Genomic DNA, 461,373 nt, shown 5'->3' on the forward strand with positions numbered 1-461,373 from the left:
ACCCGCCGTTCGCCGGGCTGGTCATGTCTCCGATGGCGGTGCTGCCGTTCGTGCTGGTCGTGGTGCTCGCCTCGATCGGCACCGTGGTCACCACCGGGCTGCTGGTCTGGTGGCTGGCCGGGCCGGTGCTGAGCCGGATGAAGCAGCCGCTGTGGCTCACCTTCGGGGTGGCCTGGTGCGTCGCGCTGGCCTTCGAGCCGGTCCGTGAGACGTTCACCTTCGGTCAGGTGAACACGCTGCTGCTCACCTGTGTGACGGCGGACATGCTGTTCGGCGTGGCCCGCGGCAAGTGGTGGGCCGGCGCCGGGATCGGGCTGGCCACCGCGATCAAGCTGACCCCCGGCGTGTTCATCCTGTACCTGCTGGTCACCCGGCGCTGGCGGGAGGCCGGCACGGCGATCGGCGCGGCCGGCGCGGCGACGGTGCTGGCCGGCGCGCTCTTCCCGGACCAGTCCCGGGAGTTCTGGACCTCGGCGCTGTGGGACACCAACCGGGTGGGCAGCCTCTGGTTCCTCTCCAACCAGTCCGAGCGGGGGATGCTGGCCCGGTTCCCGTTCGACGCGGTCGAGTCGCAGGTGTGGATCGTCTGCGTGCTGGCCACGCTGGGGTTCTGGGCGTGGCGGGTGACCCGTTCGCGGGACGACGTGCTCGGCGGGCTGGCGCTGACCGGCATCCTGGGCTGCCTGATCAGCCCGGTCACCTGGATCCACCACTGTGTCTGGCTGATCCCGGCGCTGATCCGCTGCGTGGAGCGCTTCTGGACGGCCGGTGACCGCCGGCCCGCCTACCTGGCGGTCGCCGCCTACGTGCTGATGAGCTCCCACCTCACCTGGGCGTGGGAGAACCGCCCGCAGCCGCCGCTGGCGTTCCTGGGCAGCAACATCTATGTCTGGTTCGGCCTGGCTCTGCTGATCTGGACACCGGTCGGCACCCGCAGTCCGGTTGCCGTCGGCGAACCGGAAAGGGTCTTGGCCCCGGATCTCGGCAAGCTGGTCTGACACCGTCCGGACCAGCGTGTCAGCGCCGTGTCAGCGGTCCTCGGCACGGTGTCGGCATGGGAATCGACACCAACGCCATCTACGCCGAGGGCCTGGTGAAACGCTACGGCGACACCACCGCCCTGGCCGGGGTGGACCTCGCGGTCCGACCCGGCACGGTGCTCGGCCTGCTCGGGCCGAACGGGGCCGGCAAGACCACCGCGGTCCGGATCCTGGCCACCCTGGTCAGCCCGGACGCCGGGCACGCCACTGTCGGCGGATTCGACATCGGGAAGCAGGCACACCAGGTCCGCCGGCTCATCGGCCTGACCGGGCAGTACGCCTCCGTCGACGAGCAGCTCACCGGCACCGAGAACCTGATCATGGTGGGGCGCCTGCTCGGCCTCTCCCGCCCGGCCGCCCGGGACCGCGCCCGCGCCCTCCTGACGCGGTTCGATCTGGTCGACGCCGCCGCCCGCGCGGCCGGCAAGTACTCCGGCGGGATGCGGCGCCGCCTCGACCTGGCCGCCAGCCTGGTCGGCGACCCGCGCCTGCTCTTCCTGGACGAGCCCACCACCGGCCTGGACCCGCGCAGCCGCAACGAGGTGTGGGACATCGTCCGCGGGCTGGTCGCCGACGGGACCACGGTGCTGCTCACCACCCAGTACCTGGACGAGGCCGACCGGCTGGCCGACGAGATCGTGGTGATCGACCACGGCCGGGTGATCGCCACCGGGACGCCGGAGCAGCTCAAGGCCCGGACCGGGGTGCGGACCGTGACGGTGAGCGCGGCGCTCGCCGACGACCTCGAGAAGCTGGTCGCCGAGGTCCGCCGGGTCGCCTCCGGCCCGGTCGACGTGCGCGGTGACACGGTGGTCGCGCCGGTCACCGATCCCGGCGCGCTGACCGCCCTGGTACGGCGCCTGGACGACGCCGGGCTGGTGATCGCCGAGCTGGCACTGCGCAGCCCGAGCCTGGACGAGGTCTTCCTCGGCCTGACCGGAGCGGCGCGATGAGCACGATGGCCGTACGCAACACCGCCACCCTCGCCTGGCGGACCCTGGTGCAGATCAAGCACAACCCGGTGGAGCTGATCGACTTCAGCATCCAGCCGGTGATGTTCCTGCTGCTGTTCACGTACGTCTTCGGCGGGCAGATGGCCGGCTCGCCGCAGGAGTACCTGACGTTCGCGCTGGCCGGGATCATCGTGCAGAACCTGCTGTTCGCCACGATGAACACCGGGGTGGGCCTGAACACCGACATCAGCAAGGGCGTCTTCGACCGTCTGCGGTCGCTGCCGATCGCCCGGTTCGCGCCGCTGGCCGGGCGGATCGTCGCCGACGTGATCAAGCAGGGGTGGGCGGTGGCGCTCCTGCTCGGGGTCGGCATGCTGCTCGGCTTCCGGATCACCACCGGGCCGGTCGAGGTGCTCGGGGCGTTCGCGTTGCTGCTCGGGTTCGCGCTGGCCGCGTCGTGGATCTCGGTGCTGGTCGCCATGCTCGTCGACGAGCCGGACAAGGTGCAGATCTTCGGATTCGTGCTGATCTTCCCGATCACGTTCGCGAGCAGTGCCTTCGTCCGGCCGGAGACGATGCCGGGCTGGTTACGGGGGTTCGTGCGGATCAACCCGGCCAGCGTGCTGTCCGACGCCGTGCGGGGGCTGCTCACCGGCGGCCCGGTGGCGCGTCCGGTGCTCGAGTCGGTGCTGTGGGCGCTGGCCCTGCTGGCGGTCTTCGCGCCGCTGTCGGTGCGGGCGTTCCGCCGCCGGACCTAGTCCAGGGTGCTCAGGGCGTACCGAAGACGTCTTGGGCATCTCGGGTGAGGTCGAAACCGTCGCCGCGGCGGAAGGCAGCCTCGAAGCCCGCGTCGCCGAGTGCGGCGCGGGCCTCGCGCTCGACGCGGTCGGCGTCCTGGACCGTGCGGTCGGCAGCGCCGCGCACCGCGACCGCGGCGCCCAGCAGGTAGGCGGCGCGCGCCGGATCGTTCTCCCGCCGGGCCAGGTCGGCGATCCCGACCAGCACCTGCGCGATCACCGGGGAGTCCAGCGTGCCGGCCGCGACCTCCAGCGCCTCCCGGTGCCGGGCCCGCGCCTCGGCCAGCCGGCCCGCCGCGCCCTCGATCAGGCCCTGGGCGCTCGCCGCGATGGCCCGGAACTGCGGCGCGAGCGTCGAGTGGGCGATCAGCTCGACGGCCCGCGCGATCTCCCGGCGGGCGTCGTCCAGGCGGCCCTCGTCGCGGGCTATCGACGCGCTGGCGTGCAGCACCGAGCCCATCACCTCCGGGACGCCCGCGTCGAGCGCCTGCCGCCGGGCCCGGCGCAGCGTCTGGTGTGCCGCCTCGCGGTCGCCCGCCAGCCACATCTGGTGCGCCATCTTCGCGCTGAGCTGCGGCAGATCCTCCTGTACGCCGACCTCCTCGACCAGCGCGACAGCCTCCTGCTGCCAGCCGACCGCGCGGGCGAAGTCGCCGCGGGCGGCGGTCAGGTCGGCCAGCGCGCTCAGCGTGAAGGCGATCCCCCAGCGGTCGCCGACCGCCCGGAACCCGGCCAGCGCCGCGGCCAGGTCGGCCTCGGCCACCTCGGCCGGCTCGCCGAAGTTGAGCCGCACCTGCCCGACGATCATCCGGGCGATGGCGCGCAGCCACGGGTCCGGGTCGTCGTAGAGCGCCTGGCTGAGAGCGATCACCCGGTCCTGCTCCGGCGAGGTGTAGAGCGCGGCCATCGGCACCACCAGCCGCAGCCCGGGATGGCTGTCCGGGGACGGTTCGATCAGCTCCAGCGCCCGGCGGAACGACTCGCGCACCTCGGCGAAGCCGAGCGGCCCCTCGACGCCGTTGAGCGCCGCCAGGGTGTGCGCCAGCGCCAGCTCCTGCCGGTCCGCCTCGCCGTCCAGCGCGAGCGCGTCGAGACACAGGCTGGTGCCCTCGACCCGGTGCCCGCACAGCCACCAGTACCAGCCCAGGCTGGCGACCAGCGCGACCGCTGTGGCCTTGTCCCCGGCGGCGATCGCGGCCCGGACCGCGGCGTGCAGGTTGTCGTGCTCCGCGCGCAGCCGGGCCATCCAGGTGAGCTGCCCGGCGCCGCGCAGGTGCGGCTCGGCCTCGCGGGCCCGGTCCAGCAGCCAGCCGGCGATCGCCACCCGCATCGACTCGGTCTCGCCCGCCTCGGCCAGCCGCTCCAGGCCGTACTCCCGGATGGTCTCCAGCATCCGGTACCGCCCGTCCGGCCCGAGGACCAGCAGCGACTTGTCGACCAGCGCGCCGAGCAGGTCCAGGTCGGCGTCGCAGACCTGCTCGACAGCCGGCACGCCGGCGCCACCGGGGAACGCGGCCAGCCGCCGCCACAGCCGCCGCTCCGGCTCGCCGAGCAGGTCCCAGCTCCAGTCCACCACCGCGCGCAGCGTCTGATGCCGGGGCAGGGCGGTCCGGCTGCCGCCGGTGAGCAGCCGGAACCGGTCGGCCAGCCGGTCGGCGAGCACCGCCGCCGGCAGGGTGCGCAACCGGGCCGCGGCCAGCTCGATGGCGAGCGGCATCCCGTCCAGCGCCCGGCAGATCCGGACCACGTGCGCCACGGTGCCGTCGCTCAGGGTGAACCCGGCGGCCCGGTCCAGCAGCAGCCGGACCGCCGGGAAGCCGGCCGCGGTGGCCACGTCCGCATCCGGCGGCGGCGACTCCAGCGGCTCCACCGGGTAGAGCGCCTCGCCCGGGATGCCCAGCGGCTCCCGGCTGGTGGCCAGCACGCGTAGCCCCGGCGCGGCGCGCAGCAGCACGTCGGCGACCTCGGCGGCGGCCTCGATCAGGTGCTCGCAGTTGTCCAGGACGAGCACCATCTCGCGGGACGCCACCGCGTCTCGCAGCCGGGTGAGGGGATCGCGCGAGGAACCCAGGAGAACCTGCTCGCGTGGGTGCAACGCGGTGAGGACGGCCTGCGGGAGCTCGGCGGGATCGCGTACCGGAGCAAGCTCCGCACGCCAGACCGGACCCGGCAGCCGGCCGCCGGCCTCGACCGACAGCCGCGTCTTCCCGCTGCCGCCCGGACCGGTCAGGGTGACCAGGCGGTGCTCGCCGAGCAGGGCGCGGACGGCGCTGATGTCGGCCTCCCGGCCGACGAAACTGCTCAGCTCGGTGGGGAGGTTCCCGCGTGGCGGTTCCTCGGCGAGCAGCTCCAGGTGCAGGTGGGCGAGTTCGGGGGAGGGGTCGGTGCCGAGTTCGTCGGCCAGGCGCCGGCGGATCCGGTCGAAGGCGTCCAGGGCGCGGGCCGGGCTGCCGTTGTGCCGCAGGGCCCTGATCAGGAGGGCGGCCAGCGGCTCGTCCAGGGGGTGCTCGGCGAGCAGGGCCTCCAGGTCGGGCACCACGTCGCGGTGCGCCATCTCGGCGGTGAGCCAGGCCTTTTTGGTGGTGAGGTGCAGGTGGCGCAGCCGGGCCGCCTCGGCGGCGGCGATGTCGGGGAACTCGGGGTCGCCGCGCCAGAGTCGCAGGGCGTCGCCGGGGCTGCCGCTGTTCTCGAAACGGTATATATCTATATTTTGTGGGTCGATGGTCAGGCGGTAGCCGGTGGGAGTGGCTTCGACGCGCAGTTCCGGAGCGGTCCGGCGGAGCCGGGAGACCAGGGCTTGCAGGGCGTTCGTGGCGGCGGCGGGTGTCTTGTCGCCCCAGATGCCATCGATCAGGCGGTCCGCGGAAACGGTGCGGTTCGCATCGAGGGCGAGGAGGATCATCAGGGTACGCAGTCGGGTGCCGGTGATCGGCACGAGTTCTCCGGTGCCGGAGCGCAGCTCCAGCGGCCCCAGCACCCCGATGTCCACGCGTCGATTCTGCCCGCCCGGCTCATCCGTCGTCGCACCGCTGTTCCCGCCCGTCGTCCCTTGCCCGTCGTTCCTTGCTCGTTGTCTCTCTCCCGTTGTCTCTTGCCTGTCGTGCTTTGCTCGTCGGCCCTTGTTCGTCGTTCCGTCGTGAGATTGGCTGTTGCTCTGAGTTTCGAGATCCTGCCGGGGACGCCCGGGCTCGCCCTCGCCGAGGTGGCACATGTGCTGGTGCCCGGCCGTGGCCGCACCGCCACCGGCGACGGACTCACCCCTGAGGGTGCCGCCCGGGTAGCCGTCGCGGCTGATCTCTTCCGGACATTGGGCGCCGATCGCGGCGTGATCGTCTGCGCCGGCTACAAGTCTCCGGCCGACCACAAGGGCCGCCCGTGGACCACTCCGGAGGCGCCCGGCGAGGTGTTCTGCGGCGTCCCCGAGGCCGATCTCATGCGAGACGCGCTGCTCGCTTCCGGTGGGGACCCATTTCTCGTACGCGCGGAGCGCCACTCCGTCGACACGGTCACCAATCTGCTGCACGCCGAGAGTCACTTCGGCGATTCCCGGCCGGTGGCGATCGTCTCGCAGCGATCCCACCTGCAGCGCATCCTGCCGATCATCGCCCCGCGTACCCTGCGCCGGCCTTACCTCGGCGTGGTCGTCCCGCCGCTTTCGCCGGGGGCCGTTCCGTCGTCCATGCCGGGGGTCGTTCCGCCACCGGACTCCGAACACTTCCTGGCTGACCTGGCCAGCCGCGTGATCGCGGCCCGCCTGCCCGCGGACCCGGCCCGCGCCGCGACCGTCGCCACCCGCCGAGCCGTTCTGCTCTGGCGTCTGGCCCAAGCGCTCGGCAAACGCGAATACCTCTGATCCCGATCCCGGCTCGTTCCCGCACGCCGGGAGGTGCTTCAATGCGCCGGTGCCACAGCGACCCACCCCGCCCCTGGTCACCGTGATGTGCATCCTGCTCTGCATCGGCGGCGGCCTGACCGTCTTCTACGCGGCGCTCAGCCTCCGGAGCCTCTCGTTCCCGATCGTGCTCCAGGGCCTTTACGGCGTGTTCTACCTCTTCCTGAGCTGGCGCCTGCAGCGGGCCAACCGCTGGGCGTGGTGGGCGCTCGCGGTCCTCTGCGTGGTGTCCCTGCTGATCGAGGCGGTCCGCCTCGGGCTGCACGGCCTGACCGGCGTGCCCGGCCTCGTCTGGCCGCTGCTCTACCTGATCCTGCTGACCCGCCCCACGGTCCGCCACTGGTTCTTCACCCCGCAACCACCGCCGGTCCCGGAAATCCCCTGACCGGCCCGGTCACGGCACCGCGCGGCGGGCGATGCGCCGGACGCCGCACCGTCCCGATCGTCGCCGGGAACGGAAGCGGCGGCCACCGCGGCCGGAGCCGGGTGACCGCCGCTTCAGCGACGTGCGAGGTCAGACGTTGTAGTACATCTCGAACTCGTGGGGGGTCGGGCGCAGGCGGACCGGGTCGATCTCGTTGGTCCGCTTGTAGTCGATCCAGGTGGAGATCAGGTCGTCGGTGAAGACGCCGCCGGCGGTGAGGAACTCGTGGTCGTTCTCCAGGGAGTTGAGCACGGCGTCCAGCGAGCCCGGCACCTGCTTGACGCTGCCCCACTCCTCCGGCGGCAGGTCGTACAGGTCCTTGTCGATCGGAGCCGGGGGCTCGATCTTGTTCTTGATGCCGTCCAGGCCGGCCATCATCTGGGCGGAGAAGGCCAGGTACGGGTTGGACGACGGGTCCGGCACGCGGAACTCGACGCGCTTGGCCTTCGGGTTGCTGCCGGTGACCGGGATGCGGGTGCAGGCGGAGCGGTTGCGCTGCGAGTAGACCAGGTTGACCGGGGCCTCGTAGCCGGGCACCAGGCGCCGGTACGAGTTGACCGTCGGGTTGGTGAACGCGAGCAGCGACGGCGCGTGGTGCAGCAGGCCACCGATGTACCAGCGGGCCGTGTCGGACAGGCCGGCGTAACCGGTCTCGTCGTAGAACAGCGGCTCGCCGCCCAGCCAGAGGCTCTGGTGGGTGTGCATGCCGGAACCGTTGTCACCGAAGAGCGGCTTCGGCATGAAGGTCGCCGTCTTGCCGTGCTCCCAGGCGGTGTTCTTGATGATGTACTTGAACAGCTGCATCTGGTCGCCGGCGTGCAGCAGCGTCGAGAACTTGTAGTTGATCTCGGCCTGGCCGGCGGTGCCGACCTCGTGGTGCGAGCGCTCGACGGTGAAGCCGGTGTCGATCAGGCGGCGGACCATCGAGTCACGCAGGTCGGAGTAGTGGTCGACCGGGGAGACCGGGAAGTAGCCACCCTTGTACGCGGTCTTGTACCCGCGGTTGCCACCCTCCTCCTCACGGCCGGAGTTCCACGCGCCCTCGATCGAGTCGATGTAGTAGAACGCCTGGTGCGCGGAGGTCTCGTGGCGGATCGAGTCGAAGATGTAGAACTCCGCCTCGGCGCCGAAGTAGGCGGTGTCGGCGATGCCGCTGGAGGCGAGGTACGCCTCGGCCTTCTTCGCCACGTTCCGCGGGTCACGCGAGTACGCCTCGCGGGTGAACGGGTCGTGGATGAAGAAGTTCAGCGCGAGCGTCTTCTGCTGGCGGAACGGGTCGACGAACGCGGTCGCGACGTCGGGCAGCAGCATCATGTCGGACTCGTGGATGGCCTGGAAGCCGCGGATCGAGGACCCGTCGAAGGCGAGGCCGTCGGTCACCACACTGTCGTCGAACGACTCCACCGGGATGTTGAAGTGCTGCATCACGCCGGGGAGGTCACAGAAACGTACGTCGACGAACTTGACGCCCTCGTCTTTGAGGTATCGCAGGAGTTCCTCGGGATTGGCGAACACACGTCCTCCTGGCACAGTTTTCCGATACCGGGCGGCCGGGGCCGCCATCTGGCAAGGCTGGTCGCGACGTTATGGGTACGGAGTTGCCCCGGCGTATCCCTATTGTTTCCGCCGTGTTACGTAACCGGATGATCAGGCACGGCGCGAGCGCGAGGCCGACGTTCGGACCCTATCGCGTACGCTCGGCGGTCGTGGCAGCTTCCGCGAACGACGTACCCCTTGCCGCGGCCCGCCCGGAGCCCGCGGGTGGTGGGCAGCGCCTGATCGCGCTGCTCATCGACTGGGTCCTCTGCCTTCTGGTGGCGAGCCTCTATGCCAGTCCGAACCGGGTGGCCTGGCCGCCGGTGGTCCTGCTGATCCTGATCAACACGTTCTTCCTCGGGCTGTTCGGCCAGACGCCCGGGATGCGGCTGGCCCGGATCCGCTGCGTCGCGTTCGCCGACGGCGGCGCGATCGGCCTGGGCCGCGGGCTGATCCGGGCGGTGCTGCTGGCGCTGCTGATCCCCGCGCTGATCGCCGACGGCGACGGCCGTGGCCTGCACGACCGCGCCGCCGGATCGATGGTCGTCCGGCGGGCGCGCGACTGATCAGGGCGCCGGCCGCTCTCCGGCGTACACCCCGCGGTAGAGCTCGGATCGCTCGGCCGTGTCCTCCCACCCGGCGAACCGCACGCGGATGTAGTGGTTCGCCGGTGCCCCCAGTTTCACGCCTCTGACCCGTCCTTCCGGCATCCGAGAACGACTACGGTGACGGCCGCTCCGCGAGCCCCGCTGTTCGTGCGTCCATCGGGTGCAGCAACGGTGACGGCAGGATCCGATCCTCGAGGAAGCGGATGACCGGGTGGTCCAGCACCGCGTCGCGCCGGACCACCGAGTGCACGTTCCCCGCGCGGGTGTCGGCGAGGGCGGCCAGATCGTCGAGCAGAGCCGCGAATTCCGCGGTACCGGTGTAGAACACGACGCCTTCCTGCCGGTCCTCGACACCCCAGGGCCGGACGAACCGATGGCTCTGCCCGGCCAGCTCGTCGTTCGGGGTCACCGCGTACCAGGACTGCAGCAACTCCAACAGGCGCACCATGTCCGGATCCACCAGCTCGCCGTCGGCCTCGGGCGGTAGTGCCGACTCCAGCCAGGGCGGGCCGAGCCGGGTGAGGTCGTCGACGAACGTGAACTCCGGACCCATGTTCACGGTCACGGTGTAGACCCCACGGTAGAGCTCGGATCGCTCGGCCGTGTCCTCCCACCCGGCGAACCGCACGCGAACGTAGTAGTTCGCCGGTGATCCGACCTTCACGCCTCTGACCCGTCCTTCCGGCTAGGAGTTGCCGCCACCGAGCACGCGCCGGATCTCCGGCTCGTAGACCGGTTCGTCCCGCTTGCTGGTGACGACACCGCCACCCGGCGTCTGGATCTCGAACGCCCGCTCGTCGGTGACGATGCCGGGAGCCTCGTCGTCCTGCGGTCCGACAGGCATCGGGTCGATGGTGGTCCGCCGCTTGCTGAGCTCGGGAGAAACGGTACCCGGCTGGTGCTGCCCGGCGGCCGCGGCCTGGGTGGCGGCCCGGCTGCGGAGCCCGCGGGGGATCTCCTCCAGCCGGGAGACCCCAGCGCCGGCGATCGGTGCCGCGGGCGCCTCGAGCATGCCCGAACCGGCCTCGGTGGTCGCCTGCTCGGACCCGAAGTAGTCGGCCCAGGCGGTCGTCTGCCGGTCCCGCTGCGGCGTCTCGCGGCGCCGGGCCGGCGCCGGCGGCGTGGCCGGCGTGCTCGGCCGGTTCAGCACCGGCGGCGCGGTGCCCTCCGGACGGAACGCGTCGTTGCTGCCGTTCACCGTCGGGTGCAGTTCCTCGGTGCTGCCGGGGCGGCGGCGGTCCCGGTCGCCGGCCGGATTCTTCAGTACGGGCGGCATCCCCCCGGGCGGCCGGCTGAAGCTCTCCTCACCCTCGTACGGCGTGCCGTACTGCCGGGAACGGTCGTCGCCGCGGCGGCGGTCGCCGGGCCGGCCCGGCTGCGACGGGTTGGTACCGCCGGGGCGGCGCAGGGTGCGGCCGGGCGGCTGACCGGTGCCGGGCGGCTGTGCGGGGCTGCGCCCGAAGGAGTTCCGGCCGAGCTGCCCGGGGTTGGGCGGCAGGCTGGGCGCCGAGCCGCCCGGCTTGAGCCCGGGGGACAGGGTGCCCGGCGCGTTCTGCGTCAGGCCGGGCCCGAAGGCCGGCGGTTTCGCGCCACCGGGCAACGCGGGCGGCAGCTGGCCCGGCAGGTTGGTGAGCGGCGGCACCGATTTCGGCGGCTGGACGCCGGTCTGCCCGGGTTTCACCGGCAGCACCGGCAGCAGCGGCGGCTGGGTACCCGGCAGCTGGCCGTGATCCTGGTTGCCACCCGGCTGGTCGCCCGGCAGGTCCGGGAGTTTGACCTGGTCGCTCGGGTTGGTAGGCAGTTTCGGCGTCTTGTTCTGCCCGGGCAGCGGCGGCGGGGTGCCGCCGAAGGCCGGCGGCGGCGGCGCGCCGGCGCCGCCACCGGGCAGCTTGGGCAGTTGCGGGGTCGGCGGCTTGCCCGGCGTGTTGAGCACCGCGTCCATCGGCCGGACCGGCGGTCCCATGCCGCCCGCGAGCTTGCCGATGTAGCCGTAGATCTCGTTGCCGTAGTAGTAGGCGATCCGCTGGGCCCGCTCCTGGTAGTCCTTCTTGACGTCGTTGATGTCGTCGCGGGCCTCGTTCTTCTCCGAGTCGCTCCACGTCGTGTTCCAGTGGGTCAGCCAGTGGCCGAGCTGGTCCATTCCGGTGACGTCCGCCGCGGCGCCCAGATCCGTCTTGTACTTGTCCACCAGATCGTCGATGGAGTCCTGGGCCGCCTTGGTGATGAGCACGAGGTGCCGCAGCTGGGTGACGTTCACCTGGGCCGCGTCCATCCACACGTCGAGGTAGGCCAGCGACTGGCCCGGACCCATCTTCAGGAAGGCCTCCCGCGCCTTCGGTGACTTCCACGACTCCCGCTCCAGCGCCTGGCTCTCCGCCAGCAGGAACGACCGCACCTCGCTCATCAGCGTCCAGGCGTTCTGCCACTGGTCGGCGAGCACGGCGATCCGCTCCGGGTGCATGTTGTGGATCTGCCGGTGGATCTGCTCGATGGTGGTGTGGTTGTCCCCACCCGCCTGCTGGGTGAACGGCGCGTCGGACGACGAATGGCTGCCATAGTGGGTCGTCCCGCTGTACGGGCTGTAGCCGTAGTTCGGGTCGGCGGCGGCGCCCCAGTAATCCACACCCATCGGTCAGCCCCTCGTCCCCTCCGGGTAGTAGTCGTCCGCGATCTCCTTCGTCACGGCCTTCTCGCTCTTGGTCTCCTTGCCGTAGACCACCCGGTCGCTTTCCTTCATGTCCGTCTTGTCGTCGGTGTCGGTGTTCGGCGTCCTGGTCACGTCGGTCCGCACGCCGTCGGCGTCGACGTCGGTGCTCCGCTGGCTGGTCACCCCGCCCTTGCCGTCGGTGGACGTGGTCACCTCGTGGACCACCTCCCCGTTCGCGTAGCGCTTCTCGCTGGTCGTGGTGCCGGTCACCGTCTTGCCGGACGACGTCGTCTCCTTGGTCGTCTGCACGTTCGTCGTCGCGTCGTACGTCGTCTCGGTCCGCGTGGTGAACGTGGAGACGACGTGCCCCTTCTTGTCGTAGACGGTGGTGGTGACGATCGTGGTGCCGCTGTTCGGGATCGTGGTCGTCTCGATGGTGCGGCGCTGGCCGTTCGCCACCGAGGTCTGCAACGTCTGGTACGGCCCGTTGGCGACCGTGCCCTGGTCCACCCACTCGGCGCTGTCCGCCGCGGGGCCGGCCTCCTTGCTGCCCTCGGCGAGCGCGTCGGAGTACGTCTTGCCGAGGTAGGACGGCAGGCCGTCGGGCCGGGGCACGGACTTGTCACCGAAGGCGAACAGGACATCGTTCATCGAGGCGGCGGAGACCGCGTCACCGTGCTCGTAGATGTCGGCGACCGTCTGCGCGGCCGAGCCGATGTTCATCAGCGACTGCCCGAGGTTGGACAGGTAGGTGTTCAGCTCGCTGGCGTTCGCGCTCATCTGGGAGCGGATCCAGGCCGCCTCGCCGAGCACCTCGCCGTCCCACGCCGTGGTGGGCAGCTCGAAGAGCTGGCTCAGGTGGGTGCGCCGGCTGGACAGGTCGAGCTGGGCCTTCATCATCAGCTTCGCGTACTCGCGGAGGCCGTCCAGGTCGACGTCGACCTTCGGACCGTCGTGGAGCCACGGTGTATTGGTGTTGGCGGCTGTCTGCTTGTCGTACGGATTCGCGATGCCCTGATCGTCGAACGGAGCCTGCTCTCCCATGACGCCTCCCCGACGGGTCGTGTCCGGCCATCGTCGCGCCAGATTAGTATGACGGCCGATGATCAGGCGGACGTTATAGAGTACGCCTTCGTCGATGCGGGGGTTCGAACCAACTTGAGCCACCCGGTGTACGACAGGACATAGCCCAATGGCGCGGCGAGAACGCTCCGGAAAGCCTCGGCCCCGGCGCGCCGACTACGAGAATCGGGGTGAACCACCTTGTCAGGAACTCCGGGTATGGGACAGGTCCATGCCACGCAGGAACAGCTCAACGCGATGGCCCAGCGATGCGAGGAAACGGGACAGAGCGTCGCCCGGGGCATGGCCCAGCTGCTCGACCGCATCCAGTCGCTCGGCGGCGGTGGGTTCCAGGGCACCGCGAACAACGCTCTCCAGGACGTGTCGGTTCAGCTGAACGACGGTCTCACGAAGATCATCAACGCGCTGGACGAGCTCGCCGGGAAGATGAGCAGCGCCTCCAAGCAGTACGGCGTGCACGACGAGGACGCCGCGCAGGAGATCCGCGCCGCGGCCGCCTCGACCGGCGACAGTTCCGTCATCAGCATCCTTCGCGGCTGACGCAGACGAAGATCGGAGAGGCGAATCATGAGCATCACCTACAACTTCGGCCAGATCAACGACGTCGCCGCGGCCATCGGCACCTTCGAGGGCCAGATGGACCAGCAGCTCAACGATCTCTACACCGCCTTCACCCAGCTGTTCGCCCAGGACTGGACCGGTGCCGCCGGCACCGCCTGCGACGAGGCGCGGCAGAAGTGGAACCAGGGCGCCACCGAGATCAAGACGGCGCTGGCCAGCGTCGGTGTCAAGCTCGGCGCGTCCGCCGAGCGGATGCAGCAGATCGACCAGCAGATCGCGTCCGGGATGTGAGCCCGACCGGCCGCCGGCCATCGCCGGCGGCCGGTCGGTCCCTCATGATGGAGCGGTTGATCGGGGAGGTGTGGGATGGCAGACGTTCCGGGGCGGCCCAACTGGGGTGCGCTCAACGCGATGCTCGCGGACCTGCGGAAGGCCACCGCTGACATTCCCGCCATGCAGCAGCGGATGCTCGAGGTCACCGGGACGGCGTGGTCGCCGGACAAGATGATCAAGGCGGTGGTCGGGCCGCGGGGTCACCTGCTGGAGTTGGACATCGACCCCCGGGTGCTGCGCCAGCCCAACTCCAAGGCGCTCTCCGCGAGCATCGTGCAGACGGTCCGCGCGGCGATCGAGGACGCCGGCCGGCAGAGTCGCGAGGTGCTCGCCGAGAGCATGCCGGGCGACCTGAGGGCCCTCGGCGGGCAGGCCGGCATCGAGAACTTCGTCGGCAGCCACGACGCCGAGGTCCGGCGGCAGATGGGAGAGCGCCGTGGGTGAGTTCGTGCAGATCCGGACGAGTCCCGCCTCGCTGATCGAGATCGGCCATCGCATGCAGGGCGCCGGCGAGGACCTGGAGAAGAAGGTCGCCGAGATCGGACGCGGCATCACCGCACACGAGAATGATCGCGCGCTGCCGCCGAACGACAAGTACACCGCGGAATACCGGACGAAGTACACCGAGGCCGTCAAGGACTCCGAGGGGAATTCGTCGCCCTCCAACGAGGCGGTCGTCAAAAGTTGTGGATTTTGCGGCACCATGCTGATTCGTGTCGGTGAGACCGTGGCGAACGCCATGGTCAACTACCAATCAGCCGACGAGGACGCCGCCGGCGACATCCGCAAGGCGGTCTGAGTGCGGTTCCCGGCCCGATGAGCGGCGGCGACGATCACGAGTTCCTGACCTCCCTGGTCGACTGGTTCGCGGAGATCGAGCAGTGGATTCCCGGCGCGCACACCGCCGTCGGCGAGATCATCCTTGGCGAGATCCCGCTCGCGAACGCCAACGCCATCTACGACCTGGCGGACCAGTGGGGCCTGCTGGCCGAGGCCATGCAGGAGGCCTACCAGGACATCTCGATGATGGCGAACCCGATCCTGGAGAACTGGTCGGGTGACGGCGCGGCCCAGGAATTCGTCGAGCAGTGGTTCGCCTACCTCGAAGGGTTGCGGGGCAACGCGGACAGCGCGGCAGGCATGCGCAACTTCGTGCAGAACTACGGCCTCGAGGTCGAGCTGCTCAAGTACATGGCGGCACTCAACCTGTTCATGCTGGCGGCCTCGCTGATCCCGCTGATCGCGGCCGCGATCCCGACCGGTGGCGCCTCGCTCGGCCCGGCCATGGGCATGGTCGCCGCCACCAAGCTGGCGGTCAAGAAGCTGGGCGAGGCGACCCTTCACAAGATCTCCCAGATGACCCTGCGGACGAGCCTGCGGGCCCTGGGCAGACTCTTCACCAAGCTGCCCGGCATGGTCGCCAAGGGAGTGCCCCGCGCGATCGGCCGGGGCGCCGCCGCGGCCGGTCGCGGAGCCGCCGCCGCCGGCCGAGGGGCGATCAACCTCGGCAAGTACGGCCTGCGCGCCGGCGGCCGCGGGCTGCGCAACTTCGGCAAGTCGGTGGCCGGCAAGATGACCCGCGACGAGCTGCGGAAACTGCCCGGCCAGGTGCTGCGCTCACTGCGACCGCGGGAGATGATGGCGCGCGGCATCTCCAAGGCGGTCGCCAACAAGCTCGCCGCGCAGCAGCTGCGCGGCCTGGCCCGGAAGGGCTTCAAAGGGGCGCTCAAGAACCAGACCCGCCAGGCACTCAAGCGCGAGCTGTCCAAGGAGATCCGCCAGCAGCTGCTGAACAAGTGGGCCGGCGTCGAGATGCGCAAGGCCGCCGAGACCGCCACCGCCAAGGAGCTGGAGAAAATGGCGGCGGGCGCGATCGAGAAGTCGGCGCTCGGCCGGGAGTTCGGCAAGTTCGTCGGCACCCGGATCGCCCTGGGCGGCGCCATGATGGGCGGCGGCGACCTGATCGCCCAGGGCCTCCAAATGGCCTCCGGCAACCGCGCCGAGCTGGACTTCGGCCACCTCGGCAACAGCACGTTCCAGGGCGCGGCCTTCGGCGCGGGCATGTTCGGCGGTCCGCTCGGGCACGCCGTCGGTGGCGCGTTCGCCGGGGGCACGACAGCGGCGGCCGGTGAGGTCATCGCCAGCTCCCAGGACCCGAACCACCAGTTCAGCTGGACCAACGTCGGCCACGGCGCGGTGCAGGGCGCGGCGGCCGGCGCCGTCTTCGGCGGGCAGACGCACCTCGAGCACGCCAACCTCGGCGGCGGCGAACTTCGCATCGGGCAGGAACTGCACGTGCTGCCCGGCCACGAGGGCGGGTTCAACGTCGTCTCCTCGATGCCCGACGGCGGCTCGCACCTGCTGCTCACCAGCGACGGATACGTCACCTTCCAGAACGCCGACGGCACCGGCATGCACCCCACCGAGATCGCCGACCGGCCGGACGTGCAGGCGGCCAAGTCCGAGCACTGGGGCCCGTCGGCGGCGCCCGGCCCGGAGTCGGCACCACCCGCCCGCGTGGAAGCGGGAGGTGGCGGCACCACCGTGCGGCAGACCCCGGCGGCCGGTGACGGGGCCGGCAGGTCCGCAGGGGGCGGGTCGTCGAGCGGTGACGGAGGCAGCCGGTCCGGTGGCGCCCCGGCGGGCGGTGATCGCACGCAGGTCCGTGCCGGTGGTGACGCTCCGGCGGGCGGTGATCGCACGCAGGTCCGTGCCGGTGGTGACGCTCCGGCCGCCGATCGCTCCGGCGGCGACCGCGCACCGGACACGACCGCTGCGCGTCCGGATCACGACACCGCCGCCGGGTCCGCTCGCGATGGGGCGGACAGCTCGCGTACGACGGATGCCCGCCCGCCCGGTGGTGACCCGCCCACCCCGGCACGTGACGGAACGTCCACTTCGGATCATCAGGTGCCGGCCCGGCAGGAACCGGCCGGCGACCCGGTGCCGGCGGGTGACCGCGCGGTGGCCGGTGGAGACCGTCCCGCCGTGGGCGCCGACCGCCTGCCCGGCGCCGCCGATCACTCGTCCCCGTCGGGCGACCACACCACTGCCGCATCCGGCGACCGCGCCGCACATGACGGCTCCCCGGCCGGCCGCGCCAACGAGCCCGCCGCCCGGACCAGCGAACTCGCCGACCGTTCCAGCGAGCCAGCCGCCCGTTCCAGCGAGCCCGCCGACCGCGCTGGTGCGTCTGCGGATCGGGTCGCCACACCCGCTGACCACAGGCCGTCGACAGTGGAACAGGTTGGTGGCGATCGGGTTGGTGGCGAGCGGGTCGGCGGCGATCGGGTGGGCGGTGATCGCGTAGGCCCCGAGCACCTTGGTGCGGATCGGGCCGGTGGAGAGCCCGCCACGATCGATCGCGCCGGGGTCGATCGCATCGGGACCGAACCTGCCGGGATGGATAGCAGCGGGGGCGATCACGCCCGTGTGGAACGGCCGGACGGTGACCGTGAAGCACCGGCACGGGATACCGGCGAGCCGCGCGGTGGAACGGAGCGCCGGGACAGCGGCGTCGCGCCCGCCACGGGGCCGATCGACATCCCGCGGCGCACCGAGGCCGGCGGGTCGGTGGCGCGCGGTGAGACGTCCGGTGTGGACCGTGGGTCTGGACCGGCACACCGTGACGGCTCGACCGGTGAGCGCCCCGCGCGGCCCGATGAGCCGTCAACCCACACCGAGAGCGGCGCCAACCCTCCCCACGACGGCCCGCCACACGACCCGACCGGGGTCCGGCCGGAAGATTCGGCTGCGCCGCGGCCCGACGATCGGACCACGGCGCAGCCGGACGACGCTGATTACCCGATGCGCGACGCGGGAGCCGAGGTCGGGCACCCGGCGAATCCGGAGACGATCCGGCAGGGCACCGTGCGGATGGAGCTGCACCCGGACTTCCCCGCAGTCGTCGAGTACCTCGATCAGCACGGATTCAAGCTGGTGGTGGACCCAGAAGGCGCTCGGGTGGTGCAACGCGACGTCTACGATGTCACCGGTAAGCACCTGCTGCGTACCGAACGGGAGGTGCGCTACCTCGACGGTATGCGCTTCCTCGACCTGGAACACGAGGTGGACCATGTCCACCAACTCGTGGATCGGTTCGACGGCAAGCTGGCAACCGAGGCACAGCGGGAGCGCCCGGGCAACACGCCGAAGGACTATCTGAACGCTCCGGGGAAGCTGAACGCATCCCAAGACAGGATCGTCGAGTACCACGTGCGCTTGCAGGAGTACATCCGGCTGGCCGAGCGAGGCGTCGACCGACATGTGTTGGAGCAGCACGCCAGCGGTGTCGAGATGCAGCGCGCCAAGTATCAGAAGGTCGCGCTCGGCCGGCACAACGATGAACGCGCAAGATGGACCAGAACTTATTTTCCCGACATTCACGAATTGCGGCAGCGGTACGAACAACTACGAGCATTTGAGCATGACGACGGCTCGGTGACCCGCTCGTATCCGGAAGTGCGCGATGGTCGGCCGATGTCCAAGGCGCCGATCGGTGATCACGGTGAGCGGGCCGGTGAGGCAGCGCCGAGTGAGGCACGCGATGCCGGCGCGGAACCACGGCGGGAATCGCCGTCGGGCAGCCACCGGCATCCTGCCCCGGGAACCGAGGCGCCGCGGCTCGTTCCGATCGACGTGCCGGCGCCCGAGCAGCCGGTCGCGGCCGCGCACGAGGTCACCGCGACGGTCAACAGCGAACTGGGCGAGCTGGTCTACCACGGGCGGGAGGCGGGTGCGGCGGATCAGCCGTACCGGGCGGACTGGGACGCGGACAACCAGCGGCTGCGGGTGCACTACGGCGACGGCGTCGCGGTCGACGTCAAGATCCAGGTCAACGAGTCGATCCCGCCCGGGCATGCCGTCGTCGTCCGGCCACATCTGGAGCCGGTCGACGGTGGTGGCTGGCGGCAGCACGGGGACGCCGGGGTGGGGCTCTCCGCCCACGTGCCTTCGGAACCCACGGCGCGTGCCGCGTACGTACGGGAAAGTCTTCATGAGGCCTGGCGTGCGCTGCACAGTGAGGTGGGGGAACACCTGAGCCCCCGGGCCGAAAGGCCCGCGCACGATCTCGGCTCGCCGCATGACGGGCAGCCTGCGCATGACGGAACGCCTCCGCATGACGGGCAGCCTCCGCATGACGGAACGCCTCCGGACGCCTTGCGGCCCGAGGAGAGGATGCGGGTTCTCGAGGTCCTGCGGGGAGAGGTCGTCGAGCAGCCCGCCGACGTGGTGAACCGCCATGCGGCGGCCAGGACGGAGCCGCCGCCGGTCGAGCGGCTCGGGCCGGACGAGGTCACGACGCGGCTGCGGATGCGGGGCGGGCCGGAGCAGCTCGGGCGGTGGGCCGGGGATCATCTGGCCGAGCAGTCGGAGCACGGCGGGATGCGGCCCAAGTCGGCCGAGGAGATCGCCCGGACCGTGGACCGGCTGGCCGACCAGGCGGTGGACCAGGTGCGGCGGGGCGCCGAAGAGGCCGGCTCCCGGCAGCCCGTGCGCGAGCAGCCGCACGAGCGGGCCGCTCGTGAGCAGGCTGCGCGGGAGCAGGCCGCTCGTGAGCAGGCTGCCCGGGAGGAGGCCGCGCGGGAGCAGGCCGCTCGTGAGCATGCCGCACGTGAGCGGGCTGCCCGGGAACAGGCCGCACGCGAGCATGAGCGGCCTGGGCGGGAAACGCGCGATGACGTTCGGTATGAGCATGAGGTGGGGCAGCGGCCCGGTGGCGGGGACGGGCCGCGGCTTCCGGGGGAGCCGCGTTCGTCGCTGCGGGACTTCTTCTCCGACACCATGGAGGCGAGTCCGGAATGGACCGAGGCGGTCAAGCGGGAGTTCAGCCGGGAGCTGTCCGGGCGTGACTTCGGCGGCCTCGACGTCCGGGTCGACCGGGTGGACGTGGGCAGCCGCTCCCTCGAGGTGAAGATCTCGGCGATCGACCCGGTGACCGGGGCCGAGGCGGGCAGCGCGATCCGCCGGTTCAGCGTCGAGGGTGGCCGGTTCGAGGTCCATCACTACGACTTCAGCATGCACGAGGACTACCAGAACCGGGGCTTCAGCCACGCGTTCAACGGCCACATGGAGGGCTGGTACGTCGACTCCGGCGTCGACCGGATCACCATCCAGGCCGGCAAGTCGGTGGGCGGCTACGCCTGGGCCAGCGCCGGATACGACTGGAACCACGCGACGGACCGGCAGGCGAACCTGGTGCTCGGCCGGCTGGAGCGGGAGATCGGGCAGTTCCAGAGCGACATGAACGCGCTGGTGAACGCCGCTCGCCGGCCCGAGGAGGAGGGCAGCACCATCCGGTTCCTCCTCGACCGCCACGGCTATCCGGACGTGGCGACGGCGCTGGAGGGGCTGGCGCACCAGCGGGCCGAGGCGTCGGACCTGCTCGCCCGCGCGCGGGCCACCGGTTACGGCAATCCCGGATTCCCGTCACCGCACGAGATCAGCCAGGTCGGGCGGACCGACCAGACCGGTCCGCGGGGCACCTGGATCGGCAAGCGGACCATGCTGGGCTCGGGTTGGCACGGGGCGAAGGCGCCGGAACGGCACCCGGAGGCGCCGCTGCGCACGGAACCGGAGGCGCCGCCGCGCACGGAACCGGAGGCGCCGCCGCGCACGGAACCGGGGGCGCGGCCGGACCACGACGCCGGGCTGGACCGGATCCGCCGTGCGCTGGACCCCGACTACGACCCCGCGCGGCGGCCCGAACCGGCGGAGACACCACGGCCCACGGAATCCCGCGACGGGTACCCACGGCACGAGGCACCGCGCGACGAGAACGCGCGGCAGGAGGCACCGCGCGACGGCTTCACGCCGCACGGCGACACTCCGGGTGACGGTTACCCGGCGCACGACGCGCCCTGGGCGCGCGGTGAGACGCCGGACGTCATCGACATGATCCCGCGTACCGCCGAGGAGGCCGCCGCCTGGAACGCCGCCATCGGTGACGCGATCTCCGCGAAGTTCGAGGGCAAGCAGTTCGCCGGCCTGGGCATCGAGGTGATGGGTTCGGATCACCCCAACTACCAGCATGACCTGGGCTCGGTGCGAACCGAGCCGGACCGGGTGACCGTCAAGTTCACCGTGAAGTCGCCCGACGGCACCAGGACTGTCGGGCATGGCGGCTGGGAGTTCCGGCGGGAGCCGGACGGCGGGCTGACCGTCAAGATCGACGCGCTCTTCCTGGACAAGGACGTCCAGGGCCGGGGCATGGCGACCGACCTGAACTACTTCATGGAGCACTGGTACCAGCAGTCCGAGGCACCGCGGATCCGGCTCGAGCTGCACGCCGTGCAGGCCGGCGCCTACGCCTGGGCAAGGGACGGCTTCACCTGGGAGCCGCATGGCGGCGGCCGGGTGATGAACGCGCTCCGCGGCCAGATCAACGAGATCGACAGCCACCTGTCGCGGCTGTCCCGCCTCGGCGAGACCGAACTCCAGCCGCTCTACGAGAAGTACGGCGGACGCACGCCGGAACAGGTCGCCGCCCACATGCGCGAGCACCGTGCCGAGGCGGCCGCGCTGGTCGACCGCGCGGACCAGGTCAGCCGGGGCCTCCGGCCGCCCGGCGACTACCCGACGGCGCGGGAGGTCCGGGTCGTCGGCTGGTCCTTCCAACGAGGCGCCGACGCGCACTGGGTGGGCAAGGACGCGCTGCTCAACGGCGGTGACTGGCACGGCTACAAGGTGCTTCGCGGCCCGATCACCGCGGCCGAGGTGCCCGGCGGCGAGTTCCACGGGCACGCCCGCGACGTCGCGAACCCCGAGGCGGTACGCGCCATCGCCGAACCCGCCCTGCGCGAGCGGATACCCGTCGATGCCCGCCACACCGTCGACGTGGTGCCCGCCGACAGCCTGCCGAACGGGGCGGTGGCCCGATCGATCCCGGTCGACGCGGCCGGCCGGCCGCTGCCCGACGGGCACCTGCCACCGTCCGGCGGCGGCTACCGGATCGAGGTCTCCGACCGGGCCGGTGACCTGGCCGTGCCGCGAGCCATCGCGCACGAGGTGGCCGAGATCGGGGCGATCGAGCTGCGCGCCCGCGACGGCCTCGACCTGCATCCGCCGGACACGCTGCGGCCCGGCGAGGCCGGCCCGCAGCGGGGGCTCAGCCCGCACGACCTGGGACGGCTCGCCGAGCGTGACTACCTGCGGGCGCTGGCCGAGGAGCCGGAGCACACCGCGTACGCGAGAAGTGAGCTTGATGCTCTTGACCGGCACCTCGGTCTGTCCCCGGACGATCCGGGCGCGGCCACCCGCCGGGAGATCATCGGCGAGACCGGTCCGGCCGGGCGCCGCGACACCCGGCCGCTGCGCCTGCTGGCCTTCGACGACACCGCCGACGGTCCGCTGCAGCACGGGACGCTGCGCCGGCTGGCGGCCGGGCTGGGCGCCACCGGCGACCACGTGCGGCTGCGGATCCCCGGCATCGAGGGTGGCGAGCTGGGCCCCGGGCTGCACGGCGTCCCGGCCGATCCGATCCCCGGCATCACCGGGCGGATCAGCCCGCTGCTGCGGCCGGACCACCTGCCCGCGGACACCGACGTGCTGGTCGGTTACGGACAGACGGCCGGCGTCGCGGAGGCGCGGCGGGACGCTTTCCCGGACGCCCGGGTGGTGCAGATCCTGGACACCGTGCCTGTCGATCCGAAGCACCTGGACGTGATCGCCAAGGCCGACGTGGTGGTGGCGATGGGCCCGGAGGTCGCCGACGGGCTGCGCAGCGCGCTGCAGGCGCACGGCCGGGAGCCGATCCCGCCGGTGCACGAGGTGGTGCCGCCGATCGACGGGGGCCCGATCCCGCCGGTCCGCGAGCCGGGCGCGGGCGGCTACCGCATCCTGGTCGCCAACGACGACTTCGGCGCGCACGCCCAAGCCGCCGACGCCGTCCGGGAACTCCGCGAGCAGGGCGTCGACGCCCGGCTGCGGATCGCGCTCCCCGGCGGCGACGACGTCGCGATGGGCTGGCACCGGCTGGCACTCTCCGACCGGGCCGGCGCCGAGGTCGAGATCGTGCGCCTGCCCGACGATCCGGCTGGGCGCCGGGAGCTGTGGCACGGCGCTGACGTGCTCATCGACCCGCGCACCACCGGAATGCTGGACTCGGCGGTCACCTCGGCGGCCGGGCACGGCGTACCCGTGGTGGTGGCGGCCGAGAGCGGCGCCGGACGCCTGTTCACCGATCCGCTGCGGATCAGCGACGGGCTGGGCGACCACGCGGTCGGCGACCGGTCCACCTTCACCGACCACGTCAGACGTACGCTCGACGACCTGCCCGCCGCCCGGGACCGCGCCGCGGAGCTCCGCCTCGACCTGCTGCGGCGTTACCACCCGGAGGCCACCGCCCACGCCGTGCACGACGCGATCGCCGGCCTGGGCGACGGCGTGCACCGGGTCGACGACGCCACCTTCCACCGGACCCTCGATCCGCGCGACGTGGTGCTCCGCCACAACGACGAGGCGCCGGCCGCCGAGGGCACCACCCGCGTCATGACGGTCTGCACCGAGTACAACTCGACGGCCGGCGGCGTGATCACCGCGAACCGGGAGCTGAGCGAGAGCTTCGCCGCGGCCGGCGCGGACGTGTACGGCCGGGTCACCCGGGTCGACGAGGGTGATCTCGCGCTGACCCGGACGGAGACGCCGGAGGGCATCCACGTCCGGGGCGTGACCGAGGTCTGGGGCGTCACCGATCACAAGGGCGGCCCCGACACCCGGGCCATGTCGATGCTCCTGGAGAACCTGCCGCCGCACGTCGACGTGCTGGTCGGCAACTCCCGGTTCGGTGGCGGCGCGGCCCGGATCCTGCAGGAGCACGTCTACCCGGACGCCGAGTACGTGCACGTGCTGCACACCTCGCCCGAGGTGCTGGACGCCGTTCGCGGCAACCCGGCCGAGGGACGCGGTCACGCCGCGACCGAGAAGGCCCTGATGGCGGGCGCCTCGCTGGTCACCGGCATCGGTCCGCTGCTGGGGCAGGAGGCCGCCCGGCTGGCCGGTTCCGCCGACGGCGGCCCGCCGGCGCACACCATCATCTCCGACATGCCCCGCGACCCGCACGATCCGCCGGGCCGCGCCGGCCGCGAGGGGTACACACTCTACGTGCAGGGCCGGGCCGGCGACCCGATCAAGGGTGTCGACTTCGCCGCCGGACTCGTCCACGACCTGCGGGCGGACGGGGTCGACGTACGCCTGGTGGTGCGTGGTGCCAAGCCCGAGGAACTGTCCGGGATGGTGGACCGGCTCTCCGAGATCGCCGGCACGCCGGTCGAGGTGCGGCCGTTCGTCAAGTCCGGCACCCCGGAGGGCCGCGCCGAACTGCTCAACGACCTGCACCAGGCCGACCTGGTGCTGATGCCGTCCATCCAGGACGGTTTCGGCCTGGTGGCCAGCGAGGCGGCGCGGGCCGCCGTCCCGGTGATCGCCGGCGAGGGCACCGGCGCCGGCATGTTCTTCGGCGATCCCCGTTACGTCCCGCATGATCTCGGCGGCATGTCGGCCGTCCGGGACCACAACACCGTCCGGTCCCTGCTCGACGCCGTCCGCGCCGAGGTCGGCGACGCCGACCGCATCTCACCCGAGCAGGTCGGCCGCATCCTGCGCGGCGTCGACGAGGCCCGCCGGCAGGAGTGGCTGGACCAGGTGCGCTCGGTCCTCGACCACATCGACGATCACCACGAGCGCGCGGCCGGGCTGCGCGACCATCTCGACCGCGAGTATCAGGTCGGCAACGCGGCCCGCGGCGTGCTGCGGATCCTGCGCGGCGAGGTCACCCCGGAGGAACTGGCGGGCCGTGCGACGCACGGTCCGGAGGCCGAAGCGAGGCCCACGCCGCATCAGACCGCCACCGAGTCGAACCCGATCAGGGTACGCCCGGACGACCCGTCCACCTCGACGCCGGATACGCCGCGCCCATCGACGGAAGGTTCACGGCACACCGCGAGTCCCATCGACCGGACCGGTTTCGTGCCGGACGGCCGCCCCGCGGACGTGCCCTCGCTGACCCCGCACGAGCTGCACGCGGCTGTCCACGACGTGGTACCGCAGGACTTCGCGGGCGACGGGGTGTCCTTCGTGGCCACCGACGGCGAGAGAGTGCACGTCACGTTGAGCGACGGCACGGTGCGGCACTTCCGGGCCGAGATCGGCTCCGGGATGCGCGATCTCGCCGAGACCACCGTGCGCTCCGGCACCCCGGACGACCCGCATGTCGTCCGGGTCAACGACCGGGTGGCCGGTGAACAGCTGAGCCGCGTCTGGGTGCACGAGATCACCGAGACGCTGGCGATGCGGCACGCCGAGACTCGGCCGCAACCACACGGCGTGCTGCGGCGGACGATCGCGGCGATCGGCCGGCTCTTCGGCGGCGGCGACGGCCCGGCGGCACCGGAACGACCGCGAGTGGACCCGCACACGGCGGCACGGCTCAACGAGCGGGTGCATCTACAGCGGCAGTTCGACCGTGCCTGGTCGCGGCCGGAGGAGCAGGCCAGGCTGCGGCACGAGATCCTCGGCGTGGAGCGGGACCTGCGGGCGCTCGGTCATCCGGTGGACTCGGCGTTCGTGCACCGGCAGTCGGCATTGCTCTCGCGGGACGGTGTCCTGGGTCGCCGGCATGATCCGGCACCGGACTACGGCGGGCATTCCGGCACATCCGACCCGGCGCGGGCCAATCCGTCGCACCCGGCCGGGCACGTGGCCGACCCGCCCGCGGAAGTCAGCCACGACACCGGATCGGTACCGGACCACGACCCGGCACGCGATGCGCACTGGACTGAGCGCCGGTGGGAGCAGGAGGGCCGCCGGCCGTCCTTCGACGAGCTCATCCCCGAGACGGACGCCGAGGCGAGCCGGTGGGAGGGTGCCATCCGGGAGGAGTTCGCCCGGCACATCGAGGGGCGTGAGTTCGGCGGCTTGCGGGTCGAGTTCGACGAGTGGGGCACGCCGATCAGCGCGTACCGGAACGAGGTGGTGATCCGGCTGCGAATCCGGGACGCCGACGGCAACTCGGTCGGCACCGCGATCCGGCAGTTCTCCCGGGAGCACGACGGCAGGCTGGTGGTCCGCCATTCCTCGCTGAAGCTCCACGCCGACATGCAGAAGCGTGGATTCGCGTCCGGCTTCAACCGGCACATGGAGGGCTGGTACCGCGAGTCGGGGGTCAGTCATATCGAGGTCCGCGCGGTCAACAAGGGTGCGTACGTCTGGGCCAAGGCCGGCTACGAGTGGGCACCGAACAACGAGGGCCGCAGCGTCGAGCCGATCCTCACCGAGCTGCGGCGCCGCATCCACGGCATCGACGAGGCACTGCAGCAGATCGGCGCCGGCACCGCCGACCTGGGCGAACTCCGGGCGCGGTACGGCGGCGACAGTGCACAGGAGATCGCCGAGAACATGCGCCAGGAGCGCGACGCCGGTCAGCAGATCCTGAACCGGGCCGCCCGGCACGCCTTCGGCACCGAGGGATATCCGACCCCGCGTGAGATAGCCATGGCCGGCGCCCGTGACCACCACAGTCCGGACGCGCTCTGGCTGGGCAAGGAGGCGATGCTCGGCCAGGACTGGAACGGCGTGAAGCCGATCAGCGACGCCGGTGTCCAGCACGCCCGCGGCGACTCGTCGGTCCGACTCTCCGGTGCGGAGGTCGCCGAGCGGCTGTCATCCCGGCTCGGTCCCGAGCTCGCCGGGCATCTGGGCCGGCTCGTCGCGGATCCCGCCGCAGCACCTGATCTCGCTCGGATGCTGAGCACCCCGGAGACGGTCGATCGCGCGGGAACGGTGGTGGCCGAGCTTGCCGCCGGCGACGCGCTGAGGCCCAGCAAGGGCTGGCTGGAAAGGTTCAACCAGCTCAACCCGGGCGAAGGCGGGTTGTTCGAGCCGGTGGCCCATGAGATCAACCACCTCGGTGGCGGGGAACTCCGCACCCGGGACTTCGCCGACACGGTGCGGGGCGAGGACCCGGCTCGTGACGTCGGCGTCCATCCCGACGCCGGCCAGCGTGCCCTGGTGGACGAGTACGCCGCCCGGCTGGAACGCGACGTCCTCCCGGCCGCCAGAGCCGAGGCGCGGGACATCGCGGGCGAGGTGGCCCGGCAAACCGGCGAGCGCGTGCGGTTGTCCTACGAGTCGCGGGACGGATCCGCTCTGCACGCCGAGGTCGAGCGGATGGCCAAGGGCAGCTGGACGGAGCCGGCCCGGCCGGATGCGCGGGTCGGCGACGTTCTGGACGCGGTCCGCATCCGGATCACCGCGCCGGACACGGCCACCCTGTGAAGCGCCTACGACCACGTGCGGGAAAGGTTCGGCGTCGGTGAGGACGGCCGCATCCTGCGGATCGACAACACGTATGCCGATCCGCCGCATGGTCTCCGCGCGCCCGCGGAGCGCGGGATCTCCATGGTGGTCAAGGTTGAGGTCGAGGGTCGTACGCACGCGTACGAGCTGCGGCTGATGACCGAGCGGGCGGCGGTGGCGGCTGATCTCCAGTCCGTGATGCTGCGGTCGCTCACCGGCGAGACTGTGCACGAGCGGGCGCTGTTGGTCGAGCAGATGGTCCGGGAGGCCGCCGCACTCGACCAATTGGAGTCCCGGTCCGACACCATCGCCGATGTGGAGGCTCGTGCCACCCGGGACGCCGTGGAGCGGCAGAAGTTCCAGGACGACCTTCAGCTGAAGAAGGACAAGCGCTTCCTGACCGCCCTGGAGACGAACGGCCTGACAGAACATCTCATGTTCCAGGGCCTTGACGGGCAGACGCGGGGAAAGATCGCCGCAGCGCTGAACGACTGGCCGAAGGAGACTACGCCGGAACTTCGCGAGAAGATTCGCCAATGGGCGTTCGCGGAGGCGCACGGCGATGTCCGGGTGTTCGCGAACCATGTTGAGTTCGCCCGGGCCAAGTGGAAAGAGATGGTGGCGGAACAGAATCCGATCATGCGTGAGGAGCTGCGCGAACAGGGAAAGCAGCTCTCCGAGAAGCAGATCAAGGCCGCAGTGCAGAGAAGTGCTACTTCGATGATGTCTGCCGACGAAGGATTTGCCCGATTGCGGGCCGCATTGCAGGCAGACCTCGACCACATCGCTCGGATACCGCATTCCGCCTCTCTGCCGAGTCGCGTACATCCGGACCTGGTTGATGCCAGGCTCTCGGAGATCGAATACCCGGCGTGGGAGATGCCCGAGGCAGAGGCATACCATGCGCATAAACATCTAGCCGAGTTGCCGCCTGAGGACAGGTCCGATGGCAATCCGATCGATGTCTATACGCGAAGTCTTCTGAAGACCATGCTGGTAGGCGAAATTCGAGTCGAGCCGCCTGTGAATGAGGGTGGAAAAACGATGATCACCTTCCAGCGGCAGTTGGCGGACGCCCGGTTCGTATTGCTGGCTCGGGTGTTCGTCGGCAACGACGGCTCGGCCGTGGTCGCGACGTATGGAAGGGTAGAGGCCGCAAGGTGACGCGCCGCAAGTTCACGCCTGAAGAGTTGAGCGGATTCGCATTGCACGCTCTTGAGACGGCCACGCCGGGTGACCGCTGGGTGCGCCGCGCGATCGCGGATTTCTTCCTTGCGCTGGTGGATTTGCATGAGGCAACTCCGGATGGCCAGCTCCCGGGTGGTGAATTCCTGCCCGCTGTGGTGGTGCAGCTGGAGCGGCTGCGGTCTGACGTTGCAATGGCCGTCGTCTATCAGATTGACGAGATCGATGAGGCTGGATGGGAGCGACGTGCTGAGGCGTTGCGGGTCCGTTCGGCTTTGCAGTATCTGAAGGAAGATTTCGTCGGCACCTCGATGGCGGAGTTGGTGGACGCGGAGACGCTTGCTGACGCGGATGTCGCGATCAGGGAGTTGATCGGGGAGCACGGCCCCGCCGATGCGGAGGATGTGCCGGCGTTCGTGCCGGTGTCGCATTGGTGGTGGGACAGTTCGTTCCGGGCGGCGATGCCGGACTGGGTGACGGTGTATCGCATCGGTGAGGCGCCGGACGATCTGCGACCGGCGTTCCACATCGTCGATCGGGCGTATCCGCGGCCGTGGCTGGCGGAGGCGGCTCGGGAGGAGGCGTCCAAGGCGCTCTCCGAGCGGGGGATCATTCGTTCGCTGTCGGGTTTCGAGGGCTCGTCCGGGTATTCCGGTGATGGACTGCCCACCTGGGAGGAGTTCCGGCAGCGGCATTTCGTCGAGGGTGTTCCGTTGCCGGTGCGAAGTGTGCCGCGCGACTATGAGCCGCCATCGGGTGTGGATGCCATGCGGGCGGAGATCCGGCGGGAGGGCTCGGCGGTGCTGGCCGAGCTGGAGAGTATCGCCGGGGAGGCCTTTCCAGGTTCGCCGACGCAGCTCAACAGCATCGACGGGCCGCTGCGGATGTCACCGGCATCGGTGTACCAGCACGAGGAGCTGTGGGGGTTCCGGATCAGTTTCATGGTGTTCCCCGAGTTCCCGGCGGATGTGCCGCCCGCTGACGAGATCGCCGCGCTGGCGCCGGTGCTGACGGCACGTGGCTGGAGCGTCGGCCCGACGCTGGAGAAGGCCGGCAAGCTGGAGGTTGACGTGTCGCGGGGAGAGCTGCTCCTGCACATCTTCGCCGAGCCCGGGGCGGTCACCTGCCACGTGGTGTCGCCGCGCTACCGGGCGCCTGACGAGCCGGGCGCCACCTGGGTCATCGAGCCCCGCTCATGAGCCGGCGACTGGCGCGGACCAGGCTGGAGGCGCAGTTGTACCTCGATCTGACGCCGTGTGAGTGCGGACATCTCGGCCTGGAGTCGCGGGCCGAGCCGGTGCGGTTCGAGGATGGCACGCCCGGATGCCGGTATACCGGCACGTGCGCGGCGTGCGGACGGGCACGTGCCGATGTCTTCCGGGTGCCGGAAATCTCTCAGGACGTGTCGAGTCCGGACGAGGTGGTGTACGGGCTCGGTGGGCGTACGTCGGAATTGCTGGATCCGGCACAGTGGCTCTGGGCAGCGCAGCGGTACGCGGCCGCCGTACCGTCGACATCGGACAGCGCGCCGGAAGCCGAGCGTGCCACCGCGCGCACCTGGTTGATGGCGGCCGTGGCCGCCGTCGGGGAGACCGAGAAGTTCCTTCCGGAGGACGCGGACAGCGTGCCGGCGACGGCGTTCTGGACCGAGGGCGGCCGGGCCTTCTACCAGCGGGACCCGCAGGCGTTCCACGAGCACCGGCTGGCGGACCTGCGGATGGGATACGAACGCCGGCTGCGCGCGATGCGGGACGAGGCGCCGCCACGGATGAGCCGTGCGCGAGCCGCCCACGTGATGACGGCGAACCGGATCCAGGAGGAGTGGGCGCAACGCCACGGCATCGACGACGAGGAGTGGGTGGAGGGCGGGGCGTCCGGGGCGCAACGCCGGTCACCGACCCCGCAGCAGCGGGCGGAACTCACCCGGCTGCTGCGTGCCGCGGCCGGGCAGGACGAGCGGACCGGGTTGTCGCTTGACGATCCGGTGGCCGGGCTGGCCGCTTTCCGTCAGTTGATCGCCGAGGTGGAGATCGGTTGGGCGGCCGATGTGCCGGAGCGTGACCGGCGTCGGGGCGCGGCGCTCTCCGCCTACCGCGCGTGGCTGGCCCGCGGTGGATGGTCCGACGAGGCGTGGCGTGAGCTGCTCGAGAACGACCGGGTGTGGCAGGTGCCGTGGGAGGCGTTGCCACCGGCGGCCGAGGTCTGGGAGATGGTGCGCGCCGCGCGGGCGGCCGCAGCCGGTCCGGCATAGGTGCGGATCGGCATATCATCGCTGGGTGCTACCGCCCGCCCGGACTCGCGACGAAGCCCATCTCTACATGGACCTGCACGGTTGCCCGAGATGCGGAAGTGTGGCCGTCGCCTGGGCCGCGTCAGTGGTCGAGGCCGACGGTGTGCCGGCCCGCCGGTATGCGGGCGCCTGCGAGGACTGCGGTGTCGACCGTGAGTTCGTCTTCCGGCTTCCCGAGCGTGCGACGCCGCCGGTGCCGGGGAGCTACGTCACCTTCGGCGCGGACGGCGACCCCTCCCGGCTGTTCGACGCGGGGGAGTGGGTCGCGATCGCCGACATGAGCGCGCTGGCGTCCGGGCTCGAAGACGTCCCGCCGGACGAGGCCCGGGAGTCGGCCACGATCGCCGTGGCCTGCTATGACGAGGCGCTCAAGTTCCTGCCGCCCGGCGCCGATCGATTGCCGGACGCGGCGTTCTGGAGTGTCGCGGGACGCGAGTTCCGGCAGCGCTCGCCGCAGCGCTTCCATCGGGACGACTTGATCGCCCGCCGCGACGATCTCCGCGGCCGCCGTTGACCGGAGTGGCGGCGGACGGGTTCCCGGTCCGACGGCCGAGGCGGTGTCTGTCCGTCGCGTCGTTCCGTTGGCCGCGGCCGGCACGGAGGTCGAGCGGAAGCCGCGAGCCAGGCGTCTAGGAGATCAGGGGGCTTGATCCGGAGACCGGTCAGCGGCTGGATCTGTAGTGGCGCCCGGGCCCTGGAGACCCTCCTTGAACTTGCGGCGCTCCTCCTTGAACGTGTCGCGCTGCCGCCACAACTCCAGCACGAAATAGCCCGCCACCCACACCAGGATCACGCCGGGGAACATCAGCCAGCCGAGGATCGGGTGGGTGAGCTGGCCGACCGCTACGCAGGGCATCAACCAGGCGATGAACAGGAAGAGCGCGGCGCCGTTCTGCAGCGGGGTGCCCATCACCGTGTGGCGGTGGTCGTCCTTGGCGTTGAGCGCCTTGCCGACGAACCAGACGGCCGCGGCGAACACCAGCATGACCAGGGCCACGCCCAGCTCGGCGAGCTGGACGTTGTGGGTTCCGGTCAGGCGGTAGGTGGCCTCCTTGGCCAGGAACGCGGCCGGGATGGCCGCGCAGGAGAAGACGTAGAGCAGGACGCCGAAGCCGGTCCAGCGGATAATCATCGGGGCAGCTTAGGGGGACGGCCGCCACCGATGCATCCCCGCGCCGCCGGTCGGTAGGCTCGGTGCCATGGCAGCCTCGACGGACGGTGAGCCGGTCTACTTCGGCCGGATGCGTCCCGGTGACGCCCTTTCCGACCCTTCCTGGGTGCTGCGCCGGGTCACCGCACGGGGTCGTACCGTCGACGAGATTCTCGGGCGCGACGGCGAGTGGCACCCGTCGGACATGCTGGCCCGCGCCGAGCGCGGGGAGCTGCCGGGCCGGCTGGAGGAGCTGGGCCCGCTGCTGCCGGCGGCGCTGGCCAAGGTGGCGCAGCGGCAGTTCCGGGCGGTGCGGCGGGCGTTGGCGCGTCAGGCGGCGGGCGAGTTCGTGCTGCGGCTCGCGCTGCCCGGGACCGGCACCGCGTACCGGGGACTGGACAGCGAGGCACGGGACGAGACCGCGGCGTTCCTCACCGGTGCGCCGCTGGTCGCGGTCACGGGACAGGGCGTTTTTCGTACGGATGGTATGTGGGTGTGGCCGGAATCGATCGCGCGGCAGGTGGTCGAGACGGGTGACCCGCCGGAGGACGAGTTCTTCTACCACATCCAGGCGCGCGCGTTCTTCTTCCCGGCGGAGCTGGCGCCGGGCGTGGCCGAGCGGGCGCGCGCCCTGCTGGAGGTGGCAGCGGCCGGCGGGCACACCGAGCGGGTGCGCGAGGCGAACGTGCCGGGCCGGCCACCGCCGCCGACCCGCGAGGAGCGGCAGCGGGCGCTCGGTGCCTGGCACGCGGAGTGGGAGCGCAAGCACGCGGCGACCACGCCTTACCACCCCGAGCGGCATCCCGACGATCCGGCGTACCACGAGCACCACGTCACCGTCGAGGCGTCGCCGGAGGCGGACTGGGAGTACACCGTCCGGGCCCGGGAGATCATGGGGTTGGACCCGGAGACCGGTCAGCGCGTCGACATCTGAGCGAGGCGTGACCCACGCCGGGCGGCCCGGGTCAGGCGGCTCGGCGCAGCATGTCGTCGGCCAGCTCCTTGGCCAGCCGGCTGAGCGAGCCGTCCGAGTGGATCGTGCGCACCTCGACGCCCGGGGTGAGACGCGCGGCCAGCTCGTCCAGCAGGTCCGCGATGGCGGTGGCGCGCTGCCGGGAGATCACCACGAGGTCCCGGTCACCGGGGGTGCGGTTGTCGGCCTCGCCGCCGGCGGCGGCCGGGCGGAGCCGCTCGGCGGCCTCGTCCAGCGGGATCGGGCGGAACCGGTCCGGATCGCGCTCGGCGGCGGCGTAGACCAGCCAGTGCCGGGCCGGATCGCGCTCGGGCTGCGGCAGGCTCAGGTCGGGCGGGGCCATGGTGGCGCTCCTCTGCTCAGTAGCCGGGGCCGCGGAGGTGGCGGGCGATGTCGGCGGCGAGCTCGCTCATCGCGCCGTCGCCCCGGATCGCGCCGGCGCCCTGCCCGGGGGTGAGCCGCAGGGACAGCTCGGCCAGCAGGGTGGCGATCACCCGGCCACGGTTACGGGAGAAGGCGACCGCGTCGTCCGGATCCTCCGGGTCCAGCCGCGACTCGGCCGCGCGGCCCGCCTCGATCATCGCGGCGAACTGCGCCGCGGCGGCGTCCAGCGGGATCGGGGTGCGCCGCTGGCTGCCGTCCGGCTGCCGCTTGATGTCCGTCCACAGCATCAGATGCTGAGCGGGATCGCGCTCCGCCTCCGGTTCGGTCACCGGGTGATCCTATCAATGTGAGCGGTAGGGTTACCGGAATGACCGCCGCCCCGCTCGCCCGGACCAGCCTGGAGGCGCATCTCTTCATCGACCTCACGCCCTGTGCGTGCGGAGAGCCGACATTGGCCCGGTCCAGCACGGTGATCACGCTGCCGGACGGCGCCGCCGGCGCCCGCTACACCGGCACCTGCCCGTCCTGCGGCCGGTCCCGGGTGTTCGAGTTCCGGCTGCCCGAGCGGGAGATCCAGCAGCAGCCCGACGAGGTCGTCTACGGCGGGCCGGAGACATCCGAGCTGATCGACGCAGCCGAGTGGGTCAACGTGGCGGCCCGGTACGCGTCGATGGTGCCGGACCGGCCCGGCGAGCTGACCGGTGACGCCCGCCGGATCGCGCGGACCCGGCTGGCGGCGGCGATCGCGGCGGTCAGCGAGGCCGAGCGGTTCCTGGGCGACGACTCGGACGAGATGCCGGGGTCGGCGTTCTGGTCCGGGTTGGGGCGGGCTCTCGGCGCTGACGACCGCCGCCTCTTCCACCGGCATTCCCTGGCCCGGCTGCGCGAGCGGTACGAGAGCCTGTTCGACGCCACCGGGTCGAGGTTCGACGAGGCCCGGCGCCGGGAGACGCCGGAGGACGCGGCGTACCGCGAGCGGTTGCACCGGCTGCGCCAGGACTGGGCGGACCGGCACGGGATCACCGACCCGCACGACGACAGGCAGTCGACCGAGGCGCAGCGCCGGGAGTTGCGCCGCGCCGAGCGGGAGCTGGCCGGCCTGGACGTGGCGACCGGCGGCAGCCTGCTCAGCACGCCGGGCGCGCTGAGCGCGTACGACTCGGTGGGCCGGGCGATCTTCTTCCGGTTCGCCGAGGCGCCGGCCGAGCGCGAGCGCCGGACGGCGGCGGCCGAGGCGATCCGGGCCCGCTGGTGCGAGCGGACCGGCTGCGCCGTCTGGGGGATCGACGACGACGTGTACGCGATTCCGGCCAACGCCCTGCCCCCGCCGGAGTCCGCCTGGGCGATGGTGCGTGCCGCCCGGGAGGCCGCCGGGATGGACCCGCGGACCGGCGACTTCGTCGGCTGACCCGGTGTCACCGGATCGGTAGAGTGACACCCGTGAGCGAACGGATAGCCGGCGCCCGGTACGCGTTCCGCGCCGCGCACCCGGCCAGCCCGATGCTCCGGGTGCGGTACCGGCACGGCGTTCCGGTGGACCCCTGGGGTTTCCCCGACTGGACGCCGTACGCGCGGGTCATGGTCGCCCTGCCCCCGGCGATCGCGGACCTCACGGTCGAGGAGGCGCGCGTCGTCGACGTGCGGACCGCCGACCGGGTGGCCCGGGCCGGCGGTGATCCGCTCTGGGACGGCGCGGTGGGCACCCCGGTCGGCTGGACCTGGGCACACACCGCGCAGACCCGGCACCTCGCGCTGGTTCCGGCCGAGCTGCACGCGAGCTTCCGGCATCTCGGCGGCGTCAGCGTCGGCGCCCGGACGCTGTCCGGTCACGGCCTCGTCGCGCCCGGCACCGAGCCGCCCGGCATCCTGGTCACCGAGCGGCTCACCGACGCCGCGCTGGACGCGGCGGACGAGCGTTTCGGGGTACGCCTCCCGCCGCACTACCGTGACTTTTTGGGCCGGACGAACGGCGGCGCGCCCAGCTTCCCGGCCGTCCTCCCGGGGTTCGGGTTCGTCCTGGACCAGCCGCTGTTCGGGTTCCGCGAGGACCGCACCCACGACCTGGGCTATCTGAACGCGTTCTTCGGTGACCGGCTGACCGAGGACTGGCTGGCCATCGGCCTGGTGCAGGGTGGCCTGCTGGCGCTGCGGATCCGTGGACGGGACGCGGGCGCGGTCGGCTACCTGGACGACGACGACCCGCGCGACCGGGACCACTTCACCGCCGCCGACGTGTGTGACCGGCTGCTGCACCGGGTGGCCGGCGACTTCGCCTCGTTCTGGCTGGCGCTGCGTGCCGTACCGTCAGATGTGGACGATCTGGCGGCCGGCGCTGCCGCGACCGCCGTGCTCGCCGCTCCCGAGGGTCTCGGCAGCCTGCTGCCGGCCTCGCACCGGCGGCCCGCGTGAGCGAGGACTGGACGCCCGCCAACGACGTCGAGAACGCCCTGGTGGCGGCGCTCGTGGCCGACGACCGGCAGTCGTTCTTCCAGCTGCTCTCGGTGGCCGACCTGTTCCTGCCGCAGCTGACCCGGGATCCCTCGGCGGCGCAGCGATTCCTCACCGTGCACGCCTTCGAGCACGTCCTCCTGCCGGTCTTCACCTCGGTGCGGGCGCTGGCCGCGCAGTTCGGGCACGCGATCGACGGCTACACCGTCACCAACTACGCCGAGCTGCGCCGCAAGTGGCCGCACCCGGAGTGGCGGCTGGCGATCGACCCGGGCACCCCGCTGGCCGTGTTCCTGCCGGTGGAGGACCTCGCCGAGGCGGCGGTGGGCGATCTTCGCGTGCCGAGCCTCGCCGAGGTGGCGGCGGAGGCCGCCGAGGACCTCGGCGCCGAGGACGACATGTGGGCCCGGCACCAGGCGGCGGGCGACTATCCGCAGGACGACGCGGCCGCGATGCGGCTCGCGGCACGGGCCGGCGACGTGTACGGATACCTGGACCGGCTGCTGGACAGCACGGTGCTGATCCCGACGACCCGCCCGGCCGAGCCGGAGGAGATCGCCGAGCCGGGCTTCCCGTGGGCACCCGCCCCGGACCGGATGATCGAGGTGTTCACCAGCGCCGAGTCGCTCGCGGCCAGCCACCCGGAGCCGACGGTGGTGACCGAGGTGCCGTTCGCGCTGGCGCTCGCGGTGTGGCCGGAGGACCACGGTGTCGCTGTCGATCCGGACGGCGACTCCGGCTTCCGGGTCGCCGCCGATGACGTGCCGGTCCTGCTGGCCTTCGAGCCCGAACCGCCGGTCCGCGACTGACCCGGATCGACGGGCATATCATCGGCGGGTGCTTGTGACGCTCGCCCGGCGGGGGATGGCCGCTACCCTGACCGCCGCTCTGCTGCTGGTCGCGGCGCCGGGTGGGTTCGGCGGCGCTCCGGCGTGGGGCGCCGAGTGCGCCCAGGCCGACCGGCTGACCAGCGGCACCGCGTGGCCCCGGGACATGCTGGCGATCGACGCGGTCACCCGGTTCACCCGCGGCGGCGGCGTGCTGGTCGCGGTCCTCTCCACCGGCGTCCGGGCCGACAATCCGCAGCTCGCCGGCCGGGTGCTGGCCGGTGCCGACGCGGTCGCCGGGCGCGGCACGGCGAACACCGACTGCACCGGCACCGGCACCCGGGTGGCCGGCGTGATCGCCGCCGAGCCGGCCGACCGCAGCCCGGTCGTCGGCCTCGCCTACCGCGCCACCGTGCTGCCGATCCGGGTGCTCCCGGACGACTCGTCGGGGCAGGGCGTGGCCACCCCCGGCGCGATCGGCCGCGGCATCGAGCTGGCCCTGCGGAACGGGGCCCAGGTGATCGTGGTGGCCAACCCGGCGTACCAGGACGGGCAACGGCTCCGCGCGGCCGTCGCGGCGGCGACCGCCCGGGACGTGCCGGTGATCGCCGCGGCCGGTGACCTCGGCTCGGCGCAGGACGACAACCCGACGCCGTACCCCGCCGCCTATCCGGACGTGATCGGGGTCGGCGCCGTCGGCCAGGACGGCCAGATCTACCCCAAGTCCCAGCACGGCGACTACGTCGACCTGGTCGCCCCGGGCGTGGCGGTGCCCACCCTGCAGGGCCGGGGGCTCGCCGAGGCGGACGGCACCGCGCTGGCCGCCGGTTACGTCGGCGCGGCCGCCGCGCTGATCCGCAACCGGTCCGGGAAGATGCCGGTCGCCGACCTGACCCGGCTGCTCACCGCGTCGGCCAGCCCGGCCGTCGCCGGCGACGCGTTCGGCGCCGGGGTGGTCAATCCGTACGCCGCGGTCACCGGGAAGATCACCGCAAAGCAGGCTCGTGCGCTGCCCGCGGTGTCCGCGCCGGCGGCCGAGCGCACCGGCGCCGAGCAGCGGCGGCGGACGGCTGCCTACACCGGCGCCATCATCGCGGCGATCGCCGTGGCGGCGGTGCTGATGGTGACGGCGGCGATCCGGCGCAGCCGGCGGCAGCACTGGCGGCCGGCGACGGCACCGCCCCTGCCGGAGTACGACGAGCCGATCGAGCCCGGCCCGCCGGTCATGCTGCTGGAGCAGCCCGGCCCTAATTGACGGTGCTCACCGGCTTGACCGCCGCCGCCGGATCCAGCGTCACGCCCGCCGGGATGCTGGTGACCAGCGCGGTCGGCACCTCGGTCGCCGAGGTGGCGGCGTAACCGAGCCGGCTCAGCGCGTCAGCGCCGGGCACCGGATGGCGGACCCCCAGGTCGGTCACCACCTGATAACCACCCGAGCCGGGCACCTTGACCAGGGCGAACCGGCCGGCCGGCACCAGCACCGCGTCGGCCAGCGCCCGCCCGCCGGCGGTGCTGCCGGCGGTCGGCACCGCCGAGGCGAGGCCGGTGGCCGGGCCGTCGTAGGTGATCGCCGGCGCCTTGTCCGCCGCGCGGGTGATCGCGCAGGCGGTGGTGCCGGCGGTGATCGTCACCAGTTTCGGCGGGTCGGCCGGCGGCTGCGCCTCGGCCGGCCCGTTGTTCTGCTTGAGCTCCGGGAAGAACGGGCTGAGCACGCTGATGTCCACGGTGCGCGGCTCGGCCGGGAACCTGGCCTTCAGCACCGCCTGCTGCAACGCGGTGATCGGCAGCACGCCGTTCTCCAGGATCAGGTAGTACTGCTTGCCGACCCCGGTCTCCACGGTCAGCACCTGCCCGTTGTTGAAGCCGGTCACCCGGTCCGACCGGGCACCGCGGTTGCGCACCTGGATGGGCTCGATGGCGGCGCCGGCCGGCACCGCGTTCAGCCAGGCGGTGCTCACCTCGTTGACGTCCACCGCGCCGAACAGCGCCGGCAGCGTGGTCTGCGCGTCGTCGATCCGGTGCTTGAAGCCGTGCCAGACCAGTTGGGCGTCCCGGTCGGTGCCGTCGGTCACCAGCAGGCCGCTGTCGCCCAGCGGGGTGCCGGCCGGACCGGCCTGGCCGACCAGCAGCGCGGCGCTCGGCTGCTCGCCCGGCACCGCGCACATCGTCCAGGGCAGACCGATCTGCTGACCGGCCTCGGGCAGCGACGCCGGCGCGTTCGGAATGCCGATGGTGATCCCGCGCGGCGTGCCGGCCAGGGCCTTGGCCGCGACCCGGTAGACGGCCGGGTTGGGCCGGCCGGCGGCCAGCTTGGCCGAGGTGAAGTTGAGCGCCGGGTTGAGCCGGCCCTGCAGGTAGACGAAGCTGGCGCCGGACTCCCGCTCGACCACCACCGAGCCGTCGGCCTGCCACGCGTCGGTGCCGACCTTGGTGAGGATGCCGTAGATGCCGAACCCGGCGGCGATCAGGATCGCCACCATCAGGCCGCCGAACAGCGCGCCGATGCCCCGCCGCAGCGGAGACTGCGCCGGATCGGTCTCCCGCATCACGAACGCGGAGATCACCCGCTGGTTCAGGAACTGGTACGACTGGAGCTGGTCACGCCGCGAAGCCACGCCGGATCACCCGCCGATCGAGGAGAACAGCCCGCGGATGTCGTCGAAGACCCCCATCACCGCGCACGCCAGCGGGATCAGGGCCATGATCGCCACCACGTCCAGCAGGTCGGCGGCCCGGCCCAGGTAGGGGGAGGGCTGGCGCTGGCTGTAGACCACCGCGGTGAACAGCGCGACCCCGCCGGCCACCGCCGCGGCGACCAGCAGCAGCAGACCGGGGAGCACGTCGTTGTGCACCGCGCCGACGCCCAGCACGGCGAGGCCGGCCACCCCGGCCACCAGCAGCGGGCTGCGCTGCTGCGGCGTGGCCAGCAGCCGCGAGCGCAGCATCAGGGCGGCCACCGCGGCCACGATCAGGAACATCGCCGACCGGCTCGGATGCGACCAGCCCAGGAAGACGATCGACACGACACCGCTGAACGCGGTGGCCAGCAGCAGGCCGGTGAGCACCTCGTCGGCGCGCACCACGGCGGCGAAGACGTCCGCCCGGCGCGGCATCGGCTTGTCCTTGAGGATCTCCTCGGCCCGGCTGGGCAGCTCCGGGAACGGCAGGCGGCCGATCCAGCTGGCCAGCACCGGGTAACCGGGGAGCAGCCCGATCACCGCGGTCAGCGCCACCGCCGCGGCGCCGTCCGAGGACACCCCGGCCAGGGTGAGCAGCGCGGCCAGCAGGCCGGTCAGGGCGACCGCGATGCCGGCCACGAAGAGCCGGGGCAGCCCGGCCACCCCGGCGTGCCCGAGCACGCTGAGCACCAGCAGCACCGCGGAGCCGAGCAGCAGGGCCGGTGCGCCGATGTCGAGGAACCCGGCGCCGGTGTCGGCGAGCAGCCAGGCGCCGCCGACGAACGCGTAGGGCAGGCCGGTGGCGGCGACCACGGCGCCGGCCCCGGCGTCGGTGAACGCGCGGGACAGCAGGATGCCGACCACGGCCAGGCCGAGCGCCACGGCCAGCGCGACGATCGCGGCGGTCTGCCGGGACGAGTCGCCGAACGCCAGACCGTAGAGACCGACCAGCAGGGCGACGGCGAAGACCGCCAGGCCGCAGCGGCGGGTGGCGGCGGCGCCCCAGGACCGCCCGGCGCGCCGGGCACCGCTGGCGATCACCTCGACGACGTCGTCATAGGCCAGCTCGGGCCAGTCCTCCCGGGCCGGCTTGAGATGCAGCAGCTCGCCGTCCCGGACGCCCTGGGCGGCCAGGTTGCGATGCGGCTCGAGCGGGGTGCCGGTGGCCCGGCGCAACACCCAGCCGCCGTGCCGCTCGGCGGGCTCGCCGAGCGCGCCCTCGGCGTGCCGCAGCAGGTGCGGCAGCAACTCGCCGACCAGCATGTTGTCCGGCAGGGCGATGTCCATCCGGCGGGTCGGCGCGGCGATCGTCACCCGGGCCAGACTCGGGCCACCCGGTGCGGTCACGCGGTCACCTCCAGCTGTGCCTGTGTGCCACACAAACTAGCAGGCCGGTTCGGTGCGGATTCGCCCCGGCGAATGGCTGCGGGGGGCTCGCTGTCAGGGGTGACGGCTAAGATGAGCGGCAATACGGACCAGGGGAGAGCCAAGCGTGACCGTCACCATCGTCAAGCGCCCCCCGCGCCGCCCGGCGCCGGTGATGCCGTCCGGCGAGGTGCTGCTCGACCCGCCGCCCGAGGTTCCGCCGCCCGCCGGCAAGGGGTGGACCCGGATGCTCATGGTGCTGCCGATGGGCGCCGGCGCCGCCGCCATGGGCCTGATGATGAGCCGGCAGGGCGGTGGTCCGCTGACGTACGTCGCCGGCGCGATGTACGGCGTCTCCATCCTCGGCATGATCGCGATGATGGCGACGAACACCTCGGGCCCCGGCAAGCGCGAGATGATCGAGTCCCGCCGGCAGTATCTCCGGCACCTCTCCCAGCTCCGCGCCCAGCTGCGGAACACGATCCGCCAGCAGCGCGAGGCGCTGTATTACCGCAATCCCGACCCGGGCACGCTCTGGACCTTCGCCGACAGCGGCCGGCTCTGGGAGCGGCGCCGCGGCGACGCCGACTTCACGGTGGTCCGGATCGCCGTCGGCGTGCAGGAGGTGGCGACCCGGCTGATCCCGCCGCAGACCCGCCCGGTCGACGAGCTGGAGCCGCTCTGCGCGATGGCGCTGCGCAAGTTCGTCAACACCTACTCGGTGGTGCCCGACCTGCCGGTCTCGGTCGCCCTGCGCGACTTCTCGCACATCTACCTGCGCGGCGCCGACCACGCGATCCACGACTTCACCCGCGCTCTGGTCGCCCAGATCGCCACCTTCCACGCCCCCGACGACCTGCGCGTCGGCGTCTGCGTGCCGGACCATCAGCGGCCCTGGTGGGAGTGGGCGAAATGGCTGCCGCACGCGCAGCACCCGGACAAGACCGACGCGGTCGGCCCGGTCCGGCTGGTGGCGCCGAGCGTCCCGGCGCTCGAGGCGATGCTCGACGACGTCCTGGTCAACCGGTCCCGGTTCGATCCGTCCGGTCCGCCGCCCGGCGGGCCGCACGTGGTGGTGATCATCGACGGCGGCTCGACGGCCGGATCCGACCACCTGATGACCGAGGGCGGCGTCGCCGGTGTCACCATCCTCGACCTGTCCGTCCCACCGCCCCGGCTGCTCGACGACAGCTCGGTGGTGCTGGAGATCGCCGCGGACGGGACCATCACCGGCACCACCATGGACGGTTCCACCGAGGTGGGCCGGGCCGACGCGCTCGGCATGGCGGAGATCGAGGTGCTCGCCCGGGAGCTGGCGCCGCTGCGGCTGTCCGCCGCGACCTTCGGCGACCAGCCGGCCATCTCGCAGGACATGGGCCTGGCCGAGCTGCTGGAGCAGGACGACCCCTATCAGATCGACCTGGAGACGCTCTGGGCCGGCCGGCCCAACCGGGACCGGCTGCGGGTGCCGATCGGCATCGGCGTCGACGGCCGCCCGGTCGAGCTGGACCTCAAGGAGTCGGCACAGGACGGCATGGGCCCGCACGGCCTGCTGATCGGCGCCACCGGTTCCGGCAAGTCGGAGCTGCTGCGCACCCTGGTGGTGGCGCTGGCGCTGACCCACAATCCGGAGATCCTCAACTTCATCCTGGTCGACTACAAGGGCGGTGCGACCTTCGCCTCGCTGGACCGGCTGCCGCACACCGCCGCGATGATCACCAACCTGCAGGACGAGCAGGCCCTGGTCGACCGGATGCTGGGCGCCATCCAGGGCGAGCTCACCCGGCGCCAGGAGCTGCTGCGCAAAGCCGGCAACTACGCCTCGCAGCGCGACTACGAGCGGGCCCGGGCGGCCGGGGTGCCGCTGGCCCCGCTGCCCAGCCTGGTGCTGATCGTCGACGAGTTCTCCGAGCTGCTCGCCGACCGGCCGGACTTCATCGACATGTTCGTCCAGATCGGCCGGGTCGGCCGGTCGCTCGGCATCCACCTGCTGCTCGCCTCGCAGAAACTGGACGAGGGCCGGCTGCGCGGGCTGGAGTCGCATCTGTCGTACCGTCTGGGCCTGCGCACCTTCTCTTCGATGGAGAGCCGCGCGGTGCTCGGCGTGCCGGACGCCTACGAGCTGCCGCACCACCCCGGCCACGGCTACCTGCGGGCCGGCACCGACGGGCTGATCCGGCTCAAGGCGGCCTACGTGTCCGGCGCGGTCCGCAAGGAGGGCATCGTCGCGGCCGGCGGCACCCGGGCCGGCAGCCCGGTCCGTGAGTTCAGCACCTACTATTCGGCCCCGCTCCAGGACGAGCGCCCGGAGCAGGAGGAGGCCGGCCAGGAGGTCGAGGAGAAGGTTCAGGGCGACACCCTGATGGACGTGCTGGCCCGGCAGATGGAGGGCCGCGGCACCCCGGCGCACGAGGTGTGGCTGCCGCCGCTGGACAAGGCACCCACCCTCGGCCAGATGCTGCCGCCGGTGATCTCGATGCCCGACCGCGGCCTCACCGTCGACGCGGCCGAGCGGTTCGGCACCCTGCACGCCCTGGTCGGCATCATCGACAAGCCGTTCGACCAGCGCCGCGACCCGATGTGGCTGGACCTCTCCGGTGCGGCCGGCAACCTGCTGGTGATCGGCGGCTCGCAGTCCGGCAAGTCCAACCTGCTGCGCACCCTGATCACCAGCCTGGCGCTCGTGCACACCCCGCGCGAGGTGCAGTTCTATGGCCTCGACTTCGGTGGTGGCCCACTCAGCGCGCTCACCGACCTGCCGCACGTCGGCGGCGTCGCCACCCGCCGCGACGTGGACCGGGTGCGCCGGACGATCGCCGAGGTGCACGGGCTGATGCGGATCCGCGAGGACCTGTTCGCCCAGCAGAACGTGGAGGGCATGGCGGCGTACCGGCGGGCCAGGGCGCAGGGGCGGTTCGCCGAGGACCCGTTCGGTGACGTGTTCCTGGTCATCGACGGCTGGTCCACGCTGCGCGCCGAGTTCGAGGACCTGGAGCCCACCGTCAACGAGCTGGCCAACCGGGGTCTCGGCTTCGGCGTCCACGTGGTCGCCGCGACGAACCGCTGGATGGACGTCCGCCCGCAGATCCGCGACGTCTTCGGCACCCGGATCGAGCTGCGCCTCGGCGAGCCCACCGACTCGCTGATCAACCGGCGCGAGGCGGTGAACGTGCCCGAGTCACCCGGCCACGGCCTCACCCCGGACGGGCACCACTTCCTCGCCGCGCTGCCCCGCATCGACCGCGAACAGCGCGCCGACGACCTCGCCGAGGCCGTCGCCGAGCTGGTCAAACACGCCACCGAGCACTGGAGCGGCCCGCCCGCGCCGCGGGTCCGGCTGCTGCCGCCGGAGCTGCCGTTCGAGATGCTGCCGCCGTCCCGGGGCCCGGTCGTCCCGATCGGCATCGCGGAGAACGACCTGCAGCCGGTCTGGCTGGACTTCGACGCCGAGCCGCACGCGCTGCTCTTCGGCGACATCGAGAGCGGCAAGAGCTCGTTCCTGCGCAGCCTGGCCAAGTCGATTGTCGCCGGCAACAGCCCGGCCGAGGCCCGGGTGCTCTGCGTCGACCTGCGCCGCAGCCTGCTCGGCTGCGTCCCGCCGGAGAACACCATCGGTTACGGCACCTCGCACCAGGTCACCGCCGACCTGATCAACCAGGTGGTGGTGGTCATGCGCGAGCGCCTCCCCGGCCCGGACGTGACCCCGGAGATGCTCGCCAACCGCAGTTGGTGGAAAGGCCCCCAGCTCTACGTCCTGGTCGACGACTACGACCTGGTCGCCGCCGCCGCGCAGAACCCGCTGCTGCCCCTGCTGGAGTTCCTCCCGCAGGCCCGCGACATCGGCCTGCACCTGGTGATCACCCGCCGCATCGGCGGCGCGGCGCGCGCCATGTTCGACCCGGTCATCGGCCGCATCCGGGAGCTGGCCTCGCCCGGCATCATGATGTCCGGCCCGCGCGAGGAGGGCCCGCTCTTCGGCACCATCAAACCGCAGGTCCTGCCTCCGGGCCGCGCCTGGATGATCACCCGCCGGCACGGCGCCCGACTGGTCCAGCTGGCCTGGACCCCACCGGCCCGCTGACCGGCACCCATCGCGGTCCGCTGTGCGGTATCGGGGACTTGGCTGAAAGCCCTTTCCGGTACGAAACAGCCGGGTCCCCAGGAGCACCAGCCCTGTCCCGTGTCCACGCGACGCGGACTCCGAGCTGTGGTCAGGGCCCGCCCCGCGCCTCGCGGTCCGCGGTGTGCCGACCGCGAGGCTGGCTGGGGTCAGGGCCGCCGCGCGTCTCGCGGTCCGCGGTGTGCGGACCGCGCGGCGGCGCAGGGGCCGGGTGGTGGTCGGACCGTGGGCTTGAGAGGGCCCATGGCCGGGGCGCGGGCCTCGGGATCGGGGCGGCCGGGTTCGCGGGCGGGGCGATTCGCGGGGGTCACAGGCTGCGGGCGGTGATGTCGCCGTGCGAGGTGGTGGCGTGGATGTCGAGCTCCGGGATGCCGTCGTTCTTGAGGGTGTTGCTGATGCGGCCGTAGGCGGTGCCGGCGTCGAGGGCGGCCGAGGTGCCGGGGGCCGCGGCGACCGAGATGCTGCCGGACTGGGTGGTGAGGACCACGGTGCCGCGCTTGGCCTCGGCGATCCGGATGTCGCCGCGGCTGGTGCTGATCTCCGCCGGGCCGGTGAGCCGGCCGACCTCGACGTCGCCGTCGACGGCGGTGAGGCGGATGCCGGCGGCCTCGTCGATTTTGATCTGCCGGTAGGCGCCGTCGAAGGAGATGTTGCCGAGCCGGCCGACGCCACGAAGCTCGGTGCAGGCGGCGGAGGCCTCGACGTGGGAGCCGGTCGGCAGTTGCACGGTGACCTCCAGGGAACCGGACGCGCCGATGAGCTTGTTCGTCGGCTCCGGGGCGTTGATCCGCAGGACGCCGTCGGTGAAGTCGACGGTGGTCTGCTCGGCGGCCCTGATGTCGCGGCTCTTGCCGGGGTTGGCCGGACGGACCTCGACGACGGTGTCGGCGCGGTCGGCGGCGATGAGCTGGATCCGCCCGGCCGGGACGGCCAGGACGGTGGAGATCGGGGCCGGGGTGGTGAACTTCCGCATCATGCTCTCCAGTGTTCGTGCTCGTTTCTGATAGAAGAAACGCTACGTTGCGTTCGCTAATCCAGCAACGACCATGTTGCTCGTTCAGTGGATACCAGCAGCTCATGGCGCGGAAATCGTTGCAACGTTTGACTTTGACCGCAACGAGAAGTGGATCGATCGTTGCACTGCAGTGGGATGAACGCTACGCGGGAACGGGACCTTCAGGGCGTACCGGAAAGCGGTGAGCGCACGCTGAAGCGGCCCGGCGGCTGGCGGCGGGGTGTGACGCGGAGCGGTGGTGGGTCAGCGGCGGTGTGACGCGGAGCGGTGGTGGGTCAGCGGCGGGGGAGGCCGACGAACTGCTGCTCCGTCTGGGTCTGGGCGAGGAACAGGTAGCGGTCCGTGCCGTCACCGATCAGGGCGAGCATGTCGTCGGCCATGAACTGCAGGAACTGGCTGCTGTGCGGGCGCAGCTTGAGCGCGGAGGCGGCCAGGGCGGACTCGTCACCGCCGAGACGCTGCAAGAGGGCGAGCTGGGCGTCCTGCAGCGCGGCCAGGCCGGGGCGGTCGAGCTGACGCAGGATGGTCAGCTGGGTGCGCCACGGGCCGAGCGGCGGGGTGGTCGCCGGGCCGGTCATGCCCAGGTCGTAGACCGCCAGGGTGGGCGTCTGCGCGGTGCCGTTGAGCTGCACGCCCTGGTCGCTGCTGTGCACGGTGAGCCGGTTGTACTGCCCGGTGGCGCGCTCGCCGAAGCCGGCCCAGGCGCGGGGCTCGGTGGTCACCACCACCACCCGGGCACCCAGTGCGAAGGCCCGGAAGATCAGCAGCTGAGCCGCCCAGACGCCGCCGACCAGGGCGATCCGCACCGGTTCCGGGGCGAACAGGCGCAGCGGCACCGGGACCTGCTGGCGGTCGCGGCCGAGGACCAGCCCGGCGCCGGCGGACGGCGCGACGGTCACCCGGCGCAGCGTCTTGCGGGAGATGGCGTGCCAGCCGATGTGCAACGGTGACGTCTTGCCGGACGGGCCGGTCCGCGCCTCGTCGTCGCCCGCGGGCGGCTCGTCGGGCGGGGTGTCGTCCTGCCAGCCGTGCGTGGCGGCGGCCATCGCCCGGCCCTGCGGCCCGGCCAGCGGAGCCGAGGTGAGCTGGGGTGCGGCCAACCGGCGCCCGACGCCCTCCGCGGCGCCCTGCCCCTGCTGGACCGGAGCCTGAACGCCCTGTCCCTGCTGGATCGGAGCCTGGGCCGCCGGCGCTGGGAAAGCCTGGACGGCCTGCCCCGGGAATGCCTGGACCGGCTGCCCCTGGAACGGCTGAACGACCTGCCCCTGCACGGGTGGCTGCCCCTGGAACGGCTGGATCGGCTGCGCAGGCGGTGGGGTCATGGCCTGCGCGGCGTACTGCCCCGGCGCTGAGTAAGGATCCTGCGGCGCGCCGGGCGGCCGCACCGAGGCCCGGGCCACCGCGTTCGGCGGGAAGATGGCCGGCGGCGGAGGCAGCGGCTGCGGTTGCTGCTGCTGCTCCTCCTCGGCGGGCTGCTGTGGCGGATAGGGCCGCCAGGCTCCCTCGTGATCCGGATGCGTCATCCCGCCCCACCTCCGGTCGGCGCCGTGGCATAGACCGCCGGCCCGTGCTCGCCGTCCAGCGGCTGCAACTCGGCCCCGACCCGCCGGACCCCGTCGACCAGCACCCGGTCGAGCGCGCCCAGGTCGGCGTCGGGCCGGGTGGCGAGCCGGATGAAGGCCCGCGCCGCCACGTCGTCGCCGTCGGCCGCCGCGTTCAGCACCAGGGCCACGCTGGTCTGCGCGGCGGGCGCGGTGGCCGCCCAGGCGAACAGCGAGCCGATCTCGCCGGCCGACGTCGGCCAGGTCTTCAACCAGTACGTCCGGTGCACCAGGCGGGCCGACCGCCAGTGCGTCCAGTCCTCGTCGACCTGCGAGCCCTCGGCCAGCGCGCCGGCCTCGACGTCACAGGACCGGGCCAGCACGGCCAGCAGCTCGTCGGCGTCCAGCACCCGGCAGCCGATCCCGACCCGGCGCAGGCTGGTCGCCACCTTGCGGCCCAGGCCGGCCACCAGCGCGGCGGCCGCCTCCAGGTCGGCGGTGTGGTCGTGGAGCGCCTCGGCCAGCACCCGCGCGTCCACCCGGACGCTGATCGTGGACTCCCGGTGCGCCGGGACCGGCTCCGGGCTGAGCGACTCGACCAGCTGCCGATAGGACGAGCCGGCCGGCGACGCGGCGTGCACGTCCGGGCTGGGCGCCGGCACGGTGTGCGTGACCAGCTCCAGCACCACGCCCGGCTGCTCGGTCGCGGCGAGCACGCTGACCAGCGCCTCCAGCGGGATCGGGGCGCCGTCGTGGTGCATCGGGGCGGTCGGGGTCAGGGCCACCACGCTGAACCAGCCGGCCTCGTCCTTGGCCACCCCGGCCCTCGCCCCGTCCTGCGCGGTCATGTCGCGGACGGCGAGGCCGGGGGCGATGGTGCGCAGCGCGGCCAGCACCGGACCGCTGCCGGTCTCCAGCGCGGCGGCCCGGCGCCGGCCGTGCGCCCGGGCCACCTGCCGGTGCTCCAGCCACCAGCGGCCGCGCTGCCGGGCAAAGAAGATCACGATCAGGACTAGCCCGATCGCGCCGACGGCCAGCGCGGGCAGCGGCCCCTGGATCGCCGCCGCCACGGTGGCCAGCACGGACAGCTCGGCGACCACGATCTGGGTGAGGCTGACCGGGCCCACCTGGCCGCGGCGCGGGATCGGCCGGACCCCGGCGTCGGCGGCCGCGTCGGCCGGGACCGGCGTGGGGCGCTGCGGCACCGGGGCGGCGGCCGGCTGCGGGACCCCGGCGGGCGGCACCGGGACGCTGCCCCGGGCCTGCGTGCTGACCCGGCGCAGCGGGGTGGCCGCGGCGGTGGCGTGAGCCGGCTGGGGCGCGGCGGCACCATACGCCTGGGCCGACTGGGGCGCGGCGGCGCCATACGCCTGGGCCGACTGGGGCGCGGCGGCACCATACGCCTGGGCCGGCTGGGGCGGGGCGGCGCCGTACGCCTGGGCCGGGTGGCCGTCTGGGTTCACCGCTCGCCTCCCCGTCCGCGCGATAGAGAGCCCATTCTATGTGCCGCCACCGACAGTCAGCGGATCGCTGTCAGCAGGTCGTCGACGACCAGCGTGGTCAGATCGTCCCGGCTGGGCATCCGGCCGAGCGAGCGCAGCCGGCCGGACTGCGCCTTGCGCATACCCTCCAGCAGCTTGCGGGCCTCCCGGGCGTTACCGAAGTTCCGGTCCCGCTCGATCTGCGAGAAGTGCTCGTAGAGCGCCTCGGCGAGGCCGGCCTCGAACACGTAGTCGTCGTTCTGCGCGATCCGGCTGGCGATCAGCACCAGCTCGTCCGGGCCGTAGTTCTCGAATTCGAGGGTCTTGGCGAACCGGGAGGCCAGACCCGAGTTGGCGTCCAGGAAGTCGAGCATCTCCTTGGTGTACCCGGCGACGATCACGGCGACCTGGTCGCGGTGGTCCTCCATCAGCTTGACCAGGGTGTCGATCGCCTCCTGGCCGAAGTCGGCACTGGCCCCGCCGGCCCGGGACAGCGTGTACGCCTCGTCGATGAAGAGCACGCCACCCATCGCCTCCTCGAAGACCGAGGTGGTCTTCTCCGCGGTGTGCCCGATGTACTGCCCGACCAGGTCGCGCCGGGACACCTCGCGGAACCGGCCGTTGGGCAGCACGCCGAGCGCCTTGAGCAGCTGGCCGTAGATGCGCGCCACGGTGGTCTTACCGGTACCCGGGGCACCGGTGAAGATCAGGTGGTGGCTGGCCGCGCCGACCGAGAGTCCGGCGCTGCGCCGCCACTCGTTCACCTGGATCTCGTCGATCAGGGCTCGGACCTCGTTCTTCACCCCGGCCAGGCCGATCATCGCGTCCAGCTCGCCGAGCAACCGGTCCACCTCGGCGGCGTCCTGGCCGGCGCCGGACTCGGTGATCCCGGCCCGCGGCGCCGGACCGCCCTCGGAGAGCGTCACGGTGGCCTGCGCCCGCGGGTCGACGCTGACCTTCGGCTCGGCGGTGCCCTCCACCCGGCACTGCTCGACGACAGCGGTGCAGCCGGCCCCGATCACGATGCCGGAGCCGTGGGTCTGGTGCACCCAGGTCTGGAGGATCCGCGGGGAGCTGCCGTTGGCCACCACGATGCCGGCGTCGCCGGTGCCGGAGACGTCGCAGCGCTCGATCACCGGGCGGCCGGACTGGTAGACGTAGACCCCGCGGTAGCCGCACTCGGCCACAGTGGTGTTGCGGATCACCGGGTCGGCGCCGAGCCGCACGATGACGCCGTCGTCGCTCACCCCGCGGATCTCGCAGGACTCCACGGTGCCGCCCGAGTCGGAGAAGACCAGGCCGTGCTGTCCACGCTGGACCTGCACCTCGGTGGCCTCGACAGTGGACATGTCGGTGGCTTGCAGGCCGGGGCCGTAACCGGCGGAGAGCTGACATTTCCGGACCGTCAGCCGGGCGCTGATCGCCGAGATCGCCGGGTAGTCCCCGGCGGTCAGGGCCAGGCCCTCGACCGTCACCTCGCCGCTGAGCACGGCCAGCGCCGGCCCCTCCAGCCCGGCCGCGTCCACCACCACGGTGCCCGGCTCCCCGGTGCCGCGCAGGGTGAGGGTCCTGCCCCGCAACTCGATCCGCTCCCGATAGGTCCCGGGAGCGACGCTGATCACCGCGCCGTCCGGCGCCACCTCGAGCGCGTCACTGATGGTCGGGTAGGTGCCGGGGACCGCCAGGGTGCTGGCCACGAGAGGTACTCCTTATTGCGTGTACGTGCGGTCGCGGATGTTGTCGGCCACTTTCTTCACGTCGGCTGTCGCGGCGACCGGCGCGGTCATCCGGAGGACGACCTCCCGGTTCAGGACCTCCTCCGGGGCGGTGCGCCAGAACCCGACGTAGACCACGCCGTAGACCGGCTTGCCGTCGAGCTGCGAGGTCTCGGCCCAGGAGCGCAGCGAGGTGCCGCTGGTCCACCGTAGACCCCAGGCCTCCTCGCGCTGCCGCAGGGCTTTGCGGGTGTTGTCGTCACAGGCCGGGGCGCAGGCGCGGACCGTCAGGTCACCGCCGGCGGTGAGCGTCTCGCCCTGCCAGGTGCCGCACCGGTAGTGCACCGCGGCGTCGGCCTGCTCGGCGAGCTTGCAGGTCCAGCCGGTCGGCAGCCGGAAGTCGAAGCCGACGCCGACCAGTCCGGTCACCTCCTGCACCCCGCTCGTCTGCCCCTCGAAGGTGGGCCAGTCGTGCGGCCAGACACCGTCCGGCGCCGGGTCCAGGCCCGGTTTGGCCGGCGGGGTGGCCGGCAGCAGCAGCTGCGCGTCGGTGTAGGTGACCGGGGCGGCGCTCGGTGACGTGGCCGGCGTGCCGTCGCCGCGGCCGGCCACCACGGCGGCGCCGATGGCGGCGCCGATCAGCAACGACACCAGGGCCACGATCAGCAGCAGGAGGCGGTCCGGTCGCGGTTTGCCGCCGGCTTGACGGTACGCACCGGCGGCGCCCGAGATCGGCACCACGGAGATCGGGTTGCCGAACGACGGAAGGCCCGAGGCCGGCGCGCCGGACATCGGGTGCCCGGACACCGGATGGCCGGAGACCGGATGGCCGGAGACCGGGTGGCCGGAGACCGGCCGGGTCGCGACCGCGTGGGTGGTCACCGGCTGGATCGGCACGGGATGGGTGGCAGCGGGCTGCGCCGGGACGGCGGTCGCCGGCGGGACCGGCTGGAACGGCACCGTCGGCGGGTCGGGCTCCGCGCGTACCGAAGCGGAAGCCTGCGCGACCACCGGATCGCCGGCGGCGGACGGCGCACCCTCCCCGGCGAAAGCCGGGCGCAGCCGCTGACCGAGCACCGTGAAGATCTCCGCGGCGCCGCCGCTGCCGGCCGCCTCGGGACAGGCCACCCAGGGCCGCTCGCCGTCGTGGTCGGAACCGGCGATCGGCAACCCGTCGGTCTCCGCCGCGCCGAGCGCCTCGGACGCCGCCCGGAAGGCGGCTCGCCAGCGCTCGTCGGCCGAGGCCAGCTCGTTGAGCTGGGCCACGGTCACCGGGCGGCCGTGCTCGTCGACGCCGGACCAGACATCGCCGACCTCGCAGCTGGACAGCTGACGCTGCAGGCGGTGGGGCCCAGCGGTTGGCATCTCGTCTCCGTCTTCAGTTCGCGGCCCGGTGGCGGGGGTGGACCACCGGGATGACGCTCAGCTCAGCGCGGGCGCTGCTGGCGGAAGGCACCCTTGCTGGGGCGCATGTTCTTCGGGATCGCGCCTTTCGGCATCTGCGGGCGGGCCATCAGCGCGCCGAGGCGCTTGTCCAGCGCGTTGACGTCCTTGCCGGTGAGGTTGCGGGGCAGCCGCAGCATCGTGGTGCGCAGCTTGCGGACCGGGAGCTGACCCTCCTCGGTGCCGATCACGTAGTCGTAGAGCGGCGCGTTGCCGATCACCTTGGACAGCCGCTTCTTCTCCTGGCCGAGCAGTGCCCGGACCCGCTGCGGGTTGCCCTCGGCCAGCAGGATCACGCCGGGCCGGCCGATCACCACGTGCACCATGTCGAACTGGGTGGTCGAGCTGGCCGCCGGGCGGACCCGCCAGTCGCCGCGCATGTTCTCCATCAGCGAGGCGGCCGCGCCGGGCTGGCCCTCCGCCACGTTCATCATCGCGGCGTTCGAGCGCAGGTTCAGCACGATCAGCACGGCCAGCAGGGTGACCAGCACGCCGACCGGGATCCAGAGCAGGCCGAGACCCAGGAGCACCGCCGTCACGGTCAGCGCGACCGGGATCGCCACCGCACCGATGACTAGCGGAACGAACCACTTGTCCTGTTTCGCGGTGAACGAGAACACCTGGCCGATCTGCTTCAGGCGCTCGCCGAACGACACCTTCTCCTGGGGTTTTGCCATAGCCGGAAAGTGTAGTGGGACTCAGGTACCTTACGGCGGCCCGGGCACCCGGCGACCGTCTCGTAAGGGGGTGCGCAGCCCGGATATCGGGCGGCGTCCCCATGCCCGCGGGCCGCCTTCGCGCGAAGAGTCGATGTCAGCGAGGACGACGACACGACTCATGAGGAGCGCGGAGATGGTTCCCGAAGTGCATCTGTACCTGGCCCGGCAGCGCGGCGAGGAGCTGCGCCAGCAGGCCGAGGCCGATCGGCGGGCACGGGAGGCGGCCGGCGGGCGACATCGACGCCGGTTCCTGATACGCCGGCCGGTCCTCCGGTCCCGAGCGGCATGATCGGCGCGAATTTTCTGTCGGACCGGGGTGGCATGCTCGACCTCATGACGACGGTGAGTGGCCACAGCGAGATCCTGGTCGCCCGGGAGGGCGAGCTGGCCACCCTGCGCGACGCGCTCCGCCGGGTGCGCGGCGGCGAGCCGGCCGTCCTGCTGGTCGGCGGCGAGGCCGGCGTCGGCAAGACCCGGCTGGTCGAGGAGTTCACTCGGGGGTTGGCCGGCGAGCCGGTCAGGGTGCTCACCGGCCAGTGCCTGGAGCTCGGCGAGGAGGGCCTGCCCTTCGCGCCGTTCGCGGCGGCGCTGCGCGAGCTGGTCCGCGGCGAGGGACGCGAGGTGTTCGAGGGGCGGGAGGCCGACTTCGCCCGGCTGCTGCCCGAGCTCGGGCCACCGTCGGCGTTCGGCGAGGCCCATCGCGGGCTGCTCTTCGAGCTGGTCGGGTCGCTCGTCGCCCGGCTCAGCGCGCAGCGCCCGCTGCTGCTGGTGCTGGAGGATCTGCACTGGGCCGACCGGTCCACCCGCGACCTGATCGGCTTCCTGGTCCGCTCGGCCCGGGCCCCGCGGCTGATGCTGCTGGCCACCTATCGCACCGACGAGCTGCACCGCGGCCACCCGCTGCGGCCGTTCGTGGCCGAGCTGGAGCGGGTCCGCGGCGTGCAGCGGGTGGAGATCGACCGGCTCGACCGGGAGGGCACCGCCGAGCTGCTCGGCCACCTGCTCGGCGGCGAGCCCGAGCCGCAGACCGTCGACGTGGTGACCCGGCGGGCCCAGGGCATCCCGTTCTTCATCGAGCAGCTCGCCGCCAGCGCCGACCCGGCCTGCGCGGACATCCCGGAGACGCTGCGCGACCTGCTGCTCTCCCGGGTCGACCAGCTGCCCGAGGCGGCCCAGCGGATGCTGCGGGTCGCCGCCGTCGGCGGCACCCGGATCGGCCACGAGCTGATCGCGCAGGTGGCCGGCGTCGACGAGATCACCTGCGAGTCGGCGCTGCGCGTGGTGGTCGCCGCCCAGATGATCGTCTTCGATCCGGACGGGGGTTATGAGTTCCGCCACGCGCTGGTCCGCGAGGCGGTGCACGACGACCTGCTGCCCGGCGAGCACGCCCGCCTGCACGCGCGCTACGCGGAGGCGATCGAGGCGGATCCGCAGCTGGTGCCGGCCGGCCGGGCTCCCGCCGAGATCGCCCACCACTGGCACGCCGCCAACAACCATCCCCGGGCCCTGGTCGCCGCGAAACGCGCGGCTGACGAGGCCTGCCGGCGTTTCGCGTACGCGGAGCAGGCCCGCCTGCTGGACCGGGTCCTCGAGCTGTGGGAGCAGGTGCCGCAGGCCGCCGAGCTGCTCGGCACCTGTCACCTCGACCTGCTGGAGGAGACCGCGCTCGTCGCCATCGACTCGGGCGAGCTGCACCGGGCGCTCAGCCTGACCCGGGCCGCGCTGGGTGACCTGGACGCCACCGCCGAGCCGGTGCGCGCCGCCCGGCTGCTGGTGCGCCGGGCCAAGCTGCTGCGCACGGCCGGCAAGAGCGACGGCTTCGCCGAGACCAAGGAGGCGTACCGGCTGCTCACCGAGGCGACGGACGAGCCCGGCCGGACCGGGTTGCTCGGCGAGGTGGCCTACCTGTTCGCCAGCATGGACGGCGACGAGGTGCAGCGGATCTGGGAGCAGGTCCGGGCCGCCGTCGACCAGCTCGGCGACGCCAGCGCCCGGGTCTACGCGGAGATCACCAAGGGGCAGATCTGCGCCGGCTGGATGCCCGCCGCCGACGGCCTGCCGGTGCTGCTGACGGCGGTCGAGCAGGCCCGCGCGTGCGGCGACGACCAGGCGCTCTCGCACGGCCTGGTGAACGTTTCCGATGTCCTGTTCGAGCTGGGCCGCTACGCGGAGTCGGCGGCGGCCGCCGCCGAGGGCGTCCCGCACGCCATGCGCTACGGCGTCTCCCGCACCACCGGGGTCTACCTGCTGGCCAACCAGGCCGAGGCGCTGATGGCGCTGGGCCGCTGGGACGAGGCCGACGCCCGGCTGGCCGAGGCCGGCCGGCAGGACCCGCCCGGCCTGATGGCGCTGCCCTGGCTCCGGTTGCGGGCCCGGCTGCGGCTGGCCCGCGGGCACGCCCGGGCCGAGCAGGTGCTGACCCGGGCCACCGGCATGCTCGGCAAGCCCTACGTGCCCTGCGAGAAACGCCTCTGGATGCTGGAGCTGCGGATCCTGGCGGCGCTCGCCACCGGGGACGCCCCGGCGGCGGTGACCACGGCACGGATCGCGGTCGGCGACGGCGGCCTGCTGGACCGGCCGCGCTATGCCTGGCAGCTGCTCACCACCGCGTGCCGGGCCGTGGCCCTGGCCCGCGAGCCGGGTCCCGGCCAGGGTGCCTCGGTGGACGCGGTGGAGCAGCTCGCCGAGCGGATCGGGGCGGCGGCCGAGCGGCTGCCCCGGCGCTACCCGGCGGAGCTGGCCGCGGCGGCCCAGGTCGAGGCCGAGCTGTCCGGCGACGCCGAGCGGTGGACCGCCGCGGTGGCCGCGTGGCGGGCCGACGGGCAGCCGTTCGAGCTGGCCATGGCCCTGGTCCGGAGCGCCGAGGCGCACGCGTCCGACCGGCCGGCGGCGGCCGCGGCACTCGCCGAGGCCACCACGATCGCCGCCGGGCTGGGCGCCGCCCCGCTCGTCGAGCAGGCCGAGACGCTGGCCCGGCGGCTCGGGGTGCGCCCGGCGACGGCCGAGCGGGCGGCCGAGGAGGTGCTCACCGCCCGGGAGCGCGAGGTGTTGCGGCTGGTCGCCGAGGGCCGGAGCAACGGCCAGATCGCCCAGCGCCTGTTCATCTCGCCGAAAACGGCAAGCGTCCACGTCTCCCGCATCATCGCGAAACTGGAGGTCACCAACCGGGTGGAGGCGGCGGCGGTGGCCCGCCGCCTGCACCTCATCGACGACTGACCGGTCAGGGCCGGTCCGCGACCGCGCCGCTCCTGCGTCGTGTCGGTCCTGCGTCGTGTCGGTCCTGCGTCGTGTCGGTTCTACGTCGCGCCGTTCCTGCGCCGGGCCGTTCCTGCGCCGGGCCGTTCCTGCGCCGTGTCGGTCCTGCGCCGCTCCTATGTCCGGGCCGGCCTGTCCTTGGCCGCCACGCTTGTTGCCGGCCGCGACCTTGCCCGCCACGCTTGTTGCCGGCCGCGACCTTGCCCGCCACGCTTGTTGCCGGCCGCGACCTCGGTTCGGTCCGGCGCCACGCACCACTGTCGTGGGCGGCTGCCTTTCGCGGTGCTTCGCAGCCGACCGGTTCGTTGCGATGTGGGTGCATGCGGCGGCCGAAGGCCCGGTCGGTCGGTTGCGGGCCGGGTGTGCCCGGTTGCCGGGCGGTGGCAACTTCCGCGGGGGAGCGCGGAGACGCGGTCCAGTGACCGGAGCTGGCCCGGCGAAGGCTAATCCCGACCGGCGCGGTCCCGATGGTGGGGGCCGACCGACAGCTTAGGGAGCCCGTCATGCATGACAAGTTCCGTTCGCCCTCCGGGGGCTGGTGATGGAGAGCGCCGCCGACGACGCGTACCAGATGGTCGAGGCGTTGTTCGGATCCGAGTCCGGGATCCCGTGGTGGGCCTGGCTGGCGCCGATCATCCTGCTCTTCGGCCGGCTGCTCTACCCGGTGTTCTTCCCCCAGACGGCCGCGTCCGAGGCGGAGACCGATCGGCGGCTCGCCGAGTTCCGCCGGGAACGCCAAGGCAAGGGCAAGGCAAAAGGCAACAAGAAGGGCAAGAAGGGCAAGAAGTGATCAGCCCGCAAGCCTGGCGAAGGCCCGCGACCTGACTCGGTCGCGGGCCTTCCTCAGTCCCGCACCGGGTCCGCCAGCAGGCATGGTGGTGTGGGGAGCCGTGGCGAACGGCGAAGCCCGCCCCGGGTCCCCGTGCCGGCGGGCGTGGTGTGGGAGGGCCGTGGCGAACGGCGAAGCCCGCCCGGGTCCCCGTGCCGGCGGGCGTGGTGTGGGAGGGCCGTGGCGAACGGCGAAGCCCGCCCCGGGTCCCCGCGCCGGCGGGCGTGGGGACCGGCCGTCAGTGAACGGCGAGGAACTCAGCCGCGGGCGTCGAGCGCCTGCCGGTAGAGGCGACCCGCCCGGTACGACGAGCGCACCAGCGGCCCGCTCATCACCCCGGCGAAGCCGATCTGCTCGGCCTCCTCGCGCAGCTCGACGAACTCCTCCGGCTTGACCCAGCGCTCGACCGGGTGGTGCCGCGGCGTCGGACGCAGGTACTGCGTGATGGTGATCAGCTCGCAGCCGGCCGCGTGCAGGTCGCGCAGGGCGGCGGAGATCTCCGCGCGCTCCTCGCCCATGCCGAGGATCAGGTTGCTCTTGGTGACCAGGCCGGCCGCGCGGGCCTGGGTGATCACGTCGAGGGAGCGCTCGTAACGGAAGCCGGGGCGGATCCGCTTGAAGATGCGCGGGACCGTCTCGACGTTGTGCGCCAGCACCTCGGGGGCCGCGCCGAAGACCTCGGCGAGCTGGTCGGGCTCGGCGTTGAAGTCGGGGATCAGCAGCTCGACACCGCAGCCGGGCTGCAGCTTGTGGATCTGGCGGACGGTCTCCGCGTAGAGCCAGGCGCCGCCGTCGGGCAGGTCGTCGCGCGCCACCCCGGTGACCGTCGCGTAACGAAGGCCCATGGTGGCGACCGACTCGCCGACCCGGCGCGGCTCGTCGGCGTCGAACTCGGCCGGCTTACCGGTGTCGATCTGGCAGAAGTCGCAGCGGCGGGTGCACTGGTCACCACCGATCAGGAAGGTCGCCTCGCGGTCTTCCCAGCACTCGTAGATGTTGGGGCAGCCGGCCTCCTGGCAGACGGTGTGCAGACCCTCTTTCTGCACCAGCCCGCGTATCTGGGTGTACTCCGGACCCATCTTCGCCTTGACTTTGATCCACGGCGGCTTCCGCTCGATGGGAGTTTCGGCGTTGCGCGCCTCGATGCGCAGCATGCGGCGGCCCTCGGGAGCAATAGTCACGACCCCGAGATTACGCCGCTCCGGGCCGCCCGCAGCGTAGGGGCGACGAGGCTCACGTGACCTGAGGTGTGACCGCCGCCACTACCTGGTGGGAAAACCGGATGCGGACGACGGCGGGGCATGCCTAGGGTGCTCGGCACGGCAGTGATGGGACCGAGTAACGCTCCGATCCGCCGGCCGAGAGAGCCACCGGCAGCTGTGAGGGTGGCCCGAGCGCCGGAGCGTGAAGACACCCCGGAGCCGAGCAGGGCAAGAGGCGTCCCGTGCGAGACGGGGCGCGAAGGTGCGGTGGTACCGCGAGGATCCCGCTCGCCCGCACCTCCCGGGGCCGCGTTGCCGTCACCGGAGGAGGTAACCGCCATGCAACGCATCCTCTCCACCGAACTGGCGTCCCACCCGTACGAAAAGGTCCGGGTGGACGGCTGGATCCATCGGATCCGCCGGTTGAAATCGGTCTGCTTCCTGATCGTCAGGGACGCGGCCGGGCTCGCCCAGGTGGTGCTGACCGACCCGGCGCAGCTGACCGCGCCGGAGGAGAGCGTCGTCTCGGTCACCGCCACCGTCACCCCGAACGAGCAGGCTCCGCACGGCGTCGAGCTGACCGGACCGGAGATCCACGTGCACGCCGCCGCGGACGTACCGTTGCCGTTCGAGCTGCATCGACCCGAGCTGACCGCGGGCCTGCCGGCCCAGCTGGACCACGCGGCCCTCGCTCTGCGGCATCCGGCCCGGCGGGCCGCGCTGCGGATCTCCGCTGCCGCGACCGCCGGTTTCCGCGCGGCCCTCGAGGCGCAACGGTTCGTCGAGATCCACACTCCGAAGATCGTCGAGTCGGCCACCGAGTCCGGCGCGAACGTCTTCCAGCTGGACTATTTCGGACGGCCCGGCTATCTCGCGCAGTCGCCGCAGTTCTACAAGCAAATGATGGTCGGCGTCTTCGAGCGGGTCTTCGAGGTCGGTCCGGTGTTCCGCGCGGAGAACAGCGACACCGCGCGGCATCTGACCCAGTACACGTCGCTGGACGCCGAGATGGGCTTCGTCGCCGACCACCGGGACGTGATGGCCGCGCTGACCCGGACGATCGCCGGGATGTTCGGCGAGATCACCGAGCGCACGGCATACGAGACGCCCGAGGTGCCGGCCGAGATCCCGGCGGTGCGCTTCGCCGAGGCGCTGCGGATCGCCGGGGCGCCGGCCGACGAGCCGGACCTGGCCCCGTCGCACGAGCGGGCGCTGGGCGAGTGGGCGCGGCGCGAGCACGGCTCCGAGTTCGTCTTCGTGACCGGCTACCCGATGCGCAAGCGGCCGTTCTACACCCACCCGGACCCGGCCGACCCGACCTACTCCCATGGGTTCGACCTGCTGTTCCGCGGGCTGGAGATCGTCACCGGCGGGCAGCGGCTGCACCGGCACGCCGACTACGTCGCCGCGTTGCGCGCGGCCGGCGAACCGCTTGCCGCCTATCGGGGCTATCTGGACGCTTTCCGGTACGGCATGCCCCCGCACGGCGGCTGGGCCATCGGCCTGGAACGCCTGGTGGCGAGGCTGACCGGCGCCGCGAACGTCCGTGCGGTCACGGCGTTCCCGAGGGACCCGCACCGGGTCGCGCCGTAGTCGTAGGTTGGGGCCCGTGCTCATCGACCTCGACGTGGCTCCGGCGCCCGCCCCCGAGCGGACCCGCCGGATCCCGTGGCGCGAGTTGCGGGCCACCGTCGCGATCGCCGTGCTGTTGCTGCTCGGTGCCGCGGCCGCGCCACCCCGGATCGAGGCCTTCCCGCGGGTGGCCGGCTCCGGCGGCCGGGCCACGTCGAGTGTCCTGCTCACCCCGGAGGCGCTCTACACCGTGCAGCCGGTCGCCGGCGACGGCGTCGACCTCGTCGCCCAGCCGATGCGGCCGGGTGGCCCGGCCTGGCGGGTCCGGCTCTCGCTGACCGGCGGCGCCGACCTCTGGCTGTACCGCTCCGGCCCGGTGCTGGTGGCCGCCGACCAGACGGAGCTGGTGGTGCTGGACCCGGCGACCGGTGAGGACCGCTGGTCGACGGTGAGCCCGGCGATCGTGACCGGTGATCGGGTGCTGCTCACCGACTACCAGGACGGGTACCCGCTGCTGCGCCTGGCCGACCTGGCGACCGGCCGGATCGGGTGGACCCGGCGCGGCTCGGCGGACCGCGCGATGCTCGACCCGGCCGGGCGGTACCTGCTGACCTTGGACGGCCTGAACGGCGCGCGGGTGTGGTCGGCCGCCGACGGGCGGGAGCTGGCGCGCCGATCGGTGACCGAGTCGATCGACCCGGACGACCCGCAGGCGGTGCTGGCCGGCGATCAGGCCTACGTCCTGGGGCCGGATACGGTGACCGCGCTGCGCCTGCCGGACCTGGCACCGGTCTGGGCCGAGCCGGCCCGGGTGCCGATGCCCCGGAGCGCCGTGTCCTGCGGCGACCTGCTCTGCGTGCTGGGCGAGCGGGGCCTGACCGCGATCGACCCGCACACCGGCGCGGTGCGCTGGACCGTGGCCGGGTGGCACGGCTACCTCCGAGGCGTGACCCGGACCCTGGACGAGCGGCTCGTGCTGCTCGATCCGGCGACCGGCCGGGTGACCCGCCGGCTGGGTCGCGGCGAGGCGACCGGCGACCTGATGCTGCGCGCGGCCGGCGACCACACCGAGGTCACCGACCTGCGCACCGGCCGGCTCTACGGCACGCTGCCGGGGGTGCTGCCGTACGGCTGCACGGCCGTCGACGACCTGGTGGCCTGCGCCGACCAGGGCGCCACCGTCGTCTTCCGGATCAGAAGAGGGTCGTGAGGTGCCGCTCGACCACCGGCATCACCTCGGCCACCGTCACCGGCCGGCCCAGCTCGGCGCTGAGTGAGGTGACCCCGGCGTCCCGGATCCCGCACGGCACGAACCGGTCGAAGTTCGCCAGGTCGCAGTCGCAGTTCAGCGCGAAGCCGTGCAGCGTCACGCCGCGCGCCACCCGGATCCCGATCTGGGCGATCTTGCGGTCCGGCCCGCCGTCGGTGGCCCGGACCCAGGCCCCGCTGCGGCCCTCGACCCGCTCGGTGGGCACGCCGAACTCCGCGCAGACGTCGATCAGCAGCTGCTCGACGCGGCGCACGTAGGCCACCACGTCGACCGGGTCGGGCAGGCGCAGGATCGGGTAACCGACCAGCTGGCCCGGCCCGTGCCAGGTGATCTTGCCGCCGCGGTCGACGTCGACCACCGGGGTGCCGTCCCACGGGCGGTCGGCGGGCTCGGTGCGCTTGCCGGCGGTGAAGACGCTCGGGTGCTCCAGCAGCAGGATGGTGTCCGGCCGGTCGCCGTCGGCCACGGCCTCGTGCAGGCGCTTCTGCTCGTCCCACGCGTCGCGGTAATCGACCAGTCCGGGGCGAAGAACGGTGAGTACGGAGGTTGTCACAGCGGAAAGCCTAGCCCCGTACTCACCGGTACTCAGCGGTCGACGGGGTCCAGACCGCGACGGATGCGCCACACCAGGACGTCGTCGACCCGTTCCGGCGGGCCGAGCAGGTCGATGGCGGTGGCGAGCACCGCGTCCCGGGACAGCGTCTGGTGGTCGGAGCCGGTGATCTCGGCGGGCAGGAAGACCGCGTCCACTCCCCAGTACTCGAAATCGGCCCGGGCCTGGGCGCGGTCGGCGTTGTTGAGCTGGATGACGTAGTTCCACCAGGCGGCGCGCAGGAAGAGCCAGTCGGTGGCCCGCGGGGGTGCGCCGATCTGGCCCTGCCGCTTCTTGCCGGCCTCGCCCGCCACCTGCGGGCCGAGGAAGTAACCGGCCGGGATCCGGAAGTGCTCGCCGCCGCGGGCCAGCGTGTACGCCTGCCACCGCTGCCCGTCCGCGGTGACGTTCAACGCGAACGGCAGCGCGGAGATCGTCCCGCCGTCCGTCACGTATCTCTTCCAGGTGCCGTTGGCGATGAACGCCGGCTCGGGGGAGCGGTGCTGGACCCGCAGCGGCAGCGGGACGAGCGGGAGCAGGCTGACCACCACCGCCGCGGACAGCGCGGTGTGCAGCGTGCCGAGCTTGATCCGCCGGCTGAGCAGCTCGTCCAGCAGCAGCGCCAGCAGGATGCCGAACACCCCGACCACCACCAGCGAGAGCCGGACCGGCAGCGCGGAGTTGAACAGCGGCAGGTGCTGCAGGGCGGCGTAGGGCAGCGGGAAGTGGTACATGTGCTTGTTGATGAACAGCCGCGGCCCCCAGGAGAGCACCACGAAGACCACTCCGACCACGCCGACAGCGCGCAGCGTGGCCCGGCGCCCCGGCGCGACCCGCCGCCGGAGCAGCAGGTAACCGGCGATCATCAGGACGATCATCGGGACGCCGAAGAACGACGTCTCCTCTGTCGCGTTCGGCGCCAGGTCCTTGTGCAGCCCGGCCATCGCGGCCAGCGACCGGCTCGGGAAGGACAGGTACGACGCCAGGTCCTCGGCGAAGAACTTCTGGTTGAACCCGGTCCCGGAGAACGTCTGCGGCCCGGCGAAGTGCATGTAGAGCGGGTAGGCGAGCAGCGCCCCGGCCACCACGGCGGTCACCGCGAGCGCCCGCAGCACGGTGCCCAGCGCCGCCCGCGCCTCCTGCCGCACCGCCTCGGCGCACGACCACACCACCAGGAAGATGCCGCTGGCCAGGGCGGTGTAGAACAACCCCTCGGCGGCGATCGAGAAGCCGACGGCGAGCAGCACCCCGAGCGTGAGCCCGTTGCGCAGCCAGCGGCCCTCCTCGCGGAGCTTGAGCACCTGCCAGACCACCACCGGGGCGACCCAGCCGGCGGTCCAGTTCAGGTGACCGTTGGCGTGCGAGATGAAGCCCGGCGCGAACCCGCAGAACAACCCGGCCACCGCGGCCGCCCCGGCGTTGCCGACCAGCCAGCGGCGCAGGAACAGGTACCAGGCGAAGGCGGAACCGGCCAGGTTCAGGGTCAGCACCGTCACGAAGCTGATCTGCGGGCCGGCCAGGTGGGTGACCGGCGTCATCAGCACCGTGTACACCGTGATCGAGGTGTTGGCGGCCAGGTTCACCCCGAGCGGGGCGTTCAGCAGGTCGGTGAAGAACGGGTCCGCGCCGTGCGTGACGGTGTAGTACCCATACCCCATCAGCCACTCGAAGAAGGCCTGGTCACCGACGTTGTCGGCGAGCACGTGCGTGTACGGGTCCGCCCACAGGCCGTGGGTCACATAGCCCGCCATGGCGAGCGCGACCAGGGCCACGGTCAGATGAGCCCGCCAGGCGCGCGGCCGGCGGCCGGGCGTGGTGACGGGCTCCGAGGGGCGATCGGCGGACGCGGCGGGGGCGGGGGCGGTCACGGACATCAGGCGCAGGTTAGCAGCGGGAGCTGTAGATCAGCGGCCGATCGCGGGTTCGGGTCGCAAAGCCGCCGCCAAGCCGGACTCGATGTCCGGGTATGCCCAGGAGAATCCGGCGTCGCGCAGCACCGCGGGAACCACCCGCTGACTGCGCCGCGTCTCCCCGCCCAGCTCGCCGAGAACGACGTCGAGCACCGGGCCGGGCACCGAGAACAGGGCCGGGCGGTGCAGCCGGTCGGCCAGCGCGCGGGTGAACTCGGCGTTGGTGCACTGCCGGGCGGAGACCAGGTTGACCGGTCCGGCCAGATCCTCGCGCTCCAGCAGGAACTCGGTGGCGCCCAGCCAGTCGGCCAGCGCGATCCAGGCCATCCACTGCCGCCCGCCGCCGAGCCGGGCCCCGCCGCCCAGCTTGAACAGCGGCAGCAGCGGCTTGAGCAGCGAACCGGTCCGGTCCAGCACCGGCGCGGTGCGCAGCAGGACGACCCGGACACCGGCGTCCTCGGCGGGCCGGGCGGCGGCCTCCCAGACCCGGCACAGGTCGGCCAGGAACGTGTTACCCGCCGACGCCTCCTCGGTGACCTCCTGGTCGCCGGTGTCGCCGTACCAGCCGACCGCCGAGGACTGCAGCAGGGCGCGGGGGCGGTCGGCGGCCGGCAGTCTCGCGATGGTCCGGGCGATCGTGTCGGTGGTGTTCACCCGGCTGGCCCGCAGCACCCGCTTGTAGCCGGCGGTCCAGCGCTGCCCGCCGATGTTCGCCCCGGCCAGGTTGATCACCGCGTCCGCGCCGGCCAGCAGCTCGGAGTCGAGTCGTCCCTGCCCCGGATCCCAGGTGGCCGGCTGTCGCACCAGCCGGTGGACGTCGTGCCCGTGCTGCCTCAACCGGTCGGTGAGCCGGGTCCCGAGAAAGCCGGAGGCGCCGGCCATGACGATCCGCATGTCCCCAGTCTTTCCCGAAAGAGATCCAGATCAAAACAAAACTGGGGTACGCCACAACGGCGCACCCCAGTGATGTCTAACGCGAACTCACAACCCGAGGTCGGCCTCGAAGTGCCCGCCCTCCAGGCGCTCCTTCAGCGTGCCCAGGAAGCGGGCGGCGTCCGCGCCGTCCACGATCCGGTGGTCGTAGCTGAGCGCCAGGTAGACCATCGAGCGGGGCGCGATGATCTCGCCCAGGTTCGGGTCGTTCACGATCACCGGGCGCTTGACCACCGCGCCCAGGCCGAGGATGCCGACCTGCGGCTGGTTGATGATCGGCGTGTCGAAGAGGGCGCCCCGGCTGCCGGTGTTGGTCAGCGTGAAGGTGCCGCCACCGAGCTCGTCCGGCCCGATCTTGTTGTTGCGGGTGCGCTCCGCGACGTCCGCGATCCGCTTGGCCAGGCCGCCCAGGTTCAGGTCGCCGGCGTCCTTGATGACCGGGACGACCAGGCCCTTCGGCGCGTCCACGGCGATGCCCAGGTGCTCGGCACCGTGGTAGGTGACGGTGCCGGCCTCGACGTCGATCGACGAGTTGACCACCGGGTGCTGCTGCAGCGCCTCGACGGTGGCCAGGGCGAAGAACGGCAGGAAGGTCAGCTTCACGCCGTGCTTGGCCTGGAAGTCGGCCTTCGCCTTGTTCCGCAGCGTCGCGATCTTGGTGACGTCCACCTCGACCACGGTGGTGAGCTGCGCCGAGATCTGCAGCGACTCCACCATGCGCCGGGCGATGGTGGCCCGGATCCGGGTGAGCTTCTCGGTGCGGCCGCGCAGCGGGCTGGGCTCCGGCTTGGCCTTGGCCTCGGCCGGAGCGGCGGCGGCCGGGGCGGACGCGGCCGGGGCGGCGGTCTCGGCCTTGGCCGCGGCGGCCTTCTCGGCGGCGTCGAGCACGTCCTGCTTGCGGATCCGGCCTCCGACGCCGGTCCCCGTCAGCGAGGACAGGTCGACACCCTTCTCCGCGGCCAGCTTGCGGACCAGCGGCGTCACGTAACCGGCGTCGCCGGCGCCGTTCGCCTTGACCGTCTCGGCGGCCGGCGCGGCCGGCTGCGCGGGAGCGGCCGGGGCCGGCTGCTTGGTCTCGGCGGCCGGAGCGGGGGTCGCGTAGGACTCGCCGGCCGGGGCCGACTCGGCCTTCGGCTGGGCCTGCTGCGGCGCGGGCGCCGGCTTCGACTCGACCTGCGGGGCCGGCTTGGACTCCACCTGCGGCGCCGGAGCCGGCTTCGACTCGGCCCGCGGCGCTGACGACGCCGAGCCGACGATCGCCAGCACGCCGCCGACCTCGGCGGTCTCGTCCTCCGGGACCCGGATCTCCAGCAGCGTGCCGGCCACCGGCGACGGGATCTCGGTGTCGACCTTGTCGGTGGAGACCTCGAGCAGCGGCTCGTCCAGCTCGACGGTCTCGCCGACCTGCTTGAGCCAGCGGGTGACGGTGCCCTCGGTGACGCTCTCGCCGAGCGCCGGCATCTTCACCTCGGTGCCCTCGCCGGCCTCGGCGGCCGGGGCCGCCGTCTGCGGGGCGGGGGCCTCCTCCTCGACCGGCTTCTCGGTCGACGGGGTGGTCGGGGCGGGCGGCTCGGGCTCGGCCTGCTCCTCCTGCTGCGGTGCGGGGGCGGCCGCACCGGCGTCCTCGCCCTCGCCCGCGATGACGGCCAGCTCGCTGCCGACCTCCGCGGTCTCGTCCTCGCCGACCACGATCCGCGAGAGCACGCCCGCGGCGGGCGACGGGATCTCCGTGTCGACCTTGTCGGTGGAGACCTCGAGCAGCGGCTCGTCCAGCTCGACGCGCTCGCCCTCCTGCTTGAGCCAGCGCGTGACGGTGCCCTCGGTGACGCTCTCACCCAGCCGCGGCATGGTTACCGATGTCGGCATCTTTCCCCAAACTCCTTAACGCCAATGAGGCTTGTTCACGACGGTCGAGACGTACCCACGACGCTTATCGTGAATAAGCCTCATCGAAGCGATCTGATTCAGCTGTGCGCGTGCAGGGGCTTGCCCGCGAGCGCGAGGAAAGCCTCGCCCAGCGCCTCGTTCTGCGTCGGGTGGGCGTGCACGAGCTGGGCGACCTCCTCCGGGAAGGCCTCCCAGTTGTAGATCAGCTGGGCCTCGCCGACCAGCTCGCCCATCCGGGCGCCGACCATGTGGACGCCGACCACCGGACCGTCCTCGACGCGGACCAGCTTGACGAAGCCGGCCGTCTTGAGGATCTGGCTCTTGCCGTTGCCGCCCAGGTTGTAGTTGTACGACGTGACCTTGTCAGCGCCGTACTTCTCCTTGGCCTTGGCCTCGGTCAGGCCCACCGACGCGACCTCCGGGTCGGAGTAGGTGACCCGCGGGATGCCGGCCTCGTCGATGACCGCCGGGTTCTTGCCGGCGATCTCCTCGGCCACGAAGATGCCCTGCTGGAAGCCGCGGTGCGCGAGCTGCAGGCCGGGCACGATGTCGCCGACCGCGTAGATGTTGCCGACGCCGGTGTGCAGGCGCTCGTTGGTGATCACGAAGCCGCGCTCCAGGGTGATGCCCTGCTCCTCGTAACCCAGGTTGGCGGTCGTCGGGCCGCGGCCGACGGCGACCAGCAGGACCTCGGCCTCCAGGGTCTCGCCGCCGGCGATGGTGACCTTGACGCCGTCGGCCGTCGTCTCCACCTTCTCGAACGGCTTGCCGACCTTGAAGTTGATCTTCCGCTTGCGGAAGGCGCGCTCGACGGTCTTCGAGATCTCCTCGTCCTCCGCGGCGACCAGCCGGGGGAGGGCCTCGATGATGGTCACGTCGGCGCCGAACGACTTCCACACGCTGGCGAACTCGACGCCGATCACGCCGCCGCCCAGCACGATCGCCGAGCTCGGCACCCGGTCCAGCTTCAGCGCGTGCTCGCTGGCGATCACCTTCTGCCCGTCGATCTCCAGGCCGGGCAGGGTCCGCGAGTACGAGCCGGTGGCCAGGATGACGTTGCGCCCGGTGTAGCGCCGGCCGTCCACCTCGACGGTGTCCTTGCCGACCAGCTTGCCGGCGCCCTGGACCAGGGTGATGTTCTTGTTGTGGCCGAGCAGGCCCTGCAGGCCCTTGTAGAGACGGCCGACGACGCCGTCCTTGTACGCGTTCACCCCGGCCATGTCGATACCGACCAGGTCGGCCTTGACGCCGAACTGCTCGCTCTCCCGGGTCTGGTCGGCGATCTCCGCCGCGTGCAGGAGGGCCTTGGTCGGAATGCAGCCGCGGTGCAGGCAGGTACCACCGACCTCGGCCTTGTCGATCAGCGCTACGGAGAGGTTCAGTTCGGCGGCGCGCAGCGCGGCCGCGTACCCGCCGCTGCCTGCGCCGAGGATGACGATGTCGAAGGTTCCGCCGTTCGGCTGGCTCACGTTGACTCCAGTAGTCGAGTCGTCGCCATGTGGGTCACACAATGGAAACGGTCACAGTCCCGTCTCGGACATCTTGTCACTTCTGGACCCGCTCGATGCGGGCAGGTGCCCCAAGACACGTCGGCTCGTCGTACCCTTGCGAGACCTGAGACGAGGGGGAGCGGAAGTGGCTTGGTTTCGACGCCGCCCGAGATCGGTCGGTGCCGGAGGACGCCCGGTTGACCAGGCCGATCTCGAGCATCTCGCGCAGTTCGTCCGCAGCCGGACCGGCGTCGAGGCGTTCGTCGAGCCGCGCACCACGGTGACCGAGACCACGGTGTTGCTTGTCGCACACGACGGCGAGTGGACCCGGCGGCGCATCGAGTCGCCCGAGGTGGCCCGTCGCTTCGCGCACAAGCTCTCGCTGCCCATCTACGACGTCCGGCTGCTCGGCTACCCGCAGCGGATGCGCGACTACAACGCCAGGCAGAAGCGCCGCCCGGCCTGACCCCGGGCCGGGCGGCGCGCCCGGTCAGAGCGTCTCGACCACCTGCAGCAGGGTGCGGATCGGCACGCCGGTCCCGCCCTTGGTCCAGTAACCGGTGGCCTCACCGGAGTGGTACGCCGGACCCGCCACGTCGATGTGCGCCCACTCCACGCCCGGCGCCACGAACTCGCGCAGGAACACGCCGCCCTGCAGCATGTGCCCGGCCCGGTCCAGGTTGGCGTTGGTCTGGCAGATGTCGGCGATCTCCGACTCCATGCCCTTGCGCACGTCGTCCGGCAGCGGCATCGGCCAGGCCGGCTCGCCCACCGTGTCGCCGGCCGCCTTGACCAGCGCGGTCGCCTCGTCCGAGCCCATCAGGCCGGCGATCCGCTTGCCCAGCGAGATCACCTGGCCGCCGGTCAGGGTGGACGTCTCGAACAGGTAGTCGGCGCCGTCCGCGCAGGCCCGCGCCATCGCGTCGCCGAGCACCATGCGGCCCTCGGCGTCGGTGTTGAACACCTCGACCCGCTTGCCGTTGAACATGGTGATCACGTCGCCCGGCCGGTACGCCGACCCGGACGGCATGTTCTCCGCGATCGCGAGGTAACCGGAGACCGCCACGCCCGGCTTGATCGCGGCGATCGCCAGCATGGCCGCGGCGACAGCGGCCGCACCGGCCATGTCCGACTTCATCTCCCACATGCCGGCGGCCGGCTTGATGCTGACCCCACCGGTGTCGAACGTGATGCCCTTGCCGACCAGCGCGACCCGCTTCGGCTCGGCCACCCCGTCCGGGGTGTAGCTCAGCTTGACCAGCCGCGGCGGCGCCTCGGAACCCTGGCCGACCGCCACGATACCGCCGTACCCGCCGGCCTTGAGCTGCTCGAAGTCGAGCACCTCGACGGCCAGCCCGGCCTCGCCGGCGGCCGCCGCCACCTGGTCGGCGAAGGTGGCCGGGCGCAGCTCGTTCGGCGGCATGTTGACCCAGTCCCGGGCCTGCCGGACCGCGCGGCCGACCACCTCGGCGCGGGTCACCTCGGCCTGGGCGGCCGCGTCGGCGGCGTCCGGCACGTGCACCCGCAACGCGGTCACCGGCTCCCGGCGACCCTTCTGCGGCTTGGTCTTGTAGCCGGCGAACCGGTAGCCGCCGAGCAGCGCGCCCTCCAGCGTGGCCCGCAGCACCGCCGGGGCGTCCGCGTCGTCCGGCACCGGCAGGGCCAGCGCCACCGAGGCGCTGCCGGCCAGCGCGCGCACCGCGGCGCCGGTGCCCCGGCGCAGCGTCTCCAGGTCGGGGGCGGAGCCGGTCGGCTCGTCGCCGAGGCCGACCGCGACCACCAGCGGCGCGGCGACCGTACCGAGGGTGGCCAGCTTGGTCACCTCACCCGGGGCGCCGGTGGCGCCGAGCAGCGCCAGGGTCGACGTCAGCTTCCCGTCGAACGCCGCGGCGATGCTCTCCGCGCCGGACGCCGGAAGCAGGGCGCCGTCCTGGTCGGGCTGGCTGTGCAGGCCGATGACGATGGCATCGACCGCCAATTCGGCCGGGTCGGTGTCGACCAGGCTGAGGCTGGGCTGGGTCACTCGGGCACTCCGCGACGTTGGGGGCGGGAGGCCGCCGGTAAGCGGTCTCCCGGCTGGTGGGAAACACTTGGTATTCCCCGCGACTCTAACCATGCCCAAGGTCACCGGTAAGTTGAGTCTCATGTCTGCCGAGTCGTTCCGCTCTCCGCTGCACGAACGCCACGTCGCGCTGGGCGCGAAACTCGCGCCGTTCGGCGGCTGGGAGATGCCGCTGGAGTACGCCGGCGGCGGCGTGCTGAAAGAGCACGCCGCGGTCCGCGAGGCGGCCGGCGTCTTCGACGTGTCGCACCTGGGCAAGGCGCGGGTGGCCGGCCCCGGCGCGGCGGACTTCGTCAACTCCTGCCTGACCAACGACCTGGCCCGGATCGCCCCGGGCAAGGCGCAGTACACGCTCTGCTGCGACGAGACCGGCGGCGTGGTCGACGACCTGATCGCCTACCTCTACGGCCCGGACGACGTCTTCCTGATCCCGAACGCGGCGAACACCGCGGAGGTGGTCCGCCGCCTGGCCGCCGCCGCGCCGTCCGGCATCACGGTGACCGGCCTGCACCACGACTTCGCGATCCTCGCCGTCCAGGGCCCGGAGTCCGCCGCCGTCCTGGAGCGGCTCGGCCTGCCCACCGGGCACGACTACATGTCGTTCACCGAGGCCGCCCTCGGCGACGTCACGCTCGTCGTCTGCCGGACCGGCTACACCGGCGAGCACGGCTACGAGCTGGTCATCCCGTGGTCGGCGGCAACCACCGTGTGGGACGCGCTGATCGGCGCCGGAGTCCGCCCGTGCGGTCTGGGCGCCCGCGACACGCTGCGCACCGAGATGGGCTATCCCCTGCACGGCCAGGAGCTCTCCTTGGAGATCAGCCCGGTCCAGGCCCGCTCCGGCTGGGCGGTCGGCTGGTCCAAGCCCGCCTTCTGGGGCCGCGACGCCCTGCTCGCCGAGAAGGCCGCCGGCCCGCGCCGCCAGCTCCGCGGCCTGGAGCTGACCGGCCGCGGCATCCCGCGCGGCCACATGCCCGTCTTCGCCGGCGACACCCGGATCGGCGAGACCACCAGTGGCACGTTCTCCCCGACCAAGAAGGTCGGCATCGCCCTGGCGCTGATCGACACCGAGCTGCGGCTGCCCGACGGAGCCCCGGTCGAGATCGACATCCGCGGCCGCCGCACCGAGGCCCGGCTGGTCAAGCCGCCCTTCGTGCAGCCCTCGGTCCGCTGACCCGGGAAACCACTTTCCGGTACGCCCGGCGTACCGGAAGCAGCGAAGCGGGTGGTGACCCGCCGCTCACCGCAGCGAAAGGGTGATCACCGCGAGCGTGCCGGCGGTCTCGACGCAGGCGCCCAGCACATCCCCGGTGACCCCGCCGAAACGGCGCACGCAGTGCCGGAGCAGCACCAGCACCCCCACCACGGCGGCCGCCACCGCCACCGGTCCCTGCCAGGGACGACCGGGGACGGCCGGGATCGCGGCGGCCGCCACGAGCACGCCGGCGAGCCACGCGACGGGGACCGGGACCGTGCCGGCCACCATCGCGCCGAGCCCCTCGGGACGGGCCGGTGGGACGCCGCGGCGGCAGGCCAGGGTGATCGCCAGGCGGCCGGTGGTCCACGCGATCACCAGCGACCACCAGGTGACGGCGGTGAGCGCGGCGGCCTGCACGAGCACGCCGGCGGCGAGCGCCACCACGCCGAACGGCCCGATGTCCGGCTTCTTCATGATCTCCAGGGCGGCCGGGCCGGACCGGTAGGAGCCGAGCGCGTCCACCGTGTCGGCCAGGCCGTCGAGGTGCAGGCCGCGGGTCAGCAGCGCGCCGGCGGCCACGGTGACCCCGCCGGCGACCAGGCCGGGCGCGCCGAGCGCCAGCAAACCCTCGCGCAGGGCCGCGAGCGCCGCCCCGAGCAGCGCGCCGACCAGCGGCGCCAGGCCCATCGCGACGGCCGCGACCGGCCGGTCCACCCGGCCGCCGCGCACCGGCAGCACGGTCAGGGTGGTGACCGCCAGCCGCAGCCCGTCGATCACGAGCGGCCGGCCGCGCCGTCCTCGACGCCGTCGACCGGGTTGCCGAAGCCGTCGGCGGTGCCCTCCGGGCCGGCGGCGACGGTGGCCTCGTCACCGGCCTGGTCCGCCTCGGTGAGGTTGGCGTCCGGGTCGTCGAGCCCGGCGTCGCCGTGGTCGGCGAGCATCGCCGGGTGCACCGGCAGGGCCGCGGCCAGCCCGATCGCCGTCCGCAGCAGCGGCAGCACGGCCAGCGCGTTCGCCCCCTCGCCGAGGTCCAGGCCGAGTTCCAGCACCGGCGTCAGGCCCAGCACGTCGGCGCCCTGCCTGACCAGCGCCAGCGTGCCCGCCTCGGGCAGCAGGCACCAGTGCCGGGTCTGCCCGGCCACGTCCCGGGCGATCAGGCCGGCCGCGATGCCGAGCGGGCCGTCCACCAGCACCGGGAGGCGCCGGGCGGCCGCGCCGAGCAGCAGGCCGGTGGCCACCGCCAGGTCCAGGCCGCCGAGCTCGCGGAGGATGTCGGTGGCGCCGCGCGCCTCCTGCCGGATCCGGTGCAGGGCGTCGCGGATCGCGGCGCAGCGCACCATCCAGGCGTGGTCGTCGAACGTCCCGCCGGGCTGCAGCACGCGGGGCAGGGTGGCGGCCGGCTCGGCGCCGGTGGTCGCGGCGAGCACCGCTGTCGCCACCGCCTCCACGCCGACCCCGATCCCGGCGAGCAGCAGCGCGTCCCGGCCGGCGTCGGCCGCCTCGTCGGCCAGCTGCCAGCCCTGCCGCAGCGCGGCGTCGACAGCGTGGTCGGCGGCGACCGGACCCTCCTCCATCGCGCCGGAGGCCTGCACCCGCAGCACCGCGACGTCCGCGCCGGCCTGGCCGGCCAGCCGGCCGAGCAGTCCGGCGCCGCGCTCGGTCTCGGCGACCCGGCGCTCGACGTCGAGCGGGTCGGCGCCGGCCGCGGCCCCGCCGCCGTGCCGGCCGGAGATCACCACGACCCGGACCGAGGACCACGGCTGCGGGCTGGTGGTGTCCTGGGTGGCGGCGGCGAACTCGACCGCCTCGCCGACCCGGCCCAGACCGGCGCCGGGCAGGTCGATCAGGCCGAGGCGCTCCCGGGCGTCCGGGCCGGCGTCGCTGCTGGGCAGCGGCAGGTCCATGCCCGGTTCGATCTTGGTGAGGCCGGAGGCGACCAGCGGCAGGCTCATGGTGGCGCCGCTGAAGGCGTCGGCGGTGGTCGGCGTCCCGACGAAGCCGGGGTCCGCGACCGGCGTCACGAAGACCGGCGGCGGGGGCGGTGCCGGCGTGGCCGCCGCCGGCGGCTTGGGTTTCGGCGCGGCCGGAGCGGTGGCGGTGACGGCCCGTTTCAACCAGGTCGGCTGCCCGGCCACCACCAGCACCACGCCGTCGCACGCGTCCGCGAGCGCCTGGTTGGTGGTGCCCAGCGCGTCGGCGAACGCCCGCCCGACCGGCGTCACCGGCACCAGCGAGAGACCGACCTCCGGACTGACCAGCACCACCCGCGCCGTGCAGCCGCGCACCGCGGCGGCCAGCGCCGCGACGTCGGCCTCGTCGTCGTTGGGCTGCCGGGCCGGGTCGAGCACCGCCGCGACCCACCCGCCGAGGTCGTCGACGAGCAGCGTGTCGCCGGGTTTCGCCTCGCTCAGCAGCTCGGTGAGCCGGGCCGGGTCGGCGCCGGTCTCCTCGGTCGACCAGGACTGTGGCCGGCGTCGCTGATGCTCCTCGATGCGGTCCAGCCACTCCGGGTCGTCCTCGCCGCCGACCGCGGTGGCGACGTAGCGCACCGCCGGCGCGTCGGCCACCAGCGATTCGGCGAACGCGGATTTGCCGGAGCGGATCCCGCCGAGCACCAGGACCGTGTTCCACCGATCTTCGGACATGCCCCGTACCTTAGAGCCGGGTCGCACACGTGCACGCCGTAGGGTGGAAGGCCACCGACGGTACGACGTGAGGGGGCGGCTCAATGCCATGGAGTTGGCGGTACGAGGACGTCGACGGCAAGCCGGTTGACGGGCCTGCCGAGACGTTCAGCAGCCAGGCCGACGCCGAGTCCTGGATCGGTCAGGAGTGGCGGACGCTGCAGGCCGGCGGCGTCAGCACGGTCACGCTGGTCGAGGACGACCGGGTCGACTATCAGATGAGCCTGCAACCGGCGGAGTGACGTGACCTACGAACCGGTCTACACCCGCACTCCACGGAACGCGTTCGTTCCGAGCCCGGTCTTCGTCGGCATCGTCGCGATCTTCGCGGTGAGCGCCGTGCTGACCTGGACGCGGTACGGCAACGTCGGCTTCGACGTGTTCCTGTTCATCATCTCGGGCTGGCTGATCTCGCTCTGCCTGCACGAGTACTCGCACGCGATCGCCGCGTACTTCTCCGGTGACCTGACCGTCGCCGACCGGGGTTACCTGCGGCTCAACCCGTTGAAGTACACGCACCCGCTGCTCTCCATCGTGCTGCCGGTGATCGTGGTGATCCTCGGCGGCATCGGCCTGCCCGGCGGTGCGGTCTGGGTGGACCACCGGTACATCAACAGCAAGATCAAGGACTCGCTGATCAGTGCGGCGGGGCCGCTGACCAACGTGGTGCTCGCGGTGGTGGCGGCCGCGCCGTTCCTGCTCGGCCTCGGTCCGCGGGTGGTCGACACCGGATTCCGGGTGTTCATCATGACCGACCACCCGGAGTTCTGGCAGGCGCTCGCCGCGCTCGCGTTCCTGCAGGTCACCGCGAGCGTGCTGAACTTCTTGCCGATCCCCGGGCTGGACGGGGGCAGCATCCTGCGGCCCTGGCTCAGCGCCGAGTACCGGCGGGCCTGGGACATGTTCGCCCCGTTCGGCTTCCTGCTGCTGTTCGTGGCGCTCTGGCAGACCAGCCTCAGCCGGTACTTCTACGCCGTGGTGCTCTGGTGCTGCGACCTGCTCGACGTGGACCAGACCCTGATCGGCAAGGGCCTGGACCTGATGCGTTTCTGGAGCTGACCGCCCGGCGCCGGCGAGGTCCCGCAGAGGGATCACGCCGGCGCCGGCGCCCGTCCTACGGCCGCTTCTCGGGGCTGGTGGTGAGCGCCGGGTCCCGGGTCACCACCGGCTCGACGATCTCGTCGATCGCCTTCAGCAGCCCGTCGTCCAGCTTCACCCCGGACGCCTTGACGTTGTCCCGGACCTGCTCCGGCCGGGACGCGCCGATGATCGCCGCGGACACGTTCGGGTTGCTCAGCACCCAGGCGATCGCCAGCTGCCCCATGGTCAGCCCGGCCTCGTCCGCGAGCGGCTTCAGGCGGGCGACCGTGTTCAGCACGTCGTCCTCCAGCCAGCGGGCGATGAACCCGGCCCCGGACTTCTCGTCGGTGGCCCGCGACCCGGCCGGCGGCTGCTGCCCAGCCTGATACTTTCCGGTCAGCACGCCCTGCGCGAGCGGCGACCAGACGATCTGGCCGAGACCCAGCTCCTGCGAAGCCGGCACCACCTCGGCCTCGATCACCCGCCACAGCAGCGAGTACTGCGGCTGGTTGGACACCAGGCGGATCCTCAGCTCGTCGGCGAGCGGCTTGGCGGCCCGGATCTCCGCGGCGCTCCACTCGGACACGCCGATGTAGTGCGCCTTGCCGCGGTGCACCACGTCGGCGAACGCCTCCATGGTCTCCTCGAGCGGGGTGTGGTGGTCGTACCGATGTGCCTGGTAGACGTCCACGTAATCGGTGCCGAGTCGGCGCAGCGAACCGTCGATCGAGGTCATGATGTGCTTGCGGGACAGGCCGCTGTCGTTCGCGCCCGGCCCGGTCCGCCAGTACACCTTGGTGAGGATCTCCAGGCCGTCCCGCCGCTCGCCCTTCAGCGCCCGGCCCAGCACCTCCTCGGCCCGGGTGCCGGCGTAGACGTCGGCGGTGTCGAACGTGGTGATCCCGGACTCCAGGGCCGCGCGCACACAGGCGAGCGCGGCCTCCTCCTCCACCTGGGACCCATGGGTGATCCAGTTGCCGTAGGCGATCTCACTGACCAGCAGGCCGGAACGGCCGAGATGACGGAACTCCATATCTCGAACCCTATCGAAGAACTAGAGAACCGGCCTGTTGTCCGGGCGCAGCCGGACGACCTCCTCGATCGCGTCGGCCCGCTCCACGTACCGGGTCTCCACCAGCGGCTGGCCCTGCCGGTCCAGCGCACCCCAGCGGCCCGCCTCGTCGGCGATCAGGAACGCCGACGGGTGGATCACCACCGCCTTGTGCACCGGCGGGACCACCGGCTGCCCGGTGCGGTCCACCACCCCGGAGCCGGTGCCCGCGTCGACCACCGCCAGACCCTCGTCGCTGAACCCGTCGATCGGCCCGCCGGCGCTGAGCACCGTGGCGAACCCGTGGTACTTCGGCTGCACCGCGATCCGCCCGTGCCTGTCGACGGCACCCCAGCCGCCCCGCTTGACCAGCGCCAGGCCACGCCGGAACGGCCGGACGTCCTCGAAGCCGCCGGACACCACCAGCCGGTTGCCCCGGTCGACGGCGAACCAGCCACCCTCGGCGTCCCTGCTCACCCAGGCCAGCCCCTCGGCGAACCGGCCGGCCGCCAGGTAACCCGAGTCGGCGCCGATCAGCACCTGCCCGGCCGGGTCGATCAGCTCCCAGGCCGCCGAGTCCGGGCGCCGCACCCAGGCGACACCCTCGGCGAATGGCTGCGCCTCGGCGTACCGGGGCTCGACCGCCGCCGCGTACCCCCACAGCGAGGTGCCGTCGTCGCGCAGCGGGGTCGGCGTCGGCGGAAGCCCGAGCACCTGCTCCCGGCTGCGCGGATAGGGACCCCAGCCGTCCCCGGACCGCCGCGCCATCACGTCGAGGGCCAGCTCGACCCGCTCCACCAGCTCCGGGTCACCGCCCTGACACAGGTCCAGGGCCCGCTCGAAGTGGTTCACCGCCTCCAGGAACCGGCCCTGCTCGAACGCCGAGCGCCCGGCCAGCTCCCGGATCTCCGCCCGCGCCCGGGCCGGCAGCTCCGGCGAGTCGGCCCGCGCGTAGAGCCGGTCCGCCTCGGCGAACTCGCCACGCCACTGCAGCACGTGCGCCAGCCGGGCCTGCGTGATCGAGACGAGGTGCGCCACACCTGCCGCCTCCGCGTGCCGCAGCGCCTCCCGCCCGTCGGCGAGTGCGTCGTCCAGTTCACCCAGCACCCGCGACACGACGGCCCGCAGGCTGAGCAGCCCGGCCCGCACGTTGTCCCGCTCGGCGAACTCCAGCCGGTCGGTCAGCCGGTCCGCCAGCTCCCACAGCCGATCCGGGTCGCCGACCTGCTCACGCAGCGTCGCCGGATCGAACATCCACGGGTAGGCGGCCAGGATCTGCTCCGGATCGGCCCGCCGGCGGTCGGCCGGGGCCCGCTGATCCCGTCGCTGCCGGATCGGCGCGAGGCCGCTTCCGGATTCTTCGGTACGGGGGTCCGCCGCCCGCTCCCGGTCGTCCGCCGGATTTCCGGTACGCGGGTCCGCCGCCGGCTCCCGGTCGTCGGCCGGATTTCCGATACGCGGGTCCGCCGCACCGCCGCGGTCGTCGGCGCCCTCGGCGCGCGGCTCAGGGATCGCTGAAGCCGTCGCGGGGTCGTCGGCCCGCACCGGGGTGGCGTCCGGCTCGGCCGGGGTCGCCACCGCGATCTCAGCGGCCTCCGCGACGGTTGTCTCCGGCTCGGCGGGCGCCGCCCAGCCGGCGGCCTCGTCGGCTACCTCGACGCGGTCCTCCGCGGCCGAGTCCTCTGGGTCGAGCGTCTCCGCGGCGGAGTCCTCTGGGTCGAGCGCCTCCCCGGCCACGACGTCCTCGACGTGGTCTTCCGCGCCCGGGATCTCTTGGTCCAGCGCGTCCTCGGCCACGACCTCTTCGACGTGCTCTTCCGCGACCGGGATCTCTTGGCCGAGCGCGTCCTCGGCCACGATCTCTTCCACGTGGTCTTCCGCGACCGAGGGCTCCTGGTCGAGCGCGTCCTCGGCCACGGCGTTGTCGACGCGGTCTTCGGCCACCGGCGTCTCTGGGTCGAGTGCGTCCTCGGGCAGATGGTCTTCGGTGACCGATGTCTCCTGGACCACGACCTCTTCGAGGCGGTCTTCCGCGACCGGGTTCGCCGGGACGAGCGGCCCCTGGACGGGCGCCGCGATGTCTTCCACCCGCTCTTCGGCCTCGACCGGGACCTCAGCGGCAAGCCCGGCCGGCGCTGACGTGCTGTCCGCTCCGTGCGCCGTCGGTGTGTCCACGATGGCCGGCCCGGCGGCCTCCTCGATCGCTGCGGCAACCGGAACCTCAGCGGCGATCTCGTAGCCGGGTCCGGCATCCGTCGGCTCGACGGCGATCTCGCGGACCGGTTCGGCAGTCTCGACCTCGGCGCCGATCTCGCGGACCGGTTCGGCAGCCTCGACCTCGGCGACGAAATCGTCCCGAGCAGCGCCCACCGCTGCCGGGTTGGTCGGCGGCCACTCAGGAACGCGCGGCGCCGCCACCACGAACCCGTTCACCGGCGGCGCGACCTCGAAGCCCGAACCACCCGAGCCCGGCGGGGCCTGGAATTCCGGGGCGGCCGGAACTGGCGGGGCCTGGAATTCGGGAGTGGCCGGAACCGGCGGGGCCTCGAACTCCGGAGCGGCCGAGATCGGCGCGACCTCGGATTCGGGGGCGGCCGTAACAGGCGGGGCCTCGAACTCCGGGGGAGCCGAAACCGGGGTAGCCGAGACCGGTGTGACCTCGAATTCCGGGGTGGCCGACAGCGGGGCGGCGGAGACCGGAATCGCCGAGGTCGGGGCGGCCGAGATCGGAGTGGCCGGAACCGGGAACGCCGAAGTCGGCGCGGCCGAAACCGGGATGGCCGAAACCGGCGCCAGCCCGTCGCTGTCCAGGTCCGAAGCCGCGTGATGCTCGCCAACCGGATGACCAGAATCGGTCGCCTCGTGCCTGCCCGAAGGTTCGTCCGTCGCCCGCTCGTGCCGCCCTGGTCCGGCCGGCGACACCGGAACGTCATCGACCGCGAAATCTTCGTCCGGCCAGGCGTGGCTGTGCCGAGCGGCCACCGGCTCCGCCGGCACCTCGGCCGCACCAGCCTCGGCAGTCTCCAGTTGGACGTCCCACGGGAACATGCCGACCGGCGTCTCCACCGCACGCGCTTCGACGGTCACATCCTCGGCCCGGTCGCCCTGAACCGAGTCGTCCGCGGCCGAGTCGTCCTGAACCGAGTCACGCTGGGCCCACTCGCCCTCGGCCGAGTCGCCCTGAACCGGGTCGTCCTGAACCGAGTCGGCCTGAACCGGGTCGTCCTGAATCGAGTCACGCTGGGCCCACTCGCCCTCAGCCGAGTCGCCCTGCACCGAGTCGTCCGCGGCCGGCGTCCCGTCGGCTGCCTGGGCAGCATCCGTGTCCGCCATCTCGGCGGCCACGTTGTCGCCGCCCACCGTGTCGTCCACATCCGACCCGGCCGTCGAACCGTCGTCCGAAGTCTCGTCCGGTCCGTCCTCCAGCCCGGGAGCGAACCAGCCGGCCGGTCGTTCCTCGGCCTCCGCCGCCTCCGGAGCAGCCAGCGGCGAAGTCTCGGGCACCGGCGTCTCCGCCCCGAGCCCGCTCATCGACAGCAGCCAGCCCAGCCCCCGAGGCTCCTCAACAGCCGGCTCCGCTACGGGCACACCGGCGCCCGCCCCGGCCGGCGCACCGACCGCCGACTCGTTCGTCGCGAACGGCGTCCCAGCGACCGGCGAATCGCCCGCCCCGAACGGCGTCCCAGCGACCGGCGACTCGTTCGTCGCGAGCGGCGTCCCAGCGACCGGCGAATCGCCCGCCCCGAACGGGGTCCCGGTGACGGGTGCCTCGGAAGGCACCCCGCCAACCGGCGCATCCGGCTCCGCGAATGCGGTTCCCGCACCCTGCGCGGCCATGAACGGCGTCTCCGGACCGGCGGATGGCGCGGCCTCGTCGCCGGGTGCCACCGGCCCGACCCGCCGAGGGTCGATGGCCTGGGTGCGCTCTCCCGGCGCGCCGCCCTGCTGCCGCGCGCGGTATGCGCTCAGGTCGACACCGCCGACGTCCATCGCCTGCGTACTGTCATTCGGCAGGAACGGCCCGTCCGCACCATGACCCGGCTGGTCGGGTCCGGCGCCGCCCGGCGCGGTCTGCTGACGCGAGCCGGATCCGTCGAGGTCGCCGCGCCACACGCCCGGAACCGAACCCCCGACGCCGGTAACCGGGGCGGACGCGACACCCGAAACCGGCGCGGAGGCAACCCCGGAAACGGGGGCGGACGCGAGACCGGAAACGGGGGCGGCCGCCACACCGGAGACCGGGGCGGACGTGACACCCGAGACCGGAGCGGAGGCGAACCCGGAGACCGGAGCGGACGCGATGCCGGAAACAGGCGCGTTGCCGGGAATGCCGGGGTACGCCGGATTCCGGCCGGGCGCCGCTGGGTAGACCGCTGCCGGCGGCATGGCCGGCTGCTGCGGAGTCATCCGGGTCGGCTGCGCCGCCGGCCGTGCCGGAGGTGGGCTGTTCCGCTCCTGCGGAGCCGGGCGCAACTCGAACGGCGCGTCCGGAGTCCGCCCGGACCGAGCCGGGAACGCCTCCGGCGGAACCGCGCGAGCGCTGCCATAGGTGAGCCCGGCCGGCGACACCGGCCGCGCCCCACCACCCTGCCGCGGATCACCCCCAGACCGAGACGTCGCCTGCTCCGGCGCCGCCCAGCCACCGTGCTGCTCAGACACGGAACGACCGTGCTCAGACCCGGGACGGCCCTGCTGCTCAGGCGTGGGACGGCCATGCTGGTCGGGCCCATAACGGCCGTACTGCTCGGGCCCGGGACGACCCTGCTGCTCGGGCCCGGGACGCCCCGGCTGCTCGGATCCGGGACGACGCCCCTGCTCCGGACCAGGACCGGCACCAAAACCAGTGCCCGGGCCGGGCCCATACCCGCCGAACCGCTGCCCCTGATGACGCCCGTCCGGCCCACCGGCCGGACCCGCCCCGCGAGGCCCCGGCGGAATCTGAGCGCCCCCGCGCACCTGCGGCGCCGACCCACCCTGCTGCTGCCCCGGCCCGAATCCGCCACGCTCACCATGCGCCGGCGACACCGGCCGCGCCCCGAAGTCACCACGCCCCCACGGCGGCTGCTGCGCCCCGGGACCGCCGGGCGCACCCGGACCACCACGGCGGGGACTGTCGGGCTGCTGGGGGACCCGGGCGGCACCCGAGGACCGGCCGGGGGAGACCGGTGCCGACGACGGGTGGCCGGGGGAGACCGGTACGGCCGGTCCCGGCACCCGCCCGGGACCGGGCGTCACGGGCACCGACGAGGGGCCCCGCCCGTAGACCGGTGCCGCGCCACGACGCTGATCCGGCGCGCCGCCATAGGGCATCGGCCGGTTCCACGCGGGATCGTTCTGCGAGTCACGGGGCGGGCTCACCGCGTACCTCTGCGGGTCCTCGGCCGGGGCCCAGCCGCGACCCGGCGCCGAACCGCCTGCCTGCCCTTGCGGACCGGCGGGAGCCGAGCTGACCGGCGCGGACGAGCCGCGGGACGCCTCGTAGACCGGGGTGTGCACGGCCTTGCGGCGGCCCTGGTCACCGGGGTAGCGCTGACCGGGAAGTGGTTCCCACTCCCAGGTGATCTCGTACACCCACGCCGGTTCGTCGTCCCAGCCGTCCGCGCCCGGGCGGGAGCTCCAACCGTTCATCGGGCGTCCAGGCCCGGCGATTGGCAACGCTCCGTCACGGCGAACTCCAACGTGTGAAAAAAACGAGCCGTGGCCGACCGGGGAACCCGGGTACAGTCTCCCGGCTCCACTGCGGGTGTGTGGGAAGGAGATTAGCGGCGTGGCCGGGAAGGGCGCCAGCGTGCTCACGATCTCAACGACCGGGCCGTTCCGGGGGTGGCTCACTACTTTCGGTGCACTGGCCGGGTCGGGTTTCCGGCGGTACACAACCTATCGTCAGGCCACCATAGCCGGAACGTTCACGAATGTGGTGTTCGGCTACATGCGCTGTTACGTGCTGCTGGCGGTGGCCGCGAGCGCTCCCGGCGGGCAGCCGGCCGGTTACCGGCCGGATCAGCTCGTCACCTACGTCTGGTTCGGCCAGGGACTACTCAGCGTGGTGATGTTGTGGGGCTGGGCGGAGCTCGCCGAGCGGATCCGCACCGGTGACGTCGCGGCCGATCTGTTACGTCCGGTCGCCCCGGTGACCGCTTACCTCGCCACCGACCTGGGCCGGGCCGGCCACGGCCTGCTCACCAGGTTCATCCCGCCGGTGGTGGTCGGGGCCCTGTGCTTCCCGATGCGGCTGCCGGAGCGCTGGCAGACGGTGCCGCTGTTCCTCGTCTCGGTGCTGCTCGCGGTGATCGTCAGTTTCGGCTGCCGCTACCTGGTCAACGCCACCGCGTACTGGCTGCAGGACGCGCGCGGGCCGATCATGCTGTGGGTGCTCGGGGCCGGGGTGCTGGGCGGCCTCTACTTCCCGCTGCGCCTGCTGCCGCACTGGCTGGCGGTGACGCTGTGGGTGGGTACCCCGCTGCCCAGCATCCTGCAGACACCGCTGGACGTGGCCGCCGAGCGGGACGGCCCGGCGATGCAGGCCGGCCTGATCGTCCTGCAGGCCGGCTGGGCGACCGCGCTGCTGGCGCTGGCCGCGCTGGTGCAGAGGCGGGCCGAGCGGCGCCTGGTGGTGCAGGGTGGGTGAGCTGCGCGCCTACGCCGCACTGGCCGCCGCGCAGGCCCGGTCGGTGTTCTCCTACCGCACGTCGTTCCTGTTCGAGCTGCTCAGCAACGTCGGCGCCACGGTGTTCGACGTGCTCACCGTGCTGGTGCTGTTCCGCGCCACCGACGAGATCGGCGGCTTCGTCCTGCCCGAGGCGCTGCTGATGACGGGCATCATGTCCGCCGGGTTCTCGCTCGCCGACCTCCTGGTCGGCAACGTCGATCAGCTCAAGACCTACGTGCGGGCCGGGACGCTGGACGCGGTGCTGGTCCGGCCGCTCGCCGCGCTGCCCCAGCTGCTGCTGATGGACCTGCCGCTCCGCAAGCTGCTGCGGGTGGTGTTCGGGTGTGGCGTGCTGACCGTCGCGGTCGGGATGAACGAGATCCACTGGACGCCGGCCCGGGTGGCGCTGCTCGCCCTGGCGCCGCTGGCGTGTGCGGTGTTCATGGGCGCGATCTTCGTGATCAGCGCGACCCTGGCGTTCTGGTGGGTGGACTCGGGGCAGCTCGGCAGCGCCTTCACCTACGGCGGGCGGGACTTCGCCTCGTACCCGATAACGGTCTACGGTCCGATCTTCCGCGCCCTCTTCGCGTACGTCGTGGGTCTCGCCTTCATCGCCTACCAGCCGGCCCTGGCCCTCCTCGGCCACCCGGACCCGCTGGGTCTGCCGGCCTGGGCCGGCTTCGCCTCTCCGCTGGTCGCGCTCGCCGCGGCCGGCGCCGCCACCGTCGTCTGGCGGGCCGGCATCCGGCACTACAGGAGCACCGGATCATGATCAGAACCAAGGACCTCCGAAAAGATTTCGACGTACGCGTGAAGCGCGGCCGGTTCCGCCGCGAGAAACGCACCGTGCCGGCGGTCGCTGGGGTGACCCTCACCATCGAGCCGGGCGAGATGGTCGGCTACATCGGCCCGAACGGCGCCGGTAAGTCCACCACTCTGAAGATGCTGACCGGCGTGCTCTCCCCGTCCGGCGGCGAGGTGGAGGTGTGCGGCCTGCGCCCGGTCCCGCAGCGCACCAAGCTGGCGCTCGGCATCGGGGTGGTCTTCGGCCAGCGCTCCCAGCTCTGGTGGGACCTGCCGCTGCACGAGTCGTTCACCCTGCTCCGGCACATCTACCGGGTGCCCGCCGCGGAGCACCTGGCCTGGCTGCGCCGCTGCCGTGAGCTGCTCGACCTGGACGACTTCCTGGACACCCCGGTCCGGCAGCTGTCGCTGGGTCAGCGGATGCGCGGCGAGCTGACCGCGGCGCTGCTGCACGGGCCGCGGGTGCTGTTCCTGGACGAGCCGACGATCGGCCTGGACGTGGTCAGCAAGCAGGCGGTCCGCTCGTTCCTGGCCGAGCTGGGCGCGTCCGGCGACGTCACGCTGGTGCTGACCACACACGACCTGGCCGACATCGAGCGGCTCTGCGAACGGCTGGTGGTGATCGACCACGGCCGGGTGGTGCACGACGGCACGATCGAGGCGCTGCACGCCCGGTACGGCTCCCGGCGCAGTCTGGTCGCCGACCTCTCCTCGCCGCTGCCGGAGGGCTTCGTCCTGCCCGGGACCACACTGGTCGGCGTCGAGGCGGACCGGCACCGGGTGACCTTCGCGCTGGACGGCGTAACCGCCGGCGCCGCGGTGGCCGGCCTGGTGGCCGCCGTCCCGATCCGCGACCTCTCGGTGGTGGAGCCCGACATCGAAGACGTGGTGGCCCGCCTCTACAAAGCCTGACCCACCCCATCGGTCCCGCCGCCTCCCAGGCTGGTGCTGGTGGTGGTGTCAGGGGTCGGGAGGGGACCGTGAGTGCCAGCCGGTGGGTTGCGGTGCGGCGGGCTGGTGCTGGTGGTGGTGTCAGGGGTCGGGAGGGGGCCGTGAGTGCCAGCCGGTGGGTTGCGGTGTGGCGGGCTGGTGCTGGTGGTGGTGTCAGCGGTCCGGAGAGGACCGTGAGTGCCAGCCGGTCAGCGGTGCTCCATGATCAGGACCGCCCAGGACTTCTCCAGCGCCTCGTAGCGGTGCGGGACGTCACCCGGGAACGTCACGTAGTCACCCGCGCCGACCTCGATCGGCTCCGCCACCGGCCCGGTCCGGATCCGGCCGGCGCCCACCACGATGTGCTCGACGCTGCCCGGGATGTGCGCCTCCGCCTCGCGCGGCTCGCCCGGCTCCAGTTCCATCAGATAGAGATCCCGCCGTACGTGCGGTGACCCGGTCGCCAGCAGCGTCGCCACGAAGTCGGCCCGGTCGGCACGCAGCCGGGTGGCCCCCTCGCCGGCCCGGATCACCCGCACCCTGGTCGGCTCCGGCTCCACCAGCCGGCTGAACGGCACCCCGAGCGCCACCCCGAGCGCCCACAGGGTCTCGATGCTCGGGTTCCCGCTGCCCGCCTCCAGCTGCGACAACGTCGACTTGGCCAGCCCCGCGCGCCGGGCCAGCTCGGCGAGGGAGATCCCGGCGCGGTCCCGTTCCCGGCGCAGGGCGGCGGCGATGACGGCGAGCGGCGGCGCCGGTTGCTCCATGTGTGTTCGCTCCATCGGTCGAGTCGTTCGGTTTGACGAACGCTTCACATTCGTTCAGCATGACGAACCATGGGTACGGTATATCGAACGCAGGCCCGCCCTCGCGACGTGGCGGCACTGGCCGCTGCGACGCTCGCGGTGGGCGCCTCGTTCGGCGCGATCACCATGGCGTACGGCCTGCCCGCCTGGCTGGCGCCGCTGATGTCGGTGGTGGTCTTCGCCGGGGGCGCGCAGTTCCTGGCGGTCGGCCTGTTCGCGGCCGGCAACCCGATCGCCGCGGTCTTCGCCGGCCTGCTGCTCAACGCCCGGCACCTGCCGTTCGGGCTGGCGGTCGCGGACACCCTGGGCACCCGCTGGCGGGACCGCCTGATCGGCAGCCACCTGATGACCGACGAGGTGGTCGCCTTCACCCTCGCCGAGCGGACCCCGGCCGCCCGCCGCAAGGTCTACTGGCTGGTCGCGATCTCCCTGGTCATCGCCTGGAACGTCGGCGTACTCCTGGGCGTCCTCCTCGGCGGCGCCACCGGCGACCCGGACGCCTTCGGCCTGGACGCGGCCTTCCCGGCCGGTCTGATCGCCCTGATCCTGCCCTCGTTGCGCGACCGGGACACGCGCCTGGTCGCCCTCACCGGCGCCGCCCTGGCCGTCCTGCTCACCCCGGTGCTCCCGGCCGGCCTCCCGGTGCTGGCCGCCCTCCTGGGTCTGCTGGTTCTGCTGTTCCCGTCCCGCCGCCACCCCGCCGCGAACGACTCGACCGCCGCCGTCGTGCGCGACCTGTCTGCAGGTGCTGGCGCGAGCGACTTGACCGCCGCCGTCGTGCGCGACCTGTCTGCAGGTGCCGGCGCGAATGGGCCAGCCGCTGGTCCCGTCGTCCCGGCCACCGTCTTCACCGAACCCGCCGAGGAGAACCGATGCTGATCGCCGCCGTCATCGCCCTCGGCGTGGGCACCTACGCGATGCGCCTCAGTGGCGTCCTCCTCCGCGACCGCCTGGAACTCTCCCCAGCCGTGCAGCGCCTGCTCCCGATGGCCGCCGCCGCCCTGCTCGCCGCCCTCGCCGGCACCGCGGCCCTGATGGCCGGCACCGAGTTCGCCGGCGTGGCCCGCCCGGCCGGGGTAGCCGTCGGCGCGCTGCTGGCCTGGCGCAAGGTCCCGTTCGTCCTGGTAGTCGTTGCCGCCGCCACGGTCGCGGCCCTGCTACGCCTGGCCGGCCTCCCGTAATCGGCGGTTGGCCGGGCCGCCGCAGGCGATTCCGCGCGTTCGCAGGTTCGCCCTCTCAGGGGAGGTTCTGGGCTCCAGGGTCGCTCGCGCCTCCCGGGGAAGGCTCTGCATTCCTAGGTCTGCCCTCTCAGAGAGGGCGCTCCGTGCTCGCCGGCCCGCGCTCCCAGGCCCGCCCTCCCAAGGGGGAGCCCCCACGAACAGTGTGGCGGGAACGGGTCGATCCGCGTGGTGTCCCTGTGGACAACCCGCCGCTGTGGACGAAAGAGCGCCACGTCCGCAACCCCCGGAACGCGGGTCGCGGCGTGACGCTCAGGTCGTACCGAAAATGGGTTTTCAGATGGTGGCGCCCAGGTCGACCTTGGGTTTCGGGACGCGCATCCGGCGGAAGGTCAGGCCGCGCATGATGCCGTAGAGGTAGAGCGAGCCCATCCGCTGCTGCGTGGTCGGGAAGCGCTCCTTGACCAGTCGCTTGATGCGGCGGGCGATGAACACGCTGTCCACCGCGACGGCCAGGGCGAGCAGGGCCCACAGCGCGTTGCTGGCCAGCGCGACAGCGTTGTTCCTCACCAGCGAGCCGACCATCACGATCAGGGCGCCGGCGATGAAGAACGAGCCGACCGTGCGGCGCGAGTCGACGATGTCACGGACCAGCGAGCGCTCCGGGCCGCGGTCGCGGGCCAGCAGGAATTTCTCGTCGCCCTGGCGCATGCCCTCGGCGGCCTCGGCGCGCTCCTGCCGCTGCCGCTCGCGCAGCTGCTTCATCGCCTCTTTGCGGTCGGCGGGCGCGGCCTCCACCCGGCGGCCCTGCGGCGCGCGTTTCGGCGTGACCACACCCAGCTCTTTCTTGCTGGGCGTGTAGTTCTTGCGGCGGTTCTCGGCGGCCTCCTGCTCGGTCACCGAGGAAGTGGCGTCTTCGACGAGGTCGGCTGGCTTGCGGCGAAACAGCGGGGACACGCCACGAGCGTAGCCAAACGGCGCGGTGCGTGACACACCGCGCCGTTGATCGAGACGAAACCGCAGCTCAGGGACGCTCGACGTGGGCACCGAGGGCGGCCAGCTTGGCCTCGAAGTCCTCGTAGCCCCGCTTGATCAGGTTGACGCCGTAGACCCGCGAGGTGCCCTCGGCGGCCAGCGCCGCGATCAGGTGCGCGAAGCCGGCCCGCAGGTCCGGGATGACCAGGTCGGCCGCGTGCAGCTTGGACGGGCCGGCGATCACCGCGGAGTGCATGAAGTTGCGGCGGCCGAACCGGCACGGGGTGCCGCCGAGGCAGTCCCGGTACACCTGGATGGTGGCACCCATCGTGTTGAGCGCCTCGGTGTAGCCGAGCCGCTGCTCGTACACCGTCTCGTGCATGATCGAGATGCCGCGCGCCTGGGTCAGCGCGACCACCAGGGGCTGCTGCCAGTCGGTCATGAAGCCGGGGTGTACGTCGGTCTCCAGCGCCACGGCCCGGAGCTCGCCGCCCGGGTGCCAGAACTTGATGCCGCCCTCGGCGCCGGTGACGCCGTCGCGGGCCACCCGGTCGTCGGTGATCTTCAGCTCGCCGCCGATGTTCCGGTAGACGTTCAGGAACGTCATCATGTCGGCCTGGCGGGCGCCGATCACCTCGATCTCGCCGCGGGTGGCGAGCGCGGCGGCGGCCCAGCTGGCGGCCTCGATCCGGTCCGGGATCGGCTTGTGCTCGTAGCCGTAGAGTTTCGGCACGCCCTGGATCTCGATGACCCGGTCGGTGTGCACCGTGATGATCGCGCCCATCTTCTGCAGGACGCAGATCAGGTCGATGATCTCCGGCTCGATCGCGGCGTTGCGCAGCTCGGTGACGCCCTCCGCGCGCACCGCGGTGAGCAGCACCTGCTCGGTGGCCCCGACGCTCGGGTACGGCAGCTCCAGCTTGGCGCCGTGCAACCCGTTCGGCGCGCTCAGGTGCATGCCCTCGGGGGTCTTGTCGACCACCGCGCCGAACTCGCGCAGCGCCTTGATGTGGAAGTCGATCGGGCGCGGCCCGATGTGGCAGCCACCCAGGTCCGGGATGAACGCGTGGCCGAGCCGGTGCAGCAGCGGGCCGCAGAGCAGGATCGGGATCCGGCTCGAGCCGGCGTGCACGTTGATCTCGTCGGTGCTGGCGCTCTCCACGTTCGTGGGGTCCATGACGAGCTCGCCGTCCTCGGCGCCGTCGCTCACCTTGACCCCGTGGAGCCCGAGCAGGCCGCGGACGACCTCGACGTCGCGAATCCGCGGCACGTCGAACAGGCGGCTCGGTGACTCGCCCAGCAGGGCGGCGACCATCGCCTTGGAGACCAGGTTCTTGGCGCCACGGACCCGGATCTGTCCTTGCAGCGGCGTACCGCCGTGCACGATCAGGACATCGTCGGTCAACGTAACCTCCAGCCGGCGGGCGTGTAGCGCCCGGTGATCGAGGGGCAGGCAACTCGGGCGGGGGTACCCGATTCTGCAACCGGGGAAGCATAGCGCTGAGTGACAAGTACGCCAGTCGTAGCGCGGCCGAGAAAACGTAGTAGCCGGGCAATCACCCTCCGAGGTGAAATCTCCCGGCTACACAGCGTTACGGAAGGGCGAGCATCTGGTCGAGCGCGACGCGCGCCTCGTGCGCTGTCTTCTCGTCGACCGTGATCACGTTCGGCACCCGGCCGGCGACCAGCTCCTCCAGCGCCCAGACCAGGTGGGGGAGGTCGATCCGGTTCATGGTGGAGCAGTAGCAGACCGTCCGGTCGAGGAACATGATCTGCTTGTCCGGGTGGGCCAGGGCCAGCCGGCGCACCAGGTTGAGCTCGGTACCGATCGCCCAGGCCGAACCGGCGGGCGCGGCGTCCAGCGCCTTGATGATGTACTCGGTCGAACCGACGTAGTCGGCGGCGCGCACCACCTCGTGCCGGCACTCCGGGTGGACCAGCACGTTCACCCCGGGGACCCGCTCGCGGACGTCGCGGACGCTGTCCAGGGTGAAGCGGCCGTGCACCGAGCAGTGCCCGCGCCAGAGGATCATCCGCGCGTCCCGCAGCTGCTCGTCGGTCAGGCCGCCGTGCGGCTTGTGCGGGTCGTAGAGGACACAGTCGTCCAGGTCGAAGCCCATCTCCAGCACCGCGGTGTTGCGGCCCAGGTGCTGGTCGGGCAGGAAGAACACCTTCGAACCCTGTTCGAACGACCAGGTCAGGGCGCGCTTGGCGTTCGACGAGGTGCACACCACACCCTTGTTGCGGCCGACGAAGCCCTTGATGTCGGCCGACGAGTTCATGTACGTCACCGGGACGATGTCGCCGGCGATGCCGAGATCCTGGAAGTGCTCCCAGGCCGTCTCGACCTGGCCGAGCACCGCCATGTCGGCCATCGAACAGCCGGCCGCGAGGTCCGGAAGGATGACTTGCTGCTCCGGTTTGGTCAGGATGTCAGCGCTCTCGGCCATGAAGTGCACGCCGCAGAAGACGATGAACTCCGCCTCCGGCCGGGCCGCGGCCTGCTGGGCCAGCTTGAACGAGTCGCCGGTGACATCGGCGAACTGGATCACCTCGTCACGCTGGTAGTGGTGCCCCAGCACGAACACCCGGTCACCGAGCGCGGCCTTGGCCGCCGTGGCGCGGGCGACCAGGTCGGGGTCGCTGGGAGCCGGCAGGTCGCCGGGGCAGTCCACGCCCCGCTCGCTGGCCGGGTCGCTGCCCTTGCCGAGAAGCAGCAGCGCGACAGGGGTGTTTCCGGGTTCGGTCCAGGTCGACGTCACGCCAAACATGGTTGCACAGGGCGTGGGACGGTAGCTGCGGGCGCCGAGGTGGCCTGCCACACTCCTGGGGTGCGCGTACTGATCTGTCCGGACAAGTTCGCCGGCACCCTTTCCGCCCCCGAGGTCGCCCAGGCGGTCGCCGACGGCTGGGCCGTCCCCTCCGACGAGCTGGTGCGGCGCCCGATCGCCGACGGCGGGCCCGGCTTCGTCGAGGTGCTGGCCACCGCGCTGAACGGGCAGCGGATCCCGGTGCGCACCGTCGACCCGCTGGGCCGGCCGGCCTCCGGCGAGATCCTCTACGCGAACGGCATCGCCTACATCGAGAGCGCCCAGGCCTGCGGCCTGCACTTGCTGACCGCGCCGGAGCGGGACCCCAACAAGACTTCTTCGTACGGCCTGGGCCTGCTCCTCGCCGCCGCGGTGGAGACCGGCGCCACCCAGGTGGTGATCGGCCTCGGCGGCTCCGCGGTCAACGACGCCGGAGCCGGCATGCTGGCCGCGCTCGGTGCCGGCCCGGTCGACGTGGCCGGTTACGCGCTGCCCTACGGCGGCGCCCCGCTGATCACCGCCACCGCCCTGGCCGGCGTCCCGCAACTGCGCCAGGTGGCCCTGGTCGCCGCTACCGACGTGGACAACCCGCTGACCGGCCTGCACGGGGCCAGCAGCGTCTTCGGCCCGCAGAAGGGCGCCGGCCGGGAGGACGTGCTCCGGCTCGACGCCGCCCTGGAGCACTTCGCCGGCGTACTGGAGAAGGCCTTCGGGGTGGACGACCTGGCGGCCCGGCCGGGAGCCGGCGCGGCCGGCGGTCTGGGGGCCGCGCTGATCGCCCTCGGTGCCCGGGTGACCTCCGGGATCGGCCTGGTCAGCGACCTGATCGGGCTGGACCGGGAGCTGGACGCGGCGGATCTGGTGATCACCGGCGAGGGCAGTTTCGACCACCAGTCGCTGCGCGGCAAGGTGGTGGCCGGGATCGCCGGCGGCGCCCGCGACCGGGGCCTGCCGTGCGTGGTGCTGGCCGGGCGCAACGAGACCGGGCACCGGGAGGCGTCGGCGGCCGGCGTGACCGAGACGCACACCCTTGTCGAACATTTCGGTTCGGTCGAGAAAGCGATGGCCGAACCCGCCCGCGGCCTGCGAGAACTCAGTGAGCGCCTGTCGCGCCAGTGGTCGAGGTGATCTGCGTCCGACCCGGATTGGGAATCTCCGGGATTGGAGTTAGCGTTGGCTGGTACGGCACATGACTGGGTTTACCCGTGGCGGAAAACCCAGGCTCAATCGCGTTGAACCTGGCAGGGAGATCCTAGTGACCACTGAAGCGCACACCGAGTCGACCGAGGCGAGCGCCCCGACCGGCGTCATCCTGACCGACGTCGCGGCTGTGAAGGTCAAGGCCCTGATCGAGCAGGAAGGGCGCGACGACCTGCGCCTGCGCATCGCCGTACAGCCCGGTGGCTGCTCCGGCCTGCGCTACCAGCTCTTCTTCGACGAGCGTTCGCTCGACGGCGACGTCGTCAACGACTTCGGCGGCGTCGAGGTCGTGGTGGACCGGATGTCCGCGCCTTACCTGGCGGGCGCCACCATCGACTTCGCGGACCGGATCGACGCGCAGGGCTTCACCATCGACAACCCGAACGCGCAGAACTCCTGCGCCTGCGGTGACTCGTTCCACTGATCGTTTTCGCTGCGAGCAGACTCCGGACAGGCCGTCCCGTTCACGGGACGGCCTGTTCTGTGTGACCACCGGTAGTCTCTAGCCGTAACGACCCTGTATCCCCGACCTTGAGGGCCGCCATGAAGATCGCCGTCACCGGCTCGATCGCCACCGACCATCTGATGCATTTCCCGGGCCGGTTCGCCGACCAGCTCATCGCCGACCAGCTGCACAAGGTGTCGCTCTCGTTCCTCGTCGACGACCTGGTCGTGCGCCGCGGCGGCGTCGCGCCGAACATCGCGTTCGGGATGGGCAAGCTGGGCCTGCGGCCGATCCTGCTGGGCGCGGTCGGGGCCGACTTCGCCGACTACCGGTCGTGGCTGGAGCGGCACGGGGTGGACTGTGACTCGGTGCACGTCAGCGACGTGGCGCACACCGCCCGGTTCGTCTGCACCACCGACGACGACCTGAACCAGATCGCCTCGTTCTACGCCGGCGCGATGGCCGAGGCGCGCAACATCGAGCTGGCCCCGGTCGTCGACCGCCTCGGCGGCATCGACCTGGTGCTGATCAGCGCGAACGACCCGGCCGCGATGATCCGGCACTCGCAGGAGTGCCGCACCCGTGGCTACAAGTTCGCCGCCGACCCGTCGCAGCAGCTCGCCCGGATGGACGGCTCGGACGTGCTGAGCCTGATCCGCGGCGCGGAGTACCTGCTCACCAACGACTACGAGCGCTCCCTGCTGGAGACCAAGTCCGGCCTCTCCGGCGACCAGGTCCTCGACGAGGTGCGGATCCGGGTCACCACGCTCGGCAAGGACGGCGTGGAGATCACCGGTAAGGGCCTGGAGCGGATCCACGTGCCGGTCGTCCCGGACGTGCTCGGCGAGGACCCGACGGGTGTCGGCGACGGCTTCCGGGCCGGCTTCTTCTCCGGCATCTCCTGGGGTCTCGGGCTGGAGCGGGCCGCCCAGGTCGGCTCGCTGGTGGCGGCGCTGGTGCTGGAGACCGTCGGCACCCAGGAGTACGACATCAAGCCCGCCGAGTTCGTCAAGCGGTTCACCGCGGCGTACGGCGAGCACGCGGCTGCCGAGATCACCGCCCACCTGCCGGCCTGATGGTCCTCGCGGTCTTCGCCGGGCTGCCCGGAGTCGGCAAGAGCACACTCGCCGCCGCGGTCGCCACCGAGCTGCCCGCGGCGGTGCTCGCCGTCGACACCGTCGACTTCGCCCTGCAGCGTTACGCGGTGCACGAGTCCCGCCCCGGCTACGCGGCCTACGGCGTGGTCGCCGCCCTGGCCGAGGAGCAACTCAGGATCGGCCACCACGTGATCATCGACGCGGTGAGCCCGGTCAAGGCGGCCCGGGACCTCTGGGTCGACCTGGCCGAGCGGATGGCGGTGCCGCTGCGCGTGGTCGAGGTGCTCTGCGGCGACGACGCGGAGCACCGCCGCCGCGTCGAGTCCCGGTACGCCGCCCGCGACCACGACGGCGTCCCGGACTGGGTGCGCGTCCTGGAACGCCAGTCGGAGTACGAGCCGTACCTCGGTCCCCGCCTGGTCGTCGACACCCACCTGGCCAAGGACCCGGTCCCGCAGGTCGTGTCGTACCTCAGATGACCCGGCGCACGTCGAACCGCTGGCCGTGGCCGGCGACGAACTCCTGCCCCTTCAGGCGGCACCAGGCGGGAATGTCGTTGGCCGCGGCCGGGTCGTCGGCCAGCACCCGGACGATCTCGCCGATCGCCACCCCGGGCATGGCCTTGGCCAGCTTGATGATCGGCAGCGGGCACTTCTGTCCCCGGCAGTCGAGCGTGATCAGAGTCCGGCCTCCGTCCGCAGGTCCGCCACGATCTCCGGCAGCACCGCCAGGAAGCGCTCGACGTCCGCCTCGGTGATCCCGCGGTGCAGCGACACCCGCACGTTGCCGTGGCTGAGCACACCCATCGCCTCCAGCACGTGACTCGGCCGCAGCGTCGACGAGGTGCACGAGGAACCCGACGAGACGGCGAACCCGCGCCGGTCCAGGGCGTGCAGCAGCGCCTCGCCGTCCACGTAGAGACAGCTGAAGGTGACCAGGTGCGGGAGCCGCTCGACCGGGTCGCCGACGATCTCCACGTCCGGCACGGTGGCGGCCACCCGATCCCGGATCCGGTCCACCAGGGCGCTCAGGCGTACCGCCTCGGCCCGCGCCTCGGCCGTCACCGCGCGCAGGCTCGCCGCCGCGGCCACGATCGCCGGCAGATCGGCGGCCCCCGGCGGCCGGGGGCGATAAAGATCATCCTGTGGGGCCGGTGAGATCCATCGCACTCCTTTGCGGACCACCAGCACGCCGACGCCCGGCGGGCCACCCCACTTGTGCGCGCTGGCGCTGAGCAGCGACCAGCCCGGCGGCACCGGGGTGCGGCCGATCGACGGAGCGGCGTCGACGAACAGGGGTACCCCGGAGGCGGCGCAGTATTCCGCGGCGGCGGCCACCGGCTGAATCGTGCCCACCTCGTGGCTGGCGCTGATCAGGCTGGCCAGGGCCACCCCGGGAGCGGCCACCGCGGTCGCCCAGGCAGCCAGGTCGAGCCGGCCGAGCCGGTCCACTCGCACCTCACGGGCCTCGGCTGTCCCGGCGGCGTGCAGCACAGTGGAGTGCTCGATCGCCGAGTGGACCAGGACCGACCCGGCACGCCGGCGCCCGGCCAGGCCGCCGAGCACCGCGGCCTGCGCCGCGGCGGTGCCGGAGGGCCAGAAGGAGAGCTCGTCCGGGCGTACCCCCAACAGCTCCGCGACCGCGGCGGACGCCGCCTCCTGCAGCTGCTGGGCCCGCCGGCCCGCCGCGTAGAGGCGGGCCGGGTCGGCCCAGCCGTCGGCGAGTGCCGCGAGCAACGCCTCCCGGGCCACCGGGTGCAGCGGCGCCGCGCTGGCAGCGTCCAGGTAGACGGGCGGATCGCCTGTGTAATCCACAAGGGGAACGGTATCGTCCGGTTGTCTGGAGATTTTTCGGAGGCGGGCGAACGCCCCCCGGTGACGGGCGGCCCGGTCCTGGTCGAGTAGTGTGCGACCGTCGGTGAGCCTTGCCGCCCGGTGTCCGATTTCGGGCGGGGCGGCGCTGCTAAGGAGGCAGAAGCAGGTGGGCGCAAGGAGTTCGGCCACAAGGCCGCGGGCACTTGGCCGGGCGGCCGGGCTGGGTCTCGGCGGCGCGACGCTGCTGGCGCTGCTCGCGGGGTGCTCGGTGGAGGACGTCGGGAGCAAGTTCGGCCACTTCGGATGGCCGGGTCCGGGCATCAGCCTGCAGGCGCACAAGATGTACGACCTGTGGATCGCCTCGACGATCGCGGCGCTGGTCGTCGGCATCGGCGTCTGGGGCCTGATCTTCTGGTGCGTGATCCGGTACCGCAAGCGCGGCGACGAGCTGCCCGTGCAGACCCGGTTCAACATGCCGATGGAGGTCCTCTACACGGTCACCCCGGTGCTGATCGTCGCGGTGCTCTTCTACTACACCGCGATCGTGCAGACCGACGTGGACAAGGTGTCGAAGAACCCGGACCAGATCGTCCAGATCACCGCGTTCAAGTGGAACTGGGAGTTCGAGTACCGGGACGGCATGGGCGAGGACGCGAACACCGTCGCGTCGACGATCGGCTCGTCGGACGTCATCCCGTCGCTGGTCCTGCCGGTCGGCAAGAAGATCCGCTTCGAGGAGACCAGCAAGGACGTCATCCACTCGTTCTGGGTGCCGGAGCTGCTGTTCAAGCGCGACGTCATGCCGGGCAACGTGCGCAACGTCTTCGAGGTCACCCTCGACAAGACCGGTCACTACGTCGGCCGGTGCGCCGAGCTGTGCGGCACCTACCACGCGTTCATGAACTTCGAGCTGGTGGTTGTGACGCCGGAGAAGTTCGACCAGTTCCTGGCGGCCAAGAAGGCCGGTCAGTCGACGCCGCAGGCGCTCACCACGATCGGCGAGCCGGCCTTCGCGACGACGACGAAACCGTTCGACACCCGTCGCGGGACCCACTCCTGGAACCAGGGTGGCGACACCGTCGCCGCGGGGAAGTAGGGATTTGACATGAGGACCGAGTACAAGATCTTCATGGGCGTGGCCCTGTTCCTGTTCGGCGCGGCCACCGTCTACGGCTTCTACACCAAGGGCACCGGCGACCACACCGAGTGGGTGGGCACCGTCGCGCTGATCCTTTCCGGACTGCTCTGCTCGATGTGCGGTGGCTTCTTCTGGTTCGTCGCCCGCCGCATCGACCTGCGCCCGGAGGACCGTGAGGACGGCGAGATCGCCGAGGGCGCCGGCGAGCTGGGCTTCTTCAGCCCGGGCAGCTACTGGCCGTTCGGCATCGCGCTCTCCGCGGCGATCGCCGGCATGGGCCTGGTCTTCTGGATGTGGTGGCTGCTCGCGGCCGGCCTGGTCATGGTCATCCTGAGCGCCTGCGGGATGCTCTTCGAGTACTACTCCAGCACCCGCCAGCCCGCCGAGCACTGACCGCCAGGTCCGCTCGACTCACGAAAGCCCGCACCTCTCCGGGAGGTGCGGGCTTTCTGTTCGCCATTTTCCGGTACGACCTGGGGCTGCCCCAACCGCAGCCACGCCGCCCACGCCAACCCGCGAGGCGGTCCCACCCGGGGCCGACCAGCGACCCACGGGTGTGTCCCGGGTCCGGGTCAGGCGGCGGCGGTGCGCTGCTGCGGGGCGATCCGGCGCGGGGACCTGGGCTCCAGCCACAGGTGCACGACGATCGGGGCGATCACCTCGGCCGCGCCGCAGCGGGTGCAGACCAGCTCGGGGCAGTCGTCGTGCCCGTCGTCGCAGGGCGGCGTCTCGAACAGCATGTCGCCGTCGCAGATGACGCAGCGCAGTTCGCGTTCGTCCACGGGTGTCTCCTTCGTGCGGAAGGTGGGATTACCCGAATGTCATTCAGACGCTGTCACGTCTACCGCATGATGCCGAGCATTGCCAGCGGCGTGTTGCAGTCTTTTTCCGGATTTTTCAGCAGGTAGTGCCGTTTCGCCGCCTGGCCGGCAAGCGGGAGAGCGGGCTCCGGCCCGCCCCGCGCGATCGCTGACCGAGCCTGCCGCACAGTCCCAGCATGGCGCGAGGTGCCGGCCGGCCGGTCCTGCGCGCGGTGCCAGCCAGGACCGCGAGCGCGGTGCGGCGGGGAGGGTGCTGGGCGTCGCGGGGTGGCCCACGGCGGGGTGCCCTGGGCGTACCGTAAGCGGGTTTTACTCGGCGGCCTTGGCCGCCTGGGCGGCGGTGACCCAGCGGTCCAGCAGGGCGGTCGTGGCGCCGGAGTCGATCGCCTCGGCGGCCCGGGCGATCCCGGCCCGCATGGTGTCCCGGAAATCGCCCGGAAAGCCGCCCTGCGCGGCGAACGCCGCCGCGGCGTTGACCAGTACCGCGTCCCGCACCGGACCGGTCTCACCGGCGAACACGCGGCGCGCCACGTCGGCGTTGAAGGCCACGTCGCCACCGCGCAGCGCGTCCGGCGCGCTCCGGGGCAGGCCCAGCTCGGTCGCGTCGACCAGCAGCTCGTCGACCTTGCCGTCGCGGGCGATCCAGACCCGGGTGGGCGCCGCGGTGGTGAACTCGTCGAGGCCGTCCTCGCCGCGCATGACCAGCGCCGAGTCGCCGCGCTCGGCGAAGACCGCGGCCATCACCGGGGCCATCCGCGGCTCGAAGCAGCCGATCGCGGCGGAGGTGGGCCGGGCCGGGTTGGTCAGCGGGCCGAGCATGTTGAAGAAGGTGGGCACGCCCAGCTCACGCCGGGTCACCGAGGCGTGCCGCATGCCGGGGTGGTACCGCGCGGCGAAGCAGAAGCCGATGCCGGCCTCGGCCACCGTCCGGTTCACCCCGGCCGGGCCGAGGTCCAGCGGGATCCCGAAGTGCTCCAGCAGGTCGGCGGTGCCCGTGGTGGACGACGCCGACCGGTTGCCGTGTTTGACGACCGTCACCCCGGCGGAGGCGGTGACGATCGCCGCCATGGTGGAGATGTTCACCGTGTTGGCCCGGTCGCCGCCGGTGCCGACCACGTCGACAGCGCGGGTGCGGACCTCGGCGGGCAGCTCCACCAGGGTCGCGCTGGAGAGCATCGCCTCCACCAGGCCGGCCAGCTCGGCCGGCGTCTCGCCCTTGGCGCGCAGCGCCACGGCGAATCCGGAGATCTGGACCGGCGTGGCGTTGCCCGCCATGATCTCGCTCATCGCCCAGGCCGTGTCCGCGGTGGCGAGCTCCTCGCCGCGCAGCAGGGACATCGTCAGGTTCGGCCAGGTGCGTGCGCCCATGGCGGGGCCTCCGTCGGGGGGGGGTGTCTTCTCAGGCGGTCAGGTGCGGGGGAGGGCGCCCAGCGGGATCGCGCCGTCGCGGCGCGCCCGGAGCAGCCCGGCCACCGTCTGACCGGTGGTGACCGGGTCGAGCGGGGCCAGCAGAGTCGCGTCGACCTGCGAATACGCCGCCAGCCAGCGATCCGCGGCACGGGCGATCACCACGCAGGTGGGCGGCGGGTCCGGGTACTCGTCCTTGGTCTGACGGGCGATGCCGAGCCCGCCGGCGGGGGTCGCCTCACCGTCGAGCACCATCAGGTCGATCTCGTAGTCGTCGAGCAGCCGCCGGCACTCCTCCCAGGAGGAGGCGTCGGTGAACTCGACGGAGAGATCGGCCGCCGGACGCGTGCCGATGGCGAGCCGGATCCGGTCGCGCACCGCGGCGTCGTCGCTGTATAGCAGAACCGTGTGCCGGGTCGTGGTGGTGTCGCTCATGTGTGTGCCCCACTTCACCTTGTAGGTCCCAGGGATCGTACCGAATCTGTTATCCGGCGTCGGGGGCCGGTCGCTCCGGGTTCTCCGGCCCTGTGATCTTGGACGCGGCGGCCGCCTCCTCCAGCTCCACGCGGTCCAGGGCGCGGTCGATCCGGCGGGCCTCCCGCTCCGACTGGCGCACCCACTGCACCACCAGGATGCCGAGCATGGTGACGCTGACGATCTCCCCGCCGGCCCACAGGATGCCGCCCGCGGTGACCTGGTCGCTGTGCGGATCCATCCAGGCCAGGTGCAGGTTCGGGTACCAGTCCCCGCCGAGCAGGTCGTGCTGCTGCATGATCGTCAGCCCGAGCACCGTGTGGAACGGCACCGAGAGCACCATCAGCAGCGCCCGGCCCGGGTACGGCCAGCGGTTCGGCAGCGGGTCCAGGCCCAGCAGGGGCCAGAAGAAGAGGCACCCGGTGACCATGAAGTGCACGTGGATGAACTCGTGCAGCCAGGCGTGCTCGAGGGTCTGCCGGTACAGCCCGGTGAAATAGAGGACGAACGGGTTCGCGATGAACAGTCCGAACGCGACCAGCGGGAACGTCAGCACCCGGACGTACCGGGAGTGGACCACGGCGAGCAGCGTCTTGCGCGGCCGGCCGTGCAGCACTCGCAGGGCCAGGGTGGTCGGCGCGCCCAGGGCCAGGAAGATCGGCCCGATCATCGAGAGCACCATGTGCTGGACCATGTGCACCGAGATCAGCGTGGTGTCGTACGCCTCGATGCCGGTCACCGAGACGGCGGCGATCGAGCCGAGTCCACCCGCGACGAACGCCGCGGTGCGGCCGCCCGGCCAGTGGTCACCGCGCTGCCGGAGCCGGTGCACGCCGTACAGATACAGGGCGGCCGAGATCAGCAGACCCACCGCGATCAGGCTGAACCAGTGGAACTGGGTGAAGATGGCCGACGCGGTGAACGGCGGGAGTCCAGTATCCCCGGCCGCGCCCGCGAGCGGGGCGAATTCGACTGACTGCACCACTCGAAGCTAGACCTACCCGCTGGTCACCGAATATTCCGGGCTGCCCACAGTGCCGGATTAGGGACCCCGGCTGACCTTGCACCTATGGCGGGGGAATAATGAGCCCGTGACAGCGGCAGCCATCGACAAGAGCCGGATCCACTCGCTGACCCGACCCAACATGGTCAGCGTCGGGACCATCGTGTGGCTCTCCAGCGAGCTCATGTTCTTCGCGGCGTTGTTCGCCATGTACTTCTCGATCCGCGCCGCGGCTCCCGAGATGTGGGCGGAGCACACCAAAGAGCTCAACATTCCGTACGCCACCACGTTCACCGTGATCCTGGTCCTCTCGTCGGTGACCTGCCAGCTGGGCGTCTTCGCGGCGGAGAAGGGTGACGTGTTCGCGCTGCGGCGCTGGTTCACGCTCACCTTCGTGATGGGCCTGATCTTCGTGCTCGGCCAGGCGAACGAGTACCGGAACCTCGTCCACGAGGGCGTGAAGCTCAACGGTGACGGGTATGGATCGATGTTCTACCTGACCACCGGCTTCCACGGCCTGCACGTGACCGGCGGCCTGATCGCCTTCATCATCTACATGATCCGGACGACGATGGGCCGCTTCACCCCGGCTCAGGCGACGTCGGCGATCGTCGTGTCGTACTACTGGCACTTCGTGGACATCGTGTGGATCGCGCTGTTCGCCATGATCTATTGGCTTAAGTGACAAGCGCCGCAGGCGACGTTCTCTAACGACACCCAGAGGGACATAGCCCATGACTTCTGACACCCCCGCCCGCAGGCGTGCCCGGGTGTTCTCCCGGCGCGGCGGCGCGCCCAGCCGGGCCCGCCGCCGGGTCGGCGCCGCGGTGCGCATGATCGCGGCGCTCGCGCTCGCCGGCGGCGTCTACACCGCCTTCACGCCCGGCGCGTTCGCTGAGGACACCACCCCGCTCTCCACCGCGGCGCAGCAGGGCCAGGAGCTTTTCGACAACAGCTGCATCTCCTGCCACGGGCGGGACGGTCAGGGTGTCGAGGGCCGTGGTCCCAGCCTGATCGGCGTCGGCTCGGCGTCGGTCGAGTTCCAGGTGGGCACCGGCCGCATGCCGATGACTCGCCAGGAGGCCCAGGCCGAGCAGAAGAAGCCGCAGTTCACCCCGGATGAGACCAAGCAGCTCGCGCAGTACATCCAGGAGATCGGCGGCGGTCCGGAGATCCCGGACGGCGAGCTGAAGCTGAACCTGAAGGACAACCCCGAGGCGCTGGCCCGCGGTGGCGAGCTCTTCCGGGTCAACTGCACCTCCTGCCACAGCTTCACCGGCGCCGGCGGCGCGCTCTCCTCGGGCAAGTTCGCCCCGAGCCTGCACGACGCCACGCCGGAGCAGATCTACGCCGCCATGCTGACCGGCCCGCAGAACATGCCGGTCTTCGGGGACAACCAGCTCACCCCGGAGCAGAAGCGCGAGATCATCACGTACATCACGGTGCAGCTCCAGGACAACAAGGACGCGGGCGGCATCTTCAACCTGGGTGGATACGGTCCGGCGACCGAGGGCATGGCGATCTTCCTGGTCGGCATCACGATCCTGGTCTTCACGTCGCTCTGGATTGCGGGGAAGTCATGACAACGCATCACGGCGCGGCCGCCGAGCCGGTCGACGTGACCGATCCGAAGCTGACGCGCTTCGACATCGTCAAGGAAGGCCTGCGGCGCGACGACATCGAGATCGTCACGTACGAGTCGCAGTTCCAGGGGCCGAACTCGAAGGCGGAGAAGCGGGTCGTCCGCAACATCTCCTTCCTGTTCCTGCTCTCCGGCCTGTTCGCGATCGCCTTCCTGGTCTTCTACATCGTCTGGCCGTGGAAGTACCAGCTCGGTCACACGATCAACGACTACTACACCCCGGTCCTCGGGATCACGCTCGGCGTCTCGCTGTTCGCCCTGGGTATCGCGATCCTGGCCTGGGCCAAGAAGCTGCTGCCGCACGAGCTCTCGATCCAGCAGCGGCACGGTGACCCGTCCACCGACGACGAGCGGCTGATCACCGGTCAGACCATGATGTACGTGGCGGACGAGCTCGGTGTGCAGCGGCGCCCGCTGCTCAAGGGCGCGATCGGCCTCGGCCTGGCCCCGCTCGGCCTGGCCGCGGCGGCCCCGCTGGTCGGCGGCCTGATCCAGAACCCGCACAAGGACCCCGAGCCGATGATGTACCGCACCGGCTTCAACCCGGTGACCAACGGCGGCAAGCTGGTCCGGCTGACCCGCGAGGACGGGTCCCCGATCCGTCCCGAGGACGTCAGCGCCGGTGGTCAGATGACCGTCTACCCGGGCATCCCGGGCGGCGCCACCAACAAGTACGCCGACTCGCCGACCCTGCTGATCCACCTGCGGGCCGACGACGCGGCGATCACCCGGGCGAACGCCAGTGCCGACCCGCGCAACAAGGGCTCGATGTGGGCCGACTACGTCGCCTACTCGAAGATCTGCACCCACGCGGGTTGCCCGGCCAGCCTGTACGAGCAGCAGACGAACCGGCTGCTCTGCCCGTGCCACCAGTCGCAGTTCCTGATCACCGACAACGCGCAGCCGGTCTTCGGTCCCGCCACCCGGCGTCTGCCGATGCTGCCGCTGTCGGTGGACGACGAAGGTTTCTTTGTGGCAACGTCTGACTTCAAGGACACTGTCGGACCCGACTTCTGGGAGCGGCCGTGAAACGCCGAAAGCTTGATCCAGCCGAGGCAACTGCCAACTTCGCCAAGGGCGTCGATGACCGCTTCCAGGCGGCCACCCCGCTCCGGGCGCTCCTGAACAAGGTCTTCCCAGACCACTGGTCGTTCCTGCTGGGTGAGATCGCCCTCTTCTCCTTCATCGTGCTGCTTCTCAGCGGCGTCTTCCTGACCCTCTTCTTCGACCCGTCGATGAAGGAGGTCGCCTACGACGGCTCCTACTCGGCGCTGCGTGGCACCGAGATGTCGGCGGCGTACGCGTCCTCCCTGCACCTCTCGTTCGAGGTGCGCGGTGGTCTGTTCATGCGCCAGATGCACCACTGGGCGGCGCTGCTGTTCATGGCGTCGATCGTGGTGCACATGGCCCGCGTGTTCTTCACCGGCGCGTTCCGCAAGCCGCGTGAGATCAACTGGGTGATCGGCGTCCTGCTGTTCCTGCTCGGGTTCTTCGCCGGCTTCACCGGTTACTCGCTGCCGGACGACGGCCTCTCCGGCACCGGTCTCCGCATCGCCTCCGCGATCATGCTGTCCCTCCCGGTGATCGGTACCTGGCTGTCCGCCGCGATCTTCGGCGGGGAGTACCCGGGCGAGTTCATCATCGGCCGGTTCTACATCGCGCACGTGCTGCTCATCCCGGGCATCCTGCTCGCGCTGATCAGCGTCCACCTGGGCATCGTGTTCAAGCAGAAGCACACCCAGTGGCCGGGCCCGATGCGGACCAACGAGAACGTGGTCGGCGAGCGCATGTTCCCGCGGTACGTGATGAAGCAGGGCGGCTTCTTCATGGCGGTCTTCGGCGTCATCGCGCTGATGGCCGGTCTGTTCCAGATCAACCCGATCTGGATGTTCGGCCCGTACCGCGCCGCCGAGGTCTCCTCCGCGTCGCAGCCCGACTGGTACGTCATGTTCATGGACGGCCTGGTCCGGCTCATGCCGAACTGGCAGATCTACATCCCGATCGGCGACGGCTACAGCATCCCGCCGCTGTTCTGGCCCGCCGTGGTCGGCCTCGGCGCGCTGTTCACGCTGCCGATGGCGTACCCGTGGCTGGAAGCGCGGAAGCTGAAGGACAAGCGCACGCACCACCTGCTGCAGCGTCCCCGGGACAACCCGGAGCGCGTCGGCATCGGCATGATGGCGCTCGCGTTCTTCCTGGTCGCGACGATCTCCGGCGGCAACGACGTGATCGCTGACAAGTTCCACATCAGCCTGAACGCGATGACCTGGGCCGGTCGTATCGGCCTGCTGATCCTGCCGCCGCTGGCGTACTACATCTCGGTCCGGATCTGCTTCGGTCTGCAGCAGCACGACCGGGAGGTGCTGGCGCACGGTGTCGAGACCGGCATCATCAAGCGCCTGCCGAACGGGCAGTTCGTCGAGGTCCACCAGCCGCTCGGCCCGGTGGACGAGCACGGGCACCCGGTGCCGCTGGAGTACCGCGGCTGGGTCGTGCCGAAGAAGATGAACAAGATCGGGGCGCTCGCGCCGGCGGTCAAGGGCTTCTTCTTCCCGGTGGAGAAGCCGGCCGAGGCGCCGGTCTCGCCGGCACCGATCACCAGCGCCAAGCGCGAGGAACTCTCCGGCAAGAAGTAAGACGTACACACGGATCGGCCCGTCGGCAGTCGCCGGCGGGCCGGTTCGTTTTGCCGGACTCGATCCGGCGGGCGCGTCCGGGCTTCATCGGGGTGCGGCCGGTTCGTCTGGCGGGCTGGGCGTGGTGTGGCCGGTTCGTCTGGCGGGCTGGGCGTGGTGTGGCCGGTTCATCTGGCGGGCTGGGCGTGGTGCGGCCGGTTCGTCTGCCGGGCTTGATCCGGGTGCGGATAGCATGGGCCCGGAACATTCGGCCTCATGGGTGAGGAGACCTCAGGTGAATACCGCGATCGTCCACATCGACTGCGCCACCGATTCGATTCCCGAGGTCGCGGAGGCACTGGCGGCGCTGGAGGGCGTCAGCGAGGTCTACTCGGTCGCCGGCAACGTCGACCTGATCGCCATCGTGCGGGTGCCGCGCTTCGACGACATCGCCGAGGTCATCGCCGGCCGCATCTCCAAGACGCCGGGTGTGGTCAACACGGAGTCGCACATCGCGTTCCGGGCCTACTCCAAGCACGATCTCGAGGACGCGTTCGCGATCGGGCTGCCCGACGCGGACTGAGCGCCGGGGCAGGTCTCGCGCGGGGTTGGTCTCGCGCCGGGCCGGGCGGTTCTCCCGCTGGCGGCTGGTGCGGTCGCGTGCCGGTCGTTCCGCGTATTGGGTAGCTATGCGGCCGCGTGCCGGTCGTTTCGCGTGCTGGGTAGCTGTGCGGCCGCGTGCCGGTCGTTCCGCGTGCTGGGTAGCTGTGCGGTCGCGCGCCGGGCAGCTGGACGGGCCGGCGCCGGGCGGCCCCGCCGCTGGGCGGCTAGGCGGGGCGGACCGGCTCGGCGAAGCGAGGGGCGGCTGACCCTGGCGGGGCTCGGCGGCGGTCAGGCGACGGGCACGGTGAGGCCGCCCGGGGCTCGGATCGCGTCGGTGAGCGACTCGCCGGCCTCGACGGTGGCACCGGGCCACACCACGCACCGGGTCACGCTGCCGGCCACCAGGGCGCCGGCGCCGATCACCGACTCCACGGCGGTGCCGGTGACCTCGGCGGCCGGGTCGATCAGTCCGGAGCCGGCGGCGTGCAGGTTCGCCTCCAGATAGAGCGCGGGGGTGCCGGTGTCCAGGTACAAGCCCTCGTAGCCGATCAGCTCCAGGGCGCCCTCGGCCTCGGCGGGGCGCCACACCGTACGTACCAAATCGGTGTTGTGGTCTTCCAGATCGACGACGAAGCGCCACGGGATCAGGGAGAAGCCGGCGAAGCGGCGTCCGCTGAAACCGCCTGTCTCGCCGGGGCGGCACGGCTTGGTCAGCATCCGCACCGTCTCGCCGGACCAGCCGTCGATCAGTGCCGCGATGTCCTTGCCCGGCTCGCGGACCGGGTCGACCAGGTAGGCGTCGGCGTTGCCGACCAGCACGCCGCGGCCGCCGATCCACTCCTTGAGGCGGGCGACGCCACCTGAGGTGCCGAGCGGGCCGTCCAGCTCGACCGAGAGGTGCGCGCGGCCGGTGGCGTGCGTGACCACCTGGTCGGCGAGATAGGCCGCGTTCACGCCGACCTGAGCGGGCCCGATCAGGCCGAGGCCGGCCAGGCGGCGCAGGGCGTGGTCGAGCAGCGGCAGATTGCCGACCGGGCAGAGTGCCTTGGGCACGGACGCGGTGAGCGGGCGCAGGCGCTGGCCCTCACCGGCGGCGAGCACGACGCCGCAGATCTCCGGGGTGGTCACGGTGGTCTCCGATGTCGTGGTCTGGTCCGGGGCGGTCACGGTGCGGAGGCCGGGCGGGTCGGTGCGGTGTCGGAGACGGTGACCGACGGCGGCAGCTCGCCGGCTCGCGGGCCGAGGCCGTAGATGCCGAGCAGGCGCGCGGTCGGCCAGGTGAGCGGGGGCAGGTCGTCGAGCGGGAACCAGCGGGCCTCCAGGACCTCGCCGCCGTCGACCACCAGCGGCGTGCTGGACGCCGGCACCCAGCCGAACCAGACCATGTCGACATTCGCCGCGTTGGGGTGCAGGATCGCGTTCGGATTGCCGGGGCGCAGGTCACCGGGCTCGATCCGGACGCCGGACTCCTCGAACAGCTCGCGGGCGGCGCCGACGGCGGGCAGCTCGCCACGCTTGAGCAGGCCGGCCGGCAGGCCCCAGCCGCGGCTCGACGGCTGGCGCAGCAGCAGCACCCGCCCCGGCTCGGCGGCCTCCGAGTCGCGGATCACGGCGACCGCCCCGACCAGGAACTTGGGGGAGACGGCCCGGGCCACGTGACGGCGCACCGGCAGGGGCAGCCCGTAGAACACTTGGTAGGCAAGGCCGCGCAACTGCCGAGAGATGTTCACGCGGGCAAGGTTAGCCCGGAACGCCGGACGCCTCAGTCCGGGTGGTCGACCATCGCGATGAGCTGCTCGACCACCGCGTCCGGCTCGACAGCGCGGTCGCAGACCGCGACCAGCAGGGTCTCCAGGTCGGGGTAGCCGAGGTCCTCGGCCAGGCGGCGCAGCGGCACCTCGCTGGCCAGGCCGCGATCGTGTTTGCGGAGGGTGAGACCGATGGTGGCCCGGCCGAGACGCACCTTGTCGGCGATGCTGATGCCGGGCTCGTTCCGCTCGTCGAAGTAGCGGTTGATCTGCATCTGCGCCTGGCTCGACTTGACGAACCCGAGCCACTCCTTGCGGGGGCCGCGTGGCGCGTTCGGCTCGACCTCGGTCTGCCCGTCGTTCTCCGAGAAGATCTCGACGACGTCACCGTCACGGAGGGGGGAGCTGAGGGGGGCGAGACGTCCGTTGATGGTGGCGGCCAGGCACTGGTCGCCCTTCTGCGGGCCCAATTCGTACGCCAGGTCGACCGGGGTGGAGCCACTGGGTAACTCGTAGGCGTTGCCGTGGGCGAAGACGGTGATCTGGGCCTCGGCGAGGTCACATCGGAGCGAATCGAGGAACTCGGCCGCGTCGGTGGTGTCCTGCTGCCAGTCGAGCACACGTTTCAGCCAGGTCAGCTGGTCGGCGCCGGGTGGCTCGTCGGACACCTTCGGATATCGGTAGCTGGTGGCGACGCCGTACTCCGAGTACCGATGCATGGTCTCGGTGCGGATCAGGACCTCGACGAGGCGTCCCTCCGGACCGACCACGGTGGTGTGCAGCGAGCGGTACAGGTTGTTTTTCGGCGAGGCGATGAAGTCCTTGAACCGGCCGGCGACCGGGCGCCAGCGGCCGTGGATCGCGCCGAGCGCCGCGTAGCAGTCGGTGTCCGGCCCGTCCACCACCACCGCGATCCGGGGCAGGTCGAGCGGCACGGTGTGGCCGCCGGCGACGGTGTCCTTCCAGATCGAGTAGTAGTGCCGGGGACGCGGGGTCACCTCGGCGTCGACCCGGGAGCGGCGCAGCGCGGTGCGCGCCTTGCCGGAGACGTCGGCCAGGTACTCGTTCCAGCCGGGACGGTTTTTCACGTGCTCGTCGATCCGGGCGAAGGCGTCCGGCTCCAGGTGGAAGAGCACCACGTCGTCCAGATCGCGCTTGAGCGCCTGGATGCCGAGCCGGTCGCAGAGCGGGACCAGCACGTCCAGCGTGGCGTTGGCGATCCGGGCCCGGGAGGCGGGGGAGCGGGCGTCCAGCGTCCGCATGTTGTGCAGCCGGTCGGCCAGCTTGATCACCAGCACCCGGACGTCCTTGCCGGCCGCGACGATCATCTTGCGGATCGTCTCGCCCTCGGCGGCCTTGCCGTAGAACGCCTTGTCGAACTTGGTCACGCCGTCGACCAGGTGGGTCACCTCGGGACCGAAGTCGCCCTCCAGCGCCTCCAGCGTGTAGCTGGTGTCCTCCACCGTGTCGTGCAGCAGCGAGGCGACCAGCGTGGTGGTGTCCATGCCGAGCTCGGCGCAGATCTGCGCGACGGCGAGCGGATGCGTGATGTAGGGGTCGCCGGACTTGCGGAACTGGCCGCGGTGCATGCTCTCGGCGATCGAGTAGCTGCGCCGGAGCAGGGCCACATCGGCCGACGGATGGATGGACCGGTGCGTACGCGCCAGCGTCGAGACCGGATCGTCGTCATTGCCCTGAAAGTTCAGCAGCGAACGCAACCGGCGGGTGAAGTTCAGCGGGCTCGAGGAGCCGGCCTGGGACGTGGCGGCCGGCAGGGCACGACCGAGAGCGGCGCCGTGGCCGGCGTCGACGTCCACCCGGACACCCCCTCACCGATCTCCCATGCCTGCTTTGAAGCATGGCACGAGAAGCTGAGGTGGCTGCGACTCCAACAACCGGAATCACCACAAGCTCCCCGCGTGCCTTACAGCCTAAGCGAGCGAGCGTCATCCGAACGGTCAGTTACTGATAGGCGAACGGTCGAGTCTTGGGCCGAAGCGGCCGCCTCGGCCCTGCTGAGGAGGGCGGTGAATCGCGCCGCGCCACGGGCCGGTGACACCCAGTCGCCGGAGGTTTCCACCAAGCGGGTGTCCACCCGCTCCAGCCACGCGAGGACCCGCTCGGTCTCCTCGGCGGACGCGGCCGGCACCGGGCCCGGTCCGGGAAGGACCGTCTCGGCTGTCAGTTTCGCCGCGTCCAGGGTGGGTCTCGGGTGCTCACGGGGCGGGGAGGTGGCCGCCGCGGCCAGCCGGCCGTGCCGCACCACGGCGATCTCCCAGCCACCCTTGTCGTTCCGCCGGGCGGCGACGATCTCCGGCAGCCGGGTCAGCGCGTCCAGTTTCTGCATCCGGATGAGCGCCCGCAGCAGGGCGATCAAGCGGGAGCGGAGGGTGGTGGCCTCCTCGTAGCGCTGCCGGTCGCTGAGCGTGTCGATGCGGGCCAGGATCGCCTCGATCACCGGACCGGGGTCCCCCGAAGTGGCGACCCGGAACGGGAGGGCGGCCCGCACGTCGTAATCCTCCCGGGTGATCTCGTGCTCGCACGGCGCCGGGCAGCGGCCCAGCTCGGCCAGGGCGCAGGCCGGAGTTTTCACCCGCAGCGAGAGCTTGTGATTGCACTGTCGCAGCGGCACGGCGTCATAGACCCCGGCGGCGGCCAGCTCAGCGGTGCGCCGGGAGGAGAACGGGCCCAGGTAGGTCCCGCCGTCGTCGGCGAACCGGCGGACCACCGACAGCCGCGGGAACGCCTCGGCCGTCAGCTTCAGCCAGACCATCCGCTCCGGGTACTTGGAACGGCGGTTGTACGGCGGGGCGTGCGAGGCGATCAGGCGCAGCTCCCGCACCTCCGCCTCGAGCGCGTGGGCGCACTCCACCGCCTCCACCCGGACCGCCGCGGTGAGCATCTCGGAGATCCGGGCGCGTTTCTCGCCGGCGGTGAAATAGCTCCGCACCCGGGTGGCGACGTCCTTGGAGGTGCCGACGTAGAGCGGGCGGTCGTCGGCGGCGCGGAAGATGTAGACCCCGGGGACGTGCGGCAGGTTGTCGGCCAGGTGCCGGCGGTTGCGCTGGGCCGGGGTGATCGCCTTGGCGAACTCGATCGCGTCGCCCAGGGTGTGCACCTTGTAGCTGCCCAGGCGCTCGATCAGGCCGTGCAGCACGTCGACCGTGGCCTTGGCGTCGTCCAGCGCCCGGTGGTTGGGCTCGACGGTGGACCGGAAGAAGTGGGCCAGGGTGCCGAGCTTCCGGTTCGGCACCTCGTCGCGGGTCAGCGCGCGGCGGGCCAGCGCGGCGGTGTCCAGCACCCGGGGCGCCGGCCACGGATAGCCGTGCCGGGCGCAGGCGGCCTTGAGAAACCCCACGTCGTAGGGCGCGTTGTGGGCGACCAGCACGGCGCCGCGGAGGAACTCCAGCAGGGCCGGCAGCACCGTCTCGATCGGCGGGGCGGGGCGCAGCATCGCCTCGGTGATGCCGGTCAGGACGGTGATGAACGGCGGCAGCGGCTCACCCGGGTTGACCAGCGTGCCGAACTCGCCCAGCCGCTGGCCGCCACGAACCTTGACCGCGCCGATCTCGGTGATCCCGCCGCCGTCCGGAGCGCCACCGGTGGTCTCCAGGTCGAGCACCACGAACGTGGTGTCGGCGAGCGAGACGGCGGCCGGATCCACCGAGCCGTCGGCGGACAGCAGCGTGTCCAGAGTGCCCTGCACATAAGCCGGTTGTGCCACGGCCGGGAACATTAGAGCGGGGGTATGACATAAACCGAGCCCACCAGGAAAAGATCACTTGCCTCGGCAAGCGTTTTCGCTTGCCACGGTGTGAGAATGGGTGGATGTCCGTACCGCTGGAACCCGACGACCGCCCCGTAGCGGAGGTGGCGTTCCCGGCTGCGGACCTCCTGAACCCGGACGTGCCGGAACCCACGCTCCCGGAGCCGATCCTGCCCGAGCCGGTCCGCCAGCGGATCATGACGCTGGCCGCCGCGGCGCTGCCCGGCCTGCCCGGCGACGAGATCCCGGTCGCGCTGCGCCGGGTGGCCCGCTTCGCGCCGAACCGGCGGGCCCGGCTCGGCGGCCGGGAGATCGCCGCCCAGCTCACCGCGGACCCGCTGTTCCGGCAGCGGATCGGCGCCCGGATCGTCACCGAGGCCGGTGACCTGGGTGCCGCGGTGACCGCCGGGGTCGCCCCGGCCGCCGCCGACCCGGTCGAGGTCGCGGCGCTGGCCTACCTGGCCCGGCCGGACGGCTGGCGGGAGCTGATCGACGCGGCCGGCGACGTGGTCCGGGCCGACGCGGACAGCGCCGCCCAGGCCGACCGGCTGCGCGCCGCCGAGCAGCGCGCCACCCGGGCCGAGCACGACCGGGCGGTGGCCCGGGTGGAGGCCGATAAGCTGCGCGACGAGTTGGCCCGGGTCCGCGAGGAGCTCGGCCAGCTGCGCGAGGAGGCGCGCACCACGGCCAAAGCGCTGCGCGACGCGCTGGCCGCGCAGAAACGCGCCGCCGACCTGCTGGCCACCGAGAAGGGCCGCGCGTCGCGTGCCGCTCTCGATCACGAGGCGGAGATCCGCCGGATGCGGTCCCGCCTCGCCGACGCCGAGGCCAGCGCCGCCACCGGCAAGCAGGCGGCCAAGGACGCCCGGGCGGTCGACGACGCCCGCCTCTGGCTGCTGCTCGAGACGATCGGGCAGGCGGCCACCGGGCTGCGCCGCGAGCTGGCCCTGGATCCGACCGACAAGCTCCCCGCCGACTTCGTGGCCGACGCGGCGGCGGACCGGCCCGGCGCCCCGGAGCGGTCCCGTGCCCGGGCTCAGGACACCGACGACCCGGGCCGGCTCGACCAGCTGCTCGCACTGCCCCGCGCCCACCTGATCGTGGACGGTTACAACGTCACCAAGCGCGGCTTCGCCGACATGTCTCTGGAGCAGCAGCGCAAACGCCTGATCACCGGACTGGGCGGGATCGCCGCGCAGACCGGCGACGAGGTCACCGTGGTCTTCGACGGGGCCGAGCGGGTGCACGGGCTGCCGCCCGCGCCGCGTGGCGTCCGGGTGCTCTTCTCCCGCAAGGGCACCACCGCCGACGAGCTGATCCGGCAGCTGGTCCGGGCGGAGCCGCCGGGCCGCCCGCTCGTGGTGGTCTCCTCGGACCGGGAGGTGGCCGACGGCGTGCGCCGGCACGGTGCCTATCCGATGGGCGCGGACTCGCTGCTGCGCCGGCTCGCTCGCTCCTGAGGTTCGGCGTACCCCTGAGGTTTTGTCGTACCCCTCGCCTAGCGTGACGGTCACCTGAGGTGACCGATCCGTCGCGCGGATCGGCCCCTCCCGGTTGAGGAGGGCTAATGATCATCGATTGTGGTCGCTGCGTCGAGCGGACCGACGAGTGCACCGGATGCCTGGTCAGTGTGCTGGAGCAGACACCCGGTGGGATCGCCGACCTGACTCCCGGCGAGCTGCGGGCGATCGAGACGTTCGAGCTGGCCGGCTTCGAGGTGGAGCTGCTGGAGACCCCGGAGCCACCGGCGATCGTCCCGTTCCGCCGCCACGTGGCGTGATCATGACGACGGCCTAGGATCTTTCGTCATGACTCCCCGGTGGTGGGCCCTCGTCGTGTTCGGGGTGCTTCTCGTGGCGCTCGTGCTGTTCGCGGCGCTGACCGTGCCCTGGCATCGCACCCCCGCGCCGCGCGCCGATCAGGTGGCCGCGCTCGGCCAGTTCCCGTCCGAGCAGGTGGCCCGGGCCCGGCAGTTCCGGGCCGAGCTGCGTCCGGGCAGCTACCTGAGCATGGCGCTGGGCCTGCTGGTGGCGCTGCTGCTGGGGCTCACCCCGATCGGCGCCCGGCTGGTCGAGCTGGCCGGCCGGCCGTTCGGCGACCACTGGCTGGCCCGGGCGGTGCTCGGCGGCCTGCTCGTGGTGCTCGCCGGCGAGCTGCTCACCGTGCCGCTCGCGGCCTGGCGGCACACCATCGTGGTGCGTTACGGCATCTCCACCCAGTCCTGGGGCGGCTGGGGCGCCGACCTGGCCAAATCGCTGCTGGTCGGCGCGGTGCTGGGCGGGCTCGCGCTGGCCGGCTTCTTCACCGTCACGCACTTCGCGCCCCGCTGGTGGTGGGCGTTCGGCGCGGCCGGCGCGGCCGGGCTCGTCGTGCTGCTCTCCTTCGTGCTCCCGGTGGTGGTCGAGCCGATCTTCAACAGGTTCACCCCGATGCCGGACGGTCCGCTGCGCACCGAGCTGATCCAGCTCGCCGACCGCGACGGCGTGCCGGTCAAGGACGTGCTGGTCGCCGACGCGTCCCGGCGCACCCGGGCGGTCAACGCCTATGTCTCCGGCCTGGGCCCGACCCGGCGCATCGTCGTCTACGACACCATGCTCACCGAGGCCACCCCCGACGAGGTGGTCTCGGTGGCCGCGCACGAGCTCGGGCACGCCAAGGACGGCGACGTGCTCACTGGGACGCTGCTCGGCGCGCTCGGCGCCGCGCTCGCGGTGATCGCGGTCTACCTGCTCGGCTCCTGGACCGGGCTGCTCCGGCTGGCCGGGGTGGACTCGATCGGCGAGCCGCGGGCGATCGGCCTGCTGCTCGCCGTGGCCGCTGTCGCCGGGCTGGTGGCCGGCCCGGGCCAGGCGTTCGTCTCCCGGCGGATCGAGGCCCGCGCCGACCGGCACGCCCTGGACCTGACCGGCGACCCGCAGACCTTCGAGGCCATGCAGCGCCGCCTCGGCACCGTGAACCTGTCCGATCCTGATCCGCCGACCTGGGAGTTCCTGATGTTCGCCTCGCACCCGTCCACCGTGCAGCGGATGGCCGCGGCCCGCGCGTACGCCCGGGGTGAGCGCTGATGGGGCGCACCCTGCTGGTCACCAATGACTTCCCGCCCCGGCCCGGCGGCATCCAGCAGTTCGTGCACAACCTGGCGGTGCGCCAGCCGGCCGGTTCGGTGGTGGTCTACTCGTCCACCTGGAAGGGCGCTGCCGCGTTCGACGCCGAGCAGCCGTTCGAGGTGGTCCGCGAGGACACCGGCATGCTGCTGCCCACCCCGCGGGTCGCCCGGCGGGCCGCCGAGCTGGCCCGGGCGCACGGCTGCGACAGCGTCCTGTTCGGCGCCGCCGCCCCGCTCGGCCTGCTCGCCCACGGCCTGCGCCGGGACGCCGGGATCACCCGGGCGGTCGGGATCACCCACGGGCACGAGATCGGCTGGGCGGCGCTGCCCGGCGCCCGCGGCCTGCTGCGCCGCATCGCCCGGGGCAACGACGTGATCACGTACCTGGGTGACTACCAGCGCATCCGCCTGGACAAGGCGCTGCACGGCCTGACCGACCTGCGGCGGCTCGCGCCCGGGGTCGACGTGGACACGTTCCACCCCGGCGTCGACGGTTCGGCGGTCCGCGCGCGGCACGGGCTGTCCGGCCGCCCGGTGGTCGTCTGCGTGTCCCGGCTGGTTCCGCGCAAGGGCCAGGACATGTTGATCCGTGCCCTTCCGGAGATCCGCCGCCGCGTCCCGGGTGCCGCGTTGCTGCTGGTCAGTGGTGGCCCGCACCGCAAGACGCTGGCCCGCCTGGCGCGCGAGCACGACGTCGAGTCCGACGTGGTCTTCACCGGCTCGGTCCCGTGGAACGAGCTGCCCGAGCACTACGCGGCCGGCGACGTCTACGCGATGCCGTGCCGCACCCGGGCCGCCGGCCTGGACGTCGAGGGTCTCGGCATCGTCTACCTGGAGGCTTCGGCGACCGGCCTGCCGGTGGTCGGCGGCGACTCCGGCGGCGCCCCGGACGCGGTCCGCGAGGGCGAGACGGGTTACGTGGTCGGTGGCCGCGACGTGCCCGCCATCGCCGCCCGCGTGGCAGAGCTGCTGTCCGATCCTGATCTCGCCAGGACGATGGGCAAGGCGGGCCGCGCCTGGGTCGAGCGGGAGTGGCGCTGGGAGACCCAGGCGGCCCGGCTGCGGCGCCTGCTCGATCCGGCCTGACGGAGGCGTGGCCGTCGCAGCCGGCACCAACCAAGATCAAATGCAAGGGATCGATGACTCGGATCCGCGCTGATCACTGATCGTCGCTCCCGCCAGGGACCCTTGCGGGCCGGGCAGGACGCTGGCGCGTCCCGGACGCCCGGCCCGCAAGGGCGACGTCCGCGGGTGGTCGCGGCGGAAAGACCCAGTAGTAGGGGATTCGCGTGAGTGAGCCGTTCGCTCCGTGGACAGTGGGTGGGCGAGCGGCGTAGGAACGGAACGGAGGGACCCCCGACCGGAGGCCGCCGATGCCGGACGCCAGCCCCGCCCGCCCTGCCGACAACCCCCGACCCGTGCCCGATGCCGCCGGTGATCCCGGCCGGCCCGTCGCGCGCGACGACCCCGCCGCCGATGCCGCCGGTGATCCCGGCCGGCCCGTCGCGCGCGACGACCGCGCCGCCGATGCCGCCGGTGATCCCGGTGGACGGGTCGCGGTCGGTGACGCCGTGTTCGGGGCCGTCGATGATTCCGGTGCGTCCGCCGCGCGCGGCGATGGCGGTGCGGCAGCGGACGGCACCACGATGCTGGAGACCGGGGGCGACGGTGAGCTGGACGTGCCCTACTGGCTGACCAGCACGCAGGAGGCCGCGAACACCGGTTTCCTGCGGATGCTGCGGCGGCTTCCGCACCTGCTCAAGGACGCCTGGCTGCTGGCCTGGCGGGCCGGCCCGGGTACCACGACCGCCGTGCTGGTGCTGCAGGTCGCCGCCGGGGTGGCCGGGGCGCTCGGGCTGATCAGCACGGTCGGCGTGTTCGACGGACTGCTGCAGGCCGGGCCCACGCCGGAACGGGTGCGGGCCGCCGTACCGTCGCTGGTCTTGCTCGTGGTGGCCCTGGCCGTGCGCGGCCTGCTGACGAACGCCGCGACCGCGACCCACGGCCGTCTGTCGCCGGCGGTCTATGAGGCCGCCGAGAACCGCCTGCTCGACCTGACCACCCGGGTCGACCTGGCCACCTTCGACGATCCGGACTGGCGGGACGCCATGGAGCGGGCCCGCGATCGCGGGATCCCGGCCGCGCAGCAGGTGGTCGACTTCGGCATCGAGGTGCTCACCAACCTGGTCGGGCTGGTCGCCGCGGCCGGTGTGCTCGCCGTGCTGCACCCGATCCTGCTGCCGCTGCTGGTGCTGGCGGCGGTGCCGAGCGGCTGGGCGGCGGTCCGCGCGGCCCGGCTCAACTACCGCAGCGAGCTGAAACTGATAGCGGTCTGGCGGCGTCAGCGGATGCTCGCCTACCTCCTGGCGGCCCGGGAACCGGCCGGCGAACTACGTGCCTTCACGGTCCGCCGGTTCCTGCTCGCCGAGGTCGCCCGGCTGCTGCGGATCTCCACCGCCGAGGAGATCCGGGTGGTCACCCGCTCGGTCCGCACCAACCTGTACGGCCAGGCGCTCAGCGGCCTGATCAGCGGACTCGCCTACCTGGTGCTGCTCTGGCTGCTCTCGACCGGCCGGATGGAACTGGCCGTCGGGGGCGCCGCCGCCTACGCCATCAACATCGGCATCGGCAAGCTCCGCGAGCTGGCCTTCTCGGTGAACCGGGTGTACGAGCAGGGCCTCTACTTCGCCGACTTCCAGGGGTTCTGCGCGATGTCGCTGGCGCACGCCGAGCCGTCGCCGGAGCTGCGTGCCCCGGCCGGCTTCGGCGAGATCCGGCTGGACCGGGTGACCTTCCGCTACCCGGACGCCGAGCGGGCGGCGGTCGACGGGATCACCATGACCCTGCGCCGCGGCGAGATCATCGCGCTGGTCGGCGAGAACGGCTCCGGCAAGTCGACGCTGGCCGCCGTGCTGGCCGGGCTGTACCGCCCGCAGCAGGGAACGATCACCTGGGACGGGGTGAACGTCTCCCGGTTTCATCCGGAGTCGCTGCGGGATCGGGTCGCGGTGGTGATGCAGGAGCCGACCCGGTGGCCGCTGTCGGCCCGCGCCAACATCGCGATCGGCCGGCACGACCGTCCGGCGTCGCTGGCCCAGGTGCAGGAGTCGGCCCGGGCCGGGGACGCCCACGAGTTCGTGATGGAGCTGGCCCGTAAGTACGACACCCTGCTGTCCCGGCACTTCACCGACGGCGCGGACCTGTCCGGCGGGCAGTGGCAGCGGCTCGCGGTGAGCCGGGCGTTCCACCGGGACGCGCCGCTGCTGATCTGCGACGAGCCGACGGCGAACCTCGACGCGCGGGCCGAGCACGAGGTCTATCGGCGGCTGCGGGACCTGGCGGCCGGCAGGACGGTGGTGCTGATCACGCACCGGATGGCGAGCGTCCGGGAGGCCGACCGGATCTTCGTGCTGGACCACGGGAGGGTCGTCGAGGAGGGCGACCACGATGAGTTGCTGGCGGCTGACGGGATCTACGCGCAGTTGTTCACGTTGCAGGCCAGCGCCTATCAGTCCGCCTGACCGGGTGCGGTGGTCGGTGCGCGCGGCGGCGGAGCAGACTGGTGGGGTGGTGGATGCGGGGGATGCCGGGCGGCTCGACGGCGCGTTGCTGGAGCGGCTCGGGGTCGAGCCCGGCCGGGTCACGCTGTTGCAGTTCTCCACCGCGTTCTGCGCGCCATGCCGGGCGGTGCGCCGGGTCAGCGCCGAGGTGGCCGGCCTGCTCCCGGCGGTGCGGCACATCGAGGTCGACGCCGAGAGCCACCTCGACGAGGTGCGCGCCCTGCGGATCTCGCGGACGCCGACACTGCTGATCCTCGACGCGGACGGCCGGGTGACCCGCCGCGCCACCGGTGTTCCGACGAAGCCGCACCTGATCGCGGCGCTGGCCGGCCTGCTGGCGGCCTGACCCGGGTTGTCCACAGCGGCGGGTTGTCCACAGGCCGCCGCCGTGATCTCGGGGTTCGGCGGCACACTGGCGGTGGCGGGGGCCCCCGGGAGGGTGGGCCCTCGGCTGGCCTCGGCTGCCCTCGGCTGGCCTCGGCTGGGGGCGTGGGCGAGCCGGGGCGGCCCCGCCGGGAAGCCCCGCGCGCGGGGCCCCGCCCGCGGCTGAGCCGCCGGTCGGATCCGGTGGGCAGCCCTCAACTACGCCGCCGGCGGGGGCACCCACCCCGGACGCCGCTCAAGCAGGCGCCGGCGCGACGTCCGGTTCGGTGGTACGGGTCATCCGGTCAGGCAGGGGCCGGCGCGACATCCGGTTCGGTGGTGCGGGTCATGCGTGCGGGCTGCGGTCAGGCAGGCGCCAGCGCGACGTCCGGTTCGGTGGTGCGGGTCAGCGTGCGGACCCCGGGGATCAGCAGCTGCGCCGCGGACGAGGCGAAGAGGACGACCGCGCACGCGACCATCACCCGGTCGACCCCGAAACGGGCGGAGAGTGGCCCGGCCAGGGCGTTGCCCAGCGGCATCGCCAGGAAGGACGTCAGATAGTCCCAGGAGGCGACGCGGCCGAGCATGGCCTGCGGGACCCGGTCCTGGATGGCGGTCTCCCAGGCCACCGCGAAGAACATCAGGCCGCCGTATCCGATGATGGCGCCGGCGAGGATCGCGGTGAGCACGCCGGGCCGAACGTAGGACAGCGCCCAGAACGGCATGAGCAGCAGGGCCAGCCAGCCGGCCCGGAGCAGCCGGCGGGGCTGGAAGCGCAGGGCCAGCGCCGAGCCGAGCAGGCCGCCGAGGCCCTCGGCGGCCGAGATCCAGCCGAGGGCGTGCGCGCCGCCGAGGCGGTGCATGGCGATCACCTGGACCAGCACCAGGACCATCCCGTTGGCGATGTGGTAGACCGTGGCGCCGAACAGTCCGCCGATCAGCCAGTCACGGCCACGGATCTCCTGCCAGCCGGCGGCCAGTTCGCTGACCATCGAGGTACGGGGACCGCGCTCCGCGCGTACCGAAAGCATGGCGGCGAAGACGCCGGACAACCCGAAGCTGACCGCATTGGCGGCGAAGCCGGCCGGAGCGCCGAAGGCGGCGACGGTGAGGCCGCCGAGCGCCGGCCCGGCCACCCCGCAGGCGGTCTGCAGCATGGTCAGCGTGGCGTTGGCCCGCTGGAGCTGCTGGGCCGGGACGAGCAGCGGCTTGAGCGCGCTCATCGCCGGGGAGAAGAACGCGCCGGCGCCGGCCGAGACGACGGTGAGCGCGCAGAGCAGCGGCAGGTGGTAGCCGCCGCCGGCGAACATCGCCGCGATGCCGGCCGTGGCCAGCAGGCGGACCAGGTCGGAGACGGCCATGACGTGGCGCGGCTGGAGGCGGTCGGCCCAGACGCCGCCGAACAGCGTGCCGGCCAGCATGGTGATCACCGAGGCGGCCATCACCAGCCCGAGGTGACCGGCGCCGCCGCCATGGGTGACCACGGCGACGGCGAGTGCCACGGTCTGGAAGCCGTTGCCGAGCCAGGAGAGGGTCTGGCCGGAGGCGAGCAGGCGGAAGTCGCGAGTCATGCGGCCAAACTAGTTCACCATCTAACTATCAATCAACTAATAATTAGATCCTGTGCGAAACTGGTCGGGTGGAAGACGGTGTGGATCAGCATGTGGCCCGGTGGGCGTCGTTCTGGAAGGACGAGCCGCGGTTCGATCCGGAGGTCGAGGGCGCCCTGGTGCGGATGAAGCACATCGGGCGCTGGATCGAGCGGGCCGACGCGGCGGCGTTCGCGCACAACGCGGAGGACTTCACGCTGCAGGACTACAAGACCCTGCACGTGCTCATGATCCAGCCGTGGCCGACCGAGGCGACCCCGGCGCAGCTGGCCGAGGCGGCGAAGGTGACCCGGGCGGCGATGACCAGCCGGCTCGATCGCCTGGAGGCGGCCGGTCTGGTGACCCGGACGATCGACGCCACCGACCGGCGGCGGGTGCTGATCCGGCCCACGCCGAGGGGCCGGGAGATGTGGGACCGCTACATCTTCGAGGGCATCGCCCGCGATCAGGCGGCCCTGGCGGCCCTCTCGCCGGCCGAGGTGGTGCAGCTCAACGCCCTGCTGCGAAAGGTCCTGCTCGCCCTGGGGGAGTGAGCAGCGTCTCCGCGGGGGACACCTCGCGGACGCGGAGACACCAGGGGGGATCGCCGCGGCGTCGGGAGGCTCGCGGCGTTCTTCGGGGCCATTTTCGGGGTGCCTGGGCTGCGAGGCCTATCGGGGGATTCGTAGGCCGGCAGGCAGAAACGCCGAAAGTGTCGGGATTATTTAGAATTTCGGGGCGTCGGGGGCTTCCAGGAGCCCCAGCCGCAGCGCCGTCATCAGCGCCTGCGCCCGGTTCGCCGCACCCAGTTTCTCGTAGAGCTTCGAGATGTGGGTCTTCGCCGTCGACTCGGAGACGAACAGCTGCTTGGCGATCCCGGCCACGCTCATGCCGTCGGCCAGCAGCCGCAGCACCTGACCCTCGCGCGGGGACAGCTGCGGGCCGGACGGGGCGAGCCGCCGCTTCATCGCCTCGGCCAGGTCGGCCGCGGTGAACGCGCTGGGCGCCGACGCGGCGTGCCGGGCGGCCGCGACGACCTCGTCGGCGGGCGCGGTCTTGGGCACGAACGCGCTGGCCCCGGCCTCGAGGGCGCCGAAGAGCTGGTCGTCGCCGGCGTACATGGTCAGCACCACGATGCCCATGTTGGCGTTGTTCTTCCGGAGGGCTCGGGTGGCCTCCAGGCCGCTGCCGTCGGGCAGCCGCAGATCCATGATCACGACATCCGGCTGCAGCGCGCCGGCCTGACGCACCGCCTCCGCGGCCGTCGCCGCCTCGCCGACGACCTCGAACTGACGGTCGCGCTCGAATGCGTGTCGCAGCCCCTTACGGATCAAGTCGTGATCGTCGACAAGGAGGACCTTGGTGCGCGTCGTCGGCGCAGGACTGGTCGACATGCTCGGGTTACTCCCCTTCTGGAGCGGAAACGCTATCCCGCACGCTATCGCGCCGGGGCGGGGTTCCGAGCACTACGGCGACGGTTGTCCCGCTGGGGTGTCTTGGGGTGATCTTGAGACGGCCCCGGATGCGCTCGGCCCGCTCGGCCATGATGGTCAGACCGTACCGGCCATCAGGTCGATTGTCGGCGAAACCCTTGCCGTCGTCGGAGACTTCGATTTCCGCGTACGGCGGATCCACCGTGCACGTGACCCACAGGTTCGACGCGCCCGCGTGCTTGCGGGCATTGGTGATCGCCTCCTGGGCGATCCGCAGCAGCTCGGCCTCGGTCGCGGCGGGCAGCCGCGCGGTGGACTCGTCGAAGGTGAAGTGCACCCGCAGGCCGGCACTGGTGCCCAGGGTCCGCGCGTACTCGGCGATCGCCGCGGCCAGGCCGCCGTTGCGGTCCACCTCCGAGCGCAGCTCGAACAGGCTCAGCCGCAGCTCGGTGATCACCCGGGTCACCTCGCCGCGCAGGGCGCGCAGCTCCTCGGCGGTCTCCTCGGCGCCCTCCGGCAGGGTGGCCTGGGCGTTGTCGATGCCGTAACCGACCATCACCAGCTCCTGGGCGACGCCGTCGTGGATCTCCCGGGCCAGGCGCTGGCGCTCCTCGTTGGTCGCCAGGGAGCGGACGTCGTCGAAGAGCAACGCGGCCTCCAGGCGCAGCGCGGCCGGGCCGGTCACCTCGGTCACCGACTGCACGACGGCCGGCGGGTACGCCCCCGCGGCGTCCGTCTCCAGGATCACCAGGCCGATCGTGCGGACCCCGGCGACCAGCGGGATCACCAGCGAGGAGACCTCGCCGCCGCGGTGCGTACGGGCCTGCGACCGGCTGGCCACGTGCGGCTGCTGGGTGGCCCAGGCGTCGGCGATCGCCGAGTCCGCGTCGAGGGTGGTCTCCCAGTCGACCCGCTCGGCGCCGGTCTGGGCGAGCACCACGAGCCGGCCGCCGCCGCTGGCCGACAGCACCGCGGCCCGATGGCCGGGGGCGACCGCGCGCAACTCCTCGAGCAGGTGCTCGGAGATGCCGCCCGGGTCCAGGGTGGCGCCCGGCAGCGACCGGGCCACGCTGCGCAGCTGGGTGAGCAGGCGGGTGGCCTCCGCGTACGGCTGGGGGGTGGGCTCGGCGGGCTGCAGGAACTGGCGCATCGCCTCGGCGGCGAACGTCACGATCGCACCGAGCACCAGCCACTGCCCACCGGCCGCCAGGTATCCCGGCTCGGCGAGCACGGCTTTCGGGTCGGCCAGCGCGCCGCCGGCGACCAGGGCCACCGCGGCCACCCCGAGCAGCGCGGCACCCTCGGTCGGCTTGCGGCGCAGCGCCGCGGTGAGCAGCGGCACCGCCAGGTAGGGCAGGATCGCCTCGGCGCCGAAGCCCTGCGCCACGCCGTCGGACGCGCGCGCGATCGAGCCGGCGGCCAGGCCGGTCACGATCACCTCGGCGAACCGGCCGGCCGGGGCCAGGATCGGGTGCCCCCGGAAGAAGAACGCGGGCAGCGCGGCGACCGCCAGCAGGGCGATCCACCCCAGCTGGCGGGGGTCGTTGGTGGCGATCACGGTGAGCACCGCGACCAGCGCGAGCATGATCACGCGCGACGCGGCTTCGAGCGGACGGATGCGCGTGGATCCGCTGGCTAGGGCTGGCACGTCACGGATCGTAGCGGCCCCGGCCGACATCGGCTCGTCGGCGACGGGGCGGTGGCACGCTTTGTCGCATCCAGCGGGTAGCCTCCCGTGCATGGCGGACACCTCGACGCAGTCGATCCAGGTCCATGCGCCGCTGGCCAAGGTCGCCGCGGTCATCTGCGACTTCCCGGCCTATCCGGAGTGGGCCGAGGCGATCAAGCAGGTCACGATCGTCGAGGAGTATGAGGACGGCTACGCCGCCCAGGTGACCTTCCGGATCGACGCCGGCGTGATGGCCGACGAGTACACGCTGGAGTACGCGTACGCCGACGATCTCTCCCGGATCGAGTGGCACCTGGTCGCGCCGTCCAAGACGCAGAAGTCCCAGGAGGGCTCCTACGACCTGGTCGAGGCCGCCGACGGCACCACCACGGTGACCTATTCGCTGGCCGTGGAGCTGGCCATCGGCATGCTCGGGATGTTCCGCCGCAAGGCCGAGAAACTGATCATGGATACGGCGCTCAAGGAGCTCAAGCGCCGGGTGGAGAGCCTGCCCGCGGCCTGACCGCGGCGGCTCGACGCGCTCCGTGGCCGCGCGCCGCGGGGCACTCGACGCGCTGTTCGCGGTCCCGCCGCGAGGCGCTCGACGAGCTTCTGGCACCGGGTGGAGAGCCTGCCCGCAGCGAGCGTGAGGGGGAGCGGATGGCCGGGTCAGCACGCGAGGAGGCCGAGCGGCTCGTCGCCACGATTCTCGCCCGGGCCGCGACGGCCGGGGTCGGTGCCGCGGCGCGAGGCCGCTTCTCGTCGAAGGACTCCTCGCGTACGCACAATGTCGTCTCGGACGCCGCCACGCTGGTGGGCGGCACCGTGGACGGCTTCTTCGGCGCGCTGAACGACGTGGCCCGGGGCGCCGAGGGCGGCGCACGGCCGGGCGGCGGTGGCGGCAGATGGGCCACCGGCAGCCCGGAGTGCTGTGTCTGCCCGGTCTGCAAGGCGATCGCCGCGGCCCGGGATCCCAGCCCGGAGACCGCCTTCAAGATCGCCAGCAGTGCCGGGGACATCGCCACCGGCGCGGCGAGCGTGCTGCGCGGGCTGGCCTCGCTGGCCGGCTCGATGCAGGGCGATCGGGCACGAAAATCACCCGGTGGGGGAGCGGCCCGGCCCGGTGCGGCGCCGGAGGAGACCTGGTCGGCGGCCACCCGGAGCGCCGCCGGCTCGACCACCGCGGCCGCCCCCGAGCAGGCGGGCGGGGCGCCCGGCGCGGATCCGTGGGCGGCCGCGACGGCGGAGAGTGCGCGCGAGGCGGAGCTGGCGCGAGCCCGGGCCAAGGCCGCCGAGGAGGCGGTGGCGCGGGCGGTCGCCGAGGCGCGACGGGTGGCGCGGGGCGTGTCCACCGGCGGGGCCGCGGACGTGCCGGAGCAGGAGGGCGCAGCCGCCGGCGTACCGGCAGGCGGCGGGCGAACCGCGACCGAGGGTGGCGGCCGTGACCAGGGGGAGTCCGCCCCGGCGCCGGAGTCGGCCGCTGAGCCGCCGGCGAGCGGCGGGCCGGAAGCGGCCGGCGGGCCGGAAGCGGCCGGCGGGCCGGAAGCGGCCGCTGAGGCGGTGACGGGCGACGGGTCCGCGGCGGCCGGTGGGTCCCCGGCGGGGAAGAAAGCGGCGAAACGGAACGGGTCGGCGAGGCGAGTTCCGGGTAATCGGGGGAAAGCGGGTTCTGACGTCTGGTCCGTGGTCACCGCGGAGGCCGCCGCACACGACGCGGCCGCGCACCGTAGCGTGGATCATGACCTGGGCGCCTCGGCGCCCGAGGACCGCGACGCGGCTCCGGGCGACGGCGCCCGCGACGGCGACGCGGTGTGAACTTGCTTCAGAGGGGACGGGCAGCGTGACGCTGACCATCGGAATCGACGTCGGCGGTACCAAGGTGGCCGGCGGCGTGGTCGACGAGCTCGGCAACGTGCTGGCGTCGAACCGCCGGCCGACGCCGGCGGAGGACCCGGCCGGCACCCGGGACACGATCGTCGAGGTGGCCGCCGAGCTGGCGGCGCAGTACCCGGAGGCGACAGCGGTCGGGATCGGTGCCGCGGCGTGGATCGACGCGGCCGGTTCGACGGTGCTGTTCGCGCCGAACCTGGCTTGGCGCGACGAGCCGCTGCGGGACTACGTCGCCAAGGCCGTCGGCCTGCCGACCGTGCTGGAGAACGACGCCAACGTCGCGGCCTGGGCGGAGTTCCGGTTCGGGGTGGCCAAGCACGCCGACGACTCGATGGTGATGATCACCGTGGGGACCGGGATCGGCGGCGGCATCGTGCTGGGTGGCAGCCTCTGGCGCGGCTCCAACGGCACCGCCGGCGAGCTGGGCCACATCCAGTCGGTGCCGGACGGGCATCCGTGCGGCTGCGGCCGGCTCGGCTGCCTGGAGCAGTACGCGAGCGGCAACGCCCTGGTCCGGTTCGGCCGGGCCGGCGCCCGGCAGGAGCCGGAGCGCGCCGCCAAGCTGATCGAGCTGGCCGGCGGCGACCCGCTGGCCATCACCGGCCGGCAGATCACCGAGGCGGCCCGGGCCGGCGACGGCGTGGCGATGGACGCGTTCGCCCAGGTCGGCTACTGGCTCGGGGTGGCCCTGGCGGATCTCGCGCAGAGCCTGGACCCGCAGATCCTGGTGATCGGTGGCGGCGTGATCGACGCCGGCCCGCTGCTGATGGGCCCGGCCGAGCGGACCTATCGCGATCAGCTCGCCCAGCGCAACCGCTTCCCGGTCGCCGAGGTGCACGCCGCCCAGATGGGCAACGTGGCCGGCGTGGTCGGCGCGGCGGATCTCGCCCGGCGCGCCTGAGACCTGGTGGTGGGGATGTCCGGGGTGCCGTTGCGGGTGCTCGGCTGGAACGTGCACGGGTTGAAGGACGACCGGGCCGCGCTGGTGAGCCTGATCCGTGAACTGGCCCCGGACGTCCTCGTGCTGCAGGAGGCCCCGCGCCGGTTCCGCTGGCGGCACCGCAGCGCCGCGCTGGCCGGCGAGTGCGGGCTGGTGGTGGCGGCCGGTGGGCTGCCCGCCCTGGGCAACCTGCTGCTGGTCAGCCTGCGGGTGGCGGTCGGCGAGACCTGGTGCCTGCGCTACCCGCTGACCCCGGGCCGGCATCTGCGCGGCGCGTTCTTCGCCCGCTGCCGGGTGCGCGGCGCGGCGTTCACCGTCTCCGGCTCGCACCTGGCCACCGATCCGGCCGAGCGCCCGGCCCAGGCGATGCACTGGAAAACCGAGCTGGCGGCCCTGACCGGCCCGGTGATCGCGTCCGCCGACCTGAACGAGGGCCCGGGCGGCGGCGCCTGGCGCACCGTCGAGGACGGCCTGCTGACCACCAAGGACGACGAGCCGACCTTCCCGGCCACCGCGCCCAGCCGGCGCATCGACGGGATCTTCGTCAGTCCGGACGTGCAGATCGAGCGATACGAGATCATCGCGACCGATCGGGCACGTGTCGCGAGTGACCATCTTCCGGTCCTCGCGGACCTTCTACTCCCTTCCGGCTGAGACCCACGTCTGGCAGGATCGCCGGGTGCACGACTCCCCGGACCCGGGCGACCGCCGCGACGCCGTCTGCGTCGTGGGTGCCGGCGCCAGCGGCCTCGCCGCCGTCAAGAACCTGCGTGAGCTCGGCTTCCAGGTGGACTGCTACGAGCGGGAGACCGCCGTCGGCGGCGCCTGGAACTGGCGGCACGACCGCAGCCCGATGTATGCCGGCACCCACCTGATCTCGTCCCGGCCGCTCACCGAGTTCCCCGACTTCCCGATGCCGGACAGCTGGCCCGACTATCCGCACCACAGCCAGGTGCTCAGCTACCTGGAGCGGTACTCCGCGCACTTCGGCCTGGGTGAGCACATCTGGTTCGGGATGGAGGTGGTCTCGGCGGTGCCGCTCGAGGCCGGCGGCTGGGAGGTGACCACCCGGTCCATCGGTGGCGGTTCGTCCCGCACGTCGCGGTACGCCGCGCTGGTGGTGGCCAACGGGCACAACTGGGATCCGCGGCGGCCGTCGATCCCCGGGGAGTTCCGGGGACGGGTGCTGCACGCCTCGGCGTACAAGGACCCGTCGTTGCTGCGCGGCCGCAAGGTCCTGGTGATCGGCGGCGGCAACACCGGCTGCGACATCGCCGTGGAGGCCGCCCAGCAGGCCGGCCAGGTGTGGCATTCGACCCGGCGCGGTTACTGGTACGCCCCCAAGTACCTCCTCGGCCGCCCCGCCGACCAGGTCAACGACCGGCTGCTGCGGTGGCGGCTGCCGCTGCCGGCGCGGCAGTGGCTGTATCGCCGGGCGGTGCGGCTGACCACCGGCGACCTGACCCGGTTCGGGCTGCCGGAACCGGACCACCAGCCGTACGAGAGTCACCCGATCGTCAACAGCCAGCTGCCGTACTACCTGGGCCACGGCCGGATCACGCCGGTGCCGGACGTGACGTCGTTCGACGGGCCGGAGGTCGAACTGGCCGACGGCCGGCGGATCGAGCCGGACCTGGTGATCACCGCTACCGGTTACCGCCCGCGCTTCGAGTTCCTCGACCCCGGGCTGCTCGACGCCGACGAGCACGGCCGCCCCGACCTGCACCTGCACACCTTCGCCCGGAAGAACCCGACGCTCGCGGTGATCGGCCTGGTGCAGCCGGACGCCGGGGTGTTCCCGCTGGCCCACTGGCAGAGCGTGGCGGCCGCGCGCTGGCTGCGGCTGCGCCAGACCGACCCGGCCCGGGCCGCCGAGGTGCAGCGCACCGAGTCGGCCAAGCCGCTCGCCTCCTGGTCGCGGCGCCGGGTGGTGAAGACCGAGCGGCACTGGTTCGAGGTGGACCACGTCGACTACCTCCGCTCGCTGGAAAGCCTGCTCAACGAGATGGAGCCGGTCGCGTGACCGCTTTTGATCTGCTGCGGTTCAGGGACTGGACCGATCCGGTGCCGCCCGCCGCGCGGGAGGTCGTGTCGTTGCCGCCGGACGAGGAGCGGGGCCGGCCGCCGGTGCTGTTCGTGCCGGGCCACCGGCACGGCGCCGCGGTCTTCGCCGAGCACTGGCTGCCGCGGACGGCCGGGCGCGGCTTCCCGGCGCACGCGCTCACCCCGCGCCCCGGTGGCGACCTGCGCGCGCGGGCGCACGACGTGGTGCAGACCGCCGCCGGGCTGCCCCGCCAGACGGTGCTGGTCGGGCACGGGACCGGCGCGGCGGCCGTGGCCCAGGCGCTGGGCCGCTACCCGGCCCGGGCGGCGGTGCTGGTGGCACCGGTGCTCGGCGGCTGGCGCCGGACCGTCCCGCCGCGCCCGGTCGGCGCGCCGCCGGTGCTGGTGGTGGGCAGCCCGGACGACCGGGTGGTGGCCGGCAAGGCGCTGGACCGGGCGGCCGCCGGGTACGGCGAGGCGCCGCTGATGTTCCCCGGCATGGGCCACGACATGATGCTGGAGGACAGCTGGGCCGAGCCGATCGACGCGATCCTGGACTGGCTGGAGAAACTAGTTCGGTAGTCGCTGGGCCAGCCTGCCGGTGTGGTCCAGCGCGGTCAGGTAGGCCCGCGCCCACGCGTAGATGTCGTGCTCGGCCAGGTGCCGCCGCATCGCGCCCATCCGGGCCCGCAGGTCGGCCGGGTCCGCCTCCAGCGCCCGCAGCAGGGTCTGCTTGAGCCCGTCCAGGTCGTGCGGGTTCACCAGGAACGCCGTGGACAGCTCGGCGGCCGCCCCGGCGAACTCGCTGAGCACCAGGGCGCCCGACCCGTCCCCGCGGGCCGCCACGAACTCCTTGGCGACCAGGTTCATGCCGTCCCGCAGCGGGGTCACCACCATCACGTCGGCGGCCCGGTAGAGCGCTGCCAGCTGCGCCCGGTCGAACGGCTGGTTCAGGTAGTGGATGGCCGGCTCGCCGACCCGGCCGTACTCGCCGTTGATCCGGCCGACCTCGCCCTCGATCCGGTCCCGCAGGTCGCGGTAGCTCTCCACCCGTTCCCGGCTGGGCACCGCCACCTGCACCAGCACGGTGTCCCGCACCTTCACGTCGCCGTCCCGCAGCAGCTCCCGGTACGCCGTCAGCCGGTGCTCGATCCCCTTCGTGTAGTCCAGCCGGTCCACGCTGAGCAGCACCCGTTTCGACTCGCCCAGGTCGTGCCGCAGCTGGCCGGCGTGCGCCACCACGTCCGGCCGGGTGGCCAGCGCGGACATCTCGGACACGTCGATGGAGACCGGGAACGCCCCGGTCCGCACGGTCCGGGGGCCGACGTGGATGGCGTGGTCGGCGGCCTCGGCGCCGAGCAGTTTGCGCGCCAGCTGGGCCAGGTTGTGCGCGGCCTGCTCACGCTGGAAGCCGACCAGGTCCGCGCCGAGCATCCCGTGCAGCAGTTCGACCCGGCGGGGCAGCTGCATGAACAGCTCGGGCGGCGGGAACGGGATGTGCATGAAGAAGCCGATCAGCAGGTCCGGCCGCAGCTCCCGGAGCATCCGCGGCAGCAGCTGGAGGTGGTAGTCCTGCACCCAGACCGCGGCGTGCCGGCCGGCCACCTCGGCGGCGGCCTCGGCGAACCGCTGGTTGACCGCCCGGTAGGTGTCCCACCACTCGCGCTGGAAGACCGGCTGCTGCACGGCGTCGTGGTACAGCGGCCAGAGCGTGGAGTTGGCGAATCCCTCGTAGTAGCCGCGCTGCTCGTCGGCGGTCAGCGCGACCGGCCGTAACCGCACGCTGCCGACGTTCGGTAACCGGGGTCCGGGACCGCCGCCCCAGCCCACCCAGGTGGCCGGTGCCTGCTGGAGGATGGTGTGCAGAGCGCCGGTGAGCCCACCCGGGCTGCGCCGCCACTCGCAGGCGCCGTCCGGCGCGGCGTTGTCATCGAGCGGCAGACGGTTGGCGACGACCACGAGCGAACGACGAGGCATCACCGTAGGTTACCGGCAGAACACCGATGTTTGTCGATGCGGCAGCAGTGCGGAACGCGATGTGACCGGTTCAGACCACGGCGCCGTCGTCGAACTCGTCGTCGTCGTCGCCCGAGCGCAGCCGCCACACCAGTGTCGCCGCGCCGCCGACGATCGCCGCGAAGCCGAAGACCATCACGACCGTCGAGTCGATCGGGCGAATCAGGCTGGGGAACAGGAACAGCACGAAGCCGAAGATCACCCCGAGGACGCCGGCCACGGCGTACTTCGAGATGTGCGGCAGCGGTGGGGGAGGCGGCGGGACGTAGCGCTCCTCCTCGTCGTCGTCCTCTTTCGCCTCGGGGTAGTCGAAGGGGTCGACGATCGGGTGGAAGACCAGCTCGGCCGGCTTGTCGGTGCGCCGCCTGGCGGGCGGGGGATCGGGCTGCTCCGGCCGGCTGGTGCCCTCGGCCTCCGGCCACGGCGCCGTCTCGGGGTCGACGGTGGTGTGGAAGCCGGCGATGATCTTGTCCCACTCGGCGTCCACCTCGGCCTGCGGCCGCGGCTGCGGCTGCGGCGCGGCGGGCGGCGTGGCCGGCTGACCGCCGGTCACCTGGTGGAGATGCTCGCGCGCGGTCTCCAGATGCGTCCGGTCCACGTAGAGCCGATCGATCGGCCGGGCCGGCAGGGTGGTCGCCCGCAGGATCGGGTTGAGATCCGCCGTGGGTTGCAGATAGGCCGCGATGCCGCCGGCCGCGAGCACGTCGAGAAGGTGCTCACCGACGCGTGGATCCACGTCGCCCGCGACCGCGTAGTCGGACGCGTCGAGCCCGTTGTCCCGCCGCCCGCGACGGGCACCGCCCGCTGTCACCGATGCACACCCCCCTCGCCGACCGTGCCTTGAATGGTGACACGGCATGCGCCTGTTGCGGGAGTGCGTTGTGGCGTGCCGCCCCCGCTTCGTACCCTTCTTGCGCCCCGGGACGCCGGCGGCATCCGCTGAAAGGACGGCAGTGTTCTACTGGCTGCTCAAGTTGGTGGTCCTCGGACCCTTGCTGAAGCTCGTCTTCCGCCCCAAGGTCGAGGGCCTGGCGAACGTGCCACGGTCCGGCCCGGTGATCCTGGCCTGCAACCATCTCTCGTTCTCCGACTCGATCTTCACTCCATTGGTGATGAAGCGGAAAGTGACCTTCGTCGCCAAAGCTGAATACTTCACCGGCAAGGGGATCAAGGGCTGGTTCTCGCGGATGTTCTTCGTCGGCGCCGGGACCATCCCGGTGGACCGTTCGGGTGGTGAGGCCGCCCAGGCGGCGCTGAACACCCTGCTGCGGGTGCTGCGCGAGGGCAACGTCGCCGGCATCTATCCGGAGGGCACCCGTTCGCCGGACGGGCGGCTCTACCGCGGCAAGACCGGGGTGGCCCGGCTGGCCCTGGAGAGCGGCGCCGTCGTCGTCCCGGTGGCCCTGCTGAACACCGATGAGATCCAGCCGACCGGCCGGCTGATCCCCACCGTGAAGCGGGTCCGGATGCGGATCGGCAAGCCGCTCGACTTCTCCCGGTACGCCGACTCGCGCGGCGACCGGTTCGTCGAGCGGGCCATCACCGACGAGATCATGTTCGAGCTGATGGCCCTCTCCGGCCGCGAGTACGTCGACGTCTACGCCGCGAAGCTCAAAGAGGTCCAGCCCGCCTGACGGGTCCGCCCGGGTCGGTCGCCGCCGCTTTCCGGTACGCCCGGAGCACTGTCCCGTGGCCGGTCCGCGCCCCCTCGCGCGGGACCGCCACGGGACGCTCGAGGCGTACCGGAAAGCGGGTTTGATCCTGGGTCAGTTCATGCCGGCGCGGCGTTTGAGCGCCTGCACGTCGGTGACCACGATCCGGCGGCCCTCGGTGCGCAGCCAGCCGCGGTTGGCGAACGAGCCGATCGCCTGGTTCACGCTCTGCCGCGAGCCACCGGCCATCTCGGCCAGCTGGCTCTGGTTCAGCTCGATGGTGATCATCGGCGCCTGGCTCTCCCCGGAGAGGCGCACCAGGGTCTTGGCGACCCGCCCGGGCAGGTCCAGGAAGACATGATCCGCGTTCTGCTCGGTGAGCCGGCGGATCAGCCCCCCGACCGATCGCATCACCGCGTCCAGGATGCGCGGATTGGAGTGCACCAGGTCCATGAAGGCGGCCCGGGACAGCGACAGCGCCTGGGAGTCCTCGATGGCCTCGGCCGAGGCGCTGCGGGTGGACGCGTCCAGCAGCGACACCTCGCCCAGCACGTCCGGTGGTCGGACCACGGTGAGCACGGCGCGCTCACCGGTCGGCGCGGTGCGGAAGACCGCCACCGCGCCTCGTTTCATGATGATCAGGGAATCCCCCGGGTCGTGCTCGACGAAGAGGATCTGTCCTTTCCGGTAGTGACGCGGAACCGCTGTGGCGATGACCCGCTGTCGGACATCCGGCTCCAGCCCGGCGAACATCTCCACGCCGGTAAGCGCGTCGCCGGAATCCGGCATGCGATGGTCCACGGCGTTATCCCTCCCCCAGGGGGACCGCGTCGACCCCGGCCGGCGTCGGCCCCACGACGCGAACGATCACTCTTAGCACACAGCACGCTTCGAACGCCATTTCTACACCGGACATCGACACATGCCTTGTCAGATCATGTCCCTTCCGTCGCTTTCTGTAAACACCCCATCGCCTTCTGTGATTGTCGCCCAGGGTGTCCGTCGGATTTGACTGGTGTGCCGCGATAATCCCGCGGTGCCGGAAGACGACATCGTGCGCACCGCTCTGCGGGAGCAGTGGCACCTCGCCCCGACCGAGATCACCGAGCTCCCGATGGCGGTGATGTCCCGCGGCTGGGAGGTCGCCGCCGGGCCGGACCGCTACGTGGCCCGGCTCGCCGAGCACGCGGCGCGGCTGCCGGTGGAGGCCGGGCTGGCCGCCGCGGTGCACCTGCGGGGCGTACGGATCGAGGCCGGTGAGCCGGTCCGCACCCTGGGCGGCGCGCTCACCGTGGAGACCCCGCACGGCGCGCTCGCCGTGCTGCGCCGGGTGCCCGGCCGCCACCTGGACGGCGCCGACCCGGTCGACCAGCAGTGGTGGGGCGAGCGGCTGGGCGCCGTGCACCGGGCGCTGGAAGGGTTCCGGCATCCCGGGCTGCGGCCCTGGCAGCCGGTCGACCCGGAAGCCGCGCACCTGGACGCGGAGCCCTGGCTGCGGGGCGCGGTGGCGGCGGCGGTCACCGCGGCGACCCGGCTCACGGTGACCGACCGGCTGACGTACGGGGTGCTGCACGGCGACCCGGCCCCGGAGACGTTCGTGCTGGACGCCTCGACCGGGCGGTCCGGGCTGCTGCACTGCGGCGCGTGCGGCACCGGCCCGCTGGTCTACGACGTGGCCGCCGCCGTCGTCTACGCCGGTGGCCCGGAGCGGGCGGCCGAGCTGCTCGACGGATACCGCTCGGCCGGCCCGGTGGCGGCCGACGAACTGGAGGTCGCGCTGCCGGTGCTGCTGCGGCTGCGCTGGGCGGTGCTGGCCGATCGATCGGCGCGGGTGGCCTGCGCGGCCGGGCTGGCGGCGGCGCGGGAGGCCCTGGAGTCCATGCCCGGATGACGATGGGCGAGGATGTACCGCGATGGTCTACCGCTATTTCTACGACTGTGAGTTCATCGAGGACGGCCGGCTCGTCGACCTGGTCTCGATCGGTGTCGTCGACGAGTTCGGCCGCGAGTTCTACGCGGTCAGCACCGAGTTCGACGACAGTCGCGCCGTGCCCTGGGTGCGCCGCAACGTGCTGGACAAGCTTCCATCGCCGGCCGACAAGGCGTGGCGCAGCCGGGAGCGGATCCGTGACGACCTCTACGAGTTCCTGATGGAGCCGCTGCGCGGGCGCGGCGAGCAGATGGAGCTCTGGGCGTGGTACGCGGCCTACGACCACGTGGCGCTGGCCCAGCTGTGGGGGGCGATGCCGGCCCTGCCGAGGGAGATCCCCCGGTTCACCAAGGACCTGCGCCAGCGCTGGGACGATCTCGGGCGGCCGGCGCTGCCGGAGATGGCCGGGCGGCATGACGCGCTCGTCGACGCCCGGCACAACCTGGCCCGCTGGCAGCGGATGACCGGGTCGTAGGGCATCGCTGACGCCCGCCCCGAGCGGGTCCTGGGCTTTCGGCGCCCGCCTCGAGCGGGCCCTCAGGCCTTCTTGGCGCGTGCCTCGATCGGGGGCACGCAGTCCTGCACGACCGCCTCGACGTCGGCCTGGGTCATCGCCGGGCCGAGGTCGCCGTTGTCCGGCCGGGCCCGCAGCCCATCGATGATCAGCTCCAGGAACCGGCGGTAGATCTCCGGCCGGCAGCCGCTGCTGTGCTGGGCCAGATCGGTCACCGTCGCCATGATCACCGGCAGGTCGTGCAGCCCCACGTCGGCCCGCAGCGTGCCCTCGGCGTGCGCCCGGTCGATCAGCTCCTGGATCAGCGGCACCAGGTGATCGCCGACCTTGGCGAAGTGCCGCTTGTCGACGCCGACGCAGAGCGCCGCGTCGCGCAGCCCGCGGTCGACGGCGTGCATCTCGATCGACCGGCGCAGCATCATGGTCAGCCCGTCCCAGCCGGAGGGCAGCGCCAGCGCGTCCTCGGCGAGCGAGACCAGATCCTCCAGCCGGTCCGCGAAGAGCGCCTCGATCAGCGCCTCCTTGGTGGGGAACCGGCGATAGACGGTGCCCACGCCGACCCCCGCGTGCTGCGCCACGTCATCCAGGGTCGCGGCGAACCCGCGGGCCGCGAAGACGTCGTGCGCGGCGTGCAGGATGCGCTCCCGGTTGCGCTGCGCGTCACGGCGCAGCGGGCGAGCGGTCTCGGTCATGTGGCCAAGCCTACAACTAAGCGGAGGGAGTTCCTCAACTTCCGGTGCTAGCCTGCCGAAGTGGAGGATGTACCTCAACTTTTTGAAAGGGCATGATGAGCACCCTTCTTGATCGACCACGGGACGCCGGACGTGAGGCGCCGGCCGACACCGGCCGCTGGTGGGCGCTGGTGGTGCTCGCGCTCGCCCAGCTGATGGTGGTGCTGGACGCCACGATCGTGAACATCGCGTTGCCCACCGCGCAGGCCGACATCGGCTTCTCGGACGCCGACCGCCAGTGGGTGGTCACCGGTTACGCGCTCGCCTTCGGCAGCCTGCTGCTGCTCGGCGGCCGGCTCTCCGACTTCTTCGGCCGCAAGCGGATGTTCCTGATCGGCCTGATCGGTTTCGCCCTGGCGTCCGCGCTCGGCGGCGCCGCCGGCAGCCTGGAGATGCTGATCGTCGCCCGGGCGCTGCAGGGCGCGTTCGGCGCGGCGCTGGCCCCGGCCGCGCTGTCGCTGCTCTCCACCACCTTCACCGAGCCGGCCGAGCGGGGCAAGGCGTTCGGCATCTTCGGCGCCATCTCCGGCGCCGGCGGCGGCATCGGCCTGCTGCTCGGCGGCGTGCTCACCGAGTACGCCTCGTGGCGCTGGTGCCTCTACGTCAACCTGGTGATCGCCGCGCTCGCCGTCCTCGGCGCCGTCGTCAAGCTGAAGGACGAGCCGGTCGCCGCGCACGGCAAGATCGACGTGCCGGGCACCGTCGCCGCCGTGATCGGCCTGGTCGGCCTGGTCTACGGCCTCGGCAAGGCGGAGACGGACGGCTGGACCGCTGGCTGGACGCTCGGCCCGATCGCCGTCGGCGTGCTGGCGCTGATCGCCTTCGTGCTGATCGAGCGCCGGGTGGCGCACCCGCTGCTGCCGCTGCGCGTCGTCCTCGACCGCAACCGGGGTGGCTCCTACGCCTCGATCGCGATCGCCGGCGCCGGCATGTTCGGCATCTTCCTGTTCCTCACCTACTTCCTGACCGCGGTGCTGGGCTTCACCCCGGTCAAGACCGGGCTGGCGTTCCTGCCGATGCTCGGCTCGGTGATGCTCACCGCCACCACGGCCGGCTCGCTCCTGGCCCCCCGGATCGGCCCGCGCCCGCTGGTCCCGGTCGGCGCCCTGATCGCCGCCGGCGGCATGGTCTTCCTGACCCGCCTCCAGCTCGACTCGACCTACGCCGCCGGAGTCCTGCCCGGCCTGATCGTCATCGGTCTCGGCCTCGGCCTGGTCTTCGCGCCCACGCAGAACGCCGCCACCTCGGGCGTCGAGCACCACGACGCCGGCGTCGCCTCCGCGATGATCAACACGGTCCAGCAGATCGGCGGCTCGATCGGCACCGCGCTGCTCAGCTCGTTCGCCGCCACCGCGGCCAGCGACTACCTGGCGGGCAAGAAGCAGACCCCGGAGCTGGTGGCGCGGGCCGCGCTGGAGAGCTACCACACGGTGTTCTGGTGGTCGGCCGGCTTCTTCGTCCTGGCGGCGCTGGTCGCGGCGGTCCTGTTCCGCACCGGGCCGCTGGACGTCGACCCGGACGCCCCGCCTGCGATGGCGCACTGACCTCTTCCGGATAGCTCGTGCTGCAGCCAGTCGGCCCTGTGCCGGCTGGCTGTCGCCGTTCCCGCCGCAGCACGCTCCGCCCGTCGTCCGTCGTCCGTCGTCCGTCGCCCGCCGCCGCCGCCCCTGTCGCCCATCGCCCGCCGTAGTCGATCACTGGTTGCCGGCCGCTGGTCGCCCCCGCTCGCTCGCCGGTCGCCGCTCGCCCGCCGGTCGCCGGTCGCCGGTCGCCGCTCGCCGCTCGCTCGCTGGTCGTCGGTCGGTGGCTGGTTGCGGTCCGGTCGCCGGGCCGCTGGTTGTCGGTCGCCGCCCGGCGGTCGCGGTCAGTGGCTGGTCACGGTCTGGTCGCCAGGCCACGGAGTCAGTGGTCGCTGTCGCGGCCGCCGGTCGCGGCCGTGGGATGGCACTGGTCAATGCGGGCATGCGGGTGGTCGCGGTCCGCCGTCACCCCGCGATCGCGGTCCGATTCTTCCGGTACGTCCGCAGCCCCAGCCCCACCGTCGCCCCGGCTGGTCCTGATGGTGGTGTCCGGGCGTGGGAAAGGGTGCTGACGGCCAGCCGGCGACCCGGGGCTGGTCGTGGTGGTGGTGTCCGGGCGTGGGTGAGGGTGCTGACGGCCAGCCCGCGTACCGGGGCTGGTCGTGGTGGTGGTGTCCGGGCGTAGGTGAGGGTGCTGACGACCAGCCCGCGTACCGGGGCTGGTCGTGGTGGTGGTGTCCGGGCCCGGGAAAGGGTGCTGAGGACCAGCCGGGGGTGGCGCGCGGTCAGAGGGTGAGGCCGTGGCCGTACCGGAAGAGGGGTTTCTCGGTGTCGTTCGGGACGTCCTCGCGGGACGCCTCGACGGCGGCGATCGACGACGGGATCTCGGGCCGGCATCGGCTACCTCGCCCCGGCCTCGTTCGCCGCGCTGCTGGAAAAATCCGGCCCGCCCACCGAGGAGCGGTTGCTCGTGCTCGCGGCCGGCGGGCACGGGCCGGCTCAGCGGGCGCTGCTGGACGCCGGTCGCCTGATCGGGCGGCGGGTGGCTGTCGCGTGCGACGTGCTGAACCCGGCGGTGGTGGTCGGCGGCCGGTTCGCCGAGCCGGGGCCGCACGTCACCGACGGTGTCCGGGAGGCGCTGCTGCGGCACTGCGCGCCGAGCGCCGCGGCGGGTTTGCGGGTGGTTCCCGCCCAGCTCGGCGCGGAAGCCGAGGCCCTGGGCGCCGTCGATTCGTTGCTGTCAGTGGGAAGGGGCGCGTAAAGCGGCCCGGCGGGCGGAGACTAGAGTTTGGTCGCGGCTCGCCCCGGGCCGGCAACGCTGCCGACGAGAACGCTCCCGGGGATTCTCACGGGCTATCCGCATCTCGCTACCCGTTTCAGGGGAAGGACGAGGAGAATCATGCGTATCGGCGTGCTCACCGGTGGCGGCGACTGCCCCGGTCTCAACGCGGTCATCCGTGCCGTGGTCCGCAAGGGCGTGACCGCTTACGGCCACGAGTTCGTCGGGTTCCGCGACGGTTGGAAGGGCCCGCTGGAGGGCCTGACGAAGCCGCTCGGCATCGCGGAGGTCCGCGGCATCCTGCCGCGCGGCGGCACGATCCTGGGCTCCTCGCGCACCAACCCGTTCAAGATCGAGGGCGGCGTCGAGAAGATCAAGGCGAACCTGGCCGAGCAGGGTGTCGACGCGCTGGTCGCGATCGGCGGCGAGGACACCCTCGGCGTCGCGACCAAGCTGCACGACCTCGGCGTCAACGTCGTCGGCGTACCGAAGACGATCGACAACGACCTCAACGCGACCGACTTCACCTTCGGTTTCGACACCGCTGTGAACATCGCGATGGAGGCCATCGACCGGCTGCACACCACCGCCGAGTCGCACCACCGCACCCTGGTCGTCGAGGTCATGGGCCGGCACGCCGGCTGGATCGCGCTGCACGCCGGTCTCGCCGGTGGCGCCAACGTCATCCTGCTGCCGGAGCGCAAGTTCGACGTCGAGCAGGTCGCGACGTACGTGACCAAGCGCTTCCAGGTCGAGTACGCGCCGATCGTGGTCGTCGCCGAGGGCGCCCAGCCGCTCGACGGCCAGATGGTCCTGCACAACCAGGAGCTGGACAGCTTCGGCCACGTCCGCCTCGGCGGCATCGGCCAGTGGCTGGCCGAGCAGCTGGAGGAGAAGACCGGCAAGGAGGCCCGGACGGTCGTCCTCGGTCACATCCAGCGCGGTGGCACCCCGACCGCGTTCGACCGGGTGCTCTCCACCCGCTTCGGCCTGCAGGCGATCGACGCCGTGCACGAGGGCGACTTCGGCAAGATGATGGCGCTGCGCGGCACCGACATCGTCCGGGTCCCGCTGATCGAGGGCACCGGCGAGCTGAAGACCGTCCCGCTGTCGCGTTACGAAGAGGCCGAGGTCTTCTTCGGTAACTGACATGCTGTGATGAATGCCGGGGACGTTCCTGTCCCCGGCATTTCTCGTTGAATGGAGCCCGATGCACACCGTCGCCATCCTCGGCACCGGCAAGATGGGCGAGCTGGTCCTCGCCGGCCTGCTCCGATCCGGCTGGCCGGCCGACCGGCTGCTGATCACCGCCCGGCGCCCGGAGCGCGGCGCCGAGCTCGCCGCGAAATACGGCGTCACGGTGGTCACCAACGCCGAGGCGGTCGAGCGCGCCGAGATCCTGGCGATCGGGGTCAAGCCGCAGGACGCCGGCACCCTGCTCGACGAGGTCGGCCCGAAGGTCCCGGCCGGCAAGCTCGTCGTCTCGCTCTGCGCCGGCCTGCCCACCGGTTTCTTCGCCGCCCGGCTGCCCGAGGGCACCCCGGTGGTCCGCGTGATGACCAACACCCCGGCGCTGGTCGACCAGGCGATGACCGCGATCTCCGCGGGCCCGCACGCCAACGGCGAGCACCTGGCCATCGCCGAGGAGATGTTCAAGCCGCTCGGCGTCACGCTCCGCGTCCCCGAGTCCCAGCAGGACGCTGTCACCGCGCTCTCCGGTTCCGGCCCGGCCTACTTCTACCTGCTGGTCGAGGCCATGATCGACGCCGGCATCCTGCTCGGCCTGCCCCGCCAGGTCGCCCACGAGCTGATCGTCCAGACCGCCATCGGCTCCGCCGTGATGCTCCGCGACTCCGGCGAACACCCGGTCAAACTCCGCGAAGCGGTCACCTCCCCGGCCGGCACCACCATCTCCGCCATCCGCGAACTGGAGAAACACGGCGTCCGCGCGGCCCTGCTGGCCGCCCTGGAGGCAGCCCGCGACCGCGCCCGCGAAATCGCCACCCAGTCCGTCTGATCACTTCCGGCAGGCGCCGGTTCCGACCGCTCATGCTCCGGTACGACTCGTAGCCCCGTGGCAATCGGCCCGCGAGGCCCGGCCCCCGCACGACCGCGGCGCGTGTCGTGCGGGTCCGCCGGACCGCACGGTCAGATCCCCGGCCCGTTGCCGGGTCATCAAGATCGGCCGAACCGCCGGGCCGGCCCAGGCGGCCCTATCGATCCCGAATGAGCTCGTGCCGATCCGGCCCCGTGCAGTCCCCGCCCGCCCAGGGGAGGCCATCCCATCAGACAGTGTGGCGCGAAAACGCGGTCGCACGCGGCGGGGCTGTGGACAAGGCGCTGGTGTGGATTTCCTTCCGAGGGAGATCGCTGTGCCCGAGAGAGATCGCTATGCCCGGTAGCAGGTCTGGCTAGGTCCGCCTCGTCCCGGACCGTCGTCTCGCCTGCCGGGAGATCCTCGGCCACTGCGTCGGCCGGCCGTTGCGGTCCGCGGTTGGCCGCGGCCGGGATGTCAGTGCGGTCTGCGGTTGGTTGTGGCCGGCATGTCAGTGCGGCCTGCGGTTGGTCGCGGTCGGCACGTCAGCGCGGTCCGCGGTTGGTCGCGGTCGGCACGCCTGGCCAGAGAGGAGTGCCCGAGCGGGCTGAGGGCCGGAGCGCTGCTGGCCCGCTGCGGCAGGGACTGCGGGAAGGCGAGCTGTGAAGGAGAGCGCTGGAGTGCGCGGCGGGCCGGGGTCGTGCACCGGGTGGCCACGGGACGGTGCTCCGGGCGTACCGAAAGCGGGTCTCAATACCAGATGGCGATCTTGGAACCGTTGTCCTCCTCGGGCGGGGAGGGATGGGAGAGGGCGGTGCGGGTGGCGACGCGGTGGGCGGTCCAGGCCACGGCGGCGGCGTCGAGGATGTCGTCCGGCGGGGCCTGACCGGCCGGGCCCAACTGGTCGGGGAGCACGATGCCGTGCCGGGCCAGCAGCTCGCGGCGGCGGGCCTGGCCGCTCCAGGTCTTCTTGGCGAACGGCAGTGGCTCGCCGGCCATGGTCCGGAAGGACACCTCCGGGTGCGCCTCGAAGAGCAGGCCCGGGTGGCGTTCCCAGAGCGCGTTCGCCTCGAGCAGCTTGGGGCGCAGCGCCCAGGACTGGCGACTCAGGCCGGCGCCGGTCAGCTCGCGGCAGAGCCGGTTGGCGGCGGCGAAGTCCGGCTCCATCCAGACCGCGCGCGGCGGCACCCGGAAGACGCTGCCGCGGCGCGGGCCGAGCTGGTCGGCGGCGAGCGTGTCGGCGGTGCGCCAGCGGTCCGCGAGCATGCCCAGCGGGATGTCGACGCCGATCACCGCGGCGCCGGAGCTGCCCGCGACGATCTCGTAGAGGGTGGAGGCGAGCACCGCGCGGCCGAACGCGCCGTCGCGCAGCTCCACACCGACCCAGCCGAGCGCGTAGGCGTCGACGCCGATCACGTGAATGCTCATCGGCCGCCACGGGTGGGGCAGGCCGCATCGACCACCGGCGCTACCGAACCGCGGTAACGGTCCAAATCGGTCGCGCCCTCGGTGCGGGCGTCAATGTCGACGTCGGAGATGGTCATGACGAAAGCCTACGCGGTGTAGCCGCATGAATGCACGCCGTGTTCATCCCTTGATCTCCGTTAAAGCGACCTTAAAGGTGTTCACCTGGCTTGACTGTTGTTAATCAATGTGACTACCGTCTCCTCAACTTCCCTTCTGGAAAGTTTCCTAATTATTGAGGAGACCCCCGTGGGCAAAACCCTCCGTCGGTCGCTGCTCGCCGGCGCGGTGGTGATCGGTGCTTCGGCGTCGGTCCCGCTCGTGTCCGCTAACGCCGCGGTCGCGTGTGCCCCCGCCTGGTCTGCCAGCGCGACCTATGTCAAGGACAACGTCGCCTCGCAGAGCGGGCACAACTACACCGCCAAGTGGTGGACGCAGAACGAGTCCCCGGCCACCCACGCCGGTTCCTGGGACGTCTGGATCGACAACGGCGTGTGTGGCGGTACCACCACCCCGCCGACCACGACGCCGCCGGCGACCACCCCGCCCGCCACCACCCCGCCGGCGACCACCCCGCCCGCCACGACGCCGCCGGCCACCACGCCGCCGGCCACCACCGCTCCCCCCGGAACCAGTGGGAAGAACGTCGTCGGCTACTTCGCCGAGTGGGGCGTCTACGGCCGCAACTACCACGTCAAGAACCTGGTGACCTCGGGCTCCGCCGCCAAGCTGACGCACATCCTGTACGCGTTCGGCAACACCACCGGCGGCCAGTGCTCGATCGGTGACTCGTACGCCGACTACGACCGCGCCTACTCCGCGGCCGAGAGCGTCGACGGTGTGGCCGACACCTGGGACACCGGCGCGCTGCGCGGCTCGTTCAACCAGCTGCGCAAGCTCAAGAAGGCGTACCCGAACATCAAGGTGATCTGGTCGTTCGGCGGCTGGACCTGGTCCGGTGGCTTCACCCAGGCCGCCGCGAACCCGGCCGCGTTCGCCGACTCCTGCTACAACCTGGTCAAGGACTCCCGCTGGGCCGACGTCTTCGACGGCATCGACGTGGACTGGGAGTACCCGAACGCCTGTGGCCTGCAGTGTGACGCGTCCGGCCCGGACTCCTACAACAAGGTGATCTCGGCGCTGCGCACCAAGTTCGGCTCGAGCTTCCTGATCACCTCGGCGATCTCCGCCGACGGTTCGCAGGGCGGCAAGCTGGACGTGGCCGACTACGCCTCCGGCATCGCGAAGCTGAACCTGGTCTTCCCGATGACCTACGACTACTTCGGCGCGTTCAACGCCAAGGGCCCGACCGCCCCGCACTCGCCGCTGACGTCGTACACCGGCATCCCGCAGGCCGGGTTCTACTCGGACGCCGCGATCCAGAAGCTGAAGAGCAAGGGCGTCCCGGCCAGCAAGATCCTGCTCGGCATCGGCTTCTACGGCCGCGGCTGGACCGGGGTCACCCAGGCCGCTCCGGGCGGGGCCGCGACCGGCGCCGCTCCGGGCACCTACGAGGCGGGCATCGAGGACTACAAGGTCCTCAAGTCCAGCTGCCCGGCGAACGGCACGGTGGCCGGCACCGCGTACGCCTACTGCGGCACCAACTGGTGGAGCTACGACACCCCGTCGACGATCGCCGGCAAGATGACCTACGTGAAGAACCAGGGTCTCGGCGGCGCCTTCTTCTGGGAGTTCTCCGGCGACACCAGCAACGGTGAGCTGATCACCTCGATCAAGAACAACCTCTGATCAAGGGTTGAAATAGGGGGCACCGGGTCCAGACCCGGTGCCCCCGCTTTCGTAGGCTCTACCCATGCGCCGAGAGTGGCACCAGCTCAGTCACCCGGGAGTCGCGACCTCCCGGCCGTCCACCGACTCCGCCGAGGACGAGGCCCTGGGCCTCGACCGCTGGCGAGCCCTGCCCCGGGTGCAGATGCCGCCGTGGCCGGACATGGACGAGGTCGCCTCGGTCTGCAAGGTCCTGGAGAACGTGCCGTCCATCGTCGCGCCCTACGAGGTGGACCAGCTGCGGACCAAGCTCGCCGACGTGTGCGAGGGCCGGGCGTTCCTGCTGCAGGGCGGCGACTGCGCGGAGACCTTCGCCGACAACACCGAGAGCCACCTGCTGGCGAACGCGCGGACGCTGCTGCAGATGGCGGTGGTGCTGACGTACGGCGCCTCGATGCCGGTGGTCAAGGTCGCCCGGGTGGCCGGGCAGTACACCAAGCCACGGTCGTCGCTGACCGACTCGCTGGGGCTGCCGGCGTACCGGGGCGACATGATCAACTCGCTGGACAAGGACGAGTCGGCCCGCGTCGCCGATCCGCAGCGGATGATCCGGGCGTACGCGAACTCCGCCGCCGCGATGAACATGCTGCGCGCCTACCTGGCCGGCGGTCTCGCCGACCTGCACGGGCTGCACGACTGGAACAAGGACTTCGTCAGGGCCTCGCCGGCCGGCGAGCGCTACGAGGCGATCGCCCGGGAGATCGACCGCGCGCTGGACTTCATCCGTGCCTGCGGGATGACCGACAGCGAGGCGCTGCGGACGGTCAGCCTGTACTGCTCGCACGAGGCGCTGGCGCTGGAGTACGACCGGGCGCTGACCCGGGTCTCCGGCGACAAGGCGTACGGGCTGTCCGGCCACTTCCTCTGGATCGGCGAGCGCACCCGGCAGCTGGACCACGCGCACATCGACTTCATCAGCCGGATCGCCAACCCGATCGGCGTCAAGCTGGGCCCGTCCACCAGCCCGGAGACCGCCATCGAGCTGTGCGAGAAACTCAACCCGGAGAACATCCCGGGCCGGCTCACGCTGATCAGCCGGATGGGCAACGGCAAGGTGCGCGACGCGCTGCCGCCGATCGTGGAGAAGGTGCACGCCACCGGTGCCAAGGTGGTCTGGCAGTGCGACCCGATGCACGGCAACACCCACGAGTCGAGCAACGGTTACAAGACCCGGCACTTCGACCGGATCGTCGACGAGGTGCTCGGCTACTTCGAGGTGCACCGCGGCCTCGGCACCCACCCGGGCGGCATCCACATCGAGCTGACCGGTGAGGACGTCACCGAGTGCCTGGGCGGCGCGCAGGGCATCGAGGACCTCGACCTGCCGGACCGCTACGAGACCGCCTGCGACCCGCGCCTGAACACCCAGCAGAGCCTGGAGCTGGCCTTCCTGGTCGCGGAGATGCTCCGTGGTTGATCTGCGCTCGGACACCGTGACCCGGCCCACCCCGGGGATGCGGGAGGCGATGGCGGCCGCCGTGGTGGGCGACGACGTGTTCGGCGACGACCCCACCGTCAACGCCCTCGAGCAGCACGTCGCCCAGCTCTTCGGGCACGAGGCGGCGCTCTTCTGCCCGTCCGGCACGATGGCCAACCAGATCGCCCTGCAACTGGTCGTCCCGCCCGGCGGTGAGCTGCTGGCCGGGGCGGACGCCCACGTGGTGACGTACGAGCTGGGCGCCGCGGCGCTGCTCGGCGGCATCTCCACCCGCACCTGGCCGGCCACCGGCGCCGCGCTGAACGTGGACCGGATCGCCGCCATGATCCGCCCGGCCGGCTTCCCGTCGGTGCCGACCGCGGCGATCGCCGTCGAGCAGACCCACAACCTCGGCGGCGGCGGGGCCATCCCGCTCGCCACGCTGCGCGACCTGCGCGCGGTCGCCGACGCCCACCGGGTCGCGCTGCACTGCGACGGCGCCCGGATCTGGCACGCGCACGTCGCCGACGGGGTGCCGCTGGCCAGTTACGGCGCTCTGTTCGACACCCTCTCGGTGTGCCTGTCCAAGGGGCTCGGCGCGCCCGTCGGCTCGCTCGTGGTGGGCAGCCGGGAGCGCATCGCCCGGGCCCGGGTGATCCGCAAACGGATGGGCGGCGGCATGCGGCAGGTCGGCATCCTGGCCGCCGCCGGCCGGTACGCGCTGGACCACCACGTCGAGCGGCTCGCCGAGGACCACGCCCGGGCCCGCCGGCTCGCCGAGGGGCTGGCCCCGCTCGGCGTGGTCGACCCGGACCGGGTGCGGACCAACCTGGTCCCGCTGGACCTCACCAAGGCCCCGCTGGACGCCCCCGAGCTGGCCACCGAGGCGGCCCGGCGCGGCGTGCTGATCGCCGCGATGCTGCCCAAACTGGCCCGCCTGGTGGTCCACCTGGACGTCGACGACGCCGGCATCGACGAGGCCGTCTCGGTCCTCAGCGTGCTGCTGGCGTGACCTGCGCGGCGCGCCCGGCGGCGGCCCTGGCGAAACCCCGGATCAGCGGGTGCGGGGCGTCGCCGGACAGCTCCGGCTGAAAGAGCGTGGCCAGATAGAACGGGTGGCCGGGCAGCTCGGCCACCCGTACCTCGCCGCTCTCGTCGTGGCCGGTGAAGCGCATCCCGTGCGCGGTCAGCAGTTCCAGGTGGTCCGGGGACAGGCCGTAGGAGCAGTGGTAGCGCTCGACCGTCCGGGTGGTGCCCAGCAGCCGCTCCGCCAGTGAGCCGGCGGTCAGCTCGACGGCCGCCTCGTGCCCGGCCAGCGAGCAGGCCAGCTCGACGATCAACTGGTCCGGCCCGTCCTCGTTCTCGGCGTGCCGGGCCGTGCCGAAGCCGCAGACGTCCCGGGCGAACTCCAGCATGGCGTGCTGGAAACCGCCGCAGGTGCCGAGGAACGGGATGCCCTCGACCCGGGCGGTGCGGGCCGCCGCGACGCCGCCGGCCTCACTGCGGTACGGGCTGCCGGGCAGCAACCACACCCCGGCGAACCCGCTCAGCGCCGCCGGATCCGCGGCGTCCGGCGTCGGCACCCAGTAGGCGTCCAGGTCCAGGCCCTCGCTCTCGCGCAGGGCGTCGATGATCGTGGGAATGCGGCGGTGCGCGCGAACCGTCGGGGAACGGTCGCCGACCAGGGCGATCGGAATCATGCCTCCATCCTCGGCCGCCACCCGAGATCACGTCCAACGATCGCTGCTGCATCCGGCATTAGGGTTCCTGATGTGGACCCGCACCTGCTGCGCACCTTCGTCACGGTCGCCGAGACCGGTTCGTTCTCCGCCACCGCCGAGCGCCTGCGCTACACCCAGTCGGCGGTCTCCCAGCAGATCGCCGCGCTGGAGGCGGACCTGGGCACGCCCCTGCTGACCCGGCGTCCGGTCGGCCTCACCGGGGCCGGCGAGCGGTTGCTGCGGCACGCCAGGATTCTTTTGGTACGCCTGGAAGCCGCCCGTGCCGACGTCACCCGCGCCACCGCCCCGCCCGGCCGGCTCGCCCTCGGTCTCACCCCGCTGGCCTGGTCCGCGCCGGTGGCCGCCGCCCTGGCCGGGATCCGCGCCGAGTCGGTCCGGCTGCGCACCCGGGTGATGGTCGCCGGCCTGGACCGGGTCGTCACCGGCACCGCCACCGGCGCGCTCGACCTGGGCCTGGTGGACGGCTTCACCGCGCCCAGCGACCCGTTGCGGCTGCCCGAGCCCGGCGACCCGCGCGCGCTCCGGGTGATCGAGAGCCCGGCGGTGGTGGCGGTGCCGGTCGGCCACCCGCTCGCCCGGCGCGCCTCGGTGGAGCTGGCCGACCTGGCCGACGCGTACTGGATCGACGCCCCGCTGGTGTCCCCGCTGCACCGGCTGCCGGTGGACGGGCTGCGGGCCGGGCTGCACTACGACGGCGCCGAGGTGACGGTGCTGACCGGACTGGTCGCGGCCGGGCACGGCCTGGCGGTGCTGCCGGCTCCGCTGATAGCCGGCAGTACCGTCCTGGCCCCCGTTGCGATCGCCGTCCCGCGCCTGGTGCACCGGGTCGAGCTGCTGCGCGCCCCGGCCACCGCGGCCCCCGATGATCCGGCGACTCGCCTGTCCGCCCTGCTGACGGCGTGACCCGGTCAGTCTGTCCCGGCCGCCGGGCGGCGGGCCGGCCAACGCCCGAGGGTGGCACGAATCCGGGAAGTCAGCCCGTCCGCAGGCCCTTGAGCAGGGCGATGTCGGCCGCGTGACCCTCGTGCTCGACGGTCGGGGTCTCCACGATGATCGGCACCCCGGCGGTGGCCGGGTGCCGGAGCAGCTCGGCGAACGGCGCCGCGCCGATCTTGCCCTGGCCGATCGTCTCGTGCCGGTCGCGGGTCGAGCCGCAGTCGTCCTTGGAGTCGTTCGCGTGGATCAGCTGCAACCGGCCCGGGCCGGCCGCGGCGACCAGGGCGTCCAGGGTCTCGGTCATCCCACCCGGGACGACCAGGTCGTGCCCGGCCGCCCAGGCGTGGCAGGTGTCGAAGCAGACGCCCAGCCACGGATGTCCCTCGACGGCGGCCAGGTACGCCTCCAGGTCCTGCACCTTCGACGCCAGGCTGCGGCCGCCGCCGGCGCTCGGCTCGACCAGCAGCCGGGGGAGACCCTCGGCGGCGGCCGTGTCCAGCAGCGGCAGCAACTGCTCGTGCAACTGGTGCATGGCCTTCTCGGCGTGCGCCTCGTCGACCGAGCTGCCGGCGTGGTAGACCACCGCCGTCGCGCCGATCGCCTGGCCGCGGCGCAGCGCGTGCTCCAGCGTGGCGATCGAGCGCTCCACCGTCAGCTCGGTCGGTGAGCCCAGGTTGACCAGCAGCGACGCGTGGATGTACGCGGGCAGCCCGCGCTCCCCGATGCCGTCGCGGAACAGCACGTCCTGTTTCGGGTCACCGGCCGGGAGCGCCCAGCCACGGGAGTTGGAGACGTACACCTGAAGTGTTTCCGAGCCCGCGGCGTCGACGTAGGGCAGGGCGGCCTTGGCCAGCCCTCCCGACGTCTTCGTGTGCGACCCGATCCGGCGGTCTAGAAGCACTGAATCTGCACCGTACTCTGCGGGGGGATCTGGGAGTTGGGCGCCGGGGCCTGGACCAGGACGGTGCCGTTCGGGTTGAGCCCGCCGATCTGCACGACCAGGCCCATCCCCTCCAGCGTGCCCTTCGCCTCCTGGCACGGGTGGCGGTTGACGTCGGGCATGGTGAGCAGCGGCGGGCCGTTGCTCACGTCGAGGGTGACCTCGGTGTTCTTCTCCACCCCGGTGCCGGGTTTCGGCGTCTGGGCGAGCACCTGGTCCTTCGGCTGGTCGCTGTCCTTGTGCCGCTCGACCATCTGCAGCCCGTTCTGCGCGAGCTTGGCGCGGGCGTCGTTGATGTTCATCCCGACCACGTTCGGCACGGTGATCGGCGCGCGGCCCCTGCTCAGGATGACGGTGACCGTCTCGCCGGGCTTCAGCTCGGTACCCACCTTGGGCGACGTGGTGATCACCACGCCCTCCGGGATGGTGTCGCTGTACTGGCCCTTGCCCTCCTGGTACTTGAGCTTGAGCTCCTCCAGCGAGCCCTTGGCCGCTGCCGCCTCCTGCCCGATGATGTCGGGCACCGCGTGCACCTCGGGGCCGAGGGAGAGGATCAGGGTGAGCGTGTCGCCCTTGACCACCCGCTCGTCAGGTCCCGGGTTCTGGCTGATCACCGAGTCCTTGGGCACGGTGCTGCTGTACTGCCCGGGCTCGGCGAACAGCACGCCGAAGCCGGCCTTGTCGGCCACCTCCTGGGCCTGCGCCCGGGGCAGGTTCACCACGTTCGGCGCGTCGGTGTACCGGCCCAGGGTCAGCCACCAGGTGCTGCCCAGCACGACCAGGGCGATCACCGCGATCAGCGAGAACAGGGGGATCCGGCGGCGGTCGGCGAAGAAGCCCTCGCCGTGCGGGTCGGGCGCGGACCGGCGGTGCGGCGCGGTGCTCCGGCCGCCCTGCTCGGGCAGCCGGGCCCAGGACGGGCGCTGGCCGCCGGGCGGGCCGTAGCCACCGGGCACCGGCGGGACCAGGGCGGTGGCGTCGGCGGCCGGCACGGTCGGCACGATGGTGGTGGCGTCCGCGACCCCGGGACGGCCCGGGACCTGGCGCAGCATCGCGGTCTCCACATGCAGCGTGCCCAGGCTGTCGCGAACCGCCTGGACCTCGGTGAGCAGCCGGCCGGCGTCGGTCGGTCGCTCGGCCGGGTTGCGCCGGGTGGCCCGGGCGACCAGCTCGTCGAGCGCCCGCGGCAGGCCGGGGACCAGCGTCGACGGGGCCGGTACGTCGTTGTCCACGTGCTGCCAGGCGACCTCGACCGGCTCGGCGCCGTCGTAGGGCACCCGGCCGGTGAGCATCTCGAAGAGCACGATGCCGGCCGAGTAGACGTCGGTGCGGGCGTCGGCCTGGCCGCTCTGCACCAGCTCCGGCGCGACGTAGGCCACCGTCGCCATCAGCTGGCCGGACTCGTCCACAGTGCTCGCCTCGATGGCCCGCGCCAGACCGAAGTCGGCGACCTTGACCACGGCGTCCACCAGGTCGGCGGTGCCGCCGCTGGGCGCCTCGGCGACCAGCACGTTCTCCGGTTTGACGTCGCGGTGCACCAGGCCGGCGCGGTGCGCGGCGGCGACCGCGGCGAGCATCTGCTCCAGGATCGCCAGCGACTCGACAGGGCTCAGCTTGCCCCGCTGGGCCAGCAGGTCACGCAGGGTCTTGCCCTGCACGAACTCCATCACCAGGTAGGGCAGACCCTGGTGGCGCCCCTGGTCGTAGACGGCCACGACGTTGGGGTGGGTGAGCCGCGCGATCGTCTTCGCCTCGTCGGTGAACCGGTCGACGAAGTGCACGTTCGTGGCCTGGGACGGGTGGATGATTTTGAGCGCTACGGTGCGCGCGAGCCGCTCGTCGGTGGCCCGGTACACGGTCGCCATGCCACCACGGGCGACGCGACCGGTGATCCGGTAGCGCCCGTCAATCGTTGTGCCGATCAACGTATCGGCGACTGTGGTGTCCATCGGCGTGAAGTGTATGTGTCTTTCCGGTGGGGGTGACCCAGGATGTCACAGCTGAGTCCAAACGGGTACCTGAACCGCTCGTGACCTGCGCCGATCGGGGGCATCCCGGTGCCGTTCCCGGGTCCCGTCAGTTCTCCTGCCAGTGCCGGTGATGCTGTCGCCACGCACCGGAGCTGTCCGCGTCGGTACTGGCGTCCGTCGATGGGCTGGGTGGCGCGGACGGGCCGGCCGAGACGGGCTCGCTGGGCGACGGATCGGCCGGGACCGTGGTGCTCGCCGCCGGGGACGGCGCGGTGGGGGTCGGTGCCGGCGGGGTGACGCAGTGGCACTCCGGGGTGGCGGTGGTCGTTCTCGGCCGGACCGGCGCCGGCCCGGGCGGCGCGGCCGGGTCGGTCGTACCGGGCTCCCGCGGCTGCGGCTGGGCCACCGGCCGGTGGTCCGGCATCGGCACGGTGGCGTGCGGTGGGGTGGCACGCCGGCGGGTGATCGTCCCGAGCCGGGCCGTGGGCTCCGCCGCGGGTGTCGACGACGGGTCCGCCACGGGCGCCGGGGCGGCCACCGGCTGGTCGGCGAAGGCCGAGGTCAGGCCGCGGGTGACGAGTAGGTAGGACCCGGCGGCGGCGAGCATCGCGACGAGACACAACACGGTAACCGCGACAAATCGCCGCGGCGGCTTCGCGTCCGTCTCCGCCGCCGGGGTGCGCCACTCCATCAGCGAACCGGGGAACGTGCTCAGCCCGGTCGAGGTGACGTCCGGTCCGTCGGCCGGCTCCGGCGGGCGGCGGCCCAGGTCGTATTTGACCGAGCGCCAGGCCCCGCGCAGCTCGGCACGGATCCTTGGCCACAGGCTCATCAACTGTTCTCCGATCTGGTCTGGCACGCTGTACGGCGTGAGCGAACCCGTCATCACCGAACCGGCTGGATGGATCAACCTGCCGGACGTGTCCGAGAAACTCGGCGTGTCGATCAGCAAGGTCCACCAGATGATCAAGGACGGCGAGCTGCTCGCCGTCCGCCGTGACGGCATCCGTCAGGTGCCCGAGGAGCTGGTGGCCAACGCCACCGTCCTCAAACATCTGCCCGGCGTGCTGACCGTGCTCCGCGACGCCGGGTACAACGACGAAGAGGCCGTCCGGTGGCTCTACGAGGCGGATCCCGGGGTCGGCGGCTGTGCCGCCATCGCACTCGGCGGGCCGCAGGCCCGCGAGGTCAAGCGGCGGGCGCAGGCGCTCGGTTTCTAGCCGATGCGACCTTTCTCGTACGTGCTGGTGCTGGCCGGCTGCCTGGCCGGCGCCCTGTGGCTGGAGCCGATCCTGCGGGTGAACGTGCTCCGCCGGTGGCGCCGGCTGGTGCTGACCGTGCTGCCGGTGGCGGCCGTCTTCGTCCTGTGGGACCTGGGCGCGATCGCCGCCGGGCACTGGACCTTCGACCCGGGGCAGCTCACCGGGATCTATCTGGGCGGCGGACTGCCCCTCGACGAGGTGCTGTTCTTCCTGGTCGTGCCGGTGTGCGCGATCCTCGGCTTCGAGGCGGTGCGCGCCGTGCTGCGGCGGCCGGCGGGGGACGAGGGGGAGTGAGTTACACCACCGCTGCCGTCCTGGGAGTCGCCGGGTCGCTGATCCTCGATCTGCTGATCCTCCGGACGAGGCTGGTGACCCGGCTGGTCTTCTGGGCGACCTACCCGATCATCTTCGGCTTCCAGCTGATCTCGAACGGCATCCTGACCGGGCGGAACATCGTGATCTACGCGCCGGACGCGATCATCGGCTGGCGCCTGGTCCACGCCCCGGTCGAGGATCTGCTGTTCGGCTTCGCCCTGGTGCTGAGCACCCTCGCGCTGTGGGTGGCGCTGGGCCGGCGCGGCATCCAGCGCACCCCGACGGCCGGGTCTAGACGGAACGACGGGTAGCCGCGTCCGCCAGCCGGTGCAGCACCCCGCGCGCCTCCTCCTCGATCGGCGCCCGGTCGAGGGCGGCCAGGGACCCGGCCATCAGCTCCTCGATCCGCGCCTCGGTGGCGTCCAGGGCGCCGCAGTCGCGGATCAGCGCGCGCAGCCGCTCGACCCCGGCGTCGTCCAGCCCCGGATCCCCGAGCGCGCCGTCCAGCTCGGCCCACTCCGCCTCGCCGAGCGCCCCGAACGCCGCCGCCACCAGGTACGTCCGCTTGCCCTCGCGCAGGTCGTCGCCGGCCGGCTTGCCGGTCCGCTCCGGATCGCCGAACACGCCGAGCACGTCGTCCCGCAGCTGGAACGCCTCGCCCAGCGGCAGCCCGAACGCCGAGTAGGCGGCGGCCACGTCCGGACCGGCCCCGGCCAGCGCCGCGCCGAGCAGCAGCGGACGCTCCACGGTGTACTTGGCGGACTTGTACCGGGCGACCTTCCCGGCCCGTTCCAGCGACGTGTCGGCGGTCGCCGGAGTCAGCACGTCCAGATACTGCCCGACGGTCACCTCGGTGCGCATCGCGTCGAACACCGGCCGGGCCCGGGCCAGGTCCGCCCACGGCATCCCGGAACCGTGCAGCAGCTCGTCCGACCAGACCAGGGCCAGGTCACCGAGCAGCACCGCGGCGCACTCGCCGAACCCGTCGGCGGAACCGCGCCAGCCGGCGGCGGCGTGCAGCCGCGCGAACCGGCGGTGCACCGCCGGCACCCCGCGCCGGGTGTCCGACCGGTCCATCAGGTCGTCGTGGATCAGCGCGCTGGCCTGCACCAGCTCCAGCGCGGCGAGGGCCGCCACCACCTCGTCGGTGTCGGCGCCGCCGGCGCCCCGGAACCCCCAGTAGCCGAACGCCGGCCGCAGCCGCTTCCCGCCGCCCAGCACGAACTCGCTCAGCGTGGCGGCCACCTCGGCCAGCGCCGGGTCGATCGCCAGCAGCCGGTCGCGCTGCCCGGCCAGGAACGCGGCCAGCGCCTTGTCGACACGCGGCCGCAGTCCGGCCACCTCGAGCGGGGAAGTCGTCACACCCGCGACGCTACTAGGGGCCGCCCCGCGCGCCACGCAGGGCCGCGGCGTGGCCCGGGCGGCCCCGGTTCGGGGACCTTCGCCACCGATCCGGCCCGGTAGAGTGCCCGGTGTGTCTCTCGGACTTCCCTCCAAGCTGCCCGGCACGCCGTCGATCGGCGAGCTGATCCGCGGTGCGGCGCCGACGTTCTCGTTCGAGTTCTTCCCGCCCAAGACGCCGGCCGGGGAGCAGCTGCTCTGGCAGGCGATCCGGGAGCTGGAGTCGCTGCGGCCGAGCTTCGTCTCGATCACCTACGGCGCCGGCGGCACCACCCGGGAGACCACCGTCGCGGTCACCGAGCGGGTGGCCACCGAGACCACGCTGCTGCCTCTGGCCCACCTCACCGCCGTCGACCACTCGGTCGCCGACCTGCGTAACGTGATCGGCCGGCTGGCCGGGGCCGGGATCCGTAACGTGCTGGCGCTGCGCGGCGACCCGCCGGGCGACCCGATGGGCGAGTGGGTGCGCCACCCGGAGGGCGTGGACTACGCCGCCGACCTGGTCCGGCTGATCCGGGAGTCCGGCGACTTCAGCGTCGGGGTGGCCGCCTTCCCCTACAAGCACCCCCGGTCCGCGGACGTCGAGGACGACACCCGCAACTTCGTCGGCAAGTGCCGGGCCGGCGCCGACTACGCGATCACCCAGATGTTCTTCGACGCCGACGACTACCTGCGGCTGCGCGACCGGGTGGCGGCGCAGGCGTGCGGCACGCCGATCGTGGCCGGGGTGATGCCGGTGACCCGGATGGCCACCATCGAGCGGTCCAGCCAGCTGTCCGGGGCGCCGTTCCCGCCGGCGCTGCTGCGCGAGTTCGAGCGGGTCGCCGGGGACGAGGCGGCGGTGCGCGAGCTCGGCATCGAGAAGTGTGCGGAGATGTGTGCCCGGCTGCTGGACGAGGGCGTGCCGGGCATCCACTTCATCACCATGAACCGGTCGACAGCGACCCGCGAGGTGTGGCAGCGGCTCGCCCCGCAGGACGTCGCCGCAGCGGCGTGACCTGGGACGACTACGCCACCGCCTGGTCCGGGCTGCACGGCGGGTTCGACCCGCGGCGGGCGTCGCCGATCGTGCGCGGGTGGGTGCGCACGGCGTACCGGATCGGGTCGTGGCTGAGCGGCCACCGGGTGTCGCCGATGACGGTGACCACCTTCGGTCTTCTGCTCTGCCTCGCGGTGCCGTTCGCGGCCCTGGCGAGCCCGCTGCTCGCCGCGCTGCTCGTGCTGCTGGCGGCGGTCGCGGACGGCCTCGACGGGGCGGTCGCGGTGGTCTCCGGCCGGGTGACCAAAACCGGTTTCGTGTACGACTCGGTCGCCGACCGCCTCGGCGAGGCGTCCTGGCTCGCCGCCTTCTGGCTCCTCGGCGCGCCCGGCTGGCTCGTCGTGGTGGCCGGCGCCGCGAGCTGGCTGCACGAGTACCTGCGGGCCCGGGCGACAGCCGCCGGCATGTCCGAGATTGGCGCGGTGACAGTGGCCGAGCGCCCGACCCGGGCCCTGGTCGCCGGCCTGGGCCTGGTGCCGCTCGCCGTGCTGGATCTGCCCTGGTTGCCGCCGGCGCTCTGGGCGGCCCTGCAATTCGCCGGCCTCGTGCAATTGTCGGCAGCGGTCCGCCGGGCTCTTTAATCGGTTGTCGGCCGTCGATGCCGCGCCTATTTTCTTCCTCAGCAGGACGGTCATTGACCTGCTTATTCTTGAGAAAATAGGGTTGACGGAGGTGAAACGGAATGAGCGCGGTTCTGGTGCTGAACGCCGACTGCGGACCGCTGCACCGGGTCAGCCTCCGGCACGCGATCCGGATGCTGTTCCGTCAGGTGGCGGTGGTGCACGAGGCGCAGCCGGACGCGACGATCGGGGTCTTCCAGGTGCCCACCGTGGTCCGGCTGGTGAGTTACGTGGTGACCCGCTGGCGGCGCGGTCGCGGCCCGGGCTGGTCGCGGGCCGGGGTGCTCACCCGGGACCGGAGGATCTGCGGTTACTGCGGGGAGCCGGCCACCACCATCGACCACATCCTGCCCCGGTCCCGGGGCGGTGCGAACTCGTGGCTGAACACGGTGGCCGCCTGTGGGCGGTGCAACAACCGCAAGGGTGACCGGACCCCGGCGGAGGCCCGGATGCCGCTGCGCGTCACGCCGTACGCGCCGGCCTGGGTGACCTTCGCCTGATACCGGCGGCCGGCGGGTGGACACGGGGACTCGCCGGCCGCCCTCTGCTTCGCATCTCGCCTCCCCGACCCCACCCTGTCCCCGGATCGTCCGCATACGGATGATCCGGGGATAACCTTGTCTCATGTCCGCTCCGCAACGCACCCAGCTCGACGTCAGCCGCCTGCTCAACGAGGCCGGGCACACGCTCACCAACCGCCTCGCCACCGCCCTCGCCGAGGTCGACCTGACCCCGCGCATGCAGTGCGTGCTGATCCACGCGCTGGAGGAGGAGCGGACCCAGATCCAGCTCGCCGCGCTCGCCGGCCTGGACAAGACCACCATGGTCGGCACCGTCGACGAGCTGGAGCGCCGCGGTCTGGCCGAGCGTCGCGCGTCGGTCACCGACCGGCGAGCCCGGATCATCGCGGTCACCGAGAAGGGCCGCCTCGCCGCCGAGGAGGGCCAGCGGATCGTCGACCGGGTGCACGGGGAGGCCCTCGCCGCCTTTCCGGCCGAGTCCCGCGCCGTCTTCCTCGACCTGCTCGGCACCTTGGCGAACGACGCCGCCCCCGGTCCGGCCCCGGTGCGCCGCCCTCGCGGAAAGTAATCCCCCACCGGATGCTCTCGGCCTAGATAGTCCGCTACCGGATTATCTGCTACGGTCAGGACATGAGTCCTTCCCGTGGGGCAACATTGACCGTGCTGTGCGCCGTCGCCCTGATGATCGTTCTGGACAGCACCATCGTCGCCGTGGCCATCCCCGCGATGCAGCGGGATCTCGGCTTCACCCCGGCCGGGGTGGCCTGGGTGGTCAACGCCTACCTGGTCGGCTTCGCCGGTTTCCTGCTGCTCGCCGGCCGGCTGGGTGACCTGCTCGGCGCCCGCCGGGTGTTCCTGGCCGGGCTGAGCGTCTTCACCGCGGCGAGCCTGCTCTGCGGCCTCGCGCCGAGCGCCGGCCTGCTGGTCGCCGGCCGGTTCGTCCAGGGAGTCGGCGGCGCGCTCGCCTCCGCCGTGGTGCTGGGCATGATCGTCCGGCTCTACCCGGAGCCGGGCCCGCAGGCCCGCGCCATGGGCATCTTCAGCTTCACCCAGGCCGGCGGGGCGGCGATCGGCTTCGTGGCCGGCGGCGTGCTCACCGACGTGGCCGGCTGGCCCGCCATCTTCCTGATGAACGTCCCGATCGGCGTGGCCGCCTGGCTGGCGGGCCGCCGCCTGCTGCCCGCTCCCGTCCAGCCCACTTCTACCCAGCCCGCTCCCGCCCGGCCCGGGTCTGGGCGGGCGGCGAAGGGCCGGATCGACCTGCTGGGCGCGGCGTTGATCACCGCGGGTCTGTCGCTCGGCGTCTATGCCATCGTCGCGGTCGGCGAGCCCCGCCCGCCGGCTCCGGCGTGGTCCCTCGCCGCTGGCGCGTTCCTGCTGGTCATCGCATTTTTGGTACGCCAGTCCCGCGCCACCGAGCCCCTCGTCCCGCTCCGCCTGCTCCGCCGTCCCCGGCTGCTCGCCGCGAACGCCGCCGTCGTCCTGATCATGGCGGCCGGGATGGGCTTCCAGTTCGTGAACACGCTGTTCCTCCAGCGGGTGATGGGCTTCGACACGCTCCGGACCGGCCTCGCCTTCCTGCCGACGCCGATCGTGATCGGCGTGGTCTCGCTCGTCGTGGCGGCCCGCCTGACCGCTCGATTCGGCGCCCGCCGGGTCCTGCTGGCCGGCCTCACCCTGCTCGCCGGTGGCCTGTTGCTGCTGGTCCGAGCCCCGGCCGGCGCGTCCTACCCGCTCGACGTACTGCCCGCCCTGGTCGTCATGGGTCTCGGCGTCGGGATCACTGTCCCGGCCATCATGATGCTGTCGATGGCCGACGCGTCCACCGAGGACGCGGGCCTGGTGTCCGGCATGACCAACACCGCCCAGCAGGCCGGCGGGGCCCTGGGCCTGGCAGTACTGGCCGCGGTGGCCGCCAGCCGCACCTCCACCCGGGCCGCCGCCGGAATCCCGGAGATCACCGCCCTCCGCGACGGCTACAGCCTGGCCTTCCTCACCGCCGCGGGCTTCGTTCTCGCCGCCGCCGTGATCACCTTGATCGCCTTGCGCCGCCCTGAAGTTCCCGCCCTCCCCGCTCCCGCTCCTTCCTCGGCGTCCCCGTCCAGCCCGGGCGAGGCCGTCGCCGCTTCCGCCTTCTCCTCGGTGTCTCCTGCCAGCCCGGGCGAGGCTCTTTCCGCTTCCTCTTCGACGTCCTTGTCCGGCCCGGGCGAGGCCCTTTCCGCTTCCTCTTCGACGTCCCTCTCCAGCCCGGGCGAGGCGCTCCCCGCTCCGGCTTCCGCTGTCGCCAGCGCCGTCGATGCTGGGCCGCTGTCCGGAGGGGACTCCTCCCTCCCGGAGCCGGTCACCTGCTCTGCCGAGCGCTGATCACCCCATCCGGTCGAGAGGGCCGTGAGCACCAGCCGCATAGTTCGGGCTGGTGCTCACGGCCGTCTCGATTACTCGGCGGGGCAGGCCCGGCGGCGCCGCTTCACCAGCGGCTTTCGTGAGGGCGGCCTTCCGCTCCATCGTTTCCGGTCACCCCTCCGGCCCGGAGGTGCGGCGCGAGCCGAGGCGGGGGCGGCGGGCGTGGTTGTCCGTTTCCGGCCATCCCCTCCCGTGCGAGTCGACGCGGGGGCGGCGGGCCTGGTCGTCCGTTTCCCGGCCGCCCCTCCCGCGCGAGCCGAGGCGGGGGCGGCGGGCGTGGTAGTCCGTTGCCCGGCCACCCCTCCGGCGTGGAGGTGCGGCGCGAGCCGAGGCAGGGAGCGGCGGGCGGGGCAGTCTCGGGAGTGGGGTGCGGGCGGGCGGCTGACGGCGTACCGAAAAGGGTGGGAAGCGGCCTGGAGCGGACATGGGCCGTGAGGGAGAGGCGGGCCCGGGTCAGGGGACGGGGACGGCGGGTTCAGAGGCGGCCGGCCTGGTGGGGCGCGGGGCCGGGCGGCGATTGCGGGTGCGCTCCAGGTGCCACTCGGCGATCAGCAAGGGGACGGTCCAGCCGAGCCAGGCGGCGGCAGCGGAGGCGACCCAGCTGAGCAGGCCTTCGTCGCCGTGGAACGTGGTGTCCAGCTGTGGGGACAGGGTGATCACGAAGACCGCTCCCCAGATGCGATTGGTGATGATCGAGGCGGTCAGGGCGAAACTGCGGACCATCCAGCGGCGGTGCTCGCCGAAACGGCGGCGCCGGGCGGCCCGCCAGCCGGCCGTCGTCGTGCCGAGCCAGAGCAGCGCCAGCAGTACGTCGCTGGCCCGGGTCGCCGGACCGTACGGCGTGAACGCTCCGATGGTCAGCGCACAGAGGCCGGCCGGTAGCACCCCGCCGAGCATGTAGAGCCGGCCGACGCGTCGATGCGCGACCGGATATCGCTGCCGGAACCACGGCCAGATCTGCAGCACCGCCGTGCCCAGCGCCACGCTGCCGAACAGCACGTGCGGCACGAGCAGCCAGAAGTGCGCGACGCCGAGCGACGGCGGCTGGGGCACCCGGGACCGTGCGGGGTCGAAGCTGAGGTACGGCGGGATCGAGAACGCCACGAAGATCACCACGATCGCCGCGAGCGGGACGATCCACGGGCGTCGCCACCATCGGGTCATGCCGGCTCCTTTTCTGCGTATGTCCTACGCAATTCAGCGTATGGCATACGCAGTAGTTCGGGAAGCCCCTACTATGGGCCGGTGCCGACCGAACTGCCGCGTACCCTTCAGGTCCTCTGGGGCGTCGCGGAGCGACCCACCCGTGGCCCGCAGCCGGCCCTGAGCCTGGCCCGGATCGTCGCCGCCGCGATCGAGATCGCCGACAGTGACGGGCTGGCCGCGCTCTCCATGGCCCGGCTCGCCGAGCGGCTCGGCTGCGCGCCGATGTCCCTCTACCGGCACGTCGCGAACAAGGACGAACTGCTGGTCTTCATGCAGGACGCCGCCCCCGGCGAGCCGCCCGTCCTGCCGGCGGGCTGGCGCGACGGCCTGGCCACCTGGGCGCGGGCGCTGCGCGCGGTGCTCTTCGCGCATCCGTGGATCCTGCAGGCCTCGGCCGGTCGGCCGCCGCTGGAGCCGGGTCAGTTGGCCTGGCTCGATCGTGGGCTGTCGGCGTTCCGGGATACGCCGCTCAGCCATCGGGAACGCGCCGAGACGGTGATGGCGGCGCTGTATCTGACGCGGGGAGAGGCGCAGATCAGCGCGGTTCTGCTGGGTGGCACGCCGGATGTGACTGCGGACTATGGCGCGTTGCTCGATCGGTTCGTGACTGCGGATCGTTTTCCGGCCCTGGCCGAGGCGGTGGCCGACGGCGTCTTCCGGGTCGACGAGCCGGAGTCCTTCGAGATCGCCCTGGCCCGCCTGTTGGATGGCGTCGAGCAGCTGATCGCTACCAAGGGCTGACGCTCCTGTCGGGTGTCGTCTGCGCAGGGGCCCGCTGGATTTCACTGCTCTCGCAGGTGCTGCCTCGGCCGCGCCCAGCGCGTCTCCGCTCTTTTGGCGCTGCATTTGTCAACTTCTTGTTGACACTAGCTAGAGTGGGAGAGTGGCCGATCTTTCCGAACTCCGTGGCATCCGCGCGCGGCGTGCCCAGCTGGACGCCGAGGAACTGGCGCTGATCGACAAGGCCCGGCGTGACGGCGTCACCTGGCCGGCGATCGCCGAGGCGCTCGGCCTCGCCAGCCGCCAAGCGGCAGAGCAGCGCCGGCACCGCTTGGCCGAGGCCGCCGAGCGCGAGTCGCGGCCGTCTCGGCGCCAGCTCGATTCGGGGTACGGCGAAAGCCCCTCCCATCTCAGGGAATCCGTCACCGAGCTGTACCGCAGGATCGGCGCCGACCGTCGCTGGGATGCCCGTTTCCCCCGTGCCGCCCTGGTCCGCGAGACCCTGTCGGCCGCACCGGACGCCGCGCCCGGCGCCCTCTACGACCTGGTCGCCCAGGCGCTGGCGGACCTCACCGCCCCCGGTGTCCCGCGCTTCCCGGCTCCGCTCCGGGCCGCCCTCGACCGTTTGGAGGCGAGCTTCACGGCCGCAGCCCCCGGTTGACATCCCGACACTCAACTCCACAGGATGTGAGTCTGGCTGGCTCAACCCTGGAGTGATCCATGCGCCGGAACGCCCTCCTGTTCGTGCTGATCTCCGTTTGCTCCGGCTTCGGGAGTTACGCCCTGGCCCTGGCGGCCGGCCTCTGGATCCTCGACCTCACCGGTTCCCCAGGCCTCGCCGCGCTGGCCGGCATCGGCACCTACGCACCCACCCTCGCCGCCCCCTGGCTCGGCGCCGTAGTCGACCGCTTCCCCGGGCGCCCGCTGCTGATCACGGTGGACATGCTGGTCGGGGCCGCGATCCTGGCCCTGCTGGTGGTCCGCTCCGCAGGCTGGATCTACCCGGTCCTGCTGATGCGCGGCCTCAGTTACGTCCTTCTCGACGCCGGCGAGTCCGCCCTGCTCCCGGCCGCCTTGCCTGCCGTGCTGCTCGGCCACGTGAATGGCTGGCGGTCCAGCGCCCAGGAGGGCATGAAGCTCTTGGCTCCGTTGACCGGCGCGGCCCTCTACGCCTGGCGCGGCCCGCACGCCGTGATCCTGCTCTGCGCGGTCCTTCCGCTGCTCACCGCCGCCCTGTACACCATGGTCCGACTTCCCGCTGCCGGGCGCTCGCCCAGCTCCGGTGTGGACGCTCCCGCATGGCCTCCGGCTGCTTCTGCCCCAGCCGACGTGCAGCGGCATCCGAGGCCGAGCCACAACGAGGACGCGTTGGTCGTGACGCAGGTTGGTGAGGGCTCGGGCGCCGTGCCTCGAAGTGATGAGAGTGCGGTGGCCGGAGTTCGCAGTGGTGACGGTGCGGTGGCTGGAGCTTGGAGTGATGAGGGTGCGGTGGCTGGGGCTTGCAGTGGTGAGGGTGCGCTAGCCGGGGGCCAGAGTGGTGAAGGTGGGGTGGCCGGGGCTCGGAGCGGTGAAGGTGCGCTGACCGGGGGCCAGAGCGGTCAAGGTGGGGTGGCTGGAGCTTGGAGCGGTGAAGGTGCCGCGGCTCGGGGCGGTGTAAGCCCGGAGAGCCCGGACCGCAACGGCGGGCGTTCGGTGGGGTTGGGTTGGGGCAGCGTCCGGGCCGGGGTTGAGGCGCTGTGGCGGGAGCCGGTGCGGACGCCGGTGGTGGTGGCGGCCGTGGCGATCGCGGTCTCTGGGCTGACCAACGCCGCGGTGTTGTCGCATCTCGTGGAGGGCTTGCATCGGCCGTCGACCCAGCTCGGCATTCTGTCCAGTGTTCAGGGTGCTGGCTCGATCGTCGGTGGATTCCTGGTCGGCCGGCTGCTCGCGCGCCTGCGAGCGGCTCGGGTCGCCGCGCTCGGGGCGGGGCTGTTCGCCGTCGCCTGTGTGGCGTGGTCGCTGCCGTGGTGGCCGGCGATGCTGACCGGCAGCGCGCTGACCGGCCTGGGACTGCCCTGGACCCTGATCGCCGGGATCACCGCGATCCAGACAGGAACCCCCGATCACCTGCTGGGCCGGGCGGCCGCCACCGGCAACATGGTCATGTTCGGCCCGATCACGCTGGCCATCCCGCTGGGCTCAGCCCTGTCCCAGCTCGGCTCCCGGCCGCCGCTCCTCCTGGGAGCTGGCGTAGTCCTGGCCGCGTCCCTGGTAGCCACCCACCGGACCCGATCCGCTGTCCCGCCAGCGGTTTCGACATGGCAATAGGGCGAAGACGGCGATCCGGGCAATGGCCTGGCGGGGATGGGCTGGCCCTGGTGGCGACCGGTAGAGGCGGAGAGAGGCTGGCGGAGGTGGGGTGACCGGCTGACGTCGGCGGGCACGGTGGGCCTCCCGGAGGTGAGGCGGATCTGAGGAAAGGCAGGGCGGCGGAATCTCGCGAGGTGGGGGCGGATCCGGCGGGGAGGATCCGGCGGGGAGGGGTGGCCTCGGCGCGGCCTCGGAGGAAGGCGGATCTGGCGGGGAAGGGCGGGCCCGGGATGGTGGCTGGGTCGTGCGGATGGCGCCTCAGTGGCCGATCAGTTTGAGGTAGTCGGTGATGTCCTGGGGGTCCTGGGTGGCGCAGCCGACGTAGTTGTCGGGGCGGATCGCGAGCAGGGTGGGCTCGTGGATGTCGTAGGCCGACCAGGCTGAGGTTTCGCTGGGCGGGAGCTGCTCGGCACGGACGTTGGGTGGCAGGGCCGGCAGGGTGCCGTCGAAGCCGAAGGCGAGCAGGGTGGCGTGGCCGCCGCGGAGCAGGTCGAAGATGCGCCGGCCGCCGGTGAGTGACGCGTCCGGTGCGCGGTCGCCGGCCCGCACCAGGCCGGGAGTCGTGCGGTGCTCGGCGGCCAGCGGGCCACCGCGATAGTTGAGCGAGAGCTGGCGCAGGATCGGATCGTCGCGGCGCATGGCGTCATCGGCGTTGTCGACGTGGCGGCGGTGCAGGTCGGTGCTGATGCCGAGCACGTCGGCGGTGACCGGGAGGCGCTCCGCCTCATAGGTGTCCAGCAGGGTGTCGTCGCCGGTGGCCAGTTTCCACCCCAGGTTGTAACCGTCCTGGATGCCGGTGTTGAGGCCCTGGCCGCCGGCGGGGGAGTGGACGTGCGCGGCATCGCCGGCCAGGAACACGTTGCCCACCCGGAAGCGGGAGGCCATCCGGATGTTGGCCCGCCACTGCGAGGTCCACCCGATCTCGGAGATGGTGATCGTGGGGTCGACCGAGGCGACGAGCTGCTCGATCGGGGTGTCAGTGGGCGGGGCGGTGAGCTGCCACCAGTCGCCGCCGGGCAGTGGGCACAGGCCCAGCCGGAACGCGGGCTCACCCGGCCAGATGTGCCAGGACGAACGGTCCAGCCCGGACAGTCGCACGTCGGCGATCAGCAGCCGCTCCTCCTCGTGGGTGGAGCCGAGGAACTCGACGCCGAGCGCTCGGCGGACAGTGCTGCGGCCGCCGTCGGCGCCCACCACATAACGAGCGGTGAGCGTCTCGCCGGTGTCGAGGGCGACCCGGACGCCGCCGGAGTCCTGCTCCAGGGCCTCGACGCCGACGCCGAACTCCACCGGGACGCCCTCGGCGAGCAGCTCGGAGGTCCGCCACTGGGGAACCATGAACAGATTCGGATAAGGGACCGCGTCGGTCGGATCGTGCAACTCGTCCATCCGCCACGCCGTGGTCCGGCCGTCGGGGCGGTGCACCAGCATCTCCGGATAGTCGTCGCCGGCCGCCCGGAAGCGGTCGATCAGCCCGAGGTCGTCGAGCACTTCGAGGGTCCGCGGCTGCAGCCCCTTGCCCCGGGACCCGGTGAAGGGCTGTGCCGATCTCTCGAGGATGCGGAAAGGCGCACCCAGCCGCTGCAGCTGGCGGGCCACGGTGAGGCCGGTCGGACCGGCGCCGACGATTATGGTGAATTCTGATTCACTGAACATGGATTCACCGTAGGCCGCTGATACGCTCCGGTCAAGAGGGCGGAATTCCGGATGGTGGTGACCGCGCGGTGGCGACCGGGCAGGCGCAGGACGAGCTGAGCGAGCAGCCAAGCGAGCGGGCGCGGGGCGGACGGGCGACTGAGCAGCGACGCGGCGGGCAGACGCGCAGCGGACCAGCGGCCGAGCAGACGCGCAGCGGACCGGCGGCCGAGCAGACGCGCAGCGGACCGGCGGCCGAGCAGACCCGGAGCGGACCAGCGGTCGAGCAGAGCCGCGGCGGGCAGGCCGACTGGGCCTGGCCCGGCGTCACCCCGGCGACCACCGGCAAGCAGCCCGGCTTGCGCAAACAGCAGGCGGCGCAGACCGAGGCCGAGCTGAAGGCCGCAGCGATCCGGGTCTTCGACCGGGTCGGCTATCTGAACGCCAAGATCACCGATATCACCGCCGAGGCGGGCCGGGCCACCGGGTCGTTCTACAAGCACTTCGCCGGCAAGGAGGCGCTGCTGGCGGCCCTGCTCGCGGACCTGCTGGCCGAGGGCGACGCCAGCGCCGAGTTGCCCGGGCACGGTACCGACTTCCGCGATCGTGACGCGGTCCGGTTCCACGTGGCGGCGTTCTGGGGCTTCTACCGGCGGCATCGCGTGATCATGGTGGCTCTGCAGCAGGCCGCCCTGGTGGACGAGGCGTTCGCCGAGCGCAGCCGCGACATGCTGGCCCCCGACCTCGGGCACATCGCGGATCATCTGGCCGGCCTGGACCTGCCCGGCGATCCGCTGGTCAGCGCCTCGCTCTTCGGCGCGACGGTCAGCTCCTTCGCCGCGACCTGGCTCACCGCCGCGACCCGACCCGCCCTCGGCCGCGAACTCACCGACGACGAGGCCATCGAGACCCTGACCACGTTCCTGCACCGCGGCTTCGGCGCCTGAGCGCCGGCGAAGCACATCGATAGCGCGAGAGCGGGGTTTTGACCCGGGTTGGCGGATCGCAACCACCCGCGGACGTCGCCCTTGCGGGCCGGGCGTTCGGGACGCGCCAGCGTCCTGCCCGGCCCGGAAGGGTCCCTGGCGGGAGCGACGATCAGTGATCAGCGCGGATCCGAGTCAGCAATCTCTTGATCGTGAAGTTGATCCGGGAGCCGGGCCGAAAGCAAGAAGGCCGGAAATGCCAAACGCCCGGCACGCCATTGTGCCGGGCATCTGGAGTCTCGTCCCGGCGGCGGGACACCACGTCGTGTCCCGCCGCCGGACGCGTCACCGCTTGGCGACGGCCTTGCGGTAGTCGCTGTTGAGGCGGCCGATCAGGCTCAGCGGGATGCCCTTCGGGCAGACCTCGGTGCACTCGCCCATGTTGGTGCAGCCACCGAAGCCGGCGTCGTCCTGTGCCTGCAGCATGTCGATCACCCGGCTGTCGCGCTCGGGCTGGCCCTGCGGCATCAGGCCGAGGTGGGTGATCTTCGCGGCGGTGAACAGCATCGACGAGCCGTTGGGGCAGGCGGCGACGCAGGCGCCGCAGCCGATGCAGGTGGCCGCCTCGAACGCGGCGTCGGCGTCCTTCTTCGGCACCGGCGTGGCGTGGGCGTCCGGCGCGGTGCCGGTCGGGGCGCTGATGTAACCGCCCGCCTGAATGATCTTGTCGAAGGCGGTCCGGTCGACGACCAGGTCCTTGATCACCGGGAAGGCGGCGGCACGCCACGGCTCGACGTCGATCACGTCGCCGTCCTTGAAGTGCCGCATGTGCAGCTGGCAGGTGGTGGTGGCCTTCTCCGGGCCGTGCGCCACGCCGTTGATGACCATGCTGCACGCGCCGCAGATGCCCTCGCGGCAGTCGTGATCGAACGCGATCGGGTCGTCACCCGCGAGGATCAGCGTCTCGTTGAGCACGTCGATCATCTCGAGGAACGACGCGTCCGGGGAGATCCCCTTCACGTCGTAGGTGACCATCTTCCCGGAGGAGGAGGGGCCGGACTGACGCCACACCCTGACCTTGATGTCCATTACTTGTAACTCCGCGTGCTCGGGTGGACGTACTCGAAAACGAGTTCTTCCTTGTGCAGGGTCGGCTTGCCGTCGGCGCCGAAGTACTCCCACGCCGCGGCGTAGCCGAACTCGTCGTCGTGGCGCAGCGCCTCGCCGTCCGGGGTCTGCGACTCGGCCCGGAAGTGACCGCCGCAGGACTCCCGCCGGTGCAGCGCGTCGATGCACATCAGCTCACCGAGCTCGATGAAGTCGGCGACCCGGCCGGCCTTCTCCAGGTTCTGGTTGAGCTCCTCGCCCTTGCCGGGAACCTTGACCCGGGCCCAGAACTCCTCCTTGAGTGCCCGGATCAGGCCGATCGCCTTGGTCAGGCCCTCCTCGGTGCGCTCCATGCCGCAGTACTCCCACATGATGTGGCCGAGCTCGCGGTGGAACGAGTCGACGGTCCGGTCGCCGTCGATGGACAGGAACTTCTCGATCCGGTCCTCGACCTGCTTGCGGGCCTCGACGACCTCGGCGTCGGCCGCCGAGACCTTCTTGAACGGGCCGGCCGCCAGGTAGTTGTTGATCGTGTTCGGCAGCACGAAGTAGCCGTCGGCCAGGCCCTGCATCAGCGCGGACGCGCCGAGGCGGTTGGCGCCGTGGTCGGAGAAGTTCGCCTCGCCCACCACGAACAGGCCGGGGATGGTGGACTGCAGGTCGTAGTCGACCCAGAGGCCACCCATCGTGTAGTGCACGGCCGGGTAGATGCGCATCGGCGTCTCGTACGGGTCCTCGCCGGTGATGCGCTGGTACATCTCGAAGAGGTTGCCGTACTTCGCCTCGACGGCCTTGCGGCCCAGCCGGCTGATCGCGTCCGCGAAGTCCAGGTAGACGCCGAGACCGCCGGGGCCGACGCCGCGGCCCTCGTCGCAGACGTTCTTGGCGGCCCGGGACGCGATGTCGCGGGGCACCAGGTTGCCGAACGCCGGGTAGATGCGCTCCAGGTAGTAGTCGCGCTCGTCCTCCGGGATGTCCGCCGGGCGGCGGGTGTCCTTCTGCGCCTTCGGCACCCAGACCCGGCCGTCGTTGCGCAGCGACTCGGACATCAGGGTCAGCTTCGACTGGTGCGAGCCGGACTCCGGGATGCAGGTCGGGTGGATCTGCGTGTAGCAGGGGTTCGCGAACAGCGCGCCCTTGCGGTGCGCCCGCCACGACGCCGTGACGTTGCAGCCCTTGGCGTTGGTGGAGAGGAAGAAGACGTTGCCGTACCCGCCGGAGGCGAGCACCACGGCGTCCGCGAACTCGGTGCTGATCTCGCCGGTGACCATGTCCCGCACGACGATGCCGCGGGCCTTGCCGTCCACGATGATCAGCTCGAGCATCTCGTGCCGGGCGTTCATCTCGACGTTGCCGAGGCCGATCTGCCGCTCCAGGGCCTGGTAGGCGCCGAGCAGCAGCTGCTGGCCCGTCTGGCCCCGGGCGTAGAAGGTCCGGGACACCTGGGTGCCGCCGAACGAGCGGTTGTCGAGCAGGCCGCCGTACTCGCGGGCGAACGGGACGCCCTGCGCCACGGCCTGGTCGATGATGTTCACCGACTCCTGGGCCAGCCGGTACACGTTGGACTCGCGGGCGCGGAAGTCGCCGCCCTTGACCGTGTCGTAGAAGAGCCGGTAGACGGAGTCACCGTCGTTGCGGTAGTTCTTCGCGGCGTTGATACCGCCCTGCGCGGCGATCGAGTGCGCGCGCCGCGGGCTGTCCTGGTAGCAGTACGACTTGACGCGGTAACCCTGCTCGGCGAGCGTCGCGGCCGCGGAGCCGCCGGCCAGGCCGGTGCCCACCACGATGACCGTCATCTTGCGGCGGTTCGCCGGGTTGACCAGCTTGGCGGCGAACTTGCGGCGCTCCCAGCGGGTCTCGATCGGGCCGTCCGGGGCGGCCTTGTCGACGACCGGGTCGCCCTCTTTCCAGAAATCCGTCTCAGTCATCTCAGTCCACCAATCCGGTCAGTACCGCGAACGGCACCGAGAGGTACCCCACGACCAGCACGAGCGACAGCGCGATCGCGATGTACTTCGCGCGGCGCTGGCCCTTCATGGTCTGCTGGCCCAGCGTCCGGGCCGCGCTGAAGATGCCGTGCGCCAGGTGGAACCCGACGGCCACGATCGCCAGCGTGTAGAAGGCCGTCACGTACCAGCGCTCGGGCGCGAAGTCGGCGACCACGTTGGCGTACGGGTGGGCCTTGTCCGCGTGGGGGTTCAGGTTCCCCGTGGTCAGGTCCAGGATGTGGTAAATGATGAAGAGCAGGACGATCACGCCACCCCAGCGCATGGTGCGGGCGGCGTAACTGCCCTGGACCTTGGGCCGGTGCGCGTACTTGACCGGGCGGGCCTTGCGGGCCCGGACGGTCAGCACGGCCGCGGTGTAGATGTGCGCGAGCACCGCGACGGTCAGCACGGTGCGCTGGATCCAGAGGTACCAGGTGTCCGGCAGCAGGGGCGTGCCGATCGACCGCAGCCAGTGCGCGTAGTGGTCGAAGTCGGTGGCACCCAAGAAGATCTTGAGGTTGCCGGCCATGTGCGCGAAAAGGAAGAGCACCAGCAGGATGCCGCTGACGGCCATGATGATCTTCAGGGTGACCGACGAGGGCCGGACCACCTTGCGCGGGGTGGGCGTTGCCGTCGCCCCCGCCGCGTTCTTGGTCTTGGGAATTGGAGTGTCTACCGCCACAACCTGGACGGTAGAAAGTCCCGAGTCATTCGTCTAATGCATGATCGGGCGGGTACTCATAGCGATAAGCTATTACGGTGCAGCTGCAACAACTCAGGTACTTCCTAGCAGTGGTAGAAACCCGGCATTTCACCCAAGCGGCGGACATTCTGGGGGTTTCGCAGCCTACGTTGAGTAAGCAGATTCACACCCTCGAAGCGTCCCTGGGCGCCCCCCTCTTCGAGCGGATGCGCGGCGCGGTGACCCTCACCGTGGCCGGCGAGACCCTGCTGCCGATGGCCCAGCGGATCGTCGCGGACGCGGACGCGGCCCGCGAGGCGGTGCAGGACATCGTCGGCCTGCGCCGCGGCGAGGTTCGCCTGGGCGCCACCCCGAGCCTCTGCTCCTCGCTGGTCCCGGCCGTGCTGCGCACCTTCCGGGCCGACCATCCGGGGGTGACCCTGCACGTCAGCGAGGGCAGCTCGCAGGACCTGAACGCCGGCCTGCTGGCGCACACCCTGGACCTGGCCCTGATCGTGGCGCCCGAGCAGGGCATCGACCCGGCGCTGGACGCCACCGAGGTGCTCCGGGAGAGCCTGGTGGTGGCCTCGGTCGCGGACGGGCCGCCGCCGACGGTGGGGCGGCAGCTCGAACTCGCCGAGCTGCGGCACACCCCGATGGTGATGTTCCGGGAGGGCTACGACATCCGCGAGGTCACCCTGCACGCCTGCGAGCGGGCCGGCTTCACCCCGAAGTTCGCCGTCGAGGGCGGCGAGATGGACGCGGTGCTGGCCTTCGTCGAGGCCGGGCTCGGGGTGGCCCTGGTGCCCAGCATGGTCCTGGCGAACCGGCCGCTGCTGCGCGCCACGCCGCTGGCGCCGCCCGGCATGCGCCGGACCATCGCGCTGGCCCAGCGCCGGGCCGCGGTGCTGCCGCACGCGGCCGCCGCGCTGCGCGATGTGGTGCTGGAGCACATCGCCTCGGGTCGCCTTCCGTACGGCGTACGCGCCCTCTGATCCACCGTCCACTTCGGGTAGTCAACTGTCTACGCTCCGCTTAGAGTCCTCGGTGTGTGGCATGGCGAGTTCCGTGACCCCCGGCTGGTCGAGGTCTACGACGCCGAGTGTCCCTGGGGCTGGGACGACGACTTCTTCATGGCCGTGCTCGCCGAGCGGTCCGCGCATCGGGTGGTCGACCTCGGCTGCGGCACCGGCCGGCTCGCCATCGCCATGGCCGGCGCGGGTCACCAGGTCACCGGCGTCGACCCGGCGGCCGCCGCGCTCGCCGCGGCCCGGCGCAAGGAGGGCGGCAACCGGGTCCGGTGGCTGTGCGGCTCGGTCGAGCAGCTGCCCGCCCGGTCCTACGACGCCGCGTTCATGACCAGCCACGTGGCGCAGTCCTTCGTGGACGACGAGGAGTGGGACGCGGTGCTGCGCGGGCTGCGCCGGGCGCTCGTCCCGGAGGGGCGGCTGATCTTCGACAGTCAGGACCCGGCCGAGCGGCCGTGGGAGCTGTGGAACCCGGACGACTCGTGGCGCACCGTGGTGCTCGGCGACGGCACCGTGGTGGAGGCGTGGAGCGAGGCCGAGGAGACCGCCGAGGGCATCGTGCACGTCACGCAGCGCTACCGGTTCCCCGACGGGCGGAGCCTGGCCGACTCGGCAACGCTGCGTTTCCGTACCGAGCCGGAGCTGCGGGACTCGCTGCGCGAGGCGGGCTTCCGGGTGGACCGGATCTACGGCGGCTGGGGACGCGAACCGGTCGGGCTCAGCGGCGACGGCGAGTTCATCGTGATCGCCGTCGCGACGCCCCGGCTGATGTCGTAGCGGTCGCGATCATGCCGAGATTCTGTTCGGAACCTTAGGAACCATTGCGAGACATAAATCCCGGACTACCATCCGCTCCATCGGTGGTGACCTTTACGCGAGGTAAGGTGGCATGCCCGACAACGAGTGGCCCGACCCACGCCTGCCCTACCCGGAACCGGCCCCGGGCCGCAGCCGTGCGGTGCTGGCGGCGGCCGTGGTGGTCCTGGTCCTGCTGGCCGCCGGCGGGCTCGCCTGGCGACTGATGAGCAACCAGGCCGGCACTCCGGTCGCCGAGCCGAGCGCGGCGCCGTCGTCCGCACCGCGGCAGACCGCCCGCCCGTGCCCCGACCCGAAACTGCGGGTCGCCGCGGCCCCGGAGATCGCGCCGGTGATCCAGCGGGCGGCCACCACCCTCAGCCAGGCCGGGCAGCGCTGCTCCGAGGTCGCGGTGCAGGCGGTCGAGCCGGGCGCGGTGCTCGCCGCCAAGGCGCAGCCGGACGTCTGGATCCCGTCGAGCAGCGTCTGGCTGGCCGCGGCGCGGGCCCGGGGTCGCACCTGGACCACCACCGGCACGCCGCTGGCCTGGTCGCCCCTGGTGATCACCGGGCCGGAGGCGATCGGCCGGCTGTTCGCGCCGGACGGCAGGACCTCCTGGGCCGGGCTGGCGCAGGGCGCCGCCGACGGGCGGGTGCCGGCCGTCCGGATGCCCGATCCGCTGCTCACCACCACCGGCCTGCTCGGCGTCCACGCGGTGCGCCAGGCGATCGCAAGGGTCACCCCGGATGACGGGATCGCCACCCTGCAGGCGCTCACCCTGCGCAGCCGGCTGGAGAACGCCAGCGCCGACCCGGCGGACATCCTGGCCCAGCTGTCCCGGGCCACCGACGACACCGCGGCCAGCTACCAGATCGGTGTCTTCCCGGCCACCGAGCAGCAGCTCACGGCATATCAGAAAGGCGGGCACCGGGTCCGCCTGGTCGGCGGGCCGCCGGTCGACGGCCTGGTCGACGCGGACTATCCGTACGCCACTCGCAAGGGCGTGCCGGCCGAGCTGAGCAAGCGGCTGCGGGCGGCGATCACCACGGCGGCGCTCACCGAGGCCGGGTTCCGGGACGCCGCCACCAAGGGGGCGCTGACCCTGCCGGCCGATCCGGAGGCGCTGCTCGGCCCGGCCCGGCAGTGGTCCGGCTACAAGTCGGTGGCGTTCCAGGTGCTGCTGCTGGTCGACGGGTCCGGCTCGATGAACGAGAAGATCACCGACCGGGCCGGGCACACCGTCACCAAGGCCGCCCTGCTGCGCCAGTCGGGTGCCACCGCGTCCCGGCTGTTCGGCGAGGACACCAGCCTGGGCATGTGGTTGTTCGGCACGTCCGGGCCGACCGGTCCGGCACACGTCGAGGAGGTGTCGTTCGGACCGCTGGCCGGGTCCGCCGACGGGAAGAACCGCAGGCAGCAGCTGGCCGCGAAGATCAGCTCCTACCAGCCGGTGGCGAACGCGGGGACGCCGCTCTACCAGACCGTGCTGGACGGGGTCCAGGAGATGCGCGGCCGGGCCAAGCCGGACACGGCGACAGTCGTCGTGGTGCTCACCGACGGGTCGGACGGCGGGACCAGGTTCACGATGTCCCAGGCGGACTTCCTGAAGAGGCTGCAGGCCGGTGCGGACCCGGCCCGGCCGGTCCCGGTGATCGCGGTCGGCTTCGGCCCGGGCGCGAACCTGCCGGCGCTGCAGGCCATGGCCAAGGTCACCGGCGGCCGCGCCATCGCCGCCAAGAACCCCGCCGACCTGGCCTCCGGCATCGCTCAGGCCTTCGTCGCCGCCCACGGCAGTGCTTGATCGCCCGGCCGGCTCCGCTGACCTGATCGTCGGAGGCGGATCGAGATGATGTTGATGGATAGGATCCCTCGGCATAGGAGCACGAGCTCCGCGAAACGGGGAGATCCATGAAGTTCTCGAAGGCGCTCGCGGCGGCCGCTGCCGCCACCGTCGTGCTGACCGGCCTGACGACGACGCCGGCGTCGGCCGCCTACAAGACGACGACGTTCGCTCAGATGCACAACTCGATCGGCGGCACCGCCAACGCCGTCGTGACCTGGTACAACCGGTCGGTGCAGATCTCGTACACCGTCACCGATCCGGACTCCGGTGGCCTGGCGACCCTGCTCAGCTTCGAGGGACTGTCGGAGCTCAACGGCGGTGACGACGTCATCACCGGCGTGATGCGCTGCGGTGACCACATGGTCGTCAACGGCCGTTCCGTCCATCAGAACTACAACTGCACCATCAACTTCGACACGGCCGAGAACGTTCTGGTCAAGTCGGTCCGTCTCGAGATCGGCTACGTCGGCTCCGACGGGTACTGGCACGTGCAGGGCCGGCAGACGAAGAACCGTCCGTCCTGACGCGCGTCTGACCGATCGTGGCCGGGCTCTGTCGCGTCTCGCGCGGAGCCCGGCCACGATCGAGCAGGGCCGCCCGTGGTCACGACGGATTCATCGGGCCGTGCCGATCTGGTCGGCGACGATCTTGGCGGAGAGGGTGACCATCGGGAGGCCGCCGCCCGGGTGCGTGGAGCCGCCGACCAGGAACAGGCCGTCGACCGGGGCGCGGTTCGCCGGCCGCAGCAGGCCGCCGGCGGTGCCGTAGATCGTGCCGCCGGGTGCGGCGGTCGCTTCGGCCAGGTCCGCCGGGGTCCGGATCTCCGCGAACAAGAGCCTTTCCCGTACGTCGAGCCCGCGCTCGGCCAGCACCGCGAGCACCCGGTCCCGGTACGCCTCCGGCAGTCCCGGCCGTCGCCAGTCCACAGCGGACCAGTCGGTGCCCTGACGTGCCGCGTTGACCAGCACGAACCACGCCTCGTGCCCGGCCGGATGGACCGTGGGATCCGGGGCCCGGGTGACGAACACCGTGGGATCGCCGGCCGGGCGGGCGCGCCGCCCCGGTGCGCCGAACACCGCGTCGAACTCGGCGTCGTAGTCGCGCGGGAAGAAGACGTTGTGGTGGGCCAGCTCCGGGGTGTCGCCGCGGACGCCGAGCAGCAGCACGAAACCGGCGAGGCTGCGGTCGGCGAGCGTGGCCAGCCGGGACGGGGTGGGCAGCAGGTCACGGTAGAGCGTGCTGGCGTCCACGTTGGACACCACGACGTCGGCCGGCACCCGGGTGCCGCCGGCGAGGCGGACACCGTGCACGCGGCGGCCGGCGTCGATGGCGGTCACCGGGGAACCGAGCTCCACGCGTACCCCCACTTGATCGCACCGGGCGCGCAGCGCCTCGGCGAGCGAGCCGAGACCGCCCGGCAGGTACCAGCCACCGTGCGTCAGCTCGGCATAGGGGATCGCGGCGAGCGCCGCCGGCGCGCGGCGGGGGTCGGCGCCGGTGTAGGTGGCGTACCGGTCCAGCAGCATCCGCAGGCGCGGATCGCGCAGGTACTGCCGGCCCAGCGAGCGCAGCGTGCGGCCCGGGGCGATGGCGGCCAGGTCGGGCAGCCGCCAGGAGAGCCGGGCCAGCGAGCCGGCGGTGATCGGGCGCTGCAGTACCGACTCCCAGGACGCCCGCCAGATGCGCTCGGCGCGGCGCCAGAACCGGGCCCAGTCACCGGCGGCGCCGGTGCCCAGCGTCGCCGCGATCCGGCTCAGGAAGACGTCGTGACCGGCCGCGGAGTCGAGGACCGTGCCGTCCGGGAAGAAGTGGCGGACGACCGGGTCCAGCGGCTCGGGACGCAGGTCGAGCCCGAGCTCGGCGAAGACGCCGGGCAGGGTGAGCAGGCTCGGTCCGGTGTCGAAGCGGAAACCGTCCCGGTGATAGGTGGCGAGCTTGCCGCCGACCGTGCCGGACCGCTCGTGGACGGTGACGCGATGGCCGGCCTCGGCCAGGCGGATGGCCGCGGCCAGGCCGCCGACACCGGCCCCGATCACCACGATCTCACTCATTCGGCGATCTCCGATCGGATGGGGCGGCCGCGCCAGGACAGGCGGTTGCGGCGTCGCCGGTGGAAGGAACGGGCGATCAGGACGGCGAACAGGACGACGGAGAGCGGATGGGCCAGGGCGTCCGGCAGGGCGCGGCCGCCGGTGGCACGCGCGGTGATCAGGCGGCCGGTGACGCCGAGCAGGTAGGCGAGCAGGGCGGTGCCCGGCGCGATCGGCAGGGCGAGCGGCGGGAGGACGTACAGCAGAAGGAGCAGGACCACGACGGCGGCCGCGCCGGCGGCGGACCCGAACGACGCCCACAGGGACTTGGCGTAGCCGTCGGCCAGTTCCCGCCAGGAGTCGTACATCCGGCAGGTGGCCAGGCGGGAGCCGTCGGCCAGCGCGATCCGGCAGCCGGACCGCTTCACCGCGCGGGCCAGGGCGATGTCCTCCAGGATCTCGGTGCGGACCGCGGCGTGCCCACCGGCCCGCAGGTAGGCGGCCCGGTCCAGGACCAGCCACTGGCCGCCGGCCGCGGCCAGCGACGGCCGCGGCGAGCGTTCCATGCCGCGCAGCGGCAGGAAGGTCAGCCAGGACCACTGCAGGAGCGGTTGCACCAGACGTCCGGATCCGACGATTTTGGGGTACGGGCTGAGCAGTCCCGTCCCGCTGCGCCGGAGCAGATCGACGGCTCCGGCCACGGCGTCCGGCGCGAGCACCACATCCGCGTCCACGAGGACCAGCACGTCCACGTCACCGGCGAGTCCGGCGAGCTGGTGGCAGGCGTGCGGCTTGCCGAGCCAGCCGGCCGGCAGGGGCGCGCCGGTGTGCAGCCGCACCCGGTCGCCGGCCAGGGCGCGGACCACGTCGGCGGTGCCGTCGGTGGAGCCGTCGTCGAGGACGTGCACCGTCAGGTCCGGCACCCCGCGCTGGGCGAGCAGCGAGCGCAGGCAGGGCGTGACCCGGGCGGCCTCGTCGCGCAGCGGGAGCAGCACCGCGACCCGTTCGCCGGTGGTGGCGCCCCGGTGCGGGCGGCGCAGCAGGCGCGCGTTCACCGCGGTGTGCAGGGTGAGCAGCAGCAACGGCAGCAAGAGGAGAAGCGTCATCGGGCGATGCGCAGCCGGGGCAGCCGGGGCAGCAGGGGCAGGACGGCGGCACCCATCAGGACCGCGCCCCAGGCGGCCGAGGCGGGAAGCCCCAGGAAGACGGCGTGGGCGAGCACCGACGAAGCGTAGGTCCACACCCACAGGGCCAGCGCGGGCATGTCCGACGGCTGCGGACCGGCGGTGGCCCGGCCCGCGGCGGCCGCCAGCGCGATCATCAGCAGCACGGCGAACCCGATCCAGCCCAGATAGTTGCTGAGCGGGACCCCGGGCACGCCGGGCAGCGCCGGTGCCGGGTCCCGCCAGCGCCAGTAGTCCTCGGCGATCATCTGCGGATCCAGGAAGACGTCCCAGGCGGCCAGGCCGGCGGCCGCGACAGCGATCCGGGCCGCCCGCCGGCGCGCCACCCGCAACGCCGCCAGCCAGGCCGGCCAGGCCATCCAGGTCCAGGCCAGCGGGATGATCAACGGTACGTCGAGGAGGCGCGGCCCGAGCCGGCCGGAGTACTCGTAGAAGCCGAACGGGAAGCCGGTGGCCACGCCGATCGCCTCGACCGCGAACCCGCCCAGCGTCGCGGTCAGCACCAGCGCGGCGGCCGCTCGCGGGCCACGGGCCAGCAGTGCGTGCGAGACCGAGAAGGCCACCCCGAGCAGCACGGTCAGCACGGTCAGCCGGGCCCGGAGGTCACCTCCGGTGAGCGGATAGCTGATCTGCGCCAGGACCAGGGCGGCGAGCAGGCCCCAGGACAGCCGTCGGTACACGGGTCAGGCGCCGGCCATGCCGGGCGCGTCCTCCACCGGGCGCTCGGCGAGCGGCAGCTCCCGGCCCAGCACGGCGAACGCCCGCTCGTCACCCGGGAAGTAGAAGTGCCGCAGCACGTCGGTGAACCCGTAACGCCGGTACAGCCGCCAGGCGCGGGACACCTGCTCGTCGGCCTCCGGGGTGGAGAGCAGCACGGTCGTGCCCTTGGCCATGGCGAGCAGGGCGCGCAGCTGCCGGGCACCGACCCCGTGGCCCTGGGCGGCCGGGCGCACGTGCAGCTCGACCACCTCGAAGCAGTCGGCCAGCCACTGCCGGCGGGCCGGTTCGCCGAGCGCGTACCGCACCTGGTCGTGCCACCACTGGCCGGCGGCGGAGGTGTAGCCGTACCCGAAACCCATCACCCGGCCGTCGGTGGTCAGCGTGGCCACCGCCCGGAAGCCGGGCCGGCGCACGTGCGACCCGATGTACCCCCGGCGGGTCTGGAGCAGCTCCTGGCGGTAGCCCATCGCCTCGCCGTAGACCGCGACCACGTCGTCGAGCCGCCGCAGCAGGTCGTCCGGCTGCCACGCCACAAGCCTCATCGCTTACGTACGCTCCCGTCCCTCGGCCCAGCCCAGCACGGACCGGTCGCCGCTGATCCCGTGCACCGCGAAGCGGGCGAACAGCTCCTCGGCATACCAGCGGTCGGCCGGGGTCCGGGCGATCGCCGTACGGTGTCCCGGCTGACGGTACGCGAACGCGGTCAGATCCGCCGCGTCGCGCCACACGCTGACCGTGCCCTGCCAGCCGAGCGGCGCCTCGCCGACCCCGAACCGGGCGAGCAGCCCGGGCGCGGCGGCCACCTCGCCGGCCACCGCCGGGACGGCCCGCCAGAACCGGAGCGCGCGGGACGGGCGCAGCCGGGCCCGGGTCAGCGCGAGCACCATGCCGTCGTGCCGGCGGCCGGTCGGGACGAACGGGGTGCGGCCCGACCAGGTGCCCCGGCTGATCAGCGGCTCCAGGTCGATCCGGGCGTGACCCGTGGCGATCCGGTCCCAGGTGGGGAAACGTACCGGGGTGTCGCTCACCGTGAGCGCCGCCCACCTGGTCAGGTCGGCGTCGCCGGGGCCGAAGGTGGTGCCGGTCCCGGTGCCGAGGAACTTGCCGAACCGCAGGCCGGACAGGTGCCGGCGGGCGAAGGCCATGCGCAGCATCGCCGAGCCGACCGCGTGGCGGGGCACCCGCCAGACGTGCAGGGCGACGTCGGTCACCCCCGGGCCGGGCCGGTCGCGGTTCATTCCTTGGCGAGGCCGGTCGCGGTGAGGCTGGCGTCCCACAGGTCGGCGGCGAGTTTCGGGTCGCGGGCGTGCGCGGCCGGGCGGGTGACGGTGTGACCGACGTAGTACGCGCCGTTCTCCAGCTCGCCGGCCGGGGTGGTGAGCAGCCAGGTCAGCAGGTCACCCGCGGCCTCCGGGGAGACCAGGCCGGGAGCGTACTTGTAGAAGAGCCGGGTCAGCTTGCCGGCGCCGAAGTTGGTGCGGACCACGCCCGGGTGGAAGGACACGCTCAGCACGTCCGGCCAGCGGCGGGCGGCCTCGGCGGCAAACAGGATGTTGGCCGCCTTGCTGGCGCCGTAGGACCGCCAGGAACTGTACGACCGGAGGTCCTCGGCGAAGTTGGTGCCCGGCCGGCCCTGCACGTGCGCGCGGGAGGCGGTGGTCACCACCCGGGCGCCGGTCAGCCGCTCCCGCAGCAGGTGGGTGAGCAAGAACGGGGCCAGATGGTTGGCCTGCATGGTGGCCTCGTGACCGTCGACGGTCAGGTGGGCCCGGTTGATGATGCCGCCGGCGTTGTTGGCCAGCGCGTCGATCCGCGGGTAGTCGGCGAGCAGCCGGGCGGCCAGCTCGCGGACGTCGTCGAGCTGCTCGAAGTCGGCCCGGAAGTGTCGCGGCTCACGTCCACCGGCCTGCCGGACCTGGTCCACCGCGGCGGCCAGGCGACCGGTGTCCCGGCCCACCAGGATCACCTCGTCACCGCGGGCGGCCAGCTGTTTCGCGGCGGCCAGCCCGACACCGGAACTGCTACCGGTGATCACGATCGTTTGTGTCATGTCGCCTCCCAGCCCGCGAAGTGTCGCACTGCTAGTGCATCCTGGCATCTGCTGTTCTAGGAAGAGGGTGGCATGAGCACCGAGATCAACGTGCCAGCGGTGGTGGAGCCGGTCCGGGACCGGCCGTCGCAGCACGCCCTGCCCCGCTGGCTGCTGGCCCACCGCGTGCAGCCGGTCGGCCCCGAGGCGGAGAACCCCGCGCACGAGCAGGCCTGGTGGAAAGTGATGTGCCTGACCGGCGTGGACTATTTCTCCACGCTGTCGTACCTGCCGGCCATCGCGGCGCTCGCCGCCGGCGCGCTCTCCCCGCTCGCCACCCTGCTCATCGTGGCGCTGACCCTGCTCGGCATGCTGCCGATGTACCGGCGGGTGGCCAAGGAGAGCCCGCACGGGCAGGGCTCGGTGGCGATGCTGGAGAACCTGCTGCCGTTCTGGCGCGGCAAGATCTTCGTGCTGGTGCTGCTCGGTTTCGTCTGCACGTCGTGGGTCATCACGATCACGCTGTCCGCCGCCGACGCCACCGTGCACATGTCGGAGAACCCGTACCTGCCCGGCTTCCTGCACGGCCACCAGGTGCTGATCACCGTGGTCCTGCTGCTGATCCTGGGCTTCGTCTTCCTGCTCGGCTTCAGCGAGGCGGTCGGTGTCGCGATCCCGCTCGTCGCGATCTTCCTGCTGCTCAACGCGGTGGTCACCGTGGTCGGCTTGGCCGACGTCTTCGGCACCGAGGGCGCGCTGTCCACCTGGGTCGACCGGCTGACCGAGCACGGCAGCGGATTCCTCGACATCATCGGTCCGTCCATCCTGGCCTTCCCGGCGCTGGTGCTCGGGCTCTCCGGCTTCGAGACCGGGGTCAGCATGATGCCGCTGATCAAGGCCGACGGCATGGAGTCCCGGGTCCGCAACACACGCAAGCTGCTCACCACCGCCGCGGCGATCATGAGCGTCTACCTGATCGCCACCAGCTTCGTGACCACGGTGCTGATCCCGCCGCAGGAGTTCGAGCCGGGCGGCGAGGCGAACGGGCGGGCCCTGGCCTACCTGGCGCACGAGAAGCTCGGTGAGGTCTTCGGCACCGTCTACGACGTCAGCAGCATCCTGATCCTCTGGTTCGCCGGCGCCTCGGCGATGGCCGGCCTGATCAACATCGTGCCGCGGTACCTGCCCGGTTACGGCATGGCACCGGAGTGGGCCCGCGCGGTCCGGCCGGTCGTGCTGGTCTACACGGTGATCAGCGTCGGCATCACGATCGCCTTCGGTGCCGACGTGAACGCGCAGGCCGGGGCGTACGCGACAGGCATCCTGGCGATGATGGTCTCCGGCGCTGTCGCGGTGACCATCTCGGCGTTCCGGGCCGGCCAGCGCGGCGCCGCCGCCGGTTTCGGCGTGCTCACCCTGGTGCTGCTCTACGCCCTCGGCGACAACATCATCGAGAAACCGGACGGCATCGCGATCTCCGCGGTGTTCATCGCCGCGATCATCCTGATCTCGCTGGTCTCCCGGGTCACCCGGACCACCGAGCTGCGCGCCGAGCGGATCGAGTTCGACGAGCGGGCCCGGCAGTTCATCGCCGACTCGATCGAGCACGACGGCGAGCTGAACATCGTCGCCAACCAGCGGCAGGACGGCGACCAGGCGGAGTACGACGTCAAGGAGGGCGAGCAGCGGGGCATCAACCCGGTGCCCGGCCGGGCCGACATCATCTTCCTGGAGGTCGACGTGGTCGACCCGTCGGAGTTCAGCGATGTCCTCGAGGTGCACGGCGTCGAGGTCGGCGCGCACCGGATCCTGCGGGTGCAGAGCCCGGCCGTGCCGAACGCGATCGCCGCGGTGCTGCTCGCGCTGCGCGACGCGACAGGGGTGCGGCCGCACTGCTACTTCGAGTGGGCGGAGGGGAGCCCGCTCGGCCACCTGTTCCGCTACTTGCTGTTCGGGCGCGGCGACACGGCGCCGGTGGTCCGCGAGATCCTCCGGAAGACCGAGCCCGATCCGGAGCTGCGGCCCGGGGTCCACGTCGGCTGAGGCCGCGCACCACCCGGATCCCGCAGCGGGCCGGCCAGCGCCAGGGTGACGGCCACCGAGGCCGCCGCGAGCAGGGTGATCGCGGCGGCCGGCGAGGTCAGCTCGGCCAGCGATCCGGCCAGCGCCGCGCACACCGCCTGCATGGTGAGCATGCCCGAGGTGTGCAGGCCGAGCGCCTGCCCGCGGTGCTCGGCCGGGGTCAGCCCGACCAGCCGCTCCTGCAGCAGCAGGGTCGAGCAGTACCCGACCGCCGCCACCACGGTCAGCGCGGTCGCCACCGGCAGCGGCGGGTGCAGGCCATGCCTGCCGGCCCGCTTCTTCTCCTCCGGTCTCCCGGCTTCCGTCCGCTCTGTCGCCGGTGATCCATGCCGTCATCCGCGCATATCGGGCATCCCGCACGAGGGCGAGGTGTCGATCATTTGTTCGAAAAAGTGGGTGGCGTGGTGCCGTGAAGGTTGCGGTTTTGTCGTATGCGGGTGCTAGTCTTCGCTGTAGTTAGAACGGATGTTCGAAAGGCGTTCGTTCTGGCCCCCGGGAGCGTGTTTCGCGGCGCGTCTCCGGGAGCGGCACCCGCGAAGTGCCGCATGCGTGGTCCGGGCATTCGCGGGTTCGGGCCTCGTGACAAGGCAGGCCGCCGCTCACTGCCCCCGACCCCCGGTGGTGGGCGGCGGACCCGCCGGCAGTGTCCGGCCGGGTGTGGTGTGGGGAAGCTTCACATCCGGCCGGTCTGCGGCCGGGGCTCCTACTGCCCGTGGGGCCCCGGCACCCGGCCTTGTCGGCCGGCCCGGTCGTCCGGTCGCTCCACGGAGGTGGCGGCGGCTCGGTCCCGGGGCGGCTCAGGTGTGGCCCGTTGCGACTTCCTCCGCAGCGGTCCGGTTCGGCCAGCACGTCGGATGCGGAACAGGCGAGGAGAAACGAGCATGGCGAGCACCACGGCCCCCGGCCTAATGCCGGCTCCCGGCCCAGCCCACACACCCGGCGCGAGTGCTCGGGTGGAGGCGCCCACGGTTCCGGCGCACATGTTGCCGCATCGCACTCCCGCGCAGCTGTTGGCGATTGCCCGGCAGGGACTGGCCGAGGCGGCGCACACCACCCCCGACGGCCTGCGATACGCGGCGGCCCATCTGGCCGCCCTGCGCGCGGCCGCGGCTCTGCTCGCCGCCCGGGCCCGCCCGGCCGCACCCGGGCGGCGGACCAGGGCGACCAGCGTCTGGTCGCTGCTGGTGATGGTCGCGCCGGAGTTCGGCGACTGGGCCGGCTATTTCGCTCTCGGCGCCGGCAAGCGAGCGGCCGCCGAGGCCGGCATCCCGCACGTGGTGACCGCCCGTGAGGCAGACGACCTGCTGCGCGCGGCCGAGCAGTTCGTCACGGTGGCGGAGTCCTCCCTCGGCATGTCCTACCAGCCACCGCTGGCGGCCTGACCACTTAGGACGGCCGGTTCCGACGCCTTGGAACTCTCGATTCCGCCGGCTCGACGACCGACTGAGGAGCGGACAGGCGACCCCACCCACGACTTGAGCCTGACGAGGCGGCCCGCACGGGCGCTTTGCCGGGCCTGAAACCAGCATCAGCCCGGGGCTGAGCTCGGGTCGGAACCCGTGGTCCGGGCGGACTGGTCGAGACGGGCGCGGTTGCGGTCGAGGCCGCGTGGTCGGGATAGGGCGGTGGGGATGAGCCGCTGTGAGCCGGGTTGCTCGGGCGGACAGATGAGGTGAGCGGCTTCGGGCCGCGTGCGGTCTGAGGCGGCCGGGATGAGCGGCATCGGGCCGGGAGGTGCGGTTCGGGGCTGGATGTCGCCTGACCGGGGATGAGCGGGCCCGGGGCGGAGGGTGTCACCGCGGTTGGGATACACGGGGAACAGAGCGGGGCACGATGGCAGGGCGCATGATCAGCGGGACGGCTGCCCTCGCGGAACTGGTACGGCCGGCGAGCGGGGCGGCGGAGACCGGTGCGCACCGGATGTTGCCGGTGGCGGCCGAGCTGGGCAACCTGCTGCCCGGCGGCGGGCTGCGGCGGGGCAGCACGGTGGCGGTGGCCGGTGGCCGGGCCGCGCGGGCCGGTGGCGGGACCTCGCTGATGCTGGCCCTGCTCGCCGCCGCGTCCCGGGCCGGATCGTGGTGCGCGGTCGTCGGACTGCCGGCGCTCGGCGCGCTGGCCGCGGCGGAGACCGGCATCGTGCTGGAGCGGCTGGCGCTGGTGCCCGAGCCGGGACCGGACTGGCCGACCGTGGTGGCTGCCCTGATCGACGGCGTGGACGTGGTGGTCACGGCGGTGCCCGGGCCGGTGTCCGCGTCCATCGCCGGCCGGCTGGCCGCCCGGGCGCGGCAGCGGGGGAGCGTGCTGATGCCGTTCGGGGCCTGGTCCGGCGCTGACGTGACGCTGGAGGTCAGCCGGGGCTCGTGGGAGGGCCTCGGGGACGGCCGGGGCCGGCTGCGCCGCCGCGAGGTGACAGTGGTCGCCAGCGGCCGTGGCGCCGCCGCCCGCCCCAAGGAACTGACCCTCTGGATGCCCGGCCTGACCACTCGCCCGGACGCCACCCCGGCCACCGGTGCCAGCGCACCCCGGACCAGCCCGGACGCCCAGCCGATTCAGTCTCGCCCGCGGCATTCCGGCGGTCGGCCGATCCATGCTGTCCCGGCACCGGCCGGTGCGACCGCGCAGATTTTCCCGGCTCCCGCGGGGGCGGGTGCGGGCGAGAGCTGGGTGGGCGCGGCTGGGCAGGGGGTGGGTGCGGGCGAGAGCTGGGTGGGCGCGGCTGGGCAGGGGGTGGGTGCGGGCGGGAGCTGGGTGGGCGCGGCTGGGCAGGGGGTGGGTGCGGGCGGGAGCTGGGTGGGCGCGGCTGGGCAGGGGGCGGGTGCGGGCGGGAGCTGGGCGGGCGCGGCTGGGCAGGGGGCGGGCGCGGACGGGAGCCGGGTCGGTGAGGACGCTCGGCGGCTGCGTTCGGCTCGGTCTCAGGCGCAGCCGGTGTCCGGCGGCACGGTGCCGGTTGGTGACCGGCCCGCCGAGCGGGCCGGGAATGCGGGGCGGCGGCGGGCCGGCGGTGGCGGGAAGCGGCGGGAAGCGGCGACCGGGCCGGCGGCGGGTGTCTGAGGTGGGGGACGGGGTGCGGACGCTGCTGCTCTGGTGCCCGGACTGGCCGGTGGTGGCCGCGGAGATCGTGCTCGGGGTGCCGGCCGCGGAGCCGGTGGCGGTGTTCGCCGGGAACCGGGTGCTGGCCTGCTCCGAGGCGGCGCGGCGGGAGACCGTGCGGCGGGGGCTGCGGCGGCGGGACGCGCAGGGGCGATGCCCGCAACTGATCGTGGTGGAGCACGACCCGGGGCGGGACGCCCGGGCGTTCGAGCCGGTGGTGGCGGCGGTCGAGGAGGTGGCGGCCGGGGTCGAGGTGATCCGGCCGGGGGCGTGCGCGCTGGCGGCCCGGGGGCCGTCGCGGTACTACGGGGGCGAGGAGGCCGCCGCCGAGCGGATCGTCGAGCACGTCGCGCAGAGCTGCGCCGTGGAGAGCCAGGCGGGGATCGCGGACGGGGTGTTCGCGGCCGGGATCGCGGCGCGCAGCGGACGGATCGTGCCGCCGGGGGAGACGCCGGAGTTCCTGGCCGGCATGCCTGTCGAAGCCTTGGAGCGGCCGGAGCTCACCGACCTGCTGCGCCGGCTCGGGACGAAGACGCTGGGGGAGTTCGCCGCGCTGCCGTCCGGGGACGTGCTGACCCGGTTCGGGTTCGACGGGGCGCTGGCGCACCGGCTGGCCCGGGGCGGCGATCATCGGCCGCTCGCGGTTCGGCAGCCGCCGCCGGACCTGGCCGTCGAGGAGACCTACGACGAGCCGCTGGCGCGGGTGGACACCGCGGCGTTCGCCGGGCGGGTGCTGGCCGAGCGGCTGCACGAGCGGCTGGCCGGATACGGGCTGGCCTGCACCCGGCTCGGCGTCGAGGCGGTCACCGCGGACGGCCAGGAACTGCACCGGGTGTGGCGGCACGACGGGCTGCTCACCGCGGCCGCCATCGCCGAACGGGTGCGCTGGCAGCTGGACGGCTGGCTGACCGGGGCGCGCCGGAACGCCGCGGCCCGGCCGACGGCGGGCCTGGTCCGGCTGAGCCTGATCCCGGGCGGCATCCTGGCGCACGCCGGCCTGCAGCCCGGCCTGTGGGGTGACGCGGGTGCCGAGCGGGACCGCGCGCACCGGGCGTTCAGCCGGGTGCAGGGCCTGCTCGGCCCGGAAGCGGTGGTGACCCCGGTGCTCGGCGGCGGCCGCTCCGGGGACGACCAGGTCCGGCTGGTGCCGTGGGGCGACGAGCGCTCCCCGGCCCGTCCGGCCACCGTGCACGCCGATCCGATCCCGGACCTGCGCACCGTCCCGGTGCTGGACCGCGCCGTCGCCCCGGAGCTTCCCGGGATGCCCGCCAGGCGGTTCCCGGTGCCGGTCGCCCCGCTCAGCGTGATCACCGGAGGAGCGCGCGGAGGAGAGGCGCGCGAAGGAGGAGCACGCGGAAGAGAGGCGCGCGAAGGAGAGGTGCGCGAAGGAGAGGTGCGCGAAGGAGAGGCGCGCGAAGGAGAGGCGCGCGAAGGAGAGGCGGGAGAGGGAGAGGTGGGTGAGGCGCGACGGGGCGAGGGACACGACGCGGGACCGCCGGCGCGGCGTGAGGTGGTTGCCGCGTCACCGGGGGCGGATGCTCCAGGCGTACGAAAAAAGCACCCGGACCGCCGGAAAACCTCGCGCCCGCCGCTGCTCCCGCCCTGGCCGGGCCGCCTCCCCCGGCCGTCGCCCGCGATGGTGCTGCCGCAGCCGCTCCCGGCGGTGGTGCACGACGAGACCGGCCTGCCGGTCGGGGTGTCCGCGCGGCTCGAACTCACCGGCGTGCCCACCACCCTGACCGTCGACCGCTCCGCCCCGCTGCCGATCACCGGCTGGGCCGGGCCGTGGCCGGTCGACGAGCGCTGGTGGGCGCCGGAGGAGGCCCGCCGCCGGGCCAGGTTCCAGATGTGCCTGGCCGACGGCCGGGCGTTGTTGCTCGCGCTGGCCGCCGGCCAGTGGACGGTGGAGGCGATCTATGACTGACCGGGTGGGCCGATGAGTTTCCACAATCCGGAGCGGCCGTGGGCCGAGATGGAGCGGGTGCTGTCCGGAAAGGCACGGGATCTCTGGTCGGCTCCCGGTCCCCGGCAGGTCGTCGACCCGATCGCGGCGGAGGCGGACGGCGGGGACGCTCCGGCCTGGACCCGCAAGCGGGAGCCCTACCAGGCACCGGCCCTGATCCGCACGAGGTCCGCAGTCGACTACGCCGAGCTGCACTGCCACACCAACTTCAGCTTCCTGGACGGCGCCAGCCATCCCGAGGAACTGGCCGAGGAGGCCGCCCGGCTCGGCCTGACCGGCCTGGCCGTCACCGATCACGACGGTTTCTACGGCGTGGTGCGCTTCTCCCAGGCGGCCCGCGAGCTGAGCCTGCCCACCATCTTCGGTGCCGAGCTGTCGCTGGGCCTGACCCGTCCGCAGAACGGCGAGCCGGACCCGGAGGGCACCCACCTGCTCGCCCTGGCGCACGGGCACGAGGGCTACGCCCGGCTGGCCCGGGTGATCTCCGAGGCCCAGCTCGCTGGCGGGGAGAAGGGCAAGCCCGAGTACGGCAGCCTGGAACAGGTCGCCGAGACGCTGAAGGACCACGTCCTGGTGCTGACCGGCTGCCGCAAGGGCGTGGTCCCGCGGGCGCTGGCCACCGAGGGGCACGCCGCGGCCGGCTGGGAGCTGGACCGGCTGGTCGACCTGTTCGGCTCCCCGAACGTGGCGGTCGAGCTGACCGACCACGGCGACCCGTACGACGCGGACTACAACGACGCCCTGTTCGGCCTGGCCAGGCAGCGCGCGCTGGAGGTGGTGGCGACCGGCAACGTGCACTACGCCACCCCGTCGAGGCGCCGGCTGGCCACCGCGCTGGCCGCCGTCCGGGCCCGCCGCAGCCTGGACGAGATGGACGGCTGGCTGCCCGCTGCCGGCACCGCCCACCTGCGCAGCGGCGCCGAGATGGCCCGCCGGTTCGCGGACTATCCGGGCGCGGTGGCGAACGCCGCGATGTACGGCGACGGCCTCGCCTTCAACCTCGACCTGGTCGCCCCCAAGCTCCCCGACTACGGGGTGCCGCCGGGGCACACCGAGATGAGCTGGCTGCGCGAGCTGACCATGCGAGGCGCCCGGGAGCGGTACGGCGAGCACCACCCGAAGGCCTACCGGCAGCTCGAATACGAACTGCGGATGATCGAGGAGCTGGGTTTCCCCGGCTACTTCCTGGTCGTCTACGACATCGTCCAGTTCTGCCGCGAGCAGCACATCTACTGCCAGGGCCGGGGATCGGCGGCCAACTCGGCGGTCTGCTACGCCCTGTGGATCACCAACGTCGACGCGGTCGAGTACAACCTGCTCTTCGAACGCTTCCTCGCCCCGGAACGCGACGGCCCGCCGGACATCGACGTGGACATCGAGTCGGACCGCCGCGAGGAGGTCATCCAGCACGTCTACCAGAAGTACGGCCGGGAGCACACCGCCCAGGTCGCCAACGTGATCTCCTACCGCCCCCGGTCGGCGGTCCGGGACATGGCTCGCGCGTTCGGCTTCTCGGCCGGTCAGCAGGACGCCTGGAGCAAGCAGATCGACCGCTGGGGTGACGTGGCGACAGCTGACAGCGAGCTGCCCGAGCAGGTCGTGGAGTTCGCCAACGCGGTCCAGAACTTCCCCCGCCACCTGGGCATCCACTCCGGCGGCATGGTGATCTGCGATCGCCCGATCATCGAGGTCTGCCCGGTGGAGTGGGGCCGGATGCCGGGCCGCACCGTGCTCCAGTGGGACAAGGACGACTGCGCGGCCGTCGACCTGGTCAAGTTCGACCTGCTCGGGCTCGGCATGCTCTCCGCGCTGCACTACGCCTACGACATGATCGAGGACGAGCTGGACATCGGCACGATGCCGCTCGACGACCCCGAGGTCTACGCGATGCTCCGCCGGGCCGACTCGGTCGGGGTGTTCCAGGTGGAGAGCCGGGCCCAGATGGCGACGCTGCCCCGGCTCAAGCCGGACTGCTTCTACGACCTGGTGATCGAGGTGGCGCTGATCCGGCCGGGGCCGATCCAGGGCGGGTCGGTGCATCCGTACATCAGGCGCAAGAACGGCCTGGAGAAACCGGACGTCCCGCACCCGCTGATGAGGAACGCGCTGGCCAAGACGCTCGGGGTGCCGCTGTTCCAGGAGCAGCTGATGCAGCTGGCCATCGACGTGGCCGGTTTTGATCCGTCCGAGGCGGACCAGTTGCGCCGCGCCATGGGCGCCAAGCGCTCGGTGGAGAAGATGGACCGGATCCGCCGCCGGCTCTACCAGGGGATGGCCGGCAACGGGATCACCGGCGAGCTGGCCGACGACCTGTTCCACAAGCTCTCCGCGTTCGCCAGTTACGGCTTCCCGGAGAGCCACGCGATGAGCTTCGCCTATCTGGTGTACGCGAGCGCCTGGCTGAAGCGGTACCACCCGGCGGCGTTCTGCGCGGCACTGCTGAACGCCCAGCCGATGGGCTTCTACTCGCCGCAGACCCTGGTCGACGACGCGCGCCGGCACGGGGTCGAGGTGCGCCGCCCGGACATCAACCGGAGCGACGCGATGGCCACCCTGGAGACCACGCCGGAGACCCGGTGGCGGTCCGGGCCGGGGGAGCCGCCGCACGCCTGGGGACTGGGCGGCCCGGCGGTCCGGCAGGGGCTGAAGGCGGTCCGGACGATCGGCGAGGAGCTGGCCGAGCGCATCGAGATGGAGCGGCGGGCGTACGGGCCGTACCGGTCGATGACCGATCTGGCCCGGCGGACCGGTTGCTCGACCGCGCACCTGGAAGCGCTCGCCACCGCCGACGCCTTCGCGAGTTTCGGCCTCTCCCGGCGCGAGGCGCTGTGGGCCGCCGGGGCGGCCGCCCAGGACAAGCCGGACCGGCTGCCGGGGACGGTGACCGGCACCGAGGCGCCGATGCTGCCCGGGATGAGCGAGGTGGACAAGCTGGTGGCGGACGTCTGGGCGACCGGGTTGTCCCCGGAGACGCACCCGGCCCGCTTCCTCCGGGAGCAGCTGACGCGGGCCGGGGCGCTGCGGATCGACGAACTGGCCGGGATGGAGGCGGGCAGCCGGGTCCGGGCCGGCGGGATCGTGACGCACCGGCAGCGGCCGGCCACCGCGGGTGGGGTGACGTTCGTGAACCTGGAGGACGAGACCGGGATGCTGAACGTGACCTGCTCGGCCGGGCTGTGGCTGCGGTACCGGCGGGTGGCGCGGAGCAGTGCGGCGCTGCTGGTGCGGGGAAAGCTGGAGAAGGTGGAGGGGGTGCTGAACCTGGTGGCGGACCGGCTGGACGCGCTCACGCCGCCAGTGACGCCGGCTTCACGCGACTTCCGGTGATTTGCCGGAAATTCTGGGTTTGATGGCATAAGGTGCGCTACCAAGAACCGACGGGGAGTGCACCATGCTGTTCCAGATCTGCGCCGGCCTCACCGCGGTAGTGGCCACCGCCGCGCCGGTGAGCGCCGCCACCCAGCCGCGGCCGGCCGCCGGCACCCGGCTCGTCCTGGCCTACGCGGCCGAGGCCGGCTTCGCCACGGCGGTCAAGCTCACCTGCGACCCGGACGGCGGCGGCCACCCGCAGCCGGCACAGGCCTGCGCCGCGCTCACCCGGGTCAGGGCGAACCCGGCCCGGCTCAAACCGGCCGACCGCTACTGCTTCCTGCTCTACAAGCCGATCACCGCACGGCTGACCGGCACCTGGCGGGGACGCTCGGTGACGTGGGCGCACACCTACGGCAACAGTTGCGAGATGAATCGCGCCACCGGCGTCCTGTTCGATTTCTAGGCTTGTCCCGGCCGATAGGCTGCCGGGGTGGACACCGCAATCGCACGAACCGGCCGGCCGCTCGTCACCGCCCGCACCGCGGCGGTCTGGGCCGTCCTGCGCCGTGAGCTGGACCGGCACGCCGGCCGTGAGCTGACAGTCCTCGACGTCGGCGGTGGCACCGGCGGGTTCGCCGTGCCGCTGGCCGAGGCCGGGCACGCCGTCACCGTGATCGACGCCAGCCCGGACGCCCTCGCCGCCCTGACCCGCCGCGCCGCCGACGCCGGCGTGGCCGACCGGGTGCGCGCCGTGCAGGGTGACGGCGACGCGCTCGCCGGGCTGGTCGAGCCGGGCAGCGCCGACCTGATCCTGTGTCACGCCGTGCTCGAGGTGGTCGACGACCCGGCCGCCACCGTCGCCGCGATCGCCGGCGCGCTGCGGCCCGGTGGCGCGCTCAGCCTGCTGGTCGCCAGCCGCGCCGCCGCGATCCTGGGCCGCGCCGTGAACGGGCATCTGCGGGCGGCGTCCGCCCTGGTCACCGACCCGGAGGGCCGTTCCGGCCCGCGCGACACGCTGCGCCGGCGCTACGACGCGGAGACCGCTGCCGCGGTGCTGCGCGGTGCCGGGCTGGAGGTCGAGGAGACGCACGGCGTACGGGTGGTCGCCGACCTGCTGCCGGCCGCCGTCGTCGAGGAGGACCCGCAGGTGGTGCTGGACCTGGAGCTGGCGCTGAGCGCCCGGCCGCCGTTCCGGGACATCGCCTCCCAGCTGCATCTGTTCGCCCGCCGGCCATGATCGAGCTGCCCGACGACGGGCTGCACCCGGACGCGTTGCGGCTGCTCCGCCCGGCCTACGGCACCGCCAGCCTGGCCGACCTGCTGCCCAGCGTGAGCGCCGTGCTCGGGGTGCCGGGCGCGGCCGACGTGCTCGGCCTCGGCGCCCGCCTGGACGGGGTCGACAAGATCGCGGTGCTGCTGGTCGACGGGCTGGGCGCCTATCAGCTGCCGCTGGCCGCACCGCACGCGCCGGTCCTCGCCGACCTGGCCGCCGGCGGGCGCGGGCACGCCGGCACGCTGACCGCGGGGTTTCCGTCGACCACCCCGGTCAGCCTGGTCACCCTCGGCGCGGGGGTGGCGCCCGGGGCGCACGGCGTGCTGGGCTTCACCGTCCGCCGCCCGGACGGCCGGCCACTCACCCACATCTCCTGGGGCGACGATCCCGACCCGCGGCAGTGGCAGCCGGTGCCGACCCGGATGGAGCTCGCGGCGGCGGCCGGGGTGCGGGTCACGGTGGTCAGCCGGCCGCAGTTCGAGGGCAGCGGCCTCTCGCTCGCCGCGAACCGGGGCGGGGTCTACCGCGGCGCCGCGGACGGCGCGGCGGTCGCCGACGAGATGCTGGCCGCGCTGCGCGAGGCGGACGGCCCCGCGCTGGTCTACGGGTACCACCCGGATCTCGACCACTTCGGGCACGAGGACGGCGTCGGCTCGGAGAGCTGGCGGGAAGCTGCCCGCGGGGTGGACAAGCTGCTCGACCGGGTGGTGCACGGGCTGCCGCCGCGTTCCGCGCTGCTGGTGGTCGCCGACCACGGCCAGCTCAACGTGCCGGCGGAGGGGCGGCGGGACATGGCCGCGATCCCGGAGCTGAGCGACGGGGTGATCGGGGTGGCCGGCGAGCCCCGGGTGCGCTATCTCTACGCCGCCGACGGGGCGCTCGACGACGTGCTGGCCAACTGGCGCGGGGTGTTCGGCGACGAGGCCTCGGTGCTGACCCGCGCGGCGGCGATCGAGGCGGGCTGGTTCGGGCCGGTGCCGGACGGGCACGCCGACCGGATCGGGGACGTCGTGGTGCTCTGCTGGGGGCGGACGGTGTCGGTGGCGTCCGGCTGGGAACCGGTCAAAGCCAGGCAACTGGTGGCATACCACGGGTCGGCCACCGCTGCCGAGATGACGGTTCCGCTGCTGATCGTCAGGTGACACGGATATCCGTATCACTCGATGTCGTCGAAGCGTTCACCTGCCGTAACGATGCAGGTGAGCCGGGCTTTTCGGACGAATCGATCTTCCGGGGCCGGAAAATCACCCGCACTCGGCCGTCGTCCCGCTTTCCGACCCGCCAACCCCCTCGTAGACTTGCGTGGTAAGGCAGCCGACGGCTGCCCCGGCCCCACGCGGGCCGGACTTGCGCCCGGGGAGGAAAGCCGTGCCGCTCTCGGAGCACGAGCAGCGGCTGTTCGATCAGATCGAGCGGTCGCTTGCCGAGGACCCCAAATTCGCCTCGGCTGTGCGGGCCAGCGACCCGCGTTTCCATGCACGGCGCCGGCTCATCATCGCCGCGTTCGTGATCGTGCTTGGTCTGGCCCTCGTTGTTTACGGGACGGTCGCCAGCAACACCCTGCTCGGCGTCGCCGGCTTCGTCGTGATGCTCGGCTCGGCCGCCTTCGCGATGCAGTCGCGCAAGCGCGGCCAGGCCCCTGACCTCAGGTCGGTCGGCGGCACCGCATCCCGGCGCACGCGATCCGGACGCCGGGGTAACGGTGGGTTGCTCGACCGGCTGGAGGACCGCTGGAAGCAGCGGCCGGAGGGGCATCGCTGACGGCACCGGCCGACATCGATCGACGGCGGCCATCGGCCGCCGTCGCCATTTCCCCGCTGTTCTCTCCCGGCAGCGGCGCCTCGCTGCCCTTTTTCGGTACGCCCTGAGCACCGCTCCCACCCGGCGTTGACGGTCTCGTTCTTCGACGGTGCCGTCCTCACCCGGTGTTGACGGTCTTGTTCGTCGACGGTGCCGTCCTCACCCGGTATTGACGGTCTCGTTCGACGGCGCCGCCGGGCTTCCCCGCCTCGCTCGCCGCCCAGCTCCCGGCTGCCCGCGAACCCGCCCAGCTGGCGCCCACGGTGGTGTCGCGGGCGTGGTTGCCACCGTGACGGCCAGCCGTGGGTGGTGGGCTGGCGCCCACGGTGGTGTCGCGGGCGTGGTTGCCACCGTGACGGCCAGCCGTGGGTGGTGGGCTGGCGCCCACGGTGGTGTCGCGGGCGTGGTTGCCACCGTGACGGCCAGCCGTGGGTGGTGGGCTGGCGCCCACGGTGGTGTCGCGGGCGTGGTTGCCACCGTGACGGCCAGCCGTGGGTGGTGGGCTGGCGCCCACGGTGGTGTCGCGGGCGTGGTTGCCACCGTGACGGCCAGCCGTGGGTGGTGGGCTGGCGCCCACGGTGGTGTCGCGGGCGTGGTTGCCACCGTGACGGCCAGCCGTGGGTGGTGGGCTGGCGCCCACGGTGGTGTCGCGGGCGTGGTTGCCACCGTGACGGCCAGCCGTGGGTGGTGGGCTGGCGCCCACGGTGGTGTCGCGGGCGTGGTTGCCACCGTGACGGCCAGCCGTGGGTGGTGGGCTGGCGCCCACGGTGGTGTCGCGGGCGTGGTTGCCACCGTGACGGCCAGCCGTGGGTGGTGGGCTGGCGCCCACGGTGGTGTCGCGGGCGTGGTTGCCACCGTGACGGCCAGCCGTGGGTGGTGGGCTGGCGCCCACGGTGGTGTCCCGGGCGTGGTTGCCACCGTGACGGCCAGCCGTGGGTGGTGGGCTGGTGCTCACGGTGGTGTCCCGGGCGTGGTTGCCACCGTGACGGCCAGCCGTGGGTGGTGGGCTGGTGCTCACGGTGGTGTCCCGGGCGTGGTTGCCACCGTGACGGCCAGCCGTGGGTGGTGGGCTGGTGCTCACGGTGGTGTCCCGGGCGTGGTTGCCACCGTGACGGCCAGCCGTGGGTGGTGGGCTGGCGCTCACGGTGGTGTCGCGGGCGCGGAAACCACCGTGACGGCCAGCTGCGAGGCGGGCCCCGCCCCCTGCTGAGGGCGGGGCCTTGCGATCAGCGGGCGCGGTTCAGCAGCCGCCGCGGGTTGAACCGGGCCATCCCGTCCCGCGCGCGGCTCGCCGCCTCCATGGTCCGGGTACCGCCCTCGGCCAGCGCCAGCCGCCACCCCAGGATGATCGACGGCGGCAGCAGCACCGCCCGCAACCGGACCCGCGCCGTCGCCGAGTGCGACAACCCGGCCCGCACCTGCCGCAGCGCCGTCGTCAGCTCGGCACCCTGCATCGGCTGCCGGGCATACCGCGCCCGCTCCTCGGCACTGCCCAGCAGCTCCGCGGCCGCGGCCGGCTCGGCCCCCAGGACGCCCTCCTTGACCAGGCGCTGCGCGGTGACCCGCGGTGTCTCGGTGAGATCGACAGCGATCTTGAAGTCGACCATCGTGTCGATCAGCTCGTCCCAGGCCGCGTGCGCGTCCGCCCGTGCCCGCACCGCGTCGCCGGTCACCTCGATGCCGGTGACCGCACCGGCTGTACCGGGCAGTCCCGGATCCGCCGTCGCCACCGCGGGCGGCGAACCGGCCGTCGCGTTGTTCCGCTGGCGTCGCAGCAGGACCCGGCGCAGGGCCGGGACCATCAGCAGCGCGAGCAGCGTGAAGACCGCGATGGCGATCAGCAGGCCGGTCCAGTTGTCCTGGTCGGGGGCGACGCCACCGGCCAGGCCGGGGTTGCCGCCGTCGCTGCCCGGGTCCGGTTTCTGCGCCCTGCCCGCCGCCACCGACGAACCGGGACCCGGCGCCGCCGAGCCGGTGGCGGCGGCGGTCGGCGAGGCCGTCCGTTCGGTGTCCGGTGCCCAGTCCGAGCGGGCCGCGCCGGTCACCCCGGCCGCCGGTGTCGCGTCGAACGGGATCCAGCCGAAGCCGTCCAGGTAGACCTCGGTCCAGGCGTGCGCGTTCCGGTTGGTGATGGTGTACGTGTCGTTGTCCTTGGTGCCCCGGGTGAAGCCGAACGCCACCCGGGCCGGGATCCCGGCCGCCCGCACCATCCACGCCATCGCCGTCGCGTACTGCTGGCAGAACCCCTGCTTGTTACGCAGGAACGACTCGATGGCCGGCATGTTGGCGGTGGACGGGACGCTGGTGGTGTACGAGAACCCGTACTTCGTGGAGAACGACTCGTAGATCGCCCGCACCTTGTCGTACTCGGTGGTCCTGCCCCGGGTCAGCTCCCGCACCCGCTGGCTCACGTAGTTGTTGCGCGGGACCTCGGTGAGCACCCGGAGGTTGCTGTTCTCCGGCAGCGGCTCGGCCTCGCGCAGCTGTTTCGGCGTGTACTCCGGTCGCAGGTAGTCGATCGAGTACTTCTGCTTGCTGGTGGTGACCCGGCTGGAGTACAGCACCTGCTGGTTGGGGTCGAACGCCCAGCTGCCGGAGAGACCACCGATGGTGACCGGGTAGGCGTAGACCGGCGCCATCGTCTGCTTCAGCTGATCGGTGATCTCGATGTCCGCGTGGTACTGCTGGTAGGAGACCGCGGAGCCGACGCTCGGGTTCGGCAGGCTGCCCTTGTCGAGCGTGTTCCCGTTCGGCGCCTGGTTGCCGGAGCCGTCCTCGGTGAGCTGGTCGGCCACGCCGAACCGCAGGTAGAACGGCTCCTTCTCGGTGGTCCTGACCTTCAGCAGGGTGACCGTGTCGGTCCGGTTGAGCTGGCCGGTGAGCGAGGCATACAGGTTGATCCGGCCGCCGCCGCCCTTGCCGAGCCCGCCGCCGACCCCGCTGCCGTTCTGCGTCAGCTGGGAGAGCAGGCCACCGGAGACGGTCGGCACGATCAGCGGCAGCAGCACCGCCACCACCACGCCGACCAGGCCGAGCCGCCGGCCGGCCGCGGCCAGCGGGGACGGCTCCCAGACGTCCACGTCCCGGCCGTCGCCGGTGAACCGGCGGCCGAACCGGCGGACCCGGTCCACGTTGTCGGCGACCAGCAGCCAGAGGTAGCCGCAGGCGCCCACGATGAACGGGGTGACCGGCACGCTGTCCAGATAGACGGCGACCGGGATGGAGTAGATCGCCAGCATCGGCAGGCCGGCCAGCGCCGGCCTGCGGAACACCGCGGTGAGCAAGTCCACCACGATGGCGACGGCGCCGATGCCGGCCGCCGCGACGAACAGCAGGCCGTCCCGGTTCGGCACCGGCACCGCGTACTGCCTGGTGTCCTGCCCGGCCTGCTGGACCAGGTCGGCGAAGTGGGCGAAGGTCGCCGGCATCGGCACCAGCATCTCGTGCCCGCTCGGGAAGATCCAGGTCAGCGTGACGACCAGGCCGACCACCATGCCCAGCGCCTGGGCCCAGCTCGGGAAGCGCAGCGTCCGGGTGAGCACCGCGGCCCCGGCCACCATGATCACCGTGAGCAGCACCTGGAGCAGCCAGGTCCACGAGGCGAAGATCGCCGACAGCGGCGCCGAGGCCAGCAGGGTGGCGCCGGCCGCGACCAGGCCGAGACGACGACGGCCGGTCATCGGATCACCCCGCCCACGGTCTCGGCCATCGCCGCCCGGTACGCGAAGCCCTGCGATCCGCGGCCCACCGTGGGCCACAGCGCCGGCAGCGTCTCGCCGTGCGACACCGGCACCGACCGCCAGCCGCTGCGCACCAGCGCGAGCGAGGCGGCGGCGTGCTCGCGATCGGACTCCTGCCGGTCGCCCGGCGTCATCGGGATCCAGGTGCAGCTGTCGATGGCGAACCCGATGCAGGTCGCGCCGTTGCCGCGCAGGCCGGAGAGCAGGTGCGCCTCGGCAGTGGTGAGGGTGCCGAACAGCCCGATCACCAGGCCGCCGTCGGACCGCCGGCGGACCTGCTCGACCAGCGCCGCCACGTCACCGGTGGAGGCCAGCTTGACGTCCGCCAGGGTGTCCAGGATCAGGCCCTCGCCGCCGGCCTCGGCCGCGTCGATGTCGATCCCGGTGCCGGTCACCAGGCGCAGCTTGTAGCCCGCCTCGCGCAGGTGCACCGCGACGCTGGCGGCCGCCGAGACCGCCCACTCGAAGCTGGCCGTCGGGCCCTCGCCGCGGTGCGCGTGTGCCCGGGTGTCCAGCACCACGGTGGCCCGGCTGTCCCAGGGTTGCTCCTCGCGGCGGACCATCAGCTCGCCGGTGCGCGCGGTGGACCGCCAGTGCACCCGGCGCAGGTCGTCGCCGCGGCGGTACTCCCGGGTGGCGGCGTCGTCCTCGCCGTGCACCGCCACCGAGCGGGCCCGGCTGTCCCCGGTGCCGGCGTACTCCCCGGCCAGCCGCACCCGGGGGAGCGGCAGCACCTGCGGGATCACGGTGAGCTGGTCGACGCTGGGGAACGAGCGGGTCAGCTCGCACAGCCCGAACGGATCGGTCAGCCGGACCACCAGCGGACCGATCGGGTACCTGCCGCGCACGTCGGCGCGCACCGTGTATGCCACCGAGCTGGCCTGGTGCGCGCCGAGCCGCTCCAGCACCACGCGCGGGCGGCTGCCCAACGCGTACGGCAGGCGGTCCTCCAGCAGCATGGTGCCGGTGGGCAGCCGGGAGAGGTTCTGTAGTCGCAGGATGACCCGCGCGCTGGAGCCGACCGGGGCCCGGCCCGGCTCCAGCGACCTGGTGCAGGCCAGTTTGTAGCGGCTGCGGCCGACGTACGCCGCGGCCAGCAGCGGCAGCGTGGCCAGCAGCACGGCGACCCGCAGCAGGTCACGCTCGCCGAGCACCAGGGCGGAGATCCCGGCCGCGATCGCCGCGGCCAGGAACGAGCGGCCGCGCGTGGTGAGCCCCCGCAGCGCCTCCCGCATGGTCACCGCCCCCGGGACTCGTACGGCGCGCGGCCGTCCCGGGCGTCGTACGGGTTCCGGTTCGCCTGCGGGATCGGCAGCCGGTGCACGATCTCCGAGACGATGGTGTCGGTGGTCCGCCGGTTGAGCTGCGCGTCGGCCGTCGGGATGAGACGGTGGGCGAGCACCGGCACGGCCAGCGCCTGCAGGTCGTCGGGGAGGACGTAGTCGCGGCCCTCCAGCGCGGCGACCGCCTTGGCGGTGCGCAGCAGCTGCAGGGTGGACCGCGGGGACGCGCCGAGGCGGATCTCCGGGGCCTCCCGGGTCGCGGTGACCAGGGCGATCGCGTACTGCTGGACGGCGTCGGCGGCGTGCACCGCGCGAGCCGTCTCGATCAGCCGGCGGACCAGCGCGGCGTCGGCCACCGCGCGGATGTCGTTGAGCGGGTCGTGGTCGCCGTGCAGGCCGAGCATGGCCAGCTCGGCGCGGGGGTCCGGGTAACCCATCGCGATCCGGGCGGTGAACCGGTCCCGCTGCGCCTCCGGCAGCGGATAGGTGCCCTCCATCTCGATCGGGTTCTGCGTGGCCACCACCATGAACGGCGCCTGCAGCTCGTAGGTCGTGCCGTCGACGGTGACCTGCCGCTCCTCCATGCACTCCAGGAGGGCGGACTGGGTTTTCGGCGAGGCACGGTTGATCTCGTCGCCGACCACCAGGTTGGCGAAGACGGCACCCGGCTTGAACTCGAAGTCCCGGGTCTCCTGGTTGTAGACGCTCACCCCGGTGACGTCACTGGGCAGCAGGTCCGGGGTGAACTGGATCCGGCGCACCGAGCAGTCGATCGAGCGGGCGAGGGCCTTGGCGAGTTTGGTCTTGCCGACGCCCGGCACGTCCTCGATCAGCAGGTGCCCCTCGGCGAGCAGAACCGCGAGGGCCAGCCGCACCGTCGCGCTCTTGCCCTCGATGACCTGCTCGATGTTGGCCATGATGGCTTGCGTCGCGGCGCGGAACTCGGCGCTGGTCAGCGGTCCTGTCGGCTCGCCCCAGGTCGGCGTTGTCACGGGCTTCCTCCCAGTAGTACGTACTCCGAAGGCGGATCACCCACCGTCAGGGCACCCCAAGGTTGCGGGCGCCCAGCGGCCGTGGGCCTCCGGCGCTCGCCGCCCGTCCTGACAGGTTATCCCCGGATGTACATCCCTCCGAAAGGCCGGAACGCAAGGGCTTTCGAGAAAACGGAGCAAACATGGTCCATTTACCGACGGTGATCGGCTTTCGGACCGATTCGGTACCCGGCGGCATACCGGTCGCCGTGCGTGACGGCGGGCGGGTATCATGGCGCGCATGGCTCGGTCTGTTCTGCTCCTTAGCCGGCCGCGCTGAACCGTCATCGGTACAGTGCGGCGCCCCCTCCTGTGTGAGGGGCTTTTTTATGCCCTTCGCCTCCGCCGGCGCCAGGCGCCGGTGCGAGTCGCGGCCGGAGCGCGAACCCCACCAGCCCACTGACGTAGACGAGATGGTGAAGATGAGCGAGACCGAGAACCCGTTCCGTTACACCGCCGCGATGGCCGGCGAGATGGAGCTGCGCTGGCAGCAGTACTGGGCGGAGAACGGGACGTTCCACGCGCCCAACCCGGTCGGCGAGCTGGCCGACCCGGACCACCCGCGCGCCGGCGCTCCGAAACTGCACGTGCAGGACATGTTCCCGTACCCGTCCGGCGCCGGCCTGCACGTGGGGCACCCGCTGGGCTACATCGGCACCGACTGCTACACCCGCTACCAGCGGATGGCCGGCTTCAACGTGCTGCACCCGATGGGCTTCGACGCGTTCGGCCTGCCCGCCGAGCAGTACGCGGTGCAGACCGGCACCCACCCGGCGGTGACCACGGCGGCCAACGTCGACAGGTACCGGCAGCAGCTGCGCCGCCTGGGCCTGGCGTACGACGACCGCCGCTCGTTCTCCACCACCGACCCGGAGTACTACCGCTGGACCCAGTGGATCTTCCTGCAGGTCTTCAACTCCTGGTTCGACCCGGAGCTGAACAAGGCCCGGCCGATCGCCGAGCTGATCGCCGAGTTCGAGTCCGGCGCGCGCGGGCCGGAGTGGGCCGGCCTGTCCGCCACCGAGCGGCGCAAGGTGATCGACGGGTACCGGCTGGCCTACATGAGCGAGGCCCCGGTCAACTGGTGTCCCGGCCTGGGCACCGTGCTGGCCAACGAGGAGGTCACCCCGGAGGGCCGGTCCGAGCGGGGCAACTTCCCGGTCTTCCAGCGCAGCCTGAAGCAGTGGATGATGCGGATCACCGCGTACGGTGACCGGCTGGTCGACGACCTGGACGTGCTGGACTGGCCGGAGCCGGTCAAGCTGATGCAGCGCAACTGGATCGGCCGCTCCCGGGGGGCGCACGTCCACTTCGCGGCCGGCGACGACCGGATCACGGTGTTCACCACCCGCCCGGACACCCTGTTCGGCGCCACCTACATGGTCCTGGCCCCGGAGCACGAGCTGGTCGCCACGATCGTGCCGGCCGAGTGGCCCGCCGGTACCCACGAGTCCTGGAAGGTCGCCGCCACCCCGGGCGAGGCCGTCGCCGCCTACCAGGCGACGGCAGCCGCCAAGACCGAGGAGGAGCGGACCGCCGAGGGCAAGGTGAAGACCGGCGTCTTCACCGGCGCCTACGCGGTCAACCCGGTCAACGACGAGCGCATCCCGGTCTTCATCGCCGACTACGTGCTGGCCGGCTACGGCACCGGCGCGATCATGGCGGTGCCCGGCCACGACCAGCGCGACTTCGAGTTCGCCACGGTCTTCGAGCTGCCGGTGGTCCGGACCATCGCCACCCCGGACGGCTTCGAGGGCGCCTACGTCGGCGACGGCGAGGTGATCAATTCCGGCTTCCTGGACGGCCTGACCAAGGACGACGCCAAGGCCGCGATGATCGCCTGGCTGGAGGAGCACGGCAAGGGCGCCGGCGCCACCACCTACCGCCTGCGCGACTGGCTGTTCAGCCGGCAGCGGTACTGGGGCGAGCCGTTCCCGATCGTCTACGACGAGACCGGCCTGCCGATCGCGCTGCCCGACTCGATGCTGCCGGTCGAGCTGCCCGAGGTCGACGACTTCTCGCCGCGCACCTTCGACCCGGACGACGCGGACACCGAGCCGGAGACCCCGCTGTCCCGCAAGAAGGACTGGGTGCAGGTCGAGCTGGACCTGGGTGACGGTCCCAAGACGTACACCCGGGAGACCAACACCATGCCGCAGTGGGCCGGCTCCTGCTGGTACGAACTGCGCTACCTGGACCCGCACAACGACAAGGTGCTGGTCGACCCGGCCAACGAGGCGTACTGGATGGGCCCGCGCTCGGCGACCGACGCCGGTGGTGTCGACCTGTACGTGGGCGGCGTCGAGCACGCCGTGCTGCACCTGCTGTACGCCCGCTTCTGGCACAAGGTGCTGTTCGACCTGGGCCACGTCTCGTCCTTCGAGCCGTTCCGCAAGCTGTTCAACCAGGGCTACATCCAGGCCTACGCGTTCCGCGACGCCCGTGGCGTGGTGGTGCCGGCCGAGGAGGTCGTCGAGCGCGACGGCAAGTGGTACTACGGCGACCAGCAGGTCAGCCGCGAGTACGGCAAGATGGGCAAGTCGCTGAAGAACGTGGTGACCCCGGACGAGATGTGCGAGCAGTACGGCGCCGACACGTTCCGGGTCTACGAGATGGCGATGGGCCCGCTGGACGTCTCCCGGCCCTGGGAGACCCGGGCGGTGATCGGGTCGCAGCGCTTCCTGCAGCGCGTCTGGCGTCTGGTGGTCGACGAGGAGACCGGCGCGATCCGGGTCACCGACGAGCCGCTGGACGCCAAGACCCGCAAGATCCTGCACCGGGTCATCGCGGGTGTCCGGGAGGACATGGAGGAGCTGCGGTTCAACACCGCGATCGCCAAGCTGATCGAGCTGACCAACGCGCTGACCCCGCTGCCGGTGGTCTCCCGGGAGGCCGTCGAGCCGCTGGTGCTGATGCTGTCCCCGTTCGCCCCGCACCTGGCCGAGGAGCTGTGGAGCAAGCTGGGCCACATCGGGACGCTGGCCTACGCCGACTTCCCGCAGGCCGACCCGGCGCAGCTGGTGGCCGACTCGATCACCTACCCGGTGCAGGTGAACGGCAAGGTCCGCGGCCGGGTCGAGGTCGCCCCGGACACCCCGGAGGAGGAGGTCCGGGCGCAGGCCCTGGCCGCCGTCGCCGAGGCGCTGGCCGGCAAGGAGCCGAAGAAGGTCATCGTGGTCAAGGGCCGTCTGGTCAGCGTCGTCGTCTGAGTTCGCGCGCCCCGGGCCGGTCTCGCCATCGCGAGGCCGGCCCGCCGTGTTCCCAGTTCACGATCACCACCCGATTACGGTACGGCCGGAGCACAGTGCTGCCGCGCCGGGAGCGTCGCGGAGCCGTGGAACGCTGCTCCGGGCGTACCCCAAACGGGGTGAAGCCGGGCGTGAGCGCCTGCCTGGCGCCGGGCGAGTCGCGCGTCAGGCCGGGGTGGCGGTGCGGCGGGAGGTCTGCCGCCAGCGGAGCACGATCGCCGTGGAGAGCACGAAGCTGATCAGCGCCGGGGCGACGGTGATCGCGCTCATCTTGCCCGGGGTGGCCACCGCGGCGCCGATCACGGCGTAGGTGATCGTGGACGGGATGGCGGCGATCGTGGTGCCCAGCAGGTAGCGCTTGCGGCACACGCTGGTGGTGCCGTAGGCGTAGCCGACCAGGCCGAACGGGGCGAGCGGCAGGAAGCGGACCAGGAGCACGGCGGCCAGGCCACGACGGTTGAGCCAGCCGTCCAGGCGGGCGAGCCGGCCGCCGGCCTTGGCCTGCAGGGCGCCGCGACCGGCCCAGCGGCCCGCGTAGTAGGTGGCGATCGCGGCGATCAGGGCGGCGGCCAGCGCGGCGATCGCACCGGTCGCGGCACCGAGCAGGGCGCCGCAGGCCACCGTCACCGCGGTGCGCGGCACCAGGACGGAGAGCAGCAGGCCGCCCAGCACGGCGACGGCGACGGCGGCGCCGGGGCCGAGCGCGACCACCGCGTCGCCCAGCTCACGCAGCGGCAGGGTGGCGGCGGCCACCGCCAGACCGGCGATCAGCGCGGTCAGCACGCCGAGCCGGACGAAACGGCGCTTGCGGCTGATCGGCGCGGCCTGAGAGTCCCCGGTGCGGGCGCCCACGGGGCGTTCAGGTTTGTCGGTCATATGCAGGTCTACCGCCCCAACGGCTCGTCGGTTCAGGACAAGGTCGTGCAGTCGATTCAGCGCTCGTCTTCGTCGTCAGGCCGGGGTCGTGGCGGCGAACCGCCCGCCCCTTCCTCGTCAGGCCGGGGCGGTGGCGGCGAACCGCTCACCCCTCAGACGCTCCGGCCAGGTGTCGTCAAGAGGCGCAAGCCTATCCGCGCCGGTCGCCCAACGCAGTAGCAGATCGGCTATAGCCGGGTTGCGAGCCAGCGCCGGTCCGTGCGAGTACGTCCCGATGATCTTGCCGGCCCAGGCGCCCTCGGTGTGCCCGTCGTTGCCGATGCCGCTGGTCACCCGGGCCAGCGGTGCGGCGTGTTGGCCCAGGTGGGTGCGGCCGCCGTGGTTCTCGAAGCCGGTCAGCGGCGGCAGGCCGAGCCGCGGGTCGATGTCGCCGCGCAGCTCGCCGACCGCCCGGGTCTCGCCCCGGTCCGAGGAGATGTCGAGCAGGCCGAGGCCCGCAACTTTGGTCCCCTTGGCGAAGAACGAGTGACCGAACAGTTGGTAACCCGCGCAGATGGCCAGGACCGAGGCGCCCTGGTTGACGGCGCGGTGCAGCCCGCCGTCGGCGATCAGGCGCTGGGCGGCCAGCGACTGGGGGCCGTCCTCACCGCCGCCGATCAGGTAGATGTCGGCGGTGGTCGGCATCTGCATGTCGGAGCGGACCTCGTAGGTCTCCACCGGGATGCCGCGGGCGGCCGCCCGGTGCGCCAGGATCAGCAGGTTGCCCCGGTCGCCGTAGGTGGAGAGCAGATCCGGGTAGATCCAGACGATCCGCAGCGTGCTGTCGTTCATGCCTTGACCTCGGTGTTGGGTTCAGTTGACACGGTCGAGCACCGCGCGGATGTCCTGGAACGCCGTGTAGTTGGCGATCACCTCGAGGCGGCCGGGCGGGACCGCCGCCAGCGCCTGGTCGAAGCTTTGTACGTGCTGGAACGGCACCCGGTTCACCTCGAGCCGGACGGCCAGGTCGTACGCCCGGTCCCCGGTGATCAGCACCGGCCGGTCGCGCAGCGGGGCGAAGTCGACGTCCCACAGCCACGAGGTGTCCAGCCCGTCGGGGTCCCGCGCGTTGATCGAGAGCAGCGTCGGCGCCTGGTCGGCCATGTCGAACGCCTCCAGCCAGCTCGCCGGGTTCTTGGCGAGCAGCAGCCGGATGTTGCGGCCGTCCCGGTCGACCTGCGCGTACCGCCCGGCGATGGAGGTCACCCGGGAGAGCCGGGGGAGGGCCTCGATCGGGCGGACCCCGAACTCACCGGCGACCGCGAGGGCGGTGGCCGCGTTACCCAGGTTGACCTTGCCGGGGAGCTGGAGCTTCACCAGGTGCCAGTCGCCGCGCGGGTCGATGACGCCGTCCTCCTCCACCACCCACTGCGGGACGGGGCGGCGCAGCGGGCAGCCGGTGCACCACCAGTCACCGTCGGCCCGCTCGATCGGGTGCCCGCTCTCCGGGCACACGAACGAGTCGTCGTGCCAGCGCTGACCCGCGCTGAACCAGGTGACCTGTGGGCTGCTCACGGCGGCCCAGACCACCATCGGGTCGTCCGCGTTGGCCACCACCCGGATCTCGGGGTGGCCGGCCAGCGCGGTCTTCCACAGCTGCGCCATCATCGCCACCTCCTTGGCCCGGTCCAGCTGGTCGCGGGAGAGGTTGAGCAGCGCCACCACCTTGGGCCGGGTGGAGTCGATCACCTGGGCCAGGTAGTGCTCGTCGACCTCCAGCACGGCGAACGGGGTGTGCCCCTCCTTCGCCAGCGCGGAGGTGTGGCCGGTGGGCATGTTGGCGCCGTACCCGTTGGTCGCGACCCGGCCGAGCACGCCGACGGCGGCCGCGGTGAGGCGCGTGGTGGTGGTCTTGCCGTTGGTGCCGGAGACCAGGGCGACAGCCCGGCCGGACGACAGGTGGGCCAGCAGATCCGGATCGATCTTGAGGCCGATCCAGCCGCCGATCACCGATCCGTCGCCGCGTCCCGCGGCCCTGGAGAGCGCGGCCGCGGTCTTCGACGCAGTGGTCGCGACTATGGCCCGCAGGGGCATCTTCCCGTCCGTCACGCCAGCGAGGGTACCGGACCCCAGGGTTACGTCGAGTTGCCGGAAGGCCCGCGGCTCAATGGCAAGGGTTCAGCCCCGTGGGGATTACCACGTTTGCGCCGCTGAGTCACCGTTTCGGGATCCCTAGGGGATTACCCCGGGAGAAATTGTGTGTTCTGGTTCACTGGCTCCATTCGACGGAATGTAGTTGATCAGGTGCTCCGGGTAATGACATTTGTCTTGTGGACGCAACAAATGGGACAGCAATCGGTGTGCCGAATACGCTGGGTGACTAACTGGCGTCTGACGATCATCGGCGAAGTCGGGTACCAAAGATTCACCGGCGGCAACCGCTCGCCGGTCGCGCCGCACCGGTTCACGCCGAGCCCTGCCCCGGGCTGGTCGACGCGACCACGCAGTTCCAGAAAGCTGACAAGGCATCAGGGGGCAGGGACGGGGAACCCACTTTCCGGTCCGCACCACAGCGCCGTGCCCCACGACGGCGTACCGGTTCGGACCTTGGGGTGAAGCCACCACGGTGGCCGGGCAAGCCTTCCCGCCCGAACCCGACAGCTAACCTCGCAGGCGTGCCGGAGGGATTTCTCAACCGTGCACGAACACAGTTCGAGCCGTGGCCGCCGCATGTCCGGCGCCGGTACCATCGCACTGTCCCTGGGTCTCTGCCTCTGCGCCGGCCAGCTCGTTGGAGCCTCGCCGGCGGCCGCGTCCACCACCCCGGTCGCGAGCGCCGTCACCGCCACCACCGCGGCGGCTGCCAAGGCCAAGCCCAGGTTGACCGCTTCGGTCAACAACCGGAAGCTCCCCTGGGGCTCCACCCTCAAGCTCACCGCCAAGGTCATCGACCCGCGCACCGGCAAGGTCGCCAAGGGCACGGTCCGGCTGCAGGCCTGGCGCTCCAGCAAATGGGTCACCTGGGACACCAAGACCGTGCGCAACGGTGCGGTCACCCTGGCGGCCCGTCCCGACCAGAAGGGCGTCGGCTCCAGCGTCTACGTCCGCGCGCTCTTCACCGGCAGCGGCTACCAGCAGACCGCCTCCGGTAAGGCGAAGATCACGCTCAAGGCCAGCGGGGCCAAGATCCTCGCCGAGGCCAAGAAGCACAAGGGCGCGCTCTACCTGTTCGGTGCCGCCGGGCCCAAGCGGTTCGACTGCTCCGGGTACACCAGCTACGTGTACAAGAAGGCGGCCGGCAAGAGCCTGCCGCACAAGGCGAACTCGCAGCAGAAGTACGGCAAGGCGGTCAGCAAGTCGAGCAAGCGCGTCGGCGACCTGATCGTCTTCCGGTCCGGGTCGTACGGGTACCACGCGGGCATCTACGCCGGCGGCGGGTACATGTACGACTCGCCGCACACGGGCGCCCGGGTCGGGAAGCACAAGATCTACGGCAGCAACTACGTCGTGCGGCGCCTGGTCGCCTGATAGCGCGTAGTAAGTAAGGACACACCGCCAGTGGGGCGCGACCCGGATCGGGTCGCGCCCCACTGGCGTTCCCGGGTCCGGAGCGTGGTCCGGCCCCGGGGTCGCGGTCCTGGCCGCCGGTTACGGCCGTGGTCGGTCGCCGGTGTGGTTGCCAGGCCAGGGTGGGTCAAGGCTCCGGCCGTCAGTCGCGGTCCGTGGTCGGTCGCCGGTGTGGTCGCCAGGCCAGGGGGCGGTGGGTCACGGTCCTGGCCGCCGGTTGCGGTCCGTGGTTGGTTGCGGTGTGGTCGCCAGGCCAGGGGGCGGTGGGTCACGGTTCCGGCCGCCAGTCGCGGTCCGCTGGCGCCCTGGTCAGGTCGAGGTGTGCAACGGGTTCCGGTCCGCTGCCCGCTCCCCGGCCGCAGTCCGACATTCCCGGTACGCCCGCCCTTCGGCAGCGCCGCCCCCGCCTCCACACCGTGCGGCTGGTCGTGGGGGTGGTGTCCGGGCTTGGGATGGGGCCGTGGTTGCCAGCTCGGGTTTCTGGGCTGGTGGTGGGGGCGGTGTCCGGGCTCGGGATGGGGCCGTGAGTGCCAGCTCGTGGTTCTCGGCTGGTGGTGGGGGTGGTGTCCGGGCTCGGGATAGGGCCGTGAGTGCCAGCCCATGGTTCTCGGCTGGGCATGGGGGTTGTGTCCGGGCCGGGGATAGGGCTGTGGAGACCAGCTGGGGGTTGGTCCGGGCGGCGGGGGCTTTGGGCGAGGTGATGACCAAGGGCTCGGCAGGCACAACGGGGGAAGCACCCGTGCCGCCGGGACGAGCATGGTGGTTCGGGGGCCGGGCTCCGGGGTGAGGCGCAAGACGGTGGTGATGGCCTCGGGTCGACCTTGGATGCTCCACCTAACCGGGTCGAGCCGCGCACCAAGGCTCTAACCAACCGGGCCGAGGCGCGCACCGAAGGCTCCACCCAAGCGGGTCGAGCCGCCCGCCGGAGACTCCACCCGACTGGGTCGAGCCGCGCACCGGAGACTCCACCCAACTGGGTCGAGCCGCCAGCCGGAGGGGCCACCTAACCGGGTCGAGGTGTGCGCCGGAGGTTCCACCCGGCTGGGCTGAGGTGTGCGCCGGAGGCTCCACCTTCCTCCCTCGCGGGGCTCCACTTTCCTCCCCGCCGCGCTGGGCGAGGGGCTGAACTGCCCTTTTCGGGCGGAGTTATCGACCCCGCTGTGCCGGATGTCGGAAACCGGACCTGGTGGATCATGCTCTGGCCCTCCACTCGGCGCCACCGCCTGTGAACTGGGATTACGTCCGCGAAAACGGCTCGCGAGCAGTCCCTTTCGGGTTGCAGGTGGAGGGAAGTGGAGTAGAGTGGGGCGCAGTGGCAGGACCGAGGGACCGAACCGAGAGCCTGCCGGCCCGAGTTGACAGACGGTCCACTCCTCCGCGATGGAGCGGCCGTCCCGGCAAAGGGGTGGGGGCCGATGTTCCTCGGCACGCACACCCCTCGGCTGGACGAGAAGGGCCGGCTGATTCTCCCGGCGAAGTTCCGTGACGAGCTGGCGGGAGGTGTCGTGATCACGAAGGGGCAGGAGCGCTGTCTTTACGTGTTCCCGATGCCGGAGTTCCAGCGCATCGCGGGCCAGCTGCGCGAGGCGCCGGTGACCAACAAGGCCGCCCGGGCTTACAGCCGGGTGTTCTTCGCCAGCGCCCACGACGAGGTGCCTGACAAGCAGGGCCGGGTCACCATCCCCGCACATCTGCGGGAGTACGCGAGTCTCGGCCGGGATCTCGTGGTGATCGGGGCCAGCACCCGGGTCGAGATCTGGGACAAGCAGTCCTGGGACGACTACCTCTCGGCGAGCGAGGAAGAGTTCGCCGACATCGAGGAGGGGGTGCTGCCCGGCGGACTGTAAGGCGTGGCACTCGGTGGGCCGCTGGGATTTCCGGCCCGACCGCCACTGCTTGCCGTACTGCGAGATCTCCAGCCGCTCCCGCTCCTGGCGCCTCTTCCCCGGCGCCAGGCGCGTGTCCGGAGCCGGTCACACCGGCGCGGGACAGAGCGGATGGGGATCTGGCGGTACGGATGGCGGCCGGGCCGGCATGGCAGCAACAGGTAACAACCGGGTGAAACGCGATCAGGTGGGGCAATGGGGGTCGACATGGGGGAGCCGCGCGGTGCGCACGTTCCGGTGCTGCTGGAACGCTGCCTCGAGCTGCTCGGTCCGGCCCTGGCCCGGCCCGGCGCGGTGCACGTCGACTTCACGCTGGGTCTCGGCGGGCACGCCGAGGCGGTGCTGGAGCGGTTCCCGGACGTCGTCCTGATCGGTCTGGACCGGGACACCGAGGCGCTCGCCCACTCCCGGCATCGGCTGGCCCGGTTCGCCGAGCGGACGCACCTGGTGCACGCGGTCTACCACGAGCTGCCCCGGGTGCTCACCGAGCTCGGCCTGCCCGGGATCCACAGCGGACTGTTCGATCTGGGTGTCTCCTCGTTGCAGCTGGACGAGGCGGACCGCGGTTTCGCGTACGCGCAGGACGCCCCGCTCGACATGCGGATGGACCAGTCCCGGGGGATCACCGCGGAAGAGGTCGTCAACACGTACGAGCCGGGCGAGCTGGTGCGCATCCTCCGGCAGTACGGGGAGGAGAAGTTCGCCACGCGGATCGTCTCGTCGCTGGTGCGGGAGCGGGCGAAACAGCGGATCGTCTCGACGGCCCGGCTGGCCGAGCTGATTAAAGACGCTATTCCGGCCGCCGCGCGGCGAACGGGTGGAAATCCCGCGAAAAGGTCGTTCCAGGCACTACGCATTGAGGTGAACGGCGAGCTCGAGGTGCTCGAATCCGCTGTTCCGGCGGCTTTGGACGCCTTGTCGCCCGGCGGGCGACTTGTGGTGATGAGTTATCAATCGTTGGAGGACAAGATCGTCAAGCGCGCCATCACGTCGAGGGCGCGCAGCACCGGGCCGATCGACCTGCCGGTCGAGCTGCCCGGCACCGGTCCGACGCTGCGGCTGCTGACCCGAGGGTCGGAGCTGCCCAGCGAGGCGGAGGTGGCGGAGAACCCGCGGGCGGCTTCGGTGAAGCTGCGCGCGGTGGAACGGATCGACGAGCACGAGAGCGGCACCACCAGGGGACGAGGGGCCGGCCGCGAACGGCCCCGGATGACTGCACCAACGCACGGGGGATCGGGGCGGAAACGCCCGGAGGCGCACAAAGAGGGGGAGGGGGAAGCATGAGCGAGCGAACCAACGCGCCGCGGTCGGGGGGCCGTGCGGCGCAACCGCGCGCCACGGAGCGTGGGCGCGGGGCGAGCCGCGATGCCCGGAGCGAGGGGACCGGCGTCCGGGGGGCGCGCCGGTCCGACACGCGCCGGTCCGGGATCGGGCGGGACGACCGCCGCGAGCGGGCCGGCCTGCGGGTCGAGGGCGACATCGAGGTGACCGTCGAGGGCACCGCGGCCAAGCGGCTGGACACCGCCGAGACCGCCGCGCCGGCGCTGCCGCGCCTGCGGGTCGCGCCGCCGCTGCCGATCCGCGCGCCGCGGCCGACCTTCGCGGCCGGCGTGATCGTGCTGGTGCTGGCCGGCGTGGTCGGCATCCTGCTGATCAACACGAAGACCATGGAGCAGTCGTTCAAGCTGGACGCGCTGCGGGAGAACCAGGCCACCCTGGACGAGCAGCAGCAGGAGCTCAACCAGCAGCTGATCCAGGTGTCCAGCCCGGGCAACCTGGAGGCCGCCGCGCGCCGGCTGGGCCTGGTCCGGGCGGAGAACCCGGCGATGATCAGGCTGCCCGACGGCAAGATCATCCGGCCGCCGACGCCGGGCGAGGGCCCGGTCTCGGTGACCGCGCAGGACTCGCTGAAGAAGCAGGCCGGGCAGGACTCGCAGCAGAAGCAGGCCGGGCAGGGCACGCAGCAGAAGCAGGCCGGGCAGGGCACGCAGCAGAAGCAGGCCGGGCCGGGCGCGCAGCAGAACGACGGCCAACAGGCGGCCGCCGGCCAGGGGAACGCCGCGGGAACGGGGCAGTAAGCCGTGTCGCCGCGAGACGACGAGACACCGCGCCGGGGCACTTCGCCCCGGCGCGCTGCGTCGCGTGCCGTCCCCCCGGAGGGGCCGGACGAGCCGGAGCGCCCCGAGCGGCGCGGTTTCTCCAGCATCGGCGAGGCGCGGGCGTACACGCCGCGCGGGCGGACGGTGGCCGAGCGGGGGCGCACGCCGCGGACCGGTCGCACCGCTGATCCGTTCCGGCCGGCGTTGCAGGTGGTCGAGGGCGGCGAGGGCGCCCCGCGGGCCCGGCAGCGCGGTGCCCGCACCGGCGAGCCGCCGGCCACCGACCGGGGCCGCGAGCCGCGGGAACCCCGCGAGGCGAAAAGCCCGGGACGCGAGGCGCGGGAGGCGAAAAGCCCGGGACGCGAGACCAAGAGCGCGGGCCGGGAGCCCCGGGAGGCGGCGAGCCGGGGCCGGGAGGCCGCCGGCAAGGGCCGGCAGCCCCGGGAGAGCGCCGGGAAGGGCCGCGAGCCGCGCGAGATCACCGACCGGAGTCGGGTCCGGGAGCCACGCGACAAACGGGAGCGGCGGGTCGAGGACCGCGACATCCCTCGCGTACGCCGGACGCCCGAGCCCACGCGCGCGCCTGCCCGCCGTACCGGGAAGCCGGAACCCGGACCACGGCGGACGGTGACCGACGGGACCGGTCGTGGTCCCGGCCGGGAAGCGGCCCGGCGGCCGCGGCCGGTGCCCGCCGAACCGCCCAAGCTGGCGAACGGCACCCGGCGGCTGCGGCTCGGCACGGTGCTCGCCCTCTCGCTGTTCGTCATGATCGGCATGCGGCTGGTGGTGCTCCAGGTGGGCACCTCGCCGGCCGAGGTGGAGAGCCTGGTCAAGCTGCGCAACAAGCGGCTCAGCACGGTCGAGCTGCCGGCCGCCCGGGGCAGCATCCTGGACCGCAACAACGCGGTGCTGGCGAACAGCATCGAGGCCCGCTACATCTACGCCGACCCGGAGAACCCGGATCTGCAGAAGAATCTGGGCGTCACCGCGGTGCGACTGTCCCGGCTGCTCGGCATCCCGGCCTCCAAGCTGGCCGCGAACATGCAGCGCAAGCAGGTGCTCGGCACCTGGTCCCGGTTCAGCTACCTGGCCCGCGGCGTGGACATCTCGATCGCCAACCGGATCGAGGCGATGCGCCTCAAGGGGATCTACACGCACCTGGACGAGCGGCGTGACGTGCCCGGCAAGGATCTCGCCGCGAACCTGATCGGCTTCACCGGTGACGACGGGCGTGGCCTGGTCGGCCTGGAGGCCCGCTACGACGACCTGCTGCACGGCACCGACGGCAAGCGGATCTACGAGGCCGGCAAGGGCAACCTGAACGTGCCGATCGCCGGTGGCTACGAGCAGACCACCCCGGCCCAGCCGGGCAGCTCGGTGAAACTGACCATCGACAGCTACGTGCAGTTCAACGCGCAGCGGATCCTGAACGCCGAGGCGGAGAAGAACCACGCCACGGTGGCCGGTGCGGTGATCATGGACATCAAGACCGGGGAGATCGTGGCGCAGGCCAGCTACCCGTCCTACAACGCGGCGCAGCCGGAGAAGTCCGAGGAGAAACAGCGGATCGACGTGCCGACGGCGGTGGTCACCGACCCCGGCTCCAGCCACAAGGCGTTCGTGATCGGCGCGGCCCTGCAGGAGGGGCTGATCACGCCGGACTCGACGCAGGTGGTGGCGCCGGCCATCGTGCGCGGCGGAATCCCCTTCGAGGACCACGAGAAGCTGACCAAGGGTTCCAAGCTGACCATCGCCGGGATCCTGGCCTACTCGTCGAACGTCGGGACGATCCTGATCGGGGAGAAGCTCGGCAAGGAGAAGCTCTACGAGTACCAGAAGAAGTTCGGGCTGGGGCAGGCGACCGGCGAGGGCATGCCCGGCGAGTCGCCCGGCCTGCTGCTGCCGCCGGACAAGTGGAGCGGTTCGGCGTACGGGTCGGTGCCGATCGGGCACAGCGTCTCAGCGACCCTGGTGCAGATGGCCGCCGGGTACGGCGCGATCGCCAACGACGGCGTCTACATCCAGCCGCACCTGATCAAGTCGACAGTCGCGGCCGACGGCACGGAGACCCCGGTCGGTGCCCCGGAGACGCACCGGGTGCTGGACGCCAAGGTGGCGGGCCAGCTGCGCACGCTGCTGGAGGCGGTGACCGAGGACAACGAGGGAACCGGCACCAAGGCGCAGGTGGCGGGTTATCGGGTGGCCGGCAAGACCGGCACCGGCAAGATGGTCGTGGACGGGCAGTACACCAGCCACAACGCCAGCTCGTTCGTCGGCATGGCGCCGGCCGAGAACCCGCGTTACGTGGTCGCGGTGTCGATGGACGTGGCCAAGGGCACCGGTGGCGAGGTGGCCGCGCCGGCCTTCTCCGACATGATGGGCTACACCCTTCTCCATTACTTTGTGCCACCATCCACCACGAAACCGCCGACCTTCCGGCTCCGGCAATGACGCGGGTCGCATGGCGTTGACGGGAACCAGTGGCCTACCGGGTAGGGTCTGACGCCGTGTCCGGCATTCCCCGACCCGAGACCGTTGCGCCGTTCCCGTTGACGCGGCTCGCTGAGCTGCTTCCGGCAACGCCGCACGGTGGTGACATCGCTGTCACCGGGGTCACTCACAGTAGTGGCGCGGTGCGCCCTGGAGATCTTTACGCGGCGCTGCCCGGCGCGAACCGGCACGGCGCCGAGTTCGTCGCCGACGCGGCCCGGGCCGGCGCGGTGGCGGTGCTGACCGATCCGGCCGGGCGCGACGCCGCGCTCGCCGCCGGGTTGCCGGTGCTGGTCGCCGAGCACCCGAGGGCGGTGCTCGGTGCGGCGGCGGCGGCCATCTACGGCGATCCGTCCCGGCGGCTCACCATGATCGGCATCACCGGGACGGCCGGGAAGACGTCGACGTCGTACCTGGTCGAGGCGGGGTTGCGGGCGGCCGGGCAGGTCACCGGCCTGGTCGGCACGGTGGAGACCCGGCTCGGCGACTTCACCGTGAAGAGCGTCCGGACCACGCCGGAGGCCACCGACCTGCAGTCGATCCTGGCGGTCGGCGTGCAGCGCGGCGTCACCGCGGTGGTCATGGAGGTCTCCAGCCACGCCCTGGTGATGGGCCGGGCGGACGGGATCCGGTTCGCCGCGTCCGGCTACACCAACTTCGGCCAGGACCACCTCGACTTCCATCCCACCTCGGCGGAGTACTTCGCGGCCAAGGCGCGGCTCTTCGACGGCCGCAGCGCGATCGGCGTGCTCAACCACGACGACGCCGCTGTGATGCGGCTGCGCACGCCGGAGATGGTCACCTATTCGGCGGCCGGGAATCCGGCGGCGACCTGGTGGGCGTCCGGCGTCCGGCCGTCCGCTTTCGGTCAGCTGTTCACCGCGCACGGCCCGGACGGCGTCACCGTCGAGACCGGCGTCGCGCTGCCCGGCCTGCACAACGTGGCCAACGCGCTGCTCGCGCTCGCCCTGCTGGCCTCGGTCGGCATCGACCCGGCGGTGGCCGGGCGCGGCATCCTGGAGTGCTCCGGGGTGCCCGGCCGGCTGGAGCAGGTGCCGTCGCCCGGTGAGGTGCTCGGCGTCGTCGACTACGCGCACAAGCCGAACGCCATCGTGGCCGCCCTCGCGGCGCTGCGCGAGCTGGCCACCGGCCGGGGCGGACGGCTGATCTGCGTGCTCGGCGCCGGCGGCGACCGGGACAAGGGCAAGCGGCCGCTGATGGGCGAGGCCGCGGCGCAGGGCGCCGACTTGGTGATCATCACGGATGACAACCCCAGGACCGAGGACCCGGCTTCGGTACGCGCGGCAGTGCGCCGTGGCGCCGAGGAGGCACACTCGGCCGCCAAGGTGGTCGAAGTGGCCGGGCGCCGGGCGGCGATCGACGAGGCGGTCCGGATGGCCGCCGCGGGCGACGTGATCGCCGTCCTGGGCAAGGGCAACGAACAGGGCCAGGAGGTGAACGGCCAGGTGCTGCCGTTCGACGACCGGATCGAGCTGGCCGCCGCACTGGAGGTTCGTTCATGATCAGTCTTTCGCTCGCCGAGATCGCCGGGATCACCGGCGGCCGGCTGGTCAACACCGACGGCTCGGAGACGGTCACCGGCGGGGTGGAGTACGACTCCCGCAAGGTGGGGCCGGGCGGGCTGTTCGTGGCGTTCGCCGGCGAGAAGGTGGACGGGCACGAGTTCGGCCCGCGGGTGGTCGAGGCCGGCGCGGCCGGGGTGCTCGGCACCCGCGACGCGGGCGTGCCCGGCGTCGTCGTCGAGGACCAGCTGGCCGCCCTCGCCACGCTGGCGAGCGCGGTGCTGGCGCGGCTGCCGGAGCTGACGGTGGTCGGGCTGACCGGGTCGTCCGGCAAGACCACCACCAAGGACTACATCGGGCAGTTGCTGTCCCGGCTGGGCCCGACGGTGGCGCTGCCCGGGTCGCTCAACAACGAGCTCGGCTTCCCGTACACGGTGTTGCAGGCCGACGAGAAGACCCGATTCCTGGTGCTGGAGATGGGCGCCCGGGGGATCGGGCACATCAGGTACCTGACCGGGATCGCCCGGCCGTCGATCGGTGTCGTGCTCAACGTCGGCGCGGCGCACATCGGCGAGTTCGGCTCGGTGGAGGGCACCGCGCAGGCCAAGGGCGAGCTGGTCGAGGCGTTGCCGGAGTCCGGCGTCGCGGTGCTGAACGCCGACGATCCGCGGGTGTCGGCGATGGCGTCGCGGACCGTGGCGCGGGTCGTCCAGGTCGGCGAGGGGGACTCCGCCGGGGTGCGGGCCACCGACGTCACGCTGGACTCGATGGGGCGGGCGTCGTTCGTACTGGAAAGCGGTGGTGAATCGGGCCGGGTGCGGCTCGGTGTCGCCGGGCGGCACCAGGTGGCGAACAGCCTCGCGGCCGCCGCCGTCGCACTGACCGCGGGGATGGCCTTCGACGAGCTGATCGTCGCGCTCGGCGAGGTGGGCATCGTGTCCGGCCGGCGGATGGACGTGGTCCAGCGGCCGGACGGGGTGACCCTGATCGACGACTCCTACAACGCCAACCCGTCGTCGACCGCCGCGGCGCTGCACGCGCTGGCCGCGATGGGCGCGGGCCGGCGCACCACCGCCGTGCTCGGCTACATGGCCGAGCTCGGCGAGCACGAGGTGTCCGGGCACGCCGAGGTCGGCCGGCTCGCCGCCGAGCTGGGTGTGGACCGGCTGATCGCGGTGGCGGAGAACGCCCGGCCGATCCTGGACGGCGCGGCGGAGGTGGGCGCGTGGCGGGGCACCGCCCGCTTCGCCGCCGACCAGGCCGCCGCGATCGAGATTCTGCGAAACGACCTGCGCGCCGACGACGTCGTGCTGGTCAAGGGTTCCCGGTACCGCACATGGGACGTCGCCGACTGGCTGCGGCGTCCCGAGGAGGTTCAGCCCACGTGAGGGCAGTCATCGTCGCGGCCGCGGTCGCCTTTCTCATCTCGCTCTTCGGCACCCCGATCGCCATCAAGGTCTTCTCGGCGCTGAAGGCCGGGCAGCCGATCCGGACCATCGGCCCGCAGACCCACCTGGGCAAGCGCGGCACCCCGACCATGGGTGGCGTGGCGTTCATCCTGGCCACGGTCTTCGCGTACGTGGCCGGCCACGTCGCCCTGACCACGCTTCCGGAACGGCAGATCGCCCAGGAGCGGCCCACCATGACCGCGCTGGTGCTGCTCGGGCTCTTCGTGTTCTGCGGTGCGGTCGGCTTCCTGGACGACTTCCTGAAGGTCCGCAAGCGCAACTCGGACGGCCTCAGCGCCAAGGGCAAGCTGCTCGGGCAGTTGCTGGTCGGCACCGGGTTCGGTATCGCCGCGCTCTACTTCCCGAGCACCAACGGGGAGACCGTGGCCAGCGAGAAGATCTCGTTCATCCGGGACGTCAGCTGGCTGGACGTCGGCAAGGTCGGCGCGGTGATGGTCTTCGTCTTCGTGATCATGGCGATGTCCAACGGCGTGAACCTGACCGACGGTCTGGACGGCCTGGCGACCGGCGCGTCGATCCTGGTGCTCGGGGCGTACTCGCTGATCGGCTTCTGGCAGTACCGGCACTGGTGCGGTGACGACGACTACCGGCTCACCAGCGAGCTCACCCAGGCGCACTGCTACCAGGTCCGTGACCCGCTGGAGGTGGCGCTGATCGCGGCGGCCGCGGCGGCCGCCTGTGTCGGCTTCCTGTGGTGGAACACCAACCCGGCCCGGATCTTCATGGGCGACACCGGCGCGCTCGGGCTGGGCGGCCTGATCGGCGGCCTGGCGGTGGCCACCCGGACCACGCTGCTCTCGGTGATCATCGGTGGCCTGTTCGTGGTGATCACGATGTCCGTGGTCATCCAGATCATCTCGTTCAAGACCACCGGCAAGCGGGTGTTCCGGATGTCGCCGCTGCAGCACCACTTCGAGCTGGCCGGGTGGAGCGAGGTCAACATCGTGGTCCGGTTCTGGATCATCGCTGGGATCTGCGCCGCGATCGGCCTGGGCCTGTTCTACAGCGACCATCTCGCGGTCATGGGCTGACCGGTTCATCCTCGCGATCCCGGGTAACCGCGCGACGCACGCCAGGGTCACGGTCGATCGGCCGTGACCCTGGCGGCATGCCCGCGAAACCCCGGTGGCATTCTCGTCGGCGCGCTGGTCAATGCGTCTATATCCCCATATGGGGGACGGATCCGTTTTTAGGCTGTGAGCGGCCTGTGCGGGAGCCGATCGTGCCCCGCCCAGGCGGGAGCGTCCAGATCCGCGATCCGCAGAGAATGGAACTACCGATGAGGCAACGCTTTCTGCTCACCTCGGCCGGTGCGATGGCGATCGCGTCGATGGTCGGCGCGGCTCCGGCGGCGGCCGCCGGCCAGACCGGCGCCGGCGACGCGGCCAGGTCCGCCGACGCCGTGATCAAGGTATGCGTGACCAAGAAGTCCGGCGCGATGCGCTGGGTCGCGTCGAGTACGTCGAAGTGCCGGTCCGGGGAGACCCTGCAGTCGTGGGGCGAGGTCGGGCCGAAGGGTGCTACCGGGCCGAAGGGCGCCACCGGCGCCAAGGGTGACGCTGGGCAGCCGGGCCCCGCCGGCCCAGCCGGTCCCGAAGGCCCCGCCGGGCCGGCCGGCCCGGCCGGCCCGGCCGGCCCGGCCGGATCACCGGGTGCCATCGGCCCCGCTGGGGTCACCGGTCCCGCCGGTCCCGCCGGTCCTGCCGGTCCTGCCGGTCCCACCGGAGCGGCCGGCGCCACCGGGGCCGCTGGCGCCACCGGTTCTCAGGGCATCCAAGGAGTCCAGGGACCGCAGGGTGTTCAGGGCACCCAGGGACCCGCCGGTTCCACGCCGACCCTGTCGACGGTGACCCAGGCAGTGAGCAGTTCGAGCAGTTCGGCCCAGGTGAGCTGCGGCGGCGCTACCGCCATCGGCGGCACCTACGTCCTGGCGGCCGGTGAGTCGGAAACCGTCACCGCCAGCGCCCAGAACGCCGACCCCACGATGTGGGACTTCACCTTCTCCGGCAACCTGTCCACCGGGGCGACGGTGACCGTGTTCTGCGCTTCCTGAGCGTGGCGAACGCTACAAACCCCGCTGCGACACGCCATCGACGTACACGTCGGTGGCGTGTCGTCGCGACGATGATGGGTGCATGGCGGACGACCGTACCGAAAAGGCCCGCCCGTCACTGAGCCGGCAGCTGCTGCCCGCGGTGCACGGGCTGCTGGCCCGCCCCCTCTCGTCCTACTACCTGCTGATCGCCAGCGCCGGCATGCTGTTGCTGATCGGCCTGACCATGGTCTTCTCGGCGACCAGCGTGCGGGCGTACGCCGCGAACGGCAACGCCTTCTCGGACATCACCAGCCAGGCGGTCTTCGCCCTGCTCGGCCTGGTCGCCTTCTGGGTCTGCCAGCGGCTGCCCGCGATCACCCTGCGCACCCTCGGCAAGTACGTGCTCGGCACCGCCATCCTGCTGCTCTGCCTGCTCGACCTGCTGAACGCCCTGAAGGGCCTGCACGTCCTGCAAGCCGACGCGAACGGTGTGGTCAGGGCCGGCCCGATCAAGGCCAACCTGCTCTGGCTCTACCTCGGCGGCATCGGCATCCAGCCCTCCGAGCTGGCCAAGCTCGGCATGGTGCTGTGGGGTGCCGACGTGATCGCCCGCAAGGGCCCGGCGCTGGGCCACTGGCGCGAACTGGCGATGCCGCTCTTCCCGGTGGTCGGCCTGCTCTTCGTCCTGGTCGGCTACAACGACGTGGGCACCATGCTGGTGCTGCTGGCGCTGATCGTCGGGCTGCTCTGGGCGGCCGGCGTGCGGTTGCGGGTGTTCGGCGCGCTGGGCGTGCTCGGCCTGGCCGGCATCGGGCTGCTGATCGCCGCCGCCTCCCGGGGCGCCGGGTCCGGCACCGACGGCGCGGAGAACTATCGGGTGGCGCGCCTGACCGCCTTCCTCAAGCCGCTCGACAAGTGTGACCTCGACGGCGCCTGCTACCAGTTGATCATGGGCCGCTCGGCGATCTTCGAGGGCGGCTGGTTCGGCGTCGGCCTGGGCAAGGGCGCGCTCAAGTGGGGCTGGGTGCCGGAGGCCGAGAACGACTTCATCTACTCGATCCTGGCCGAGGAACTGGGCGTGGTCGGCTGCACCGTGGTGCTGGCGCTCTTCTCGGTGCTGGCCTACAGCGGCTTCCGGATCGCCCGGCGCTCGGCCGACCCGTTCCGGCGGCTCGCGGCCGCCTCGATCACCACCTGGCTGGTCGCCCAAGCGGTGATCAACATGGGCGGGGTGGTCGGTCTGCTGCCCATCACCGGCCTTCCGCTGCCGTTCATTTCCGCAGGTGGCAGTGCCCTCGTCGTGGCGATGGCGGCGGTCGGGATGCTGGCCTCGTTCGCCCGCGCGGAGCCGGACGCGGCGCGTGCCCTGAACGCCCGTCCGACCCCGCGATGGGTACGGCTAGTCTGGGCCCCGCTGCCGCCGCTCCCCTCGCCGCGGCGTCCGGCCGCCGAGCCGGTGAAGAAGTCTGTCAAAGCGGGGGACGGAAGGAGACGGTGATGGTTCCGCTGCGGTCGGTCGTGCTCGCCGGGGGAGGCACCGGCGGTCACATCTATCCGCTGCTCGCTTTCGCCGACGCCCTGCGCCGCCACTTCCCGCACATCCGGATCACCACGCTCGGCAGTCCCAAGGGGATGGAGAACCAGCTCATCCCGGCGGCCGGTTACGACCTGCGGGTGATCCCGGCGTTCCAGCTGCCCCGCTCGCTCAACTTCGATCTGCTGCGCACCCCGGACCGGATGTACAAGTCGACCCACGCGGCCGGCGAGATCATCGACGAGGTACAGGCCGAGGTGGTGGTCGGCTTCGGCGGCTACGTCTCCGTCCCGGCCTACCTGGCCGCCTGGCGCCGCGAGCTGCCGATCGTCGTGCACGAGGTGAACGTGCCGCCCGGTGTGGCGAACCGGATGGGCATGAAGTTCACCAAGCGGGTCGCCGTCGGCTTCCCGCACCAGCTGGAGCAGGCCGAGTCGCTGCGCAACGCGCGCCTGGTCGGCGTCCCGCTGCGCACCGGCATCACCCAGATGGACCGGCCGGCCCTGCGCCCGCAGGCGCTCTACCACTTCGGGCTGCGCCCCGACCTGCCGGTGCTGTTCGTCTGCGGCGGCTCCTCCGGGGCCCGGTCGATCAACCTGGCGGTGGCCGGGGCGGCCAAGCGGCTGGCCCACGCCGGCATCCAGGTGCTGCACGTGCAGGGCGGGCGCAACGACCCGTTCGACGTGCCGAACGACCTGCCGGTGCCCTATGTCGTAGTGCCCTACCTGTCCGACATGCAGCTCGGATACGCTGCCGCCGACCTGATGCTCTGCCGGGGCGGGGCGATCACGGTCGCCGAGACCACCGCGCTGGGCGTGCCGGCCGTCTACGTGCCGTACCCGTTCAGCAACCAGGAGCAGCGCCGCAACGCGATCCCGGTGGTGGAGGCGGGCGGTGGGCTGCTGGTGGACAACAGCGAGATGACCCCGGAGTGGGTCGAGCGGAACATCATCCCGCTGGCCCGGGATCGGCAGCGACTGGCCGCCATGGGGCACGCCGCGGCGCGGTACGGCCGCCGTGACGGCGACGAGCAGCTGCTGCGCTTCGTTCTGGAAGCGGTGGGTCGGTGAGGTTTCCTGTGACTGAGGGAGTGACGTGGTGAACACGGCGGAGTTGACGCCGGCCGGTGAGATGACCGCCGAGGATCTGGGCAGCGTGCATCTGATCGGGATCGGCGGGGTCGGCATGGCCGGCCTGGCCCGGCTCCTGCTGACCCGGGGCATCCCGGTCTCCGGCAGCGAGCTGCGCGAGTGGCCCGCGCTGGCCGGGATGCGGGCGCTCGGCGGCACGGTGCACATGGCGCACGAGGCGTCGAACCTGGACGGCGTCGACACCGTCGTCTACTCCACGGCGATCCCCCAGGATCACGTGGAGATGGTCGAGGCGCGCCGTCGCGGGCTGCGGGTGCTGCACCGGTCCGAGGCGCTCGCCGCGGCGATGACGAACCGGCAGACCATCGCGGTGGCCGGCACCCATGGCAAGACCACCACCACCTCGATCATGACGGTGATCCTGCAGCACGCCGGGCAGGACCCGTCGTTCGTGATCGGTGGCGAGCTCTCCGCGGCCGGCTCCAACGGCCACCACGGCACCGGCCCGCACTTCGTGGCCGAGGCGGACGAGCACGACCGGTCGTTCCTGATCTACCGCCCGCACGTCGCGATCATCACCAACATCGAGGGTGACCACCTCAACAACTGGGGTGACCTGGACACCCTCAAGGCCGGCTTCCTGGAGTTCGGCGGGCTTGCCGACGGCTTCGTGGTGACCTGCGCGGACGGGCCGGGGACCGAGGAGCTGATCGCCGGGCTGCGGGCGGCCGGCAAGACCGTCTACACGTACGGCGAGTCGCCCGACGCCGATTTCCGGATCAGTGACGTGGTCTCCACCGTCAACGGCGTGCGCTACCAGGCGGAGCTGGACGGCAAGCCGCTGGGTGAGTTCAAGCTGGCGTTGCCCGGCAAGCACATGGGCCTGAACAGCGCCGCGACAGTGCTCACCGCGCTCAAGCTGGGCCTGCCGCTGGACAAGATCGTCGAGGCGCTGGAGTCGTTCCCGGGGGTGCGCCGCCGGTTCGAGCGCAAGGGCATCGCGGCCGGCGTCCGGGTCTACGACGAGTACGCGTACCACCCGACCTCGGTGATGGCCGCCCTGCGCACGCTGCGCGAGGTGGCCGGCGACGGGCGCCTGCTGGTGGTCTTCCAGCCGTACCGGGTGTACCGCACCCGCGACCTGCAGGCCGAGCTGGCCGAGGGGCTGGCGGTGGCCGACCAGGTGATCGTGATGGAGGTGTTCGGCCCGGGGGAGACCCGCAAGCCGGGCGAGGGCGGTCTCGCCCTGACCGCCGCCATCGACCTGCCCGCCGAGCGCAAGGTCTTCGTCCCGGACTGGGAGGACGTGCCGGCCGAGGTGGTCCGCCGCAGCCGGCCCGGCGACGTGGTGGTGACCATGGGCGCGCCGCCGATCTCGCTGATGGGCGACGAGCTGCTGGCCGCGCTCGCCGAGGCGGACCTGCGACCGGACCTCGCGGGCTGACCGGTGGCGGGCCCGGGCACGCGCAACTGGCGGCTGGTGCGGGCGGACACCGACGCGGTGCCGCCGTCCGCGCGCCGGTTCATGGCCCGCGCCCGGCAGCGCCGCCTGCGGGCCGCGCTGCCCTGGCTGATCGGCGCCGGCGTGCTCCTGGTGGCCGGCGGCCTGGCCTGGCTGGTCTACGGCACCTCGGTGCTCGGGGTGCGGACGGTCGAGGTGGTCGGCGCCCAGACGGTCACCCCGGAGCAGGTCCGGTCGGTGGCCGCGGTGCCGGCCGAGCAGCCGCTGGCCCGGGTCGACCCGGACGAGGTCGCCGCCCGGGTGCGCGGCCTGGCCCCGGTCGACAAGGTGACAGTCACCCGGAGCTGGCCGTCCACGCTGCGGATCGAGGTGGTCGAGCGGGCCCCGGTGGCCGCGGTGCCGGCCCAGGACGGCTTCACCCTGATCGACGACGCCGGCGTGCCGTTCCGCACGGTGACCGAGGCGCCGGCCGGCCTGCCGCTGGCCCGGCTCGCGACGCCCGGGCCGGCCGACGCGAACACGGTCTCGGCGCTGATCGTGCTGGCCGCGCTCAGCGACGACCTGCGCGAGCAACTGGTGGCCATCGCGGTGCCGTCGCCGGTCGCCATCCGGCTGGAGCTGCGCAAGGGCCGGGCGGTGGTCTGGGGCGACGACACCCAGAGCGCGGAGAAGAGCAAGGTGGCCACCGCGCTGATCAAGCGCAAGGGCACCGAGTTCGACGTGAGCGCGCCAAGGATCGTGACCATTCGGTAACTAATTCGCCAAACCGGCAAAATCGTACGAACGGAATATTACCGTCGAGGTTACGGGTGAGTCGGATACTCACCACGTAAGCGGACGCGACACGCCGCCTGAGTTCTTTGGTCAGGGCGCGATGTCCGCATACGTTGCGTCGAGAGGTTCCAGTGGTTGACATAACTCTGAACCTCTAGTAGAGGGTGAGGGTTTCCTCGCCCTCCCTTGTACGGCAGTGGATGTCGAAGTGCGGATCCCCGTGGAACCGCAGGGGCCCTCGACATTCGCCAACCCCGAAGGGAAGGCTGAGCCCGATGACACCTCCGCACAACTACCTTGCGGTCATCAAGGTCGTCGGCATCGGCGGCGGCGGCGTGAATGCCGTGAACCGCATGATCGAGGTTGGGCTCAAAGGCGTCGAGTTCATCGCGATCAACACCGATGCCCAGGCCCTGCTGATGAGTGACGCCGACGTCAAGCTTGACGTCGGCCGTGAACTGACCCGTGGACTGGGCGCCGGCGCCCAGCCCGAGGTCGGCAAGAACGCCGCCGAGGACCACCGCGACGAGATCGAGGAGGTCCTCAAGGGGGCCGACATGGTCTTCGTGACCTGTGGCGAGGGCGGCGGCACCGGTACCGGTGGCGCTCCGGTGGTGGCGAACATCGCCCGCAAGCTCGGCGCGCTGACCATCGGCGTGGTGACCCGGCCGTTCTCCTTCGAGGGCAAGCGGCGCCAGGTCCAGGCCGAGGCCGGCATCGACGAGCTGCGCAACCAGTGCGACACGCTGATCGTGATCCCGAACGACCGGCTGCTGGCGCTCGGCGACCGCGGGATCAGCATGATGGACGCGTTCCGTCAGGCCGACCAGGTGCTGCTCTCCGGTGTGCAGGGCATCACCGACCTGATCACCACGCCGGGTCTGATCAACCTGGACTTCGCCGACGTCAAGAGCGTGATGAGCAACGCGGGCAGCGCGCTCATGGGCATCGGCAGCGCGCGTGGCGACAACCGCGCGGTCGAGGCGGCCGAGCGGGCCATCTCCAGCCCGCTGCTGGAGCAGAGCATGGACGGCGCGCGCGGCGTGCTGCTCTCCATCGCCGGCGGTTCCGACCTGGGTCTGTTCGAGATCAACGACGCGGCGCAGCTGGTCACCGACGCGGCCCACCCGGACGCGAACATCATCTTCGGTGCGGTGATCGACGACGCGCTCGGCGACGAGGTGCGGGTGACCGTGATCGCCGCCGGCTTCGACGGCGGGTCGCCGTCCTACAAGCCGTCCGAGCCGGTCCGCAAGCAGGTGCCCGCGCCGGTGCAGACCACCAGCTCGCCGGCCTCGTCGATCACGTCGACGTCGCTGACCCCGCACCAGCCGGCGCCCGCGCCGGCCGCGCCGACGCCGCGCAAGGTGCTCTTCGACGACGTGGACGTGCCGGACTTCTTGAAGAACGGTTCCTGATCACACCGATGGTTCCTGGCAAGTGGTGAGTGACGAGGGGCGGCGGGCCGAGCTCGCCGCCAACCTCCAGCGGGTGCGTGACCGGATCGCGCGTGCCTGCGCGGCGGCGGGACGGCGACCGGATGCGGTGACGCTGACCGCGGTGACGAAGACGTACCCGGCGAGCGACGTGCTGTTGCTCGCCGGTCTCGGTGTCACCGACGTCGGGGAGAACAAGGACCAGGACGCGGCCGGCAAGGCTGCTGAGGTCCGGGCCGCCGGCGTGCGCCTGCGCTGGCACTTCGTCGGACAGCTGCAGCGCAACAAGACGAAATCAGTTTCCGCGTACGCCGATGTGGTCGAGTCCGTGGACTCGCTGCGTCTGGTCACCGCGCTCGACCGGGCCGCCGTCGCGGTCCGGGACCGGCCGCTCGACGTGCTGGTCCAGGTGAGCCTGGACGGCGACCCGCATCGGGGTGGGGTGGCCGGGGACGATCTCTGGCGGGTATCCGACGCGGTGGCCTCATCGGACGGTCTGCGGCTGGGCGGGCTGATGGCCGTCGCCCCGCTCGGCGAGGATCCCGGCCGCGCGTTCGCTCGACTGGCCGAATTGGCTGGTCAGCTCGTCGCGACACATCCCGGCGCCACGGTGTTGTCGGCGGGCATGAGCGGCGACCTGGAAGCGGCCGTCCAGCATGGGGCGACACACGTACGGATCGGTACATCTTTACTCGGGATGCGAAACTCGCTGCGGTAGCCTTGCGGCGGGCAGCAAACTACATGGGTGTTGTTTTACGCGACGTGCCACCGCCCGGCGGCCGTTGCGTCCGACGACGCAGCGTCGCAGTGAGCCGTGGGTCCGCATCGGACTCGATGTCCGGCTCGCCAAGGGGGGACGCGGGCCGCCAGAGGGGACGCGGGCCGCAGAAGCGGACGGAGGTGGGGGCATGAACGGTTTCCGTAAGTCGCTGGTGTGGCTGGGGCTTGCCGAGGAAGAGGACGTCGACTACGAGGACCGGGGGTACCGGGAGACTTCCCACCGCTCGTCCCGTGATCGGGATCGGGACCGCGATCGGGATCGTTACTCCTCGAGCTCCCGCTACTCGGACTCCTACGACGAGGACGAGGTCGAGGAGGAGCACGCCGTTCCGCGGGCGCGTGCCGACCGCGACCGGTCCGACCGTGCCGACCGTTTCGAGCGCAGCAGCCGGCTCAGCGAGCGCGTCTCCTCGGTGCGCGCCGACCTGGACCGGGACGAGGACGACCGGATCGAGCGGGCCAGTGTCCGTTCCATCACCCGGCCCTCCGCGGCGCCCGAGCAGTCCTCGTCGCTGACCTACTCCACCCGGGAGAACCTCGCGCTGGCCCCGCAGCCGCCGGTTCACCAGCCGCAGGTCCAGCACCGCCCGGAGGAGGAGCAGCGGTACCAGATCACCACGCTGCACCCGACCACGTACCGGGAGGCGCGGACGATCGGCGAGCATTTCCGGGACGGCGTACCGGTGATCATCAATCTCACCGAGATGGATGAATCGGACGCTCGCCGACTGGTGGACTTCGCGGCCGGACTGGCGTTCGGTCTGCGGGGTACGATCGAGCGCGTGACCAACCGGGTTTTCCTGCTCTCACCGGCAAATGTCCAGGTCACCGCGGAGGACAAGGCCAAGATCGCTGAGGGCGGCTTCTTCACCCAGAGTTGACCCGAACGAGGGATCCGCCGGACGTGCTGTCGATCGTGTTCCAGATTCTCTATCTGTTGGTGTATTTCTTCCTCCTCGTGCTGCTGAGCAGGTTCGTCATGGGAGCGGTGCTCCAGTACGGACGTCGCTGGCAACCGGCCCGGGGCGCGTCCGCCGCACTCGAATTGGTGTGGAGCGTCACGGATCCACCTCTCAAGGCGTTGAGGCGTGTGATCCCACCGCTGCGCATTGGTAACGTGAGTTTGGACCTGGCTTCCATCGTGCTGCTGGTTATCCTGTTCGTGCTCATGGAGTTCGTGCTAGTTCGCTTCTTCTAGATCCACAGATAGACAGCAGCCCCAACCGCGGCCGCGACTGACCCGAGGAGTTTCGATGCCGCTGACCCCGGCCGACGTGCATAACGTCGCCTTCAAGAAGCCCCCGATCGGCAAGCGGGGGTATGACGAGGAGGAGGTCGACGCCTTCCTGGACGAGGTCGAGCGCGAGCTCGCCCGTCTGATCGAGGAGAACAACGAGCTGCGCGCCCAGGTGGAGCGCGGCGGTCGGGGTGGCGCGCCAGCCGGCCCGAGTGCCGACCCCCGCCTCGCGGCCGAGCTCAACGACCTGAAAGGCCAGCTCGACCGCGTGCAGCGGGACAAGTCGGCGGCGGAGCAGGCGGCCCGGCAGATGCAGGCCGAGCTCGAGCAGGTGCGTGCCCAGGGTGGCCCGGCCGGCGGCCCGACCGGCGCGGACGGTGAGCAGCAGGCGCTCCGGGTGCTGATGATGGCCCAGCGCACCGCCGACGACCACGTGTCCGACGCCCGGCGCGAGGCCGACAAGCTCCTCTCCGACGCCCGTTCCAAGGCGGAGGAGGTCACCCGGGAGGCCCGGGCCAAGGCCGACGCCCTCGAGCGGGACGCGCGCCAGCGCCACCAGGAGGCGATGGGCGGCCTGGACGCCAAGCGGACCGCGCTGCAGAAGCACATCGAGGAGCTCAAGCAGTTCGAGCGGGAGTACCGCACGCGCTTGAAGGCCTACCTCGAGAGCCAGCTGCGCGACCTCGACGGCCGTGGCCAGGGCCTGGAGGCCGAGATGGCGCGGGCCGACGCGAGCCGCTCGGTCGGTGGCTCCGGCGGTCTCGCCGCGGCCGGTCTCGCCGGGTCCTACGGCGGCCGGTCCAACGCCATCGAATCGGGTCGCTGACCACAGCCTCCGCACCTCGACGAGGATGAGCCATGATTCCTGCTAGTTTCCCGCTCATCCTCGTCGCGGCGGTGTGCCTCGCGATCGGCCTGGTCCGCGGGTCGAGCAGCCTCTTCATAGCGTCGATCGTGGCCAGCCTGCTGGCCACCGTCGTCATCGTCATCGGCGCCCGGCAGAACGCCGCGGCACGCCGCACCGGCGCACCGGACCCCGCCGAGTTCCCCGACGACCCCGGATTCGCCGAGGGTGCCGAGCCGCCGCGCCGCGCCTCCGCGGCGCCGTCCGACGCCCACGATTCTGCCCCGGCCGGTGCCGCGTTCGCAGCCGATTCCGGGTACCCCGGCGACTCGCCGCACGCCGCCGGCGCATCCTTCGCCGCCGACTCTCCCGAGCCGGCCGCGACCTCCGCCGCGGCGGGACGGACCGACCCGATCGGATTCCCCGCCGCCAGCGCTGAACCTGTATACGCGGATCAGCCCCCGGCGGATCAAGGCGACACGGTCGATCTCCCGGCAGCCGCCGATCCGCCCCCTGGGGGGCTCGCGGGCGTCGGCGATCCGGCCTCCCGCGCTTTCTCGGCGCCCGGCGATCCGGCCTCCCGCGCGTCCGGTGGCGTCGGCGATCCGGCCTCCGGGGGCGCCGAGCAGGGCTTCCGTGCACCAGCCGCGTCAAGTCACCTGCCGGACGAAACGCCCGCCGCCGCTGACTATCACGCCGCCTCGTCGACGATCGGCGCCGCCCGCGGCTCCGAGGCCGACGACCAGTCGTGGCGCCGGCCCGCCGCCGAGTCGCCCGCTGCCGGACCTGTCGGTCCGGAGCCCGCCGCCGGCGAGGCCGCCGGTGCGCCGGAGCGCGGTTTCCCGGCACAGGCCTCCGGCCCGGGCACACCGCCGGGGGATGGCGGCCCGGGCACACCGCCGAGGGATGGCGGCCTGGGCGTGCCGCCGAGGGATTCCGGTCCGGGTGTGCCGCTGATCGATTCCGGTCAGGATGCGGCGGCGCCCAGCGACGATTTCGCCGAGCCGGACGCCGACGACCCGGACGACGAGCCGCTGCCCCAGTCGGTCCGGCCGACCGACGCGGTCCAGGTGGCCCGCTTGGACACCGAGGTCCTGGTCGTTGACGGCCGCCCGCGCTACCACATGGCCGACTGCCCGCACCTGGTCGGCCGCCTGACCGAGCCGCTCCCGGCGGCCGAAGCGGTCGAGTTGGGCTTCAGCCCGTGCGGCCTGTGCCGCCCGGTGGACCGCCTGCTCGGCGCCAACGCCCACCGCTGAGCCGGGCGGGGCGCGGGCGGGCGCGCGGCAGAATGGCACGCATGGGGAAACGGGAAGTGCCGGCCGGGGTGTCGGTGCCGGTCCGGGTGCGGCCCGGGGCCGGCCGGACCCGGGTGGGCGGGTGTTATGCCGGGCCGCACGGGCCGGCGCTGATCGTCGCGGTCGGCGCCCCCGCGGTGGACGGCAAGGCGACCGAGGCGGTCCGCCGGGCTCTCGCCGCGGCGCTTGGTGTCCGGGCCGCCGATGTCGCCCTTCGGCTGGGCGCCACCAGCCGGGACAAGGTCTTCGCCGTCGAGGCTCCGGCCGCCGAGCTGGAGGCCCGGCTGACCGCTCTTCGCGGATCGTGAATCGTGCCGGTCCCGGGTCGCCTGCCGGGAAGCCGGCTGGATCGTCTCCTGGTGGTCTGACCTGGCCGGTTCTCCCGGGCGCGGCCTCGGGACCGGGCGGGGCGGCCGGCTCGGAGCGCGGGGCGCGGCGGCGACGCGGAAGCCTGGCGTGGAGTGACAAGCGGTGATGCCGGAGTGACTCCGGGTGTATCGTCGTGTATCCGACGAGCGGCCGGAGTGTTCGTGCCGGTTTGTCGGGTGCGGGTGGATCGACAGGTTGTCGGGGCATCTCACGTTCCGTATCCTTGCCAGCCTCCGGAGTGCGCGGCGTTCCCCAAGCCGCGCCATTTCTGCAGGTGGGGCAGGACGGCCGGGATGGAGACGCGGTCGCACTCGTGGAGCGTGCCGGTTCGTCGGGGCGGTTCCGGGGTGCGGACCACGCTCGGGCCGGAGCGTGGTGGTCCGCCGGAGCGGTGCCGGGGACGCGGGTGGCGGTGGGGCCGGCCCCGGCCGGTGGGGTCGGAAACGCAAGAGGTAACCGCACGGGGGAAGACAGGAGGACCGGGCGGGCCGGGAGGCCGACGGTTCCTCAGGACCGCTGATCGCCGCGCCGGGCGCGGCCGAGGGAGCGATGATGGCCAAGGCAACCGACATCCGGGCCGCTTCGAGCGGTGGGGCCGCCTCCGGGCGGACCCGCTCCACGTCGGAGACCGCGGAGATCAGGGAAGCTCTGGTGGCGCGGCTCAACGAGCTGCAGGCCGAGTACGATCAGGCGCTCAGTGCGATCACCGAGCTCTCACGCGAGCGGCTCGCCGACTCGGCCGGGGACGACCAGGCCGACACCGGCACCAAGACGTTCGAGCGGGAGCAGGAGATCACGCTGGCCAACAACCTGCTCGAGCGGATCACACAGGTGGAGCGTGCCATCGAGCGCCTCGGGCAGGGCAACTACGGTTGGTGCGAGAAGTGCGGTAACCAGATCCCGGTGGAGCGGCTGGCCGCCTTCCCGTCCGCGACTCTCTGTGTCTCTTGCAAGCAGTTGGAGGAAAGACGCTGAACGCCGACAAGGCCTCCCGTTTCACCCCGCGCGCCGTCGCGGTGCTGGGCGCCACCGCGCTGGTCGCGGTGGCGCTCGACCAATGGGTGAAGCATCTCTCCACCGAGAACCTGGATCCGAACGAACCGGTCCGGATTCTCGGTGGCCTGATCTATCTCTCGCTGCTGCGCAACGGCGGCGCGGCGTTCAGCTTCGGCAGCGCGTACACCTGGATCTTCCCGGTGATCACGCTGGTGGTGATCGGCTGGATCGGCTGGATGGCGACGAAGCTGCGCTCGGTGCCCTGGGCGGTCGCGCTCGGCCTGGTGCTCGGCGGCGCGCTGGGTAACCTGACCGATCGGCTGTTCCGGGCGCCCGGCCCGTTCCAGGGGCACGTGGTCGACATGATCAGCGCGTTCGCGCCGAACGGGGAGAGGTTCGCGGTCTTCAACATCGCGGACAGTTGCCTGACCGTCGGCGTCTGCCTCGCGGTGATCCTGGAGCTGACCGGCCGGCAGCGGGACGGCAGCCGGTTGAAGGGCAGAGCTGACAAGAAACCCGAGGGTGCCACCGAGAGCGCCACCGGGACGGAGGAGACGGCATGAGTGACACGCGATCTCTTCCGGTGCCGGACGGGCTCGACGGGATGCGGCTGGACCAGGCGGTCTCCCGGTTGTTCGGGCTGTCCCGGACGGCCGCTGCGACCCTGGTCGAGGCCGGTGACGCGCTGGTGGACGGCATCCCCCGGCCGAAATCGGACAAGGTGGCGGCGGGCTCGTGGCTCGAGGTGACCCTGCCGCCGCCGGTCTCCGCGCCGGTCCTGGTCGCCGAGCCGGTGCACGGGCTGGGCGTGATCTACAGCGACGACGACATCGTGGTGGTGGACAAGCCGGTCGGGGTGGCCGCCCACCCGAGTCCCGGCTGGACCGGGCCGACAGTGGTCAGCGGGCTCGCCGCGATGGGGCAGAACGTGGCGACCAGCGGCGCCGCCGAGCGGCAGGGCATCGTGCACCGCCTCGACGTCGGCACCACCGGCCTGATGGTGGTCGCCAAGTCCGAGATGGCCTACAGCGTGCTGAAGCGGGCGTTCAAGGAGCGCGAGGTGGAGAAGCGCTACCACGCCGTGGTGCAGGGCCACCTGGACCCGCTGCGGGGCACCGTCGACGCGCCGATCGACAGGCACCCGACTGCCGACTACAAGTTCGCGGTGATGTCCGGCGGCAAACCGAGCGTCACGCACTACGACACGCTGGAGGCGTTCCGCGCCGCCAGCCTGGTCGACGTGCGGCTGGAGACCGGCCGCACCCACCAGATCCGGGTGCACTTCTCGGCGCTGCGGCACCCGTGCGTCGGTGATCTCACCTACGGCGCGGATCCCACCCTGGCCGCCCGGCTGAAGCTCAACCGGCAGTGGCTGCACGCCCGGGAGCTGGCCTTCCTGCACCCGCGGACGCACGACGAGGTGCGGTTCGTCAGCGACTACCCGGACGACCTGAAATACGCGCTGGACGTCCTGCAGGACGCCGGCTGACCTTTCCTCTGGAGTGATCACCGTGGGCCCCGCGCATCGGCTGCGAGCGGTCCTCGTCAGGTTCGGGGGCGGCTCGCTCCGGTTGCAGATCATGACCGGGGTGGCGCTCACCGCCACCGTCGCGCTGGTCCTCGCCGTCGCCTGGGCCGGCCGCCCCGGTGGCCCGTCCGGCGAGGACCCGGGCGACGTCGTCCGGGTCGGGGTGGTCGAGGGCCAGTCGGTCGGCGGTTACCTGGACTCCGCCCGGCGTGAGCTGGCCATGCTGACCGACCCGTCCGGTCCGGTCGCCGGGGAGACCTGGGCGCTGGTCAGCCTGGCCCGGTACACGGCGCCGGCCCGGCTGCCGGCGATGCTCGCCGACGTGACGGTGGCCCAGGTGTACGCGCGGGTGCCGCTGCCCGACGCCCGGACCCAGGTGTCGCTGATCCCGGTGTACACGATGCCCGGCGACGTGACCGCCGGGATGCTCGACGCGGCCCTGGTGCGTGATCGGGAGCAGGCCGACTACTCGCGGCTGGAGCGGTCGCTGACCGGTGACGGGCGTCGCGAGCAACGGCTGCGGCAGACGTACCGGAACGCGGCCCGCACCGCGGCGCTGGAGGCGGCGGCGTACCGGGAAGGGTGTGCCTGTGTGTTCGCGGCAGTGGTCCGCGGCACTCCGGTGGCGCTCGACGGCATCGCGTCCCGACCCGGCGTGCGGGCCGTCGACCCGGCCCCGGAGGTGCGCAGCCTGGACCGCACCGAGTTCCGGCCGCCGCTGCCGGAGGAGCACGGAACGGTCTCCGCCGAGCCGTCGGCACCGCCCGTGCCCACCGCGGTGCCGAGCGTTGCGCCGGCCTCGCCGGGACGGTTACCGTCGTCGATCGGTGCCACTGTGACTTCTGCCTCATCCGGTCGCGGGGTCTCATCGGCGCCGGCCGTCGCCGGGTCGTCAGCGGAGCTGCTTGACGTACCCTCGGAGGCGGAAGCGAGCGCCGCTCGCGACACATCCGGCGCGTCTTCCGGAGCATCCGGCGCCGAACCAGGACGTTAGTTTTTCCGTCTAACAGAACGTTCGGGCGGATGCACGTGCATGACCAGCGTGCCGTCATGTGATCAAGAACGACAGGGGGATGGGCGCACGGTCGGTGGCCCGCATAGGGTTCTCGTCCGTAGCCTGTCATGGCGAGAACCCCTCGCCGGAGAACGACGTCGGGTAGGCGCAGAAAGGACAAGCCGTGGACGGGACCGAGACCGGCTGGGGCCGGCCTGCGGAACCAGCCCCGCGCTGGCGGGCTCTGCTCGACCGTGCCCGGCATGGTCACCGCGCCGACGAGCCCGCCGAGGAGCCGAAACCGGAACCCGCGGCGCTCCCGCAGCAGTGGGGCCAGCAGCCGCTGCCGACCCGCGGGCCGGCTCGCCCGGTGAATCCGCTGGACAGCCGCCAGGGGTACGAGCTGGACAGCCGGCCGGGCTATGACGGGCAGCGCCGCGCCGCGGAGCCGGATCCGCGCGCCGAGGTGCCGCGCCCGATGCCGCAGCGCCCGATCAATCCGCTGGACCCGCGCTGGCAGGCCCGGCCGGAGCCACCGCAGCACAGCTTCTTCGAGCCGGCGCCGCGCTCGCCGCAGCCCGCCCCGCCGCCGCCCGCCCCGCCGGTGCGGGGGGCGTACCCGCCGGCACCCGGCTATCCGGCACCGAACGGTTATCCGCCACCCGCCTACCCGCAGGCCTACGCGCCGGCCCCGGCGCCGCCGGCCGCGCCCGCGCCGGTGGCGCCGCAGCCGGTGTCCCCACCACCCGCGCCCGCCCCGATGGCGCAGCCGGCCCCGGCCGTGCCGTCGGCGCCGGCGGGCGCTCGGATCGAGTGGCGGCAGACCCGCCCCGACGACGGCACGGAGCGGGCCGTCGGCGTCATGCGGCGCAAGCTCGGGCAGCCCCGGGTGCTGGCGTTCGCCAACCCCAAGGGCGGCGTGCACAAGACCACCGCGACAGTGCTGGCCGCGGCCACCATCGGCAGTGTCCGCGGGCGCGGCGTGCTCGCCTGGGACGACAACGAGCTGCGCGGCACGCTCGGGCTGCGGGCCGGCAGTGCCCGGCACGCCCGGACGATCAAGCACCTGCTGACCGATCTGGAGCGGATCGAGGGACTGCACGGCGACGCGCTGCTGCAGGAGCTCGACGCCTATCTGCGGCACGCCTCCGACGGGTCGTACGACGTGCTGGCCGGCGAGGAGAACCCCCGGTTCGCCCAGCGTCTGGACCAGGCCACCGTGCGCCGGGTGACCGACCTGCTGCGCCGGACCCACGACGTGATCTGCGTGGACACCGGCAACAACGTGGAGAGCGTGAACTGGCAGACGGTCATGCGGATGGCCGACCAGCTGGTGATCACCACGGTGCCCCGGGAGGACGCCGCGTTCACCGCCGACTGGATGCTCGACGTGCTGGAGGAGAGCGGGATGGGCGACATGGTGGCGAACGCCGTGACGTTGATCTCGTGTCCCTCGCCGGGTGCGCTGCCGCTGCTGGAGGACTTCAAGAAGCACTTCGCGACGCGTACCCGCGCGGTCGCCGTGGTGCCCTACGATCCGGCACTGGAGGTGGGTTCCTCGATCGAGTACGGGGACCTGCAACCCGAGACGCGGCAGGCTTGGCTGCGCGCCGCGTCGGTGATGCTGGAGCCGTTCGCGGAGTAGGCTGATCGGTCTCGCCAACAGAAGAGGGGGTCCCGGGTGTCCGACTCGTTCGTGCATCTGCACGTTCACACCGAGTATTCGATGCTCGACGGAGCGGCCCGGGTCAAGGAACTCATCAGCGAGGCCAAACGGCTCGGGATGCCGGCCGCCGCGATCACCGACCACGGCAACATGCACGGCGCCTACGAGATGTACACGCAGTCCAAGGCCGCCGGGATCACCCCGCTCATCGGTGTCGAGGCCTACGTCGCGCCGGACTCGCGGCTGAACAAGAGCCGGGTCAAGTGGGGCCGCCCGGAGCAGAAGAGCGACGACGTCTCCGGTAACGGTGCGTATACCCACATGACCATGTGGGCGCGCAACGCGGTCGGCCTGAAGAACCTTTTCCGGCTCAACTCGCGGGCCTCCATCGAGGGCCAGCTCGGCAAGTACCCGCGGATGGACTTCGACATCATCGCGGAGCACGCCGAGGGCATCATGGGCACCACCGGCTGCCCGTCCGGCGCGGTGCAGACCCGGCTGCGGCTGGGCCAGTTCGACGAGGCGCTCAAGTCGGCGGCGATGTACCAGGAGGCGCTCGGGAAGGATCACTACTTCCTCGAGATCATGGACCACGGCCTGTCGATCGAGAAGCGGGTCCGCGACGGCCTGCTGGAGATCGGCCGGAAACTGGGCATCCCGCCGCTGGTCACCAACGACTCGCACTACACCTTCGAGGCGCAGGCCGAGGCGCACGACGTGCTGCTCTGCGTGCAGACCGGCAGCAACATCGCCGACCCGAACAGGTTCCGCTTCGACGGCAACGGCTACTTCGTCAAGTCGGCCGAGCAGATGCGCGCCGTCGACTCCTCCGAGGCCTGGCAGGAGGGCTGCCGCAACACGCTGCTGGTGGCCGAGAAGGTGGACATCGACGGGATGTTCACGTTCAAGAACCTGATGCCCCGGTTCCCCATCCCGGACGGGATGACCGAGGAGGAGTACTTCCGGCAGGTCGCCTTCGAGGGCCTGCGCAAACGCTTCCCGGACGGGATCCCGGACACCCACGTCACGCAGGCGGAGTACGAACTCGGCGTGATCATCAGCATGGGCTTCCCGGCGTACTTCCTGGTGGTCGCCGACTTCATCCAGTGGGCGAAGCGGAACGGCATCGCGGTGGGCCCGGGCCGTGGCTCGGCGGCCGGCTCGCTCATCGCGTACGCCATGGGCATCACCGACCTGGACCCGCTGCCGCACGGCCTGATCTTCGAGCGGTTCCTCAACCCGGAGCGCATCTCGATGCCGGATGTCGACATCGACTTCGACGAGCGCCGGCGCGGCGAGGTCATCAGGTACGTGACCGAGAAGTGGGGCGACGACAAGGTCGCCCAGATCGCCACGTTCGGCACGATCAAGGCGAAGGCCGCGATCAAGGACTCGGCCCGGGTGCTCGGCTACCCGTTCGCCGTCGGTGACCGGATCACCAAGGCGATGCCGCCGGACGTGATGGGCAAGGGCATCCCGCTCGAGGGCATCTTCGACAAGGAGCACAAGCGGTACAACGAGGCCGGTGAGATCCGCTCGCTCTACGAGACCGACCCGGACGTCAAGAAGGTGATCGACACCGCGCGCGGCATCGAGGGCCTGATCCGGCAGACCGGCGTGCACGCCGCCGGCGTCATCATGAGCGCCGAGCCGATCATCGACCACATCCCGCTGATGCGCCGGGCCAGCGACGGCGTCATCATCACGCAGTTCGACTACCCGACCTGCGAGACGCTCGGCCTGCTGAAGATGGACTTCCTGGGCCTGCGGAACCTGACGATCATCGACGACGCCAACAAGAACATCGAGATCAACCACGGTGAGCCGCTCGACCTGCTGGCGCTGCCGCTGGACGACAAGGCCGCCTACGAGCTGCTCGCCCGTGGTGACACGCTGGGCGTGTTCCAGCTCGACGGCGGGCCGATGCGGTCGCTGCTGCGGCTGATGAAACCGGACAACTTCGAGGACATCTCCGCCGTGCTGGCGCTGTACCGGCCCGGCCCGATGGGCGTCGACTCGCACACCAACTACGCGCTGCGCAAGAACAAGCTCCAGGAGATCACCCCGATCCACCCGGAGCTGGAGGAGCCGCTGCGGGAGATCCTGGAACCGACGTACGGCCTGATCGTCTACCAGGAGCAGGTGCAGCGCGCCGCGCAGATCCTCGCCGGCTACAGCCTCGGCCAGGCCGACCTGCTGCGCCGCGCGATGGGTAAGAAGAAGAAGGAGATCCTCGACAAGGAGTTCATCCCGTTCCGCGACGGCTGCCGCGAGCACGGGTACTCCGACGAGGCGATCCAGGCGGTGTGGGACGTGCTGGTGCCGTTCGCCGGTTACGCGTTCAACAAGGCGCACTCCGCGGCGTACGGCCTGGTGTCCTACTGGACGGCCTACCTCAAGGCGCACTACCCGGCCGAGTACATGGCCGGTCTGCTCACCAGCGTCGGCGACGACAAGGACAAGATGGCCGTCTATCTCGCCGAGTGCCGCCGGATGGGCATCCAGGTGCTGCCGCCGGACGTGAACCAGTCGGCCGGCCCGTTCACCCCGGTCGGCAAGGACATCCGGTTCGGCCTCGGCGCGGTGCGCAACGTCGGCGGCAACGTGGTGGAGGCGATCGCCCGGTGCCGCAAGGAGAAAGGCGAGTACACCGACTTCTACGACTTCTTGTCCAAGGTGGACGCGGTGGCCTGCAACAAGCGGACCATCGAGTCGCTGATCAAGGCGGGCGCGTTCGACTCGATGGGGCACACCCGCAAGGGCCTGCTCGCCGTGCACGCCGAGGCGATCGACGCGTACGCCGGGGTCAAGCGGAACGAGGCGGCCGGCCAGTTCGACCTGTTCGGCGCGTTCGGCGACGAGGTCGGCGGCGCGTCGGCAACCGTCGCCATGCCGACCATCGGCGACAGCGAGTGGGACAAGCGGGACAAGCTGACCTTCGAGCGCGAGATGCTCGGCCTCTACGTCTCCGACCATCCGCTCGCCGGCCTGGAGCAGGTGTTGCAGAGCAACGCGGACACCAGCATCGCCGCGCTCAACGAGGAGGGCTCGGTCCAGGACGGTCAGATCGTCACGATCGCCGGCATCCTCACCGGCGTCCAGCGCCGGATCACCAAGCAGGGCCGGGCGTGGGCGTCGGCCACCGTCGAGGACCTGGCCGGCGGTGTCGAGACGTTGTTCTTCCCGAACACCTACGAGCTGGTCGGGCAGTACATCGCCGAGGACGCCATCGTGGTGGTCAAGGGCCGGGTGGACCGGCGCGACGACACCCCGCGGATCATGGCGATGGACATGTCCATCCCCGATGTCTCGCACAACCCGGACAGCAAGCCGGTGGTGCTCACCATGCCGATCACCCGGGTCACGCCGCCGCTGGTCGACGAGCTCAAGGACATCCTGTCCGGCCACCCGGGCGACACCGAGGTGCACGTCCACCTGCAGAACGGGAAACGCACCACAGTCATCCGGCTGGTGGCGGCCCGGGTCGCCGCGACGCCCGCGCTGCGCGCCGACCTCAAGATGATCCTCGGCCCGGCGGCCGTCGCCTGACCTCGCGGCCGGATCTGGAAGGATCAGAGGGTGCAACCAGAGGAGTCGACCCCGCCCGTGGCGCCGCCACCCATGCCGCCTTCTCCCATGGCGCTGGCGGACCAGCCGGCGGCCGGCCCGCCGTGGTGGCGGTTGTCGCAGAGCAGCCGCCGGCCGTGGCGCCGGTCGGTGGCCGTCGGAGCCGGCGCGGCCGCCGTGGTCACCGTGCTCGGCGCGCCGTTCGGGCTGCTCTGGCACGCGCTCGCGCCGAGCGTGCCGGTGATCGACGCGGGTGACAGCGGCATCGTGGTCAACGACCCGTCCCCGGAGCAGTACATCGCCGCGGACGGCTGGCTCACCCTGCTCGGGATCGGCTTCGGCCTGCTCGTGGCGATCACCGCCTGGCTGCTGATGCGCCGCGACCGCGGGCCGGCGCTGCTGCTCGGCGTGGTGCTGGGGGCCGGTGTGGGCACCCACTGGATCGCGGTCCCGATCGGCGAGCTGATCGGCAAGGACGCCTACGAGCAGTGGCGGGCCACCGCCACCCAGGGCGCGACCTACCTGGCGCCGCCCGAGGTGCACTCGCTCGGGCCGACGCTGGTGCCGGCCTTCGTGGCGGCGATCGTGCTGACCCTGCTGGCCGGCTGGTCCAACGACCCGGACCTCGACCATCCGGGCGCGCAGCCCGGTTACGGGCCCAACCACGGGCAGTACGGGCCGATCGAGGAGCAGCGGCCGATCGGCGCCGACCCGTTCAGTTCGGGCTGGCCGGCCGGGCCAGATCCGACAGCGGCACCGGCACCGCCCGCACCCGGGCCAGCAGACCAGCCTCGCGGTTGAGCAGCCGCAGCTCGGCGCGCAGCCGGGCGGTGGTGTCCGGCGCGGCCAGCAGCGAGTGCCGCTCCTCCAGGGTGAGCTGGGCGGTGGCGGCGACCAGGTGGGACAACACCGTGGCATCGTCCGGCACCTGATCGAGGATCTCCGCGTTCGGCCGGAGCAGCTCCAGGTACTGCTGGAAGGCCGTGAGCACACGGGGTTTCAGCAGCTCGGCGGTCTGGTCGGGTGACTCGTCGTCGGGCAGCCACTCGACCCGGGCGGTCAGATAGGGCTCGGAGCCCTGCTCGACGTCGAGGATCCGGAACCGGCGCCGGCCCACCGTCATGATGTCGAACCGGCCGTCGGGCAGCTCGGACACGTGGCGCAGCTCGGCGGTGCAGCCCACCTCGAACAGGTCGGCGGCGCCGACCGGGTCGGGCGGCGGGGCGGGGCCGTCGCCGGGCTCCGGCGCGACCTCGCTGCCGTGCCGGAGGGTGACCACGCCGAACTCGCTCGGCGGCTCGGCCGGCTGGGCGGCCAGCTCCCGCACCAGAGCGCGATAACGCTCCTCGAAGATGTGCAGGGGCAGCACCAGACCGGGGAAGAGCACCGTGCTCAGCGGGAAGACCGGCAGCCGATCGCTCACGGGTTCAGCCTAGTCGTCCGCTGACCTTGGTCAACCCAGCGCCGGGCGGTGCGGTCCGCGACTATGCGGTGGCGGCGCCGGCGCCGAGGTCGAATTCGTTGCCCTCCGGGTCACGCATGGTGATCCAGTGCCAGCCGAACGCCTGGTGCTCGTCGACGCGGGTGGCGCCGAGGGTGAGCAGCCGGTCGACCTCGGTCCGCCAGTCCGGCACCTGACGAGCGGCCAGATCGAAGTGCAGCCGGTTCTTGCCCCGCTTGGGCTCGGGCACCTTGATGAACATCAGCGCCGGAGCGCTGCCGGTGGACGCGGCGCCGTGACCGATGGTGGCGAAGTCCGGACTGGCATCCGGGTCGACCTGACGATCCAGGGCCTGCGCCCAGAACGTGGCCAGTTTCTGGGCGTCGGCGCAGTCGATGACGATCTGGGCGATGGACAGGGGCATCAGATTTTTCCTTACTGGAGATCGACGGGGTTCAGGACGACGGGGTGACCGGCCAGCACACCTCCGTCCGCAGCTGGGCCGGGTCATCGGTGTCGGCGGACGTGACCAGATAGAGCTCGCGGACCGGCCCGGTGGCCCCGATGCCGCGGTCGAGTACCTGCCGGCCCAGGGCGCCGTAGGTGCGATCCAGGTCGGCGCACGGCCCCGCGTGCACGGCGACCGCCAGCCGCTGGGCGGGCAGCACACCCCACCGCACCCCGCCGGCGTCCGGACTCCCGGCGCGCTCGCCGGCCCCGGACGCGGTGACCGGCAGGAACGCCGTCACCCGGCCACCGGCTTGGAACCACTCGAAGGCGTACAGGGCACCGCACGGCCCGCCCGGCGTGAGACCCCACCGGCCGGCCACGGCGTACAGCGACGGGTAGGCCATCTCGCACCACGGCGTGAGGCTGTCCTGATCGACGTGACCGTCGATCATCAGGCATTGCTGTTCCGCGGCGTGCCGGATGGTCAGCTCAGCGGCGGCGGCACCGCCGGTCAGCAGTGCCCGCAACGACCCGACGGCCGCCGCGGTCGCCGTCAGCTCGCGCCGCAGCACGTCCAGGTGGTCGGCGATCAACGCGTCCCGGGACTGCGGGTCGGCCGCCGACACCACCCGCCGTACGCCGGCGACCGGCATCCGGACCTCGCGCAGCCGGCGCACCAACTGCGCCAGCTCCACCTGATCCGCCGTGTAGTAGCGGTAGCCCGTCGACGGATCGACCAGCGCCGGCTCCAGGACGCCGGCGTCGTGGTAGTGCCGCAAGGCCTTGACCGTCAGATGGGTCAGCCGGGAGAACTCGCCAACAGTCAGTAACTCTGCCACCCGGACAGCCTTCACCCTCCCGCAGCGGGAGAGTCAAGCGGCGCCGGGCCGGAAGATCGTGGAGGAGAAATGGTGATCTGCGCGTCTCAACGCCTGGGCCGCGGCCTCGTGGCGGTGAGACCGCCGGCGTGGCCGCCTAGACTGTTCCCGTGCTGAATCGGATCGACCTGCGCGGCTCCCGCCGGGACCCGCGCGGTCTGCTGCCCCGTGCCCAGCTCGACGTCTCCGTGGCCGTCGAGAGGATTCGTCCCGTTGTCGAGGCGGTCCATCAGCATGGGTTCAGCGCGATCCGGGAGGCGACGCGGCGATTCGACGGGGTCGAGCTGGAGCGCCTGCGGGTGCCCGCCGAGGCGATCACGGCCGCGGCCGAGACGCTCGACCCGGCGGTCCGCGCCGCCCTGCTCGAGGCGATCACGCGGGCCCGCAAGGTGCACGCCGACCAGCGCCGCACCGACACCACCACCAAGGTGGTCGACGGTGGCACGGTCACCGAGCGCTGGGTGCCGGTCCGTCGCGTCGGGCTCTACGTGCCCGGCGGCCTCGCCGTCTACCCGTCCACCGTGGTGATGAACGTGGTGCCCGCCCAGGAGGCCGGCGTCGAGGGCCTGGTGGTGGCCAGCCCGCCGCAGCCGGAGAACGGGGGCCTGCCCGACTCCCGGGTGCTCGCCGCGTGTGCCCTGCTCGGCGTCACCGAGGTCTACGGGGTGGGCGGCGCCCAGGCGATCGCCATGCTGGGTCACGGCTCGGACGGCGTCGACGAGGCCGACCGCTGTGAGCCGGTCGACGTGATCACCGGGCCGGGCAACATCTGGGTCACCGCCGCCAAGCGGCTGCTGCGCGGCGTGGTCGGCATCGACGCCGAGGCCGGTCCCACCGAGATCGCCATCCTGGCCGACGAGACCGCCGACCCGCGGCACGTCGCCGCCGACCTGATCAGCCAGGCCGAGCACGACCCGCTGGCGGCGAGCGTGCTGGTCACCGACTCGACGGCGCTCGCCGACGCGGTCGAGGCCGAGCTGGCCGTGCAGGTCGCCACGACCAAGCACGAGGAGCGGGTGCGCACCGCGCTGACCGGTGAGCAGTCCGGTGTGGTGCTGGTCGACGACCTGGAGCAGGGTCTCGCCGTGGTGGATGCCTACGCCGCCGAGCACCTGGAGATCCAGACACGGGACGCGCGGGAGTGGGCCATGCGGGTCCGCAACGCCGGCGCCATCTTCGTGGGCGCCTGGTCGCCGGTGTCGCTGGGCGACTACGCGGCCGGCTCCAACCACGTGCTGCCGACCGGGGGCTGCGCGCGGCACTCGTCCGGGCTGTCCGTGCAGTCGTTCCTGCGCGGCATCCACGTGATCGAGTACGACGAGGCGGCGCTGCGCGACGTGGCCGGCCACGTGGTGGCGCTGGCCAACGCGGAGGACCTGCCGGCGCACGGCGACGCGGTGAAGGCCAGGTTCGCTCAGTGACGACGATCGACGAGCTGCCGATCCGGGACGACCTGCGGGGTAAAACGCCCTACGGCGCCCCGCAACTGGACGTCCCGGTGCGGCTGAACACCAACGAGAACTCGTACCCGGTGCCGGACGACGTGGTGGAGGCGATCGGCAAGGCCGTCCAGGCCGAGCTGCGCGACCTCAACCGCTATCCCGACCGGGACGTGATCGGCCTGCGCACCGAGCTCGCCGGGTACCTCGGCCACGGCCTCACCACCGCCAACGTCTGGGCGGCGAACGGTTCCAACGAGGTGCAGCAGCAGCTGCTCCAGGCGTTCGGCGGGCCGGGCCGGTCGGCCCTGGGCTTCGGCCCGTCCTACTCGATGCACCCGCTGCTGGCGCAGGGCACCGGGACCCGGTGGATCGGCGCCCTCCGCGACCCGGATTTCGGCCTCGACCCGGACCGGGCGGTCGCCGAGATCGAGAGACACGACCCGGACCTGGTCTTCCTCTGCTCACCGAACAACCCGACCGGCACCGCGCTGGACCCGGCGGTGATCGACGCGGTGCTGGCGGCCGCGCGGGGCATGGTGATCGTGGACGAGGCGTACACCGAGTTCGCCCGTCCCGGCACGCCGAGCGCGCTGACCCTGCTGCCCGGCCACCCGCGCCTGGTGGTGAGCCGGACGATGAGCAAGGCGTTCGGCTTCGCCGGTGGCCGGCTGGGCTATCTCGCCGCCGACCCGGCAGTGGTGGACGCGGTCCAGCTGGTCCGCCTGCCCTACCACCTGTCCGCGATCAGCCAGGCCGCCGCCAAGGCGGCGGTGGTGCACCGGGCGTCGCTGCTGAGGACCGTCGAGGCGATCAAGGAACAGCGTGACCGGATCGTCGAGGTGCTCCGGGCCCGTGGGGTGCGGGTCGCCGACAGCGACGCCAACTTCGTGCTGTTCCGGACCCAGCCGGACCAGAAGGCCGCCTGGCAGCAGTTCCTCGACCGCGGGGTGCTGATCCGCGACGTGGGCCTGGCCGGCTGGCTGCGGGTCACCGCCGGCACCGCATCCGAGACTTCCGCATTCCTTGATGCCGCTGAGGAGATCCTTTCGTGAGCCGTACCGGGCGGATTGACCGCGTCACCAACGAGACCAAGGTGCTCGTCGAGATCGACCTCGACGGCACCGGCAAGGGCGACTTGAGCACCGGTGTCGGCTTCTACGACCACATGCTCAACCAGCTCGCCAAGCACGGCGGGTTCGACCTGACGGTGCGGACCGAGGGCGACCTGGAGATCGACTCGCACCACACCATCGAGGACACCGCCATCGCGCTGGGCGAGGCGTTCGCCCAGGCGCTCGGCGACAAGCGGGGCATCCGGCGGTACGGCTCGGCCACCATCCCGATGGACGAGGTGCTGGTCCGGGCCGCCGTCGACCTGTCCGGCCGGCCGTACGTGGTGCACGACGAGCCGCTGCTCACGCCGTACATCGGGCCGGTCTACGCGACGAGCATGACCCGGCACATCTTCGAGGCGTTCGGCCACGCGGCCAAGGTGACACTGCACGTGGACGTGCTGCGCGCCTGCCGGCCGGGCGGTCACCCGGACGCGCACCACGTGGTGGAGGCCCAGTTCAAGGCGTTCTCCCGGGCGCTGCGCGAGGCCGTGGAGATCGATCCGCGCAACGCGGGCTCGCTGCCCTCCACCAAGGGCGTGCTCTGAGATGACGGCAAACGTGGTGATCCTCGACTACGGCTCGGGGAACCTGCGCTCGGCGGAGCGGGCGGTGGCGCGTACCGGGGTGGACGTCACCGTGACCAGCGACCTCGACCGGGCCGCGGCGGCCGACGGCCTGGTCGTCCCGGGCGTCGGCGCCTACGCCGCCTGCATGGCCGGCATCAACGAGCTGGGTGCCGGGCCGGTGATCGCCGAGCGGGTCGCGGCCGGCCGCCCGGTGCTCGGTATCTGCGTGGGCATGCAGGTCATGTTCGAGTCCGGGGTCGAGCACGGGGTGGAGACGAAAGGGCTGGGCCTGCTGCCCGGCTCGGTCACCCGGCTGCGGGCCGAGCGGATCCCGCACATGGGGTGGAACACGGTCACCGTGCCGGCCGGGTCGAAGCTGCTCGCCGGGCTTGCCACCGACACCCGGTTCTACTTCGTCCACTCGTACGCGGCCCGTGATCTCGATCTTCTGAAGGAGGCCGCCGTGACCACCGCCGCCCACGACGAGCCGTTCGCGGCAGTGGTGGAGCTCGGCGCGCTGAGCACCGCCCAGTTCCACCCGGAGAAGTCGGCCGACGCCGGATACGCGCTGCTCAGCAACTGGGTCGCCACGCTCCGATGAGTAAGGAACGCGCGCGGCGACGGGCCGAGCGGCTCGCCGTCCTGGAACGGGAGAAGGCCGTCCGGGCCCGCCGGGTGGCCCGGCGGCAGCGTCGCCGTGCGGTTCTGCGGAAGCTCACGCCGCCCAGAATCGGCAGCGACGGCCGGCTCTATCACCGCAGCCGGCGCCAGCGGGCCGGCATCCTGATCGTCCCGCTGCTCGCCATCGCCGCGGTCTGGCTGTTCATCCCGGAGACGGCACTGCGCATCCTGCTCACCGTCCTGCTCGTCCTGGCCGCTCCCGCTCTCGTGGTCGTGGTGCTCGGCCGCCGCCCATAGAAGCCGCCGCCCATAGAAGCCGTCGCCCATAGAAATCGTCGCTAACAGAAATCGTCGTCAACAGAGGCCGTCGTCAACAGAGGCCGTCGCTGATAGAAGTCGTCGCCAACGGAGGCCGTCGCTAATCGAAGCCGTCGCCAACGGAGGCCGTCGCTAATCGAAGTAGGAGATAGATAGTGACCCTGCAACTGCTGCCCGCCGTCGATGTCGCGGACGGCCAGGCGGTCCGCCTGGTCCAGGGCGCCGCCGGCTCGGAGACCGCCTACGGCGATCCCCTGGAGGCCGCGCTGGCCTGGCAGAACGACGGCGCCGAGTGGATCCACCTGGTCGACCTGGACGCCGCGTTCGGCCGCGGGTCCAACGCCGAGCTGCTCGCCGACGTGGTCCGTCGTCTCGACGTCAAGGTGGAGATCTCCGGTGGCATCCGGGACGACGAGTCGCTCACCCGGGCCCTCGCGACCGGGGCGCAGCGGGTCAACATCGGCACCGCCGCCCTGGAGGACCCGGAGTGGTGCGACCGGATCTGCGCGGAGTACGGCGACCGCGTCGCCATCGGCCTGGACGTGCGCGGCCGCACCCTGGCGGCGCGCGGCTGGACCCGGGACGGCGGTGACCTCTACGAGGTCCTGGCCCGCCTGGACAAGGCCGGCGCCTCGCGTTACGTGGTCACCGACATCACCAAGGACGGCACCATGCGCGGGCCGAACCTCGACCTGCTGCGTGAGGTCTGCGCCGCCACCGACAAGCCGGTGATCGCCAGCGGCGGCGTCTCCACCCTGGACGACCTGCGCGCCCTGGCCACCCTGGAGCCGGTCGGCGTGGAGGGAGTGATCGCCGGCAAGGCGCTGTACGCCGGCGCCTTCACCGTGCGTGAGGCCCTCGAGGTCCTGAAGAAGTAATCGCCGGTGCCGCCGGCCGGATGACATCACCCCGGCCGCCGCCGTCGCGGCGGTCGGGGCATCGCCTTCGTCGCGACCGCGCCCCTTCCCGCGGTGCTGGTTCGCCGGTGGCGCTGCTCGGCGGCGAGCCGGTGCACGCCGCATCTGGGACTGGTCAGGGCCCGCCGGATTCGGCCGGACCGGGTGGTTAGGGTGGGTGCATGACGGTCGCGGTGCGTGTTATCCCCTGTCTCGACGTGGACGCCGGGCGGGTGGTCAAGGGCGTCAATTTCGTCGACCTCCGGGACGCCGGCGATCCGGTCGAGCTGGCCGCCGCCTATGACGCGGCAGGCGCCGACGAGCTGACCTTCCTCGACGTGACCGCCTCCTCCGACGACCGCGGCACCATGCTCGACGTGGTCCGCCGCACCGCCGAGACGGTCTTCATCCCGCTCACCGTCGGCGGCGGCGTCCGCTCGGTGGCCGATGTGGACGTGCTGCTGCGGGCCGGCGCGGACAAGGTCGGTGTGAACACAGCCGCCATCAACCGTCCGGAGCTGATCAGCGAAATCGCCGAGCGCTTCGGTAACCAGGTGCTGGTCCTCTCGCTGGACGTGCGCCGCGCCGCCGGCCAGCCGTCCGGCTGGGAGGTCACCACGCACGGCGGACGCCGCAGCGCCGGCCTCGACGCTGTCGAGTGGGCGGCCCGGGTGGCCTCGCTCGGCGCCGGCGAGATCCTGCTGAACTCGATGGACGCCGACGGCACGAAGTCCGGTTTCGATCTGGAGCTGATCCGCGCGGTCCGCGCCGTCGTCGACATCCCGGTGATCGCCAGCGGCGGTGCGGGGGCTGTCGAGCACTTCCCGCCAGCCGTCGCGGCGGGCGCCGACGCGGTCCTCGCCGCCAGCGTCTTCCACTTCGGCGACCTCACCATCGGCCAGGTGAAGGAAACGCTGCGGGCCGCTGGCAGCCCGGTGCGCTGACTCTTCTTTCGGTACGCCCCTCGACCAGACGCCATCAGCCCCGCCCCGCCGAGCGAGGCGTTTGCCCGCGCTCGGGCCGCAGCGCTCTTGCCAGCCGCTCGGCCCGGCGGGAACAACGTGGCGCGGCGGGAACATGGTGGCCCGGCGGAAACACGGTGGCCCGGCGGCGATCAATGGCGCCGCAGGGACCGGTGGCGCAGCGGGAACAACGTGGCGCTGCGGTGATTAGTGGTGCGGCAGCGATCGTTGGCGCTGCAGTGATTAGTGGTGCGGCCGTGACCGGTCGCGCGGCGGGAACAAGGTGGCGCTGCGGCGATCAATGGCGCGGCAGGGATCGGCGGCGCGGCGGGGACAGGGTGGCGCGGTTGAGAGCCCTCTGGGGCGCCGGGAGCCGGGGTCAGCGGCCGTCGGCCAGGCGGAGGCTGTATTCGCGGACGGCGGCGTTGTAGGCGGTCTCGGTGAGGGACCAGTCGGTGTAACCCGGCTCGGCGGCGCGGTTGAGCTGGGCCTGCAACGTCATGACGGCGGAGGAGAGGCCGCTGAACGGGCGGGTGCGCCAGAGCTGTTCACCGGCGGGGGCCACCTCGATGACGTCGTCGGTCACGGTGATCAGACCGGCGCCGGCCAGGCGGCGGACGGACTCCTCCAGGTCGGCGCGGGCCGGCACGCTGTGGTGCAGGAAATCGGCGGCGGCCAGCAGATCGGCGAGCGTCGCTCCGGTCACCGGCAGGGCGGCGTGCAGCGCCCTGTCCCGCTCCAGGCGCTCGGCGATGACCGCGGAGACGAAGATCCACGCGTCGTTCCAACTCCAGCCGCCGACCCCCATGCCGCAATGATGCCGTGCCGCCGTCATGTCGGGAAGCGAATGTGTCCGGATGATCACCAGGTGACCCCGGTCGACAAAAAGCGATTTATGCCGGTGTAAGCGGCATAGGGCGCGTATCGGGGTCGGTCTGTCCCAATGTGCGGGCACCGCACCGGCGTGCGCCACGCGCCCGCTGCCGGAATCGCTGCCAGGGGTCATGTGCCGGCGCACCGCATCGGTGCTGGGTACGGGGATGGGCGCGGAGCCGGGAGGGGAGATACCCGGCCGGCGGTGGATGGGCGTCCGCCGGTGCGATCGGTACGGGTCGTCCTGTGGGCGGACCCGCGCCGGTGAGCCTGGCGTGGGTCCGGGAGTGGACTGGTCTAGTGCGCGGCTACAGCGCCGAAGGGCCTGGCGTGGGTCCGGGAGTGGACTGGTCTAGTGCGCGGCTACAGCGCCGAAGGGCCTGGCGCGGGCCCGGGAGCGGGGCTGGTTCAGTGTGCGGGTACGGCGTCGACAGGCCCGGCGCGGGTGGGTTCGGGGACCGTCAGGTACGGGAGGAACAGGTGCGCCAGCGGTCCGATGGCCAGGGCGTACGCGATGGTGCCGAGTCCCACGGTGCCGCCGAGCAGGAAGCCGGCGATCAGCACGAGCAGTTCGATGCCGGTGCGGATCACGCGTAGTGACACCTTGGGGAAGCGGCGCGCCAGGCCGGTCATCAAGCCGTCCCGCGGGCCGGCGCCCATCCGGCTGCCGATGTAGAGGCCGGTCGCGAAACCGTTCAGCAGAATGCCGGCGATCAGGTCACCGATCCGGTAGGGGAGTGACGTGCCGGCCGGCAGCAGGGCCAGCACGGCGTCCGCTGTGAAACCGATCACCAGTACGTTCGCGATGGTGCCGACGCCCGGCCGCTGCCGCAGCGGGATCCAGAGCAGCAGCACCGGGATGCCGACCAGCAGCACGATCCAGCCGAAGCTGACCCCGGTCACCTCGGCGAGACCCTGGTGGAACACGTCCCACGGGGTGAGCCCGAGCCCGGACTCGATCATCAGGGCCATGCTGGCGCCGTAGAGGATCAGGCCGAGCAGGAGCTGGGGAACGCGACGTACCAGGTTCATGCTGCCACTCTCGATGCCAATTCGACGGTGTTAAAGTGCCAATCCTCGGGAGGTGGCTATGACGACGTCGGTGCGTGGAGACCAATTGGCCCGATTGCTGGGCCGGTGGCATTCTTTGCCGGGTCGGCACCGGAGCCCTGACTACGCGGCGCTGGCCGCCGCGGTGCGCGGGCTGCTCGCCGACGGGCGACTGGCGCTGGGGGTGCGGTTGCCCGCCGAGCGCGAGCTGGCCGAGGCGCTGGCGGTGAGCCGCACCACGGTGTCGGCGGCGTACCGGGCGCTGCGGGAGACCGGCCACCTGACCAGCCGGCGCGGCGCCGGCAGCTGGACCACCCTGCCGAACGGGCACCGAGTGGCCACCTCCGGCCTGTGGACCGCCAACGACGACCTCGACATGATCGACATGGGGGTGGCCGCCTCGGCCGCCCCGGTGGAACTCGTGCCGGCCGCCCGGGCCGCCGCCGACGACCTGCCGCGCTATCTGGGCAGCGCCGGCTACCACCCGACCGGCCTGGCCGAGCTGCGCGCGGCGGTCGCGGACAGCTACACGGCCCGCGGGGTGCCCACCTCGGCCGAGCAGATCCTGATCACCAGCGGCACCCAGCAGGCGCTCGACCTGGTGCTCCGGCTCTCCGTGCCGGCCGGCGCGCCGGTCCTGGTGGAGACGCCCACCTATCCGAACGCGCTGGCGGCGCTCTCCGCCCGGCGGGCCCGGATCAGCACGCACGGGCTGGACACCGCGACCGGCTGGGACGGCGAGATGCTGCTCGGCGCGCTGCGGCAGACCCGGCCCCGGCTGGCCTACATGATTCCCGAGTTCCACAATCCGACGGGCCACCTGATGCCTGTCGAGCTGCGTGAGCGGCTGGTGGCCGCGGCGCACGCCGGCGGCACCGACCTGGTGATCGACGAGTCGTTCGTGGACCTGCCGCTGGACGATCCGGCGATGCCGCCGCCGGTGGCGGTCTTCGACAGGCACTCCCGGGTGATGTCGATCGGCGGGATGAGCAAGGCGTACTGGGGTGGGCTGCGGATCGGCTGGGTGCGCGCGTCCGCCCCGATGGTGCAGCGGCTGGCCGCGATCCGGGTCGGCGTGGACATGGCCAGCCCGGTGCTGGAGCAACTGGTCGCGGTGCACCTGCTCAGTCAGGCGGGGACGATCGTCGAGGCGCGCCGCGCGCAGTTGCGCTTCCGGCGGGACGCGCTGGTCACCGCGTTGCGGGAGCAGTTGCCGGAGTGGCGGTTCGTGGTGCCCGGCGGTGGGGTGACGCTCTGGGCGGAGCTGGACGGGCCGATCTCCAGCGCGCTGTCCCGGGCCGCCGAGGACGTCGGGGTGCGGCTCGCGCCCGGGCCGCGGTTCGGGCTGGACGGGACCCTGGAGCGGTTCCTGCGGCTGCCGTTCACGCTGGCCGCGGACGACCTGGTGGAGGCGGTGCGCCGGATCGCGTCGGTGCGCCACGACCTGGACCGGGTGGCCCGGCCGGCCTGGCGCACCCCCGCCGTGATCGCCTAGCCCCGTGCTTCGGAGTCCGGCCGCAGCCCCGGTCGGACTCCGAAACACGGGCAGCTAGCGGCCGCTCAGGGTTCGCGGTCACCACGCCGGGGTTTCCGTTACCACCCGCGGACGTCGCCCTTGCGGGCCGGGCGTTCTGGACGCGCAGCGGCCAGCCCGGCCCGGAAGGGTCCCTGGCGGGAGCGACGATCAGTGATCAGCGCGGCCCGAGTCAGCAAAGCTCTTGATCTTGAAGGCCGATCCCGGGGACACGGAAGGCCGCCTCCCCGAGGGAAAGCGGCCTTCGGTGAACTAGATCTGCGCGAGGCTCCCCTTGTACATCTCGTCGATCTGCGCGGCGAAGTTCGTCTCGACGCTGCGCCGCTTGATCTTCATGGACGGGGTGACCTCGCCCGCCTCGATGCTCAGGTCGCGCGGCAGGATGCTGAACTTCTTGACCGTCTCCCACCGGTTGAGCTTGCCGTTGAGCTCGGCGAGGTAGCCCTCGACCAGGGCGTGCGTCTCCGGGGCGGCGACGATCTCGGCGTAGCTCTTGCCGGCCAGCGGCCCGCCCTCGGCCCACGTCATGATCGCTTCCTCGTCCAGCGCGATCAGCATGGTGACGAAGTTGCGGGACTGGCCGATGACGATCGCCTGCGAGGTGTAGGGGCACACCGCCTTGAACGCGCCCTCGATGGCGCTCGGCGCGATGAACTTGCCGCCGGACGTCTTGACCAGGTCCTTCTTGCGGTCGGTGATCTTCAGGTAGCCGTTCTCGTCGAGCTCGCCGATGTCGCCGGTGCGCAGGAAGCCGTCGTCGGTGAACGCCTCCTTGGTGGCCTCCGGCAGGTTGTGGTAGCCGCGCATCACCGGGGCGCCGCGCAGCAGCACCTCACCGTCGGTGTCGATGCGGACCTCGAGATCGCCGATCGCCTCGCCGACCGTGCCGATCTTGAGGCGGCCGTTGCGGTTCACGAAGTTCGCCGCGGAGGCCTCGGTCATGCCGTAGCCCTCCAGGATCGGCAGGTTCGCCGCGGCGAAGAACTCGGCGATGTCGCGGCTGAGCGCGGCCGAGCCGCTGACCAGGACCCGCAGGTTGCCGCCGAGCTTGTCCTGCAGCTTGGCGAAGACCAGGCGCTCGGCGATCGCGTACTGCGCCTTGAGGGTGGCCGGGACCGGCTTGCCGGCCTGCTCCAGCGCCACCTTCCGCTTGCCGGTGGCGACCGCCCAGGAGAAGATCTTCGGCTTCAGGCCGGAGCCGGCCAGGCCGCTGGTCACGGTCTTGTTGTAGACCTTCTCGAAGATCCGCGGCGGGGCGCACATCAGCGTCGGCCGGATCACCGCGAGCTTGTCGATCAGCTTGTCCACCCGGCCGTCGACGTAGGTCGGTACGCCGACGTGCAGGATGCCGCAGAGCAGCGTCTTGCCGAAGGCGTGCGACATCGGCAGCCAGAGGTAGTGCAGGTCCTGCGGGGAGAACAGGCCCAGGTCGTTCTGCGCGACGCCCTCCCAGGTCCAGCCGCGGTGCAGCAGCTCGACGCCCTTGGGCCGGCCGGTGGTGCCGGAGGTGTAGATGAGCGTGGCGATGTGCTCCGGGGTCAGCTTGGCGACCACGTCGTCGATCATGGTGGGCTCGCGGCGCAGCGCGGCGGCGCCCAGCTCCTCCAACTCGGCCAGGGTGATCTGCGGCGGGGTGGCACCGGCGTCGGCCGGGCCCTCGATCAGCACCACCTTGGTGAGGCTGGTCTCCGCGCCGGCGAGCTTCAGCGCCTGCTTCGGGTTCTCCGCGATCAGCACCTTCGACCCGGAGTCGGCCACGATGAACGCGGTGTCCTCCGGCTCGGTGGTCGGGTAGACGGTGGTGGCGGCCGCGCCGGCCACGTTGATGCCGAGATCGGCCAGGATCCACTCCAGGCGGGTGCTGGACAGGATCGCCACCCGGTCCTCCAGCCCGATGCCGAGCTCACGCAGGCCGGCCGCGATGGCCTTGGTGCGCTCGCCCACCTGGCGCCAGGTCAGCCACTCCATGCCGGTGTCACTCGCGTCCGGACCGGCGAACGCCTGAGCGTCCGGCGTTTTCGCCACGCGCTGGAAGAGCATGTCCGGGATCGACCGGTAGGGAACCTCAAGAGCCATCAGGTGCCGCCTTAAACCTGAACAGGGGGACGTAACGTCGTTGTTACCGCACAGTAATGCGGTGGCGGTGACACGGCTAGAGTGCCCCGGCAACTGGCGTCAATCCTAGTCGTTACCGTGACGCCATGACGTTTCTGGTGATCGGCGGGACCGGGATCGACACCGTGGTCCCGGTGGCCGACCTGCCGGTGCTCGGCGCCGACTCGGCGCGGCCCCGCGGGCCCATCGAGGACCACGTCTCGCACACCGGCACCTGCGTCGCGCTCGGGCTGCGCGCACTGGGCGAGCGGGTGCGGGTGATCGACACGATCGGTGACGACGAGCCGGGGCGGCGGGTGACGGCGGCGTTCCGGGAGTGGGGGATCCCGCTGGTCGCGGCGCCGGCGCCGGCCGGGACCCGGCGGGCGGTCAACCTGATGAGCCCGGACGGGCGGCGGCTCTCCCTGTACGACGGCCGGGACGTCCCCGGATACCGGCTGCCCGAGGAGTACTACCAACCGCTGCCGGCCGGGATCCGGCACGTGCACGTCACGATCGTGGACTGGGCCCGGCACCTGTTGCCCACGATGCGGGCGGCCGGCGTGACGGTCTCGACCGATCTGCACGACTGGGACGGGGAGAACCCGTACCACCTGGACTTCGCCAGTCAGGCCGACCTGGTCTTCGTCAGCGGGGTGCGGCTGGCCGGCAGGGTCCCGGCCGGCCGGGTGGTGGTCACCCACGGCGCCGGCGGGGCGGACCTGATCACCCCGGACGGGGTCACGCACGTGGACGCGGCGGACCCGGGCGCGCCGATCGTGGACACCAACGGGGCCGGGGACGCGTTCGCCGCCGCCTTCCTGGCCGCCTGGACGGCGGGGAAGGGCGACGGCGAGTGTCTCGCGGACGGGGCGATCGCCGGGGCGTTCGCCTGCACCCGTACGGTCGGTGCGGACTCCTTCATCAGCCGGGCGGAGCTGGTCAGGCGACGCCGCCGGTGAGCAGCGACACCGATGGGACGGTGCTCACCACCGCCGCGACGAGCGTCAGCAGCAGCGCCGCGAGCATGCCGGGTCGGATCCTCATGTCGAACCTCCGATTCACGTGGACGAATCTGAACTGAGGGTAAGGGCCTGGATACCCGCGACGGGTATATCGGATTGTCTATACCGTCGAGGCGTGGATCTGGTCATCGACGGGCGCACCACCGCGGCCGTGTACAAGGCGCTGCGCGCGGCCGTCGCGGACGGGCGGCTGCCCGCCGGGCACCGGCTGCCGGCCAGCCGGGTGCTCGCCGCCGACCTGGGTGTCTCCCGGGGCAGCGTGGCCGGGGCGTACGAGCGGCTGGTCGCCGAGGGCCACCTGACCGCGCGGGTCGGCGCCGGCACGTTCGTGGCCGCGGCGCGGGCGACCCGCCGGCCACCGCGGTCGGTGCCGGATCCGTTGCGCCCGCGCGCCGGCTGGTCGTTCGCGCCGCTGCCGACCAGTGGCGCGCAGGACCCACCCCGGTACGACTTCCGGGTCGGCATCCCGGACGCGTCGCTGTTCCCGTTCGACACCTGGCGGCGGATGGTCGGGGCGGAGCTGCGGCTGCGGGCCAACGGGCCGGGGACGTACGCCGACCCGTACGGTCATCCGGCCCTGCGCGCCGCCATCGCCCGCTACCTCGGGTACGCCCGGGCGGTCCGGGCCACCGCCGACGACGTGCTCGTCACGAACGGCGCCCAGCACGCGTTCGACCTGATCGGCCGGGTGCTGTTGCGGCCCGGCGACGTGGTGGCGATGGAGGAGCCGGGCTATCCGCCGGCCCGGGACCTGTTCACCTCGCTGGGCGCCCGGGTGACCGGGGTGCCGGTGGACGCGGATGGCCTCGTGGTGGACGAGCTGCCCGCGCACGCGCGGATCGTCTACGTGACGCCGTCGCACCAGTTCCCGCTCGGCGCGGTGCTCAGTCACGACCGGCGCCGGCAGCTGCTGGAGTGGGCGCGGCGGCGGCAGGCGGCGATCGTCGAGGACGACTACGACAGCGAGTTCCGGTTCGGCAGCCGGCCGCTCGAGCCGCTGCGGGCGATGGACCGGTACGGCCGGGTGCTCTACGTCGGGACGTTCTCCAAGAGCATGCTGCCGACCATCCGGACCGGGTTCGTGCTGACGCCGCCGGGGCTGCGGCCGGCGCTGGCCGCGGCCCGGCAGCTGGGGGACGGGCACGGGCAGGTGGCGATGCAGGCGGCGCTGGCCCGGTTCATCGACGAGGGGCAGCTGGCCCGGCATGTCCGCCGGGCGCGCCGGGAGTACGCGGCCCGGCACGCCCGGATCGTCGCGACCCTGAGCGGGATCCCCCAGCTGGAGGTCCTGCCGTCGGCGGCGGGACTGCACGTCACCGCCCTGTTCTCCGGTGGGTCGTCGCGGAGATCGGAGAACCTACTCCAGTACGGCGGAAACCGTCCCGGCCTCGTCATCGGCTTCGGCGCCGTCGACCCGCTGCTGATCGAGGAGGGCCTGGCGGCGCTGCTGTGAGAACTGATAGATCAGCGCCCCACCCGCGAACACCAGGCTGAGCAGGGCCGGCCACCCGTTCAGGAACAGCAGCCCGCACACCGCCACGAACGCCACCCCGGCCACCACCCGCGACCACCCGCGCGGCAGCAGCCGCAGCGCCGCCGCCGTCCCGAGCACGTAGACCAGCGTGAAGCACCCGGTCACCAGCAGCGTCGAGGTGCGCAGCGCGATCGGCAGCAGCGCGCAGCCGACGGCGGCGACGAAGATGAAGCTGAGGGAGCGGCGCCGGCCCCCGAACACCCGGGCCGGCAACGCGCCGTCCCGCGCCAGCGCCACCCCGAGCCGGCTCGCCCCGGCGAAGTACGCGTTCACCGCGCCCAGCGTCAGCACCAGCGCGATCACCGCGGTCAGCGCCCGGACCGGCCCGCCCACCCCGATGGCGAGCAGGTCGGCGAGCGGCGCCCGGCTGCCGGCCAGCGCCGGGCCGAGGGCGAGCACGCTGACCGCGGCCACCGCCAGGTAGAGCACGCCGACCACGGCGACGGCGATCAGCGTGGCCCGCGGCACGTCCCGGCGCGGGTCGCGGTATTCCGCGGAGAGCGAGGAGAGCGCCTCCCAGCCGGCGAACCCCCACACCAGGATGGCGGCCGCGGCACCGATGCCGTGCCAGCCGTGCGGCGCGAACGGGGTGAGGTTGCCCAGGTCCAGGTGCGGCAGCGCGGCCAGCACGGTGATCACCAGCAGGGCGCCCAGGGTGCCGTTGAGCACCAGCTGGACCCGGCCGGAGACGCGCAGGCCGAACCAGTTCATCGCGTACCCCACGGTGACCACGCCGAGGAAGGTGAGGAACTCGACGACCTTCCCGCCGCCCGTCGCGTCCGCCACGTAGCCGCCGGTGAACGCCGCGGCGACCGGCGCGCCGAGCGGGACCGCGAAGTAGAAGCACCAGCCGACGGCGGCCGCGGCGCGCGGGCCGAAGGCCATGCCGGCGTACGTCGCCACCCCGCCGCCGTCCGGGTACCGGGCGCCGAGCGCGGCGAACGTCCAGGCCAGTGGTGCGGAGAGGAGGATCAGGGCGAGCCAGGCGACCAGCGCCGCCGGGCCGGCGGCCTCGGCGGCCAGCGCCGGCATGGAGATGAGACCGGTGCCCAGGACCGCGCCGATGGAGAGCGCGGCGCCCTGAGCTACCGAGAGTCGGGCGTTCATGAGTATCAACCTAGATCGGGAGTGGTCCGCGCTCCCGGGCCAATCCGGTCCGTTCCGGTCGAGCCAATCTAGAAGCCGAGTTTCGCCCCGCGCAGGCGCTCGACGACCGCCGGATCGCCGTCGATCCGCACCCGGGCCACGCGCTGCCGCCCCGAGAAGAACAGTGCCAGCTCCCCGGCGTCCCCGGCGATCCGGGCCCGCGGGTGCTCCCCGGTACGCACCGGCGGGAAGCCGTCGGCGGCCACCTCGGCCGGCACGCCCAGCCGGCGCAGCGCGATCCGGCAGGTGAGCTTGACGCTGCGCCAGAGCGCCGCCTGCTGGCCGGCCTCCAGCGGGCGCGGCTCCCAGTCCGGACCGGCCCGGCGGACGTCCTCGTGGTGGATGAAGAACTCCATGGTGTTGGCCAGCCCGTCGGTCAGCGGGTTGCTGACCGGGCTCCACACCGGCGGATCGCGCATCTCGTCGATCAGGTCCGGATAGGGGAGCGCGGCCTTGGCCAGGCGCACCCGTTCGCCGTGCGCGGCCAGGGCCGGCACGAACATCCCGGCCGACGCGTCCGGGCGGCGGTCCCGGATCACCAGGTGGGCGGCCAGGTCCCGGGTGGTCCAGCCGGTGCAGAGCGTCGGCGCGTCCGGGCCCTCGTGCAGTAGTAGGTCGGCGAGCAGCTGGCGTTCCCGGCGGGCGTACTCGTTCATCGGCCGATGGTATGTGTAATCGTGGCCACAATGTAAACCGTGGGGCTGGCGGCCGCGGATTCGGCAGGATGGGATCGGTAAGGCCGGATCCCCCGGTCAACGCTTACCAGTCAGGTAGGGATCTTTGAGCAGCGGAACCAGCCGCGACGTGCTGGGACGGGGTCTGCGGGTGCTCGGCCACGCGATCCGCACGGAGCCACGACTCTTCACCATCGGCACCATCGGCAGCAGCCTGTTCGGGCTTCTGATCATCGCGAACTCCTACGTCGTGGGCTGGGTGATCGGCCACATCGTGGTGCCCGCCTTCGCCTCGCACCGGGTCAGCGCCGGCCGGCTCGCCCTGGTCGCCGCGATCTTCCTGGGGATCAGCGGGCTCCGGGTGGCCAGCATCTTCGGTCGCCGCCTGGGCGCCGGCTACATGCAGTTCCGCCTTCAGGCCCGCTATCGCAGCGCGGTCACCCGGCGTTACCTCTCGCTGCCACCGGCCTGGCACCAGCGGCACGCCACCGGCACGCTGCTCTCCAACGCGAACTCCGACGTGGAGGCGGCCTGGGTGCCGATCGCCCCGCTGCCGTTCGCCGTCGGCACCATCGTGATGCTGATCGCCGCGCTGGTCTCGCTGTTCGCCACCGACTGGGTGCTCGCCCTGGTCGGCGCCACCCTCTTCCCGTCGCTGTTCGGACTCAACCTGGTCTATTCGCGCCGGATGTCGCCGCGGCAGATCCGCGCGCAGCGCACCCGGGCCAGGGTGAGCGCCGTCGCGCACGAGAGCTTCGACGGCGCCCTGGTGGTCAAGACGATGGGCCGGGAGGCCGACGAGTCGCGCCGGTTCGCCGTCTTCGTCGACGAGCTGCGTGACTCGCTGATCGCGGTGGGCCGGCTGCGCGGCCTGTTCGACCCGCTGATGGACATGCTGCCCAGCCTGGGCACCCTCGCGGTGCTGCTGCTCGGCGCCTGGCGCCTGCAGACCGGCGCGATCGAGGTGGCCGACCTGGTCAGCGTCGCGTTCCTGTTCACCGTGCTGGCGTTCCCGGTGCGCGCGATCGGCTGGGTGGTCGCCGAGCTGCCGCGCAGCGTGGCCGGTTGGGACCGGGTGCAGGCGGTGCTCGGCGCCGAGGGTGATCTCACCTACGGCGAGGGTTCGCTGCCCGGTTCCGGCCCTGCCGAGTTGCGGTTCGACCGAGTGACTTTCCGGTACGGCGACGGCCCGGCCGTGCTGCACGACGTCAGTTTCACCGTCCCGTCCGGCCGGACCGTCGCGCTGGTCGGCGCGACCGGCTCGGGCAAGTCGACGATCGCCTCGCTCGCCGTCCGGCTGGTCGACCCGGAGTCCGGCACGGTCGCCGTGGACGGGGTGAAACTGCCCGACCTGGCCCTGTCCGCGCTGGCCGGGACGACCGCCCTGGTTCCGCAGATCCCGTTCGTCTTCGACGACACGGTCCGCGGCAACATCGCGCTGGACCGGCCGGAGATCGACGACGACCGGGTCCGGGCGGCGCTGGCCCTGGCCCAGGCCGACCGGTTCGTCGACGGGCTGCCGGCCGGGCTGGACACCGCTGTCGGCGAGCGCGGCACCTCGCTCTCCGGTGGGCAGCGGCAGCGGCTCACGCTGGCCCGGGCGCTGGCCGGCCGGCCCCGGCTGCTGGTGCTGGACGACGCCACCAGCGCTGTCGACCCGCGGGTGGAGGCGGCCATCCTGGGCGCCCTGCGTGGCACCGACTCCGGGGCGTCGATCCTGGTCGTGGCGTACCGGCGGGCCACCATCGCGCTCGCCGACGAGGTGGTCTACCTGGAGCGCGGGCGGGTGGTGGCGACCGGCACGCACGCCGAGCTGATGGCCACCCGGGACGGGTATCGGGAGCTGGTCACGGCGTACGAGAAGGCGGAGCACCAGTGAGCGGCGAGACGACGATGGGCACGATCAAGCGTGGTCTCGCGCTCTCGCCCGAGCTGCGCACCGGCCTGGGGGGCACGATCGCGCTGGCCGTGCTGCAGATGGCCGGCCGGGTGGCGGTGCCGATCGCCGTGCAGCAGGGCATCGACCACGGCATCCGCGCGGCCGGCGGCCCGGACCTGCGGGTGATCGGGCGGATCGTGGCGCTCACCCTGTGCGCGCTGGCGGTCTCCACGCTCTGCGGATACCTGATGACCCGGCGGCTCTTCACGGTCAGCGAGACCGCGCTGAGCGGGCTGCGGTCGCGGACCTTCCGGCACATCCACGACCTGTCCATGCTGCACCAGCAGTCCGAGCGGCGTGGCTCGATGGTGTCCCGGGTGACCAGCGACGTCGACCAGATCTCGCAGTTCCTGCAGACCGGTGGGGTGCAACTGCTGCTCGCCTCCGGCCAGCTGCTGGTCTCGGCGGTGGTGATGTTCGTCTACTCCTGGCAGCTGGCCCTGGTGGTGCTGATCGCGTTCGGCCCGGCGGCCGGCGTGTCCCGGCTGTTCCAGAAACGGCTGCGAGCGGTCTACCAGTCGGTCCGGGAGCGGACCGGGGTGATGCTCGGCGCCGTCGCGGAGAGCGTGGTGGGCGCCACCGTGATCCGGTCCTACGGGGTCGCCGGCCGCACCCAGGCCCGCCTGGACTCCTCGATCGACAACCTGCGGGTCGCCCAGCAGAAAGCCCTGCGGACCAGCGTCACCAGCTTCTCCAGCGCCGAGATCGGGGCCGGTCTGGCGCTGGCCGGTGTGGTCGTCGCCGGCGTGCTGCTCGGCGTGGACGGCGGCCTCACGGTCGGGCAGCTGACCGCGTTCCTGTTCCTCGTCACGCTCTTCATCCAGCCGGTGCAGATCGCCACCGACATGCTGAACGAGGCGCAGAACGCGGTGGCCGGCTGGCGCCGGATCCTGGACGTCCTGGACGTCGAGCCGGACGTGGCCGACCCGGACGACCGGGGCGTGCCGCTGCCCGCCGGGCCGCTGTCGGTGCGCTTCGCCGACGTGTCGTTCCGCTACCCGGGCGGCCCGATCGTGCTGGCCGACGTGGACCTGACCCTGGACGCGCGCCGCAAGTACGCGGTGGTCGGCGAGACCGGCAGCGGCAAGACCACGTTCGCCAAGCTGCTGACCCGGCTGATGGACCCGGCGCGGGGCGAGGTGCTGCTCTCCGGGACCCCGCTGACCTCGGTGCGGTTCTCCTCGCTGCGGTCGAGGGTGGTGATGGTGCCGCAGGACGGGTTCCTGTTCGACGCCACCGTCGCGGAGAACATTCGGTTCGCCGAGCCGTCGCTCACCGACGAGCAGCTCCGGGACGCCTTCACCGAGCTGGGCCTGGCCGACTGGCTGGCCGGTCTGCCGGACGGGCTGGAGACCGCGGTGGGGGAGCGCGGCGAGGCGCTCAGCGTGGGCGAACGCCAGCTGGTGGCCCTGGTCCGGGCCTACGTGGCGGACCCCGACCTGCTGGTGCTCGACGAGGCGACCAGCGCCGTCGACCCGGCCACCGAGGTGCGCCTGCAGCACGCGCTCGACTTGGTCACCCGCGGCCGGACCACGGTGGCGATCGCGCACCGGCTGTCCACCGCGCAGGCCGCCGACGAGGTGATCGTGGTGGACGCGGGCCGCGTCGTGCAACGCGGCCCACATGCCCGGCTCGTCGCCGAGGAGGGTTCCATCTACGCCAAGCTCTACGCCAGCTGGCTCGAGCAGACCCGGAGCTGAGGCCGGGGCTGGCTCCCATGGTCGTCTCACGAGCGGTGAGGCGACCATGGGAGCCAGCCGCGAGTTCTACCGCGCGTAGTACTCGACTACCAGCTGCTCGTCGCAGAGGACCGGCACCTCGGAGCGCTGCGGCACCCGGAGCACCGTGGTGCGCAGCTCCTCCAGGGCCGTCGACAGGTAGGGCGCGGTCGGGCCGTCCAGGTGCGCGCCGGTCGCCGCGATCTGGAACGGCGGCTTCTGCCGGCTCGACTCGCGCACCTCGACGACCTGGCCCGGCTTGAGTTTGTAGCCCGGCCGGTCCACCTTCTTGCCGTCCACCGTGAAGTGTCCGTGCACGACGAGCTGGCGGGCCTGGTAGACGGTCCGGGCCAGCCCGGCGCGGAACACCGTCGCGTCCAACCGGCGCTCCAGCAGGGTGACCATGTTCTCGCCGGTCTTGCCCTCGGCCTGGTGCGCGGCGTCGTACGCGGCCCGCATCTGGACCTCGCTGATGTTGTACTGGTGCCGCAGGCGCTGCTTCTCCAGCAGCCGGACCTGGTAGTCCGAGCTCTTGCGCCGGCCCCGGCCGTGCACGCCGGGCGGGAACGGGCGCCGCTCGAAGTACTTCACGCACTTGCGGGTCAGCGGGATGCCGAGCGCCCGGGACAGCTTCGCTTTGGGTCGCGAGTTGTTCAACGCGGATCTCCTGTTACGGTTAGCCTTGCCTAACTTAGGTAAGCCTAACCGGTGCCCGGAGGTGCTCGTCATGCAACCCAGTCCCGCCGAGATCGCGCGTACGCTCGCCGCCGGTCACCTGCCCGCCGTCGCCCACATCGCGTGCCACCCCGGCCCCCTGCCGGTCCGGCACGTGACCGACGCGCAGGGCCGTCCGCTGCTGCTCGTGCCGGCCGAGGGCACCCTGGCCGGCGCGCTGCGCCCGCAGCCGGGCAACGACGACACCGCACTGGTGCTGGACATCCGGGACGTGCCGCCGATGGCCTCGTCGCCGTCGATCGGCCGGGTCTGGGTCTCCGGCTGGGCCGCGCGGCTCACCGGCGACGAGGCGCGTGCCGCCGCGCTGGACTACGCCGACACCGATGCCTGCGGTGACCTGCTCGACGTGGGCACGAGCCAGGCGCTCTACCGGATGGACGTGGCGGAGGTGCGGTTCGAGCGCCACGAGCAGCTGACCGAGATCGACCCGGACGACTACGCCGAGGCGTCCCCGGACCCGCTGCGCGCCGTCGAGTTCGACCTGATCGCCGACCTGGCCGACCACCACATGGGCGAGATGGGCGACTATGTGCGCCGGCAGCTCGGCCCGGCCGCCCGCCCCGGCGACGAGCCCCGGGTGGTCCGCCTGGACCGCTACGGCTTCGTGGTCCGGCTGGCGGGCCGCAGCGCCCGCCTGGCGTTTCCCCGTCCGGTGACCGACCGCCACGACCTGGCCCACCTGCTGCACCCGATCCTGTGCCGCCGCTGCGCCGGGAGCGGCTCGGTGCATCGCTGACCAGCCCGGGATCCCTCCTGCCGCCGCCGTCGGGATCCCGTCCGCCTCGCGGCACCGGTGCCGCGGTGCCGCGAGGCAATGCGAAAGGCGGGCGGCCCCTTGCCGGGGGCCGCCCGCCTTTCGCGCGTACCGGTCGATTACAGGGAGAGGATCCGGTCCAGGAACTCCCGGTAGCCGCGCATCGCCATCCGCATGCTCTCGGTGTCCGGGGTGCCGGTGCCGCGCAGCGGGTCCAGGTCGTCCCGCTCGGCGAGCAGCACCTCGGTCAGCTCGTTCACCGCGTCGGTGAGCAGGTCGTGCGCCCGGGTCAGCGCGTTCACCGGGTCGTCGACGAACTCCGCCTTGACCTCGTGCCAGGCGGCCCGGAAGTGCCGGGCGGCGTCCTCGTCCCAGATGGTGGCCCGGATGATCGAGCCCTCCTCGCCAGCCGGGGCCGGCTCGCCGGAGGTCTCCTCGTCCTCGTCGGCCGCGGCGGAGCGGCGACCCGAGCGGCGCACCGGCTCGGCGTCCTCCAGGCTGGCCGAGCGGCGGGCGGCCGGGCGCGGCTCCTCCTCCGGCAGGTCCGCCAGGCCACGGCGACCGGTGCCGACCGAGACGCCGGCCAGGCCGGACTCCGGGTACGGCTGGAAGTCCAGCGGCGGCGGCGTCACCGAGCCGGGCTGCGGCGCGGCGGGACCGGCCGGCGTGACCGAGGCGACCCCGAACGCGTCGCCGGAGCGGCCCAGGCTGTACCCGGTGGTGGCCGGCGAGCCGAAGGCGAATGCGGTGTCCGGGGCCGGCGGCAGGTCGGCCGGGGTGCGGCTGGCCGGGATCTGCGGGCTCGGCGGCAGCACCGGGAACGTCAGGTCCGGCATCGGCACCGAGGCCGAGCCGGTGGCCGGCGGCGGGGCCGGGGAGACCGGCGCGGCGGACGCGGCCGGGTCGGCGGGTGTCGCGGCCGCCGGCTCCGGGGCCTGGTCGGGCTGCCCGGAGACCGGAGCCGGGTGGTCCGGGGTGAAATCGGTCGGCAGGTACGGCGCGGGCGCGTACCCGGGGGAGACCGGTGCGCCGGAGACCGAGCCGGTCGGGCCGCCCGAGGTGGGCGGCGGCACCGGCACCGAGGCCCAGCCGGCGGCGGGCCGGCTGTCCGCGGCATCCGGCTCGCCGGCCGGGCCGTCCGCCACGGGCGCCTCGTCCGGGCCCGGCGCGTCGCCGGCCTGTGCGTAGCCGGGGGCTCCTGCCCGTCCGTTCATGTCCTCACGTCCGTTCTCGTCGCGTGGTGCCGCCTCGTGAGCGGCGTCCTGCCCGGCCGCCGGCGACGTGTCGGCCGCCGGCGCGTCCGCCGGTGTCGCACCGGTGGACTCCTCGTCGGCCGGTGGCTCGGCGACTTGAGCGTCGCCGGGCTCGGCGACCCCGGTCTCCTCCGCGGCCGATGACTCCACCGCGGCGGGGTGCCCGTTGACGCCCGCGGGCGCGTCGGGGGTCCGTCCGCCGAAGAGGAAGCGCCCGGTGCCGCCGAGCCGGAATCCCCCGAAAGAGGTCTCCCGGCCCGGGGATGCGGTCCCGGGCTCCTGGGACTCTACGTCCTGGCCAGGCTCGGAATCGTGGTCCGAAGGGACCGAGTGATCTGAATCGCCGTGCCGGGAACGGGCCGGCGGGACGCCACCACGGTCGCCCCGGCCCTGGCCGGGACCACGGCCGGCGGCCCGGTTCAGCCCGAACGGGTCGCTGCCCGGCAGGTCGCCCGGATCGCGGTGGAAGCCGTTCGCCTCGCCCGGGCCCTGGGGGCCGCGGGCCGAGGCGACAGGTGTGAAGGGGGACACCGCGTGCGGGCCGAACGGCAGGGAGGAGCCGGTCAGCAGGTCGGTGGGCAGCGGTGGAAGCCCGGCCTCCAGCTGACCGGCGGAGTGGCGGGAGCCGAGGGACACCATCTCCGGCTCCGGCTCGGCGTCCCGCGCGGTCTCCTCCTCCGGAGGCAGGTAGGCGGAAGGCAGGTAGGTCGACTCCGGTTCCGGATCCGGACGAACCTGCCAGAAGCGGGCGAGTCCGGGTGCGGGCCGGGTGTTGTCGGGGCTGGAGCTCGACTCCATCGGTAAACCACTCCCGTCGCGAGGCGCGCCCACTGGAGCTGCGCGAGAACACCGGCGGGCGGGCGCCGGGCATGTCAGGCAGGTACGGCGCCCCGCCGACGGTACCGTCCCGATCGGCCGGGCACATCCCCTGTGACCGGATCGTGGGCCCTCGACCGGTGCTCCGGAGCATGCGGGAGAATCCCTGGCGTGCCCGTATCAGATGCAGAGACGTCCCTCGACGCGGCGATCGCCGCCCGGCTCAAGCGCACCCCCGACGGCCTGGTCGCCGCGATCGTCCAGGAGCACGGCACCGGGGAGGTGCTGATGCTGGCCTGGATGGACGATGAGGCGCTGCATCGCACGCTGACCACCGGCAAGGCCACCTACTGGTCCCGCAGCCGGCGGGAGTACTGGGTGAAAGGCGCCACCTCGGGCCACCACCAGCGGGTCCGGTCGGTGGCGCTGGACTGCGACGGGGACGCGCTGCTGGTCACCGTCGAGCAGACCGGGGCGGCCTGCCACACCGGGGCGCACAACTGCTTCTTCGACGAGCTGCCTTTGGAGGGCCAGTGACCAGCGGAGCGACATCTCCTGACGAAGCGGGATTTGTCCAGATGAAACGGCGGGTCGTCCCGGTGACCCGCAAGCTGCTGGCCGACGGCGAGACCCCGGTCGGTGTCTACACCAAACTGGCCGGTGGCCCCGGCACCTTCCTGCTGGAGTCGGCGGAGCAGGGCATCGCCTGGTCCCGGTACTCGTTCATCGGCGTGCGCAGTGCGGCGACCCTGATCGAGCGGGACGGCGAGGCGGCCTGGCTGGGCACCCCACCCGCCGGGGTGCCGCTCGGCGGCGACCCGGTCGAGGTGCTGCGGCAGACCGTCGCGGCGCTCGCCGAGGGCCCGCTCGGCACCGACCTTCCCCCGCTCACCGGCGGGATGGTCGGCTACCTGGCGTACGACCTGGTCCGCCGCTTCGAGCGACTGCCGGCCACCGCCGCCGACGACCTGCCGCTGCCCGAGCTGGGCATGATGCTCGCCACCGACCTGGTGGTGCTCGACCACCACGACGGGTCCGCGCTGCTGGTCGCCAACGCGGTGCTGGCCGAGGACGCCGACGACCAGGCCCGTCGCGCGGCCTATCACCACGCGCTCGGCCGGCTCGACGCGATGACCACCGCGCTGTCCCGCCCCACCCCGCCGATGGTCTCCACGGTGGAGCGCCGGCCGGCCGGCGAGCCGGTCAGCCGGACCGCCCCGGGCGACTATCAGAAAGCCGTGGAGCAGGCCAAGGAGGCGATCCGGGCCGGCGAGTGCTTCCAGATCGTGGTCGGCCAGCGGTTCGAGCGGCCCACCGACGCCAACGCGCTGGACATCTACCGGGTGCTGCGGGCCACCAACCCGAGCCCGTACATGTACCTGCTCCGCTTCGACGACTTCGACATCGTCGGCTCCTCGCCGGAGGCGCACCTCAAGGTCAGCGCGAACAAGACCGCGCTGCTGCACCCGATCGCCGGCACCCGCTGGCGGGGCGCGACGCCGGAGCAGGACGCCGCGCTCGCCGCCGAGCTGCTCACCGACCCGAAGGAGCGCGCCGAGCACGTCATGCTGGTCGACCTGGGCCGCAACGACTTGGGCCGGGTCTGCGAGCCGGGCAGCGTGGAGGTGCCGGAGTTCGCCCGGATCGAGCGGTACAGCCACGTCATGCACATCGTGTCCACGGTGGTCGGCCGGCTGCGCGCGGACCGGACGGCGTTCGACGCGCTCGCCGCGACGTTCCCGGCCGGCACGCTCTCCGGTGCGCCGAAGGTCCGGGCCATGGAGATCATCGAGGAGCTGGAGCCGACCCGGCGCGGCCTGTACGGCGGCACGGTCGGCTACTTCGGCTTCGCCGGTGACATGGACATGGCGATCGCGATCCGGACCGCGCTGGTCAAGGACGGGGTGGCCTACGTGGGCGCGGGCGCCGGCATCGTGGCCGACTCCGACCCGGCCGCCGAGGAGCAGGAGACCCGGAACAAGGCCGCGGCGGTGCTCGCCGCGATCGCCGCGGCCGAGACCCTGCGCGCCGCGCGATGAGCCGGCGCTCCCACCTGATCGCCGTGGTGGCCTGCCTGGCCGGCGCCGGGCTGACCCTGTACGCGGTCACCCGCGCCTGGTCGGTGACCGTCGAGCACCGCACCGGCCTGTCCGACCTGACCACCACCCGGACCGGCGCCGACGTGCAGCCCTCGCTGGTCGGCGTCGCGGTGGCGGCGCTGGCCGGCGCCGGCGCGCTGCTGGCCACCAGGGGTGTGGCCCGGCGGCTGCTCGGCGGCCTGCTGGTCGCGGCCGGGGCCGGCGTGGTGGTGGGGTCGGTGCTGGCCCGCGCCGGTCTGGCCGGCGGCTCGCTGCTGTGGCCGGTCGCCGCGGTGCTGGGCGGCGCGGCGGTGGCGCTGGGCGGCGTGCTGACGGTCCGGCACGGCCACGAGTGGGCGGCGATGTCCGCGCGCTACGAGCGGCAGCCCAGGAGCGACGCGGAACCGGCCCCGGCCGACAACCGGGCGGCCTGGGACGCGCTGGACCGCGGCGACGATCCGACCGCTTAAGCGACTTTTCGCGGCATCAGCGGAGCGGCGACCTCAGCGCACCGGCAGGACAGCGCCGCGAGCCCGGCGGCGGGCGGCGGCAACCGTCCGCCGCGGGCTGCTGGCGGCCATGGCGGCGACGGCCCGGCTGGTCTCGGCGCGGGCCGCGGCCCGCGCCCGGTCGGCCTGGATCGCGGACCACGCGTTGTCCCGCGCGGTGCGCACGTTGCCCGGACCCACCACTGCCCGCTGAACGCCGGTCACGACCTCCGCCGCGATGGCGACGAGCGTCCGGGAGACCTCGGCGAAACCGGCTGCTTGAGGACTCTGGTCAGTGGCCATTGGTCGACTCCGCATCATCGTCCGGGTGGCGGCGCCGTCGACGCCGTGGACAAGTTTGCCCGAGTGACACGATGCCGGAGTCGTATTTCCGCACGGTGACACCGGCGTCAACACTGTGTGGTGTGGGCCGTTCGGCGGAGGTGCCCCAGCACAGCGGGGGGATGGCCGTTCGCCCGATGTGAGGGAAGTGACATGCGGGCCGGGCAGCCTGGCATTATGCCCCAGCCCAACTCGTGAGGCGCGCCATACCCCGGAGGGCCGGTGACCGGCCGGACCTCCTAGCATCGGGCCGAAGACACCCGGAGAGGGGAGTCATTACGTGACATCCGATGAGCAGGCGGAAGCGGGCGCTGGCGGCCCCGCGCGGCCGCAGAACGTACTCGAGGAGATCCTCGCCGGTGTGCGCGAGGACGTAGCGGCACGCCAGGAGGCGACGCCGCTCGACAAGGTGCGCGAGCTGGCCGCGGCGGCGCCGCCGGCGATCGACGCGTACGCCGCCCTGCGCAAGCCGGGCGTGGCGGTGATCGCCGAGGTGAAGCGGTCGTCGCCGTCGAAGGGCGCGCTCGCCGACATCCCCGACCCGGCCGAGCTGGCCGGGGAGTACGCGGCCGGCGGCGCCCGGTGCATCAGCGTGCTCACCGAGGGCCGATGGTTCGGCGGCTCACTGGACGACCTGGTCGCGGTGCGCGCCGCGGTCAAGGTGCCGGTGCTGCGCAAGGACTTCGTGGTCTCCAGCTACCAGGTGCACGAGGCCCGGGCGCACGGTGCCGACATGGTGCTGCTGATCGTCGCGGCGCTGGAGCAGAACGCGCTGGTCGGCCTCCTGGAGCGGATCGAGTCGCTGGGCATGACCGCCCTCGTCGAGGTGCACAACGAGGAGGAGGCGGACCGGGCGCTCGAGGCGAACGCGAAGGTCATCGGGGTGAACGCCCGGGACCTGCGCACCCTGGAGGTGGACCGGTCGGTCTTCGAGCGGATCGCCCCCGGCCTCCCGCAGAACGTCGTGAAGATCGCCGAGTCCGGCGTCCGCGGCCCGCACGACCTGATCCGGTACGCCTCGGCCGGCGCCGACGCGGTGCTGGTCGGCGAGGGCCTGGTGACCCAGAAGTCGCCGCGTGACGCGGTGGCCGAGCTGGTCAACGCCGGCAACCACCCGGCGACCCCGAGGCCGGTCCGATGACAGCGGCCGCCTTGCCCGACCGGGCGGGACATTTCGGGAAATATGGCGGCCGGTTCGTCCCGGAGGCGCTGATCAAGGCGCTGGACGAGCTGGAGGCGGCCTACCGGTCGGCCAAGACCGATCCGGCGTTCCAGGAGCAGTTCACCGATCTGCTGCTGAACTACGCGGGCACGCCGTCGCTGCTCTACCCGGCGAAACGGCTCTCCGCGAAGCTCGGCGCGGACATCTGGCTCAAGCGCGAGGACCTGAACCACACCGGCGCCCACAAGGTGCGCAACGTGCTGGGCCAGGCGCTGCTCGCCAAGCGGATGGGCAAGCCCCGGGTGATCGCCGAGACCGGCGCCGGCCAGCACGGCGTGGCCAGCGCGACGGCTGCCGCCCTGCTCGACCTCGAGTGCGTGGTCTACATGGGCGAGATGGACACCGAGCGCCAGGCACTCAACGTCGCCCGGATGCGGATGCTCGGCGCCACCGTCGTCCCGGTCACCAACGGGTCGCGCACCCTCAAGGACGCGCTCAACGAGGCGCTGCGCGACTGGGTCTCCACCGTGGAGACCACGCACTACCTGCTCGGCACCGCGGCCGGCCCGCACCCGTTCCCGGAGCTGGTCCGGGACTTCGTCGGCGGCATCGGCGTCGAGGCCCGGCAGCAGTGCCTGGACCAGCTCGGCCGGCTGCCGGACGCGGTGGCGGCCTGCGTCGGCGGCGGCTCCAACGCGATCGGCATCTTCCACGCGTTCGTCCCCGACGAGGGCGTCCGGCTGTACGGCTTCGAGGCCGGCGGCGACGGCGTGGCGACCGGCCGGCACGCGGCGTCCATCACCGGCGGCTCGGTCGGGGTGCTGCACGGCAACCGGACCTACCTGCTGCAGGACGAGGACGGGCAGACCATCGAGTCGCACTCGATCTCGGCCGGCCTGGACTACCCCGGTGTCGGCCCGGAGCACGCCTGGCTGCACGACACCGGCCGGGCGACCTACGAACCGGTCACCGACGACGAGGCGATGGCCGCGTTCCAGCTGCTCTGCCGGACCGAGGGGATCATCCCGGCGATCGAGAGCTCGCACGCGCTGGCCGGCGCCGCGAAGATCGCCCCGCGGCTGCGCGAGGAGCTGGGCCGGACGCCGACCATCGTGATCAACCTGTCCGGGCGTGGCGACAAGGACGTGCACACCGCCGGCGCCTACTTCGGCATCCTCGACCCGGTCGAGACCGTCGTCCCCGGGGAGAACACGTGAGTGTGAGCATCGGCGAGACCTTCGCCAAGGCGAAGGGCGAGAACCGCGCGGTCCTGGTCGGCTGCATGCCGGCCGGGTTGCCGACGGTCGAGCACAGCATCGAGCAGATGATCGCGATGCACGAGGCCGGCTGCGACGTGATCGAGGTCGAGCTGCCCTACTCGGATCCGGTGATGGACGGTCCGGTGATTCAGAAGGCCAGCGACATCGCGCTGGCCGGCGGGGTGCGCACCCGGGACACCCTGAAGATCATCGAGGCGGTGGCGTCGGCCGGCGCCACCGTCGTGCTGATGACCTACTGGAACCCGATCGAGAAGTACGGCGTCGACGCGTTCGCCCGCGACCTGGCCGCGGCCGGGGCCACCGGGCTGATCACGCCCGACCTGATCCCGGACGAGGCCGCCGAGTGGATCGCCGCCTCGGACCGGCACCAGATCGACCGGACCTTCCTGGTCGCGCCGAGCTCGACCGACGAGCGGCTCGCGATGACCCTGGAGAACTGCCGGGGCTTCGTCTACGCCACCGCGCTGATGGGCGTCACCGGCGCCCGTACGGCGGTCTCCTCGCAGGCGCCCGAGCTGGTCGCCCGGATCCGCGCGGCCGACCCGGCCATGCCGGTCGGGGTCGGTCTCGGCGTCGGCAACGGCGCGCAGGCCGCCGAGGTGGCCGCGTTCGCCGACGGGGTGATCGTGGGCAGCGCGCTGATCCGCTGCGTCCTCGACGCACCGGACCGGGCGGCCGGGCTGGCGAGTCTCCGGGCGCTCAGCTCGGAGCTGGCCGACGGCGTCCGCCACCGCTGACGAGCGGACCCGCGGGTCGTCCGGCGACCCGCGGGCGAGCCGCGTGGTCGGCAGCCCTGGGCATTGCCAACTGGCCCCGCGGCGGTAGCGTGTGCACCCGTGAACTACGCCCTCATCCCCAGTCCCACCACGTCGGTGTGGCACCTGGGCCCATTTCCGATCCGGGCCTACGCGCTCTGCATCATCGCCGGCATGGTGGTCGCCACCCTGCTCATGGAGCAGCGGCTGCGTCACCGCGGGGTGGCGCCCTGGGTGTCGCTGGACCTGGTGGTCTGGGCGGTGCCGTTCGGCATCCTCGGCGCCCGGGTCTACCACCTGATCACCTCGCCGCAGGACTACTTCGGCTCCGGTGGTGACCCGGTCCGGGCCCTCTACATCTGGGAGGGCGGCCTCGGCATCTGGGGCGCGGTGGCCGGCGGTGCGTTCGGCGCGTGGATCGCGGCGCGGCAGATCGGCCTGCCGCTGAGCGTCTTCGCCGACGCGCTCGCCCCGGCCCTGCCGGTGGCCCAGGCGATCGGCCGGTTCGGCAACTGGTTCAACAACGAGCTGTACGGCAAGGTCACCACCCTCCCGTGGGGCCTGCAGGTGCACGAGATGGACTCGGCCACCCCGGGCCACGCCACGATGATCGACGGCGAGCCGGTGACCCGTCCCGACCTGTACCACCCGACCTTCCTCTACGAGGTGATCTGGGATCTCGGCGTGGCCGGCCTGGTCTGGCTGCTGGACCGGAGATTCAAGTTCGGCCGTGGGCGGGCCTTCGCGCTCTACGTGATGGCGTACACGGCCGGCCGCTTCTGGATCGAGATGCTGCGCACCGACGAGGCCAACCACTTCTTCGGCATCCGGCTCAACGTGTTCGTCTCGATCGCCGTCTTCCTCGGTGCGGCGATCTACTTCGTCGTGATGCGCGGCCCGCGGGCCTACGTGGTGCCGATCGACGCGCCGGACACGGCGCCGGAGCCGGAGGCGGAGAGCGACGTCTCCTCGGTCGACGTGGGCGCGCCGGCGGCCGGCGGCAAGGTGCCCACCGGCTACCAGGTGGTCAGCGAGGAGCGGTTCCTGGCGTACCAGCGGACCGGTGTCCTGCCCCCGGCCGAGGCGCCGGAGAAGGCCGAAGTCACCACCCCGCCCGCCGCCGAGAACTGACGAGCGCCATGCGCACGGCCGTGGTGGTGGGCGCCGGGATGGCCGGTCTGGCCGCTGCCGGCGCGCTGTCCCGTACCGGCTGGCGGGTGACGCTGCTGGAGCGAGCCGAACGGATCGCCGCGCCGCCCACCGCCGTCGTCCTCTGGCCGAACGGCCGCCGCGCCCTGGACGCGCTCGACCCGGACGGCGGCTGGTCGGCGATCGCCTCCCCGCTGCCGGACGGCGGGGTCCGCCGCCCGGACGGGCAGTGGCTGGTGGCACCGCGTCCGCGGATCGCCGCGGCCGGCCCCCGGCCGGCCGTCGCCCATCTGGAGGATCTCTACGACGCGCTGGTCGCGGGCCTCGGCGACACCGAGATCCGGACCGGCTTCGAGGTGCACACGGTCCGCACCGGTCGCCGGGAACGCCCCGCGGTCGGTGACGGCCACACGCTGATCGAGGCCGACCTGCTGGTCGCCGCGGACGGCATCGACAGCCGGGTCCGCACCGCCCTGGCCCCGGAGTCGACGGTGGTCGGCTCGGGTTTCGCCGCCTGGCAGGCGGTCATCCCCGGTTACCGGATGCCGCGGCCGGCCGAGGGCCAGGTGCTGGGCGGTGAGACGCTCGGCGCCGGCTACCGCTTCGTGGCCATCCCGCTGGGCGCGCACGCGGCCGGCAAGGGCGGCGTCTACTGGGTAGCGACCGCCGCCGGCGCCGCCCGCCCGGAACCGCCCGCCACCCAGCTGGCCCTGCTCCAGCGCTGGTTCGCCGGCTGGCACGAACCGGTCGGCGAGTTGCTCTCGCTGACCCGCCCGGAGGAGTTGGTCCCGCAGGGCGTCCGCGAGCTGCGTCCGCTGCCGCGCAGCTACGCCTTCCCGTCCGGGCCCGGCGGGGTGCTGCTGATCGGCGACGCCGCGCACGCCATGCCGCACCATCTGGGTCAGGGCGCCTGCCTGGCCTTCGAGGACGCGGCGACGCTGCACTCGCTGTTCGCCGGCGCGGCACCCGGCGACGCGCTCACCCGTGCCCTGGACGCCTACACCCGCCTGCGCCAGCCGCGCACCACCAGCGTCGTCCGCCAGAGTCGCCGCATGTCAGCGGTGGTCCAGGCGCGCGGCCGGCTGGCGCTGCGAGCCCGCGACGCCGCCCTCAACCACATGCGCCCCCGCACGCTCGTCGACTGGTCGCCGCCCGAGTAACCGGAATTCCCCGGCAAAACCCTTTTCCGGTACGACTCGGAGCCCCGTGCCGACCGGCCCGCGAGGCCGCGCCGCCACCGGACCGCGGCGCGTGTCGTGCGGGTCCGCTGCTGGTGACGGGCCGGGGCGAAGGTCCGGGCGAGTCCACGGGTTCGCGGGGGGCACCGTGGATCGGCGGGGACCCCGCCGGCCCGCGTCTTCCTACGCTGCAAAGCGCCGGGCCGGCCGGGTTCAGTGTGTGAGATTCCCCCGGATCCGGGGAGCGGGCGGACCGGTCCGGTGATTTCACCCATCCGATACAGGTGACCACCTCACTCGGGGGACCCGCGCGGGCGTGTTTTCGGTAATGGGCGATCACAGTTCTGGTGCTTACCGCGTACCATATGGTGGGAAGTGTGAGCCAGTCGCGCGCCGCCCTCCGGGAGCCGCGCGGGCCGCGCGGCGGACGGATCGAGGCGGCGCGCGGGCGGGTCAGAGGGGTGCCGGGGCCGGCTCGGCGATGCAGGCGGTGCCGACGCGGCGGAAGCCGACGCGGGTGTAGAGGCGGGCCACGTCGTCGTCGCCGGCGGAGAGGAAGACCAGGCCGGCGCCCCGGTGCAGCAGGTTGCGGGCGAGCGTGGCGGTGAGCTGGGAGGCGTAGCCGCGGCCGCGTGCCGAGGGCAGCGTGGCCACCCCGGCGATCTCCGCCACGTCGCCGACCTGCTGGCTGGTGCCGGTGGCCAGGATGCCCTCCTCCGGCGACTCCACCACGGCCGTCTCGTAGTTCCCGGAGCCGAGCAGCGCGCGGGCCTGCCGGACCGCCTCGTCGCCGGGTGCCAGGCTCGCCGCGGCATCCCGCTCGGACGGCCCGGCACCCTCGATGACCAGGGCTTTCTCGGCGATCTCCAGGGGTGAGCGGTAGGCCGGGGCGGCGAACGCGAGCCGGGCCACGGCGCGCGACGCGGCCAGGTCGGCGGCGAACCCGGGCGATGCCGGATCGAGCAGCCGGATGGTCGCGCCGGGCACCGGCAGATCCGGCACCAGGGCCTGCGGATCGAGCGTGAGCAGCGGCGCGAGGAGCACCTCCAGGCCCGCCGAGCGGGCCACCGCGAGCAGGTCCGGGGTGGTCTCGTGGACCCACTCGAACGCCTCCGGGACACCCAGCTCACGCTGCCGCCGGCGGGCCTCGGTCAGGTCGGCGGCCGACGGGGTGGGCGAGCCCAGCCGGGGCCGGGCGTAGTAGGGCCATCCGTCGCCCTCGCGGACGAAGAGCACCAGCGAGCCGATCTCCTCGATCCGGGACCAGGGCCGGGGCAAAGCATCGTAGAACCGTTCGAGCCGGTCGAAGAGGTCGGAATCCGCTCGCGCCATCGCGCGAGACTACCGGGCGCCGGTTCGGCTGTGCTATTCAGTTCGTCCGCACCATGCCGGAGTTCGGGTCGTGCGTACCGAGCCAGGTGTGATCAATCCGCACCTGGCGGAGATCGGTGTCTCTTAACGTAGACTCAAGAGACTTTGCAGGGCCGACGTCGTCCCGACCTTGATCCGAAACACCAGACGACAGGAGGCCCGGTGGCATATCCGCATCCCCAGGGGTTGTACGACCCGGCGTTCGAGCGTGACGCCTGTGGCGTGGCCTTTGTTGCCGACATTCACGGCCGTCGTAGTCACGACGTGGTGGCCAAGGGTCTGTCGGCGCTGATCCGCCTGGACCACCGGGGCGCGCGTGGCGCCGAGCAGAACACCGGCGACGGCGCCGGGATCATGATTCAGGTCCCGGACGAGTACTACCGCGCCATCCTCGACTTCGACCTGCCCGAGGCGGGTCACTACGCGACCGGTCTGGTCTTCCTGCCGACCGACGCGGACGAGGCCGCCCGTGCGATCAAGGTCTTCGAGAAGTACGCCCTGGTCGAGGGTGGCGACCTGCTCGGCTGGCGGGAGGTGCCGGTGGACCCGGCCGACCTGGGCGCCACCGCCGAGGACGCGCGCCCGGCGATCCGGCAGGTCTTCCTGGCCGCGCACCGGCTGGTCGACTCGAGCGCCGGCCCGGCCGGTGAGCGGCTGTCCGGCATCGAGCTGGACCGGGTCGCGTTCTGCATCCGCAAGCAGGCCGAACGGGAGACCACGCAGCGTGGCGTGGCCGCCTACTTCCCCTCGCTGTCCTCGCGGACCATCACCTTCAAGGGCATGCTCACCCCGGAGCAGCTGCCGGAGTTCTTCCCGGAGCTGACCGACAAGCGGGTGACCTCGGCGATCGCCCTGGTGCACTCCCGGTTCTCCACCAACACCTTCCCGTCGTGGCCGCTGGCGCACCCGTACCGGCTGATCGCGCACAACGGTGAGATCAACACCATCCGCGGCAACAAGAACTGGATGGCCGCCCGCGAGGCGCTGTTGTCCACCCCGAACCTGCCCGGCAACATCAAGCGGCTGTTCCCGATCAACTCGCCGGAGGCCTCCGACTCGGCCTCCTTCGACGAGGTCCTGGAGCTGCTGCACCTGGCCGGTCGCAGCCTGCCGCACGCGATGCTGATGATGATCCCGGAGGCCTGGGAGAACGACCCGGCGATGGACCCGGCGCGGCGCGCCTTCTACCGCTTCCACGCGAGCCTGATGGAGCCGTGGGACGGGCCGGCCGCTGTCGCCTTCACCGACGGCACCGTGATCGGCGCCGTGCTGGACCGCAACGGGCTGCGCCCCGGCCGCTGGTGGCACACCAGGGACGGCCTGGTCGTGCTCGGCTCCGAGGCCGGCGTGCTGGACGTCGACCCGGCCGAGGTGGTCGCCAAGGGCCGCCTGCAGCCGGGCAAGATGTTCCTGGTCGACACCGCTGCCGGGCGGATCGCGCACGACGACGAGATCAAGGCCGAGCTGGCCGCCGCCGAGCCGTACGCGGACTGGCTGCACGCCGGGCTGATCGAGCTCGCCGACCTGCCGCCGCGCGAGCACGTGATCTACACGCACGACTCGGTGACCCGTCGCCAGCAGGTGTTCGGGTACTCCGAGGAGGAGCTGAAGATCCTGGTCGCGCCGATGGCGCGGTCCGGCGCCGAGCCGCTCGGCTCGATGGGCACGGACACCCCGATCTCCCCGCTGTCCACCCGGCCGCGGCTGCTGTTCGACTACTTCCACCAGCTGTTCGCGCAGGTCACCAACCCGCCGCTGGACGCCATCCGGGAAGAGCTGGTGACCAGCCTGGCCACCACCATCGGCCCGGAGGCCAACCTGCTCAAGCCGGGCCCGGCGAGCTGCCGGCAGATCGCCCTGCCCTACCCGGTGATCGACAACGACGAGTTGGCGAAGCTGCTCTCCATCGACGAGGACGGCGACCTGCCCGGGTTCAAGGCGGTCCGGGTCTCCGGCCTCTACCCGCTGCGGGACGGCGCGGCCGGCATCAAGGCCCGGCTCACCCAGATCTGCCGGCACGTCTCCGAGGCGATCGAGGACGGCGTCCGGATCCTGGTGCTCTCCGACCGGGACTCCAACGCCGATCTGGCGCCGATCCCGTCGCTGCTGCTCACCGCGGCCGTGCACCAGCACCTGGTGCGCGAGCAGACCCGCACCCAGGTGGCGCTGGTGGTCGAGTCCGGTGACTGCCGCGAGGTGCACCACGCGGCGACCCTGATCGGGTTCGGCGCGGCGGCGGTCAACCCGTACCTCGCCTTCGAGAGCGTCGACGACCTGATCGCCACCGGCGCGCTGACCGGCATCGACCCGCGCAAGGCGGTCCGCAACTACGTCAAGGCGCTCGGCAAGGGCGTCCAGAAGATCATGTCGAAGATGGGCATCTCCACGGTGTCCTCGTACTGCGGCGCGCAGGTGTTCGAGGCCGTCGGCCTGGACAACAAGCTGCTCCAGCGGTACTTCGCGGGCACCTCGGGCCGGATCGGCGGGGTCGGCCTGGCCGAGATCCACGCCGAGGTCAAGGCGCGGCACGAGAAGGCGTACCCGGCGAACCCGGCCGAGCGGGCGCACCGCCGGCTGGAGGTCGGCGGCGAGTACCAGTGGCGCCGCGAGGGTGAGCTGCACCTGTTCAACCCGGAGACGGTCTTCCTGCTCCAGCACGCCACCCGCAGCAAGCAGTACGACGTCTTCCGCAAGTACACCGGCAAGGTCAACGAGCTGTCGGCGCAGGCCGGCCACCTCCGCGGCCTGTTCCGGTTCGCGGCGGACCGGCCGGCCATCGACATCAGCGAGGTCGAGCCGGCCAGCGAGATCGTCAAGCGGTTCTCCACCGGCGCGATGAGCTACGGCTCGATCTCCGCCGAGTCGCACGAGACGCTGGCCATCGCGATGAACCGGCTCGGCGCCAAGTCGAACACCGGCGAGGGCGGCGAGGACGTCGAGCGCCTCTACGACCCGGAGCGCCGTTCCGCGATCAAGCAGATCGCCTCCGGCCGGTTCGGCGTGACGAGCGAATACCTGGTCAACGCGGACGACCTGCAGATCAAGATGGCGCAGGGCGCGAAGCCCGGCGAGGGCGGCCAGCTGCCCGGCAACAAGGTGTGGCCGTGGGTCGCCAAGACCCGGCACGCCACCCCGGGCGTCGGCCTGATCTCGCCGCCGCCGCACCACGACATCTACTCGATCGAGGACCTGGCGCAGCTGGTCCACGACCTGAAGATGGTCAACCCGGCCGCCCGGGTGCACGTCAAGCTGGTCTCCGAGATCGGCGTGGGCACGGTGGCGGCGGGTGTCGCCAAGCTGAAGGCCGACGTCATCCTGATCTCCGGGCACGACGGCGGCACCGGCGCGTCCCCGCTGAACTCGCTCAAGCACGCCGGCACCCCATGGGAGCTGGGCCTGGCCGAGGCGCAGCAGACGCTGCTGCTGAACAAGCTGCGCGACCGGGTCACCGTGCAGGTCGACGGCCAGCTCAAGACCGGCCGGGACGTGGTGATCGCGGCCCTGCTCGGCGCCGAGGAGTTCGGCTTCGCCACCGCGCCGCTGATCGTCTCCGGCTGCATCATGATGCGGGTCTGCCACCTGGACACCTGCCCGGTCGGCATCGCCACGCAGAACCCGGTGCTGCGCGAGCGGTACACCGGCAAGCCGGAGTTCGTGGAGAACTTCTTCATGTTCCTCGCCGAGGAGGTCCGGGAGATCCTGGCCGAGCTCGGGTTCCGGAGCATCGAGGAGGCCATCGGCCACGCCGAGGTCCTCAACGTGGTCGAGGCGGTCGACCACTGGAAGGCCAAGGGCCTCGACCTGGCGCCCATCCTCTACGTGCCCGAGCTGCCCGAGGGCGCGGCCCGCCGCGGCGTGGTGGCCCAGGACCACGGCCTGGAGAAAGCGCTGGACAACGAGCTGATCGCGCTGGCCCAGCCGGCCCTGATCAAGGGTCACCCGGTCCGGCACGAGCTGCGCACCCGCAACGACCAGCGCAGCGTCGGCGCCATGCTGGGCGGCGAGGTCTCCCGGCGGTACGGCGGCAACGGCCTGCCCGACGACACCATCGAGTTCACCCTGCGGGGCACCGGTGGCCAGTCGTTCGGCGCGTTCCTGCCGCGCGGCGTCACCCTGCGGCTGATCGGCGACACCAACGACTACGTCGCCAAGGGTCTGTCCGGCGGCCGGGTGATCGTCCGGCCGGCCGAGGACGCGCCGTTCACCGCCGAGGACAACACCATCGCCGGCAACACCATCCTGTACGGCGCCACGGCCGGCGAGATCTTCCTGCGCGGCCGGGTCGGCGAGCGGTTCGCGGTCCGCAACTCGGGCGGCGTGGCGGTCGTCGAGGGCGTCGGCGACCACGGGTGCGAGTACATGACCGGTGGCACCGTGGTGGTGCTCGGCCCGACCGGGCGCAACTTCGCGGCCGGCATGAGCGGCGGCAAGGCGTTCGTGCTGGACCTGAACCAGGACCTGGTCAACCCGGAGCTGGTGGATCTCGCGCCGCTCACCGACGAGGAGCGCGACCTGCTGCGCTCGCTGGTCGAGAAGCACCACGCGGAGACCGACTCGGCGGTGGCCGAGCGCCTGCTGAAGGACTGGCCGGCCGCTGTCGAGCGGTTCACCGCCGTGGTGCCGCGCGACTACAAGCGCGTGATGGAGCTGATCAAGACCGCCGAAGCCGCCGGTCACAACGTCGACGAGGCGGTCATGGGGGTTACCAGTGCCTGACCCGAACGGTTTCCTCCGCTACCAGCGGCAGCTGCCCAAGCGGCGGCCGGTCCCGGTGCGGATCATGGACTGGCGCGAGGTCTACCCGCCCGCGGGCGAGGAGCTGATCCGCGACCAGGCCACCCGCTGCATGGACTGCGGCATCCCGTTCTGCCACGACGGGTGCCCGCTGGGCAACCGCATCCCGGACTGGAACGACCTGGTGCGTACCGGGAACTGGGAGTCGGCGGCCGAGTCGCTGCACGCCACCAACAACTTCCCGGAGTTCACCGGCCGGCTCTGCCCGGCGCCGTGCGAGGCGGCCTGCGTGCTGGGCATCGGCGACGACCCGGTGACCATCAAGCAGGTCGAGGTGGAGATCGCCAACCACGCGTTCGACCTGGGCTTCGTCCGGCCGCAGCCGGCGCCGGTGGCGTCCGGCAAGTCGGTCGCGGTGGTCGGTTCCGGCCCGGCCGGCCTGGCCGCCGCGCAGCAGCTGGCCCGGGCCGGGCACGCGGTCACCGTCTACGAGCGGGACGACCGGATCGGTGGCCTGCTCCGCTACGGCATCCCGGACTTCAAGATCGAGAAGCACGTGATCGACGCGCGGCTCGAGCAGATGGCCGCCGAGGGCGTGGTCTTCCAGACCGGGGTCAACGTGGGCGTCGACATCACCGCCGACGACCTGCGCGAGCGGTACGACGCGGTGCTGCTGGCCGCCGGCGCGCTGGCCGGCCGGGACACCCCGGAGACCCCGGGCCGCCACCTCAACGGCGTGCACCTGGCGATGGAGCACCTGGTCCCGGCCAACCGGATCGTCGCGGGCCTGCAGGACACCACGCCGATCGACGCCAAGGGCAAGCACGTGATCATCATCGGCGGTGGCGACACCGGGGCGGACTGCCTCGGCGTCGCGCACCGTCAGGGCGCCGCCTCGGTGACCCAGCTGGACCAGTACCCGCTGCCGCCGGAGGTCCGGGCCGGGCTCAAGGACCCGTGGCCGACCTGGCCGATGATCCTGCGCAACTACGCCGCGCACGAGGAGGGTGGCGACCGGATCTTCGGCGTCGCCGTCCAGGAGTTCGTCGGCGACGAGCGGGGCAACCTGGTCGCGATCCGGCTGGCCGAGGTCTCGGTGCAGCGGGTCGACGGGGTCCGGACGGTCACCGTGGTACCCGGCTCGGAGCGCGAGCTGCGCGCCGACCTGGTGCTGCTGGCGATCGGCTTCGAGGGCACCGAGGACCAGCCGCTGCTGGCCCAGTTCGGCCTGACCCGCAACCGGCGCAACGTGCTGGACGCGAACCGGGAGTGGCAGACCGACGCCGAGGGCGTGTTCGTGGCGGGCGACATGCACAAGGGCGCGTCGCTGATCGTCTGGGCGATCGCCGAGGGCCGGTCGGCCGCCGCGGCGATCCACGACTACCTGGGCGCGGCGGGAGATCTGCCGGCACCCGTTCGCTCGGACCAGCAGCCGCTCTCGGTCTGAGTAAGCGTTCACTGGGGCCCGTCACCCTTTTCGGGGGGTGGCGGGCCTCTTTGTGCTGGTCGGGGACTTGATCGACGTACGCGACAGGGGGTTGTGGCATGTGGCGCCGGTCGCCTTCAGGCGACCGATAAGCTGATCCGGCGGTCGCTGAAGCCCGCGGACGACGCAGCGAACCCGTGATTTCCCGGGTTGACCTCGCCGTCGACACCCGCAATTCATGCCGAGGACGGGGGTCGCTCGCCGAGCCGCCCCAGGAGAAGGATTAGCCTGATGGCCGTGACACGCCGCGTAAAGATCGTCTGCACGATGGGCCCCGCCACCAAGTCTCCCGAGCGGATGCTCGGGCTGGTCGAGGCGGGCATGGACGTGGCCCGGATGAACTTCAGCCACGACACCCGGGAGAACCACCGGGAGATGTACGAGCTGGTCCGGTCCGCGTCGGAGCAGGCGGGCCGTGCCGTCGCCATCCTCGCCGACCTGCAGGGTCCGAAGATCCGGCTGGGGAAGTTCGCCGACGGCCCGCACCGCTGGGAGACCGGTGACCGGGTGGTCATCACCGGTGACGAGATCATCGGCACCAAGGACCGGGTCTCCTGCACCTATACGAAGCTGCCGCAGGAGGTCAAGGTCGGTGACCGCCTGCTGATCGACGACGGCAAGGTGGCCGTCGAGGTGACCGGCGTCGAGGGCAACGACATCAGCGTCCTGGTCACCGAGGGTGGCCCGGTCAGCAACAACAAGGGTGTCTCGCTGCCGAACGTCGCGGTGAGCGTCCCCGCCATGAGCGACAAGGACGAGCAGGACCTGCGGTTCGCGCTGAAACTCGGCGTCGACCTGGTGGCCCTGTCGTTCGTCAGGTCGCCCGACGACATCAAGCTCGTCCACCAGGTGATGGACGAGGAGGGCCGCCGCGTCCCGGTGATCGCCAAGGTGGAGAAGCCGGAGGCGGTCGAGCACCTCGAGGCGATCGTGCTGGCCTTCGACGGCGTCATGGTCGCCCGCGGTGACCTGGGCGTCGAGCTGCCGCTGGACCAGGTCCCGCTGGTGCAGAAGCGCGCCGTGCAGCTGTGCCGGGAGAACGCGAAGCCGGTCATCGTGGCCACCCAGATGCTCGACTCGATGATCGAGAACTCGCGCCCGACCCGGGCCGAGGCCTCCGACGTCGCCAACGCCGTGCTCGACGGCACCGACGCGGTGATGCTCTCCGGTGAGACCAGCGTCGGCAAGTACCCGGTGCTCACGGTCAGCACGATGGCCAAGATCGTCACCACCACCGAGTCCGGCGGCCTGGGCGTGGCCCGGCTGCAGCACGACCCGAAGACGCACGGTGGCGCGCTCACCATCGCCGCCTCGCAGATCGCGCGGAACATCGGCGCCAAGGCGCTGGTGGCGTTCTCGCAGACCGGTGACACCGTGCGCCGCCTCGCCCGGCTGCACTGCGACCTGCCGCTCTACGCGTTCACCCCGGTCGACCACGTCCGCAGCACCCTGGCGCTGAGCTGGGGCGTGGAGACGTTCCTGACCGACTTCGTGGAGCACACCGACGACATGTTCCGCCAGGTGGACGCGAAGATGCTGGGTCTGGGCCTGGCCAAGCCCGGCGACTACGTGGTCGTCGTGGCCGGCTCCCCGCCGAACGCGCCGGGTTCCACCAACACCCTGCGCGTGCACCAGCTCGGCTCGCTCGTGGACCCGTCCGCCGTATGACGCAACCCCTGCAGGGCCAGGCCGCCGTCGACCAGCTTCTGGAGATCCTCGACCTGAGGCAGGTCGACGCGGCCACGTTCACCGGTGACAGCCCGCAGACCGGTGCCCAGCGCGTGTTCGGCGGCCAGGTCGCCGGGCAGGCGCTGGTCGCCGCGGGCCGCACCGTCGATCCGGCACGGCTGGTCCACTCCTTGCACGGCTATTTCGTACGCCCCGGCGACCCGACCGAGCCGATCACGTTCCACGTGGAGAACATCCGCGACGGGCGCTCCTTCTCGGTCCGCCGGTCCACCGCCCGCCAGCACGGCAAGACGATCTTCTTCATGTCGGCGTCGTTCCAGGTCCTCGAGGACGGGCTGGACCACCACGAGCCGGCGCCCGAGGGGGTGCCCGGCCCGGAGGACGTCCCCACCATGCGTGACTGGGTGGACAAGTACCCGAGCCGGCGCAGCGTGTTCAACGCCAGCCCGCAGGCCGTCGACGTGCGCTACCTGGGCCAGCCCGGCTGGGTGCCGCCCGGCGACCGGGACGCGAGTGCGCAGCAGCGGGTGTGGATGCGGATCGACGGCAAGCTGCCGGACGACCCGCTGCTGCACGCCTGCGCGCTGACCTACGCGTCCGACCTGTCGCTGCTGGACGCGGTGCTGTCCTACCACGGCGAGGTGTGGGGACCGGGCGGCGTGGTGGGCGCGAGCCTGGACCACGCGCTGTGGTTCCACCGGACGTTCCGGGCCGACGAGTGGTTCCTCTACGACAGCGCCAGCCCGTCGGCGGGCCGGGGTCGCGGCCTGGCGAACGGGCGGATGTTCACCCGGGACGGCCGGCACATCGCCTCGGCCGTCCAGGAGGGCCTGCTCCGCCGGGTCGGTGCCTGATCCCGGACCGGCCCTGATCTGGACCGCCCTGATCTCCTGGTGACCCCGCCGGAGGTGGGTCCCGGCCTGGCGACTGGCCGCTCACGGATCCACCACCGGCGGGGCCGGGGACAGGACTTTCTTTCTAGTGCCCGCCCGCCGGACGCTCCGGCTGGGCGGCGTTCCTCGCTGCCGGGGCGCTCGCCAGACCCTCCGGGCTGTCCGGGGCCGGTGGCAGGTCGGCGGTCTCCGGCGCGGCCGGCGCGCCCGGCCGGGGCCCGGTGATCCCGGCCTGGGCCAGCATCGCGTCCAGGTCGGCGGTGGTCCGCACCACCCGCTCGTGGAACGACTCGGTGTGCGCCCCGAAGTGCGGTTCGGCGGTGGCGACCGCGCCGTCCCGGGCCCGGTGCTTGGCCCGCGCCCGGCCGGCGCCCTCGAAGTCGGTGTGCCCGGCCGAGTACCCGGCCAGCCCGGCGGCCCGTTCCGGCGGCAGGTCCAGCACGTCGCGGCCCTTCGCCGCGACCTCCCGCAGGCGCAGCGCGGTGACCAGGTCGGCGACCGCCCGCAGCACCCCGAGCCCGCCCAGGATCACCAGCACCGCCTGTGCGCCACGGGCCAGCGGGCCGGCGGCCAGGAAGCCCAGCGCGGTCTCCAGCACGCCGATCATGACGACCAGGCTCCACACCCGGTCCGTGCCGCGCGTCATGATCCCGACCGCGACGTCGACGGCGCCCCGGACCAGCAGGTACCAGCCGATCAGCGCGGCCGTCGTGGTGTACCCGGAGTCGTCGCTGACCAGCATGATCGTGCCGGTGACGGCGAACAGCACGGCCAGCCCGGCGTTCAGCCACCAGGTGCGGGTGCCGGCCAGCGCCCGCAGGCCCTCGCAGACCGCCCCGAACAGCACGATCGGCCCGGCCACGGCGGTGATGTCGGTCGGTTCCAGTCGCAGCACGCTCCAGCCGGTGACCAGCCAGGCGGCCGCGGCCACCATCAGGAATCCCCACATCCCCCCGCGTGCGACGGTCAGTGGCGACGAACCGGACCACAACATGAGGCCTCCCGTGATGCTGTCCCTGCCATGACAGCACCGCGGGCAGGCGGCGGCGGGGCGTTCGCGGAGATTGGCCGGGGAGCCGGGACGACTATGAGACGCTTTCCGGTACGCCGTTCACGGCGTACCGGAAAATCGCCGGAGGCGCGGGCGGACCGGGAACCGGAATGGTTTCCGCGGGGGCCGCGGTCCGCATGTCTCCCGCGTCTGTGGGTCGCGTCACCACAGGGCCGATGCGGAATGCGACGCTCGCCGAGGCGGCCGCGGTGATGGTTTCTGGTGTCCCCGGTGGGATTCGAACCCACACTGCATGGATTTTGAGTCCATCGACTCTGCCGGTTGGTCTACGGGGACAGACGGGATGGCCACACCACTGGAAGCGGTGATGCCAACCTCAGCGAGAGACAGCCTACCTACTACGCTGAGGAGGGTGACACCCAGATACCAGGGTGTCGCGACGCAGAGGGATGAGGGAAGAGGTTCCGTGGCCGACACGCAGGCTGGTGCCGAGCGCAAACGGGTGCTCATCGCCGAGGACGAGGCCCTGATCCGGTTGGACCTCGCCGAGATGCTCGTCGAAGAGGGTTACGACGTGGTCGGCGAGGCGGGAGACGGCGAGACCGCGGTGCGGCTGGCCGAGGAGCTGAAGCCGGACCTGGTGATCCTGGACATCAAGATGCCGATCATGGATGGCCTGGCCGCGGCCGAGCGGATCGCCGGCGGGCGGATCGCCCCGGTGGTGATCCTGACCGCGTTCAGCCAGCGCGACCTGGTGGAGCGGGCCCGTGCCGCCGGCGCCATGGCGTACCTGGTGAAGCCGTTCCAGAAATCGGACCTGGTGCCGGCCATCGAGATCGCGCTCTCGCGGTACTCCGAGATCGCCGCGCTGGAGTCCGAGGTGGCCGGGCTGACCGAGCGCCTGGAGACGCGCAAGTCGGTGGAGCGCGCCAAGGGCGAGCTGATGACGAAGTACGCGATGACCGAGCCGCAGGCCTTCAAGTGGATCCAGCGAACCGCGATGGACCATCGGATGACCATGCGTGAGGTGGCTGACCGGATTCTGGCCGAGGGTCAGGAGTCCGGCGGCGTACAGCAGCCGAGTTGACCTTGACAAACTGTGGCTTGTGACACTCTCCTCGTGCGTTCGATCACCGGACGTAACGGTTCGGTGAAAGCCGGTTCGAACGCTATCCACCCGTGACTCACCTGGGATAGCGTCCCGCCCCATGACGGGCTGACTGCGCTCCGCCGATTGGCAAGGGCCAATCGGCGTGTGGTGGCCCGGTGGGTTCGGTTATGAGGAGGGTTCCAACCTTGAAGCAGGTCTTCGCGCGTGCGATCGGCGGTGTCGCTCTGATCGGGCTGCTCGCCGGTACTGCAGCTTGTAACAAGGATACGAGCAGCGACACGGCGTCAGGTTCGAACTGCGGCTACAAGCTGGCGTTCTTCGGTGCGCTCACCGGTTCGGCCGCCAACCTCGGTGTGAACATCGAGCAGGGCTTCGAGCTGGCCGTCAACCAGTACAACGAGAAGAAGGGGTCGACCTGCATCGAGGTCGCCAAGTTCGACTCGCAGGGTGCGGCGGAGGTGGCTCCCGGTGTGGCCCGGCAGCTCGTCTCCGACAAGAAGATCCTCGGTGTCGTCGGCCCGCCGTTCTCCGGTGAGTCCGAGGCCGCCGACCCGATCTTCGCCGAGGCGAAGATCCCGACGATCACCCCGTCGGCGACCCGCACCTCGCTGTCGTCCAAGGGCTGGAAGATCTTCCACCGCGCCGTCGCGAACGACGACGCGCAGGGCCCGGCCGCCGCGGCGTACATCAAGGACACCCTGAAGGCGCAGAAGGTCTTCGTGGCCGACGACCAGTCCGCGTACGGCGCGGGCCTGGCCGACGTGGTCAAGAGCAAGCTGGGTGCCGCGGTGGTCGACTCCGACAAGACCGACGGTGACGGCAAGCAGAGCGACTTCTCGGCGCTGATCTCCAAGGTGAAGTCGAGCGGCGCGACCGCCTTCTTCTACGGCGGTTACTACACCAACGCCGGCCTGATCCGGAAGCAGCTCACCGCGGCCGGCTGGAAGGGCACGCTGCTCGGCGGCGACGGCATGAAGGACCCGGGCCTGGCCAAGGCGTCCGGCAACGCCGCGGCTGTCGGCACCGTGGTGACCTGCCCGTGCTCCCCGCCGGAGCAGGCGGGCCAGGAGTTCAACAACGCGTACAAGACGAAGTGGAACGTCGCCGCCGGCACGTACTCCGACGTCGCGTTCGACGCCGCGAACATCTTCCTGCAGGGCATCGAGGCCGGTAACACCACGCCGGACAAGCTGAACACCTACCTGTCGACGGTGAACTACAAGGGCATCGCGAACACGTACAAGTGGACCGCCGAGGGCGAGCTGGACCCGACCCTGATCAAGGTCTGGGCCTTCAAGTTCGACGAGTCGGGCGACACCAAGGCGGACGTGGAGATCAAGGTTTCCTGACCGCTAGGCGGTAACTCTCTGTAGGGCCGGTGTGGCCGGATGATCTCCGGCCGCACCGACCTCGTCGTTTTGGAGCCCTCTTGTGAATTTCTCCGGTCTGATTCAGAACTTCGGGCCGCTGACGATCACTGGCCTGACGCAGGGCGCCATCATCGCCCTGTTCGCTCTGGGCTACACCCTCGTCTACGGCGTTCTCCGGCTGATCAACTTCGCCCACTCCGAAGTCTTCCTCCTCGGCACCTACGCCGCCCTGATCTCCTGGGGCTGGTTCGGCCTGGACCAGAACTCGGCCACCCCGTCGGTCGGCGCGGTGCTCGGTTACCTGGTTCTCGGCCTGGTCGCCGCGATCATCATCTCCGGCCTCACCGCACTCACCGTGGAGCTGGTGGCGTATCGCCCGTTGCGCAAGCGCAACGCACCGCCCCTCGCCTTCCTGATCACCGCGATCGGCGCCTCGCTGGTCATCTCCGAGGTGGTCGGCGTGGTGACGCACCGTGGCCCCCGCGGGGTCCCGCCGCTGATCCAGCCCAAGGCGGTGATCACCATCGGCAACATGGAGATCACCAACCTGCAGATCCTCATCATCGTGCTGGCCCTGGTGATGATGTTCCTGCTCGACCGCTTCATCAACGGGTCCCGGCTCGGCCGGGGCATCCGGGCGGTCGCACAGAACCCGGACAGTGCCGCCCTGATGGGCGTCAACAAGTCCCGGGTGATCGCGCTGGTCTTCCTGATCGGTGGCCTGATGGCCGGCGTCGCCGCGGTGATGTACGACCTCAAGGTCGGCGTCACCAAGTTCGACGCGGGCTTCCTGCTGGGCATCGAGGCCTTCACCGCCGCCGTGCTCGGCGGCATCGGTAACCTGCGCGGCGCGCTGCTCGGCGGCCTGCTGCTCGGCCTGGTGCAGAACTACGCGGCCGGCCTGTTCGGCACCGAGTGGCTGCACGCCGTCGGGTTCGTGGCTCTGGTCCTGATCCTGCTCTTCCGCCCGACCGGTCTGTTGGGTGAGTCCCTGGGGAGGGCGCGCGCATGAGTGCCGTCGCTGAAAAACCGGTCACCGCGAAGAAGAGCGGCCGCCAGTTGCGCGGCTGGCTCGGCCGCCAGCCGATGCCGGTACGCCTGGGCCTGATCGCCCTGCTGGTGATCGGCGCGTACCTGCTGCCGTACGTGGAGTCGGTCCCGGTGATCGGCCCGCAGGTCATCACCACCGGCGTCGACTGGCGCACCGCCCTGTTCGAGATGGCGTACTACGTGCTGCTCGCCGTGGGCCTGAACGTGGTGGTCGGCTTCGCCGGTCTGCTGGACCTCGGCTACGTCGGCTTCTTCGCCGTCGGCGCCTACGTGACCGCCCTGCTCACCTCCCCGGACAGCGTGCTGGGCACCAAGTGGGGCTGGGTGGTCGCCATCCCGGTCGCGCTGGCCGTGACCATGCTGGCCGGTGTGCTGCTGGGCTGGCCGACGCTGCGGTTGCGCGGTGACTACCTGGCAATCGTGACGCTCGGTTTCGCCGAGATCATCCGGATCATCGTCACCAGCTCGGACTGGGCCCGTGGGGAACGCGGTTTCTCGCAGATCCCGCACCCGCCGGGGCAGCACTCCGACGGCACCCCGATCTTCGGCGTCGCGGACGCCACGCCGTACTTCTGGCTGGCGCTCACCGTGGTGATCGTGGTCATCCTCGGGGTGCGCAACCTGGACCGCAGCCGGGTCGGCCGGTCCTGGCTGGCGATCCGCGAGGACGAGGAAGCCGCCGAGATCATGGGCGTGCGGACGATCAAGTTCAAGCTGTGGGCGTTCGCCATCGGCGCGTTCATCGGTGGCCTGAGCGGCGTGCTGTTCGCCGGCGAGAACGGCTTCATCAACTCGCAGCCGTTCGTCCTGCAGTTCTCCATCCTGGTGCTGGCCGGCGTCGTCATGGGTGGCTCCGGCAACATCGCCGGCGCGATCCTGGGTGGCGCGCTGATCTCGTACATCCCGAACCGGCTCCGGGGCATCACCGGCCCGTTCGACACCGACCTGTACGAGTACCGGTTCGCCATGTTCGGCGCGCTGATCATCCTGATCATGGTGCTCCGGCCGCAGGGTCTCATCCCGAGCAGACGGCGCGCGATGGAGCTGAAAGACCGCCAGAAGGAGGCCGCGCCGCAATGAGCGAGCCACATGTCGAGAGCCCCGAGGAGCTCGACCGTCTGAACGCGGGCCCGGTGGACGAGGCCGCGCCGACCGGTCCGGTCTCGAAGGGTTCGCCGGATTCGCCGGTCACCCGCGGCGACGACGTCCTGCTGGAGATGGACGACGTCACGCTCCGCTTCGGCGGCGTGGTGGCGCTGAACGGGATCAGCTTCGCGCTGCGCAAGGGCGAGATCTTCGGCCTGATCGGGCCGAACGGCGCCGGCAAGACCACCTGCTTCAACGCGATGACCGGCGTCTACCGGCCGACCAGCGGGCAGATCCGGTTCCGGGGCGAGTCGCTGATCGGCAAGAAGAAGCACGAGATCACCCGCGGCGGGATCGCCCGGACGTTCCAGAACGTCCGGCTGTTCCCGGAGATGACGGCGCTGGAGAACGTGATGGTGGGCGCTGACGCCCACTTCAAGACCAGCGTGCTCAGCGCGTTGTTCCGCCTGCCGCGGTTCTGGCGGGAGGAGCGCGACGGCCGGGCCCGGTCGATGGAGCTGCTGCGCTTCGTCGGCATCGAGCACCGGGCCGGCGAGGTCAGCCGGAACCTCTCGTACGGCGAGCAGCGCCGGCTGGAGATCGCCCGGGCGCTGGCCACCAACCCGACCCTGCTCTGCCTGGACGAGCCGGCCGCCGGCTTCAACCCGGCGGAGAAGGAGGAGTTGCTCGGCCTGATCCGGAAGATCCGGGACACCGGCGTCACCGTGCTGCTGATCGAGCACGACATGCGCCTGGTGATGGGCGTGACCGACCGGATCGTGGTGCTCGAGTTCGGCAAGAAGATCGCCGAGGGCACGCCGGCCGAGGTGCGCGACAACCCGGCGGTCATCGCCGCTTACCTGGGGGTGCCCACCGATGCTGCTTGAGCTGAAGGACATCACGCTGCTGTACGGGCGGATCCAGGCCCTGCACGGCATCAGCCTCACCGTCGGCGAGGGTGAGATCGTCGCCCTGATCGGCGCGAACGGCGCCGGCAAGACGACCACCATGAAGGCCATCTCCGGCCTGCGCCCGGTGGCCCAGGGCTCGATCCTCTTCGACGGCCAGGACATCACCAAGCTGCGCGCCGACCTGCGGGTGGTGCGCGGGGTGTCCCAGTCGCCCGAGGGCCGCGGCGTCTTCCCGGGCATGACGGTCCGGGAGAACCTCGAGATGGGCGCCTACACCCGGCGCAACCGGGCCGAGATCGCCGAGGACATGGAGCGGGTGTTCACCCTGTTCCCCCGGCTCAAGGAACGCGAGAAGCAGAGCAGCGGCACGCTCTCCGGTGGCGAGCAGCAGATGCTCGCGGTCGGCCGGGCGCTGATGAGCCGCCCCAAGCTGCTGCTGCTCGACGAGCCCTCGATGGGTCTCGCGCCGATGCTGATCCAGCAGATCTTCGACATCATCGTGGAGATCAACCAGCAGGGCACCACGGTGCTGCTGGTGGAGCAGAACGCGCAGCAGGCGCTCTCCCGGGCGCACCGGGCGTACGTCCTGGAGACCGGCCGGATCGTCAAGGAAGGCACCGGGCAGGATCTCCTGCACGACCCCGCCGTCAAGGACGCCTACCTCGGCGTCGCCTGATCCCAGTCTTGTAACCCCTTAGGAGTACCCATGTTCCGCATCACCCCCGGCCGGCGGGCGATCCTCGGCGCGGCCGTGGCGGCGGCGCTGACCGTGTCGCTGTCCGCCTGTGGCGAAGAGTCCGACACCAGCACCGGCACCACCGGCTCGGCGCCGAGCGCGGCGGCCGACACCTCGCTCGCCGACAAGGTCCCGGCCAGCATCAAGTCGACCGGCAAGCTGGTCATCGGCACCGACTCGACCTACGCCCCGAGCGAGTTCCTGGACACCGACGGCAAGACCATCGTCGGCTTCGACGTCGACCTGTTCAACGCGGTCGGCCAGAAGCTGGGCCTGAAGACCGAGTGGCAGACCGCCAAGTTCGACAGCATCATCCCGGGCGTCGGCAGCGGCAAGTACAACGTCGGCGTCTCGTCCTTCACGATCAACAAGGACCGGATGAAGGAGGTCAACATGATCTCCTACTTCTCCGCGGGCACCCAGTGGGCGGCCAAGACCGGCGCCACCATCAACCCGGACGACGCGTGCGGCAAGAAGATCGCCGTGCAGACCTCGACGGTGCAGGCCGACGACATCGCGGCGCGCTCGAAGAAGTGCACCGAGGCGGGCAAGGCGAAGATCACCGTCGACCAGTACCAGGCCCAGTCGGACGCCACCAACGCCGTGGTGACCGGCAAGGACGACGCCATGCTGGCCGACTCCCCGGTGGCGGCGTACGCGGTGAAGCAGACCGGCGGCCAGCTCGCCCTGCTCGGTGACATCTACGACTCCGCGCCGTACGGCTACGCCGTGGGCAAGGACCAGACCGAGTTCGCGAACGTCATCGCGGAGGCGGTCAAGGCGCTCATCGCCGACGGCACCTACAAGACGGTTCTCGACAAGTGGGGCGTCGCGGCCGGTGCCATCGACGCGCCCGCGGTGAACCCGGCTTCCTGATCGTCATCCGGCAATGACGCAAGAGACAGAGACCGGACGGGCGCGGCCTGAGGCGATCAAGGCCGTGCCCGTGCGGCACCCCGGCAGGTGGGTGATGGTCGGCGTACTGGCGGTGCTGGTCGCCATGTTCGCCCATCTGCTGCTGACCAACTCCGGCTTCCGCTGGTCGTTCATCTTCCTCGAGTACACCCCCGGCAAGCGGGGCGTGATGTTCACCGAGCCGATCCTGCGGGGCCTGCGCGGCACGCTGCTGCTCACCGTCTGCTCGATGCTGCTCGGTGTCGTGCTCGGCGTGGTGATCGCGATCATGCGGCTGTCGTCGAACAAGGTGCTCTCCTCGGTCGCCTGGGTCTACACCTGGTTCTTCCGGGCCGCGCCCCGCCTGGTGCTGGCGATCCTGTTCGGCAACCTGAACATCCTGTGGACCCGGATCGGCTTCGGCCTGCCGTTCGACAAGCAGATCGGCTCGCTGTTCGGCCTCGACGACTTCAACGGCCAGTTCTTCAGCATCGAGTCCAAGGACCTGCTCGCCGGGTTCGTGGCCGGCGTGCTGGCGCTGGGCCTGTCCGAGGCGGCCTACATGGCCGAGATCGTCCGGGCCGGCATCCAGTCGATCGACTCCGGGCAGAGCGAGGCGGCCGTGGCCCTGGGCATGTCCCGCGGCCAGGTGCTGCGCCGGGTGGTGCTGCCCCAGGCGATGCGGGTGATCGTGCCGCCGACCGGCAACGAGATCATCGCGATGGTCAAGGACACCTCACTGGTCGCCTACGTCCCGGTGGCCACCGAGCTGTTCTTCCAGATCCAGCAGGTGGAGGCGCGTACCTTCGTGGTCCTGCCCAGCCTGGTGGCCGCGCTGATCTGGTATCTGATCATCTGCAGCGTGCTGATGATCGGCCAGTTCTTCGTGGAACGGCACTTCGGCAAGGGGTACGGCGCGGCCGGCAAGGCGCGCCAGCGGCTCCGCGACATCCAGGTCGAGCAGGGCGGGCGGGTCACATGACCGAGATGGTGAGGGCGGAGAACGTCCACAAGTACTTCGGCTCCCTCGAGGTGCTCAAGGGCGTGGACCTGACCGTGCCGTCGGGCGGGGTGAGCTGCGTGCTCGGCCCGTCCGGGTCGGGCAAGTCGACCTTCCTGCGCTGCATCAACCACCTGGAGAAACTCAACGCCGGCCGGATCCTGGTCGACGGCGAGCTGGTCGGTTACCGCGAGCGCGGCGGCAAGCTGCACGAGATGAACGAACGGGACATCGCCAAGCAGCGGCAGTCGATCGGCATGGTGTTCCAGCGGTTCAACCTGTTCCCGCACATGACGGTCCTGGACAACGTCATGGAGGCGCCCTGCCGGGTCAAGCGGGAGAACCGGGCCGAGGTCCGGGACCGGGCCCTGGCCCTGCTCGACCGGGTCGGCCTGGGCGAGAAGGTGGACAACTACCCGGGCCAGCTCTCCGGCGGTCAGCAGCAGCGGGTGGCGATCGCCCGGGCGCTGGCCATGCGGCCCAAGCTGATGCTCTTCGACGAGCCGACCAGCGCGCTCGACCCGGAGCTGGTCGGTGAGGTGCTCGAGGTGATGAAGGGCCTGGCGCGGGACGGGATGACGATGATCGTGGTGACCCACGAGATCGGCTTCGCCCGGGAGGTGGCCGACGAGGTGGTCTTCATGGACGGCGGGGTCGTCGTCGAGAAGGGCCGGCCGGACGAGGTCATCGCGAATCCGCAGCAGGAACGCACCAAGGCGTTCCTGAGCAAGGTGCTGTGAGGCGGGCGGGGCGGTCGCCGTTTGTGTCGTACCCGCGGTCTAGAGTTTCTGGACGTGAGCGACGACGCGACGACCCCCCGCCTGCTGCTGCTCGACGGCCACTCGCTGGCCTACCGGGCCTATTTCGCCCTGCCCGCGGAGAACTTCTCCACGGTCACCGGCCAGCACACCAACGCGGTGTTCGGCTTCACGTCGATGCTCATCAACATGCTGCGTGACGAGAAGCCGACCCACATCGTGGTCTCCTTCGACCTCTCCCGGAAATCGTTCCGCACCGAGAAGTACGCGGAGTACAAGGCCGGCCGTTCGGAGACCCCGGCGCCGTTCCAGGGCCAGGTCAGCCTGATCCAGGAGGTCCTGGAGGCGCTGCGCATCCCGGTGGTGACGAAAGAGAACTACGAGGCCGACGACGTCATCGCCACCCTGGCGACGCAGGCCCGCGCGGCCGGCATGGAGGTGATCATCTCCACCGGCGACCGGGACGCGTTCCAGCTCGCCGGGGAGCACGTCACCATCCTCTACCCGGTCCGCGGCGTCTCCGAGGTCTGGCGGATGACCCCGGAGGCGATCGAGGCGAAGTACTTCGTGCCGCCGTCGCGCTATCGGGACAAGGCCGCCCTGGTCGGCGAGACCAGCGACAACCTGCCCGGCGTGCCGGGCGTCGGCGACAAGACCGCCGCCAAGTGGATCAATGAGTACGGCGGCCTGGACGGCGTCATCGCCAACGTCGACAAGATCAAGGGCAAGGCCGGGGAGAACCTGCGCGCCCACCTCGCCGGCGTCATCCGGAACTACGACCTCAACGCGCTGGTCTGCGATCTGGAGCTGCCGCTGCGCCCGGAGGACGCCCGCTGGCACGGCTGGGACCGTGAGGCGGTGCACCAGCTGTTCGACGCCCTCGAGTTCCGGGTGCTCCGCGAGCGGCTCTATTCCTACCTGGAGGCCGTCGAGCCGGAGGCCGAGTCCGGCTTCGACCTGGCCGGGCAGGTGCTGCGGGCCGGTGCGGTGGCCGGCTGGCTCGCCGAGCACGCCGTCGCCGCCCCGGTCGGCATCGCCGTCACCGGCACCTTCGGCCGCGGCACCGGCCAGGTGACCGGCATCGCGGTGGCCACCGGCAGCGGCCCGGCCGCCTGGTTCGACCCGGCCGGCCTGGACGAGGACGACGAGCGTGCGGTGGCCGCCTGGCTCGCCGACCCGGAGCGGCCCAAGGTGCTGCACGACGCCAAGCCGATCCTGCTCGCCTTCCGGGCGCACGGCTGGCAGCTGGCCGGCGTGGTCACCGACACCGCCCTCGCGGCCTACCTGGCGAAACCCGACCAGCGCGGTTACGACCTGACCGACCTGGCGCTGCGCTACCTCAAGCGCGAGCTGAAGGTGGACGCGCCGGCCGACGGGCAGCTCGCCCTGTCGTTCGACGGCGACGAGCAGGACACCGCGGCCGAGGAGGCCGTGATGCTGCGCGCCCGGGCCACGCTCGACCTGGCCGACGTGCTCACCGCCGAGTTGTCCCGCGACGGCGGCGAGTCGCAGCGCCTGCTCGCCGAGGTGGAGCAGCCGCTCTCGGTGGTGCTGGCCGAGATGGAGAGCCGGGGCATCGCCGCCGACACCGATTACCTGTCCGAGCTGGAGACGAACTTCGCCGCCGAGGTGAAAGCGGCCCAGCAGGCGGCGCACGAGGTGCACGGCCGCGAGTTCAACCTGGGCTCGCCCAAGCAGCTGCAGGAGATCCTCTTCGTCGAGCGCAACCTGCCCAAGACCAAGAAGATCAAGTCGGGCTACACCACCGACGCGGACGCGCTGCAGGACCTGTTCGCCAAGACCGAGGACCCGCTGCTCGCCCACCTGCTGCGGTACCGCGACATGGCGAAACTGAAGTCGACGGTGGACGGGCTGCTCAAGTCGGTCTCCGACGACGGGCGGATCCACACCACGTTCAACCAGACGGTGGCCGCGACCGGCCGGCTGTCGTCGACCGATCCGAACCTGCAGAACATCCCGATCCGCACCGAGGAGGGCCGGCGGATCCGCCGGGCGTTCATCGTCGGCTCCGGGTTCGATCAGCTGATGACCGCCGACTACAGCCAGATCGAGATGCGGATCATGGCGCACCTGTCGAAGGACGAGGCGCTGATCGCCGCGTTCAACTCGGGCGCCGACTTCCACGCCGCGACCGCCTCGTCGGTCTTCCACGTCGAGCTCGGCGACGTCACCGCCGACCAGCGACGCAAGATCAAGGCGATGAACTACGGCCTGGCGTACGGGTTGAGCTCGTACGGCCTCTCCAACCAGCTCACCATCTCGAACGACGAGGCCAAGGGCCTGATGGAGGAGTACTTCGAGCGGTTCGGCGGGGTGCGCGACTACCTGCAGGCGGTGGTGCTGCAGGCCGGCAAGGACGGGTACACCGCGACCATCCTCGGCCGCCGGCGCTATCTGCCCGACCTGAGCAGCGACAACCGGCAGCGGCGGGAGATGGCGCAGCGGATGGCGCTGAACGCGCCGATCCAGGGGTCGGCGGCGGACATCATCAAGATCGCGATGCTGCGGGTGGACGAGGCGCTCCGGTCCTCCGGACTGGCCTCCCGGATGCTGCTGCAGGTGCACGACGAGCTGGTGTTCGAGGTGGCCCCGGGGGAGCGGGAGGCGCTGGAGGAGCTCGTCCGGCGGGAGATGGGCGGGGCGTACCCGTTGTCGGTGCCGCTGGAGGTGTCGGTCGGCCACGGCCGCGACTGGAACGGCGCCGACCACTGACGAGCGCCTCGGCCCGCACGTCGTCGCGGGCGGCCTCCTCGTGCCGCCCGTGACGGGAGCCGCCCGGCGCACGCGGCGGGCCGGGCGTCGCACATGTGGGTGTTTTTGGGCTCGTTCGGGCGTCTGAGCGCGTTTTTGGGCACCCCGGGGGCTTCGTGGCTTGCCCCGATCTGCCACGCTGGACCGATGTCGAGCCGATCGATGTCGATGGAGCAGACCGTTCATCCGGCCGTGCCGCGCGGGACCGGCCCGGTCGTCGGCATGACCGACCGGGCCGTTCCACCCGACGTCGTCTCGCTCTCCGCGGACGGCGTCGCTCTGACGGTGGCGCCGCTGGCGGCGTCGAGCGCCACCGAGTTCGCCGCGATGTTCAAGGCCCTCGGTGACCCGGTCCGGCTGCGCCTGCTCTCGATGATCGCCTCGGCTGCCGACGGCGAGATCTGCGTCTGCGATCTGAGCAGCGCGTTCCACCTGACCGGCCCGACCATCTCGCACCACCTGCGGATCCTGCGCGAGGCGGGCCTGGTGGACAGCGACCGCCGCGGCACCTGGGTGTATTACCGCGCCGTCCCGGCCACCCTGATCCTGCTCGCCGGCCTCCTGCACAAGTCGTAGGTCACCCGCTCACCCGGCCACCTCTCGTTCCGGTGACCGGCCGGCCGGCCCGGCGTCCGACGGCGCGCCGGTGGCTAGTCCTTCAGCGGGTCGTGGCCCCAGTTCATCAGGGAGTAACGCCACTTCGTCTCGGTGATGTCGCCCTCCGGGCGCTGGGCGAGGTGGCGGTGCACGTAGCCGACGACCTTGTGCATGTGCTGCTCGTCCGCCTCGGTGAGGGCGGACTTCGTCTTGTCCAGCAGCTCGACGATCTTCCGGCCCGAGTCGTGGCCGACCGACTCGGCGCCGGCCGAGGCCTTCTGCCCGACGTCCTTCGACTCCGCGGTGCCGAGCCACTTCCGCAGGTCGGCGGCGCTCATGTTCACCGCCTCGCGGAACTCCGGGTACACGTCAGCCACGCTTCAGCGCCCCCGGCTTGTGCACCGCGCCCTTGCCGGTCTTGTCGCTGCGCACCCGGTACTGCGGGTCGTCGGGCGAGGCCGCGACGGTGCGGCCGGCCGCCTCGGTCCGCTTGGTGATCTTCTGTTCGACGGTGCCGTGGACGTTCTCGCCGTGGCTGCGCCAGGTCACCTCGTCACCCTTTTTCAGGTCCTTCTCCGCCATACCCGCCGGATACCCCGTGGTGAGCGAGGAAACCGCCGAGGGGGTGGTGACCGGCAAGGGGGTCAGCGGGCCGGGAGGTCGCAGACGAAGATCGCGGTGCCCGGGAACAGGCGGCCGCGCAGCGGGCTCCACTGGCCCCACGTCTCCTCGTGCCCCTCCGGCCACTCCGGCTCGATCAGGTCGCGCAGCACGAAGCCGGCCGCCACCAGCTCGCGGACCCGGTCGCCGAGCGTGCGGTGCTGTTCCAGGTAGGTGACGCGGCCGTCCTCGTCGCGCTCGACGTAGGGGGACCTGTCGAAGTACGAGTTCCGGGCGAGCAGGCCGCTCTCGTCGGGCTCGTCCCAGAAGACCCACCGCATCGGATGTGTGACCGAGAACACCCAACTGCCGCCGGGACGCAGCACGCGGGCCACCTCCCGCATCGCCGCGGCCGAGTCGGCCACGAACGGGATGGCGCCGAACGCCGTGCACACGATGTCGAACGACGCCGCCCGGAACGGCAGGGCGAGCGCGTCCGACTGGATCAGCGGTACGCGTACGCCCGACCGGGCGGCCGCGGCCTGAGCGTGCCGCAACATGCCCGCGGACAGGTCCATCGCCACCGCGCGGGCGCCCTGCCTGCGCAACCACCGGGCGCCGGCGGCGGCACCGGCGCCGATCTCCAGGACGTCCCGGTCGCGCACGTCACCCAGAAGTCGCGCGTCGGCCTCGCGCAGCCGCTCGGGGCACCAGACGAAATCCACGTCGCCGAGGAAGGCGCCGTGCTCGTCCTGATAGTCGTCGGCGTCGAGATCCCACCAGGCCCGGTTGGCGTGGCGCGTCTCGTCCTCGGTCACCCGAGGGTTCTCGATGGTGGGGATCTCGGTCACTCGACAACGGTACGACAGGCGTGTCCCGCGTCCTGAATCGGCTCAAAACGGGCATGCTGACGGGTTCTGTCCGAACAATGTGCCGCGGTCATCAGGAGGGCTTGCAACCTGTGGTAATGCGCACGGTAAGCTAGTCGATGCGCTCGCGGAACGTGTGCCTCGGCAGGGAGCAGGTTCCACGGTCGCCGGTCTCGGCATGATCGACTGGTAATGATCTGACTGCTCCTCGGTTGGTCGTCTCGTTCGTTCGTGCCGCGTCCAGCGGCAGTTCCGTCGAGCGCGGGAGACACCACGAATCCATCCGTTCGGAGCAACTGTCCACATGACGAGCAGCATCGAGGCCACCTCGAGCGCCAACCGTGTCACCGTCGACGACCTCGGCTCTGAGGAAGCTTTCCTCGCAGCCATCGACGAGACCATCAAGTACTTCAACGACGGCGACATTGTCGAAGGCACCGTCGTCAAGGTCGATCGGGACGAGGTCCTGCTCGACATCGGCTACAAGACCGAGGGCGTCATCCCCTCGCGCGAGTTGTCGATCAAGCACGACGTGGACCCCGCGGAAGTGGTGTCGGTCGGTGACCACATCGAGGCCCTCGTCCTCACCAAGGAGGACAAGGAAGGCCGTCTGATCCTCTCGAAGAAGCGCGCTCAGTACGAGCGGGCTTGGGGCACCATCGAGAAGATCAAGGAAGAGGACGGCGTCGTCCGCGGCTCGGTCATCGAGGTCGTCAAGGGTGGTCTCATCCTGGACATCGGCCTCCGTGGCTTCCTGCCGGCCTCCCTGGTCGAGATGCGTCGTGTCCGCGACCTGCAGCCGTACGTCGGCCGCGAGCTCGAGGCGAAGATCATCGAGCTGGACAAGAACCGCAACAACGTGGTTCTGTCCCGCCGCGCCTGGCTCGAGCAGACGCAGTCCGAGGTTCGCACCGAGTTCCTCAACAAGCTGCAGAAGGGCCAGGTCCGCAAGGGCGTCGTGTCCTCCATCGTCAACTTCGGTGCCTTCGTGGACCTGGGTGGCGTGGACGGCCTGGTGCACGTCTCCGAGCTCTCCTGGAAGCACATCGACCACCCGTCCGAGGTCGTCGAGGTCGGCCAGGAGGTGGAGGTCGAGGTTCTGGACGTCGACCTGGACCGCGAGCGCGTCTCGCTGTCGCTGAAGGCGACCCAGGAGGACCCGTGGCGTCAGTTCGCCCGGACCCACGCGATCAACCAGATCGTCCCCGGTAAGGTCACCAAGCTGGTTCCGTTCGGCGCCTTCGTCCGCGTGGACGACGGCATCGAGGGTCTGGTGCACATCTCCGAGCTGGCCGAGCGGCACGTCGAGCTGCCCGAGCAGGTCGTCCAGGTGGGCTCCGACGTCCTGGTCAAGGTCATCGACATCGACCTGGAGCGTCGCCGGATCTCGCTGTCGCTCAAGCAGGCCAACGAGGGCTTCGTCGAGGGCGAGGAGCACTTCGACCCGACCCTCTACGGCATGGCCGCGACGTACGACGCCGAGGGCAACTACATCTACCCGGAGGGCTTCGACCCGGAGACGGGCGAGTGGCTCGAGGGCTTCGAGAAGCAGCGCGAGACGTGGGAGAAGCAGTACGCCGACGCCCGCGAGCGCTGGGAGGCCCACACCAAGCAGGTGCAGGCGTCCCGCGACGCCGACGCCGAGGCCGCACTCAACCCGGCTCCGACCGGCGGCGTGACCACCTCGTCGTCGACCTCGTCGAGCTCGTCCGCCCCGGCGCGGTCGGCCGAGGAGCCCGCGGGCACCCTGGCCACCGACGAGGCTCTCGCCGCCCTGCGCGAGAAGCTGGCCGGCGGCAAGAGCTGACCTGCCCGGTTGCTCCGGTAAGTAGCTGAGAAAGACCGTCCCGGCTTCGGCCGGGGCGGTCTTTCCGTTTTCCCGGTACGTGTCGTTCGCCAAGTCGTGACCCGCTGCCACCGCGCCGTCCGGGCGCCGGGCCGGGATACTGAGCGCATGCTGAAGGTCGGTCTCACGGGTGGCATCGGCGCCGGCAAGAGTGCCGTCGCCACACGGCTCGCGCAGCTCGGCGCGGTGATCATCGATGCCGACAAGCTGGCCCGCGAGGTGGTCGAGCCGGGCACCGACGGGCTGGCCGAGATCGTCACCGCGTTCGGGGACGGGGTGCTCACCCCGGAGGGTGCGCTGGACCGCCCGGCGCTCGGGGCCAAGGTCTTCGGGGACGAGGCGGCCCGCCGGCGGCTGGAGCGGATCATCCACCCCCGGGTCCGGGCGCGCACCGCCGAGATGATCCGCGAGGCGCCCGCCGACGCGATAGTGGTGAACGACGTTCCGCTGCTCGTCGAGACGGGACTGGCGCCGACGTACCATCTGGTTGTCGTCGTCGCGGCGGACCGTGCGGTGCGGATCGAGCGGTTGACCCGCGACCGGGGCATGTCGGCGGCGGAGGCCGCGGCCCGGATCGGCGCGCAGGCCGACGACGCCACCCGGCAGGCGGCCGCCGACGTCGTGCTGCCCAACACTGACGATCTGGCGGCACTGCACGCCCGGGTGGATCTGCTGTGGCGCGACCGGTTGGTGGAGTTCGAGCGGAATGTCCGGCGCGGCGTCGCGGCCCCCAAGTCGTCCGAGCTGAGCATCCGGCAGCCCGACCCGGGCTGGCCCGCGGCGGCCGCCCGGCTGATCGCCCGGATCCGGCATCACCTCGGCGACGCCCTCGGCTCCGCCGAGGTGCATCACATCGGGTCGACAGCGGTGCCGGGTCTGCCGGCCAAGGACATCATCGATCTCATGCTTTCGGTACGCACGCTGGACCAGGCTGACGCGCTCGCCGCGGGTCTCGCCGCCGCCGGTTTCCCGTGCCGGCCGGGCGAGTGGACGGACAACGCCCGGGGGCTGTCCGGGGAGACGTGGCCCAAGAGGGTGCACGGCTCGGCCGATCCGGGCCGGCCGGTGATCCTGCACCTGCGGGTGGCCGGATCGCCGGGGTGGCGGTTCGCCCTGCTGATGCGCGATCACCTGCGCGCGGTGCCGGCCGCCCGGGAGGCCTACGCGGCGGCGAAAGCCGAGCTGGCGCTGCGGTTCGCCGACCGGGCGGGGTATGCCCGGGCCAAGCAGCCGTGGTTCGACGAGGAGGCGCGGGCCGCGTACGACTGGGCGGAGGCCACCGGGTGGCAACCGCCCGCATTCTGATCCGCCGGGGGGCGGACGTGGAGCGGCGCTCGCGGCGGCCGGCCCGCTTCCGCGCGACCCCCGCGGGTGCGCTCGCCGGGTGCCGGGGCGCATCGACCGCGGTGCGGCACGGCTGGACCGTTGGATGATCCTGACCGCGCACGTCGGCCGCCGCGAGCGGCCTACCCCGCCAGGGTAGGCGGCGCGGGAAAGGCCCGACAATGCCGCACCGCCGGGCCGATTGTGCACCATCGGCACGCCCGTCCCGGAACTTGTCATACCCCCGACGTACGGTGGTGGACATGGCGCTCGACATCCCACGACTCGACGGCCGGTTCGAGGTCGTCAGCGACTACCAGCCGGCCGGTGACCAGCCCGCGGCGATCGACGAGCTGGAGCGGCGGGTCCGCGCCGGTAACCGGCACACCGTGCTGCTCGGCGCCACCGGCACCGGCAAGAGCGCGACCACCGCCTGGCTGATCGAGCGGTTGCAACGGCCGGCCCTGGTCATGGCACCGAACAAGACGCTCTGCGCCCAGCTCGCCAAGGAGTTCCGCGAGCTGCTGCCGCACAACGCCGTCGAATACTTCGTCAGTTACTACGACTACTACCAGCCCGAGGCGTACATCGCCCAGACCGACACCTACATCGAGAAGGACTCGTCGGTAAACGAGGAGGTCGAGCGGCTCCGGCACTCGGCCACCATGTCGCTGCTCACCCGCCGGGACACCATCGTGGTCGCCACGGTCAGCGCGATCTACGGCCTGGGCACCCCGCAGGAGTACATCGAGCGCGCCGTCAAGGTCAAGGTCGGCGGCGAGATCGACCGGGACAAGCTGCTGCGCCGGCTGGTCGACATCCAGTACACGCGCAACGACGTGGCCTTCCAACGCGGCACGTTCCGGGTGCGCGGCGACACGCTGGAGATCATCCCGGCGTACGAGGAACTGGCCGTCCGGGTCGAGCTGTTCGGCGACGAGGTGGAGAAGCTCTACTATCTGCACCCGCTCACCGGCGAGGTGGTCCGCGAGGTCGACGAGCTGATCATCTTCCCGGCGACGCACTACGTGGCCGGTCCGGAGCGGATGGAGCGGGCGATCCGCGACATCGAGGCCGAGCTCGGCGAGCGGCTGGCCGAGCTGGAGCGGCAGGGCAAACTGCTGGAGGCCCAGCGGCTGCGGATGCGCACGACGTATGACATCGAGATGATGCGGCAGGTCGGCTTCTGCAACGGCATCGAGAACTACTCGATGCACATGGACGGGAGGCAGCCCGGCGACCCGGCGTACACGTTGCTCGACTACTTCCCCGACGACTTCATCACGGTCATCGATGAGTCGCACGTCTCGATCCCGCAGATCGGCGGGATGTATGAGGGTGACGCCTCGCGCAAGCGGATCCTGATCGAGCACGGCTTCCGGCTGCCGAGCGCTGCCGACAACCGTCCGCTGCGGTTCGACGAGTTCCTGGACCGGGTCGGCCAGATGGTGTTCCTCTCCGCGACCCCGGGCAACTGGGAGATGGAGCAGGCGCAGGGCGAGTTCGTCGAGCAGGTGATCCGGCCGACCGGCCTGGTCGACCCGCAGGTCGTGGTGAAACCGACAAAGGGCCAGATCGACGACCTGATGCACGAGATCCAGCTCCGGACGGAGAAGGACGAGCGCGTCCTGGTCACCACGCTGACCAAGAAGATGGCCGAGGACCTCACCGACTACCTGCTGGAGAACGGCATCCGGGTCCGCTACCTGCACTCCGAGGTGGACACCCTGCGCCGCGTCGAGCTGCTCAAGGAGCTGCGCAAGGGCGACTACGACGTCCTGGTCGGCATCAACCTGCTGCGTGAGGGTCTCGACCTGCCCGAGGTGTCGCTGGTGGCGATCCTCGACGCCGACAAGGAAGGGTTCCTGCGCAGCGGCCGATCGCTGATCCAGACCATCGGCCGGGCCGCGCGGAACGTGTCCGGCGAGGTACACATGTACGCCGACAAGATCACCCCGTCGATGCGGGACGCGATCGACGAGACCGACCGGCGGCGGGCCAAGCAGATCGCCCACAACGAGGCGCACGGGATCCAGCCGCAGGCGCTGCGGAAGAAGATCCACGACATCCTCGACGACATCTACCGCGAGGCGGAGGACACCGACTCGGCGATCGTGGGCGGCGGTGGCCGTCAGATGTCGCGGGGCAAGGCGCCGGTGCCGGAGACGCGCTCCAAGGGGCGCGCGGCGGCGGGGCCGGCGCGCGAGGGGATGGCCCGGGCCGAGCTGGCGCAGCTCATCCAGGACCTCAACGACCAGATGCTGGGGGCGGCCCGGGAGTTGCAGTTCGAGCTGGCGGCCCGGATCCGCGACGAGATCTCCGAGCTGAAGAAGGAGCTGCGCGGCATGGACATGGCGGGGGTGAAGTAGACCGCGCGGTCCGGCGGTGAGCTCGGCTCTTGTCGGGGCACCGCTCTTGTTCAGGGCTGCCGGCTGCGGCTCTTCTCAGGAGCGGTCATGGCTCCTGCCAGGGGGCGGCCGGCTGCTGCTGGGCGGGCGTGGCCAGTTGTCGTCCTCGTCGCCGGGGGTGCCGCCGGCCTGCTCCCAGCGGGTGCGGATCATCTCGTATGCGGTGTGGAGCGCCTGCTCGTCCGGTGGCGGGGCGTTGCGTTCGCCGAGGGCGGCCTCCCGGACGGCGAGGGGCAGGACAGCGTGGTGCACGCGGTGGCGTCCGCCCAAGCGGCGCCATTCGCCGGCGAGCTTCACCTGCAGTGCGTAATAGCCTCGGCTGCCGGGTGATGCGTTCCGGCCCGACCACCCGTCGGCGGGGGCGATCCGGACGCCGTTGAGCTTCGTCCAGGAGATGAGGATCGGGCGGCGGAGCCGGGGGCGCAGCAGGAGGCCGTCGTCCCGGACGCGGAACCGGGGGAGAACCGGTCCGAGTCGATTCCCATCGATCACGGATACATCGTGTACCCCGGCGGCCAGGACCCGGGGCACACCCGGCACCGGCGGGGTGGCCGGCAGCGGGTCATGTTCTCGGTTCGCCTGCCGGCCGCCGCATCCGGCGGGGCCGCTGAGGCGGCCGCCGGAGGGGCAGTAGCCGGGGTCGGGTCGGGTGGCTGGGTCAGCCGGCGAAGAAGTCGTGGTCCGGGTCGGGCTGGCCGGCGAGGGAGGGCAGGCCGGTGAAGTACTCGGAGACCGGGGGCTGGGCCAGCGTGGCGGAGATCAGGGCGCGCCACTGGGCGAAACGTTCGGTGCGCCGGAAATGGTGATCGTGCGCGTCCATGGAATCCCATTCGACCAGGAGCAGGAAGCGCGTGGCCGACTCGACGCGATGCTTCAGCGCCAGCCCGCGGCAGCCGTCGGCGCCGGCGATCAGCGGGCGCCCGAGCCGGTAGGCGGCGACGAAATCGGCATCCCGCCCGGGGAGGACGTCGATAAGCATGACTTCGAGGATCATGCCCGCAAGCGTCCCATACGCACCAGATGGCGACCTTGCTAGGCACCCCGGAGTGATCGGGACCGCTCGGCGTGGGCAGGTGAGCGGCCCGCGAGGACAACCGTGGCGGCGGGTGCCCGGACCGCGCCTGAAACGGGTGAACGGCCGATCGGTCGTTGCCACCAGGGAGCGACGGCTGCCCGCGAAGATCGCGATTCGGTCAGCGGTGAGCGCCTGATCCGATGCTGCCCGAGGGGAGGAAGTGCCTGGTGAGAGCGCTGTTGCCGGGGCTTCCGCCGGCTCCGGAGACGTTGAGGCGAGATGGCCGCGGAGTTGCGTACGGGAAATTGCCTTGGTGGGTGGTTTGGAGAGCGAGTCCGGCCACTCTTCCGCTCCCGGTGTGTCGATCGGGGTGGGGATGCGCAACAATGGTTGTGTGGGAGGGGAGTATTCCCCCGCCCCGGTCTCGTCAACACGGAACGCTCGCCTGGGTGACCAGCGGGCGACCCGGGGCCGGGGGTCGCGACGAAGCTTCGCGGCGGAAGAGACCTCCGACAGTCGCACGTCGCTGGGCCTTTCGTGATCCATCCGGAGAGGGCGCAGCGACGACACGTGTCTGCCGGAGGTTCGCATTGAACGTTTCAGCCTGGGTTTGGCTCGCCACGTTGGTGGCGTTGATGGCCGTGCTCGCCGTGGATCTGTTGATCATCGGGCGCCGGCCGCACGAGCCGACCATGAAAGAGGCAAGTGGCTGGGTCGCCTTCTACGTCGCGCTCGCGCTGCTCTTCGGCGCCGGGGTCTGGGCGGTCGGCGGTGGGCGGGCGGCCGGTGAGTTCTACACCGGCTGGCTCACCGAGTACTCGTTGAGCGTCGACAACCTGTTCGTCTTCGTGATCATCATGGGCCGGTTCGCGGTGCCGCGCCGATACCAGCAGAAGGTGTTGCTGATCGGCATCGTGCTCGCGCTGGTCATGCGGGGCGCGTTCATCGCCGCCGGCGCGGCGCTGATCTCGCAGTTCTCCTGGGTGTTCTACATCTTCGGTGCGTTCCTGGTCTACACGGCGGTGACGCTGGTGAAAGGTGGCGAGAACGACGAGGAGGACTTCAAGGAGAACGTGCTGATCCGCTGGGCGAAACGAGCGCTTCCGCTCTCCTCGTCGTTCGGCGACGGGCAGTTCCGGGTCGTCACCTCGGCCGGCAAGCGCCTCTTCACCCCGATGCTGATCGTGATGATCGCCATCGGCACCACTGACCTGATCTTCGCGCTCGACTCGATCCCGGCCATCTTCGGGATCACCAAGGAGCCGTACCTGGTCTTCACCGCGAACGTCTTCGCGCTGATGGGCCTGCGGCAGCTGTTCTTCCTGCTCGGCGGCCTGCTGGAGCGCCTGGTCTACCTGAACGTCGGCCTCGCCGCGGTGCTCGCCTTCATCGGCGTCAAGCTCTTCCTCGAGGCCCTGCACACCAACAGCCTGCCGTTCATCAACGGCGGCAACGGCCTGCACTGGGCCCCGGAGATCCCGATCTGGCTGTCCCTGCTGGTCATCCTCGGCACCCTGGGCATCGCCACGGTCGCCAGCCTGGCCAAATCCGCCCGGGACCGCAAAAGGGAACTGATCACCGCCGCCCACTGACCCCTTTTCGGTACGCGATGAGCACCTGAGCCCGGGCGGCATCCGCTGCCCGGGCTCGTGGCTATCACGGGTGGTGCTGATCGGGCTCGCTGTCCACAGCAGCGGTCTGTCCACAGGCCGCCCACGTGATCTTCCCGAATGCCGCCACACTGATCGACGGGGGCTCCCCCAGGGATAGGGCGGGGTTGCGCGATCTTGGGTTCCTGCTGTTCAGAGACGCGGGGATGGGCGGCGGGCGGCTGGGCGGAGCCGGGCGGCGGGGCGCTGGGCAGCTTGGCGGAGCAGGCGGTGTCTGGCTTGGCGGAGCGCGGACGGCGGTTGGGCGGAGCGGACGACGTCTGGCTGGGCGAGCCTGGCGGCGTCTGTCGGGCGGTTGGGCGGAGCGGACGACGTCTGGCTGGGCGGAGCCTGGCGGCGTCTGTCGGGCGGCTGGGCGGAGCGGGTGGCGGCTGACCGGGCGGCTGGGTCGAGCGGGTGGCGGCTGGCTGGGCGGCCGGGCCGGGCCGGTGGCGGCTGGCTGAGCGGAGCCGGGGCGGCTGGGGCGACCGGGTGGCGGCTGGCCGGGCGGCTGGGCCGAGCCGGTGGCGGCTGACTGAGCGGAGCTGGGCGGCTGGGCGGAGTGGGCGGCGGCTGACCGGGCGGAGCGGGCCGCGGCTGATCGGGCGGAGCGGGCGGAGCGGGCGGCTGGGCGGAGCCGGCGCGGCGGCTGGCCGGGCGGAGCGGGCCGGGGGCGTACCGGGAAAGCGAAGCGGTCCGGGGAAGAGCGGCCCGTGGCGGGAAAGCGGCGTGGAAACGGAGACGCCCCCGCCGGAAAGGCGGGGGCGTCTCGGTGACGGTGATTACTGCTGGTGCTTGCGGCGCGCGGCGGCGCGGCCCCGGGCGGTCTGGTCGAGGACGACCTTGCGGATGCGGATCGCGGACGGGGTGACCTCGACGCACTCGTCCTCGCGGCAGAACTCGAGGGACTGCTCGAGCGACAGCTTGCGCGGCGGGATCACCTTCTCGGTGTTGTCCGCGCTCGCGGCCCGCATGTTCGTGAGCTTCTTCTCCTTGGTGATGTTGACGTCCATGTCGTCCTCGCGGGAGTTCTCCCCGACGATCATGCCCTCGTACACCTCGGTGGTCGGCTCGACGAAGAGCTGGCCGCGCTCCTGGATGTTGATCATCGCGAACGGGGTGACCGCGCCGGCCCGGTCGGCCACCAGGGACCCGTTCTGCCGGGTGCGGAGGTCGCCGAACCACGGCTCGTGGTCCTCGTACAGGTGGTGCATGATGCCGGTGCCGCGGGTCTCGGTGAGGAACTCGGTCCGGAAGCCGATCAGGCCGCGCGCCGGGACCAGCCACTCCATCCGCAGCCAGCCGGTGCCGTGGTTGGTCAGCTGCTCCATCCGGCCCTTGCGGGTGGCCAGCAGCGAGGTGATCGCGCCCATGTACTCGTCGGGGGCGTCGATGGTGAGCCGCTCGACCGGCTCGTGCACCTTGCCGTCGATGACCTTGGTGACCACCTGCGGCTTGCCGACGGTCAGCTCGTAGGACTCGCGGCGCATCTGCTCGACCAGGATGGCGAGGGCGAGCTCACCACGGCCCTGGACCTCCCAGGCGTCCGGGCGCTCGGTCGGCAGGACGCGGAGCGAGACGTTACCGATCAGCTCCTTGTCCAGGCGGTCCTTCACCATCCGCGCGGTGACCTTGGCGCCCTTGACCTTGCCGACCAGCGGCGAGGTGTTGGTGCCGATGACCATCGAGATGGCCGGCTCGTCGACCGTGATCAGTGGCAGCGGGATCGGGTTCTCCGCGTCGGCGAGGGTCTCACCGATCATGATCTCCGGGATGCCGGCGACGGCCATGATGTCGCCCGGGCCGGCGCTCTCGGCCGGCTTGCGCTCCAGGCCCTCGGTGATCAGCAGCTCGGAGATCCGGACGTTGGTGATCGTGCCGTCGGTCTTGCACCAGGCGACGGTCTGGCCCTTGCGGATGGTGCCCTCGTGCACCCGGCAGAGCGCCAGGCGGCCGAGGAACGGCGACGCGTCCAGGTTGACGACGTGCGCCTGCAGCGGCGCGCCCTCGGTGTAGGTCGGGGCCGGGATGGTGTTCAGGATCGTGGAGAACAGCGGCTCCAGGTCGGCGCTGTCCTGCGGGACGGCGCCGTCGGCCGGCTGGTTCAGCGAGGCGATGCCGTCGCGGGCGCAGGCGTAGATGATCGGGAACTCGATCTGGTCCTCGTCCGCGTCGAGGTCGAAGAAGAGCGCGTACGTGTCGTCCACGACCTCCTTGATCCGGGCGTCCGGCCGGTCCACCTTGTTGATCACCAGGATGATCGGCAGCTTGGCCTGGAGCGCCTTGCGGAGCACGAAGCGGGTCTGCGGCAGCGGGCCCTCGGACGCGTCGACCAGCAGCACCACGCCGTCGACCATGGTCAGGCCGCGCTCCACCTCGCCACCGAAGTCGGCGTGGCCCGGAGTGTCGATGATGTTGATGACGACCGGGTCGCCCTCGGCCGGCTGGTAGCTGATAGCGGTGTTCTTGGCGAGAATGGTGATGCCCTTTTCCCGCTCCAGGTCCATGGAGTCCATGGCGCGTTCGGCCATCTCGCCACGCGCGTGGGACTGACCGCCCTGTCGGAGCATGGCGTCGACCAGTGTGGTTTTGCCATGGTCGACGTGAGCGATGATGGCGACGTTGCGGAGGTCGGTGCGGGTCTGCATACCTCCCATTGTCCCCGGTTCAGGTTGCCGTTCGTGACACGGGGTCAAGTCCGGAATCTTGGCATCCTTTGGGTGGTTTGCCGGTCACCACATCGTGATCATCGGTTGCTAGCGTTCCTCTTCGATGTCTCAACGGGGGAGGACTTCGTCGATGAAGGTGCGGTTGGCGGCCCTGACGGCGGTGCTGGTGGTGGCCGCGGGATGCGGCTTTGGCGGCAAGGACGACGACAAGGCGTCCGGTTCGGCGCCGACGGTGGCGGTGACGTCCGAGTCGCCGGTCCCGGAGGAGTCGCCCACCCCGGAGCCGGTGGAGACGACGACGGCGCCCGCGCCGAAACCGTCGAAGACCAGCAGCAAGCCGAAGAAGACCCGGTCGTCGCCGACGCCCACCGGGCCGGTGAACAACTTCCAGGCGGCGTCCTGCACCAAGGCGCCGACGGTGAAGAACGTGTCGAAGGCCAAGGCGAAGGCGGCGCTGAACGCGGCGGCGACCAAGATCTACTGGCCCGGGTCGGCGCCGACCCTCAAGGTGCCGGCCGACCTGGTCCGCGCGGTGGCCTGGCACGAGAGCGGCTGGCAGTCGGCGATCGAGAACTGTGACGGCGGATACGGCCTGATGCAGGTGATGCCGGACACCGAGGCGTTCATCAACCAGCGCTTCGAGCAGTCCTACGACTACAAGGACTACCGGCAGAACGCGATCATCGGGGCCAACCAGCTGGCCTGGCTGACCAAGTACTTCGGGCACCTCTTCTTCAAGGACAAGTACGACCTGAGCACCTCGAAGTGCCGGACGGACAGCTCGCCGTGCCTGCTGAACCTGGTGATCGACGGCTACAACATGGGGTTCGGGAACACCGAGACGGCGTACCGGGACGGCAAGCGGCTGTCGAACCCCGAATACGTCGCGATCGTCCGGGCGAACATGCGCTCCTGCTTCTGCGACAACTACTGATCCGGGGTGGTCCCGGGGCCCCCGGGACCGCGAGCTACACTGGTCAGCGGACCCGAGACCCCGCTTACCAGCCGTTTTGACCCTCTCGTCAGGGCGGTAGTAAGGTCTCGGGGTTGTCGTGTGTCGTTGATGCTGGCGAGCTGCGTTTTTCTCGGCCCGCAGCTCACCCTAAGGAGCCTTACCCGATGCCTCCCAAGAAGAAGACCCATGAGGTAACCCTCGCGCTTGAGGCGGGTAACGCCGCGATGGTCGACCTCGGTAAGATGCTCGGTCCGACCGGTGCCAACATGCGTGCCGTCAAGGTCGAGTACGACGAGGCCACCGCGAAGAACCGGGGCGAGATCATCCCGGTCATCGTGTCGGTCTACGAGGACCGTAGCCACACGCTGGCCTACAAGACCCCGCCGACCAGCTTCCTGATCCGCAAGGCGCTGGGGATCCAGTCGGGTGCGTCGAACCCGCTGACCCAGACCGTCGGCACGCTCAGCGCGCAGCAGGTCAAGGAGATCGCGGAGCGTAAGCTGCCCGACCTCAACGCGAACGACATGGACGCCGCGATTCAGATCGTGAGCGGCACCGCGCGTTCGATGGGCGTCAAGGTCGCGTCCTGATCATCAAGATCTGAGAACGGCCCCGGACTTCGGTCCGGGGCCGTTTTTCATCATCGGGCCTTGGGGGAGATCACCTCGTCGAGCAGCCCGTATTCGAGGGCCTCCGCCGCGTTCAGGCTCCGCCCCGCGGACAGGTCGTCCTCCACCCGGCTGCGTGGTTTCCCGGTCACCTCGGCGAGCCGCACCACCACCTCCTCCAGCTCCCGCAGGTGCTGCCCGGCCGCGGCGGCCACCTCGTCGGCGGTCCCGTTCACCCCGGCGGCCCGCGGCTCGGCCAGCTTGAACCGGGCGTGCCGGTAACCGGCCCGGCGGTCCGCGGCGGCCAGCACGGCCAGTGCCGCCCCGCCCGCCTCCGCGGTGACCAGCGCGTGCACCGGCGACACCAGCGCGTCGATCACGTCGACCACGGCGAGCGCGGCGCTCAGCTCACCGCCCGGGCAGGCCACGTGCAGCTGGATCGGTGCCTGGCCGGCCGCGTCCAGGGTGAGCAGCGCCGCCGAGATGCCGGTCGCCACCTCGCTGGTGAGCTGGCCGCGGATCATCACGATGCGCTGGTCGAAGAGCCGCTCCTCGAGCCACCCGGGGAACGCCGGGCCGGGGTCCGGCGGCTGGGGTGGCTGCACGGGGAAGCCCCACCGGGACGGATCGTGTCGCAGGTTCACCAAGGCGGCCTCCACGTCATCTCCGGTCTTCCGCCAGCCTACGTGGCAAACCCGCCGGGAGCCGGAATCCGCCCGGGCCCGCGGGCTTTCACCGGTGGAGACGGAACTCACACCGCCGGGCGAAGGGGGCGGCGCGGACCGCTCAGGGTCCGAGCAGCGCGGCCGCCGTGGCGCGGGCCAGCCGGGCCGCGTCCGGGGTGTGCTCGCGGACCGCTGTGACGATCGCGCCGTCCATCAGCATGACCAGCTGCGCGGCGAGACCGGGCCGGTGGCGGCCGGCCTCGGTGAGCAGGCCGTCGACGTACCCGATCACCGCCCGCTTGTGCGCGTCGGCGACCGCGTGCGCCGGGCTCGCCGGGTCGGCGGTCTCCACGATGGTGTTGATGAACGCGCAGCCACGGAAGTCGGCACGGGCGAACCGCTCGGCGAGCGCGTCGAAGACGGCGAGCGGGCGATCGGCCGGGAGCGGCGCGAGCCGTTCCACCGACGACCGCAGCCACTCCCGCCAGGCCTCGTCGCGCCGCTGGAGCACCGCCACGACCAGGTCGTCCTTGCCGGGGAAGTGGCGGTAGAGGGAGGCCCGGCCGACCCCGGACTCGGCCAGGATCCGCTCGATCCCGACCGAGCGGATGCCGTCGGCGTAGAAGAGCCGCTCGGCGGTGTCGAGCAGCCGGTCACGGGCGTGGGTGGGCATGAGGGGACCCTACCGATCGCGGGCGGCGGCGCGGGTCACGGCGATGGCGTTGGCGACGGCGTAGCCGGCCACCGCGTACGGCACCAGGGCCGGGTGGCCGGTGGCGACGGCGCCGGTCGCCACCACGGCGAGGGCCACCGCACGCCGCACCGGGCCGTGCCGGCGCAACTGCCAGAGCGTGGTCATCGGGCCGGCTCCAGCGCCGGGGCGGCCGGGAAGTCGAGCTCCGGCCGGGCCAGGTGGTTGAACGAGTTCGACAGGACGTTGAGCGCGACGTGCGCGACGATCTCGGCCAGCTCGGCGTCGGTCACGCCGGCCGCCCGCGCCGCCGCGAGCCGCTCGTCGCCGACCCGGCCGCCGGTGTGCAGCACCGCCCGCGCGACGTCCAGGATCGCCGCGGTGTGCGGGTCCGCGTCCCGGCCGCGGCGGGTGCCGGCGATCTCCGCGTCGGTGGCGCCGAGCTTGCCCATCCGCATGGTGTGCGCCGCCTGGCAGTAGTCGCAGCCGTTCTCCTGCGCGATCAGCAGGGCGAGCTGCTCACGGGTCCGGGCGCGCAGCACGCCACGGCTGAGCGCGTCGCGTAACGCCAGGTAGCCGGCCAGCGCCTGCGGGCCGTTGGCGAGCGCGGCGTAGAGGTGGGGCACCCGGCCGAGCTGGCGGCGGGTGTCCTCGAGCAGGGCCCGCTGCCTGGCGTCGGCGGTCTCCTCGGTGACGAGCTGCATGACGTGCCTCCAAAACGGTACCGATCGGTTCCATCTGACGCCGAAACGGTACTGCTCGGTACCGTTTTCGGCAAGCGTGGTTTTCGTGCAACCTGTGCGGGACGCGAGTCGTCAGGGAGGTGTGAGAGCGAAGGAGGTCTTGTGAGAAGCGAGCGCGACGAGCAATTCCACCGCTTCGTGGTGTCCCGCAGATCCGGCCTGGTGCGCACTGCCACCCTGCTGACGGCGGGCGACGCGCACCTGGCGGAGGATCTGGTCCAGTCGACGCTGACCAAGCTGTACGTGGCTTGGCCGGCGTTCCAGCGGGCCGACAATCCGGACGGATACCTGCGCCGCGTGCTGGTCAACGCGTTGACCGACGAGCGGCGGCGCTGGTGGCGGCGGCGGGAGGAGTCGATGGCAGACGTGCCCGACCTGCCCGCGGCCGAACAGGCGGCACACGGGGAGCTGGCGGACGGGCTGCGCGCGGCCCTGCGGCAGCTGCCACCACGGATGCGGGCGGCGCTGGTCTTCCGTTACTTCTACGACCTCGACGTCGCCGACACCGCCGACGCCCTCGGCTGCTCCGAGGGCACGGTGAAGAGCCAGACCGCCCGGGCCCTCGACCGGCTCCGGGTCGTCATCGGTCCATCGCTGTCCACCGCCCACAGTTGAGAAGGCACACCATGACCACTTTGCGTGACCAACTCGCCGATCTCGCCGGTTCGCCCGGCGAACCGACCACCGTCCAGGCCGACGCCGACCTGGCCCGCGGCCGCGCCGCCCTGCGCCGCCGCCGGGTGCTGCAGTCCGCCGCCGGCTCCGCCCTGGTGGTCGCGGTCGCCGCCGCGACCGTCGGCCTCACCACCGCGGGCCGGCCGACCGGCACGGCGCCGCAGGCCGGCGGCACCACCGTCGCCGCGACCACCGCCACCGCCGGGACCGCCGCGTTCGATCTCGTCTCCTACACCGGCAAACAGCCCGCCGGCTTCTCGGTGGACAAGGTGCCGGCCGGCTGGGAGGTGCAGGGTGTCACCGAGGGCTTCATGACGCTGGCCCCGGTCGGCGCCAAGCCGCACAACAGCGCCGTGCCGCAGGGCGACGTCGCCGACTCCGACGCGGCCAGCTTCGTCGGCAAGGTCGCCGTGATGCTGCAGTCGGTCGACGAGCACGGCGAGATGCCCGGCAAGCCGGAGAGGGTGACCGTCGGCGACAGGACCGGCTTCTTCGTCAAGCGGCCCGGCACCACCGGCGACGGGGTCACCCTCTTCGTCAAGCAGCCGAACGGCATCAACCTGGAGATCCAGGTGTGGGACGGCATCGGCTGGACCCACGACCAGATCGTCGCCTTCGCCGCCGGCGTCCACGTCAACCCGAACGCCAAGCAGGGCCGCGGCTGACCCGGCCGGCCGACGACAACCGGATCCGGGCGCGCCAATCGCCCGGATCCGGCGCCTACACGTCTACCACCCGCGCGCATCCCGCCGGCGGTCGCCTCACCAACCGCGGTCTCGCCACTGCGGGACAGCCGGGCGCTCGGCGCCGAGCGTGCTGTCCTTGCCATGGCCCGGATAGAACCAGGTGTCGTCCGGGAAACGGTCGAAGAGCTTGTGCTCGACGTCGTCGATCAGGGACTCGAAATTCTCCCGCACGCCGCGGGTGTTGCCCACGCCGCCCGGGAACAGGCTGTCGCCGGTGAACAGGTGCACCCGGCCGCCGCCGGGCTCCTGGTACGCCAGCACGATCGAGCCCGGCGTGTGCCCCACCACGTGGATCACCTCGAGCCGGTGCCCGCCCACCTCGACGGTGTCGCCGTCGCGCAGGGTGCGGGTCACCACCGGCAGCGCCCCGGCGTCCGCCTCGTGCGCCAGCGACGCCGCCCCGGTCGCCGCGACCACCTCGGCCAGCGCGAACCAGTGGTCCTGGTGCTGGTGGGTGGTCACCACGGTGGCCAGGCCGCCGTCGCCGATCAGTTTCAGCAGCGCGGGGGCGTCGTTGGCGGCGTCGATCAGCAGCTGCTCGCCGCCGGCGTCGGTCAGCAGGTACGCGTTGTTGTCCATCGGGCCGACCGACACCTTGGTCAGGGTCAGGCCGCCGCCCAGGTCCCGGGTGCCGGGGGCCTCTCCGGTGTAGTCAGTGGTCATCTCGGCCTCACTTCCACCGCATGGGCTGGGGGAGCTCGCCGTCCGGCGAGACGGTCAGGTCGGCGCCGTCGGCCCGGCCGGCCAGCCACGCCGCGAGCGAGCGGGTCGGGCCGCCGATCGCCGGGCCGTCCGCCGCGCCGATCACCAGCGGGTGCTCCACCCCGGCCGGGTGCAGCACCATGGCCGGCGCCGACGCCGGCAGGTCACCGGCGATCTCCCGGAGCAGCCGCAGCGCGAACGCGTCCGACCAGTCCACCGGCGTGTAGCCGCGACCCAGGTCGACGTGGTGCACCTCGACCTCGCGCAGCCGGGCCCACGGCACCACGGCCGCGGACGGGACCATCGTGGGGTAGGCGAACGTCCAGGCGGTGGCCGGCATCGCGGCGGCCGCGTCGGCGAACCGCTCGTGCGCGGCCCGGAGGTCGGCGATCTGCTCGTCCAGCGGCCGCCCGGCGCCGGCCTCGATCGCCGCGTCCCGGGCCTCGCGGGACGCGTAGGCGGGCGTCTCCACCCCGGTCCGCGCCCAGGTCAGCAGGTTGGTCAGGGCGTCCGCGTTACGTGCCAGGTGGGTGAGCACGTGGCCGACGGTCCAGCCGGGCAGCGCGGACGGCTCGCCGATCACGGCGTCGTCGAAGTCCTCGACGGCCCGCAGCAGCTTCTCGGTGGCCTGCTCCACGTCGGTCATCAGGACCAGCGGGTCGATTGTCACGCCTTGACACTAGCGTCCCGGCACTGGTCCGCAGGGCCGGGGAAATCACTTTCGCGGCGCTGAGCGGAACCGTACGGTCGATCGGAGACGCGCCGCTGGATCCGGACCCGCGGAGGAGGTGAGGCACGTGTCGTTCGTCGTTGTCGCGTCCCTTCACCCGGGGGCCTTCGCCCCTACTCGACCGTAAAGGGTTCCCATGTCGTCGTTCGACCTGTCCCAGCTCGGCTGGGACGAGTTCTTCGCATCCTCGTTCGCTGGCTACGACCGCCCCGACACCGTCCCCGGCCGGGTGCTCCGCGCCGACCGCGGGATCAGCACCGTCCTCACCGCGACCGGTGTCATCCGGGCCGGCCTGGGCGGTAACGCGATGCTCGACGCGGCCCGCGACCCGGCCTCGCTGCCCTGTGCCGGCGACTGGGTGGTGCTGCGCCACTGGCCCGATCGCCGGGTCACCCTGGAGCTGGTGCTGTCCCGGCGCACCACGCTGATCCGGCGCACCGCCGGCAAGGACGCGTCCGGCCAGGTGCTCGCCGCCAACATGGACACCGTCGCGGTGGTCGAGCCGATCTTCCCCGAGCCCAGCGACGCCCGGGTGGAGCGCCTGCTCGCGCTGGCCTGGGAGTCCGGCGCCGACCCGCTGCTGGTGCTCACCAAGAGCGACACCACCACGAGCCCGGAGGCGGTGGCCCGGCAGCTCGCCGAGCTGGCCCCCGGCGTCCCGGTCGTCCCGGTCAGCGTGCGACGCGGCCGGGGCCTCGACCGGCTCCGCGAGTTCGTCGCGCCGGGCCGCACGCTGGCCCTGCTCGGCAGGTCCGGGGCCGGCAAGTCGACGCTGGCCAACGCCCTCGCGGGCACCACCGTCATGCCGGTGCAGGCGATCCGCGACGCCGACGGCAAGGGCCGGCACACCACCGCGTACCGGAATCTGATCACCGTTCCGGGGGGTGGCTGCGTGCTGGACACGCCGGGCATCCGGGGGGTCGGCCTGCTGGACACCGAGTCCGGCCTGGACCGGGCGTTCGCCGACGTCACCGAGCTGGCCGGGCGGTGTCGCTTCGACGACTGCGGGCACGAGGCCGAACCGGGCTGCGCGGTGCGGGCCGCCCTCGCCGACGGCTCGCTGCCGGCGCGCCGCCTGGCGAGCTGGCGCAAGCTGCGCCGGGAGGTGGCGGTGGAGAGCCGGCGCCGCTCGGTCCGGCTGGCGACGGCGCCGCGCCGGCGCCGGCCCTGAGCACGGGAGGACCGGCGGCTCACGGTCGCCGCCGGTCCCGGTGCACTTCCGATTCCGGTACGCCGCGAGCACCCCGTGTGTGGCCGGCTCGTCGTCGGCAGCCGTGGGTGACCACGGGAGCTGTGGCCGTACCGTAATCCGGGGTGGCGCGGCGGGAAGCGGCGCGTCAGCGCACCTCACACCGTGCCGGACAGCGTGCCCGGGCTTTTCCGGGGTCCAGGCGGCTCTGGCAGAATCCGGTCGGTGCGTGCGGCGGAGGAGATGCTCGAGGAGCGGGACGGGGCGGTCGCCACCGGGAGCCGGACCGGGTTCACCGGGTGGCGGCGGAGCGATCTCGGGGTGTTGCTCGGTTTCCTGGCGCTCGCCGTCCTCGTGATGATCCGGCTGTGGCTCGATCCGAACGGCCGGGTGCTCGACGGCAACGACGACGACCACGGGATCTTCCTGTTCATGCTGGCCCACGGCGAGCGGGTGGTCTTCGACGGTGCCCCGCTGTTCTTCGAGAGCCACCTGAACGCGCCGGTCGGCGTCAACATGATGGCGAACACCGCGATCCTGGCGCTGAGCCTGCCGCTCGCCCCGGTCACCCACTTCCTCGGCGGCGGCGTCTCGGTCGCGATCATCCTGACCACCGGGCTGGCCGGCACCGCCGCGGCCTGGTACTGGCTGTTCGCCAGGCACCTGGTGGCCAGCCGCCGCGCGGCGCTGATCGGCGCGCTCTGGTGCGGTTTCGGGCCGACGATGATCTCGCACGCCAACGGGCACCTCAACTTCGTCAGCCAGTACCTGGTGCCGCTCATCGTCTGGCAGGTGCTGCGGCTGCGTGAGCCCGGCCGGGCGGTGCGCGGCGGGATCGTCCTGGGCCTGCTGATCGTGCTGCAGATCTTCATCAACGAGGAGACGCTGCTCTTCACCGCGCTCACCCTCGGCGTCTTCGTGCTCGCCTACGCGATCATGCGGCGGGCCGAGGCGCGCGCGACGGCCCGGCGGTTCCTGGCCGGGCTCGGGGTGGCCACCGGGACCACGCTGGCGCTGGCCGGCTACCCGCTGTGGTACCAGTTCCTCGCGCCGGGCAATTACCACGGCCAGCCGTTCGCGCCGACCGAGTTCGTCACCGACCTGCTGGCGCTGGGCGCCTACCCCCGGCAGTCGGTGGCCGGCATCGACGCGGTGGCCGAGCGGCTGAGTGTGAGCGCCACCGAGGACAACACGTTCTTCGGCCCGGTCGGCCTGCTCATGATCGCGGTGGCGCTGCGAATGCTCTGGCGGTCCGCCGCCGCCCGGTCCGCGGCGATCGCCGGGCTGGTCCTGCTGATCGCCTCGCTGGGCCCGCGGCTGCAGGCGGCCGGCGTCAAGACCGCCATCCCGCTGCCGTTCGCCCTGGTCAGCCACATCCCGGTGATCGACCTGGTGAGCGTCACCCGGTTCGCCATGGTGCCGGCCACCATCGCCGGGATCCTGCTGGCCCTGGCCGCCGACCGGATCGGCGAGTACCCGCGGGTGCGCCGCCGCCGGTTCTGGGTGGGGATGACGCTGGCGCTGGTCCCGCTCTTCCCGACACCGGCCCCGGTGGTCCAGGGCGACCCGCTGCCCGAGTTCCTGACCGCCGGGCTGTGGAGGCGGTACGTGCCGGACGGCCGGACCCTGGTGCCGGTGCCGCTGCCCGAGGTGACCACCGGGCGTACCGCGCAGCGCTGGGCGACCCTGGAGAACCTGGACTTCGCGGTGCCGCGCGGCTACTTCATGGGCCCGGCCGACCCGCCGCACGACCGCACCGGGTCGTGGCGGGCACCGGTCCGGCCCACCACCGAACTGCTCAACCGGGTGCAGGCGACCGGGCAGCGGCCGGCGCTGACCGAGGCGGACCGCGCGCTGATCCGGGCCGACCTGGTGTACTGGCGGGCGGCGGTGGTGATGCTGGTGCCGGAGGCGCCGAACGTGGCGGCGCTGCGGGCCACATTGACCGGCGCACTGGGCGAGCCGCGGCTGGTCGGCGGGGTGGAGATCTGGGACGTGCGGTCACTGGTCGATCACCCGGCGGAGTGACGTGTCAGCGTCCGATCTGCGGGAATGTCCGGCATCTGAGCGGCGCTGCACCTAGGCCGACGGAAATTGTCATACCCCATGGCTAGAGTGTTCGCCGTCTTCAAACACTTGTACGGAGAGGCTGGTAGTGGCCGACCGACTGACTATTCGTGGCGCTCGCGAGCACAACCTGCGCGACGTCAACCTGGACCTGCCCCGCGACGCCATGATCGTCTTCACCGGTCTCTCCGGTTCGGGCAAGTCCAGCCTCGCGTTCGACACCATCTTCGCCGAGGGGCAGCGGCGTTATGTCGAGTCCCTCTCCTCATACGCACGGCAGTTCCTCGGCCAGATGGACAAGCCGGACGTCGACTTCATCGAGGGCCTCTCGCCGGCCGTCTCGATCGATCAGAAGTCGACGAGCCGTAACCCGCGCTCGACCGTCGGCACCATCACCGAGGTCTACGACTACCTGCGGCTGCTCTTCGCCCGCACCGGCATCCCGCACTGCCCGGTCTGCGGCGAGCGGATCAGCAAGCAGACCCCGCAGCAGATCGTCGACCGGGTGCTGGCCATGCCGGAGGGCACCCGCTTCATGGTGCTCGCCCCGGTCGTCCGCGGCCGCAAGGGGGAGTATGTCGACCTCTTCGCCGAGCTGCAGGCCAAGGGCTATGCCCGGGCCCGGGTCGACGGCGTGGTCCACCCGCTCACCGAGCCGCCGAAACTGAAGAAGCAGGAGAAGCACACCATCGAGGTGGTGGTCGACCGGCTCAGCGTGAAGGCGAGCAGCAAGCAGCGCCTGACCGACTCGGTGGAGGCCACCCTCGGCCTGGCCGGCGGCATCGTCCTGCTCGACTTCGTCGACCTGCCCGAGGACGACCCGGAGCGCGAGCGCCGCTTCTCCGAGCACCTGGCCTGTCCGAACGATCACCCGCTGGCGATCGAGGACCTGGAGCCCCGGGTCTTCTCCTTCAACGCGCCGTACGGCGCCTGTCCCGAGTGCACCGGCCTCGGCACCAAGAAGGAGGTGGACCCCGAGCTGATCATCCCGGACGAGGAGAAGAGCCTCAGCGAGGGCGCGATCCAGCCGTGGTCCGGCGGCACCACCCAGGAGTACTTCTTGCGGCTGCTCGAGGCGCTCGCCAAGGCCGAGGGCTTCAAGCTGAACACGCCGTGGCGGGCGCTGCCCAGCGCCGTGCAGAAGACCATCCTGTACGGCGCCGAGGACCAGGTGCACGTGCGCTACCGGAACAAGTACGGTCGCGAGCGCTCGTACTACACCGGCTTCGAGGGTGTGGTGCAGTGGATCGAGCGGCGGCACAACGACACCGAGAGCGACTGGTCCCGCGACAAGTACGAGGGCTACATGCGCGACGTGCCCTGCTCGGTCTGCGGTGGCGCCCGGCTCAAGCCCGAGGTGCTCGCGGTCACCGTGGCCGGCAAGAGCATCGCCGAGGTCTGCAACCTGTCGGTCGGTGAGTGCGCCGAGCTGCTGGCCGGGCTGGAGCTCGACGACCGGCAGAAAATGATCGCCGAGCGGGTGCTCAAGGAGATCAACGCCCGGCTGCGCTTCCTGGTCGACGTCGGCCTGGACTACCTCTCCCTGGACCGTGGCGCCGGCACCCTCTCCGGCGGCGAGGCGCAGCGCATCCGGCTCGCCACCCAGATCGGCTCCGGCCTGGTCGGCGTGCTCTACGTGCTGGACGAGCCGTCCATCGGCCTGCACCAGCGGGACAACCACCGGCTGATCGAGACCCTGGTCCGGCTGCGTAACCTCGGCAACACGCTGATCGTGGTGGAGCACGACGAGGACACCATCCGGACCGCGGACTGGATCGTCGACATCGGCCCGGGCGCCGGCGAGCACGGCGGCCAGATCGTGCACAGCGGCACCGTCGACGGCCTGCTGGCCAACGAGAACTCGCCGACCGGCGCGTATCTCTCCGGCCGCAAGTCGATCCCGACGCCGGCCACCCGGCGGCCGCAGACCGCCGGCCGCGAGGTGGTGGTGCACGGGGCGCGCGAGCACAACCTGCGCAACCTCACGGTCCCGTTCCCGCTCGGCCAGTTCATCGCGGTCACCGGGGTCAGTGGCTCGGGCAAGTCGACGCTGGTCAACGACATCCTGCACACCGTGATGGCGAACCAGATCAACGGCGCCCGCCAGGTGCCCGGCCGGCACACCAAGGTCACCGGCCTGGAGAACGTGGACAAGGTCGTCGGCGTGGACCAGTCGCCGATCGGCCGGACCCCGCGCTCCAACCCCGCCACCTACACCGGCGTCTTCGACCACGTCCGCAAGCTGTTCGCCGAGACCGCCGAGGCCAAGGTGCGCGGCTACGGTCCCGGCCGGTTCTCGTTCAACGTCAAGGGCGGCCGGTGCGAGAACTGCTCCGGCGACGGCACCATCAAGATCGAGATGAACTTCTTGCCGGACGTCTACGTCCCGTGCGAGGTGTGCAAGGGCGCCCGGTACAACCGGGAGACCCTCGAGGTGCACTACAAGGGCAAGACCATCTCCGAGGTGCTGGAGATGCCGATCGAGGAGGCGGCGACCTTCTTCGAGGCGCTGCCGGCCATCCATCGGCACCTGCGCACCCTGGTCGACGTCGGCCTGGGCTACGTGCGGCTCGGCCAGCCCGCGACCACCCTCTCCGGTGGCGAGGCGCAGCGCGTCAAGCTCGCCTCCGAGCTGCAGAAACGCTCCACCGGCCGGACCGTCTACGTGCTCGACGAGCCGACCACCGGCCTGCACTTCGAGGACATCCGCAAGCTGCTGATCGTGCTCAACGGCCTGGTCGACAAGGGCAACACGGTGATCACCATCGAGCACAACCTCGACGTGATCAAGACGGCCGACTGGCTGATCGACATGGGCCCGGAGGGCGGCAGCAAGGGCGGCCTGGTGCTGGCCACCGGCACGCCGGAGGAGCTGGCCGAGGTGCCGGAGAGCCACACCGGGCAGTTCCTGCGGCACGTGCTCGGGCTCGCCGGCGACGCCGCCGGATCGCCGGCGGCGATCGCCCGGGCCGCCAAGGCCAACGGAGAAAAGGCGACCGCGACGAAGGCCCGTGCCACCAGGTCGCGGGTCAAGGCCGCGGTCTGACCCCGCCCGGCGATCGGTGAGCGGCGGCCGTCTCCACGCGGAGACGGCCGCCGCTGCCGTGCCGGGTTGTTTCCCCGGACGGTTCGCCCACCGGCCCGTCCGGCGGGTCCCTCTCGCCGGACGGGTTTCATGACGTGCGGAAAGTTGATTTTAGAAACTTCTTAGGCTTCGGACAGCCCCGCCGCCGAGCCGATCTCCTAGTGTCGATCGCGGCGACGGCGGTGACCGGAACGGCCCTGACCGAGGCGGACGAACCGGGGAAGGACGCCGCCGCCCGCGGTGGTTAATCTCGCCGCACGCATGAACCGATCGCGGTGGCGGCCGCGTACTCACGGGCGACTTCGCGTGCCATCCGCGCGCGGACCAGGTACTGGAGGGCGATTAATGACTGACGTGCAGACGGGACTCGACGCCGGGAGCAAGGTCGAGGAGGCGGGGACGGCATCCACCCGCCGCGTCGTCCTGCTGGGCGCCGGCGGCCTCGGCGCCGCCGCGGTCCTGGCCGCCTGCGGCACCGCCACCAGCGGCACCAACCCGAACGGCTCCGACTTCGCCGGTGACCCGGCGCCGGCCGGCAGCAAGGGCGCGGACGCGGTCGGCGGCGGTGGCACCGGCACCGGGGACAGCGGCGGCGGCGCGGCCGGCGCCTCCCTCGCGCTGGTCGCCGACGTGCCCGCGGGTGGCGGCATCATCTCCGGCGACTACGTCATCACGCAGCCCAAGCAGGGCACCTTCAAGGCATTCACCAAGATCTGCACGCACCAGGGCTGCGAGGTCAGCGAGGTGAAGAACGGCACGATCAACTGCCCGTGCCACGGCGCGAAGTTCTCCATCGAGGACGGCTCGGTGGCCGGCGGCCCGGCACCGAAGCCGCTCGCCGAGACGAAGGTCAAGGTGGACGGCGACAAGATCGTCGCAGCCTGATCTCCCCCAGCTGACATCCGGCCGGAGATCCGGCGCCGTGGCGGCGGCACCGGACCTCCGGTCGGGCAATTCTGTCAGTCCCACGCACTACTGTTGTCGTTGTGCCAGACCCGTCCACTTATCGTCCGGCGCCCGGTACCATTCCCGACGCTCCGGGCGTCTACCGCTTCCGCGATCCGGCCGGCCGGGTGATCTACGTCGGCAAGGCCAAGAGCCTGCGTAACCGGCTCAACTCCTACTTCGCCGACACCTGGTCGCTGCACCCGCGCACCCAGCAGATGGTCACCACCGCCGGCTCGGTCGACTGGGTGACGGTCGGCACCGAGGTCGAGGCGCTGCAGCTGGAGTTCTCCTGGATCAAGGAGTTCGACCCGCGCTTCAACGTGAAGTACCGGGACGACAAGTCGTACCCGTTCCTCGCCGTCACGCTGAACGAGGAGTTCCCCCGCCTGCAGGTGATGCGCGGCGCCAAGCGCAAGGGCGTGCGCTACTTCGGCCCCTACTCGCACGCCTGGGCCATCCGGGAGACCCTCGACCTGCTGCTGCGGGTCTTCCCGGCGCGCACCTGCTCGGCCGGCGTGTTCAAGCGGTCCGGTCAGGTCGGCCGCCCCTGCCTGCTGGGTTACATCGGGAAGTGCTCGGCCCCGTGCGTCGGCCAGGTCAGCGCCGAGCAGCACCGGGCCATCGTCGACGACTTCTGCGACTTCATGGCCGGCCGCACCGACACGTTCGTGAAACGCCTGGAGCGCGACATGCTGGCCGCCTCCGAGGAGCTGGAGTTCGAGCGCGCCGCCCGGCTGCGCGACGACATCGCGGCGCTGCGCCGGGCCATGGAGAAACAGACCGTGGTGCTCGGCGACGGCACCGACGCCGACGTGGTGGCCTTCGCCGAGGATCCCCTGGAGGCCGCCGTGATGGTCTTCCACGTCCGCGACGGCCGGGTCCGCGGCCAGCGCGGCTGGGTGGTGGAAAAGGTGGAGGACCTGTCCACCGGCGACCTGGTCCACCACTTCTGCACCCAGATGTACGGTGAGTCCGAGGGCGAGGCCGACGTCCCCCGCGAGCTGCTGGTCCCGGCCCTGCCGGACGACGCCGACGCCCTGGAGGGCTGGCTCTCCGCGCGCCGCGGCAGCCGGGTCAGCCTGCGGATCCCGCAGCGCGGCGACAAGAGGTCGCTGATGGAGACGGTGGCGCGCAACGCCGGCGAGTCGCTGCAGCGGCACAAGCTGCGCCGGGCCGGCGACCTGACCACCCGGAACAAGGCCCTCGAGGAGATCGCCGACGCGCTCGGGCTGGACTCGGCGCCGCTGCGCATCGAGTGTTACGACATCTCGCAGATCCAGGGCACCGACGTGGTCGCCTCGATGGTCGTCTTCGAGGACGGCCTGGCCCGCAAGGCGGAGTACCGCCGCTTCGCCATCCGCGGCAACCCGGACGGCAGCGGGATGGACGACCTCTCCGCGATGAGCGAGGTGATGCGCCGCCGGTTCGCCCGCTACAAGGCGCAGGCCGGCGCGGACGCGCCGGGTGACCGGCCGGGGCCGGCGGCCGAGGAGACCGGGGAGGCGACGGGCGAGCTGGAGACCGCCGACCTGCCCGGCATCGACCCGCTGACCGGCAAACCGCGCCGGTTCGCGTACCCACCCCAGCTGGTCGTGGTGGACGGCGGCCAGCCGCAGGTGAACGCGGCGGCCGCGGTCCTCGCCGACCTGGGGATCACCGATGTGGCGCTCTGCGGCCTGGCCAAGCGGCTGGAGGAGGTGTGGCTGCCCGGCGACGACTTCCCGGTCATCCTGCCGCGCACCTCCGAGGCGCTCTACCTGCTGCAACGTGCCCGGGACGAGGCGCACCGGTTCGCCATCACGTTCCACCGGCAGCGGCGGGCCAAGCGGATGACCGAGTCGGCGCTGGACAGCGTCGCCGGCCTGGGCGAGACCCGGCGCAAGGCGCTGCTGCGGCACTTCGGATCGGTGAAGCGGCTCGCCGCGGCCACCCCGGAGGAGATCATCGAGGTGCCGGGGATCGGCCGCCGGACCGCCGAGGCGGTGCTGGCCGCGCTCAACCCGGCGGGCACCCCGGAAAAGACGGAGACCGGCCGATGAGGGAGCTCGCGACCGAGCCGAGGAGCCGAGGCGGACAGGTTGTCCGGCGGCCGGCGCCCCATCCATCGGCCTACCATGTTGTGTCCGCCCGCGGGGTGCGGGCGAAGCGACGCGGGAGGCGTGCGTGACGGAAGCGATGCCCGAGTTCGGCACCGACGGCGTGGTCGACCCGGACGAGGCCGGTACCGACCTGGTGGTGGTCACCGGGCTGTCCGGCGGTGGCCGCAGCACGGTGGCCCGGGCCTTGGAGAACGTCGGGTTCTACGTGGTCGACAATCTGCCGCAGGCGCTGATGCTGGAGATGGCCGAGCTGGCCTTCGCCGCCGGTGGCGCGGCCCGGCGCACCGCCATGGTGCTGGACGTGCGCAGCCGCGCGTTCTCCACCGACCTGGCCGGTGCGGTGCGCGCCCTCAAGGAGCGCGGCTTCTCGCCGCGGGTGGTCTTCGTCGACGCCGACGACGAGGTGCTGATCCGGCGGTTCGAGTCGGTGCGCCGTTCGCACCCGCTGCAGGGTGACGGCCGGCTGGCCGACGGCATCGCCGCCGAGCGCAAGCTGCTCGCCGAGGCCCGCGAGCAGGCCGACGTGATCATCGACACCAGCCACCTGAACGTCAACCAGCTGCGCCGCCGGGTGGAGGAGCTGTTCGGCGGGGAGGACGCCCGCAAACTGCGGATCACCGTGCTCTCCTTCGGCTTCAAGTACGGCCTGCCCCCGGACGCCGACTACGTGCTCGACGCCCGGTTCCTGCCGAACCCGTTCTGGGTGCCCGAGCTGCGTGACCACACCGGCCTGGAGGAGGGGGTCAGCAGCTACGTGCTGGGCCAGGAGGGCGCCACCGACTTCGTGGCGACGTACGCCGGCCTGATCGCCGCCACCGCGCCCGGTTTCGAGCGCGAGGGCAAGCGCTATCTGACGGTCGCGATCGGGTGCACCGGTGGGAAACACCGGAGCGTGGCGATAACCGAGGAGTTGACTTCGCGGCTGAGCGCCATGCGCCTCTCGGCGCACGCCTCGCACCGCGATCTGGGGCGCGAGTGACGGCCCCGGCCCGGCCGATCCGGGTCGTCGCGTTCGGTGGCGGGCACGGCCTGAGCGCCTCGCTGCGGGCGCTCCGGCACGCCGCGACCGAGCTGCCGCTGGACATCACGGCCATCGTCACGGTCGGTGACGACGGCGGCTCCAGCGGCCGCCTGCGGGTCGAGCGGGACGCCCTGCTGCCCCCGGGCGACCTGCGGCAGGCGCTCGCCGCGCTGGCCGACGAGGATCCGACAGCGCAGCTCACCGCGACCCTGATGCAGCACCGGTTCGTGGCCATGACCGAGCCGGGTGGCGTCCCGCCGCTGCCGCCGGTGGCCCGCGGCCCGCGGATCGAGCGCCGCGCCGACCGCAGCAAGGACACCCTGGCCGGGCACACGGTCGGCAACCTGCTGCTGCTCGGGCTGATGGAGATGCTCGGCGACCCGGTGCGGGCCCTGGACCACGCCGCCGCCATGGTCGGCGCGTGCGGCCGGGTGCTGCCGATGGCCCTGCACGCTGTCGGCATCGAGGCGGACGTGATCGACGGCGCCGGCCGGCGGTCGACCATCCGGGGTCAGCACTCGGTGGCGGTCGTCGACGGCCGGGTCGAGGCGGTGCGGCTGGAGCCGGCCGATCCGCCGGCCTGCCCGCAGGCGCTCGACGCGGTCCGCGCCGCGGACTGGCTGATCTTCGGGCCGGGCAGCTGGTACACGAGTGTGCTGCCGCACCTGCTGGTGCCCGGGCTGGCCCGGGAGATCGTGGCGAGCCCGGCCCGCCGGCTGGTCACCCTCAACCTCGGCACGGACAAGGAGACGCACGGTCTCTCCGCCGCCGGGCACCTCGGCACGCTGCACGGTTACCTGCCGGAACTGCGGGTGGACACGGTGCTGGCCGACGAGAAATGGGCCGGCGAGCCGGAGCCGGTTCGCGTCGCCGCCCAGCTGATGGGAGCCGAGCTGGTATTGGCACCCGTCGCCGTTGCGGACGGGAGCCCACGGCATGATCCTGAGGCACTGGGTGTTGCACTGGTGCCAGTATTGGGCGCCGCTCGTTAATTACTGGCGTAGTGCGGCACACACTGTCCAAGATCCGGCGCATGAGGTGACAACACGATGGCGATGACGGCAGCGGTCAAAGACGAGCTGAGCCGGGTCGACGTGCCCAAGCCCTGCTGTCGGCGGGCGGAGATGGCCTCCCTGCTCCGGTTCGCCGGTGGGCTGCACATCGTCTCCGGCCGGGTCGTCGTCGAGGCCGAGCTGGACACCGGGGCGGTGGCGCGCCGGCTGCGCCGGGAGATCGCCGACGTGTACGGGTACCCCAGCGAGGTGCACGTGCTCGCCTCCGGTGGCCTGCGCAAGGGCAGCCACTACATCGTCCGGATCGTCAAGGACGGCGAGGCCCTCGCCCGGCAGACCGGCCTGCTGGACGTCCGGGGGCGCCCGGTCCGCGGGCTGCCCCCGCACGTGGTCTCGGCGAACGTGTGCTGTGCGGTGGCCGCGTGGCGGGGCGCGTTCATGGCGCACGGCTCGCTCACCGAGCCGGGTCGCTCCAGCGCGCTGGAGATCACCTGCCCGGGACCGGAGGCGGCGCTGGCGTTGCGCGGCGCGGCCCGCCGGATCGGGATCACCGCCAAGGAGCGCGAGGTGCGCGGCGTGGACCGGGTGGTGATCAAGGACGGCGACGCGATCGCCGCGCTGCTCACCCGGATCGGCGCGCACTCCAGCGTGCTGGCCTGGGAGGAACGGCGGGTGCGCCGCGAGGTGCGGGCTACCGCGAACCGCCTGGCCAACTTCGACGACGCGAACCTGCGGCGATCGGCGCGGGCCGCGGTGGCGGCGGCCGCCCGGGTCACCCGGGCGCTGGAGATCCTCGCCGACGACGCGCCGAACCATCTGACCTCGGCCGGGCGGCTGCGGCTGGAGCACCGGCAGGCGTCGCTGGAGGAGCTGGGCGCGCTCGCCGACCCGCCGCTGACCAAGGACGCGATCGCCGGTCGGATCCGGCGGCTGCTGGCACTGGCCGACAAGCGCGCGCGGGATCTCGGCATCCCCGACACCGAGGCGGCTGTCACCCCGGAGATGATGGCCTGCTGACCGCCCGATCCGGTGATTCCGGTCACGCCGGCCGGAGTGCTGGGCGAGGCCGGGCGGGGGGTGGCCGGGTGCCGGGGACGGGACCTGTGGCCGTACCGGAAAAGGGCTTGTGGATCTGGCCGGGATCGGCGTGAGTCGCGCTGGTCACCCGGTGCCGGGGCCGACCCGGCGGGGATCCGGATTAGGTAACGTTCAGGTCGCGCCCCGCTGCGGTCATGGCGGGGGGCCTCGGATAGGGTCACTGGTGACGGCGACGGTGCCGGCAGTTCGGCCGAACCCCCGCTGTGACGCCGCCGAAGTGTCTCTGCTGCGGCGTTCATCGTTGCTTCGGGCGCGGCGGCCGGACGCCCCCTGTGCAGGCCCTCCACGTGGCCGGCACGAGACCCTCCGCCGGTCGCAGAATCCGGCGGACCGAAACGAGGAGACCACCTGTGACCATCCGGGTTGGCATCAACGGCTTCGGCCGTATCGGTCGTAACTTCTTCCGGGCGGTTCTCGCGTCCGGCGCCGACATCGAGATCGTCGGCGTGAACGACCTGACCGACAACGCCACTCTTGCCCACCTGCTGAAGTACGACAGCATCCTGGGCCGTCTGCCGCACGAGGTGAAGGCGACCGCCGACGAGATCACCGTCGCCGGCAAGACCTTCAAGGCGTTCGCCGAGCGTGACCCGAACAACCTGCCGTGGGGCGACCTGGGCGCCGACGTCGTCATCGAGTCGACCGGCTTCTTCACCGACGCCAGCAAGGCCAAGGCGCACGTCGACAAGGGCGCCAAGAAGGTCATCATCTCGGCGCCGGCCAAGAACGAGGACATCACGATCGTGATGGGCGTCAACGACCACCTCTACGACGCCGCCAAGCACACGGTCATCTCGAACGCCTCCTGCACCACCAACTGCCTCGCCCCGATGGCGAAGGTGCTGAACGACGCGATCGGGATCGAGAAGGGTCTGATGACCACGATCCACGCGTACACCCAGGACCAGAACCTGCAGGACGGCCCGCACAAGGACCTGCGTCGCGCCCGCGCCGCCGCCCTGAACATCGTGCCGACCTCGACCGGCGCCGCCAAGGCCGTCAGCCTGGTGCTGCCGGAGCTGAAGGGCAAGCTGGACGGCTTCGCGCTGCGGGTGCCGATCCCCACCGGCTCGGCCACCGACCTGACCTTCACCGCCGCCCGGGACACCACGGTCGACGAGGTCAACGCCGCGATCAAGGCCGCGGCCGAGGGCCCGCTCAAGGGCATCCTGGTCTACACCGAGGACGAGATCGTGTCGGCCGACATCGTCACCGACCCGGCCTCCTGCATCTTCGACGCCGGCCTGACCAAGGTCATCGGCGGCAACCAGGTCAAGGTCGTCGGCTGGTACGACAACGAGTGGGGCTACTCGAACCGCCTCGTCAACCTGGTTCAGCTCGTCGGAGCCTGATCTTGAAGACTCTCGACGACCTGCTCGGCGAGGGTGTATCGGGTCGGCGCGTCTTCGTGCGCGCCGACCTGAACGTCCCGTTCGACAAGAGCAACCCGGGTGTCATCAGCGACGACGGCCGCGCCCGCGCGGTGCTGCCGACGCTGATCGCCCTGCGTGACGCGGGCGCCCGCGTGATCGTGGCGTCCCACCTGGGCCGCCCGAAGGGCGCGCCGGACCCCAAGTTCACCCTCGCGCCGGTTGCCGCCCGCCTGGGCGAGCTGCTGGGCTCCGAGGTGATCTTCGCTTCCGACACCGTCGGTTCCGACGCGCAGTCGAAGGTCGCGGCACTGACCGACGGCCAGGTGCTGCTCCTGGAGAACCTGCGGTTCAACGAGGGGGAGACCGCGAAGGACGACGCGGTTCGCGGCGCGTTCGCCGACGAGCTGGCGAAATTCGCGGACTTCTACGTCGACGACGCCTTCGGTGCGGTGCACCGCAAGCACGCCTCGGTGTACGACGTCCCGGCCCGGCTCCCGCACTTCGCCGGCGGCCTGGTCGTCAAGGAGGTCGAGGTCCTCCGCAAGGTCTCCGAGACCCCGGAGAAGCCGTACGTGGTCGTGCTCGGCGGCTCGAAGGTCTCGGACAAGCTCGCGGTGATCCAGGCGCTCCTGCCGAAGGTGGACAAGCTTCTCGTCGGTGGCGGGATGTGCTTCACCTTCCTCAAGGCGCAGGGTCACGAGGTGGGCAAGTCCCTCCTCGAGACCGAGATGATCTCCACGTGTGCCTCGCTGCTCGAGCAGGCGGGGGACCGGATCGTTCTTCCGGTCGACGTCGTCGCGGCGACGGAGTTCGCCGCGGAGGCGGAGCACGCGGTGGCCGACATCTCGGACATCCCGGCCGACCGCCTCGGCCTCGACATCGGCCCGAAGTCGACGGAGCTGTTCGCGTCCGCGATCGCCGGTGCGAAGACGGTGTTCTGGAACGGCCCGATGGGCGTCTTCGAGCTCGCCCCGTTCGCCGCCGGCACCCGCGGCGTCGCCGAGGCGATCACCAAGATCGACGGCTTCTCGGTCGTCGGCGGCGGCGACTCGGCCGCCGCGGTCCGCACGCTCGGCCTGGACGAGTCCGCGTTCGGCCACATCTCCACCGGTGGGGGCGCGTCCCTGGAGTACCTCGAAGGCAAGACGCTGCCGGGCGTCGCCGCTCTGGAGAAGTGATGGGTGACGTGACCCGCAAGCCGATCATCGCCGGCAACTGGAAGATGAACCTCAACCACTACGAGGCGAATCTGCTGGTCCAGAAGCTCGCGGCGAGCCTGAACGCGGAGCAGCTGGAGGCGGTCGAGACCGTCGTGCTGCCGCCGTTCACCGATCTGCGCACCGTGCAGACCGCGATCGAGGGCGACAAGCTGAACATCGGCTACGGCGCCCAGGACATCTCGCAGCACGCCTCCGGTGCGTACACCGGCGAGATCGCGGGCTCCATGCTGGCGAAACTCGGCTGCACCTACGTGGTGATCGGGCACTCCGAGCGCCGCGAGTACCACAACGAGAGCGACGCGCTGGTCAACGCGAAGATCAAGGCGGCCTTCACGGCCGGCCTGACCCCGATCTTCTGCGTCGGCGAGGGACTGGAGATCCGCGAGGCCGGCAACCAGGTCGAGCACGTGCTCGCCCAGGTCGACGGCGGTCTCGAGGACCTCAAGACCGAGCAGGTCAAGCAGATCGTGATCGCGTACGAGCCGGTCTGGGCGATCGGCACCGGCAAGACCGCGACGCCGGAGGACGCCCAGGAGGTCTGCGGAGCGATCCGCGCCCGCCTGGTCGAGAAGTACGGCGCCGAGGTCGCCGAGGCGGTCCGCATCCAGTACGGCGGATCCGTCAAGGCGAACAACATCGCGCAGATCATGGCTCAGCCCGACGTGGACGGGGCCCTGGTCGGCGGTGCGGCTCTGGACGCCGAGGGCTTCGCCGCCATCGTGCGTTTCCCGGAGCACGTCGCCCGCTGATCGTATTCGGCGCGTGCCCGGCCGTGGTAAACGGCCGGGCACCCGCTATTGTGGGACCGCTGCTGTGCCCTTCGAGAGGAATGAACCCGACCATGCCGATCGGATTCGCGTACACGTTGATCGTGTTGCTGATCATCACGAGCATCCTGCTGACCCTGCTGATCCTGTTGCACCGGGGCAAGGGCGGCGGCATGTCCAGCATGTTCGGCGGCGGCGTGACCTCCAGCCTGGCCGGCTCGTCGGTGGCGGAGAAGAACCTGGACCGCTACACGCTGCTGGTCGGCATCATCTGGTTCGCCTGCATCGTGGGGCTCGGTTTTTGGCTCAAACTCGCGGTGGCTTCCTGACCCGCGAGTAGCGTCGTACAATCTGCCGCGCGGCCGGTTGCTCCGGTCGTGCGGTTTTTTGTGCCTTTAGACAGGAGTGACGTCCGTGTCCAGTGGCAGCGCCATCCGTGGCAGCCGCGTCGGGTCCAGCCCGATGCGCCCCGACGAGCGCACCGAACCCGCCCCTCGCCGGCAGGTGAACTACTTCTGCGCGGCCGGGCACGACAGCCTGATCTGGTTCGCCGCCGAGGCCGCGGCCCCGGAGACCTGGGACTGCCCGCGGTGCGGGCAGCCGGCCGGGCTCGACCGGCAGGCCCCGCCCGGACGGCTGCGGACCGAGCCGTACAAATCGCATCTGGCGTACGTGAAAGAGCGTCGCAGCGAGGAGGACGCCGCGGCGATCCTCGCCGAGGCGCTGGCCAAGGTGCGTCAGCGCCGCGGCCGGGACTGACTCACAGCGGGCTGGTGTCCCGCCCGACGAACCGCGCGCCGGGATCCTCGATCGGCAGGTCGTGGAATCCCAGGCGGCGGTAGAACGCGTAGGCGCTGTGGTTCTCCAGCGCCATGCCCAGGTGCACCCGCGGCACCCCGGCCGCCCGCAGCCCGGCCAGGAACGCGGCCATCAGGCCGCGGCCCTGGCCCTTGCCCTGCCACTCGGGCAGCAGGTCGATGTGCAGGTGGGCGGGGTAATCGGCGAGCCCCGGGTGCAGCATCCGCTCCGGGCGCCGGTGCAGGTCGAGCATCACCTCGTCGCGCGGGTCGCCGTCGACCAGGCGGCCGGCGGTGGCCGGCAGCCACTCGGCGCGGTACCGCTCGACGAACGTGGCGGTGTCCGCGGTGCCGATGAGGTAGCCGACCGGGCGCCCGGTGCCGTCGTCGAGCACGTGCGCGTGCTCCGGCTCCAGGATCACGTAGGGCGCCGCCCAGATGTCCCCGAGGAGCCGGTCCGAACTGTACTTGCCGCGGGCGTCCTGGCCCGCGTCGCCGGTGCGCACGCAGATGTCGTAGATGGCGTCGAGGTCGCTCGGCCGGTAGGCGCGGATTGTCGCTGACACCTACCGGATTTTACGGATCACCGTTCACCGTTTGCTCGCGGCGGCCTCATCGAGAAGGAAAAGCGTCTTGCGTACGCCCTGAGCCCGCGCGGCCGGCAGATCGCCGCCGCGCAGCACGGTGCCGATCGGCTCCGCCTTGTCCGCACCGGCCGCCACCAGCCACACCTCCTCGGCCTGCCGGATGGTCGGCATGGTCAGGGTGATCCGGGTGGGCGGCGGTTTCGGGCTGTTGCGGACGGCTGCCGTCGTCCCGGTGGCTGTCGCGTCCGGGTGCCCCGGGAAGAGCGACGCCACGTGCCCGTCCTCGCCCACGCCCAGCATCAGCACGTCGAACCGGAGCGGCCGGCCGCCGGCGGTCAGCTCCGCCGCGTAGCGGGCCGCCGCCGCGTCCGGGTCGTCGCCGTCCGGGCCGTCGGTGGCCGGCATCGGGTGCACCCGGGCCGGGTCCAGCGGCAGCGCGTCGAGGACCGCCTCGCGCGCCTGGGTCTCGTTGCGATCCGGGTCGCCGGCCGGCAGGAAGCGCTCGTCGCCCCACCAGAGGTCCACCCGGGACCAGTCGATCGCGGCGGCGGCCGGCAGGTCCCGCAGCTGGCGCAGCACCTTGGCGGCCACCCGGCCGCCGGTCAGCACCACGCTCGCCGTCCCGTGCACCGCCTGCGCGTCGATGATCCGGATGGCGAGGCGTGCCGCCACCGTCGACGCCAGGATGTCGGCGTCCGGAACCACCACGACAACGGTCTCACTCACTAGGTTCTCCTTCGCCGAAAGGGCCGTCCGCCAGCGGCGGACGGCCCTTCTCCAGACTTCGTCTCTAACCGGCCATCGCGTCGGTCGTGCTGGCCGCCCGCGCCGCCATCGCCGGGTCCTTCCAGACGTGCACCCGGCTGGCCGGGCGGCTGTCCAGGCCGGACAGCCCGGCCATGGCGCCGAGCGCCTCGGCGTAGATCTGGTCGGCGTCCAGCCGCCGCAGCTCCTCGGCCAGCTCGTCGCCGACCGGCCGCTTGGGCAGCGGCATGTAGCGGTCCTCCTGGCCGGTACGGCTGAACAGCGCGGTGCCCTCCTCGCGGGTGACCCGCACGCAGTCGCCGTTCTCGCACTGCAACTCCACCGAGTGCATCCGCGGGGCGCGGTCGGTGTGCTCCAGCACCGGCTCGATGCCGAGGCGGGACTTGAGCCAGCCGAGCATCAGCCAGGCGGTCGGGTCCTTCTCCGGTGCCACGATCCGGGCGCCGACCACCTTCGCCTCGGTGGCGTCGAACGCGCCCGCCACCAGGGTCCGCCACAGGGTGATCCGGGTCCAGGTGAGGTCGGTGTCGCCGGGCGCGTAGTCGATCGCCCGCTGCTTGAGCGCGGCCACCGGGTCGGGCGCCTGCGCGCTGTCGGTGATCCGGCGCTCCGAGACGACGCCCAGGAAGTCGTTGGCGATCGAGTTCGGCGGCTCCTCGTGCCACCAGGTGACCACCGGGACGTCCGGGGCGAGCAGCGGGATGACCACCGACTCGGCGTGCAGCGCGAGCCGGCCGTACATCCGCATCACGACCGCCTCGGCCGGGCCCAGCCGGCCGCCGACCACGATCTCCGCGTCCAGCCGGCTGCGGCCGTCCAGGTCGGAGCGGACCACGATGAGCAGACGGCACGGGTGCGCGGCGGCGGCTATGGTGGCGGCCGCCTCGGCCTCCCGGACCTTCTTCTCCTCGACCACGGCGATCAGGGTGAGCGCCAGGCCGGAGGCCACGCCGCCGGCGCTGCGGCGTTCCGCGGCGAGCGCCTTGACGACCTCGTTACCGGTGGTGTCCCACAGCCCGATCATGCTCGCCTCCAGGCGCGGCCTTCGCGTTCCAGCATCTCGTCCGAGGCCCGCGGGCCCCACTCGCCGGACCGGTACGGCTCCGGCTTGGTGCCCGCCCAGGCCGCCTCCAGCGGGTCGATCACCCGCCACGACTGCTCCACCTCGGCCGCGTCCGGGAACAGCGTGCGGTCGCCGATCAGGACGTCCAGCACGAGCCGCTCGTACGCCTCCGGGCTGGACTCGGTGAACGCCTCGCCGTACTGGAAGTCCATCGCGATGTCGCGGACCTCCATGGCGGTGCCCGGCACCTTGGAGCCGAACTTGAGCACCACGCCCTCGTCCGGCTGCACCCGGATGACCAGCTGGTTGTTGCCCAGCATCTCCACGTCGGCCGGGTCGAACGGCAGGTGCGGGGCCTTCTTGAAGAGGATCGCGATCTCGGTGACCCGGCGCGGCATCCGCTTGCCCACCCGCACGAAGAACGGCACGCCGGCCCAGCGGCGGTTCTGGATGCCGAGGCGGACCGCGACGTAGGTCTCGGTGGTGGAGTCCGGCGGGATGTTCGCCTCCTCCAGGTAGCCCACGGCGCGCTCGCCGGCCACCCAGCCGGGCAGGTACTGCCCGCGGACCGAGCCGGCGGTGATGTCGGCCGGCAGGCTGATCGCCTTGAGCACCTTCAGCTTCTCGGCCCGGATCTCGTTCGGGTCGAAGCTGGTGGGCTCCTCCATGCCGACCAGGGCCAGCAGCTGGAGCAGGTGGTTCTGCAGCACGTCGCGGGCGGCGCCGGACGCGTCGTAGAACGCGGCCCGGGTGCCGATGCCGACGTCCTCGGCCATGGTGATCTGCACCGAGTCGACGTACTTCGAGTTCCACACCGGCTCGAACAGGCTGTTGGCGAAGCGCAGGGCCAGGATGTTCTGGACCGTCTCCTTGCCCAGGTAGTGGTCGATCCGGTAGACGTCGTCGGGATTGAAGACGTCGTCCACCAGCGCGTTCAGCGCGACAGCGGTCTGCAGGTCGTTGCCGAACGGCTTCTCCACCACCACCCGGCGCCAGCCGCCGGCCTTGGCGTTGTCGGCCAGGCCGGTGCGGTTGAGCTGGTTGAGCACCAGCGGGAACGCGACCGGCGGGATCGAGAAGTAGAAGGCGGTGTTGCCGACGATCCCGTTGCGCTCGCGGAGCTCGTCCAGGGTCTCGGCGAGCTTGTCGAAGTCGGCGTCGTCGTCGAACGAGCCGGGCACGAATTGGAACTGGCTCGAGAGCCGCTGCCAGACGTCCTCCCGCCAGGGCGTGCGAGCGCCCTTCTTGGCGGCGTTGTAGGCCAGCGACTCGAAGTCGCCGTCGCCCCAGTCCGGGCGGGCGAAGCCCACCACCACGAAGCCGGGGGGCAGCAGACCGCGGTTGGCCAGGTCGTACACGGCCGGGATGAGCTTCTTACGGGACAGGTCACCGGTGACCCCGAAGATCACCAGAGCACAGGGCTCCGGAATCCGCGGTAGCCGTCGGTCCTGTGCGGTGCGCAGCGGATTACCCACGTTGCCATCCTGCCAGTTTTTCGCGAATGGAGCGGCCTGTCGCGGAGGGTTCCACGACAGGCCGCGGGGTGTTCGTCAGACGCTGGTGCCGGACTTCAGCGACTTCTCGACGTGCTCGAGCAGTTCCTTCCAGCTGGCGTCGAATTTCTCGACGCCCTCCTCCTCGAGGACCTTCACGACGTCGTCGAAGTCGATGCCGACCGCCGCCAGGTCGGCGAAGACCTTCTTGGCGTCGGCGTAGTTGCTGGTGATGCTGCCCGGCTTGGTGGTGCCGTGGTCGGCGAACGCCACGATCACCGACTCCGGCATGGTGTTCACCGTGCCGGGCGCGATCAGCTCCTCGACGTAGATCGTGTCGGGGAAGTCCGGGTTCTTCGTGGACGTGGAGGCCCACAGCGGCCGCTGCGGGTGCGCCCCGGCGTCCTTGAGAGCCGTCCACCGGTCGCCGGAGAACACCTCCTCGTACGCCTCGTACGCCAGCCGGGCGTTGGCGATGGCCGCCTTGCCCTTGAGCGCCTTGGCCTCGTCGCTACCGATCTTGTCGAGGCGCTTGTCCACCTCGCTGTCCACCCGGGAGACGAAGAACGACGCCACGGAGCCGATCTTGGACAGGTCGTGCCCGTTGGCCTTCGCCTGCTCCAGGCCGGCCAGGAACGCGTCCATCACCGCGCGGTAGCGCTCCAGCGAGAAGATCAGCGTCACGTTCACGCTGATGCCGGCGCCGAGCACCGCGGTGATCGCCGGCAGGCCGGCCAGCGTCGCCGGGATCTTGATGAACAGGTTCGGCCGGTCGACGAGCCACCACAACGTCTTCGCCTCGGCGACGGTCGACTCGGTCTCGTGCGCCTTGCGCGGGTCCACCTCGATGGACACCCGGCCGTCCACACCGTTCGAGGCGTCGTAGGCCGGGCGCAGCACGTCGCACGCCGCGCGCACGTCGGCGGCGGTCATCAGCCGGACCGCCTCCTCGACCGTCACGCGCTGCGCGGCCAGGTCCTTGACCTGCTGGTCGTACGCGTCCGCGTCGGACAGCGCCTTCTGGAAGATGCTCGGGTTCGTGGTGACCCCGACCATGTGCTGCTCGCGGCGCATCTTGTCGAGCGAGCCGCTGGTCAGGCGGACCCGGGAGAGGTCGTCGAGCCAGACCGCCACACCCTGGGCGGACAGCTCTGCCAGTCTGTCGGTCATTACCTTCAACTCCTGTCAGTTGCCGGTCGTGTGACCGGTGATCTCGCCGACCTTGGCCAGCGAGGCGTTGGCCTTCGCCACGACGTTGTCCGCGGTGAACCCGAACTGCTCAAAGAGGATCTTGGCGGGCGCGCTGGCGCCGTAGTGCTCGATGCTGACCGCCTCGCCGGCGTCGCCGAGGATGCGGTCCCAGCTCATCCGGATACCCGCTTCCACGGTGACCCGAGCCTTCACCCCGTTCGGGATGACCTCCTGCTGGTACGCCACGTCCTGCTGGAAGAACCACTCCTGGCAGGGCATCGACACGACCCGGGTCGGGGTGCCCTGCGCCTCCAGGCGCTCCTGCGCGGTCAGCGCGACCGAGACCTCGGAGCCGCTGGCGATCAGGATCACCTTCGGGGTGCCGGTGGACGCCTCGGAGAGGATGTAGCCGCCCTTGAGGGTGCCCTCGGCCGACGCGTACTTCGAGCGGTCGACGGTCGGCAGGTTCTGCCGGGACAGCGCGAGCGCGGTGGGGCGGTCGTTGTGCTCCAGGGCGCCGCGCCAGGCGTACGCGGTCTCGTTGGCGTCGGCCGGGCGGACCACGTCGAGGCCGACGATGGCGCGCAGCGCGGTCAGCGTCTCGATCGGCTGGTGCGTCGGGCCGTCCTCGCCGAGACCGATCGAGTCGTGCGTCCACACGAAGACGACCGGCAGCTTCATCAGCGCGGAGAGCCGGACAGCACCGCGCATGTAGTCGCTGAAGACCAGGAAGGTGCCGCCGTACGGCCGGGTGCCGCCGTGCACCGCGATGCCGTTGAGGATCGAGCCCATGCCGTGCTCACGGATGCCGAAGTGCAGCGTGCGGCCGTACTCGTGGCCGGGGAACTCCTTGGTGGCGTACTCCGCCGGGATGAAGGACGGCTCGCCCTTCATCGTGGTGTTGTTGCTCTCCGCCAGGTCGGCGGAGCCGCCCCAGAGCTCGGGGAGCACCGGCGCCAGCGCCTCCAGGATCTTGCCGGAGGCGGCGCGGGTGGCCAGGCCCTTCTCGTCGGCCGGGAACTCGGGCAGCGCCGAGGTCCAGCCCTCCGGCAGCTGCTTGGCGGTGAGCCGGTCGAACAGCTTCTTGCCCTCGGGGTTGCCGGCCGCCCAGGCGTCGAACGCCTGCTGCCACTCGGCGTGCGCCGCCTTGCCGCGCTCGACGGCCTGCTGGGCGTGCTTGACCACCTCGTCGTCGATGGCGAACGGCTCGTCGGGGAAGCCGAGCAGCGCCTTGGTGGCGGTGATCTCGTCCTTGCCCAGCGCGGAGCCGTGGATCTTGCCGGTGTTCTGCTTCTTCGGCGCCGGCCAGCCGATGACCGTCTTGAGGACGATGAACGACGGCTTGTCGGTGACCGCCTTGGCCGCCTGGATCGCGTTCCAGAGCGCCTCGACGTCCTCGGTGTAGGGGTCCGAGCCGCTCCAGTTGACGGTCTGGACGTGCCAGCCGTACGCCTCGTAGCGGGCGCCGACGTCCTCCGACTTGGCGATCCGGGTGTCGTCCTCGATGGAGATCTGGTTGTCGTCGTAGATCACCGTGAGGTTGCCGAGCTTCTGCACCGCGGCGATGGCGCTCGACTCGTGGCTGACGCCCTCCTCGATGTCGCCGTCCGAGGCGATCGAGAAGACGTGGTGGTCGAACGGCGACTCGCCGGCGGCGGCGTCCGGGTCGAACAGGCCGCGCTCCCGGCGGGCCGACATCGCCATGCCGACCGCGTTGCCGATGCCCTGACCCAGCGGGCCGGTGGTGATCTCGACGCCGGGGGTGTGCCCGAACTCCGGGTGACCCGGGGTCAGCGAGTCCCACTGGCGCAGCGACTTGAGGTCGTCGAGCGACAGGCTGTAACCGCTGAGGAAGAGCTGAATGTAGAGGGTGAGGCTGGAGTGACCGCAGGACAGCACGAACCGGTCGCGGCCCGCCCAGTGCGGGTCGGTCGGGTCGTGCCGCATGACGCGGTTGAACAGCAGGTAGGCGGCCGGAGCCAGGCTCATGGCCGTGCCGGGGTGGCCGTTGCCGGCCTTCTCGACGGCATCCATGGCCAGCACCCGCACTGTGTCGACCGCCTTGCGGTCGAGGTCGGACCAATTGAGAGCAGGATCTGTGGCACCCACGTCTGTTGTGCTCCTCGGGCAGGATTGTGGAACCCTTTTCGGCTTGACCCTATCCAGTAGGGCTAAACGTCTGCGCAGCGAACGGCACAGGTGCATACGCTGTGAGCGGACACACGGTTGAGGGGTGTGACGGCGTCCACCCGTGCCGGGTGCCCCGAGCAGCGGAGACGGTGGCGCGTAGGCTGTCCGGGCGGCTTGGCCGGGTTGATCTTCACCCGGCAGGCGGCCGCGAGTTGGTCCAAATGCCGGAAGGTGGCTGTCCGTGAGCATGATCACCGAGCGTTCCGTCCAACGACGGCCGCCCGGCGTGGCGGAGCCTGCGCCACGCGTTGACGAGGCGCGACGCGACCGGATGGCGGTGTTCCGGGGCTACCTGGCGCTGACCAAACCGGCAATCGTCGAGCTGCTGCTGGTCACCACGGTGCCGACCATGATGCTGGCCGCCGGCGGCTGGCCCGACCTGGTCACCTTCTTCGCGGTGCTGGTCGGCGGCGCGCTGGCCGGCGGCGCGGCGAGCGCGCTCAACTGCTACATCGACCGCGACATCGACGTGCTGATGAAGCGGACCAAGCGGCGCCCGCTGCCCAGCCACCAGATCACCCCGCGCGCGGTGCTGATCTTCGGGCTCACCCTGGCGGTGGTCTCGGTGGTGCTGATGGCGCTGCTGACCAACTGGCTGGCGACGGCGCTCACCGCGTTCTCCATCTTCTACTACGACGTGGTCTACACGCTCTGGCTGAAGCGGCGCACCCCGGCCAACACGTTCTGGGGCGGCGTCTGCGGGGCGGCCCCGGTGGTCATCGGCTGGGCCGCGGTGACCGGAACCATCGCCCCGATGGGCTGGGCGCTGTTCGCAGTCGTTTTCTTCTGGCAAATGCCGCATTTCTACGCGCTTGCCATCAAGTACAAGGACGACTATGCGCGGGCCGGCGTTCCGATGCTCCCGGTGGTCCGTTCGGTCGCCCGGGTCAACTTCGAGATCCTGCTCTACACCGTGCTCACTGTGGTCTCCTCGCTGATCGCCTGGCCGCTCGGCCGGGGGCTCGGCCTGGGCTGGATCTACGGCGCCGCCGCGGTGATCACCGGCGGGCTCTTCCTGGGCGAGTCGATCCGGCTGGTCCACCAGACCCGGCACGGCGGCATGGTGAAGCCGATGCGCCTGTTCCAGCTGTCGATCACGTACCTGACGCTGCTCTTCATGGCGATCGCCGTCGATGCGCTGATCTGAGGTAGCGTTCAGTCAGCGGGTTACGGTCTTGTCGCACACGATGCCCGGATTGTGACCAGTGTCAACTACTGTCTGTCACTCGTTAGACGGATTCTGGCCACCTCGCAATTCGGGCGCAATTGGTGCATAACAATACTGTGAATGGGTAAACCTGCTGGTAACTCCAATCACAAAACGGCGCCGGAGTACCCCGCGGTGCATCGCTGATTGCTTAGGCTGCGAGGCATGGCAGAAGGTTCCGTAATGACGCTGACCTCCGAGATCAAGTCTTTCGCCGCCGGGCACGGCGGCGCCAAGGCGGTCATCGAGTACGTCGGTAAGCGCGGCGCCCGCATCGTCCTGGTCGGTGAGGACGGCGAGTGGTCCGACCAGTTCGCCCAGGACACCGGCGTCGCCCGCGAGGCCTGTGAGCACGCCGGCGTCGCCGTGGAGAACGAGTGGGAGCGCGAGCTCCTGGAGCAGATGCGCCCCAGCAACGACCTGTGGCGGTCGATGGCACGCCGGAGCATGGCTCGCTGATGCCCGCTCCCGACGCCCGGGTCGCCCTGGTCACCTGCGCTCACTTCCCCGACCTGTGGGAGGACGACCACCCGCTGCGCGACGCGCTGCTCGCGCGCGGGGTGGCCGTCGAGGTGCTGCGCTGGGACGACGCGGACGCCGACTGGTCGCGGTTCGACCTCACCGTCATCCGCTCGCCGTGGGACTACGTCGCCCGCCACGAGCAGTTCGTGGCCTGGGCACGCGGCGTCCCCCGGCTGGCCAACCCGGCCGACATCATCGCCTGGAACACCGACAAGCGGTACCTGAGCGATCTCGCCGCGGCCGGTGTCCCGGTCATCCCGACCGACTTCGTCGGCCCCGGGGAGACCTGGTCGGCGCCGCGCGCGGGGGAGTGGGTGGTCAAGCCCACCGTGTCGGCCGGCAGCCAGGACACCGCCCGCTACGCCCTGCCGGAGCAGCTCGACGGGGCCCGCGCGCACGTCACCCGGCTCACCGCCGCCGGCCGCACCGCGATGATCCAGCCGTACCTGGCCGCGGTCGCCACCGCCGGCGAGACCGCGCTGCTCTGCTTCCCCGACGCCACCGGCCAGCTGAGCTTCAGCCACGCCATCCGCAAGGGCCCGATGCTGCGGCAGACCGGCGAGCACGCGGTCGAGGTGGGCAGCGAGGAGATCACCCCGCGTACCCCGTCCGAGGCCGAGCTGGAGGTTGCCCGCCAGGTGCTCGCGGCGGTCCCGGGCGGGTCGAAACGCCTGCTCTACGCCCGGGTCGACGTCATCCCGGGCCCCGACGGGGCACCCCGGATGATCGAGCTGGAGCTGACCGAGCCGGCGCTGTTCTTCGGCACGGCGCCCGGCGCCGCCGACCGCTTCGCCGACGCCATCCTGGCCCGCCTCTGACCCCGGCACTCCTCATCGGGCCGCGACCCAGGTCGCGGCCCGCTTCTTTTCCACCCCTTTCCGGTACGCCCGCAGCCCGCCCTCCCCGTCGTCGCCCGAGGCCCCGGCTGGCCGTGGCGGTGCTCTCCCGGTGTGCGATGCCACCGCCACCACCAGCCGGTGGGCCGTGGCTGGTGCTGGTGGTGGTCTCCCGGTGTGTGATGCCACCGTGGGTGCCAGCCCGCGGGTGGTGGCTGGTCGTGGCGGTGGTCTCCTGGTGTGTGATGCCACGGTGGGTGCCAGCCGGTGGGTGGTAGCTGGTGGTGGCGGTGGTGTCCTGGTGTGTGATGCCACCGTGGGTGCCAGCCGGTGGGTGGTGGCTGGTGGTGGCGGTGGTGTCCTGGTGTGTGATGCCACCGTGAGCACCAGCCGGTGGGTGGTGGCTGGTCGTGGCGGTGGTGTCCGGGCGTGTGATGCCACCGTGGGTGCCAGCCGGTGCGTGCGGCTGGTGCTGGTGGTGGTCTCCCGGTGTGTGATGCCACCGTGGGTGCCAGCCCGCGGGTGGTGGCTGGTCGTGGCGGTGGTCTCCTGGTGTGTGATGCCACGGTGGGTGCCAGCCGGTGGGTGGTGGCTGGTCGTGGCGGTGGTGTCCGGGCGTCTGATGCGACCGTGGGTGCCAGCCGAGCACTGGGACCGGCCGGGCAGGTACCGGGGTGGGCGCGGGTGAGACGGTGAGCGCGGGTGAGACGGTGAGCCCGGGCGAGACGGTGGGCGCGGGTGAGGTGGTGAGAGCGGGTGACGCCGTGAGCCCGGGCGGGGTCAGGCGGCGGGTACCGGCTCTTCGGCCGGCGAGGGGGAGGCCGGCGCCGGGTCGGCCGGCGTGTGGGTGGGGCGTTCGCGCAACGACCACAGGACCCCGAGGGTGGCCCACCAGACCAGGCCGGCGCCGAGCATGTGTGCGGCGACCAGGAGGACCGGGAGGTGGGTGAAGTACTGCACGAAGCCGATCAGACCCTGTCCCAGCTCGACCGCGACCAGGATCAGCGCGGCGCGGACCGCGGCCGGTGGGGCGGACACCGCGCGGAGGGCGAACCACACCGCCATCGAGAGGCCGATCAGCAGGAAGACCAGGTCGGCGTGGACCTGGGAGACGGCCGCCGGGTCGAGGCCGTTGCGCTTGGCGCCGCGGTCGCCGGAGTGCGGGCCGCTGCCGGTGACCACCACGCCGGCCGCGACGACGGCAAGGCTGGCGAGCGCGGTCACCCGGGCCAGGGTGCGCAGCGGGGCCGGGACCAGCGGGCGCGGGTCGCCGTCGCCCTCGCCGATCCGCCGCCAGAACGCGTAGGCCAGCGTGATCAGCGCGATGGAGAGCAGGAAGTGCAGGCCGACGACCCACGGGTTGAGGTGGGTCAGCACGGTGATGCCGCCGAGCACGCCCTGCATCGGGATGCCCAGGCCGACCAGCACCGACAGCCGGACCAGGGACTGCCGCCGGGGCCGGCCCAGGGCGCCCAGGAAACAGGCGATGGCCAGGCCGGCCAGCACGAAGGTGAGCAGCCGGTTGCCGAACTCGATCATGCCGTGCACGCCCATCGCGGACGTCGTCGTGTAGGACGCGTCGGTGCACCGGGGCCAGGTCGGGCAGCCCAGCCCGGAGTCGGTGAGCCGGACCGCCGCGCCCGTGACGATCAGCACGACGTTGGCGACCAGGGACGCGAGGGCCAAGGGGCGCAACCAGGTGGCGAACGGGCGGTAGAGCGGCTCGAAGGACTTCACCCGTGGCATCGTACGCTCGAATTTGATCTTGAATGGACGCGTCCCTGGTGGCCGGTGTGATGGATCACCCGGGGACCGGTTTGCGGGTGCCCGAGGAAATACGTAACGTTGGCGTAGTGAAAAACCAGGTGCGGCTCGGCGACGACGGTGCGGTGGCGACAGCCACCCCGTCGGACGGTGTGGCGACAGCCACCCCGTCGGACGGCCGCACCCGGGACCGGGTCGCCCAGCTGCTGCTGGAGCGTGGCGCGGCCACCGCGGCCGAGCTCGGCGCCTGCCTGGGCCTGAGCCCCGCGGCGATCCGCAAGCACCTGGACGCGATGCTGTCCGACGCGCTCGTCGAGACCCGCGAGGTGCGCCGCACCGGCCCGCGCGGCCGTGGCCGCCCGGCCAAGGCGTTCGTGCTCACCGCCGCCGCCCGGGAGAGTTTCCCGCACCACTATGACAACATCGCCGCCGCGGCCCTGCGCTGGATCGCTCAGCACAACGGGCCGGAGGCGGTCACCGCGTTCGCCGGATCGCAGATCCAGGCCCTGGAGGATCGCTGCCGCACGGCCCTGCGGGAGGCCGGCGCCGATCCGATCACCCGGGCGGAGGCGCTCGCCGACGCGCTGACCGCCGAGGGCTACGCTGCCAGCGCGACCACGATCGCGTCCGGCGGGCAGTTGTGCCAGCACCACTGCCCGGTGGCCCACGTGGCTGCCGAGTTCCCTCAGCTGTGCGACGCCGAGACCGAAGTCATCTCCCGGCTCATCGGCACCCACGTGCAGCGCCTCGCCACCATCGCGCACGGCGACGGGGTGTGCACCACGCACATCCCCAGCCGCGCGCACACCACCGCCACCACGGTTAGGACAGATAGTCATGACTGACCAGATCGTCACTCAGGAAGAGCATCTGGCCGCGCTCGGCAAGTATGAGTACGGCTGGGCCGACGCCGACGTCGCGGGCGCCGCCGCGCAGCGCGGTCTGTCCGAGGCTGTGGTGCGCAACATCTCCGCGCTGAAGAGCGAGCCCCAGTGGATGCTCGACCTGCGCCTCAAGGGCCTGCGCCTGTTCGACCGCAAGCCGATGCCGAACTGGGGCGCCGACCTCACCGGCATCGACTTCCAGAACATCAAGTACTTCGTGCGCTCCACCGAGAAGCAGGCCGCTTCCTGGGAGGACCTGCCGGAGGACATCAAGGCGACCTACGACAAGCTCGGCATCCCGGAGGCGGAGAAGCAGCGCCTGGTCGCCGGCGTCGCCGCGCAGTACGAGTCCGAGGTCGTCTACCACGCGATCCGTGAGGACCTCGAGCAGCAGGGCGTCCTGTTCCTCGACACCGACACGGCGCTGAAGCAGCACGAGGACATCTTCAAGGAGTACTTCGGCACGGTGATCCCGGTCGGCGACAACAAGTTCGCCGCGCTGAACACCAGCGTCTGGTCGGGCGGCTCGTTCATCTACGTGCCGAAGGGTGTGCACGTCGACATCCCGCTGCAGGCCTACTTCCGGATCAACACGGAGAACATGGGCCAGTTCGAGCGGACCCTGATCATCGCCGACGAGGGCAGCTACGTGCACTACGTCGAGGGCTGCACCGCGCCGATCTACTCGTCCGACTCGCTGCACTCCGCGGTCGTCGAGATCATCGTGAAGAAGAACGCCCGGGTGCGGTACACGACCATCCAGAACTGGTCGAACAACGTCTACAACCTGGTCACCAAGCGCGCCACCTGCGAGGAGGGCGCGACCATGGAGTGGATCGACGGCAACATCGGCTCCAAGGTGACGATGAAGTACCCGGCCGTCTACATGACCGGCCCGCACGCCAAGGGCGAGGTGCTCTCGATCGCGATGGCCGGCGAGGGTCAGCACCAGGACTCCGGGGCCAAGATGGTGCACGCCGCGCCGTACACGTCCTCGACCATCGTGTCGAAGTCGATCGCCCGGGGCGGCGGCCGCACGTCGTACCGGGGCCTGGTGCAGGTGCTGGAGGGCTCGTCGTACTCGAAGAGCACCGTCAAGTGCGACGCGCTGCTGGTCGACACGGTCTCCCGGTCGGACACGTACCCGTACGTGGACATCCGCGAGGACGACGTGAACATGGGGCACGAGGCGACCGTCTCCAAGGTCAGCGAGGACCAGCTCTTCTACCTGATGAGCCGGGGCCTGACCGAGGACGAGGCGATGGCGATGATCGTGCGCGGCTTTATCGAGCCGATCGCCAAGGAGCTCCCGATGGAGTACGCGCTGGAGCTGAACCGCCTGATCGAGCTGCAGATGGAAGGGGCCGTGGGTTAATCAGCCCGGCCATCGCAAGAAGCGGACATAAGGACGAAATGACTACCGAGGCCATCGCCCCGCCGAGCACCAAGTCGCAGGTGCTGCGCTCCTTCGACGTCGCCGACTTCCCGGCCCTGACCGGCCTGGAGGAGGAGTGGCGTTTCACCCCGCTCAAGCGGCTGCGTGACCTGGTCAAGGCCACGTCGCTGAACGGCGCGGCCCCGTCGGTGGAGTATGCCGACCTGCCGGCCGGCGTGACGGTCTCCACCGCCGACGACGTCGACCCGGTGCTCACCCCGTTCGACCGGATCAGCGCCCTGGCCTACGGCTCGGCCGCCGGCATCACCGTGATCGAGGTGGCGGCCGAGGCCGTGCCCGCCGAGGCGGCCGTGATCCGGCTGGTCGGCAAGGGCGGCGAGGCCGCGGCCGCGCGCACCGTGGTCAAGGTCGGCAACTTCGCCAAGGCCACCGTCGTGCTCCAGCAGACCGGCACCGTCACCCTGGCCGACAACATCGAGGTGATCATCGGCGACAGTGCCCAGCTCACCTTCGTGACGCTCGCCGAGTGGGACCACGACGCGGTGCAGGCCCAGCACGTGAAGTTCCGGGTCGGCAAGGACGCCCGGGTGCAGCACCTCCAGGTGACCCTGGGCGGCGACCTGGTCCGCCAGTTCACCAGCGTGGACTACACCGGCCGCGGTGGCGACGCCGAGCTCTGGGGGCTGTACTTCGCCGACGCGGGTCAGCACCAGGAGCACCGCCAGCTGGTCGACCACTCGGTGCCGGACTGCCGCAGCTACGTCGGTTACCGGGGTGCGCTGCAGGGCAAGTCGGCGCACACCGTCTGGGTCGGCGACGTGCTGATCCGGGCCACCGCCACCGGCACCGACACGTACGAGATCAACCGGAACCTGGTGCTGACCGACGGCGCCCGTGCCGACTCGGTTCCCAACCTGGAGATCGAGACCGGCGAGGTGGCCGGCGCCGGGCACGCCAGCGCGACCGGCCGGTTCGACGACGAGCAGCTGTTCTACCTGATGGCCCGCGGCATCCCCGAGGGTGAGGCGCGCAAGCTGGTGGTCCGCGGCTTCTTCGCCGAGCTGATCAACAAGATCCCGGTCGAGGAGCTGCGCGAGCGGCTCGGCGACGCGATCGAGGCCCGGCTGGTCGAGGCCGGTCAGTGACGTTCGAGAACATCGGGCCGGCGTCCGGGATCGCGAAGGGCACGTCCCTCCAGGTGGAGGTCGACGGCGTCGAGATCGCTGTCGTGCACGCCGACGACGACAACTTCTACGCGGTCCGGGACGAGTGCAGCCACGCCTCGGTGGCCCTCTCCGAGGGCGAGGTCGACGGGTGCACGCTGGAGTGCTGGCTGCACGGCTCGCGCTTCGACCTGCGTACCGGTGAGCCCTCTGGACCACCCGCCATCGACCCGGTGGCGGTCTACCCCGTCGAGATCCGCGACGGAGACATCTACGTTTCGACGACACCGAGTAATGGAGTAGAGCCGTGAGCACCCTGGAGATCCGCGACCTGCAGGTTTCGGTGAAGCTGCCCGATGGCGAGCTGAAGCCGATCCTGGCCGGGGTCGACCTCACCATCAAGTCGGGCGAGACGCACGCCATCATGGGCCCGAACGGCTCGGGCAAGTCCACCCTGGCCTACTCCATCGCCGGCCACCCGAAGTACGAGATCACCGGCGGCTCGGTGACCCTGGACGGCCAGGACGTGCTCGCGCTGACCGTGGACGAGCGCGCCCGCGCCGGCCTCTTCCTGGCGATGCAGTACCCGGTCGAGGTCCCCGGCGTCTCGGTGGCCAACTTCCTGCGTACCGCGAAGACCGCCATCGACGGCGAGGCGCCGAAACTGCGCACCTGGGCCGGCGAGCTGCGCGGCGCCATGGAGAAGCTCCAGATGGACCCGGCGTTCGCCCAGCGCAACGTCAACGAGGGCTTCTCCGGCGGTGAGAAGAAGCGGCACGAGATCATGCAGCTCGAACTGCTCAAGCCGAAGATGGCGATCCTCGACGAGACCGACTCCGGCCTCGACATCGACGCGCTGCAGGTCGTCTCCGAGGGCGTGAACCGGGTGCGGGCCACCGGCGAGACCGGCTTCCTGCTGATCACGCACTACACGCGGATCCTGCGCTACATCAAGCCGGACTTCGTGCACGTCTTCGTCGGCGGCCGGATCGTCGAGGAGGGCGGCCCGGAGCTGGGCGAGCGTCTCGAGGCCGAGGGCTACAAGAAGTTCGTCCACGCCTGAGACTGGAGTCGAAGATGACTTTTGACGTCGCGCGGGTGCGCAAGGACTTCCCGATCTTCGACCGGGAGGTGAACGGCCACCCGCTGGTCTACCTGGACAGCGCCAACACCTCGCAGAAGCCGGTGCAGGTGCTCGACGTCATGCGCCTGCACCAGGAGAAGCACAACGGCAACGTGTCGCGCTCGGTGCACACCCTGGGCACCGAGTCGACCGAGCTCTACGAGGCCGCCCGCGCCAAGATCGCCGCGTTCATCGGCGCGGGCACCCCGGACGAGGTGGTGTTCACCAAGAACTCCACCGAGGCGATCAACCTGGTCGCGCACGCGGCCGGCCAGCTGCTCGCGCTGAAACCGGGCGACGAGATCGTGATCTCCGAGATGGAGCACCACTCCAACCTGGTGCCCTGGCAGCTGCTCTGTGAGCGGACCGGCGCCACGCTGCGCTGGTTCGGCATCACCGACGACGGCCGGCTTGACGAGTCCCAGCTGGACGACCTGATCAACGAGCGCACCAAGCTCGTCTCGGTCGTGCACATGTCCAACGTGCTCGGCACCATCAACGACGTGACCCGGCTGGTCGAGCGGGCCCGTCAGGTCGGCGCGCTGGTCATGCTGGACGCGTCGCAGTCAGTGCCGCACCTGCCGATCGACGTGCGCGAGCTGGGTGTCGACTTCATCGCGTTCACCGGCCACAAGATGCTCGGCCCGACCGGCATCGGCGTGCTGTGGGGCCGGTACGACCTGCTCGCGGAGATGCCGCCGTTCCTGGCCGGCGGCTCGATGATCGAGACCGTCACGATGGCCAGGACGACGTACGCGCCGCCGCCCGCCCGCTTCGAGGCCGGCACCCCGCCGATCACCCAGGCGATCGGGCTGGGCGCCGCTGTGGACTACCTGAGCGCGCTGGGGATGGCGAACATCCACCAGCACGAGCAGGAGATCACCGCGTACGCGCTGGAGCAGCTCTCCGCCGTCCCCGGCGTCCGGATCTTCGGTCCGGCGGAACCCGAAGGCCGCGGCGGGACGGTGTCGTTCGGGGTGGACGGGGTACACCCGCACGACGTGGGGCAGATCCTGGACGCGCTCGGCGTCGAGGTCCGGGTCGGCCACCACTGCGCCCGGCCGGTCTGCGTACGCTTCGCGGTGCCGGCGATGACCCGGGCCTCCTTCTACCTCTACACGACCACGGAGGAGATCGACGCCCTGGCGCGCGGTCTCGACCAGGTCCGGAAGGTGTTCGGCTGATGATGCTCGACGGGCTGTACCAGGAGATCATCCTGGACCACTACAAGAACCCGCACGGGCGTGGGCTGCGTGACCCCTTTGACGGGGAGGCGCACCACGTCAACCCGACCTGCGGCGACGAGATCACCGTACGAGTCAGCTCGGACCTCTCCGAGATCTCGTACGACGGTCTGGGCTGCTCGATCAGCCAGGCGTCCGCCTCGGTGCTGCACGAGCTGCTGCAGGGCAAGGACCGGCACGACGCCGCCGAGATCCACCACGCGTTCGTGGAGCTGATGCAGAGCCGCGGCCAGGTGGAACCCGACGAGGACGTGCTCGGCGACGGGATCGCCTTCGCCGGCGTGGCGAAATTCCCCGCCCGGGTGAAGTGTGCCCTGCTGCCGTGGATGGCATTCAAGGACGCCGCGGCGCGTGCCGGCGTCGACGTGGGCGCGAGCCCGGAGGTGAAGGCATGACCGACAAGACCGACGAGGTTCCCGCCTGGCTCGCCGAGGAGCGTGCCGCGGCCGCGGAGGCCGGTGAGGCAGTCGAGGTTCCCGAGGCCAGCGTGTCCGAGGCGGCGGAGAAGCCGGCGGTGACCAAGAAGGCCTCGGTCGACGACATCGAAGAGGCGATGAAGGACGTCGTCGACCCCGAGCTCGGGATCAACGTCGTCGACCTCGGCCTGGTGTACGGCGTGCACGTCGACGACGACAACCTGGCCACCCTGGACATGACGCTGACCTCGGCGGCCTGCCCGCTGACCGACGTGATCGAGGACCAGACCCGGCAGGCGCTGACCACCGGGCCGGGCGGCGGCCTGGTCCAGGACTTCCGGATCAACTGGGTGTGGCTGCCGCCGTGGGGCCCCGACAAGATCACCGACGACGGGCGCGAGCAGCTGCGGGCGCTGGGCTTCAACGTCTGATTTTCGTACGTCATAAGGGCGGTGCGCACCGAGCGCGCCGCCCTTTTGTCACGTGCCGGTGGTAGAAACCGGACATGACTTCGACGTCGCCCTTCCCCGAGCTGGTCGCGCTGGTCGAGGAGCGCTCGGCGGCCCTGCGCGAGGCCGTCGCCGCGGCGCCCGACCCCGCCGTCCGGGTGCCGGGCTGCCCCGGCTGGACGCTGCGTGACCTGCTCGCCCACGTCGGCGAGGTGCAGCGGTTCTGGGCGACGGCGGTGACCGAGGCGGACCCGTCCGGCCCGCCGTCCCGGGAGCGGCCCGGCGGCCCCGTCCCGGACGGCGAGCTGCTGGACTGGTCCGCCGAGTCGACCCGGATGCTGGGCGCCGCGCTGCGCGCCGCCGGCCCGGAGGCGCCCTGCTGGGCGTGGTGGCCGGCGACGGCGGCGCCGCACACCGCCGGCGCGGTGGCCCGGCACCAGGTGCAGGAGGCGGCGGTGCACGCCTACGACGCCGGCGTGTCGCTGGGCCGGCCGGAGCCGCTGCCGGCCGCGGTGGCCGTCGACGGCGTCCACGAGTTCCTCGCCACCGGGCTGGGTTCGCTGGGCCCCTGGCCGCACCGCCCGGCCCGGGTGCAGTACCAGGCGATCGAGGGGCCGTCGTGGACCGTCGACCTGTCCCCGTCCGGCGCCACCGCCGACCCGGCGGCCAGCGGCGAGCCGGTCACCCGGGTCCAGGGCACCGCCAGTGACCTGGTGCTGCTGCTGTATCGCCGGATCCCGCTGGACGCCGTCCGGATCGACGGCGACCGCGAGGTCGCCGCCCAACTCCGCGACTGGACGCCGCGCTAGCTGTGCCCGTGTTTCGGAGTCCGGCCGAGTGCGAGGCGAGGTCCAGAGTGTCGCGGACGCTGCCAGGCGCGCTCTGGGCCACGCCGCAGCCCCGGTCGGACTCCGACACACGGGTTAGCTCCGGTCTCGTGGATCGCGGGGGAGTGCGGCGGCCCCGGGACGGGACCTATCCCCAGGCGCGATCCAGCGCCACCGCGAGCCGGCGCAGCCACGGCAGCTCGTGCGGCTCGGTGACCAGCTCCGGGTACTCCCGGAAGAAGTTGTCCCACTGGATGTCCGGCCAGTGCAGCACCGACTCCGCGGTGAACCGGTCGGCCTCGTCGCCCAGCTCCGGGCGCATCAGGTCACGGACCAGCGCCAGGTCGACGGTGGTCCGCTCGGCGAGCAGCACCGCGTCGTACAGGTCCTTGCCCTGCGGATAGCCGTCGGTGGCGAGCCACAGCAGTTTCCAGGCCAGCGACAGCCCGGCGGTGGCGGCCAGGATCGGCCGCTCCTGGCCGGGCAGGGTGATCGGCTCGGGCGGGATCGGCAGCTCCTCGCCGAACACGATGTCGACCTGCACGATGCCCTCCGGGATCCGCGGCCCGGTGAACGGGATGACCAGGCGGCGGCCGTCGGCCCGCTCGTAGGTCCAGATCGCCGACTGCTGGACCCGGTCCGGGCGCAGGCCGGCGCCGGGCCGCGCGGCCAGCTCGGCGACGATGCCGTCGAGCAGCGCCCAGGCCTGCGGGCTGTCACTGGCGACAGCGGCCGGGATGACCACGAAGTCCAGGTCACCGGGCTCGCGGGCGGCCGCGCCGGCCCAGGCCGGCATGGTCACACTGCCGCGCAGCACCAGGTGCCGGCTCCAGTGCCCGCCGGCCAGCACGCCGAGGACGTGGTCCAGCGCGGCGCGGCGGGCGGCCCGCCAGCGCTCCCCCTCGCGGGGATTGCGGAAGATCGGCTCGCCGGCCCGGTACGCGTCGTCGTGCTGCTTGAGCGCCGGATCGAAGACCAGGCCCTGCCGGGTGCCGGGCACCGGCCGATAGGTGTCCGGGAAGCCGTCGTTGCGCCGCGGGGCGACCCGGTCGAGCTCGAGCGCCTGCCCGGCGGTGGCGGTCGTGGCCCGGGGCAGCCAGCCGTCGTCGAGTCGCAGGTTGTCGTCGTGCACGACATACTCCTGCTCGACCGAGACGACCTCGTGGCCGGCCTCTCGCAGGCTGCTGACCAGCCGGTCCAGGCGCCGCGACGCGGTGTCCCGGCCGACCCGGGAACAGCGCTGGTTCACGAAGCGGGTCTCGGTGCCGTCGGCGGAGCGCTTCCGCGCGTTGCGCGAGAGGCGGGCGCCGTGCGGCTCGACCAGGTCGGTGATCGCGATCAGGTCGGCCACCCGGGCGGGCAGGCGCAGCTTGACGTGGTGCTCGAAATACCGATGGGCCGGCTCCTTGCGGGCGGCCTCGTCGGAACCCGGCACGCCGTCGGCCCACGGAGCGGCCTCGATCTTGCTGCGGATCGGATCCATCCCGGCCACCCGCAGCCAGTGGCACCAGTCCCGCACGATGGCCAGCTGCTCGGTGAGCGTGCCGCTGCCGCGCAGGGTGAGCATCGGCTGGGACCTGGTCGTGCCGCGGTCCAGCTCGATGTGCAGGAACTCGGCACCGTGCTCGGCGGCGAACGCGGCCAGGCCGTCGGCCTGCCCGGGATAGACCGTCAGGTGCGTCTCGAAGTTCCCCGATATCTCCTTCACGGCGGTCAGGGTAGCCAGGGTGGCCGACATTTCCCGGCCATTTATCGATCCCCGAGCATGGGATCCGGTCGTGGAAACCTTCAACGCCCCGGCGGGGCCGATCAGCCGCCTCGGGCCCGATGTCGCGGGGCGGGCCGGCGTGCCGAGACTGGGAGATCGGCATGCGGTGACCCGGTCACTTGGCGGTGACCAGGGCCTTGGCGGGGGCGGTTCGGTGCTCGTCGAGAGAGCGCCAGACCGAGAAGAGGAACGGGGCGAGGGTGACGGTCAGGTAGCCGATGCCGGCGAGCAGGGCGCCGGTGCGCAGGCCGAGGTCGTCGGCCGCCCAGCCGCCCAGGACGCCGCCGAGGGGGATGCCGGCCCAGGAGAAGGCGATCAGGACGCTCATCACGCGGCCCTGGACGCGGACCGGGATGCGCTCGTAGACGGCGGCCAGCAGGATCGGATTGATCGTCGACATCAGCGCGCCGGCCAGCGCGGCCACCGCCAGGACCAGCCATAATCGGTCGGTCAGGGCCAGGGCGAACAGCTGCGCGGGACCGCCGGCCAGGAAGCAGACGGCGAAGGTGGTGCGGCGCGGCAGGCGCGGGGCGAGCACCGTCCAGAGCAGGTTGCCGGTCACCGCGCCGGCGCCGAAGGCGCTGCCCAGCACGCCCAGGGCGGCCGGCCCGTGCGGGCTCTCGCGCACCCAGACCGGGACGAACACGGTGGCGTAGGCCTGGTCGAAGAGATTCGTGGCGAACAGCATCGACATGATCCCGATGATCAGACGGTCCTGCCGGACGTACCGGAAACCGGAGCGCAGGGCCGCCGCGTAGCCGCCCTCCTCGTCCTCGGCGGGGTGATGGCCGGTGGAACCGGCCCGGACGAAGGCCGTGATCAACAGTGCGCACAGGCCGAACGTGGCCGCGTCGACCAGCAGCACCCGGGCCGGGCCGATCGCGGCCACCAGCAGCCCGGCCAGTGGCAGGCCGAGCAGCGTGGCGACCCGGCTGATCCCGTCGTACAGGGTGGTGCCGCGCTCGGTGCTCAACCCGGCGTCGGCGATCACCCGGGGCAGCAGGGCGCGTTTGGCGGTGTCGCCGAAGCCGCGCAGCGCGCCGGCGAGGGCGATCAGGCCGAGCAGCGTGTGGTACGGCACCGTCTCGGTGCTGGTCAGGATCGGGATGCCGCTCACCGCGAGCAGGCTGGCGGCGTCGGCGGCCACCGCCGTCGGCCGCGGCCCGACCCGGTCGACGATCGGGCCGCCGAGCAGGCCGGCCAGCACGTACGGGAGCATCTCGGCGAAACCGGCGAGCCCGGCCAGGAGGGCCGAACCGGTGCTGGTCAAAACCAGCCAGGGCAGTGCCACGAAGGTGATCCGGCTGCCCAGCAGGGAGATCGCCTCGGCCGCGAGCAGGCCGGCCAGCCCGCGCCTCACCGCTTATCCAGAGATCGGGAGGGCATCGACCCAACTTATCCACCGAAAAGAATTCTCGGAAGACAGCTGTCGATGTGTTTTCCCCGGTTGGTCGGACGCTACGACAGGTGATCGATCACGTTGTAGCGATCGAGTTCCAGCGCGTTCCCGCCGTCCGACCGGAATCGGCTGATCGAGGCGTTCCGGACGCTGCCCGCGGATTCCTCCACGGCGGCGACGCCGGCCCAGTCGAGATTCTCCAGAACGGCCCGGGCCATCAGCACCACAGCGTCGTGCGCGACCACGACCACGCGCCGATCCGGGTGCTCCCGGTGCAGATCCTCCAGAAAGGACGACAGCCGGATCCGCATGTCGGCGAACGACTCGCCGCCGGGTGGCCGGTATTCGTACAGGCCGGCCTCGGCGAGCCGGGCCGCCTCGCCCGGGAACCGGGCCGCCACGGCGGCCCGGGTGAGCATTTCCAGATCGCCGAGGAGCCGGTCGACGAGACGATCATCGGTACGGGGGCGGGGCAGCGGGACACCGGCGGCGTCGGCGGCGATCCGCCAGGTCTCCCGCGCCCGCAGGTACGGCGAGGTGACCACCACCTCGGGGCGGCGGTCCGCGGGCAGCGCGGCCAGCCAGGCGCCGACCGCTTCGGCCTGCTCGACGCCCAGGTCGGTGAGGGGCACCTCGGCGTCCCGGCCGCTCACCTCGATCTCCAGCAGGTCCTGCTCGTCGGCGGCGGCGAAGGCCACGTTGGCCAGGCTCTGCCCGTGCCGGATCAGGATCAGTTCGGCGACCACACCCATGATCTGGACATTAACCTCCAGCATCCACGCGGTGCCGAGGTTGATCGTGCTGAACGGGCCGGCCGGGTCGGGGAAGTCCACTCGCCCGGCGGTTCGCCGAGGGACATCCGCTGAGGCTGGCCCTGGACATCGACCGGGTCCGGGACCTGATCGGCGGGTGGTGACCAGCGTCGAGGGACGGATCGACAGCACCTGTGCGGCGGTCCTGGCCGAGCTGGGCCGTGGGTGACGCCGGCCGGGAAATTAGCTGGCCCGGGGGAGTGCCGGATGGGGATGATGGCGGCGTGATCGAGCTGACCGCCTTCCTCGCCGAACCTGTCGCCGCGGCCGAACGGGCCGGCCGACAGCAGACGGCCGTCCGGGAAACGGCGGTGCCGAAGCAGCGGTCGTGAGCGCCCCGTTCCTGGCCGGCGTGGTCGCCGGCTACGGGATCGCGGTGCCGGTCGGCGCGATCGGGGCGCTGATCGCGGGGCTGAGCGCGCGCACGTCGCTGCGGGTCGGTGCGGCGGCCGGGATGGGCGCGGCCACGGCGGACGGGATCTACGCCACCGTCGCGGTGGCCGGGGGAGCCGCCGTCGCCGGGATGATCGCGCCGATCGCCGGGCCGCTGCGCTGGGCCGGCGCGGTGGTGCTGCTGGCGCTGGCCGGGTGGACCGCCTGGGGCGCGATCCGCGGGCCGGGTTCCGGTGCGCGCGACGAGCGGCCGACCACGGCGTGGCGGGCGTACGCCGGGATTCTGGGGCTCACCCTGCTCAACCCGGCCACGGTGATCTATTTCGCGGCGCTGGTGCTGGGTAACGGGGGTGCCGGGGGCGGGATCTGGTTCGTGCTGGGTGCGTTCCTCGCGTCGGCCAGCTGGCAACTGCTGATCGCCGGGGGCGGCTCGCTGATCGGGCGGCTGCTGACCGGGCCGAGGGGGCGGCTGGTGACGGCGTTGACGTCGAGCGCGGTGATCGCGGTGCTGGCGGTCCGGCTGCTCCTGGACGCCTGACGAATCGGATGTGTCGCTGAGGCCATCGGCTCGTGGAGCCGGTGGCCTCTCGTCGTGGGATGCCGTCGCGAGCGGGTGGCGAAGGCCGCGAGGAGCGGGACCGGGCTGGGGAGCGCTCATGGGCGCTGCGCCGGGATTCAGCCCGGCGGTCGCCGGGCGGTCCGTCAGTGGTGGCGGCCTCGCGGGCAGCCACGGGCGGGGATGGTGCGCCTGGGGCGGGGCAGGCGTACGAAAGCGTGGTTCAAAGGTGTTTGGCGGCCTCGCGGACGGACAGCGGTGACAGGCGGGCGGACTCGGCGGTGAGGCGGGCGCGGACGGCCGCCGGGCCGGTGCGGGCACAGTGGCGCGGGGCCCAGCCGATCGCCTCACGGGCGAGGCCGCTCCAGCAGCGTCTCGGGAAGCCTGTCCGTCATGCCCGGGATCCTGCCACCGTAGTGTGACAGGAATGGCGGAACGAGCGGCGGCCGGCGGCGGCAAATGGGTGGACGTCGCCCCGGAGCGGCTGCCGCGCTGGCTGGAGAATTTCGCCGGCCGGCACGGGGCCTACCGGGAGAACGGGCTGGTGCTGGTCGCGGCGGACGGCGCGGAGGCGACGCTGCACGCGCCGCCCGGGGTGGCGGATCCCGGGAGTGTGACGGAGCTCATCCGCGAGGCGCGGGCGCCGCGCCGGCTGGGGCTGCTGCTGGCCCGCAAGGGCGCGGTCGCGGTCGGAGTGGCGGACGGGACCGAGCTGGTCGCCTCCAAGGTGGACACCCACTATGTGCAGGGCCGGACAGCGGCCGGCGGCTGGTCGCAGCAGCGCTTCGCCCGCCGCCGGGACAACCAGGCCAAGGCGGCGGCCGCCGACGGTGCCGGGATCGTGGGCCGGTTGCTGCTTCCCGAGGTACGCGCGATCGCCGCGCTGGTCACCGGCGGCGACCGGGCGGCTGTCGACGCGATCCTGGCCGACCGTGCGCTGGCGCCGGTGGCAGCGCTGCGCGCCGGACGGTTGCTGGAGGTCCCGGAGCCGCGGCACGCCGTGCTGGTCGCGGCGGTGGCGATGGCCCGCGCGGTACCCGTCCTGATCCGCGAGCCCTGACGGATCCGGCCGCCGTGCGGTATCCGTCGGATCCGCGAGCCGTGACGGATCCGGCCGCCGTCCCGCGCCAGGTGCGGGTCGGCGGCCGGATGTCTCTGGGCCGGAGCGGTCAGTCGCCCTCGTTCACCGCGCCCGGCGCGAACGTGTCGCACCGGGTCGGGTCGCCCGAGTCGTAGCCGGTCCGGAACCACTTCTGCCGGTCCGCGGACGTGCCGTGGGTGAACTCCTTCGGGTTGACCGTACCGCCGCCACGCTGCTGCAGGGTGTCGTCACCGATCTGCCCGGCGGTCTGGATGCCCTCCTGGATGTCCTGGTCGGTCAGGCTCTTGAAGATCTTGTTGCCCTTGGCGTCGGTGGTGCCGGTCGCGCCCTTCGCCCAGGCCCCGGCGTAGCAGTCGGCCTGCAGCTCCAGCCGGACCGACTGCAGGTTGGCCGAGTCCGGATCGGACTGTTGCGCCTGCCGCATCTTGGCCTCGGTGCCGAGCAGGTCCTGCACGTGGTGACCGTACTCGTGGGCGAGCACGTACGGCTGGGCGAACTCGCCCGGCGCGCCCAGCTCCTTGGCCAGCTGCTGATAGAAGGTCAGGTCGATGTAGACCTTGTTGTCGGCCGGGCAGTAGAACGGGCCAACACCGGAGTCGGCGGCGCCGCAGCCGGTGTTCACCCGGTTCGCGAAGATCTTCGTGACCGACTTCTGGTACTGCTTGTCGAAGGCCTTGGGCAGCTCGGTGGCCCAGTACGCCTGGATGGAGTTGATGTAGAGCACGTTCCGGCAGTCCAGCTGCTTGGTCGCGTCCCCCTGCTTGCACTCGTTGGTGATGTTGGTGTTGTCGCTGTTCGACGAGCCGCCGCCACCACCCAGGTTGTTCACCCCGAAGTAGCCACCGACCAGCACCAGCAGCACGGTGATGATGATCCCGGTGAGGCCGCCGCCACCAATCGGGATGGGCAGGCCGCCGAAGCCGCCTCCGCCGCCGCCCGATCCGCGGGCGTCCTCCACCTGACTGGTGTCGATCTCGGCGTTCTCATTGAGTTCCATGCCGTCCTCCTGCGCCACGGTTGCACCGCGTGTACCCGATGATCTTGCTGCCTAATCGGTTGGGAGGTGCTCCCGCCACCCGGGTAGTATGGCCCGGTGCTGCTCCGCGAAGGCTGACCTGCCGATTTCCCAGTTGCGCCCCGAGTCAGCCCGATCCCCGAGAGCGAGAAGCCTTTAATGATCACCGCCACCGGACTGGAACTCCGCGCCGGCGCGCGCATCCTGCTGTCCCCGACCACCCTGCGGGTGCAGCCCGGCGACCGGATCGGCCTGGTCGGCCGCAACGGTGCCGGCAAGACCACCACGCTGAAGGTGCTGGCCGGCGAGGGGATGCCCTACGCCGGTCAGGTCGAGCGGACCAGTGAGATCGGCTACCTCCCGCAGGACCCGCGCACCGGCGACCTGAACGTGACGGGTCGCGACCGGGTGCTCTCCGCCCGCGGGCTGGACAGCCTCCTCGCCGAGATGCAGAAACTCGAGATCCAGCTGGAGGAGAGCACCGACGAGAAACTCGTCCGGCGCTACGGTCAGCTGGAGGACCAGTTCGCCGCGCTCGGTGGCTACGGCGCCGAGGCCGAGGCCGCCCGCATCTGTGCGAACCTCGGCCTGCCGGACCGCGCGCTGGCGCAGACCATCGGCACCCTCTCCGGCGGTCAGCGCCGCCGCATCGAGCTGGCCCGCATCCTGTTCGCCAACTCCGGGCAGAACGGCAAGGGCATCCTGCTGCTCGACGAGCCGACCAACCACCTCGACCAGGACTCGATCGCCTGGCTGCGGGGGTACATGGCGCAGCACAAGGGCGGCCTCATCGTGATCAGCCACGACGTCGAGCTGCTCGACGCCGCGGTCAACAAGGTGTGGTACCTCGACGCCAACCGCGCGGTCGTCGACATGTACAACATGGGCTGGAAGACGTACCTGGAGGCGCGGGAGACCGACGAGCGCCGCCGCCGCCGGGAGCGGGCCAACGCGGAGAAGAAGGCCGGCGCCCTGCTGGCCCAGGCCGACAAGATGCGGGCCAAGGCCACCAAGACGGTCGCCGCGCAGAACATGGCGAAGCGGGCCGAGAAGCTGCTCGGTGGCCTGGAAGAGGTCCGCTCCTCCGACAAGGTGGCGAAAGTCCGGTTCCCCAGCCCCGCCCCGTGCGGCAAGACGCCGCTGACGGCGCACGGGCTGTCGAAATCGTACGGGTCGCTGGAGATCTTCGCGGACGTGGACGTGGCGGTGGACCGCGGTTCCCGGGTCGCCATCCTGGGCCTCAACGGCGCCGGCAAGACCACGCTGCTGCGCATCCTCGGCGGCCTGCTGGAGTCCGACACCGGCGAGGTGCGCCCGGGGCACGGGCTGCGGCTGGGCTACTACGCGCAGGAGCACGAGACACTGGACGTGGACCGGTCGATCCTGGACCACATGCGCAGTGCCGCCTCCGAGCAGACCGACACCGAACTGCGCAAGATCCTGGGCGCGTTCCTGTTCTCCGGCGACGACGTGGACAAGCCGGCCGGGGTGCTCTCCGGCGGGGAGAAGACCCGGCTGGCGCTGGCCACCCTGGTCTGCTCGGGCGCCAACGTGCTGCTGCTCGACGAGCCGACGAACAACCTCGACCCGGTCAGCCGGGAGCAGGTGCTCGACGCGATCGCCAACTATCCGGGCGCCATCGTGCTGGTCACCCACGACGCCGGCTGTGTGCAGGCGCTCAAGCCGGACCGGGCGATCCTGCTGCCGGACGGCGACGAGGACGCGTGGAGCGACGACCTGCTGGAGCTCGTCGAGCTGGCCTAGCCCGCACCCTGGGGAGCGCGGCGCGGAGATCCAGGATCATCGGCATCGTCAGTTGTCAACTGGTGCCCACACAGACAGTGCGATGTTCGGGCGTTTGCGGGCAGGTCGGACTTGCTCCCGTACGCGCCCGACGTCCCGCACAGGGTGTGCACAGTCGGTGCACAGGCTGGTCGGGCGGTACCCGGCGGGTGCCCCTCGATCGAGTGTTTCTGCAGGTGATCGATGGTCTTGGTGAGCCTGGCGGTGCGCCGTCGACGCGCCGGAAATACCGCTCCAGGCGACGTCAGCAAACTGTCTGACATTGATGCACTTGGTAACCGTCAAGTTCCTGACAGTAATAAATGGGCACGTTCTTCGACGCGAGATGCCTGGCGCATGATCGTTGGAGGCGGTGTAATAGGTGGGACCGTATCTGACCGCACTGTCTGCGACGTGAGGATTCAAGATGGCAGCCACTGGCACAGCTACCAGTACTGAGAAGGGTCGTCGAATCGTCGGTAGCGAGCGGCAGTCGCTCGCCAAGGACCTGGTGAAGCGTTACACCTCGGGCGAGAGCATCCGGGCGCTCGCCGCTTCCACCGGCCGTTCCTATGGATTCGTCCACCGCGTGCTCACCGAGTCCGGCGTGCAGTTGCGCCAGCGTGGCGGCGCCCGCCGTCGCAAGAAGGCGTGACGTCCGACAACGCCGGGCCGGTATCCGCGGAAGCTACCGACGAGGTAGGCGTTCGCTACGAACAGGCCGGGCCGGTCGCAACGGTGACGTTGTGCCGGCCCGACGTTCTCAATGCACAGACTCCGGCCATGTGGGCGGAGCTCGGCGACATTTCCCGGAAATTGCCCGGCGACGTCCGCGTCGTCATTGTGCGAGCCGAAGGCCGCGCGTTTTCCGCTGGCCTGGATCTGTCAGTCGCCCGTGGCGACGGCGATTCTTCACTGGCTCGTCTGGCACAGTTGTCCGCCGCCGAGACCGCCGATCGGATCGCGGGCTTCCAGGCCGCGTTCACCTGGTTGCGCAGTCCGTCCATCGTGTCCATAGCGGCGGTGCAGGGCCATGCGATAGGCGCCGGGTTCCAACTCGCACTGAACTGCGACATGCGTGTTCTCGCCGATGACGCACGATTCTCCATGGCGGAGGTCACTCTCGGTCTGGTGCCCGACCTGGGCGGGACGAAACGGCTCACCGAGCTGGTCGGGCCGTCCCGGGCGCTGGAGATCTGTGTGACCGGCCGGCGGATCCCGGCCGACGAGGCCGATCGGCTGGGCCTGGCCACCGCTGTGGTGCCGCGGGCCGAGCTGGACGCGGCGGTCGCCGACCTGACCGCCGCCATCCTGGCCGGTGACCCGGGCGCGGTGGCCGAGATCAAGGGCCTGCTGGCCGGGGCGCTCGGCCGTTCCTACCCGGATCAGGACCGCGCCGAGCGGGAGGCACAGACCCGCCGGCTCGCCGAGTTGCTGGGCAGCGGGGAATAAGGAATAGCGGCCCCACCTCTCGGGTTGTCGTAGTCGCCGCGACACCCGGGAGGTGCGGAACCAGATGAGCATGACCAGCTGGAACATGCTGCGGTCGATCCAGAGCGCCGACAAGGTGGCGAAACATCAGGTCAAGCCGGGGACCACCCGGCGGATCGTGACGTTCGCCGAGCCGTACCGGCGCGACATCGCGGTGTTCCTGCTCGCCGTGGTCTTCGACGCCGCGATCGGGGTGGCCACCCCGCTGCTGGCCGGCGACGTGGTGAACACGATCACCCGCGGTGGCAGCGAGGCGGCCGCCACCGTGATCCGGATCGCCCTGTTCATCGCCGGGCTGGCGATCGCCGACGCGCTGCTGTCCCTGGCCCAGCGGTGGTACTCGGCGCGGATCGGCGAGGGGATCATCCTCGACCTGCGTACCCGGGTCTACGACCACGTGCAGCGGATGCCGTTGCAGTTCTTCACCCGGACCCAGACCGGCGCCCTGGTCAGCCGGCTCAACAACGACGTGGTCGGCGCGCAGCGGGCGTTCACCTCGACGCTGTCCGGGGTGCTCAGCAACGTCATCCAGCTGGTGCTCACCGCCGCGGTGATGTTCACCCTGTCCTGGCCGATCACCGTGCTGTCGCTGCTGCTCCTGCCGGTCTTCATCATCCCGGCGCGGCGCGTCGGCGCCCGGCTCGCCGAGATCACCCGGGAGTCGTACAACCTCGACGCCACGATGAACGCGACGATGACCGAGCGGTTCAACGTCTCCGGCGCGCTGCTGGTCAAGCTGTTCGGCAGGCCCGACGCGGAGGCCGCCCGGTTCGGCGAGCGAGCCGCGCGGGTCCGGGACATCGGCGTGCAACAGGCGATGTTCTCCCGCACCTTCTTCGTCGCGATGCTGCTGGTCGCGTCGCTGGCGCAGGCGCTGACGTACGGCCTGGGCGGCTGGCTCGCCGTCCGTGGCGACGTCTCGGCCGGCACCGTCGTCACCCTGGCGCTGCTGCTCACCCGGCTCTACGGCCCGCTGACCGCGCTCAGCAACGTCCGGGTCGACGTGATGAGCGCGCTGGTCTCCTTCGACCGGGTCTTCGAGGTGCTCGACCTGGCACCGGGCATCGCCGAGCAACCGGACGCCACCCCGATCCCGGCGGGCGCCGGCCGGATCGAGTTCCGCGACGTGCGGTTCCGTTACCCGAGCGCGTCCGAGGTCTCGCTGGCCACCCTGGAGGACGTCAGCACGCTGGACCGGACCGAGAACACGCCGGTCCTGCACGGCGTCGACTTCACCGTCGAGCCGGGGCAGCTGGTCGCGCTGGTCGGCCCGTCCGGCGCCGGCAAGTCGACGACCTCGATGCTGGTCTCCCGGATCTACGACGTCACCGGCGGCGCGGTGCTGGTCGGTGGTGTCGACGTGCGGGACGCGACGCTCGACTCGCTGCGCGACACGGTCGGCGTGGTCACCCAGGACTCGCACCTGTTCCACGAGACCATCAAGGAGAATCTACGGTACGCCCGGCCCGCCGCCACCGAGGACGAGATGTGGGCGGCCCTGGACGGCGCGCAGGTCGGTGACCTGGTCCGGGCGTTGCCGGACGGCCTGGACACGGTGGTGGGGGAGCGCGGCTACCGCTTCTCCGGCGGGGAGAAGCAGCGCATCGCGATCGCCCGGCTGCTGCTCAAGCAGCCGTCGATCGTGATCCTCGACGAGGCCACCGCACACCTGGACAGCGAGTCCGAGGCGGCGGTGCAGCGGGCCCTGTCGGTGGCCCTGGAGAATCGGACGGCGCTGGTCATCGCGCACCGGCTGTCGACCATCCGGGAGGCCGACCAGATCCTGGTGCTCGACCGCGGCCGGGTGGTGGAGCGCGGCACGCACGAGTCGCTGGTCGCGGCCGGCGGGCTGTACGCCGACCTGTACCGCACCCAGTTCGCCGCGGCGTCACCGGCGTCCCCGCCGTTCGCCGACGACGACGTCGAGATCGTCACGGTGCCGGCCGGGACCGTGGAGCCGTAGCGGCCTCCCGCAGGGCGGTGAACTCGCGGATCAGGTCGGGGAGCTGGAAGTGGGCGTTCAGGCCGCTGGGGTTCGGCAGCACCCAGACCGGGACGCCACCCACCTCGTCCGGCTGCGGGCCGATCCTGGCCCGGGGACGGGCGAAGGCGGTCCGGTAGGCGGTGACACCCAGCACGGCCAGGAAACGGGGCTGCTCGCGGCGTACCAAAGCAGTCAGCACCTGGCCCCCGGCGGTCAGCTCGCCGGGGGAGAGCTCGTCGGCGCGGGCCGTGGCCCGCGCGACGACGTTGGTGATGCCGAGACCGAGCGCGGGCAGCAGGTGCTGCTCGGCCGGGCGCAGCAGGCGGTCGGTGAAGCCGGCGCCGTGCAGCGTCGGCCAGAACCGGTTGCCCGGCCGGGCGAAGTGGTGGCCGGTCGCGGCCGAGTAGAGACTCGGGTTGATCCCGGAGAAGAGCACCCGCAGGTCCGGACCGATCAGGTCGGGGATGGTCCGGCCGACGGCCGCGGCGACCTCCGCGGCGCTCGGCTTCACAGGGTGCGCAGCGCGCCGCCGTCGATCGGCACGACGCAGCCCGTCACGTAGCCCGCGGCGGGGGAGAGCAGGAACGCCGCCACCCGGCCGAACTCCGGCGGCTCGCCGATCCGCCGCACCGGGATCGCCGCCGACACCTCGGCCGCCGCCGTCGCCGGGTCGCCGGTGGCCTGGAAGAGCTCCCGGTTCCGGTCGGTCATGAAGCGGCCGGGCAGCAGGCCCAGCACCCGGATGCCGCGCGGACCGTACTCGTCGGCCATGTCCTTGGCGGCCATCGCCAGGCCGGGGCGCAGCCCGCTGGAGATGCCCAGCCCGGACAGCGGCGTCTTCACCGACGTGGAGAGCACCAGGCCGATCGCGCCACCCTCGGGCAGTGCCGCAGCGAACGTGCGGGCCGCCCGGATCGACCCCAGGAAGACCGTCTCGAACGCGGCCCGCCACTGGTCGTCGCTCATGCTGCCGGCCGTGCCCGGCGTGGGGCCGCCCACCGAGATCAGCGCGCCGTCCAGCCGGCCGAACCGCTCGGTGGCGACGTCCACCAGCTCACGCGGGGTGCCGGGGTCGGCCAGGTCGGCGGTCACCCCGGCGACCCGCGGCCCGCCGCCGAGCTCGGCCACCGCGTCGGCGACCTTGTCACCGTCGCGAGAGGAGATCACCACCCGGGCACCGTCGGCGACGAGGGCCTGCGCGGTGGCGAAGCCGAGTCCGCGCGAGGCGCCGGTGAGGATGAAGACGCGATCAGCCAGCCCGAGATCCATGCGACCTATCTTCCCAGAGCGGCGGCGGTGGCCGCGTCCGCCGGGAGGAACGCCTCGATCGCCAGCTCGGAGAGGGTCACGTCGCGCGGGGTGCCGAGGACCGAGGTGATGCTGAAGAAGTTCAGTCCGGCGTACCGCAGCGGAACCACGACACCGTCCGCCCCGCCGGTCAGCTCGCCACCCGGGTACTCGCTCATCTCCGCGTGCAGCTCGCGCAGCACCGGGTCGCCGGTCGCGGTCGCCTGCCGGTCCAGGCGGTGCAGCAGGTGGGTGCGCCACTCGGCGAGGTTCTCGGTCCGGGGCGCCAGGCCACGCGGATGCAGCGCCAGCCGCAGCACGTTGACCGGTGGCTCCAGCAGCTCGGGCGCGCAGTCCCCGGTGAACCGGCTGATCGCGTCGTTGGCGTCCACCATGGTCCAGTGCCTGTCGATCAGCACCGCCGGGCAGGGCCCGTGCCCGGCCAGCACCTGCCGCAGGCCGGACAGCACCACCGCGAGTGGCGGACCGTCCAGGTCGGACTCCGAGTAGGCGGGCGCGAAACCGCCGGCCAGCAGCAGCTCATTGCGCTGGCGCAACGGCACGTCGAGCTCCTCGGCCAGCCGCAGGATCATCTCCCGGGTCGGCCGTGACCGCCCGGTCTCCACGAAGGACAGGTGCCGGGCCGAGACGCCCGCCCGGCCGGAGAGGTCCAGCTGGCTCAGCCGCCGCTCGTCCCGCCAACTCCGCAACAGCTGTCCCACAGCGCTCATGGTGGCCAGATTAGGCGGCCGGCCGGGGCAGCGGCATTACCCCTGAGGTAATCGCCGGGATTACCCCGCGGCGGCAGGCTGAGTCCCGTCAGCGAGACACACCGATGAGGGGACGAGACGATGAGCGACTTCGACACCATGGTCGACCGGTACCTGGCGGTCTGGAACGAGACCGACGAGGCCGCCCGGCAGGCGGCGATCGCCGACCTGTTCGCCGAGGAGGTGCGCTATGTCGACCCGATCGCCGCGGTCCGGGGCCGGGAGCAGCTGAGCGGGCTGATCGGCGCGGTGCAGCAGCAGTTCCCGGGGCTGGTGTTCGGGCCGGGCGGGACCGTCGACGCGCACCACGACCAGGTGCGGTTCACCTGGCACCTGGGCCGGCCCGGGGAGGAGCCGCTGGTGATCGGATTCGACGTGGCCGAGCGGGACGACGCCGGGCGGATTCACCAGGTGCTCGGCTTCATCGACAAGGCCCCGGCGGCCTGATGCCGCGTGCCGGCTGGTCGTCACGGTTGTCTCGGGGGACTGGAGGGCACCGTGAGGACCAGCTGGGTGCGGGCTGGCTGGCTGTCACGGTTGTCTCGGGGGACTGGAGGGGACCGTGAGGACCAGCCGGGGGCGGTCAGTGGCGGCGGACCGCGTCCTCCACCAGGTCCAGCACGCGGGCCAGGTCGCCCGGCGGCCGGCCGGTGGCCAGGTGCAGCACCAGGCCGTCATAGGCCAGCTCGAGGAACTGGGTGAGCACGTCGACCGGGACGTCCTTGCGCAGCACGCCGGCCTCGCCCTGCCGCTGCAGCCGCTCGCGGGTGGCGTCGGCGATGGCGGCCGAGCGCTGCGCCCACCGCTTGGCGAACGCCGGGTCGGTGCGCAGCCGGTGGGAGACCTCGAGCTGGGTGCCGAGCCAGCCGGCGGTGTCGCCGTCGCTGGTGCCGGCCCGATCGAGCAGGTCGCGCATCACCTGCACCAGGCCATTGCGGGTGACGGTCGCCACCATGGTCGCCGCGTCGTCCTCGGCGACGGCGAGGAACAGCGACTCCTTGTCACGAAAATGGTGGAAAATCGCGCCCCGGGACATGCCCGTCGCCTCCTCCAGGCGGCGGACCGTGGCCCCCTCGTAGCCGAACCGCGCGAAACAGCCGCGGGCCGCCGTGAGGATCTCGTGGCGGCGGGCGTCGAGCTGGTCCTGGCTTACCCTGGGCACGCCGCTGATCGTGTCATGTGGCCCCGCGTTCTTGCAATCCGTACGTACGGCTTTTTAAGCCACGATCGGATGATGCGAAATGCGTCAAGCTTTCCGCTCTTTGTTTACAGTCCTGGACTGTTCGCTGCGGTCACCGCTCACGTAAAGTGCCCGCGTGCCTCTAGTCTTCCTCGCCCTGGACGACACCCTGCTCGATCGCAGCGGTGCGTACCGGTTGTGGGCTAAAGGCTTCCTCGACGAGATCGGCGCATCGCAAGATGATCTTGACTGGTTGGTCGCCGTGGACGCCGACGGCCTGACCTCCCGGTGGGACCTCGCCGACCAGATCCGGGACCGCTACCAGCTACGAGTCCCGGCCATCGATCTGGTCGACGAGCTCCACGAGGGCCCGCTCGCCTTCGAGCGCCTCGATCCGATGGTGGGCTGCGCGCTGGAGATCGCCGCCGACGCCGGGCTGGTGCCGGTGGTGGTCACCAACGGCGCCGCCGAGCAGTGCGAGGGCCGGATCCGGCGGACCGGGCTGGACCGCTATGTCGCCGACTGGGTGATCTCGGAGCAGGCCGGGGTGAGCAAACCGAACCCGCGGATCTTCGCGCTCGCCGCGCAGCGGGTCCGGATGCGGCTGGCCGGCGCCTGGGTGGTCGGTGACAGTCCGGAGGCCGACATCGGCGGGGCGGCGGCGATGGGGCTGCCCAGCGTCTGGCTGCACCGCGGGCGGGAGTGGATGGACACCCGATTCGCCCCGACGCGGGTGGTCGGCAACGTGATCCAGGGGATCTCGGCCATCATGGCGAGCCGCTGACGCGTACCGAAAATCGGTTGCGCCTCCCGCGAGGGTGGGAAAGAGTCGTGCACGCAACGCACTGGCGGCCCGGTATCGGGCCGCACGAGAGAGAAGGGGGTGGCCATCGGATGGCTGTCTTTGTCATGCCCGCAGTCCTGGCATCCCCGACAACTTCTTTCTCCGAGGAGACCCTCCAGTGCGAGAGCACGACTCCTACGGCCCGGCGACCATGCGCCGCGGCCGTCGCAAGTTCGACGACGACGAGTCCGATTTTGTGAAACGCGGCCGGCTGGAGCCGGCCCTGCACGAGGACCCCGACCTGCCCGAGGTCGGTGACCGCTGGTCCACCTGGGACGGCGCGCTGCACGGCCCGGAACCCCGACCCGATTGGGTACGCACCGAGCACGGCGCCGTCGACTCCGAGCTGGGTGTGCTCAAGACCGGTAAGGAAGCGGACGTCTTCCTGGTCCGGCGCTGGCTGCCCGGCACCGGCGCGACCAGCATGATCGCCGCGAAACGGTACCGGGACGGCGAGCACCGGATGTTCCACCGGGACGCCGGCTATCTCGAGGGCCGCCGGGTGCGCCGGTCCCGCGAGATGCGGGCCATGACGAACCGCACCACGTTCGGCAAGCAGGTGATCGCCGGGCAGTGGGCGGCCGCCGAGTTCGACGCGCTCGGCCGGCTCTGGCAGATCGGCCAGGAGAGCGGGCTGGTCCGGGTGCCGTACCCGGTGCAGCTGATCGGCACCGAGGTGATGCTGGAGTTCGTCGGCGACTGGGAGACCGGCGAGGCGGCGCCCCGGCTGGCGCAGCTGCGGTCCGGCGACGAGCAGCTCGAGGACCTGTGGCGGCAGATGACCGACGCGCTGTCGGTGCTGGCCCGGGCCCAGGTGGCGCACGGGGACCTGTCGCCGTACAACACGCTGGTGCACGAGGGGCGGCTGGTGCTGATCGACCTGCCGCAGATCGTCGACGTGGTCGCCAATCCGCGCGGGGCCGAGTTCATCGCCCGGGACGTGACCAACGTGGCGAGCTGGTTCCGTGCCCGGGGGCTGGCCGTCGACGCGGAGGAGCTGATCGACCGGCTGCTGTTCGAGGCGGGTCTGCGATGAGAGGCGGCCCGCGATGAGAGGCGGCCCGCGATGAGAGGCGGCCCGCGATGAGACGCCCGTGCCGGCCCCGCCGTGGGCTGAGCGGATCCCCGCTGCGCGGTGGCCGCCGCTCCGCCGCCCGCCCGCGTCCCGGGCGCCCCGGTCGGCGCTGACCGGCACCGACTCGGATCGCGGCCGCCGTCCGCACGGCGGCCGCGACCGGGTCACTGCAGGTAGTTCTCCACCTCGCTGACGGCGTGGGCCCGCTCCGCGTCCGGGTCGTTCCCCACGTCGCGGGCGGCCCGGCGCCGGCGCAGCAGGTCCCAGCACTGGTCGAGGGCCTCCTCGAGATCCTTGAGGCGGGCATGCTCCTCGGTGGAGGAGATCTTGCCCTCGCTCAGCTGCTGGCGCAGCTGGTGCTCCTCCTCGACCAGGCCGTGAATGCGGCTCAGCACACTGTTGTCATCCATCCCCGAAGCTTATGCACCACGCGGCCCGCACCCGGTAGGCGGCCACGTGTCCGTCGTCGCATCCGCCCGCTCGCCGGACTTGATCGACTCGCTTAGATTCAGCCGGGTGGCTACGGGATGGATGCGGCGGCTGCGCCAGGTGACCGGGGATCGCGCCGGTCTGGCGCAGCGCGCGCTGGAGACGGTCGGCAGGGCGGAGCGGGCGTCCGCGGCCGGCGACCGGGAGGCGGCGCGGCAGCTCGGTGAGACGGCGGTGACCGAGCTGCGGTCACTGGTCGCCTCCGGTGTGCGGGAGGCCGGGTCCGGGCTGGTGCGGGCGCTGCTCAACCAGTCGGAATACCTCCGGCTGCTGTCCCGGCACGCCGAGGCGGTGGCGGCCGCCGACGAGGCGGTGAGCCTGGCCTGGGCCGATCCGGGGCGCCCCCGCGCGCTGGCCCTCGCCCTGGCCACGCTGGCCGCCCGGCTGCTGGCGGCGGACCGCCCGGCGGACGGGTCGGAGGCGGCCCGGCAGGCGCTGGCGATCGGCGGGGTGCAGCCGGACGCGGAACTGGCCCAGGTGCTGGTCACGCTGGCGGCCATGCTGGCCGAGGCCGGTGAGCACGAGGCGGCGCTGGCGCCGAGCGAGCGCGCGGCCGGGATGTGGCGGGTGCTGGCGGCCGGGAACGATCGGGAGAGCCGGTTCCGGCTCGGGCAGGCGCTCGCCGGGCACGCCGGCCGGCTGTACGCGGCCGGCCACTGGGCGGACGCGATCGAGTTCAGCGCCGAGGCGGTGGCGATCCGCCGGGGCCTGGCCGGGGAGTCACCGGAGACGCTAGCGCTCGGGCTGACCGATCACGCGATGATGCTCCGCCGGGTGGGCCGCGAGCAGGAGGCCCGGGCGGCCGCGGCCGAGGCGGCGAGCCTGGCACCGGTGGCCGGAACGGGCGACGGCCCCGCCGGAGAACCAGGCGGGGCCGTCGACTGCTGCTGAGGATCAGCCGCGGAGCATCTTGCGGAGCACGTACTGCAGGATGCCGCCGTTGCGGTAGTAGTCCGCCTCACCGGGGGTGTCGATCCGGACGACGGCGTCGAACTCGACGCCGGTGTCCGTGGTGACCTTGACGGTGCGCGGGGTGGTGCCGTCGTTGAGCGCGGTGACACCGGTGAACGAGAACGTCTCGGTGCCGGTCAGGCCCAGCGACTCGGCGTTCTGTCCCTGCGGGAACTGCAGCGGCAGCACGCCCATGCCGATCAGGTTGGAGCGGTGGATGCGCTCGTAGCTCTCGGCGATGACCGCGCGGACGCCGAGGAGCATGGTGCCCTTGGCGGCCCAGTCGCGGGACGAGCCGGAGCCGTACTCCTTGCCGGCCAGGATGACCAGCGGGACGCCGGCCTCCTTGTAGGCGACCGAGGCGTCGTAGATGGTGGTCTGCTCACCGGTCAGGTGGTTGACGGTGAAGCCACCCTCGACGCCCGGGACCAGCTGGTTGCGCAGCCGGATGTTGGCGAACGTGCCGCGGATCATCACCTCGTGGTTGCCGCGGCGCGAGCCGTAGCTGTTGAACTCGGCGCGCGGGACGCCGTGCTCGGTGAGGTACTTGCCGGCCGGGGAGTCCGCCTTGATCGAGCTGGCCGGGGAGATGTGGTCGGTGGTGACCGAGTCGCCCAGCTTGGCCAGGACCCGCGCGCCGGTGATGTCGGCGACCGGGGCCGGCTCGGCGGCCATGCCCTCGAAGTACGGGGGCTTGCGCACGTAGGTGGAGTCACCGGACCAGGCGAACGTGTCACCGGTCGGGGTGGGCAGCGACTGCCACTGCTGGTCGCCGGCGAAGACGTCCTGGTACGCCGTGGAGAAGCCCTCGGCGCCGATGGCCTGCGCGATGACCTCGTCGATCTCCTGCGCGGACGGCCAGATGTCGTTGAGGTAGACCGGCTTGCCGTCCGACCCGGTGCCGAGCGGCTCGGTGGTGATGTCGATGTCCATCGAGCCGGCCAGGGCGTACGCCACGACCAGCGGCGGGGACGCCAGGTAGTTCATCTTGACGTCCGGGTTGATCCGGCCCTCGAAGTTCCGGTTGCCGGAGAGGACGCTGACCGCTGTCAGGTCGTTCTCGTTGATCGCGGCCGAGACCTCCTCGGGCAGCGGGCCCGAGTTGCCGATGCAGGTGGTGCAGCCGTAGCCGACCAGGTTGAAACCGATCTTGTCCAGGTACGGCGTCAGGCCGGCCCGGTCGTAGTAGTCGGAGACGACCTTGGAGCCCGGGGCGAGGGTGGTCTTGACCCACGGCTTGCGGGTCAGGCCCTTCTCGACGGCCTTCTTCGCGAGCAGCGCCGCGCCGATCATGACCTGCGGGTTCGACGTGTTGGTGCAGGACGTGATGGCGGCGATGACGACGGCGCCGTGGTCCAGCTCGTACGTCACGCCGTCGTCGCCCTTGACCACCGTCGGCTTGGACGTGCGACCGGCGGCACCCAGGGCGGCGCTGAACGCGTGCGGCTTGTCGGCCTCGTCGTCCACGCCGTTGGCGGGCGAGTCGGAGGCCGGGAAGGACTCCTCGCTGGCCTCGTCGGCGTGACCGTGCGGCGCGGCGTAGTTCGGCAGCACCTCGCGGAACGCGGACTTGGCCTCGCTGAGCAGCACCCGGTCCTGCGGGCGCTTCGGGCCGGCCAGCGACGGGACGATGGTCGACAGGTCGAGCTCGAGCTTCTCCGAGTAGTCCGGCTCGGCGTTCGGGTCGAGCCACAGGCCCTGCCGCTTCGCGTACGCCTCGACCAGCGCCACCTGCTGCTCGGTACGCCCGGTCAGCTTGAGGTAGTCGATGGTCTGCGAGTCGATCGGGAAGATCGCGACGGTCGAGCCGTACTCCGGCGACATGTTGCCGATGGTGGCCCGGTTCGCCAGCGGGACCGCGCTCACGCCGGGGCCGTAGAACTCGACGAACTTGCTGACCACGCCGTGCTTGCGCAGCATCTCGGTGATGGTCAGCACCAGGTCGGTGGCGGTGGTGCCGGCCGGCGCCTCGCCGGACAGCTTGAAACCGACCACGCGCGGGATCAGCATGCTGACCGGCTGGCCGAGCATCGCGGCCTCGGCCTCGATGCCGCCGACGCCCCAGCCCAGCACGCCCAGGCCGTTGACCATGGTGGTGTGCGAGTCGGTGCCGACAACGGTGTCCGGGTACGCCTGGCCGTTGCGCTCCATGATGGTGCGGGCCAGGTACTCGATGTTGACCTGGTGCACGATGCCGGTGCCCGGCGGGACGACCTTGAACTCGTTGAACGCGGTCTGGCCCCAGCGCAGGAACTGGTAGCGCTCCTTGTTCCGCTGGTACTCCAGCTCGACGTTGCGCTGGAAGGCGTCCTCGCGGCCGAACAGGTCGGCGATGACCGAGTGGTCGATGACCAGCTCGGCCGGGGCCAGCGGGTTGACCTTGGAGGCGTCGCCGCCCAGGTCCTTGACGGCCTCCCGCATGGTGGCCAGGTCGACCACGCAGGGGACGCCGGTGAAGTCCTGCATCAGCACCCGGGCCGGGGTGAACTGGATCTCCACGCTCGGGTCGGCGTTCTGGTCCCAGTTGCCGAGGGCGCGGATGTGGTCGGCGGTGATGTTCGCGCCGTCCTCCGTCCGGAGCAGGTTCTCCAGGAGGATCTTCAAGGAGTAGGGCAGCCGGTCGTGGCCCTCCACCTTGTCGATCGTGAAAATCTCGTAGCTCGCGTCTCCGACGCGCAGCTCGCTCTTCGCACCAAAGGTGTCGAGGCTGGCCACCGTCATCTCCTTCACACCCAGCGACTGGAAGTCAAGTCTTTCGCACCGAAAGGGCGACCTTCGGGTTAGGTAGGCCTAACTCTCGGTTGTGCCGTATCCCGTAAACCGTACGTCCGTCTTGCTAGCCCTCGCAAGGCGGGGTCCACGTGCTGATCCTTCCAGCCGGGACCGGTCCGGCGGGCCCGGGTTTGCCGTCGTCGATCGGTGGGAAATCATGCGCCCATGACTGCCACGGCGGATCAGGACCAGCTCACCGAGTTCTTCGGTCGCTACGGCACGGCCCTCACCACCGGCGACGTGGGAGTCATCGCGGGTTGCCACGCGCTGCCCGGGATGGTGGTCGCCGACTCGTACAGCTTCACGTTCAGCTCACCGGCGGCGGTGGCGTTGTCGTTCCTCGGGGCGGCTCCCACGTACCGGGATCAGCAGATCGTCGCGGCGCACGCGCAGATCCGCGACGTGCGGCGGATCTCGGCCGCCCTGTCGCTGGTCGAGGTGGAGTGGGAGTACCTGGACAGCAACGGCGCCGCGGTCCCCGGCGAGCGCTACCGCTACCTGATCCGCACCGGCGTGGACGGCCCGCTGATCACCACCGTCATCGCTTCCCGCTGAAAAACGTCACAGGCCGGTGCGACGATGTTGCCGTGACGGGTCCGCATTGGCTGATCGTGCACTACCACCGTCCCGACGGTGACTACTCGCAGTGGTCGCTGCACGTCTGGGGAGATGTCGCTCCCGGACAGCAGGTGGCCTTTCCGGGCGGGCAGCCGTTCGCCGGGGAGGACGCCTTCGGGCGCTTCGCCTGGGTGCGGCTCGCGCCCGGCGCGGCCACCGTCGGGTTCGTGGCGGTGCGGTCCGACGGCCTCAAGGACGTCGATCTCGACCGGACCGTCGACGTCCGGCAGCATCCGGAGATCTGGCTGACCTCCGGCGACCGCCGCGTGTCGCACACCGGTCCGTCCCGCGACCCGGACCCCGGCTTCGCCGTGCTCCATTACCGACGCCCGGACGGCGACTACTCCGGGTGGGGCCTGCACTTCTGGGAAAGCGTCCCCCGATCGGAGAAAACCGCTTGGGGTACGCCCTTGGCACCGTCCCACCTCGACGCGTTCGGCGCGGTGTTCCGCGTCCCGGTCGAGCCGGACGCCGTCGGCCTGCGCTACGTGCTGCACCGCGCCGAGGAGAAGGACCTCCCCGACGACCAGCGCCTCGACCTGACCGTCACCCGCGAGGTCTGGCTGCTGGCCGGCACCGTCGAGCCGGTCCACCCCGACCTGGGCACCCTCGGCCCGGAGCTGGACCCGGCCCGCGCCCTGGCCGTCTTCGTCGACCGCACCACCATCGCGCTGCCCGAGTGGTTCGCGGCCCGGGCCACCACCTTCGAGCTGCTCGGTGCCACCGGCCCGCTGGCGCTGACGCCGCGGCCGGGCGGGCTGTTCCAGGCGCAGAGCCGCCGCTTCCCGCACCTGCGGGCCTATCGCGCGTTCGCGGTGCGTGAGCTGGGCGACGCCGCGCTCGGTGACCTGCTGCGTGATCGGCTGCTGGTGGTGGGCCGGGCCACCGGCGGCGAGCTGACCGCGCGGACCGGGGTGCAGCTGGCCGGCGTGCTCGACGACCTCTACCTGGAGGCCGCCGACGCCGACCTGGGGCTGACCCTGGACGTCGACCGGCCGCAGCTGGCGGTCTGGGCGCCGACCGCCCGGTCGGTGGGGCTGGAGCTGTTCCGGGAGCCGGCCGACGAGCCGCGGCTGCTGCCGATGGATCGGGACGACCTCACCGGGGTGTGGTCCATTCCGGTCAAACGCAAGTGGCTCGGCCGTTACTACCGGTTCCGGGTGGAGGTGTGGCACCCGGCCGCGCAACGGATCGTGACGACCAGCGTGACCGATCCGTACTCGGTGTCGCTGGCTGCCGACTCCACCCACAGTCAGCTCGTCGACCTGCTCCAGGACCACCAGCCGCCGGGCTGGGACGAGATGGTGAAACCGCCGGCCGTCCCGCCGGCCCGGATGCAGATCGCCGAGGTCTCGGTCCGCGACTTCTCCATCTCCGACGCCTCGGTGCCGCCCGCGGAGCGCGGCACCTACCTGGCCTTCACCCGCACCGGCTCGGACGGCATGCGGCACCTGCGCTCGCTGGCCGAGGCCGGTCTCACCCACGTGCACCTGCTGCCGGTCAACGACTTCGCCACCGTCCCGGACCGCCGGGCCGATCAGGCGCAGCCGGCCTGCGACCTGGCGGCGTTCCCGCCGGAGTCGGCCGAGCAGCAGCGCGCTGTCGCGGCGGTCGCCGACCACGACGGCTACAACTGGGGTTACGACCCGTGGCACTGGACCACGCCGGAGGGCAGCTATGCCACCGACCCGGCGGGCAGCGCCCGGATCCTGCAGCTGCGCGAGGCCGTCGCCGCGCTGAACGCCGCGGGCCTGCGGGTGGTCCTCGACGTGGTCTACAACCACACCATGGGCGACGGCCTGGACAGGTTCAGCGTCCTGGACCGGATCGTCCCCGGCTATTACCACCGGCTGCTCGCCGACGGCAGCACCGCCGAGTCCACCTGCTGCCCGAACACCGCTCCCGAGCACATGATGATGGGCCGCCTGGTGATCGACTCGCTGGTCACCTGGGGACAGGCGTACAAGATCGACGGGTTCCGGTTCGACCTGATGGGACATCATCCGCGGGCCAACATCCTGGAGGCCCGGATCGCCCTCGACCACCGGGTCGAGCACGGCCGGGACATCTGCCTGTACGGCGAGGGCTGGAACTTCGGCGAGGTGGCGTACGACGCCCGTTTCGCCCAGGCCACCCAGGTCAACATGGCCGGTACCGGGATCGGGTCGTTCAACGACCGGCTGCGCGACGCGGCCCGCGGCGGTGGCGCGTTCGGCGACGACCCCGGGGTGCCCGGGTTCGCCACCGGGCTCGGCTCGCGGACGCCCGGCCTGGTGCACGACCGGATCAAGGTGGGGCTGGCCGGCGGGCTCGCGACGTTCCGGTTCGTCACCCACGACGGGGTGGAGCGCAGCGGCGCCCAGATCGACTACAACGGCTCGCCGTGCGGTTACGCGGCCTCGCCCGGCGAGACGGTCAACTACGTCGACGCGCACGACAACGAGATCCTGTACGACGCGATGGCGTTCAAGCTGCCACCCGGCACCCCGGCGGTGGACCGGGCCCGGATGCAGGTGCTGGCGCTGGCCCTCGTCGTGCTCGGGCAGGGCGCCGGCTTCGTGGCGCTGGGCAGCGAGCGGCTCCGCTCCAAGTCGCTGGACCGCAACTCGTTCAACTCCGGCGACTGGTTCAACCAGATCCGCTGGGATCCGGGCCAGGGCAACGGGTTCGGTGTGGGCCTGCCACCGTTCGCCGACAACGGCGACAAGTGGGATGTCGCGCGGCCACTGCTCGCCGACCCGGCGCTGGTCCCCGGCCCCGAGGTGATCAACCTGACCGCCGAGCGCTATCGGGAGCTGCTGCGCATCCGCCGCTCGTCACCGGTCTTCGGGCTGCCGACCGCCGACGAGGTCCAGCGCCGCGTGACGTTGCCGCTGGGCGGTCCGGCCGAGACGCCCGGCGTGATCGTGATGTGCCTGGACGGGACCGGCCTGGACGAACGCTGGCGCCGCATCGTGGTGGTCTTCAACGCCACCGAGGAGCCGACCTGCCAGGTGGTCCCGGTGGACGAGCCGCTGCGCCCGCACCCGGAGCTGACCACCTCGGCCGATCCGGTCCTGCGCGGCGCCTCCGCGGTCCCCCAACTGGACGGCGCCGAACTCACGGTCCCACCCCGCCAGGTAGCCGTCTTCGTCTCCGACCTCACCTGAGGAGAAGCCTCCTCAAGCCCACCCGTTCCCGACGCCCACCCTGGGCCCGATCTCCAACGCGGCCCCGCCCAGTCTTCCTTCGTCCCGCCCCGCCCAGTCTTCCTTCGTCCCGCCCTGTCCGGCCTCACTTCGACCCGGCCTCACTTCGGCCCGGTTGGGGCGGCCTGTTCTTGCCTGGGCACGGCCTTGGCCCCGGCCCGATTCCCCTCTCGGCCCACCCGGGCTGGGCGAGCGGCCTCGGTGGAGGGCAGGTGCGCGGCTGCGTTTCCGGCTGGGCTGGCGAGTGGCCTCGGTGGAGGGCAGGTGCGCGGCTGGGCTTCCGGCTGGGCTGGCGAGTGGCCTCGGTGGAGGGCAGGTGCGACGGTTGCGTTTCCGGCCGCGCCGGGGGAGCGGCCTCGACTGAGGACAGGTGCGCGGCTGCGCTAGATTGCGCCGCGTGGGCCCGTCGGCGGTCGGCGGCCACCCGAAGCGGAGGTCGTCGTGCGGTTCGAGCGTGCCCTGTGCGCGTTTGCCCTGGTCGGTGTGATCGCTGGGTGCAGCTCCTCGTCCAGCGAGCCGAAGTTCAGCGAGCCCTCGGCCACGGCGCCGGGCTCCGGCGGGCCGGCCGCCACCGGTTCGGCGCCGGCCTGGACCGAGCCGGCCGCCTACTCGTTCGTGCTGACCCGCGGCTGTGACGCCGCCAAGCCGCTCGGCCGTTACCAGGCCACGGTCAAGGGCGGAAAGGTCACCGACTATTCGCGGGTCGGCACCTCGGCGCCCGCTCCCGGCGCCTCGGCCGAGGTCGACCTGGGCCCGGTCACCGGTGACGAGGGCGAGGAGATCGAGGTGCCGAGCCTCGGCGAGCTGGTCGCGATGGCGCAGACCAGCGCCGACGACGGCGGCGAGGTGAACACCGAGTACGACGCCGGCGACGGCCACCCGGTCAAGGTCACCATCAACGTCAGCGACGACCCGAACGCCGCGGAGTGCTTCGCCGTCTCCGACTACAAGGTCGGCTGACCGCGCGGCAGGCCCGGGGCGGCAGAGATCGGCGCGGCAGGCAAGGCGCGGCGCGGCGAGGCGCGGCGAGGCGAGGCGAGGCCCCGCGGTCCGGCGCCAGGCAAGGAGCCCGGCGCCGGAGCGGGCCGGCTCAGCCCGGCAGCCGGGGGCCGGCCTCCCGCTGGGCGGCCAGCCAGGACTCCACCTCGCCGGACGACCGGGGCAGGCCGTCCGACAGGTTGCGGCAGCCGTCAGCGGTGACCACCACGTCGTCCTCGATCCGGATGCCGATGCCGCGCAGCTCGGCCGGCACCAGGTCGTCCTCGGGCTGGAAGTACAGCCCCGGCTCGACGGTCAGCACGTAGCCCTCCTGCAGCGGACCCTCCCGGTACGTCTCGTTCCGCGCGTTCGAGCAGTCGTGCACGTCGATGCCGAGCATGTGCCCGAACCCGTGCAGCGTCCAGCGCCGGTAGATCGTGCTGTCCTCGGCCATCGCCTCGTCCACCCCGACCGGCAGCAGGCCCAGGTCGTGCAGCCCCTCGGCGAGCACCCGCATGCACACCTGGTGCACGTCCTTGAACAGCACACCGGGCCGGATCGCGTCGATGCCGGCCTGCTGCGACGCGTGCACGATGTCGTAGACCTGGCGCTGCAGCGGCGTGAACGTGCCGGAGACCGGGATGGTGCGGGTGACGTCGGCGGTGTAGAGGTTGTGCCCCTCCACGCCCATGTCCATCAGCAGCAGCTCGCCCGGCGCCGTCACGCCGGTGTTGCGCACCCAGTGCAGGATCGTCGCGTGCGCGCCGGCGCCGACGATCGAGCCGTATCCCAGGTCGTTGCCGTCGTGCCGGGCGCGCAGCCCGAACACGCCCTCCAGCAGGCGCTCCTTGACCCCGCGGTCGGCCGGCAGGACCCGGGCGACGTCCTCGAAGCCGAGCACCGTGGCGTCGATCGCGGCCTGCAGCTGGGCGATCTCCCACTCGTCCTTGACCAGCTTGAGCTCGGAGAGCACCCAGGCCAGCTCGCGGTCGCGCGGCTTGGACCGGTCCGGCTCGTAGGCCAGGATGGCCCGGTCGACGTTGGCGTCGAGGCCGCGCAGCACCCGGGTGCGGCCCGGCGCGGAGTGGGCCAGGGCCGAGCCCAGGTGACCCAGCGACGCGGTCTCCAGGCCCAGCTCGGTGGATTTCTCGGCGAGGGTGTGCGTGCGGCCGATCCACAGCTCACCGTTGCGGTCCCGGAAGAACCGGTCGGTCTCCTTGGAGTTGCGCTCCCGGGTGAAGAGCACCGCCTCGTGCCCGGAGCCGCTCGGGTGCAGCACCAGCACGCTGTCCGGGTCGCGGTCGCCGGTCAGGTAGAAGAAGTCGCTGCCGGGGCGGAACGGGTAGTCGGTGTCGTTGGCCCGCACCTTCTCGTTGCCGCTCGGGATGATCAGGGTCTCGCCGGGGAAGGCCTCGGAGAGCGCCGCCCGGCGCTTCGCGTAGTTCGGCACCTCGGGCAGGGGCGTGACGGAGATCGGATCCTCGCGCCAGCCGGTCCGCATGAACTGCAGGAACGCTTCCGGGAAGGCGGGGTCGTGTGACTCCGTCTTGGGTGCGGGGTTGCCGCCGTCCTTCTGCGCCATCGTGGGGTGCCTCCGTTCTCAGCTGTGCCCCGACGGTACCGCCCGCGTCCGACAGAAAGCAGGGCGGTCAGCGGCCGGCCGGGATTTCTCCGGCCCGGATCTCGGTGCGGCTGGCCGCGGACCGGAAAAACCGCGAGGCTGAAGGCTCACGAGGGAAGAGGGAGCGGCATGGGCTACGCGGTGGTGCTGGGTGAGGCGCTGGTCGACCTGCTCGAGACCGAGCACGACGGCGAGCTGATCTATCGCCAGGCGATCGGTGGCGCGCCGCTCAACGTCGCGGTCGGCGCGGCGCGGCTCGGCGGCCGGGTGGAGTACGCCGGCACGCTCGGCACCGACGTGCTCGGTGACCGGATCGCCGCCTTCCTGACCGAGGCCGGTGTCGGCGAGCGGGGGGTGCGCCGCGTCGCCGTCCCGACCACGCTCGCGGTGACCACCTTCGAGGGCGCCGAGCCGGCCTTCACCTTCTACGGCGAGCCGCCGTCCTACGCCCTGCTCACCCCGGACGACCTGGACCGGGGTGTCCTGGCCGGCGGCGAGGTGCTCTACACCGGCTCGATCTGCCTGCTCCGCGAGCCGTTCCGGACCACCGCCCGGCAGGCCTGGGCCGGCTTCGGCGGCCTGCGCGTCTTCGACCCCAACGTCCGCCCGACACTGCTGCCCGACGCGGCCGCGCTGACCGCCCTGCGCGAGCTGACCGAGGAGTTCTTCGCCACGGCCGACCTGGTCAAACTCAGCCTCGCCGACGCGCAGCTGCTCTACGACGAGGCCGACCCCGCTGCCGCCGCCGACCGGATCCGATCGCTGGGCGCGGGTGCGGTGGTGGTCACCTGCGGCGCGCGGGGTGCGCACGTGGCCGCCGCGGACGGCGCTGTCGCGCTGCCCGCTCCGTCGGTCCGCGCTATCGACGCGACGGGTGCCGGCGACTCGGTAATGGGCGCCCTGGTCAGCCGCCTTCTGGCCGACGGCCGCCCGGCCGGCCTGACCGATTGGCAGCGCCACGTCCGCTTCGCCCTCGCGGTGGCCGGTCTGGTCTGCGAGCGCCAGGGCGGTGCCACCGCGATGCCGACCCCGGCCGAGGTCACGGCCCGCTGGGGCGAGATCTGAAACCGGTCACGGCACGCCCGCGGCGGACCGTCCGGAGTCCGGGTCGTGGCGCGGCTCGCGGCGGCACCGGGTCAGTCGCCGAGCGCAGCGGCGATGAACCGCTGCCGATCCACCACGGCCCGCTCCACCCGCACCTCGGCCACCACCGTCTCGCCGTCCCGGATGGTGACGTCGAAGACCAGCTTCCGCCCGTCCACCTTGGTCAGCGTGGCCTGCCCGACGACGGTGCGCCCGACCGGCGTCGGGGCCCGGTGCTCCACCTCGGCCCGGGTGCCCACGGTGGTCACCCCGCCGGGCAGGTGCCGGGCGGTGGCCGCCACGGTGGCGACCTCGGCCAGCGCCAGCACCCGCGGGGTGGCCAGCACCGGCACGTCGCCGGAGCCGAGGGACTGCGCGGTGTCGGCGTCGGTGACCGTCAACTCGACCCGGGCGCTGAGGCCGGGAGCGAACTCGGGTGGCTCCATTGGCACAGCTTAAGCTTGCGCGGGCCGCTGCCAGAACGTCTCGTCAGCGGGTTGACCGGGATCGCCCGCGGCGTCCGGGGCCGGCGACGGCACCGGCTGCCGGGCGAGCCGGGCCCGCCGCGTCAGTTCGTCGGCGAGCGCCCACGCCTCGGCCAGGTCCCGGTCCCGGGCCACCCCGGAGCGTCCGCCGGCCGCGTCGGCATAGACGGTGGCCAGGCCGAACATCCGCTGCAGCGGTCCCTGCACCACCCGCACGCCCTGCATCCTGGCGTAGGGCACCAGGGTCATCTCGTGGGCCAGCCGCCCCTCCCGGGTGATCAGCACGTCCGGGTGCAGCCCGACGCCCATGAACCGCAGCCCGACCGGATGCAGCCAGCGCACCCGGTGCGGTGGCGGCGAGGTGGCCAGCGCGGCCAGGTCGACGCCGGGCAGCACGGCGCCGACCACGAGCCGGGCGGCGGGCTGGTCGCCGACCGGCAGCAGCCGGTCCGACCCGGTGTCGTTGCCGCGTTCCGGCGCGCCGTACCCGGCGACGTCGAGTTGCAGGTAGAGCCAGCCGGTCAGCCGCCACAGGAACGGCCAGGTGATCCGGACCGCCTGCACCCGGTGCAGCGGCACCACCTGACTGCGCGTCTCGGTCAGCCCGTAGCGCAGCAGCAGCCGATCGCCCGGGTCGCGGGCGAGCCGGAAGTCCCAGTCGCGCAGCACCCGGCGGATCGGCTGCAGCAGCACGCCGGCCATCGCGGTGAAGGTGCTGGCGATCCCGATGAAGGTCCACGAGCCCTCCATCACGAACTGGGTGATCACCCACGCCACGCCGACCGGCAGGAAGAACGCCTGCGGCGTGAGCAGCTGGCTGATCAGCAGCTCCCGGTTGCCGACCGCGTGCAGCAGCTGTTCGCCCGGCGGCACGGTCCGCGGCGCGGCCGCCGGGCCCGCTCCGGCCGCTGATGACACTTCCGGGGTACGCCCGGAGAGCCCGAGCAGGCGCTCCCGCAGCGCGGCGGCCTCCCGTACGGTCAGATAGGCCAGTGGCGCCTCGGCCTTGCCCCCGCCGACCACCTCGAGCCGCAGCTCGGCCAGCCCGGTGAATTGGGCCAGTAACGGGCGGCGCAGCTCCACCGATTGCAGTCGATCGAGCGGGATGGCCCGGTTGCGCCGCCAGAGCAGCCCCTCGGTGATCCGCAGCTCCCGGGCCACCACCTGATAGCCGGTGGTCCACCAGCCGACCGCCGAGAAGATCACCGCGCCCACCGCGACGGCCAGCACCACCATCGCGAAATGGGTCGGGCCGAGCTCGCGCAACGCCTGCCAGGAGAGCGCGGCGACGATCACGAAGAGGCTCTTGGCGCCGTGCAGCAGCGGGCTGAGCGGGTGCAGCCGCTGCCGTCCGGCCTGCTCGGGCGTCTCGGTGGCGGTCACAGGCCCTCGGCCCGGTCCTCGCCCAGGGCGGTCAGCCGGTCACGCAGCCGGGCCGCCTCCTGCGGGGGCAGGCCGGGCACCCGGGCGTCGCTGGCCGCGGCGGCGGTGTGCAGCTGCACGGTGGCCAGCCCGAACGCGCGCTCCAGCGGCCCGGCGGTGACGTCCACGTACTGCATCCGCGCGTACGGCACGATGGAGAGCCGGCGGACCAGCAGGCCGTGCCGGACCATCAGGTCGTTGTCGCGCTCCGCGTAACCCCAGGCACGGACCGCCCGGACCGCGACGGTGGCGCGCCAGACGCCGAGGGCCAGGACCGCGGCGATGCCGGCGAGCCAGGCCCAGTGGCGGACGAACAGCCACCCGGCGAGCAGGCCGGCCACCAGGATCACCTGCCAGATGGCGAGGCCGATCAACTCCACAGTGATCAGCTTGCTGGAGACCGGGCGCCATCGCACCGTGTCGGGCCAGGGTTGCAGCGCATCGACCGAAGGCGTGCTCACGTTCTAGAGCCTAGGAGACGGAAGCATCATCTGCCGAGACGAAAGGGGTCACTTCCCGGAGGAAGGAGCGGGCCTCCAGGAAGGTGCCCAGGGAAACCCGATGATCGTCGCAGGCCAGCCAGGTCTTGCGGTATTCCGGGGCATGAAGTTTGGGATTGTTCCACAGCAATTGCCAGGCCGCCGACGCGCGACAACCTTTGGCGGAGCACTGCGGGGAGAGTTCCTCGACCATGTCGACCAACTTAAAGGAACGACCTGGGAGAAATGAAAAAGAAAGCTTAGCGCCGGGCGGCCACGGGGGAAGCCGCCCGGCGACGTACTAAATGCTACACGGTTCAAAGACTTCCGTATCCACCCGGTGAGCGTGCCCGTTCCGGCGGATCGCGCAGAAAGATCAACATGTTCGGCCGATAGTGCCGTGGGCTGCGGAGATCTCTCCGGGACGCGACGATGATGACGGACAGGTGACGGACGGGGTTTCTATGCTCCTAGGAACCTCTCAGCCGTGTGTAGTTGTCTGTCGTGTAAGTCTTGAGCGTCGGCATCAGCGCCGGCACATGTTGACCGTTGTGGAGGACCGGTGGCGCAGCCCAGCACGCCCGAGACCGAGACCAGCCCGGAGCCGGTCCCGCCGGCGCACGACGCGTCACAGCTCGAGCGGGCGATGTTCGAGGTCAAGCGGGTCATCGTCGGCCAGGACCGGATGGTCGAGCGGATGTTCGTGGCGCTGCTGGCCCGCGGGCACTGCCTGCTCGAGGGGGTCCCCGGCGTGGCCAAGACCCTCGCCGTGGAGACCCTGGCCAAGGTGGTGGGCGGCACCTTCTCCCGGGTCCAGTTCACCCCCGACCTGGTCCCCGCCGACATCGTCGGCACCCGGATCTACCGGCAGAGCAGCGAGCAGTTCGACGTCGAGCTCGGCCCGGTCTTCGTGAACTTCTTGCTGGCCGACGAGATCAACCGGGCGCCGGCCAAGGTGCAGTCGGCGCTGCTCGAGGTGATGGCCGAGCACCAGGTGTCGATTGGCGGCAAGAGCTACGACGTGCCCGACCCGTTCCTGGTGATGGCCACCCAGAACCCGATCGAGCAGGAGGGCGTCTACCCGCTGCCCGAGGCGCAGCGCGACCGCTTCCTCATGAAGATCATCGTGGGTTACCCGACGGACGCCGAGGAACGCGAGATCGTCTACCGGATGGGGGTCAGCGCGCCCGAGCCCAAGCAGGTGTTCACCCCGGCCGACCTGCTCGCCCTGCAGCGCCGTGCCGACCAGGTCTTCGTGCACAACGCGCTGGTGGACTACACCGTCCGGCTGGTCCTGGCCACCCGCGCCCCGGCCCAGCACGGCATGCCGGACGTCGCCCAGCTGATCCAGTACGGCGCCAGCCCGCGTGCCTCGCTCGGCATCGTCCGGGCCACCCGCGCCCTGGCCCTGCTCCGCGGCCGGGACTACGCGCTGCCACAGGACCTGCAGGACGTCGCGCCGGACATCCTGCGGCACCGGCTGGTGCTCAGCTACGACGCGCTCGCCGACGACGTCCCGGCCGACCAGATCGTCGCCCGGATCATGCAGATGGTGCCGATGCCGTCGGTCGCCTCCCGCCAGGGCACCTCGCCGAACGGTGCGCACGTCCCGCCCGCGCCGAACGGTGCGCAGCCGACCAGCGGCGTCCCGGCCGGCGCGGCGTACCCGGTGAACGGCGCCGGCACCCCGTTCCCGCCGAACGGCCCCGGCTGGCCCGGCCAGGCATGAGCCAGCCGATCGGATCCGGGCCGGCGCCGCTGGACCAGGCGGCGCGGACCGACTCGACCCCGTCCGGCGGGATCGGCTCGACCCCGTCCGGCGGGACCGTCCCGGCGCCGCTGGCGGAGGCGGCCCGGGCCGAGGCCGTGCTGGCCAAACTCCAGCTGCTGGTCACCCGCAAGCTGGACGGGCTGCTGCAGGGTGACTACGTGGGCCTGCTGCCCGGGCCGGGCACCGAGGCCGGCGAGTCCCGGGAGTACCGGCCCGGCGACGACGTGCGCCGGATGGACTGGCCGGTCACCGCCCGCACCACGCTCCCGCACGTGCGGCGCACCGTCGCCGACCGGGAGCTGGAGACGTGGATGGCCATCGACCTGTCGGCCAGCCTCGACTTCGGCACCGCCAAGTGGCTGAAACGGGACCTGGTGATCGCCGCCGCGACGGCTGTCACCCATCTGACCGCGCGGGGCGGCAATCGGATCGGTGCGGTGGTGGGCACCGGCTCACTCGTACCGGAAAGTGGTTTCGGTCGTGGTCTCTTCAAGCGGAGGGCGGCGGTGACCGATCCGCCGGGCCCGTCGGTCGTGCGGATGCCGGCGCGGCCGGGGCGCAAGGAGGCGCAGGGGCTGCTGCGGGCCATCGCGCGCACCCGGATCCGGCCCGGGCGGACCGACCTCGGCGCCCTGATCGACCTGCTCAACCGGCCGCCACGGCGGCGCGGCGTGGCCGTGGTGATCTCCGACTTCCTGGCTCCGGTGGAGAGCTGGGCGCGGCCGGTGCGCAAACTCGGCGTGCGGCACGACGTGCTGGCCATCGAGGTGGTCGACCCGCGTGAGCTGGAGCTGCCCGACGTGGGCGTGCTGACCCTGGCCGACCCGGAGACCGGTGCGCTGCACGAGGTGCAGACCGCCGACCCGGCGCTGCGGCAGCGCTACGCGGCGGCGGCCGGCGAGCAACGCGCCGCGATCGCCCGCACCCTGCGCGCGGCCGGCGCCTCCCACCTGCGGCTGCGCACCGACACCGACTGGCTGCTGGACATGGTCCGTTTCGTGGCCGCCCAACGACACGCACGCACCCGGGGGACCACTCGATGATCCGTTTCCTGGCTCCGTGGTGGCTGCTCACGCTGCTGCCCGTCCTCGCCGTCGCCGGCGCCTACGTCTGGCGGCAACTGCACAAACGGCAGTACGCGATGCGCTTCACCAACGTCGACCTGCTGCGCACCCTGGCGCCGAACGGCCTGGGCTGGCGCCGGCACGTGTCGGCGATCGCGTTCCTGCTGATGATGGCGGCGCTGGCGTTCTCCACGGCGCGCCCGTCGGTGGACACCGAGCAGCCGCTGGAACGCGCCACCGTGATGCTGGCCATCGACGTGTCGCTGTCCATGCAGGCCGACGACGTGGCACCGAGCCGGATCGAGGCGGCGCAGGAGGCGGCCAAGGCGTTCGTCAACGAGCTGCCGCCCACCTACAACCTGGGCCTGGTGTCGTTCGCGAAAGCGGCGAACGTGCTCGTCGCGCCGACCAAGGACCGGTCCGAGGTGATCGCCGGGATCGACGGCCTGACCCTCGCCGAGGCGACGGCGACCGGGGAGGCGGTGTTCACCTCGCTGGACGCGATCCGCTCGGTGCCGGCGGACGGCGCGGACGGCGCGCCCCCGGCCCGGATCGTGCTGCTGTCCGACGGTTACCGGACGTCGGGCCGGTCGATCGAGGACGCCGCCACCGCCGCGGCCGGGGCGAACGTGCCGGTCAGCACCATCGCGTTCGGTACCGACACCGGCGTGGTGGACATCCGCGGCCAGCTCCAGCGGGTGCCGGTGGACCGGCTCTCGCTGCAGGAGCTGGCGGAACGGACGAAGGGCTACTTCTACGAGGCGGCCTCGGTGAGCGAGCTGAAGAAGGTCTACGAGGACATGGGCAGCTCGATCGGGCACCGGACGCAGCCGCGCGAGGTCACCCAGTGGTACGCGGGTGCCGCCCTGCTGCTGGCCCTGCTCGGTGCGGCGTCCAGTCTGCTGTGGACCTCGCGTCTGCCGTGAGGGCGCGGTGTCCCTGGCAGTCCCGGCCCACCGTGAGCCGCGGGGCTCATGGCGTGTTGTGCGCGGCGAGCACGAACAGGAGGACGACCCACGCGGACAGGACCGTGAGGCCGAGGGGTGCGATGAGGTTCTTCATGGTGGAGCCACCTTCCGCATCGTGACTGGCGGGGTTACTGCGAGCGCGCAGGTCACGTCGCGGCCATGCCCGGTCCCCGGATGTCGCGGCGCACACGACACGCCCGGAGCTCCCGCGATCAGGCGGGATCCGGTGGGAACGGGTGGGAGAAAACCTGGTCAGCGGTCAGAGGCGCTGACGAGCGTCCCGGCCACGACTAGGAGGATCGCTATCTCGCACAGCGATCACCTCCACAGCTCGTCGGGCCTTGGGAACCGCCGGGAACTGTACCCCTTAAAGACAACTTAAGAAACTCAGGCCGCGCGCGGGTGGTACGGAACACCCGTCCGTGGTCATTCGTGGCATGCGGGCCGCCTGTTCACTCGCCGGCGGCGACCAGGCCGGTCTCGTAGGCGAACACCACGGCCTGGGCGCGGTCGCGCAGCGCCAGCTTGGTCAGGATCCGGCCGACGTGCGTCTTCACCGTCTGCTCGGCGACCACCAGATCGGCGGCGATCTCCTGGTTCGACCGGCCGCGGGCGATCAGCCGCAGCACCTCGGTCTCCCGCGGGGTCAGCGCGTTCAGCGCCACCGGGCGGGGCCGGTCGCCGGCCGGCCGGGCGGCGAACTCGGCGATCAGCCGGCGGGTCACCGACGGGGCGAGCAGCGCCTCGCCGGCCGCCACCACCCGGACCGCCTGCACCAGGTCGGCGGCCGGGGCGTCCTTGAGCAGGAAGCCGCTGGCCCCGGCGCGCAGTGCCTCGTAGACGTAGTCGTCCAGGTCGAACGTGGTCAGGATGAGGATTTTCGGGCCGCCCGCGGACGGGCCGCCGGCCAGCCGCCGGGTCGCCTCCAGGCCGTCCATCACCGGCATCCGGACGTCCATCAGGATCACGTCCGGGTTCAGCTGCCGGGCGGCGCTCACCGCCGCCGCGCCGTCCGCCGCGTCCCCGACCACCAGCAGGTCGGGCTGCGCGGCCAGCAGCGCCCCGAAGCCCTGCCGGACCATCGCCTGATCGTCGGCGATCAACACCCTGATCATCGAACCCCTTCGGGTTGTCGGGGGATCCGGGCCAGCACCCGGTAGCCGCCGGCGCCGTCCGGACCGGCGGTCAGCTCGCCGCCCAGCAGGGTCACCCTCTCACGCATCCCGATCAACCCGTGGCCCGCCTTGTGCCCGGGCTCCGGCGGGGTCGTCAACTCGTTCTCCACACGCAGCTCCAGGCGGTCGCCGTCGGCGCGGGCCAGGATCCGCACCGGGCCGCCCGGCGCGTGCCGGGCCGCGTTGGCCAGGGCCTCCTGCGCGATCCGGTACGCCGCGAGCCCGGCCGCCTCGTCCACCCCGGCCAGCGGCGGCAGCTCCCCGGTGACCGGCAGCCCCGCCTTGCGCGCGGTGGCCACCAACTCGACGATCTCCGGGTAACCGGGCTGCGGGGCGCGCTCGGCGGCCTGGTCCTCGGCCCGCAGCACGCCGAGCAGCCGGCGCATGTCGGTGAGCGCCTCCCGGGCCGCCCCGGCGATCGACGCCAGCTCGTCCTTCGCCTCCGCGGGCAGGCCGGCCAGCCGGTACGGCGCGGTCTCGGCCTGCACCGCGATCATCGACATGTGATGGGCGACCACGTCGTGCATCTCCCGGGCGATCCGGGTGCGTTCCTCCAGCACCGCCCGGCGGGCCCGCTCCAGCTCACTGAGCTCGGTCTGCTCGGCGATCAGCTCGCGGGCGCGGCGCCGGAAGGACGCGATGCTGCCGAGCGAGGCGACCGCGACGACGGCGACGGCGGCGCCCCAGAGGTTGGCGTGCGGGGAGAACAGGAAGACCGGCACCAGGGTGAGCAGCGTCGCGCCGACGGTGACCCGCGCCTCGCTGACCGCGGCGAGCCGGCCCAGCACGAACAGCGCGGCGAGGATCTGCACCGCGTTCCACGGCCAGGGCTCGGCGTGCGTGCCGACATCCGCGTTGATCACGCCGGCGAACAGCATCACGAACGTCAGCCGCCAGGCCGCCACCGGGCGGCGATAGGCGATCACCACCGGGAGCACCGCGCCGGCCGAGATGGTGTAGATCGCGAGCGGCGGCAGGGTCCGGGTCTCCTCCAGCGTCGCGGCCATCCCGAAGGCGAGGCTCACCAGGAGGAACAGCAGCACCGGAATCGCGTACCGGAAACCGCGTCTCCGGATCGGGGGCCTGGGCGTTTCCCTTTTGAACGTTAGGTAAGTCAGCGGCCCCATTACCGTGTGCCGCCGCTGGGGGCCGATAGTCTCCATTCCCAGCAGGCTAGTGACGCGGGACCGGACTGTCGTCGCCCTGCGGTACCCCCTACCAGGGTATGACCCGTACCTCTCGAAGGAGTTGCGCTGTGCCTCGCACCGTGTTGGTGACCGGCGGAAACCGCGGCATCGGCCTGGCCATCGCCCGGGCGTTCGAAAAGCAGGGTGACCGGGTCGCCATCACCCACCGCGGCTCGGGCGCGCCCGAGGGCCTGTTCGGCGTGCAGTGCGACGTCACCGACGCCGCGTCGGTGGACGCCGCGTTCAGCTTCGTGGAGAACGAGCTCGGCCCGGTCGAGGTGCTCGTCGCCAACGCCGGGATCACCGACGACACGCTGCTGCTGCGGATGTCCGAGGAGCAGTTCGAGCGGGTCGTGGACACCAACCTGACCGGCGCGTTCCGGGTCGCCAAGCGGGCCAGCGCCAAGATGCTGCGGGCCAAGTGGGGCCGGATGATCTTCATCTCCTCGGTGGTCGGCCTGTACGGCGGCCCCGGTCAGGTGAACTACGCCGCGTCCAAGGCCGGCCTGGTCGGCGTGGCCCGCAGCATCACGCGCGAGCTGGGCACCCGCAACATCACGGCGAACGTGGTGGCGCCCGGCTTCATCGAGACCGAGATGACCGACGTCTTGCCGGAGTCCCGCAAGGCCGAGATCATGAAGGCCGTCCCGGCCGGCCGGCTCGCCACCCCCGACGAGGTCGCCGCGGCGGTGACCTTCCTGGCGAGCGACAACGCGGCATACATCTCGGGCGCCGTGATCCCCGTCGACGGGGGCCTCGGCATGGGGCACTGACCCCAGAATTTCAGAGCCGCAGATTTCTTCAGGAGAGAAACTTGTCTGCACTGCTGGCCGGAAAACGGCTGCTGGTCACCGGCGTCATCACCGACGCCTCGATCGCCTTCAACGTGGCCAAGGTGGCCCAGGAGAACGGCGCCACGGTCGTACTCACCGGCTTCGGCCGGCTGTCGCTGGTGGAGCGGATCGCCAAGCGTCTGCCCGAGGCCGCGCCGGTGATCGAGCTGGACGTGACGAATCAGGAGCACCTGGCCGGCCTGGCCGACAAGGTGCGCGAGCACGTCGACGGGCTGGACGGCGTGGTCCACTCGATCGGCTTCGCCCCGCAGAGCTGCCTCGGCGGCGGCTTCCTGGACGCGCCGTGGGAGGACGTCGCGACGGCGCTGCAGGTGTCGACGTACTCGTACAAGTCGCTGGCCACGGCGGCGCTGCCGCTGATGAGCTCCGGCGGGTCGATCGTCGGCCTGACCTTCGACGCGACGAAGGCGTGGCCGGTCTACGACTGGATGGGCGTGGCCAAGGCCGGCCTGGAGTCGGCGAACCGCTACCTCGCGCTGCACCTGGGCAAGCACGGGATCCGCAGCAACCTGGTCTCGGCCGGGCCGCTGCGCACCATGGCGGCCAAGTCGATCCCGGGCTTCGAGCAGTTCGAGGACGCCTGGTCGGAGCGGGCGCCGCTGGGCTGGGACCTGACCGACACCGAGCCGACCGCGCGGGCCATCTGCGCGCTGCTCTCCGACTGGTTCCCGGCGACCACGGGTGAGATGGTGCACGTCGACGGGGGCTACCACGCGCTCGGCGCGTGACACCGCTGACAGCAGACGGGTTACCGCGCGCCGGTTGACCGGCCCGGTGGCAGGATGGTCCGGTGGTTTACGACGCGTTCGTCCTGCTCTCCTTCGGCGGTCCCGAGAAACCCGATGACGTGATGCCGTTCCTGCGCAACGTGGTGCGCGGGCGCGGTGTCCCGGACGAACGCCTCGCCGAGGTGCGTGAGCACTACATGCACTTCGGCGGGGTTTCCCCGATCAACCAGCAATGCCGTGACCTGCTGGCCGCGGTCCGGTCCGAGTTCGCCGGGCACGGCATCGACCTGCCCGCGTACTGGGGCAACCGCAACTGGCACCCGATGCTCGCGGACACCGTCGCCCAGATGCGCGACGACGGGGTCGAGCACGCGCTCGGCTTCGCCACCAGCGCGTACGGTGGCTATTCGTCCTGCAAGCAGTACTGGGAGGACATCGCCGCGGCCCGCAAGGCGGTCGGGCCGAAAGCCCCGCTGATCAGCAAGCTGCGGCAGTTCCACGACCACCCGGGCTTCGTCGAGCCGCAGGCCGACGGGGTCCGCGCCGCGCTGGCCACCCTCGACCCGGCCCGCCGGGCCACCACCCGGCTCGTCTTCACCGCCCACTCGATCCCGGTCGGCATGGCCCGCACCGCCGGACCGACCGGCGGCCGTTACACCGCCCAACTGGAGGAGACCGCCCGCCTGGTGCGGGAGCGCGCGGCCGAGGACCTCGACTGGGACCTGGTCTGGCAGAGCCGCTCCGGACCGCCGCAGGTCCCGTGGCTGGAGCCGGACATCAACGACCACCTGGAGGCGCTGGCCGGCAAGGGCGTCACCGACGTGGTGGTCAGCCCGATCGGCTTCGTCTCCGACCACCTCGAAGTGATCTGGGACCTGGACAACGAGGCGAGGGACACCGCGGCCCGGCTCGGCCTGGGCTACGCGCGGGCCGCCACCCCCGGCGTGCACCCCCGGTTCGTCGCGATGGTGCGCGAGCTGGTCCAGGAGCGGCTCGGTGATCAACCGCACACCGGGCTGGGTACGCTCCCGACCTGGGACGTGTGCCCCAGCGACTGTTGCACTCCTCCGTCCCGCCCCGCCAAGCGACCTGGAGCCGCTTAATGAAGGAACGCAAAGCTATCGAGAGCTGGCTCACCGACATGGACGGCGTGCTCGTCCACGAGGGCCAGCCGGTCCCCGGCGCACCCGAGTTCGTCAACCGGATGAAGGCGTCCGGCAAGCCGTTCCTGATTCTCACCAACAACTCCATCTACACCCCCCGTGACCTGCAGGCCCGCCTCACCCGGATGGGTTTCGAGGTGGCCGAGCAGTCGATCTGGACGGCGGCGCTGGCGACCGCGCAGTTCCTCGCCGACCAGCGGCCCGGGGGCACCGCCTACGTGATCGGCGAGGCCGGCCTGACCACCGCGATGCACGCCTCCGGTTACGTGCTGACCGAGTTCGACCCGGACTACGTGGTGCTCGGCGAGACCCGCACCTACAGCTTCGAGGCGATCACCAAGGCGATCCGGCTGATCAACGGTGGCGCCAAGTTCATCTGCACCAACCCGGACGCGACCGGCCCGTCCACCGAGGGGCTGCTGCCGGCGGCCGGCTCGGTGGCCGCGATGATCTCCCGGGCGACCGGGGTGAAGCCGTACTTCGTCGGCAAGCCGAACCCGATGATGATGCGCTCGGCGCTGAACGCCATCGGCGCGCACAGCGAGACCACCGCGATGATCGGTGACCGGATGGACACCGACGTGCTGTGCGGGCTCGAGGCCGGGCTGGAGACGATCCTGGTGCTCACCGGGATCAGCAGCCGGATGGAGAGCGAGACGTACCCGTACCGCCCGTCCCGCATCGTCAACTCGGTCGCCGACCTGATCGACGAGATCTGACCCGGGCACCCGGCGCGGGCGGGGCGTGGGATAACGTCGCGTCCGTGCCGGCGTGGGAAGAGTCGTACCTCGGGCAGTTGCGGGAGTCGGTCGGGCCCGGGCGGGTGCTGATGACCATCGGGGCGCGTGCCGTGCTGCGCGACGCGCAGGGGCGGGTGCTGCTCATCCGGCGCAGCGACAACGGCCGGTGGGCGCTCCCGGCCGGCACCATGGAGCTGCACCAGACGCTGCGCGAGTGCGCGATCCGGGAGGTGCTGGAGGAGACCGGCCTGGTGGTGCACGCCGTCACGCCGTTCGCGCTGTACTCCGGCGAGCAGCTGACCACCAGCGCCTGGGGACAGCCGTACCAGCACGTCACGCTCGCCTGCCGGGCCGACTCCTGGTCCGGCGAGCTGCTCCGGGAGACCGACGAGACGGTCGACGCCGCGTTCCATCCGGTCGACGCGCTGCCCGAGACGGCGGGACCGAACACCCGCCGTACCCTCGAAGATCTTGCTCGATTCGAGTCCGGCGACCCCTTCGTGCTGGCATGAGCGACGTCGTCGCCGCCGCGTGGGTGTGGGTGCGCAAACGTCAGGTGCTCGTCGTCCGGGCCTTCGCGTCGGACGCGTTCTACCTGCCCGGCGGCAAGATCGAGGCGGGCGAGACACCCGCCGAGGCGGCGGCGCGGGAGGCCCGGGAAGAGGTCGGCATCCCGGTGCCGGCCGCCGGGCTGCGCCTTTTCCGTACGATCGACGCACCGGCCCACAACCGCCCACCCGGCACCCGGGTCCGGCTGATCACCTTTCTGGGTGAACCCGGCATCCCGGACCCGGTGCCCGCGGCGGCCAACGAGATCGCCGAGCTCGCCTGGTTCACCTCGGCCGACACCGTCCGCTGCGCCCCGGCCATCCAGCTGCTGCTGGACGAGCTGGTCGCCGCCGACCTGATCGACTGACCCGTCAGACGGCCAGGTGAGCCGTCTCGGCGAACCATCGGGCGGCCACCCGGGTGTGCAGGCTGAAGCCCAGCTCGGCGGGGGCGTGCAGCACCTCCAGGCCGAGCACCTCCGGCTGCGGCATGCCGGGCAACTGCCCCGGGTCGGCGAGCGGCGGCAACAAGCCGAAGATCAGCAACGTGCCGTCCGGGGCGCTGAGCGTGTCGAAGAGGCGTACCTCGGCGGGGTCGGCTGCCAGGCCGGTCTCCTCGCCCAGCTCGCGCGCCGTGGCGGCCTGCCAGGTCTCGCCCAGCTCGATGAAGCCGCCCGGCAGGGCGAGCCGCCCGGCGGCCGGCGGAATGCCACGCCGCACCACCAGCAGACCGGAACCGATCGGTTGCAGGGCGACCGCGACCGGCGTCGGATTCCGGTACGTCGTCTCGCCGCACGCCATGCACCGCCGCGGCCACGGCTGCTCGGGCATGAACCGCGCCCCGCAGAACGTGCAGTGCGCGTGCCGGTCGGGCGTCACGGGCGCAGCGGCGCGTTGCAGGCCGCGACCAGCGCCTGCCGGCAGGCGGCGGTCAGCGGACGCAGCGCCTCGTCGCGCTGCTGGGCCTCGTAACCGTTCACCGCGCCACCCGGCGCGTTCGTCTCGGCGAGCGCGAGGACCCGGTCGAGCACGCTGGCCCTGGCGAACAGCCGGCGCGAGCGCGGGTCGAAGCCGGCCGGCAGGGTGGCGGTGCTCTCCGGGCTGCGCAACGCCTGCAACGCGCCGGCCAGCTCCGGTCGCCACTGCGCCACGTCCAGCTTGGTCAGCCGGGTGGTGGCCTCGCCGAGCGCCGCGGTCAGCTCGGCCTCGGCCTCGGCCGCACCCATCTGGAAGACCGGCCGGTGCTCGGGAGCCGGCAGCACCCGCCAGACCACCGTCTCGAACTCCACACCCGAGCCGGACGTGTGCCGGCGCACCTCCGGGATCAGGCCGAACCCGGGCGTGATGACCGCCTCGCCGGCCAGCAGCGCGGCCCCGGTCAGCGGGCCCGGGCCGGGCAGGCCGCGTGGGTCGCCGGGGACCGGCAGGACCAGGCGGATGTCGTCGGGATGCAGCTTCGCGAAGACCGGCAGGCCCTGGCCGAGCGGCACGTCGGTCCAGGTGCCCGGGACATCGGCGACGAGGTGCTCCTCGTCGCCGGCGATCTCGTCGGCCAGCTCGTCGAACGGGACGAGCCCGGCGCGCCAGGCCCGCACCCAGGCCACGAAGCGGGTGGACCGGCGGGCGGTGCGGGTGGCCGCATCTGCTGCGGGTGACATGCGAGCAAGGGTACGTGCCACCCCGGAACCTTGTCTCGGCTCGGAGCGTCACCCCGGCGTGTCCGTACGGACGGGTTACCGTGCGATTCATGTATGGGGAGGACGTGCTGTCCGGCAACTGGCGCCGGCGAAAAGTGATCCCGGAGGTGGACGCCGAGCCGGACCTGGTCGTCGAGGACGCCGACTCCGGGTTCTGCGGCGCGGTGGTCGGCTTCGAGTACGGCGCGGTGGTGCTCGAGGACCGGCACGGCAAGCGCCGCAACTTCCCGCTCGAACCGGCCGCGTTCCTGCTCGACGGGCAGGTCGTCACGCTGCGCAAACCCGCCCCGCAGGCGGCACCGGCCCAGCGCCGGCTCACCGCGTCCGGCTCGATAGCGGTGGCCGGGGCACCCGCCCGGGTGGCCAAGGCCAGCCGGATCTGGGTGGAGGGCATCCACGACGCCGCCCTGGTCGAACGGATCTGGGGCGACGACCTGCGGATCGAGGGCGTGGTGGTGGAGCCGCTGGACGGCATCGACGAGCTGGCCCGCGCGGTGCGCGACTTCCAGCCCGGCCCGCGGCGGCGGCTCGGGGTGCTCGTCGACCACCTGGTGCCCGGCTCCAAGGAGAGCCGGATCGTGGCCTCGGTCACCCACCCCGACGTGCTGATCACCGGCCATCCGTACGTCGACGTCTGGCAGGCGGTCAAACCTGAACGGGTGGGCCTGCGCGAGTGGCCGGTCATCCCGCCGGGGCGCCCCTGGAAGGAGGGCGTCTGCGAGGCCGCCGGGGTGCGCGAGCCGGCCGACATGTGGCGGCGGATCCTGGCCTCGGTGCACAGCTACCGCGATGTCGAGACGCCCCTGATCAACTCGATGGAGCGGCTGATCGACCATGTGACGGTGCTCCCGGACTGAGCCCCGGCCCGCCGCCCGCGGTCCCGGCCCGCGGCCTTCTCCCGGCCGAAGTCCGACATTTCCGGTACGCCCCCCTCGCGCAACGCCACCTGCCCCGCCCCGAACCCCCCGGCTGGTCCGGGCGGTGGTGTCCAGGCCCGTGAGGGCACCGTGGGCACCAGCCCGGGGTTGGTGGCTGGTCGTGGTGGTGGTGTCCGGGCCCGTGAGGGGACCGTGGGTGCCAGCTCGGGGTTGGTGGCTGGTTGTGGTGGTGGTGTCCGGGCTCGTGAGGGGACCGTGGGTGCCAGCTCGGGGTTGGTGGCTGGTCGTGGTGGTGGTGTCCGGGGCCGTGAGGGGACCGTGGGTGCCAGCCCGGGGTTGGTGGCTGGTCGTGGTGGTGGTGTCCGGGGCCGTGAGGGGACCGTGGGTGCCAGCCCGGGGTTGGTGGCTGGTCGTGGTGGTGGTGTCCGGGGCCGTGAGGGGACCGTGGGTGCCAGCTCGGGTCCGGGCCGGTGGTGGTGTGGGGTCGGGACAGGGCTGTGGGGACCAGCCGGGGGTTGGGCGGGTTCTGTCCGGGTGTGACGGCGGCTACCGGGGAACGCGCCGGGCTACCGGGCGCGGCCGAGGCGGGCGGCGGCCTCGGCGAGCCGGTCCGGTGGGTGCGCGGCATAGCCGATCACCAGGCCCGGCGGTCCGGGGAGCAGCCGGTGCCAGGTCAGCGGATGCACCAGCACCCCGTTCTCCCGGATCCGGTCGGCGAACGCGACGTCGTCCACCCCCGCCGGCAGCTCGGCCAGCAGGTGCAGGCCGGCCGCGACCCCGCGGACCCGGGCCTGCGGCAGGTGCGCTCGCAGCCCGGCGAGCAGCGCGTCCCGGTGCACCCGTTGCCGGGCGCGGACCGTACGCAGATGTCGCTCGTAGTCCCCGTTCGCCAGCAACTCGGCCAGCGTCAGCTGGGGCAGTGCCGAACTACCCAGGTCGCTGGCGTGCTTGGCGGCCAGCAGGTCGGCCTGCAGGCGCCGCGGCGCGATCAGCCAGCCCAGCCGGATCCCCGGTGCCAGCGACTTGGAGACGCTGCCCAGGTAGGCGACGCTCTCCGGCGCGGTCCCCTGCAGGGCGGCGACCGGCGCCCGGTCGTAGCGGTGCTCGGCGTCGTAGTCGTCCTCGATCACCAGGCGGTCCCCGGCGGCGGCCCAGGCGAGCAGCTCGCGGCGGCGGTCCGGGGCCAGCACCACGCCGGTCGGGAACTGGTGCGCTGGGGTGAGCAGCACCGTCCGCAGACCGGTTCCGATCAGTGGCTCGACGCGCAGTCCGTGGTCGTCGACGGGGACCGGCTCCGGGCGTACCCGCCAATGCAGCATCTGGTCGCGGGCCCCGCGCGATCCGGGATCCTCGACCGCCCACGCGGCTTCGCCGCGGGACGTCAACACCTGCGCCAGCAAGGCGAGACCTTGCGCGACACCGCCGCACACCAGGATGTCGTCCGCCTCGGCCAGCACCCCTCGGGTACGCGCGAGCCACGCGGCCAGCGCGGCGCGCAGTCGGGGGATGCCACCCGGGTCGCCGTATCCCAGGTCGGCGGCGGTCACCCGGTCCAGCACCACGCGTTCCGCCCGCAGCCAGGCGGCCCGGGGGAACGCCGACAGGTCGGGCACGCCGGGGGAGAGGTTCAGGTCGATGCCGTCCGGGGTGGACAGCGGCAGCCGCAGCTCGTGCAAGGTCCGTCGCCGGTCGGCCGGCGGCCGCGGGGTGACCGCCGCGTGCCGGGCCACCACCGTGCCGGAACCGGTCCGCGCCCCGGCCAGCCCCTCGTCCACCAGCCGCTGGTAGGCCTGCACCACCACGCCCCGGGAGACGCCGAGTTCGGCGGCGAGCTGCCGGGTCGGCGGCAGCCGTGCCCCCGGTGCCAGGCGGCCGGCGGCGATCGCCCCGCGCAGCCCGTCCGCCAGCCATCCGGTCAGCCCTTTGGCCGGCGCCTCCGCGGCGCGCAGCTGAAGAAAATCCGACCCGGCCGGCATCTCCGCGGCCCGTGGCGGGGAGAGAGCAGGCGTCTCTGCGGCCCGCGGCGGGGAGAGAGTCGCCGCCTCCGCGGCCCGCGGCGGGGAGAAGGCCGCCGCCTCCGCGGCCCGCGATGGAGGGAAATCCGGCCCGGGGTGCTCCTGCGTCGCGGAAATTGGTCCACTCCGTCCCGTCGGGATTGGTCCTCGATCCGGACCATACTCGCCGGGAGCATGAGACCCATGAAGGCGTTCCCGATCCTGGCCGGCGCGACCGGCATGGTTTTCGTCGGCGGCAGCGTCGCCGTCTCCGCCCACCTGGCCGCCGCGCCCAACCTCACCGTCCAGACCCTGCGCTACACGCTGGCCTGCCTGCTGCTGATCGCCTGGGCGCGCGGTACCCGGACCGCGCTGCACCGCCCCCGCGGCGCCGAATGGCTCTGGCTGCTCGGTGTCACCGTCGCCGGCCTGTTCTTCTTCAACATCGCCCTGGTGCACGGTGCGCACCACGCCGAGCCGGCCGTCCTCGGTGTCGCGGTGGCCTGCGTGCCGGTGCTGCTCGCCGCCGGCGGCCCGCTGCTCGAGGGTCGCGGCCCGGCCCCGCGCGTGCTGCTCGCCGCCGTCGTCGTCACCCTCGGCGCGATAGTGGTCGAGGGCCTCGGCCGCGCCGACGCCACCGGCGTGCTCTGGGCCGTGGTGACATTCGTCTGCGAAGCCCTCTTCACACTGCTGGCGGTCCCGGTCCTGGGCCGCCACGGCCCGCTGGGCGTGTCGGTGCACGCCACCTGGATGGCGGTGGTCCTGTTCGGGGCCGGTGGGCTGCTCACCGAGGGCCCGGCCGCCGTCACCCGCCTGCACGCCGACGACATCCTGGCCGGGGCGTACCTGGCGGTGGCGGTGACCGCCATGGCGTTCCTGCTCTGGTACACCTGCGTGACCCGGATCGGCGCCGGGCGGACCGGTCTGCTCACCGGGGTGGCGCCGATCTCGGCGGCGCTGACCGGGATGGCGCTCGGCGGTCCGGCTCCGAGCCCGCTGGTCTGGCTCGGCATCGCCACCGTGGCCGCTGGCCTGGCCCTCGGCCTGACCAGCCGGGCCCCGGCGCCCGATGCCGTTCCGGCCGCCGATGCCGTTCCGGCCGCCGGTGCCGTGGCGGACCGGGCCGCCGCGCTGGCCAGGGCGTAGCGCGGCGCTCCAGCCGTACCGTAAAGCGGGTTTCAGGCGAGATCCCAGGGGTTTCGGCTGAAGAGGAACGTAGCGATGTCAATCTTGGAGACGGCGCCGTCGGGGCCGCGCAGGACGGCCAGGGTCTCGCCCTCGTTGGTGCCGGAGACGCCGCGCCAGCGGTCCGGGGCCTCGCGGCGGAACCGGGTGTGGTGGCCGGGGCCGGTCATGGCGAGGTCGTCGCCGTCCGGGGCGATGTCGTACTCGCGGCCCATCCACCACCAGCGGCCGCAGATCTCCGCGGCCTCGCCCCGCGGTGGCGCGGGCGGGTGCCAGGCGGGGGCCGGTGCGGGCGGTTCGCCGTCCAGGACCGCGGTGAGAGTACGCAGGCTGAGGTCCTTGATGCCGTCGTCGCCGGCGAAACCGTAGGCGTTGGCGAAGGCGACCACGCCGAACCGGCTGCGGCGGTGGACCGCGAGGTGCGAGACGTAACCGGGCATCGAGCCGCCGTGGCCGGCGTAGACGCGTTCGCCGACCCGGAACAGCTGCGGGCCGAGACCGTGGCCGGCGGTCCAGGACTCCAGGTCGCCGATGGTGACCGGGCTGCACATCTCGTCGACCGTCTCCCGGGCCAGCACCGCGGGGGCCGGATCGGCCAGGAAGCCGGCCCACTTGGCCATGTCGGTGACGGTGGACCAGAGCTGGCCGGCCGGGGCCATCGCGCCGGTGTCCGGGCGCGGCTCCTCGTGCGGGGTACCGCCGAGCGCGTGCACGACGTAGCCGCGGGCGAACGGTTCGACCGGGTGGTAACTGGTGCGTTTCATCCCCAGCGGGTCGAGGACCCGCTTGGTGACCAGCTCCGGCCAGCTCTGCCCGGTGACCCGGGCGAGGACCGCGCCGAGAAGTCCGTAGGCCAGGTTCGAGTAGCGGTAACGGCGGAACGGGGGACCGGTCAGTTTTTCGTACGTCAACCCGCCCAGCAGCCGCTCCACGTCGCCGCCCGGGTTGCGTTCCCACCACGGCCCGTCCGGCTCCCGCTGCAGGCCGGAGACGTGCCCGAGCAGCTGCCGCAGCGTCACGCCGCCGATCGGGGTGCCCGGCAGGTGCCGGTAGAGCAGGTCGTCGAGCGCGAAGAAGCCCTCGTCACGCAGCTGCATGACGAGCGTCGCGGTGATCGTCTTGGTGATCGAGCCGAGCCGGTACTGGGTCTTCGGGTCGGGTCGCGGGTTCTCCCCGGCACCGGCGAAGTGCAGCACCGCCCGGTCGCGGACCACGGCCAGGGCGAGGGACGGCACCCGGCCCTGGGACTGTGCCCGGGCGGCGATCTCGTCGACCCGTCGGGCGGTCTCCGGAAGCAGTGTCACGGTGGGGGTCCTCCTGCTGTGCGACTGACGGGTCTAACTGTCCGAGCGCGGTTCGGCTACGCCGTACCATGGCATCGCCGGAGATGCGTGGACGTGACACGATCGATGATGTGGATGCCGTTCTCTGGATCGTCCTCGCCATCGCCCTGGCGATCGCCGAGGCCTTCACCGCGACCATTTTGATCATCTTCTTCGCGGCCGGTGCGGCCGCGGCCGGGCTGGCGGCCGCCCTCGACGCTCCGCTGCTTCTTCAGGTCATCGTGTTCGCCCTGGTCTCCGGCCTTTCGGTGGCGGCGATCCGGCCGGTGGTCATGCGGCACGCGCGATCCGCGCTGGAGACCGGTGACACCCCCTTCGGCATCGAGGCGATGGAGGGTCACCACGGCACCGTGCTGGAGGACGTGGACGCCGACCACGGCCAGATCCGGATCGAGGGCGAGATCTGGCAGGCTCGCTCCTTCGACGGCAAGGAGAAGTTCACGGCCGGCCAGCGGGTCCGCGTGGTCAAGGTGCGTGGCGCCACCGCCCTGGTCTGGCACGACGAGCTGCCCGACCTCTGACAAGAAGTACTTCGAAACATATAGAGAGGCGCCATGGAAGCAGTCATCGCTGTCCTGGTCATAGTCATCGCCATCTTCGCGGTGACCACCATCGTCCGCTCCATCCGGATCGTCCCCCAGCAGCGGATGGACGTGGTGGAGCGGCTGGGCCGCTACAAGCGGACCCTGAACCCGGGCCTGAACCTGCTGGTCCCGTTCATCGACGCGGTGCGCAGCAAGGTGGACATGCGGGAGCAGGTGGTCTCGTTCCCGCCGCAGCCGGTGATCACCTCGGACAACCTGGTCGTCTCGATCGACACGGTGCTGTACTTCAAGGTCGTCGACCCGGTGCGGGCCACCTACGAGATCTCCAACTTCCTCCAGGCGATCGAGCAGCTCACCGTCACCACCCTGCGGAACGTGATCGGTTCGCTGGACCTGGAGCGCGCGCTGACCAGCCGCGAGGAGATCAACCGGCACCTGTCCACGGTGCTCGACGAGACCACCGGCCGGTGGGGCATCAAGGTCACCCGGGTGGAGATCAAGGCGATCGAGCCGCCGCCGAGCATCCGCGACTCGATGGAGAAGCAGATGCGCGCCGAGCGGGAGCGCCGCGCGACGATCCTGAACGCCGAGGGTCACAAGCAGGCGCAGATCCTCACCGCCGAGGGTGAGAAGCAGGCCGCGGTGCTGCGGGCCGACGGTGACCGGCAGTCCCGGATCCTGCAGGCCGAGGGCCAGGCGAAGGCCATCCGGACGGTGTTCGACGCGATCCACCAGGCGAACCCGTCGCAGAAGGTGCTGGCGTACCAGTACCTGCAGAGCCTGCCGCAGATCGCGAACGGCACTGCCAACAAGGTGTGGATCGTGCCGACCGAGCTGACCAAGGCGCTGGAGGGTCTCGGCGGCGCGCTGGGCGGCCTGGCGAACATGGTCGGTGACGTCCCGTCGCCGCAGGTCGACTCCGGTGCGGTGGAGCGGGAGGCGGCGGAGGCCGCGGAGGCCGCCGCGGCGGAAGCCCAACGGGTGAACGCGGAGGTCCGGGAGGCCGAGGCGCAGGTGTCCGGCGACCCGGACCAGACCGCCGCCCTGCCGGCCTCGCCGCAGGTGCCGCCGGCGTCGGCGATCGGCGGGGCGGACTACAACGGAGCGAGTCAGCCCGAGCGTTCCTGACCCTCATCCGGACGGCCGGCCTCAGCAGGGGGCCGGCCGTCCGGCTTTTCCGCATAAATCCTGAGATTATGCTCACAATCTCCGCCGAATTTGACATGCTTCGTCACGGATTCCCGACCGGTTACCCCCGGCCGCTCGGCGTGTTGCCCCTGCGAGCGAGGCGGAGCCATGAGCATCAGCCATCGTCACACCGCGAGCGGCCGGCCCCTGCGGGTGGCCCCGGCCTGGGTCGGCGCCGCCACCCCGGCCGCCGGCGCCGCGGACCACTACGTACCCCCGGTGCGCGAGGCGGTGTGGATCTGGTCGGTGCGCCGGTTCGCCCGGCTGGCCCTGTGGGCGCTGCCGGCCGCCGCCGTCCTGTACGGCTGGCTCACCCTGGGTGTGAACGTCCCGCCCGGCCCGCTCCCGGTCGCCCTGCTGGCCGGCTGGCTGGGCGCTGTCGCGCTGATCGCCCTGGCCGGGCTGCTCGCCGGGGCGCGGACCCGGCGGATCGCGCTGACCGGCCTGCTGGTCGCGCTGGCCGGCGCCACCCTGCTGCTGCCGCTGGCCGCGCTGCCCGCCGGGACCGGCGTGGACGCGGTGTCGCTGCCGGCCGGCCAGGTACCCATCCTGGTCGAGCTGGCCTGTGCGATCTGCGGAGGCGGGGTGCTGCTGCTCGGCTGGGCGGTGTTCCGGTCCCGGCTGGTCAACCCGGCCGACGGGGTGCTGCTGATGCTCGCCGCGGTGGCGCTGGGCGCCGGGTCGTACGCGGTACGGCCGCTGCCCACCGTCGGGGCGCTGCTGCTGCTCGCGGCCGGCATGGGTCTGGCCTGGACGGGTGGCCGATTGGTGCCGCGCGCCTGAGACTGTCCCCATACCGCGCGAGAGGGGACGGGCATGCCGCGAGTGATCGCCGACATCTCGATGTCGCTGGACGGGTACGTGACCGGGCCGAACCCGGGCCTCGACAACGGTCTGGGCGACGGCGGCGAGGCGCTGCACACCTGGGCGCTGCACCCCGACCCGGTCGACGCCGACGTGCTGGACACCACTACCGCCGCCACCGGTGCGGTGATCATGGGCCGGCGGCTGTTCGACATCATCGACGGGCCGCACGGCTGGACCGACGAGATGGGCTACGGCGCGGATCGGGCCGCCACGCCACCGGTACTGGTGGTGACCCGGGTGCCGCCGGCGAGCGTCCGGCTCGCCGACCGGATGACGTTCGTGGTCGACGGGGTGGCCAGCGCCGTCGCCAAGGGCGTCTCGCTGGCCGGCGACCGGGACGTGGTGATCATGGGTGGTGCCGGGGTGATCCGGGGCGCTCTGGACGCCGGCCTGGTCGACGAGCTGCGGCTGCACCTGGCGCCGGTGCTGCTCGGCGCCGGCACCCCGCTGTTCACCGGCGGGATCGCGCGGCGGCTGCGCCAGGTGCGGTCCCGGCCGTCCGGGCAGGCCACCCATCTGACCTATCTGCTGGAGTGATCCCGAAGCCCTCCGCTGAAGTGATCAGCGCGTCGCGTCCCGGGTCAGCTCGTAGAACGTGATGGCCGCGGCGGTCGCCACGTTCAGCGAGTCCACGTCGTTGTGCATCGGGATGGCGACCCGGACATCGCTGGCCGTCAGCGCGTCAGCGGTGAGGCCCGGCCCCTCGGCGCCGAGCAGCAGCGCCGGCCGCCTCCGCTGCTCCGGGGTGAGCCGCTGCAGGGCTACCGCGTCCGGCGCCGGAGTCATCGCGAGCAGGGTGAAACCGGCGTCGCGGATCGCGACCAGCGGGTCCGGCCAGCTCTCCGTCTTGGTGTACGGAATGGCGAACACCTCGCCCATGCTGACGCGCACCGCCCGCCGGTAGAGCGGATCGGCGCAGTTCGGCGAGAGCACGATGGCGTCGATCCCCAGAGCGGCCGCGCTGCGGAACAGCGCGCCCAGGTTGGTGTGCGTGTTCAGGCCCTCCAGCACCGCCAGGTTCCGCGCCGTGCCGAGCAGGTCGTCCAGCGACGGCAGCGGGCGGCGGTGGAACGACGCCAGGATGCCGCGGTGCACGTGGAACCCGGTGATCGACTCCAGGACGGGTGGGGCCGCCGCGTACAGCGGGGCGTCGCCGGGCAGGCCGGTGAGCTGCCCGGCCCGCTTCTCGTCGACCAGGGCCGAGCGCATCCGGTAACCGGCGCGCAGGGCACGCTGGATGACGAGTTCGCCCTCGGCGATGAACAGGCCGTTGGGCGGTTCCCAACGGGTCCGCAGTTCCAGGTCGGTGAGGGCGCGGTAGTCACCGATGCGCGGGTCGTCCGGGGTGGTGATGGCGATGGCGGGCACACCAGCATTCTGCCGACCGGGCGTTGTGGATCAGCATCGGCGGGGCAAGATGGGAGTAGGGGGTCACGGGGCGGTCGTCGCGCCGCAATCGGCAGTACGGTTGTACTGTTCGCACGTTCCGCTTCTCGGGGGGTGTCAGTTGTCGTCTGGTCCGGGATCAGACCCGCATCTGCTCGCCCTGCTGCGCGCCATCCGGCTGCGCCAGAGCGCACCCGACGCGGCCGCCGCCGGCGAGGCCGACGCCGCCGCCGCGCTGTCCGAGATCTCTCCGCCGGCACCGCAGTCCGCCGAGCCGGCACCGGCGCCGCCCGAGGCGCCGGCGCCCGTGCCGCCCGCCGTCACCTCGTTCCTGCGTCCCGCCACGTCCACCGGCGGCGCCACGCGCGCGGGAAACGTGGCCGGCATCGGCCGGACCACGCCGTCCGGCGAGCCCGCTCCGCGCCCGGCGGGCGACGAGCAGCCCGCCGCCCCGCCGTCCACCCGCACCGGCCCCGGGTCCGAGCTGTTGTGGCGCGGTGACCAGGGTGCCGCGCTGGGCCGTTCCGGGCTCGGACCGGGCGCTCGGCGGCCGGGCGCCGCGGACCGGGCCGGGGCGAGCGCGGCCTATGGCGTACCGGTCAATCGGGTCAATCCGATCACCGGGATCAACCCGGGCGGACCGGTGACCCCGGCCCCGGCGGTCCCCGGGGTGCCACCGGCGCGCCCCATCGGGGCGCCCGGCACCGAGTTCCCCTCGGTCAGCCCGGCGGAGTACGCGGCGCACTTCGCCCGCAACACCACCCGGCGCCACCTGCCGTCGGACGGCATGGACCCGGGCGACACCCTGGCGCTGCGGGACACCCAGCGACTGCTCAGCACCAGCCTCACCTTCGCCGGCGGCATCGACGAGGTGGCCGAGCGGCTCTGGCGGGCGCTGCTGCAGGCCCAGCCGGACCTGCTGACCGCGCTGCCCGGCACCGCCGACTCGCAGCGCCGGCAGCTGGCCCGGGCGATCACCTGGCTGGTGCACCGGCTCGACGACCCACCGGCCGTGGTGGCCGGGGCCGGGCAACTGGGCGCGGTGCTGGCCGAGTGCGGCGTGCAGTGGAGCCAGCTGCACCTGGTCGGCGCGGCCCTGGCCGAGGCGATGCGGGCCGGCATGGTGCCGGGCGTCTGGCGGCAGGACTTCGACCAGGCCTGGCGGTGGACCTGGCAGCACGTCTACGAGTGGATCGTGCACGGCGGCACGCTGATCGCCTACCAGCCGACGATCTGGGAGACCGAGGTGATCAGCCACCAGCGCCGCCGCCCCGACCTGGCGGTGGTCCGGTTGCGCCCGTTCCTGCCGATGCCCTACCGCCCCGGGCAGTACGCGCGGGTCGAGGTCGCCGACGTCCCCGGCATCTGGCGGCCGTACTCGCTGGCCGGCGCCCCGCAGGTGGACGACGTGATCGAGCTGCACGTGCGGGCCAAGACCGAGACCGGGGTGAGCGGCACACTCGTGCACCACACTCGGACCGGCGACCGGATCCGGATCGGCCGGGCCGAGGGCGACATGGGCCTGCCCGAGGAGCCGGGCCGGGGCGTGCTGATGATCGCCGGGGACACCGGGGTGGCCCCGATGAAAGCGATGCTCGCCCAGCTCGCCGCGCTCGGCGACACCCGCCCGGCGGTGCTGTTCTGGGGGGTGCGCAACCTCGGCGAGCTCTACGACATCGACGAGCTGACGGCGCTCGCCCGGCAGGCGCCCCGGGCCACGGTGGTCCCGGTGGTCGCCGAGGGTGACCCGGGGCCGTACCCGTCCGGGCTGGTCACCGACGCGGTCGCGGCGTACGGGGAGTGGTCCCGGCACGAGGTCTACCTGGCCGGGCCGCCGCTGATGCTGGCCGCGACCGGCGTGGCGCTGCGGCAGCTGGGTGTCGACCCGGCTCGCATCCATCACGACGCCCCGGAGTAGTCCCGTCTTTTGTGCGGGGCCGCCTTTGCGCGTGCCCGCGTTTCGCGCGTGCCCGCCTTTCGTGCGTGCCCGCCTTTCGTGCGGGCCTGCCTTTGCGCAGGCCTGCCTTTCGCGGGGGCCCGTGTTTTGCGCGGGCCCGGCCTCCAGGGCTCAGAGGGCCGCGTCGAGGATCTTCTGGAAGGCCGGCGGGATGTGGTGCGGGCCGCCCGGGGTGAAGACGCCGCTGTGCGAGACGGAGTCCCAGGCCGACGCCGGGACGGCAGCGCGCAGTGCCACCAGCGCCGGCGCGTCGTCGGTCAGCATGGAGAGCGCCACCAGGCACTCCTCCGCCTCGCCGACGCACTCGAACGGCTTGTGCCCGTCGACGCCGAGCAGCTCCTTGAAGCCCTGCACCTGCGACTCGTCGGCGAACAGGTCGTGCCCGAAGATGTGCGCGAGCCGCTCCCGCGGCATGTGCGGGGCCATCGCCAGGAAGACGAACCGGCACTTCGGGCAGTCACCGCACCAGCGCGCGGTCGGGTCGTGCAGCTTGAACGCCTTGTTACAACTGGTCACCACGTCGTCATACGCTGTGTGACCGGCGAACAGCTGCGCGATGTGCAGCTCGGACAGCGTCCGCAGCAGCGAGAAGTACGGGTCCATCAGCCCGGTGTGCGCCGTCACCGCGTCCCGCAGCAGCCCCTCGGCGAGCACCCCCTTGGACCACTGGTGGTTGACCTCGTGACCGTTCCAGATCAGGTTCGGGTCGGAGGCGGAGCGCTCGTTCGACATCACCACCGGGCCCAGTCCGTGCCAGACGGCGGTGGCGATCGCGATCAGCGAGTTGATCGCGGTGACCGGGATGTGCCCGTTCAGCGCGCCGGCCTTGTTCAGCTCGAACAGGCGCGGGTCGAGCCTGCGGCGGGCGGCCAGAGCGGGCAGGCCGGACGCGGCGTTCACGTTCTCGATCACCGGGTTCGGGTTCACCGAGAACGGCACCGGATCGAGGCCGGCCGCGCGCAGGATCTCCAGCGTGACGATCGAGTCCTTGCCGCCGCCGACAGCTGACAGCGGCCGGCCGGTGACCTCGACCGGGGTGGCCGGGGGCAGCTCACCGAGGGTTTCCACGGTCAGCTCCAGGACGTGCGGGAGCTGGTTACGGTACGCGTACTCGGCCAGGCCGTCGGTGTAGATCCGGGTGAACCAGGCGGCGACCGCGGGCGCGACCGGCTCGGGCGCGAGCACCCGCGGCGGGGCGCCCACCTTGTAGTAACTCACCCCGGCGACCACGTGCAGCAGGTCGAGCACCCGGCGGAAGGCGTCCGGAACCTCGCGCGCCGCCACCGGGAACGTGATCGTCTCGGTGAAGCTCAGCGGCTCCGGGCCGTCGAGCAGGTAGTCGAACGTGGCGACTCCCGTCGTCGGGTCGAACGCGTACGAGGGGAAGCGCATGACGTCGAACTGCACCCGGGAACTCCTGTCTAACGGCCGACGGGCAATATTAGTGCGGTCCCGCGAAAAACCGACTTGGGGAGACTGACGTGCGCCTGGCAGACCTGCGTGGCCGCTCGGTGGCGGTCTGGGGGACCGGCCGCGAGGGGCGGGCCGCGGTGACCGCGATCGCCCGGCACGAGCCGGCCCGGCTGATCGCCGTCAACGACAGCGCCGGCTACCTCGACGACCCCTGGGACGGCGAGCTCGCCCCGCTGGCCGGTGGTGAGCACGCCTTCGCCGCCCTGGCCAGCGCGGATGTCATCGTCCGCTCGCCGGGCGTGCCGTCCACCCACCCGTTCATGGCGGAACTGCGCGGGCGGGGGATCACCATCACCGGCGGCAGCGCGCTCTGGATGGCCGACCACGCGGCGCAGACCGTCGGGGTGACCGGCAGCAAGGGCAAGAGCACCACCTCCAGCCTGATCAGCCACCTGCTCGCGGCGGCCGGGCGGCCCAACGCGTACGGCGGCAACATCGGCGTCCCGCTGCTCGACCTGCCCCAGGCCGACCTCTACGTGCTGGAGCTGTCCAGCTACCAGTGCGCCGACCTGACCGATTCGCCGCGGGTGGCGGTGGTCACCTCGCTCTTTCCGGAGCACCTGGACGCGCACGGCGGCGAGCGGGAGTACTACCGCGACAAGCTCAACCTGCTCCGCCACGGACCGGATCTGATCGTGGTGAACGGCGCCGACGAGCGACTGCGTGACGAGATCCGCGGCGTCGCCGACCGCAACGGCTTCCCGCCGGTCCCGGCCGCCGCCGGCGACTCCCGCTTCCGGGTCGAGGAGGGCACCGTCTTCTGCAGCGACGATCCGCTGTTCCCCCGCTCCGAGCTGCGGCTCAAGGGCCGGCACAACGAGCGCAACCTGTGCGTCGCGCTGGCCGTGCTGGACGGCATGGGCATCGACGTGGCCGGCCTGCGCACCGAGCTGGCCGCCGCGGTCCGCTCCTTCGAGGGACTCCCGCACCGGCTCACCGAGATCCCCGACCCGTCCGGCCTGACCTTCGTCGACGACACCCTCTCCACCGCGCCCTACGCCGCCATGCACGCCATCGAAGCCTACGAGGACCGGCCACTCACCGTGTTGGTCGGCGGCACTGACCGAGGCCTGGACTACTCACCGTTACGAGACTTCCTCGCCTCCCGCGAACTCACCGTGATCGGCATGCCGGACAGCGGCCCACGCATCCTGGCGGAGCTGGCCGACCTCCCGAAGATCACCACCCACTCGTCCGAGGACCTCGCCGACGCGGTTCGGCTGGCCCGCGAGGTGACACCGGCCGGCGGCGTCGTGCTGCTCTCGCCGGCCGCGCCGAGCTATGGTCGCTTCCGTAACTTCGAGCACCGCTCCGAGGCCTTCCAGGAGGCGATCCGCGCGACCGCGAAGTAGCAGCGGTCCCGGCGGTCCGGATCAAACTTCAAAAGCTTCATATACGTGGGTTCCGCTGGGGTGCGCGCGCTGGTCGGGGTAGCGCCCCAGGGCCCCCGTTGGTTGCCGCTCCTGGTCGCCCGTCCCGTCGCTGATGACGGCCGGCCGCCGGTCGCGGTCCGTCGAAACCACCGTGTGCGCCAGCCGTGTGGGCTGGGCTGGTCGTGGTGGTGGTGTTCGGGTCGTTGAGGCCACCGTGTGTGCCAGCCGTGGTCGCTGGGCTGGTCGTGGTGGTGGTGTTCGGGTCGTTGAGGCCACCGTGTGTGCCAGCCGGCCGGGCTGGGCTGGTTGTGGTGGTGGTGTTCGGGTCGTTGAGACCACCATGAGTGCCAGCCGTGGTCGCTGGCCAGCGCTGGACGGGATGGGCGCCGCCGCAGACATCCGCGAACCGTGACCGGGATCGGGTGCCACCGTGACCAGCTACGGACGGCAGGCGGCGGCCGCGACGGTGATCGGCAGCTCCAGGGCGTGGCTATCCGGTCCGGTCTGGTAACGGATCGTGGGTGGCGGCCGCGACGGTGGCCGGCAGCTCCAGGGCGTGGCTATCCGGTCCGTGACTGGTAACGGATCGTGGGTGGCGGCCGCGACGGTGATCGGCAACCCCGGGCGTGGCTATCCGGACCATGACCGGCAATGGATCGTGGGTGGCGACCGCGACGGTGGCCACCCGCACCAGCGGGCAGCAATAACGCAACATCCGGAGATGACCGGCTGCGGGCCCGGACCGGTGGGAGCGCTCACGGCGTACCGGAAAGCGTTTTGATCTTGTTTCGGACGTGACGACCGGGTTGCCTGGCGTGTTGCGAACTGGTCGAACGGGCGACGGCGTGTGGGCTGATCGGTGGCGGAGCCTCCCCTGATCAGAGGAGCGCAAACGGGCGTAAGGCGGACATGTGATGGCGACCACGTTGTAAGGGTTATTTCCGGATCGATGGCTGTCATCTGGCGGGTCGGAAACACGTGTTCATCGGCGCAGGTCAGGTAACGGTTTGAAAACTTCACCCACGGCCTTGACACGGAGGGGCGGTTAGTAAGAACTTTTACCGCAACAGTAAACAGTCCTTCCTGAAAGGGTGACCGATGGCTGAGCCGGAGATGGACGGGACCGCGTTGACCGCGGTCGCCGACTCGCCGGCCCGCGGCGAGGCCGCCCCCAACGGGAGCGAGCTGACGGTGCGGGACCGGCTTGACCAGAACTTCTGGTCCCGGAGCGAACCGCGCCTCCGACCGGCCGACAGCCGCACCGAGAACGGGCGGGGCGAGAGCAACCACCCCCGCACCGAGAACGGGCGGGGCGAGAGCAACCACGGCCGCACGGAGAAGATCGGGAGCGACCCCATGGACCACCCGCCCGCCGACGGGGTCCTGGTCCGGGTCCGGACGCTGCTGCCGGAGTTCACCGGCGCGCTGCAGCGGGTCGCCGAGCAGGTGCTCACCGACCCGGCCGCCGCCTCCCGGGCCACCATCGTCGAGCTGGCCGAGCGCAGCGGCACGTCACCGGCGACGGTGACCCGCTTCTGCCGGGCGCTGGGCTTCGACGGCTACGCCGACCTGCGGCTGGGCATCGCCGCCGAGACCGGGCGGGCCCGCTCGGCCGGCTGGACCGTCGACATCGGCCGCGAGATCCAGCCCAACGACCCCCTGGAGCGGGTGCTCGGCCAGATCATGGCCTCCGACACCAGGGCCATGCACGACACCGCCTCGCTGCTGGACCTGGGCGAGGTGGAGCGGGCCGCGGTGGCAATCGCCGCAGCACCGCGGGTGAACATCTTCGGCGCCAGCGGCAGCGCGCTGGTCGGCGAGGAGATGCAGTTCAGCCTGCACCGCATCGGCATCCCGGTGTGGGCCTGGACCGACGTGCACAACGGTCTGGCCAGCGCCGCGCTGTCCAGGCCCGGCGACGTCGCGCTCGGCATCTCGCACACCGGCGAGACCGGCGAGACGATCGAGCTGCTCGCCGAGGCGAGCAGCCGGGGCGCCACCACCATCGCGCTCACCAGCTTTCCCCGTTCCCCGCTGGCCGAGCTCGCCGACATCGTCCTGATCACCGCGACCCAGGCGACCACCTTCCGGCCGGACGCGCTCTCCGCACGGCACCCCCAGCTGGTGGTCCTCGATCTGCTGTACGTGGCCGTCGCGCAGCGGACCCACGAACGCTCGCATGCCGCCTTCCAGCGCACCGCCCAGGCGGTGCACGGACACAAAGCGGCGAAAGACGCCTAATCCCTTTTTACGAATGAAACCCCTTCGGGAGGAAAAGTGAAGCGCAAGATCGCGGTCGCCGCGGCGCTCGCCGCCACGCTGGTCGGCACCGCCGCGTGCGGTGGCAACAGCAGCGACAGTGGCACCACCTCGGCCAACGGCGCCGTCGACGGCAAGGGCAAGACCATCAAGGTCTGGCTCATGGTCGACGCCCAGAGCGGCTGGAAGAGCGTCGTGGACGACGCCTCCAAGCGGTTCACCGACGCCACCGGCGCGCAGGTGCAGGTCGAGTACCAGCAGTGGGCGAACGTGCTCACCAAGCTGGACGCCTCGCTGGCCGGCACCGACGTGCCGGACGTGGTCGAGCTGGGCAACACCCAGTTCCCCAAGTACGTCGACTCCGAGGGCTTCGCCGAGCTCGACAAGAAGAGCTTCGAGAACTCCGACACCTGGCTGACCGGCCTCTCCGGCGCCTGTGAGAAGGACGGCAAGACGTACTGCGTGCCCTACTACGCGGGCGCCCGGGTCCTGATCTACCGCAAGGACCTGTTCCAGAAGGCCGGCATCGCCGACGCGCCGAAGACCTACGACGAGTTCCTCGCCGACGCCGACAAGGTGCAGGCGGCGAACAAGGACGCCAAGTTCGGCTCCGTCTACATGCCGGGCCGTTACTGGTACGCCGCGATGTCGTGGGTCAAGGCCAACGGCGGCGACATCGCCAAGAAGGACGGCGACAAGTGGGCCGGCCAGCTCTCCACGCCGGCCTCGCAGGCCGGTCTGCAGAAGTGGGTCGACCTGGTCAAGAAGTACTCGAAGGCGGACGTCACCAAGGACGAGGCCGACCAGTACCTGGTGTTCAGCCAGGCCAACGCCGGCATGTTCTACGGCAACGGCTGGGAGCAGGGTTCCGCCGAGCAGGTCAAGAAGGACCCGAACGACCCGAACTCGAAGCTGGTCCCGACCAAGGTCAACGGCAAGCTGGCCGCCGCGCCGATGCCGGAGATCCCCTCGCTGCTCGGTGGCTCGAACGTCGGCGTCCCGCTGAAGAGCAAGAACCCGGAGCTGGCCGCTCAGTGGATCAAGTACTTCACCGACAGCACCTCGATGAAGGGCCTGATCAAGGCCGGCGCCCTGCCGAACGCCACCTCGCTGCTGGACCAGGCCGCCACCGACAACCCGGCGCTGAAGTTCACCGCCGGCGCGGCGAAGAACAGCTGGGCCGTCCCGAACTCCGGCAAGTGGGCCGACGTGGAGAAGGCCAACGTGCTGCAGAACATGCTGTCGGACATCCTGACCGGCAAGAAGTCTCTGGCGGACGCGACTGCCGCCGCTGACCAGCAGATCGCCACGACGCTCAACGCGAGCTGATCCGGGTGCCGCCCGCCCGCACGGCGGGCGGGCGGCACACCGCCGTCTCTTCTTCTTCGGTGAGAGAGGAAAGCTGATGTACGCCGTCGACTCTCCGGCGACCCGCGCGCAGAGCGGGCCGAGCGGATCCGGCGCGGAGCAACCGGTGACCCGACACAAACGGCGCCGCCGCCGTGGCGGTGACGACGTCGTCATCCCCTGGCTGCTGTCCGGTCCGGCCCTGGTGCTCCTGGCCCTCCTGCTGGCCTACCCGGTCGGGCGCATGCTCGTGCTGTCGTTCCAGAAGCTGGGGCTCAAGGAGCTCTGGACCGGCGCCGCCGCGCCGTTCGTCGGCGTGGACAACTACGTCACGGTGCTCTCCGACAGCGTCTTCTGGTCGGTGGTGACCCGTACGGTCCTCTTCACCGCGGTGTCGGTGGTGCTCAGTGTGCTGATCGGCCTCGGCGTGGCGCTGCTGATGCGCCGGGTCAGCCGGACCGTCCGGCTCCTCATGATCATCGCGATGATGTTCGTCTGGGCGTTGCCCGCGCTGGTCCAGGCGCAGATCTTCAAGATGATGACCGACTCCGACGTCGGCGTGATCAACTACCTGATCGACAAGCTCCCGGGTGTCGAGTTCCAGAACCACTCCTGGTTCTTCACCCCGGTGCAGGGCTGGATCGTGATCACGTCCTGCGTGGTGTGGGCCGGCATCCCGTTCCTGGCGATCACCCTGAACGCCGGCCTGACCCAGGTGCCGAAGGAACTGATGGAGGCCGCCACCGTCGACGGCGCCAACGCCTGGCAGGGGTTCAAGAACATCACCGTCCCGATCCTCAAGCCGCTGCTCGTGATCGTCACGACCCTGTCGGTGATCTGGAACTTCGGCCTGTTCACGCAGAACTGGGTGATGCGGGACGGCAAGCCGGAGCCCGAGTTCCAGACCCTGGCCACGTACTCGTACGTGCAGGCCTTCTCGCAGAACAAGTACGGCCTCGGCTCGGCGATCGCGATGATCACCGTGCTGATCCTGCTCGGCGCGATGGCGGTCTACATCCGTCAGATGTTCAAGATCGGAGAGGTGGACTGATGGCCGTCCTCACCAGCACCCCGCCGCGCCGCAGGACCCGCAAGGCCGACGACGGCGTGATGACCGTCGGGCGCAGCCGGATCGGCAACCTCGTCGCCAACGCGGCCGGCCTGATCTTCGCGATCGTGATGTTCTTCCCGGTCTACTGGGTGCTGATCACCTCGTTCAAGCCGCAGACCGAGTGGTCGAGCTTCACCCCGACCTTCGTCCCGCACGCGCCGACGCTCGACAACTTCACGTCCGCGTTCAACGCGCCGCTGTTCAAGCAGTCGCTGATCAACGGCATCCTGGTGACCGCCATGGCGGTGATCGCGGCGCTGATCGTCGGCTTCCTCGGCGCGCTCGCCGTCGCCCGGTTCCGCTTCTACGGCCGGCGGGCGATCATCCTGGTGGTCCTGGCGGTGCAGCTGATCCCGTTCATCTCGCTGCTGATCCCGATCTTCCTGATGCTGCAGAGCTGGCACGCCGTCGGCAACACCCTGATCGGCGTGACGCTGGTCTACACGGTGCTGATCCTGCCGTACACGGTGTGGATGCTGCGCGGCTTCATCGCCGGCATCCCGCGCGAGCTGGACGAGGCCGCGATGATCGACGGCTGCACCCGCGGCCAGGTGTTCTGGCGGATCGTCCTGCCGCTCACCGGCCCCGGCCTGGTCGCGACCTCGGTGTACGGGTTCATCCAGGCCTGGAACGAGTTCATGATCATCAACACCCTCAACGACCCCGAACACCAGAACCTGATGGCCTGGCTCATGCAGAACCAGACCAGCCGGGGCACCTACTGGGGCCCGCTGATGGCCGGCGCGATCATCACGTCGATCCCGGTCGTCATCTTCTTCCTCGCCGTGCAGCGCAACATCGCCTCCGGGCTCACCGCCGGCGCGGTCAAGGGCTGAAACAACCTCCGAAAGGGACATAGATGTCTGTGACAACCGATCGCCGTACCCTGCTGCGCCGTGCCGCCGCCGTCGGTCTGGTCGCCGCGCCCGGTGTGAGCTTTCTGAGCGCGTGTGCGGGCTCGGACGACAACGGTGACGACACCAAGCAGGCGACCGGCACCAAGTCGGCCGACAACCCGCTGGGTATCGACCCGAAGGCCGGTATCGAGATCGTGATCTTCGATGGTGGTCTCGGTACCAAGTACGCCACCGATGTGGACACTCCGCTGTACAACAGCAAGTGGCCGGACTCGAAGGTGACCTACTCGGCGACGCAGCAGGTCGCTACCACGATCAAGCCGCGGCTGAACTCCGGTACCGCGCCCGACATGATCAACAACTCGGGTTCGGACATCATGGACTTCGGTGCGATCGTGAAGGCCGGGCAGGCCGCTGACCTGTCGGATCTGTTCGCGGCGCCGTCGCTGGACATCGCCGGTAAGACGGTGGCCGAGACGCTGGTGCCGGGTGCGGTGCAGCAGGGCACCTACGACGGTAAGCCGTTCGCGGTGAACTACTCGTTCACGGTCTTCGGGCTCTGGTACAACAAGAAGCTGTTCGCGAAGAACAACTGGACCATCCCGACGACCTGGGCGGACTTCACCGCGCTGCTCGACAAGATCAAGGCGGCGGGCATCACGCCGTTCAGCTACGCGGGGGCGAACGCGTCGTATTACATGGTCCGGGCGATCATGACGTCGGCGGCGAAGATCGGCACCGAGCAGGTGCTCAAGGACATCGACAACCTGAAGCCGGGTGCGTGGACCAACGACGCGGTCAAGCAGGCCGCCGCGGCGTGGGGGGAGATCGGCAAGAAGTACGCCAACCCGTCGCACCTGGGTCTGAAGCACACCGAGGTGCAGCTGCAGCAGAACCAGGACAAGGTCGCGTTCTACCCGTGCGGCTCCTGGCTGGAGAACGAGCAGGCCGCGTCGACGCCGGCCGGCTTCGAGTACGCGATGATGGCGCTGCCCAGCGTGACGGCCAGCGACAAGCTGCCGGCGACGGCGATCAACGCGGCGGCCGGTGAGATCTACTTCGCGGCGGCCAAGAGCAAGAACCCGCAGGGTGGCAAGGAGTACCTGCGCACCATGCTGTCGAAGAAGGCGGCGCTGGAGTTCACCAAGCTGACCAAGTCGCTGACCGTGGTCGCCGGCGCGGCCGACGGGGTGACCATCAGCCCCGGGCTGACCTCCGCGAACGACGCGCTGGGCAAGGCCGGCCAGGACGTGTTCATGGGTTACCTGTTCGACACCTGGTACAAGAAGCTCGACGACGCCTCCCGCGAGGCCGCCAACCAGCTGTTCTTCAAGGGCGGCGACGCGCAGAAGTTCTGCGACACCATGGAGGCCGCCTCGCAGGCCGTCGCCAAGGACTCGTCGATCACCAAGTTCACCCGCTCCTGATCTCGTTCTCTGACAACCCCTAGGCAGGCGTCATGCGGCACGGCAAGTATCCCTTCATCATCGGTTTCCTTGTCGTGCCGCTGGCGCTCTACCTGGTGTTCGTGGTCGGCGCGTATCTGCAGATGTTCCAGTTGTCGTTGACCGACTGGTCGGGTTACGGCGGGTTCACGTACATCGGGGTGGAGAACTTCCAGAAGTTGTGGGACGACTCGGTGTTCTGGATCGCGTTGCGGCACAACCTGTACCTGTTGATCGTGATGCCGATCGTGACGATCGCCCTGGCGTTGTTCTTCGCGTTCCTGCTCAATTCCGGTGGTAAGAAGGCCGGTGGGGTGTGGGGCTCGAAGGTGTACCGGGTGATCTTCTTCTTCCCGCAGCTGCTGGCGCTGGCGATCGTGGCGGTGATCTTCGGGCGGGTGTTCGGGTCGGACAAGTCCGGCATGATCAACGGGTTGTTGCCGCAGTCGTGGACGCCGTGGCTGTTCCTGGCCGACGAACGCTGGGCGCTGACCTGCATCCTGGTGGTCCTGGTGTGGCAGGCGGTCGGGTTCTACGTGGTGTTGTTCTCCGCCGGGATGGGTTCGATCGCCGAGGAGATCTACGAGGCCGCCGCGCTGGACGGGGCCACCAAGGTCACCCTGTTCTTCAAGATCACGCTGCCGTTGCTGTGGGACACCCTGCAGGTCGCCTGGGTCTATCTGGGTATCGCCGCGTTCGACGCGTTCGCCCTGGTCAACATCATGTCGGTGAACCACGGCGGGCCGAACAACAGCACCCAGGTGCTGAGCATGCAGATCTACCTGAACGCGTTCCAGAACTCGCAGGCCGGCTACGCGTCAGCGCTCGGCGTGGTGCTGTTCTTCCTGACCCTGACGTTCGCCGCGCTGACCCTGCGGGTCACCCGCCGCGACGCCGTGGCGGCCTGAGCGGAGATGACGACGATGATGAATCTTGCCGTTGAGGAAACCGCGGCGGTGACCGAGCCGAAGCCCGCGGAGAGGTCCCGGAAGGTCAATCCGCTCAACGGGGTCGCGCACGTCGCGTTGTTCCTGTGGGCTCTGGCCACGGCCGGGCCGTTGCTCTGGGTCGTGCTGGCCTCGTTCAAGAACAACACCGAGATCTTCCTGGGCAAGCCGTTCGCGCTACCCGAGTCGTTCTCGTTCACCACGTACGCCGACGCGTGGAGCGAGGCGCACATCGGGCAGTACTTCCTCAACAGCGTGTTCGTGGTGGCGATCAGCACCGCCGGGACGATGCTGCTCGGCGCGATGGCCGCCTACGTGCTGGCCCGCTACAAGTTCCCCGGTAACCGGGCGATCTACTACCTGTTCGTCTCCGGACTGGCGTTCCCGACGTTCATGGCGCTGGCCCCGCTGTTCGGCATCGTGCAGAGCCTGGGACTGCTCAACAGCTTCACCGGGCTGATCCTGGTCTACATCGCGTACTCGCTGTCGTTCACGGTGTTCTTCCTGGTCGCGTTCTTCAAGACGCTGCCCCACGAGATCGACGAGGCCGCCCTGGTCGACGGGGCCGGACACCTGCGCCGGTTCTTCCAGATCATGATGCCGATGGCGAAATCCGGGCTGATCAGCATCACCATCTTCAACATCGTCGGGCAGTGGAACCAGTACCTGCTCCCCGTCGTGATCATGCAGGGCGCCGGCGCCGACTCGAAATGGGTCCTGACCCAGGGCATCGCCAACATCAGCACCCAGGCCGGCTACCACGCCGAATGGTCCACCCTGTTCGCCGCGCTCACCCTCTCCATCCTGCCGATGATCGCCGTCTACGCGGTCTTCCAGCGGCAGATCCAGGCCGGCCTCACCGCCGGCGCCGTGAAGTAATTTGTCGTACCCGGCGAGCAGAATGACCATGTGCTCGTAGCGGTACTTCCCGACGGTCGGCTGCAAGACCTGCATGCCGACGGCGGGCCGGTCGGTCCACCCCACCCGGTGGCCGACCTGCCCGCGGCCGTCGCCGCGCGCGAGGCCGCCGACCAGCCACGCTGGGTCTGGCCGGCCACCGCCGACATCTACCCGGCACTGCTGCGCGCCGGCGTGCGGGTGGCGCGCTGTCACGACCTGGAGCTGACCGAGGCCCTGCTGCTCGGGCACGCCGGGCGCTGGGGTGAGCCACGAGGGCTCGCCGCGGCGACCGCCCGCCTGCGTGGCTTGCCGGTCCCACCGGACCGGCCCCGGCCCGAGGCCGAGCCGCCCGGCTTCGCGCAGGGCGCGCTCTTCGACGCGCTTCCCGCGTCGATCCCGGTCGCCGCCGGCGACGTGCTCGCGCTCTACGCCGACCAGCAGCGCCGCCTGGCCGCGACCGAGCACCCCGGCCGCTTCCGGATGCTGGTGGCCGCCGAGTCGGCCGGCGCGCTGATCGCCGCCGAGATGGGCCACACCGGCCTGCCGTGGCGCGCCGACGTGCACGACGAGCTGCTGCGCGAGCTGCTCGGCCCGCCCCAGCCGGTCGGCCCGCCGCGTCGCCTGGTCGAGCTGACCGCGGAGATCAACGCGGCGTTCGGCACCCACGGGCTGCACCCCGACCTGCCGGCCGAGGTGGTGCGAGCGTTCGCCCGGGCCGGGATCCAGATCCCGAACACGCGGCGCTGGGTGCTCCGCCAGGTCGACCATCCCGCGGTGACCCCGCTGCTGCTGTACAAGGAGCTCTATCGGATCTGGACCGCGCACGGGTGGAACTGGCTGGACTCCTGGGTCCGCGACGGCCGCTTCCACCCGGAGTATTCGCTGGGGAACGTGGTCTCCGGCCGCTGGGGCGCGCGGGGTGGCGGCGCCCTCCAGGTGCCCAAGGTGATCCGCCGGGCGGTGCTCGCCGACCCGGGCTGGCGCTTCGTCGTCGCCGATGCCGGGCAGCTGGAGCCCCGGGTGATGGCGGCGGTCTCCGGCGACACCCGGCTGGCCCGGGCGGCCGCCGAGGGCGATCTCTACGCGGCGCTGGCCACCGACTCGTTCGACGGCGACCGGGCCAAGGCCAAGGTCGCGCTGATCGGCGCGATGTACGGGCAGACCGGTGGCGACGCGATCCCGGCGCTGGCGGTGCTCCGCCGCCACTATCCGATCGCCTTCGAGTACGTGGAGACGGCCGCCCGGGTCGGCGAGTCCGGCGGCCTGGTCCGCTCGTGGCTGGGTCGCACCTGCCCGCCCCCGGCCGGCGCACGGCGGGACGCCGGCCTGGATCCACCCGATGAGGTGGCGCCGCCACCCGGACGGGCGAGGGGGCGATTCACCCGAAACTTCGTGATCCAGGCCACGGCTGCCGAGTGGGCGCTCGTCCTGCTCGCCACCCTGCGCACCGCCCTCGCCGGGACGCGAGCCGAGCTGGTCTTCTTCGTGCACGACGAGGTCGTCGTGCACTGCCCCGCTGACCAGGCCGAAGAGGTCGCCGAGCGGATCCGCGAGTGCGCGGCGCGCGCCGGGCGGATGCTTTTCGGCGACAGCGAGGTGCGATTCCCGGTGGATGTCTCAGTGGTTGGTTGCTACGCGGACGCCAAGTGAGGAACTGGGTAAACTCAGAGGTCCGGCCGAGAGGCGCTGCAGCGGGCCCACCCGTCACGCTCGACCGGTGAACAATCCCGAACAAGGGCGCCTCCGACTCTCTCGGAGGTGTACCCCGTGACTGAGACCGTCACCAAGCTGCGCGACCTGCTCGCCGAGCGGGTCCTCGTCCTCGACGGGGCCTGGGGCACGATGCTGCAGGGCGCCAAGCTGACCCCGGCCGACTACCGTGGCGAGCTCATCCCCGCCGATCACCCGCAGGACGTCACCGGCGACCCCGACCTGCTGATCCTCACCCGGCCGGACGTGATCCTCGACGTCCACCGGCAGTACCTGGCGGCCGGCGCCGACATCACCACGACCAACACGTTCACCGCTACCAGCATCGCCCAGGCCGACTACGGCCTGGAGCACCTGGTGCGGGAGATGAACATCCAGGGTGCCCGGCTCGCCCGGCAGGCCGCCGACGAGTTCGGCGGCCGGTTCGTGGCCGGCTCGGTCGGCCCGCTGAACGTGACGCTCTCGCTCTCGCCCCGGGTCGACGAGCCGGCCTACCGTGCGGTCACCTTCGACCAGGTCAAGGCGGCGTACGCGGAGCAGATCGCGGCCCTCGCCGAGGGTGGCGTCGACCTGCTGCTGATCGAGACGATCTTCGACACGCTGAACGCGAAGGCGGCGATCGCGGCGGCCAAGGAGGTCGCCCCGCACCTCCCGCTGTGGATCTCGGTGACCATCGTCGACCTCTCCGGCCGGACCCTGTCCGGGCAGACCGTGGAGGCCTTCTGGCGCTCGATCGAGCGGGCGCACCCGCTGGTGGTCGGCGTGAACTGCGCACTCGGCGCGACCGAGGCCCGCCCGCACGTGGCGGAACTGGCCCGGCTGTCGGACACCTTCGTCGCCGCCCACCCGAACGCGGGCCTGCCGAACGCCTTCGGCGGCTACGACGAGACCCCGGCGCAGACCGCCCGGCTGATCGGCGAGTACGCCGACTCCGGCCTGGTCAACATCGTCGGCGGCTGCTGCGGCACCACGCCGCCGCACATCGCCGCGATCGCCGAGGCGGTGCGCGGCGCGGCCCCGCGGCGGATCGACCCGCCGGCGCCGACCACCCGGTTCAGCGGCCTGGAGCCGTTCGCGATCGGCCCGGACACCGGCTTCGTGATGATCGGCGAGCGGACCAACGTGACCGGCTCGGCCAAGTTCCGCCGGTTGATCGAGGCCGACGACTACCAGGCCGCCGTCGACGTGGCGCTGGACCAGGTCCGTGGCGGCGCCAACCTGCTCGACGTGAACATGGACGCCGACCTGCTGGACAGCGAGCGGGCGATGACCACGTTCCTCAACCTGATCGCGACCGAGCCGGAGGTGGCCCGGATCCCGATCATGATCGACAGCTCGAAGTGGAACGTGCTGGAGGCCGGCCTCAAGTGCGTGCAGGGCAAGGGCGTGGTCAACTCGATCAGCCTGAAGGAGGGGCCCGCGGCGTTCCTGGAGCAGGCCCGCAAGATCCGCTCGTTCGGCGCCGGTGTGGTGGTGATGGCCTTCGACGAACAGGGCCAGGCCGACACCACCGAGCGCAAGGTCGCCATCTGCGGGCGAGCGTATGACCTGCTGGTCGAGGACGGCTTCGACCCGACCGACATCATCTTCGACCCGAACGTGCTGGCCGTCGCCACCGGCATCGCCGAGCACAACGGCTACGCCAAGGCGTTCATCGAGGCGCTGCCGCTGATCAAGCAGCGCTGCCCGGGTGCCCGGACCAGCGGCGGCATCTCCAACCTGTCCTTCGCCTTCCGGGGCAACGACATCGTCCGCGAGGCGATGCACTCGGCGTTCCTGTTCCACGCCGTCCGGGCCGGCCTGGACATGGGCATCGTCAACGCCGGTCAGCTCGCCGTCTACCAGGACATCCCGGCCGACCTGCTGGAGCTGGTCGAGGACGTGCTCTTCGACCGCCGGCCGGACGCCACCGACCGGCTGGTCACCTTCGCCTCCACGGTCACCGGCAGCGCCGCCAAGCGTGAGGTCGACCTGTCCTGGCGGGAGGCGCCGGTCGAGGAGCGTCTGTCGTACGCCCTGGTGCACGGCATCGTCGACTTCATCGAGGCGGACACCGAGGAGGCCCGGCAGAAACTGCCCCGGCCGCTCGACGTGATCGAGGGCCCGCTGATGGACGGCATGGGCGTGGTCGGCGACCTGTTCGGCTCCGGCAAGATGTTCCTGCCCCAGGTGGTCAAGAGCGCCCGGGTGATGAAGCGGTCGGTCGCCTACCTGCTGCCGTACATGGAGAAGGACAAGGCCGAGGGTGCCCGCGGTCAGGGCAAGGTGGTGCTCGCCACGGTCAAGGGCGACGTCCACGACATCGGCAAGAACATCGTCGGCGTGGTGCTCGGCTGCAACAACTACGAGGTGATCGACCTCGGCGTGATGGTGCCGACCGCGAAGATCCTGGACACCGCGATCGCCGAGGGCGCCGACGCGATCGGCCTGTCCGGCCTGATCACCCCGTCGCTGGACGAGATGGTCGCGGTCGGCGCCGAGATGCAGCGCCGCGGGCTCACCCTGCCGCTGCTGATCGGTGGCGCCACCACGTCCAAGCAGCACACCGCGGTGCGCATCGCGCCGGCGTACGACGGGCCCACCGTCCACGTCCTGGACGCGTCCCGGGTCGTCGGCGTCGTCTCCGACCTGCTCGACGCCGAGCGCGCGGTGAAGCTCGACGACGCCAACCGCGCCGAGCAGCAGCGCCTGCGCGAGCAGCACGAGAAACGGCACGCCCAGCCGCTGCTCACCCTCGAGCAGGCCCGGGCCAACCGGGAGACCGTCGACTTCGCCGAGCTGCCCACGCCCGCCTTCACCGGTGTCCGTGAGGTCCAGCCGACCATCGCCGAGCTGCGCGAGATGATCGACTGGCAGTTCCTCTTCCTGGCCTGGGAGCTGAAGGGCAAGTACCCGGCGATCCTGAAGGAGCCGGTCGCCAGGGAGCTCTTCGACGACGCCAACGCGATGCTCGACCAGATCATCGCGGACGGTTCGTTCCAGGCGCGCGGCCTCTACGGCTTCTGGCCCGCGCACCGCCAGGGCGACGACATCGTGCTGGCGAACGGGCACCGCCTCCCGATGCTGCGCCAGCAGACCGAGAAACCGGCCGGCCGCGCCAACCGCTGCCTCGCCGACTACATCGCGCCGGCCGGCGACCACCTCGGCGGTTTCGCGGTGGCCATCCACGGCGCCGAGAAGCTGGCGACGAGGTTCGAGGCCGAGCACGACGACTACAAGGCCATCATGGTCAAGGCTCTGGCCGACCGGCTGGCCGAGGCGTTCGCCGAGTACCTGCACCTCAAGGCCCGCCGCGACTGGTTCGAGCCGGACGCCCGGCCCAAGCTGGAGGATCTGCACGCCGAGCGGTTCCGCGGCATCCGCCCGGCCCTGGGCTACCCCGCCTGCCCGGACCACAGCGAGAAGAAGGACCTCTTCCAGCTGCTCGACACCGGCCGGATCGGCGTCGGCCTGACCGAGTCGTTCGCGATGACCCCGGCCGCCGCCGTCAGCGGGCTGATCTTCGCGCACCCGGAGGCGAAGTACTTCACCGTCGGCCGGTTGGGTAAGGATCAGGTGGAGGACTACGCCGCCCGGCGCGGCGTGCCGGTCGCCGAGGTGGAACGCTGGCTGCGACCGAACCTGGCGTACTCGATCGACTGACGGGAGTGGCGGGGATGGTGCCGATCGTGGTGATGGGTGTCGCGGGGTGCGGCAAGAGCACGATCGGCAAGGCCCTCGCCGAGCGGCTCGGGGTGCCCTACGCGGAGGCCGACGAGTTCCACACGGCGGCCAACGTGGCCAAGATGCACAGTGGGATGCCGCTCACCGACGAGGACCGGGCACCCTGGCTGGCTTCGATAGCGGCGTCCATCAAGGACGGCGGGCTGGTGGTGTCCTGCTCGGCACTCAAACGGGCGTACCGGGAGATTCTGCGTGGCGGCCACCCGGAAGCCTTCTTCGTGCATCTGGTCCTGACGCCGGAGACGGCGGCCGCCCGCGTCAGCGGGCGGCCCGGTCACTTCATGCCGACCACCCTGGTCGCGTCACAGTTCGCGATCCTGGAGCCGCTCGGCCCGGACGAGAACGGCGTCGGGATCGACGCCACCCGCCCGGTCGACACGATCGTGGAGAAGGCTATTTCGAGGATGCCCACACATCGAGATTGAACCGCTCCAGCACCGCCGGAGCGAACAGGCCGAGCAGCGACACCAGCGAGATGACGGTGAACGCGGTGGTCAGCACGACGGTCTCGGTCTTGCCGCCGACCTTCACCGCGAACTGGTTCGGGATACCGACCATCCGCCACATCCGGCCGCGGCCGGTCGGGATCGGCCAGAAGATCGGTACGCCGTTCTTAGTGATCATGTCGCCGAGCAGGTGCACCACGCAGCCGGCGCCGACCGCGAAGCCGAGCAGCGGATAGCCGCGGTCATCGGCCAGGTTGGCGGCGGTGAACCAGGCGATGCCGGCCGCGACCAGGGTGACGATCAGCCAGCCCGCCTTCTCCGCCCACTTCTCGAACAGGCCGCGCAGCGCCAGGCCGGCCATGAAGAAGATGATGCCGACCACTGCCCACTTGCCGTAGTGCGCGGCCAGCGCGGTGGTGCCCCAGCCGACCAGCGCGGCGAACGGCAGCGTGTGGGTGAAGGTCCGGTGCCCGTGGTCGCGCCTAGGATCCCGGCTCTGCCTCGTCGCCGTGTAGATGCCCAGCGAGATCTTCTCGATCACCTCGGCCACGAACAGCGAGAACACCCCGAACGTCCGGGCCACGGTGGCGCCGCCCTGATTGGTGGTCACCTTGCCGGACAGGTCGAAATCGGGCAGCAACGCGCCGCCGGCGGCCATCGCGGTGCCCACGCCGATCATCAGCGGCGTCTGGTGGTACCCAGCGAACTGGTCGAGCGCCCAGCTGCCGGCCAGCCAGGCGGCCGCCCCCGACAGTGCGTGCGACGGACCCATCATGTGCGTCGTCCCTCCCCGAACAAACTGCGACACTGTCGCAGAGCGCGGGACGAAGATCAACGACCGTCGCGTCCACTGCGGAGTGGAGTCGGCCACCCGACAGCCGGCGCTCAGTGACGCGGATGCGCCCGGGGCTCCCACCGGCCTTCGCGGGCGTGCCGGAAAACGCCCATCACCAGGAAGAACAGCGGGAACACCGGCCAGAAGAAGGGTGCTCCGGAGAGGACCCAGAGACCGGTCAGCACCCCGGCGGCGATCAGGACGAGACTGGCATGCCGCTGCAGTGACCGGCGTGTCGCGGCGCGCCGGTGCGGCATCCGGGCGAGAGCCTGACGACCGCCGTGCGGCAGGTCGCCGGTCAGCACGTCCAGCTCGTCGCGGAACTTCGCGGCGTAGGCGACGGTCAGCCGTTCCCCGCCCTCGTCGAGACTCAGCCGGCCCTCGGCCATCGCGGCCCGCAGGATCTCGGCGATCTCCTCGCGTTCGGTGTCGGAGGTCCGCAGCCGGGTAACCGGCCCGGACCAGGTGGCGTGTTCGGGATGCACGATGTCCTCCTCGGCGGGATTCCTGCTTCCAGGTTCGCTGTCCAGCGACGCTCGCGCGTCGGCCCGGGGACGCATTCCGCGCAGCTCACGGTTCTTTTTTCGTACGCCCGGAGGCTGATCCGGCGATCCCGCGTACGCCCGTGGGGGTACGCCGGAGTCCTGTCCGGGGCCGATGCCCCGGCGGCCGTGGTGCCGTAGGTTCGGCTGCATGAGGAAACGCGGCCGGGACCGGCGGCGGCCGCCGGGCGGCCGCCGTGCCGACGGTTGCGCGTTCCCCGGTGAGCCGGCCGAGGCCCCGCGCGACCAGGCCGGGCCGCCCTGGCGCCGGCGCATCCGGGACGCGCACAACGGGATGCCGCAGAGCCCCGTGGTGATCACCGCGGTCGCCAACTTCGTCGGGCTCAACAACATCATCGCCCACGGCGGGCTGTACCGGCCGTGGGACTCGCTCACCACCCTGATGTTGCTGGCCGGCCCGGTGGCGCTGCTCTGGCGCAGGCGTTTCCCGGTCCTGGTCTTCACTGTCGCCTCGGCCGCGACGATCCTCTTCGCCACCCACGCCATGCCGCACGCGGCCTATGCGGCTGCCCCGGCCTTGGCACTGTTCGGCATCGCCCGGCAGGGCCGCCGGCAGGCCGCCCTGATCGGCGGGGTCACCGCCTGGGCGGTCTGGGTCGGCGTCACCGTCGGGCTGTCCGGCCCGCTCGGGCTGAATCCGGGGGTACGCCCGGTGGCCGGCCAGACCTGTCTCGCGGCGATCGGGCTCGGCCTGATGATCCTGCTCGGTGGCGCCGCCCGGATCCGCGCGGACAACTACGCCGAGCAGGCCCGCACCCGGGCGGAGCAGGCCCGCGCCCTGCAGGAGCAGCAGCGCCGGCAGGCCTCCGAGGAGCGGCTGCGGATCGCCCGCGAGCTGCACGACGTGCTCGGCCACCACCTGAGCCTGATCAACGTGCAGGCCGGCGTCGGGCTGCACCTGATGGACCAGCGGCCGGAGCAGGCGCGCGAGGCGCTCACCGCGATCAAGAGCGCGAGCGCCGAGGCGTTGCGCGAGGTGCGCTCGGTGCTCGGCGTGCTGCGCACCGAGGGGGAGGCCGCGCCGCGGCAGCCGGCGCTCGGGCTGAACCGGCTGGCGGAGCTGACCGCGGCGGCCGGCATCCCGGTGCGGACCACGATCACCGGCGAGCCGCGGGAGTTGCCGGCCGAGGTGGACCGGGCGGCTTACCGGATCGTGCAGGAGGCGCTCACCAACGTGCGCCGCCACCACGCCGGGCCGCAGCCCGAGGCGGACGTCGCCGTGGGCTATCTCCCCGCCGCGCTCTACCTGTCGATCCGCAACGACGGGCCGGTGACCGCGGAGCCGCCGGTGCCGCCGGCCGAGGGCGGGGAGAAAGGCAGTGGCATCACCGGCATGCGGGCCAGGGCGGAGAGCCTGGGCGGCCGCCTCGAGGCCGGCTGCCCGCCGACGGGCGGATTCCTGGTCACCGTGATCCTGCCGACCGGCCGGCCGGCCACCCCACCCGCGCCGGACGAGCCGCCACCGGCCGGGGAGCCGGGCCCGGACGAGCCGGGGGACAGCGCTGCCTCCGGTGACCGCGTGACTTCTGAGGAGAGACGATGATCTCGGTGGTGCTGGCCGACGACCAGGCGCTGGTGCGGGCCGGTTTCCGGGCACTGCTCGACGCGGAACCGGACATCCGGGTGGTGGGCGAGGCCGCGGACGGGTTGCAGGCGGTCACCCTGGTGCGGGCCACCCGGCCGGACGTGGTGCTGATGGACATCCGGATGCCCGGCGTGGACGGTCTGGAGGCGACCCGGCGGATCGCCGCCGACCCGGTGTGCGCCGAGACCCGGGTGGTCATCCTGACCACGTTCGAGCTGGACGAGTATGTGTTCGAGGCGTTGCGTACCGGGGCGTCCGGGTTCCTGGTCAAGGACACCGAGCCGGTCGAGCTGCTGCGCGGCGTGCGTGCGGTGGCCGCCGGTGACGCGCTGCTGTCGCCGAGCGTGACCCGCCGGGTGATCGGTGAGTTCGCGGGTGCCGGCGCGGGCCGCCGCCCGGAGCCGCCGCGTGCGCTGGACCAGCTCACCGACCGCGAGCGCGAGGTGATGGCCCTGGTCGCCGAGGGCCTGTCCAACGACGAGATCGCCGTCCGCCTGGTGATCAGTCCCGCCACCGCGAAGACCCATGTCAGCCGCACCATGATCAAGCTGGGCGCGCGGGACCGCGCGCAGCTGGTCGTCTACGCCTACGAGGCCGGCCTCATCCGTCCCGGCTGGCTGGCCTGATACTCGTCAGAAGCCGCCTTCGCCGGGGGCGGCGAAATACGGCGGGGCGTCGTCGTCGAGGGCCAGCTCCAGGAGACGCCTGTTGAAGGGGTTGAGGCGGGGCAGGGCGTCGAGGGGGAACCAGGCGACGGCCAGGGACTCGGTGTCGTTGACGCGGGCTTCGCCACCGACCGCGCGGCAGCGGAAGAAGATGTTGACCATCTGGCACTCGTCGCCGTTCGGGTAGGTGACGTCGTGGGACACCACACCGGCCAAGCGCTCGATCTTGACCTGGACGGCGGTCTCCTCCTCGACCTCGCGGAGGACCGCGTCGGCCGGCTGCTCGCCCGGGTCCATCAGGCCGGCGATCAGGGACCAGTTCCCGGTGTCGCTGCGCTGGTGCAGGAGCAGCTCGCCGCGGTCGTTCAGGACGGCGGCGGAGACCGTGGGGAACATGATCAGCTCGTGACCGAGCCGGGCGCGCAGGTTCCGGACGTATTCCGAAGCAGGCATGAACGGACCCTAACCGGACCCGGTTGCGAAGGCGTGAACGACGCGGCCCGCGTCAAGCCCCCGGCTGGCCCTGGTGGTGGTGTCAGCGCGCGTGAGGGGACCGTCAGTGCCAGCCGGGTGTGGGGGCTGGTGCTGGTGGTGGTGTCGGCGGCTCTGAGGGGACTGTGAGTGCCAGCCGGGTGTGGGGGCTGGTGCTGGTGGTGGTGTCGGCGGCTCTGAGGGGACTGTGAGTGCCAGCCGGGTGTGGGGGCTGGTGCTGGTGGTGGTGTCGGCGGCTCTGAGGGGACTGTGAGTGCCAGCCGGGTGTGGGGGCTGGTGCTGGTGGTGGTGTCGGCGGCTCTGAGGGGACTGTGAGTGCCAGCCGGGTGTGGGGGCTGGTGCTGGTGGTGGTGTCGGCGGCTCTGAGGGGACTGTGAGTGCCAGCCGGGTGTGGGGGCTGGTGCTGGTGGTGGTGTCGGCGGCTCTGAGGGGACCGTCAGTGCCAGCCGCCTGTTCGGGCTGGTGCTGGGGGTGGTGTCGGCGGCGGTGAGGGGACCGTCAGTGCCAGCCGGGTGGGCGGGGCTGGGGGACGAGCGCCATGGGGGGCGGCTGAGGGTAACGGGACCGGCGGTCAGGTGTGGGCGTCGGCTGGGGTGGTGACGGTGGGGGCGACCACCGAACGGTTGCGGCCGGCGGCCTTGGCGGCGTAGAGGGCCTGGTCGGCGGCGCGCAGCAACTCGGCCGGGTTGGCCGCGGGGCCGTGGACGGCGGCCGCGCCGATCGAGGCGGTGACGGTGAGCAGGTCGTGGTCGGTGGCCTCGAAGGGCAGGTCGGCGATGGTGCGGCGGGTTCGCTCGGCCAGGGTGGGCAGGTCGGTCCCGGTGACGTGGGGGACCAGCGCGGCGAACTCCTCGCCGCCGTAACGGGCCACCACCGTGCCGGAGCGTTTGCCGGCGTCCAGGCGACGGGCCAGCTCCCGCAGGACAAGGTCGCCGGCCGGATGGCCGTACGTATCGTTGATCTTCTTGAAGTGGTCGATGTCGATCATGAGCAGGCCGAGGCCGTGACCGGCGCGGGCGGCCCGCCGGCACTCGGTGGCGAGCGCGTCCTCGAAGAAGCGCCGGTTGCGCGCCCCGGTCAGCGCGTCCGTGTCGGCGGCCCGCCGCTGCGCCGCCACCAAACCCGCCATCCGAGCCATCACCAGCAGGAACATCACCGCGCAGGCGCTGCTGGTGAGCGGCACGTTCGGGTTCTCGCCGGCCAGGTGCTCGCCCAGCTGCAGGCCGGGCACCATCAGTACGGCCGCGGTGAGCAGGGTGAGCCGGGCCCGGGTGGCGTCCGGCGCGGCCACCGGGCTGCGCGCGTCGAAGTCGCGCATCGCCGGATGCAGCGCGCAGGCGGCGATCATGCCGAGCGAGACGACCCACAGGCCGCTGGTGAACGGCTCGGTGGTGTTCGCGCCGCCGAGCAGGCCGATCGCGGCGTACAGGGTGTCCGCCGCGAACATCGTGCCGAGGTAGCCGAAGAGCAGGTGGAGCGCGACGCTGCGGGTGCCCGAGCCGAGCACCAGCCCGACCGCCAGGAACAGCAGCATCAGGTCGAGGACCGGGTACGCCGCCTCGGTCAGTTTCGCCGCGAGTGGCAGAGCCGAGTCCTGCGCCACCGGCTCGACCAGGAACTCCCAGGTCAGCAGGCCGGAACTGAGCGCCACGACGATCGCGTCGACGGCGGTGGCGAAGTCCCAGCCGGGGGTGCGCCGCCGGATGAAGGTGAGCACCGCTGCGCCGGTCAGCAGATAGCTGCTCAGGTAGAGCAGGTCGCCCGGGGTCGGCTCGGCCATCGCCCCGGTGCTCCACACGTCGAAGTCGTAGACCACGTCGGCGGCGGTGTAGGTGGCCTGGCCCAGGGCGAGGATGAGCCAGCCGCCGGGGCGGGCCGGGCGGTGCAGGCGGATCCCGGCCAGGATCATCAGCGGGGTGGCGCAGGTGACGAACAGGTAGGGGATCTCGTAGCCCAGGAACGGCCCGCCGAGCAACTGGCCGAGGCACCGGAGCAGCGCGCAGACCGCGACGACGGCGAGCCAGAGCCGCCACGCGACGCCGCGCTGCCGGGTGCGTTCCATTCGACCCATCATCGACCGTGTTGGTTGCGATCGGGCCTGATCAGAGTTTTCGGACCCGCAGGTTCTCGGCGACCGACCAGGCCTGGAACGGGCAGCCGGTCGCGGCGTGCGGTGCGTCCCCGTCGGCGGTCTCCGAGATCGACCCGAGCCCGTACTCGGACAGGTGCAGGCCGGCGTCGGTGAGCACGTCGGCGAGACCGCCCGGGGGAGCGCCGAGCCGGTGCCAGGCCGTCAGGTACGGGCCGATCAGCCAGGGCCAGACGGTTCCGGTGTGGTACGCCGTGTCCCGCTCCGCCGGCCCGCCCCGGTGCCGCCCGTGATAGCCGGGCGTCCCGGGCGCCTGACTGCGCAACCCCATCGGGGTGAGCAGCGCCGCCCCGATCCGGGCCAGCACCGCCGGATCCGGGCGCAGCGGCGCGTGCGGCAGCGACCAGGCGAGCAGCTGGTTGGGCCGCATGGTGTGATCGCCGAGCACGTCCTGCAACTGCCCGGACAGGGTACGGAAGGACCTGGCGAAACTGTCCCGCGCGGTGGCGTGCACCGTCGCGAAGGTGTCGCCGAGCGTGGCCAGCCCGTTGACCCACAGGGCGTTGATGTCGACGGCCTTGCCCGCCCGCGGGGTGATCGGCACCCCGTCGACGCGGGCGTCCATCCAGGTCAGGGCCTCACCGGCGGCCCCCTGCACGAGCAGCCCGTCGGCCGGGTCGGCGCGGATGCCGTAGCGGGTGCCGGCCAGGTGGTGCTCGATCACGCCGGTCAGCGCCGGCCGCAGCTCGGCGGCCAGGTCGGTGTCGCCGGTGACCGTCACGTGCCGGTCGACGGCGTGCAGGAACCAGAGGGTGCCGTCGGCGGTGTTGTACGCCACGCCGCCGGTGTCAGCGGTGTTCGCCAGCATCCCCTCGGACAGCGTCGCGGCGTAGGACCGGAGCAGCTCGCGCCCGGTGTCGAAGCGTCCGGTGGCTAGGAATAGGCCCTCGTAGCTGATCATCGTGTCCCGGGACCAGGCGCCGAACCACGGGTAGCCGGCCACCACGTCGGGGCCGGTGCGGGTCCGGACCACGAACGCGTCGGCGGCGAGGACGAGCGCGGCGTCGTCCGGTGCGGCACCCGCCACCACCGCCCGGTTGCGCTCCCGGGCCGCGTCCACCACGGTGGCGGCCGGCGGTGGCGGCTGCTCGAGGTCGTCCGCCCAGGCGCTGATCTCGGCGATCGCCCCGGGGCGGTCCAGCGTGGCGTGGAAGCTCCCGGCGTACCATAAATTCTCTTGATCTTGAAGGCCGCGCGCCGCCTCCGCGCGGTAACGGACATCGCGGAACCACTCGCCGGCCGCGGCGAAACCCGGTCCGGCGACCCGGTAGGCGTCCTCGACGACGCAGCCGTCGGCGGTCGGCGTGACGGTGAGCGCGGGGCCCTGCCGGCCGTGGGCGTCCCGCCAGGCGCAGAGCGCCTCGACGGCGATCCGGACCGGCCCGCCGGCGATCAGCCGATGGACCACCGCGACCGCCGGGCGCCCGGTGGTCATCGCCAGCTCCCGCTCGACGACGATGTCGCCGATCCGCCACCGCCACCGGGGTATCCCGTCTATCAGGAGGAATCCGGACAGATAGGAATGCCCGCTCGGCGCGATGACGCCGCTCGCCCACTCGTGGCAGCCGAGCCGCACCCGGGCGCCGGACGGCAGGGTCAGCACCGCGTCCAGCGACGCGAGGCCCAGCATCCGGGACGCCGGTGTGGTACCCGCCACTACCAGCAGCCCGTGGTAACGACGTGTTCGCAACCCTGTGACGGTGCCCATGGCATAGCCCCCGACACCGTCGGGTACCAGCCACTCTCGGGTCGACCCGGCGTCCGTATCGGTACACAACTGCGGTCCGAACCTGATCGGGCACACGGTGGACACGGGAGGGAACCTCCGACCTATGGGCAGAATCGACGGAGCCGACACACTTGACACCAGACCGTGACAGTCTCAGTGTGATCGACTCCGGGTCGTAATGGTGGGGATGGTGAGAACGGACGTGTCGGAGCGGGATCGGCTGGCCCAGGCCGACTCCGGCGAGCAGCCGTGGCGCGCCTGGGGTCCCTACCTCTCCGAAAGGGCGTGGGGCACGGTCCGGGAGGACTACAGCGAGCACGGGACGGCGTGGGACTACTTCCCGCACGACCACGCGCGGTCCCGGGCGTACCGGTGGAACGAGGACGGCATGGCCGGCGTCTGCGACGACCGGCAGACCTTCTGCTTCGCGCTCGCGCTCTGGAACGGCAAGGACCCGATCCTCAAGGAGCGGATGTTCGGCCTCGGCGGCGACGGCGGCAACCACGGCGAGGACGCCAAGGACTACTGGTGGTACCAGGACTCCACGCCCACCCACTCGTGGATGCGCTGGCGCTATCACTATCCACAAGCCGAGTTTCCGTACGACCAGCTGGTCCGGGTCAACGGCCAGCGGTCCCGCACCGAGAGCGAGTACGAACTCGTCGACACCGGCGTCTTCGACCACGACCGGTTCTGGGCGGTGACCGTCGACTACGCCAAGGCCGGCCCGCACGACATGTGCGTGGCGATCACCGTGTCCAACCGCGGTCCCGACCGGGCCACCCTGCACGTGCTGCCCACCCTCTGGTTCCGCAACACCTGGGCGTGGGGCCTGCCGAACCGGCCGACGCCGTCGCTGACCGGCACCCCGGGCCGGATCGCCGGGCGGCACCGGTCGATCGGGCACGTCACCCTGGCCGCCGAGGGCGCCCCGCCCGCGCTGGTCTGCGACAACGAGACGAACGCGCAGCGGCTGTGGGGGCTGCCCGGGCGCAGCCCGTACCCGAAGGACGGGATCAACGACTTCCTGATCTGCGACATGCCGACGGTCAACCCGAGCGGGGTCGGCACCAAGGGCGCGCTGCACTACGAGCTGACCCTGGAGCCGGGGGAGACCCGGACGCTGCGACTGCGCCTCACCCAGACCGACGACCCGGCCGGCGAGCTCGACCTGGGCGCCGGCTGGGAGACGGTGATGCGCGACCGGCTCGCCGAGGCCGACGCGTTCTTCGCGGAGATCATCCCGGCGGCCGCCTCCGAAGAGGAGACCGCGGTGGCCCGGCAGGGCATCGCCGGGCTGATGTGGGGCAAGCAGTTCTACCACTTCGACGTGAAGCAGTGGCTGGTCGGCGACCCGGGCAACGCGCCGCCGCCACCGGGCCGGCGCTACGGGCGCAACAACGGCTGGTGGCACATGAACAGCTTCGACGTGATCAGCATGCCGGACCCGTGGGAGTACCCCTGGTACGCCGCCTGGGACCTGGCATTCCACTGTGTCAGCATCAGCCGGGTCGATCCGGGCTTCGCCAAGTCCCAGCTGCTCCTGCTGCTGCGCGAGTGGTACATGCACCCGAACGGGCAGATCCCGGCGTACGAGTGGTCGTTCGCCGACGTGAACCCGCCGGTGCACGCCTGGGCCGCGCTGCGCGTCTTCCAGATCGACGGCTCCCGCGACTACGACTTCCTCGCCAAGGTGATGCACAAGCTGCTGCTCAACTTCACCTGGTGGGTCAACCGCAAGGACGTCGGCGGCAACAACGTCTTCGAGGGCGGGTTCCTCGGACTGGACAACGTCGGCCCGTTCGACCGCTCGGCGGCGCTGCCGGTCGCCGGCGTCCTCGAACAGTCCGACGGCACGGGCTGGATGGCGATGTACGCGCTCAACCTGCTCGACATCTCGATCATCCTGGCCCTGCACGACAGGTCCTACGAGGACATGGCGACCAAGTTCTTCGAGCACTTCACGTACATCGCGGAGGCGGCGTACCGGCAGGGGCTGTGGGACGAGGAGGACAGCTTCTTCTACGACGTGCTGCGCCTGCCGGACGGGCACAAGGTGCCGCTCAAGGCCCGCTCGATCGTCGGCCTGCTGCCGCTGGCCGCCACCACCCGGCTCACCTCGGACACGCTGAGCCGGCTGCCCGAGGTGAGCGCCCGGGTCCGCTGGATGCTGCACAAGCAGACCGACTACGGCGACGTGATCAGCGCCCGGCGCCTCGGCGGCGCCGATCGGCGCCGCCAGCGGTTGCTGAGCATGGTCGGCCAGGACCAGCTGTTGCGGATTCTGGCGCGGTTGCTGGACCCCGAGGAGTTCCTTTCCCCGTACGGCCTGCGCACGCTCTCCCGCGCGCACCTGGAGAAACCGTTCACCGTCTCGCTGGGCGGCTCGGACTTCACCGTCGGCTACGAGCCGGCCGAGAGCACCAGCGGCCTGTTCGGCGGCAACTCCAACTGGCGCGGCCCGGTCTGGATGCCGGTCAACTACCTGCTGGTCGAGGCGCTACGGGAGTTCGCCGAGTTCTACGGCGAGGACCTGCGGGTGGAGTACCCGACCGGCGCGCACACCAAGACGTCGCTGTCCGAGGTCGCCGACGACCTGGCCCGGCGGCTGATCGCGCTGTTCGTCCCGGACGAGTCCGGACGCCGGCCGATCTACGGCGCGACCGACCTGTTCCACACCCACCCGGACTGGAAGGACCTGATCGTCTTCCCGGAGTACTTCCACGGGGACAACGGGGCCGGCCTGGGCGCCTGGCACCAGACGGGCTGGAGCGCCCTGGTCGTCGACCTGATCCTCACCCTGCACGACAAGCGCCGCTGACCGGCGGGGCGCCCCGGCCGGGCGCCCCGATCGGGATCAGTGGGAATGGCTGACGATCGCCTCGGCCACGTGGCGCAACTGCTCGTGGTCGGGGTGGAAGCCGGCGGCGATGTCCGGGTGCAGGGCGGCCTTCGCCTGGTCCAGCAGCATGCTGGTGACCTGGTCGACGCTCTCCCCGGCGTACCGCTGGCGGATCCGGACCGTCGCGGCCTGGAGTGCCGAACTGAGCTGGTCCTCAAGGGGACCGCGCAGTTTCTCCTCCACCGGGTTGAGCGATTGCGGGTCGAGGGTGATGTGCGGCTCGGCCAAGATGTCCTCCGGAGGTCAACGACGCCGTGCGGATACCCGTCGACCAACCTCCAGTAAACCCCGCGGACCCGTCCGGCCGCCGGGTTTCCCCAGGAAGAGGGAAAGTGGCGCCGGACGCGGGTCGGTGGTCCAAGGAGAGGCTCTCGATCGCCTTGGACCACCGACGACATCTATCGCTACCCGTTCGTGAGCGGGCTAACCACCTCGGCGAACAACGGCGGCAGAAGTTGCCGGAGCACGTCGATCCCGTCCCGGCTGAGCACGGATTCCGGGTGGAACTGCACCCCGGCGAAGGCCGGCCCGCGCAGCGCGTGCACCGCCCCGTCGGCCGGGTCCCGGGCGATCCGCACCGGCCCGTGCACCGAGTCGATTGCCGGGCCGGCGGCGACCGCGGCGAAGCTGGAGTAGAACCCGACCCGCCGGACCGCGCCGAACAGGTCCACGTCCCGGGCCAGCCCCTGGTACGGCGAGTCCCGCCGGATCAGCGACAGCCCCAGCTCGCACGCGAGCAGCTCCTGGCCCAGGCAGACGGCGAACAGTGGCAGCCCGCTCGCCAGCCGCGCCCGGACGATCCCGCGCATCGCCGCCATCTTCGGATCGCCGGCGTCCTCCGGGTCCCCCGGTCCCGGCCCGACCACCAGCAGGTCCGCCGCCGGCACCGGTGCCGACCAGGGCACCACCGAGACCGCCAGCCCGAGCGCCTTCAGCTGGTGGGCCAGCATCGCGGTGAACGTGTCCTCGCCGTCCACGATCACCGCGGACCGCCCGGCGAGGGCCGGCGTCACGAGCTCGCCGGGCGCCCGGGAGTCCAGCCAGAACCGGGCCAGGCCGGCGTTGCGCTCGGCGAGCGCCCGCAACTCCCGCTCGCCGGGCACCGGGGCGGACGAGTCGCGTACCGGAAGGGCGGCGGCACCGAGCGCGGCCAGCACGCCCGCGGCCTTCGTGTGGGTCTCGGCCACCTCGCCGGCCGCCGTGGAATGCCGCACCAGCGTGGCACCGACCGGCACCCGCAGGGTGCCCTCGGGAGTGATCTCCGCGGTCCGGATCATGATCGGCGCGTCCAGGCTCTGTCGCCCGGCGTCGTCGACCGAGAGCAGCGCCAGCACCCCGGCGTAGTAGCCGCGCCCGCGCCGCTCGTGGCGGGCGATCACCCGGCAGGCGTTCTCGATCGGGCTGCCGGTCACGGTCGGCGCGAACATGGTCTCCCGCAGCACCTCCCGGACGTCCAGCGAACCCTTCCCGGCCAGCAGGTACTCGGTGTGGGTCAGATGCGCCATCTGCTTCAGGTACGGCCCGGCCACCTGCCCGCCGTGCTCGGCCACGGTGGCCATCATCTTCAGTTCCTCGTCGAGGACCATGTAGAGCTCCTCGACCTCCTTGGGGTCGCGCAAGAAGTCGAGCAGCGACCCGGACCCGTGCCGGAACGTGCCGCTGATCGGGTTCATCATCACGATGCCGTCGTTGACGCTGACGTGCCGCTCCGGCGTGGCCCCGACCAGCGTGCGGGTGCCGGTGTGCACCAGGAACGTCCAGTAGGTGCCCTGCTCCTGAGCGAGGAGCCGGCCGAACGCGGCCCGCGCCGCCTCGACCGGATCGCCGTCGACGGACGCCTCGAACACCCGGTGGATCACGAAGTTCGCGCCCTCGCCGTGCCCGATCTCGTCGCGCAGCACGTCCTCGACGATCCGGCCGTACTCGTCGTCGCTCAGGTCGAAGCGCCCGCCGGTGACGCTCAGCTCGCCGGCCGGGAAGTCGCTCAGCGGCCGGGTCTCCCGCGAGTCGACCAGCAGGCACTCCAGCGGCGTCCCGTCGTCCACGCAGGCGAAGCCGCGTTCGGCGATCTGCCGGTAGGGCACCGCGGCGAGCACCTGCCGCCCGGGCTCCAGCGGGATGCCGGCGAGTGTCTCGACGGTGATCACGTCGCCGGTGAGCACCTCGACGTGCTCGGCGCCGTCGCGGTGCAGGTAAGCGAAGGGCATGGTTCCTCGTTCCGGGCCGGGCGGGCGCCGCACCGAAGCCGGACCATGCGAAACGGCCGCCTCGGGGAGGCGGCCGCGGGTGGGTTACGCGCGGGGGATGTGGCCGCCGGTCAGGCGGGCCACCACATGCTCGATCGCGCGTTCATGCCCCGGAGCGTAACGGCGTCCGCACGTCGCGCGCCACCCGTCCCGCATGGAGGGACACCGCCTCAGGCGGCGAATGCGTGCCGGACGGCCATCCGCGCCCACCGCATCCGCCCGAGGGCGCAGTCCGGGTGCTCGCCGAACTCCTGCGCCACCAGCGCGGCGCACCCGTGCGCGCCCAGCCGGTCGACGGTGGCGGTGATCGCCTCGCGGATCAGCTCCGCGGTCGGCTCCTCGGAACGCTGCAGGTCCGAGACGAACAGCGCCTCGGTACGGACGTCGTCGATCACTGCGCTCATCGGGTCCTCCTCGGTCCGGTCGGTAGCCCTGCGGTTGCTTGCCCATCAGCACACCGCCACCGGGATGCGGGCCGGGCGCAGCCGGGTTGCAGCTCGGGAGCGAGCCGTGCGGCGGTAGGTGTCATACCCGGGGTTCGGTGCTCGGCGGGCCGCGGATGGGTCGGATTTCCGGCAGTCCGGTGCGGTGCGTCGTGGCTCGGGCGGCCGGGAATCGCGGACCGCCCGCCCGCCCGGAGATAACCGGATATTGTCGGAAAGTAGTGACGCCGATCGAGGGGAGCTGCCGTGACCACGGTCCTGGTGGCCGACGACGATGCCGACATCCGTGACCTGGTGGCCTTCAAGCTGGAGCAGGCCGGACTCGAGGTGATCACGGTCGGCGACGGTCAGGCCGCCGTGGAGCAGGCCCGGATCCACCACCCCACTCTCGCCGTGCTGGACGTTTCGATGCCGCTGCTGTCCGGGATCGACGTGTGCCGGATGCTGCGCGCCGACCCGGCCACCGCCGGCATGCTGATCATCATGCTCACCGCCCGGGTGCAGGAGCAGGACGTCGAGGGCGGCTTCAGCGCCGGCGCGGACGACTACGTGACCAAGCCGTTCAGCCCGCGGGAGCTGGTGTCCCGGATCCAGGCACTGCTCACTCGCGCGCGGACGTGAGGGCCGGGCCGGCCCGCACGTCCGCGACGAGGTGACCCGCCGGTCGACAACCGGTGCGGGTCGTCAGCCGAAGTCGTAACCGCCGCCGCTGCCCGGCACCGCCGCCGGTATCCCGCGGCGGGCCTGCTCGGCCCGGCGTGCCGTGTCGACGATGTCCCACAGCCCGCCGAGCACCAGCACCGCGATGAGCGTGGTGCTCAGCCAGCCGCGCAGGTCGCCACCCGCCGCGTCGAGGAAGCCGTGGAACTCGGGGTTGACGAAGTGGTCGCCGGCCAGCAGCCAGACCAGCGGCACGGTGTACGCCGTGATCAGCACCGCGTTCACCACCGCTGCCGCCCGGGTCCAGGTGCCCAGCAGCGCCGCCCACACCAGCCCGCTGACCAGCTGAATCACGGCGTCCACGATCCCGACCGCGACGACGATCGGCAGCACGGTCCAGAGCAGCGTCTTGAGCAGCCGCCGCCAGAGCGGGAACAGGTCCGGGCCGATCAGGAAGGCGGGACGGCCGGCATACCGATCGGCCAGCCGGTCCGGGTCGCCCAGCTCGGTGAGGGTGGCCTCGACGGCGGCCGCCCGGGTGGTGTCCGGGTGCGGGAGGCCACCGTAGGGACCAGCTGGGGTGAGGGGCTGGTTGTGGTGGTGGTGTCGGGGTGTGGGAGGCCACCGTGGGGACCAGCCGGGGGTGAGGGGCTGGTCGTGGTGGTGGTGTCCGGGCGTGGGAGACCACCACCAGGACCAGCCCGGAGTGCGGCGGGCTACTCGTTGGCGGCCTGGATCAGCTTCTCCAGGGTGCCGGCGGTGACCGGGCTGCCCGGGAAGGCCGCCATCCGCTTGATCGGGATGCTCGCCAGCATCAGCATCATGCCGGGGTCGGCCGCCATCGCCGCCATCGTCGAGTCACCTGCCGACGCCATCGCCGCCGCGAACGCCTCCCCGAGCACCTGCGCGCCGCGCGGATCGGCGAACCACTCGCCGATGCTGGAGTCCTCGGTCAGCGGCACCCGGGCGTCGTCCCCGGCGACCTGCCGGGTGACGGTGGCCCGGATGTCCCGGGAGGAGGCGCCGATCTCGAACACGTAGGCGCCGTCCTCGACCAGCCACCGGTTCAGCCGGGTGTCCCAGTAGGCCAGGTCGTCCCGCTCGATCCGCAGGATGACCTCGACGGTCTCGCCGGCCGGGATCGCCACGTTCGCGAACGCCCTCAGCTCGCGCGGCGCCCGGCGGACCCGCGAACCGGGCAGGCTCGCGTAGACCTGCACCACCTCGCGCCCGTCCCGGTCGCCGGTGTTGGTCACCGGTACCCGGATCTCCAGGCCGGAGCCGCCCGGCGTGCCGTAGGAGAACGTGGTGTAGGACAGCCCGAAGCCGAACGGGTACGCGACCGGGGTGTCCCGCGCGTCGAAGCCGCGGTAGCCGACGTGCAGGCCCTCGCCGTACCGGACGTGCCCGTGCTCACCCGGGAAGTCCAGGTAGGACGGGTGGTCGGCGAGCCGGACCGGGATCGTCTCGGCCAGCCGCCCGCTCGGGTTCACCTGGCCGAACAGCACGTCGGCGAGCGCGCTGCCGCCGGCCTGCCCGAGCAGCCAGCCCTCCACGATGGCCGGCACCCGGTCCTGCCACGGGCTGGTCAGCAGCACCGCGCCGTTGCTGAGCACCACGACGGTGCGCGGGTTCGCCGCTGACACCCGCTCGATCAGGGTCAGGTGCTCGGCGGGCAGGTCCAGCGACTCCCGGTCGGCGCCCTCGGTCTCGTGCGCGGTGCCGACGAAGACCAGCGCCACGTCGGCGGCCCGGGCCACCTCGGCCGCCGCGTCCGGGTCGTCGTAGCCGGCCGCGAACGTGACGGCGGCCGAGGTGGCGGCCTGGATCCGGCTGAGCGCGTCGTCGAGCCGGGTCGGGGTGATCTGCGAGCTGCCACCGCCCTGGTACCGCGGCGTCCGGGCGAACTCGCCGAGCACCGCGATGCTCTGCCCCTCCCCGCGCAGCGGAAGCAACCCGCCGTCGTTCTTCAACAGCACTATCGCCCGTCCGGCGATCTCCCGGGCCAGCTCGTGGTGCGCGTCCGCGTCGTAGCCGCCGGGTTCGCGCTGCCCCGCTTTCCCGATCATTTCCCGTACGCGACGAGCAGCCGTCGCCAGCATCGCGGCGTCGAGCACGCCCGCCTCAACCGCGTCCACCAGAGCCCGGTCGCCGGCCGCGTCCGGGCCGGGCATGGTCAGGTCCAGGCCGGCCCGGACCGCCGCCACCCGGTCGGCCACCGCGCCCCAGTCGGAGACGACCAGGCCCTCGAATCCCCACTCGCCCCGGAGCACCTCGGTGAGCAGCCAGTGGTGCTCGCTGGCGTACACCCCGTTGATCTTGTTGTAGGCGCACATCACGGTCCACGGCTGCGCCCGGGTCACCACCCGCTGGAAGGCCCGCAGGTACATCTCCCGCAGAGTGCGCTCGTCGACGTCGGCGCTGATCCGCATCCGGTCGGTCTCCTGGCTGTTCACCGCGAAGTGCTTGAGCGACGCGCCGACGCCCCGGCTCTGCAGTCCGCGCACCCACGCGGTGGCCAGCACGCCGGTCAGCATCGGGTCCTCGGAGAAGTACTCGAAGTTGCGGCCGCCGAGCGGGCTGCGCTTGAGGTTGACGCCCGGCCCGAGCAGCACCGCGACGTCCATCGCCCGGCACTCGTCGCCGAGCGCCTCGCCCATCCGGTACAGCAGCTCCGGATCCCAGGTGGCGGCGCCGGCCACGGCCGGCGGGAAGCAGGTGGCCGGGACGCCGGCCAGCAGGTCACCGCCGGACGCCTGCATGCGGACGCCGTGCGGGCCGTCGGTCACGGTGATCGCCGGCAGGCCCGCGGACTCGACCGCTGTGGTCTGCCAGAAGTCGCTGCCGCTGGTGATCGCCGCCTGGTCGGCGGTGGAGAGCTCGGCGGTCATTGTCGCTCCTGTACGCTACTGAGTACCTACTAGGTATTAACTACTTGGCAACATAGCCACGCCCCGGGCCGCCCGGCAAGAGGGCACTGATAGGAAAGACGCTGTGAACATGGCATCCCCGCGCCGCCGTGACCGGGCCCGGCTCCCGGCCGCCGAGCGCCGCCGGCAGATCCTCGACGCGACCACCCGGCTGATCGCCGAGCGCGGTTTCTGGGGCCTGTCGATGCAGGACGTCGCCGACGACTGCGGCCTGACCGTCCCGGGCCTGCTGCACCACGTCGGCTCGAAGGACAACCTGCTGGTCGCCGTGCTGGAGCACCGTGACGAGCAGGACCACCGCTCGCTCGAGGCCGAGCTGGGAATGATCGGCGAGCAGGCCGGGTCGGGGATGAGCCGTGAGCAGGCCGGGCCGGGGATGAGCCGCGAGCAGGCCGGCCCGGGGATGAGCCGCGAGCAGGCCGGCCCGGGGATGAGCCGTGAGCAGGCCGGCCCGGGGATGATCCGTGCGGAGGTGACCGAGCGGGTGTCGCTGCCGGAGATCTGCGCCGCCCTGGTCCGCCGCAACGCCGGGCAGCCGGAGATCGTCCGGCTCTTCGCCGTGCTGGAGGCGGAGTCGCTGGCCCCGGACCACCCCGCGCACGACTACTTCAAGGCGCGGCAGGACAGCACCCTCGCGCAGCTCACCGAGCTGGCCAAGGAGCTGACTCCGGAGCCGGAGACGCTGGCCCGGCAGATCATGGCGCTGATGGACGGGCTACAGATCCAGTGGCTGCGGGACCCGGCCCGGACCGACCTCACCGCCGCCTGGTCCGCCGCCGCCCGGACGCTGTTCCCCGCCCCGGAGTGACCGGACGCGGGGCAGCCGGGGGAGTGCTCCGGGCGTACCGGAAATCGGTGTGATCCTCAGGCGGCGCCCAGCCAGGAGCGGACCTCGGCGATCTCGTCGTCGCTGAGGGCGATGGCGGCCGCCTCGGCACGGCTGAGCACGTTGTCGGCGAAGGCCGAGGCGATCTCGGTGGCGTTCGGCGGGGGCTGGCGGTACAGCGGCGCGCCGCCGAACGCGGTGCCCCGGGTGACGAAGGCGATGGCGCTGCGGCTCACGTCGACGCCCTGCGCGGCCAGCTGGTCGCGGGCCCAGCGGGTCGCCTCGGTCAGGTTGAAGTGGTGCCCGGCCGCGTACTCGGCGAGCGACTGGTAGACCGGCGGCCACATCTCCTTGGCCAGCCGGGGCAGGCTGAGCAGGGCGGACAGGCGGCCGACCGGCTCCGGCGCGGGACCGGTGCCGAGCCCGGCCTCGGGTGGCTCGTGCCGGGCCGAGTCCCAGACGAAGTGGTTGGAGAACGTCGCGTTCGGCAGGCTCAGGCTCTCCAGCGCGCGGACGAACCCGCCGTTGCCGAACCAGCTCGTCTCGTCCACGCTCGGGCCGAGCTGCCGGCGCAGGTCGTGGGCGAGCGAGGCCAGGTTGAGCGGGCCGGTCGCCGCGGTGTAGCGCCAGGTCACCAGGTCCCGGAACTGCTCGTAGGAGACCGGCGTCTCCGGGTCCCTGGCGGCCACCGGCGCCTCGTCGTCGCTCTCCACCGGCTCGCCCTGCACCAGCTCCAGCAGCTCCTGGCTGGTGATCAGCCGGTCGGCGACGGCGGTGAACGCCTCGGCCGCGTCCGACGGGGACACGATGGTGGTGCGCCGGTCGGCCCGGCGCAGCCGGACCAGCAGCGGCGTCATGTCCGAGTCGCCGGACCCGATGACGAACTCCTCGTAGGGCACCGGGTCGGCGAGCGCGTCGACGGCGTCGACCACCATCCGGATGTCGGCGGCGTTCTTGGTATGGGTCAGCCGCGGACAGTCGATCACCTCGAAGCCGGCGTTCACGAAGAACGGCCGGAACTGCGAGTAGTAGAGCCGGGGCTGGGCGGCCTCGGTGTCCGGGTTGGGCACCCAGCCGCCCGGGTTCATGTAGCAGCGCAGGATCAGCCAGCGGCGCGGGCCGTCGACGGTCAGCGCCGTGGTCAGCCGGACCAACCACGAGGCCGGGTCCTTGGCGAACTGGATCGCCACGTCCGGATCCTGCTTGATCAGTCCGCTGAACACGTTGTCGAAGTCCAGGTAGAGTGCGGCGCGTACGCGGGCCATGACGGAGAACCTACCGTGCCCGCGCCGCGCCGTCTTTCAAGACCATTCATCCGACCCGGCGGCGGCCGGCGCCGGAGACCAGGGCCACCCCGGCGGCGGCCAGGCCGACCTGCAGGCCCAGCTCGATCCAGTCGATGCCGGGAGTCTCGTCGACGCCGAACAGCGCCGCGAGGAACGTGCCGAGGATCCCGGCGACCACGCCGACCAGCAGCGTCGCCCAAATCGGCAGGCTCTGCCTGCCGGGCACGACCAGGCGCCCCAGCGCGCCGATGATCAGGCCGAAGACGATGCCGGTGAAGATGCCGTTGATTTCCATCTCAACTCCCGTCCGTGCTCGTTGGTTGTCGCCTTCTCCCGGTCGCCGCCGCTCAGGCCGCGTCGACGATCTCCCGCCCGAGCGGCCAGAACGCCACCGGGACCAGCTTGAAGTTCGCGATCCCGAACGGGATGCCGATGATCGTCACGCACAGCGCGATGCCGGCGGTCAGGTGCGCCAGCGCGATCCACCAGCCGAACAGGATCACCCAGAGGATGTTCGCCAGGCCGGAACCGACGCCGGCGCCCGGGCGGGACACCACGGTGCGGCCGAACGGCCAGAGCGAGTAGAGCGCCAGCCGGCCCGCCGCGACGCCGAACGGGATGGTGACGATCAGGACGAAACAGAGCAGAGCCGCGATGCCGTAGCCGATCGCCAGCACCAGCCCGCCGCCGAAGAGGAACCACAGGACATTGAGGAGGAAGCGCACCGGCTCAGCATGAACCTCGGTGGCCACCCCTAGGGGGTTCCCGGATCGCACAGTCCGGGCGGCGGGACCGGCCGGAAGCCGGGTTGGGTACCGACGTGCAGCTTGCTCAGGTGCTTGACGTCCTGCGGGAACTCCACGTGGCCAGTGGCCATCCGGAGATCGCCGAGGTGGTCCGGTTCGGCTCGGATGGCGCGCCCGGCGGCGCGTCACCGGCGGGGTTGCGGATCCGCTACGTGACCGGGTCGGAGGCGTACCTCTGGGGTGCGATCTGGCCGGCGGAGACGCCGCTGCCGGTGCCGGAGGTGTTGCCGCCGCCGAGCCGGCGGGCGATGCGGGCCGCGGCGTTCGCCGCCTGGTTGCTGGAGGCGGCGCGGCCCGGCGCGTTCCGCGCCTGGGAACTCGTCGCACTGTCCGATCTGGGCCCGGCCGGCGAGCGCGGCAAGGTGCCGCTCGGCCTCCGGATCAACTGCCTTGACGGTACGTCGGTGCTGCTGCGCGCCACGGCGGCCGGTGGGCCCACCGTGGAGCCGGACACCGAGCCGCATCCGGACTACCGCATCCCGGCAGCCGGTTGACCGATCAGGCGCCGCCGCTCATGGCGGCGCCGGTGCCGGTGGTGGTGGCCAGGAACCTGGTCGGTGGCAGGGCGCCGCCGGCCGTACGCGAGCCCTCGGCCACCCCGGGATCGACCGACCGGAACCGGGGCACGGTCTCCTGCCAGGAGTTGTGGGTGGCCTCGGCGGCGGCCGACAGGCCCTGCTCACCCTGGGTGTTGCCGGCCGCGACGTTGGAGCGCAGGGTGGCCGGGGCGGTGCCGATCGCGAAGCCGAGCCCGGTGTTGCGGTACGCGGTGTTGTTGCCGAGGGTGAGCGCCGCGGTGTTGCCCTCGTCGACGAAGCCGTGGCCGTCGTTGTGCCAGGCCGCGTTGTGCCGGATCGTGTGGGCGGCGGCCGGTGACGGGGTGCCGCCGCCGACCGCGAAGCCGTTCGCGCCGTTGCGGAACGACCAGTTGTACTGGACGCTCACCGGGCTGTGGAAGTCGCCGAGGTTGACGCCGTCGCCGCCGTTGCGGAACGCCCGGTTGCCGCGCAGCCGGTTGCCGCCGCCGTCGCCGAACTGCACCGCCACACCGGAGCCCCGGTTGTCGTAGAAGTCGCTGTCCAGGATCTGGTTCCCGCTGGTCCCGGGGTCGCGGAGCATCAGGCCGGCGCTGCCGCTGCCGTGCACGGCGAGGCGCTCGAAGACCGTGCCGACGCAGGCCGAGCAGACGTACCCGGAGCTGGGCGCGTCCTTGATCTCCAGGTCCCGTACGGTCCAGTGGCCGGCCCGCTGGGTGATCGCGTACTGGTCGGCGGGGATGCCGGACATGTCCAGGACGGGGTGCTCGCCGGGGTACGCGGTCAGCGTGATCCGTTTCGCGGCGGTGCCGCTCGTGGTGATGGAGACCGGCCTCTTCGGTCGGTAGGTGCCGCCTCGGAGGGCGATCGTCTGGCCCGGCCGCACCACGGTCACCGCCTTGGCGACGGAGGCGTAGGGGTGTTCGGCGGTGCCGTCGGCACTGTCGGAGCCGCCCGGTGCGACATGGATGTCGGCTCGGAAGGTGATTTTCGGTGATGGCGTGGTGGTGGTGGTGGTGGCCTTGGGCGCGGCCGTGGTGGTGACCGAGACGGCCGGTGCGGGGACGGCGAGACTGCTCTCCGGGCCGGCGGGGGAGTGGTGGACCGCGTACGCGAACCCGCCGCCCACCGCCACCGCCGTCACCGCCGCCACGGTCAGCGCCTTGTGCTGCGCGAACGCCAGCAGTGCGGTGCCCTTCGCGGCGGTGACCACGGCCGGCGCGGCCGAGCCGCTGTGGATCGCCGCCTGCAGCGCGGCGGTCAGGCCGAGCGGGACCGGCAGCGCCGCCATGCCGAGCAACAGCTGCTCCGGCGGGATCAGCCCGCCCTGCCGGACAGCGCAGCGCGCGCAGTCCCGGACATGCCGGGCCAGCCGCTTGCGCCAGACCGAGTCGGCGGCGCCGTCCCACGGCCGGATCAGGTGCGACAGGTCCGGGCAGAGCGGCTTGGCGCGCAGCGCCCGGACCACCCCGCGGGCCAGGTCGACCTGGGCCTTCATCCGCTGCACCCGGACCGCCGCGTGCTTCGGCTTGACGCCCAGGGTGGCGGCCAGCTCGGCCCGGGTGAGCTGCCCGGACGCCTCCTGCCACCAGAGCGCCAGCAGTTCCCGGTCGGTCTCCTCGAGCCAACGCCCGGCCTCGGCCAGCTCCCGGCGCTGCTCGCCGGCCACCAGTTCGGCGGTGGTCCGCTCGGCGAAGTCGCCGACCGGGTCGGCCACGTCCACCGGCTCCGGGTGCTGGCGCAGCACGGTCATCTTGCGGGACCGCAGGTGCAGCTGCACCTCGCGGTAGGCGATCGCGATCAGCCACGATCGGAACCGGTCGGCCTGCCGCAGGGCGCCGAGACCCCGGATGGCCTTCAGCATGGTCTCCTGGACGATGTCGTCGACGTCCGGGTGACCGTCCAGGGCGCGCCCGACGACGTTGTAGATCAGCGACAGGTGCCCGGTGACCAGCTGGTCCAGGGCGGCGACGTCACCGCGCTGCGCGTCGCGGACCAGGTCGGCGCCCTCCCGGCGGACCGCTGTCCGACTCTCCGTCACCGTCCCGCGCTCCCTCTCCGGCTCGTCGGCACCCCGCTGATCACGAGGGCAGGCGCGCATCGTGGCACGCCCCGCGGAGCACCGTCAAAGTCTCAAGTCCGGAATTCCGGTATTCGTGGGAGCGCACCCACGGCTAACCGCGCACCAGCTCGCGGGTGATGCCGGCGATGTCGCGGGCGCCGGTCAGCGCCATGGTCAGGTCGAGTTCGGCGACCACGTTGCGGATCACCTCGGCCACGCCGTCCGCGCCGGCCAGCGCGAAGCCGTACAGGTGCGGGCGGCCCAGCAGCACCGCGTCGGCACCCAGGGCGAGCGCCACGAAGACGTCCGCGCCGGTGCGGACGCCGCTGTCCAGCAGCAGGGTCGGCTCCGGCCCGAGCGCCGACCGGATCTCCACCAGCGCGTCCAGCGACGCCACCGCGTTGTCCACCTGCCGCCCGCCGTGATTCGACACCACCAGCGCGTCCACCCCGATCGCCAGGGCGCGCCGGGCGTCCTCCACGGTCAGGATCCCTTTGAGTACGACCGGAAGACTGGTCCGCCGTTTCAACGTCGCCAGGTGCTCCCAGCTCAGGCCGGGGTTGGAGTAGATGTCGAGGAACGTCTCGACGCTGGCCCGCGGGATCGGCGACCGCAGGTTGTCCCAGAACGACCCGGGGTGGTTGCGGGACATCGCCAGCAGCGCCCGGATCGCGCCGAGCGTCACCCGGGGCCGCTCCCGCGGCTGCCGGGCCCGCTCCCCGGCGATCGCCCGGAACACCGGGTCGGAGGTGTACTGGGCGATGCCGAGGCCCTTGGCGAACGGCAGCGAGCCCAGGTTCAGGTCCTGTGGCCGCCAGCCCAGCACCGTGGTGTCCAGGGTGACCACCAGCGCGCCGGCGCCGATCGCCTCGGCCCGGGCGATCAGGCTGTCCACCAGCCGCTCGTCCTTGCTCCAGTAGAGCTGGAACCAGCGCGGCGTGTCGCCCATCGCCGCCGCGCAGTCCTCCATCGGGTTGCAGCCCTGGTTGGAGAAGACGTACGGCGTCCCGGTCGCGGCCGCCCCGGTGGCGATGGCGATGTCCGAGTCCCTGCCCATCAGCGCGCCGGCGCCGACCGGGGCGAGCAGCAGCGGGCTGGGCAGCCGGGTGCCGAGCACCTCGGTGGACAGGTCCCGGTCGACCGCGCCGGCCGCCATCCGGGGCACTATCGCCCACCTGTCGAACGCCGCCCGGTTGCGCCGCATGGTCCGTCCCTCGCCCGCGCCACCGGCCACGTATGCCCAGGCCTCGGCGCTGCTGGCGCGTTTCGCCCGGCGCTCCAGCTCGGCGAAGTCGGTGGGCACCGCCGGACGGCGGCCCAGCGTGCCGGCCCGGTAGATGGTGGCCTGGCGAACCAGTCCGGCGTCCGGCATCCGAGGCTCCTTCATCCGAGACTCCCTGAGTTGTCGTACCCGGTGCGTAGGCTGCGGGTCGTGAGGGGGGATCCGAGCATTCTGCACGTGGACCTGGACGCGATGTTCGCCGCCGTCGAGCAGCGTGACAAGGTCTCCCTGCGCGGAAAACCCGTGGTGGTCGGCGGCCTGGCCGGCCGGGGCGTGGTCGCCACCGCTTCGTACGAGGCGCGGGCCTTCGGCGTGCACTCGGCGATGCCGATGTCCCAGGCGCGGCGCCGCTCGCCGCCCGGCACGGCCTACCTGACCCCGCGCTTCCCGGCGTACAAGCGGACCAGCGAGGTGGTGATGCGCCTGCTCGGCGAGGTGTCACCGCTGGTCGAGCAGGTGAGCATCGACGAGGCGTATGTCGACCTCGCGGTCACCGGGCACGACCTGAGCACCGCGGGCGTCACCGAGCTGGCCCGGCAGATCAAGGCGGAGATCGCCGCGGCCACCGGCGGGGTCACCGGCTCGATCGGCGCGGCCTCGTCCAAGCTGCTCGCCAAGATCGGCTCAGATCTGCACAAGCCGGACGGACTCACGGTGGTCCCGGCCGGCCAGGAGCTGGCCGTGCTGCATCCGCTCCCGGTGAGCCGGCTCGGCGGCGTCGGCCCGGCCACCGAGCAGCGGCTGCGCCGCTCCGGGGTGCGCACCGTCGGCGACCTGGCCCGGGTGCCGCTCGACGACCTGGTCGACTGGTTCGGCACGGCGCACGGGCAGGGGCTGTTCCGGCTGGCCCGGGCGCGCGACGACCGGCCGGTGGTGAGCGAGCGGGAGGCCAAGTCGGTGTCGGCGGAGGAGACGTTCGACGTCGACCTGACCGATCCGGTGCGGCTGAATCGGGAGCTGGACCTGCTGGCGGCGCGGGTGGCCGGGCGGCTGCGGGCCGGCGGGCTGACCGGGCGCACGGTGAACATCAAGGTGCGCCACCACGACTTCACCACGGTGACCCGGGCGGTCACCCGCGACCAGCCGACCGACGACGGGCGGCTGGTCGCGCAGCTGGCCCGGCGGCTGCTGGCCGAGGTCGACACGTCGAGTGGGATCCGGTTGCTGGGGGTGGGCGTGTCCACGCTCGCCGACTTCGCCCAGGACGACCTGTTCTCCGGGAGCTTCCCGGAGCTCGGCGGGCTCTTCGGCGGGCCGGTGGCGCCGCTAACCGAGTTCCCGGTCGCGGAGGCGCCGGGTGCCGGCGTGGCGGTCGAGGTGCTTCCGGCGGCACCGCCGATGGCCGAGGAGGTGGCGGAGCGTCGCGACGTCGCGGCGCCCGTGTGGCGGACGGGGCAGGACGTCCGGCACGACGAGCACGGGGTGGGCTGGGTCTGGGGGAGCGGGCTCGGGCTGGTGACGGTCCGGTTCGAGGGGCCGCTGACGGCACCGGGACCGGTGCGGACGTTTCCGGTGGGGGATCCGCTGCTGCACCCCGCCGACCCGCCGGACTGGACCGGGCGGGGGACGCCTGGTCGGTGAGCCGGGATTCAGCCCGGCGCGGCCTCGCGGCCCGGACCGGCGGCGGCGTGGGCGTCGAGGCACGGGACTTCGCGGCGTCGTACCCCAAAGGGGTTGATCTTGAAGGGCGGACGTGGACGGTGAGCTGCGGTCTGTCGGGTTGTGCGGATAGTGCTTCTCGGCGGGGTTGACCGGAAACGACGGGTGTGGCGCGGGTTGGCAAGTCGATTTGGGGGGAGTACGAACGGATCGAGTGTCTTCTCGCGGGAGGCCTGAATGACGACGACCGCGCCGCGGCCCGTGCAGACCCGACCCTGGCCGGTCCGCCGGCCGGTGCGCGGGTCCTGGCTGGCCAGGACCATCCGGACCACCGATGCCAAGCAGATCGGCATCATGTACATGGTCACCGCCTTCGGGTTCTTCATCGTGGGCGGCTTCATGGCGCTGCTGATGCGCGCCGAGCTGGCGCGGCCGGGGATGCAGATCGTCTCGCCGGAGCAGTACAACCAGCTGTTCACCATGCACGGCACGATCATGCTGCTGCTGTTCGCGACGCCCATCCTGTTCGCCTTCGCGAATTTCGTGGTGCCGATCCAGATCGGCGCGCCGGACGTGGCGTTCCCCCGGCTGAACGCGTTCGCCTACTGGCTGTACCTGTTCGGCGGGACGATCGCCGTCGGCGGTTTCGCGCTGCCCGGCGGCGCCGCCGACTTCGGCTGGACCGCCTACGTGCCGCTCAGCGGCGGGCAGAACTCGCCGGGCGTGGGCGGCAACATGTGGGTGGTCGGCCTGGCGCTCTCCGGGCTCGGCACCATCCTCGGCGCGGTCAACATGATCACCACGATCCTCTGCCTGCGCGCGCCCGGGATGACCATGTTCCGGATGCCGATCATGACGTGGAACATCCTGCTCACCAGCCTGCTGGTGGCGCTGGTCTTCCCGTTCCTGGCCGCGACGCTGTTCGCGCTGGCCGCCGACCGGATCCTGGGCGCACAGGTGTTCAACGTGAACACCGGCGGGCCGCTGCTCTGGCAGCACCTGTTCTGGTTCTTCGGCCATCCCGAGGTCTACGTGGTGGCGCTGCCGTTCTTCGGGATCATCACCGAGGTCGTCCCGGTGTTCAGCCGTAAGCCGGTGTTCGGCTACAAGCCGCTGGTCGCGGCCACCCTGCTGATCTCCGGGCTGTCGATGAGCGTGTGGGCGCACCACATGTTCGCCACCGGGCAGGTGCTGCTGCCGTTCTTCAGCCTGCTCAGCTACCTGATCGCGGTGCCGACCGGGATGAAGTTCTTCGTCTGGATCGGCACCATGTGGCGCGGGCAGCTCTCCTTCGAGACGCCGATGATGTTCGCGATCGGGTTCCTGGTGACGTTCCTGCTCGGCGGCCTGACCGGGGTGCTGCTGGCGTCGCCGCCCGTCGACTTCCACGTGCACGACTCGTACTTCGTGGTGGCGCACTTCCACTACGTGCTGTTCGGGACGATCGTGTTCGCGGTCTTCTCCGGGATCTACTTCTGGTTCCCGAAGATGTTCGGCCGGATGCTCGACGACCGGCTGGGCAAGGTGCATTTCTGGCTGACGTTCATCGGCTTCCACACCACGTTCCTGGTGCAGCACTGGCTGGGCGCCGAGGGGATGGCCCGGCGGTACGCCGACTACCTGCCCAGCGACGGGTTCACCGCGCTGAACACCGTCTCCACCGTCGGCTCGTTCATCCTCGGGGCGGCCACCCTGCCGTTCCTCTACAACGTGTGGAAGTCGTACCGGGCGGGGGAGCCGGTGACCGTGGACGACCCGTGGGGGCACGGGAACTCGCTGGAGTGGGCGACGTCGTGCCCGCCGCCGTTGCGGAACTTCGACAAGATGCCGCGGATCCGGTCGGAGCGGCCGGCGTTCGACGCGAAATTCCCCGAGCTGGCGGTGTCCGGGCCCGGTGGGACTCCGGAGGAGGGATCGCTGGTGCGGGGGGAGAATCCCGCGCTCGACGACAGTTGACGATAAAAACGGAAATAGCGGCATTTGCCGGTATGCCCGGATGGTGAGCTACTGCTGAGGCGGCCGTAGCCGGGTTCAGGGGGCGTCCGATGAAAGGTCGGACACTTCGTCCTCGATCCGGAAGGATGCTTCATGCCGCTCGGCCGCCCTGCTGTTGCCCGTTCTCTCGGCGCTGCCGCCGCCCTCGCCGTCCTGGCGGTGCCGGCGGCACCCGCCCGGGCCGGTGCCGCCTGCGACCTCGGGGGCTTCGCCGCCACCTCGCAGGCCGACCTCGCCAGGATCACCGTGCTCGACCCGGGCCCGCTCGCGCCGAACCTGCCCGCCCTCACCGGCGTCCGGCTCGCCCCGGCGCACAGCGACGTCGACAGCGATCGGCGGCTCGGCAAGAGCCGGGCCACCGCCGGTTACGCCGACGCGAAGCTGCTCGGCATGCACCTGCCGGGGCTCCCGCCGCGCGACGCGGAAGCCACCCACCTGGCGCCCGGGCAGCGTCCCGGCCCGGTCACCGCCGGCCTCGCGGCACTGAACGCCGGTGGGCTCGCCGAGGCCCGGCTGGGCACGGCGACGGCGCAGGCCAGGTGGGACGACAGGTACCGGTGTGGCCGGACCGGGCCGCTGACCCGGGCGGCGACCATGCTGGAAGGGCTCGGCATTCTCGGCGGCGGTGGCTCCGGGACTGTCGTCCAGGCGGCCGGCGGCCGGACCGGCCTGCCGGTCGGCGGCCGGACCAGTCTGCTCAAGGTAGGACCGACCGGGTCCGCGCAGAGCGCCAGCGATGTGGTGAGGGCCGGGGGCGGGCGCGTCGGGGTGCGGTCCGGGGCCGGGCTCGCGCTGGCCGGCCTGACGCTCTTCGAGGGCACCCCGCAGGAGATCACCGCCAAGGTGCTCACCCAGCCCACCCTCGAGGTGGTGGCCGGCGGGAAGCCGCGGGTCAACTATCGGCCGGCGGTCCTCTCGATCCGCTCCGCGGGCAAGGCGGTGGGCGGCCTCGACGCCGGCCACGGCAGCGTCTCGCTGAGTCTGCTCGGCCGGCTGGCGCAGGACCGGCCGGCGTCGTTGCTGTCGGTGCGGCTCTCCCTCGGCGAACCCACCCGGCGGATCCAGGGCGCTTCGGTGTCGGCGGAGGTGGCGTCGGTGCGGGTCGAGGTGAGGCTCGGGGCGGCGCATCTGCTCGACGTCGCCCTGGGATACCTGTCAGTTTCGGCCACAGCGCCGTGCCGGGTGGGCTCCGCGGTGTCGCGCCCCCGGGCCTCCGCCGCCGAGGCGCCGTCCACCGCGCGCTCGTCGGCTCCCGCTTCCGCCGCGCAGTCCCCGGCTTCCGCTTCCGCCGAGCGGCCTGTCGCGGGTGCGGCTCCGCAGGCCGTCTCCCGGCACACTTCGCCGGCCGATCCGGCTGCCGGCCGCGACGCGTCCACCGGTCCGCTCGTCTCCGGAGGTCAACCCGATTCCGGTACGCCGTCAGCCGGCGGTCTCGCCCTGACCGGGGCGAACGTGGCGGCCGTGGGGCTCGGCGGGGTCGCGCTGATCGTGGTGGGTGCCGGGGCGCTGGTCCTGAGCCGGCGTCGGCGTGGCATCGAGCGCTGATCCCGCGGGATCGGTGGTTGCCTTTCGCCGCGGGACGTGGTTGGGTCCGCGTCTACGCTGACGTTCGTGTCGTTGAGCCGGGTGCCACCCGGTGCTCGCTCCGGCGGCCGGCCGCCGCCTCGCTCCGGCGAGGATTCGCTCCGGCGGCCGGCCGCCGGCATTCCGCTGCTGATCCGGGCCGGTGCTCGGGCGGAGCGGCTGCCGGGCCGGTGGCCGGGCAGCGGCTTCGGCGCCGGATGGGCCGGAGGGGTCGGCGGAGAGGACCTATGGGCCGGTGGTCATTTCCGGACTCGGCCATAAGATTGATCGTGTGCTACCGCAGAACCTCCCGCCCCGGGACGCGATCCATCGCGCGGCCGGGGAGTTGTTCGTCCGGGATGGTTACGGCGCCACGACGGTGCGGGCCATCGCGGCGGCTGCCGGGTGCGATCCGGCGCTGGTGATCCGGCACTTCGGGTCCAAGGAAGGATTGTTCCTCGCCACCGTCTCGGTCTCCGGTGATCTCACCGGGATCCTGGCCGGCCCGCTCGAGTCGATCGGCCGGGAACTGGTCCGTTATGTCCTGGACGGTGCCGGCAGTCCGGTCGCCGGTGTCTATCGGGCGCTGCTGAGCGCCTCGGACCGCCCGGAGATCAAGGAACGGATCCGCGCCTCCATGCACGACGTCTTCGTCGGCCCGCTGGCCGAGCGGATCGGCGGCACCTGCCCGGAGCTGCGTGCCCGGCTGGCCGCGGCCCAGTTCGCCGGCCTGATCAACGCCTGCTGGCTGGTCGGCGACCCGGTGCTCGCGGACGCCGACCACGACGCGGTGATCGCCCTCTACGGCGACGCCATCCAACGCCTGCTCACCTGCGAAGACCCCGCCGTCGGCTGAGTCGCCCGCCGGCCCGGGCGATCACCTGGACGAGGGTGGCCTCGTCGAGCCGGCGCGGCGGTGTGCCGGGCCGGCGCGAGGGCGTCTCCGTCGGCCGGCGGTGCCGGGGCGGCCTAGCTGCGGGCGGTGAGGTGCTGGCGGCGGTTGCGGTGCCAGGTGCGCAGGCGGCCCGGCGGGCGTTGGTTGAGGACGCCGGTGTTGGGCTGGCTGGTGCAGAGCCGCGCGGTGGGGATGGGGGCCATCGTGCCGAGGCAGGCCAGGGCGGCGGTCAGGTTCCCGGTGGTGGGCAGGGCCGGGAAGGCCGCCGCGGCGCGGGTTCCGGTGGGCGCGACCGGGTCGGGTTCGGCCGGGGTGACGGTGCCGAGGCCGGCGGTGACCGGGGCGCTGTTCGGGCGGAGGCGGCGCGGGCGGCGACTGACCGTGACCGGACGAGCGCCGGGGACCGCGGTGCCGGCGGAAGGCGTCGCCGGCCTGCCCGCACCGGCGGCGGAGAGCGACGGCGACGCGGCGTCGGCGGCGTCCGCCGGGACCATTCGCCCGGGGGTGACCGGGGAGTGCCGGCGGGCGGCGAAGACCCAGCCGCGGAGGATCAGGTAGCGGACGCCGCCGACCAGGCTGCCGGTCAGGGCCAGGATCAGGGACTCGGTCAGCGCGGACGGATGCGGTCCGGCGATCGAGGCGAACCACGGGGACACGGCGAGGTTGGCCAGGTAGACGACCACCGAGGTGAGGCCGGCTTCCCAGTGGAGGCGGGCGATCGCCGAGGTGGTGACGTTGAAGGTGATCCGGCGGTGGGCCTCGGTGTTCACCGGGGTGACCACGAGCAGCGCGAGCCAGCTCGCCCAGGTGGCGGCCACCACCTCACGGACGGAGACGTAGACGATCGTCTGCAGGACCGTGCTCAGTGCGCCGACCAGCATGAACCAGAAGAGCTGGCGGGGCACTGTCGCGTTCCACGCGGGTGGGCGGGCGAGCCGTCCGGCTGGACTTGGCATGACTGAACGCTTTCGGACAGCGATGGTTACCGCCGTAGTGTCAACACCGTTGACGGGTCGTGTCAACAACGTTGACGCCGTGATGCGGGTTACCCTGCGCCATCGCGTGGTGGCGGGGTGAGGTGGCTTCTGTCCGTTTTATTGGACCGCTTCATGGTAGAAGATGCCGATTTGCCGGGGCGCCGCAGAAGGCTCGCCACGCGGGGTCACCGGGGATCTGCAACCTCGCTGTTATCGGGCTGTTTCCGATCGGCGATGCCCGCTGTGAGCCGCGGCACGCGGCGGGCGACGAGAGCGAAACTGGCGCGGCGGGATCGAGGGGTGCGGCGGGGGCGGTGCTCATGGCGTACGCCGGACGGGGCCGGAAGGGAAAGCGGGCCCGGAGGCGCCCGGCGATCGGAGGGCGGGATCGCCGGGCGGGTCTCGGTCAGGTCTGCGGGAGGCGGGGGACGTGGCCGGTCAGGGCCAGGTCGACCAGTTGATCGACGGTGTGGCGGTGCAGGGCGGCGGGGCGGCCGCTGAGCCGGTACGCCACCAGGCCGTGCCAGAGGTCCAGCAGCGCGTCGATGTCGATGTCGGCGGGGAGGTCGCCGCGGGCGATGCCGCGTTGCAGCACGTTGCGGGCGATGTCCCGGCGCGGGGTGAGCACCTGCTCGCGGACCCGGGTGAGGGTGCCGGGGTCGTCGTGGGTGGCGGCGACCAGCAGGGTCATGGTGCGGCCGTGCCCGGCGGTCAGGTACTCGATGATCATCTCGAAGAGGGCGGCCAGCTCGGCCCGGGTGTCGCCGGTGTCCGGGACCGGGCTGATCCGGGACCGCTCCACGATCAGGTCGCTGATCAGGGCGGGCTTGTGCGGCCAGAAGCGGTAGACGGTCTTCTTGGAGACGCCGGCCCGGGTGGCCACCTCGTCGATGGTGACGCCGAGATAGCCGGCTTCCTCGAGAAGGGCCTCGGCGGCGAAGAGGATGCGGGTGCGGGAGTGCGGGTCCGGCGGGCGGCCCCGGCGGCGGGCGGCCGGGGAGGCGTCCACGGCGCTCGTCGGAATCATGGATCTCCTCGGGGGCTTCGGAGTTCGGATCGATGGAGCCGGTGAACATCATGCCGGGGTGGTGGTCGGTGTCAATAAAGGAACGTGGTGTTTCCCGAGGGCGTCTCAGGGCTTGGAAAATCCCGGGGGTTTCAGAAACGTGGCGTGTCGTTTATAAGGACGGCTTTTGGCGGTGGACGTGGCGGGGGTCTGATGAGGACGGTGCTGTCGTGGGGCTCGCTTCGTGGCGGCCGGCCCGGGGTTGGGTCCTATCCTCCTAGGACGCTCTAGGGGTGTGGCTGGGTGCGACTGGGGCGACTCACAGCGAGTGGGAGGCGAGGTAGTCGGCGAACGTGCGGGCCGGGTGCCAGCCCTGCGACTTCGCTCGGGAGATGTCCAGGACCACCGGGGCGGTGAGCTGCTCCAGGGCGTACCGGGAAAGGGTCGGCTCGCGGCCGGTGAGCCGCGCGACGGCCGTGGCCAGGGTGGCGGCCGCGCGGGTCAGCGGGATGGGCACGTGCCGGACCGGTGCGCCGCAGACGGCGGCGATCGTCGCGTCCCGGCTGTACGGGGTGGCGTCGGCGATGTTGTAGGCGCCGGACGGCCAGGTGGGTGCGGCCAGGCAGGCGTCGGCGAGGTTCTCCACGGCGGTGAGGCTCAGCCGGATGTCCGGGCCGGGCATCAGGACCCGGCCGCCGCGCACGGCGCGGCGCAGGCGGGGGAGCAGGTGCGGATCGCCGGGGCCGTAGACGGCCCGCGGGCGGAGGACGACGGCTCCGGCGGCCAGGGCGAGGCGTTCACCCGCGGCTTTGGTCTTTCCGTACGCGGTGAGCCCGCCCCGTGGGTGGTCCTCCCGGATCGGAGCCGGACTGGGCGTGTAGACGCTGGCGCTGCTGACCCAGACGACCGGCCGGTTGCCGGCGGCCTCCAGCAGGCGGGCGGTGCCGTCCACGTTGACCTGGTGGAACCCGGCCGCGGCGGCGCGGCCGGGCGGTGGGTCGCCGACCGCGGCGGCCAGGTGCAGGACCAGGTCGGCGCCGGTGAGGTCGGGGAGGGTTCGGGTGGCGTCCCAGGGGCGGTGTTCGCCCAGCGGGCCGGGACGGCGGCTCAGGCAGAGGACGTGGGCGCCGGCCGCGGCGGCGGCTCGGGCTACGGCGGCGCCGCAGAAGCCGCTGGCGCCGGTGACCGCGATCCGCATCCCGCGCAGCGAACCCGGCGAGGGCGGGGTGGTCATCGGGTGGGTGCCAGGGTGAGGTGGGACCAGCCGGGGAGGGCGCTGCGGCGGTCGACCCGGGCGGCGACGACGCGCGGGCGGTGCCGGGCCAGGTACCGGAGGGCGTCGGTGAGCTGGAGGCGGGCCAGCCGGGCGCCGGGGCAGGCGTGCGGGCCGGCGCCGAAGACCAGCTGGGTGACGTGGGCCGGTGCGGGTTCGGCCGGGCAGGGGTCGGTGCGGTGGGCGCCGACGGCATGGCGGGCCACCAGGATCAGCCGGTCGCCGGGGCGGACCGGGCAACCGGCGAGGGTGCCGGGGGCGGCGGCGACTCGGGGAAGCAGCGGGGTGGGCGCGGTGATCCGGAGCAGTTCGGCGGTGAGGGCTTCGGGGTCGCTGTCGGCGTAGGGCCACAGGCCGGCGTCGGCGCACCACGCGGCGGCCCGGGGAAGGGCGGCGACGGTCGTGTTGATCGCGGCGACGGCGAGCATCGCGGCGAGCGCGGCGCCGTCGTCCGGCACGGTCTTTCCGTCGGGGCCGCTGACAGTGCCGGGGCCGCTGACGGTGCCGGTGCCGCTGACAGTGCCGGTGCCGCTGTCGGTGCCGGTGAGCAGGGCGGTCAGGCGGGCTGTCGCGGTCCGGGCGGCGCGGCGGGCGCCGGGGCGCGGCGGCCCGGGCAGGTGCTCCCGGGCGGCGGCGGCCGCCGCCGCCCGGGCGGCCGTGGCCAGCGTGCGCGGATCCACGTCGATGTCGAGCAGCGCCGCGGCGGTGGTGCCGGCCAGCTCGGCGGTGACGTCGACCAGCTCGATCGGGTCACCCGTGGCCAGCGGCGCGAGCCGGCGCTCCAGGACGGCGGTCCAGATCGGACGGAGCCGCTCGACACCCTCGGCGCTGAGCGCGTCGGCGAGTCCGCGCCGGGCGCCTCGATGGTGGTCACCGTCCTGATTGAACAGCAGGTCGCCGCCGCCGGTCAGGTCGCCGGCCGCGCCGCCGGTGGTGCCGGCCGCCGTGCGGTCCAGCGGGATCCGGGTCAGCCCACTCCGGAAGGCCTCCTGGGAATGGACCAGGAGGGTGCCGCCGAGCTTGCGGACGGGCGTCCGCCGGGTGGCGGCGAGCAGGGCGAACAGCACCGGATGGCTGAACAGGTAGACCCGCCGGTCGCGCCGCCGGGCCCGGCGCAGGCCGGCAGTCGCGCCGGGTGGCGGCGCGGCGGCCGGCCGGTCGTGCGGGTCGTCGGTCATCTGACGTGCACCTCGGACGGGGTGGGCGGGCGCCAGCGGCGGTCCCAGTACCAGAGCAGCGTGCGCCGGGCTCCCCAGGCCCGCAGCCGGCGCAGGCTGGCCTCGACCACCAGGTCCTCGGCGCGGGCGATGCGGTCGGTGTGGCGGCGGGCCCGGTTGAGCAGGGTGACGTCCTCCGACCCGGCCTCCAGTGGTTCCCGGGCGGTGCCGCCGCAGCGCCGGTACAGGTCCGCGGTCAGGGCCAGGTTGTGGCCGTGGACCAGGACGTACGGCGTGCGGAACCCGGCTGCCCGATGCGCGCGGCGATACCTGCCGTAGAGCGCGGCCAGCCGGACCACCGCCGGGAACACGTGCCGCTCGGCGAAGGTCGGGTGCTCGTCGCGGCGCGGGACGCTGCGGCCGCACGCCAGATCGGTGCCGGTGGTGAGGTAGCGGCGCGCGGTCGCCACCCAGTCCGGTGCCGGGCGGCAGTCGGCGTCGGTCCGGGCGAGCAGGGTGGCGCCGTGCTCGATGGCGTACCGGAAACCGGTGTCGGCGGCGGTCCCGGCGCCGCGCTCCGGCTCGGTGACCACCTCGATCGGGAACGGGGCGGCGAACCGCCGGATGACCGCCACGGTGTCGTCGGTCGACGCGTTGTCGACCACCACCAGGGTGAAGTCGGTGTCGGTCTGTGCGGCCAGGGCCCGCAGGGTGGCGCCGATCGAGGCGCCCTCGTCGAACGCGGGGATGATCACGGCAAGCGGGGTCATCGGGCCGCTCCGGTCATGGCGAGGCGCGCGGCGGCCGCGCGGTCCGGTTTACGCGATCGGCCGGCCAGCGGAACCGGGGCGAACAGCACCCGGTCCGGGCGGGCCGCGCCCATCCGCCGCAGCGGCTCGCGCAGCGCGGCCCGCACCGCCGCCGGGTCGGCGCCCGGCGTGGTCTCGACGATCGCCACCACCTCCTCGTCGCCGTCCCCGGCCGGTACGCCGACCAGGACCGCGAGCGAGACCCCGGCGACGTGCAGGGACGGTTCGTAGAGCCCGGGGTAGATGTTCTCGGCGCGCCGCAGGATCATGTCCTTGGCCCGGCCGGCCAGCACCACGCGGCGGCCGTCGAGCCGGGCCATGTCCCCGGTGGACACCCAGGTGTGCGGGTCCGCGCCCAGATATCTGTCGCACACCCCGGCGCCGGCCAGCAGCAGCTCACCGGCCGGGGACAGCTCGGCGCGGACGCCCGGCAGCAGCTCGCCGACCAGGTCGCCGTCGCCGGTGTGCGCGGCCTTCTCGCCGGCCTCGACGGCGGCGGCCGGGAACACCTCGGTGAGCGCGTAGACGCACCACGCCTGGTCCGCGCCCGCCGCCCGCACCCGGTCGAGCAGGGTGGCCGAGACCGGCGCGGATCCACTGTAGACGCGGCCGTGGAACGGCACCCCGGCGTCCAGCGCGGTGCGCAGTTGCGGCGGCGTCAGGTAGGTGGCCTGCGGCCGCAGCGCGGCGACCTGCCGGCCCAGGGCGGCCGGCCGGCGCGCCGGCATGGCCACCGGCGCGCCCGACGCCAGGGACGGGACCAGCACGAAGAACATGCCGCCGAGGATCGGCACGCCGGCGCGCGGCTGGACCAGGGCGGCGACGGACCGCATCCCGGTCGCCAGGCCGGACCGGGTGTGCACCACAGCGCGCGGGCTCGCTGTGGTGCCGGACGTGAAGATCACCACGGCGTCGCCGTCGCCGTGGTAGGCCGGGGGTGGCGGTCCGCCGGGCCCGAGCGCGGGTGCCGACCCGGGCAGCCGCCGCCCGACGGTCACCGCCGGTGCGATCCCGGCCAGGTCGGGCAGGGCGAGGCCGGCCCGGCGGGCGAGGGGCGCGGCCCAGGTGGCGACCGCCTGCGCTGCCGCGTCCGCGACGATCAGGGCCGGTTTCGCCAGCCCGAGGCGGGCGCGCAGGACGTCCGGCCCGGCCGACGGGTCCAGCACGGCCACGCGCAGCCCGTTACGGTACGCGGCGAGCAGCACCGCCAGGGCCCGCGCCCCCGGGCGGACGGCGATGCCGAGCGTGTCCCCGGGACGCAGGCCGCGCGCGTGCAGGGCGCCGGAGTACCGGGCGAGCAGGTCGGCGAGGTCGCCCCGGGTGACCGGGCGGCGGCCCAGCAAGGCCGGGGTGTCGTCGCCGGGCCGCAGGCCGGCGATCAGTTCATCGAGCATGACGGCCCCGGGACGCGCGGGCGGGAGAGGGACGGCGAGCCGGCACGGTCACCTCGGGTCCGGGGTGAGCGGGCCGCTGCCCCTGTCCAGGTACCACTTCGCGGTGCGGAGCACGCCGTAGGCGCGGATCCGGCGGGTCGAGTTCTCCACCACCATGTGGCGGCTGCGGGCGATCGACGCGGTGGTGGCGCGTACCCGGTTGAGAAAGGTCCGGTCGGTCGGCGACGGGCGGCGCGGCATCCCGCCGCACGCCTGGTAGAGCTCGGCGGTGATCGCCATGTTGTTGCCGGCGTGCATCCGGTACGGCGCGAGGTAGGTGGCGCCGCGGTGCGCGGGGCGGAGCCGGCCGAACGCGGCGGCGATGCCGACCAGCCCGGCGAAGACAGCGCGCCCGGCCGGCCCGTGCTCGTCGTGACGGGCGGTGATCCGGCCGCAGACCATGCCGGCGCCGCCGGCGAGCGCGGCCCGGGCGGCGGCGACCCAGCCGGGCCGGGGCAGGCAGTCGGCGTCGGTACGGGCGATCCGGGTGGCGCCGGCCGCGATGGCGTGCCGGAACCCGGTGTCGACGGCGCAGCCGACGCCCTTCTCCGGCTCGACCAGGACGTGCACCGGGAACGGGGCGCGGCCGGCGAACGCCCGGACCGTGTCGGCGGTGGCGTCGGTGGAGCCGTTGTCGACCACGAGCAGGGTGAAGTCGCTGTCGGTCTGGGCGGCGAGGGCGTACAGGGTGGCGCTGATCCGGGCCGCCTCGTTGTAGGCCGGCACCACCACCCACAGGTCGGTGCCGCTCACGAGTGCTCCCAGACCATGGTCATCATGCTGACGCCGCCGCCCAGGCCCATCAGCAGCACCTTGTCGCCGGGCCGCAGGTCCGGGACCGCCCGGGCCAGCTGCACGCCGAGCGTGGCGCTGGCGACGTTGCCCAGCTCGGTGACCGTCACCTCGAGCCGGTCCCGGGGCACGCCGGTGACCTCGACGAACCGGTCCAGGTAGGGCAGCGTCACCTGGTGCACCAGCACCTTGGCGTAATCGGTGTGCTCCAGGCCGGTGCGGGCCCGGACCCGGTCCAGGATGCTGGCGCCGACCTTCTCGAAGACGCCGCGCAGCCGGTGCCCGTCCCCGGCGAAGTAGGTGTGCTCGTCGCCGCGCGGGTGCCGGGAGCCGCCACCCGGGATGCCGCCCACCGTCCAGTGCCGCGAGTGCGTCTCGGTGTCGATGTCCAGGATGCCGCCGCTGCTGACCGGCTCGACCACCACCGCCGCGCCGGCGTCGCCGAAGGTGAATCCGGCGAACGAGCGGCGCGCCTCGGCCAGGCTGTCGATCCGGTCGCGCATCACCCGGGTCGGGGTCTCGCCGGTGACGACCAGGGCGCGGCGGGCCCGGCCGGCCAGGATCATCGAGCGGGCCAGGTCGATGCCGTTGAGGAAGCTGTTGCAGGCGTTGGTGACGTCCAGGGCGTGTGCCCGGCTGCCCAGCTCGGCCTGCACGATGTGCGCGGTGGCCGGTTCCACCATGTCGCGCGACGCCGAGGCGAACAGCAGCAGGTCGATGTCGAGCGGGTCGAGCTCGGCCCGGGCCAGCGCGGCGCGGGCGGCGTGCAGGGCGAGGGTGGAGGCGTACTCGCCGGGGCCGGCGATCCGGCGCCGCTCGATGCCGGTCAGCCGGGCGAACAACCCGCGCGGCAGGCGGATGCCACCGGCCCGGGCGATGCCGTCCTGCAGCTCGCCCGTGGTGACCTCACGCTCCGGCAGGTGGGCGCCCACCCCGGTGATCCCGACATACATGACCGCACATTCTGCCTCAGCCGAAACTGTCTCTGATTTCGGTGAGTTTCGGCAGGCTGGTGACCCAATCGGCGCGTGGCGTACGCCACTCGACGAGGTACTTCCCGTCGACCAGCTGGCGCAGCACGTGCGTCGGACCGGCTTTCGGATCGGTGTAGGTGAACTCCCAGACCGGTGCCGGCACCGCGGCGATCTGCACCCGCCGGTAGCTCGGCAGTTTCACCGCCCGCTCCTGGTCGAGCAGGTCGGCGAGCACGTCCCGGGGCGGGTGCGGCCAGCTGCCGACCCGCAGGGTGAGCCGGTCGGCCGGATCGGTGAAGGTGAGCGTGCCGACGGTGCTGTGCGCGGTCCAGCCGGTCGGGACCGCCAGCCGCAGTCCGGCCGGGTCCTGCCACCACATGAAGCCGGGTGGCAGCGGAGCCGGCGGGTTCTCCACGCCCTGGGCGCTGCCGCCGACGGTGAGCGCGGCGATCAGCGTGAGCGCGGCGGCCAGGGCGGGCATCCGGCGGCGGATGGTGGACCGGGCCGGCCGGGCGACCCGGCGCAACAGCTCCTCGGTGGCGGCCGGGTCGAGCCGGGCGGCCGGGTCGTGGCGCATCAACCCGGCCAGCACCGGGGTGAGCGGCCCGGCCCGGCGGGGCGCGTCGGGTGGCCCGGCGGCCAGCGCGCGCAGGGTGGCGGCGGTGCTGCCGCGCGCGTACGGCGGCTGGCCCTCGACGGCGTGGTAGAGCGTCGCGCCCAGCGACCACAGGTCGGAGCGGGCCGTGGAGGCGCGGTCGAAGAGGCGTTCCGGGGCGATGTATTTCGGTGAGCCGAGCACCACCCGGGCGCGGGTCAGCGCGGCGACCCCGGCCGTGGTCACCGCCGGGCCGAAGTCGATCAGTACGATCCGGCCGTCGTCGCCGATCAGCACGTTGCCCGGTTTCACGTCGAGGTGCAGCAGGCCGGCGCGGCCGGCGGCGCCCAGCGCCTCCAGGACGGCCAGCCCGATCTCGGCGACCCGGGCCGGCGGCAGCGCGCCCTTGTCCTGGATGAGCTGCTGCAGCGAGCGGCCCGGCACGTACTCCATGACCAGCCACGGGCCGTCCGGATCGGGCAGCACGTCCAGGGTGCGGATCACGTGCGGATGCCGGACCCGGGCGGCGGCCTGCGCCTCGCTCAGCGCCCAGGTGCGGATCACCTCGCGCTGCTCGGGGCGCAGCCCGGGCGGGACGGTGCACTGCTTGATGGCGACGTCGACGTGCCGCACCTCGTCACGGGCGAGCCAGACGTGACTCATCCCCCCGGAGCCGAGGGGCCGGATGATCCGGTAGCGCTCGGCGATGATTACCGCTTCCACCGTGACCAATTCCGGCCCCCATGCTAGGCCAACAGTAATCATGACGTTACTGGATGTAGGGAGACGGTGGTTGTCGGATTTCGGGCGCGACGGGAAACCGTCCGAGGCGTACTGTCGACTGTGGCCTGGCGTGCGACTTCCGGGCGGTGAGGCGATGCGGCGTTTTCGGTTCCGGCACGCGCTGCCGGTCCTGCTCGGCTTCGCCCTGCTCGCCATCGGTCCGTCCACCCACGCCTCGCTCGCCGCCGGCCCGTCGCGCGCTGTCCACCCCGCCGCCGGCCTGTCGCACGCCGCCGGGCCGCTCGTCGCGGCCGCGCCGGTCAGCGCGCCCGACTCCGCGGTGCGCCTGCAGGCGCTGCTGGGGCAGCACGCCGTGCTCGCGGCCGACCTGATGCGCAGCCGGATCCGCGGTGACAACGACTTCGTGCAGGCCGCCAACGCCGCCCTCGGGCAGAACACCGACGCGATGACCACACTGGTGCGGCAGCTGTTCGGCACCGGCGTGGCCGGCCGGTTCGGCCCGCTCTGGTCCGAGCACGTGGTGGAGCTGGTCGCGTACGCCAGCGCGGTCGCCGACCAGGACGAGGCGGCCAAGGCGCACGCCAACCAGCGGCTCGCCGAGTACGAGGAGCAACTCAGCCAGTTCTTCGCCGGTGCCTCGCACGGCCGGCTGCCGGTCCGCGCCGTGCGCCAGGCCCTCGACATGCATCTGCACCACCTGATCAGCCAGGCCGACGCGTACGCCGCGCACGACTACCAGCTCGCCGACCGCACCTACCGCGAGGGCTACGAGCAGATGTACGACCTCGGCCGCACCCTCGCCGACGGCCTGCTGCCGGCCGGTGCCCGCGACGCCCTGCGCGAGCCGCTCTGGCGGCTGCGTTCCCAGCTGGGCCGGCTGATCGCCGAGCACGTGGTCTTGGCCGAGGACGTGACCAGGGCAGCGGTGACCAACACCCCCGACTTCGACGCCGCCGGCCGGCAGATCAACGCGAACACCCGGGACCTGACGGCGGCGATGGACACGCTCTTCGGTGCCACCACGGCGCGCCGGTTCCAGCAGGTCTGGGGCTTCCACGTGGAACAGCTGGTGGGTTACGCGGCGTCCACCGCCGGCCGCGACGAGACCGGCCGGGACCGGGCGAGAGCCCGTCTGCACGACTACGAGCAGCAGCTGGGGACACTGCTCAGCGACGTCACCGGGAAACGGATGGACGCGGTGAAACTGGCGGCGGCGTTCCGCGGGCACGACGAGATGCTGCTGCGGCACGCCGACGCCTACGCGGCGCGCGACTACGTGACGGCCCACGAGCTGGCGCAGCAGACCTACCAGCACGGTTTCGCCATGGCGCGGGACCTCGCTGACGCGTTCGGGGCCACTGTCGCCGGGCGGCTTCCGGTGGGCGGGGCGCAGACCGGGTACGGCTGGCTCGCGGCGGGTTCCCGGTGACGGGCCGTTGACATGCTGTCCGGTACGCGTGGGGGCGCGCTCACCTCGTACGCCAAATGTCTTGGTGTGGTGGTCGTGACCGGTCTCGCCCTGGCGGGGGCGCAGCCCGCGCGGACCACCGGGACGCGCGGCAGTCCCGTGGCGCCGCCGGTCGTCGCGGACCCGCTGGTGGCCAGTGGATTCCGCTCCGAGCGGACGTTCCCGCTGGTCGCCGAGCCGGTGCGGCTGCGGATCCCGGCGCTGGGCGTGGACAGCGAGCTGCAGCGGCTCGGCCTGCGGCGGGACGGGACTGTCGCGGTGCCGGACCGGGTCGAGGTGGCCGGGTGGTATCGGCTCGGCGCGCGACCGGGGCAGCCGGGCCCCGCGGTGATCCTCGGACACGTCGACTCGAGGACCGGGCCGGGGATCTTCGCGCGGCTCAGCGGTGTCCGGGTGGGGACGCCGGTGACCGTCGAGCGGTCCGACGGGAGCAGCGTGACGTTCCGGATCACCCGGGTGTCGCGGGTGCCGAAAGCGCGTTTCCCGACCGACCTGGTGTACGCGCCGAGCCTCGACCCGACGCTGCGGCTGGTCACCTGCGGGGGCAGTTTCGATTCTTCCCGAGGAAGCTACCGCGACAATGTCATCGCCTTCGCCGACCTCGCGTGACGGGTGGGCGGCCGCCGTCGCCGCCGTGACGGTGCTGGCCGCCGCCGCGGTTCCGCTGCCCGCGCTCGCCGCGCCGGCGCCCTCCGGGCCGCCGGCGTCCCTCGCCGCCGCCGCGGTGGTGCCGTTGCCGATCGACGCGGTGCTGGGCGGGGCCGGGGAGAGCGCCCTGGTCGTCGACCTGAGCGCGGCGCCGTCGGCGCGCACCGGGACGGTCGCGGTGACCGTCGGCGGTGCCGCCCGGCCCGCCCGGCTGGTGCCGGTCGTCTCGCCGGATCTGGCGCTGTCCATAGTGGTCGACGCCTCCGACGCGGGGGCGGCGGCACTGCCGGGCTGGCTCAGCGCCGGGGCCCGGTTCAGCCTGGCCGCGCCGGCCCGGGCCCGCAGCGTGGTGATCGCCGACCGGCGACCGGCGACCGTGGTCGCCGGGCCGGTGCGCGGGCCGACCGAGGTGGTCCGGGCGCTGGGCACGGTGCGGTCCGGCGGCGACCGCGACACGGCGGCGGCGCTGGCCCTGGCGGCGCGGCAGTTCCCGGGGACGCCGGCCGGGCAGCGGGTGGCCCTGCTCTACACCACCGCCGACGGGGCCGGCGGGCT

Annotated in this window: 396 protein-coding genes, 1 tRNA gene, 2 pseudogenes and 1 riboswitch (2 of these 400 cut by a window edge); of the genes and pseudogenes, 246 read left to right on the forward strand and 153 right to left on the reverse strand. The window is 72.0% G+C overall.

Going from position 1 to position 461,373, the window contains the following annotated elements:
- The 3 genes in view from Actob_RS07705 to Actob_RS07715 are tightly spaced (at most 56 nt apart) and all read left to right on the forward strand, a layout consistent with a single transcriptional unit that may run on beyond the window.
- On the forward strand, nucleotides 1-998 hold the 3' portion of the coding sequence (locus Actob_RS07705; protein ID WP_284919366.1) for a glycosyltransferase 87 family protein. The gene continues 181 nt to the left of window position 1, outside the view; only the last 998 of its 1,179 coding nucleotides appear in the window; the start codon falls outside the window, past its left edge; its stop codon occupies nucleotides 996-998.
- Between the two features lie 56 nt (nucleotides 999-1,054).
- Nucleotides 1,055-1,993 carry an ATP-binding cassette domain-containing protein gene (locus Actob_RS07710; RefSeq protein ID WP_284919367.1) on the forward strand — a complete coding sequence of 313 codons (939 nt, stop codon included), beginning with the start codon at nucleotides 1,055-1,057 and terminating at the stop codon, nucleotides 1,991-1,993.
- Nucleotides 1,990-2,751, forward strand: coding sequence for an ABC transporter permease (locus Actob_RS07715; protein ID WP_284919368.1), 762 nt, complete (start codon nucleotides 1,990-1,992; stop codon nucleotides 2,749-2,751). The genes Actob_RS07710 and Actob_RS07715 overlap by 4 nt, the downstream gene beginning before the upstream one ends.
- 10 nt (nucleotides 2,752-2,761) lie before the next feature.
- Here Actob_RS07715 and Actob_RS07720 read toward each other — a convergent pair whose 3' ends face one another.
- Entirely contained in the window at nucleotides 2,762-5,779 is a 3,018-nt protein-coding gene (locus Actob_RS07720; RefSeq protein ID WP_284919369.1) for a BTAD domain-containing putative transcriptional regulator, read from the reverse strand.
- Between the two features lie 153 nt (nucleotides 5,780-5,932).
- On the opposite strand from Actob_RS07720, the gene Actob_RS07725 reads away from it, so the two are divergent.
- Nucleotides 5,933-6,643, forward strand: coding sequence for an ElyC/SanA/YdcF family protein (locus Actob_RS07725; protein ID WP_284919370.1), 711 nt, complete (start codon nucleotides 5,933-5,935; stop codon nucleotides 6,641-6,643).
- A 49-nt stretch (nucleotides 6,644-6,692) separates the two neighbouring features.
- A complete protein-coding gene (locus Actob_RS07730; RefSeq protein WP_284919371.1) occupies nucleotides 6,693-7,067 on the forward strand; it encodes a hypothetical protein in 375 nt (124 codons plus the stop codon).
- Between the two features lie 129 nt (nucleotides 7,068-7,196).
- Here Actob_RS07730 and glnA read toward each other — a convergent pair whose 3' ends face one another.
- A complete protein-coding gene (glnA, locus tag Actob_RS07735) occupies nucleotides 7,197-8,621 on the reverse strand; it encodes a type I glutamate--ammonia ligase (protein ID WP_284919372.1) in 1,425 nt (474 codons plus the stop codon).
- A gap of 191 nt (nucleotides 8,622-8,812) precedes the next feature.
- Here glnA and Actob_RS07740 point away from each other — a divergent pair, with 191 nt between their 5' ends.
- Nucleotides 8,813-9,208 carry an RDD family protein gene (locus Actob_RS07740; RefSeq protein ID WP_284919373.1) on the forward strand — a complete coding sequence of 132 codons (396 nt, stop codon included), beginning with the start codon at nucleotides 8,813-8,815 and terminating at the stop codon, nucleotides 9,206-9,208.
- 154 nt (nucleotides 9,209-9,362) lie between these two features.
- Here the strand turns inward: Actob_RS07740 and Actob_RS07745 are convergent, their stop codons facing one another.
- From Actob_RS07745 to Actob_RS07755, 3 genes are read right to left on the reverse strand one after another with little or no spacing between them, the layout of a single operon-like run.
- Entirely contained in the window at nucleotides 9,363-9,914 is a 552-nt protein-coding gene (locus tag Actob_RS07745; protein WP_284919374.1) for a hypothetical protein, read from the reverse strand.
- Nucleotides 9,915-9,935: 21 nt separating this feature from the next.
- Nucleotides 9,936-11,879 carry a hypothetical protein gene (locus Actob_RS07750; protein WP_284919375.1) on the reverse strand — a complete coding sequence of 648 codons (1,944 nt, stop codon included), beginning with the start codon at nucleotides 11,877-11,879 and terminating at the stop codon, nucleotides 9,936-9,938.
- Between the two features lie 3 nt (nucleotides 11,880-11,882).
- A complete protein-coding gene (locus Actob_RS07755) occupies nucleotides 11,883-12,941 on the reverse strand; it encodes a hypothetical protein (protein WP_284919376.1) in 1,059 nt (352 codons plus the stop codon).
- Between the two features lie 237 nt (nucleotides 12,942-13,178).
- Here Actob_RS07755 and Actob_RS07760 point away from each other — a divergent pair, with 237 nt between their 5' ends.
- From Actob_RS07760 to Actob_RS07800, 9 genes are all read left to right on the forward strand, one after another.
- Complete coding sequence (locus Actob_RS07760) at nucleotides 13,179-13,520, forward strand: WXG100 family type VII secretion target (RefSeq protein ID WP_284919377.1); 342 nt, start codon at nucleotides 13,179-13,181, stop codon at nucleotides 13,518-13,520.
- Between the two features lie 27 nt (nucleotides 13,521-13,547).
- Nucleotides 13,548-13,832, forward strand: coding sequence for a WXG100 family type VII secretion target (locus Actob_RS07765; protein ID WP_284919378.1), 285 nt, complete (start codon nucleotides 13,548-13,550; stop codon nucleotides 13,830-13,832).
- Nucleotides 13,833-13,907: 75 nt separating this feature from the next.
- A complete protein-coding gene (locus Actob_RS07770) occupies nucleotides 13,908-14,318 on the forward strand; it encodes a YbaB/EbfC family nucleoid-associated protein (RefSeq protein ID WP_284919379.1) in 411 nt (136 codons plus the stop codon).
- Nucleotides 14,311-14,673 (forward strand): hypothetical protein, encoded by a 363-nt coding sequence (locus Actob_RS07775; protein WP_284919380.1) that lies wholly within the window; start codon nucleotides 14,311-14,313, stop codon nucleotides 14,671-14,673. The genes Actob_RS07770 and Actob_RS07775 overlap by 8 nt, the downstream gene beginning before the upstream one ends.
- 17 nt (nucleotides 14,674-14,690) lie before the next feature.
- Nucleotides 14,691-27,146: a glycosyltransferase gene (locus Actob_RS07780; RefSeq protein ID WP_284919381.1), complete on the forward strand. Its 12,456-nt coding sequence runs from the start codon at nucleotides 14,691-14,693 to the stop codon at nucleotides 27,144-27,146.
- A 15-nt stretch (nucleotides 27,147-27,161) separates the two neighbouring features.
- Entirely contained in the window at nucleotides 27,162-28,331 is a 1,170-nt protein-coding gene (locus tag Actob_RS07785; RefSeq protein WP_284919382.1) for a hypothetical protein, read from the forward strand.
- Nucleotides 28,328-29,551, forward strand: coding sequence for a hypothetical protein (locus Actob_RS07790; protein WP_284919383.1), 1,224 nt, complete (start codon nucleotides 28,328-28,330; stop codon nucleotides 29,549-29,551). The genes Actob_RS07785 and Actob_RS07790 overlap by 4 nt, the downstream gene beginning before the upstream one ends.
- The gene (locus Actob_RS07795) at nucleotides 29,548-30,603 is read left to right on the forward strand and encodes a hypothetical protein (RefSeq protein ID WP_284919384.1); all 1,056 of its coding nucleotides are present in this window, start codon (nucleotides 29,548-29,550) and stop codon (nucleotides 30,601-30,603) included. Before Actob_RS07790 ends, Actob_RS07795 begins: the two co-directional genes overlap by 4 nt.
- Before the next feature lie 100 nt (nucleotides 30,604-30,703).
- A complete protein-coding gene (locus Actob_RS07800) occupies nucleotides 30,704-31,156 on the forward strand; it encodes a hypothetical protein (RefSeq protein ID WP_284919385.1) in 453 nt (150 codons plus the stop codon).
- A 123-nt stretch (nucleotides 31,157-31,279) separates the two neighbouring features.
- Here the strand turns inward: Actob_RS07800 and Actob_RS07805 are convergent, their stop codons facing one another.
- The gene (locus Actob_RS07805) at nucleotides 31,280-31,774 is read right to left on the reverse strand and encodes a hypothetical protein (RefSeq protein WP_284919386.1); all 495 of its coding nucleotides are present in this window, start codon (nucleotides 31,772-31,774) and stop codon (nucleotides 31,280-31,282) included.
- 67 nt (nucleotides 31,775-31,841) lie between these two features.
- Here Actob_RS07805 and Actob_RS07810 point away from each other — a divergent pair, with 67 nt between their 5' ends.
- A complete protein-coding gene (locus Actob_RS07810) occupies nucleotides 31,842-32,726 on the forward strand; it encodes a hypothetical protein (RefSeq protein WP_284919387.1) in 885 nt (294 codons plus the stop codon).
- A 31-nt stretch (nucleotides 32,727-32,757) separates the two neighbouring features.
- Here the strand turns inward: Actob_RS07810 and Actob_RS07815 are convergent, their stop codons facing one another.
- Both Actob_RS07815 and Actob_RS07820 read right to left on the reverse strand, forming a co-directional pair.
- A complete protein-coding gene (locus Actob_RS07815) occupies nucleotides 32,758-33,108 on the reverse strand; it encodes a hypothetical protein (RefSeq protein WP_284919388.1) in 351 nt (116 codons plus the stop codon).
- 16 nt (nucleotides 33,109-33,124) lie between these two features.
- On the reverse strand, nucleotides 33,125-33,478 hold the full coding sequence (locus tag Actob_RS07820; protein WP_284919389.1) for a hypothetical protein: 354 nt from the start codon (nucleotides 33,476-33,478) through the stop codon (nucleotides 33,125-33,127).
- A 38-nt stretch (nucleotides 33,479-33,516) separates the two neighbouring features.
- Between Actob_RS07820 and Actob_RS07825 the strand changes: the two genes are divergently transcribed.
- Genes Actob_RS07825 through Actob_RS07840 form a run of 4 tightly spaced genes read left to right on the forward strand, consistent with a single transcriptional unit; the run spans nucleotide 33,517 to nucleotide 37,679 of the window.
- Nucleotides 33,517-34,557: a hypothetical protein gene (locus Actob_RS07825; RefSeq protein WP_284919390.1), complete on the forward strand. Its 1,041-nt coding sequence runs from the start codon at nucleotides 33,517-33,519 to the stop codon at nucleotides 34,555-34,557.
- Between the two features lie 32 nt (nucleotides 34,558-34,589).
- Nucleotides 34,590-35,558: an SMI1/KNR4 family protein gene (locus tag Actob_RS07830; protein ID WP_284919391.1), complete on the forward strand. Its 969-nt coding sequence runs from the start codon at nucleotides 34,590-34,592 to the stop codon at nucleotides 35,556-35,558.
- Nucleotides 35,555-36,406: an SseB family protein gene (locus tag Actob_RS07835; protein ID WP_284919392.1), complete on the forward strand. Its 852-nt coding sequence runs from the start codon at nucleotides 35,555-35,557 to the stop codon at nucleotides 36,404-36,406. The genes Actob_RS07830 and Actob_RS07835 overlap by 4 nt, the downstream gene beginning before the upstream one ends.
- 28 nt (nucleotides 36,407-36,434) lie before the next feature.
- A complete protein-coding gene (locus Actob_RS07840; RefSeq protein ID WP_284919393.1) occupies nucleotides 36,435-37,679 on the forward strand; it encodes a S8 family serine peptidase in 1,245 nt (414 codons plus the stop codon).
- Here Actob_RS07840 and eccB read toward each other — a convergent pair.
- Nucleotides 37,672-39,039: a type VII secretion protein EccB gene (eccB, locus tag Actob_RS07845; protein WP_284919394.1), complete on the reverse strand. Its 1,368-nt coding sequence runs from the start codon at nucleotides 39,037-39,039 to the stop codon at nucleotides 37,672-37,674. The two genes, Actob_RS07840 and eccB, sit on opposite strands and share 8 nt — an antisense overlap.
- A 6-nt stretch (nucleotides 39,040-39,045) precedes the next feature.
- On the reverse strand, nucleotides 39,046-40,449 hold the full coding sequence (gene eccD, locus Actob_RS07850) for a type VII secretion integral membrane protein EccD (RefSeq protein ID WP_284919395.1): 1,404 nt from the start codon (nucleotides 40,447-40,449) through the stop codon (nucleotides 39,046-39,048).
- Nucleotides 40,450-40,594: 145 nt separating this feature from the next.
- On the opposite strand from eccD, the gene eccCa reads away from it, so the two are divergent.
- Nucleotides 40,595-44,548, forward strand: coding sequence for a type VII secretion protein EccCa (gene eccCa, locus Actob_RS07855; protein WP_284919396.1), 3,954 nt, complete (start codon nucleotides 40,595-40,597; stop codon nucleotides 44,546-44,548).
- A 346-nt stretch (nucleotides 44,549-44,894) separates the two neighbouring features.
- Here eccCa and Actob_RS07860 read toward each other — a convergent pair whose 3' ends face one another.
- The 6 genes from Actob_RS07860 to Actob_RS07885 all read right to left on the reverse strand — a co-directional run bounded on the left by Actob_RS07860 (nucleotide 44,895) and on the right by Actob_RS07885 (nucleotide 52,459).
- The gene (locus tag Actob_RS07860; protein WP_328518421.1) at nucleotides 44,895-45,563 is read right to left on the reverse strand and encodes a DUF4097 family beta strand repeat-containing protein; all 669 of its coding nucleotides are present in this window, start codon (nucleotides 45,561-45,563) and stop codon (nucleotides 44,895-44,897) included.
- A gap of 314 nt (nucleotides 45,564-45,877) precedes the next feature.
- Nucleotides 45,878-47,125: a polyadenylate binding domain-containing protein gene (locus tag Actob_RS07865; protein ID WP_284919397.1), complete on the reverse strand. Its 1,248-nt coding sequence runs from the start codon at nucleotides 47,123-47,125 to the stop codon at nucleotides 45,878-45,880.
- On the reverse strand, nucleotides 47,122-48,606 hold the full coding sequence (locus tag Actob_RS07870) for a type VII secretion protein EccE (protein ID WP_284919398.1): 1,485 nt from the start codon (nucleotides 48,604-48,606) through the stop codon (nucleotides 47,122-47,124). Before Actob_RS07870 ends, Actob_RS07865 begins: the two co-directional genes overlap by 4 nt.
- A gap of 56 nt (nucleotides 48,607-48,662) precedes the next feature.
- Nucleotides 48,663-50,321 (reverse strand): right-handed parallel beta-helix repeat-containing protein, encoded by a 1,659-nt coding sequence (locus Actob_RS07875; RefSeq protein WP_284919399.1) that lies wholly within the window; start codon nucleotides 50,319-50,321, stop codon nucleotides 48,663-48,665.
- A gap of 12 nt (nucleotides 50,322-50,333) precedes the next feature.
- Nucleotides 50,334-51,704: a hypothetical protein gene (locus Actob_RS07880; RefSeq protein WP_284919401.1), complete on the reverse strand. Its 1,371-nt coding sequence runs from the start codon at nucleotides 51,702-51,704 to the stop codon at nucleotides 50,334-50,336.
- Between the two features lie 62 nt (nucleotides 51,705-51,766).
- On the reverse strand, nucleotides 51,767-52,459 hold the full coding sequence (locus Actob_RS07885; RefSeq protein ID WP_284919402.1) for a DUF4191 domain-containing protein: 693 nt from the start codon (nucleotides 52,457-52,459) through the stop codon (nucleotides 51,767-51,769).
- A 175-nt stretch (nucleotides 52,460-52,634) separates the two neighbouring features.
- On the opposite strand from Actob_RS07885, the gene Actob_RS07890 reads away from it, so the two are divergent.
- The 3 genes from Actob_RS07890 (at nucleotide 52,635) to Actob_RS07900 (ending at nucleotide 56,546) form a co-directional block, all read left to right on the forward strand.
- Nucleotides 52,635-52,790, forward strand: a complete 156-nt coding sequence (locus tag Actob_RS07890; RefSeq protein ID WP_284919403.1) for a hypothetical protein — start codon at nucleotides 52,635-52,637, stop codon at nucleotides 52,788-52,790.
- Between the two features lie 44 nt (nucleotides 52,791-52,834).
- Complete coding sequence (locus Actob_RS07895) at nucleotides 52,835-55,717, forward strand: helix-turn-helix transcriptional regulator (protein WP_284919404.1); 2,883 nt, start codon at nucleotides 52,835-52,837, stop codon at nucleotides 55,715-55,717.
- Between the two features lie 580 nt (nucleotides 55,718-56,297).
- Entirely contained in the window at nucleotides 56,298-56,546 is a 249-nt protein-coding gene (locus Actob_RS07900; RefSeq protein ID WP_284919405.1) for a hypothetical protein, read from the forward strand.
- A gap of 296 nt (nucleotides 56,547-56,842) precedes the next feature.
- Here Actob_RS07900 and lipA read toward each other — a convergent pair whose 3' ends face one another.
- Nucleotides 56,843-57,766 (reverse strand): lipoyl synthase, encoded by a 924-nt coding sequence (gene lipA, locus Actob_RS07905; RefSeq protein ID WP_407653575.1) that lies wholly within the window; start codon nucleotides 57,764-57,766, stop codon nucleotides 56,843-56,845.
- A gap of 360 nt (nucleotides 57,767-58,126) precedes the next feature.
- On the opposite strand from lipA, the gene aspS reads away from it, so the two are divergent.
- Nucleotides 58,127-59,380, forward strand: a complete 1,254-nt coding sequence (gene aspS / locus Actob_RS07910) for an aspartate--tRNA(Asn) ligase (protein WP_284919406.1) — start codon at nucleotides 58,127-58,129, stop codon at nucleotides 59,378-59,380.
- A 16-nt stretch (nucleotides 59,381-59,396) separates the two neighbouring features.
- Nucleotides 59,397-60,569: an outer membrane protein assembly factor BamB family protein gene (locus Actob_RS07915; protein WP_284919407.1), complete on the forward strand. Its 1,173-nt coding sequence runs from the start codon at nucleotides 59,397-59,399 to the stop codon at nucleotides 60,567-60,569.
- Here Actob_RS07915 and lipB read toward each other — a convergent pair.
- From lipB to lpdA, 5 genes are all read right to left on the reverse strand, one after another.
- On the reverse strand, nucleotides 60,553-61,182 hold the full coding sequence (lipB, locus tag Actob_RS07920; RefSeq protein ID WP_284919408.1) for a lipoyl(octanoyl) transferase LipB: 630 nt from the start codon (nucleotides 61,180-61,182) through the stop codon (nucleotides 60,553-60,555). The genes Actob_RS07915 and lipB overlap by 17 nt on opposite strands.
- Nucleotides 61,183-61,214: 32 nt before the next feature.
- Complete coding sequence (locus Actob_RS07925) at nucleotides 61,215-63,095, reverse strand: DUF2079 domain-containing protein (RefSeq protein ID WP_284919409.1); 1,881 nt, start codon at nucleotides 63,093-63,095, stop codon at nucleotides 61,215-61,217.
- 30 nt (nucleotides 63,096-63,125) lie between these two features.
- Nucleotides 63,126-64,025 (reverse strand): TIGR01777 family oxidoreductase, encoded by a 900-nt coding sequence (locus tag Actob_RS07930; protein WP_284919410.1) that lies wholly within the window; start codon nucleotides 64,023-64,025, stop codon nucleotides 63,126-63,128.
- Between the two features lie 87 nt (nucleotides 64,026-64,112).
- Nucleotides 64,113-65,930, reverse strand: a complete 1,818-nt coding sequence (gene sucB / locus Actob_RS07935) for a 2-oxoglutarate dehydrogenase, E2 component, dihydrolipoamide succinyltransferase (protein ID WP_284919411.1) — start codon at nucleotides 65,928-65,930, stop codon at nucleotides 64,113-64,115.
- A 98-nt stretch (nucleotides 65,931-66,028) separates the two neighbouring features.
- Entirely contained in the window at nucleotides 66,029-67,420 is a 1,392-nt protein-coding gene (gene lpdA / locus Actob_RS07940) for a dihydrolipoyl dehydrogenase (protein ID WP_284919412.1), read from the reverse strand.
- Nucleotides 67,421-67,586: 166 nt separating this feature from the next.
- Between lpdA and Actob_RS07945 the strand changes: the two genes are divergently transcribed.
- Complete coding sequence (locus Actob_RS07945) at nucleotides 67,587-67,907, forward strand: hypothetical protein (RefSeq protein ID WP_284919413.1); 321 nt, start codon at nucleotides 67,587-67,589, stop codon at nucleotides 67,905-67,907.
- 24 nt (nucleotides 67,908-67,931) lie between these two features.
- On the opposite strand, the gene Actob_RS07950 is transcribed toward Actob_RS07945, so the two are convergent.
- Nucleotides 67,932-69,464, reverse strand: coding sequence for a leucyl aminopeptidase (locus Actob_RS07950; protein WP_284919414.1), 1,533 nt, complete (start codon nucleotides 69,462-69,464; stop codon nucleotides 67,932-67,934).
- Nucleotides 69,465-69,585: 121 nt separating this feature from the next.
- Between Actob_RS07950 and gcvT the strand changes: the two genes are divergently transcribed.
- Complete coding sequence (gene gcvT / locus Actob_RS07955) at nucleotides 69,586-70,677, forward strand: glycine cleavage system aminomethyltransferase GcvT (protein ID WP_284919415.1); 1,092 nt, start codon at nucleotides 69,586-69,588, stop codon at nucleotides 70,675-70,677.
- Between the two features lie 66 nt (nucleotides 70,678-70,743).
- Here the strand turns inward: gcvT and Actob_RS07960 are convergent, their stop codons facing one another.
- Nucleotides 70,744-71,478, reverse strand: coding sequence for an adenosylcobinamide-GDP ribazoletransferase (locus tag Actob_RS07960; protein WP_284919416.1), 735 nt, complete (start codon nucleotides 71,476-71,478; stop codon nucleotides 70,744-70,746).
- Nucleotides 71,475-73,346 (reverse strand): bifunctional adenosylcobinamide kinase/adenosylcobinamide-phosphate guanylyltransferase, encoded by a 1,872-nt coding sequence (locus tag Actob_RS07965; RefSeq protein ID WP_284919417.1) that lies wholly within the window; start codon nucleotides 73,344-73,346, stop codon nucleotides 71,475-71,477. The genes Actob_RS07960 and Actob_RS07965 overlap by 4 nt, the downstream gene beginning before the upstream one ends.
- Nucleotides 73,347-73,429: 83 nt before the next feature.
- On the opposite strand from Actob_RS07965, the gene Actob_RS07970 reads away from it, so the two are divergent.
- Both Actob_RS07970 and Actob_RS07975 read left to right on the forward strand, forming a co-directional pair.
- The gene (locus Actob_RS07970; protein ID WP_284919418.1) at nucleotides 73,430-73,627 is read left to right on the forward strand and encodes a hypothetical protein; all 198 of its coding nucleotides are present in this window, start codon (nucleotides 73,430-73,432) and stop codon (nucleotides 73,625-73,627) included.
- A gap of 1 nt (nucleotide 73,628) precedes the next feature.
- Complete coding sequence (locus Actob_RS07975; RefSeq protein WP_284919419.1) at nucleotides 73,629-74,444, forward strand: site-2 protease family protein; 816 nt, start codon at nucleotides 73,629-73,631, stop codon at nucleotides 74,442-74,444.
- Between the two features lie 55 nt (nucleotides 74,445-74,499).
- On the opposite strand, the gene Actob_RS07980 is transcribed toward Actob_RS07975, so the two are convergent.
- Entirely contained in the window at nucleotides 74,500-75,498 is a 999-nt protein-coding gene (locus Actob_RS07980; protein ID WP_284919420.1) for an aldo/keto reductase family protein, read from the reverse strand.
- Between the two features lie 21 nt (nucleotides 75,499-75,519).
- A complete protein-coding gene (locus Actob_RS07985) occupies nucleotides 75,520-80,175 on the reverse strand; it encodes a WG repeat-containing protein (protein WP_284919421.1) in 4,656 nt (1,551 codons plus the stop codon).
- Between the two features lie 1,255 nt (nucleotides 80,176-81,430).
- Here Actob_RS07985 and Actob_RS07990 point away from each other — a divergent pair.
- The 3 genes from Actob_RS07990 to Actob_RS08000 are packed head-to-tail and all read left to right on the forward strand — an operon-like array spanning nucleotide 81,431 to nucleotide 83,881.
- On the forward strand, nucleotides 81,431-82,144 hold the full coding sequence (locus Actob_RS07990) for an ABC transporter permease (RefSeq protein WP_284919422.1): 714 nt from the start codon (nucleotides 81,431-81,433) through the stop codon (nucleotides 82,142-82,144).
- A complete protein-coding gene (locus Actob_RS07995) occupies nucleotides 82,137-82,937 on the forward strand; it encodes an ABC transporter permease (protein ID WP_284919423.1) in 801 nt (266 codons plus the stop codon). The genes Actob_RS07990 and Actob_RS07995 overlap by 8 nt, the downstream gene beginning before the upstream one ends.
- Complete coding sequence (locus Actob_RS08000) at nucleotides 82,934-83,881, forward strand: ABC transporter ATP-binding protein (protein ID WP_284919424.1); 948 nt, start codon at nucleotides 82,934-82,936, stop codon at nucleotides 83,879-83,881. Before Actob_RS07995 ends, Actob_RS08000 begins: the two co-directional genes overlap by 4 nt.
- 227 nt (nucleotides 83,882-84,108) lie before the next feature.
- Here Actob_RS08000 and Actob_RS08005 read toward each other — a convergent pair whose 3' ends face one another.
- On the reverse strand, nucleotides 84,109-84,666 hold the full coding sequence (locus Actob_RS08005) for a helix-turn-helix domain-containing protein (RefSeq protein WP_284919425.1): 558 nt from the start codon (nucleotides 84,664-84,666) through the stop codon (nucleotides 84,109-84,111).
- A gap of 69 nt (nucleotides 84,667-84,735) precedes the next feature.
- Between Actob_RS08005 and Actob_RS08010 the strand changes: the two genes are divergently transcribed.
- Together Actob_RS08010 and Actob_RS08015 are read left to right on the forward strand one after the other, a co-directional pair.
- Nucleotides 84,736-85,584 (forward strand): AzlC family ABC transporter permease, encoded by an 849-nt coding sequence (locus Actob_RS08010; protein ID WP_284919426.1) that lies wholly within the window; start codon nucleotides 84,736-84,738, stop codon nucleotides 85,582-85,584.
- Entirely contained in the window at nucleotides 85,578-85,886 is a 309-nt protein-coding gene (locus tag Actob_RS08015; protein WP_284919427.1) for an AzlD domain-containing protein, read from the forward strand. Before Actob_RS08010 ends, Actob_RS08015 begins: the two co-directional genes overlap by 7 nt.
- 333 nt (nucleotides 85,887-86,219) lie before the next feature.
- On the opposite strand, the gene Actob_RS08020 is transcribed toward Actob_RS08015, so the two are convergent.
- From Actob_RS08020 to nadA, 3 genes are all read right to left on the reverse strand, one after another.
- Entirely contained in the window at nucleotides 86,220-86,840 is a 621-nt protein-coding gene (locus Actob_RS08020; protein ID WP_284919428.1) for a DUF3043 domain-containing protein, read from the reverse strand.
- Between the two features lie 67 nt (nucleotides 86,841-86,907).
- Nucleotides 86,908-88,263, reverse strand: coding sequence for a UDP-N-acetylglucosamine 1-carboxyvinyltransferase (gene murA, locus Actob_RS08025; protein ID WP_328518422.1), 1,356 nt, complete (start codon nucleotides 88,261-88,263; stop codon nucleotides 86,908-86,910).
- Between the two features lie 187 nt (nucleotides 88,264-88,450).
- Nucleotides 88,451-89,620: a quinolinate synthase NadA gene (gene nadA / locus Actob_RS08030; RefSeq protein WP_407653577.1), complete on the reverse strand. Its 1,170-nt coding sequence runs from the start codon at nucleotides 89,618-89,620 to the stop codon at nucleotides 88,451-88,453.
- Between the two features lie 69 nt (nucleotides 89,621-89,689).
- Here nadA and Actob_RS08035 point away from each other — a divergent pair, with 69 nt between their 5' ends.
- The 4 genes from Actob_RS08035 (at nucleotide 89,690) to Actob_RS08050 (ending at nucleotide 92,889) form a co-directional block, all read left to right on the forward strand.
- Entirely contained in the window at nucleotides 89,690-90,796 is a 1,107-nt protein-coding gene (locus tag Actob_RS08035; RefSeq protein ID WP_284919430.1) for a glycerate kinase family protein, read from the forward strand.
- A 127-nt stretch (nucleotides 90,797-90,923) separates the two neighbouring features.
- Nucleotides 90,924-91,292 (forward strand): iron-sulfur cluster insertion protein ErpA, encoded by a 369-nt coding sequence (erpA, locus tag Actob_RS08040; protein ID WP_284919431.1) that lies wholly within the window; start codon nucleotides 90,924-90,926, stop codon nucleotides 91,290-91,292.
- A gap of 119 nt (nucleotides 91,293-91,411) precedes the next feature.
- On the forward strand, nucleotides 91,412-92,389 hold the full coding sequence (locus Actob_RS08045; protein ID WP_284919432.1) for a carbohydrate kinase family protein: 978 nt from the start codon (nucleotides 91,412-91,414) through the stop codon (nucleotides 92,387-92,389).
- Complete coding sequence (locus Actob_RS08050; protein ID WP_284919433.1) at nucleotides 92,389-92,889, forward strand: AAA family ATPase; 501 nt, start codon at nucleotides 92,389-92,391, stop codon at nucleotides 92,887-92,889. The genes Actob_RS08045 and Actob_RS08050 overlap by 1 nt, the downstream gene beginning before the upstream one ends.
- On the opposite strand, the gene Actob_RS08055 is transcribed toward Actob_RS08050, so the two are convergent.
- Nucleotides 92,882-93,091, reverse strand: a complete 210-nt coding sequence (locus Actob_RS08055) for a sulfurtransferase TusA family protein (protein ID WP_284922263.1) — start codon at nucleotides 93,089-93,091, stop codon at nucleotides 92,882-92,884. The genes Actob_RS08050 and Actob_RS08055 overlap by 8 nt on opposite strands.
- Nucleotides 93,088-94,224, reverse strand: a complete 1,137-nt coding sequence (locus tag Actob_RS08060) for a cysteine desulfurase family protein (protein ID WP_284919434.1) — start codon at nucleotides 94,222-94,224, stop codon at nucleotides 93,088-93,090. The genes Actob_RS08055 and Actob_RS08060 overlap by 4 nt, the downstream gene beginning before the upstream one ends.
- Nucleotides 94,225-94,390: 166 nt before the next feature.
- On the opposite strand from Actob_RS08060, the gene ctaC reads away from it, so the two are divergent.
- Nucleotides 94,391-95,320 (forward strand): aa3-type cytochrome oxidase subunit II, encoded by a 930-nt coding sequence (gene ctaC / locus Actob_RS08065; RefSeq protein WP_284919435.1) that lies wholly within the window; start codon nucleotides 94,391-94,393, stop codon nucleotides 95,318-95,320.
- 9 nt (nucleotides 95,321-95,329) lie between these two features.
- The gene (locus Actob_RS08070) at nucleotides 95,330-95,755 is read left to right on the forward strand and encodes a cytochrome c oxidase subunit 4 (protein WP_284919436.1); all 426 of its coding nucleotides are present in this window, start codon (nucleotides 95,330-95,332) and stop codon (nucleotides 95,753-95,755) included.
- 179 nt (nucleotides 95,756-95,934) lie between these two features.
- Here the strand turns inward: Actob_RS08070 and Actob_RS08075 are convergent, their stop codons facing one another.
- The 4 genes from Actob_RS08075 to Actob_RS08090 all read right to left on the reverse strand — a co-directional run bounded on the left by Actob_RS08075 (nucleotide 95,935) and on the right by Actob_RS08090 (nucleotide 99,046).
- Nucleotides 95,935-96,144: a hypothetical protein gene (locus Actob_RS08075; RefSeq protein WP_284919437.1), complete on the reverse strand. Its 210-nt coding sequence runs from the start codon at nucleotides 96,142-96,144 to the stop codon at nucleotides 95,935-95,937.
- A gap of 348 nt (nucleotides 96,145-96,492) precedes the next feature.
- Nucleotides 96,493-97,551 carry an anthranilate phosphoribosyltransferase gene (gene trpD / locus Actob_RS08080; protein WP_284919438.1) on the reverse strand — a complete coding sequence of 353 codons (1,059 nt, stop codon included), beginning with the start codon at nucleotides 97,549-97,551 and terminating at the stop codon, nucleotides 96,493-96,495.
- Between the two features lie 39 nt (nucleotides 97,552-97,590).
- Entirely contained in the window at nucleotides 97,591-98,025 is a 435-nt protein-coding gene (locus Actob_RS08085) for a hypothetical protein (protein ID WP_284919439.1), read from the reverse strand.
- A gap of 49 nt (nucleotides 98,026-98,074) precedes the next feature.
- Nucleotides 98,075-99,046, reverse strand: a complete 972-nt coding sequence (locus Actob_RS08090) for a cytochrome c oxidase assembly protein (protein WP_284919440.1) — start codon at nucleotides 99,044-99,046, stop codon at nucleotides 98,075-98,077.
- Between the two features lie 109 nt (nucleotides 99,047-99,155).
- Between Actob_RS08090 and ctaE the strand changes: the two genes are divergently transcribed.
- From ctaE to Actob_RS08115, 5 genes are all read left to right on the forward strand, one after another.
- The gene (ctaE, locus tag Actob_RS08095; protein WP_284919441.1) at nucleotides 99,156-99,752 is read left to right on the forward strand and encodes an aa3-type cytochrome oxidase subunit III; all 597 of its coding nucleotides are present in this window, start codon (nucleotides 99,156-99,158) and stop codon (nucleotides 99,750-99,752) included.
- Between the two features lie 49 nt (nucleotides 99,753-99,801).
- Nucleotides 99,802-100,650: a cytochrome bc1 complex diheme cytochrome c subunit gene (gene qcrC / locus Actob_RS08100; RefSeq protein ID WP_284919442.1), complete on the forward strand. Its 849-nt coding sequence runs from the start codon at nucleotides 99,802-99,804 to the stop codon at nucleotides 100,648-100,650.
- Complete coding sequence (qcrA, locus tag Actob_RS08105) at nucleotides 100,647-101,738, forward strand: cytochrome bc1 complex Rieske iron-sulfur subunit (RefSeq protein ID WP_284919443.1); 1,092 nt, start codon at nucleotides 100,647-100,649, stop codon at nucleotides 101,736-101,738. The genes qcrC and qcrA overlap by 4 nt, the downstream gene beginning before the upstream one ends.
- Nucleotides 101,735-103,345, forward strand: coding sequence for a cytochrome bc1 complex cytochrome b subunit (gene qcrB / locus Actob_RS08110; protein ID WP_284919444.1), 1,611 nt, complete (start codon nucleotides 101,735-101,737; stop codon nucleotides 103,343-103,345). The genes qcrA and qcrB overlap by 4 nt, the downstream gene beginning before the upstream one ends.
- Before the next feature lie 274 nt (nucleotides 103,346-103,619).
- Nucleotides 103,620-103,907: an Lrp/AsnC family transcriptional regulator gene (locus Actob_RS08115; RefSeq protein ID WP_284919445.1), complete on the forward strand. Its 288-nt coding sequence runs from the start codon at nucleotides 103,620-103,622 to the stop codon at nucleotides 103,905-103,907.
- 308 nt (nucleotides 103,908-104,215) lie between these two features.
- Here the strand turns inward: Actob_RS08115 and Actob_RS08120 are convergent, their stop codons facing one another.
- The 4 genes from Actob_RS08120 to Actob_RS08135 form a co-directional block, all read right to left on the reverse strand.
- The gene (locus tag Actob_RS08120) at nucleotides 104,216-105,094 is read right to left on the reverse strand and encodes a nucleotidyltransferase family protein (RefSeq protein ID WP_284919446.1); all 879 of its coding nucleotides are present in this window, start codon (nucleotides 105,092-105,094) and stop codon (nucleotides 104,216-104,218) included.
- Nucleotides 105,091-105,657 (reverse strand): NUDIX domain-containing protein, encoded by a 567-nt coding sequence (locus Actob_RS08125; protein ID WP_284919447.1) that lies wholly within the window; start codon nucleotides 105,655-105,657, stop codon nucleotides 105,091-105,093. Before Actob_RS08125 ends, Actob_RS08120 begins: the two co-directional genes overlap by 4 nt.
- Before the next feature lie 32 nt (nucleotides 105,658-105,689).
- Nucleotides 105,690-107,492, reverse strand: coding sequence for a RelA/SpoT family protein (locus Actob_RS08130; protein WP_284919448.1), 1,803 nt, complete (start codon nucleotides 107,490-107,492; stop codon nucleotides 105,690-105,692).
- 107 nt (nucleotides 107,493-107,599) lie between these two features.
- A complete protein-coding gene (locus Actob_RS08135) occupies nucleotides 107,600-109,399 on the reverse strand; it encodes a DEDD exonuclease domain-containing protein (RefSeq protein WP_407653579.1) in 1,800 nt (599 codons plus the stop codon).
- Between the two features lie 239 nt (nucleotides 109,400-109,638).
- Between Actob_RS08135 and Actob_RS08140 the strand changes: the two genes are divergently transcribed.
- The 6 genes from Actob_RS08140 to Actob_RS08165 all read left to right on the forward strand — a co-directional run bounded on the left by Actob_RS08140 (nucleotide 109,639) and on the right by Actob_RS08165 (nucleotide 116,453).
- Nucleotides 109,639-110,901: an NYN domain-containing protein gene (locus tag Actob_RS08140; RefSeq protein WP_284922264.1), complete on the forward strand. Its 1,263-nt coding sequence runs from the start codon at nucleotides 109,639-109,641 to the stop codon at nucleotides 110,899-110,901.
- A gap of 107 nt (nucleotides 110,902-111,008) precedes the next feature.
- On the forward strand, nucleotides 111,009-111,221 hold the full coding sequence (locus tag Actob_RS08145) for a hypothetical protein (RefSeq protein WP_189336266.1): 213 nt from the start codon (nucleotides 111,009-111,011) through the stop codon (nucleotides 111,219-111,221).
- A 28-nt stretch (nucleotides 111,222-111,249) separates the two neighbouring features.
- The gene (locus Actob_RS08150) at nucleotides 111,250-112,506 is read left to right on the forward strand and encodes a M48 family metallopeptidase (protein ID WP_284919450.1); all 1,257 of its coding nucleotides are present in this window, start codon (nucleotides 111,250-111,252) and stop codon (nucleotides 112,504-112,506) included.
- Nucleotides 112,506-113,633 (forward strand): glycosyltransferase family 4 protein, encoded by a 1,128-nt coding sequence (locus tag Actob_RS08155; RefSeq protein ID WP_284919451.1) that lies wholly within the window; start codon nucleotides 112,506-112,508, stop codon nucleotides 113,631-113,633. The genes Actob_RS08150 and Actob_RS08155 overlap by 1 nt, the downstream gene beginning before the upstream one ends.
- Before the next feature lie 332 nt (nucleotides 113,634-113,965).
- Complete coding sequence (locus Actob_RS08160; protein ID WP_284919452.1) at nucleotides 113,966-116,068, forward strand: ABC transporter ATP-binding protein; 2,103 nt, start codon at nucleotides 113,966-113,968, stop codon at nucleotides 116,066-116,068.
- Nucleotides 116,069-116,114: 46 nt separating this feature from the next.
- Complete coding sequence (locus Actob_RS08165) at nucleotides 116,115-116,453, forward strand: TlpA family protein disulfide reductase (protein WP_284919453.1); 339 nt, start codon at nucleotides 116,115-116,117, stop codon at nucleotides 116,451-116,453.
- A 382-nt stretch (nucleotides 116,454-116,835) separates the two neighbouring features.
- Here Actob_RS08165 and Actob_RS08170 read toward each other — a convergent pair whose 3' ends face one another.
- Nucleotides 116,836-118,041 carry an MFS transporter gene (locus Actob_RS08170; RefSeq protein WP_284919454.1) on the reverse strand — a complete coding sequence of 402 codons (1,206 nt, stop codon included), beginning with the start codon at nucleotides 118,039-118,041 and terminating at the stop codon, nucleotides 116,836-116,838.
- A gap of 68 nt (nucleotides 118,042-118,109) precedes the next feature.
- Here Actob_RS08170 and Actob_RS08175 point away from each other — a divergent pair, with 68 nt between their 5' ends.
- Entirely contained in the window at nucleotides 118,110-118,613 is a 504-nt protein-coding gene (locus Actob_RS08175) for a MarR family winged helix-turn-helix transcriptional regulator (protein WP_284919455.1), read from the forward strand.
- Nucleotides 118,614-118,784: 171 nt separating this feature from the next.
- On the opposite strand, the gene Actob_RS08180 is transcribed toward Actob_RS08175, so the two are convergent.
- Nucleotides 118,785-119,453: a response regulator transcription factor gene (locus Actob_RS08180; protein WP_014688640.1), complete on the reverse strand. Its 669-nt coding sequence runs from the start codon at nucleotides 119,451-119,453 to the stop codon at nucleotides 118,785-118,787.
- 7 nt (nucleotides 119,454-119,460) lie between these two features.
- Nucleotides 119,461-121,140 carry a sensor histidine kinase gene (locus Actob_RS08185; RefSeq protein WP_407653580.1) on the reverse strand — a complete coding sequence of 560 codons (1,680 nt, stop codon included), beginning with the start codon at nucleotides 121,138-121,140 and terminating at the stop codon, nucleotides 119,461-119,463.
- A 91-nt stretch (nucleotides 121,141-121,231) separates the two neighbouring features.
- On the opposite strand from Actob_RS08185, the gene Actob_RS08190 reads away from it, so the two are divergent.
- The 6 genes from Actob_RS08190 to Actob_RS08215 all read left to right on the forward strand — a co-directional run bounded on the left by Actob_RS08190 (nucleotide 121,232) and on the right by Actob_RS08215 (nucleotide 126,616).
- Nucleotides 121,232-121,684: an SRPBCC family protein gene (locus Actob_RS08190; protein ID WP_284919456.1), complete on the forward strand. Its 453-nt coding sequence runs from the start codon at nucleotides 121,232-121,234 to the stop codon at nucleotides 121,682-121,684.
- A 137-nt stretch (nucleotides 121,685-121,821) separates the two neighbouring features.
- A complete protein-coding gene (locus Actob_RS08195; protein ID WP_284919457.1) occupies nucleotides 121,822-122,976 on the forward strand; it encodes a hypothetical protein in 1,155 nt (384 codons plus the stop codon).
- Nucleotides 122,977-123,001: 25 nt separating this feature from the next.
- Nucleotides 123,002-123,952 carry an ROK family glucokinase gene (locus Actob_RS08200; protein WP_284919458.1) on the forward strand — a complete coding sequence of 317 codons (951 nt, stop codon included), beginning with the start codon at nucleotides 123,002-123,004 and terminating at the stop codon, nucleotides 123,950-123,952.
- A gap of 15 nt (nucleotides 123,953-123,967) precedes the next feature.
- On the forward strand, nucleotides 123,968-124,645 hold the full coding sequence (locus Actob_RS08205) for an endonuclease/exonuclease/phosphatase family protein (protein WP_284919459.1): 678 nt from the start codon (nucleotides 123,968-123,970) through the stop codon (nucleotides 124,643-124,645).
- A gap of 25 nt (nucleotides 124,646-124,670) precedes the next feature.
- Entirely contained in the window at nucleotides 124,671-126,014 is a 1,344-nt protein-coding gene (locus Actob_RS08210; RefSeq protein ID WP_284919460.1) for a flavin-containing monooxygenase, read from the forward strand.
- Nucleotides 126,011-126,616: an alpha/beta hydrolase gene (locus Actob_RS08215; RefSeq protein WP_284919461.1), complete on the forward strand. Its 606-nt coding sequence runs from the start codon at nucleotides 126,011-126,013 to the stop codon at nucleotides 126,614-126,616. The genes Actob_RS08210 and Actob_RS08215 overlap by 4 nt, the downstream gene beginning before the upstream one ends.
- Here Actob_RS08215 and Actob_RS08220 read toward each other — a convergent pair.
- Both Actob_RS08220 and Actob_RS08225 read right to left on the reverse strand, forming a co-directional pair.
- Nucleotides 126,605-128,011, reverse strand: coding sequence for an alpha,alpha-trehalose-phosphate synthase (UDP-forming) (locus Actob_RS08220; protein ID WP_284919462.1), 1,407 nt, complete (start codon nucleotides 128,009-128,011; stop codon nucleotides 126,605-126,607). The genes Actob_RS08215 and Actob_RS08220 overlap by 12 nt on opposite strands.
- Nucleotides 128,012-128,081: 70 nt before the next feature.
- Nucleotides 128,082-128,861: a DUF308 domain-containing protein gene (locus Actob_RS08225; RefSeq protein WP_284919463.1), complete on the reverse strand. Its 780-nt coding sequence runs from the start codon at nucleotides 128,859-128,861 to the stop codon at nucleotides 128,082-128,084.
- 142 nt (nucleotides 128,862-129,003) lie between these two features.
- On the opposite strand from Actob_RS08225, the gene Actob_RS08230 reads away from it, so the two are divergent.
- Complete coding sequence (locus Actob_RS08230; RefSeq protein ID WP_284919464.1) at nucleotides 129,004-129,684, forward strand: lysophospholipid acyltransferase family protein; 681 nt, start codon at nucleotides 129,004-129,006, stop codon at nucleotides 129,682-129,684.
- A gap of 132 nt (nucleotides 129,685-129,816) precedes the next feature.
- Here the strand turns inward: Actob_RS08230 and Actob_RS08235 are convergent, their stop codons facing one another.
- A complete protein-coding gene (locus Actob_RS08235; RefSeq protein ID WP_221502724.1) occupies nucleotides 129,817-130,491 on the reverse strand; it encodes a Crp/Fnr family transcriptional regulator in 675 nt (224 codons plus the stop codon).
- A 247-nt stretch (nucleotides 130,492-130,738) separates the two neighbouring features.
- Between Actob_RS08235 and Actob_RS08240 the strand changes: the two genes are divergently transcribed.
- Complete coding sequence (locus Actob_RS08240) at nucleotides 130,739-131,593, forward strand: phosphotransferase enzyme family protein (RefSeq protein ID WP_284919465.1); 855 nt, start codon at nucleotides 130,739-130,741, stop codon at nucleotides 131,591-131,593.
- A 22-nt stretch (nucleotides 131,594-131,615) separates the two neighbouring features.
- Complete coding sequence (locus tag Actob_RS08245; protein ID WP_284919466.1) at nucleotides 131,616-132,107, forward strand: polyadenylate-specific 3'-exoribonuclease AS; 492 nt, start codon at nucleotides 131,616-131,618, stop codon at nucleotides 132,105-132,107.
- A 62-nt stretch (nucleotides 132,108-132,169) separates the two neighbouring features.
- Here Actob_RS08245 and Actob_RS08250 read toward each other — a convergent pair whose 3' ends face one another.
- Nucleotides 132,170-132,838: a TetR/AcrR family transcriptional regulator gene (locus tag Actob_RS08250; RefSeq protein WP_284919467.1), complete on the reverse strand. Its 669-nt coding sequence runs from the start codon at nucleotides 132,836-132,838 to the stop codon at nucleotides 132,170-132,172.
- A gap of 95 nt (nucleotides 132,839-132,933) precedes the next feature.
- On the opposite strand from Actob_RS08250, the gene Actob_RS08255 reads away from it, so the two are divergent.
- From Actob_RS08255 to proC, 4 genes are all read left to right on the forward strand, one after another.
- On the forward strand, nucleotides 132,934-134,421 hold the full coding sequence (locus Actob_RS08255; protein WP_284919468.1) for a DHA2 family efflux MFS transporter permease subunit: 1,488 nt from the start codon (nucleotides 132,934-132,936) through the stop codon (nucleotides 134,419-134,421).
- Between the two features lie 940 nt (nucleotides 134,422-135,361).
- The gene (locus Actob_RS08260) at nucleotides 135,362-135,658 is read left to right on the forward strand and encodes a hypothetical protein (RefSeq protein WP_284919469.1); all 297 of its coding nucleotides are present in this window, start codon (nucleotides 135,362-135,364) and stop codon (nucleotides 135,656-135,658) included.
- Between the two features lie 138 nt (nucleotides 135,659-135,796).
- Nucleotides 135,797-136,825: a 6-phosphofructokinase gene (locus Actob_RS08265; protein WP_185040251.1), complete on the forward strand. Its 1,029-nt coding sequence runs from the start codon at nucleotides 135,797-135,799 to the stop codon at nucleotides 136,823-136,825.
- 61 nt (nucleotides 136,826-136,886) lie between these two features.
- The gene (gene proC, locus Actob_RS08270; protein WP_284919470.1) at nucleotides 136,887-137,693 is read left to right on the forward strand and encodes a pyrroline-5-carboxylate reductase; all 807 of its coding nucleotides are present in this window, start codon (nucleotides 136,887-136,889) and stop codon (nucleotides 137,691-137,693) included.
- 768 nt (nucleotides 137,694-138,461) lie between these two features.
- Here the strand turns inward: proC and Actob_RS08275 are convergent.
- Nucleotides 138,462-139,139, reverse strand: coding sequence for a DUF429 domain-containing protein (locus Actob_RS08275; RefSeq protein WP_284919471.1), 678 nt, complete (start codon nucleotides 139,137-139,139; stop codon nucleotides 138,462-138,464).
- Between the two features lie 285 nt (nucleotides 139,140-139,424).
- On the opposite strand from Actob_RS08275, the gene Actob_RS08280 reads away from it, so the two are divergent.
- The 3 genes from Actob_RS08280 (at nucleotide 139,425) to Actob_RS08290 (ending at nucleotide 143,392) form a co-directional block, all read left to right on the forward strand.
- On the forward strand, nucleotides 139,425-140,924 hold the full coding sequence (locus tag Actob_RS08280; protein WP_284919472.1) for a glycosyl hydrolase family 18 protein: 1,500 nt from the start codon (nucleotides 139,425-139,427) through the stop codon (nucleotides 140,922-140,924).
- 64 nt (nucleotides 140,925-140,988) lie between these two features.
- Nucleotides 140,989-142,380 (forward strand): class II 3-deoxy-7-phosphoheptulonate synthase, encoded by a 1,392-nt coding sequence (locus Actob_RS08285; protein WP_284919473.1) that lies wholly within the window; start codon nucleotides 140,989-140,991, stop codon nucleotides 142,378-142,380.
- Nucleotides 142,373-143,392, forward strand: a complete 1,020-nt coding sequence (locus tag Actob_RS08290; RefSeq protein ID WP_284919474.1) for a threonine aldolase family protein — start codon at nucleotides 142,373-142,375, stop codon at nucleotides 143,390-143,392. Before Actob_RS08285 ends, Actob_RS08290 begins: the two co-directional genes overlap by 8 nt.
- On the opposite strand, the gene Actob_RS08295 is transcribed toward Actob_RS08290, so the two are convergent.
- Nucleotides 143,373-144,080 (reverse strand): CTP synthase C-terminal region-related (seleno)protein, encoded by a 708-nt coding sequence (locus tag Actob_RS08295; RefSeq protein ID WP_284919475.1) that lies wholly within the window; start codon nucleotides 144,078-144,080, stop codon nucleotides 143,373-143,375. The genes Actob_RS08290 and Actob_RS08295 overlap by 20 nt on opposite strands.
- Before the next feature lie 72 nt (nucleotides 144,081-144,152).
- On the opposite strand from Actob_RS08295, the gene Actob_RS08300 reads away from it, so the two are divergent.
- The gene (locus tag Actob_RS08300) at nucleotides 144,153-145,025 is read left to right on the forward strand and encodes a LysR family transcriptional regulator (protein WP_284919476.1); all 873 of its coding nucleotides are present in this window, start codon (nucleotides 144,153-144,155) and stop codon (nucleotides 145,023-145,025) included.
- A gap of 70 nt (nucleotides 145,026-145,095) precedes the next feature.
- On the opposite strand, the gene Actob_RS08305 is transcribed toward Actob_RS08300, so the two are convergent.
- The 3 genes from Actob_RS08305 to Actob_RS08315 all read right to left on the reverse strand — a co-directional run bounded on the left by Actob_RS08305 (nucleotide 145,096) and on the right by Actob_RS08315 (nucleotide 148,800).
- Complete coding sequence (locus tag Actob_RS08305; protein ID WP_284919477.1) at nucleotides 145,096-145,959, reverse strand: deoxyribonuclease IV; 864 nt, start codon at nucleotides 145,957-145,959, stop codon at nucleotides 145,096-145,098.
- Nucleotides 145,950-147,947 (reverse strand): Stk1 family PASTA domain-containing Ser/Thr kinase, encoded by a 1,998-nt coding sequence (gene pknB / locus Actob_RS08310; protein WP_284919478.1) that lies wholly within the window; start codon nucleotides 147,945-147,947, stop codon nucleotides 145,950-145,952. The genes Actob_RS08305 and pknB overlap by 10 nt, the downstream gene beginning before the upstream one ends.
- 127 nt (nucleotides 147,948-148,074) lie before the next feature.
- Complete coding sequence (locus tag Actob_RS08315) at nucleotides 148,075-148,800, reverse strand: hypothetical protein (RefSeq protein WP_284919479.1); 726 nt, start codon at nucleotides 148,798-148,800, stop codon at nucleotides 148,075-148,077.
- 37 nt (nucleotides 148,801-148,837) lie between these two features.
- Here Actob_RS08315 and Actob_RS08320 point away from each other — a divergent pair, with 37 nt between their 5' ends.
- From Actob_RS08320 to Actob_RS08330, 3 genes are read left to right on the forward strand one after another with little or no spacing between them, the layout of a single operon-like run.
- On the forward strand, nucleotides 148,838-149,188 hold the full coding sequence (locus Actob_RS08320) for an Rv2175c family DNA-binding protein (RefSeq protein ID WP_284919480.1): 351 nt from the start codon (nucleotides 148,838-148,840) through the stop codon (nucleotides 149,186-149,188).
- Nucleotides 149,189-149,191: 3 nt separating this feature from the next.
- On the forward strand, nucleotides 149,192-149,524 hold the full coding sequence (locus tag Actob_RS08325) for a lycopene cyclase domain-containing protein (protein WP_284919481.1): 333 nt from the start codon (nucleotides 149,192-149,194) through the stop codon (nucleotides 149,522-149,524).
- A complete protein-coding gene (locus Actob_RS08330) occupies nucleotides 149,521-149,856 on the forward strand; it encodes a lycopene cyclase domain-containing protein (RefSeq protein WP_284919482.1) in 336 nt (111 codons plus the stop codon). The genes Actob_RS08325 and Actob_RS08330 overlap by 4 nt, the downstream gene beginning before the upstream one ends.
- Here the strand turns inward: Actob_RS08330 and Actob_RS08335 are convergent.
- Complete coding sequence (locus Actob_RS08335; protein ID WP_284919483.1) at nucleotides 149,837-150,907, reverse strand: polyprenyl synthetase family protein; 1,071 nt, start codon at nucleotides 150,905-150,907, stop codon at nucleotides 149,837-149,839. The genes Actob_RS08330 and Actob_RS08335 overlap by 20 nt on opposite strands.
- 112 nt (nucleotides 150,908-151,019) lie before the next feature.
- On the opposite strand from Actob_RS08335, the gene metF reads away from it, so the two are divergent.
- The 5 genes from metF (at nucleotide 151,020) to Actob_RS08360 (ending at nucleotide 155,490) form a co-directional block, all read left to right on the forward strand.
- Nucleotides 151,020-151,943 carry a methylenetetrahydrofolate reductase [NAD(P)H] gene (metF, locus tag Actob_RS08340; protein WP_284919484.1) on the forward strand — a complete coding sequence of 308 codons (924 nt, stop codon included), beginning with the start codon at nucleotides 151,020-151,022 and terminating at the stop codon, nucleotides 151,941-151,943.
- Nucleotides 151,940-152,566: a CDP-alcohol phosphatidyltransferase family protein gene (locus tag Actob_RS08345; protein ID WP_284919485.1), complete on the forward strand. Its 627-nt coding sequence runs from the start codon at nucleotides 151,940-151,942 to the stop codon at nucleotides 152,564-152,566. Before metF ends, Actob_RS08345 begins: the two co-directional genes overlap by 4 nt.
- A 101-nt stretch (nucleotides 152,567-152,667) precedes the next feature.
- The gene (locus Actob_RS08350) at nucleotides 152,668-153,105 is read left to right on the forward strand and encodes an HNH endonuclease (RefSeq protein ID WP_284919486.1); all 438 of its coding nucleotides are present in this window, start codon (nucleotides 152,668-152,670) and stop codon (nucleotides 153,103-153,105) included.
- A gap of 124 nt (nucleotides 153,106-153,229) precedes the next feature.
- Nucleotides 153,230-153,694, forward strand: coding sequence for a MarR family winged helix-turn-helix transcriptional regulator (locus Actob_RS08355; protein WP_284919487.1), 465 nt, complete (start codon nucleotides 153,230-153,232; stop codon nucleotides 153,692-153,694).
- A 62-nt stretch (nucleotides 153,695-153,756) separates the two neighbouring features.
- Entirely contained in the window at nucleotides 153,757-155,490 is a 1,734-nt protein-coding gene (locus tag Actob_RS08360) for an MFS transporter (RefSeq protein WP_284919488.1), read from the forward strand.
- A 492-nt stretch (nucleotides 155,491-155,982) separates the two neighbouring features.
- Here the strand turns inward: Actob_RS08360 and Actob_RS08365 are convergent, their stop codons facing one another.
- Nucleotides 155,983-156,693: a DUF2306 domain-containing protein gene (locus Actob_RS08365; protein WP_284919489.1), complete on the reverse strand. Its 711-nt coding sequence runs from the start codon at nucleotides 156,691-156,693 to the stop codon at nucleotides 155,983-155,985.
- Nucleotides 156,694-156,774: 81 nt separating this feature from the next.
- On the opposite strand from Actob_RS08365, the gene Actob_RS08370 reads away from it, so the two are divergent.
- The 3 genes from Actob_RS08370 (at nucleotide 156,775) to Actob_RS08380 (ending at nucleotide 159,762) form a co-directional block, all read left to right on the forward strand.
- A complete protein-coding gene (locus Actob_RS08370) occupies nucleotides 156,775-157,476 on the forward strand; it encodes a TetR/AcrR family transcriptional regulator (protein ID WP_284919490.1) in 702 nt (233 codons plus the stop codon).
- Between the two features lie 142 nt (nucleotides 157,477-157,618).
- Complete coding sequence (locus Actob_RS08375; protein ID WP_284919491.1) at nucleotides 157,619-158,116, forward strand: hypothetical protein; 498 nt, start codon at nucleotides 157,619-157,621, stop codon at nucleotides 158,114-158,116.
- Nucleotides 158,117-158,175: 59 nt separating this feature from the next.
- Nucleotides 158,176-159,762 (forward strand): MFS transporter, encoded by a 1,587-nt coding sequence (locus Actob_RS08380; RefSeq protein ID WP_284919492.1) that lies wholly within the window; start codon nucleotides 158,176-158,178, stop codon nucleotides 159,760-159,762.
- A 300-nt stretch (nucleotides 159,763-160,062) separates the two neighbouring features.
- Here Actob_RS08380 and Actob_RS08385 read toward each other — a convergent pair whose 3' ends face one another.
- Entirely contained in the window at nucleotides 160,063-161,460 is a 1,398-nt protein-coding gene (locus Actob_RS08385) for an FAD-dependent monooxygenase (RefSeq protein WP_284919493.1), read from the reverse strand.
- Between the two features lie 68 nt (nucleotides 161,461-161,528).
- Here Actob_RS08385 and Actob_RS08390 point away from each other — a divergent pair, with 68 nt between their 5' ends.
- Nucleotides 161,529-162,386 carry a TetR/AcrR family transcriptional regulator gene (locus tag Actob_RS08390; protein WP_284919494.1) on the forward strand — a complete coding sequence of 286 codons (858 nt, stop codon included), beginning with the start codon at nucleotides 161,529-161,531 and terminating at the stop codon, nucleotides 162,384-162,386.
- A 324-nt stretch (nucleotides 162,387-162,710) separates the two neighbouring features.
- Here Actob_RS08390 and Actob_RS08395 read toward each other — a convergent pair whose 3' ends face one another.
- The 3 genes from Actob_RS08395 to Actob_RS08405 are packed head-to-tail and all read right to left on the reverse strand — an operon-like array spanning nucleotide 162,711 to nucleotide 166,034.
- Entirely contained in the window at nucleotides 162,711-163,454 is a 744-nt protein-coding gene (locus Actob_RS08395; RefSeq protein ID WP_284919495.1) for a succinate dehydrogenase/fumarate reductase iron-sulfur subunit, read from the reverse strand.
- Entirely contained in the window at nucleotides 163,454-165,400 is a 1,947-nt protein-coding gene (locus Actob_RS08400; RefSeq protein WP_284919496.1) for a fumarate reductase/succinate dehydrogenase flavoprotein subunit, read from the reverse strand. Before Actob_RS08400 ends, Actob_RS08395 begins: the two co-directional genes overlap by 1 nt.
- A 1-nt stretch (nucleotide 165,401) precedes the next feature.
- Nucleotides 165,402-166,034, reverse strand: coding sequence for a succinate dehydrogenase cytochrome b subunit (locus tag Actob_RS08405; RefSeq protein WP_284922266.1), 633 nt, complete (start codon nucleotides 166,032-166,034; stop codon nucleotides 165,402-165,404).
- A 179-nt stretch (nucleotides 166,035-166,213) separates the two neighbouring features.
- On the opposite strand from Actob_RS08405, the gene Actob_RS08410 reads away from it, so the two are divergent.
- The 4 genes from Actob_RS08410 (at nucleotide 166,214) to Actob_RS08425 (ending at nucleotide 170,332) form a co-directional block, all read left to right on the forward strand.
- On the forward strand, nucleotides 166,214-167,137 hold the full coding sequence (locus Actob_RS08410) for a LysR family transcriptional regulator (RefSeq protein WP_284922267.1): 924 nt from the start codon (nucleotides 166,214-166,216) through the stop codon (nucleotides 167,135-167,137).
- Nucleotides 167,138-167,191: 54 nt separating this feature from the next.
- Complete coding sequence (locus Actob_RS08415; RefSeq protein WP_284919497.1) at nucleotides 167,192-167,947, forward strand: class I SAM-dependent methyltransferase; 756 nt, start codon at nucleotides 167,192-167,194, stop codon at nucleotides 167,945-167,947.
- A 112-nt stretch (nucleotides 167,948-168,059) separates the two neighbouring features.
- The gene (locus Actob_RS08420; RefSeq protein WP_284919498.1) at nucleotides 168,060-169,766 is read left to right on the forward strand and encodes a substrate-binding domain-containing protein; all 1,707 of its coding nucleotides are present in this window, start codon (nucleotides 168,060-168,062) and stop codon (nucleotides 169,764-169,766) included.
- Between the two features lie 107 nt (nucleotides 169,767-169,873).
- On the forward strand, nucleotides 169,874-170,332 hold the full coding sequence (locus Actob_RS08425) for a hypothetical protein (protein ID WP_284919499.1): 459 nt from the start codon (nucleotides 169,874-169,876) through the stop codon (nucleotides 170,330-170,332).
- A gap of 90 nt (nucleotides 170,333-170,422) precedes the next feature.
- On the opposite strand, the gene Actob_RS08430 is transcribed toward Actob_RS08425, so the two are convergent.
- From Actob_RS08430 to Actob_RS08455, 6 genes are read right to left on the reverse strand one after another with little or no spacing between them, the layout of a single operon-like run.
- Nucleotides 170,423-171,859, reverse strand: coding sequence for a phytoene desaturase family protein (locus Actob_RS08430; protein ID WP_284919500.1), 1,437 nt, complete (start codon nucleotides 171,857-171,859; stop codon nucleotides 170,423-170,425).
- Nucleotides 171,856-172,944: a glycosyltransferase gene (locus tag Actob_RS08435; RefSeq protein ID WP_284919501.1), complete on the reverse strand. Its 1,089-nt coding sequence runs from the start codon at nucleotides 172,942-172,944 to the stop codon at nucleotides 171,856-171,858. The genes Actob_RS08430 and Actob_RS08435 overlap by 4 nt, the downstream gene beginning before the upstream one ends.
- The gene (locus Actob_RS08440) at nucleotides 172,941-173,702 is read right to left on the reverse strand and encodes a carotenoid biosynthesis protein (RefSeq protein WP_284919502.1); all 762 of its coding nucleotides are present in this window, start codon (nucleotides 173,700-173,702) and stop codon (nucleotides 172,941-172,943) included. The genes Actob_RS08435 and Actob_RS08440 overlap by 4 nt, the downstream gene beginning before the upstream one ends.
- 3 nt (nucleotides 173,703-173,705) lie before the next feature.
- Nucleotides 173,706-174,284, reverse strand: coding sequence for a GNAT family N-acetyltransferase (locus Actob_RS08445; protein WP_284919504.1), 579 nt, complete (start codon nucleotides 174,282-174,284; stop codon nucleotides 173,706-173,708).
- Between the two features lie 3 nt (nucleotides 174,285-174,287).
- Entirely contained in the window at nucleotides 174,288-174,980 is a 693-nt protein-coding gene (locus Actob_RS08450; protein WP_284919505.1) for a monooxygenase, read from the reverse strand.
- Nucleotides 174,977-175,792, reverse strand: a complete 816-nt coding sequence (locus Actob_RS08455) for an SDR family NAD(P)-dependent oxidoreductase (RefSeq protein WP_284919506.1) — start codon at nucleotides 175,790-175,792, stop codon at nucleotides 174,977-174,979. Before Actob_RS08455 ends, Actob_RS08450 begins: the two co-directional genes overlap by 4 nt.
- 72 nt (nucleotides 175,793-175,864) lie before the next feature.
- Between Actob_RS08455 and Actob_RS08460 the strand changes: the two genes are divergently transcribed.
- The gene (locus tag Actob_RS08460) at nucleotides 175,865-177,814 is read left to right on the forward strand and encodes an APC family permease (RefSeq protein ID WP_284919507.1); all 1,950 of its coding nucleotides are present in this window, start codon (nucleotides 175,865-175,867) and stop codon (nucleotides 177,812-177,814) included.
- Here the strand turns inward: Actob_RS08460 and Actob_RS08465 are convergent.
- A complete protein-coding gene (locus Actob_RS08465) occupies nucleotides 177,712-178,092 on the reverse strand; it encodes a hypothetical protein (protein ID WP_284919508.1) in 381 nt (126 codons plus the stop codon). The two genes, Actob_RS08460 and Actob_RS08465, sit on opposite strands and share 103 nt — an antisense overlap.
- A gap of 741 nt (nucleotides 178,093-178,833) precedes the next feature.
- On the opposite strand from Actob_RS08465, the gene Actob_RS08470 reads away from it, so the two are divergent.
- From Actob_RS08470 to Actob_RS08505, 8 genes and pseudogenes are all read left to right on the forward strand, one after another.
- Nucleotides 178,834-179,235 (forward strand): SAV_6107 family HEPN domain-containing protein, encoded by a 402-nt coding sequence (locus tag Actob_RS08470; RefSeq protein ID WP_284919509.1) that lies wholly within the window; start codon nucleotides 178,834-178,836, stop codon nucleotides 179,233-179,235.
- Nucleotides 179,236-179,686: 451 nt separating this feature from the next.
- A pseudogene (locus Actob_RS08475) lies at nucleotides 179,687-180,418 on the forward strand (hypothetical protein); the annotation flags it as partial.
- Nucleotides 180,419-180,830: 412 nt separating this feature from the next.
- On the forward strand, nucleotides 180,831-182,867 hold the full coding sequence (locus tag Actob_RS08480) for a DNA polymerase Y family protein (RefSeq protein WP_407653693.1): 2,037 nt from the start codon (nucleotides 180,831-180,833) through the stop codon (nucleotides 182,865-182,867).
- A 12-nt stretch (nucleotides 182,868-182,879) separates the two neighbouring features.
- Entirely contained in the window at nucleotides 182,880-186,233 is a 3,354-nt protein-coding gene (locus tag Actob_RS08485) for an error-prone DNA polymerase (RefSeq protein WP_284919510.1), read from the forward strand.
- Between the two features lie 64 nt (nucleotides 186,234-186,297).
- Nucleotides 186,298-186,681, forward strand: a complete 384-nt coding sequence (locus Actob_RS08490) for an SSI family serine proteinase inhibitor (RefSeq protein WP_284919511.1) — start codon at nucleotides 186,298-186,300, stop codon at nucleotides 186,679-186,681.
- Nucleotides 186,682-186,708: 27 nt separating this feature from the next.
- Entirely contained in the window at nucleotides 186,709-187,455 is a 747-nt protein-coding gene (locus Actob_RS08495; protein ID WP_284919512.1) for a methyltransferase domain-containing protein, read from the forward strand.
- Nucleotides 187,452-188,633, forward strand: a complete 1,182-nt coding sequence (locus Actob_RS08500) for an alkaline phosphatase family protein (protein ID WP_284919513.1) — start codon at nucleotides 187,452-187,454, stop codon at nucleotides 188,631-188,633. Before Actob_RS08495 ends, Actob_RS08500 begins: the two co-directional genes overlap by 4 nt.
- A gap of 226 nt (nucleotides 188,634-188,859) precedes the next feature.
- A complete protein-coding gene (locus tag Actob_RS08505) occupies nucleotides 188,860-189,252 on the forward strand; it encodes a DUF3040 domain-containing protein (RefSeq protein WP_185040298.1) in 393 nt (130 codons plus the stop codon).
- Between the two features lie 1,265 nt (nucleotides 189,253-190,517).
- Here Actob_RS08505 and Actob_RS08510 read toward each other — a convergent pair.
- From Actob_RS08510 to Actob_RS08520, 3 genes are read right to left on the reverse strand one after another with little or no spacing between them, the layout of a single operon-like run.
- Nucleotides 190,518-192,971, reverse strand: coding sequence for a transglutaminase family protein (locus Actob_RS08510; RefSeq protein WP_284919514.1), 2,454 nt, complete (start codon nucleotides 192,969-192,971; stop codon nucleotides 190,518-190,520).
- Entirely contained in the window at nucleotides 192,968-194,266 is a 1,299-nt protein-coding gene (locus Actob_RS08515; protein ID WP_284922269.1) for a DUF58 domain-containing protein, read from the reverse strand. Before Actob_RS08515 ends, Actob_RS08510 begins: the two co-directional genes overlap by 4 nt.
- Nucleotides 194,267-194,268: 2 nt before the next feature.
- Entirely contained in the window at nucleotides 194,269-195,306 is a 1,038-nt protein-coding gene (locus Actob_RS08520; protein ID WP_407653582.1) for an AAA family ATPase, read from the reverse strand.
- 452 nt (nucleotides 195,307-195,758) lie between these two features.
- Here Actob_RS08520 and leuS point away from each other — a divergent pair, with 452 nt between their 5' ends.
- Nucleotides 195,759-198,554 (forward strand): leucine--tRNA ligase, encoded by a 2,796-nt coding sequence (gene leuS, locus Actob_RS08525; protein WP_284919515.1) that lies wholly within the window; start codon nucleotides 195,759-195,761, stop codon nucleotides 198,552-198,554.
- Between the two features lie 204 nt (nucleotides 198,555-198,758).
- On the opposite strand, the gene Actob_RS08530 is transcribed toward leuS, so the two are convergent.
- The 3 genes from Actob_RS08530 to Actob_RS08540 form a co-directional block, all read right to left on the reverse strand.
- Nucleotides 198,759-199,469: a TVP38/TMEM64 family protein gene (locus Actob_RS08530; RefSeq protein WP_284919516.1), complete on the reverse strand. Its 711-nt coding sequence runs from the start codon at nucleotides 199,467-199,469 to the stop codon at nucleotides 198,759-198,761.
- A gap of 117 nt (nucleotides 199,470-199,586) precedes the next feature.
- On the reverse strand, nucleotides 199,587-200,300 hold the full coding sequence (locus Actob_RS08535; protein WP_284919517.1) for a type 1 glutamine amidotransferase: 714 nt from the start codon (nucleotides 200,298-200,300) through the stop codon (nucleotides 199,587-199,589).
- A gap of 21 nt (nucleotides 200,301-200,321) precedes the next feature.
- Entirely contained in the window at nucleotides 200,322-201,542 is a 1,221-nt protein-coding gene (locus tag Actob_RS08540; RefSeq protein ID WP_284922271.1) for a Mur ligase family protein, read from the reverse strand.
- A gap of 411 nt (nucleotides 201,543-201,953) precedes the next feature.
- Nucleotides 201,954-202,139, forward strand: a riboswitch (cyclic di-AMP (ydaO/yuaA leader).
- 39 nt (nucleotides 202,140-202,178) lie between these two features.
- Between Actob_RS08540 and Actob_RS08545 the strand changes: the two genes are divergently transcribed.
- From Actob_RS08545 to Actob_RS08675, 27 genes and pseudogenes are all read left to right on the forward strand, one after another.
- Nucleotides 202,179-202,976: a C40 family peptidase gene (locus Actob_RS08545; RefSeq protein WP_284919518.1), complete on the forward strand. Its 798-nt coding sequence runs from the start codon at nucleotides 202,179-202,181 to the stop codon at nucleotides 202,974-202,976.
- A 1,454-nt stretch (nucleotides 202,977-204,430) separates the two neighbouring features.
- Nucleotides 204,431-204,862: a division/cell wall cluster transcriptional repressor MraZ gene (gene mraZ, locus Actob_RS08550; protein WP_043523825.1), complete on the forward strand. Its 432-nt coding sequence runs from the start codon at nucleotides 204,431-204,433 to the stop codon at nucleotides 204,860-204,862.
- A 234-nt stretch (nucleotides 204,863-205,096) separates the two neighbouring features.
- Complete coding sequence (rsmH, locus tag Actob_RS08555) at nucleotides 205,097-206,185, forward strand: 16S rRNA (cytosine(1402)-N(4))-methyltransferase RsmH (RefSeq protein ID WP_284919519.1); 1,089 nt, start codon at nucleotides 205,097-205,099, stop codon at nucleotides 206,183-206,185.
- Nucleotides 206,182-206,772: pseudogene (locus Actob_RS08560) on the forward strand (hypothetical protein); the annotation flags it as partial. The gene rsmH and the pseudogene Actob_RS08560, both read left to right, overlap by 4 nt.
- Before the next feature lie 210 nt (nucleotides 206,773-206,982).
- The gene (locus Actob_RS08565; RefSeq protein WP_284919521.1) at nucleotides 206,983-209,451 is read left to right on the forward strand and encodes a penicillin-binding transpeptidase domain-containing protein; all 2,469 of its coding nucleotides are present in this window, start codon (nucleotides 206,983-206,985) and stop codon (nucleotides 209,449-209,451) included.
- Between the two features lie 56 nt (nucleotides 209,452-209,507).
- Nucleotides 209,508-211,013 carry a UDP-N-acetylmuramoyl-L-alanyl-D-glutamate--2,6-diaminopimelate ligase gene (locus Actob_RS08570; RefSeq protein WP_407653583.1) on the forward strand — a complete coding sequence of 502 codons (1,506 nt, stop codon included), beginning with the start codon at nucleotides 209,508-209,510 and terminating at the stop codon, nucleotides 211,011-211,013.
- Complete coding sequence (locus tag Actob_RS08575; RefSeq protein ID WP_284919522.1) at nucleotides 211,010-212,401, forward strand: UDP-N-acetylmuramoyl-tripeptide--D-alanyl-D-alanine ligase; 1,392 nt, start codon at nucleotides 211,010-211,012, stop codon at nucleotides 212,399-212,401. Before Actob_RS08570 ends, Actob_RS08575 begins: the two co-directional genes overlap by 4 nt.
- Nucleotides 212,398-213,513: a phospho-N-acetylmuramoyl-pentapeptide-transferase gene (mraY, locus tag Actob_RS08580; protein WP_284919523.1), complete on the forward strand. Its 1,116-nt coding sequence runs from the start codon at nucleotides 212,398-212,400 to the stop codon at nucleotides 213,511-213,513. The genes Actob_RS08575 and mraY overlap by 4 nt, the downstream gene beginning before the upstream one ends.
- A gap of 248 nt (nucleotides 213,514-213,761) precedes the next feature.
- Entirely contained in the window at nucleotides 213,762-214,535 is a 774-nt protein-coding gene (locus tag Actob_RS08585; RefSeq protein WP_284919524.1) for a hypothetical protein, read from the forward strand.
- A gap of 82 nt (nucleotides 214,536-214,617) precedes the next feature.
- Nucleotides 214,618-216,015, forward strand: coding sequence for an FtsW/RodA/SpoVE family cell cycle protein (locus Actob_RS08590; RefSeq protein WP_284919525.1), 1,398 nt, complete (start codon nucleotides 214,618-214,620; stop codon nucleotides 216,013-216,015).
- Complete coding sequence (murG, locus tag Actob_RS08595) at nucleotides 216,015-217,121, forward strand: undecaprenyldiphospho-muramoylpentapeptide beta-N-acetylglucosaminyltransferase (RefSeq protein WP_284919526.1); 1,107 nt, start codon at nucleotides 216,015-216,017, stop codon at nucleotides 217,119-217,121. Before Actob_RS08590 ends, murG begins: the two co-directional genes overlap by 1 nt.
- Nucleotides 217,122-217,149: 28 nt before the next feature.
- Nucleotides 217,150-218,586: a UDP-N-acetylmuramate--L-alanine ligase gene (murC, locus tag Actob_RS08600; RefSeq protein WP_407653584.1), complete on the forward strand. Its 1,437-nt coding sequence runs from the start codon at nucleotides 217,150-217,152 to the stop codon at nucleotides 218,584-218,586.
- Between the two features lie 3 nt (nucleotides 218,587-218,589).
- The gene (locus tag Actob_RS08605; protein WP_284919527.1) at nucleotides 218,590-219,357 is read left to right on the forward strand and encodes a cell division protein FtsQ/DivIB; all 768 of its coding nucleotides are present in this window, start codon (nucleotides 218,590-218,592) and stop codon (nucleotides 219,355-219,357) included.
- A gap of 296 nt (nucleotides 219,358-219,653) precedes the next feature.
- Nucleotides 219,654-220,796, forward strand: coding sequence for a cell division protein FtsZ (gene ftsZ, locus Actob_RS08610; protein WP_284919528.1), 1,143 nt, complete (start codon nucleotides 219,654-219,656; stop codon nucleotides 220,794-220,796).
- A gap of 22 nt (nucleotides 220,797-220,818) precedes the next feature.
- On the forward strand, nucleotides 220,819-221,532 hold the full coding sequence (locus tag Actob_RS08615) for a YggS family pyridoxal phosphate-dependent enzyme (protein ID WP_284919529.1): 714 nt from the start codon (nucleotides 220,819-220,821) through the stop codon (nucleotides 221,530-221,532).
- A gap of 190 nt (nucleotides 221,533-221,722) precedes the next feature.
- Entirely contained in the window at nucleotides 221,723-222,475 is a 753-nt protein-coding gene (locus Actob_RS08620) for a cell division protein SepF (RefSeq protein ID WP_284919530.1), read from the forward strand.
- Nucleotides 222,476-222,498: 23 nt separating this feature from the next.
- Nucleotides 222,499-222,792: a YggT family protein gene (locus Actob_RS08625; protein ID WP_284919531.1), complete on the forward strand. Its 294-nt coding sequence runs from the start codon at nucleotides 222,499-222,501 to the stop codon at nucleotides 222,790-222,792.
- A 55-nt stretch (nucleotides 222,793-222,847) separates the two neighbouring features.
- Entirely contained in the window at nucleotides 222,848-223,657 is an 810-nt protein-coding gene (locus Actob_RS08630; RefSeq protein ID WP_189335737.1) for a DivIVA domain-containing protein, read from the forward strand.
- A gap of 32 nt (nucleotides 223,658-223,689) precedes the next feature.
- Complete coding sequence (locus Actob_RS08635; RefSeq protein WP_284919532.1) at nucleotides 223,690-224,934, forward strand: hypothetical protein; 1,245 nt, start codon at nucleotides 223,690-223,692, stop codon at nucleotides 224,932-224,934.
- 41 nt (nucleotides 224,935-224,975) lie between these two features.
- Nucleotides 224,976-225,281 carry a DUF167 domain-containing protein gene (locus tag Actob_RS08640; protein ID WP_284919533.1) on the forward strand — a complete coding sequence of 102 codons (306 nt, stop codon included), beginning with the start codon at nucleotides 224,976-224,978 and terminating at the stop codon, nucleotides 225,279-225,281.
- 613 nt (nucleotides 225,282-225,894) lie between these two features.
- Nucleotides 225,895-226,317 (forward strand): TraR/DksA family transcriptional regulator, encoded by a 423-nt coding sequence (locus tag Actob_RS08645; RefSeq protein ID WP_284919534.1) that lies wholly within the window; start codon nucleotides 225,895-225,897, stop codon nucleotides 226,315-226,317.
- Nucleotides 226,290-226,901, forward strand: coding sequence for a signal peptidase II (gene lspA, locus Actob_RS08650; protein ID WP_284919535.1), 612 nt, complete (start codon nucleotides 226,290-226,292; stop codon nucleotides 226,899-226,901). The genes Actob_RS08645 and lspA overlap by 28 nt, the downstream gene beginning before the upstream one ends.
- A complete protein-coding gene (locus tag Actob_RS08655; protein WP_284919536.1) occupies nucleotides 226,898-227,827 on the forward strand; it encodes an RluA family pseudouridine synthase in 930 nt (309 codons plus the stop codon). Before lspA ends, Actob_RS08655 begins: the two co-directional genes overlap by 4 nt.
- Before the next feature lie 22 nt (nucleotides 227,828-227,849).
- On the forward strand, nucleotides 227,850-228,860 hold the full coding sequence (locus tag Actob_RS08660; RefSeq protein ID WP_284919537.1) for a hypothetical protein: 1,011 nt from the start codon (nucleotides 227,850-227,852) through the stop codon (nucleotides 228,858-228,860).
- Between the two features lie 184 nt (nucleotides 228,861-229,044).
- Nucleotides 229,045-230,505 (forward strand): MinD/ParA family ATP-binding protein, encoded by a 1,461-nt coding sequence (locus tag Actob_RS08665; RefSeq protein ID WP_284919538.1) that lies wholly within the window; start codon nucleotides 229,045-229,047, stop codon nucleotides 230,503-230,505.
- A 36-nt stretch (nucleotides 230,506-230,541) separates the two neighbouring features.
- Nucleotides 230,542-234,075 (forward strand): DNA polymerase III subunit alpha, encoded by a 3,534-nt coding sequence (gene dnaE / locus Actob_RS08670; RefSeq protein WP_284919539.1) that lies wholly within the window; start codon nucleotides 230,542-230,544, stop codon nucleotides 234,073-234,075.
- 87 nt (nucleotides 234,076-234,162) lie between these two features.
- On the forward strand, nucleotides 234,163-234,894 hold the full coding sequence (locus Actob_RS08675) for a hypothetical protein (protein WP_284919540.1): 732 nt from the start codon (nucleotides 234,163-234,165) through the stop codon (nucleotides 234,892-234,894).
- Here Actob_RS08675 and Actob_RS08680 read toward each other — a convergent pair.
- The 3 genes from Actob_RS08680 to Actob_RS08690 form a co-directional block, all read right to left on the reverse strand.
- Nucleotides 234,809-235,516 (reverse strand): LON peptidase substrate-binding domain-containing protein, encoded by a 708-nt coding sequence (locus Actob_RS08680; RefSeq protein ID WP_284919541.1) that lies wholly within the window; start codon nucleotides 235,514-235,516, stop codon nucleotides 234,809-234,811. The two genes, Actob_RS08675 and Actob_RS08680, sit on opposite strands and share 86 nt — an antisense overlap.
- 61 nt (nucleotides 235,517-235,577) lie before the next feature.
- A complete protein-coding gene (locus Actob_RS08685; RefSeq protein WP_284919542.1) occupies nucleotides 235,578-235,958 on the reverse strand; it encodes a VOC family protein in 381 nt (126 codons plus the stop codon).
- Nucleotides 235,959-235,989: 31 nt separating this feature from the next.
- Nucleotides 235,990-236,823 carry a MerR family transcriptional regulator gene (locus tag Actob_RS08690; protein ID WP_284919543.1) on the reverse strand — a complete coding sequence of 278 codons (834 nt, stop codon included), beginning with the start codon at nucleotides 236,821-236,823 and terminating at the stop codon, nucleotides 235,990-235,992.
- A 149-nt stretch (nucleotides 236,824-236,972) separates the two neighbouring features.
- Between Actob_RS08690 and hisD the strand changes: the two genes are divergently transcribed.
- The 7 genes from hisD (at nucleotide 236,973) to hisF (ending at nucleotide 242,764) form a co-directional block, all read left to right on the forward strand.
- Nucleotides 236,973-238,283: a histidinol dehydrogenase gene (gene hisD, locus Actob_RS08695; protein WP_284919544.1), complete on the forward strand. Its 1,311-nt coding sequence runs from the start codon at nucleotides 236,973-236,975 to the stop codon at nucleotides 238,281-238,283.
- Nucleotides 238,280-239,356, forward strand: a complete 1,077-nt coding sequence (locus Actob_RS08700) for a histidinol-phosphate transaminase (RefSeq protein ID WP_284919545.1) — start codon at nucleotides 238,280-238,282, stop codon at nucleotides 239,354-239,356. Before hisD ends, Actob_RS08700 begins: the two co-directional genes overlap by 4 nt.
- A complete protein-coding gene (gene hisB / locus Actob_RS08705) occupies nucleotides 239,353-239,964 on the forward strand; it encodes an imidazoleglycerol-phosphate dehydratase HisB (RefSeq protein ID WP_111648744.1) in 612 nt (203 codons plus the stop codon). Before Actob_RS08700 ends, hisB begins: the two co-directional genes overlap by 4 nt.
- Nucleotide 239,965: 1 nt before the next feature.
- Nucleotides 239,966-240,586 (forward strand): imidazole glycerol phosphate synthase subunit HisH, encoded by a 621-nt coding sequence (gene hisH / locus Actob_RS08710; RefSeq protein WP_284919546.1) that lies wholly within the window; start codon nucleotides 239,966-239,968, stop codon nucleotides 240,584-240,586.
- Nucleotides 240,583-240,903 carry a hypothetical protein gene (locus Actob_RS08715; RefSeq protein WP_284919547.1) on the forward strand — a complete coding sequence of 107 codons (321 nt, stop codon included), beginning with the start codon at nucleotides 240,583-240,585 and terminating at the stop codon, nucleotides 240,901-240,903. The genes hisH and Actob_RS08715 overlap by 4 nt, the downstream gene beginning before the upstream one ends.
- 176 nt (nucleotides 240,904-241,079) lie before the next feature.
- A complete protein-coding gene (priA, locus tag Actob_RS08720; RefSeq protein WP_284919548.1) occupies nucleotides 241,080-241,802 on the forward strand; it encodes a bifunctional 1-(5-phosphoribosyl)-5-((5-phosphoribosylamino)methylideneamino)imidazole-4-carboxamide isomerase/phosphoribosylanthranilate isomerase PriA in 723 nt (240 codons plus the stop codon).
- A gap of 200 nt (nucleotides 241,803-242,002) precedes the next feature.
- Entirely contained in the window at nucleotides 242,003-242,764 is a 762-nt protein-coding gene (gene hisF / locus Actob_RS08725) for an imidazole glycerol phosphate synthase subunit HisF (RefSeq protein WP_284919549.1), read from the forward strand.
- Between the two features lie 397 nt (nucleotides 242,765-243,161).
- Here hisF and Actob_RS08730 read toward each other — a convergent pair whose 3' ends face one another.
- Nucleotides 243,162-243,590, reverse strand: a complete 429-nt coding sequence (locus Actob_RS08730) for a hypothetical protein (RefSeq protein ID WP_284919550.1) — start codon at nucleotides 243,588-243,590, stop codon at nucleotides 243,162-243,164.
- Between the two features lie 473 nt (nucleotides 243,591-244,063).
- Nucleotides 244,064-244,687, reverse strand: a complete 624-nt coding sequence (gene yczE / locus Actob_RS08735) for a membrane protein YczE (RefSeq protein ID WP_284919551.1) — start codon at nucleotides 244,685-244,687, stop codon at nucleotides 244,064-244,066.
- Nucleotides 244,688-244,745: 58 nt separating this feature from the next.
- On the opposite strand from yczE, the gene yczR reads away from it, so the two are divergent.
- Nucleotides 244,746-246,200 (forward strand): MocR-like transcription factor YczR, encoded by a 1,455-nt coding sequence (gene yczR / locus Actob_RS08740; RefSeq protein ID WP_284919552.1) that lies wholly within the window; start codon nucleotides 244,746-244,748, stop codon nucleotides 246,198-246,200.
- Between the two features lie 291 nt (nucleotides 246,201-246,491).
- Here yczR and Actob_RS08745 read toward each other — a convergent pair whose 3' ends face one another.
- Nucleotides 246,492-248,315, reverse strand: coding sequence for an AMP-dependent synthetase/ligase (locus tag Actob_RS08745; RefSeq protein ID WP_284919553.1), 1,824 nt, complete (start codon nucleotides 248,313-248,315; stop codon nucleotides 246,492-246,494).
- A 125-nt stretch (nucleotides 248,316-248,440) separates the two neighbouring features.
- Here Actob_RS08745 and Actob_RS08750 point away from each other — a divergent pair, with 125 nt between their 5' ends.
- Both Actob_RS08750 and pdxR (Actob_RS08755) read left to right on the forward strand, forming a co-directional pair.
- Nucleotides 248,441-249,295: a carbohydrate kinase family protein gene (locus tag Actob_RS08750; protein WP_284919554.1), complete on the forward strand. Its 855-nt coding sequence runs from the start codon at nucleotides 248,441-248,443 to the stop codon at nucleotides 249,293-249,295.
- Nucleotides 249,296-249,473: 178 nt separating this feature from the next.
- Entirely contained in the window at nucleotides 249,474-250,811 is a 1,338-nt protein-coding gene (gene pdxR, locus Actob_RS08755) for a MocR-like pyridoxine biosynthesis transcription factor PdxR (protein ID WP_284919555.1), read from the forward strand.
- Here pdxR (Actob_RS08755) and Actob_RS08760 read toward each other — a convergent pair.
- Both Actob_RS08760 and Actob_RS08765 read right to left on the reverse strand, forming a co-directional pair.
- Nucleotides 250,716-251,999 carry an APC family permease gene (locus Actob_RS08760; RefSeq protein ID WP_284919557.1) on the reverse strand — a complete coding sequence of 428 codons (1,284 nt, stop codon included), beginning with the start codon at nucleotides 251,997-251,999 and terminating at the stop codon, nucleotides 250,716-250,718. The genes pdxR (Actob_RS08755) and Actob_RS08760 overlap by 96 nt on opposite strands.
- Nucleotides 252,000-252,067: 68 nt before the next feature.
- Nucleotides 252,068-252,694, reverse strand: coding sequence for a TIGR03085 family metal-binding protein (locus Actob_RS08765; RefSeq protein WP_284919558.1), 627 nt, complete (start codon nucleotides 252,692-252,694; stop codon nucleotides 252,068-252,070).
- A gap of 124 nt (nucleotides 252,695-252,818) precedes the next feature.
- Here Actob_RS08765 and Actob_RS08770 point away from each other — a divergent pair, with 124 nt between their 5' ends.
- The gene (locus tag Actob_RS08770; protein ID WP_284919559.1) at nucleotides 252,819-254,591 is read left to right on the forward strand and encodes an ABC transporter ATP-binding protein; all 1,773 of its coding nucleotides are present in this window, start codon (nucleotides 252,819-252,821) and stop codon (nucleotides 254,589-254,591) included.
- A gap of 14 nt (nucleotides 254,592-254,605) precedes the next feature.
- The gene (locus tag Actob_RS08775; RefSeq protein WP_284922274.1) at nucleotides 254,606-256,351 is read left to right on the forward strand and encodes an ABC transporter ATP-binding protein; all 1,746 of its coding nucleotides are present in this window, start codon (nucleotides 254,606-254,608) and stop codon (nucleotides 256,349-256,351) included.
- Between the two features lie 66 nt (nucleotides 256,352-256,417).
- Here Actob_RS08775 and rpsD read toward each other — a convergent pair whose 3' ends face one another.
- Nucleotides 256,418-257,026 carry a 30S ribosomal protein S4 gene (gene rpsD, locus Actob_RS08780; RefSeq protein WP_284919560.1) on the reverse strand — a complete coding sequence of 203 codons (609 nt, stop codon included), beginning with the start codon at nucleotides 257,024-257,026 and terminating at the stop codon, nucleotides 256,418-256,420.
- Between the two features lie 70 nt (nucleotides 257,027-257,096).
- On the opposite strand from rpsD, the gene Actob_RS08785 reads away from it, so the two are divergent.
- On the forward strand, nucleotides 257,097-257,840 hold the full coding sequence (locus Actob_RS08785; RefSeq protein ID WP_284919561.1) for a DUF2470 domain-containing protein: 744 nt from the start codon (nucleotides 257,097-257,099) through the stop codon (nucleotides 257,838-257,840).
- 137 nt (nucleotides 257,841-257,977) lie between these two features.
- Here Actob_RS08785 and Actob_RS08790 read toward each other — a convergent pair whose 3' ends face one another.
- Entirely contained in the window at nucleotides 257,978-259,909 is a 1,932-nt protein-coding gene (locus Actob_RS08790) for a hypothetical protein (protein ID WP_284919562.1), read from the reverse strand.
- 189 nt (nucleotides 259,910-260,098) lie between these two features.
- Here Actob_RS08790 and hisI point away from each other — a divergent pair, with 189 nt between their 5' ends.
- From hisI to Actob_RS08805, 3 genes are read left to right on the forward strand one after another with little or no spacing between them, the layout of a single operon-like run.
- A complete protein-coding gene (hisI, locus tag Actob_RS08795; protein WP_284919563.1) occupies nucleotides 260,099-260,464 on the forward strand; it encodes a phosphoribosyl-AMP cyclohydrolase in 366 nt (121 codons plus the stop codon).
- A gap of 41 nt (nucleotides 260,465-260,505) precedes the next feature.
- On the forward strand, nucleotides 260,506-261,966 hold the full coding sequence (locus Actob_RS08800; RefSeq protein ID WP_284919564.1) for an anthranilate synthase component I: 1,461 nt from the start codon (nucleotides 260,506-260,508) through the stop codon (nucleotides 261,964-261,966).
- Nucleotides 261,963-262,475 (forward strand): Trp biosynthesis-associated membrane protein, encoded by a 513-nt coding sequence (locus tag Actob_RS08805; protein WP_284919565.1) that lies wholly within the window; start codon nucleotides 261,963-261,965, stop codon nucleotides 262,473-262,475. Before Actob_RS08800 ends, Actob_RS08805 begins: the two co-directional genes overlap by 4 nt.
- A 33-nt stretch (nucleotides 262,476-262,508) precedes the next feature.
- Here the strand turns inward: Actob_RS08805 and Actob_RS08810 are convergent, their stop codons facing one another.
- A complete protein-coding gene (locus Actob_RS08810) occupies nucleotides 262,509-262,796 on the reverse strand; it encodes a hypothetical protein (RefSeq protein ID WP_284919566.1) in 288 nt (95 codons plus the stop codon).
- Between the two features lie 319 nt (nucleotides 262,797-263,115).
- Between Actob_RS08810 and trpC the strand changes: the two genes are divergently transcribed.
- The 5 genes from trpC to Actob_RS08835 all read left to right on the forward strand — a co-directional run bounded on the left by trpC (nucleotide 263,116) and on the right by Actob_RS08835 (nucleotide 268,341).
- Nucleotides 263,116-263,976 (forward strand): indole-3-glycerol phosphate synthase TrpC, encoded by an 861-nt coding sequence (gene trpC / locus Actob_RS08815; protein WP_284919567.1) that lies wholly within the window; start codon nucleotides 263,116-263,118, stop codon nucleotides 263,974-263,976.
- A complete protein-coding gene (trpB, locus tag Actob_RS08820) occupies nucleotides 263,973-265,214 on the forward strand; it encodes a tryptophan synthase subunit beta (protein WP_284919568.1) in 1,242 nt (413 codons plus the stop codon). Before trpC ends, trpB begins: the two co-directional genes overlap by 4 nt.
- 2 nt (nucleotides 265,215-265,216) lie before the next feature.
- On the forward strand, nucleotides 265,217-266,014 hold the full coding sequence (gene trpA / locus Actob_RS08825) for a tryptophan synthase subunit alpha (protein WP_284922275.1): 798 nt from the start codon (nucleotides 265,217-265,219) through the stop codon (nucleotides 266,012-266,014).
- Between the two features lie 99 nt (nucleotides 266,015-266,113).
- Nucleotides 266,114-267,163, forward strand: a complete 1,050-nt coding sequence (lgt, locus tag Actob_RS08830; RefSeq protein ID WP_284919569.1) for a prolipoprotein diacylglyceryl transferase — start codon at nucleotides 266,114-266,116, stop codon at nucleotides 267,161-267,163.
- 8 nt (nucleotides 267,164-267,171) lie between these two features.
- A complete protein-coding gene (locus Actob_RS08835; protein WP_284919570.1) occupies nucleotides 267,172-268,341 on the forward strand; it encodes an FAD-dependent oxidoreductase in 1,170 nt (389 codons plus the stop codon).
- 471 nt (nucleotides 268,342-268,812) lie between these two features.
- Here Actob_RS08835 and Actob_RS08840 read toward each other — a convergent pair whose 3' ends face one another.
- On the reverse strand, nucleotides 268,813-269,691 hold the full coding sequence (locus Actob_RS08840) for a GNAT family N-acetyltransferase (RefSeq protein WP_284919571.1): 879 nt from the start codon (nucleotides 269,689-269,691) through the stop codon (nucleotides 268,813-268,815).
- Nucleotides 269,692-269,892: 201 nt separating this feature from the next.
- Between Actob_RS08840 and gltB the strand changes: the two genes are divergently transcribed.
- The 4 genes from gltB (at nucleotide 269,893) to Actob_RS08860 (ending at nucleotide 278,493) form a co-directional block, all read left to right on the forward strand.
- Complete coding sequence (gltB, locus tag Actob_RS08845; RefSeq protein ID WP_284919572.1) at nucleotides 269,893-274,446, forward strand: glutamate synthase large subunit; 4,554 nt, start codon at nucleotides 269,893-269,895, stop codon at nucleotides 274,444-274,446.
- Nucleotides 274,439-275,911, forward strand: coding sequence for a glutamate synthase subunit beta (locus tag Actob_RS08850; RefSeq protein ID WP_284919573.1), 1,473 nt, complete (start codon nucleotides 274,439-274,441; stop codon nucleotides 275,909-275,911). Before gltB ends, Actob_RS08850 begins: the two co-directional genes overlap by 8 nt.
- Nucleotides 275,912-276,181: 270 nt before the next feature.
- A complete protein-coding gene (pyk, locus tag Actob_RS08855; RefSeq protein ID WP_284919574.1) occupies nucleotides 276,182-277,618 on the forward strand; it encodes a pyruvate kinase in 1,437 nt (478 codons plus the stop codon).
- Nucleotides 277,615-278,493, forward strand: a complete 879-nt coding sequence (locus tag Actob_RS08860; RefSeq protein WP_284919575.1) for an acyl-CoA thioesterase — start codon at nucleotides 277,615-277,617, stop codon at nucleotides 278,491-278,493. The genes pyk and Actob_RS08860 overlap by 4 nt, the downstream gene beginning before the upstream one ends.
- 124 nt (nucleotides 278,494-278,617) lie before the next feature.
- Here Actob_RS08860 and Actob_RS08865 read toward each other — a convergent pair whose 3' ends face one another.
- Both Actob_RS08865 and Actob_RS08870 read right to left on the reverse strand, forming a co-directional pair.
- Nucleotides 278,618-279,466, reverse strand: coding sequence for an HdeD family acid-resistance protein (locus Actob_RS08865; protein WP_284919576.1), 849 nt, complete (start codon nucleotides 279,464-279,466; stop codon nucleotides 278,618-278,620).
- A 337-nt stretch (nucleotides 279,467-279,803) separates the two neighbouring features.
- A tRNA-Leu gene (locus tag Actob_RS08870) sits at nucleotides 279,804-279,880 on the reverse strand.
- 130 nt (nucleotides 279,881-280,010) lie between these two features.
- Here Actob_RS08870 and Actob_RS08875 point away from each other — a divergent pair.
- The 11 genes from Actob_RS08875 to Actob_RS08925 all read left to right on the forward strand — a co-directional run bounded on the left by Actob_RS08875 (nucleotide 280,011) and on the right by Actob_RS08925 (nucleotide 291,808).
- Complete coding sequence (locus Actob_RS08875) at nucleotides 280,011-280,631, forward strand: ANTAR domain-containing response regulator (protein ID WP_284919577.1); 621 nt, start codon at nucleotides 280,011-280,013, stop codon at nucleotides 280,629-280,631.
- A gap of 209 nt (nucleotides 280,632-280,840) precedes the next feature.
- Nucleotides 280,841-282,004, forward strand: coding sequence for a branched-chain amino acid ABC transporter substrate-binding protein (locus Actob_RS08880; protein WP_284919578.1), 1,164 nt, complete (start codon nucleotides 280,841-280,843; stop codon nucleotides 282,002-282,004).
- Nucleotides 282,005-282,086: 82 nt separating this feature from the next.
- Nucleotides 282,087-283,037 carry a branched-chain amino acid ABC transporter permease gene (locus Actob_RS08885; RefSeq protein WP_284919579.1) on the forward strand — a complete coding sequence of 317 codons (951 nt, stop codon included), beginning with the start codon at nucleotides 282,087-282,089 and terminating at the stop codon, nucleotides 283,035-283,037.
- On the forward strand, nucleotides 283,034-284,155 hold the full coding sequence (locus tag Actob_RS08890; protein ID WP_284919580.1) for a branched-chain amino acid ABC transporter permease: 1,122 nt from the start codon (nucleotides 283,034-283,036) through the stop codon (nucleotides 284,153-284,155). The genes Actob_RS08885 and Actob_RS08890 overlap by 4 nt, the downstream gene beginning before the upstream one ends.
- Nucleotides 284,156-284,292: 137 nt before the next feature.
- Nucleotides 284,293-285,048: an ABC transporter ATP-binding protein gene (locus tag Actob_RS08895; protein ID WP_284922276.1), complete on the forward strand. Its 756-nt coding sequence runs from the start codon at nucleotides 284,293-284,295 to the stop codon at nucleotides 285,046-285,048.
- Nucleotides 285,038-285,748, forward strand: a complete 711-nt coding sequence (locus Actob_RS08900; RefSeq protein WP_284919581.1) for an ABC transporter ATP-binding protein — start codon at nucleotides 285,038-285,040, stop codon at nucleotides 285,746-285,748. Before Actob_RS08895 ends, Actob_RS08900 begins: the two co-directional genes overlap by 11 nt.
- Nucleotides 285,749-285,778: 30 nt before the next feature.
- A complete protein-coding gene (locus Actob_RS08905; protein ID WP_284919582.1) occupies nucleotides 285,779-286,684 on the forward strand; it encodes an ABC transporter substrate-binding protein in 906 nt (301 codons plus the stop codon).
- Nucleotides 286,685-286,697: 13 nt separating this feature from the next.
- Nucleotides 286,698-287,684, forward strand: a complete 987-nt coding sequence (locus Actob_RS08910) for an amino acid ABC transporter permease (protein ID WP_284919583.1) — start codon at nucleotides 286,698-286,700, stop codon at nucleotides 287,682-287,684.
- Nucleotides 287,681-288,442, forward strand: coding sequence for an amino acid ABC transporter ATP-binding protein (locus tag Actob_RS08915; RefSeq protein WP_284919585.1), 762 nt, complete (start codon nucleotides 287,681-287,683; stop codon nucleotides 288,440-288,442). The genes Actob_RS08910 and Actob_RS08915 overlap by 4 nt, the downstream gene beginning before the upstream one ends.
- 54 nt (nucleotides 288,443-288,496) lie before the next feature.
- Nucleotides 288,497-291,193, forward strand: a complete 2,697-nt coding sequence (gene polA / locus Actob_RS08920; protein ID WP_284919586.1) for a DNA polymerase I — start codon at nucleotides 288,497-288,499, stop codon at nucleotides 291,191-291,193.
- A gap of 261 nt (nucleotides 291,194-291,454) precedes the next feature.
- Nucleotides 291,455-291,808, forward strand: coding sequence for an ArsR/SmtB family transcription factor (locus Actob_RS08925; RefSeq protein ID WP_407653694.1), 354 nt, complete (start codon nucleotides 291,455-291,457; stop codon nucleotides 291,806-291,808).
- A gap of 74 nt (nucleotides 291,809-291,882) precedes the next feature.
- Here the strand turns inward: Actob_RS08925 and Actob_RS08930 are convergent, their stop codons facing one another.
- The 3 genes from Actob_RS08930 to Actob_RS08940 form a co-directional block, all read right to left on the reverse strand.
- The gene (locus Actob_RS08930) at nucleotides 291,883-292,206 is read right to left on the reverse strand and encodes a DUF3140 domain-containing protein (RefSeq protein WP_284919587.1); all 324 of its coding nucleotides are present in this window, start codon (nucleotides 292,204-292,206) and stop codon (nucleotides 291,883-291,885) included.
- Nucleotides 292,199-292,411: a hypervirulence associated TUDOR domain-containing protein gene (locus tag Actob_RS08935; RefSeq protein ID WP_284919588.1), complete on the reverse strand. Its 213-nt coding sequence runs from the start codon at nucleotides 292,409-292,411 to the stop codon at nucleotides 292,199-292,201. Before Actob_RS08935 ends, Actob_RS08930 begins: the two co-directional genes overlap by 8 nt.
- Nucleotides 292,412-292,473: 62 nt before the next feature.
- Entirely contained in the window at nucleotides 292,474-293,280 is an 807-nt protein-coding gene (locus Actob_RS08940; RefSeq protein ID WP_284919589.1) for a class I SAM-dependent methyltransferase, read from the reverse strand.
- Nucleotides 293,281-293,602: 322 nt separating this feature from the next.
- Between Actob_RS08940 and rpsA the strand changes: the two genes are divergently transcribed.
- The 3 genes from rpsA (at nucleotide 293,603) to uvrB (ending at nucleotide 298,836) form a co-directional block, all read left to right on the forward strand.
- Entirely contained in the window at nucleotides 293,603-295,105 is a 1,503-nt protein-coding gene (gene rpsA, locus Actob_RS08945) for a 30S ribosomal protein S1 (RefSeq protein ID WP_284919590.1), read from the forward strand.
- A 147-nt stretch (nucleotides 295,106-295,252) separates the two neighbouring features.
- Entirely contained in the window at nucleotides 295,253-296,449 is a 1,197-nt protein-coding gene (gene coaE / locus Actob_RS08950; RefSeq protein ID WP_284919591.1) for a dephospho-CoA kinase, read from the forward strand.
- A 281-nt stretch (nucleotides 296,450-296,730) separates the two neighbouring features.
- Nucleotides 296,731-298,836 carry an excinuclease ABC subunit UvrB gene (gene uvrB / locus Actob_RS08955; protein ID WP_284919592.1) on the forward strand — a complete coding sequence of 702 codons (2,106 nt, stop codon included), beginning with the start codon at nucleotides 296,731-296,733 and terminating at the stop codon, nucleotides 298,834-298,836.
- Nucleotides 298,837-298,911: 75 nt separating this feature from the next.
- Here uvrB and Actob_RS08960 read toward each other — a convergent pair whose 3' ends face one another.
- Together Actob_RS08960 and Actob_RS08965 are read right to left on the reverse strand one after the other, a co-directional pair.
- Nucleotides 298,912-299,367 (reverse strand): hypothetical protein, encoded by a 456-nt coding sequence (locus tag Actob_RS08960; RefSeq protein ID WP_284919593.1) that lies wholly within the window; start codon nucleotides 299,365-299,367, stop codon nucleotides 298,912-298,914.
- A 166-nt stretch (nucleotides 299,368-299,533) separates the two neighbouring features.
- Nucleotides 299,534-299,869: an antibiotic biosynthesis monooxygenase family protein gene (locus Actob_RS08965; protein WP_284919594.1), complete on the reverse strand. Its 336-nt coding sequence runs from the start codon at nucleotides 299,867-299,869 to the stop codon at nucleotides 299,534-299,536.
- Between the two features lie 611 nt (nucleotides 299,870-300,480).
- Between Actob_RS08965 and Actob_RS08970 the strand changes: the two genes are divergently transcribed.
- A complete protein-coding gene (locus Actob_RS08970) occupies nucleotides 300,481-301,482 on the forward strand; it encodes a TerC family protein (protein WP_284919595.1) in 1,002 nt (333 codons plus the stop codon).
- An 839-nt stretch (nucleotides 301,483-302,321) separates the two neighbouring features.
- Here the strand turns inward: Actob_RS08970 and typA are convergent.
- Nucleotides 302,322-304,187 (reverse strand): translational GTPase TypA, encoded by a 1,866-nt coding sequence (gene typA, locus Actob_RS08975; protein WP_284919596.1) that lies wholly within the window; start codon nucleotides 304,185-304,187, stop codon nucleotides 302,322-302,324.
- Between the two features lie 151 nt (nucleotides 304,188-304,338).
- Between typA and Actob_RS08980 the strand changes: the two genes are divergently transcribed.
- Entirely contained in the window at nucleotides 304,339-305,142 is an 804-nt protein-coding gene (locus Actob_RS08980) for a transglycosylase SLT domain-containing protein (protein ID WP_284919597.1), read from the forward strand.
- Nucleotides 305,143-305,327: 185 nt separating this feature from the next.
- On the forward strand, nucleotides 305,328-305,753 hold the full coding sequence (locus Actob_RS08985; protein ID WP_185040379.1) for an uL11 family ribosomal protein: 426 nt from the start codon (nucleotides 305,328-305,330) through the stop codon (nucleotides 305,751-305,753).
- A gap of 50 nt (nucleotides 305,754-305,803) precedes the next feature.
- On the opposite strand, the gene Actob_RS08990 is transcribed toward Actob_RS08985, so the two are convergent.
- From Actob_RS08990 to Actob_RS09005, 4 genes are all read right to left on the reverse strand, one after another.
- The gene (locus tag Actob_RS08990; RefSeq protein ID WP_284919598.1) at nucleotides 305,804-306,430 is read right to left on the reverse strand and encodes an ATP-dependent Clp protease proteolytic subunit; all 627 of its coding nucleotides are present in this window, start codon (nucleotides 306,428-306,430) and stop codon (nucleotides 305,804-305,806) included.
- A gap of 127 nt (nucleotides 306,431-306,557) precedes the next feature.
- Nucleotides 306,558-307,109, reverse strand: coding sequence for a TetR/AcrR family transcriptional regulator (locus Actob_RS08995; RefSeq protein ID WP_284919599.1), 552 nt, complete (start codon nucleotides 307,107-307,109; stop codon nucleotides 306,558-306,560).
- A gap of 9 nt (nucleotides 307,110-307,118) precedes the next feature.
- Nucleotides 307,119-307,295: a hypothetical protein gene (locus Actob_RS09000; protein WP_284919600.1), complete on the reverse strand. Its 177-nt coding sequence runs from the start codon at nucleotides 307,293-307,295 to the stop codon at nucleotides 307,119-307,121.
- Nucleotides 307,292-307,831: a carboxymuconolactone decarboxylase family protein gene (locus tag Actob_RS09005; protein WP_284919601.1), complete on the reverse strand. Its 540-nt coding sequence runs from the start codon at nucleotides 307,829-307,831 to the stop codon at nucleotides 307,292-307,294. Before Actob_RS09005 ends, Actob_RS09000 begins: the two co-directional genes overlap by 4 nt.
- Before the next feature lie 141 nt (nucleotides 307,832-307,972).
- Here Actob_RS09005 and Actob_RS09010 point away from each other — a divergent pair, with 141 nt between their 5' ends.
- Both Actob_RS09010 and Actob_RS09015 read left to right on the forward strand, forming a co-directional pair.
- The gene (locus tag Actob_RS09010; protein ID WP_284919602.1) at nucleotides 307,973-308,485 is read left to right on the forward strand and encodes a SigE family RNA polymerase sigma factor; all 513 of its coding nucleotides are present in this window, start codon (nucleotides 307,973-307,975) and stop codon (nucleotides 308,483-308,485) included.
- Nucleotides 308,486-308,496: 11 nt separating this feature from the next.
- Nucleotides 308,497-309,210 (forward strand): hypothetical protein, encoded by a 714-nt coding sequence (locus Actob_RS09015; protein ID WP_284919603.1) that lies wholly within the window; start codon nucleotides 308,497-308,499, stop codon nucleotides 309,208-309,210.
- 96 nt (nucleotides 309,211-309,306) lie between these two features.
- Here Actob_RS09015 and Actob_RS09020 read toward each other — a convergent pair whose 3' ends face one another.
- Together Actob_RS09020 and Actob_RS09025 are read right to left on the reverse strand one after the other, a co-directional pair.
- Nucleotides 309,307-309,954 (reverse strand): MBL fold metallo-hydrolase, encoded by a 648-nt coding sequence (locus Actob_RS09020; RefSeq protein ID WP_284919604.1) that lies wholly within the window; start codon nucleotides 309,952-309,954, stop codon nucleotides 309,307-309,309.
- Nucleotides 309,955-309,961: 7 nt separating this feature from the next.
- Complete coding sequence (locus Actob_RS09025) at nucleotides 309,962-310,663, reverse strand: maleylpyruvate isomerase family mycothiol-dependent enzyme (protein ID WP_284919605.1); 702 nt, start codon at nucleotides 310,661-310,663, stop codon at nucleotides 309,962-309,964.
- A 196-nt stretch (nucleotides 310,664-310,859) separates the two neighbouring features.
- On the opposite strand from Actob_RS09025, the gene rsgA reads away from it, so the two are divergent.
- From rsgA to Actob_RS09090, 13 genes are all read left to right on the forward strand, one after another.
- Nucleotides 310,860-311,894: a ribosome small subunit-dependent GTPase A gene (gene rsgA, locus Actob_RS09030; protein WP_284919606.1), complete on the forward strand. Its 1,035-nt coding sequence runs from the start codon at nucleotides 310,860-310,862 to the stop codon at nucleotides 311,892-311,894.
- 243 nt (nucleotides 311,895-312,137) lie between these two features.
- Nucleotides 312,138-313,940 carry a hypothetical protein gene (locus tag Actob_RS09035; RefSeq protein ID WP_284919607.1) on the forward strand — a complete coding sequence of 601 codons (1,803 nt, stop codon included), beginning with the start codon at nucleotides 312,138-312,140 and terminating at the stop codon, nucleotides 313,938-313,940.
- Nucleotides 313,941-314,067: 127 nt separating this feature from the next.
- A complete protein-coding gene (uvrA, locus tag Actob_RS09040; RefSeq protein ID WP_284919608.1) occupies nucleotides 314,068-317,025 on the forward strand; it encodes an excinuclease ABC subunit UvrA in 2,958 nt (985 codons plus the stop codon).
- A gap of 384 nt (nucleotides 317,026-317,409) precedes the next feature.
- Nucleotides 317,410-317,949, forward strand: a complete 540-nt coding sequence (locus tag Actob_RS09045) for a Rieske (2Fe-2S) protein (protein WP_284919609.1) — start codon at nucleotides 317,410-317,412, stop codon at nucleotides 317,947-317,949.
- A gap of 101 nt (nucleotides 317,950-318,050) precedes the next feature.
- The gene (gene uvrC, locus Actob_RS09050) at nucleotides 318,051-320,051 is read left to right on the forward strand and encodes an excinuclease ABC subunit UvrC (RefSeq protein ID WP_284919610.1); all 2,001 of its coding nucleotides are present in this window, start codon (nucleotides 318,051-318,053) and stop codon (nucleotides 320,049-320,051) included.
- 136 nt (nucleotides 320,052-320,187) lie between these two features.
- On the forward strand, nucleotides 320,188-321,090 hold the full coding sequence (gene rapZ / locus Actob_RS09055; protein ID WP_407653695.1) for an RNase adapter RapZ: 903 nt from the start codon (nucleotides 320,188-320,190) through the stop codon (nucleotides 321,088-321,090).
- Nucleotides 321,087-322,124, forward strand: coding sequence for a gluconeogenesis factor YvcK family protein (locus Actob_RS09060; protein WP_284919612.1), 1,038 nt, complete (start codon nucleotides 321,087-321,089; stop codon nucleotides 322,122-322,124). Before rapZ ends, Actob_RS09060 begins: the two co-directional genes overlap by 4 nt.
- A gap of 57 nt (nucleotides 322,125-322,181) precedes the next feature.
- A complete protein-coding gene (gene whiA / locus Actob_RS09065; protein ID WP_203680794.1) occupies nucleotides 322,182-323,162 on the forward strand; it encodes a DNA-binding protein WhiA in 981 nt (326 codons plus the stop codon).
- 431 nt (nucleotides 323,163-323,593) lie between these two features.
- On the forward strand, nucleotides 323,594-324,595 hold the full coding sequence (gap, locus tag Actob_RS09070) for a type I glyceraldehyde-3-phosphate dehydrogenase (protein WP_284919613.1): 1,002 nt from the start codon (nucleotides 323,594-323,596) through the stop codon (nucleotides 324,593-324,595).
- Nucleotides 324,592-325,794, forward strand: a complete 1,203-nt coding sequence (locus Actob_RS09075; RefSeq protein ID WP_284922278.1) for a phosphoglycerate kinase — start codon at nucleotides 324,592-324,594, stop codon at nucleotides 325,792-325,794. The genes gap and Actob_RS09075 overlap by 4 nt, the downstream gene beginning before the upstream one ends.
- Nucleotides 325,794-326,585, forward strand: a complete 792-nt coding sequence (gene tpiA / locus Actob_RS09080; protein WP_284919614.1) for a triose-phosphate isomerase — start codon at nucleotides 325,794-325,796, stop codon at nucleotides 326,583-326,585. Before Actob_RS09075 ends, tpiA begins: the two co-directional genes overlap by 1 nt.
- A gap of 92 nt (nucleotides 326,586-326,677) precedes the next feature.
- Nucleotides 326,678-326,932: a preprotein translocase subunit SecG gene (gene secG, locus Actob_RS09085; protein WP_284919615.1), complete on the forward strand. Its 255-nt coding sequence runs from the start codon at nucleotides 326,678-326,680 to the stop codon at nucleotides 326,930-326,932.
- A gap of 85 nt (nucleotides 326,933-327,017) precedes the next feature.
- A complete protein-coding gene (locus Actob_RS09090; RefSeq protein ID WP_284919616.1) occupies nucleotides 327,018-327,362 on the forward strand; it encodes an RNA polymerase-binding protein RbpA in 345 nt (114 codons plus the stop codon).
- 1 nt (nucleotide 327,363) lies between these two features.
- Here the strand turns inward: Actob_RS09090 and Actob_RS09095 are convergent, their stop codons facing one another.
- The 6 genes from Actob_RS09095 to tkt all read right to left on the reverse strand — a co-directional run bounded on the left by Actob_RS09095 (nucleotide 327,364) and on the right by tkt (nucleotide 334,533).
- On the reverse strand, nucleotides 327,364-327,966 hold the full coding sequence (locus tag Actob_RS09095) for a GNAT family N-acetyltransferase (RefSeq protein WP_284919617.1): 603 nt from the start codon (nucleotides 327,964-327,966) through the stop codon (nucleotides 327,364-327,366).
- A 24-nt stretch (nucleotides 327,967-327,990) separates the two neighbouring features.
- On the reverse strand, nucleotides 327,991-328,713 hold the full coding sequence (gene pgl / locus Actob_RS09100; protein WP_284919618.1) for a 6-phosphogluconolactonase: 723 nt from the start codon (nucleotides 328,711-328,713) through the stop codon (nucleotides 327,991-327,993).
- A gap of 64 nt (nucleotides 328,714-328,777) precedes the next feature.
- Nucleotides 328,778-329,776, reverse strand: coding sequence for a glucose-6-phosphate dehydrogenase assembly protein OpcA (locus tag Actob_RS09105; protein WP_284919619.1), 999 nt, complete (start codon nucleotides 329,774-329,776; stop codon nucleotides 328,778-328,780).
- Complete coding sequence (zwf, locus tag Actob_RS09110) at nucleotides 329,773-331,290, reverse strand: glucose-6-phosphate dehydrogenase (protein ID WP_284919620.1); 1,518 nt, start codon at nucleotides 331,288-331,290, stop codon at nucleotides 329,773-329,775. Before zwf ends, Actob_RS09105 begins: the two co-directional genes overlap by 4 nt.
- A 75-nt stretch (nucleotides 331,291-331,365) precedes the next feature.
- On the reverse strand, nucleotides 331,366-332,478 hold the full coding sequence (tal, locus tag Actob_RS09115; protein ID WP_284919621.1) for a transaldolase: 1,113 nt from the start codon (nucleotides 332,476-332,478) through the stop codon (nucleotides 331,366-331,368).
- A 15-nt stretch (nucleotides 332,479-332,493) separates the two neighbouring features.
- Complete coding sequence (tkt, locus tag Actob_RS09120) at nucleotides 332,494-334,533, reverse strand: transketolase (protein WP_284919622.1); 2,040 nt, start codon at nucleotides 334,531-334,533, stop codon at nucleotides 332,494-332,496.
- Between the two features lie 343 nt (nucleotides 334,534-334,876).
- Between tkt and Actob_RS09125 the strand changes: the two genes are divergently transcribed.
- The 3 genes from Actob_RS09125 to Actob_RS09135 all read left to right on the forward strand — a co-directional run bounded on the left by Actob_RS09125 (nucleotide 334,877) and on the right by Actob_RS09135 (nucleotide 337,236).
- Complete coding sequence (locus tag Actob_RS09125; RefSeq protein WP_284922279.1) at nucleotides 334,877-335,836, forward strand: heme o synthase; 960 nt, start codon at nucleotides 334,877-334,879, stop codon at nucleotides 335,834-335,836.
- A 225-nt stretch (nucleotides 335,837-336,061) separates the two neighbouring features.
- Nucleotides 336,062-336,355, forward strand: coding sequence for a hypothetical protein (locus Actob_RS09130; protein WP_284919623.1), 294 nt, complete (start codon nucleotides 336,062-336,064; stop codon nucleotides 336,353-336,355).
- Complete coding sequence (locus tag Actob_RS09135) at nucleotides 336,355-337,236, forward strand: ATP-grasp domain-containing protein (protein ID WP_284919624.1); 882 nt, start codon at nucleotides 336,355-336,357, stop codon at nucleotides 337,234-337,236. The genes Actob_RS09130 and Actob_RS09135 overlap by 1 nt, the downstream gene beginning before the upstream one ends.
- Nucleotides 337,237-338,034: 798 nt before the next feature.
- On the opposite strand, the gene Actob_RS09140 is transcribed toward Actob_RS09135, so the two are convergent.
- Complete coding sequence (locus tag Actob_RS09140; RefSeq protein WP_284919625.1) at nucleotides 338,035-339,000, reverse strand: COX15/CtaA family protein; 966 nt, start codon at nucleotides 338,998-339,000, stop codon at nucleotides 338,035-338,037.
- Nucleotides 339,001-339,107: 107 nt separating this feature from the next.
- Between Actob_RS09140 and Actob_RS09145 the strand changes: the two genes are divergently transcribed.
- The 9 genes from Actob_RS09145 to Actob_RS09185 all read left to right on the forward strand — a co-directional run bounded on the left by Actob_RS09145 (nucleotide 339,108) and on the right by Actob_RS09185 (nucleotide 346,502).
- Entirely contained in the window at nucleotides 339,108-339,863 is a 756-nt protein-coding gene (locus tag Actob_RS09145; RefSeq protein ID WP_407653587.1) for a helix-turn-helix transcriptional regulator, read from the forward strand.
- Complete coding sequence (sufB, locus tag Actob_RS09150; protein ID WP_284919626.1) at nucleotides 339,856-341,277, forward strand: Fe-S cluster assembly protein SufB; 1,422 nt, start codon at nucleotides 339,856-339,858, stop codon at nucleotides 341,275-341,277. The genes Actob_RS09145 and sufB overlap by 8 nt, the downstream gene beginning before the upstream one ends.
- A gap of 38 nt (nucleotides 341,278-341,315) precedes the next feature.
- Nucleotides 341,316-342,443: a Fe-S cluster assembly protein SufD gene (gene sufD / locus Actob_RS09155; RefSeq protein ID WP_284919627.1), complete on the forward strand. Its 1,128-nt coding sequence runs from the start codon at nucleotides 341,316-341,318 to the stop codon at nucleotides 342,441-342,443.
- Nucleotides 342,440-342,772, forward strand: a complete 333-nt coding sequence (locus tag Actob_RS09160; protein ID WP_284919628.1) for a Rieske (2Fe-2S) protein — start codon at nucleotides 342,440-342,442, stop codon at nucleotides 342,770-342,772. The genes sufD and Actob_RS09160 overlap by 4 nt, the downstream gene beginning before the upstream one ends.
- On the forward strand, nucleotides 342,769-343,524 hold the full coding sequence (gene sufC / locus Actob_RS09165) for a Fe-S cluster assembly ATPase SufC (protein WP_284919629.1): 756 nt from the start codon (nucleotides 342,769-342,771) through the stop codon (nucleotides 343,522-343,524). The genes Actob_RS09160 and sufC overlap by 4 nt, the downstream gene beginning before the upstream one ends.
- Before the next feature lie 14 nt (nucleotides 343,525-343,538).
- Nucleotides 343,539-344,768, forward strand: coding sequence for a cysteine desulfurase (locus Actob_RS09170; protein WP_284919630.1), 1,230 nt, complete (start codon nucleotides 343,539-343,541; stop codon nucleotides 344,766-344,768).
- Nucleotides 344,768-345,223 carry a Fe-S cluster assembly sulfur transfer protein SufU gene (sufU, locus tag Actob_RS09175; protein WP_185040410.1) on the forward strand — a complete coding sequence of 152 codons (456 nt, stop codon included), beginning with the start codon at nucleotides 344,768-344,770 and terminating at the stop codon, nucleotides 345,221-345,223. The genes Actob_RS09170 and sufU overlap by 1 nt, the downstream gene beginning before the upstream one ends.
- Nucleotides 345,220-345,675 carry a metal-sulfur cluster assembly factor gene (locus Actob_RS09180; RefSeq protein WP_284919631.1) on the forward strand — a complete coding sequence of 152 codons (456 nt, stop codon included), beginning with the start codon at nucleotides 345,220-345,222 and terminating at the stop codon, nucleotides 345,673-345,675. The genes sufU and Actob_RS09180 overlap by 4 nt, the downstream gene beginning before the upstream one ends.
- Nucleotides 345,676-345,749: 74 nt before the next feature.
- Entirely contained in the window at nucleotides 345,750-346,502 is a 753-nt protein-coding gene (locus Actob_RS09185; RefSeq protein ID WP_284919632.1) for a maleylpyruvate isomerase family mycothiol-dependent enzyme, read from the forward strand.
- Nucleotides 346,503-346,668: 166 nt separating this feature from the next.
- Here Actob_RS09185 and Actob_RS09190 read toward each other — a convergent pair whose 3' ends face one another.
- From Actob_RS09190 to Actob_RS09200, 3 genes are all read right to left on the reverse strand, one after another.
- Nucleotides 346,669-348,228 (reverse strand): nucleotidyl transferase AbiEii/AbiGii toxin family protein, encoded by a 1,560-nt coding sequence (locus Actob_RS09190; protein WP_284919633.1) that lies wholly within the window; start codon nucleotides 348,226-348,228, stop codon nucleotides 346,669-346,671.
- 175 nt (nucleotides 348,229-348,403) lie between these two features.
- Entirely contained in the window at nucleotides 348,404-349,648 is a 1,245-nt protein-coding gene (locus tag Actob_RS09195) for an MFS transporter (RefSeq protein ID WP_284919634.1), read from the reverse strand.
- A gap of 98 nt (nucleotides 349,649-349,746) precedes the next feature.
- Nucleotides 349,747-350,520, reverse strand: coding sequence for a histidine phosphatase family protein (locus Actob_RS09200; RefSeq protein ID WP_284919635.1), 774 nt, complete (start codon nucleotides 350,518-350,520; stop codon nucleotides 349,747-349,749).
- Between the two features lie 307 nt (nucleotides 350,521-350,827).
- Here Actob_RS09200 and Actob_RS09205 point away from each other — a divergent pair, with 307 nt between their 5' ends.
- Nucleotides 350,828-351,430, forward strand: coding sequence for a LysE family transporter (locus Actob_RS09205; RefSeq protein WP_284919636.1), 603 nt, complete (start codon nucleotides 350,828-350,830; stop codon nucleotides 351,428-351,430).
- A gap of 241 nt (nucleotides 351,431-351,671) precedes the next feature.
- Here the strand turns inward: Actob_RS09205 and Actob_RS09210 are convergent, their stop codons facing one another.
- The gene (locus tag Actob_RS09210; RefSeq protein ID WP_284922281.1) at nucleotides 351,672-351,791 is read right to left on the reverse strand and encodes a DNA alkylation repair protein; all 120 of its coding nucleotides are present in this window, start codon (nucleotides 351,789-351,791) and stop codon (nucleotides 351,672-351,674) included.
- Nucleotides 351,792-351,875: 84 nt separating this feature from the next.
- Between Actob_RS09210 and Actob_RS09215 the strand changes: the two genes are divergently transcribed.
- Entirely contained in the window at nucleotides 351,876-352,508 is a 633-nt protein-coding gene (locus Actob_RS09215; protein WP_284919637.1) for an acVLRF1 family peptidyl-tRNA hydrolase, read from the forward strand.
- 109 nt (nucleotides 352,509-352,617) lie between these two features.
- On the opposite strand, the gene ypfJ is transcribed toward Actob_RS09215, so the two are convergent.
- Nucleotides 352,618-353,547: a KPN_02809 family neutral zinc metallopeptidase gene (ypfJ, locus tag Actob_RS09220; protein ID WP_284919638.1), complete on the reverse strand. Its 930-nt coding sequence runs from the start codon at nucleotides 353,545-353,547 to the stop codon at nucleotides 352,618-352,620.
- 177 nt (nucleotides 353,548-353,724) lie between these two features.
- Here ypfJ and Actob_RS09225 point away from each other — a divergent pair, with 177 nt between their 5' ends.
- From Actob_RS09225 to Actob_RS09240, 4 genes are all read left to right on the forward strand, one after another.
- Nucleotides 353,725-355,329 (forward strand): ABC-F family ATP-binding cassette domain-containing protein, encoded by a 1,605-nt coding sequence (locus tag Actob_RS09225; RefSeq protein ID WP_284919639.1) that lies wholly within the window; start codon nucleotides 353,725-353,727, stop codon nucleotides 355,327-355,329.
- A gap of 445 nt (nucleotides 355,330-355,774) precedes the next feature.
- Nucleotides 355,775-356,002 carry a helix-turn-helix domain-containing protein gene (locus Actob_RS09230; protein WP_014441759.1) on the forward strand — a complete coding sequence of 76 codons (228 nt, stop codon included), beginning with the start codon at nucleotides 355,775-355,777 and terminating at the stop codon, nucleotides 356,000-356,002.
- Nucleotides 355,999-356,799: an enoyl-CoA hydratase/isomerase family protein gene (locus Actob_RS09235; protein ID WP_284919640.1), complete on the forward strand. Its 801-nt coding sequence runs from the start codon at nucleotides 355,999-356,001 to the stop codon at nucleotides 356,797-356,799. The genes Actob_RS09230 and Actob_RS09235 overlap by 4 nt, the downstream gene beginning before the upstream one ends.
- A 70-nt stretch (nucleotides 356,800-356,869) precedes the next feature.
- Complete coding sequence (locus tag Actob_RS09240; RefSeq protein ID WP_284922282.1) at nucleotides 356,870-358,801, forward strand: ABC transporter ATP-binding protein; 1,932 nt, start codon at nucleotides 356,870-356,872, stop codon at nucleotides 358,799-358,801.
- Here Actob_RS09240 and mug read toward each other — a convergent pair.
- Genes mug through Actob_RS09255 form a run of 3 tightly spaced genes read right to left on the reverse strand, consistent with a single transcriptional unit; the run spans nucleotide 358,770 to nucleotide 360,840 of the window.
- A complete protein-coding gene (mug, locus tag Actob_RS09245; RefSeq protein ID WP_407653588.1) occupies nucleotides 358,770-359,333 on the reverse strand; it encodes a G/U mismatch-specific DNA glycosylase in 564 nt (187 codons plus the stop codon). The two genes, Actob_RS09240 and mug, sit on opposite strands and share 32 nt — an antisense overlap.
- Nucleotides 359,330-360,091, reverse strand: coding sequence for an SDR family oxidoreductase (locus Actob_RS09250; protein WP_284919641.1), 762 nt, complete (start codon nucleotides 360,089-360,091; stop codon nucleotides 359,330-359,332). Before Actob_RS09250 ends, mug begins: the two co-directional genes overlap by 4 nt.
- A 5-nt stretch (nucleotides 360,092-360,096) precedes the next feature.
- Nucleotides 360,097-360,840, reverse strand: a complete 744-nt coding sequence (locus tag Actob_RS09255) for a helix-turn-helix domain-containing protein (RefSeq protein ID WP_284919642.1) — start codon at nucleotides 360,838-360,840, stop codon at nucleotides 360,097-360,099.
- A 120-nt stretch (nucleotides 360,841-360,960) separates the two neighbouring features.
- Here Actob_RS09255 and Actob_RS09260 point away from each other — a divergent pair, with 120 nt between their 5' ends.
- On the forward strand, nucleotides 360,961-361,326 hold the full coding sequence (locus Actob_RS09260; RefSeq protein ID WP_284919643.1) for a nuclear transport factor 2 family protein: 366 nt from the start codon (nucleotides 360,961-360,963) through the stop codon (nucleotides 361,324-361,326).
- A 136-nt stretch (nucleotides 361,327-361,462) separates the two neighbouring features.
- Here Actob_RS09260 and Actob_RS09265 read toward each other — a convergent pair whose 3' ends face one another.
- On the reverse strand, nucleotides 361,463-362,041 hold the full coding sequence (locus tag Actob_RS09265; RefSeq protein ID WP_284919644.1) for a TetR/AcrR family transcriptional regulator: 579 nt from the start codon (nucleotides 362,039-362,041) through the stop codon (nucleotides 361,463-361,465).
- Between the two features lie 154 nt (nucleotides 362,042-362,195).
- Between Actob_RS09265 and Actob_RS09270 the strand changes: the two genes are divergently transcribed.
- Nucleotides 362,196-362,843, forward strand: a complete 648-nt coding sequence (locus Actob_RS09270) for an HAD family hydrolase (protein WP_284919645.1) — start codon at nucleotides 362,196-362,198, stop codon at nucleotides 362,841-362,843.
- 178 nt (nucleotides 362,844-363,021) lie between these two features.
- Complete coding sequence (locus tag Actob_RS09275; protein ID WP_407653589.1) at nucleotides 363,022-363,939, forward strand: serine protein kinase RIO; 918 nt, start codon at nucleotides 363,022-363,024, stop codon at nucleotides 363,937-363,939.
- Nucleotides 363,940-364,142: 203 nt separating this feature from the next.
- Here Actob_RS09275 and Actob_RS09280 read toward each other — a convergent pair whose 3' ends face one another.
- Nucleotides 364,143-364,388, reverse strand: coding sequence for a DUF2630 family protein (locus tag Actob_RS09280; RefSeq protein WP_284919646.1), 246 nt, complete (start codon nucleotides 364,386-364,388; stop codon nucleotides 364,143-364,145).
- A gap of 106 nt (nucleotides 364,389-364,494) precedes the next feature.
- Here Actob_RS09280 and Actob_RS09285 point away from each other — a divergent pair, with 106 nt between their 5' ends.
- The gene (locus tag Actob_RS09285) at nucleotides 364,495-365,358 is read left to right on the forward strand and encodes a hypothetical protein (RefSeq protein ID WP_284919647.1); all 864 of its coding nucleotides are present in this window, start codon (nucleotides 364,495-364,497) and stop codon (nucleotides 365,356-365,358) included.
- Between the two features lie 3 nt (nucleotides 365,359-365,361).
- Here Actob_RS09285 and acnA read toward each other — a convergent pair whose 3' ends face one another.
- Nucleotides 365,362-368,139, reverse strand: a complete 2,778-nt coding sequence (acnA, locus tag Actob_RS09290; protein ID WP_407653696.1) for an aconitate hydratase AcnA — start codon at nucleotides 368,137-368,139, stop codon at nucleotides 365,362-365,364.
- 216 nt (nucleotides 368,140-368,355) lie between these two features.
- Here acnA and Actob_RS09295 point away from each other — a divergent pair, with 216 nt between their 5' ends.
- From Actob_RS09295 to Actob_RS09305, 3 genes are all read left to right on the forward strand, one after another.
- Complete coding sequence (locus tag Actob_RS09295; protein WP_284919649.1) at nucleotides 368,356-368,745, forward strand: hypothetical protein; 390 nt, start codon at nucleotides 368,356-368,358, stop codon at nucleotides 368,743-368,745.
- Nucleotides 368,746-368,777: 32 nt separating this feature from the next.
- Nucleotides 368,778-371,957, forward strand: coding sequence for a pullulanase-type alpha-1,6-glucosidase (gene pulA / locus Actob_RS09300; protein WP_284919650.1), 3,180 nt, complete (start codon nucleotides 368,778-368,780; stop codon nucleotides 371,955-371,957).
- Nucleotides 371,958-372,437: 480 nt separating this feature from the next.
- Nucleotides 372,438-372,956 carry a hypothetical protein gene (locus tag Actob_RS09305; RefSeq protein ID WP_284919651.1) on the forward strand — a complete coding sequence of 173 codons (519 nt, stop codon included), beginning with the start codon at nucleotides 372,438-372,440 and terminating at the stop codon, nucleotides 372,954-372,956.
- A 130-nt stretch (nucleotides 372,957-373,086) separates the two neighbouring features.
- Here the strand turns inward: Actob_RS09305 and Actob_RS09310 are convergent, their stop codons facing one another.
- Entirely contained in the window at nucleotides 373,087-374,556 is a 1,470-nt protein-coding gene (locus Actob_RS09310; protein ID WP_284919652.1) for an aminopeptidase P family protein, read from the reverse strand.
- A gap of 168 nt (nucleotides 374,557-374,724) precedes the next feature.
- Here Actob_RS09310 and Actob_RS09315 point away from each other — a divergent pair, with 168 nt between their 5' ends.
- Complete coding sequence (locus Actob_RS09315) at nucleotides 374,725-375,660, forward strand: carbohydrate kinase family protein (RefSeq protein WP_284919653.1); 936 nt, start codon at nucleotides 374,725-374,727, stop codon at nucleotides 375,658-375,660.
- A gap of 71 nt (nucleotides 375,661-375,731) precedes the next feature.
- Here Actob_RS09315 and Actob_RS09320 read toward each other — a convergent pair whose 3' ends face one another.
- The 4 genes from Actob_RS09320 to Actob_RS09335 are packed head-to-tail and all read right to left on the reverse strand — an operon-like array spanning nucleotide 375,732 to nucleotide 378,278.
- Entirely contained in the window at nucleotides 375,732-376,124 is a 393-nt protein-coding gene (locus Actob_RS09320; RefSeq protein ID WP_284919654.1) for a thioesterase family protein, read from the reverse strand.
- A gap of 9 nt (nucleotides 376,125-376,133) precedes the next feature.
- Nucleotides 376,134-377,546, reverse strand: coding sequence for a PH domain-containing protein (locus Actob_RS09325; RefSeq protein WP_284919655.1), 1,413 nt, complete (start codon nucleotides 377,544-377,546; stop codon nucleotides 376,134-376,136).
- Nucleotides 377,543-378,046, reverse strand: coding sequence for a PH domain-containing protein (locus tag Actob_RS09330; protein ID WP_284919656.1), 504 nt, complete (start codon nucleotides 378,044-378,046; stop codon nucleotides 377,543-377,545). Before Actob_RS09330 ends, Actob_RS09325 begins: the two co-directional genes overlap by 4 nt.
- 10 nt (nucleotides 378,047-378,056) lie before the next feature.
- Complete coding sequence (locus tag Actob_RS09335) at nucleotides 378,057-378,278, reverse strand: hypothetical protein (RefSeq protein ID WP_189336717.1); 222 nt, start codon at nucleotides 378,276-378,278, stop codon at nucleotides 378,057-378,059.
- Nucleotides 378,279-378,626: 348 nt separating this feature from the next.
- Between Actob_RS09335 and Actob_RS09340 the strand changes: the two genes are divergently transcribed.
- The 3 genes from Actob_RS09340 to Actob_RS09350 are packed head-to-tail and all read left to right on the forward strand — an operon-like array spanning nucleotide 378,627 to nucleotide 381,825.
- Nucleotides 378,627-379,793: an AAA family ATPase gene (locus Actob_RS09340; protein WP_284919657.1), complete on the forward strand. Its 1,167-nt coding sequence runs from the start codon at nucleotides 378,627-378,629 to the stop codon at nucleotides 379,791-379,793.
- The gene (locus Actob_RS09345; protein ID WP_284919658.1) at nucleotides 379,790-380,878 is read left to right on the forward strand and encodes a DUF58 domain-containing protein; all 1,089 of its coding nucleotides are present in this window, start codon (nucleotides 379,790-379,792) and stop codon (nucleotides 380,876-380,878) included. Before Actob_RS09340 ends, Actob_RS09345 begins: the two co-directional genes overlap by 4 nt.
- The gene (locus tag Actob_RS09350; RefSeq protein WP_284919659.1) at nucleotides 380,875-381,825 is read left to right on the forward strand and encodes a 26S proteasome regulatory subunit RPN10; all 951 of its coding nucleotides are present in this window, start codon (nucleotides 380,875-380,877) and stop codon (nucleotides 381,823-381,825) included. The genes Actob_RS09345 and Actob_RS09350 overlap by 4 nt, the downstream gene beginning before the upstream one ends.
- A 494-nt stretch (nucleotides 381,826-382,319) precedes the next feature.
- Here the strand turns inward: Actob_RS09350 and Actob_RS09355 are convergent, their stop codons facing one another.
- Together Actob_RS09355 and Actob_RS09360 are read right to left on the reverse strand one after the other, a co-directional pair.
- Nucleotides 382,320-382,982, reverse strand: a complete 663-nt coding sequence (locus Actob_RS09355; protein ID WP_284919660.1) for a response regulator — start codon at nucleotides 382,980-382,982, stop codon at nucleotides 382,320-382,322.
- Nucleotides 382,979-384,085, reverse strand: a complete 1,107-nt coding sequence (locus tag Actob_RS09360; RefSeq protein ID WP_284919661.1) for a sensor histidine kinase — start codon at nucleotides 384,083-384,085, stop codon at nucleotides 382,979-382,981. The genes Actob_RS09355 and Actob_RS09360 overlap by 4 nt, the downstream gene beginning before the upstream one ends.
- A 212-nt stretch (nucleotides 384,086-384,297) precedes the next feature.
- Between Actob_RS09360 and fabG the strand changes: the two genes are divergently transcribed.
- The 6 genes from fabG (at nucleotide 384,298) to Actob_RS09390 (ending at nucleotide 388,630) form a co-directional block, all read left to right on the forward strand.
- Entirely contained in the window at nucleotides 384,298-385,002 is a 705-nt protein-coding gene (fabG, locus tag Actob_RS09365; RefSeq protein WP_284919662.1) for a beta-ketoacyl-ACP reductase, read from the forward strand.
- A gap of 41 nt (nucleotides 385,003-385,043) precedes the next feature.
- Complete coding sequence (gene fabI / locus Actob_RS09370; RefSeq protein WP_284919663.1) at nucleotides 385,044-385,811, forward strand: enoyl-ACP reductase FabI; 768 nt, start codon at nucleotides 385,044-385,046, stop codon at nucleotides 385,809-385,811.
- 62 nt (nucleotides 385,812-385,873) lie between these two features.
- Entirely contained in the window at nucleotides 385,874-386,914 is a 1,041-nt protein-coding gene (locus Actob_RS09375) for a ferrochelatase (protein WP_284919664.1), read from the forward strand.
- Nucleotides 386,845-387,693, forward strand: a complete 849-nt coding sequence (locus Actob_RS09380) for an HAD-IIA family hydrolase (RefSeq protein ID WP_407653697.1) — start codon at nucleotides 386,845-386,847, stop codon at nucleotides 387,691-387,693. The genes Actob_RS09375 and Actob_RS09380 overlap by 70 nt, the downstream gene beginning before the upstream one ends.
- A gap of 44 nt (nucleotides 387,694-387,737) precedes the next feature.
- A complete protein-coding gene (locus Actob_RS09385) occupies nucleotides 387,738-388,226 on the forward strand; it encodes an NUDIX domain-containing protein (RefSeq protein WP_284919666.1) in 489 nt (162 codons plus the stop codon).
- Entirely contained in the window at nucleotides 388,223-388,630 is a 408-nt protein-coding gene (locus tag Actob_RS09390; protein ID WP_284919667.1) for an NUDIX hydrolase, read from the forward strand. Before Actob_RS09385 ends, Actob_RS09390 begins: the two co-directional genes overlap by 4 nt.
- Nucleotides 388,631-388,634: 4 nt before the next feature.
- On the opposite strand, the gene Actob_RS09395 is transcribed toward Actob_RS09390, so the two are convergent.
- Together Actob_RS09395 and Actob_RS09400 are read right to left on the reverse strand one after the other, a co-directional pair.
- The gene (locus Actob_RS09395; RefSeq protein WP_284919668.1) at nucleotides 388,635-389,141 is read right to left on the reverse strand and encodes an NUDIX domain-containing protein; all 507 of its coding nucleotides are present in this window, start codon (nucleotides 389,139-389,141) and stop codon (nucleotides 388,635-388,637) included.
- Entirely contained in the window at nucleotides 389,138-389,920 is a 783-nt protein-coding gene (locus tag Actob_RS09400; RefSeq protein WP_284919669.1) for a hypothetical protein, read from the reverse strand. Before Actob_RS09400 ends, Actob_RS09395 begins: the two co-directional genes overlap by 4 nt.
- An 89-nt stretch (nucleotides 389,921-390,009) precedes the next feature.
- Here Actob_RS09400 and Actob_RS09405 point away from each other — a divergent pair, with 89 nt between their 5' ends.
- The gene (locus Actob_RS09405; RefSeq protein ID WP_284919670.1) at nucleotides 390,010-390,816 is read left to right on the forward strand and encodes a DUF3097 domain-containing protein; all 807 of its coding nucleotides are present in this window, start codon (nucleotides 390,010-390,012) and stop codon (nucleotides 390,814-390,816) included.
- Nucleotides 390,817-391,403: 587 nt separating this feature from the next.
- Here Actob_RS09405 and pdxR (Actob_RS09410) read toward each other — a convergent pair.
- Nucleotides 391,404-392,813 (reverse strand): MocR-like pyridoxine biosynthesis transcription factor PdxR, encoded by a 1,410-nt coding sequence (pdxR, locus tag Actob_RS09410; protein WP_284919671.1) that lies wholly within the window; start codon nucleotides 392,811-392,813, stop codon nucleotides 391,404-391,406.
- A 213-nt stretch (nucleotides 392,814-393,026) separates the two neighbouring features.
- On the opposite strand from pdxR (Actob_RS09410), the gene Actob_RS09415 reads away from it, so the two are divergent.
- Nucleotides 393,027-393,977 carry a DMT family transporter gene (locus tag Actob_RS09415; protein ID WP_284919672.1) on the forward strand — a complete coding sequence of 317 codons (951 nt, stop codon included), beginning with the start codon at nucleotides 393,027-393,029 and terminating at the stop codon, nucleotides 393,975-393,977.
- A gap of 32 nt (nucleotides 393,978-394,009) precedes the next feature.
- On the opposite strand, the gene Actob_RS09420 is transcribed toward Actob_RS09415, so the two are convergent.
- On the reverse strand, nucleotides 394,010-395,320 hold the full coding sequence (locus Actob_RS09420) for a serine hydrolase domain-containing protein (RefSeq protein WP_284919673.1): 1,311 nt from the start codon (nucleotides 395,318-395,320) through the stop codon (nucleotides 394,010-394,012).
- 110 nt (nucleotides 395,321-395,430) lie between these two features.
- Between Actob_RS09420 and Actob_RS09425 the strand changes: the two genes are divergently transcribed.
- From Actob_RS09425 to Actob_RS09440, 4 genes are all read left to right on the forward strand, one after another.
- On the forward strand, nucleotides 395,431-395,880 hold the full coding sequence (locus Actob_RS09425) for an NfeD family protein (RefSeq protein ID WP_284919674.1): 450 nt from the start codon (nucleotides 395,431-395,433) through the stop codon (nucleotides 395,878-395,880).
- A gap of 33 nt (nucleotides 395,881-395,913) precedes the next feature.
- Complete coding sequence (locus Actob_RS09430) at nucleotides 395,914-397,032, forward strand: SPFH domain-containing protein (RefSeq protein WP_284919675.1); 1,119 nt, start codon at nucleotides 395,914-395,916, stop codon at nucleotides 397,030-397,032.
- A gap of 168 nt (nucleotides 397,033-397,200) precedes the next feature.
- Complete coding sequence (locus tag Actob_RS09435; RefSeq protein ID WP_284919676.1) at nucleotides 397,201-397,875, forward strand: hypothetical protein; 675 nt, start codon at nucleotides 397,201-397,203, stop codon at nucleotides 397,873-397,875.
- A 33-nt stretch (nucleotides 397,876-397,908) separates the two neighbouring features.
- Nucleotides 397,909-398,496, forward strand: a complete 588-nt coding sequence (locus Actob_RS09440; protein ID WP_284919677.1) for a dihydrofolate reductase family protein — start codon at nucleotides 397,909-397,911, stop codon at nucleotides 398,494-398,496.
- A gap of 24 nt (nucleotides 398,497-398,520) precedes the next feature.
- Here Actob_RS09440 and Actob_RS09445 read toward each other — a convergent pair whose 3' ends face one another.
- Nucleotides 398,521-399,327 (reverse strand): TrmH family RNA methyltransferase, encoded by an 807-nt coding sequence (locus Actob_RS09445; RefSeq protein WP_284919678.1) that lies wholly within the window; start codon nucleotides 399,325-399,327, stop codon nucleotides 398,521-398,523.
- A 139-nt stretch (nucleotides 399,328-399,466) separates the two neighbouring features.
- On the opposite strand from Actob_RS09445, the gene Actob_RS09450 reads away from it, so the two are divergent.
- On the forward strand, nucleotides 399,467-401,263 hold the full coding sequence (locus tag Actob_RS09450) for a flavohemoprotein (RefSeq protein ID WP_284919679.1): 1,797 nt from the start codon (nucleotides 399,467-399,469) through the stop codon (nucleotides 401,261-401,263).
- Between the two features lie 150 nt (nucleotides 401,264-401,413).
- Here the strand turns inward: Actob_RS09450 and Actob_RS09455 are convergent, their stop codons facing one another.
- Nucleotides 401,414-402,694, reverse strand: a complete 1,281-nt coding sequence (locus Actob_RS09455) for a dehydroquinate synthase/iron-containing alcohol dehydrogenase family protein (protein ID WP_284922285.1) — start codon at nucleotides 402,692-402,694, stop codon at nucleotides 401,414-401,416.
- 89 nt (nucleotides 402,695-402,783) lie between these two features.
- On the opposite strand from Actob_RS09455, the gene murD reads away from it, so the two are divergent.
- The 11 genes from murD (at nucleotide 402,784) to Actob_RS09510 (ending at nucleotide 418,872) form a co-directional block, all read left to right on the forward strand.
- Complete coding sequence (murD, locus tag Actob_RS09460) at nucleotides 402,784-404,127, forward strand: UDP-N-acetylmuramoyl-L-alanine--D-glutamate ligase (RefSeq protein ID WP_284919680.1); 1,344 nt, start codon at nucleotides 402,784-402,786, stop codon at nucleotides 404,125-404,127.
- Nucleotides 404,128-405,246: 1,119 nt separating this feature from the next.
- Nucleotides 405,247-406,389 (forward strand): MurR/RpiR family transcriptional regulator, encoded by a 1,143-nt coding sequence (locus Actob_RS09465; protein ID WP_407653590.1) that lies wholly within the window; start codon nucleotides 405,247-405,249, stop codon nucleotides 406,387-406,389.
- A gap of 36 nt (nucleotides 406,390-406,425) precedes the next feature.
- Nucleotides 406,426-407,736, forward strand: a complete 1,311-nt coding sequence (locus Actob_RS09470) for an extracellular solute-binding protein (protein ID WP_284919681.1) — start codon at nucleotides 406,426-406,428, stop codon at nucleotides 407,734-407,736.
- 145 nt (nucleotides 407,737-407,881) lie between these two features.
- Nucleotides 407,882-408,805: a carbohydrate ABC transporter permease gene (locus Actob_RS09475; protein ID WP_284919682.1), complete on the forward strand. Its 924-nt coding sequence runs from the start codon at nucleotides 407,882-407,884 to the stop codon at nucleotides 408,803-408,805.
- On the forward strand, nucleotides 408,805-409,701 hold the full coding sequence (locus tag Actob_RS09480) for a carbohydrate ABC transporter permease (protein WP_284919683.1): 897 nt from the start codon (nucleotides 408,805-408,807) through the stop codon (nucleotides 409,699-409,701). The genes Actob_RS09475 and Actob_RS09480 overlap by 1 nt, the downstream gene beginning before the upstream one ends.
- A 23-nt stretch (nucleotides 409,702-409,724) precedes the next feature.
- Nucleotides 409,725-411,149 (forward strand): N-acetylglucosamine/diacetylchitobiose ABC transporter substrate-binding protein, encoded by a 1,425-nt coding sequence (gene ngcE, locus Actob_RS09485; protein WP_284919684.1) that lies wholly within the window; start codon nucleotides 409,725-409,727, stop codon nucleotides 411,147-411,149.
- A 32-nt stretch (nucleotides 411,150-411,181) separates the two neighbouring features.
- Complete coding sequence (locus Actob_RS09490) at nucleotides 411,182-412,075, forward strand: carbohydrate ABC transporter permease (protein WP_284914414.1); 894 nt, start codon at nucleotides 411,182-411,184, stop codon at nucleotides 412,073-412,075.
- 15 nt (nucleotides 412,076-412,090) lie between these two features.
- The gene (locus Actob_RS09495; RefSeq protein WP_407653592.1) at nucleotides 412,091-412,993 is read left to right on the forward strand and encodes a carbohydrate ABC transporter permease; all 903 of its coding nucleotides are present in this window, start codon (nucleotides 412,091-412,093) and stop codon (nucleotides 412,991-412,993) included.
- Nucleotides 412,994-413,023: 30 nt separating this feature from the next.
- Entirely contained in the window at nucleotides 413,024-414,664 is a 1,641-nt protein-coding gene (locus tag Actob_RS09500; protein WP_284919686.1) for a bifunctional 3'-5' exonuclease/DNA polymerase, read from the forward strand.
- 108 nt (nucleotides 414,665-414,772) lie between these two features.
- The gene (gene metH / locus Actob_RS09505) at nucleotides 414,773-418,366 is read left to right on the forward strand and encodes a methionine synthase (RefSeq protein WP_407653593.1); all 3,594 of its coding nucleotides are present in this window, start codon (nucleotides 414,773-414,775) and stop codon (nucleotides 418,364-418,366) included.
- 14 nt (nucleotides 418,367-418,380) lie between these two features.
- Entirely contained in the window at nucleotides 418,381-418,872 is a 492-nt protein-coding gene (locus Actob_RS09510) for a gluconokinase (protein ID WP_284919688.1), read from the forward strand.
- Here the strand turns inward: Actob_RS09510 and Actob_RS09515 are convergent.
- Both Actob_RS09515 and Actob_RS09520 read right to left on the reverse strand, forming a co-directional pair.
- Nucleotides 418,841-419,668 carry a metal-dependent hydrolase gene (locus tag Actob_RS09515; RefSeq protein ID WP_284919689.1) on the reverse strand — a complete coding sequence of 276 codons (828 nt, stop codon included), beginning with the start codon at nucleotides 419,666-419,668 and terminating at the stop codon, nucleotides 418,841-418,843. The two genes, Actob_RS09510 and Actob_RS09515, sit on opposite strands and share 32 nt — an antisense overlap.
- Before the next feature lie 110 nt (nucleotides 419,669-419,778).
- A complete protein-coding gene (locus Actob_RS09520) occupies nucleotides 419,779-420,213 on the reverse strand; it encodes a DUF1707 SHOCT-like domain-containing protein (protein WP_284919690.1) in 435 nt (144 codons plus the stop codon).
- Nucleotides 420,214-420,421: 208 nt separating this feature from the next.
- On the opposite strand from Actob_RS09520, the gene Actob_RS09525 reads away from it, so the two are divergent.
- Nucleotides 420,422-421,834 (forward strand): sensor histidine kinase, encoded by a 1,413-nt coding sequence (locus tag Actob_RS09525; RefSeq protein ID WP_284919691.1) that lies wholly within the window; start codon nucleotides 420,422-420,424, stop codon nucleotides 421,832-421,834.
- Entirely contained in the window at nucleotides 421,831-422,502 is a 672-nt protein-coding gene (locus Actob_RS09530; RefSeq protein ID WP_284919692.1) for a response regulator, read from the forward strand. Before Actob_RS09525 ends, Actob_RS09530 begins: the two co-directional genes overlap by 4 nt.
- A 6-nt stretch (nucleotides 422,503-422,508) precedes the next feature.
- Here the strand turns inward: Actob_RS09530 and Actob_RS09535 are convergent, their stop codons facing one another.
- The 3 genes from Actob_RS09535 to Actob_RS09545 all read right to left on the reverse strand — a co-directional run bounded on the left by Actob_RS09535 (nucleotide 422,509) and on the right by Actob_RS09545 (nucleotide 426,986).
- On the reverse strand, nucleotides 422,509-422,994 hold the full coding sequence (locus tag Actob_RS09535) for an NUDIX hydrolase (protein WP_284919693.1): 486 nt from the start codon (nucleotides 422,992-422,994) through the stop codon (nucleotides 422,509-422,511).
- 610 nt (nucleotides 422,995-423,604) lie between these two features.
- On the reverse strand, nucleotides 423,605-425,095 hold the full coding sequence (locus Actob_RS09540; protein ID WP_284919694.1) for a GGDEF domain-containing protein: 1,491 nt from the start codon (nucleotides 425,093-425,095) through the stop codon (nucleotides 423,605-423,607).
- A gap of 40 nt (nucleotides 425,096-425,135) precedes the next feature.
- Nucleotides 425,136-426,986, reverse strand: a complete 1,851-nt coding sequence (locus Actob_RS09545; RefSeq protein WP_284922286.1) for an amylo-alpha-1,6-glucosidase — start codon at nucleotides 426,984-426,986, stop codon at nucleotides 425,136-425,138.
- A 112-nt stretch (nucleotides 426,987-427,098) separates the two neighbouring features.
- Between Actob_RS09545 and Actob_RS09550 the strand changes: the two genes are divergently transcribed.
- A complete protein-coding gene (locus tag Actob_RS09550; RefSeq protein ID WP_284919695.1) occupies nucleotides 427,099-429,732 on the forward strand; it encodes an MGH1-like glycoside hydrolase domain-containing protein in 2,634 nt (877 codons plus the stop codon).
- A gap of 36 nt (nucleotides 429,733-429,768) precedes the next feature.
- On the opposite strand, the gene Actob_RS09555 is transcribed toward Actob_RS09550, so the two are convergent.
- The 3 genes from Actob_RS09555 to Actob_RS09565 all read right to left on the reverse strand — a co-directional run bounded on the left by Actob_RS09555 (nucleotide 429,769) and on the right by Actob_RS09565 (nucleotide 432,463).
- Nucleotides 429,769-430,041, reverse strand: a complete 273-nt coding sequence (locus tag Actob_RS09555) for a hypothetical protein (protein WP_284919696.1) — start codon at nucleotides 430,039-430,041, stop codon at nucleotides 429,769-429,771.
- A gap of 176 nt (nucleotides 430,042-430,217) precedes the next feature.
- A complete protein-coding gene (locus tag Actob_RS09560; RefSeq protein WP_284919697.1) occupies nucleotides 430,218-432,020 on the reverse strand; it encodes an anthranilate synthase family protein in 1,803 nt (600 codons plus the stop codon).
- A gap of 209 nt (nucleotides 432,021-432,229) precedes the next feature.
- Nucleotides 432,230-432,463, reverse strand: coding sequence for a hypothetical protein (locus Actob_RS09565; RefSeq protein ID WP_284919698.1), 234 nt, complete (start codon nucleotides 432,461-432,463; stop codon nucleotides 432,230-432,232).
- A 285-nt stretch (nucleotides 432,464-432,748) separates the two neighbouring features.
- On the opposite strand from Actob_RS09565, the gene Actob_RS09570 reads away from it, so the two are divergent.
- On the forward strand, nucleotides 432,749-433,123 hold the full coding sequence (locus Actob_RS09570; RefSeq protein WP_284919699.1) for a response regulator transcription factor: 375 nt from the start codon (nucleotides 432,749-432,751) through the stop codon (nucleotides 433,121-433,123).
- A 63-nt stretch (nucleotides 433,124-433,186) separates the two neighbouring features.
- Here Actob_RS09570 and Actob_RS09575 read toward each other — a convergent pair whose 3' ends face one another.
- Nucleotides 433,187-433,555, reverse strand: a complete 369-nt coding sequence (locus Actob_RS09575; protein ID WP_284919700.1) for a hypothetical protein — start codon at nucleotides 433,553-433,555, stop codon at nucleotides 433,187-433,189.
- A 323-nt stretch (nucleotides 433,556-433,878) separates the two neighbouring features.
- Entirely contained in the window at nucleotides 433,879-436,053 is a 2,175-nt protein-coding gene (locus Actob_RS09580) for a glycoside hydrolase family 3 C-terminal domain-containing protein (RefSeq protein ID WP_284919701.1), read from the reverse strand.
- A gap of 109 nt (nucleotides 436,054-436,162) precedes the next feature.
- On the opposite strand from Actob_RS09580, the gene Actob_RS09585 reads away from it, so the two are divergent.
- On the forward strand, nucleotides 436,163-436,900 hold the full coding sequence (locus tag Actob_RS09585) for a helix-turn-helix domain-containing protein (RefSeq protein ID WP_284919702.1): 738 nt from the start codon (nucleotides 436,163-436,165) through the stop codon (nucleotides 436,898-436,900).
- 56 nt (nucleotides 436,901-436,956) lie between these two features.
- Here the strand turns inward: Actob_RS09585 and Actob_RS09590 are convergent, their stop codons facing one another.
- Genes Actob_RS09590 through Actob_RS09600 form a run of 3 tightly spaced genes read right to left on the reverse strand, consistent with a single transcriptional unit; the run spans nucleotide 436,957 to nucleotide 438,929 of the window.
- Complete coding sequence (locus Actob_RS09590; protein WP_284919703.1) at nucleotides 436,957-438,183, reverse strand: NYN domain-containing protein; 1,227 nt, start codon at nucleotides 438,181-438,183, stop codon at nucleotides 436,957-436,959.
- 46 nt (nucleotides 438,184-438,229) lie between these two features.
- A complete protein-coding gene (locus tag Actob_RS09595) occupies nucleotides 438,230-438,499 on the reverse strand; it encodes a GlsB/YeaQ/YmgE family stress response membrane protein (RefSeq protein WP_284919704.1) in 270 nt (89 codons plus the stop codon).
- A 52-nt stretch (nucleotides 438,500-438,551) separates the two neighbouring features.
- Nucleotides 438,552-438,929, reverse strand: a complete 378-nt coding sequence (locus Actob_RS09600) for a YccF domain-containing protein (protein ID WP_284919705.1) — start codon at nucleotides 438,927-438,929, stop codon at nucleotides 438,552-438,554.
- Nucleotides 438,930-439,039: 110 nt separating this feature from the next.
- On the opposite strand from Actob_RS09600, the gene Actob_RS09605 reads away from it, so the two are divergent.
- Entirely contained in the window at nucleotides 439,040-439,504 is a 465-nt protein-coding gene (locus tag Actob_RS09605) for a hypothetical protein (protein WP_284919706.1), read from the forward strand.
- 4 nt (nucleotides 439,505-439,508) lie between these two features.
- On the opposite strand, the gene Actob_RS09610 is transcribed toward Actob_RS09605, so the two are convergent.
- The gene (locus Actob_RS09610) at nucleotides 439,509-441,587 is read right to left on the reverse strand and encodes a sigma-70 family RNA polymerase sigma factor (protein WP_284919707.1); all 2,079 of its coding nucleotides are present in this window, start codon (nucleotides 441,585-441,587) and stop codon (nucleotides 439,509-439,511) included.
- A 133-nt stretch (nucleotides 441,588-441,720) separates the two neighbouring features.
- Nucleotides 441,721-442,980: an alpha-hydroxy-acid oxidizing protein gene (locus Actob_RS09615; protein WP_284919708.1), complete on the reverse strand. Its 1,260-nt coding sequence runs from the start codon at nucleotides 442,978-442,980 to the stop codon at nucleotides 441,721-441,723.
- Between the two features lie 60 nt (nucleotides 442,981-443,040).
- On the opposite strand from Actob_RS09615, the gene Actob_RS09620 reads away from it, so the two are divergent.
- From Actob_RS09620 to Actob_RS09635, 4 genes are all read left to right on the forward strand, one after another.
- The gene (locus Actob_RS09620; protein WP_284919709.1) at nucleotides 443,041-444,471 is read left to right on the forward strand and encodes a DNA polymerase IV; all 1,431 of its coding nucleotides are present in this window, start codon (nucleotides 443,041-443,043) and stop codon (nucleotides 444,469-444,471) included.
- A gap of 255 nt (nucleotides 444,472-444,726) precedes the next feature.
- Nucleotides 444,727-446,445, forward strand: coding sequence for an aa3-type cytochrome oxidase subunit I (gene ctaD, locus Actob_RS09625; protein ID WP_284919710.1), 1,719 nt, complete (start codon nucleotides 444,727-444,729; stop codon nucleotides 446,443-446,445).
- Between the two features lie 132 nt (nucleotides 446,446-446,577).
- Nucleotides 446,578-448,029 (forward strand): hypothetical protein, encoded by a 1,452-nt coding sequence (locus Actob_RS09630; protein ID WP_284919711.1) that lies wholly within the window; start codon nucleotides 446,578-446,580, stop codon nucleotides 448,027-448,029.
- 310 nt (nucleotides 448,030-448,339) lie between these two features.
- Nucleotides 448,340-448,903: a TetR/AcrR family transcriptional regulator gene (locus Actob_RS09635; protein WP_284919712.1), complete on the forward strand. Its 564-nt coding sequence runs from the start codon at nucleotides 448,340-448,342 to the stop codon at nucleotides 448,901-448,903.
- 113 nt (nucleotides 448,904-449,016) lie between these two features.
- On the opposite strand, the gene Actob_RS09640 is transcribed toward Actob_RS09635, so the two are convergent.
- The 9 genes from Actob_RS09640 to Actob_RS09680 all read right to left on the reverse strand — a co-directional run bounded on the left by Actob_RS09640 (nucleotide 449,017) and on the right by Actob_RS09680 (nucleotide 458,681).
- Nucleotides 449,017-449,898, reverse strand: a complete 882-nt coding sequence (locus Actob_RS09640) for a GtrA family protein (RefSeq protein ID WP_284919713.1) — start codon at nucleotides 449,896-449,898, stop codon at nucleotides 449,017-449,019.
- Nucleotides 449,899-450,325: 427 nt separating this feature from the next.
- Nucleotides 450,326-450,946: a TetR/AcrR family transcriptional regulator gene (locus tag Actob_RS09645; RefSeq protein WP_284919714.1), complete on the reverse strand. Its 621-nt coding sequence runs from the start codon at nucleotides 450,944-450,946 to the stop codon at nucleotides 450,326-450,328.
- Between the two features lie 298 nt (nucleotides 450,947-451,244).
- Nucleotides 451,245-452,159, reverse strand: a complete 915-nt coding sequence (locus tag Actob_RS09650; protein ID WP_284919715.1) for an NAD-dependent epimerase/dehydratase family protein — start codon at nucleotides 452,157-452,159, stop codon at nucleotides 451,245-451,247.
- Nucleotides 452,156-453,376, reverse strand: a complete 1,221-nt coding sequence (locus tag Actob_RS09655; protein ID WP_284919716.1) for a cytochrome P450 family protein — start codon at nucleotides 453,374-453,376, stop codon at nucleotides 452,156-452,158. The genes Actob_RS09650 and Actob_RS09655 overlap by 4 nt, the downstream gene beginning before the upstream one ends.
- Nucleotides 453,373-454,125 (reverse strand): glycosyltransferase family 2 protein, encoded by a 753-nt coding sequence (locus Actob_RS09660; RefSeq protein ID WP_284919717.1) that lies wholly within the window; start codon nucleotides 454,123-454,125, stop codon nucleotides 453,373-453,375. The genes Actob_RS09655 and Actob_RS09660 overlap by 4 nt, the downstream gene beginning before the upstream one ends.
- Entirely contained in the window at nucleotides 454,122-455,558 is a 1,437-nt protein-coding gene (locus Actob_RS09665; protein ID WP_284919718.1) for a class I adenylate-forming enzyme family protein, read from the reverse strand. Before Actob_RS09665 ends, Actob_RS09660 begins: the two co-directional genes overlap by 4 nt.
- Before the next feature lie 48 nt (nucleotides 455,559-455,606).
- Nucleotides 455,607-456,350 (reverse strand): glycosyltransferase family 2 protein, encoded by a 744-nt coding sequence (locus tag Actob_RS09670; RefSeq protein WP_284919719.1) that lies wholly within the window; start codon nucleotides 456,348-456,350, stop codon nucleotides 455,607-455,609.
- The gene (locus Actob_RS09675) at nucleotides 456,347-457,342 is read right to left on the reverse strand and encodes a 3-oxoacyl-ACP synthase III family protein (RefSeq protein ID WP_284919720.1); all 996 of its coding nucleotides are present in this window, start codon (nucleotides 457,340-457,342) and stop codon (nucleotides 456,347-456,349) included. Before Actob_RS09675 ends, Actob_RS09670 begins: the two co-directional genes overlap by 4 nt.
- A 16-nt stretch (nucleotides 457,343-457,358) precedes the next feature.
- Nucleotides 457,359-458,681: a serine/threonine-protein kinase gene (locus Actob_RS09680; RefSeq protein WP_284919721.1), complete on the reverse strand. Its 1,323-nt coding sequence runs from the start codon at nucleotides 458,679-458,681 to the stop codon at nucleotides 457,359-457,361.
- A 154-nt stretch (nucleotides 458,682-458,835) separates the two neighbouring features.
- Between Actob_RS09680 and Actob_RS09685 the strand changes: the two genes are divergently transcribed.
- The 3 genes in view from Actob_RS09685 to Actob_RS09695 are tightly spaced (at most 12 nt apart) and all read left to right on the forward strand, a layout consistent with a single transcriptional unit that may run on beyond the window.
- The gene (locus Actob_RS09685) at nucleotides 458,836-460,131 is read left to right on the forward strand and encodes a hypothetical protein (protein ID WP_284919722.1); all 1,296 of its coding nucleotides are present in this window, start codon (nucleotides 458,836-458,838) and stop codon (nucleotides 460,129-460,131) included.
- 12 nt (nucleotides 460,132-460,143) lie between these two features.
- Entirely contained in the window at nucleotides 460,144-460,779 is a 636-nt protein-coding gene (locus tag Actob_RS09690; RefSeq protein ID WP_284919723.1) for a class F sortase, read from the forward strand.
- A protein-coding gene (locus Actob_RS09695; RefSeq protein ID WP_284919724.1) for a hypothetical protein crosses the window boundary here: on the forward strand, nucleotides 460,751-461,373 show its 5' portion. The gene runs 571 nt beyond the window's last position; only the first 623 of its 1,194 coding nucleotides appear in the window; it begins with the start codon at nucleotides 460,751-460,753; its stop codon lies off the right edge, out of view. Before Actob_RS09690 ends, Actob_RS09695 begins: the two co-directional genes overlap by 29 nt.

Source organism: Actinoplanes oblitus (assembly GCF_030252345.1).
Classification (GTDB): Bacteria; Actinomycetota; Actinomycetes; order Mycobacteriales; family Micromonosporaceae; genus Actinoplanes; species Actinoplanes oblitus.

Bases quoted from the DNA above. Each gene is read 5' to 3' on its own strand.
- Actob_RS08535 (WP_284919517.1), bottom strand. From the start codon at position 200,300: ATGAACGACAGCACGCTGCGGATCGTCTGGATCTACCCGGATCTGCTC.
- Actob_RS08530 (WP_284919516.1), bottom strand. From the start codon at position 199,469: ATGACCGACAAACCTGAACGCCCCGTGGGCGCCCGCACCGGGGACTCT.
- Actob_RS08470 (WP_284919509.1), top strand. From the start codon at position 178,834: ATGTTGCCGCATCGCACTCCCGCGCAGCTGTTGGCGATTGCCCGGCAG.
- uvrB (WP_284919592.1), top strand. From the start codon at position 296,731: ATGGCGCTCGACATCCCACGACTCGACGGCCGGTTCGAGGTCGTCAGC.
- Actob_RS09225 (WP_284919639.1), top strand. From the start codon at position 353,725: ATGATCACCGCCACCGGACTGGAACTCCGCGCCGGCGCGCGCATCCTG.
- Actob_RS08715 (WP_284919547.1), top strand. From the start codon at position 240,583: ATGAGTAAGGAACGCGCGCGGCGACGGGCCGAGCGGCTCGCCGTCCTG.
- Actob_RS08865 (WP_284919576.1), bottom strand. From the start codon at position 279,466: ATGGTGGCCGCGGCCGCCTGGCTGGTCACCGGCTGGAGCGTGCTGCGA.
- Actob_RS08085 (WP_284919439.1), bottom strand. From the start codon at position 98,025: ATGAGCGACACCACCACGACCCGGCACACGGTTCTGCTATACAGCGAC.
- Actob_RS08420 (WP_284919498.1), top strand. From the start codon at position 168,060: ATGCCCGACAACGAGTGGCCCGACCCACGCCTGCCCTACCCGGAACCG.
- Actob_RS09015 (WP_284919603.1), top strand. From the start codon at position 308,497: ATGACCACTTTGCGTGACCAACTCGCCGATCTCGCCGGTTCGCCCGGC.
- Actob_RS08005 (WP_284919425.1), bottom strand. From the start codon at position 84,666: ATGGAGCAACCGGCGCCGCCGCTCGCCGTCATCGCCGCCGCCCTGCGC.
- Actob_RS08455 (WP_284919506.1), bottom strand. From the start codon at position 175,792: ATGACACAAACGATCGTGATCACCGGTAGCAGTTCCGGTGTCGGGCTG.
- Actob_RS08985 (WP_185040379.1), top strand. From the start codon at position 305,328: ATGCCTCCCAAGAAGAAGACCCATGAGGTAACCCTCGCGCTTGAGGCG.
- Actob_RS08890 (WP_284919580.1), top strand. From the start codon at position 283,034: ATGAGTGCCGTCGCTGAAAAACCGGTCACCGCGAAGAAGAGCGGCCGC.
- Actob_RS08425 (WP_284919499.1), top strand. From the start codon at position 169,874: ATGAAGTTCTCGAAGGCGCTCGCGGCGGCCGCTGCCGCCACCGTCGTG.
- Actob_RS09105 (WP_284919619.1), bottom strand. From the start codon at position 329,776: ATGATCGGGCTGTGGGACACCACCGGTAACGAGGTCGTCAAGGCGCTC.
- sufU (WP_185040410.1), top strand. From the start codon at position 344,768: ATGATGCTCGACGGGCTGTACCAGGAGATCATCCTGGACCACTACAAG.
- Actob_RS09140 (WP_284919625.1), bottom strand. From the start codon at position 339,000: ATGCCACGGGTGAAGTCCTTCGAGCCGCTCTACCGCCCGTTCGCCACC.
- Actob_RS07755 (WP_284919376.1), bottom strand. From the start codon at position 12,941: ATGGGAGAGCAGGCTCCGTTCGACGATCAGGGCATCGCGAATCCGTAC.
- Actob_RS09585 (WP_284919702.1), top strand. From the start codon at position 436,163: ATGGCATCCCCGCGCCGCCGTGACCGGGCCCGGCTCCCGGCCGCCGAG.
- Actob_RS09645 (WP_284919714.1), bottom strand. From the start codon at position 450,946: ATGATTCCGACGAGCGCCGTGGACGCCTCCCCGGCCGCCCGCCGCCGG.
- Actob_RS09135 (WP_284919624.1), top strand. From the start codon at position 336,355: ATGCCCGCTCCCGACGCCCGGGTCGCCCTGGTCACCTGCGCTCACTTC.
- Actob_RS08790 (WP_284919562.1), bottom strand. From the start codon at position 259,909: ATGGAGTCGAGCTCCAGCCCCGACAACACCCGGCCCGCACCCGGACTC.
- rsgA (WP_284919606.1), top strand. From the start codon at position 310,860: ATGTCGTCGTTCGACCTGTCCCAGCTCGGCTGGGACGAGTTCTTCGCA.
- Actob_RS08760 (WP_284919557.1), bottom strand. From the start codon at position 251,999: ATGAACGCCCGACTCTCGGTAGCTCAGGGCGCCGCGCTCTCCATCGGC.
- Actob_RS09455 (WP_284922285.1), bottom strand. From the start codon at position 402,694: ATGCGCTTCCCCTCGTACGCGTTCGACCCGACGACGGGAGTCGCCACG.
- Actob_RS09315 (WP_284919653.1), top strand. From the start codon at position 374,725: ATGGGCTACGCGGTGGTGCTGGGTGAGGCGCTGGTCGACCTGCTCGAG.
- Actob_RS08840 (WP_284919571.1), bottom strand. From the start codon at position 269,691: ATGGCGCGAGCGGATTCCGACCTCTTCGACCGGCTCGAACGGTTCTAC.
- yczR (WP_284919552.1), top strand. From the start codon at position 244,746: ATGACGACGTCGGTGCGTGGAGACCAATTGGCCCGATTGCTGGGCCGG.
- Actob_RS09000 (WP_284919600.1), bottom strand. From the start codon at position 307,295: ATGACCACGCTCTGGCAGTTGCGCCGGCACGGCCCGGTGCGGCGTGCG.
- Actob_RS07890 (WP_284919403.1), top strand. From the start codon at position 52,635: ATGGTTCCCGAAGTGCATCTGTACCTGGCCCGGCAGCGCGGCGAGGAG.
- Actob_RS07865 (WP_284919397.1), bottom strand. From the start codon at position 47,125: ATGACGCATCCGGATCACGAGGGAGCCTGGCGGCCCTATCCGCCACAG.
- Actob_RS07895 (WP_284919404.1), top strand. From the start codon at position 52,835: ATGACGACGGTGAGTGGCCACAGCGAGATCCTGGTCGCCCGGGAGGGC.
- Actob_RS08590 (WP_284919525.1), top strand. From the start codon at position 214,618: ATGGCGGACGACCGTACCGAAAAGGCCCGCCCGTCACTGAGCCGGCAG.
- Actob_RS09510 (WP_284919688.1), top strand. From the start codon at position 418,381: ATGGTGCCGATCGTGGTGATGGGTGTCGCGGGGTGCGGCAAGAGCACG.
- Actob_RS08195 (WP_284919457.1), top strand. From the start codon at position 121,822: ATGGCCGGGTCAGCACGCGAGGAGGCCGAGCGGCTCGTCGCCACGATT.
- trpB (WP_284919568.1), top strand. From the start codon at position 263,973: ATGACAGCGGCCGCCTTGCCCGACCGGGCGGGACATTTCGGGAAATAT.
- Actob_RS08445 (WP_284919504.1), bottom strand. From the start codon at position 174,284: ATGAGGCTTGTGGCGTGGCAGCCGGACGACCTGCTGCGGCGGCTCGAC.
- Actob_RS07710 (WP_284919367.1), top strand. From the start codon at position 1,055: ATGGGAATCGACACCAACGCCATCTACGCCGAGGGCCTGGTGAAACGC.
- proC (WP_284919470.1), top strand. From the start codon at position 136,887: ATGCACACCGTCGCCATCCTCGGCACCGGCAAGATGGGCGAGCTGGTC.
- Actob_RS08925 (WP_407653694.1), top strand. From the start codon at position 291,455: ATGACCGACCGGGCCGTTCCACCCGACGTCGTCTCGCTCTCCGCGGAC.
- aspS (WP_284919406.1), top strand. From the start codon at position 58,127: ATGCAACGCATCCTCTCCACCGAACTGGCGTCCCACCCGTACGAAAAG.
- Actob_RS07715 (WP_284919368.1), top strand. From the start codon at position 1,990: ATGAGCACGATGGCCGTACGCAACACCGCCACCCTCGCCTGGCGGACC.
- Actob_RS08140 (WP_284922264.1), top strand. From the start codon at position 109,639: ATGACGCTGGCCGCCGCGGCGCTGCCCGGCCTGCCCGGCGACGAGATC.
- Actob_RS09490 (WP_284914414.1), top strand. From the start codon at position 411,182: ATGCGGCACGGCAAGTATCCCTTCATCATCGGTTTCCTTGTCGTGCCG.
- Actob_RS08620 (WP_284919530.1), top strand. From the start codon at position 221,723: ATGAACGGTTTCCGTAAGTCGCTGGTGTGGCTGGGGCTTGCCGAGGAA.
- Actob_RS09215 (WP_284919637.1), top strand. From the start codon at position 351,876: ATGGCGGAACGAGCGGCGGCCGGCGGCGGCAAATGGGTGGACGTCGCC.
- Actob_RS08150 (WP_284919450.1), top strand. From the start codon at position 111,250: ATGACTCCCCGGTGGTGGGCCCTCGTCGTGTTCGGGGTGCTTCTCGTG.
- Actob_RS07980 (WP_284919420.1), bottom strand. From the start codon at position 75,498: ATGGAGTTCCGTCATCTCGGCCGTTCCGGCCTGCTGGTCAGTGAGATC.
- Actob_RS08510 (WP_284919514.1), bottom strand. From the start codon at position 192,971: ATGACCGGCCGTCGTCGTCTCGGCCTGGTCGCGGCCGGCGCCACCCTG.
- Actob_RS08995 (WP_284919599.1), bottom strand. From the start codon at position 307,109: ATGCCCACCCACGCCCGTGACCGGCTGCTCGACACCGCCGAGCGGCTC.
- Actob_RS08070 (WP_284919436.1), top strand. From the start codon at position 95,330: ATGAGGACCGAGTACAAGATCTTCATGGGCGTGGCCCTGTTCCTGTTC.
- Actob_RS08295 (WP_284919475.1), bottom strand. From the start codon at position 144,080: ATGATTCCGATCGCCCTGGTCGGCGACCGTTCCCCGACGGTTCGCGCG.
- Actob_RS08050 (WP_284919433.1), top strand. From the start codon at position 92,389: ATGGTCCTCGCGGTCTTCGCCGGGCTGCCCGGAGTCGGCAAGAGCACA.
- Actob_RS09435 (WP_284919676.1), top strand. From the start codon at position 397,201: ATGAGCATCAGCCATCGTCACACCGCGAGCGGCCGGCCCCTGCGGGTG.
- Actob_RS09530 (WP_284919692.1), top strand. From the start codon at position 421,831: ATGATCTCGGTGGTGCTGGCCGACGACCAGGCGCTGGTGCGGGCCGGT.
- Actob_RS08640 (WP_284919533.1), top strand. From the start codon at position 224,976: ATGGGGAAACGGGAAGTGCCGGCCGGGGTGTCGGTGCCGGTCCGGGTG.
- Actob_RS09690 (WP_284919723.1), top strand. From the start codon at position 460,144: ATGCTGTCCGGTACGCGTGGGGGCGCGCTCACCTCGTACGCCAAATGT.
- Actob_RS08540 (WP_284922271.1), bottom strand. From the start codon at position 201,542: ATGCCCCTGCGGGCCATAGTCGCGACCACTGCGTCGAAGACCGCGGCC.
- Actob_RS08575 (WP_284919522.1), top strand. From the start codon at position 211,010: ATGATCAGTCTTTCGCTCGCCGAGATCGCCGGGATCACCGGCGGCCGG.
- coaE (WP_284919591.1), top strand. From the start codon at position 295,253: ATGCTGAAGGTCGGTCTCACGGGTGGCATCGGCGCCGGCAAGAGTGCC.
- Actob_RS08315 (WP_284919479.1), bottom strand. From the start codon at position 148,800: ATGAGCCTGTGGCCAAGGATCCGTGCCGAGCTGCGCGGGGCCTGGCGC.
- Actob_RS08835 (WP_284919570.1), top strand. From the start codon at position 267,172: ATGCGCACGGCCGTGGTGGTGGGCGCCGGGATGGCCGGTCTGGCCGCT.
- Actob_RS08045 (WP_284919432.1), top strand. From the start codon at position 91,412: ATGAAGATCGCCGTCACCGGCTCGATCGCCACCGACCATCTGATGCAT.
- rapZ (WP_407653695.1), top strand. From the start codon at position 320,188: ATGCCCGAGTTCGGCACCGACGGCGTGGTCGACCCGGACGAGGCCGGT.
- Actob_RS08965 (WP_284919594.1), bottom strand. From the start codon at position 299,869: ATGATCCTCGAAGTCATGCTTATCGACGTCCTCCCCGGGCGGGATGCC.
- pyk (WP_284919574.1), top strand. From the start codon at position 276,182: ATGGCCGTGACACGCCGCGTAAAGATCGTCTGCACGATGGGCCCCGCC.
- Actob_RS08515 (WP_284922269.1), bottom strand. From the start codon at position 194,266: ATGCGGGAGGCGCTGCGGGGGCTCACCACGCGCGGCCGCTCGTTCCTG.
- Actob_RS09415 (WP_284919672.1), top strand. From the start codon at position 393,027: ATGAGACCCATGAAGGCGTTCCCGATCCTGGCCGGCGCGACCGGCATG.
- Actob_RS09250 (WP_284919641.1), bottom strand. From the start codon at position 360,091: ATGGATCTCGGGCTGGCTGATCGCGTCTTCATCCTCACCGGCGCCTCG.
- Actob_RS07885 (WP_284919402.1), bottom strand. From the start codon at position 52,459: ATGGCAAAACCCCAGGAGAAGGTGTCGTTCGGCGAGCGCCTGAAGCAG.
- Actob_RS09495 (WP_407653592.1), top strand. From the start codon at position 412,091: ATGATGAATCTTGCCGTTGAGGAAACCGCGGCGGTGACCGAGCCGAAG.
- Actob_RS08745 (WP_284919553.1), bottom strand. From the start codon at position 248,315: ATGGCTCTTGAGGTTCCCTACCGGTCGATCCCGGACATGCTCTTCCAG.
- Actob_RS08730 (WP_284919550.1), bottom strand. From the start codon at position 243,590: ATGGGGGTCGGCGGCTGGAGTTGGAACGACGCGTGGATCTTCGTCTCC.
- sucB (WP_284919411.1), bottom strand. From the start codon at position 65,930: ATGCCGACATCGGTAACCATGCCGCGGCTGGGTGAGAGCGTCACCGAG.
- Actob_RS07760 (WP_284919377.1), top strand. From the start codon at position 13,179: ATGGGACAGGTCCATGCCACGCAGGAACAGCTCAACGCGATGGCCCAG.
- Actob_RS07815 (WP_284919388.1), bottom strand. From the start codon at position 33,108: ATGGCCCCGCCCGACCTGAGCCTGCCGCAGCCCGAGCGCGATCCGGCC.
- Actob_RS08245 (WP_284919466.1), top strand. From the start codon at position 131,616: ATGGTCTACCGCTATTTCTACGACTGTGAGTTCATCGAGGACGGCCGG.
- qcrC (WP_284919442.1), top strand. From the start codon at position 99,802: ATGACTTCTGACACCCCCGCCCGCAGGCGTGCCCGGGTGTTCTCCCGG.
- Actob_RS07810 (WP_284919387.1), top strand. From the start codon at position 31,842: ATGGCAGCCTCGACGGACGGTGAGCCGGTCTACTTCGGCCGGATGCGT.
- Actob_RS08785 (WP_284919561.1), top strand. From the start codon at position 257,097: ATGCAACCCAGTCCCGCCGAGATCGCGCGTACGCTCGCCGCCGGTCAC.
- Actob_RS08895 (WP_284922276.1), top strand. From the start codon at position 284,293: ATGGACGACGTCACGCTCCGCTTCGGCGGCGTGGTGGCGCTGAACGGG.
- Actob_RS08460 (WP_284919507.1), top strand. From the start codon at position 175,865: ATGAGCACCGAGATCAACGTGCCAGCGGTGGTGGAGCCGGTCCGGGAC.
- Actob_RS09430 (WP_284919675.1), top strand. From the start codon at position 395,914: ATGGAAGCAGTCATCGCTGTCCTGGTCATAGTCATCGCCATCTTCGCG.
- Actob_RS09560 (WP_284919697.1), bottom strand. From the start codon at position 432,020: ATGCCCTTCGCTTACCTGCACCGCGACGGCGCCGAGCACGTCGAGGTG.
- Actob_RS08685 (WP_284919542.1), bottom strand. From the start codon at position 235,958: ATGCCCCTGTCCATCGCCCAGATCGTCATCGACTGCGCCGACGCCCAG.
- Actob_RS08235 (WP_221502724.1), bottom strand. From the start codon at position 130,491: ATGCCGGATTCCGGCGACGCGCTTACCGGCGTGGAGATGTTCGCCGGG.
- Actob_RS08765 (WP_284919558.1), bottom strand. From the start codon at position 252,694: ATGAACGAGTACGCCCGCCGGGAACGCCAGCTGCTCGCCGACCTACTA.
- Actob_RS07765 (WP_284919378.1), top strand. From the start codon at position 13,548: ATGAGCATCACCTACAACTTCGGCCAGATCAACGACGTCGCCGCGGCC.
- Actob_RS09655 (WP_284919716.1), bottom strand. From the start codon at position 453,376: ATGACCGACGACCCGCACGACCGGCCGGCCGCCGCGCCGCCACCCGGC.
- Actob_RS09185 (WP_284919632.1), top strand. From the start codon at position 345,750: ATGACTTCGACGTCGCCCTTCCCCGAGCTGGTCGCGCTGGTCGAGGAG.
- murG (WP_284919526.1), top strand. From the start codon at position 216,015: ATGGTTCCGCTGCGGTCGGTCGTGCTCGCCGGGGGAGGCACCGGCGGT.
- Actob_RS09260 (WP_284919643.1), top strand. From the start codon at position 360,961: ATGAGCGACTTCGACACCATGGTCGACCGGTACCTGGCGGTCTGGAAC.
- Actob_RS09675 (WP_284919720.1), bottom strand. From the start codon at position 457,342: ATGTATGTCGGGATCACCGGGGTGGGCGCCCACCTGCCGGAGCGTGAG.
- Actob_RS08805 (WP_284919565.1), top strand. From the start codon at position 261,963: ATGAGCCGGCGCTCCCACCTGATCGCCGTGGTGGCCTGCCTGGCCGGC.
- tpiA (WP_284919614.1), top strand. From the start codon at position 325,794: ATGGGTGACGTGACCCGCAAGCCGATCATCGCCGGCAACTGGAAGATG.
- Actob_RS08860 (WP_284919575.1), top strand. From the start codon at position 277,615: ATGACGCAACCCCTGCAGGGCCAGGCCGCCGTCGACCAGCTTCTGGAG.
- Actob_RS09255 (WP_284919642.1), bottom strand. From the start codon at position 360,840: ATGAGCGCTGTGGGACAGCTGTTGCGGAGTTGGCGGGACGAGCGGCGG.
- Actob_RS09595 (WP_284919704.1), bottom strand. From the start codon at position 438,499: ATGGAAATCAACGGCATCTTCACCGGCATCGTCTTCGGCCTGATCATC.
- Actob_RS07965 (WP_284919417.1), bottom strand. From the start codon at position 73,346: ATGTCCGAAGATCGGTGGAACACGGTCCTGGTGCTCGGCGGGATCCGC.
- Actob_RS09005 (WP_284919601.1), bottom strand. From the start codon at position 307,831: ATGCAGCTCGTCACCGAGGAGACCGCCGACGCCAGGCAGCGGGCCCTG.
- Actob_RS08645 (WP_284919534.1), top strand. From the start codon at position 225,895: ATGGCCAAGGCAACCGACATCCGGGCCGCTTCGAGCGGTGGGGCCGCC.
- Actob_RS09355 (WP_284919660.1), bottom strand. From the start codon at position 382,982: ATGATCAGGGTGTTGATCGCCGACGATCAGGCGATGGTCCGGCAGGGC.
- Actob_RS09685 (WP_284919722.1), top strand. From the start codon at position 458,836: ATGCGGCGTTTTCGGTTCCGGCACGCGCTGCCGGTCCTGCTCGGCTTC.
- Actob_RS08395 (WP_284919495.1), bottom strand. From the start codon at position 163,454: ATGGACATCAAGGTCAGGGTGTGGCGTCAGTCCGGCCCCTCCTCCTCC.
- ctaD (WP_284919710.1), top strand. From the start codon at position 444,727: ATGACGACGACCGCGCCGCGGCCCGTGCAGACCCGACCCTGGCCGGTC.
- Actob_RS09020 (WP_284919604.1), bottom strand. From the start codon at position 309,954: ATGACCACTGACTACACCGGAGAGGCCCCCGGCACCCGGGACCTGGGC.
- Actob_RS07880 (WP_284919401.1), bottom strand. From the start codon at position 51,704: ATGCCAACCGCTGGGCCCCACCGCCTGCAGCGTCAGCTGTCCAGCTGC.
- Actob_RS08435 (WP_284919501.1), bottom strand. From the start codon at position 172,944: ATGACGCTTCTCCTCTTGCTGCCGTTGCTGCTGCTCACCCTGCACACC.
- Actob_RS09550 (WP_284919695.1), top strand. From the start codon at position 427,099: ATGGTGAGAACGGACGTGTCGGAGCGGGATCGGCTGGCCCAGGCCGAC.
- Actob_RS08935 (WP_284919588.1), bottom strand. From the start codon at position 292,411: ATGGCGGAGAAGGACCTGAAAAAGGGTGACGAGGTGACCTGGCGCAGC.
- Actob_RS07750 (WP_284919375.1), bottom strand. From the start codon at position 11,879: ATGGGTGTGGATTACTGGGGCGCCGCCGCCGACCCGAACTACGGCTAC.
- Actob_RS09640 (WP_284919713.1), bottom strand. From the start codon at position 449,898: ATGCCAAGTCCAGCCGGACGGCTCGCCCGCCCACCCGCGTGGAACGCG.
- Actob_RS08430 (WP_284919500.1), bottom strand. From the start codon at position 171,859: ATGAGTGAGATCGTGGTGATCGGGGCCGGTGTCGGCGGCCTGGCCGCG.
- Actob_RS07970 (WP_284919418.1), top strand. From the start codon at position 73,430: ATGCCATGGAGTTGGCGGTACGAGGACGTCGACGGCAAGCCGGTTGAC.
- tkt (WP_284919622.1), bottom strand. From the start codon at position 334,533: ATGGATGCCGTCGAGAAGGCCGGCAACGGCCACCCCGGCACGGCCATG.
- pknB (WP_284919478.1), bottom strand. From the start codon at position 147,947: ATGGACACCACAGTCGCCGATACGTTGATCGGCACAACGATTGACGGG.
- Actob_RS09310 (WP_284919652.1), bottom strand. From the start codon at position 374,556: ATGGCGCAGAAGGACGGCGGCAACCCCGCACCCAAGACGGAGTCACAC.
- qcrA (WP_284919443.1), top strand. From the start codon at position 100,647: ATGACAACGCATCACGGCGCGGCCGCCGAGCCGGTCGACGTGACCGAT.
- leuS (WP_284919515.1), top strand. From the start codon at position 195,759: ATGGTGAAGATGAGCGAGACCGAGAACCCGTTCCGTTACACCGCCGCG.
- Actob_RS08155 (WP_284919451.1), top strand. From the start codon at position 112,506: ATGGGGCGCACCCTGCTGGTCACCAATGACTTCCCGCCCCGGCCCGGC.
- Actob_RS08500 (WP_284919513.1), top strand. From the start codon at position 187,452: ATGATCGAGCTGCCCGACGACGGGCTGCACCCGGACGCGTTGCGGCTG.
- rpsA (WP_284919590.1), top strand. From the start codon at position 293,603: ATGACGAGCAGCATCGAGGCCACCTCGAGCGCCAACCGTGTCACCGTC.
- Actob_RS07925 (WP_284919409.1), bottom strand. From the start codon at position 63,095: ATGTCCGTGACCGCCCCCGCCCCCGCCGCGTCCGCCGATCGCCCCTCG.
- Actob_RS07770 (WP_284919379.1), top strand. From the start codon at position 13,908: ATGGCAGACGTTCCGGGGCGGCCCAACTGGGGTGCGCTCAACGCGATG.
- Actob_RS09440 (WP_284919677.1), top strand. From the start codon at position 397,909: ATGCCGCGAGTGATCGCCGACATCTCGATGTCGCTGGACGGGTACGTG.
- Actob_RS09525 (WP_284919691.1), top strand. From the start codon at position 420,422: ATGAGGAAACGCGGCCGGGACCGGCGGCGGCCGCCGGGCGGCCGCCGT.
- secG (WP_284919615.1), top strand. From the start codon at position 326,678: ATGCCGATCGGATTCGCGTACACGTTGATCGTGTTGCTGATCATCACG.
- Actob_RS09465 (WP_407653590.1), top strand. From the start codon at position 405,247: ATGGCTGAGCCGGAGATGGACGGGACCGCGTTGACCGCGGTCGCCGAC.
- Actob_RS09615 (WP_284919708.1), bottom strand. From the start codon at position 442,980: ATGCCGGACGCCGGACTGGTTCGCCAGGCCACCATCTACCGGGCCGGC.
- Actob_RS08775 (WP_284922274.1), top strand. From the start codon at position 254,606: ATGGGCACGATCAAGCGTGGTCTCGCGCTCTCGCCCGAGCTGCGCACC.
- Actob_RS08015 (WP_284919427.1), top strand. From the start codon at position 85,578: ATGCTGATCGCCGCCGTCATCGCCCTCGGCGTGGGCACCTACGCGATG.
- Actob_RS08365 (WP_284919489.1), bottom strand. From the start codon at position 156,693: ATGACCCGATGGTGGCGACGCCCGTGGATCGTCCCGCTCGCGGCGATC.
- Actob_RS08385 (WP_284919493.1), bottom strand. From the start codon at position 161,460: ATGTTCAGTGAATCAGAATTCACCATAATCGTCGGCGCCGGTCCGACC.
- sufD (WP_284919627.1), top strand. From the start codon at position 341,316: ATGACTACCGAGGCCATCGCCCCGCCGAGCACCAAGTCGCAGGTGCTG.
- Actob_RS09130 (WP_284919623.1), top strand. From the start codon at position 336,062: ATGGCAGAAGGTTCCGTAATGACGCTGACCTCCGAGATCAAGTCTTTC.
- Actob_RS08220 (WP_284919462.1), bottom strand. From the start codon at position 128,011: ATGCCTCGTCGTTCGCTCGTGGTCGTCGCCAACCGTCTGCCGCTCGAT.
- Actob_RS08380 (WP_284919492.1), top strand. From the start codon at position 158,176: ATGCGCCGGAACGCCCTCCTGTTCGTGCTGATCTCCGTTTGCTCCGGC.
- ngcE (WP_284919684.1), top strand. From the start codon at position 409,725: ATGTCTGTGACAACCGATCGCCGTACCCTGCTGCGCCGTGCCGCCGCC.
- Actob_RS08480 (WP_407653693.1), top strand. From the start codon at position 180,831: ATGCGGGGCGGCGGCGGGCCGGCGGTGGCGGGAAGCGGCGGGAAGCGG.
- Actob_RS09650 (WP_284919715.1), bottom strand. From the start codon at position 452,159: ATGACCACCCCGCCCTCGCCGGGTTCGCTGCGCGGGATGCGGATCGCG.
- Actob_RS09535 (WP_284919693.1), bottom strand. From the start codon at position 422,994: ATGCCTGCTTCGGAATACGTCCGGAACCTGCGCGCCCGGCTCGGTCAC.
- Actob_RS08010 (WP_284919426.1), top strand. From the start codon at position 84,736: ATGGGTACGGTATATCGAACGCAGGCCCGCCCTCGCGACGTGGCGGCA.
- Actob_RS08545 (WP_284919518.1), top strand. From the start codon at position 202,179: ATGTCCGGCGCCGGTACCATCGCACTGTCCCTGGGTCTCTGCCTCTGC.
- Actob_RS08750 (WP_284919554.1), top strand. From the start codon at position 248,441: ATGACGTTTCTGGTGATCGGCGGGACCGGGATCGACACCGTGGTCCCG.
- Actob_RS07805 (WP_284919386.1), bottom strand. From the start codon at position 31,774: ATGATTATCCGCTGGACCGGCTTCGGCGTCCTGCTCTACGTCTTCTCC.
- Actob_RS08980 (WP_284919597.1), top strand. From the start codon at position 304,339: ATGAAGGTGCGGTTGGCGGCCCTGACGGCGGTGCTGGTGGTGGCCGCG.
- Actob_RS08360 (WP_284919488.1), top strand. From the start codon at position 153,757: ATGAGTCCTTCCCGTGGGGCAACATTGACCGTGCTGTGCGCCGTCGCC.
- Actob_RS08405 (WP_284922266.1), bottom strand. From the start codon at position 166,034: ATGGCCGTCAGCGGCATCCTGCTGGTGCTCTTCCTTTTCGCGCACATG.
- hisH (WP_284919546.1), top strand. From the start codon at position 239,966: ATGACGGCAAACGTGGTGATCCTCGACTACGGCTCGGGGAACCTGCGC.
- Actob_RS08485 (WP_284919510.1), top strand. From the start codon at position 182,880: ATGAGTTTCCACAATCCGGAGCGGCCGTGGGCCGAGATGGAGCGGGTG.
- acnA (WP_407653696.1), bottom strand. From the start codon at position 368,139: ATGACGGTGGCCAGCCTCGACACCTTTGGTGCGAAGAGCGAGCTGCGC.
- Actob_RS09295 (WP_284919649.1), top strand. From the start codon at position 368,356: ATGACTGCCACGGCGGATCAGGACCAGCTCACCGAGTTCTTCGGTCGC.
- Actob_RS08490 (WP_284919511.1), top strand. From the start codon at position 186,298: ATGCTGTTCCAGATCTGCGCCGGCCTCACCGCGGTAGTGGCCACCGCC.
- Actob_RS08275 (WP_284919471.1), bottom strand. From the start codon at position 139,139: ATGAGCATTCACGTGATCGGCGTCGACGCCTACGCGCTCGGCTGGGTC.
- Actob_RS08250 (WP_284919467.1), bottom strand. From the start codon at position 132,838: ATGACCGAGACCGCTCGCCCGCTGCGCCGTGACGCGCAGCGCAACCGG.
- Actob_RS07795 (WP_284919384.1), top strand. From the start codon at position 29,548: ATGAGCCGGCGACTGGCGCGGACCAGGCTGGAGGCGCAGTTGTACCTC.
- Actob_RS09540 (WP_284919694.1), bottom strand. From the start codon at position 425,095: ATGGAACGCACCCGGCAGCGCGGCGTCGCGTGGCGGCTCTGGCTCGCC.
- Actob_RS09320 (WP_284919654.1), bottom strand. From the start codon at position 376,124: ATGGAGCCACCCGAGTTCGCTCCCGGCCTCAGCGCCCGGGTCGAGTTG.
- Actob_RS08145 (WP_189336266.1), top strand. From the start codon at position 111,009: ATGATCATCGATTGTGGTCGCTGCGTCGAGCGGACCGACGAGTGCACC.
- Actob_RS08915 (WP_284919585.1), top strand. From the start codon at position 287,681: ATGACCGAGATGGTGAGGGCGGAGAACGTCCACAAGTACTTCGGCTCC.
- gcvT (WP_284919415.1), top strand. From the start codon at position 69,586: ATGTCTGCCGAGTCGTTCCGCTCTCCGCTGCACGAACGCCACGTCGCG.
- whiA (WP_203680794.1), top strand. From the start codon at position 322,182: ATGGCGATGACGGCAGCGGTCAAAGACGAGCTGAGCCGGGTCGACGTG.
- Actob_RS08205 (WP_284919459.1), top strand. From the start codon at position 123,968: ATGTCCGGGGTGCCGTTGCGGGTGCTCGGCTGGAACGTGCACGGGTTG.
- Actob_RS07825 (WP_284919390.1), top strand. From the start codon at position 33,517: ATGACCGCCGCCCCGCTCGCCCGGACCAGCCTGGAGGCGCATCTCTTC.
- Actob_RS08265 (WP_185040251.1), top strand. From the start codon at position 135,797: ATGCGTATCGGCGTGCTCACCGGTGGCGGCGACTGCCCCGGTCTCAAC.
- Actob_RS08585 (WP_284919524.1), top strand. From the start codon at position 213,762: ATGAGGCAACGCTTTCTGCTCACCTCGGCCGGTGCGATGGCGATCGCG.
- Actob_RS08170 (WP_284919454.1), bottom strand. From the start codon at position 118,041: ATGACTCGCGACTTCCGCCTGCTCGCCTCCGGCCAGACCCTCTCCTGG.
- Actob_RS08285 (WP_284919473.1), top strand. From the start codon at position 140,989: ATGCGCCGAGAGTGGCACCAGCTCAGTCACCCGGGAGTCGCGACCTCC.
- Actob_RS09405 (WP_284919670.1), top strand. From the start codon at position 390,010: ATGTATGGGGAGGACGTGCTGTCCGGCAACTGGCGCCGGCGAAAAGTG.
- Actob_RS08325 (WP_284919481.1), top strand. From the start codon at position 149,192: ATGCGACCTTTCTCGTACGTGCTGGTGCTGGCCGGCTGCCTGGCCGGC.
- Actob_RS09660 (WP_284919717.1), bottom strand. From the start codon at position 454,125: ATGACCCCGCTTGCCGTGATCATCCCCGCGTTCGACGAGGGCGCCTCG.
- Actob_RS08905 (WP_284919582.1), top strand. From the start codon at position 285,779: ATGTTCCGCATCACCCCCGGCCGGCGGGCGATCCTCGGCGCGGCCGTG.
- Actob_RS09350 (WP_284919659.1), top strand. From the start codon at position 380,875: ATGATCCGTTTCCTGGCTCCGTGGTGGCTGCTCACGCTGCTGCCCGTC.
- Actob_RS09480 (WP_284919683.1), top strand. From the start codon at position 408,805: ATGGCCGTCCTCACCAGCACCCCGCCGCGCCGCAGGACCCGCAAGGCC.
- Actob_RS09170 (WP_284919630.1), top strand. From the start codon at position 343,539: ATGACTTTTGACGTCGCGCGGGTGCGCAAGGACTTCCCGATCTTCGAC.
- Actob_RS09390 (WP_284919667.1), top strand. From the start codon at position 388,223: ATGAGCGACGTCGTCGCCGCCGCGTGGGTGTGGGTGCGCAAACGTCAG.
- ftsZ (WP_284919528.1), top strand. From the start codon at position 219,654: ATGACACCTCCGCACAACTACCTTGCGGTCATCAAGGTCGTCGGCATC.
- Actob_RS09335 (WP_189336717.1), bottom strand. From the start codon at position 378,278: ATGGTCGAGGAACTCTCCCCGCAGTGCTCCGCCAAAGGTTGTCGCGCG.
- hisF (WP_284919549.1), top strand. From the start codon at position 242,003: ATGACGGTCGCGGTGCGTGTTATCCCCTGTCTCGACGTGGACGCCGGG.
- Actob_RS08630 (WP_189335737.1), top strand. From the start codon at position 222,848: ATGCCGCTGACCCCGGCCGACGTGCATAACGTCGCCTTCAAGAAGCCC.
- Actob_RS07900 (WP_284919405.1), top strand. From the start codon at position 56,298: ATGGAGAGCGCCGCCGACGACGCGTACCAGATGGTCGAGGCGTTGTTC.
- Actob_RS08635 (WP_284919532.1), top strand. From the start codon at position 223,690: ATGATTCCTGCTAGTTTCCCGCTCATCCTCGTCGCGGCGGTGTGCCTC.
- Actob_RS09230 (WP_014441759.1), top strand. From the start codon at position 355,775: ATGGCAGCCACTGGCACAGCTACCAGTACTGAGAAGGGTCGTCGAATC.
- Actob_RS09345 (WP_284919658.1), top strand. From the start codon at position 379,790: ATGAGCCAGCCGATCGGATCCGGGCCGGCGCCGCTGGACCAGGCGGCG.
- Actob_RS08910 (WP_284919583.1), top strand. From the start codon at position 286,698: ATGACGCAAGAGACAGAGACCGGACGGGCGCGGCCTGAGGCGATCAAG.
- Actob_RS07780 (WP_284919381.1), top strand. From the start codon at position 14,691: ATGAGCGGCGGCGACGATCACGAGTTCCTGACCTCCCTGGTCGACTGG.
- Actob_RS08400 (WP_284919496.1), bottom strand. From the start codon at position 165,400: ATGACTGAGACGGATTTCTGGAAAGAGGGCGACCCGGTCGTCGACAAG.
- Actob_RS08350 (WP_284919486.1), top strand. From the start codon at position 152,668: ATGAGCGCGGTTCTGGTGCTGAACGCCGACTGCGGACCGCTGCACCGG.
- sufB (WP_284919626.1), top strand. From the start codon at position 339,856: ATGACTGACCAGATCGTCACTCAGGAAGAGCATCTGGCCGCGCTCGGC.
- Actob_RS08675 (WP_284919540.1), top strand. From the start codon at position 234,163: ATGGCGCTGGCGGACCAGCCGGCGGCCGGCCCGCCGTGGTGGCGGTTG.
- Actob_RS09240 (WP_284922282.1), top strand. From the start codon at position 356,870: ATGACCAGCTGGAACATGCTGCGGTCGATCCAGAGCGCCGACAAGGTG.
- Actob_RS09580 (WP_284919701.1), bottom strand. From the start codon at position 436,053: ATGACCGCCGAGCTCTCCACCGCCGACCAGGCGGCGATCACCAGCGGC.
- Actob_RS09630 (WP_284919711.1), top strand. From the start codon at position 446,578: ATGCCGCTCGGCCGCCCTGCTGTTGCCCGTTCTCTCGGCGCTGCCGCC.
- Actob_RS07930 (WP_284919410.1), bottom strand. From the start codon at position 64,025: ATGCGGATCGTCATGGCCGGCGCCTCCGGCTTTCTCGGGACCCGGCTC.
- Actob_RS08190 (WP_284919456.1), top strand. From the start codon at position 121,232: ATGGCGGACACCTCGACGCAGTCGATCCAGGTCCATGCGCCGCTGGCC.
- Actob_RS09590 (WP_284919703.1), bottom strand. From the start codon at position 438,183: ATGGCCCGCGTACGCGCCGCACTCTACCTGGACTTCGACAACGTGTTC.
- tal (WP_284919621.1), bottom strand. From the start codon at position 332,478: ATGACCGACAGACTGGCAGAGCTGTCCGCCCAGGGTGTGGCGGTCTGG.
- trpD (WP_284919438.1), bottom strand. From the start codon at position 97,551: ATGGGCGCACGCACCTGGCCGAACCTGACGATGTCCCTGCTGCGCGGC.
- pdxR (WP_284919671.1), bottom strand. From the start codon at position 392,813: ATGCCGGCCGGGTCGGATTTTCTTCAGCTGCGCGCCGCGGAGGCGCCG.
- typA (WP_284919596.1), bottom strand. From the start codon at position 304,187: ATGCAGACCCGCACCGACCTCCGCAACGTCGCCATCATCGCTCACGTC.
- Actob_RS09665 (WP_284919718.1), bottom strand. From the start codon at position 455,558: ATGCTCGATGAACTGATCGCCGGCCTGCGGCCCGGCGACGACACCCCG.
- Actob_RS08450 (WP_284919505.1), bottom strand. From the start codon at position 174,980: ATGAACCGCGACCGGCCCGGCCCGGGGGTGACCGACGTCGCCCTGCAC.
- Actob_RS08255 (WP_284919468.1), top strand. From the start codon at position 132,934: ATGAGCACCCTTCTTGATCGACCACGGGACGCCGGACGTGAGGCGCCG.
- Actob_RS09280 (WP_284919646.1), bottom strand. From the start codon at position 364,388: ATGGATGACAACAGTGTGCTGAGCCGCATTCACGGCCTGGTCGAGGAG.
- Actob_RS08355 (WP_284919487.1), top strand. From the start codon at position 153,230: ATGTCCGCTCCGCAACGCACCCAGCTCGACGTCAGCCGCCTGCTCAAC.
- Actob_RS08180 (WP_014688640.1), bottom strand. From the start codon at position 119,453: ATGTCGACCAGTCCTGCGCCGACGACGCGCACCAAGGTCCTCCTTGTC.
- Actob_RS09045 (WP_284919609.1), top strand. From the start codon at position 317,410: ATGACTGACGTGCAGACGGGACTCGACGCCGGGAGCAAGGTCGAGGAG.
- Actob_RS09400 (WP_284919669.1), bottom strand. From the start codon at position 389,920: ATGTCACCCGCAGCAGATGCGGCCACCCGCACCGCCCGCCGGTCCACC.
- Actob_RS07860 (WP_328518421.1), bottom strand. From the start codon at position 45,563: ATGATGCGGAAGTTCACCACCCCGGCCCCGATCTCCACCGTCCTGGCC.
- Actob_RS08800 (WP_284919564.1), top strand. From the start codon at position 260,506: ATGAAACGGCGGGTCGTCCCGGTGACCCGCAAGCTGCTGGCCGACGGC.
- yczE (WP_284919551.1), bottom strand. From the start codon at position 244,687: ATGAACCTGGTACGTCGCGTTCCCCAGCTCCTGCTCGGCCTGATCCTC.
- Actob_RS09125 (WP_284922279.1), top strand. From the start codon at position 334,877: ATGATCACCGAGCGTTCCGTCCAACGACGGCCGCCCGGCGTGGCGGAG.
- Actob_RS09515 (WP_284919689.1), bottom strand. From the start codon at position 419,668: ATGATGGGTCCGTCGCACGCACTGTCGGGGGCGGCCGCCTGGCTGGCC.
- mraZ (WP_043523825.1), top strand. From the start codon at position 204,431: ATGTTCCTCGGCACGCACACCCCTCGGCTGGACGAGAAGGGCCGGCTG.
- Actob_RS08655 (WP_284919536.1), top strand. From the start codon at position 226,898: ATGAGTGACACGCGATCTCTTCCGGTGCCGGACGGGCTCGACGGGATG.
- rsmH (WP_284919519.1), top strand. From the start codon at position 205,097: ATGGGGGTCGACATGGGGGAGCCGCGCGGTGCGCACGTTCCGGTGCTG.
- Actob_RS09180 (WP_284919631.1), top strand. From the start codon at position 345,220: ATGACCGACAAGACCGACGAGGTTCCCGCCTGGCTCGCCGAGGAGCGT.
- Actob_RS09565 (WP_284919698.1), bottom strand. From the start codon at position 432,463: ATGAGCGCAGTGATCGACGACGTCCGTACCGAGGCGCTGTTCGTCTCG.
- Actob_RS08000 (WP_284919424.1), top strand. From the start codon at position 82,934: ATGATCAGAACCAAGGACCTCCGAAAAGATTTCGACGTACGCGTGAAG.
- Actob_RS08810 (WP_284919566.1), bottom strand. From the start codon at position 262,796: ATGGCCACTGACCAGAGTCCTCAAGCAGCCGGTTTCGCCGAGGTCTCC.
- ypfJ (WP_284919638.1), bottom strand. From the start codon at position 353,547: ATGGAACTCAATGAGAACGCCGAGATCGACACCAGTCAGGTGGAGGAC.
- Actob_RS08900 (WP_284919581.1), top strand. From the start codon at position 285,038: ATGCTGCTTGAGCTGAAGGACATCACGCTGCTGTACGGGCGGATCCAG.